466 protein-coding genes, 7 tRNA genes, 1 other RNA gene, 2 pseudogenes and 1 riboswitch (2 of these 477 running past the window's edge) are annotated in these 461,373 nt (G+C 45.2%); of the genes and pseudogenes, 158 read left to right on the forward strand and 318 right to left on the reverse strand.

All coding sequences use genetic code 11. From position 1 onward, the window contains the following. The 7 genes from lon to ispD form a co-directional block, all read right to left on the reverse strand. Positions 1-2,310, reverse strand: the 5' portion of a protein-coding gene (gene lon / locus NHB35_RS05400) for an endopeptidase La (RefSeq protein WP_353433350.1). It extends 123 nt beyond the left edge of the window; 2,310 of the gene's 2,433 nt are visible here — the first part of the coding sequence; the start codon lies at positions 2,308-2,310; the stop codon falls past the left edge of the window. Positions 2,311-2,499: 189 nt separating this feature from the next. Further along, positions 2,500-3,858 (reverse strand): ATP-dependent Clp protease ATP-binding subunit ClpX, encoded by a 1,359-nt coding sequence (clpX, locus tag NHB35_RS05405; protein ID WP_353433351.1) that lies wholly within the window; start codon positions 3,856-3,858, stop codon positions 2,500-2,502. Positions 3,859-3,891: 33 nt separating this feature from the next. Further along, positions 3,892-4,521: an ATP-dependent Clp endopeptidase proteolytic subunit ClpP gene (gene clpP, locus NHB35_RS05410; RefSeq protein WP_353433352.1), complete on the reverse strand. Its 630-nt coding sequence runs from the start codon at positions 4,519-4,521 to the stop codon at positions 3,892-3,894. A gap of 25 nt (positions 4,522-4,546) precedes the next feature. Further along, positions 4,547-5,884 carry a trigger factor gene (gene tig, locus NHB35_RS05415; RefSeq protein ID WP_353433353.1) on the reverse strand — a complete coding sequence of 446 codons (1,338 nt, stop codon included), beginning with the start codon at positions 5,882-5,884 and terminating at the stop codon, positions 4,547-4,549. 57 nt (positions 5,885-5,941) lie between these two features. Then, positions 5,942-6,028 (reverse strand) — tRNA-Leu (locus tag NHB35_RS05420). Positions 6,029-6,107: 79 nt separating this feature from the next. Next, complete coding sequence (gene ispF, locus NHB35_RS05425) at positions 6,108-6,611, reverse strand: 2-C-methyl-D-erythritol 2,4-cyclodiphosphate synthase (RefSeq protein WP_353433354.1); 504 nt, start codon at positions 6,609-6,611, stop codon at positions 6,108-6,110. 10 nt (positions 6,612-6,621) lie between these two features. Continuing rightward, complete coding sequence (gene ispD, locus NHB35_RS05430) at positions 6,622-7,368, reverse strand: 2-C-methyl-D-erythritol 4-phosphate cytidylyltransferase (RefSeq protein ID WP_353433355.1); 747 nt, start codon at positions 7,366-7,368, stop codon at positions 6,622-6,624. A gap of 23 nt (positions 7,369-7,391) precedes the next feature. Here ispD and mfd point away from each other — a divergent pair, with 23 nt between their 5' ends. After that, complete coding sequence (gene mfd / locus NHB35_RS05435; protein WP_353433356.1) at positions 7,392-10,943, forward strand: transcription-repair coupling factor; 3,552 nt, start codon at positions 7,392-7,394, stop codon at positions 10,941-10,943. Positions 10,944-10,972: 29 nt separating this feature from the next. Beyond that, on the forward strand, positions 10,973-11,863 hold the full coding sequence (gene serB, locus NHB35_RS05440) for a phosphoserine phosphatase SerB (protein ID WP_353431381.1): 891 nt from the start codon (positions 10,973-10,975) through the stop codon (positions 11,861-11,863). Positions 11,864-11,883: 20 nt separating this feature from the next. On the opposite strand, the gene NHB35_RS05445 is transcribed toward serB, so the two are convergent. From NHB35_RS05445 to NHB35_RS05475, 7 genes are all read right to left on the reverse strand, one after another. Beyond that, positions 11,884-13,068: an acetyl-CoA C-acyltransferase family protein gene (locus NHB35_RS05445; protein ID WP_353431383.1), complete on the reverse strand. Its 1,185-nt coding sequence runs from the start codon at positions 13,066-13,068 to the stop codon at positions 11,884-11,886. A gap of 83 nt (positions 13,069-13,151) precedes the next feature. Then, positions 13,152-14,510 (reverse strand): 30S ribosomal protein S12 methylthiotransferase RimO, encoded by a 1,359-nt coding sequence (gene rimO, locus NHB35_RS05450; protein ID WP_353431384.1) that lies wholly within the window; start codon positions 14,508-14,510, stop codon positions 13,152-13,154. A 2-nt stretch (positions 14,511-14,512) separates the two neighbouring features. Beyond that, complete coding sequence (phaR, locus tag NHB35_RS05455) at positions 14,513-15,073, reverse strand: polyhydroxyalkanoate synthesis repressor PhaR (RefSeq protein WP_353431385.1); 561 nt, start codon at positions 15,071-15,073, stop codon at positions 14,513-14,515. Between the two features lie 109 nt (positions 15,074-15,182). Further along, positions 15,183-15,923 (reverse strand): 3-ketoacyl-ACP reductase, encoded by a 741-nt coding sequence (locus tag NHB35_RS05460; protein ID WP_353431386.1) that lies wholly within the window; start codon positions 15,921-15,923, stop codon positions 15,183-15,185. Between the two features lie 47 nt (positions 15,924-15,970). Then, positions 15,971-17,596 carry a class I poly(R)-hydroxyalkanoic acid synthase gene (phaC, locus tag NHB35_RS05465; RefSeq protein WP_353431387.1) on the reverse strand — a complete coding sequence of 542 codons (1,626 nt, stop codon included), beginning with the start codon at positions 17,594-17,596 and terminating at the stop codon, positions 15,971-15,973. Between the two features lie 150 nt (positions 17,597-17,746). Next, a complete protein-coding gene (gene pgeF, locus NHB35_RS05470) occupies positions 17,747-18,511 on the reverse strand; it encodes a peptidoglycan editing factor PgeF (protein ID WP_353431388.1) in 765 nt (254 codons plus the stop codon). Next, complete coding sequence (locus NHB35_RS05475) at positions 18,504-19,550, reverse strand: RluA family pseudouridine synthase (RefSeq protein ID WP_353431389.1); 1,047 nt, start codon at positions 19,548-19,550, stop codon at positions 18,504-18,506. The genes pgeF and NHB35_RS05475 overlap by 8 nt, the downstream gene beginning before the upstream one ends. 20 nt (positions 19,551-19,570) lie before the next feature. On the opposite strand from NHB35_RS05475, the gene NHB35_RS05480 reads away from it, so the two are divergent. Continuing rightward, on the forward strand, positions 19,571-20,458 hold the full coding sequence (locus tag NHB35_RS05480) for an outer membrane protein assembly factor BamD (RefSeq protein WP_353433400.1): 888 nt from the start codon (positions 19,571-19,573) through the stop codon (positions 20,456-20,458). A gap of 96 nt (positions 20,459-20,554) precedes the next feature. On the opposite strand, the gene alr is transcribed toward NHB35_RS05480, so the two are convergent. Then, entirely contained in the window at positions 20,555-21,655 is a 1,101-nt protein-coding gene (gene alr, locus NHB35_RS05485) for an alanine racemase (RefSeq protein ID WP_353433401.1), read from the reverse strand. Between the two features lie 73 nt (positions 21,656-21,728). On the opposite strand from alr, the gene lplT reads away from it, so the two are divergent. Further along, positions 21,729-23,048: a lysophospholipid transporter LplT gene (gene lplT / locus NHB35_RS05490; protein ID WP_353431390.1), complete on the forward strand. Its 1,320-nt coding sequence runs from the start codon at positions 21,729-21,731 to the stop codon at positions 23,046-23,048. 29 nt (positions 23,049-23,077) lie between these two features. Here the strand turns inward: lplT and NHB35_RS05495 are convergent, their stop codons facing one another. Genes NHB35_RS05495 through scpA form a run of 8 tightly spaced genes read right to left on the reverse strand, consistent with a single transcriptional unit; the run spans position 23,078 to position 32,208 of the window. Continuing rightward, positions 23,078-23,605 (reverse strand): hypothetical protein, encoded by a 528-nt coding sequence (locus NHB35_RS05495; protein ID WP_353431391.1) that lies wholly within the window; start codon positions 23,603-23,605, stop codon positions 23,078-23,080. Beyond that, complete coding sequence (rimI, locus tag NHB35_RS05500; RefSeq protein WP_353431392.1) at positions 23,602-24,129, reverse strand: ribosomal protein S18-alanine N-acetyltransferase; 528 nt, start codon at positions 24,127-24,129, stop codon at positions 23,602-23,604. The genes NHB35_RS05495 and rimI overlap by 4 nt, the downstream gene beginning before the upstream one ends. A gap of 2 nt (positions 24,130-24,131) precedes the next feature. Further along, on the reverse strand, positions 24,132-24,860 hold the full coding sequence (gene tsaB / locus NHB35_RS05505) for a tRNA (adenosine(37)-N6)-threonylcarbamoyltransferase complex dimerization subunit type 1 TsaB (RefSeq protein ID WP_353431393.1): 729 nt from the start codon (positions 24,858-24,860) through the stop codon (positions 24,132-24,134). 33 nt (positions 24,861-24,893) lie between these two features. Beyond that, the gene (locus NHB35_RS05510; RefSeq protein WP_353431394.1) at positions 24,894-25,361 is read right to left on the reverse strand and encodes a VOC family protein; all 468 of its coding nucleotides are present in this window, start codon (positions 25,359-25,361) and stop codon (positions 24,894-24,896) included. Positions 25,362-25,377: 16 nt separating this feature from the next. After that, complete coding sequence (accC, locus tag NHB35_RS05515; RefSeq protein ID WP_353431395.1) at positions 25,378-27,414, reverse strand: acetyl-CoA carboxylase biotin carboxylase subunit; 2,037 nt, start codon at positions 27,412-27,414, stop codon at positions 25,378-25,380. 14 nt (positions 27,415-27,428) lie between these two features. Next, positions 27,429-28,961, reverse strand: a complete 1,533-nt coding sequence (locus tag NHB35_RS05520) for an acyl-CoA carboxylase subunit beta (protein ID WP_215315318.1) — start codon at positions 28,959-28,961, stop codon at positions 27,429-27,431. 10 nt (positions 28,962-28,971) lie between these two features. Further along, entirely contained in the window at positions 28,972-29,997 is a 1,026-nt protein-coding gene (gene meaB, locus NHB35_RS05525) for a methylmalonyl Co-A mutase-associated GTPase MeaB (RefSeq protein ID WP_353431396.1), read from the reverse strand. 24 nt (positions 29,998-30,021) lie between these two features. Then, entirely contained in the window at positions 30,022-32,208 is a 2,187-nt protein-coding gene (gene scpA / locus NHB35_RS05530) for a methylmalonyl-CoA mutase (protein WP_353431397.1), read from the reverse strand. A 94-nt stretch (positions 32,209-32,302) separates the two neighbouring features. Here scpA and NHB35_RS05535 point away from each other — a divergent pair, with 94 nt between their 5' ends. Next, a complete protein-coding gene (locus NHB35_RS05535) occupies positions 32,303-32,941 on the forward strand; it encodes a GntR family transcriptional regulator (protein ID WP_353431398.1) in 639 nt (212 codons plus the stop codon). Between the two features lie 72 nt (positions 32,942-33,013). Here the strand turns inward: NHB35_RS05535 and NHB35_RS05540 are convergent, their stop codons facing one another. Both NHB35_RS05540 and NHB35_RS05545 read right to left on the reverse strand, forming a co-directional pair. Further along, positions 33,014-33,367 carry a cytochrome c gene (locus NHB35_RS05540; RefSeq protein WP_353431399.1) on the reverse strand — a complete coding sequence of 118 codons (354 nt, stop codon included), beginning with the start codon at positions 33,365-33,367 and terminating at the stop codon, positions 33,014-33,016. 13 nt (positions 33,368-33,380) lie between these two features. After that, positions 33,381-33,746 (reverse strand): cytochrome c, encoded by a 366-nt coding sequence (locus tag NHB35_RS05545; protein ID WP_353431400.1) that lies wholly within the window; start codon positions 33,744-33,746, stop codon positions 33,381-33,383. Between the two features lie 224 nt (positions 33,747-33,970). Between NHB35_RS05545 and NHB35_RS05550 the strand changes: the two genes are divergently transcribed. Genes NHB35_RS05550 through NHB35_RS05560 form a run of 3 tightly spaced genes read left to right on the forward strand, consistent with a single transcriptional unit; the run spans position 33,971 to position 36,532 of the window. After that, positions 33,971-34,813 (forward strand): MoxR family ATPase, encoded by an 843-nt coding sequence (locus NHB35_RS05550; RefSeq protein ID WP_353433402.1) that lies wholly within the window; start codon positions 33,971-33,973, stop codon positions 34,811-34,813. 27 nt (positions 34,814-34,840) lie between these two features. Then, positions 34,841-36,016: a VWA domain-containing protein gene (locus NHB35_RS05555; protein ID WP_353431401.1), complete on the forward strand. Its 1,176-nt coding sequence runs from the start codon at positions 34,841-34,843 to the stop codon at positions 36,014-36,016. Positions 36,017-36,076: 60 nt separating this feature from the next. Continuing rightward, positions 36,077-36,532 (forward strand): RidA family protein, encoded by a 456-nt coding sequence (locus NHB35_RS05560; protein WP_173955783.1) that lies wholly within the window; start codon positions 36,077-36,079, stop codon positions 36,530-36,532. Here the strand turns inward: NHB35_RS05560 and NHB35_RS05565 are convergent. Further along, positions 36,529-37,170 carry a nucleotidyltransferase family protein gene (locus NHB35_RS05565; RefSeq protein ID WP_353431402.1) on the reverse strand — a complete coding sequence of 214 codons (642 nt, stop codon included), beginning with the start codon at positions 37,168-37,170 and terminating at the stop codon, positions 36,529-36,531. The genes NHB35_RS05560 and NHB35_RS05565 overlap by 4 nt on opposite strands. Positions 37,171-37,211: 41 nt before the next feature. On the opposite strand from NHB35_RS05565, the gene NHB35_RS05570 reads away from it, so the two are divergent. After that, positions 37,212-38,171 carry an XdhC family protein gene (locus NHB35_RS05570; RefSeq protein ID WP_353431403.1) on the forward strand — a complete coding sequence of 320 codons (960 nt, stop codon included), beginning with the start codon at positions 37,212-37,214 and terminating at the stop codon, positions 38,169-38,171. 32 nt (positions 38,172-38,203) lie between these two features. Here the strand turns inward: NHB35_RS05570 and parC are convergent, their stop codons facing one another. Together parC and NHB35_RS05580 are read right to left on the reverse strand one after the other, a co-directional pair. Further along, positions 38,204-40,498: a DNA topoisomerase IV subunit A gene (parC, locus tag NHB35_RS05575; RefSeq protein ID WP_353433403.1), complete on the reverse strand. Its 2,295-nt coding sequence runs from the start codon at positions 40,496-40,498 to the stop codon at positions 38,204-38,206. Positions 40,499-40,665: 167 nt separating this feature from the next. Then, the gene (locus NHB35_RS05580; RefSeq protein WP_353431404.1) at positions 40,666-42,654 is read right to left on the reverse strand and encodes a DNA topoisomerase IV subunit B; all 1,989 of its coding nucleotides are present in this window, start codon (positions 42,652-42,654) and stop codon (positions 40,666-40,668) included. Positions 42,655-42,731: 77 nt separating this feature from the next. Here NHB35_RS05580 and NHB35_RS05585 point away from each other — a divergent pair, with 77 nt between their 5' ends. From NHB35_RS05585 to thiE, 10 genes are all read left to right on the forward strand, one after another. Next, positions 42,732-43,952 (forward strand): CaiB/BaiF CoA-transferase family protein, encoded by a 1,221-nt coding sequence (locus NHB35_RS05585; RefSeq protein ID WP_353433404.1) that lies wholly within the window; start codon positions 42,732-42,734, stop codon positions 43,950-43,952. Beyond that, complete coding sequence (locus NHB35_RS05590; RefSeq protein ID WP_353431405.1) at positions 43,952-45,181, forward strand: MFS transporter; 1,230 nt, start codon at positions 43,952-43,954, stop codon at positions 45,179-45,181. Before NHB35_RS05585 ends, NHB35_RS05590 begins: the two co-directional genes overlap by 1 nt. After that, positions 45,174-45,326: a hypothetical protein gene (locus NHB35_RS05595; RefSeq protein ID WP_353431406.1), complete on the forward strand. Its 153-nt coding sequence runs from the start codon at positions 45,174-45,176 to the stop codon at positions 45,324-45,326. The genes NHB35_RS05590 and NHB35_RS05595 overlap by 8 nt, the downstream gene beginning before the upstream one ends. Before the next feature lie 74 nt (positions 45,327-45,400). Continuing rightward, positions 45,401-45,475: transfer RNA gene (locus NHB35_RS05600), tRNA-Arg, on the forward strand. A gap of 237 nt (positions 45,476-45,712) precedes the next feature. After that, entirely contained in the window at positions 45,713-46,546 is an 834-nt protein-coding gene (locus NHB35_RS05605) for a DUF4743 domain-containing protein (RefSeq protein WP_353431407.1), read from the forward strand. A 74-nt stretch (positions 46,547-46,620) separates the two neighbouring features. Next, positions 46,621-46,729: riboswitch (TPP riboswitch) on the forward strand. 39 nt (positions 46,730-46,768) lie between these two features. Further along, positions 46,769-48,691: a phosphomethylpyrimidine synthase ThiC gene (gene thiC, locus NHB35_RS05610; protein ID WP_353431408.1), complete on the forward strand. Its 1,923-nt coding sequence runs from the start codon at positions 46,769-46,771 to the stop codon at positions 48,689-48,691. Between the two features lie 10 nt (positions 48,692-48,701). Continuing rightward, positions 48,702-49,841, forward strand: coding sequence for a glycine oxidase ThiO (gene thiO / locus NHB35_RS05615; RefSeq protein WP_353431409.1), 1,140 nt, complete (start codon positions 48,702-48,704; stop codon positions 49,839-49,841). Further along, positions 49,832-50,029: a sulfur carrier protein ThiS gene (gene thiS / locus NHB35_RS05620; RefSeq protein ID WP_353431411.1), complete on the forward strand. Its 198-nt coding sequence runs from the start codon at positions 49,832-49,834 to the stop codon at positions 50,027-50,029. Before thiO ends, thiS begins: the two co-directional genes overlap by 10 nt. A 6-nt stretch (positions 50,030-50,035) precedes the next feature. After that, positions 50,036-50,854 (forward strand): thiazole synthase, encoded by an 819-nt coding sequence (locus NHB35_RS05625; RefSeq protein WP_353431412.1) that lies wholly within the window; start codon positions 50,036-50,038, stop codon positions 50,852-50,854. A 19-nt stretch (positions 50,855-50,873) separates the two neighbouring features. Next, on the forward strand, positions 50,874-51,800 hold the full coding sequence (thiE, locus tag NHB35_RS05630) for a thiamine phosphate synthase (protein ID WP_353431413.1): 927 nt from the start codon (positions 50,874-50,876) through the stop codon (positions 51,798-51,800). Positions 51,801-51,836: 36 nt separating this feature from the next. Here the strand turns inward: thiE and thiD are convergent, their stop codons facing one another. Next, a complete protein-coding gene (gene thiD / locus NHB35_RS05635) occupies positions 51,837-52,721 on the reverse strand; it encodes a bifunctional hydroxymethylpyrimidine kinase/phosphomethylpyrimidine kinase (RefSeq protein ID WP_353431415.1) in 885 nt (294 codons plus the stop codon). Between the two features lie 21 nt (positions 52,722-52,742). Here thiD and NHB35_RS05640 point away from each other — a divergent pair. From NHB35_RS05640 to NHB35_RS05680, 9 genes are all read left to right on the forward strand, one after another. Then, positions 52,743-52,818 (forward strand) — tRNA-Asn (locus NHB35_RS05640). A 373-nt stretch (positions 52,819-53,191) separates the two neighbouring features. Beyond that, a complete protein-coding gene (locus NHB35_RS05645) occupies positions 53,192-54,112 on the forward strand; it encodes a site-specific integrase (protein ID WP_353431416.1) in 921 nt (306 codons plus the stop codon). After that, positions 54,109-54,696: a hypothetical protein gene (locus NHB35_RS05650; RefSeq protein WP_353431417.1), complete on the forward strand. Its 588-nt coding sequence runs from the start codon at positions 54,109-54,111 to the stop codon at positions 54,694-54,696. Before NHB35_RS05645 ends, NHB35_RS05650 begins: the two co-directional genes overlap by 4 nt. 109 nt (positions 54,697-54,805) lie before the next feature. Further along, positions 54,806-55,039, forward strand: coding sequence for a hypothetical protein (locus NHB35_RS05655; protein ID WP_353431418.1), 234 nt, complete (start codon positions 54,806-54,808; stop codon positions 55,037-55,039). Further along, positions 55,040-55,297, forward strand: coding sequence for a hypothetical protein (locus NHB35_RS05660; protein ID WP_353431419.1), 258 nt, complete (start codon positions 55,040-55,042; stop codon positions 55,295-55,297). Between the two features lie 132 nt (positions 55,298-55,429). Then, a complete protein-coding gene (locus NHB35_RS05665) occupies positions 55,430-56,041 on the forward strand; it encodes a hypothetical protein (protein ID WP_353431420.1) in 612 nt (203 codons plus the stop codon). Between the two features lie 81 nt (positions 56,042-56,122). Further along, complete coding sequence (locus NHB35_RS05670) at positions 56,123-56,977, forward strand: hypothetical protein (RefSeq protein ID WP_353431421.1); 855 nt, start codon at positions 56,123-56,125, stop codon at positions 56,975-56,977. After that, entirely contained in the window at positions 56,974-58,182 is a 1,209-nt protein-coding gene (locus NHB35_RS05675) for an AAA family ATPase (protein ID WP_353431422.1), read from the forward strand. The genes NHB35_RS05670 and NHB35_RS05675 overlap by 4 nt, the downstream gene beginning before the upstream one ends. A 429-nt stretch (positions 58,183-58,611) precedes the next feature. Next, positions 58,612-59,178 (forward strand): hypothetical protein, encoded by a 567-nt coding sequence (locus tag NHB35_RS05680; RefSeq protein ID WP_353431423.1) that lies wholly within the window; start codon positions 58,612-58,614, stop codon positions 59,176-59,178. Positions 59,179-59,511: 333 nt separating this feature from the next. On the opposite strand, the gene NHB35_RS05685 is transcribed toward NHB35_RS05680, so the two are convergent. The 4 genes from NHB35_RS05685 to NHB35_RS05700 form a co-directional block, all read right to left on the reverse strand. Continuing rightward, on the reverse strand, positions 59,512-60,126 hold the full coding sequence (locus tag NHB35_RS05685; protein ID WP_353431424.1) for a class I SAM-dependent methyltransferase: 615 nt from the start codon (positions 60,124-60,126) through the stop codon (positions 59,512-59,514). Positions 60,127-60,150: 24 nt separating this feature from the next. Then, positions 60,151-61,098, reverse strand: coding sequence for a DUF6803 family protein (locus NHB35_RS05690; protein ID WP_353431425.1), 948 nt, complete (start codon positions 61,096-61,098; stop codon positions 60,151-60,153). 74 nt (positions 61,099-61,172) lie between these two features. Next, entirely contained in the window at positions 61,173-61,556 is a 384-nt protein-coding gene (locus NHB35_RS05695; protein ID WP_353431426.1) for a hypothetical protein, read from the reverse strand. 16 nt (positions 61,557-61,572) lie between these two features. Further along, positions 61,573-61,854, reverse strand: a complete 282-nt coding sequence (locus tag NHB35_RS05700; protein WP_353431427.1) for a heavy metal-associated domain-containing protein — start codon at positions 61,852-61,854, stop codon at positions 61,573-61,575. Between the two features lie 65 nt (positions 61,855-61,919). On the opposite strand from NHB35_RS05700, the gene NHB35_RS05705 reads away from it, so the two are divergent. After that, positions 61,920-62,543 (forward strand): Crp/Fnr family transcriptional regulator, encoded by a 624-nt coding sequence (locus NHB35_RS05705; RefSeq protein WP_353431428.1) that lies wholly within the window; start codon positions 61,920-61,922, stop codon positions 62,541-62,543. Between the two features lie 29 nt (positions 62,544-62,572). On the opposite strand, the gene NHB35_RS05710 is transcribed toward NHB35_RS05705, so the two are convergent. Together NHB35_RS05710 and NHB35_RS05715 are read right to left on the reverse strand one after the other, a co-directional pair. Further along, entirely contained in the window at positions 62,573-62,899 is a 327-nt protein-coding gene (locus NHB35_RS05710; RefSeq protein WP_353431429.1) for a hypothetical protein, read from the reverse strand. Continuing rightward, positions 62,892-63,047, reverse strand: coding sequence for a DUF3149 domain-containing protein (locus tag NHB35_RS05715; protein ID WP_353431430.1), 156 nt, complete (start codon positions 63,045-63,047; stop codon positions 62,892-62,894). Before NHB35_RS05715 ends, NHB35_RS05710 begins: the two co-directional genes overlap by 8 nt. Positions 63,048-63,151: 104 nt before the next feature. Between NHB35_RS05715 and trxC the strand changes: the two genes are divergently transcribed. Beyond that, positions 63,152-63,571 carry a thioredoxin TrxC gene (trxC, locus tag NHB35_RS05720; protein ID WP_353433405.1) on the forward strand — a complete coding sequence of 140 codons (420 nt, stop codon included), beginning with the start codon at positions 63,152-63,154 and terminating at the stop codon, positions 63,569-63,571. After that, positions 63,568-64,485 (forward strand): prenyltransferase, encoded by a 918-nt coding sequence (locus NHB35_RS05725; RefSeq protein ID WP_353431431.1) that lies wholly within the window; start codon positions 63,568-63,570, stop codon positions 64,483-64,485. Before trxC ends, NHB35_RS05725 begins: the two co-directional genes overlap by 4 nt. On the opposite strand, the gene NHB35_RS05730 is transcribed toward NHB35_RS05725, so the two are convergent. The 8 genes from NHB35_RS05730 to NHB35_RS05765 all read right to left on the reverse strand — a co-directional run bounded on the left by NHB35_RS05730 (position 64,469) and on the right by NHB35_RS05765 (position 68,812). After that, positions 64,469-65,185, reverse strand: coding sequence for a Crp/Fnr family transcriptional regulator (locus NHB35_RS05730; RefSeq protein ID WP_353431432.1), 717 nt, complete (start codon positions 65,183-65,185; stop codon positions 64,469-64,471). The genes NHB35_RS05725 and NHB35_RS05730 overlap by 17 nt on opposite strands. A gap of 91 nt (positions 65,186-65,276) precedes the next feature. Beyond that, on the reverse strand, positions 65,277-65,495 hold the full coding sequence (locus tag NHB35_RS05735; RefSeq protein ID WP_215390418.1) for a DUF2892 domain-containing protein: 219 nt from the start codon (positions 65,493-65,495) through the stop codon (positions 65,277-65,279). A gap of 16 nt (positions 65,496-65,511) precedes the next feature. Continuing rightward, positions 65,512-65,829 (reverse strand): metalloregulator ArsR/SmtB family transcription factor, encoded by a 318-nt coding sequence (locus tag NHB35_RS05740; protein WP_215390417.1) that lies wholly within the window; start codon positions 65,827-65,829, stop codon positions 65,512-65,514. A gap of 10 nt (positions 65,830-65,839) precedes the next feature. After that, positions 65,840-66,817 carry a rhodanese-like domain-containing protein gene (locus NHB35_RS05745; protein ID WP_353431433.1) on the reverse strand — a complete coding sequence of 326 codons (978 nt, stop codon included), beginning with the start codon at positions 66,815-66,817 and terminating at the stop codon, positions 65,840-65,842. A 10-nt stretch (positions 66,818-66,827) separates the two neighbouring features. After that, a complete protein-coding gene (locus NHB35_RS05750) occupies positions 66,828-67,454 on the reverse strand; it encodes a hypothetical protein (protein WP_353431434.1) in 627 nt (208 codons plus the stop codon). A 7-nt stretch (positions 67,455-67,461) separates the two neighbouring features. Continuing rightward, complete coding sequence (locus NHB35_RS05755) at positions 67,462-67,695, reverse strand: hypothetical protein (RefSeq protein ID WP_215390414.1); 234 nt, start codon at positions 67,693-67,695, stop codon at positions 67,462-67,464. 18 nt (positions 67,696-67,713) lie between these two features. Then, positions 67,714-68,283 (reverse strand): YeeE/YedE thiosulfate transporter family protein, encoded by a 570-nt coding sequence (locus NHB35_RS05760; protein ID WP_353431435.1) that lies wholly within the window; start codon positions 68,281-68,283, stop codon positions 67,714-67,716. 1 nt (position 68,284) lies between these two features. After that, a complete protein-coding gene (locus NHB35_RS05765; protein WP_353431436.1) occupies positions 68,285-68,812 on the reverse strand; it encodes a YeeE/YedE thiosulfate transporter family protein in 528 nt (175 codons plus the stop codon). A gap of 194 nt (positions 68,813-69,006) precedes the next feature. Here NHB35_RS05765 and NHB35_RS05770 point away from each other — a divergent pair, with 194 nt between their 5' ends. Together NHB35_RS05770 and NHB35_RS05775 are read left to right on the forward strand one after the other, a co-directional pair. Further along, positions 69,007-69,969 carry a c-type cytochrome gene (locus tag NHB35_RS05770; RefSeq protein ID WP_353431437.1) on the forward strand — a complete coding sequence of 321 codons (963 nt, stop codon included), beginning with the start codon at positions 69,007-69,009 and terminating at the stop codon, positions 69,967-69,969. Between the two features lie 78 nt (positions 69,970-70,047). After that, complete coding sequence (locus NHB35_RS05775; protein ID WP_353431438.1) at positions 70,048-70,356, forward strand: high-potential iron-sulfur protein; 309 nt, start codon at positions 70,048-70,050, stop codon at positions 70,354-70,356. Positions 70,357-70,985: 629 nt separating this feature from the next. Here the strand turns inward: NHB35_RS05775 and NHB35_RS05780 are convergent. Genes NHB35_RS05780 through NHB35_RS05790 form a run of 3 tightly spaced genes read right to left on the reverse strand, consistent with a single transcriptional unit; the run spans position 70,986 to position 73,703 of the window. Beyond that, complete coding sequence (locus tag NHB35_RS05780) at positions 70,986-71,687, reverse strand: MgtC/SapB family protein (RefSeq protein ID WP_353431439.1); 702 nt, start codon at positions 71,685-71,687, stop codon at positions 70,986-70,988. 4 nt (positions 71,688-71,691) lie between these two features. Then, positions 71,692-72,957, reverse strand: coding sequence for a phosphonoacetate hydrolase (phnA, locus tag NHB35_RS05785; protein ID WP_353431440.1), 1,266 nt, complete (start codon positions 72,955-72,957; stop codon positions 71,692-71,694). Next, a complete protein-coding gene (locus NHB35_RS05790; protein ID WP_353431441.1) occupies positions 72,954-73,703 on the reverse strand; it encodes an FCD domain-containing protein in 750 nt (249 codons plus the stop codon). The genes phnA (NHB35_RS05785) and NHB35_RS05790 overlap by 4 nt, the downstream gene beginning before the upstream one ends. A 103-nt stretch (positions 73,704-73,806) precedes the next feature. On the opposite strand from NHB35_RS05790, the gene NHB35_RS05795 reads away from it, so the two are divergent. After that, positions 73,807-74,796: a tripartite tricarboxylate transporter substrate binding protein gene (locus NHB35_RS05795; protein ID WP_353431442.1), complete on the forward strand. Its 990-nt coding sequence runs from the start codon at positions 73,807-73,809 to the stop codon at positions 74,794-74,796. A 227-nt stretch (positions 74,797-75,023) separates the two neighbouring features. Here the strand turns inward: NHB35_RS05795 and phnY are convergent, their stop codons facing one another. The 6 genes from phnY to phnD all read right to left on the reverse strand — a co-directional run bounded on the left by phnY (position 75,024) and on the right by phnD (position 81,312). Continuing rightward, the gene (gene phnY / locus NHB35_RS05800) at positions 75,024-76,454 is read right to left on the reverse strand and encodes a phosphonoacetaldehyde dehydrogenase (protein WP_353431443.1); all 1,431 of its coding nucleotides are present in this window, start codon (positions 76,452-76,454) and stop codon (positions 75,024-75,026) included. A 27-nt stretch (positions 76,455-76,481) separates the two neighbouring features. After that, positions 76,482-77,714, reverse strand: a complete 1,233-nt coding sequence (gene phnA, locus NHB35_RS05805) for a phosphonoacetate hydrolase (protein ID WP_353431444.1) — start codon at positions 77,712-77,714, stop codon at positions 76,482-76,484. 45 nt (positions 77,715-77,759) lie between these two features. Further along, complete coding sequence (gene psrA, locus NHB35_RS05810; protein WP_353431445.1) at positions 77,760-78,845, reverse strand: iron-containing alcohol dehydrogenase PsrA; 1,086 nt, start codon at positions 78,843-78,845, stop codon at positions 77,760-77,762. A gap of 11 nt (positions 78,846-78,856) precedes the next feature. After that, the gene (gene phnE / locus NHB35_RS05815) at positions 78,857-79,627 is read right to left on the reverse strand and encodes a phosphonate ABC transporter, permease protein PhnE (protein WP_353433406.1); all 771 of its coding nucleotides are present in this window, start codon (positions 79,625-79,627) and stop codon (positions 78,857-78,859) included. 75 nt (positions 79,628-79,702) lie between these two features. Further along, positions 79,703-80,464, reverse strand: coding sequence for a phosphonate ABC transporter ATP-binding protein (phnC, locus tag NHB35_RS05820; RefSeq protein ID WP_353431446.1), 762 nt, complete (start codon positions 80,462-80,464; stop codon positions 79,703-79,705). Further along, on the reverse strand, positions 80,461-81,312 hold the full coding sequence (gene phnD / locus NHB35_RS05825; RefSeq protein ID WP_353433407.1) for a phosphonate ABC transporter substrate-binding protein: 852 nt from the start codon (positions 81,310-81,312) through the stop codon (positions 80,461-80,463). The genes phnC and phnD overlap by 4 nt, the downstream gene beginning before the upstream one ends. A 207-nt stretch (positions 81,313-81,519) precedes the next feature. Between phnD and NHB35_RS05830 the strand changes: the two genes are divergently transcribed. Both NHB35_RS05830 and NHB35_RS05835 read left to right on the forward strand, forming a co-directional pair. Next, a complete protein-coding gene (locus tag NHB35_RS05830) occupies positions 81,520-82,404 on the forward strand; it encodes a LysR substrate-binding domain-containing protein (RefSeq protein WP_353431447.1) in 885 nt (294 codons plus the stop codon). Beyond that, positions 82,401-83,243, forward strand: a complete 843-nt coding sequence (locus NHB35_RS05835; protein WP_353431448.1) for an EamA family transporter — start codon at positions 82,401-82,403, stop codon at positions 83,241-83,243. Before NHB35_RS05830 ends, NHB35_RS05835 begins: the two co-directional genes overlap by 4 nt. 343 nt (positions 83,244-83,586) lie before the next feature. Here the strand turns inward: NHB35_RS05835 and NHB35_RS05840 are convergent, their stop codons facing one another. The 5 genes from NHB35_RS05840 to NHB35_RS05860 all read right to left on the reverse strand — a co-directional run bounded on the left by NHB35_RS05840 (position 83,587) and on the right by NHB35_RS05860 (position 90,775). Next, positions 83,587-84,297, reverse strand: coding sequence for an esterase (locus NHB35_RS05840; protein WP_353433408.1), 711 nt, complete (start codon positions 84,295-84,297; stop codon positions 83,587-83,589). Positions 84,298-84,304: 7 nt separating this feature from the next. After that, positions 84,305-85,945, reverse strand: coding sequence for an AAA family ATPase (locus NHB35_RS05845; RefSeq protein WP_353431449.1), 1,641 nt, complete (start codon positions 85,943-85,945; stop codon positions 84,305-84,307). 279 nt (positions 85,946-86,224) lie between these two features. After that, a complete protein-coding gene (gene ggt, locus NHB35_RS05850; protein ID WP_353433409.1) occupies positions 86,225-87,778 on the reverse strand; it encodes a gamma-glutamyltransferase in 1,554 nt (517 codons plus the stop codon). A gap of 631 nt (positions 87,779-88,409) precedes the next feature. Continuing rightward, on the reverse strand, positions 88,410-88,718 hold the full coding sequence (locus tag NHB35_RS05855; protein ID WP_353431450.1) for a hypothetical protein: 309 nt from the start codon (positions 88,716-88,718) through the stop codon (positions 88,410-88,412). Beyond that, positions 88,718-90,775 carry a YadA-like family protein gene (locus NHB35_RS05860; protein WP_353431451.1) on the reverse strand — a complete coding sequence of 686 codons (2,058 nt, stop codon included), beginning with the start codon at positions 90,773-90,775 and terminating at the stop codon, positions 88,718-88,720. Before NHB35_RS05860 ends, NHB35_RS05855 begins: the two co-directional genes overlap by 1 nt. Positions 90,776-90,903: 128 nt before the next feature. Between NHB35_RS05860 and NHB35_RS05865 the strand changes: the two genes are divergently transcribed. Then, entirely contained in the window at positions 90,904-92,808 is a 1,905-nt protein-coding gene (locus NHB35_RS05865; RefSeq protein ID WP_353431452.1) for an ATP-binding protein, read from the forward strand. Further along, entirely contained in the window at positions 92,805-93,521 is a 717-nt protein-coding gene (locus NHB35_RS05870) for a response regulator transcription factor (RefSeq protein WP_353431453.1), read from the forward strand. Before NHB35_RS05865 ends, NHB35_RS05870 begins: the two co-directional genes overlap by 4 nt. Here the strand turns inward: NHB35_RS05870 and NHB35_RS05875 are convergent. From NHB35_RS05875 to NHB35_RS05895, 5 genes are all read right to left on the reverse strand, one after another. Further along, positions 93,518-94,345, reverse strand: coding sequence for a hypothetical protein (locus NHB35_RS05875; protein WP_353431454.1), 828 nt, complete (start codon positions 94,343-94,345; stop codon positions 93,518-93,520). The genes NHB35_RS05870 and NHB35_RS05875 overlap by 4 nt on opposite strands. 252 nt (positions 94,346-94,597) lie before the next feature. Further along, positions 94,598-95,572, reverse strand: a complete 975-nt coding sequence (locus NHB35_RS05880; protein WP_353431455.1) for a hypothetical protein — start codon at positions 95,570-95,572, stop codon at positions 94,598-94,600. A 47-nt stretch (positions 95,573-95,619) separates the two neighbouring features. Then, positions 95,620-97,959, reverse strand: a complete 2,340-nt coding sequence (locus NHB35_RS05885) for an AAA family ATPase (RefSeq protein ID WP_353431456.1) — start codon at positions 97,957-97,959, stop codon at positions 95,620-95,622. A gap of 355 nt (positions 97,960-98,314) precedes the next feature. Further along, positions 98,315-98,635 carry a hypothetical protein gene (locus NHB35_RS05890; RefSeq protein WP_353431457.1) on the reverse strand — a complete coding sequence of 107 codons (321 nt, stop codon included), beginning with the start codon at positions 98,633-98,635 and terminating at the stop codon, positions 98,315-98,317. Then, positions 98,635-98,976, reverse strand: a complete 342-nt coding sequence (locus tag NHB35_RS05895) for a helix-turn-helix domain-containing protein (RefSeq protein WP_353431458.1) — start codon at positions 98,974-98,976, stop codon at positions 98,635-98,637. The genes NHB35_RS05890 and NHB35_RS05895 overlap by 1 nt, the downstream gene beginning before the upstream one ends. 194 nt (positions 98,977-99,170) lie before the next feature. Here NHB35_RS05895 and NHB35_RS05900 point away from each other — a divergent pair, with 194 nt between their 5' ends. Next, positions 99,171-100,199, forward strand: a complete 1,029-nt coding sequence (locus NHB35_RS05900; protein ID WP_353431459.1) for a tripartite tricarboxylate transporter substrate binding protein — start codon at positions 99,171-99,173, stop codon at positions 100,197-100,199. A gap of 88 nt (positions 100,200-100,287) precedes the next feature. On the opposite strand, the gene NHB35_RS05905 is transcribed toward NHB35_RS05900, so the two are convergent. Continuing rightward, positions 100,288-101,946, reverse strand: coding sequence for a thiamine pyrophosphate-binding protein (locus NHB35_RS05905; protein ID WP_353431460.1), 1,659 nt, complete (start codon positions 101,944-101,946; stop codon positions 100,288-100,290). A 159-nt stretch (positions 101,947-102,105) separates the two neighbouring features. Here NHB35_RS05905 and NHB35_RS05910 point away from each other — a divergent pair, with 159 nt between their 5' ends. From NHB35_RS05910 to NHB35_RS05930, 5 genes are all read left to right on the forward strand, one after another. Continuing rightward, positions 102,106-102,975, forward strand: a complete 870-nt coding sequence (locus NHB35_RS05910; RefSeq protein ID WP_353431461.1) for a fumarylacetoacetate hydrolase family protein — start codon at positions 102,106-102,108, stop codon at positions 102,973-102,975. Positions 102,976-103,085: 110 nt separating this feature from the next. Then, entirely contained in the window at positions 103,086-104,405 is a 1,320-nt protein-coding gene (locus tag NHB35_RS05915) for a U32 family peptidase (RefSeq protein WP_353431462.1), read from the forward strand. 23 nt (positions 104,406-104,428) lie between these two features. Further along, complete coding sequence (locus tag NHB35_RS05920; RefSeq protein WP_353431463.1) at positions 104,429-104,968, forward strand: hypothetical protein; 540 nt, start codon at positions 104,429-104,431, stop codon at positions 104,966-104,968. Between the two features lie 4 nt (positions 104,969-104,972). After that, positions 104,973-105,887, forward strand: a complete 915-nt coding sequence (locus NHB35_RS05925; protein ID WP_353431464.1) for a transporter — start codon at positions 104,973-104,975, stop codon at positions 105,885-105,887. A 66-nt stretch (positions 105,888-105,953) separates the two neighbouring features. Further along, entirely contained in the window at positions 105,954-107,702 is a 1,749-nt protein-coding gene (locus NHB35_RS05930; RefSeq protein WP_353431465.1) for an IlvD/Edd family dehydratase, read from the forward strand. 45 nt (positions 107,703-107,747) lie between these two features. Here NHB35_RS05930 and NHB35_RS05935 read toward each other — a convergent pair whose 3' ends face one another. From NHB35_RS05935 to NHB35_RS05960, 6 genes are read right to left on the reverse strand one after another with little or no spacing between them, the layout of a single operon-like run. Continuing rightward, positions 107,748-109,415: an AMP-binding protein gene (locus tag NHB35_RS05935; RefSeq protein WP_353431466.1), complete on the reverse strand. Its 1,668-nt coding sequence runs from the start codon at positions 109,413-109,415 to the stop codon at positions 107,748-107,750. Positions 109,416-109,456: 41 nt separating this feature from the next. Continuing rightward, complete coding sequence (locus tag NHB35_RS05940) at positions 109,457-109,738, reverse strand: YqjK-like family protein (RefSeq protein WP_353431467.1); 282 nt, start codon at positions 109,736-109,738, stop codon at positions 109,457-109,459. Between the two features lie 3 nt (positions 109,739-109,741). Next, positions 109,742-110,110: a phage holin family protein gene (locus NHB35_RS05945; RefSeq protein ID WP_353431468.1), complete on the reverse strand. Its 369-nt coding sequence runs from the start codon at positions 110,108-110,110 to the stop codon at positions 109,742-109,744. Between the two features lie 6 nt (positions 110,111-110,116). Further along, the gene (locus NHB35_RS05950) at positions 110,117-110,428 is read right to left on the reverse strand and encodes a DUF883 family protein (protein WP_353431469.1); all 312 of its coding nucleotides are present in this window, start codon (positions 110,426-110,428) and stop codon (positions 110,117-110,119) included. 26 nt (positions 110,429-110,454) lie between these two features. Continuing rightward, positions 110,455-110,916 carry a DNA mismatch repair protein MutS gene (locus tag NHB35_RS05955; RefSeq protein WP_353431470.1) on the reverse strand — a complete coding sequence of 154 codons (462 nt, stop codon included), beginning with the start codon at positions 110,914-110,916 and terminating at the stop codon, positions 110,455-110,457. Between the two features lie 17 nt (positions 110,917-110,933). Next, positions 110,934-111,230: a hypothetical protein gene (locus NHB35_RS05960; protein ID WP_353431471.1), complete on the reverse strand. Its 297-nt coding sequence runs from the start codon at positions 111,228-111,230 to the stop codon at positions 110,934-110,936. A gap of 372 nt (positions 111,231-111,602) precedes the next feature. Here NHB35_RS05960 and NHB35_RS05965 point away from each other — a divergent pair, with 372 nt between their 5' ends. After that, complete coding sequence (locus NHB35_RS05965; protein WP_353431472.1) at positions 111,603-112,151, forward strand: hypothetical protein; 549 nt, start codon at positions 111,603-111,605, stop codon at positions 112,149-112,151. 93 nt (positions 112,152-112,244) lie between these two features. On the opposite strand, the gene NHB35_RS05970 is transcribed toward NHB35_RS05965, so the two are convergent. The 7 genes from NHB35_RS05970 to cysS all read right to left on the reverse strand — a co-directional run bounded on the left by NHB35_RS05970 (position 112,245) and on the right by cysS (position 118,859). Next, positions 112,245-112,820: a phasin family protein gene (locus NHB35_RS05970; protein WP_353431473.1), complete on the reverse strand. Its 576-nt coding sequence runs from the start codon at positions 112,818-112,820 to the stop codon at positions 112,245-112,247. 212 nt (positions 112,821-113,032) lie between these two features. Further along, positions 113,033-113,127: transfer RNA gene (locus NHB35_RS05975), tRNA-Ser, on the reverse strand. Between the two features lie 70 nt (positions 113,128-113,197). After that, positions 113,198-114,448 carry an aspartate kinase gene (locus NHB35_RS05980; protein WP_353431474.1) on the reverse strand — a complete coding sequence of 417 codons (1,251 nt, stop codon included), beginning with the start codon at positions 114,446-114,448 and terminating at the stop codon, positions 113,198-113,200. Between the two features lie 79 nt (positions 114,449-114,527). Continuing rightward, positions 114,528-115,835 (reverse strand): tRNA lysidine(34) synthetase TilS, encoded by a 1,308-nt coding sequence (tilS, locus tag NHB35_RS05985; protein WP_353431475.1) that lies wholly within the window; start codon positions 115,833-115,835, stop codon positions 114,528-114,530. Further along, entirely contained in the window at positions 115,801-116,772 is a 972-nt protein-coding gene (locus NHB35_RS05990; RefSeq protein ID WP_353431476.1) for an acetyl-CoA carboxylase carboxyltransferase subunit alpha, read from the reverse strand. The genes tilS and NHB35_RS05990 overlap by 35 nt, the downstream gene beginning before the upstream one ends. A 9-nt stretch (positions 116,773-116,781) precedes the next feature. Beyond that, complete coding sequence (locus NHB35_RS05995) at positions 116,782-117,438, reverse strand: DNA-3-methyladenine glycosylase (protein ID WP_353431477.1); 657 nt, start codon at positions 117,436-117,438, stop codon at positions 116,782-116,784. After that, a complete protein-coding gene (gene cysS / locus NHB35_RS06000) occupies positions 117,438-118,859 on the reverse strand; it encodes a cysteine--tRNA ligase (protein WP_353431478.1) in 1,422 nt (473 codons plus the stop codon). Before cysS ends, NHB35_RS05995 begins: the two co-directional genes overlap by 1 nt. 61 nt (positions 118,860-118,920) lie before the next feature. On the opposite strand from cysS, the gene NHB35_RS06005 reads away from it, so the two are divergent. Genes NHB35_RS06005 through NHB35_RS06015 form a run of 3 tightly spaced genes read left to right on the forward strand, consistent with a single transcriptional unit; the run spans position 118,921 to position 121,065 of the window. Next, positions 118,921-119,772 carry a tetratricopeptide repeat protein gene (locus NHB35_RS06005; RefSeq protein WP_353431479.1) on the forward strand — a complete coding sequence of 284 codons (852 nt, stop codon included), beginning with the start codon at positions 118,921-118,923 and terminating at the stop codon, positions 119,770-119,772. Between the two features lie 4 nt (positions 119,773-119,776). Continuing rightward, entirely contained in the window at positions 119,777-120,280 is a 504-nt protein-coding gene (locus tag NHB35_RS06010) for a peptidylprolyl isomerase (RefSeq protein WP_353431480.1), read from the forward strand. Then, entirely contained in the window at positions 120,277-121,065 is a 789-nt protein-coding gene (locus NHB35_RS06015; protein WP_353431481.1) for a UDP-2,3-diacylglucosamine diphosphatase, read from the forward strand. The genes NHB35_RS06010 and NHB35_RS06015 overlap by 4 nt, the downstream gene beginning before the upstream one ends. On the opposite strand, the gene NHB35_RS06020 is transcribed toward NHB35_RS06015, so the two are convergent. Next, positions 121,062-121,850, reverse strand: coding sequence for an inositol monophosphatase family protein (locus tag NHB35_RS06020; RefSeq protein WP_353431482.1), 789 nt, complete (start codon positions 121,848-121,850; stop codon positions 121,062-121,064). The genes NHB35_RS06015 and NHB35_RS06020 overlap by 4 nt on opposite strands. Before the next feature lie 120 nt (positions 121,851-121,970). On the opposite strand from NHB35_RS06020, the gene NHB35_RS06025 reads away from it, so the two are divergent. Together NHB35_RS06025 and cysE are read left to right on the forward strand one after the other, a co-directional pair. Next, positions 121,971-122,720 carry an RNA methyltransferase gene (locus NHB35_RS06025; protein WP_353431483.1) on the forward strand — a complete coding sequence of 250 codons (750 nt, stop codon included), beginning with the start codon at positions 121,971-121,973 and terminating at the stop codon, positions 122,718-122,720. A gap of 23 nt (positions 122,721-122,743) precedes the next feature. Then, positions 122,744-123,502, forward strand: coding sequence for a serine O-acetyltransferase (gene cysE / locus NHB35_RS06030; protein WP_353431484.1), 759 nt, complete (start codon positions 122,744-122,746; stop codon positions 123,500-123,502). 10 nt (positions 123,503-123,512) lie between these two features. On the opposite strand, the gene NHB35_RS06035 is transcribed toward cysE, so the two are convergent. Continuing rightward, on the reverse strand, positions 123,513-124,139 hold the full coding sequence (locus NHB35_RS06035; protein ID WP_353431485.1) for a peptidylprolyl isomerase: 627 nt from the start codon (positions 124,137-124,139) through the stop codon (positions 123,513-123,515). 84 nt (positions 124,140-124,223) lie between these two features. On the opposite strand from NHB35_RS06035, the gene NHB35_RS06040 reads away from it, so the two are divergent. Together NHB35_RS06040 and NHB35_RS06045 are read left to right on the forward strand one after the other, a co-directional pair. After that, positions 124,224-125,459 (forward strand): cupin domain-containing protein, encoded by a 1,236-nt coding sequence (locus NHB35_RS06040; protein WP_353431486.1) that lies wholly within the window; start codon positions 124,224-124,226, stop codon positions 125,457-125,459. Between the two features lie 111 nt (positions 125,460-125,570). Next, a complete protein-coding gene (locus NHB35_RS06045; RefSeq protein ID WP_353431487.1) occupies positions 125,571-125,762 on the forward strand; it encodes a hypothetical protein in 192 nt (63 codons plus the stop codon). Positions 125,763-125,851: 89 nt separating this feature from the next. On the opposite strand, the gene bamC is transcribed toward NHB35_RS06045, so the two are convergent. From bamC to NHB35_RS06090, 9 genes are all read right to left on the reverse strand, one after another. Beyond that, positions 125,852-127,000, reverse strand: a complete 1,149-nt coding sequence (bamC, locus tag NHB35_RS06050; RefSeq protein WP_353431488.1) for an outer membrane protein assembly factor BamC — start codon at positions 126,998-127,000, stop codon at positions 125,852-125,854. Next, positions 126,997-127,869 (reverse strand): 4-hydroxy-tetrahydrodipicolinate synthase, encoded by an 873-nt coding sequence (gene dapA, locus NHB35_RS06055; RefSeq protein ID WP_353433410.1) that lies wholly within the window; start codon positions 127,867-127,869, stop codon positions 126,997-126,999. The genes bamC and dapA overlap by 4 nt, the downstream gene beginning before the upstream one ends. 110 nt (positions 127,870-127,979) lie before the next feature. Continuing rightward, positions 127,980-128,549 carry an SAM-dependent methyltransferase gene (locus NHB35_RS06060; RefSeq protein WP_353431489.1) on the reverse strand — a complete coding sequence of 190 codons (570 nt, stop codon included), beginning with the start codon at positions 128,547-128,549 and terminating at the stop codon, positions 127,980-127,982. After that, entirely contained in the window at positions 128,521-129,723 is a 1,203-nt protein-coding gene (locus NHB35_RS06065; RefSeq protein ID WP_353431490.1) for a tryptophan--tRNA ligase, read from the reverse strand. Before NHB35_RS06065 ends, NHB35_RS06060 begins: the two co-directional genes overlap by 29 nt. A gap of 30 nt (positions 129,724-129,753) precedes the next feature. Continuing rightward, positions 129,754-130,602 (reverse strand): 3',5'-nucleoside bisphosphate phosphatase, encoded by an 849-nt coding sequence (locus NHB35_RS06070; protein ID WP_353431491.1) that lies wholly within the window; start codon positions 130,600-130,602, stop codon positions 129,754-129,756. A gap of 9 nt (positions 130,603-130,611) precedes the next feature. Continuing rightward, positions 130,612-131,715, reverse strand: coding sequence for a cell division protein ZapE (gene zapE, locus NHB35_RS06075; protein ID WP_353431492.1), 1,104 nt, complete (start codon positions 131,713-131,715; stop codon positions 130,612-130,614). Continuing rightward, a complete protein-coding gene (gene lpdA, locus NHB35_RS06080; RefSeq protein ID WP_353431493.1) occupies positions 131,716-133,152 on the reverse strand; it encodes a dihydrolipoyl dehydrogenase in 1,437 nt (478 codons plus the stop codon). 12 nt (positions 133,153-133,164) lie between these two features. Then, complete coding sequence (gene odhB / locus NHB35_RS06085; RefSeq protein ID WP_353431495.1) at positions 133,165-134,367, reverse strand: 2-oxoglutarate dehydrogenase complex dihydrolipoyllysine-residue succinyltransferase; 1,203 nt, start codon at positions 134,365-134,367, stop codon at positions 133,165-133,167. Between the two features lie 48 nt (positions 134,368-134,415). Further along, on the reverse strand, positions 134,416-137,271 hold the full coding sequence (locus NHB35_RS06090) for a 2-oxoglutarate dehydrogenase E1 component (protein ID WP_353431496.1): 2,856 nt from the start codon (positions 137,269-137,271) through the stop codon (positions 134,416-134,418). Positions 137,272-137,575: 304 nt separating this feature from the next. Between NHB35_RS06090 and NHB35_RS06095 the strand changes: the two genes are divergently transcribed. Next, complete coding sequence (locus NHB35_RS06095) at positions 137,576-138,274, forward strand: excisionase family DNA-binding protein (protein ID WP_353431497.1); 699 nt, start codon at positions 137,576-137,578, stop codon at positions 138,272-138,274. Between the two features lie 60 nt (positions 138,275-138,334). Here the strand turns inward: NHB35_RS06095 and NHB35_RS06100 are convergent, their stop codons facing one another. The 16 genes from NHB35_RS06100 to NHB35_RS06175 all read right to left on the reverse strand — a co-directional run bounded on the left by NHB35_RS06100 (position 138,335) and on the right by NHB35_RS06175 (position 152,392). After that, entirely contained in the window at positions 138,335-138,619 is a 285-nt protein-coding gene (locus tag NHB35_RS06100; RefSeq protein ID WP_173955829.1) for an H-NS histone family protein, read from the reverse strand. A 216-nt stretch (positions 138,620-138,835) separates the two neighbouring features. Next, positions 138,836-139,255, reverse strand: coding sequence for a PaaI family thioesterase (locus NHB35_RS06105; RefSeq protein ID WP_353431498.1), 420 nt, complete (start codon positions 139,253-139,255; stop codon positions 138,836-138,838). Between the two features lie 28 nt (positions 139,256-139,283). After that, positions 139,284-139,360, reverse strand: a tRNA-Pro gene (locus NHB35_RS06110). 25 nt (positions 139,361-139,385) lie between these two features. Then, positions 139,386-139,736 carry a MerR family transcriptional regulator gene (locus tag NHB35_RS06115; RefSeq protein ID WP_215315409.1) on the reverse strand — a complete coding sequence of 117 codons (351 nt, stop codon included), beginning with the start codon at positions 139,734-139,736 and terminating at the stop codon, positions 139,386-139,388. Beyond that, positions 139,714-140,037: an integration host factor subunit alpha gene (locus NHB35_RS06120; protein WP_353431499.1), complete on the reverse strand. Its 324-nt coding sequence runs from the start codon at positions 140,035-140,037 to the stop codon at positions 139,714-139,716. Before NHB35_RS06120 ends, NHB35_RS06115 begins: the two co-directional genes overlap by 23 nt. 59 nt (positions 140,038-140,096) lie before the next feature. Next, positions 140,097-142,553: a phenylalanine--tRNA ligase subunit beta gene (pheT, locus tag NHB35_RS06125; RefSeq protein WP_353431500.1), complete on the reverse strand. Its 2,457-nt coding sequence runs from the start codon at positions 142,551-142,553 to the stop codon at positions 140,097-140,099. Positions 142,554-142,574: 21 nt separating this feature from the next. Beyond that, complete coding sequence (gene pheS, locus NHB35_RS06130; protein WP_353431501.1) at positions 142,575-143,621, reverse strand: phenylalanine--tRNA ligase subunit alpha; 1,047 nt, start codon at positions 143,619-143,621, stop codon at positions 142,575-142,577. Between the two features lie 29 nt (positions 143,622-143,650). Continuing rightward, positions 143,651-144,016, reverse strand: coding sequence for a 50S ribosomal protein L20 (gene rplT / locus NHB35_RS06135; RefSeq protein ID WP_353431502.1), 366 nt, complete (start codon positions 144,014-144,016; stop codon positions 143,651-143,653). A gap of 25 nt (positions 144,017-144,041) precedes the next feature. After that, the gene (gene rpmI, locus NHB35_RS06140; protein ID WP_173955835.1) at positions 144,042-144,239 is read right to left on the reverse strand and encodes a 50S ribosomal protein L35; all 198 of its coding nucleotides are present in this window, start codon (positions 144,237-144,239) and stop codon (positions 144,042-144,044) included. Positions 144,240-144,386: 147 nt separating this feature from the next. Next, complete coding sequence (infC, locus tag NHB35_RS06145) at positions 144,387-144,935, reverse strand: translation initiation factor IF-3 (protein ID WP_353431504.1); 549 nt, start codon at positions 144,933-144,935, stop codon at positions 144,387-144,389. A 17-nt stretch (positions 144,936-144,952) separates the two neighbouring features. Beyond that, positions 144,953-146,875: a threonine--tRNA ligase gene (gene thrS, locus NHB35_RS06150; RefSeq protein WP_353431505.1), complete on the reverse strand. Its 1,923-nt coding sequence runs from the start codon at positions 146,873-146,875 to the stop codon at positions 144,953-144,955. Between the two features lie 101 nt (positions 146,876-146,976). Continuing rightward, positions 146,977-147,053, reverse strand: a tRNA-Val gene (locus NHB35_RS06155). An 18-nt stretch (positions 147,054-147,071) separates the two neighbouring features. After that, entirely contained in the window at positions 147,072-149,090 is a 2,019-nt protein-coding gene (locus NHB35_RS06160) for an HD domain-containing protein (RefSeq protein ID WP_353431506.1), read from the reverse strand. 21 nt (positions 149,091-149,111) lie between these two features. Then, positions 149,112-150,980, reverse strand: a complete 1,869-nt coding sequence (locus NHB35_RS06165; RefSeq protein ID WP_353431507.1) for an alpha/beta fold hydrolase — start codon at positions 150,978-150,980, stop codon at positions 149,112-149,114. A gap of 35 nt (positions 150,981-151,015) precedes the next feature. Then, positions 151,016-151,666, reverse strand: a complete 651-nt coding sequence (locus tag NHB35_RS06170) for a CoA transferase subunit B (protein ID WP_353431508.1) — start codon at positions 151,664-151,666, stop codon at positions 151,016-151,018. Positions 151,667-151,693: 27 nt separating this feature from the next. Continuing rightward, positions 151,694-152,392, reverse strand: coding sequence for a CoA transferase subunit A (locus NHB35_RS06175; protein ID WP_173955840.1), 699 nt, complete (start codon positions 152,390-152,392; stop codon positions 151,694-151,696). Between the two features lie 159 nt (positions 152,393-152,551). On the opposite strand from NHB35_RS06175, the gene NHB35_RS06180 reads away from it, so the two are divergent. Genes NHB35_RS06180 through NHB35_RS06195 form a run of 4 tightly spaced genes read left to right on the forward strand, consistent with a single transcriptional unit; the run spans position 152,552 to position 156,047 of the window. Continuing rightward, positions 152,552-154,222 (forward strand): electron transfer flavoprotein-ubiquinone oxidoreductase, encoded by a 1,671-nt coding sequence (locus NHB35_RS06180; protein WP_353431509.1) that lies wholly within the window; start codon positions 152,552-152,554, stop codon positions 154,220-154,222. Positions 154,223-154,225: 3 nt separating this feature from the next. Then, the gene (gloA, locus tag NHB35_RS06185; RefSeq protein ID WP_353431510.1) at positions 154,226-154,612 is read left to right on the forward strand and encodes a lactoylglutathione lyase; all 387 of its coding nucleotides are present in this window, start codon (positions 154,226-154,228) and stop codon (positions 154,610-154,612) included. A gap of 2 nt (positions 154,613-154,614) precedes the next feature. Further along, positions 154,615-155,787 (forward strand): GNAT family N-acetyltransferase, encoded by a 1,173-nt coding sequence (locus NHB35_RS06190; protein WP_353431511.1) that lies wholly within the window; start codon positions 154,615-154,617, stop codon positions 155,785-155,787. Then, positions 155,784-156,047 (forward strand): DUF1289 domain-containing protein, encoded by a 264-nt coding sequence (locus NHB35_RS06195; RefSeq protein WP_353431512.1) that lies wholly within the window; start codon positions 155,784-155,786, stop codon positions 156,045-156,047. Before NHB35_RS06190 ends, NHB35_RS06195 begins: the two co-directional genes overlap by 4 nt. 37 nt (positions 156,048-156,084) lie before the next feature. Here NHB35_RS06195 and NHB35_RS06200 read toward each other — a convergent pair whose 3' ends face one another. Next, positions 156,085-157,692: an ABC-F family ATPase gene (locus tag NHB35_RS06200; RefSeq protein WP_353431513.1), complete on the reverse strand. Its 1,608-nt coding sequence runs from the start codon at positions 157,690-157,692 to the stop codon at positions 156,085-156,087. Between the two features lie 124 nt (positions 157,693-157,816). After that, positions 157,817-158,527 carry a queuosine precursor transporter gene (locus NHB35_RS06205; RefSeq protein WP_353431514.1) on the reverse strand — a complete coding sequence of 237 codons (711 nt, stop codon included), beginning with the start codon at positions 158,525-158,527 and terminating at the stop codon, positions 157,817-157,819. Between the two features lie 102 nt (positions 158,528-158,629). Between NHB35_RS06205 and NHB35_RS06210 the strand changes: the two genes are divergently transcribed. After that, positions 158,630-159,808 (forward strand): acyl-CoA dehydrogenase, encoded by a 1,179-nt coding sequence (locus NHB35_RS06210; RefSeq protein WP_353431515.1) that lies wholly within the window; start codon positions 158,630-158,632, stop codon positions 159,806-159,808. On the opposite strand, the gene mnmH is transcribed toward NHB35_RS06210, so the two are convergent. The 17 genes from mnmH to NHB35_RS06295 form a co-directional block, all read right to left on the reverse strand. Next, entirely contained in the window at positions 159,801-160,877 is a 1,077-nt protein-coding gene (gene mnmH / locus NHB35_RS06215; RefSeq protein WP_353431516.1) for a tRNA 2-selenouridine(34) synthase MnmH, read from the reverse strand. The two genes, NHB35_RS06210 and mnmH, sit on opposite strands and share 8 nt — an antisense overlap. 9 nt (positions 160,878-160,886) lie before the next feature. After that, positions 160,887-161,306, reverse strand: coding sequence for a thioesterase family protein (locus NHB35_RS06220; protein WP_353431517.1), 420 nt, complete (start codon positions 161,304-161,306; stop codon positions 160,887-160,889). Positions 161,307-161,330: 24 nt separating this feature from the next. Next, on the reverse strand, positions 161,331-161,675 hold the full coding sequence (locus NHB35_RS06225) for a TIGR01244 family sulfur transferase (RefSeq protein ID WP_353431519.1): 345 nt from the start codon (positions 161,673-161,675) through the stop codon (positions 161,331-161,333). 82 nt (positions 161,676-161,757) lie between these two features. Beyond that, the gene (locus tag NHB35_RS06230) at positions 161,758-162,198 is read right to left on the reverse strand and encodes a YeeE/YedE family protein (RefSeq protein WP_353431520.1); all 441 of its coding nucleotides are present in this window, start codon (positions 162,196-162,198) and stop codon (positions 161,758-161,760) included. Position 162,199: 1 nt separating this feature from the next. Next, a complete protein-coding gene (locus NHB35_RS06235) occupies positions 162,200-162,637 on the reverse strand; it encodes a YeeE/YedE family protein (RefSeq protein WP_353431521.1) in 438 nt (145 codons plus the stop codon). A 17-nt stretch (positions 162,638-162,654) separates the two neighbouring features. After that, a complete protein-coding gene (locus NHB35_RS06240) occupies positions 162,655-163,776 on the reverse strand; it encodes a YeeE/YedE family protein (RefSeq protein ID WP_353431522.1) in 1,122 nt (373 codons plus the stop codon). A gap of 17 nt (positions 163,777-163,793) precedes the next feature. Continuing rightward, positions 163,794-164,111, reverse strand: coding sequence for a hypothetical protein (locus NHB35_RS06245; protein WP_353431523.1), 318 nt, complete (start codon positions 164,109-164,111; stop codon positions 163,794-163,796). 65 nt (positions 164,112-164,176) lie between these two features. After that, positions 164,177-165,145 carry an MBL fold metallo-hydrolase gene (locus tag NHB35_RS06250; RefSeq protein ID WP_353431525.1) on the reverse strand — a complete coding sequence of 323 codons (969 nt, stop codon included), beginning with the start codon at positions 165,143-165,145 and terminating at the stop codon, positions 164,177-164,179. A gap of 9 nt (positions 165,146-165,154) precedes the next feature. Then, positions 165,155-165,592, reverse strand: a complete 438-nt coding sequence (locus NHB35_RS06255) for a DsrE family protein (RefSeq protein ID WP_353433411.1) — start codon at positions 165,590-165,592, stop codon at positions 165,155-165,157. Positions 165,593-165,614: 22 nt separating this feature from the next. After that, a complete protein-coding gene (gene soxB, locus NHB35_RS06260) occupies positions 165,615-167,345 on the reverse strand; it encodes a thiosulfohydrolase SoxB (protein ID WP_353431526.1) in 1,731 nt (576 codons plus the stop codon). A 44-nt stretch (positions 167,346-167,389) separates the two neighbouring features. Then, entirely contained in the window at positions 167,390-168,028 is a 639-nt protein-coding gene (soxX, locus tag NHB35_RS06265) for a sulfur oxidation c-type cytochrome SoxX (RefSeq protein ID WP_353431527.1), read from the reverse strand. Positions 168,029-168,047: 19 nt separating this feature from the next. After that, a complete protein-coding gene (soxA, locus tag NHB35_RS06270; RefSeq protein WP_353431528.1) occupies positions 168,048-168,860 on the reverse strand; it encodes a sulfur oxidation c-type cytochrome SoxA in 813 nt (270 codons plus the stop codon). Positions 168,861-168,897: 37 nt separating this feature from the next. Continuing rightward, on the reverse strand, positions 168,898-169,206 hold the full coding sequence (soxZ, locus tag NHB35_RS06275) for a thiosulfate oxidation carrier complex protein SoxZ (RefSeq protein ID WP_353431529.1): 309 nt from the start codon (positions 169,204-169,206) through the stop codon (positions 168,898-168,900). 49 nt (positions 169,207-169,255) lie between these two features. Then, positions 169,256-169,708: a thiosulfate oxidation carrier protein SoxY gene (soxY, locus tag NHB35_RS06280; RefSeq protein WP_353431530.1), complete on the reverse strand. Its 453-nt coding sequence runs from the start codon at positions 169,706-169,708 to the stop codon at positions 169,256-169,258. A gap of 82 nt (positions 169,709-169,790) precedes the next feature. Beyond that, on the reverse strand, positions 169,791-170,876 hold the full coding sequence (locus NHB35_RS06285) for a c-type cytochrome (protein WP_353431531.1): 1,086 nt from the start codon (positions 170,874-170,876) through the stop codon (positions 169,791-169,793). Further along, positions 170,860-172,209, reverse strand: a complete 1,350-nt coding sequence (soxC, locus tag NHB35_RS06290) for a sulfite dehydrogenase (protein ID WP_353431532.1) — start codon at positions 172,207-172,209, stop codon at positions 170,860-170,862. The genes NHB35_RS06285 and soxC overlap by 17 nt, the downstream gene beginning before the upstream one ends. A gap of 62 nt (positions 172,210-172,271) precedes the next feature. Further along, the gene (locus NHB35_RS06295) at positions 172,272-173,132 is read right to left on the reverse strand and encodes an MBL fold metallo-hydrolase (protein ID WP_353431533.1); all 861 of its coding nucleotides are present in this window, start codon (positions 173,130-173,132) and stop codon (positions 172,272-172,274) included. A gap of 145 nt (positions 173,133-173,277) precedes the next feature. On the opposite strand from NHB35_RS06295, the gene NHB35_RS06300 reads away from it, so the two are divergent. From NHB35_RS06300 to NHB35_RS06315, 4 genes are all read left to right on the forward strand, one after another. After that, the gene (locus NHB35_RS06300; RefSeq protein WP_353431534.1) at positions 173,278-174,519 is read left to right on the forward strand and encodes an FAD/NAD(P)-binding oxidoreductase; all 1,242 of its coding nucleotides are present in this window, start codon (positions 173,278-173,280) and stop codon (positions 174,517-174,519) included. A 3-nt stretch (positions 174,520-174,522) separates the two neighbouring features. Next, positions 174,523-175,332 carry a sulfite exporter TauE/SafE family protein gene (locus tag NHB35_RS06305; RefSeq protein ID WP_353431535.1) on the forward strand — a complete coding sequence of 270 codons (810 nt, stop codon included), beginning with the start codon at positions 174,523-174,525 and terminating at the stop codon, positions 175,330-175,332. 79 nt (positions 175,333-175,411) lie between these two features. Then, the gene (modB, locus tag NHB35_RS06310; protein WP_353431536.1) at positions 175,412-176,074 is read left to right on the forward strand and encodes a molybdate ABC transporter permease subunit; all 663 of its coding nucleotides are present in this window, start codon (positions 175,412-175,414) and stop codon (positions 176,072-176,074) included. Continuing rightward, positions 176,074-177,180: an ABC transporter ATP-binding protein gene (locus NHB35_RS06315; RefSeq protein ID WP_353431537.1), complete on the forward strand. Its 1,107-nt coding sequence runs from the start codon at positions 176,074-176,076 to the stop codon at positions 177,178-177,180. Before modB ends, NHB35_RS06315 begins: the two co-directional genes overlap by 1 nt. Here NHB35_RS06315 and NHB35_RS06320 read toward each other — a convergent pair. From NHB35_RS06320 to NHB35_RS06435, 24 genes are all read right to left on the reverse strand, one after another. Next, positions 177,177-177,842 carry a class I SAM-dependent methyltransferase gene (locus NHB35_RS06320; protein WP_353431538.1) on the reverse strand — a complete coding sequence of 222 codons (666 nt, stop codon included), beginning with the start codon at positions 177,840-177,842 and terminating at the stop codon, positions 177,177-177,179. The two genes, NHB35_RS06315 and NHB35_RS06320, sit on opposite strands and share 4 nt — an antisense overlap. Beyond that, the gene (locus tag NHB35_RS06325) at positions 177,826-179,034 is read right to left on the reverse strand and encodes an O-succinylhomoserine sulfhydrylase (protein WP_353431539.1); all 1,209 of its coding nucleotides are present in this window, start codon (positions 179,032-179,034) and stop codon (positions 177,826-177,828) included. Before NHB35_RS06325 ends, NHB35_RS06320 begins: the two co-directional genes overlap by 17 nt. 70 nt (positions 179,035-179,104) lie before the next feature. Then, positions 179,105-180,643: an amidophosphoribosyltransferase gene (purF, locus tag NHB35_RS06330; protein WP_353431540.1), complete on the reverse strand. Its 1,539-nt coding sequence runs from the start codon at positions 180,641-180,643 to the stop codon at positions 179,105-179,107. Positions 180,644-180,647: 4 nt separating this feature from the next. Next, positions 180,648-181,214, reverse strand: a complete 567-nt coding sequence (locus tag NHB35_RS06335) for a CvpA family protein (RefSeq protein ID WP_353431541.1) — start codon at positions 181,212-181,214, stop codon at positions 180,648-180,650. Next, entirely contained in the window at positions 181,214-181,987 is a 774-nt protein-coding gene (locus NHB35_RS06340; protein WP_353431542.1) for an SPOR domain-containing protein, read from the reverse strand. Before NHB35_RS06340 ends, NHB35_RS06335 begins: the two co-directional genes overlap by 1 nt. Positions 181,988-181,990: 3 nt before the next feature. After that, a complete protein-coding gene (folC, locus tag NHB35_RS06345) occupies positions 181,991-183,337 on the reverse strand; it encodes a bifunctional tetrahydrofolate synthase/dihydrofolate synthase (protein WP_353431543.1) in 1,347 nt (448 codons plus the stop codon). Continuing rightward, entirely contained in the window at positions 183,321-184,208 is an 888-nt protein-coding gene (accD, locus tag NHB35_RS06350; protein WP_353431544.1) for an acetyl-CoA carboxylase, carboxyltransferase subunit beta, read from the reverse strand. The genes folC and accD overlap by 17 nt, the downstream gene beginning before the upstream one ends. 5 nt (positions 184,209-184,213) lie before the next feature. Continuing rightward, complete coding sequence (gene trpA, locus NHB35_RS06355) at positions 184,214-185,011, reverse strand: tryptophan synthase subunit alpha (RefSeq protein ID WP_353431545.1); 798 nt, start codon at positions 185,009-185,011, stop codon at positions 184,214-184,216. A gap of 64 nt (positions 185,012-185,075) precedes the next feature. After that, entirely contained in the window at positions 185,076-186,269 is a 1,194-nt protein-coding gene (gene trpB, locus NHB35_RS06360; RefSeq protein WP_353431546.1) for a tryptophan synthase subunit beta, read from the reverse strand. A 30-nt stretch (positions 186,270-186,299) separates the two neighbouring features. Then, positions 186,300-186,977, reverse strand: a complete 678-nt coding sequence (locus NHB35_RS06365) for a phosphoribosylanthranilate isomerase (RefSeq protein WP_353431547.1) — start codon at positions 186,975-186,977, stop codon at positions 186,300-186,302. A gap of 16 nt (positions 186,978-186,993) precedes the next feature. Next, positions 186,994-187,824: a tRNA pseudouridine(38-40) synthase TruA gene (truA, locus tag NHB35_RS06370; RefSeq protein WP_353431548.1), complete on the reverse strand. Its 831-nt coding sequence runs from the start codon at positions 187,822-187,824 to the stop codon at positions 186,994-186,996. 8 nt (positions 187,825-187,832) lie between these two features. Continuing rightward, positions 187,833-189,227, reverse strand: coding sequence for a FimV/HubP family polar landmark protein (locus NHB35_RS06375; protein WP_353431549.1), 1,395 nt, complete (start codon positions 189,225-189,227; stop codon positions 187,833-187,835). An 8-nt stretch (positions 189,228-189,235) separates the two neighbouring features. Continuing rightward, entirely contained in the window at positions 189,236-190,393 is a 1,158-nt protein-coding gene (asd, locus tag NHB35_RS06380; RefSeq protein ID WP_353431550.1) for an aspartate-semialdehyde dehydrogenase, read from the reverse strand. A 66-nt stretch (positions 190,394-190,459) separates the two neighbouring features. Continuing rightward, entirely contained in the window at positions 190,460-191,530 is a 1,071-nt protein-coding gene (leuB, locus tag NHB35_RS06385) for a 3-isopropylmalate dehydrogenase (RefSeq protein ID WP_353431551.1), read from the reverse strand. A 23-nt stretch (positions 191,531-191,553) separates the two neighbouring features. After that, the gene (gene leuD / locus NHB35_RS06390; RefSeq protein ID WP_353431552.1) at positions 191,554-192,201 is read right to left on the reverse strand and encodes a 3-isopropylmalate dehydratase small subunit; all 648 of its coding nucleotides are present in this window, start codon (positions 192,199-192,201) and stop codon (positions 191,554-191,556) included. 36 nt (positions 192,202-192,237) lie between these two features. After that, a complete protein-coding gene (locus tag NHB35_RS06395) occupies positions 192,238-192,447 on the reverse strand; it encodes a hypothetical protein (RefSeq protein ID WP_353431553.1) in 210 nt (69 codons plus the stop codon). 10 nt (positions 192,448-192,457) lie between these two features. After that, entirely contained in the window at positions 192,458-193,867 is a 1,410-nt protein-coding gene (gene leuC, locus NHB35_RS06400; protein WP_353431554.1) for a 3-isopropylmalate dehydratase large subunit, read from the reverse strand. Between the two features lie 17 nt (positions 193,868-193,884). Beyond that, entirely contained in the window at positions 193,885-195,198 is a 1,314-nt protein-coding gene (gltA, locus tag NHB35_RS06405; RefSeq protein WP_353431555.1) for a citrate synthase, read from the reverse strand. 82 nt (positions 195,199-195,280) lie between these two features. Then, entirely contained in the window at positions 195,281-195,550 is a 270-nt protein-coding gene (locus tag NHB35_RS06410; protein ID WP_353431556.1) for a succinate dehydrogenase assembly factor 2, read from the reverse strand. Next, a complete protein-coding gene (locus NHB35_RS06415; protein WP_353431557.1) occupies positions 195,547-196,251 on the reverse strand; it encodes a succinate dehydrogenase iron-sulfur subunit in 705 nt (234 codons plus the stop codon). The genes NHB35_RS06410 and NHB35_RS06415 overlap by 4 nt, the downstream gene beginning before the upstream one ends. Positions 196,252-196,267: 16 nt before the next feature. Further along, positions 196,268-198,046, reverse strand: a complete 1,779-nt coding sequence (sdhA, locus tag NHB35_RS06420) for a succinate dehydrogenase flavoprotein subunit (protein ID WP_353431558.1) — start codon at positions 198,044-198,046, stop codon at positions 196,268-196,270. A 4-nt stretch (positions 198,047-198,050) separates the two neighbouring features. Continuing rightward, positions 198,051-198,416 (reverse strand): succinate dehydrogenase, hydrophobic membrane anchor protein, encoded by a 366-nt coding sequence (sdhD, locus tag NHB35_RS06425; protein WP_215315464.1) that lies wholly within the window; start codon positions 198,414-198,416, stop codon positions 198,051-198,053. A 24-nt stretch (positions 198,417-198,440) separates the two neighbouring features. Next, positions 198,441-198,860, reverse strand: a complete 420-nt coding sequence (gene sdhC / locus NHB35_RS06430) for a succinate dehydrogenase, cytochrome b556 subunit (protein WP_353431559.1) — start codon at positions 198,858-198,860, stop codon at positions 198,441-198,443. A gap of 131 nt (positions 198,861-198,991) precedes the next feature. After that, on the reverse strand, positions 198,992-199,729 hold the full coding sequence (locus NHB35_RS06435) for a GntR family transcriptional regulator (protein WP_353431560.1): 738 nt from the start codon (positions 199,727-199,729) through the stop codon (positions 198,992-198,994). Between the two features lie 159 nt (positions 199,730-199,888). On the opposite strand from NHB35_RS06435, the gene NHB35_RS06440 reads away from it, so the two are divergent. Together NHB35_RS06440 and NHB35_RS06445 are read left to right on the forward strand one after the other, a co-directional pair. Continuing rightward, positions 199,889-200,878: a malate dehydrogenase gene (locus NHB35_RS06440; RefSeq protein WP_353431561.1), complete on the forward strand. Its 990-nt coding sequence runs from the start codon at positions 199,889-199,891 to the stop codon at positions 200,876-200,878. Between the two features lie 20 nt (positions 200,879-200,898). Further along, positions 200,899-201,273: a hypothetical protein gene (locus NHB35_RS06445; RefSeq protein WP_353431562.1), complete on the forward strand. Its 375-nt coding sequence runs from the start codon at positions 200,899-200,901 to the stop codon at positions 201,271-201,273. Between the two features lie 94 nt (positions 201,274-201,367). On the opposite strand, the gene NHB35_RS06450 is transcribed toward NHB35_RS06445, so the two are convergent. Beyond that, positions 201,368-202,579 carry a DUF2863 family protein gene (locus tag NHB35_RS06450; RefSeq protein ID WP_353431563.1) on the reverse strand — a complete coding sequence of 404 codons (1,212 nt, stop codon included), beginning with the start codon at positions 202,577-202,579 and terminating at the stop codon, positions 201,368-201,370. Further along, positions 202,579-203,355 carry a peroxide stress protein YaaA gene (gene yaaA, locus NHB35_RS06455; RefSeq protein WP_353431564.1) on the reverse strand — a complete coding sequence of 259 codons (777 nt, stop codon included), beginning with the start codon at positions 203,353-203,355 and terminating at the stop codon, positions 202,579-202,581. The genes NHB35_RS06450 and yaaA overlap by 1 nt, the downstream gene beginning before the upstream one ends. Before the next feature lie 97 nt (positions 203,356-203,452). Here yaaA and NHB35_RS06460 point away from each other — a divergent pair, with 97 nt between their 5' ends. The 13 genes from NHB35_RS06460 to NHB35_RS06520 all read left to right on the forward strand — a co-directional run bounded on the left by NHB35_RS06460 (position 203,453) and on the right by NHB35_RS06520 (position 215,293). Continuing rightward, positions 203,453-204,652, forward strand: coding sequence for a pyridoxal phosphate-dependent aminotransferase (locus NHB35_RS06460; protein ID WP_353431565.1), 1,200 nt, complete (start codon positions 203,453-203,455; stop codon positions 204,650-204,652). Positions 204,653-204,717: 65 nt separating this feature from the next. Further along, a complete protein-coding gene (locus NHB35_RS06465; RefSeq protein WP_353433412.1) occupies positions 204,718-205,425 on the forward strand; it encodes a glutathione binding-like protein in 708 nt (235 codons plus the stop codon). Between the two features lies 1 nt (position 205,426). Continuing rightward, positions 205,427-206,281, forward strand: a complete 855-nt coding sequence (locus NHB35_RS06470) for a 3-hydroxybutyryl-CoA dehydrogenase (protein WP_353431566.1) — start codon at positions 205,427-205,429, stop codon at positions 206,279-206,281. A gap of 29 nt (positions 206,282-206,310) precedes the next feature. After that, positions 206,311-206,796: a DUF3429 domain-containing protein gene (locus NHB35_RS06475; RefSeq protein WP_353431567.1), complete on the forward strand. Its 486-nt coding sequence runs from the start codon at positions 206,311-206,313 to the stop codon at positions 206,794-206,796. Positions 206,797-206,799: 3 nt separating this feature from the next. Continuing rightward, on the forward strand, positions 206,800-208,113 hold the full coding sequence (locus NHB35_RS06480; RefSeq protein WP_353431568.1) for a replication-associated recombination protein A: 1,314 nt from the start codon (positions 206,800-206,802) through the stop codon (positions 208,111-208,113). 17 nt (positions 208,114-208,130) lie between these two features. Continuing rightward, a complete protein-coding gene (locus NHB35_RS06485) occupies positions 208,131-208,760 on the forward strand; it encodes a DsbA family protein (RefSeq protein WP_353431569.1) in 630 nt (209 codons plus the stop codon). Between the two features lie 57 nt (positions 208,761-208,817). Next, complete coding sequence (locus tag NHB35_RS06490; RefSeq protein WP_353431570.1) at positions 208,818-209,393, forward strand: peptidylprolyl isomerase; 576 nt, start codon at positions 208,818-208,820, stop codon at positions 209,391-209,393. Between the two features lie 17 nt (positions 209,394-209,410). Next, entirely contained in the window at positions 209,411-211,246 is a 1,836-nt protein-coding gene (locus NHB35_RS06495; protein ID WP_353431571.1) for a bifunctional anthranilate synthase component I family protein/class IV aminotransferase, read from the forward strand. Positions 211,247-211,255: 9 nt separating this feature from the next. Then, positions 211,256-211,810, forward strand: coding sequence for an NUDIX hydrolase (locus tag NHB35_RS06500; protein WP_353431572.1), 555 nt, complete (start codon positions 211,256-211,258; stop codon positions 211,808-211,810). A 21-nt stretch (positions 211,811-211,831) separates the two neighbouring features. Beyond that, positions 211,832-212,569 (forward strand): leucyl/phenylalanyl-tRNA--protein transferase, encoded by a 738-nt coding sequence (gene aat, locus NHB35_RS06505; protein WP_353431573.1) that lies wholly within the window; start codon positions 211,832-211,834, stop codon positions 212,567-212,569. Next, complete coding sequence (locus NHB35_RS06510; protein ID WP_353431574.1) at positions 212,566-213,312, forward strand: arginyltransferase; 747 nt, start codon at positions 212,566-212,568, stop codon at positions 213,310-213,312. Before aat ends, NHB35_RS06510 begins: the two co-directional genes overlap by 4 nt. Then, a complete protein-coding gene (locus NHB35_RS06515) occupies positions 213,309-214,355 on the forward strand; it encodes a quinone-dependent dihydroorotate dehydrogenase (protein ID WP_353433413.1) in 1,047 nt (348 codons plus the stop codon). Before NHB35_RS06510 ends, NHB35_RS06515 begins: the two co-directional genes overlap by 4 nt. A 113-nt stretch (positions 214,356-214,468) precedes the next feature. Next, complete coding sequence (locus NHB35_RS06520; protein WP_353431575.1) at positions 214,469-215,293, forward strand: IclR family transcriptional regulator; 825 nt, start codon at positions 214,469-214,471, stop codon at positions 215,291-215,293. A 10-nt stretch (positions 215,294-215,303) separates the two neighbouring features. On the opposite strand, the gene NHB35_RS06525 is transcribed toward NHB35_RS06520, so the two are convergent. Continuing rightward, positions 215,304-216,305 (reverse strand): serine hydrolase, encoded by a 1,002-nt coding sequence (locus tag NHB35_RS06525; protein ID WP_353431576.1) that lies wholly within the window; start codon positions 216,303-216,305, stop codon positions 215,304-215,306. Positions 216,306-216,396: 91 nt separating this feature from the next. Then, a complete protein-coding gene (locus NHB35_RS06530) occupies positions 216,397-217,284 on the reverse strand; it encodes a DMT family transporter (RefSeq protein ID WP_353431577.1) in 888 nt (295 codons plus the stop codon). Positions 217,285-217,499: 215 nt separating this feature from the next. Here NHB35_RS06530 and NHB35_RS06535 point away from each other — a divergent pair, with 215 nt between their 5' ends. Then, positions 217,500-218,033, forward strand: a complete 534-nt coding sequence (locus NHB35_RS06535) for a phasin family protein (protein WP_353431578.1) — start codon at positions 217,500-217,502, stop codon at positions 218,031-218,033. 81 nt (positions 218,034-218,114) lie between these two features. Here NHB35_RS06535 and NHB35_RS06540 read toward each other — a convergent pair whose 3' ends face one another. Genes NHB35_RS06540 through NHB35_RS06560 form a run of 5 tightly spaced genes read right to left on the reverse strand, consistent with a single transcriptional unit; the run spans position 218,115 to position 222,547 of the window. Further along, entirely contained in the window at positions 218,115-219,137 is a 1,023-nt protein-coding gene (locus NHB35_RS06540; RefSeq protein WP_353431579.1) for an amidohydrolase family protein, read from the reverse strand. A 30-nt stretch (positions 219,138-219,167) separates the two neighbouring features. Then, the gene (locus NHB35_RS06545) at positions 219,168-219,947 is read right to left on the reverse strand and encodes a transporter substrate-binding domain-containing protein (RefSeq protein ID WP_353431580.1); all 780 of its coding nucleotides are present in this window, start codon (positions 219,945-219,947) and stop codon (positions 219,168-219,170) included. Between the two features lie 15 nt (positions 219,948-219,962). Then, positions 219,963-220,931 (reverse strand): tripartite tricarboxylate transporter substrate binding protein, encoded by a 969-nt coding sequence (locus NHB35_RS06550; protein ID WP_353431581.1) that lies wholly within the window; start codon positions 220,929-220,931, stop codon positions 219,963-219,965. A 3-nt stretch (positions 220,932-220,934) separates the two neighbouring features. Continuing rightward, on the reverse strand, positions 220,935-221,885 hold the full coding sequence (locus NHB35_RS06555) for a tripartite tricarboxylate transporter substrate binding protein (RefSeq protein WP_353431582.1): 951 nt from the start codon (positions 221,883-221,885) through the stop codon (positions 220,935-220,937). After that, the gene (locus NHB35_RS06560; protein WP_353431583.1) at positions 221,882-222,547 is read right to left on the reverse strand and encodes an RraA family protein; all 666 of its coding nucleotides are present in this window, start codon (positions 222,545-222,547) and stop codon (positions 221,882-221,884) included. Before NHB35_RS06560 ends, NHB35_RS06555 begins: the two co-directional genes overlap by 4 nt. A 118-nt stretch (positions 222,548-222,665) precedes the next feature. Between NHB35_RS06560 and NHB35_RS06565 the strand changes: the two genes are divergently transcribed. Then, positions 222,666-223,037, forward strand: coding sequence for a hypothetical protein (locus NHB35_RS06565; RefSeq protein ID WP_353431584.1), 372 nt, complete (start codon positions 222,666-222,668; stop codon positions 223,035-223,037). Positions 223,038-223,105: 68 nt separating this feature from the next. On the opposite strand, the gene lpdA (NHB35_RS06570) is transcribed toward NHB35_RS06565, so the two are convergent. From lpdA (NHB35_RS06570) to aceE, 3 genes are read right to left on the reverse strand one after another with little or no spacing between them, the layout of a single operon-like run. Continuing rightward, the gene (gene lpdA / locus NHB35_RS06570; protein ID WP_353431585.1) at positions 223,106-224,899 is read right to left on the reverse strand and encodes a dihydrolipoyl dehydrogenase; all 1,794 of its coding nucleotides are present in this window, start codon (positions 224,897-224,899) and stop codon (positions 223,106-223,108) included. 9 nt (positions 224,900-224,908) lie between these two features. Next, positions 224,909-226,510 (reverse strand): dihydrolipoyllysine-residue acetyltransferase, encoded by a 1,602-nt coding sequence (gene aceF / locus NHB35_RS06575; RefSeq protein WP_353431586.1) that lies wholly within the window; start codon positions 226,508-226,510, stop codon positions 224,909-224,911. A 13-nt stretch (positions 226,511-226,523) separates the two neighbouring features. Continuing rightward, positions 226,524-229,220 (reverse strand): pyruvate dehydrogenase (acetyl-transferring), homodimeric type, encoded by a 2,697-nt coding sequence (aceE, locus tag NHB35_RS06580; protein WP_353431587.1) that lies wholly within the window; start codon positions 229,218-229,220, stop codon positions 226,524-226,526. Positions 229,221-229,443: 223 nt separating this feature from the next. Between aceE and NHB35_RS06585 the strand changes: the two genes are divergently transcribed. Genes NHB35_RS06585 through NHB35_RS06600 form a run of 4 tightly spaced genes read left to right on the forward strand, consistent with a single transcriptional unit; the run spans position 229,444 to position 235,665 of the window. After that, positions 229,444-231,966 (forward strand): PAS domain S-box protein, encoded by a 2,523-nt coding sequence (locus tag NHB35_RS06585; RefSeq protein ID WP_353431588.1) that lies wholly within the window; start codon positions 229,444-229,446, stop codon positions 231,964-231,966. 34 nt (positions 231,967-232,000) lie between these two features. Then, the gene (locus NHB35_RS06590; RefSeq protein WP_071467798.1) at positions 232,001-232,648 is read left to right on the forward strand and encodes a response regulator transcription factor; all 648 of its coding nucleotides are present in this window, start codon (positions 232,001-232,003) and stop codon (positions 232,646-232,648) included. Between the two features lie 17 nt (positions 232,649-232,665). Then, a complete protein-coding gene (gene folD, locus NHB35_RS06595) occupies positions 232,666-233,520 on the forward strand; it encodes a bifunctional methylenetetrahydrofolate dehydrogenase/methenyltetrahydrofolate cyclohydrolase FolD (RefSeq protein WP_353431589.1) in 855 nt (284 codons plus the stop codon). Positions 233,521-233,538: 18 nt separating this feature from the next. Beyond that, entirely contained in the window at positions 233,539-235,665 is a 2,127-nt protein-coding gene (locus NHB35_RS06600) for a M3 family metallopeptidase (RefSeq protein WP_353431590.1), read from the forward strand. A 19-nt stretch (positions 235,666-235,684) separates the two neighbouring features. On the opposite strand, the gene NHB35_RS06605 is transcribed toward NHB35_RS06600, so the two are convergent. The 11 genes from NHB35_RS06605 to hrpA form a co-directional block, all read right to left on the reverse strand. Beyond that, on the reverse strand, positions 235,685-236,293 hold the full coding sequence (locus NHB35_RS06605) for a glutathione S-transferase (RefSeq protein WP_353431592.1): 609 nt from the start codon (positions 236,291-236,293) through the stop codon (positions 235,685-235,687). 34 nt (positions 236,294-236,327) lie between these two features. After that, on the reverse strand, positions 236,328-237,176 hold the full coding sequence (gene xth / locus NHB35_RS06610; protein ID WP_353431593.1) for an exodeoxyribonuclease III: 849 nt from the start codon (positions 237,174-237,176) through the stop codon (positions 236,328-236,330). After that, complete coding sequence (ntrC, locus tag NHB35_RS06615; RefSeq protein WP_353431594.1) at positions 237,169-238,623, reverse strand: nitrogen regulation protein NR(I); 1,455 nt, start codon at positions 238,621-238,623, stop codon at positions 237,169-237,171. The genes xth and ntrC overlap by 8 nt, the downstream gene beginning before the upstream one ends. Next, entirely contained in the window at positions 238,620-239,687 is a 1,068-nt protein-coding gene (gene glnL / locus NHB35_RS06620) for a nitrogen regulation protein NR(II) (RefSeq protein ID WP_353433414.1), read from the reverse strand. The genes ntrC and glnL overlap by 4 nt, the downstream gene beginning before the upstream one ends. A gap of 80 nt (positions 239,688-239,767) precedes the next feature. After that, on the reverse strand, positions 239,768-241,183 hold the full coding sequence (glnA, locus tag NHB35_RS06625) for a type I glutamate--ammonia ligase (protein ID WP_353431595.1): 1,416 nt from the start codon (positions 241,181-241,183) through the stop codon (positions 239,768-239,770). 206 nt (positions 241,184-241,389) lie between these two features. Next, positions 241,390-242,265, reverse strand: coding sequence for a molybdopterin-binding protein (locus NHB35_RS06630; protein ID WP_353431596.1), 876 nt, complete (start codon positions 242,263-242,265; stop codon positions 241,390-241,392). Further along, entirely contained in the window at positions 242,258-243,127 is an 870-nt protein-coding gene (locus NHB35_RS06635) for an EI24 domain-containing protein (RefSeq protein WP_353431597.1), read from the reverse strand. The genes NHB35_RS06630 and NHB35_RS06635 overlap by 8 nt, the downstream gene beginning before the upstream one ends. Before the next feature lie 28 nt (positions 243,128-243,155). Then, positions 243,156-244,130, reverse strand: coding sequence for a sterol desaturase family protein (locus NHB35_RS06640; RefSeq protein ID WP_353431598.1), 975 nt, complete (start codon positions 244,128-244,130; stop codon positions 243,156-243,158). A gap of 3 nt (positions 244,131-244,133) precedes the next feature. Continuing rightward, positions 244,134-244,931, reverse strand: a complete 798-nt coding sequence (locus NHB35_RS06645) for a polysaccharide deacetylase family protein (protein ID WP_353431599.1) — start codon at positions 244,929-244,931, stop codon at positions 244,134-244,136. Beyond that, positions 244,932-245,957, reverse strand: coding sequence for a cytochrome D1 domain-containing protein (locus tag NHB35_RS06650; protein ID WP_353431600.1), 1,026 nt, complete (start codon positions 245,955-245,957; stop codon positions 244,932-244,934). It abuts the gene before it with no gap. Positions 245,958-246,015: 58 nt separating this feature from the next. Then, positions 246,016-250,029: an ATP-dependent RNA helicase HrpA gene (gene hrpA, locus NHB35_RS06655; RefSeq protein WP_353433415.1), complete on the reverse strand. Its 4,014-nt coding sequence runs from the start codon at positions 250,027-250,029 to the stop codon at positions 246,016-246,018. A 65-nt stretch (positions 250,030-250,094) separates the two neighbouring features. On the opposite strand from hrpA, the gene argA reads away from it, so the two are divergent. Together argA and NHB35_RS06665 are read left to right on the forward strand one after the other, a co-directional pair. After that, a complete protein-coding gene (gene argA / locus NHB35_RS06660; protein ID WP_353431601.1) occupies positions 250,095-251,459 on the forward strand; it encodes an amino-acid N-acetyltransferase in 1,365 nt (454 codons plus the stop codon). A 32-nt stretch (positions 251,460-251,491) separates the two neighbouring features. Next, the gene (locus tag NHB35_RS06665) at positions 251,492-251,764 is read left to right on the forward strand and encodes an oxidative damage protection protein (RefSeq protein ID WP_173955932.1); all 273 of its coding nucleotides are present in this window, start codon (positions 251,492-251,494) and stop codon (positions 251,762-251,764) included. A gap of 282 nt (positions 251,765-252,046) precedes the next feature. On the opposite strand, the gene rpiA is transcribed toward NHB35_RS06665, so the two are convergent. Beyond that, a complete protein-coding gene (rpiA, locus tag NHB35_RS06670; RefSeq protein ID WP_353431602.1) occupies positions 252,047-252,757 on the reverse strand; it encodes a ribose-5-phosphate isomerase RpiA in 711 nt (236 codons plus the stop codon). A 79-nt stretch (positions 252,758-252,836) separates the two neighbouring features. Here rpiA and tal point away from each other — a divergent pair, with 79 nt between their 5' ends. Then, complete coding sequence (gene tal, locus NHB35_RS06675; protein WP_353433416.1) at positions 252,837-253,811, forward strand: transaldolase; 975 nt, start codon at positions 252,837-252,839, stop codon at positions 253,809-253,811. A 61-nt stretch (positions 253,812-253,872) separates the two neighbouring features. Here the strand turns inward: tal and NHB35_RS06680 are convergent, their stop codons facing one another. The 4 genes from NHB35_RS06680 to rnr form a co-directional block, all read right to left on the reverse strand. Continuing rightward, the gene (locus tag NHB35_RS06680; RefSeq protein WP_353431603.1) at positions 253,873-255,171 is read right to left on the reverse strand and encodes a lipase family protein; all 1,299 of its coding nucleotides are present in this window, start codon (positions 255,169-255,171) and stop codon (positions 253,873-253,875) included. Between the two features lie 69 nt (positions 255,172-255,240). Next, a complete protein-coding gene (locus tag NHB35_RS06685) occupies positions 255,241-255,426 on the reverse strand; it encodes a DUF2892 domain-containing protein (protein WP_353431604.1) in 186 nt (61 codons plus the stop codon). A 28-nt stretch (positions 255,427-255,454) separates the two neighbouring features. Continuing rightward, positions 255,455-256,219 carry a 23S rRNA (guanosine(2251)-2'-O)-methyltransferase RlmB gene (gene rlmB, locus NHB35_RS06690; RefSeq protein WP_353431605.1) on the reverse strand — a complete coding sequence of 255 codons (765 nt, stop codon included), beginning with the start codon at positions 256,217-256,219 and terminating at the stop codon, positions 255,455-255,457. A 23-nt stretch (positions 256,220-256,242) separates the two neighbouring features. After that, a complete protein-coding gene (gene rnr, locus NHB35_RS06695; protein ID WP_353431606.1) occupies positions 256,243-258,627 on the reverse strand; it encodes a ribonuclease R in 2,385 nt (794 codons plus the stop codon). Positions 258,628-258,782: 155 nt separating this feature from the next. Here rnr and NHB35_RS06700 point away from each other — a divergent pair. After that, positions 258,783-258,869, forward strand: a tRNA-Leu gene (locus NHB35_RS06700). A 61-nt stretch (positions 258,870-258,930) separates the two neighbouring features. Here the strand turns inward: NHB35_RS06700 and NHB35_RS06705 are convergent. The 4 genes from NHB35_RS06705 to NHB35_RS06720 are packed head-to-tail and all read right to left on the reverse strand — an operon-like array spanning position 258,931 to position 262,211. Further along, positions 258,931-259,428 (reverse strand): hypothetical protein, encoded by a 498-nt coding sequence (locus NHB35_RS06705; RefSeq protein ID WP_353431607.1) that lies wholly within the window; start codon positions 259,426-259,428, stop codon positions 258,931-258,933. Positions 259,429-259,469: 41 nt separating this feature from the next. Next, a complete protein-coding gene (locus NHB35_RS06710) occupies positions 259,470-260,255 on the reverse strand; it encodes a hypothetical protein (protein ID WP_353431608.1) in 786 nt (261 codons plus the stop codon). Between the two features lie 27 nt (positions 260,256-260,282). After that, positions 260,283-260,969 (reverse strand): dienelactone hydrolase family protein, encoded by a 687-nt coding sequence (locus tag NHB35_RS06715; RefSeq protein ID WP_353431609.1) that lies wholly within the window; start codon positions 260,967-260,969, stop codon positions 260,283-260,285. Positions 260,970-260,978: 9 nt separating this feature from the next. Next, on the reverse strand, positions 260,979-262,211 hold the full coding sequence (locus NHB35_RS06720) for an MFS transporter (RefSeq protein ID WP_353431610.1): 1,233 nt from the start codon (positions 262,209-262,211) through the stop codon (positions 260,979-260,981). Positions 262,212-262,279: 68 nt separating this feature from the next. Here NHB35_RS06720 and NHB35_RS06725 point away from each other — a divergent pair, with 68 nt between their 5' ends. Continuing rightward, the gene (locus tag NHB35_RS06725; protein WP_353431611.1) at positions 262,280-262,795 is read left to right on the forward strand and encodes a hypothetical protein; all 516 of its coding nucleotides are present in this window, start codon (positions 262,280-262,282) and stop codon (positions 262,793-262,795) included. On the opposite strand, the gene NHB35_RS06730 is transcribed toward NHB35_RS06725, so the two are convergent. The 15 genes from NHB35_RS06730 to ndk all read right to left on the reverse strand — a co-directional run bounded on the left by NHB35_RS06730 (position 262,782) and on the right by ndk (position 279,933). Further along, complete coding sequence (locus NHB35_RS06730) at positions 262,782-263,285, reverse strand: hypothetical protein (RefSeq protein WP_353431612.1); 504 nt, start codon at positions 263,283-263,285, stop codon at positions 262,782-262,784. The genes NHB35_RS06725 and NHB35_RS06730 overlap by 14 nt on opposite strands. A 74-nt stretch (positions 263,286-263,359) precedes the next feature. Further along, a complete protein-coding gene (locus tag NHB35_RS06735; RefSeq protein ID WP_353431613.1) occupies positions 263,360-265,576 on the reverse strand; it encodes a malate synthase G in 2,217 nt (738 codons plus the stop codon). An 84-nt stretch (positions 265,577-265,660) separates the two neighbouring features. Next, positions 265,661-267,001, reverse strand: a complete 1,341-nt coding sequence (locus NHB35_RS06740) for an adenylosuccinate synthase (RefSeq protein ID WP_353431614.1) — start codon at positions 266,999-267,001, stop codon at positions 265,661-265,663. Positions 267,002-267,121: 120 nt separating this feature from the next. After that, positions 267,122-268,282: an ATP phosphoribosyltransferase regulatory subunit gene (locus tag NHB35_RS06745; protein WP_353431615.1), complete on the reverse strand. Its 1,161-nt coding sequence runs from the start codon at positions 268,280-268,282 to the stop codon at positions 267,122-267,124. Positions 268,283-268,302: 20 nt separating this feature from the next. Further along, positions 268,303-269,172: a protease modulator HflC gene (hflC, locus tag NHB35_RS06750; RefSeq protein WP_353431616.1), complete on the reverse strand. Its 870-nt coding sequence runs from the start codon at positions 269,170-269,172 to the stop codon at positions 268,303-268,305. Continuing rightward, positions 269,172-270,719: an FtsH protease activity modulator HflK gene (gene hflK / locus NHB35_RS06755; RefSeq protein WP_353431617.1), complete on the reverse strand. Its 1,548-nt coding sequence runs from the start codon at positions 270,717-270,719 to the stop codon at positions 269,172-269,174. The genes hflC and hflK overlap by 1 nt, the downstream gene beginning before the upstream one ends. Continuing rightward, the gene (gene hflX / locus NHB35_RS06760; protein WP_353433417.1) at positions 270,709-271,950 is read right to left on the reverse strand and encodes a GTPase HflX; all 1,242 of its coding nucleotides are present in this window, start codon (positions 271,948-271,950) and stop codon (positions 270,709-270,711) included. Before hflX ends, hflK begins: the two co-directional genes overlap by 11 nt. Next, on the reverse strand, positions 271,943-272,185 hold the full coding sequence (gene hfq, locus NHB35_RS06765; protein WP_173955949.1) for an RNA chaperone Hfq: 243 nt from the start codon (positions 272,183-272,185) through the stop codon (positions 271,943-271,945). Before hfq ends, hflX begins: the two co-directional genes overlap by 8 nt. A gap of 160 nt (positions 272,186-272,345) precedes the next feature. Beyond that, complete coding sequence (der, locus tag NHB35_RS06770) at positions 272,346-273,710, reverse strand: ribosome biogenesis GTPase Der (protein ID WP_353431618.1); 1,365 nt, start codon at positions 273,708-273,710, stop codon at positions 272,346-272,348. After that, the gene (gene bamB / locus NHB35_RS06775; protein ID WP_353433418.1) at positions 273,707-274,858 is read right to left on the reverse strand and encodes an outer membrane protein assembly factor BamB; all 1,152 of its coding nucleotides are present in this window, start codon (positions 274,856-274,858) and stop codon (positions 273,707-273,709) included. The genes der and bamB overlap by 4 nt, the downstream gene beginning before the upstream one ends. Continuing rightward, positions 274,858-275,517 (reverse strand): tetratricopeptide repeat protein, encoded by a 660-nt coding sequence (locus tag NHB35_RS06780; RefSeq protein WP_353431619.1) that lies wholly within the window; start codon positions 275,515-275,517, stop codon positions 274,858-274,860. Before NHB35_RS06780 ends, bamB begins: the two co-directional genes overlap by 1 nt. Before the next feature lie 53 nt (positions 275,518-275,570). Further along, positions 275,571-276,899: a histidine--tRNA ligase gene (gene hisS / locus NHB35_RS06785; protein WP_353431620.1), complete on the reverse strand. Its 1,329-nt coding sequence runs from the start codon at positions 276,897-276,899 to the stop codon at positions 275,571-275,573. A 58-nt stretch (positions 276,900-276,957) separates the two neighbouring features. Continuing rightward, positions 276,958-278,229: a flavodoxin-dependent (E)-4-hydroxy-3-methylbut-2-enyl-diphosphate synthase gene (gene ispG, locus NHB35_RS06790; RefSeq protein ID WP_353433419.1), complete on the reverse strand. Its 1,272-nt coding sequence runs from the start codon at positions 278,227-278,229 to the stop codon at positions 276,958-276,960. A gap of 42 nt (positions 278,230-278,271) precedes the next feature. Continuing rightward, positions 278,272-279,465 carry a 23S rRNA (adenine(2503)-C(2))-methyltransferase RlmN gene (gene rlmN, locus NHB35_RS06795; RefSeq protein ID WP_353431621.1) on the reverse strand — a complete coding sequence of 398 codons (1,194 nt, stop codon included), beginning with the start codon at positions 279,463-279,465 and terminating at the stop codon, positions 278,272-278,274. A gap of 42 nt (positions 279,466-279,507) precedes the next feature. After that, positions 279,508-279,933, reverse strand: a complete 426-nt coding sequence (gene ndk / locus NHB35_RS06800) for a nucleoside-diphosphate kinase (RefSeq protein WP_353431622.1) — start codon at positions 279,931-279,933, stop codon at positions 279,508-279,510. 269 nt (positions 279,934-280,202) lie between these two features. On the opposite strand from ndk, the gene NHB35_RS06805 reads away from it, so the two are divergent. Continuing rightward, positions 280,203-280,904 (forward strand): Bax inhibitor-1 family protein, encoded by a 702-nt coding sequence (locus NHB35_RS06805; protein WP_353431623.1) that lies wholly within the window; start codon positions 280,203-280,205, stop codon positions 280,902-280,904. A gap of 343 nt (positions 280,905-281,247) precedes the next feature. Here the strand turns inward: NHB35_RS06805 and rlmD are convergent, their stop codons facing one another. From rlmD to NHB35_RS06850, 9 genes and pseudogenes are all read right to left on the reverse strand, one after another. Beyond that, positions 281,248-282,672, reverse strand: a complete 1,425-nt coding sequence (gene rlmD / locus NHB35_RS06810) for a 23S rRNA (uracil(1939)-C(5))-methyltransferase RlmD (protein ID WP_353431624.1) — start codon at positions 282,670-282,672, stop codon at positions 281,248-281,250. Next, positions 282,665-283,486: a 3'-5' exonuclease gene (locus NHB35_RS06815; protein WP_353431625.1), complete on the reverse strand. Its 822-nt coding sequence runs from the start codon at positions 283,484-283,486 to the stop codon at positions 282,665-282,667. The genes rlmD and NHB35_RS06815 overlap by 8 nt, the downstream gene beginning before the upstream one ends. Positions 283,487-283,517: 31 nt before the next feature. Next, positions 283,518-284,318, reverse strand: a complete 801-nt coding sequence (locus tag NHB35_RS06820; protein WP_353431626.1) for a peptidoglycan DD-metalloendopeptidase family protein — start codon at positions 284,316-284,318, stop codon at positions 283,518-283,520. 5 nt (positions 284,319-284,323) lie between these two features. After that, positions 284,324-284,947 (reverse strand): annotated as a pseudogene (locus NHB35_RS06825) (protein-L-isoaspartate(D-aspartate) O-methyltransferase); the annotation flags it as partial. A 29-nt stretch (positions 284,948-284,976) separates the two neighbouring features. After that, the gene (surE, locus tag NHB35_RS06830) at positions 284,977-285,768 is read right to left on the reverse strand and encodes a 5'/3'-nucleotidase SurE (protein ID WP_353431627.1); all 792 of its coding nucleotides are present in this window, start codon (positions 285,766-285,768) and stop codon (positions 284,977-284,979) included. A 2-nt stretch (positions 285,769-285,770) separates the two neighbouring features. Then, positions 285,771-288,848, reverse strand: coding sequence for a CusA/CzcA family heavy metal efflux RND transporter (locus NHB35_RS06835; RefSeq protein ID WP_353431628.1), 3,078 nt, complete (start codon positions 288,846-288,848; stop codon positions 285,771-285,773). Then, positions 288,849-290,108 (reverse strand): efflux RND transporter periplasmic adaptor subunit, encoded by a 1,260-nt coding sequence (locus NHB35_RS06840; RefSeq protein WP_353431629.1) that lies wholly within the window; start codon positions 290,106-290,108, stop codon positions 288,849-288,851. Positions 290,109-290,117: 9 nt separating this feature from the next. Continuing rightward, positions 290,118-291,662, reverse strand: coding sequence for a TolC family protein (locus NHB35_RS06845; protein ID WP_353431630.1), 1,545 nt, complete (start codon positions 291,660-291,662; stop codon positions 290,118-290,120). 206 nt (positions 291,663-291,868) lie between these two features. Continuing rightward, the gene (locus NHB35_RS06850; protein WP_353431631.1) at positions 291,869-293,284 is read right to left on the reverse strand and encodes a carbohydrate porin; all 1,416 of its coding nucleotides are present in this window, start codon (positions 293,282-293,284) and stop codon (positions 291,869-291,871) included. A gap of 345 nt (positions 293,285-293,629) precedes the next feature. Between NHB35_RS06850 and NHB35_RS06855 the strand changes: the two genes are divergently transcribed. Both NHB35_RS06855 and NHB35_RS06860 read left to right on the forward strand, forming a co-directional pair. Next, complete coding sequence (locus tag NHB35_RS06855; RefSeq protein ID WP_353431632.1) at positions 293,630-293,893, forward strand: type II toxin-antitoxin system RelB/DinJ family antitoxin; 264 nt, start codon at positions 293,630-293,632, stop codon at positions 293,891-293,893. Beyond that, positions 293,880-294,161, forward strand: a complete 282-nt coding sequence (locus tag NHB35_RS06860) for a type II toxin-antitoxin system YafQ family toxin (RefSeq protein ID WP_353431633.1) — start codon at positions 293,880-293,882, stop codon at positions 294,159-294,161. The genes NHB35_RS06855 and NHB35_RS06860 overlap by 14 nt, the downstream gene beginning before the upstream one ends. A 50-nt stretch (positions 294,162-294,211) precedes the next feature. On the opposite strand, the gene NHB35_RS06865 is transcribed toward NHB35_RS06860, so the two are convergent. The 5 genes from NHB35_RS06865 to dnaX form a co-directional block, all read right to left on the reverse strand. After that, positions 294,212-294,484, reverse strand: a complete 273-nt coding sequence (locus NHB35_RS06865; RefSeq protein WP_353431634.1) for a nucleotidyltransferase family protein — start codon at positions 294,482-294,484, stop codon at positions 294,212-294,214. Between the two features lie 105 nt (positions 294,485-294,589). Then, positions 294,590-294,808, reverse strand: a complete 219-nt coding sequence (locus tag NHB35_RS06870; protein ID WP_353431635.1) for a hypothetical protein — start codon at positions 294,806-294,808, stop codon at positions 294,590-294,592. Then, positions 294,809-295,423 carry a recombination mediator RecR gene (recR, locus tag NHB35_RS06875; RefSeq protein WP_353431636.1) on the reverse strand — a complete coding sequence of 205 codons (615 nt, stop codon included), beginning with the start codon at positions 295,421-295,423 and terminating at the stop codon, positions 294,809-294,811. Positions 295,424-295,443: 20 nt separating this feature from the next. Further along, positions 295,444-295,767 (reverse strand): YbaB/EbfC family nucleoid-associated protein, encoded by a 324-nt coding sequence (locus NHB35_RS06880; RefSeq protein ID WP_173955967.1) that lies wholly within the window; start codon positions 295,765-295,767, stop codon positions 295,444-295,446. Positions 295,768-295,822: 55 nt separating this feature from the next. After that, positions 295,823-297,484 (reverse strand): DNA polymerase III subunit gamma/tau, encoded by a 1,662-nt coding sequence (gene dnaX / locus NHB35_RS06885; RefSeq protein ID WP_353431637.1) that lies wholly within the window; start codon positions 297,482-297,484, stop codon positions 295,823-295,825. Positions 297,485-297,516: 32 nt separating this feature from the next. Between dnaX and ffs the strand changes: the two genes are divergently transcribed. After that, positions 297,517-297,615: signal recognition particle sRNA small type (gene ffs / locus NHB35_RS06890), an RNA gene on the forward strand. 77 nt (positions 297,616-297,692) lie between these two features. Here ffs and NHB35_RS06895 read toward each other — a convergent pair. The 12 genes from NHB35_RS06895 to araD all read right to left on the reverse strand — a co-directional run bounded on the left by NHB35_RS06895 (position 297,693) and on the right by araD (position 310,212). Further along, positions 297,693-297,824 (reverse strand): hypothetical protein, encoded by a 132-nt coding sequence (locus tag NHB35_RS06895; protein WP_353431638.1) that lies wholly within the window; start codon positions 297,822-297,824, stop codon positions 297,693-297,695. Positions 297,825-297,928: 104 nt separating this feature from the next. Continuing rightward, a complete protein-coding gene (locus NHB35_RS06900) occupies positions 297,929-298,894 on the reverse strand; it encodes a tripartite tricarboxylate transporter substrate binding protein (RefSeq protein ID WP_353431639.1) in 966 nt (321 codons plus the stop codon). 27 nt (positions 298,895-298,921) lie between these two features. Beyond that, positions 298,922-299,980, reverse strand: coding sequence for an Ldh family oxidoreductase (locus tag NHB35_RS06905; protein ID WP_353431640.1), 1,059 nt, complete (start codon positions 299,978-299,980; stop codon positions 298,922-298,924). A 2-nt stretch (positions 299,981-299,982) separates the two neighbouring features. Next, positions 299,983-300,900, reverse strand: coding sequence for an SMP-30/gluconolactonase/LRE family protein (locus NHB35_RS06910; protein ID WP_353431641.1), 918 nt, complete (start codon positions 300,898-300,900; stop codon positions 299,983-299,985). A 70-nt stretch (positions 300,901-300,970) separates the two neighbouring features. Further along, positions 300,971-302,278, reverse strand: a complete 1,308-nt coding sequence (locus NHB35_RS06915) for an amidase (RefSeq protein ID WP_353431642.1) — start codon at positions 302,276-302,278, stop codon at positions 300,971-300,973. Beyond that, the gene (locus tag NHB35_RS06920; protein ID WP_353431643.1) at positions 302,275-303,423 is read right to left on the reverse strand and encodes a M20 family metallopeptidase; all 1,149 of its coding nucleotides are present in this window, start codon (positions 303,421-303,423) and stop codon (positions 302,275-302,277) included. Before NHB35_RS06920 ends, NHB35_RS06915 begins: the two co-directional genes overlap by 4 nt. Before the next feature lie 58 nt (positions 303,424-303,481). Next, positions 303,482-304,189 carry an ABC transporter ATP-binding protein gene (locus tag NHB35_RS06925; RefSeq protein WP_353431644.1) on the reverse strand — a complete coding sequence of 236 codons (708 nt, stop codon included), beginning with the start codon at positions 304,187-304,189 and terminating at the stop codon, positions 303,482-303,484. 2 nt (positions 304,190-304,191) lie between these two features. After that, on the reverse strand, positions 304,192-304,989 hold the full coding sequence (locus NHB35_RS06930; protein ID WP_353431645.1) for an ABC transporter ATP-binding protein: 798 nt from the start codon (positions 304,987-304,989) through the stop codon (positions 304,192-304,194). Then, entirely contained in the window at positions 304,986-306,128 is a 1,143-nt protein-coding gene (locus tag NHB35_RS06935; RefSeq protein ID WP_353431646.1) for a branched-chain amino acid ABC transporter permease, read from the reverse strand. The genes NHB35_RS06930 and NHB35_RS06935 overlap by 4 nt, the downstream gene beginning before the upstream one ends. 2 nt (positions 306,129-306,130) lie before the next feature. Further along, positions 306,131-307,063, reverse strand: a complete 933-nt coding sequence (locus NHB35_RS06940) for a branched-chain amino acid ABC transporter permease (protein ID WP_353431647.1) — start codon at positions 307,061-307,063, stop codon at positions 306,131-306,133. A gap of 40 nt (positions 307,064-307,103) precedes the next feature. Further along, positions 307,104-308,255: a branched-chain amino acid ABC transporter substrate-binding protein gene (locus NHB35_RS06945; RefSeq protein WP_353431648.1), complete on the reverse strand. Its 1,152-nt coding sequence runs from the start codon at positions 308,253-308,255 to the stop codon at positions 307,104-307,106. 217 nt (positions 308,256-308,472) lie between these two features. Next, positions 308,473-310,212, reverse strand: a complete 1,740-nt coding sequence (gene araD / locus NHB35_RS06950; RefSeq protein ID WP_353431649.1) for an L-arabinonate dehydratase — start codon at positions 310,210-310,212, stop codon at positions 308,473-308,475. Between the two features lie 169 nt (positions 310,213-310,381). Here araD and NHB35_RS06955 point away from each other — a divergent pair, with 169 nt between their 5' ends. Then, positions 310,382-311,398: a tripartite tricarboxylate transporter substrate binding protein gene (locus NHB35_RS06955; RefSeq protein ID WP_353431650.1), complete on the forward strand. Its 1,017-nt coding sequence runs from the start codon at positions 310,382-310,384 to the stop codon at positions 311,396-311,398. A gap of 55 nt (positions 311,399-311,453) precedes the next feature. On the opposite strand, the gene NHB35_RS06960 is transcribed toward NHB35_RS06955, so the two are convergent. Genes NHB35_RS06960 through NHB35_RS06970 form a run of 3 tightly spaced genes read right to left on the reverse strand, consistent with a single transcriptional unit; the run spans position 311,454 to position 314,403 of the window. Then, entirely contained in the window at positions 311,454-312,443 is a 990-nt protein-coding gene (locus tag NHB35_RS06960; protein ID WP_353431651.1) for a sulfurtransferase, read from the reverse strand. 60 nt (positions 312,444-312,503) lie between these two features. Then, entirely contained in the window at positions 312,504-313,469 is a 966-nt protein-coding gene (locus NHB35_RS06965) for a tripartite tricarboxylate transporter substrate binding protein (RefSeq protein WP_353431652.1), read from the reverse strand. Positions 313,470-313,521: 52 nt separating this feature from the next. Further along, positions 313,522-314,403, reverse strand: a complete 882-nt coding sequence (locus NHB35_RS06970) for an oxaloacetate decarboxylase (RefSeq protein ID WP_353431653.1) — start codon at positions 314,401-314,403, stop codon at positions 313,522-313,524. Positions 314,404-314,448: 45 nt separating this feature from the next. Here NHB35_RS06970 and NHB35_RS06975 point away from each other — a divergent pair, with 45 nt between their 5' ends. Beyond that, positions 314,449-315,273: an amidohydrolase family protein gene (locus NHB35_RS06975; protein WP_353431654.1), complete on the forward strand. Its 825-nt coding sequence runs from the start codon at positions 314,449-314,451 to the stop codon at positions 315,271-315,273. A 35-nt stretch (positions 315,274-315,308) separates the two neighbouring features. Next, complete coding sequence (locus NHB35_RS06980) at positions 315,309-316,241, forward strand: tripartite tricarboxylate transporter substrate binding protein (protein ID WP_353431655.1); 933 nt, start codon at positions 315,309-315,311, stop codon at positions 316,239-316,241. A 4-nt stretch (positions 316,242-316,245) separates the two neighbouring features. Here NHB35_RS06980 and NHB35_RS06985 read toward each other — a convergent pair whose 3' ends face one another. The 4 genes from NHB35_RS06985 to umuD all read right to left on the reverse strand — a co-directional run bounded on the left by NHB35_RS06985 (position 316,246) and on the right by umuD (position 319,085). Next, positions 316,246-316,584, reverse strand: a complete 339-nt coding sequence (locus NHB35_RS06985; protein WP_353431656.1) for a YkgJ family cysteine cluster protein — start codon at positions 316,582-316,584, stop codon at positions 316,246-316,248. 395 nt (positions 316,585-316,979) lie between these two features. Beyond that, on the reverse strand, positions 316,980-317,123 hold the full coding sequence (locus tag NHB35_RS06990) for a hypothetical protein (RefSeq protein WP_353431658.1): 144 nt from the start codon (positions 317,121-317,123) through the stop codon (positions 316,980-316,982). A gap of 139 nt (positions 317,124-317,262) precedes the next feature. Beyond that, entirely contained in the window at positions 317,263-318,591 is a 1,329-nt protein-coding gene (locus tag NHB35_RS06995; protein WP_353431659.1) for a Y-family DNA polymerase, read from the reverse strand. Next, positions 318,588-319,085 (reverse strand): translesion error-prone DNA polymerase V autoproteolytic subunit, encoded by a 498-nt coding sequence (gene umuD / locus NHB35_RS07000; RefSeq protein ID WP_353431660.1) that lies wholly within the window; start codon positions 319,083-319,085, stop codon positions 318,588-318,590. The genes NHB35_RS06995 and umuD overlap by 4 nt, the downstream gene beginning before the upstream one ends. 197 nt (positions 319,086-319,282) lie before the next feature. On the opposite strand from umuD, the gene NHB35_RS07005 reads away from it, so the two are divergent. Further along, positions 319,283-320,254 carry a tripartite tricarboxylate transporter substrate binding protein gene (locus tag NHB35_RS07005; RefSeq protein ID WP_353431661.1) on the forward strand — a complete coding sequence of 324 codons (972 nt, stop codon included), beginning with the start codon at positions 319,283-319,285 and terminating at the stop codon, positions 320,252-320,254. Positions 320,255-320,267: 13 nt separating this feature from the next. On the opposite strand, the gene NHB35_RS07010 is transcribed toward NHB35_RS07005, so the two are convergent. The 3 genes from NHB35_RS07010 to NHB35_RS07020 all read right to left on the reverse strand — a co-directional run bounded on the left by NHB35_RS07010 (position 320,268) and on the right by NHB35_RS07020 (position 322,425). Then, on the reverse strand, positions 320,268-320,804 hold the full coding sequence (locus tag NHB35_RS07010) for a hypothetical protein (protein WP_353431662.1): 537 nt from the start codon (positions 320,802-320,804) through the stop codon (positions 320,268-320,270). A gap of 269 nt (positions 320,805-321,073) precedes the next feature. Then, the gene (locus NHB35_RS07015) at positions 321,074-321,577 is read right to left on the reverse strand and encodes a DUF1993 domain-containing protein (RefSeq protein ID WP_353431663.1); all 504 of its coding nucleotides are present in this window, start codon (positions 321,575-321,577) and stop codon (positions 321,074-321,076) included. 20 nt (positions 321,578-321,597) lie between these two features. After that, positions 321,598-322,425 carry a tetratricopeptide repeat protein gene (locus NHB35_RS07020; RefSeq protein ID WP_353431664.1) on the reverse strand — a complete coding sequence of 276 codons (828 nt, stop codon included), beginning with the start codon at positions 322,423-322,425 and terminating at the stop codon, positions 321,598-321,600. Positions 322,426-322,619: 194 nt separating this feature from the next. On the opposite strand from NHB35_RS07020, the gene NHB35_RS07025 reads away from it, so the two are divergent. Both NHB35_RS07025 and NHB35_RS07030 read left to right on the forward strand, forming a co-directional pair. Beyond that, positions 322,620-322,892 carry a BrnT family toxin gene (locus tag NHB35_RS07025; RefSeq protein WP_353431665.1) on the forward strand — a complete coding sequence of 91 codons (273 nt, stop codon included), beginning with the start codon at positions 322,620-322,622 and terminating at the stop codon, positions 322,890-322,892. After that, positions 322,873-323,220, forward strand: a complete 348-nt coding sequence (locus tag NHB35_RS07030; protein ID WP_353431666.1) for a BrnA antitoxin family protein — start codon at positions 322,873-322,875, stop codon at positions 323,218-323,220. Before NHB35_RS07025 ends, NHB35_RS07030 begins: the two co-directional genes overlap by 20 nt. Positions 323,221-323,233: 13 nt before the next feature. Here the strand turns inward: NHB35_RS07030 and NHB35_RS07035 are convergent, their stop codons facing one another. Both NHB35_RS07035 and NHB35_RS07040 read right to left on the reverse strand, forming a co-directional pair. Continuing rightward, positions 323,234-326,752 (reverse strand): UvrD-helicase domain-containing protein, encoded by a 3,519-nt coding sequence (locus NHB35_RS07035; RefSeq protein ID WP_353431667.1) that lies wholly within the window; start codon positions 326,750-326,752, stop codon positions 323,234-323,236. Next, positions 326,749-329,760 carry a PD-(D/E)XK nuclease family protein gene (locus tag NHB35_RS07040; RefSeq protein ID WP_353431668.1) on the reverse strand — a complete coding sequence of 1,004 codons (3,012 nt, stop codon included), beginning with the start codon at positions 329,758-329,760 and terminating at the stop codon, positions 326,749-326,751. Before NHB35_RS07040 ends, NHB35_RS07035 begins: the two co-directional genes overlap by 4 nt. A 143-nt stretch (positions 329,761-329,903) precedes the next feature. On the opposite strand from NHB35_RS07040, the gene trxA reads away from it, so the two are divergent. The 5 genes from trxA (at position 329,904) to NHB35_RS07065 (ending at position 335,516) form a co-directional block, all read left to right on the forward strand. Continuing rightward, positions 329,904-330,230 carry a thioredoxin TrxA gene (gene trxA / locus NHB35_RS07045; RefSeq protein ID WP_068948270.1) on the forward strand — a complete coding sequence of 109 codons (327 nt, stop codon included), beginning with the start codon at positions 329,904-329,906 and terminating at the stop codon, positions 330,228-330,230. Between the two features lie 254 nt (positions 330,231-330,484). After that, positions 330,485-331,747: a transcription termination factor Rho gene (rho, locus tag NHB35_RS07050; RefSeq protein WP_353431669.1), complete on the forward strand. Its 1,263-nt coding sequence runs from the start codon at positions 330,485-330,487 to the stop codon at positions 331,745-331,747. Positions 331,748-331,933: 186 nt separating this feature from the next. Continuing rightward, positions 331,934-332,281, forward strand: coding sequence for a type B 50S ribosomal protein L31 (locus tag NHB35_RS07055; RefSeq protein WP_353431670.1), 348 nt, complete (start codon positions 331,934-331,936; stop codon positions 332,279-332,281). Between the two features lie 121 nt (positions 332,282-332,402). After that, positions 332,403-334,121: a hypothetical protein gene (locus NHB35_RS07060; protein ID WP_353431671.1), complete on the forward strand. Its 1,719-nt coding sequence runs from the start codon at positions 332,403-332,405 to the stop codon at positions 334,119-334,121. A 3-nt stretch (positions 334,122-334,124) separates the two neighbouring features. Further along, positions 334,125-335,516, forward strand: coding sequence for an MATE family efflux transporter (locus NHB35_RS07065; RefSeq protein ID WP_353431672.1), 1,392 nt, complete (start codon positions 334,125-334,127; stop codon positions 335,514-335,516). A gap of 15 nt (positions 335,517-335,531) precedes the next feature. Here NHB35_RS07065 and NHB35_RS07070 read toward each other — a convergent pair whose 3' ends face one another. From NHB35_RS07070 to NHB35_RS07090, 5 genes are all read right to left on the reverse strand, one after another. After that, on the reverse strand, positions 335,532-335,993 hold the full coding sequence (locus NHB35_RS07070; RefSeq protein ID WP_353431673.1) for a glycine zipper family protein: 462 nt from the start codon (positions 335,991-335,993) through the stop codon (positions 335,532-335,534). 33 nt (positions 335,994-336,026) lie between these two features. Continuing rightward, on the reverse strand, positions 336,027-336,476 hold the full coding sequence (locus tag NHB35_RS07075) for a hypothetical protein (protein WP_353431674.1): 450 nt from the start codon (positions 336,474-336,476) through the stop codon (positions 336,027-336,029). A 153-nt stretch (positions 336,477-336,629) separates the two neighbouring features. Continuing rightward, a complete protein-coding gene (locus NHB35_RS07080) occupies positions 336,630-337,646 on the reverse strand; it encodes a tripartite tricarboxylate transporter substrate binding protein (RefSeq protein ID WP_353431675.1) in 1,017 nt (338 codons plus the stop codon). 35 nt (positions 337,647-337,681) lie between these two features. Next, positions 337,682-338,245 (reverse strand): disulfide bond formation protein B, encoded by a 564-nt coding sequence (locus NHB35_RS07085; protein WP_353431676.1) that lies wholly within the window; start codon positions 338,243-338,245, stop codon positions 337,682-337,684. Positions 338,246-338,251: 6 nt separating this feature from the next. Next, a complete protein-coding gene (locus NHB35_RS07090) occupies positions 338,252-338,410 on the reverse strand; it encodes a DUF5993 family protein (protein ID WP_353431677.1) in 159 nt (52 codons plus the stop codon). 98 nt (positions 338,411-338,508) lie between these two features. On the opposite strand from NHB35_RS07090, the gene NHB35_RS07095 reads away from it, so the two are divergent. Beyond that, complete coding sequence (locus NHB35_RS07095; RefSeq protein ID WP_353431678.1) at positions 338,509-339,300, forward strand: enoyl-CoA hydratase/isomerase family protein; 792 nt, start codon at positions 338,509-338,511, stop codon at positions 339,298-339,300. A gap of 22 nt (positions 339,301-339,322) precedes the next feature. Here the strand turns inward: NHB35_RS07095 and NHB35_RS07100 are convergent, their stop codons facing one another. From NHB35_RS07100 to NHB35_RS07110, 3 genes are read right to left on the reverse strand one after another with little or no spacing between them, the layout of a single operon-like run. Continuing rightward, positions 339,323-340,393, reverse strand: a complete 1,071-nt coding sequence (locus NHB35_RS07100; protein WP_353431679.1) for an alpha/beta hydrolase — start codon at positions 340,391-340,393, stop codon at positions 339,323-339,325. A gap of 15 nt (positions 340,394-340,408) precedes the next feature. Next, positions 340,409-341,101 (reverse strand): fumarylacetoacetate hydrolase family protein, encoded by a 693-nt coding sequence (locus NHB35_RS07105; RefSeq protein ID WP_353431680.1) that lies wholly within the window; start codon positions 341,099-341,101, stop codon positions 340,409-340,411. Positions 341,102-341,149: 48 nt separating this feature from the next. Continuing rightward, complete coding sequence (locus NHB35_RS07110) at positions 341,150-341,434, reverse strand: SemiSWEET transporter (RefSeq protein ID WP_353431681.1); 285 nt, start codon at positions 341,432-341,434, stop codon at positions 341,150-341,152. 108 nt (positions 341,435-341,542) lie between these two features. On the opposite strand from NHB35_RS07110, the gene NHB35_RS07115 reads away from it, so the two are divergent. Continuing rightward, a complete protein-coding gene (locus NHB35_RS07115; RefSeq protein WP_353431682.1) occupies positions 341,543-342,541 on the forward strand; it encodes a tripartite tricarboxylate transporter substrate binding protein in 999 nt (332 codons plus the stop codon). A gap of 95 nt (positions 342,542-342,636) precedes the next feature. On the opposite strand, the gene NHB35_RS07120 is transcribed toward NHB35_RS07115, so the two are convergent. The 4 genes from NHB35_RS07120 to NHB35_RS07135 are packed head-to-tail and all read right to left on the reverse strand — an operon-like array spanning position 342,637 to position 345,881. Then, entirely contained in the window at positions 342,637-343,626 is a 990-nt protein-coding gene (locus tag NHB35_RS07120; RefSeq protein ID WP_353431683.1) for a tripartite tricarboxylate transporter substrate binding protein, read from the reverse strand. 51 nt (positions 343,627-343,677) lie between these two features. Then, on the reverse strand, positions 343,678-344,076 hold the full coding sequence (locus tag NHB35_RS07125) for a c-type cytochrome (protein ID WP_353431684.1): 399 nt from the start codon (positions 344,074-344,076) through the stop codon (positions 343,678-343,680). An 18-nt stretch (positions 344,077-344,094) separates the two neighbouring features. Further along, the gene (locus NHB35_RS07130; protein WP_353431685.1) at positions 344,095-344,895 is read right to left on the reverse strand and encodes a class II aldolase/adducin family protein; all 801 of its coding nucleotides are present in this window, start codon (positions 344,893-344,895) and stop codon (positions 344,095-344,097) included. Beyond that, complete coding sequence (locus tag NHB35_RS07135; protein WP_353431686.1) at positions 344,895-345,881, reverse strand: tripartite tricarboxylate transporter substrate binding protein; 987 nt, start codon at positions 345,879-345,881, stop codon at positions 344,895-344,897. The genes NHB35_RS07130 and NHB35_RS07135 overlap by 1 nt, the downstream gene beginning before the upstream one ends. Positions 345,882-345,993: 112 nt before the next feature. On the opposite strand from NHB35_RS07135, the gene NHB35_RS07140 reads away from it, so the two are divergent. Next, entirely contained in the window at positions 345,994-346,881 is an 888-nt protein-coding gene (locus NHB35_RS07140; RefSeq protein WP_353431687.1) for a fumarylacetoacetate hydrolase family protein, read from the forward strand. A 97-nt stretch (positions 346,882-346,978) separates the two neighbouring features. Here the strand turns inward: NHB35_RS07140 and NHB35_RS07145 are convergent, their stop codons facing one another. Next, positions 346,979-348,892, reverse strand: a complete 1,914-nt coding sequence (locus NHB35_RS07145) for a ferrous iron transporter B (RefSeq protein WP_353431688.1) — start codon at positions 348,890-348,892, stop codon at positions 346,979-346,981. Next, positions 348,885-349,127 carry a FeoA family protein gene (locus NHB35_RS07150; RefSeq protein ID WP_215315616.1) on the reverse strand — a complete coding sequence of 81 codons (243 nt, stop codon included), beginning with the start codon at positions 349,125-349,127 and terminating at the stop codon, positions 348,885-348,887. Before NHB35_RS07150 ends, NHB35_RS07145 begins: the two co-directional genes overlap by 8 nt. Positions 349,128-349,318: 191 nt before the next feature. On the opposite strand from NHB35_RS07150, the gene NHB35_RS07155 reads away from it, so the two are divergent. After that, on the forward strand, positions 349,319-349,939 hold the full coding sequence (locus tag NHB35_RS07155; protein WP_353431689.1) for an FMN-binding negative transcriptional regulator: 621 nt from the start codon (positions 349,319-349,321) through the stop codon (positions 349,937-349,939). A gap of 24 nt (positions 349,940-349,963) precedes the next feature. Here the strand turns inward: NHB35_RS07155 and modA are convergent, their stop codons facing one another. Together modA and NHB35_RS07165 are read right to left on the reverse strand one after the other, a co-directional pair. Further along, positions 349,964-350,719, reverse strand: coding sequence for a molybdate ABC transporter substrate-binding protein (gene modA, locus NHB35_RS07160; RefSeq protein WP_353431690.1), 756 nt, complete (start codon positions 350,717-350,719; stop codon positions 349,964-349,966). A 30-nt stretch (positions 350,720-350,749) separates the two neighbouring features. Beyond that, the gene (locus NHB35_RS07165; protein WP_353431691.1) at positions 350,750-351,772 is read right to left on the reverse strand and encodes a substrate-binding domain-containing protein; all 1,023 of its coding nucleotides are present in this window, start codon (positions 351,770-351,772) and stop codon (positions 350,750-350,752) included. Between the two features lie 87 nt (positions 351,773-351,859). Here NHB35_RS07165 and NHB35_RS07170 point away from each other — a divergent pair, with 87 nt between their 5' ends. The 3 genes from NHB35_RS07170 to NHB35_RS07180 are packed head-to-tail and all read left to right on the forward strand — an operon-like array spanning position 351,860 to position 353,792. Further along, complete coding sequence (locus NHB35_RS07170) at positions 351,860-352,684, forward strand: substrate-binding domain-containing protein (protein ID WP_353431693.1); 825 nt, start codon at positions 351,860-351,862, stop codon at positions 352,682-352,684. Between the two features lie 2 nt (positions 352,685-352,686). Next, on the forward strand, positions 352,687-353,559 hold the full coding sequence (locus tag NHB35_RS07175; protein WP_353431695.1) for a substrate-binding domain-containing protein: 873 nt from the start codon (positions 352,687-352,689) through the stop codon (positions 353,557-353,559). An 8-nt stretch (positions 353,560-353,567) separates the two neighbouring features. After that, on the forward strand, positions 353,568-353,792 hold the full coding sequence (locus tag NHB35_RS07180) for a molybdopterin-binding protein (protein WP_353431696.1): 225 nt from the start codon (positions 353,568-353,570) through the stop codon (positions 353,790-353,792). Positions 353,793-353,877: 85 nt separating this feature from the next. On the opposite strand, the gene NHB35_RS07185 is transcribed toward NHB35_RS07180, so the two are convergent. Next, positions 353,878-354,459 (reverse strand): hypothetical protein, encoded by a 582-nt coding sequence (locus NHB35_RS07185; protein ID WP_353431697.1) that lies wholly within the window; start codon positions 354,457-354,459, stop codon positions 353,878-353,880. A 129-nt stretch (positions 354,460-354,588) separates the two neighbouring features. Here NHB35_RS07185 and NHB35_RS07190 point away from each other — a divergent pair, with 129 nt between their 5' ends. From NHB35_RS07190 to selD, 4 genes are read left to right on the forward strand one after another with little or no spacing between them, the layout of a single operon-like run. Then, complete coding sequence (locus tag NHB35_RS07190; RefSeq protein ID WP_353431698.1) at positions 354,589-355,026, forward strand: GNAT family N-acetyltransferase; 438 nt, start codon at positions 354,589-354,591, stop codon at positions 355,024-355,026. Positions 355,027-355,037: 11 nt separating this feature from the next. Beyond that, positions 355,038-355,469, forward strand: coding sequence for a YbgC/FadM family acyl-CoA thioesterase (locus NHB35_RS07195; protein ID WP_353431699.1), 432 nt, complete (start codon positions 355,038-355,040; stop codon positions 355,467-355,469). A 33-nt stretch (positions 355,470-355,502) separates the two neighbouring features. After that, the gene (locus NHB35_RS07200) at positions 355,503-356,078 is read left to right on the forward strand and encodes a hypothetical protein (RefSeq protein ID WP_353431700.1); all 576 of its coding nucleotides are present in this window, start codon (positions 355,503-355,505) and stop codon (positions 356,076-356,078) included. 32 nt (positions 356,079-356,110) lie between these two features. After that, on the forward strand, positions 356,111-357,181 hold the full coding sequence (gene selD, locus NHB35_RS07205) for a selenide, water dikinase SelD (protein ID WP_353431701.1): 1,071 nt from the start codon (positions 356,111-356,113) through the stop codon (positions 357,179-357,181). Between the two features lie 11 nt (positions 357,182-357,192). Here the strand turns inward: selD and mmsB are convergent, their stop codons facing one another. Beyond that, the gene (gene mmsB, locus NHB35_RS07210) at positions 357,193-358,071 is read right to left on the reverse strand and encodes a 3-hydroxyisobutyrate dehydrogenase (RefSeq protein WP_353431702.1); all 879 of its coding nucleotides are present in this window, start codon (positions 358,069-358,071) and stop codon (positions 357,193-357,195) included. Positions 358,072-358,112: 41 nt separating this feature from the next. Beyond that, positions 358,113-358,457, reverse strand: coding sequence for a cupin (locus tag NHB35_RS07215; RefSeq protein WP_353431703.1), 345 nt, complete (start codon positions 358,455-358,457; stop codon positions 358,113-358,115). On the opposite strand from NHB35_RS07215, the gene NHB35_RS07220 reads away from it, so the two are divergent. Then, entirely contained in the window at positions 358,447-358,740 is a 294-nt protein-coding gene (locus tag NHB35_RS07220) for a DUF1330 domain-containing protein (RefSeq protein ID WP_353431705.1), read from the forward strand. The two genes, NHB35_RS07215 and NHB35_RS07220, sit on opposite strands and share 11 nt — an antisense overlap. Before the next feature lie 55 nt (positions 358,741-358,795). On the opposite strand, the gene NHB35_RS07225 is transcribed toward NHB35_RS07220, so the two are convergent. Beyond that, positions 358,796-358,984 (reverse strand): hypothetical protein, encoded by a 189-nt coding sequence (locus NHB35_RS07225; RefSeq protein ID WP_028819023.1) that lies wholly within the window; start codon positions 358,982-358,984, stop codon positions 358,796-358,798. A gap of 162 nt (positions 358,985-359,146) precedes the next feature. Here NHB35_RS07225 and NHB35_RS07230 point away from each other — a divergent pair, with 162 nt between their 5' ends. Next, entirely contained in the window at positions 359,147-360,118 is a 972-nt protein-coding gene (locus NHB35_RS07230; RefSeq protein ID WP_353431706.1) for a tripartite tricarboxylate transporter substrate binding protein, read from the forward strand. A gap of 47 nt (positions 360,119-360,165) precedes the next feature. Further along, positions 360,166-361,755 carry a rhodanese homology domain-containing protein gene (locus tag NHB35_RS07235; RefSeq protein ID WP_353431707.1) on the forward strand — a complete coding sequence of 530 codons (1,590 nt, stop codon included), beginning with the start codon at positions 360,166-360,168 and terminating at the stop codon, positions 361,753-361,755. Between the two features lie 30 nt (positions 361,756-361,785). Here NHB35_RS07235 and NHB35_RS07240 read toward each other — a convergent pair whose 3' ends face one another. Continuing rightward, entirely contained in the window at positions 361,786-362,835 is a 1,050-nt protein-coding gene (locus NHB35_RS07240) for a fumarylacetoacetate hydrolase family protein (protein ID WP_353431708.1), read from the reverse strand. 177 nt (positions 362,836-363,012) lie between these two features. Between NHB35_RS07240 and NHB35_RS07245 the strand changes: the two genes are divergently transcribed. Both NHB35_RS07245 and NHB35_RS07250 read left to right on the forward strand, forming a co-directional pair. Then, positions 363,013-363,279: a hypothetical protein gene (locus tag NHB35_RS07245; RefSeq protein WP_353431709.1), complete on the forward strand. Its 267-nt coding sequence runs from the start codon at positions 363,013-363,015 to the stop codon at positions 363,277-363,279. A gap of 19 nt (positions 363,280-363,298) precedes the next feature. Continuing rightward, on the forward strand, positions 363,299-363,532 hold the full coding sequence (locus tag NHB35_RS07250) for a TIGR02450 family Trp-rich protein (protein WP_353431710.1): 234 nt from the start codon (positions 363,299-363,301) through the stop codon (positions 363,530-363,532). Positions 363,533-363,590: 58 nt separating this feature from the next. On the opposite strand, the gene NHB35_RS07255 is transcribed toward NHB35_RS07250, so the two are convergent. After that, entirely contained in the window at positions 363,591-364,121 is a 531-nt protein-coding gene (locus NHB35_RS07255; RefSeq protein WP_353431711.1) for a hypothetical protein, read from the reverse strand. 124 nt (positions 364,122-364,245) lie between these two features. Between NHB35_RS07255 and NHB35_RS07260 the strand changes: the two genes are divergently transcribed. Next, a complete protein-coding gene (locus tag NHB35_RS07260) occupies positions 364,246-364,635 on the forward strand; it encodes a group II truncated hemoglobin (protein WP_353431712.1) in 390 nt (129 codons plus the stop codon). Here the strand turns inward: NHB35_RS07260 and NHB35_RS07265 are convergent. Beyond that, the gene (locus tag NHB35_RS07265; RefSeq protein WP_353433420.1) at positions 364,632-365,609 is read right to left on the reverse strand and encodes a tripartite tricarboxylate transporter substrate binding protein; all 978 of its coding nucleotides are present in this window, start codon (positions 365,607-365,609) and stop codon (positions 364,632-364,634) included. The two genes, NHB35_RS07260 and NHB35_RS07265, sit on opposite strands and share 4 nt — an antisense overlap. 63 nt (positions 365,610-365,672) lie before the next feature. Here NHB35_RS07265 and NHB35_RS07270 point away from each other — a divergent pair, with 63 nt between their 5' ends. Further along, positions 365,673-366,434: a TerC family protein gene (locus NHB35_RS07270; RefSeq protein WP_353431713.1), complete on the forward strand. Its 762-nt coding sequence runs from the start codon at positions 365,673-365,675 to the stop codon at positions 366,432-366,434. A gap of 24 nt (positions 366,435-366,458) precedes the next feature. Here NHB35_RS07270 and NHB35_RS07275 read toward each other — a convergent pair whose 3' ends face one another. Genes NHB35_RS07275 through NHB35_RS07285 form a run of 3 tightly spaced genes read right to left on the reverse strand, consistent with a single transcriptional unit; the run spans position 366,459 to position 369,104 of the window. After that, on the reverse strand, positions 366,459-367,676 hold the full coding sequence (locus NHB35_RS07275; protein WP_353431714.1) for an aminoacetone oxidase family FAD-binding enzyme: 1,218 nt from the start codon (positions 367,674-367,676) through the stop codon (positions 366,459-366,461). A gap of 11 nt (positions 367,677-367,687) precedes the next feature. Further along, the gene (locus NHB35_RS07280) at positions 367,688-368,200 is read right to left on the reverse strand and encodes a hypothetical protein (protein ID WP_353431715.1); all 513 of its coding nucleotides are present in this window, start codon (positions 368,198-368,200) and stop codon (positions 367,688-367,690) included. 46 nt (positions 368,201-368,246) lie between these two features. Beyond that, the gene (locus NHB35_RS07285; RefSeq protein WP_353431716.1) at positions 368,247-369,104 is read right to left on the reverse strand and encodes an LOG family protein; all 858 of its coding nucleotides are present in this window, start codon (positions 369,102-369,104) and stop codon (positions 368,247-368,249) included. A gap of 172 nt (positions 369,105-369,276) precedes the next feature. Between NHB35_RS07285 and NHB35_RS07290 the strand changes: the two genes are divergently transcribed. Continuing rightward, the gene (locus NHB35_RS07290) at positions 369,277-369,501 is read left to right on the forward strand and encodes a hypothetical protein (RefSeq protein ID WP_353431718.1); all 225 of its coding nucleotides are present in this window, start codon (positions 369,277-369,279) and stop codon (positions 369,499-369,501) included. Positions 369,502-369,628: 127 nt separating this feature from the next. Next, positions 369,629-370,366: an ABC transporter substrate-binding protein gene (locus tag NHB35_RS07295; protein ID WP_353431719.1), complete on the forward strand. Its 738-nt coding sequence runs from the start codon at positions 369,629-369,631 to the stop codon at positions 370,364-370,366. Between the two features lie 3 nt (positions 370,367-370,369). Here NHB35_RS07295 and NHB35_RS07300 read toward each other — a convergent pair whose 3' ends face one another. Continuing rightward, positions 370,370-371,785 carry an MBL fold metallo-hydrolase gene (locus NHB35_RS07300; RefSeq protein ID WP_353431721.1) on the reverse strand — a complete coding sequence of 472 codons (1,416 nt, stop codon included), beginning with the start codon at positions 371,783-371,785 and terminating at the stop codon, positions 370,370-370,372. A gap of 61 nt (positions 371,786-371,846) precedes the next feature. Between NHB35_RS07300 and NHB35_RS07305 the strand changes: the two genes are divergently transcribed. Both NHB35_RS07305 and NHB35_RS07310 read left to right on the forward strand, forming a co-directional pair. Beyond that, positions 371,847-372,740 carry an NAD(P)H-hydrate dehydratase gene (locus NHB35_RS07305; RefSeq protein ID WP_353431722.1) on the forward strand — a complete coding sequence of 298 codons (894 nt, stop codon included), beginning with the start codon at positions 371,847-371,849 and terminating at the stop codon, positions 372,738-372,740. A 6-nt stretch (positions 372,741-372,746) separates the two neighbouring features. Continuing rightward, the gene (locus NHB35_RS07310; protein ID WP_353431723.1) at positions 372,747-373,721 is read left to right on the forward strand and encodes a DMT family transporter; all 975 of its coding nucleotides are present in this window, start codon (positions 372,747-372,749) and stop codon (positions 373,719-373,721) included. A gap of 25 nt (positions 373,722-373,746) precedes the next feature. On the opposite strand, the gene NHB35_RS07315 is transcribed toward NHB35_RS07310, so the two are convergent. The 5 genes from NHB35_RS07315 to NHB35_RS07335 form a co-directional block, all read right to left on the reverse strand. After that, entirely contained in the window at positions 373,747-374,004 is a 258-nt protein-coding gene (locus NHB35_RS07315; RefSeq protein ID WP_353431724.1) for a protein tyrosine phosphatase, read from the reverse strand. Between the two features lie 155 nt (positions 374,005-374,159). Next, positions 374,160-375,308, reverse strand: coding sequence for an aminotransferase class V-fold PLP-dependent enzyme (locus tag NHB35_RS07320; RefSeq protein WP_353431725.1), 1,149 nt, complete (start codon positions 375,306-375,308; stop codon positions 374,160-374,162). A 136-nt stretch (positions 375,309-375,444) separates the two neighbouring features. Then, positions 375,445-376,587: a tricarballylate utilization 4Fe-4S protein TcuB gene (gene tcuB, locus NHB35_RS07325; protein ID WP_353431726.1), complete on the reverse strand. Its 1,143-nt coding sequence runs from the start codon at positions 376,585-376,587 to the stop codon at positions 375,445-375,447. Further along, positions 376,574-377,986, reverse strand: coding sequence for an FAD-dependent tricarballylate dehydrogenase TcuA (tcuA, locus tag NHB35_RS07330; RefSeq protein WP_353431727.1), 1,413 nt, complete (start codon positions 377,984-377,986; stop codon positions 376,574-376,576). Before tcuA ends, tcuB begins: the two co-directional genes overlap by 14 nt. 62 nt (positions 377,987-378,048) lie before the next feature. Beyond that, positions 378,049-378,963: a DMT family transporter gene (locus NHB35_RS07335; RefSeq protein WP_353431728.1), complete on the reverse strand. Its 915-nt coding sequence runs from the start codon at positions 378,961-378,963 to the stop codon at positions 378,049-378,051. Between the two features lie 104 nt (positions 378,964-379,067). Between NHB35_RS07335 and NHB35_RS07340 the strand changes: the two genes are divergently transcribed. The 4 genes from NHB35_RS07340 (at position 379,068) to NHB35_RS07355 (ending at position 381,853) form a co-directional block, all read left to right on the forward strand. Continuing rightward, positions 379,068-380,213 (forward strand): alpha-hydroxy acid oxidase, encoded by a 1,146-nt coding sequence (locus NHB35_RS07340; protein ID WP_353433421.1) that lies wholly within the window; start codon positions 379,068-379,070, stop codon positions 380,211-380,213. 84 nt (positions 380,214-380,297) lie between these two features. Further along, a complete protein-coding gene (locus tag NHB35_RS07345; RefSeq protein ID WP_353431729.1) occupies positions 380,298-380,999 on the forward strand; it encodes a hypothetical protein in 702 nt (233 codons plus the stop codon). 112 nt (positions 381,000-381,111) lie between these two features. Continuing rightward, complete coding sequence (locus NHB35_RS07350) at positions 381,112-381,657, forward strand: cytochrome b (RefSeq protein ID WP_353431730.1); 546 nt, start codon at positions 381,112-381,114, stop codon at positions 381,655-381,657. Between the two features lie 19 nt (positions 381,658-381,676). Next, positions 381,677-381,853: a hypothetical protein gene (locus NHB35_RS07355; RefSeq protein ID WP_353431731.1), complete on the forward strand. Its 177-nt coding sequence runs from the start codon at positions 381,677-381,679 to the stop codon at positions 381,851-381,853. Positions 381,854-381,878: 25 nt separating this feature from the next. Here NHB35_RS07355 and NHB35_RS07360 read toward each other — a convergent pair whose 3' ends face one another. Then, positions 381,879-382,808 (reverse strand): hydrogen peroxide-inducible genes activator, encoded by a 930-nt coding sequence (locus NHB35_RS07360; RefSeq protein WP_353431732.1) that lies wholly within the window; start codon positions 382,806-382,808, stop codon positions 381,879-381,881. 121 nt (positions 382,809-382,929) lie between these two features. On the opposite strand from NHB35_RS07360, the gene NHB35_RS07365 reads away from it, so the two are divergent. Both NHB35_RS07365 and NHB35_RS07370 read left to right on the forward strand, forming a co-directional pair. Next, positions 382,930-383,097, forward strand: a complete 168-nt coding sequence (locus tag NHB35_RS07365; RefSeq protein WP_353431733.1) for a rubredoxin — start codon at positions 382,930-382,932, stop codon at positions 383,095-383,097. Positions 383,098-383,156: 59 nt separating this feature from the next. After that, complete coding sequence (locus tag NHB35_RS07370; protein WP_353431734.1) at positions 383,157-384,326, forward strand: FAD-dependent oxidoreductase; 1,170 nt, start codon at positions 383,157-383,159, stop codon at positions 384,324-384,326. A gap of 80 nt (positions 384,327-384,406) precedes the next feature. Here the strand turns inward: NHB35_RS07370 and NHB35_RS07375 are convergent, their stop codons facing one another. Next, a complete protein-coding gene (locus tag NHB35_RS07375) occupies positions 384,407-385,000 on the reverse strand; it encodes a urate hydroxylase PuuD (RefSeq protein WP_173956085.1) in 594 nt (197 codons plus the stop codon). A 176-nt stretch (positions 385,001-385,176) separates the two neighbouring features. Here NHB35_RS07375 and NHB35_RS07380 point away from each other — a divergent pair, with 176 nt between their 5' ends. After that, positions 385,177-386,160, forward strand: coding sequence for a tripartite tricarboxylate transporter substrate binding protein (locus NHB35_RS07380; protein ID WP_353431735.1), 984 nt, complete (start codon positions 385,177-385,179; stop codon positions 386,158-386,160). 35 nt (positions 386,161-386,195) lie between these two features. Here the strand turns inward: NHB35_RS07380 and NHB35_RS07385 are convergent, their stop codons facing one another. The 5 genes from NHB35_RS07385 to NHB35_RS07405 form a co-directional block, all read right to left on the reverse strand. After that, positions 386,196-386,972, reverse strand: coding sequence for a 3-hydroxybutyrate dehydrogenase (locus NHB35_RS07385; RefSeq protein WP_353433422.1), 777 nt, complete (start codon positions 386,970-386,972; stop codon positions 386,196-386,198). 127 nt (positions 386,973-387,099) lie between these two features. Continuing rightward, positions 387,100-389,496, reverse strand: coding sequence for a xanthine dehydrogenase family protein molybdopterin-binding subunit (locus NHB35_RS07390; RefSeq protein ID WP_353431737.1), 2,397 nt, complete (start codon positions 389,494-389,496; stop codon positions 387,100-387,102). A gap of 19 nt (positions 389,497-389,515) precedes the next feature. Further along, a complete protein-coding gene (locus tag NHB35_RS07395; RefSeq protein ID WP_353431738.1) occupies positions 389,516-390,025 on the reverse strand; it encodes a (2Fe-2S)-binding protein in 510 nt (169 codons plus the stop codon). A 26-nt stretch (positions 390,026-390,051) separates the two neighbouring features. Then, complete coding sequence (locus NHB35_RS07400; RefSeq protein WP_353431739.1) at positions 390,052-390,906, reverse strand: xanthine dehydrogenase family protein subunit M; 855 nt, start codon at positions 390,904-390,906, stop codon at positions 390,052-390,054. An 83-nt stretch (positions 390,907-390,989) separates the two neighbouring features. Further along, positions 390,990-391,466 (reverse strand): carbon monoxide dehydrogenase subunit G, encoded by a 477-nt coding sequence (locus NHB35_RS07405; RefSeq protein WP_353431740.1) that lies wholly within the window; start codon positions 391,464-391,466, stop codon positions 390,990-390,992. Positions 391,467-391,578: 112 nt separating this feature from the next. On the opposite strand from NHB35_RS07405, the gene NHB35_RS07410 reads away from it, so the two are divergent. The 8 genes from NHB35_RS07410 (at position 391,579) to NHB35_RS07445 (ending at position 398,715) form a co-directional block, all read left to right on the forward strand. Next, positions 391,579-392,271 carry a TetR/AcrR family transcriptional regulator gene (locus NHB35_RS07410; RefSeq protein ID WP_353431741.1) on the forward strand — a complete coding sequence of 231 codons (693 nt, stop codon included), beginning with the start codon at positions 391,579-391,581 and terminating at the stop codon, positions 392,269-392,271. Between the two features lie 14 nt (positions 392,272-392,285). After that, entirely contained in the window at positions 392,286-392,744 is a 459-nt protein-coding gene (locus tag NHB35_RS07415; RefSeq protein ID WP_353431742.1) for a glyoxalase, read from the forward strand. A gap of 7 nt (positions 392,745-392,751) precedes the next feature. After that, positions 392,752-393,993, forward strand: a complete 1,242-nt coding sequence (locus NHB35_RS07420; protein WP_353431743.1) for an FAD binding domain-containing protein — start codon at positions 392,752-392,754, stop codon at positions 393,991-393,993. Between the two features lie 72 nt (positions 393,994-394,065). After that, entirely contained in the window at positions 394,066-395,301 is a 1,236-nt protein-coding gene (locus tag NHB35_RS07425) for an ABC transporter substrate-binding protein (protein WP_353431744.1), read from the forward strand. A 68-nt stretch (positions 395,302-395,369) separates the two neighbouring features. Continuing rightward, positions 395,370-396,266, forward strand: a complete 897-nt coding sequence (locus NHB35_RS07430; RefSeq protein WP_353431746.1) for a branched-chain amino acid ABC transporter permease — start codon at positions 395,370-395,372, stop codon at positions 396,264-396,266. A gap of 15 nt (positions 396,267-396,281) precedes the next feature. Further along, positions 396,282-397,241 carry a branched-chain amino acid ABC transporter permease gene (locus NHB35_RS07435; RefSeq protein ID WP_353431747.1) on the forward strand — a complete coding sequence of 320 codons (960 nt, stop codon included), beginning with the start codon at positions 396,282-396,284 and terminating at the stop codon, positions 397,239-397,241. Continuing rightward, complete coding sequence (locus NHB35_RS07440) at positions 397,241-397,996, forward strand: ABC transporter ATP-binding protein (protein ID WP_353431748.1); 756 nt, start codon at positions 397,241-397,243, stop codon at positions 397,994-397,996. Before NHB35_RS07435 ends, NHB35_RS07440 begins: the two co-directional genes overlap by 1 nt. 14 nt (positions 397,997-398,010) lie before the next feature. Further along, positions 398,011-398,715 (forward strand): ABC transporter ATP-binding protein, encoded by a 705-nt coding sequence (locus tag NHB35_RS07445; RefSeq protein ID WP_353431749.1) that lies wholly within the window; start codon positions 398,011-398,013, stop codon positions 398,713-398,715. A 9-nt stretch (positions 398,716-398,724) separates the two neighbouring features. On the opposite strand, the gene NHB35_RS07450 is transcribed toward NHB35_RS07445, so the two are convergent. Then, the gene (locus tag NHB35_RS07450; protein ID WP_353433423.1) at positions 398,725-399,228 is read right to left on the reverse strand and encodes a YqaA family protein; all 504 of its coding nucleotides are present in this window, start codon (positions 399,226-399,228) and stop codon (positions 398,725-398,727) included. A gap of 147 nt (positions 399,229-399,375) precedes the next feature. On the opposite strand from NHB35_RS07450, the gene NHB35_RS07455 reads away from it, so the two are divergent. After that, positions 399,376-400,545: an acyl-CoA dehydrogenase family protein gene (locus NHB35_RS07455; RefSeq protein ID WP_353431750.1), complete on the forward strand. Its 1,170-nt coding sequence runs from the start codon at positions 399,376-399,378 to the stop codon at positions 400,543-400,545. Between the two features lie 12 nt (positions 400,546-400,557). After that, the gene (locus tag NHB35_RS07460; RefSeq protein WP_353431751.1) at positions 400,558-401,742 is read left to right on the forward strand and encodes a CaiB/BaiF CoA-transferase family protein; all 1,185 of its coding nucleotides are present in this window, start codon (positions 400,558-400,560) and stop codon (positions 401,740-401,742) included. On the opposite strand, the gene cls is transcribed toward NHB35_RS07460, so the two are convergent. The 3 genes from cls to NHB35_RS07475 are packed head-to-tail and all read right to left on the reverse strand — an operon-like array spanning position 401,739 to position 404,163. Then, entirely contained in the window at positions 401,739-403,214 is a 1,476-nt protein-coding gene (gene cls, locus NHB35_RS07465; protein WP_353431752.1) for a cardiolipin synthase, read from the reverse strand. The two genes, NHB35_RS07460 and cls, sit on opposite strands and share 4 nt — an antisense overlap. Beyond that, a complete protein-coding gene (locus NHB35_RS07470) occupies positions 403,211-403,954 on the reverse strand; it encodes an endonuclease/exonuclease/phosphatase family protein (RefSeq protein ID WP_353431753.1) in 744 nt (247 codons plus the stop codon). The genes cls and NHB35_RS07470 overlap by 4 nt, the downstream gene beginning before the upstream one ends. A 14-nt stretch (positions 403,955-403,968) precedes the next feature. Continuing rightward, positions 403,969-404,163 carry a hypothetical protein gene (locus NHB35_RS07475; RefSeq protein WP_353431754.1) on the reverse strand — a complete coding sequence of 65 codons (195 nt, stop codon included), beginning with the start codon at positions 404,161-404,163 and terminating at the stop codon, positions 403,969-403,971. Positions 404,164-404,230: 67 nt separating this feature from the next. Between NHB35_RS07475 and NHB35_RS07480 the strand changes: the two genes are divergently transcribed. Beyond that, positions 404,231-404,926, forward strand: coding sequence for an ABC transporter permease (locus NHB35_RS07480; protein WP_353431755.1), 696 nt, complete (start codon positions 404,231-404,233; stop codon positions 404,924-404,926). Continuing rightward, positions 404,919-405,626, forward strand: a complete 708-nt coding sequence (locus NHB35_RS07485; RefSeq protein WP_353431756.1) for an ABC transporter ATP-binding protein — start codon at positions 404,919-404,921, stop codon at positions 405,624-405,626. The genes NHB35_RS07480 and NHB35_RS07485 overlap by 8 nt, the downstream gene beginning before the upstream one ends. 11 nt (positions 405,627-405,637) lie before the next feature. Here the strand turns inward: NHB35_RS07485 and NHB35_RS07490 are convergent, their stop codons facing one another. The 14 genes from NHB35_RS07490 to NHB35_RS07555 all read right to left on the reverse strand — a co-directional run bounded on the left by NHB35_RS07490 (position 405,638) and on the right by NHB35_RS07555 (position 418,375). Beyond that, on the reverse strand, positions 405,638-405,919 hold the full coding sequence (locus NHB35_RS07490) for a hypothetical protein (RefSeq protein WP_353431758.1): 282 nt from the start codon (positions 405,917-405,919) through the stop codon (positions 405,638-405,640). Positions 405,920-405,929: 10 nt separating this feature from the next. Then, complete coding sequence (locus NHB35_RS07495) at positions 405,930-406,985, reverse strand: formate dehydrogenase subunit gamma (RefSeq protein ID WP_353431759.1); 1,056 nt, start codon at positions 406,983-406,985, stop codon at positions 405,930-405,932. 54 nt (positions 406,986-407,039) lie between these two features. Further along, entirely contained in the window at positions 407,040-407,273 is a 234-nt protein-coding gene (locus NHB35_RS07500) for a hypothetical protein (RefSeq protein WP_353431760.1), read from the reverse strand. Continuing rightward, positions 407,273-407,929: a formate dehydrogenase FDH3 subunit beta gene (fdh3B, locus tag NHB35_RS07505; RefSeq protein WP_215315677.1), complete on the reverse strand. Its 657-nt coding sequence runs from the start codon at positions 407,927-407,929 to the stop codon at positions 407,273-407,275. The genes NHB35_RS07500 and fdh3B overlap by 1 nt, the downstream gene beginning before the upstream one ends. A 26-nt stretch (positions 407,930-407,955) precedes the next feature. Next, positions 407,956-410,934: a formate dehydrogenase subunit alpha gene (locus NHB35_RS07510; RefSeq protein WP_353431761.1), complete on the reverse strand. Its 2,979-nt coding sequence runs from the start codon at positions 410,932-410,934 to the stop codon at positions 407,956-407,958. Positions 410,935-410,996: 62 nt separating this feature from the next. Next, positions 410,997-411,218: a hypothetical protein gene (locus NHB35_RS07515; protein ID WP_353431762.1), complete on the reverse strand. Its 222-nt coding sequence runs from the start codon at positions 411,216-411,218 to the stop codon at positions 410,997-410,999. Between the two features lie 115 nt (positions 411,219-411,333). Then, positions 411,334-411,984, reverse strand: a complete 651-nt coding sequence (locus NHB35_RS07520) for a molecular chaperone TorD family protein (RefSeq protein ID WP_353431763.1) — start codon at positions 411,982-411,984, stop codon at positions 411,334-411,336. Then, positions 411,981-414,071: a 4Fe-4S binding protein gene (locus NHB35_RS07525; RefSeq protein WP_353431764.1), complete on the reverse strand. Its 2,091-nt coding sequence runs from the start codon at positions 414,069-414,071 to the stop codon at positions 411,981-411,983. The genes NHB35_RS07520 and NHB35_RS07525 overlap by 4 nt, the downstream gene beginning before the upstream one ends. 10 nt (positions 414,072-414,081) lie before the next feature. Continuing rightward, positions 414,082-414,675, reverse strand: coding sequence for a DUF3306 domain-containing protein (locus tag NHB35_RS07530; protein ID WP_353431765.1), 594 nt, complete (start codon positions 414,673-414,675; stop codon positions 414,082-414,084). Then, on the reverse strand, positions 414,672-415,190 hold the full coding sequence (locus tag NHB35_RS07535; RefSeq protein WP_353431766.1) for a DUF3305 domain-containing protein: 519 nt from the start codon (positions 415,188-415,190) through the stop codon (positions 414,672-414,674). Before NHB35_RS07535 ends, NHB35_RS07530 begins: the two co-directional genes overlap by 4 nt. Positions 415,191-415,222: 32 nt before the next feature. Next, positions 415,223-416,311, reverse strand: coding sequence for an iron-sulfur cluster carrier protein ApbC (apbC, locus tag NHB35_RS07540; protein ID WP_353431767.1), 1,089 nt, complete (start codon positions 416,309-416,311; stop codon positions 415,223-415,225). Positions 416,312-416,443: 132 nt separating this feature from the next. Beyond that, a complete protein-coding gene (locus NHB35_RS07545) occupies positions 416,444-417,454 on the reverse strand; it encodes an inorganic phosphate transporter (RefSeq protein WP_353431768.1) in 1,011 nt (336 codons plus the stop codon). Positions 417,455-417,465: 11 nt separating this feature from the next. Continuing rightward, entirely contained in the window at positions 417,466-418,113 is a 648-nt protein-coding gene (locus NHB35_RS07550) for a DUF47 family protein (protein ID WP_353431769.1), read from the reverse strand. Positions 418,114-418,180: 67 nt separating this feature from the next. After that, positions 418,181-418,375 carry a heavy-metal-associated domain-containing protein gene (locus tag NHB35_RS07555; RefSeq protein WP_353431770.1) on the reverse strand — a complete coding sequence of 65 codons (195 nt, stop codon included), beginning with the start codon at positions 418,373-418,375 and terminating at the stop codon, positions 418,181-418,183. Positions 418,376-418,426: 51 nt separating this feature from the next. On the opposite strand from NHB35_RS07555, the gene NHB35_RS07560 reads away from it, so the two are divergent. After that, on the forward strand, positions 418,427-420,703 hold the full coding sequence (locus NHB35_RS07560; RefSeq protein WP_353431772.1) for a heavy metal translocating P-type ATPase: 2,277 nt from the start codon (positions 418,427-418,429) through the stop codon (positions 420,701-420,703). Between the two features lie 17 nt (positions 420,704-420,720). Here the strand turns inward: NHB35_RS07560 and NHB35_RS07565 are convergent, their stop codons facing one another. Next, positions 420,721-421,518, reverse strand: a complete 798-nt coding sequence (locus NHB35_RS07565) for a DUF3047 domain-containing protein (RefSeq protein WP_353431773.1) — start codon at positions 421,516-421,518, stop codon at positions 420,721-420,723. Positions 421,519-421,565: 47 nt separating this feature from the next. Between NHB35_RS07565 and NHB35_RS07570 the strand changes: the two genes are divergently transcribed. Genes NHB35_RS07570 through rlmJ form a run of 5 tightly spaced genes read left to right on the forward strand, consistent with a single transcriptional unit; the run spans position 421,566 to position 427,107 of the window. Continuing rightward, complete coding sequence (locus NHB35_RS07570; RefSeq protein ID WP_353431774.1) at positions 421,566-423,062, forward strand: glycosyltransferase family 39 protein; 1,497 nt, start codon at positions 421,566-421,568, stop codon at positions 423,060-423,062. 49 nt (positions 423,063-423,111) lie between these two features. Beyond that, positions 423,112-424,161 (forward strand): lysylphosphatidylglycerol synthase transmembrane domain-containing protein, encoded by a 1,050-nt coding sequence (locus NHB35_RS07575; protein WP_353431775.1) that lies wholly within the window; start codon positions 423,112-423,114, stop codon positions 424,159-424,161. A 15-nt stretch (positions 424,162-424,176) separates the two neighbouring features. Then, entirely contained in the window at positions 424,177-425,436 is a 1,260-nt protein-coding gene (locus tag NHB35_RS07580) for a glycosyltransferase family 9 protein (RefSeq protein ID WP_353431776.1), read from the forward strand. 4 nt (positions 425,437-425,440) lie between these two features. Continuing rightward, positions 425,441-426,232, forward strand: a complete 792-nt coding sequence (locus NHB35_RS07585) for a phosphatase PAP2 family protein (protein ID WP_353431777.1) — start codon at positions 425,441-425,443, stop codon at positions 426,230-426,232. 5 nt (positions 426,233-426,237) lie between these two features. After that, a complete protein-coding gene (gene rlmJ / locus NHB35_RS07590; protein WP_353431778.1) occupies positions 426,238-427,107 on the forward strand; it encodes a 23S rRNA (adenine(2030)-N(6))-methyltransferase RlmJ in 870 nt (289 codons plus the stop codon). A 22-nt stretch (positions 427,108-427,129) separates the two neighbouring features. On the opposite strand, the gene NHB35_RS07595 is transcribed toward rlmJ, so the two are convergent. Genes NHB35_RS07595 through NHB35_RS07650 form a run of 12 tightly spaced genes read right to left on the reverse strand, consistent with a single transcriptional unit; the run spans position 427,130 to position 436,489 of the window. Then, positions 427,130-427,753: a heme-binding protein gene (locus NHB35_RS07595; RefSeq protein ID WP_353431779.1), complete on the reverse strand. Its 624-nt coding sequence runs from the start codon at positions 427,751-427,753 to the stop codon at positions 427,130-427,132. Beyond that, the gene (locus NHB35_RS07600; protein ID WP_353431780.1) at positions 427,750-428,694 is read right to left on the reverse strand and encodes an LD-carboxypeptidase; all 945 of its coding nucleotides are present in this window, start codon (positions 428,692-428,694) and stop codon (positions 427,750-427,752) included. The genes NHB35_RS07595 and NHB35_RS07600 overlap by 4 nt, the downstream gene beginning before the upstream one ends. Continuing rightward, positions 428,691-429,149, reverse strand: coding sequence for a tRNA adenosine(34) deaminase TadA (gene tadA, locus NHB35_RS07605; protein WP_353431781.1), 459 nt, complete (start codon positions 429,147-429,149; stop codon positions 428,691-428,693). The genes NHB35_RS07600 and tadA overlap by 4 nt, the downstream gene beginning before the upstream one ends. Then, a complete protein-coding gene (gene queD / locus NHB35_RS07610) occupies positions 429,150-429,614 on the reverse strand; it encodes a 6-carboxytetrahydropterin synthase QueD (RefSeq protein WP_353431782.1) in 465 nt (154 codons plus the stop codon). A 39-nt stretch (positions 429,615-429,653) separates the two neighbouring features. Continuing rightward, complete coding sequence (gene queE, locus NHB35_RS07615; protein ID WP_353431783.1) at positions 429,654-430,307, reverse strand: 7-carboxy-7-deazaguanine synthase; 654 nt, start codon at positions 430,305-430,307, stop codon at positions 429,654-429,656. 28 nt (positions 430,308-430,335) lie between these two features. Next, positions 430,336-431,064, reverse strand: coding sequence for a hypothetical protein (locus tag NHB35_RS07620; protein ID WP_353431784.1), 729 nt, complete (start codon positions 431,062-431,064; stop codon positions 430,336-430,338). Next, on the reverse strand, positions 431,040-431,741 hold the full coding sequence (locus tag NHB35_RS07625) for a hypothetical protein (protein WP_353431785.1): 702 nt from the start codon (positions 431,739-431,741) through the stop codon (positions 431,040-431,042). The genes NHB35_RS07620 and NHB35_RS07625 overlap by 25 nt, the downstream gene beginning before the upstream one ends. A 26-nt stretch (positions 431,742-431,767) precedes the next feature. Then, complete coding sequence (locus tag NHB35_RS07630) at positions 431,768-432,565, reverse strand: ferritin-like domain-containing protein (RefSeq protein WP_353431786.1); 798 nt, start codon at positions 432,563-432,565, stop codon at positions 431,768-431,770. A gap of 15 nt (positions 432,566-432,580) precedes the next feature. After that, on the reverse strand, positions 432,581-434,188 hold the full coding sequence (gene guaA / locus NHB35_RS07635) for a glutamine-hydrolyzing GMP synthase (protein ID WP_353431787.1): 1,608 nt from the start codon (positions 434,186-434,188) through the stop codon (positions 432,581-432,583). A 36-nt stretch (positions 434,189-434,224) separates the two neighbouring features. Then, the gene (gene guaB, locus NHB35_RS07640) at positions 434,225-435,688 is read right to left on the reverse strand and encodes an IMP dehydrogenase (RefSeq protein WP_353431788.1); all 1,464 of its coding nucleotides are present in this window, start codon (positions 435,686-435,688) and stop codon (positions 434,225-434,227) included. Between the two features lie 26 nt (positions 435,689-435,714). Beyond that, entirely contained in the window at positions 435,715-436,065 is a 351-nt protein-coding gene (locus NHB35_RS07645) for an RnfH family protein (RefSeq protein ID WP_353431789.1), read from the reverse strand. Further along, complete coding sequence (locus NHB35_RS07650; protein WP_215315715.1) at positions 436,058-436,489, reverse strand: type II toxin-antitoxin system RatA family toxin; 432 nt, start codon at positions 436,487-436,489, stop codon at positions 436,058-436,060. Before NHB35_RS07650 ends, NHB35_RS07645 begins: the two co-directional genes overlap by 8 nt. Positions 436,490-436,514: 25 nt before the next feature. Here NHB35_RS07650 and smpB point away from each other — a divergent pair, with 25 nt between their 5' ends. The 5 genes from smpB to NHB35_RS07675 all read left to right on the forward strand — a co-directional run bounded on the left by smpB (position 436,515) and on the right by NHB35_RS07675 (position 441,241). Continuing rightward, positions 436,515-436,967: an SsrA-binding protein SmpB gene (gene smpB / locus NHB35_RS07655; RefSeq protein WP_215315717.1), complete on the forward strand. Its 453-nt coding sequence runs from the start codon at positions 436,515-436,517 to the stop codon at positions 436,965-436,967. Positions 436,968-437,092: 125 nt separating this feature from the next. Further along, positions 437,093-438,505 carry a circularly permuted type 2 ATP-grasp protein gene (locus NHB35_RS07660; RefSeq protein WP_353431790.1) on the forward strand — a complete coding sequence of 471 codons (1,413 nt, stop codon included), beginning with the start codon at positions 437,093-437,095 and terminating at the stop codon, positions 438,503-438,505. Positions 438,506-438,508: 3 nt separating this feature from the next. Beyond that, the gene (locus NHB35_RS07665) at positions 438,509-439,486 is read left to right on the forward strand and encodes an alpha-E domain-containing protein (RefSeq protein ID WP_353431791.1); all 978 of its coding nucleotides are present in this window, start codon (positions 438,509-438,511) and stop codon (positions 439,484-439,486) included. A gap of 12 nt (positions 439,487-439,498) precedes the next feature. Beyond that, positions 439,499-440,296 (forward strand): transglutaminase family protein, encoded by a 798-nt coding sequence (locus tag NHB35_RS07670; RefSeq protein ID WP_353431792.1) that lies wholly within the window; start codon positions 439,499-439,501, stop codon positions 440,294-440,296. A gap of 63 nt (positions 440,297-440,359) precedes the next feature. Further along, a complete protein-coding gene (locus tag NHB35_RS07675; protein WP_353431793.1) occupies positions 440,360-441,241 on the forward strand; it encodes a peptidase in 882 nt (293 codons plus the stop codon). Positions 441,242-441,277: 36 nt separating this feature from the next. Here NHB35_RS07675 and ppsA read toward each other — a convergent pair whose 3' ends face one another. Next, complete coding sequence (gene ppsA / locus NHB35_RS07680) at positions 441,278-443,683, reverse strand: phosphoenolpyruvate synthase (protein ID WP_353431794.1); 2,406 nt, start codon at positions 443,681-443,683, stop codon at positions 441,278-441,280. A 105-nt stretch (positions 443,684-443,788) separates the two neighbouring features. On the opposite strand from ppsA, the gene NHB35_RS07685 reads away from it, so the two are divergent. After that, positions 443,789-444,616, forward strand: a complete 828-nt coding sequence (locus NHB35_RS07685) for a pyruvate, water dikinase regulatory protein (protein ID WP_353431795.1) — start codon at positions 443,789-443,791, stop codon at positions 444,614-444,616. An 11-nt stretch (positions 444,617-444,627) separates the two neighbouring features. Here the strand turns inward: NHB35_RS07685 and NHB35_RS07690 are convergent, their stop codons facing one another. The 16 genes from NHB35_RS07690 to rpsB all read right to left on the reverse strand — a co-directional run bounded on the left by NHB35_RS07690 (position 444,628) and on the right by rpsB (position 459,599). Continuing rightward, a complete protein-coding gene (locus NHB35_RS07690; RefSeq protein ID WP_353431796.1) occupies positions 444,628-445,452 on the reverse strand; it encodes an RNA methyltransferase in 825 nt (274 codons plus the stop codon). A 3-nt stretch (positions 445,453-445,455) separates the two neighbouring features. Continuing rightward, positions 445,456-446,049, reverse strand: coding sequence for a ribonuclease HII (gene rnhB / locus NHB35_RS07695; RefSeq protein ID WP_353431798.1), 594 nt, complete (start codon positions 446,047-446,049; stop codon positions 445,456-445,458). Then, a complete protein-coding gene (gene lpxB / locus NHB35_RS07700) occupies positions 446,046-447,311 on the reverse strand; it encodes a lipid-A-disaccharide synthase (RefSeq protein ID WP_353431800.1) in 1,266 nt (421 codons plus the stop codon). Before lpxB ends, rnhB begins: the two co-directional genes overlap by 4 nt. Next, entirely contained in the window at positions 447,271-448,068 is a 798-nt protein-coding gene (gene lpxA, locus NHB35_RS07705; protein WP_353431801.1) for an acyl-ACP--UDP-N-acetylglucosamine O-acyltransferase, read from the reverse strand. Before lpxA ends, lpxB begins: the two co-directional genes overlap by 41 nt. Beyond that, positions 448,068-448,517 (reverse strand): 3-hydroxyacyl-ACP dehydratase FabZ, encoded by a 450-nt coding sequence (gene fabZ, locus NHB35_RS07710; RefSeq protein ID WP_173956137.1) that lies wholly within the window; start codon positions 448,515-448,517, stop codon positions 448,068-448,070. Before fabZ ends, lpxA begins: the two co-directional genes overlap by 1 nt. 55 nt (positions 448,518-448,572) lie before the next feature. Beyond that, positions 448,573-449,625 carry a UDP-3-O-(3-hydroxymyristoyl)glucosamine N-acyltransferase gene (gene lpxD / locus NHB35_RS07715; protein ID WP_353431802.1) on the reverse strand — a complete coding sequence of 351 codons (1,053 nt, stop codon included), beginning with the start codon at positions 449,623-449,625 and terminating at the stop codon, positions 448,573-448,575. Positions 449,626-449,628: 3 nt separating this feature from the next. Next, a complete protein-coding gene (locus NHB35_RS07720; RefSeq protein ID WP_353431803.1) occupies positions 449,629-450,156 on the reverse strand; it encodes an OmpH family outer membrane protein in 528 nt (175 codons plus the stop codon). Positions 450,157-450,175: 19 nt separating this feature from the next. Further along, positions 450,176-452,491: an outer membrane protein assembly factor BamA gene (gene bamA, locus NHB35_RS07725; RefSeq protein WP_353433424.1), complete on the reverse strand. Its 2,316-nt coding sequence runs from the start codon at positions 452,489-452,491 to the stop codon at positions 450,176-450,178. A 29-nt stretch (positions 452,492-452,520) separates the two neighbouring features. Further along, positions 452,521-453,648 (reverse strand): site-2 protease family protein, encoded by a 1,128-nt coding sequence (locus tag NHB35_RS07730; RefSeq protein WP_353431804.1) that lies wholly within the window; start codon positions 453,646-453,648, stop codon positions 452,521-452,523. Positions 453,649-453,674: 26 nt separating this feature from the next. Continuing rightward, positions 453,675-454,865: a 1-deoxy-D-xylulose-5-phosphate reductoisomerase gene (ispC, locus tag NHB35_RS07735; RefSeq protein ID WP_353431805.1), complete on the reverse strand. Its 1,191-nt coding sequence runs from the start codon at positions 454,863-454,865 to the stop codon at positions 453,675-453,677. Then, positions 454,865-455,692, reverse strand: coding sequence for a phosphatidate cytidylyltransferase (locus NHB35_RS07740; RefSeq protein ID WP_353431806.1), 828 nt, complete (start codon positions 455,690-455,692; stop codon positions 454,865-454,867). Before NHB35_RS07740 ends, ispC begins: the two co-directional genes overlap by 1 nt. Positions 455,693-455,710: 18 nt before the next feature. Continuing rightward, on the reverse strand, positions 455,711-456,484 hold the full coding sequence (uppS, locus tag NHB35_RS07745) for a polyprenyl diphosphate synthase (protein ID WP_353431807.1): 774 nt from the start codon (positions 456,482-456,484) through the stop codon (positions 455,711-455,713). A gap of 21 nt (positions 456,485-456,505) precedes the next feature. Continuing rightward, positions 456,506-457,066 carry a ribosome recycling factor gene (frr, locus tag NHB35_RS07750; RefSeq protein ID WP_215389197.1) on the reverse strand — a complete coding sequence of 187 codons (561 nt, stop codon included), beginning with the start codon at positions 457,064-457,066 and terminating at the stop codon, positions 456,506-456,508. 11 nt (positions 457,067-457,077) lie between these two features. Continuing rightward, a complete protein-coding gene (pyrH, locus tag NHB35_RS07755; RefSeq protein ID WP_173956146.1) occupies positions 457,078-457,788 on the reverse strand; it encodes a UMP kinase in 711 nt (236 codons plus the stop codon). 177 nt (positions 457,789-457,965) lie between these two features. Then, on the reverse strand, positions 457,966-458,850 hold the full coding sequence (tsf, locus tag NHB35_RS07760; protein ID WP_173956147.1) for a translation elongation factor Ts: 885 nt from the start codon (positions 458,848-458,850) through the stop codon (positions 457,966-457,968). After that, on the reverse strand, positions 458,850-459,599 hold the full coding sequence (gene rpsB, locus NHB35_RS07765; RefSeq protein ID WP_173956148.1) for a 30S ribosomal protein S2: 750 nt from the start codon (positions 459,597-459,599) through the stop codon (positions 458,850-458,852). Before rpsB ends, tsf begins: the two co-directional genes overlap by 1 nt. Before the next feature lie 206 nt (positions 459,600-459,805). On the opposite strand from rpsB, the pseudogene map reads away from it, so the two are divergent. Together map and NHB35_RS07775 are read left to right on the forward strand one after the other, a co-directional pair. Further along, positions 459,806-460,705, forward strand: a pseudogene (map, locus tag NHB35_RS07770) (type I methionyl aminopeptidase); the annotation flags it as partial. Position 460,706: 1 nt separating this feature from the next. Next, positions 460,707-461,373, forward strand: partial view of a [protein-PII] uridylyltransferase gene (locus tag NHB35_RS07775; RefSeq protein ID WP_353431808.1) — the beginning only. The gene runs 1,931 nt beyond the window's last position; the window shows 667 of its 2,598 coding nt (coding positions 1-667); its start codon is at positions 460,707-460,709; its stop codon lies off the right edge, out of view.

The following is a 461,373-nucleotide window of genomic DNA, read 5'->3' on the forward strand; positions in this document are numbered from 1 at the left end:
CTCTAGCACCTTATCAATCCAGCGTACAGGAACAATTTCAATTGCATTCTTAACATTATCAGGAATATCAATCAAATCTTTGACGTTTTCTTCTGGAATCAAGGCAAGCTTAATTCCACCGCGATGCGCAGCTAGCAATTTCTCCTTCAGGCCGCCGATAGGAAGAACTTCGCCACGCAAGGTAATTTCACCGGTCATCGCTACATCAGATCGAATCGGAATTCCCGTAAAGACGGAAACCAAGGCCGTAGTAATGGCAATACCTGCTGAAGGACCGTCCTTAGGAGTTGCACCATCTGGAAAGTGAATGTGAATATCTTTTTTCTCAAAGGACTCATCCTCAATACCAAGGCCTCGTGCTCGTGAACGAACCACTGTTCGCGCAGCCTCTACAGACTCCTTCATCACGTCACCAATGGAGCCTGTTCTCGTGATCACACCTTTACCAGGCATCACAGCAGCTTCGATAGTTAAAAGATCTCCACCAACTTCAGTCCATGCAAGGCCTGTAACCTGTCCAACCTGATTCTCTTTGCCAGCTAAACCAAAGTCAAACATACGAACAGATAAGAACTTCTCTAGATTCTCAGCATTTACCACTACTGGGGCAGCCTCTTTCTTCAAAAGCAGAAGTTTCACTACCTTACGACAGATCTTGCTGATTTCTCTCTCTAAAGAACGAACACCGGCTTCGCGTGTGTAATAGCGAATGATATTGCGCACAGCGCTCTCTTCAATCTTGAGCTCATCTCTTTTCAAACCATTGTTTTTGATTTGTTTTGGAATTAAGTAGTTAACAGCGATACTGGTCTTTTCATCTTCCGTATAACCAGCCAAACGAATGATCTCCAAGCGATCAAGCAATGGGCCTGGAATATTCAAAGAGTTCGATGTTGCTACAAACATCACATCAGATAAATCAAAGTCCACTTCTACATAGTGATCTTGAAAAGTGTGATTTTGTTCTGGATCCAAAACTTCCAGCAATGCACTTGCAGGATCTCCACGGAAATCCATACCCATCTTATCAACCTCATCCAAGAGGAATAATGGATTACGTACACCCACTTTAGTCAGGCTAGTCAAAATCTTACCTGGCATTGAACCAATATAGGTTCGACGGTGCCCACGAATCTCAGATTCGTCACGCACGCCGCCCAAAGCCATGCGTACAAACTTACGATTAGTGGCGCGCGCAATAGATTGACCCAATGAGGTTTTGCCCACACCAGGAGGTCCAACAAGACAAAGAATTGGTGCTTTTACTCTATCAACTCGCTGCTGAACCGCGAGGTATTCTAGGATACGCTCTTTGACCTTATCTAAGCCATAGTGATCCTCATCTAATACCTTCTCGGCATTGGAAAGATCGTTGTTGATCTTGGTTTTTTTCTTCCAAGGCAAATTCACAAGAGTATCAATGAAGTTACGAATCACGGTTGCCTCAGCAGACATCGGTGACATCAACTTCAGTTTCTTGAGTTCGGATTCAGCTTTTTTCAAAGCTTCTTTAGGCATACGAGCAGCTTTGATACGCTTCTCAAGCTCTTCGAGATCAGCGCCCTCTTCGCCTTCGCCGAGTTCCTTCTGAATCGCCTTAACTTGCTCATTCAAATAGTACTCGCGCTGACTCTTTTCCATCTGGCGCTTAACGCGACCACGAATTCGTTTCTCCACCTGGAGAATATCGATTTCACTCTCAAGATCGGCCAATAGACTCTCAAGACGCTGAACTACGTCAGTCATCTCAAGCAAGCGTTGCTTTTGCTCCAACTTGACAGGCAAATGTGCACAAATGGTGTCTGCCAAACGGCTTGGATCATCAATGCCACCTAACGAGGACAGAATCTCCTGAGGAACTTTCTTATTAAGCTTCACGTATTGATCAAACTGGGCCATGATCGCACGACGCAATGCCTCTGTTTCATGCGCATCAATTGCATTGATTGCGGTAGGTGTAGCTTCACAATTGAAATAGCCAAGACTATCTTCAATTTGACTAACCTCTGCACGCTGCACGCCCTCAACCAGCACCTTCACCGTTCCATCAGGAAGCTTTAGCATCTGCAAAATATTGGCAATACATCCAACCTCATAGAGATCTTCAATACCAGGCTCATCCTTAGCAGCCGTTTTTTGAGCAACCAAAAGAACGTTTTTCCCTGTTTCCATTGCAGCTTCGAGAGCTTTTATGGATTTTGGACGTCCCACAAAGAGTGGAATCACCATATGAGGAAATACCACCACATCCCTTAGGGGCAGTAATGGCAATTGAATCGGTTCAGAGGGTAGTAATAGGTGGCCAGGCATAAAGGCAATTCCTCCAAGTAATTAATCCTCAAGGGTCTCCACTAGTAGCTTGATGATTCTCAACCACTAAATAGGGACATTATTAATGAGTAGCATACTACCTATATGGGTGGTAGTTTTAGAAATTCAAGAGGAAAAGGTGCGAAAAATGGGCAAAAATGCCCAAAAAATAGCGAAAACCCTAAGAATTTAGGCTTTTTTACTTAAATCGGCTTGTTCGATATCTTGCTTATAGACTAAAAGAGGTTTGCCACCCTCGGCAATGCAAGATTCGTCAATGACAACCTTTTGTACGTTCTTCAAAGATGGCAGGTCATACATCACATCCATTAAAGAACCTTCTAGGATAGATCTAAGGCCGCGAGCACCCGTTTTACGTGCAATAGCCTTCTTGGCGATCGCAGATAAGGCCTCACGGCGCACCTCGAGCTCTGAGCCCTCCATGGTCAAAAGTGCTTGGTATTGCTTCACTAGAGCATTTTTGGGCTCTGTCAGAATGGCAATTAATGCTGCCTCATCTAATTGAGCTAAAGTAGCAACTACAGGCAAACGGCCTATTAACTCGGGAATTAAACCAAACTTGATCAAATCCTCTGGCTCTACTTCAAGCAATAAATCGCTGACGCCACGATCATCCTTGCCAGGAACGGTTGCATTAAAACCTATGCCAGTTTTCGCAGTGCGCTGCTGAATCACTTTTTCCAAGCCATCAAATGCACCGCCGCAAATAAAAAGAATATTGGTAGTGTCAACTTGCAGGAAATCCTGATTGGGGTGCTTGCGTCCACCTTGTGGCGGCACAGATGCCATCGTGCCTTCAACTAATTTCAGCAAAGCTTGCTGAACACCTTCACCAGATACATCACGAGTGATAGATGGGTTATCAGATTTACGTGAAATCTTATCTATCTCATCGATGTAAACAATTCCGCGCTGCGCCTTTTCTACGTTGTAATCGCAAGCTTGCAATAATTTCTGAATGATATTTTCAACGTCTTCACCAACATAACCAGCTTCAGTTAAGGTGGTAGCGTCAGCCATCACAAACGGAACATCGAGCATGCGGGCCAATGTTTGCGCAAGCAAGGTCTTTCCAGAACCCGTTGGTCCGATTAATAAGATATTACTTTTTGCTAACTCAACGCCATCAACTATTGCTTTTGCAGGTGCTTTTGATTCTTTTTTATCACTTGCTTCTACGGGCTTGCCATCCTTATCCAACTTCTCTTTTTTTGGCTTTGGCAAATACTGTAAACGCTTATAGTGGTTATAAACAGCTACGGCTAATGTCTTTTTCGCCTGGTCCTGACCAATCACATACTGATCCAGATTTTCACGAATCTGATGTGGCGTAGGTAAGGAATCATCGCCCTCTTCCTTTGGAAGCTTAGCAATCTCTTCTTGAATAATGTCGGTGCAAAGATCAATGCACTCATCACAAATAAATACTGAGGGCCCAGCAATCAGCTTCCTTACTTCATGCTGACTTTTGCCGCAAAAAGAGCAATACAAAACCTTATCGCCTGAATTTGTTGTTGTGTCGCTCAATCTATTTACCCAAAGAGTAATTAAAAGAAAATTTTATGGACGCTTTTCGATGACCGTATCGATCAAGCCATATTCACGAGCTTGCTCTGCAGACATGAAGTTATCACGATCGGTATCTTTGGCAATAGTTTCAATTGATTGGCCAGTGCGATCAGCCAAAATATTGTTCAAGCGCTCACGCAAATACAAAATTTCACGTGCCTGAATTTCGATATCAGAAGCCTGACCGCGAGCACCTCCCAATGGCTGGTGAATCATTACTCGGGAGTTTGGTAGCGCAAAGCGCTTGCCCTTTTCACCTGCGCACAGTAAGAATGCGCCCATACTCGCAGCCATACCCATACATAAAGTGCTAACGTGTGGCTTGATGAACTGCATGGTGTCATAAATTGCCAGACCAGCGGAAACTGACCCGCCTGGCGAATTTATGTACAAGGAAATGTCCTTATCTGGATTTTCACTTTCCAAGAACAGTAATTGTGCAATAACAAGGTTTGCGGTTTGATCGTTTACCTCTCCAACCAAAAACACAACACGCTCACGCAAAAGACGTGAATAAATATCGTATGCACGCTCACCACGACCAGAGGTCTCAATAACCATCGGAACCAAACCCAGACCTTTTGGTTCTAGACTTTCAGCTTGTAAATGGCTCTGAATCATTTAAGACCCCTTTCAAATAATTGAATTAGTTTAGCTTGCTTAATTCTTCAAAGCTAATGGCTTTTTCATTTACCTTAGCAAGTGATGTGAAATGCTTAATCACATTGTCCTCAAGTACTAAATTTTCGATATCTTTTAGGCGGCTTGGGTTGCTGTAGAACCAACGCACCACTTCTTTGGGATCTTCGTAGGTGGCAGCCTGCTCATCGATTTCAGCCTTAATTTGGTCTGCAGTCGCTGCCAAATTGTTTTGCTTTACCAAATCACCCAAGATCAATCCGAGACGAACACGCTTTAGGGCTTGCTCAGCAAAGATCTCCGGAGGAATTGGCGCATCTTTTGCATTTGGAACGCCACGCTGTATCAAATCTTGACGAGCACCCTCTACTAGACGCTCTTGCTCGGAAGACACCAAAGATTTTGGTACATCTAACTCACATAATTCGTTGAGCTTATCCATTACATCATTCTTTAATAATGAAGTAATGCGACGTTTTACTTCGCGATCTAAATTCTGTTTCACTTCTTCACGCATCTTTGCTACGCCACCTTCAGTCACGCCTAATGAAAGCGCGAATGCATCATCAACTGCTGGCAAATGTGCCCAATTAACAGATTTAACGGTTATAGTGAACTCGGCTGTTTTGCCTGCAACATCTTTGCCGTGGTAGTCAGCCGGAAAGCTAAGTGGGAATGACTTGCTCTCGCCAGCCTTTAGGCCCAAAGTAGCCGCTTCAAACTCTGGAAGCATGCGACCTTCACCCAACACATATTCAAAGTTCTCTGCTTTACCGCCAGCAAATTCAATGCCATCGATCTTGCCAACAAAGTCAATCACTACTTGGTCGCCATTTTGAGCAGCAGTATTAGAGCCGCCATCACCATGGGGACCAGCCTCACCGCGTGGGTGATAGTGAACCTGCTGCTTACGCAAAACATCTAATGCGCGATCAATCTCAGCATCACCAATTTCAGTTGTGTACTTAGTTACTTCCGCTTTGCTAAAGTCACCAATCTTTACTTCAGGCAAAACTTCAAAAAATGCATCGAACACAATAGTGTCTGCATCTAATTCGCTTTTAGGCTCAAGACGAGGCTGGCCAGCTAAAGCAATACCTTCTTTTTTGCTGTGCTCAAAAAAGAGTTCAGATGCTTTATCAAATTGAAGTTCAAAATCGACTTGCATGCCGTACTGTTTTTCCACCATGCTCTTAGGAACTTTGCCTGGACGAAAGCCGGCCATTTTCATGGTCTTACCCACTTTAGCCAAACGCGCTTCGCGCGCTTTCGCTAAATCAGCGCGAGCAAACTCCAAAGTCATTTTGCGGTCTAAGGAACCTAAATTTTCTATCTGCACAGCCATACTCGTCTCTTAATTGAAGATCTGGAAATATGAAGTCCAAGCCAAGTAGTAATCTTGTGGTGCGAGGAGGGGGACTCGAACCCCCACACCATTTCTGGCGTCAGGACCTAAACCTGGTGCGTCTACCAATTTCGCCATCCTCGCGAATTCCGCAAACACTACCAAGCTCAAACTTCACTCTAAAGACCGTAATTCTACAATGTTTAGGGTTTTAGAGCCTGTTTTAGACCTTATAGAGCAAAGCGACTGCATGCACTGCAATTCCCTCTCCCCGCCCTAAATGGCCTAGAGATTCGTTGGTTTTGGCTTTGAGGTTGATATGACTGGGGGTTACAGCTAAATCAGAGGCAATATTTCGAACCATTTCAGGCAAATATCCCGCCAACTTAGGTTTCTGGCAAATGATGGTGGCATCAACGTTGCCCACATGGTATCCGGCTGCCTGAACCTTCTGCAAGGCAGCCCTTAATAGGATTCGACTATCCATATCCTTAAATTGAGGGTCATCATCTGGAAATAGTTGGCCAATGTCATTGAGGCCTGCGGCACCCAACAAAGCATCTGTTAAAGCATGCAATAAAGCATCCGCATCAGAATGACCTAATAAACCCTTTTCATAAGGAATATGTACGCCGCCCAAGATTAACTTACGATCGGAAACCAATGCATGGATGTCGTAGCCTTGGCCAATTCGAAATTGCGGAATGTGAATATTTGATTGAGTCATATTAAATAGACTAGCCCAGTAAGAGTTGCATGAGCTCCCAATCTGCTGGATGCGTCACTTTAAAGTTTCGAGTTGCACCTTCAATAAGCAAAGGCTTTTCTCCTGCCAATTCCATAGCACTCGCTTCATCTGTTACATCAGACTCTTGCCTAATTGCCTCTTCCAATGCGGCATGCAGCTTTTTTATACCAAACATTTGTGGAGTCTGAGCTTGCCAAAGATGTTCGCGAGGAATTGTTTTAACCGAATGCGGAAAGTTTCCGGCAATAGCTAAATTGAGATCAGCCTGCTTCAATGTATCAGCTAAAGGTATAGCCAACAAACCACCCGAGTCAGATCTTTGAACAGTCTGTATCAGCTTATCGATTAAGGCAGGCGTAATACCTGGCCTTGCTGCGTCATGTACTAATACCCAATCATCGGCATCAACCCCCGAACTCATTAAGGCTGCTAATGTATTTCGTACTGTTTCTTGTCTAGTGGGTCCGCCTGTCGGCAAGAAATGAATAGGCTTACCCAAGTTAGAAAAATCTTTCAAGATTGGGTGATCGATAAAGCCCGGTGAGACACCTACCCAAATAGATTCAATCTGAGGTGACTGAACAAATGCATTTAATGCATATGCAAGCATTGGCTTACCAGCCAACCGCTGGAATTGTTTTGGCAACTCACCACCTAATCGAGAGCCAGTGCCTGCCGTTGGCAATACTGCGTGACAGCGTTTAGCTTGGTTAGCGACTTGGTTTCCAGGGCTCATACCTGATTCTATAATGAGCGCAGATGTCTGATGCATTAAATCTAGCACCCCCCATACCTGCTCCGCGGGCTGGGCAGCGCTTTACCTTTTCGGGGCTAATTGGCTCCGCAGATGCCGCCTTACTGGCGCAATCAGCAATTCGCTATCGCAATGACTTCTCCGTCATGGTCGTTTTTTGCGCCCAAGCTCAGGAGGCGCAAAGACTGGCAGAAGAAATACCTGCATTTGCCCCCCAGCTAAAAGTTCGCCTTTTGCCTGACTGGGAGATTCTTCCTTACGATCATTTTTCTCCACACCAGGATTTAGTGTCTGAGCGTTTGGCAACCTTATACGAACTTCTAAATGGTAGTTGCGACATTGTTTTGGTGCCAGTAACTACAGTTTTGCAACGCTTGGGCCCACCGCAATTTCTATCTGGCTATACTTTCTTTTTCAGACAAAACGATAAGCTCAATGAAGCCGCACTCAAACTGCAATTACAACAGGCAGGTTATGACCCTGTTAGCGCAGTCATGCGACCTGGCGAATACAGTATTCGTGGTGGTTTGATTGATTTATATCCCATGGGCTCAAGCCTTCCATATCGACTAGATTTATTTGGCGATGAAATAGAACAAATCAGAGCATTTGATCCTGATACACAACGAAGTCTCTACCCCGTTAAAGAAGTCCGCATTCTTCCAGGTCACGAGTTTCCGTTTGATGATGAAGCGCGCACAGCCTTTAGAGGTCGCTGGAGGGAGGTTTTTGAGGGAGATCCTACCCGTTGCTCAATTTATAAGGATGCAAATCTCGGCATTCCCAGTGCGGGCATTGAGTCTTATCTACCTCTCTTCTTTGACGAACAATCGTCTTTATTTGACTACTTTCCCAGATCCGGCGACCCTGTATGGCTAGTAAATATTGGCGATATAGAGCAATCAATACGAAACTTTTGGAAAGATACTCAGTCACGCTATGAATTTTTAAAACATGATCTTGATCGGCCGATTCTTCCACCAATTCAATTATTTTTAGATGTTGATGAATTCTTTTCTAATGCAAAACCTTATGCGCGCTTAGCTCTAGCAAATGAATCTGATAACAATCAAGACACTAGTACTTTTCGGGCAGTACCCGATGTTGCGGTACACAGACGTGATGTAGACCCAATATCGCGTTTACGCAATATCGTCTCTCAAGAAAAATTACGGGTTCTGATTTGTAGTGATAGCGCGGGTCGAAAAGAATCCATAAGACAACTTTTAGATGAAAGCAATGGTGTCGCTGGACAAGACGGTAAAACACTTTACCCTCTTCAGCCTGAGGGATTCGATAGCATTGCCGAATTTATTAAGAGCGATTCGCTCTTTGGCCTAGTAACAGCCCCACTTTTTAATGGATTTCTATGGGTCTCAGAGAACTTACTGGTCCTAACTGAGGCTGAATTATTTACCTCTACAGCCAGACAGAGGCGCAAGGGCAAAGGTGGTGAAACCGCAGATCCTGATATGTTGTTTAAGGATTTGTCTGAGCTAAAAATTGGAGACCCCGTCGTTCATTCCGAACATGGCATAGGACGTTATCAAGGCTTGGTTCTTCTGAACTTAGCAGCACCAAAAGAAGCACCAATTTTTGAGGAATTCCTTCATCTGCAATATGCAGGCGATGCCACGCTGTATGTGCCTGTTCAACAACTACAAATGGTTACTCGCTATGCGGGATCAGATCCGGAATCCGCGCCATTGCACCAGCTTGGCTCAGGTCAATGGGATAAAGCGAAACGCAAAGCCGCCCAACAAATTCGTGATACAGCCGCAGAGTTACTTGGGCTTTATGCAGCTCGTGCAATTCGTAAAGGCCATGCCTTCGAATTCTCCGCCCATGACTATGCAGCCTTTGCCGAAAGTTTTGGTTTTGAAGAAACGCCTGATCAAGCTAATGCTATTGCTGCAGTTATTGGCGACATGACAAGCGGCACGCCAATGGACCGCTTGGTTTGTGGTGACGTAGGCTTTGGTAAAACGGAAGTTGCTTTACGTGCAAGCTTTGTAGCTGTGATGGGTGGAAAACAAGTAGCTATCCTTGCTCCAACCACACTACTTGCCGAGCAACATGTAGCCACATGGAAAGATCGATTTGCCGACTGGCCAGTCAAAATTGTTGAGCTCTCACGATTTAAAACTAGCAAAGAAATTAATTCGGCTTTAGAGGCGATTGCCAAAGGTGAAGCAGACATCATTATCGGCACTCACAAATTGCTGTCCAAAGAAACGCAATTTGCAAATTTAGGCCTTGTCATTGTTGATGAAGAGCATCGCTTTGGTGTGCGACAAAAAGATGCTTTAAAAGCTTTACGAGCAGAGGTAGACATTCTCACCCTTACGGCAACGCCTATTCCAAGAACCTTGGGAATGGCGATGGAGGGCTTACGTGAGTTTTCCATTATCGCAACAGCTCCGCAAAAGCGATTAGCGATCAAAACATTTGTGAGGCGTGAAGGTGACGGCGTGATTCGCGAGGCAGTTCTTCGTGAAATCAAGCGCGGCGGCCAAGTCTATTTCTTGCATAACGAAGTAGAGACGATTGAAAATCGAAGACATGCTTTGCAAGAACTCATTCCAGAAGCTCGGATCAGCGTAGCACATGGACAAATGAATGAACGAGAGCTAGAGGCTGTCATGCGTGAGTTTGTTACGCAGCGCACAAACATATTGCTGTGTACAACCATCATTGAAACCGGTATTGATGTTCCAACAGCAAACACTATCATCATGCACCGTGCTGATAAATTTGGTTTAGCCCAACTTCATCAATTGCGAGGACGCGTCGGCCGGTCGCACCATCAGGCCTACGCCTACCTTCTCGTTCCTGACCCTGAGGCCCTCAGCAAGCAAGCGCAATTACGCTTAAATGCCATTCAGGCAATGGAGGAGTTGGGCTCAGGATTCTATTTGGCGATGCATGACTTAGAAATTCGGGGTGCTGGGGAGGTGCTCGGTGATAAACAATCTGGGGAGATTCATGAAATTGGATTTCAACTCTACACAGAGATGCTCAACCGAGCCGTTAAATCCCTACGAAGTGGCAAAGAACCTGATTTGTTGGCACCACTACAAGCAACAACTGATGTGAACTTGGGTGTACCAGCCCTGCTGCCTGATGATTATTGCCCGGATGTGCACGAGCGACTTTCTTTGTACAAGCGTTTTGCCAATTGCAATGATTTCTCTGAGTTAATGGGTTTGCGCGAAGAACTCGTTGACCGCTTTGGAGATCTTCCCGACCAAGCAAAGTCGTTTTACGAGACTCATCGTTTACGTCTAGAGATGCAAGGTTTTGGCATTAAGAAAATTGATGCAAGCCCCCTGTCAATTCAGATTCAATTTATCCCCAATCCACCAATTGATTCCCTGAAGATCATTCAGCTCATTCAGTCATCAAAGCATATTCAGTTGAATGGCCAAGATAAGCTCAAAATTACCCCCCAGAAAGAGCGCGAATTTGAGAAATTGGAGCAACGTCTTGAAGCCATCCGGCAGGTTCTTCGTCGCCTGAATGATTCCGCAGTCTTAAGTGCTGCAAAAGTAAGCTAAAAGGCACCCCACTCATCTATTATTTAACTATGGCAGAACATCAAACCCTTGTAGCGCTCTCCAGGGAGCCCATCTCAGAGAAGCTTGTCTTTGAATTAAAGGATCACGCCACTCAATTTGGCACTACCTTACATACTCTTGATGGACAAATTGCTAATGGTGCCTACTACTCAGAACGTTGGGCATGCAGCCAACTTCTCGATGTAATGCAACGAGAGAGTCTGCGCGCGCTCTGCTCTCAATATAAGACCGATATTTGCTTTTTGAATGCAGGTTTAGTCCCTCAGGATATTCAAATCCTAGCCATGGATATGGATTCCACACTAATCAATATTGAGTGCATTGATGAGATTGCGGATTTCACAGGTAAAAAATCAGCAGTTGCACAAATTACCGAAGCTACGATGCGTGGTGAGATTAAAGACTTTAAAGAAAGTCTCAGAAGGCGCGTGGCTTTGCTCGAAGGAATTCATGCGGATGCCCTTGAAGCCGTCTATCGTGAACGCTTACAACCCAATCCTGGTGCAGTTGAGTTATTGGCAGGCGCTCAGCAACGAGGCCTATACACACTTTTGGTATCGGGAGGGTTTACTTTCTTCACCGAGAAGTTACGTGAAAGACTTGGCTTTAAACAAACTCAGGCTAATACTCTTGAAATTATTGACGGAAAGCTTACTGGCAGAGTTCTAGGCGACATTGTCGATGGACTAGCTAAATCTGCTCACCTAGATGATGCCTGTCAACGATTAGGCTGCACCAGAGCAAATGCGATCACGATGGGCGATGGCGCAAATGACCTGATCATGATGAATGGCTCAGGGATTAGTGTCGCCTATCAAGCCAAACCAGTAGTTAAAGAAAAAGCCGACGCGGCTTTTGACCACGTCGGCTTGGATGCTGCTCTACTATTAATTAGCTAAGCTAATTAATGTCTATTGAATTACATGCGCTCAAAAATAGTAGCAATACCTTGACCGCCACCAATACACATTGTTACCAAAGCGTACTTACCTTGAACACGTTGTAACTCATGAATCGCTTTAGTAGCAATCGCCGCACCTGAGCAACCAATTGGGTGACCTAAGGCAATCGCACCACCATTCACGTTGGTCTTAGCAGGATCTAAACCAAGACCTTTTGTTACCGCAAGCGCTTGCGCCGCAAACGCTTCGTTTGATTCAATAACATCGATTTGATCAAGTTTTAAGCCAGCGCGCTCTAGAGCAAGCTTGGTAGCGGGAATTGGGCCTTCACCCATGATGTGATTTGGCACACCAGCAACCGCATAAGAAACTAAGCGAGCGATTGGCTTATGACCAGCCTTCTTCGCCGTCTCAGCATCAGCCAACACAAAGAATGCAGCGCCATCGTTAATACCCGATGCATTACCAGCAGTAACTGAACCGCCCTCCTTTTTAAACACAGCCTTCATTTTGGCAAGCGTTTCCATAGTGGTATCAGGCTTGCAGTGCTCGTCTGTATCAAAAACGATGTCGCCTTTACGAGTCTTAATCGTAATTGGAACGATCTGGGACTTAAAGCGACCCTCTTTAATAGCATTTGCCGCCCGACGATGAGATTCAACAGCCAGAGCATCTTGCTCTTCACGAGTCAACTTCCATTTCTCAACGAGATTTTCTGCTGTTACCCCCATATGGCCAACGCCAAATGGATCGGTTAATACTGCAACCATTAAATCCAACATCTTGGTATCGCCCATACGCGCACCACTGCGCATTGCTGGTGAACCGTACATACCGCGAGACATGACTTCTACGCCACCGCCAACACCGTAATCACAATCACCCAGCATAATTTGCTGAGCTGTTGTCACGATCGCTTGCAAACCAGAGCTGCACAAACGGTTCAAGGCCATTGCAACGGATTCCATTGGCAAACCTGCTTGAATCGCAGCAACACGAGCTACATAAGCATAACGGCTATCTGTTGGGATGGTATTACCAACAGTCACATAATTGATTTTTGCAGGATCAACACCAGAGCGCGCAACCGCCTCTTTCATGACAATTCCACCAAGTTCGGACGGCTCAAAGCTACTGAGAGAACCGTTAAAGCTACCAATTGCGGAACGAACTGCACTTAAGACAACGACATCACGACTCATAACAATCCCCTTACGGTGAAAAAGCCCATCCATTGGGCCTAATTAGTACTAAAACAGCCAAAACATTAGTTTTATTGCATTAGTCAAGTTTCGGCTATTAGGTCATGCCCTTGGGAGCTAATCACCGTTGCACGGATAATTTCACCAGTTCGGTAGCGTTTTGAGGGCTTGCTGGGTGGCAAAACCCTCACTAAACCATCTATTTCAGGGGCATCGCCTATAGTTCGGCCAATTCCGCCAGATTCGTCAACCCTATCAATTAAAACCTGAATGCGCTTGCCTACCTTTTTAGCAAGTCGCTGGATCGAGATTTCCTCAGCCTTAGCCATAAATCGAGCCCTGCGGTCTTCCCGTATTTCATCTGGAACAGGATTATCAAGTTGGTTTGCTAATGCGCCTTCTACAGGTGAATAGGCAAAGCATCCAGCACGATCAATTTGGGCTTCATCCAAAAAATCGAGTAAATACTGAAACTCTTCTTCCGTTTCACCAGGGAAGCCGGCAATAAAGGTGCTACGAATAACTAAGTCAGGGCAAGCCTTGCGCCATGCCAAGATGCGCTCTAGATTTTTTTCACCGCTGGCTGGCCGCTTCATTCGCTTGAGTACCTCTGGATGGGCGTGCTGCAAAGGAATATCCAAATAAGGCAATACTCCATAGCCATGCTCGGAAAATTCAGCCATTAGGGGCAATACATCATCAACATGAGGATATGGGTAAACGTAATGCAATCTTACCCATGCTTGATGTTCACGTGCAATTTGATTTAAGGCATTGACCAAATCAAACATTTTGGTTTTGACTGGTTTGCCATCCCAAAATCCGGTGCGATATTGAATATCCACACCATAGGCGCTTGTATCTTGAGACACAACGAGTAGCTCTTTTACACCGGATTCGAATAAACGCTTTGCCTCTAACAATACCTCGCCGATAGGCCGAGAAACAAGATCTCCGCGCATATTAGGAATAATGCAAAAGGTGCAACGATGATTACAACCTTCAGATATTTTGAGATATGCGTAGTGTTTAGGAGTAAGTTTGACGCCTGCTGGCGGAACAAGATCTGTGAAAGGATCGTGTGGCTTAGGTAAATGCAAGTGAATAGCCTGCATTACTTCATCGGTGGCATGTGGGCCAGTAACTGCCAAAACCTTTGGATGAATGCTTTGAATGAGGTCACTACCATCAGCATTCTTTCTGGCACCAAGACAACCAGTTACGATGACTTTGCCGTTTTCAGCTAAAGCCTCGCCAATTGCCGAGAGACTCTCTTCTACAGCGGAATCAATAAAGCCGCAGGTATTGACCACCACTAGATCAGCGCCAGAATAGTCTTTGGCGGTTTGATAGCCTTCTGCACTTAATTGCGTCAGAATCAGTTCAGAATCAACTAATGCCTTGGGGCAACCCAAGGATACAAAACCAATTTTTCCAGCCACAACTATTCTTTTTCAGATTTATTAGGCTGTTGTGCAAATGGGAAACTACCAAACATGTTCTGTGAGCCCTGCATTTGCTCCTGCATCTTGACAAACAAATCCTTACTTTGCTCCATGTAGCTACCCATGAGATTTTGCATCAACGGATTTTGTAAGTTGAGCATTTGCGCCCAAGCCTCTGGAGTGCTACCTGCGCCAAGACCTTTGGTCTGGTCGCCTAATTTGTTATGGATATCCACAAAAGACTGCATGGTCTTCTCTAAATAATTTCCCATCAGACCTTGCATGGAATTTCCATAAAAACGAATGATTTGAGAAAGCATTTGGGTAGAGAATACCGGCGCACCACCCGCCTCTTCTTCCAAAATAATTTGCAAGAGAATATTGCGTGTTAGATCTTCATCAGTTTTGGCATCAACAACCTTAAAACTTTCATTGGTCATTACCAAGCCCTTGATGTCAGCCAGAGTGACATAAGTACTTGTTTGAGTGTCATAGAGACGACGGTTGGGGTACTTCTTTATCAACCGATCTTCACCGGCTTTTTTGGAACGGGTAGCCATTATTTTCCTTACTGATTACTGCAACGCAACATCGACATAGTTTAGCCTTAGTTTGAACAAAAGGTAACAAGCCGAGTTGCGATCCTTCTATACCGCTAATTTGGCTAAATTAGCCCGTATGGATACCACCATTTAGCGAGAAGTCAGCGCCAGTTGCATAGCCACCATCATCCGAGGCAATCCAGCAGCAGATAGATGCGATCTCCTCTGGAGTACCCAAACGCTTCACTGGGATGCCAGAAACAATCTTTTCTAAAACGTCCTCACGGATGGCTTTAACCATATCGGTTCCAATGTAACCAGGAGAAACGGTATTCACAGTTACGCCCTTGGTTGCTACCTCTTGAGCCAAAGCCATAGTAAATCCATGCAAACCCGCTTTAGCAGTGGAATAGTTACATTGACCAAACTGACCTTTTTGACCGTTTACAGAAGAAATATTGATAATGCGGCCCCAGTTGTTATCAACCATGCCATCAATTACTTGCTTAGTAACATTGAATAAGGAATTAAGGTTGGTATCAATCACAGCCTTCCATGCATCTGGGGTCATCTTGCGAAATACGCTGTCACGAGTAATGCCAGCGTTATTAACCAATACGTCTACACGACCTACTTCGGCTTTTACCTTATCGAAAGCAGCTACCGTGCTATCCCAGTCAGATACGTTGCCTTCAGAGGCAATGAAATCAAAGCCAAGGGCTTTTTGCTCTGCTAGCCAGCGATCTTTACGTGGTGAATTTGGTCCGCAACCTGCAATTACCTTAAAACCATCTTTTGCTAGACGTTGGCAGATAGCGGTACCAATACCACCCATACCACCAGTTACATATGCGACTTTTTGAGACATCACTTTCCCCTTTAAAAAACCTTCGTTAAATGTGTGTGTTGAATTCTCTATTTAGAAATTTTTTCTTTGACGTAAACGCCAGGCGCAGCTTCTTTCTTTTTATACTTTTCATTACCGTATGTATTGCTAGCAGGTTTACGCGAGCCAGCATGCTGCTCAAGCCATTCTGTGTAATTGGGCCACCAGCTACCAGGAATTTGCTTTGCTCCCTCTAGCCACTCATGGGCTGTTGGAGTAATTGCATTGTTTTCGAACCAGTAGCGCTTGTTTTTCGCAGGTGGATTAATTACTCCTGCTATGTGTCCTGAAGCCCCTAAAACAAAGCGATTCTTGCCTTTAAGAATATGGGTGGACTCATAAGCAGATTGCCACGGTACGATGTGGTCTTCCTGTGATGCATACAAATAAGCTGGGCATTTAATCTTGCCAAGGTCGATTTTTTCACCACATATGGTTAGCTTTCCTGGCTTGACCAAATCGTTTTGCAGATATGTATGACGCAAATACCAGCAATACATATTGCCCGGAAGATTCGTAGAGTCGCCATTCCAATAGAGCAAATCAAATGGAGGCGGTGAATTTCCCTTGAGGTAATTCTCAACAACATAGTTCCAAACTAGATCGTTGGGACGCAGGAAGGAAAATGTGTTGCCTAAATCCAGGCCTGACATCATGCCGTAATTGCCAGCCTTGCAGCCAATAGTATTTTCACGCAACTCCACCATGGCTTCATCGATGAAGACATCCAAAATACCAGTATTGGTGAAGTCCAACAAAGTTGTAAATAAGGTTAAGCTTGCTGCGGGATGCCGGTCTTTAGCAGCCAAAACAGCTATAGCTGATGTTGTTAGGGTGCCGCCAACACAGAAGCCCAGGATATTAATTTGCTTAGACTCGCTGATTTCTTGAACGACATCAATTGCCTTGATCACACCCTTGCCTACGTAATCATCCCAGCTTACTTCTGCCATCGAGGCATCTGGGTTCTTCCAAGAAACCAAGAAAACCGTGTGTCCCTGAGAAACCATATGACGCACGACTGAGTTGTCCGGTTGAAGGTCGAGGATGTAATACTTATTGATACATGGTGGAACCATTAAATAGGGACGTTCAAATACCGTCTCCGTTAATGGGCTATATTGAATTAACTCAAATAATTCGTTTCGAAAAACAACAAAGCCCTCAGTGGTCGCAATATTTTTACCAACCTCAAAAGCGCTCTCATCAGTAATAGAGACCTTACCTTTTTTCATATCGCCAAGTAAATTGACGATACCTTTTTGAATAGATTGTCCTTGGGTGCTAATAATGTTCTCCAGCACCTCAGGATTGGTAGCAATGAAATTAGATGGTGAAAGCGCATCAATCATTTGCTCGGTAGTAAACAAAATCTTCTGGCGCGTTTTCTCATCCGTCTCAACCGCTTTAGCCAAAGACATTAAATGTTTTGAATTCAGAAGATAAGTGGCGGCAATCACTTTGCTCCAAGACGAATGCCATGCCTTACCAGCAAAACGACGATCCTTTACTTCAATCGCCTCAGGATTGGTAGCAATATGCGCTAATTCCGCAAAATATTCCTTTTGAATTTCTGCTAAGCGATCTTGGGGGATCAATGCCATATGGTGCGGTGCCAAAGATGGCGTCGCACCTGTATTCATGCCTGCAAACATAGTCTTCTCTTCTAATAGTTAAGAGCATTCTCCACCCGTAAGTGCAATTGAGTTATACGCAATAACCCTAGAAATGGGGTGAAGCTAGTAATAACCCTCAGTGCAAGGCGGAATGATTGAAGCTTAATCAGTCTATTTAGCGGACTACTTTTATTGAGATTTCCAAATGAGACTCGCGAATCTCCCGGTCAACCCATCACGTCTATATGAAAAAAATTGATCTTTTTGATTTACGGTGCAAAAGTCACCCCCGTAGATTTGATTTAGACCAACTGATTCGAGGCGACTGCGTGCCAATAAATACAAATTAGCTAAATATTTGCCAGGTTTGTTTGGTATAGCAACAAAGGATTGGTTAGGAAAAATAATTTTGGCATCTTGGTAAGCCTTAAGCACATCAGCACCAACTTCAAAAGCCGTGGGACCTATGGCAGGCCCCAACCAGGCTAGGATATTCTTGGAAGAGTTGTCTCCAAACAAGGCTCGCATCTCTCTGACGGTATTTTCCAGTACACCATTACATAAACCACGCCATCCTGCATGTGCAGCGCCAATAACATCACCTGACTCAGTGGCAAATAAGACGGGTAAGCAATCAGCGGTCATGATTGCTAAAACTTCATTTGACTTATTTGTCACAATTGCATCTGCCTCATGAGCCCGAGCATCTGGGGTACTTACTTTTACGCCATGAACTTGGTTCAACCAAATGGGATCATTTGGCAAAAAATTGCTTAATAGCGCTCTATTAGCAAGAACGCATTTTGGGTCATCACCAACATGATCACCTAAATTGAGGTATTGGAAAGGAGGTTGACTAATGCCACCCTCTCTGGTGGTAATTACTGACTTTACCTTGAGGGGCACCGGCCATTCAGGATTCAGCAGCTTAAGTGCTGATACATAGTTATTCATTAGACGTTTGCCCTTGATCAATTGCAGCTAATACACTCTGCTCTTGTGGCAAATCATCAATTGACATACCAAGACTCGGAAGCAAATTGATTAAATCATTTGGGGGAGCCTTAAGCCAACTTATCAACTCATGAGTGTGAGGGTGCTGCAAACTAAGCGCAAATGCATGCAGCGCTTGTCGAGTAAAAGACAAAGATTGAGCTACCCCAGGTATTTTCTTGCGATAAACAGGATCGCCCAATAAAGGAAATCCCAACGACTCTAGGTGAACACGAATTTGATGTGTACGCCCAGTTTCAAGGCGACACTCAAGCAATGAAACTGCATAGCCCTGGAACTTTCCCTTCGCCAGCCTGCGATACACAGTTGCCGCTGGCTTGCCTTGGGGGGTACCCGCAGACATCTTAAGGCGATCACGCTGATCACGCCCTACCGATGCAAGCACCTTCCCTTGGGCAGGAGTGTCACCCCAAACCCATGCTAAATATCGGCGCCCTACCGTTCTATCTTGTAATTGTCTAACTAATGCGGTCTGAGCCTGAGATGTGCGTGCAACTACCATCAGCCCAGAAGTATCTTTATCCAAGCGATGGACAATACCTGCGCGCGGCAATGACTTTAGTTCTGGGAATTTAAATAGCAAGCCATTTAGTAAAGTTCCCGACCAATTACCAGCTGCAGGGTGAACAACTAAACCGGGTGGCTTATTAATCACAATAATGGAGTCGTCCTCATAAACCATGTCAAGAGGAATGTCTTGGGGGTTAAATGCATGTTGCTCTGGCATCTCCTGAGGAAATACCTTAATACTCTCGCCACCCCGTAATAAATAGCGAGCCTTTGTTACCTTGCCGTCCACCATAACGGCGCCTGCTTCAACCCATGTTTTGAGGCGATTACGGGAATAATCAGGCAAAGATACCGCCAGCGCCTTATCCAGACGTTCACCAGCCATCTCCATAGGCATTTCCAGGGAGATGAAATCCTCTTCATCGATATAATCAACAGGATTCGAATCAGGAGTTTGCGGCAATGCCACGCTTAAAGAGCCTTTCAATTATGTCCGGAGCAATATCAGACGCCAGTTTAAGGCTTGCTGGATCTTTTGCCCCACAAAAACAAAGCCCTCGATTTAGCTTGGTTTCTATTGCACTACTAACCATAGTAGTTTGCAGCCTTTTTCTTTTGGGGGGTTGTGCTGGTAGCGATGGTCAAAAAGACGATACAGATATCTGGTCGGAGTCTAAGCTGTATTCAGAAGCCACCGATAAACTCAATGATGGGGATTTTGCTAAGTGCGGAAAATACTTTGACAAACTCGAGGCACGCTTCCCATTTGGTCCTTATTCTCAGCAAGCACAAATTAATGCAGCCTACTGCTATTGGAAGGCCCAAGAACAAACGCAAGCCCTAGTTGCAATTGATCGCTTTATTAAACTCCATCAGGGTAGCCCAACCCTAGACTACGCTTATTACCTGAAAGGTTTGATTACTTTCAACGATGACTTAGGCTGGCTTGGTAAATTTACGGGCCAGGATTTAAGCGAGCGCGATCCCAAAGCAGCTAAGGAAGCATTTGAGTCCTTTAAAACTGTTGTTGAGCGTTTTCCAAATAGTAAATACACGCCTGACTCTTTGGATCGGATGCGTTACATTGTTAACTCGCTTGCCGAAGCTGATGTCATCGTAGCCCGCTTCTACTACCAACGCGGTGCTTATCTAGCTGCTGCAAACAGGGCCCAACTGGTTATCAAGGATTACGACCGGGCTCCAGCGGTTGAGGAGGCTTTATATATTCTCACCAAATCATATGAGAAATTGGGGCTTACCCAGCTGAGCAATGACACATTGCGAGTGTTCAAATTAAACTTCCCCGATAGTCAGATGATGGAAACCGGTCAACGAGTTCAAAAAGAGCGTCGCTGGTGGCAAATCTGGAATAAATAAAGCAACGCAATAGATTTATAAGCTTGAAATAAAAATCCTCTCAACAGAGGATTTTTTATTTCAGCACCTTGATTGACTCGTTATAAGGAAAAATAGTTATTTGATTGCAACAGGTACTCTTGGAGCTACAGCACAAAGCAACTCATAACCGATCGTGTCACTCATTCTCGCCACTTCGTCTACTGGAACCTTGCCACCCCACAACTCAACTATGCTGCCAATCTTGGCATGAGGTGCATTTCGTAAATCAATAGTTAACATGTCCATAGATACCCGTCCAACAAGAGGACAAATAAGGCCATCGCTAGACTCAGCAGAATTTCCTACCCATACGGGCGTACCGTCTTTTGCGTGTCGCGGATAACCATCAGCATAGCCGCAGGCAATAATTCCGATACGCATATCTTCGGGCGCGCAGAAACGTCCTCCATATCCAATGCGATCACCCTTTCGAAGATCCTGAATATCAATAATTTCACTGCGTAGCTGCATTACTGGTTTCAGATGTGCATGCTCAATATCTGCATACAAACCGGTTGGAGAGGCACCATAGAGCATGATTCCGGGGCGAACCCAGTCTCCTAGAGCATTGCGGTGCCATAAGATCGCAGCCGAGTTGGCTAAAGAGATTGAGCCCTCTAGGCCTTGTATAGTCTGATTAAATAATTCAAGCTGGCTGCCAACAGTTGGTTCTTGATTTACCTGATCGGCATTTGCGAAGTGCGTCATATGATGCATTCGGTAACCCGCTGCATGTAGTTGGTGAAATACTGTTCTATAGGCTTCAGGCTTAAATCCCAAGCGATTCATACCTGTATTCATCTTCAAAAAAACATTAATGGGCTTGTGGACTTTGTCGGCATATCGCTCTAACCAGCCCACTTGTGCGTCGCAATGAACTACTAGGTCACAATGTAACTCTTGCGCAAGATCCAATTCGTTCTCATGAAAAAGCCCCTCTAAGAGCAAAATGCGGCCCTGCCAGTCATGCTCCCTGAGCCAAACGGCATCCTGAATATCCAAAAGCGCAAAACCATCTGTGGAACCGAGACCCTTTAGTGCGGCATCAAAGGAATGTCCATATGAACGAGCCTTAATAACCGCCCAAATCTTGGACTCTGGCGCAAGTTCACGTACTCGGTTTAAATTATGCGCAAAGGCTTGGGTATCAATAGATGCCAAAATTGGTCTATTAATCAAGCCATTAGCTGAAGCACCCAATCTACCCCTCCTTTCATGTTTTAATTGTATTAATGACTAGATTGTACGAATGAACCGTAGTTTTTACATCATTATGGCGGCGCAATTTTTTTCGTCGCTTGCTGATAACGCCCTGCTCATTGCAGCAATTGCCCTTCTGGCCCAGCTCAGCGCTCCGGCCTGGATGACCCCTTTACTCAAATTATTCTTCGTATTGTCGTATGTCCTACTTGCAGCATTTGTTGGTGCTTTTGCAGATTCCCGCCCTAAGGGTAATGTCATGTTCATTACCAATACTATTAAATTTATTGGGTGCGTCACCATGCTTTTTGGTGGGCACCCTTTACTGTCATATGCCATAGTTGGATTAGGTGCCGCTGCCTACTCCCCAGCTAAATACGGAATTTTGACTGAACTACTGCCACCTGAAAAACTTGTGGCAGCTAATGGCTGGATTGAGGGCTTAACTGTTGGTTCCATCATTTTGGGAACGGTATTAGGCGGTGTACTAATTAGCAGCACGGTATCGCAAAGCTTGCTTGCGCTCGATATGCCTACATTTGATACTGGCATCGATACTCCCGCAGAATCAGCCATTCTCATCATCATGATGATTTATGTAGTTGCAGCTCTCATTAACCTCAAAATCCCTGATACTGGTGCGCGCTATGTATCTCAAAAGACAAATCCGATAGCACTCATCAAGGATTTTTCAATTTGCTTCAAAACACTTTGGGATGATCGCTTGGGACAAATCTCCCTAGCTGTGACGACCCTATTTTGGGGTGCTGGTGCAACCCTGCAATTTATTGTTATTAAATGGGCTCAAGTTGCCCTGCACATGAATCTATCGCAAGGCGCTATATTACAAGCCATCTCAGCCGTTGGCGTTGCTGGTGGTGCCGTATGGGCTGCATGGCGCGTACCGTTGCGCAATTCTCTCAATGTCTTGCCCTACGGCATTGCCATGGGTTTAGTAGTCTGCATAATGGCGATCTACAACTCTGATTTATTGCCCAATACAACACTGTTGACCATCGGCAAATTACAGATCACGCTCAATTTATTGCCAGCATATGCTTTATTAATATTAGTTGGCTGGTTGGCAGGCTACTTTGTAGTGCCAATGAACGCCTTACTGCAACATCGCGGCCACGTACTCATGTCTGCAGGTCATTCAATCGCAGTACAAAATTTTAATGAAAATATTTCTGTGCTTGCAATGCTAGCGATGTACTCATTACTGATCTGGTTGGATGTACCTGTTCAAGCTGTCATTATTGGCTTCGGACTTGCAGTCAGCGGAATCATGTGGCTCGTAATTAAACGCCATGCTCGTAACCAGGCTGAATACGACTCAATGCATTTGATTGGCGAACACAAGCACTAAAAACCAACGCCTTTTTAGTGAACTCTGCGCTAAGTATTTTGTAAAACTGATTTAGCCAATAACAAATCTTGCCATAGCAAAGCCTTCTCCTTTGGATTTCCAACAACTTGCGCAAGGTCTTGAGAGGCTACTACTGGAATCTCGTCATCATTTCCAGTATTTAAGGCCAAAATAGTTTCACGCAACTGGGGCAAGGGATCGCGCTCACCCGTTACTTTCTGTACCGCTGGGCCACCGAATGCAAGCGCAACTACTGGCGCCCCATCCTCTGACATTGTGAGCTTGGATAAGTCGTCACTAAGGAGTTTCCAAGACCACTCTTGAGAAGATAGACCCAAAACTCGAATGATATTCTGAAAGAGCAATTGCGCTTCACCCTGAGGCTTAGCACCAAAGAACCACCAATGTGCGCGAGCTGATGATTCGACAGTTTGTGAGATCGCATTATCTTCTGTAGAGTTTGTCGCAGGAGTTGGAGATACGCAAGGTCCTGGCTCTCTTGTGACCCATTCGGTAATACCCATTTCTTTCAAATAGCTTGCGTGCAAATTGCTCATGACTCTAGCTTAATGGATTTCGCCATCACAATTGCATCCTCCCGAATACCCGTCTCAGGGCTGGCTGGATAGTAGCCTTTGCGTATGCCTATCTGCTCGTATCCCAATTTTTTATACAGGGCAAAAGCAGGATCATTTGTGGGTCGCACTTCTAAGATAATTCGAGGCATCTTTTGCTGAGCCGCAACACCCTCGATGGCCTCCATCATTCGAGTTCCTAATCCCAGCTTTCTTAATTTTGGCGAGACTGTGATGTTTAATAGATGGAGCTCATCCACCGCAGGATAGAGAATGCAATATGCCCATAAGGCTTGAGAATCTAAAAATGTACCTGGAGCCACATCACCCTCTGCAAGTCTTGGTCTAATGCAGTAAGCCCAGTGCGCTGCGGCTAGAGAGTCGGAAAAGTTTCCTCGGGTCCATGGATGAATATGAGAAATAGACTCGATTGCCAATACAGCATCAAGATCTGCCATTTGCATAGGCATAAAAGTAAGCTCGGCAACTTCCTTTGGGTTTGTCATTGCTAAGCGTTCTTTTTAAAGATCTGTTCGCGCTCTTCGGTAGTTAAAGCTACCTTATTACGCACATAAAGCGGTTTTAGCTCTTGAACGGATATTTGCTTGCCGTTGAGCAATGCGGGTATTGCACTGCTCAAAATACCTAGTGCAGAAACACCAATATCTGCTTCTACATGATCTACAGGCAGTTGATGGTGTCTATACAGGCGATTGCCGTAAGCATGAATAGCGTTACCAGCCAAATACTGCGTGCCTTCTAAGTCTATTTCTTCAGGGCCACTCAAATGGATATCGCCAAGCCTCTGGGACATGCTATCCGTTGACACGTATTGATACCTAGCCCAATAAATTTCGTCCATGCGTGCATCAACTGCAACTACAAATTGATTTGGCCGTACCCTTAGGAAACTTGGGCTAGATAGCAACTGCATTGCGATTGCATCTAAGCTAGCAACCGGAATCACTGGTAGATTTGCAGCAAGCGCCAAACCTTGAACTGCAGCAACCCCTAATCGTACGCCTGTAAATGCGCCTGGACCAATGTCAATCGCAATCGCATCCAAATCTGCAATAGCAATCTTTGAATCTAGTAGCAATTCATCAATCCATGGCAAAAGCAGCTGACTAGCACCAGACGCTACCGGCTGATGTCTAAAAATAGGCTCTACCTCACCTAAAGATAAAGCCACCGAACACCAAGCTGATGAGGTGTCGATGGCCAATATGCGTTTCAAGTTGAACTCTTATTGCGTTGGCTAAAACCCAAATTATGAACTCAATCCAGCAATCACTTCTGGGGGTGCTTGAACTAACTCAATTAAGACCCCCTCACCCCCAATCGGAAACTCATCATTACCCTTGGGATGAACAAAAGTGATCTCATGGCCGCCGGCACCCTTACGTATTCCGCCTGGCGCAAAGCGCAGGCCATTTGCCGATAACCACTCAACAGCTTTCGGCAAATCATCAACCCATAAACCAATATGATTTAGCGGCGTTTGATGCACTGCTGGCTTTTTATTGATATCCAAGGATTGCATAAGATCAACCTCGATCTCATGCGCTCCAGAGCCGATTGCACAAATATCTTCATCTACGTTTTCACGCTCAGATACAAAAGTGCTCTTATATTCAAAACCGAATAAATCAACCCATAATTTCTTAAGGCGATCTTTATTCTCGCCACCAATAGCTATTTGCTGAATTCCGAGAATCTTAAAAGGCTTTGCTGTCATTTAAACGAAACCCTTCTTATTCAAAACGAATAATTAATTGATCGACAGCCAAGCTTTCGCCCTCTTTGGCACAGATCTCCGCAACAACACCATCTTGCATAGCAGAAATCGTGTTTTCCATCTTCATTGCTTCAATTGAGGCCAATTTTTGGCCTGCCGTTACGGTTTCGCCAACCTTAACGGCAACTTTAGTTAATAAACCTGGCATAGGTGACATAACAAGCTTAGAAGTATCAGGTGGAAGTTTCACTGGCATACGGCGTTGCAGCTCAGCGCCCAGCGGGCTGAGAACCATACACTCATAATGCGCACCATCTAAGATGAGATAGAACTTCACGCCCTTGCGCTCCACTTGAGCGGTGATTTTATGCGTGCCATTAATGGTTGCATTGAGGCAAATCTGTCCTGGACGCCAATCACTGACAATGTCATAGCGGCTAACACCATCTTTTTCATCTATATATACTGAATAGACACCATCTTTGAGCTCAACCCGAATTGGAACTTCATATGGATCATTCATAGACCCTGTTTTTTTGCCAGTCACCACAACAAATTTCTTAGCAATAACCATTTCATGGCCGGCTAACTGACCATCAATCATCTTGATATGCTCGAGATAGCGATAACGCATGAAAGCTGCCAGTGCAGCCAAGCGTTTGGGGTCAGCAGGTTGAACTGAATCCTTCTTAAAGCCTTCTGGATATTCTTCAGCAATAAAGCCCGTTGTGAAGTCGCCATTCACAAATCGTAGGTGTTGTAATAACGCCGCTTGAAATGGAATGTTGGAATGAATGCCACGAATCACAAAGTCGTTCAAAGCAGAACGCATCTTCTCGATGGCATCTGTACGATCCTTGCCATGCACAATTAACTTCGCAATCATAGAGTCGTAGTACATCGGAATCTCGCCACCCTCATACACACCAGTGTCAACACGAACGCCATTGATTGACTCTGGCGGGCGATACTTAACAAGACGCCCTGTAGAAGGCAGGAAGTTGCGGAATGGGTCGTCTGCATTAATACGACACTCCATTGACCAGCCATCCAGCTTTACATCCTCTTGTTTGAAAGATAACTTTTCACCAGCAGCAACACGAATCATCTGCTCTACAAGATCAAGACCGGTGATGCTCTCAGTAACTGGATGCTCTACCTGTAAACGGGTATTCATTTCCAGGAAATAGAAAGACTTGTCTTTGCCGACGACAAACTCTACTGTTCCAGCCGACTGGTAGTTAACCGCTTTAGCAAGAGCAACTGCTTGCTCGCCCATGGCCTTACGAGTAGCAGGATCGATAAATGGCGATGGCGCCTCTTCAATCACCTTTTGATGGCGACGTTGAATAGAGCAGTCACGCTCGTTGAGGTAGACCACATTGCCATGAGAATCGCCCAAGATTTGTATCTCGATATGTCTTGGGCCTTCAACAAACTTTTCAATAAAGATGCGATCATCCCCAAAGCTATTCATAGCTTCGGTTTTACATGCTGCAAAGCCTTCGGCAGCCTCTTTGTCATTAAACGCCACACGCAAGCCCTTACCACCGCCACCTGCTGAGGCTTTAATCATGACTGGATAGCCAATACCTTGAGCAATCTTGACAGCCTCTTCGTTGGTGTCAATGGCATCGTTGTAACCAGGAATCGTATTGACCTTAGCCTCTTGAGCTAGTTTCTTAGAAGCGATCTTGTCCCCCATGGCTGCAATAGACTGATGCTTAGGTCCAATAAAGACGATGCCTTCCTCTTCGCAACGCTTAGCGAACTGCTCGTTCTCAGAGAGGAATCCATAGCCTGGGTGAACTGCTTCGGCACCGGTATCTTTACAAGCTTGTATGATCCGATCCATTACAAGATAGGACTCTCTTGATGGAGCTGGCCCAATACAAACCGCTTCATCAGCCAGCTGTACGTGTCGAGCCTCTTTATCCGCCTCTGAATACACGGCGACGGTTTTAATACCCATCTTCTTGGCGGTCTTCATCACACGGCAAGCGATCTCGCCGCGGTTAGCAATCAGAATTTTCTTAAACATTTTCGTAGTCATTTTTATCAGCGCCTTTACAGAGGAATATTGCCGTGTTTACGCGCAGGATTCTTCAAATCTTTGTCTTTTAGCATCGCTAAAGAGCGAGCGATACGCTTGCGGGTTTCGTGCGGAAGGATGACATCATCAATATATCCACGACGACCTGCCACAAAGGGATTTGCAAACTTAGATTTGTATTCCGCTTCACGAGCAGCGATCTTTTCTGGATCAGACTTCTCTTCACGGAAAATGATTTCAACCGCACCTTTAGGGCCCATCACAGCAATCTCAGCAGATGGCCAAGCGAAGTTCACATCACCTCGTAAATGCTTCGAAGCCATCACATCATATGCGCCGCCATAGGCTTTACGGGTAATGAGCGTTACTTTTGGTACTGTGCAATCTGCATATGCATAGAGTAATTTCGCACCATGTTTAATAATGCCGCCGTATTCCTGAGCTGTTCCTGGCATAAATCCAGGCACATCGACCAATGTCACCACAGGAATATTGAAGGCATCACAGAAGCGCACAAAACGCGCCGCTTTAATAGAGGCCTTAATATCTAAGCAACCTGCTAATACCAACGGTTGATTTGCCACAATACCAATTGAGCGACCTTCCATTCGTGCAAAACCAATGACGATGTTCTTTGCATAATCCGGTTGAAGCTCAAAGAATTCGCCATCATCAACAATCTTCTCTATCAACTCTTTCATGTCATAAGGTTGATTCGGGTTGGAGGGCACTAAGGTATCTAGAGAGAAATCTGGCTCTTCGGTACGGTTTGCACCTTTGATAAGGGGAGGCTTCTCACGATTTGATAAAGGTAGATAGTTGAAGAAGCGACGCAGCATCATGATGGCATCAACATCATTGTCAAAAGCCAAATCACAAACGCCAGATACAGTTGAATGGGTGACAGCTCCACCCAATTCTTCAGCAGTAACATCTTCGTGCGTAACTGTTTTAACCACTTCTGGGCCAGTTACGAACATATAGGAGCTATCTTTCACCATAAAGATGAAGTCAGTGAGCGCTGGTGAATAGACGGCACCACCTGCTGATGGCCCCATGATCAAGGAAATTTGTGGAATTACACCAGAGGCAGTGACGTTACGCTGGAAAATTTCTGCATAGCCACCCAAAGAAGCAACGCCCTCCTGAATTCGAGCACCGCCAGAGTCATTCAAACCAATCACTGGGGCACCCACCTTCATTGCTTGATCCATGATCTTACAAATCTTCTCAGCATGCGCCTCGGACAGTGAGCCACCTAAAACCGTGAAATCCTGAGAGAACACAAATACTAGACGGCCGTTAATCATTCCATAGCCAGTGACAACACCATCGCCTGGTACAGTCTGATCACCCATTCCAAAGTCGTGGCAACGGTGCTCAACAAACATGTCCCATTCTTCAAATGTACCCGCATCAAGCAATAGTTCAATTCGCTCTCGAGCCGTTAGCTTGCCTTTTGAGTGTTGAGCTTGAATACGCTTTTGCCCACCACCAAGGCGCGCTAGCTCACGCTTTGCCTCTAGTTGTTGAATGATTTCCTTCATTACCTACTCCTTAGAAAAATTCATGACCCATGGACTCCAATAAGCGTCTTGCCGCAACTGAAGGCGCCATGGTTCCTTGATTAACTTCTGCAACTAAATTTGGTAGAAGCGCTTGCACCGCCTCATTACTACGAAATGCATTCTTTAAACCCGCATCAATACGATCCCACATCCATGCTCCAGCTTGTTGCTTACGACGTGAGTCAAACTTACCGTTTGCCTTCTGTAGCTTTTCAAAATGAGAAATCTTTTCCCATAACTCTGGGACGCCTCGACCTTCAAGAGCACTCAACGTCATTACCGTGGGATGCCAATAATTGAGATCATGCGAGGCGTGATCTGGATTGCCTTGAAAGCCTAACAAACGTAATGAGCTAGTAATAAAGAGTTGCGCACGCATTGCTGCATCAGGATCGATATCTACCTTATTAATGACAATCAAATCAGCGATTTCCATGACACCCTTCTTGATCGCTTGCAAATCATCTCCAGCGTTAGGTAACTGAAGTAGCAAAAACATATCCGTCATGCCCGCTACCGCTATCTCGCTTTGACCTACACCTACAGTTTCAACAATCACCACATCAAAACCAGCGGCTTCAGCCACCAGCATGGCTTCGCGGGTTTTTTCTGCTACACCACCCAAGGTTAAAGATGATGGGCTTGGACGGATGAACGCATTTTCTAAAACAGAAAGTCGCTCCATTCGAGTCTTGTCGCCCAAAATAGAGCCGCCGGATAAACTTGATGAGGGATCAATTGCGAGAACTGCAACCCGATGACCTTTCTCAATCAAATACAGGCCAAGAGATTCAATTAAGGTGGACTTACCAACACCTGGAACACCAGAAATACCCAAGCGGAATGACTTCCCTGTTTTTGGCAGTAGAGCATTAAGCACTTCGTCAGCGCGTTTGCGATGATCTAGTCGAGTCGACTCAAGCAATGTAATGACTTTTGCCAACGCCCTTCGCTGCTTTAGCGACGGGGCGCTGGTGAGGTCATTTACCAAAGCCTGATCAACTGCCTCGATCATCTTGCCTATCTCGCCTAGATCGTATTAAGTAGGTTTTACAGATTTACGGATTTGCTCAAGCACATCCTTGGCTGAAGCAGGAATTGGTGTACCTGGACCGTAGATGCCTTTAACGCCAGCCTCATACAGGAACTCATAATCCTGTCTTGGTATAACTCCACCAACAAAGACAATGATGTCGTCAGCACCTTGTTTTTTCAGTTCAGCAATAATTGCTGGAACAAGAGTCTTGTGACCAGCCGCTAAGGTTGAAACGCCTAATGCATGAACGTCATTCTCAATCGCCTGACGCGCGCACTCTTCTGGAGTCTGAAATAGAGGACCAATATCCACATCAAAGCCAAGATCGGCATAAGCGGTTGCAACCACCTTTGCGCCACGATCATGGCCGTCTTGACCAAGCTTAGCAATCATCACACGTGGACGACGACCAAACTCTTTTGCAAAATCTGCAATTTCTGTTTGTAATTTTGCCCAGCCCTCAGCTGAGTCATAAGCAGCAGCATACACTCCGGTCACCTTTTGAGTATCGGCGCGATGGCGCCCGTAAACTTTTTCTAATGCATCTGAGACCTCACCAACTGTTGCACGCAGACGAATTGCGTTGACAGATAACTCTAGTAAATTACCTGAGCCTTCTTCAGCAGCCTTGGTTAAAGCATCTAATGCAGCCTGTACTTTTTTACTGTCACGCTTCGCTTTGATATCTTTGAGGCGAGCAACCTGTCCATCACGAACCTTGTCGTTATCAATCATCAATACATCAACAAGATCTTCTTTGGCCAGCTTATATTTATTTACCCCAACGATCACATCAGAACCTGAATCAATCTTCGCCTGTTTTTCAGCAGCAGCGGCTTCAATTTTGAGCTTAGCCCAACCACTTTCAACAGCCTTAGTCATGCCACCCATTGCGTCAACTTCTTCAATAATCTCCCAAGCTTTATCAGCCATCTCTTGAGTCAAACTCTCCATCATGTATGAGCCGGCCCATGGATCGATTACGCTGGTGATATGGGTTTCTTCTTGCAAAATGAGCTGGGTGTTTCTGGCAATACGGCTTGAGAATTCGGAAGGTAAGGCAATTGCCTCATCTAAAGAATTGGTATGCAAAGACTGTGTGCCACCAAATACTGCAGCCATCGCCTCAACAGTCGTTCTCACAACGTTGTTATAAGGATCTTGCTCCGTCAAAGACCAGCCCGATGTCTGACAGTGGGTTCGTAGCATCAATGATTTTGGATTTTTAGGTTCAAAGGACTTCATGATGCGCCACCACAATAAGCGTGCCGCGCGCAATTTAGCTACTTCAAGGTAGAAGTTCATACCGATCGCAAAAAAGAATGAAAGGCGACCAGCAAAACCATCAACATCCAATCCTTTTGCTAAAGCAGTTTTGACATACTCCTTACCGTCAGCCAATGTAAACGCCAGCTCCAATACTTGATTGGCGCCCGCTTCTTGCATGTGATAACCCGAAATAGAAATCGAGTTGAACTTAGGCATATTCTTGGCGGTGTACTCAATAATGTCGCCAATGATTCGCATTGAAGGCTCTGGTGGATAAATATAGGTATTACGCACCATGAACTCTTTCAGAATATCGTTCTGAATCGTTCCAGACAATTGCTCTTGCTTAACGCCCTGCTCCTCACCTGCAACAATGTACCCAGCCAGCACTGGCAGAACCGCTCCGTTCATGGTCATCGACACAGAAACCTTATCTAACGGGATTCCGTCAAACAAAATTTTCATATCCTCTACAGAATCAATCGCCACACCAGCCTTACCAACGTCACCCGTTACACGAGGATGATCGGAGTCATAACCGCGATGGGTTGCCAAATCGAATGCAACAGAAACGCCTTGTCCTCCAGCCTCCAAAGCTTTGCGATAAAAAGCATTTGATTCTTCGGCCGTTGAAAAACCAGCATACTGACGAATGGTCCAAGGACGTACTGAATACATCGTTGCTTGTGGCCCACGAACAAATGGCTCAAAACCTGGCAATGTATCTTTGTAATTAAGGTCTTTTGAATCTGCAGACGTATAGAGTGCTTTTAAATGAATTCCATCGGGAGTTTTCCAGCCAAGCTGATTAACATCACCATTAGGCGCTGACTTTTGCGCAGCTTTATTCCAAGAATCTAAACTCACATCTGGAAATGATGGCCATTCTTTGCTGGATGGATTTTTCTTTTCTGAACTCACAAAACACTCCCTAGTTTTTTGTTGCATTGCATATAAGATTCTGTAATTCTGCTTGACTATTTGTCATTTGTCTAGTTATCATGTATTCATAATTATGAATACAAAACTGAATAATAGACCCTTGTACGAAGACGTCGCAGACAAGCTTCGGGAGCAGATATTTGCCAAACAATTAGCCCCAGGTAGCTGGCTTGATGAGCAAAGCCTTGCTGACCAGTTTGGGATTAGTCGCACCCCAATGCGGGAAGCAATCAAAGTTCTCGCTTCTGAAGGTTTGGTGACGATCAAAATGCGTCGTGGCGCTTATGTAACAGAAATAGCTAGAAATGATCTTGAGCAGATCTTTACCATCCTCTCCTTGCTAGAGGGCGAAGCAGCCAAACAAACAGCAATTAAGGCTACCGAGGAAGAGCTTAATCAACTCGACTATTGGCATCACCGCTTAGAAAAAGCCGCCGCCGATCGGGATATAGAACAATTTTTTGAAATCAATGGAAAATTTCACGAACTTATTCAAGAAATTGCAGGCAATCGCTGGATGAATGGCGTCATTGCAGATTTGAGAAAAGTTCTCAAACTACATCGTCGCGATTCACTAACCAGCACAGGAAGACTACAAAACTCCTTGCTTGAGCATCGAGAAATACTTAAAGCGCTTTTAAAGCGCGATCAAACAGGCGCCGAAGTGGCAATGAGAAAACATATGGAGCGCGGATTAGAGGCGCTCAGATAGTACTTTGATGTATACAAAGAAAAAAGGCTTGGAAAATTACCCAAGCCTTTTCGCATGAAGTTATGGGAAAACCTACTTCTTGATAACAAAGTTCCCCGGCAATGAAGCTATATAAGCTGCAATATCATGCAAATCAGCATCAGTTAAAGACTGAACCTGAGAGCCCATTACTGCGTTATTGCGTCCATATTGCGCGTTGCCATTGCCTACCTTGTAAGCCTTTAATGCGTAATAGATGTAATCAGGATATTGACCAGCTAATTTAGGATACGCAGGCAAGATCGGGGCATTTAAGCCGGCGCCGTGGCATGAAGCGCAATTCGCTTTCTCTACCAAAGCCTTTCCTTTATCAACGCTTGTAGCATTTGCCACATTTACCAAACCAATACCAGAAAGCAATGCTGCTGTAATTAGTGCAAATTTCATAAAGGCGCCTCTATTACTTCAATGGGTTATTCGGTGAGCTGGCAGTTTGCGCAGCATAGTACTCGCCAATATCAGCCATGTCCTGATCAGACAAGCTAGCTGCGATGGAGCGCATTGTCGGGTGTTTTCTTTCACCTTTTTTGTATGCCGCTAAAGCAGAAGCAATATATGCAGCATTCTGACCGCCCAACATCGGAACTCTGTAAACCAATGGATAGTCAGCACGGTAGTCAGGAATTGAGTGGCAACCTACACAAAGCCATACCTTGCCATTACCAGCACTAGCGTTACCTTTAACTTCATCGGCCTGAGCCGCAAATCCAGCAAACGCCAGACCAGCACAGACGAGCAATTTAGAAAGAATTGAGAGTTTTTTCATAGAAATCAGTATTTATGAGTTTGATTTAAATCAACTGGGGAGAGTATAGCGGAGAGTGACCTATTCGACCCGCATTTGGGTCATGCTTTTGGCCCTTCGGCGTCAAAAATCAGTAGAAATACTGAAAATTGAACGCCATTTACCTATACTGGAACACCCCACATAACAGATTTTGATTGTCCGAAATGACCTCAGCATACAAGACTAGCAACCCTAAACCCTCAATGCGCTTTGATGGAAGCCAGCAATACGTGGCAACAGATGACCTGAAGCTGGCTGTAAATGCAGCAATAGCGCTACAGCGCCCACTTCTCATAAAAGGGGAGCCAGGAACAGGCAAAACAATGCTGGCAGAAGAGGTGGCATCCGCCCTCAAGATGCCACTGTTGCAATGGCACATCAAATCTACCACCAAGGCCCAGCAAGGGCTCTACGAGTACGATGCTGTTAGTCGTCTGCGTGACTCTCAGTTAGGCGATGAAAAAGTTAAAGACATTCGCAACTACATTGTAAAAGGCGTCTTATGGCAAGCATTTGAAGCAGATCATCCCACTGTACTGCTCATTGACGAGATCGATAAAGCAGATATCGAATTTCCAAATGATCTCTTACGTGAAATTGACCGAATGGAGTTTTATGTATATGAAACCCGCGAGCTAATAAAAGCAAAGCACCGCCCTCTTGTCATTATTACTTCCAATAATGAAAAAGAATTACCAGATGCTTTCTTGCGTCGCTGTTTCTTTCATTACATTAGTTTTCCAGATGCAAATACGATGCAAAGCATTGTGGATGTACATCATCCCAATATCAAACAAGATCTTCTAGATGCTGCTCTTAAAGCCTTCTATCAAATCCGCGCATTACCAGGACTAAAGAAGAAGCCATCCACCTCCGAATTGATTGACTGGTTGAAGCTCTTGCTCGCGGAGGATATTCCACCAGAGGCCCTCCACTCACAAGATGAAAAAATTGTGGTGCCCCCTCTACATGGCGCTTTACTCAAGAATGAACAAGACATTCATCTTTTTGAGCGTTTAGTGATGATGAATCGCAATCATCGCTAAATACCCGCTAAAAAATAGACTAGAGAAATGTTAATCTCATTCTTTCTCAAGTTGAAAGAGGCCAAAGTGCCTGTTTCTGTGAGAGAGTTCTTAACTTTATTAGAAGCACTAAAGACAGGGGTGATAGCCCCATCAATGGATGAGTTTTATCAACTATCACGCATGACGCTGGTCAAAGATGAGCAATACTTTGATCGCTTTGATCAAGTATTTGGTAACTACTTTAAAGGGGTCGAGCAAATCATCGCCCTATCGCCAGATATTCCTGTCGATTGGCTGGAAAAAAAATTACAGCGAGTTTTATCCGAAGAAGAAAAAGCGGCTTTACAAAAGCTAGGCGGCCCCGAGGCACTCAGAAAAAGACTTGAAGAATTGCTCAAAGAACAAAAAGAATGGCACGGGGGTGGCAATAAGTGGATTGGCGCTGGCGGCTCATCGCCTTTTGGACATAGCGGCTATCACCCAGAGGGCATTCGTATTGGCGGCGACAGCGCAGGTAATCGCACTGCTATTAAAGTTTGGGAAGCTCGTGAATTTAAAGATTACGACAGCAACCTAGCTCTTGGCACCAGAAATATTAAAGTGGCTTTAAGGCGTTTACGTCGCTTTGCTCGCCAGGGCTCGGCACTAGAGCTCGACCTTGAAAAAACAATTCACTCAACTGCAGCAAACGCAGGCATGCTGGATATTCAGATGCGGCCAGAACGCCATAACCAAGTCAAGGTATTGTTGCTCATGGATGTCGGTGGCTCAATGGATGATCATATTCAGCGTATTGGTGAGTTATTTTCCGCAGCCAAAGTAGAGTTCAAACATTTAGAGCACTATTATTTTCATAACTGTATTTATGAAAATCTCTGGCAAAGCAATCGACGGCGCAGAGACCAAGTGACAGCCACGCAGGACATTATTAATAAATACGGGCCTGACTATAAACTGATTTTTGTGGGTGATGCCACAATGTCTCCTTATGAGATCCTCAGTCCCAATGGTTCAGTTGAATATAACAACAAAGAAGCTGGCGCAGTATGGATTAATCGACTCTTGGATCACTTTCCGCACTTTGCGTGGCTCAATCCTGAACCTGAATCCATCTGGGAATATCGTCAATCCATCGACATCATGAAAAAACTTATGAAAGATCGCATGTACCCTGTCACCTTAAACGGCTTAGAGACAGCAATGCGTCAACTATCTAAATAACTTGTCTCTGACAAATTACCAGTAATATTTGCATCTGATGAAACCCTAACCGAGAAAACCATGAGCACTATCAATGATCGATTAAAAACCCTTGGAATTGATTTACCTCCGCCAGGACCACCAGCAGCTGCTTATGTAATGGCTGCTACATCAGGTAATACGGTATTTCTATCGGGACATATTGCCAAACGCGATGGCAAACCATGGGTTGGTAAGCTCGGCAAAGATATGGATACGGAAACAGGCAAAGCAGCCGCCAGATCCATTGCGATTGACCTCATTTCTACCCTGCAAAATCATCTTGGCTCACTCGACAAGGTTAAGCGCATCGTTAAAGTAATGGGACTGGTGAACTCCACCAATGAATACACTGAACAACATCTGGTGGTAAATGGGTGCTCTGAATTACTCTTTGAAGTTTTTGGCGATGCTGGCAAGCATGCTCGTAGTGCATTTGGGGTTGCGCAAATTCCACTTGGGGCCTGCGTTGAGATTGAGTTAATTGCTGAGATTTAATCTCGTTTAATACCTAGCTTCTGGATGTCTGCGTCAGTGTCGACATCCAGAATATATGCGTCATTATCAGAATTAAATATTTTGATGCGATTTGGATTCTTATCCATAAACGATCTACAAACCATCCCCGGGATTTGCAGCATCTCATCTGCAGCCCTCTTAGAAAATAGCGCGGGATTGCCACGTTGACCTCCCACCATCGGCATCAACACATCTTGATGCGACCCGCGATCAACAAATTGATTTAGCAAGGCAATTAGTTCATCTTCACCAATCTGCGGCTGATCACTCAAACACATTGCCACTACATCAAATGCATCACCCAAGGATTCAAGAGCAAGCCTTACGGATGAGGCTTGTCCAGAAGATGCATTTTGGTTACGGATGATGGTGATGGATAGATCCATCAACTTAGCCAATCTATTGAGCTCTTGCTCTATTGGCACTGCATGAAATCCGGTAATGGCAATGAACTCAACTGGATGAAGCGCTTTAATAGCAGTACAAAACCTTTCCAAAAGAGTTTTTCCATCCTTTTGCAAGAGCGCCTTCGGAACAGAGCCCATACGACTTCCTTCGCCGGCAGCTAATAAGACGATCGCTATACGCAGATTGGAAGATTTACGCAATGAACTCATTAGGGTGATAATAAATAAGAATTTAAAAATGAAGATACCGAATGAATAGCACCGATCTGAGCGTACTCAAATCCGCAGTGAACTGGCTTCAATCAGGCCATTCTGTAGCAATAGCCACTGTTGTTCAAACTTGGGGCTCTGCCCCACGGCCAGTTGGATCTTGGCTTGCCATCCGCAATGATGGACAAGTTGCAGGATCCGTCTCTGGAGGTTGCGTCGAGGATGACCTGATCAGTCGCGTACAAAGCGAAATTTTGACTCGTAATACCCCTGAGATAGTAGTGTATGGAGTTAGCCAAGAAGAAGCGGCACGCTTTGGTCTACCTTGTGGCGGCACATTGCGTCTATTAGTAGAGCCCAAGCCTGAAATCGCAATATTGGAGCAAATATTGCTAAGCATCAGCTCCCATCAAATTATCAAACGGTCTGTAAATATTGGAACGGGCAAATCAACTTTAGAGCCCGGTACACGTAACGATGAATTTGCTTGTACAGCTAAGGAGATGTGCACTACCTATGGTCCACGCTGGCGTATGGTCATTATTGGCGCAGGTCAGCTCTCTCAATACACAGCAGATTTTGCTATTGCGTCTGACTTTGAAGTCATTGTGATTGACCCGCGCGAAGAATACGCCGAAGGATTAAATCGCTCTGATGTCACCTTTATTCAAGGTATGCCCGATGATGTTCTACTTGAGATTGGCGTGGACCCCCATACTGCAGTAGTAGCCTTGACCCATGACCCTAAACTCGATGACATGGCATTGATGGAGGCCCTCAAGTCTTCCGCATTCTATGTAGGCGCCTTAGGTAGCAGAAAAAACACCCAAAAGCGCAAAGAGCGCTTAATTGAGTTTGATGTCAGCAAAGAAGAGGTTGAGAAACTTTATGGCCCTGTAGGTTTGTCTATAGGAGCCCTCACCCCACCAGAGATCGCTGTCTCCATACTGGCGGAAGTGATCGCCGTCAAATATGGAGTTAGCCTACCTAAAAAAGGGTAGTTTTTTAGCTTGGCTTTGTTAGGCAGCCGGCCTCAGTTTGCTTTTAGCTTGCCGTCTTTCAGGCGAGGCTCAACAAAATGTCCTTTACGAGCCCGATTACCTGCAAAAGACTTCAGTGTTTTGGCATCTAAGCTCAACTCAGTGGGCTTGCCTGCACGTCCGGCACCAGAGTAGGTTGCCCCATTAGGCCCGACCGCAATTGCAGAAGACATGAACTCTTTGTCATCGAGACCCATCAGGATTACGCCCTTACCACCAGTAGGCAAACGCTTTAATTCATCCAAGGGGAATACCAGCAACTTTGAGGCTGCAGATAAACAAGCAACCTGCTTCATACCTACCTCTACCTTAGCAGCGCCAAGCGGTGCATCGCCTGCAACTTTTGCATCAATACTAATGAATGATTTACCAGCCTTATTGCGGGTGCTCATATCAGCTACATTAGCCAAGAATCCATAACCTGCTTTTGTGGATAACAAGACCAAGTCATCAGGCTGGCCTGCGTAATACGCAACCATTTGAGATCCAGCAGCTAGATTTACGAAGCTGGTTAATGGCGAACCATCCCCACGAGCACCTGGTAATTCGCTAACTGGAACCGTATATACACGTCCATCGCTTCCAAATCCCTGAATCACATCAACAGTGCGCACTTCAAAGGTTGCGTAGAGAGCATCACCAGCCTTGAAGCTGAACTGTGTTGCATCATGCTCATGACCCTGACGAACGCGCACCCAACCTTTTTGAGACACGATGACAGTAACGGGCTCATCAATCACCTTGGTCTCTGCAACAGCCCGTTTATCTTCTTGAATTAGGGTTCGGCGATCATCGCCAAAGTCTTTGATATCGGCTTCAATTTCTTTAATGATACGTTTACGTAAAACCGTATCACTCTTCAACAGCCCTTCTAAGTCATCACGTTCAGATTTGAGCTCTTTTAGCTCTTGCTCAATCTTGATGCCTTCTAAACGAGCCAATTGACGCAAGCGGATATCTAAAATATCCTCAGCTTGGCGATCAGTAAGCTTAAACTCTTTGATCAAATCGGCTTTAGGCTCATCGCTATTACGAATAATCTTAATGACCTTATCAATATTCAGAAGAACGATTAGACGCCCTTCCAATATGTGCATCCGGTCTTTTACTTTACCGAGACGGAATTGAGTTCGACGAGTCACTGTCACAACCCTGAATTCAATCCACTCAGAAATAATATCCTTTAAGCTCTTTTGACGAGGGCGGCCATCGTTGCCAATCATCACCAAGTTCATTGGCGCATTAGACTCAAGGGATGTATGCGCCAACAAGAGATTGATGAACTCATTTACATCAATATTTTTACTCTTTGGTTCAAATACCAAACGAACCGGAGCATCTTTACTAGATTCGTCACGTACACCATCTAAAACATTCAAGATGGTGGACTTCAGATTGTTCTGTTCAGGAGTTAAAGTTTTCTTACCAACCTTCACTTTTGGATTGGTAATCTCTTCAATCTCTTGCAAAACACGTTGCGAAGATGTTGATGGCGGTAATTCATTAACAATAATTTGCCACTGGCCACGAGCCAATTCTTCAATAGACCAACGCGCACGCACTTTAAGACTACCGCGACCAGTTTCATAAATCTGCGCAATCTCTGCAGGCGAGGAAATAATTTGACCGCCGCCTGGATAATCTGGGCCAGGCATGATCTCCAACAAATCAGCAGTAGATAACTTAGGTGACTTCATCAAGGCAATCGCGGCTAAAGCTACTTCCCGCAAATTGTGCGATGGAATTTCGGTCGCCATACCTACAGCGATACCAGATGCCCCGTTAAGTAAAACAAATGGTAAACGGGCTGGCAATAATTTTGGCTCTTGGAATGAACCATCATAGTTAGGCGCAAAATCAACAGTGCCTTCGTCGATTTCACTTAACAGCAAACCTGCAATCTTCGTTAAACGTGCTTCGGTATAACGCATCGCCGCAGCACCATCTCCATCGCGCGAACCGAAGTTACCTTGGCCATCGATTAAGGGGTAACGCAGCGAGAAACTTTGCGCCAATCGCACTAAAGCATCATAAGCAGATTGATCACCATGAGGGTGAAACTTACCCAACACATCACCGACAACGCGCGCACTCTTTACGGGCTTAGCATCAGCACGAAGACCCATCTCGTTCATGGAGAACAAGATGCGTCGTTGAACTGGTTTTTGACCATCCGCAACTTCTGGTAAAGCACGTCCCTTTACAACGCTAATGGCGTAATCTAGATAAGCGCGCTCTGCATAAACAGCCAGCGTCAAACTATCCTTGTTATCCTCATTCAAATCCATTGTTTTTGGATCATGAGGGTCTCTTGGTCCATTAGTGCCACTTTTAGAAGATGCAGCCACTTTAGGCGCCTCATCCACCTCAACAATATCCATCTCTTCAATGGCGTTTGAAAATAAATCAGCCTGCTCAGCAGCTTTATTCTTACCCGGTGTCTTCTCAGTAGCCATTAAATATCTGCCTCAACTTCATTACCACGCTCTTCAAGCCAATCACGGCGTGCCCCAGATTCTGATTTACCCATCAGCATATCCATGGTTTTAAATGTTTCATCTTCAGTCCAAGAGCCTAGAGTTACCGGCAGCAAGCGACGTGTATCAGGATTTAGAGTGGTATCCCACAACTGCTCAGCACTCATCTCACCCAATCCTTTGAAGCGAGAAATTTGCCATGCTGTTTCCTTAACGCCTTCCTTGCGCAATTTATCTTCAATTGCTTGAAGTTCGCTGGCATCTAAGGCATAAATTTTTTGCGCGGGTTTTTTACCTCTTGCAGGGGCATCCACCCTAAACAATGGCGGTCTAGAAATATACACGTGACCCAAATCGATTAGCTTAGGAAAGTGTTTATAAAATAAAGTGAGAAGCAAGACCTGGATGTGCGCACCATCAACGTCCGCATCAGAAAGGATGCAAATCTTGCCATAGCGCAAATTGGATAAATCAGGGTCATCATTCGGGCCATGAGGGTCGACACCAATCGCAACAGCGATATCGTGAACTTCATTATTGGCAAATAAACGATCGCGCTCTGCCTCCCAAGTATTTAATACCTTACCGCGGAGAGGCAAAATGGCTTGATATTCTTTATTACGACCCATCTTGGCAGAACCGCCTGCAGAATCTCCTTCTACTAGGAAGATTTCATTTTGAGCAATATCTTCACTCTCGCAATCGGTTAGCTTGCCTGGCAGTACTGCTACACCCGAGGACTTTTTCTTCTCGACCTTTTGCCCAGCGCGAGTACGAGCTTGGGCTTGTTTGATTACCAAGTCAGCTAATTTACGACCATAGTCGACGTGCTGATTAAGCCATAGCTCAAGTGCAGATTTAGCATAGCCAGACACTAAACGCACTGCATCACGTGAATTTAATCGCTCTTTAATTTGACCTTGAAATTGAGGATCCAATACTTTGGCAGACAAAATAAACGAAGCTCGTGCAAATACATCTTCAGGCATCAGTTTCACGCCTTTTGGTTGCAATGCATGCATTTCAATGAAGCCTTTTACTGCATTAAACAATCCTTCACGCAGACCACTTTCATGGGTGCCGCCAGCAGGAGTAGGAATTAAGTTCACATAACTTTCGCGCACTGGGGCGCCATCTTCTGTCCAGCAAACCACCCATGCCGCACCCTCTCCTTCAGCAAAGGAATCATCATCACCGGTACCTGTCGCATATTGCTCGCCCTCGAATGGAGGAATGACTTCCGGTCCATGTCCTGACTGAGCCATCGCTTCATTCAGATAGCCGCGCAAGCCTTGTGCGTATTGCCATGATTGGCTTTCACCTGACTTTTCTTGGATAAGAGTTACTTTAACGCGAGGCAACAACACTGCTTTGGATCTGAGCAGGCGCACTAACTCTGCCATCGGTATCGCAGCACTGTCGAAGTACTTGGCATCAGGCCAAGCACGCACACGCGTACCGTGAGATTTGTCGTCTTTTGAAGCGGGCTTAGATTTGAGCTTCTCAATTACCTTGCCATCGGCAAAAATGAGTGTGGAAACTTGAGCATCGCGCCACACTGTCACTTCAAGTCGTTTAGATAATGCATTCGTTACAGAAACACCCACACCGTGCAATCCACCAGAGAATGCGTAAGCACCACCAGTGCCCTTTTCAAATTTACCGCCGGCATGCAACTGCGTAAATACTATTTCCACCACTGGTAACTTCTCAGTGGGGTGCATCCCTACCGGAATTCCACGACCGTCATCTTCAACACTCACACTGCCATCGGTGTGCATCGTCACAATAATTTGTTTGCCATAACCACCCAAGGCCTCATCAGAAGCGTTATCCAAAACCTCTTGAATGATATGAAGGGGGTTATCGGTTCGGGTGTACATTCCAGGCCGCTGACGGACTGGTTCCAGCCCTTTGAGGACCTGAATCGATGATTCGCTGTATTCGGAAATTTTACGGGTAGCCATGCGCCAAAATTGTAGCCATGTCTGGGAAGAGGTCGGACTTTTCTGATATTCCCCTGCCATCCATGCCAAAATTGGGTATGGGAGCCTTAAGTCATATTCGCGTTTTAGACCTTAGCCGTGTGCTTGCTGGTCCTTGGTGTGCTCAGAATCTTGCTGATCTGGGCGCGGATGTCATCAAAGTTGAGCGCCCGGGGGCTGGTGACGACACCCGGCACTGGGGTCCTCCCTTTGCTAAAGATCCAAAAGGTCAAGATACCGAAGAATCTGCCTATTTTATTTGCATCAATCGCAACAAGCGATCGATTACCGTTGATATTAGCAAGCCTGAAGGCCAAGAGATCATTCGTCAATTGGCCGCTGAATCAGATGTAGTAATTGAAAACTATAAGGTTGGCGATCTGGCGAAATACAGCCTTGATTATGAAAGCCTAAAAAAGATCAAACCTGATTTGATCTATTGCTCTATTACTGGGTTCGGACAAACAGGCCCTTATGCTCATCGCCCTGGATATGACTTCATTATTCAAGGAATGGGTGGCTTTATGAGTGTGACTGGCGAAGCCGAAGATGTTGAGGGGGCTAGCCCACAAAAATCTGGCGTAGCTATTGCCGATATTTTTACTGGAATGTATGCCACTACTGCGATATTGGCTGCTGTAGTACACCGTGATCATACGGGTGAAGGCCAATACATTGATATGTCCTTGCTTGATACACAAATTGCCGTAATGGCCAATGTCTCGAGCGCATACCTTACTTCCGGCGAGATTCCTCGTCGCTGGGGCAACGCCTCCCCTATCATCGTTCCTTATCAAACCTTTCCAACCTCAGATGGCTGGATGATTGTTGGCGCAGGCAATGATGGGCAGTTTCGTCACTTTGTGACCGCAGGCGGCGAAGCCCATCTGGCAGATAATCCTTTATACCTAACAAATCCTGACCGAGTCTTGCATCGCAAACAGCTTGTTCCCCTGTTGGAGGCGATGACTCGCAAGAAAACCAAAGGGGAATGGATTGCACTTTTAGAGGCAGCGAATGTTCCCTGCGGCCCTATTAATAACTTCAAAGAAGTCTTTGAAAATGAGCAGGTGATTGCTAGAGAAGTACAGATTGATGTTCCGCATCCCACTGTGGGAACCATGAAACTTGTGGCAAGTCCCATGAAGCTCTCTAAAACACCAACAGAAGTTCGCATGGCACCACCCACATTGGGGCAGCACACCAATGAAGTGTTGCATGAGCGTCTTCACCTTGATGATGCCTCTATTGCTCAACTCAAAGCCAAAGGAATTATTTAATGAGCACAAGCCCTAAAACATCCCTATCCATGGCTCAAGTCCTCATTTTTGGGGGCTTTATGGTGACGATGTCTATGGGCATACGCCACGGCTTTGGCTTGTTTAACTTGCCTATCACCATGGCCAATGGCTGGGGACGCGAAACCTTTGCGTTGACGATTGCTCTTCAAAATTTAATTTGGGGTGCAGTTCAACCAATTACCGGGGCTCTAGCCGATCGATTTGGCGCCTTCAAGATCATGGTTGTTGGTGGAGCGCTTTATGCCTTGGGTTTAGTTGGGATGGCAATTTCTACAGATGCCCTCAATTTCACTATTGCAGGTGGATTATTAATTGGTCTCGCACAAACTGCCACCACCTATAGTGTGGTCTACGGTATCTTAGGTCGCAATGTTCCAGCGGATAAACGTGTTTGGGCTATGGGAATTGCTGCTGCCGCTGGATCTTTTGGGCAGTTCTTAATGATTCCTGCTGAGCAAGGCTTATTAAGCGCATTTGGTGCGCAAGATGCTCTATTGATATTGGCATTAATGGCAAGCTTGATGATTCCCACCGCTTTTTTATTGCGTGAGAAAAATTTTGCACATCAACATAGTTATGGTGATCAAACCATCAAGGAAGCACTCAAAGAGGCAATCGGTAATCCGAGCTTTCGTTTGCTTACCCTAGGATATTTTGTTTGCGGCTTTCAGGTGGTCTTTATTGCCGTTCACCTTGCCCCCTACCTGAAAGATCTCTCATCGATTTATCCAGCAGTTGGTGCGCCAGCGGTAGCAACTACTGCCCTAGCCCTGATTGGCCTATTCAATATCTTTGGCACCTATAGTGCTGGCATCTTAGGTCAACGGCTTCCTAAGCGTTATTTGTTATCAAGCATTTATTTAGGTCGCTCGATTGCTATTGCTGGTTTCTTATTGCTACCCCTAAGCCCCACCACTACTTATATCTTCGCTGCAATCATGGGCTTTTTGTGGCTATCAACAATTCCCCTAACCAATGGCATCGTAGCGCAAATCTTTGGAGTGAAGTACCTCACCATGCTTTCTGGCCTAGTATTTTTTTCACACCAACTTGGTAGCTTTTGCGGTGCATTCTTAGGGGGCTATTTATTTGATCGCACCGGCTCTTATGTCATCGTTTGGCAACTCGCTATTGGATTGGGGGTGTTTGCATTCTTGGTTAACCTACCCGTTAAAGAACGCGCCATTCATCGAGTCGCAAATGCATAAGATACGAAATCTCAATATCTCATTCTGGAAAATCATTGCATATGGTTTTGCTATCTTTATATTGCTGATTGTATTTTCTGCATACTATGCCCCTGAAATGATGTTGTCGATTACCAATCAAGTTTGGGCACTTTGTGGCTGGTAATGGTCGATGACAATCGCTTTTATCGGTTAGCATTTCAACTTCATTTCCTAGCATACTTTCTCAATGATATGCATCTCGCCGTAGCACAATGGATAGTGCACATGCCTCCTAAGCGTGGGATACAGGTTCGATTCCTGTCGGCGGGACCACAAAATTGTCAGAACTTATCCACAGGCCATGTGGATAAATCCACAAAAGTTTTCGTAAGTCGAAGATTTGTATAGAGTGACCTGACTTGCTTAATTTGTGTGCAGAAGATTCTGCTGGAAAATTTAATATCCTTATCAAAGCCATTAGAAAGAATATTAATAACTTTTAATATTATTTGTGGTAATGAGGACTGAAAAAACCACTTAATTTTGTGAAGTTCCCTTACACTAAGTCGCATGTCAGCCCTCTCTACCAGCACCATCGCAGCTCTTGAAGAAATGCTTCAAAACACCGCAAGACCTGCTCCTGCGGATTTCTTGCCCATTTATTTTTCCCGAGGAAATCACGAAGACCTGCTGATTGGACATCTCAATCCTGATTTCATTTCCCACCTACAAGAATTATTCAAAAAGCAATCTGTTCATTTGGCAAGCATGTCGCATGATCGCTTAAGTATTAAGCTAGGGCGTCCAAAAGAGTTGTCTGCCACTCTAAGCCTATTGGCCAATCACATGCGCCAAGGTGGATTTATTCCGGGATGGCGCAATGAAGAATTTGCATGGGTCGATCAAAATGGTCATAAATACTTTCGCTTAGAGCGGTCCGCATTCAGAACGTTTGGTTTTCGAAGCATGGCCACGCACATTAATGGCTATACAAAATCAGACATCATTTGGTTGGGGCGCAGAAGCGAAAATAAACCAACAGACCCTGGCAAGTTAGATAATCTTGCCGCTGGTGGTATTAGCGCCGATGAAACTCCATGGGTCAGCGCCCGTCGTGAACTATGGGAGGAAGCTGGTGTTCCAGAGCAAATTTCTGATGACATCGAACCTATTGGCCGTATTCATATGCGTCGCATCGCAAATGATCGCGGTTTTCACGATGAGCAACTATTTATTTACGATTTAGAGCTTCCAAAACAATTTATTCCAACCAATCACGATGGTGAAGTGAGTGGTTTTATTGAGGTTTCTTACGCAGAGGCCGCCGCCCGCATTTTGGCCGATGAATTCACTAGCGATGCTGCCTTTGTCACTGCAGACTTCATTTTGCGACGCAATAAATAAGCCTAGCAGCCACCCTAAAGGGGATTGATCATCGTCATGAGTCCAACCCCTGTTTTCGTGGTTAAATCTAGTTAAGGATGAAACAGGGGTGCCCTTAAAAGCAGATTTCGCTCAGAGGCGCTGAGAAAGACCCTAAAACTCGATCCAGGTAATGCTGGCGTGGGGAGTTACATCAGACCGACACACCCGGTTTCGTCCATCTAAAACAGCAAGGAGATGGACATGAGCTCAGGCAATCAAAAATCTAGCAAACATGAGATTCCAAGCCTCAAAAGCTTGGAACGCGACTTTGGTCAAAAGTTTGCATATCCCGCATCAACTAAAACCTACTTACAGGGATCACGTGCTGATATCAAAGCACCGATTCGGATGATCGAACAATTGCCAACTCGTGCTGGCGAACAACTTATCCCAAACCCACCTGTTCCCGTTTATGACACCTCAGGTCCTTACAGCGATCCAGATGTTGTGATCAACTTAGAAAAGGGCTTGCCAAGATTGCGTGATACTTGGATTGCTGAGCGTAACGATACCGAGCAATTATCTGGACCAAGTTCAGAGTATGGTGTAGCTCGTGCGAATGATGCCGCAACCCAGAGCTTGCGATTTGCGCATATCAGTGCACCGCGTGTAGCAAAGTCTGGGCATAACGTTAGTCAAATGCATTACGCTCGCAAAGGAATTGTGACGCCAGAAATGGAGTACGTCGCGCTACGTGAATCCATGGGCCTAGAGCAATTACGCAAAGACCCAGCCTACAAACAATTACTCAAGCAACATCCTGGTAAATCCTATGGAGCCAACCTTCCGGAAGTAATTACTGGTGAATTTGTGCGCTCGGAGATTGCTGCAGGTCGCGCGATTATTCCAGCAAACATCAATCACCCAGAATTAGAGCCAATGATTATTGGTAGAAACTTCCGCGTGAAGATCAATGGCAACCTCGGTAATTCAGCAGTCACCTCTTCAATTAACGAGGAGGTAGAAAAAATGGTGTGGTCTATTCGTTGGGGTGCCGACACCATAATGGACCTGTCAACAGGCAAGCATATTCATGAAACGCGCGAATGGATTATTCGTAATTCACCAGTTCCTATTGGCACTGTTCCAATCTATCAAGCGCTGGATAAAACTGGCGGGATCGCTGAAGATCTCACCTGGGAAATGTTCCGCGATACCTTAATTGAACAAGCCGAACAAGGTGTAGACTATTTCACGATCCACGCTGGTGTATTGCTTCGCTATGTACCATTAACAGCCGATCGCATTACTGGTATCGTGTCACGCGGTGGCTCCATCATGGCCAAATGGTGCTTGGCTCATCACAAAGAGAACTTCCTCTATACCAAGTTTGATGAGATTTGTGAAATCATGAAGGCTTACGATGTCTCCTTCAGCCTGGGTGATGGTTTACGTCCTGGCTGTATTGCCGACTCAAACGATGCCGCCCAGTTTGGAGAGCTCCATACCCTCGGTGAATTAACTACAAAAGCTTGGAAGCATGATGTCCAAGTCATGATAGAAGGCCCTGGACATGTTCCAATGCAGCGCATTGAAGAGAATATGACTGAAGAGCTCAAACATTGCCTAGAAGCCCCCTTCTATACTCTTGGACCATTGATCACCGATATTGCCCCAGGCTATGACCACATCACCAGCGGCATTGGTGCTGCGCAAATTGGTTGGTATGGCACAGCGATGCTTTGCTATGTCACACCTAAAGAGCATTTAGGCCTGCCAGACAAAGAAGATGTGCGTGAAGGCATCATCACATACAAGATTGCAGCGCATGGTGCAGACCTCGCAAAAGGCTTACCTGGTGCTCAAGTTCGAGATAACGCCCTTTCTAAAGCTCGCTTTGAATTCCGCTGGGAAGATCAATTCAATTTGGGCTTAGACCCGGAGCGTGCACGTGAATACCATGATGCAACCTTGCCAGCTGAAGGAGCAAAAATTGCGCACTTCTGCTCCATGTGCGGTCCGAAGTTCTGTTCAATGAAGATCACGCAAGAAGTTCGTGATTACGCGGCGACACTAAACGCAGATACCAAAGTCATTCCGATTGCGCAAGCAAATGATCCTGAAAAAGGCATGGAAGAAATGTCTGCAGAGTTCCGTAAGCGTGGCAGTGAAATTTATCAGTAAGCACTTGTAAATGAGCGGCACCTCCTTCGCACGTAAACGCTTTGCTATTGTTGGCGCCGGCCTAATGGGCCGACTGCTGGCACTTGCATTGGCAAAACGCGGCGCTAAGGTTGATTTGTTTGATCGAGGCAATGCAAGTGCGAATGAATCCGCAGCCAGAGTAGCTGCTGCAATGCTAGCCCCTCTTGCAGAATCCGCAATTACAGAAGATTCTGTTGTGCGTATGGGCATTTATAGCCTACCTCGCTGGAAGACATTAATCGAAGAGCTCTCTTCGCACGTTTTTTTCCAGCAAGATGGCACACTAATACTCTGGCATCGGCAAGATGCCGCTGAAGCAGAACGTTTTACCAATCATCTGGATAAAAATTGTCTGCACAACAGCCAACTCAATCCACCCAAGAGACTGAATGAGCAGCAATTACACGACCTTGAACCTAGCGTTAGCGATCGATTTACTCAAGGCCTATACCTTCCCTACGAAGGTCAATTGGACAATCGCCAGCTTTTAGATGCCTTACTGGTTGAGCTCAATACATTTGGTGTGCAATTTCATTGGAATGCTGATGTAAAACCAGATTCGTTAAGAAATGACTTTGCATATGAATGCGTCATTGATTGTCGGGGCAATGGTGCAAAAGATGCTTGGACTTCTAATACAAATACCCTGCGAGGAGTACGTGGCGAGGTTATCCGCTTGCATGCCCCAGAGGTGAAGTTACGCAGACCAACTCGTTTAATACATCCTCGCTACCCTATCTACATTGCCCCGAAAGAGAATGATGTGTATGTAGTTGGTGCTACCGAAATTGAGTCAGAAGATTTATCACAGATGAGCGTTCGGTCTGCCATGGAGCTACTAAGCGCAGTGTATACAGTCCACAGTGGCTTTGCGGAGGCACGAATTTTGGAGATGGCTACACAATGCCGCCCAACTCTAAAGAACAATCTACCTGAAATAATGCTCAATAAAGAAAAGGGTTTGTCTGATTTGATTATGGTCAATGGACTCTATCGTCATGGCTTTATGATTTCTCCTGCGGTGCTAGATGCAACGATGGAATTACTGGAGAACGGTCAAAGCAATACCGCACTAGAGCTGGGTTTAAACATCAGCAACATCAGTTATGAGGCAAGCGTATGCGCATAACCGTCAATCAAGTGGAATACGATCTTCCTTCACAGAGCATGGTTACGGATGCTCTCACGCTTATTAATGCAAAGCCCCCTTTTGCAGTTGCAGTGAACTTGAACTTTGTTCCTAAATCTCAATATTCAGTGCATGCATTGAATGAAAACGATCAAATTGAAGTGATCGCCCCAGTCACTGGAGGCTAAGTATTTATGACAGCACCATTACCTAACCAACTTAATAATGCAGATGCACTAGTCTTATACGGCGAGAGCTTTGCTAGTCGTTTGCTATTGGGCACTTCACGTTATCCATCGCCCCTGGTTTTGGAAAATGCAGTACAAGCCGCTAATCCTGCAATGATTACAGTTAGCCTACGCCGCCAAGGCACCAGCACTACAGAAGCACATAGTGGGTTTTGGGAATTGCTTAAGAAGATGGCGGTTCCAGTATTACCAAACACTGCCGGTTGCCATAGCCCTCAAGAAGTCATCACGACCGCCCACATGGCGCGTGAAGTTTTTGAAACTAATTGGATTAAGTTAGAGCTCATTGGCGATGACTACACTTTGCAACCGGACACTTTGCGCTTAGTACAAACTGCCGAATCCTTAATTAAAGATGGTTTTAAGGTGCTGCCTTACTGCACTGAAGATTTAATCTTGTGCCAACGTCTAGTAGACGCAGGATGCCAAGCGATTATGCCCTGGGCTGCCCCAATTGGGACAGGACAAGGCCCATTAAACCCCTATGCAATGAAGCTGTTACGCGATCGAATCCAAGTTCCCCTCATTGTTGATGCAGGACTTGGTTTGCCATCACATGCATGCGCAGTCATGGAATGGGGATTTGATGCAGTTCTACTCAATACAGCAGTAGCGCTTTCTGAAGATCCAGTAGCGATGGCAAAAGCCTTTGCATTGGCTACTGATGCTGGGCGCAGTGCCCACCTATCTGGCGCCATGAAACCACAGACATCTGCACAAGCTAGTACCCCTCTGGTTGGCACGCCCTTTTGGCACCAGAGCTAATTGATCAAGGTGGATTGAGATGAGCCTAGTAAGAGATCTCGCTGATCAAATTATTTCAGCACATCGTAACGATGATTTGAGCCTGCCGATTCCACAATATTCAATCAGTTCGCCGCCCCCCAGTATTGATAACGAGCTAGCCACCGACCATTACGAACTAGCTGGAGCGCTTGCTGCGATTGAAATGGGCTTTATTGAATCTGATGCTCGAACTCTAGGTAAAGCTTGGTCACGCATGACGATTCAGGACGGTGGATTTAATCCATTTAAATGGCCTAGCAGACCAGAGCACTTTGATCTACTTCCGTGGACTCGCAATATGAATCCCAAGGCATTTAAAGAATGCCCCAAGCGCTTGGGTCTCTATGGCGTTATGCCCGACGCCGATTGGGTTAAGCGCATGGTGGACGCAGAAATACCCACCGTTCAATTGCGTTTTAAATCTGAAGATCGGTTCAAAATCAGAAAACAAATCAAAGAGGCGGTTAAGGCCACTGAGGGTAGCAAGACTTTGTTATTTATTAACGACTATTGGAAAGAGGCCATTGATGCAGAAGCTTATGGTGTGCATCTCGGCCAAGAAGATTTAGAAGATGCTGATCTTGAGCAAATTAGATCGGCTGGACTGAGATTGGGTCTAAGCACTCATGGCTATGCTGAAATGGTTTACGCGGATCGGTTTTGTCCAAGCTATATCGCCATGGGCGCGGTCTTTCCTACAAATCTTAAGAAAATGCCTACCGCACCCCAAGGTTTAGGCAGACTATATCAATACGCCAAACTCATGAGTCACTATCCCCTAGTTGCAATTGGGGGCATCGATCAAGATAGTATTCATGCGGTTGCAAAGAGTGGCGTCGGATCTATTGCGGTGGTGCGAGCTATTACGCAAGCAAAGGACCCTAAGGCAGCAGTAAAACATTTACAAGATTTAATGCGCGCCTAATTTAAATGCACTATAGGTAGTAATAACTCTCATACCTTATCTTTTTTCTTTCTCATCCAATAAGGCGGTTGGATAAAAATCGTGCATATGCCACAAGGGTCCTGGCCCCTCACCAATACTGAGAAAGCACCCCGCTTCTAAACCAGCTTCAACATAGGAAATCGCTTTAGCCACTGCATGAGACAAATCATGTCCTGCTGCAAGGTAAGTGGCAATCGCCGATGAAAGCGAGCAGCCTGTCCCATGAGTGTTGACGGTTTTTACCCGATAGTGTTTGAATTCTTTGGACTGAATGACCTCTAGATTATCTTCGATGGTGCGCCATAATAAGTAATCAGTAATTTGGGTATGCGTAGCATCAAGATGACCTCCTTTGATAAGCACAGCTTGCGGCCCCATATCCAATAGCTCTTGCGCAGCCAATTTGAAATCATCTGGACTAGTAATATCTCTGCCCAATAACAATGATGCTTCATCCATATTTGGTGTGATTAGATAAGCCAGCGGAAATAATTCTTTAATCATGGCTTGTGCAGTATCGTCACCACCCAAACTAGCACCAGAGGTGGCACGCAATACAGGATCTAGGACTATTTGTTTGACCCCATATTTACGCAAAGTTTTGGCTACCGTTTGAACGATTTCTGGACTGGCCAACATTCCAATCTTGACGACATCTACACCAATATCAGAGAAAACAGCATCTATCTGGGCTTCCACGACATCCAAGTCAACATCCTGAATGCGCGTAACTCCAAGCGTATTTTGTGCCGTGATGGCGGTTATCACAGACATCCCATAGCCGCCCAAGGCAGTAGTTACCTTGAGGTCTGCCTGTAGGCCAGCTCCACCGCCACTATCAGAGCCAGCAATGGTAAGTACTTTGGGGATCCGCACAGAAGTGGGAAGTAGTGTTTCCATCTTGCTATAATATCGGCTTATTCCTCGATAGCTCAGTCGGTAGAGCGCCGGACTGTTAATCCGTAGGTCCCTGGTTCGAGCCCAGGTCGAGGAGCCAAGCCTTTTAGGTTAAGTGTTTAAGAGCAAAAAGCAGTCACGTGAAATCCGTGGCGTTTTTAACACTTAATGGGAGAGGCAAATGCTAGAAAACCAAGCTTTTCTGGTTGCTTTCAGAAAATACCCCTCCGGGGGTCTTTTTCAAACTGAAAGTCTATTCATCAGGACAAATCGTCCACATTCACCAAAAATAGTTCATAAATCTTGTTGTGTTCTTGCACGCCATATAAACATTGGGGTAGAAGGATTCACATCATTTGAAATGATCCGGGGGAGTTACCGTAACTCCTTAAGAAAATCACTCAAAAAATTTATCCTCTCGCTATGGCTGCTGAACAATCCGCAGCATTTTGAACATAATTTGGAGAGTGCAAATGCTATTTAAAGATGCCGTAGTAGCGTATCAAAAGAACTATTCTGGGAAAGACGCATCCCAGGAAAGCCGCCTAGCTTTCTGGGTCGAACAACTGGGCAATTACGAAGTCCAAGCCATCACAGCCTTAGATATCGATGATTCGATTGGGGTTTTAATGCAAAGACCTGCCCAGACCTGTATTCGTAAGAAAATCGGTCAAAACGAGGCTGGCGAGGTAATTTATGAGGTGCGGTACCGTGACCTAGATAGACCAAAGTCTGAGGCCACCCTAAACCGCTATATCGCCGCATTAGGGTCAGTTTTTAGATTTATCAAAAAGATGCGATTGATTCGAGGGTTTATTAGCCCTATTAGTGGGGTTGAAAAATTTAAGGAGTCACAGGGCAGATTGGAGTTCATGACTGAAGGTGAAGTCGAATTATTGATAGCCAAGGCAAGAAGCTCGCGGTGGAAAAAGCTTGCCTGCCTGATTCGCATAGCCTTTGTAACTGGGGTTCGCTCTGGGGCGCTTAAGGCTATGCGCTGGAAGCATATTAACTGGGAGCTAAAAACAATCACTTTTCCAATCACCAAAAATGGGGAGCCACATACAGCCCCATTAAATGAGGCTTGCATTGAAGAGCTATTAAGGATCTTTTCAGATCGATGTGGAATGGAAGATTTAGTATTCTGTGGAAAGTTTCGTAGCAAAGCGCATGACTTTAGAAGTTCTTACATGACTTTGATTCATGACCTTTTCCCAGGAAGGGATCTGAACTTTCATAGCTTGCGCCATAGCTGCTGTTCACATCTAGCAAAAAAGGGTGTGCCATTACCCGTCATTGCAGCTTGGATGACACATAAAAGTTTGCGCATGGTATCGCGCTACTCACATATCAGCACTGCTGATCGTGAGAATTACTTAAGGAGTGCGTTTTGAAGGTGTCCAAAGAGATTGATGATTTTTTAGGTTTTAATTTTGACAAGGAACCTGAAACACTGACCCCACAGCAATTGCTGTGGGAGTGTAAATCGTTGCGTTCCGAATGCTTTCGCCTAGCACTCGAGTTAGAGAAAGCAAAGGCAGAGATTCAAAGTAAAAAGAAGAAAACTAACACGAAGGGATTTTTAAAGGATATTGGCTTAAAGGAATGGGACGTTATCACCATCTATAGATTAGCTCTTGCACGTCTTCTATATTTTGGCGAGCCTGAGTTATTGACCTTTAGGGATTGCGAAATGGATCCTGAGACAGAGGAAGTTACCTATCTTGATACTTATTCTTCAATGCCCAATATCTACCATCCAGACAATTTGGCGCATGAACACTCCATTCCATTAAAAAGACCGGGCTTTCCATACAGAGAAGAATTAAAAGAATCTATTCATTCAGTCATTGAGGAAAAGCTAGGAAGAAAGCTTACCGCCAAGGAATACGATGCAATGAGTGATAAGTTTCTTGATGATGGATACATGCGTCAAAAACTAAGAGAAATCTTTTTCAAAGAGCCCTGGGAGGAATAATTTGACGCAATAGGAGTTACCGTAACTCCTTATTGAAATAGACAGAAAATGGCAAAGTGATAAATGAGCGTTGAGCAAACGTTTATTTAAATCACTTTGGAGAATGTTTATGTCTAATAATTTATCACCTGTTCCATACCGTAAATGGTATGACTCTGATGACAGTCAGTCATTAAAGTGGATCTTTTCCACCAAGTCTTCCCTTGCCTACTTTTTACGAAGCAAAAAAGACAAGTTAGTGGCCGAAGGATTGATCGAAGTATTGCCAACACGTGGATATTTCATCAAGCCAGAAAGCTTCACGGAAGACTCAATCAAAAAATACTTTGTTCTGGGGGTTTGATTGGATATGACCCTACAGACAACTAGAGATGAAATGGTCTCATTTGATGATTTATGTGTCAATCGGAGCATATGGCATCGCAATCAGCGCACCCAATTAGCCACGCTTGCTAGAGAGTTGGGGTTTCAAATCTTCACTATTGGTTCAGGGCAAAGCCAAATTCGCCTTGGACTAAGAAGTGATATTGAAACATTCTTTAAAAAACTTGATATCGGTACGTTCAATGATTGTCTCGATAGGAAGTCAAAAGGAGATTAATGATGAATTCCATTGCCGAACAAATATTTAGTCATCACCTCAAAGGCTACACCATCAATCAAATGGGTGGAAGCATGTGGAAAGCGGCTATGAAATCAATTTACAAACAGACAAAATAATTTAAGGAAAAAAATGCCAAACTGGACACATAACTCAATTAGCGTAAAAAATACGGGTCAAGGCTTTGATGAGCTCAGAGAAATATTCACACCAATTAATGATTGCGACTCAGAGCCATTTCATCTATTAATTCCACCACCAAGTGACGGCGTGGATCTGGATTGGTATTGCAATAACTGGGGAACCAAGTGGGATGCTGTTGATACCAGGATTCATGGGCGCAATAAAGATGAATACCAGATTGTCTTTCGAACCGCTTGGGCTCCACCTATCCCCATTTTTGAAGAAATATGCCGTAGGTTTCCAGATCTGACTGTTGGCTTTGACATCAACTCAATGGAATCAAACCATCTGGGTGCGGCCGCATATGCCCCAGATTTTCCATTCTCCGTAGTTGGGCCAGCCCCCTTCTTCACCGAGAACTATGAAGCCAATTCTCTACCTCTTCCAAAGGAATTTGTTGATTTTTCAAAAAGATTTTCAATCACTCCGTTTACACAATGGCAAATGAAAAAGGTGGGATTTATTAAATCTGCGCTAACTCGATTAATTATAGGAATTGAAATTCTAAAAAGAAAAAACTACTCAAACCTTCGAAAGAAAGAGGTTTTAGATTTATTTTAAAAAAATGGCATGGGATGAGTTCCAGCTCAAACCATGCCTGATCATCGTTTCACATATTTGCCTACGGAAAACAATTAATCTATGAATACTATAAACCAAAATAAGAATTTTTATCTATCTGACTCCAATGATCCAGAACTACTTTCATGGTCGTTTGGAAAGGATATCTATGATGTTAAGCCCAAGAACTTTCAGGGTAGCTGGGATGATTTCATCTCCTTTATCTCGTCAAATAAGGCCCATAAAAAGGGGGTTAATTACATTTCCAGCCCGTTTGGGAATGATGGTGGCCGTCGCAAAGACAATGCAATGGGTCGCAACTGGATCCCTTTTGATATTGACTGCAAAATGTCAGATGAACAAGCTCGCGCATTGGTAGGCGTCTTTCGCTCGTTTCAGTGCCTAGGCTACCAAACAGCTTCATCAAAGCCCGATATGAGACGCATGCGTTTCATCGCCAAATTAACTCGCCCCGTAACCGAGCTCGAAGCAGGAGCAATTGGACACCTTTTCGAATCCATGTGGGGGTTGGGTGAATTCGATAAATCGGTATACCGCGTAGCCCAGCCCGTCTTTTTACCTCCTGATTGGCAGAAGGTATTTGTCTTTAATGGAGCGCCGATCGACCCTAATGAGGTTTTAAAAATGGTTCAAATCAGACCAAAACCCATTAGGCCAAGAAATTACGCCCCCAAGGATGTTGGAAATGCCTATGCATTTTTTGCAACTAACGGATTAATCAAACAAACTTCTGGTGGCATGCATAAGGTTAGATGTCCCTGGGTTCATGAGCATTCTGATGGTGCTGACAATGGCACCGCCCTATTTGACCCAAGCCCGGACAACAATATGGTTGGCGGGTTTGTATGCCTACATTCTCATTGCATTGACCGAGGAATTGGTGACATCTTCAAGTTGATGGGAGACGGTAAATGAATTTCTCAAACTATCAAATAGTTAACCCGTTAGAGAAAAAGCCCGTCCTCGGTAATGCCATCTACCTAGGGGATATTGAGCTTCATGCTCCAGAATGGATTATCGATAAAAAGATTCCATGTGGTGTAGGTGTTATTGCTGGATCCCCAGGTGTTGGCAAGACAACGGCTATTATCCCTCTCGCTCTAAATGTCTGTGGATTTAGCTCACACCTTGACTACCACATTCAGTCGTCCGTACTGAGAAAGCTTGTGGTTTTTACGGAGGACTCCGCGCAAATTACTAGAATTCTATATGGAGTAAAAAAGCATATGGTTCGCAAGGATTCTGCGCCTGTTACTGCTGAAAGCATTAACGAATGGGTCAAAATTTACCCTTCTAAACGCTTAGCCTCCGAAGACTTAAGCGAACGGATCACAGAAGCGGTCAACGAGCATTCATACGAGCATGAAAAATGGGGATTAATTACTCCATTGGTGATTTTGGACACCTCCTCAGCAAATATGGATATGAAAGAGGAGAACAATAACTCACAGGTTAGTGATCACATGTCTAAATTTAAGGAAATTTATGAGCGTATTGATGTATCCATTTGGGTATCAGCACATCTTGCAAAAACTGGCAAAGGTTTATCAATTGATGAATTGGCTAATTTTTCAGCTCGAGGTGGTGGTGCATGGGAAGGAGATGCAAACTTTACAATTATTGTTGGTAGAGATCCCGCTGAGCAAAAAACCATTATGAGAATTGATAAGGAAAGAGTTGGACATCTTTCTGGCTCAGAACTTCACTTTAAATTGGTTTTTCATGCTGAGAAGATTGCTAATCGAATAGGGTTTGATGAAGATGTTTGGTATCCCGTAATTGGGATTACCTCAGGATCAAAGGCTGAGCGATTCAAGGCCAGCGAAGATGCGAAGCGAGAAGCCAATATAGAGGCAATTAAAGAAGGCATGAAAGATAGTCTTGAGAACCCTGCCGAAGGTTTCGATGGCTATTTCACCATGAATGATCTTCTGGGTATGTTTCCGGGGAACAAGGAGTCTAAGCGTGGGTTTATCAAGTCTTTGATAGCTGATGGAATATTAATTCGATTTGACAATCCCTCTAAAACGAAAAATAGAAGAGATGTCTTGATGTTTTCGGATGACTCAGGGGCGCCATACTGCGGAAAGGAGAATTCTTTAGATATCCAGAACTTCTAAGAACTTCCATGCCTAGAATTACGCCAAGATTGAGATCCAGATTTTTCAATCCGTGTATATTTTCACCAACCTATGGAGTTCCTTCCTAAGGAAAAGAACTTCGGAACTTCATGAAAGCAAGCTTTATTGCTTGCCTTTCATTATTAGAAGATCCACTTCCATTCTGCTGGAACTTCATAGGAACAACATAGAACTTTGGAACTTCCAGACTTATAAGTGAGGAATGTCCTACCGGAACCGGGGTGGGGTCAAAACGAAAAATGAAGTCCGAAATAGACCGATCGCTATAACTCCATTGAGAATAATTCGTAGTTCTGGAAGTTTTTCCCCCCAAGCGTTAAAAATTACAGTACGAGACTATCTCGCAAATACACTCTCCACCACATCCTAGGTTAAGTCTCCTACCCTCCAGTGGGATTAAGATTTAGTATGGCTTTTATTTACATCCTTGAAAATCAAGATGCTCAACGCATCAAAATTGGCGCAACCCATAATCACCCAAATGACCGCCTTCTCGACATCAACAGGATGTGGCAAGCCGTTAAAGGTCGTTGCCAAATTTGTCTTAGCTGGAGGATGCTCGTCAATGGGCGCATGCCCAAGCATGTTCTATCCATGAACCACTGCGCTGGAAGCGGTGAACCGCCCCTTGAGTACAGCACTAAACTAGCCGAAAAACAAACAATAGATCTTCAGGGCCAACTTCCGTGGCTAAGTGGAAGTGATTTACGCTCCGCATCCAAACGAATTAAGAATCTGAAAAAAATTCTCCAGACTTATAAAGAAAATCCTATTCGAATTGGAGGATGGCAATTAAGGGCGTCATTCCCAATTGATTCAGCCTACCAAATTGAAGAACTTGTACATAAAGCATTGGCAGTTCACTTGGATAAAGAGGCTCCTTTTGGCGAAGTCTTCAGTTGCTCAGCGGAAGAGGCCATTTCCACTATTGAAGAAACTATCTCGCAGATGAAGTACAAAAGTACGGGTTTATGAGCACTGTCTTGTAGCAATTTGACTATCAATCAGATTACCATTAGCAGTTCATTAACCGCACAAAATAATAGATTTTTTGGCTCAACTAGCGGACTTTTAATCTGTTGGTCGCGAGTTCGAATCTGGCTCGACCTACCATATAGAATATGGCTTTGCGGGCGACGCCCCACAAATCCAAGACACACATTAAAAATCAATCCGCTGGTCTTTGCTGCAAACCCATATAGATGCTGGGTTTGTCATTGCCAATTCAATCGCACACTTTGTGATTTTGATCTGTGAAATAGTTCGACTCTGCCAGGCGGAATCGACCAGGGTCTAGGATGCCTAGCTCTATTCCATCCTACAGAAGCAATACAAGAACTGCTGTGTAGTTCCCATTGGAGTCTTGTGAAGCTCTGTAGAGCTATTGATTAATTTAAATGTTTTTCCAAACTGCCCATGAAGATTCTCTGTGTCATAGCGCACAACATCTAAACCACTACATTTTTCAGGGCCCTCAGGACCAAAAGTGGACATAATGACATACCCACCATGCTTAACTGAGTGCATCACTTGCTCTACATACCTAGCTCGCTGCGCTTCTTCCGTTAAAAAGTGAAACACAGCTCTGTCGTGCCAAACATCAAAGTAGTTTTGCGGTAATGTAGCCTCTGTAATATCGGCGCAATACCAATGAACCTTATTTGCTTTCTTGCCTATGCGAGCTCTAGCTACATCAATTGCTTTCTGTGAGATATCCAACACGCTAATGTCTTGATAGCCCTGGGCAATAAGATCATCAACTAGAGTGGCTTCCCCACCGCCTATATCAATAATCGCGGCAACTTTACTAGTTGTTGCTTGATGAATGAGATTTAAAGAAGTGTCAAGATGGGGTGCATACCAACTGACAGCATCTGGTGCCTTGGTACCATAAACCTTTTCCCAATGCTCTTTGCTATCCATGACGTCCCCAACCTATTAATAGGCTTACTTTAGCTTATATCCAGCATGACAAGCAACGCATGCCTGTGTTGTATTGCCCAGCGCAATTAATGCGGGCTTGATATTGCCTGTTGCGGCTGTATTTTGAACTTCAATCGCAAACTTACTGGCATTTCGATGCATAGCGGTACCAGCTTCTTGCATGCCCTTTGGCATGAACTTGGAATTTTCATACGCACCATGTAATTTAAGCGCATTCATGCCTAGACGATCCTCTGCAAGCTGTGCAGCTTTGTCATATTGCCCCTTGCCCATTGCCTCTTGTATTAGAGAGATTGTTTGCAAATGATCTCGCATATTCGTCAAAATATGCTCTTTCATCGGCGCAGGAAAATCTACTGCCACTCGATTATCTTGTGTAGTGCCATTACCAGTGTGCATCATATGCATTTGTGCCATATCAGCTTCAACAACTGGGATAGGCATGACACTCTGCTCACCATGCATCTGATGTGTATCGGCACCTTTATATCCAAGCAAGGATGGATCTAACATACCGCTAATCATGGCAATGTGTCCGAAAACCAAGAACAAAGCTACACAGATTGCATGAATCTTGAGTTTGCCCATTTGATCAAAGCCTTTGTTCACAAAACCAAATTCTTGTAGGGCAATCCAGATTAAAGGTAGACCACCAATCAAATATGTTGATACCGCCACCACATCAATTACTGTGCGCCATTCACCAGCCTTGGTAATAGGAAAAACGGCTGTGGTCATTAAGTACGCAATGATGCCAATGAAATACAGGCCCACGGTCGTGCCAGCAAAGCGATTAAGGTGATAGACAAAGCCATCAAACTTGCGGGTAAATAAAATGTAGAGCTCAGTAATAGCCAAGGTCTCTGCAAGCACCACTGGAATAGCCATAAAGATCAGCAAATTCCACGGCTGATTATCGGCAAGTAACTGCATATAGTGAGTCATATTCATTTTTAATCTCCTAATACATCAATGCACAAAACCACCCGAAGGTGGCTTTGTACCAACTAATAACACTTTATAGCCTATCCGCAGTTTCTGCCTGACATCATTTGCGGGCCATGTCCTGCAGGCAAGGCAATGCCTTTTTCTTTAGCGCGCTTTTGCATCTCAGCATGTGTTGTGGTCATGATGGCTTGACGCTCTTCCCATGACTTTGCATCAGCCATCTTATCCATCATTGCTAAACGCTCTGCTGGAGTCATGAGCTGTTGCATGACCTTCATTGGCGAATTAGGTCCCGTCATCTGACCTTGCATCATTTGTCCGCGCATCATCCCTGGGCCCATGCCATTACCCATCATCCCCATGGGCCCATTGCCACCCATTGGACCTTGTTGAGCATGAACTATCGCAACTAAACCCAATGCGACAGTGACACCAATCACCACTTTTTTAATCATCTCCATCTCGTCTCTCCTTTAATTAATGACAGCAGCAATTTTGACCACCACAACCACCACCTTTAGCCAACTCCTTTGAAGGAACTGCATCTGCCGAGCTAATTGTTGACGGATAACCATCTGCCTCTAGTGCAGCCAACAGAGGACTTGCGCCGCCTGGAAGATCTCCAGTCACGCTAGCAGTACCAGTAGATAAATCTACGACCACTGTTTGCACGCCGGTAACTGCCCTCAGCGCTTTTTCAACATGCTTCACGCATGAGCCACAAGTCATTCCCGTTACTTTTAAATTGACTGTTTCCATAACACCCTCCTTTGTTTGTATTCATTATTGGTCTAGGCTATAAAAAGACGTATGATTCTGATCATATGGATCTGTATATTCCCCAAACCCTCAAAGAACTATTGCCAGATTTACTTTTAAGTCAGTGCAAAGCACACCCCTTTGCCAAGGGTGAATACCTTTTTCACCCAGGAAAAGCCCCTGAATGCATGTTTTTTATTGTGTCTGGAGAAGCGGTACTGAGTAGATCAAACTCTTATGGAGAGGCGTCTATCTTGCAACGTTGTAAAGGTGGTTTTTTGAGCGAAGCCAGCCTACTGACAGACGAGTATCACTGCGATGCGATTACCACTCATGCTGGGACAGCCATTACCCTGCCAATCCAATCTTTTAGAAGCTCCCTCAAAGATGAGCAATTTTCTTCAAAGTGGATCAAGCTCTTAAGCAGAGAAATCATGCGCCTTCGTACCCAATCTGAAAGGCTTGGGCTAAAAGATATTAAAAGCAAATTGATTCATCTGATTGAAACTGATGGAAAGCGAGGAACTCTGGTGCTGGAATCTGACTACAAGTCGCTTGCCTCAGAACTTGGTATCACACATGAAGCACTTTACCGCGCGCTATCCAAGATGGAAGCAGAAGGTTTGATTGAGAAACAGAAAAACTCATTAAGGCTTGTCAATAAATTATTTCGAGCCCAAGATTGCTAATTAATTTGAGTCGAGGCTAGCGCAACTAATTAGCCTTTAGGTCTATCAGAGTCCTCTAAGGGATACGCATCAGCAACATACGCCGGCCCTTTCATTAGAACGACTATGTAAGCTCCAATAACGATAGTAAAAATCGCAATCCAATAACATATCAAGGTTGCGATCACTAAGATATCAATTAAACCTGAATTACCAGCCACCTTGGGGTCAGAGGAAATAATGCGCGTCAAAAATGAAGGCATCAAAATTGCCAATGTTCCCATCAGCGTCCAAAAAGGGGCTTGACGCAAGATCGATCTTTCCTTACCGGGAGGTGACGTTTGAAAGCCCGGGAGGCGATTCAATAACTTACTCATTTGTTTGAGCGCTTTTTTTGACAAATAATCTAATAAAAAATACAAACATCCCAATCATAAAAAGAATCACTGCTAAGCTCAATTGTCCAGCAAATGTTCCGAATAACTCCAATAACATATAAGGCCCCCCTATATCACGTTGATTCATTCTGACCATTTAGAAATTAAGCCCTTTGATTCAAATCAAAATATAAAGACTTGATTCGCCCTCATAATAAGTTCATGATTTACATCAAATAAAGAGAGAATGTGATGCTCATCAAATGCCCAAGCTGTCATAAATTTAATCGACTACCTCTGGATCGGATCAATCTCAAACCGATCTGTGGATCGTGTAAATCAAATCTACTTTTAGGTCCAATTGATGCTGATCAGGCAAGCTTTAGAGAAGTCTTGACCCAGAGTAAATTGCCAATCATTGTTGATTTTTGGGCGCCTTGGTGTGGGCCCTGTAAGATGTTTGCCCCGACCTTCGAAGCAAGCGCCAAGATGCACGGTGAAAAAATCCTGCACATCAAAATAGATACCGAGGCTAATCCTTCGATTGGCCAACAATTTAATATTCGCTCAATTCCTACATTGGCAATATTTAAGAATGGGGCTGAAGTTGAGCGAATCTCTGGCGCACTTCCGCCAGCGCAACTAGAACAGCTTGTATCAAAGGCAATATGAGTACAGCTATAAAGTATTTTTTAGCAACTAGGCCAGCTTTTCTTACTATTACTATTTTTGGTTGTTTGATTGGTTTTGTTTTTGGAAATTTAACAAACAATCCCAATTTGACCATCAACCTCCTTGCGTTGGCAATGGCGTTACTAGCACATGCCGCAGGCAATGTATTAAACGATTATTTTGATCACTTAAATGGATCTGACTTAATCAATTTAAATCGAGTCTCGCCCTTTACTGGCGGAAGCCGCTTCATACAATTAAATATTTTTCAGCCTAAGAAAATTTATCAATTTGGAATACTGCTACTACTTCTGGCAACGATCCTTGGTCTTTTTCTTTGCTTTATGACCACCTGGAAACTGTTGCCAATTGGAATCCTTGGAGCAATGCTCTTATGGATGTATTCAGCACCACCTTTTAAGCTTATGTCGCACGGAGTTCTTGGTGAGATTGCAATAGCACTCTCTTGGTCCTTGGTTGTCATTGGATTTTCAGCTTTGCAATCGGGGGTCATTGATATTGAAATTATTCCCATTGCTATTACATACGGACTAATGGTTGCCAATATCCTATTTTTGAATCAGATTCCCGATATCAATGCAGATAAAAGCTCACAGAAAATGACGTTAGCAGTTCAATCAAACCCAAAACATCTATGGATTTGGTACTCGTCTTTTCCACTATGTGCATACCTACTGCAAATATTTGCCATTCAACGGGAATTTGCGCCTCCACAGACCCTAGTAACTCTTTTGGTCACGCCCATCTTTTGGTTCTACGCATTTAAATTAAAAAATGGTGAGATAGATCAATCTCATTTGAGAAAGATGATACCGACCAATATATTAGGCGTTCACCTATACGCCTTACTGCTATGTGTCGGATGTATATTGAACGCTAAAGTCCCTTTTTAGCAAACTCTTGAAGTGCCCGAATACTCGGGATCTGGACGGATAGTCTAGTAATGTTGGAAATAAGGCACTGCTCTGCCATGGATGCCAAAGCCCGACTAATTGTTTCAAATTTAACATCCATCATTAAGCCCATATCCTCACGCCTAAAGAGCGGTGCAATAGCATGAGATCCAGATTCTTTAGCCAACTTGAGGAAAAATCGCGCTAAGCGCACTTCAATCCTTCCGGTATTGATTTCAGAAAACCATGATTCTGATTGGAGCAGAGCCTCACCCCACTTACGAACAATTTGCCTATGTAATCGTGGTGACTCTTCACCCAAACTCACAATAATTTGCTTTGGAATTCGACAGACATGTGCATTGGTCAAGGCAACAGCAGCATGCTCATATCGATCGCCTAGCAATGCCTCCATGCCAAATAAATTACCCGGCAAAACGATCCTAACGATACGTTCAGAGCCATCAGAGTTAATGTGCAAAATCTTGACATAACCACTGCGCAATGTATACAAAGACTGGGCCGAGTCCCCTTGAGCATAAATCTCTGTATTTGCATCAAAACTTAAGTCGTCAATGGGGCTGTGTATTTTTGAGAAGTCCTCTTCATTTAATTCAGCAAATAATGCCGAACTTCTAATTGAGCAATTCTCACAATCACTTACACCCTGCCAGGCACTCTTAATCTCAATCGTTTTCATGCGACCAACTTACACCAAATGAATATGAAATGGATGACTATTTTTAAACATTACAAAACTAGAATACAAAAGCCACCCATTAATGATGAAGTTATTTCTCGCAACGACCGCCTTTGCAAGCAGCCCCAGTTCCACAGGTGTTAATTTTTAGGATTGGGTATGCCGGGCAAAATCTAAATAAACCCGTGGCAAGTGGAATAACACCTATCCATCCCCAAGCACCAACAATTCCAGTAGCAGCCAAGCCCATTAATACCAATCCCACTGCCATACGCAAAATACGATCGACACCACCAACGTTGCATTTCATCTTCAAACTCCTTTAGCTATCTATTACAGTAATTTCGATATAAGACATCCATCACCTCTAATGCCACCTCATTAGAGAGGGAATAAAAAATTTGCTTACCCTCTCTTCTGGTCTGAACTAATTCTTCATTTCTCAAAACCGTCAATTGTTGAGATAAGGTTGGCTGATGTATATCAAGACATTCTTCAAGCTCACTGACACACTTCTCACCTTGACTAATCTGACATAACAGCATCATCCGATCTCTATTGGATAACACTTTCATCAAACGGCAGGCATCATCTGCTGATGACTGCATCTTTTTGAGGTTGATATTAGTTTTTAAGACGGGCATACGAATATTCTTAGTTAAGTGGCACACCTACTAAAGGACGTCCTTCTAGTGTCCAAAGATATAAGGAGCCATCATACAGCTTAGTTGACTTGTTTCCTACAAGCTCAGACATGACAAACCAGCCACCTGCTGCCAAATGCCCAGTGTTGCAATAGGCAATTGTTGGACCTTTTGCACTCAGGCCATTGGCCGCCAATAAGGCATCATAAGTATTTTTCTGCCAGAAATATAAAGCGCCATTCGTTGGCTTTGCTAATAATTCAGGAGCCAATTCTTTAGAGCCGGCAATATGACCAAATGTCATGACATCAGGACGCTTAGCAAGTCCTAAATACTGCGCAGGCTGACGAGCATCTAGCAATTGTGGTTTACCGCCTTTTGATGCGGCAGCAACCTCATCAGAACTAGCAATCAATTCTTTGCGATAGGCCTTTGCGGACCAGTTACCAGCTGCTTTTTGATTGTTAGCGGTTTCGTAATTGCGTCCCTCACCTAACCAACCGGCAATACCACCATCCAGCACGGCAACTTGATCTTCGCCGTAGACCTTAAATGTCCAATAAGTCCTTAATGCCTCGTCAATATCAGACATATCTTGACCAATGGGAACAAGCACAATTGGCTTATCAGAGTTCACGCCCAGGGATTGCACTAACTTCTCAAAATCAGCCTTTTCCGGAATCAAAAACTTAATTTTCTTACCATCAACAGTTCGCTCTGCACGTACCTTTTTAAAATCCAAAAGGCTGGAATTTGTTATATGGCCGCCCAGTTCAACCAGAAACTTCTTGCCTGTTTTTTTATCAGTATCGAATTCTGGATTTTTCAGGAAACTAGCGAGATCAGTTCTCACTTCAATCACCTGAACCTCAGATAGATTATTGGATAACCAATCAGCACTAACTACAGGACCAGGCAAGTTGATCGCTTGGGCCAGACTAACCAATCCACTTAAAACGATAGCTAAAAGCAATTGCATTTTTTTCATATACACCCCTTTATGAATTTACATCTAATAAACACTCAGAAAGACGACCCATCAAGTCAATCTTTCGCTCAGTTAATACATGATTCTCTTTTGAATCTAGCGCGAGCTTTCGATCACCAAATTCTTTTGTTAAGCGGTGGATTTTTTGATCTCGCTCCAAAATTAGCACTTCAATTTCTACAAAAAATAATCTAATTAAGGAGCTTATCCATCTGCAGACTGGAGCCATGCGACCTTTGATGGCCATCTCAAAACCACCAAGAGATTGAATGACTCGCATCGCATCTGCCATATCCTCACCAGTTACCCATTGGTTGGTTGTAAACAAACGTACCGGGATCCCCTGCTGATTTAGGGCAATCCCAATTAAATGATGGAATGAATTTTTTTCACGTTTAATTACATGAAAATGCCCATGCTCTCCTTTGGGCATTTCACCAAGAGAATGGGCGTGGTAATAAAACTCATAGCCACTTGCTTTGTCTACTAGGTCTTCGCTTGGATAGTGCTGCCATTCAACAAAATCTCTGGCGCCACATAGGGCTGCCTCACTAAGAGTGCGGCCAGACTTGGCGTACTGCATCTGAATACTTGCCAGCTCCTGCGCCGCTAACCAAAGATTTGATTGGGTGAGCATAGATTAATTACTCTGCAGCTTTACGCTTTTTAGGACCACAAGGATTGGCTGGTCCACAGGGATTGGCCGCCTTTTTCTTTGCTGGTCCACATGGGTTAGCAGACTCCTTTTTAGGACCACAAGGATTTTTTTGCTCGGCACCTGCTGGGGTTGTCGGTGCATCAGCAGAATGTGCGAATGGAGCTGCTGATAGGCTGGCCAAAGCCAGAGCTAATGCTGCTACGGTAGATTTTTTAGACATAGACTTCTCCTTTAAAAATTAGACTGAAGTTTCGCAACTAGAACTCTTGCATTTCCTTTCCATCCAAGATCCCAGAATAAATACTCCGATTGCTGCGATAACCATCACCACATCGACAGATAACGCTGAAACATGAAGGGCGTCTGGCAAAGAATCTGCCTTTGTGTACTCGCCAATCGTTGTTAGGAATTCGATGCCTGGATAAATTCCAGCAAACAGTATCGTTCCCAATAGCAATCCAACCAAAAAGATTGCCGCATCAATACGCCCAGACATGAATCCGACAACCGAAGTTCCGGGGCAATAGCCCCCAATTGCAAATCCAGCGCCCACCAAAGCTCCTCCGATTGCTGCTGCCCCTAGAAACGCTGGAGGGACAAATAGATTGCCCGCATCTACAACACCGACCTTCTCTAATACAAGTAGGCCAACTGATGCAAACACGATCGCAGTAAACATCACCTTAAATACAGACCAATCGCTTAAGCGAAATTGCCCTGTTAACTTATTGGGATTGCCGAAACCGGCACGCTCCAGCACAAAACCAAACCCCATTCCCAAAAGAAGTCCCGATAAAATTTCACTCATCTTATTTTTCCTTTTTCATCAAGCGACTAGCCAGAAGCCCAACCACAAAGAATGTGACTAAAAAAATAAATCCAGCCAAACTTAGTACTGCTGCCCCAGATAGCCCAAGACCACTAGTACAGCCTGCGGCAACACGCGCACCAAAACCAGCTAGCAATCCGCCCAGTAGAGCTGTAACAGGACGCTTAGCACCACCTAGGTATTTTTTTCCATCTAATTGAATTTGAATTCGCTTGGCTAGAAATGCTGATAAGAGTGCACCGATGGCCACGCCAATTACCTGCCAAGTAATCCAGGCACCCAGCGGATTTCCATCCTCCACCATGCCGCCCAGATAATCATTAGCGCTAGTTGCAACTGGAGCGGCATGCATCCCAATCCAGGCAGTTAATCTAGTGGTAAACCCAGTAGCCCCAAGACCATGACCAGTAATAACAAAAGTTGCCAGCAACACCAGTCCTAACAAAATTCCCGCTATAAGGGGGTTCATATATTGCGTCTGCCTAGCCTGTCCGTCTGTTGTTTCCATAGTAATTGACCTCATTTAAGTCTTTGATAATATATTAAGTTATATATTATTAAATGGTTCAACAAAGTCAAGCTTTTTAAAAGGCTCCTGATGAAGAAATTGATCTAAATCATGCAAAAGACACTTTTCATGATTTAGATCATGATGCGTCGAGAGTTAATGACTAGAATTTTTAACCACTATTAGGGTTCCATATGAAATTCCATAAGCTTTTACTGCTACTGCTCATCGCCCCGTTTTTTGCTATCGCACAAACCGACGATCTTGGTAAAAAATATGACGTCGATAGCCTTCCCAATGATCACTATGGTCGATTGGTACGCTATGGAAAGCATTTATCCGAAAAAACATTTGAAGTTATTGGTCCCGAGGTTGCTGATAAAAAAATGCGTTATGCAGGCAATAACCTAGCTTGCACTAACTGCCATCAAGAGGCCGCGACAAAAAAGTTTGCGATGCCATGGGTTGGCGCACAAGCAACATTCCCCCAATACAGAGGGCGTGAAAATGATGTCAGCACTATTGAAGAACGAGTCAATGGCTGCATGGAGAGGAGCATGAATGGTAAAGCCCTTCCATTTGATAGTCGTGAAATGAAAGCTTTTGCCACCTACATTCACTTCCTATCTAAAGGCGTTCCAGTAGGCAGCGCCGTAGAGGGCCAGGGTTTGCCAAAATACACCCCTCCAGATAGAGCATCTAATCCAGCCTTGGGCGAGAAGGTATATGCCGAAAAATGCGCCGCATGTCATGGCCAAGATGGTGCTGGTCTGAGGAACGGGAAAGCAGGAGAAACAAAAGGCTATACATTTCCACCATTATGGGGGAAAGATACTTTTAATAACGGCGCCGGTATGAACCGTTTACTAACGGCGGCAGCATTCATAAAAACTAATATGCCCCTCGGCACATCACATGGTCAGCCACTGCTATCAGATGACCAAGCTTATGATGTAGCTGGTTATATCCTAAGTAAGCCACGTCCAGTCAAATCGAATTTGGATAAAGATTTTCCTGCTCGCTGGAATAAGCCAGTGGATGCTGCATTCCCTCCTTATGTAGATGGTGCCTCTGCTGAGCAACATAAGTACGGCCCATTCCAACCATTAATAGAAAATATGAAGCGTTTGAAACCTGTTTTAGATAAAGGTGTGTAGAGTTAGCCGAGATCAGAAATAATTGCGCAACCTTTTTATTTGAATTAATTTATTTTTCACACTTAACCTGGAGTCCATATGAAAACTACTCGTCGTCAATTTATGATTTTGTCCGCTGCTAGTGCCTGCACTTTGGCATTGAACGGCAAGGTTCAAGCTCAAGCTATGGTTGCTGAGACCGATCCGCAAGCTGCTGCATTAGGCTATAAGGCAGATGCATCCAAGGTAGATAAGGCAAAGTACGCTAAGTATGCTGCTGGTCAGCAATGCGGTAACTGCGCATTATTCCAGGGCAAAGCTGATGCTGCTGCTGGCGGCTGCTCTTTGTTTGCCGGTAAACAAGTTGCTAGTAAAGGTTGGTGCTCTGCTTACGCAAAAAAAGCTTAATATTTAGCTCAAAATCCGGTACACAGATTCGAACTTTGCACCAAAATGCAATCGCACAGTCAATCGCACGTTCATATTTTGGTCGCTTAAAGCCATATGTTATATAGGGTTTTGAAGACCCACGACTTCTTTTAATCCGTTGGTCGCAAGTTCGAATCTCGCCCGACCCACCATAAATAAAGGGCTTCAGCGTTGAAGCCCTTTTTCTTTTGCTAGTGGGCTAACACCGGGCTAACTTTTTTCATTAAGAGCCATTAATCCTGATTAAGCTTTTAAAGCGAACTAATTGCGTAATTTTTGGTTAAGCCAAATGAAAAACCATTCAAGGGAGATTTTTTTAGTGGCCCGGGGTGGAACCGACCAGGGTCTAGGATACCTGACTCTAACTATAAGCTTTAGGGCTGCCTCAGCGTTACTTAAAGTAGCACTCAAAAATACCAACCCGAAAGTTGGTATTTTCATTTCTGGTGGGCCCACCAGGACTTGAACCTGGGACCAAAGGATTCCGGTTTGTGTAATTTTCATTACTCCCTGGACTATGCCTTCATCATATCAATTGCTCGACTTTGATGGGTGCCGTCTAGTCTCAAGACCCCCTTAAAGAACATCATCTACACAATTGGCATAAGTTATTCACCGGCAGGAGCAATTTCAAAATGCCTTACATCCTTAGCAACGCTTAAGTATTCAGCCAATTTTGTTAAATTATTAGCATCACTGGTCCGTATCGTCATGCGGTATTCAAAGGTGGTGCCATCATTAGCAATCCGATAGCTCACCCCTTCAAGTCTAAATCCATGCTCACGCAAAAAATCCTTAATAGTGTCCTGACTGGGCACACAATTTCGATCGTATGTAATGGTGTTGTTAGCATAGTAATGGGATGGAATTTTGGCTTCGATCCAACGAAACAAAGACAAGGTAACAAGCACAAGAGCAGTGGCGAGGATTGCTGGGTAATAAAACCCAATGCCAACCAATATTCCTATTGCAGCTGTAATCCAAATAGAAGCGGCAGTGGTAAGACCACGAACGTTTAGACCTTCTTTAAAAATTACCCCAGCCCCCAAAAAACCAATGCCCGTCATAATGCCTTGAGCCATTCGGGTTGGGTCAGTTCGAAATAGCTCGGTATCAGCCTGCGGTATCCAGCTTGTTTGAAATGCCGTTACAGTCATCAGTAGTGCAGAAGCCAGACAAACCAAAGCATGCGTTCTAAATCCTGCCGGCCGACCATGCAAGCTTCTCTCCATACCAATAAGGCCACCAGCTAACATTGCAGCTAATAAATGCGCCGTAATCACCATTGAGGTTGAACTCAGAAAATGCATGTTTTTACTGAACTCCATTTAAGGCATAGTCAAAGATCTCGTAGCTCTTTAAAGTTCCAGAAGCTGCTTTTAATTTATATGCATTATTCATGGGCTTATTAATGATGATAGGCACCTTTGCCTCGGACGTTCCACCATGTGTTCTCAAACGATGACCTTCTAGACCCTTCAAGTCATGATTGGCTGCTGATGAGCCAATACAAACATCAGCTCTTGAGACCACCACTACATCCGCCTCTCGATCGGCCGGCAATTCAAAAAGCTTGCAGGCGCTATCTTTATCGAGCACTTGCTCAATTCCATCTACCCCGGCGATTGCTTCCATAATTTGCTTTGGGCTCGCCTTACCTCTACACCACACCCTTACAAATCCACCTAATGCACCATGATGCCCAACATAAGCATCTGTAATAGGGCAAATAACTTGTGCATCACCTTTACCGAATTTGGCATCTAGAATATCTTGCAACCAAATTACATTAGGCTTACCAGCATCATTGGATTTGTCATTCATGCCATGATCGGCAGTCAAGGCAATCGTTGCGCCCAATGCGGCTAATTCCCCAAAACATTCATCTATTTGCTCATAAAAGATCCTTGCACCACTCTCATTCGGAGCAAATTTATGCTGCACCCAATCGGTTAAGGACAAATACATCAGATCTGGACGATCACGCTTCAATAACTGAATTCCGGCCTTAAGAACAAATAAAGACAAATCCATGGAGTATATATCGGGCTGTGGCATTCCCACTAAATCGAGTACATTTTCAATTCCGTTTTCAGCCATGGTGCAACTGCCAGAAAACTCTGAAGAAAAGGAGATGCTGCCATTGGTCAGATCCAAATTTTTGCCAAGCTGCTTACGTAATTTATCTTTGGCGGTAATTGAAACCACTTTGGCGCCAGCCTGGGCAAACTTAGACAAAATCGTATCGCCCCGCAATAAATCAGGGCCAGTCATGACAACCGGCTCCCAAGTCTTGGTATCAAGATAATAATTACCTGAAATGCCATGCTTAGATGCCGGCGTACCAGTAATAATCGACATATTGTTAGGACAGGTAAAGCTAGGCATAGTGCCATCAGCAATAACACTAAAACCTTCTTGAATAAACTTGGCAATATTGGGTATGCAGCCTTCGGCTAAAAATTGCTTTAGGTATGCGGGGTCTCCTCCATCAATACATACCACTACCGTTGGCGCTGTTGGCCAAGCATATTTTTTATTATTCACTTCGACTGGTTTATGCATAGTGGATTGACTCATTTTTGCCTCTTTTCATTATTTTCTTTAAGCACTTCATACAAACGTTTCTTACTATCCATGACGTGATCAAACAGCAGTTTCTCAGCTACAAGAGCATCCCTTGCTTCAATCGCCTTCACAATTTGCTCGTGATTTTTTGTGGAGATCTGAATATTAGAAATATTCTTTTCTAAAGTAGCCCTACGGAATAAAGTCAGTTCGTTGGTAACACGACGATAGTTCATGACCAATGCTGGGTTATGGGCAGCTAATGCTAAGATTTCGTGAAAGGCAATGTTTAAGGGGAAATAGGCAACAACATCATTTTTAGCTGCTGCTAATTTCATCTCCTTAATAATTTCCTTTAATTTTTTTAGCTGTTGTTTGGTAATGCGCTCTGCCGCCAATCTACCAATAAGTCCATCTAAGGCGGCGCGAACTTCATATATATGGCCTGCTTCATCTACAGAAATTTGACGCACCGACATACCGCGATTTTTTTCATTCACCACTAAGCCGGCTTGCTCTAATGATCGCAATGCTTCACGCACGGGCCCTCTAGAGACTCTTAATTGATTAGCAATCCCCGCCTCAGTGAGCTTTTCGCCAGATGCGAGTTCCCCAGAGATGATTTGCCGTTCGATTTCACGTTCAACCAAATTACTCAGGGAATGCTCCCGCAATAGCTCCAAAGCACTTTGTTGTGTGCCTGAACCAATATTTTCCTCTGTTTTCATCGCATTTTTGCCCTTAATCCGTTGACCCATTACATCATTTATATGGTAGATTGTCAACAATCTACAAAATAAGTATCATTAATCAAACTGTCACATACGGCTGTTAGCCTCAAAAATTTATTGGGAGATTGGGATGAAATTAGTTTCATTGTGGAAAAAGTCTGGGGCTCTGCTAGTAGCTAGCTATGCAGTCCTCTTGCTTACTCAACCAGCATTTGCGCAAAACATTTGGCCCAATAAACCCATCAAGCTCATCGTCCCATTCCCGCCAGGTGGTGGTACGGACACTTTTGCTAGGCCGCTAGCCGCGCAACTTTCAAAAGAATTAGGTCAGCAAGTTGTAGTCGACAATAAAGGTGGTGCTGGCGGAACAATTGGCGCTGCTATTGCAGCCAAATCCCCTTCTGATGGCTACACCATATTTATGGGAGCAGTTCATCACACAGTTGCTGAGAGCATTTATAAAAACCTACCCTATAACTTAGAAAAGGAACTCATTCCAATTCGTGGAGTCGCTTTTGTGCCCGATGTTTTAGTAGTGAACAATAAATTACCTGTTCAAAACGTCAGAGAACTTATTCAATATTCAAAAAATAATCCTGGAAAAGTGAACTATGGATCCTCTGGCAATGGGACCACAAGACATTTGGCAGGAGAAATATTTAATAAACTCACTGGCGCTTCTTTAGTGCACGTACCTTATAAAGGATCAGGCCCTGCAATGACAGCACTTATTGGAGGAGAAGTCGATCTAATTTTTGAAGGGCTGGGAAGCGCTGCATCTTATATTCGCGCAGGCACCATTAGACCTTTGGCAGTGACTTCACCAAAAAGGTCAACTGCTTTTCCTGACATTCCAACAATGGCAGAAGCTGGTGTGCCTGGATTTGAATCCATTTCTTGGTACGGTTTTTGGGTTCCTGCAGGCACGCCACAAGCAATACAGGATAAGATTTTCTCAGCAACAACAAGCGCACTTAACTCTCCCGAAATTAAAACCCTTTGGGCCAATCAAGGCGCTGATATTGGGCCAAATACTCAGAAATTATTCGCTCAATATGTAAAAGATGAAACTGAAAAATGGGGAAAAGTGGCCAAGTCCGCAAACGTTTCAATAGATTAGCTATCCGTTACTTAAAGTAACGCTCAAATAAAAAGCCACTCCGAAGAGTGGCTTTTTTTCTGGTGGGGCAACCAAGACTTGAACCTGGTATTAAAGGAGGTTTAGGGTAGTCTTCTGCACATCTTAGATCAAAGACACTTTTAGATGAAGGCAAAACGTTATTTAAAGTAACACTAAAAAATTCTAACTTTCACAGCTTTCATATCCCCCTAGAATGGATGTTAATCCTACCAAGGTAAACTAAAAGTTTTCACGTTAGTAAAGCTCTTTATAGCCTCTTGCACGCCCTCCTTATAGCCTAACCCCGAGTCTTTTATGCCTCCAAAAGGAGTGAGCTCTAATCTGTATCCGGGAACTTCTCTAATATTCACGGATCCTACCTGCAATTCAGAAATAAACTTAGTAATGTAATCAAGTCTATTTGTACACACAGCAGAAGACAATCCAAAGGAAGTGCTATTAACCAAAAGAATCGCATCATCAATGGTTTTAAATCTAATTACCGGAGATACTGGGCCAAATGTCTCGTTTTTAACTACACTCATTTCGGGCTTCACATAATCCAATACAGTTGGAGAAAATAACGCTCCCTCCCTAACGTTACCAAGTAATAATTTTGCGCCCGCTTCAATTGCCTCATTTACTCTAGTCTGAAAAAGAATGGCCGCCTCTTCGTCAATTACTGTACCCATATCAACACTTGGATCCATTGGATCTCCATATGTCCAAGCCTTAGATTTCTTAACTAAAAGCTCAACAAATCGATCAGCAACTGTTTCCTGCACCAGTATTCTTTTAATAGCAGTGCATCTTTGGCCTGAATTTTTATAGGATCCATTAACAGCAAGGGTTGCCGCCTCCTCAAGATCGGCGTCCTCCATTACAATCAGCGGATCATTCCCACCTAACTCAAGAACCATTCTTTTATATCCAGCAATCCCTGCGATTCTCTTGCCAATTTCTACACCGCCCGTAAAAGTAACTAAATCGACATCTGGATGAGTAATTAATCTATTTGCAATTTCACCAGGATCCCCATTTAATACCTGCAACATCTCAGGCGGTAACCCAGCCTCATATAAAACATCAGCAAAAAAATATGCGGAAAGTGGTGTCTTTTCAGATGGCTTTAATACCATACGATTTCCCGTTGCAATTGATGGAGCAACCTTATGCGCCACCTGATTCATTGGATGATTAAAAGGGGTGATAGCAGTAATAACCCCTATCAAAGGATCTCTTTGCGTAAAGACTCTACGCTTTTTTCCATGAGGAGTTAAATCACACCAAAACGCTTGACCATCATCTTTTAGGGTTTCAGATGCTGAGAAATTTAAAACATCTGACACTCTTCCTATCTCATATAAGGAGTCCTTCTTACATAAACCTGCCTCAAGAGTAATTAAATCTGACGCCTCATCTTTTCGCTGATCCAAAATCTTTGCCGCACACTTGAGTATTTCAGCCCTTTGAAATCTTGTTAATGTGCACTTGTAGGACTTAGCAAATGCGATTGCCTTATCAACTTCCGGAATGCTGGCCTTGGGCACTGTTCCAATTAACTTATTATTAAATGGATTAATAACATTAATTACGCGATCGCTTGAGATTTTTTTACCTTCAATACGCATAGCTTCCGAAAGGATGGGCATGTTCATATCAATACCTAAAAAAGATTATTTAAATTAAGCGCGAGGCTCCAAAGAATTTAATGAAATATCTAAGATGTCAAAATTTCTTAAATGGCTGTTTGGTTTTTGAATAAGCCTCCGATTAAAGAGCAACGGAACAGTCTGCTCTGAGATCCCGCCATGTGAGCGCAAAGGAGCGTCCAGCCCAGATAAATCATGTCGAGACTCGCTGGTGCCTAAAACAACTGATTTATCCGAGACAATAACTAAATCACCAACGCGATCGTTAGGCAACTCAAAGAGTGAGCAGGCCTCTGAGTTATTTAAGACTTTTGAAATGCCTGGTGTGGCCTTAAGTTTTTCAACAAGTTCATTTTTTAGATCATTGGATATATAAATAGTTGCATAAGACCCCAATGCACCGTGATGGACAACATACGGATCTGTAATTGGCAGAATAACTCTGGCATTATCCTTGCCTACAACCTGATCAGCCAAGTCTTGCAAATAGATAACATTTGGCTTACCTTCTGAATTTGTTTTTGCATTCATGCCATGGTCAGCGGTAATCGCTATTGTTACCCCAAGTTTATCGAGCTTAGAAAGATAACTATCCATCATGATATAAAAATCATTTGCGCCATCAGTGCCCGGCGCATATTTGTGTTGTATGTAATCAGTTGTAGATAGATACATTAAGTCAGGACGCACCGACTCCATAATCTTTACGCCTGCTGCAAAAACAAACTCAGACAGATCAGCACTGTAGACTGATGGGAGCGGCATCCCGATCATCTCTAGTACGCCTGTGATTCCATTTTCATCAACGGTGCACTGATCCGCTTTTTCTGAGGAAAAACAGATCCCCCCAACTATCTGGTGACCAAGTAATTTTCGCAATTTATCTTTGGCAGTAATCACGGCAACCTTAGCGCCCTCATGTGAAAATTTAGCCAGCACAGTCTCAGCGCGTAAGTATTTGACCTCGTTCATCATTACCTCTTCCTTAAGGTCAGGATCAAAGAAGAAATTTCCACAAATCCCATGAACGCTTGGAGGTCGTCCAGTAACGATAGAGAGATTGTTGGGATTTGTAAATGAAGGCACGACACAATCGCCTTTATAGGCATTCCCATCTTTTAAGATCTTCTCAAGAAATGGCGTTTTTCCCGTTTTAACAACTTCAGTTAGATAATCATATTCACATCCATCAACACAAACTACTACCAGCGGCTCTTTCATCCATTGATATGTTCTTCCATTAACTTCAAGTGCCTTCATAATCATCCCTTAAGTAATCATTTATCAATTTAGTTAATTGCATTAATTAATTTAATTAGCGCCGATAAAATTTTTTCCTCGAACACCGTCTAATGCCTTCAAAATCATCTGATCAGCTTCAGTGCTTGCAACTCCATAATCTCCAAAATCTGTTTTAACACCAAGCTTTTTCAAGAAGTCCATTAGGACCTGTGGAGCCTGAGAGTTGTCGCAGTCAAAAATTTCATTTAAGACTTGATCACGCTCCTGGCTACATCCAATTGCTTTCTTCAGAACCATTGGCAAAGTAAAAGAGCATGCTATTCCATGAGGAACGCCATACTGCAATGTCATGTCATATGAAATTGAGTGCGCTAATGCTGTTTTCGTATTTGAAAATGCCATACCAGCTTTTAAAGCAGCGAGCGCCATATCAGAACGCAATTGGATGTTATGCTGATCGGCCATTAATCTTGGCAAGATATTCATCACACCTTTTGCAGCAGAAACGCCAAAAGTATCAGAAATCGGGTTCGCATTTCTATTCCAAATTGACTCTAATGCATGCGATAAAGCATCAAGACCGCTTTGCAGAGTAACACTTGCAGGAAGACTCAACATTAATTGAGGGTCAACAATTGCAGCCTCTGGCCAGGTCTCCGGAAGATGCAGTGAGTATTTCTTCCCATTAGCTTTATCCCAAATAGTTGCCCATGGAGTCACCTCACTTCCTGTACCAGCCGTTGTTGGAATAGCAACTAATGATTTGGTAGCATGAGGTTTAAATAAAGCACCTTTTGACAGCAGCTCAATTAGTTCATCAAATTTTCCGGATTGAGTGCCAACCATAAAAGACTTGGCAGTATCAATAGCGCTACCACCCCCCAATGCAAGAATGACATCTGTCTTCGCATGCTTTGCCCAGAAATTTTGGTAACTATCACTTAAGGTAGATACATCTGGATTTGGAAAAACGTTTTCTTCAACTCCAACTAGTTGCGCACCTAAAAGCTGCTCTATTTTTTCGATCAATCCAAATTGCCTTGCCTCAGGAAATGTAACTAAAAAGGCAGTTCTGCCATTCAATATTTTCTTTAGATTATTGAGAGTACCAGCACCAAAATGAACATGGACTGGATTATGATATTGATATTGCATATCTATACTCCTTAGCTTCTTGCGCCATGTTGAATCCATGCTCGTAATTTATTAGAGGTGTAATCAGCAAGCATCACCATTGCAATAATTACAACAATACAAGTGGCTGTATCTTGATACTGGAATAGTTTCATGCTTCCCACTAATTCAAATCCAATACCACCAGCTCCAACCATGCCAAGAACAGTAGCCTGACGTAAATTGGTTTCAAATCGGTATAAACATACAGCTATCCAAGCTGTTACCACCTGAGGAATAACACCAAAGATGATTACTTGAATAGGTCCAGCACCAGTAGATCGTAGCGCCTCAATTGGACCTTGATCAATTTCCTCTATCGACTCTGCAAAAAATTTACCCAACATCCCTGCGCCATGAATTGCCAAAGCAATTACCCCAGCAAATGGACCTAATCCAACAGCAGCCACAAAAACTAAAGCAAGAATAATTTCGTTAATGCCTCGAGTAATATTTAAAATTTGGCGCACCAAATGAAATACAAATGCATTTGGCGATATGTTACGAGCAGCTAAAAAACATAGCGGGGTTGCCATGACCATTGCCAACAAAGTTCCCCAAATGGCAATTTGTATAGTTTCTAACGCAGGTGTAACTAATTTTTCCGCAAACGCCCAATTTGGGGGAAGCATTCTACCTAGAAAATCAAGGACCCAAGGGCCACCTTTGACGAGTTCAGCCACACTTAATTGACTACCACGGGCAGCCCACATTAAAGTCATAACTGCTAATGGGATAGTTATTAAGTAGCTCCACCACCCCATAGAACCCGAAGGTTTATTTAATAACAGGCTATAGCGACTAAATATCATCTTTTATCCTAAAATAATCTTTAAAAATCAGGCTGCGAAAGACTGCTCTTCTTCTGATTCGCCATCTGGATATATAAGTTGCAAGATATCCTCGGTCAAGCCTTCAGGAGGACCGTCATACACTATCCTTCCAGCTGAAACACCAACAATCCTCTGTGCAAATTCTTTCGCATAATCAACCTGATGAAGATTGCAGATCACTGTGATACCCAGCTCATCACTTGCTTGCTTTAAGTAATTCAAAACTGTTCGAGAAGTTTTTGGATCCAAACTCGCCACCGGCTCATCCGCTAGGATAACTTTAGGGTTTTGAGCCAAAGCACGAGCTATACCCACACGCTGCTTTTGACCTCCGGATAATGTATCAGTCCGTAATTTAGCCTTATCAACTAGCTCCACCCTTCGAAGACATTGTCTTGCTATGTCAATATCTGCCTTTGGGAAAATTTGAAACCAAGACAAAATTGAGGGCATTGAACCAAGTCGGCCCGTTAAAACATTTTTTAAGACTGTTAAACGAGGCACTACGTTGTAGTGCTGAAAAATCATTGCGACATTACAGCGTAACTTTCGCAAACTAGATGAATCAGATGAAGATATTTGCCCACAAACAGTAATTTCACCGCTAGTTGGCTCTGCCAGTCTATTGATGCATCTGAGCAAAGTCGATTTACCGGCACCCGAAGGCCCCAAGACAACCAAGAACTCTCCTTGTGCAACTGATAAATTTATATCTGAAAGTGCTGTGAAAGATCCATAGCGCTTTGTTAAGCCTTGAATTTTGATCATTTCATTGTCTTCAAATCAAGGTTGAGGATTTTGGCTGTCTCGCGAATGATGTTATAGGCAGCATCATTTGTCGGATGAAATCCGTTGAGCGTCCCTTGATCAGACCAAGGAATATCTTTAACCTCTAAAAATGCTGCTTGAATACGTTTTTTCAAATCCGGTGGTAAATCTTTACGCCATACAGTTGGAGACTCGGGAATTGGATCTGACTTCCAAATAATGACAATGTCTTCTTGCTTAACGATGCCCTTACTAATCGCTGCATCAAGAATTCTGTCGGCAACTGCTGCTGCGTCAACCTTCTTGTTTTGAACTGCAATTGCACTGGAATCATGTGAGCCAGAAAAAATCACCCTACCAAAATCTTTATCTGGATTAAACCCTGCCTTAATTAACCCGGCCTTTGGAAATAAATGTCCTGACGTAGAACTTGGATCGACAAAAGCGAATGTTTTCCCCTTCAAATCAGCAACGGATTTGATTCCACTATCCTTATTGGTAATGATTACACTTTGATATGAGGTTCTACCTGCCTTTTTTGTCTCAGCAACAGCAAATGCTTCGATTGGCGCCTGGGTTGTTCCTAAAACATATGAAAAAGGCCCAAGATATGCGACATCAAGGCGCTTTGAGCGAAGTGCCTCAATGACACCGTTGTAGTCTGCCGCCACAAAAGGTTTAACTGGCATACCTAGCGCTGCAGATAGCTTATCCATCATTGGCTTGCTTTGCGCAATCATTGCTCGAGAATCCTCCGAAGGTATCAAGCCAATGGTCAACTCTGTTTGCTGGGCATAAGAAGGTCCTACCCCCATAAGCAATGCAGCCAACAACAAACTCCGGAACATACAACGAAGTAAATTTGCAACTTTCATCATTTATCTCCCCATGTAATCTATAAAAATAGTGAGCGACATTTATTTCAGGTTTTGCTTGCTATTGATGAACTCTATAAGGTAAAAATATATAGAACAAATTCATTTATTTGTGTAAGAGTATTGAAAAAAACTATAGTTATATTGCTGCAATACAGCATCTAAACGGGGAATTAACTGATGAGACTTACGCAATTACGCTCCTTTCATGCCGTGGCGAGGGCAGGCAGCTTTACTGGGGGCGCTAAACTCCTTCACATCAGTCAACCCACCGTTACAACCCAAGTACGATTTTTGGAAGAGGTATATGGCGTTGAATTATTTGCAAGGAATGGGCACACCGTAAAACTCACACTTCTTGGTGAAAGACTTTATGCCTTAACACAAAAAATTTTCGCACTAGAGGATGAAGTAATACATTTTCTTAAAGACGCAGGGGAACTAAGAACGGGGCAACTTCTAGTTGGCGCTGTTGGACCATTTCACGTTACCGAGATGCTAACAAGTTTTAATAAAATTTTTCCAGAGATCAAGGTGACGGTTCAAATAGGAAATTCAGAATCCGTTCTGAATATGCTAAAAAATTATGAATCAGATGTTGCGGTATTAGCACAATTTACGGATGACAAAACGTTTTATTCGAAACCATACAGCACCAATCCAATTGTACTTTTCGCGAATAAAAATCATCGATTTGCAAAAATGAAATCTATTAAAATTAGTGAACTTAATAATGAGCCAATGATTCTTCGCGAGGAGGGCTCTACAACACGAAAAGCTTTCGATGAAATTTGTAGAAAAAAGAAGACTTCGCCAAAAATAATGATGGAAATAGGAAGTAGAGAAGCTATACGTGAAGCCGTTATTAAAGGAATTGGTGTAAGCGTTGTGTCTGAGTTTGAATACATACCTGACCCAAGGATATGCAAAATTCCATTTTCAGATGTAGAAATATTTACTCATGCTCATGTAGTTTGCTTAAAGGATAGAAAAGAGGCGCGGCTCGTAAGGGCATTTCTAGATATTGTCTCCACCCTACAAGATAATCAGGCATTAAAAGTATGACTTGGCAGGTTATTTTGGCTGTTCTGGCTGGCGCAATGCTTCATGCAGGATGGAATGTTTCCGTTAAATCAAGCGAAGATAAGACTCTTGAAACTGGATTAATACATTTATTTTGTTCAATTATTGCCATTCCAGCTGCATTTTATTTCGGCGCTCCTCCCATAGAGTGTTGGCCATATTTACTTGCTTCAGTGACTATTCATCTCGGCTATTACTTCACTCTTGCAAATGCATATCATCACGGTGATCTTGGTTTAGCCTACCCACTTATGAGAGGCACGGCACCACTATTTGTTGCGATAGGGTCCTACTTTTTAATACCCGACAGCGATCTTAGTCCCCTTGGATGGGGTGGGGTTCTATTAATCTGTATTGGCGTTATTCTGATGGGGATATCAGCGGGACTAACAAAGCATAGGCATGCAATTTCAGCTGCGATATTAAATGCGGTAATTATTTCTGCTTATACCCTTGCAGATGCAACAGGCATACGCCTTTCAAATAACCCACCACAATATATAGCATCTCTATTTGCGCTTGATGGATGGATATTCTGTATCTGGGTATTCTTACTAAAAAGAAAAACAGCGCTTGAGTATGCAAAACAACGATGGCTTCACGCTGCTGGAGGCGCATCTGCTTCAATTACTTCATATTCTATTGCGTTATGGGCCATGACCGTAGCTCCAGTTGCGGCTATTGCCGCACTAAGGGAAACCTCGGTTCTATTTGCAACGCTATTTGGTGTGTGGTTTTTAAATGAGCATCTAACAAAAAAACGCTTAATCAGTATTTTTATTATCGTCGCAGGTGCAATGGCAATTCGATTTTCGTCCTAAAATTTTAAAGAGTAAGAAATCATTTTTATTCTGGAGAATTAATTGAAATACGGCTTGATAAAAAACTTGTTCTTGCAATCACTCAAGTAGAGTTTCTTTATCTATCACTATGTCATAGCACATACTCAAAAGTTGATTGACCAGAAAAATCTATCAAACTTATTATTCCATTTCCTCCCGGAGGTGACATGCTTTTCTAGTGAGCCAACTAGCGCTTGAACCTGGGACCAAAGGATTCTGGTTTGTGTAGCTCTCACTACTCCCTGGACTTTGGCAATATCGCCAACCTACTGAATGCTGTTTATCGGTCCCATGCAAATTTCTGCTTTTTAAGCGTGGCTTGTTATAGTCGCGCCGTCGGCTTCAAGAAGAAATCAATTGCCAACGCAACCACTGGCGGCTCGATATGGTGCGGGCCTCTGAATTCGAAGGAGGTTACGTCATAACCTGCAGCCTTAAGTTTGGCTACATGGGGACGTGCACTAGTTTCAATTGATAGCTGCTCGTCCTCCAAACCATGAGCGATGAAAATGCGGGGTGTACCATTTTGTTGAAAGACTGACATGAAGCCTGCGGAAAATGCGATCACGTGACTAACGACGTCGCCATTGGTCACGCCTAATGACAGCGCATAGCTGCCTCCGTCTGAGAATCCAGCAAATCCCAAGTGGGATGGATTGATATAAAAATGTGACGCCACTTCGTACAACGCTTTGTCCAGCCGTTCTAGATCTGGGCCGTTACCACCCACGACCAAGTCCCAAGTCGGAAACTGAGACTGCGGCAGCAAAAGCAAAAAGCCATACTGATACACATAGTCAATCACGAATGGCAGCACCTTGTCGGCGCTGCCACCGGCACCATGAAACATTACTAGCAGAGGAACTAGAACTCCAGGCTGCAGGCCGTCCGGCACGATCAATACAGCGTCGCGCTCGCTCGCAATACCCAGGTCGTGACGACCAGCAGGTAAGGCTTGCTTGTCAGGTATGGTGCCGGATCGAAAACTGAGACGACCAAGCAGCGAATCCCCCAGGAAAGACGTGTCAAACATTGTCATCTTAGAGAGAATTACCGATGCTGCGGAAAGCCGAGCACTGAGAAAAAGCCTCCTCGCTAAGCAACAAATTCCTGCCCTTGCAAAACTTGAGTGTCAGCTTGAGCAACTCTTTGATATCGCGGCCGCTAGCATCTGCGTAGGTTGTTACTAAGCGCTCAACCAGGTCATCGGGCAGTTCGGTGTTGAACTGCTGCGCTAGTGATTTCCAAAGTTGTTTCGCCTGCTCTTGTGTCGGCGTCTCAAACTGGATGATGGCGATGCAGCGCGACAAGACCGCGTCATCAATGTCGGCTACGCGGTTGGTAGTCATGAACAGCAAGCCGTTGAAGTACTCAAGGGTACGCAAAAACTCAGCCACGATCGCGTTGTGCTGCAGATCGTTATCGCGGCGGCGAATGTAAACGTCAGCCTCATCGAGCAACAGCACTGAATCCCAGCGCGCCGCGCGCCGCAGGATTTTCGAAAGGTTGGCTTCCACTGAGCTTGCCGTCACGCCGAGTTGACCAGAATGTACGCGGTATAGTGGTTTCTGGACGACCTCGGCATAGACCTCTGCTGTCAGTGTCTTGCCTAGGCCAGGAGCGCCTTTACACAGAATGGTTGTACCACCCGACTTACCCTCGACGATGTCCTCCATCAGGAAGTTACGATCAGCAGTCAAGATATCAATCAGCTCGCGATGAGCATGCGGCAGAACCAGCTTGTCACGCAATTCTGGTTTGTAACGATATACCTCAACATTTTGCACATGTACCCATACGCTGCGGTGATAATCCAAGTGGAATAGGTGTAGATAGCAATGCTGGGGAATCCGTTCAAAACCCTCGCTGATACCGCTGCTGCGCCAGAAGGTTACATCGGCGGTGGTGTCAAAGTGGCGCTCTAGCAGCTCTTCGTCATTGACGCAGCGGGCAGTTGTGCCTGCCTGCAGCCGGATGCATTCGAGTTGTGAACGTGACCCTTCACTGGATATCCAGACATTGCCAGAAACAGTAAACTGCGAACCAAACTTCGGCTGCATCTGCATGAAACGCCTTAAGTGTGTCTCATATTCGTTTTTGAATTCCGCACATTCTTTAAAGTAGCCATAACCCGTCATCAATTCGGGAATCGTGCAATCTAAAATGTCTTCAGCATAAAAGGTAATGCTATTGGTCATGCCGGTGCGCCTTAGTCTCGGATCGGTAACCGGACCCCGTTCTGCAGCCTGCAAGGTATTAGCCAGAAGGCCGATGATGACGTAAGGTGCGCCATCGACAGGCTGCACATGGCGCATAGAATGAACCAGCCAAGGCAACAACACACCGTCCTTGCCAAGCTTATATAGCCAACCATCAATCATGTCACGCGATAGCCAAGCGATCAGACCAGGGATCAGCATCTCCAAACTAGGGATTTTTCGGGCAGCTGGCGCGGCGTGAATATTGTCTAGCGCCAGCATTTGGAACATTAGCTCACGCTCATTGGTCGTTCGGCACAGGCCGTAGAGTGTGTTGAGTGAGTCGGCATCGAAAAGGTGGCTGGGCACAACACGTTTGCCTCGGGAAAGGCCGTACTCGCTCAGCCGCTTAGCAAGCAGTGAATCTTCATTGATCATTCCAAGTAGCGCATTGGCTAGGCTTTCTGGTATTTCGAATTCCATGCGTTCTTTTTACTCCTTTGACTCATTTACTAAATCATAGAAAGCTAGGTCTAAAACATGCTTGACTGCAGTCAATGGGAGTCAAAATAGGGTCCATTTCAGGCGCGGCGTACGCCAGAAGATGACTTGCCCCCACCCTATTCAGCATAAGAGGTTGCAGAAAAAGACATAAGGAACTCTATCTGTCGAAATGAAACTTGATCGTTGCTTAAAGTAACGCCCAAAAGACAAAACCCCCACCGTTACAGATGAGGGTTTGATTAAACGCTAATACTCTACTTATACCCCAAGCGCTCTACCATCGCTTCTTGGGTCATGTGCTCCAGTAATTTTTTTAGTTTGATAATCAATCACAATAGCGCCGGGATGACCAGCAAGAGGACTTTGCGCTGCAATCTCACTCATTTCATGCCCTCGCTTGGATAACTCTACAAACACCTCTTGTCCAGCATCCTTCTCCAACTTCAAAGAATCTCTAGTGTCAGAGAAAGTCTTACCTAGCAAGAAACGAGGCTTGGCTAATGCCGTCAATGGATCCATTTTGTAGTCAATCAAACGCGTTAGTACAGCCGCCAATGTTTGTGGCTGGCCATCAGCGCCTTGGGTTCCATACAAAATAGTAGGTCGACCATCTTTAATGTACATACCTGGGTTCAATGTATGAAATGGCCTCTTACCTGGCTCAAGGCGATTCTGTGATTTTGGATCCAAGGAAAATGATGCGCCACGGTTATGCCAAAGCATGCCTGTATCTCCAACTTGTACTCCACTACCCCAGTCATAGTAGACAGTTGTCAACATCGATGCGCAGTTACCGTTGCTATCAACAGCGGCAAGGTACACCGTATCACCCTGCTTATAAACATAAGGCCAAGGCATTGCTGTACTCATAGCTACTTTCTTAGCTTGCTGATCCAAATATGTATCCGAGAGCAATCTTTGCACTGGAACATCTACAAATTTAGGATCGGCAACATACTTATTGCGATCAATAAATGCCAGTTTTACTGCCTCAACTAATAAGTGATAGTAATCTGGACTGCCTTCTGGAATTTTTGACAAATCAAAGCGCTCCAGAATGCCCATAATCTCCAGCGTTGTAATAGCCTGCGTAGGAGGCTGATTACCCAACAAAGTACCGCCACGATAAGCGACACTGAGCGGAGGCTCAATTTGCGCTTGGGTTAATGCAAGATCGCGAGCCGTTAGAGGAGAGCCTGCATCCTTAAGTCCTTTTGCCAAAATGGCTGCTAACTTGCCCTCATAAAAATCACGATGACCGCGCTCGGCAATCATCTCAATTGTTTTGGCAAGTTTGGGTTGTTTAAAGATTTCCCCAACCGTAGGCACTTTGCCGTTAATCAAATAACCGGACTCAACGCCAGGTAGCGAACCCATTTCCTTTAATCTAAAGTTCAACCAAAAAACTTCGGATGGAGAAACAGGAAAACCATCTTTTGCCAATTTAATCGCTGGCGCCAATAAAGAGGACCAAGATTTTTTGCCCTTGAGATCCTTTTTGCTAATTTCATATGCTTTACCCAAGGTATCGACATAGGCGGCACTGGTTAACATTGATTTTGGCCCGCGAAATGGAATACTTCCAGAGTAGCCGCTGACATCCTGTGGTGCCTGACCAATGCCTGAGATTGTTTGCGCCTTTCCGTTTGCATCACTAATAATCATGAAGGCATCGCCGCCATATCCAGAAAAATGGGGGTATGTGACCGATAGGCAGGAAGAAATAGCAATGACCGCTTCAATGGCATTACCTCCTGACTGCAATACCTTCAGGCCAGCCTGAGTAGCTAATTCATGTGGGCTAGTTACCATTCCCTTTGATGAAACCGCCAATGCTGGCCCGGGAGCAGGTTGAGCAAATGCAAACTCCGGAATCATCGGCATCAAAGCTGCTGCGCCGGTTGCTTGAAGAAATTGACGACGATTAAATGCTAAGTGATTTAATTTTTTACTCATTTAGACCCCTATAATTTTTATGTAATACAAACTAATACTAACGATAAAGTTTTTAGTTTTATTGCCATCCTTATGTAAATTAATGGTTAGTCCTTACGCAATTTTTCAAATTATTGACCCAGATCAATCTTGTATAACGAGCTCTATTTAATTTGAATCGCTATCAAGTTGAAATGGTGTGAGGCATCATTACTAGCAAAGAATTTTGCTGACTCTTGCAAATACTTACAAATCATTTAAACTGATTTCAGTTCGTTAAATACTTGATTTTTCAAGGTTTACTCTGTTAATCCGTAGGTCCCTGGTTCGAGCCCAGGTCGAGGAGCCAAATACTAGAAGGCTTACAGGTCATTTTGCCCGTAAGCCTTTTTTTCTTGGGTTTTAGGATGTAATGACGGATGTAAGTGGGCTTTAAATATTCAACTATTACGGCTATCAAGAGTCAGGTAACCCAACAAAAGAGATTTCCGGTTACCCCGGTAATTACTTACTTTTTTACCAGTGATTTAGGGGCTGAATTCGCTTTTAGACAACTCAAAGAACCCAAGGAATTAGATTCATAAACCCATTTGCCATCTACCTGCTTTCGCGAGGCAGTTTCTGGCATCAGAACATAACAAATTACATCATCAGAAGGATCATAAAGTTTATAAATGCCTGCTCCAGGTTGACCTGCTTCAAACGTTCCAATGTATTGCATTTGATTCTTTTGATGAGGCTGATTTATTTGAGCGATTGCAATAGACGTACAAAAACTTATGAGTGCAATGCCTAATCTATAAATATTTTTCATCATTAAAAACTCACACCCAAACCGGCGCCTGCCGTATAACTCCCAGTAGACGAGCTTCCGGATACCTTAATTACCACATTTTCTGATAACCTAGCCTGTGCACCAATAGCAATTGCGCTGGCGCTAATATAATTTCCAATTCCCACCCCCACGGCAAATCTTCTATTTGTTTCTAATGCCGGAATATTTGCAACGGCACTAACCCCCGCTACTCCACGTTGAGCAATCAAGTTATTTTGATTAACCTGACTTTGTAAACTATTAACCTGACTTTGTATGCCATTTACCTGGGCTTGACTTGCGTAGCTACCCCCAGAAGCGGCAATTAACTGATTAACCTGACCTAAATTCACAGCATCAGTTAAAGCGGTAGCTGCTGCAACATTCTGCAACTTGTTATTGTTGAAACTAACAGTTGATGTTCCAATACCGCCCGCTTGGTTGCCAACAGTAACCTGTGAATTTGTAGCTGAACCAACCGTTACATTGCCAGTGGTGGTCAGAGTGCCAGCCTGCACTGCTCCTGTGGTTTGAATCGTTCCGGAGCCAGCATTCAGACTACCTACAGTTGCTGCGCCAGTAACCCCAAGTGTGTTCGTTGCAATATTGCCGGTATTAGAAATTCCATTGGTTGTTGTTAACCCACTCACACCCAGAGTACCGCCAACTGATGCATTATTGGTAATGATGGCGCTATTTAAAGTAGCTATGCCAGTGGTGCTCAGAGTACCTGTTCCAATATTTCCAGTATTGACTATACCTTGATTGGAATACAAAACACCATCTACCTGAACATTAACAGGGGTTGTCCCTACTACACCTGCATTACTAATCGTTGTGCCCCCAAGATGAATATCAGCTCCGCCAGGGGCTTGGCCATCGGTCGTGATTCGGTCATAAATACCACTAGATGCTCCATTAGCGCCAGACACTATCTGAATGGCATTCGTACCGATTGAAACTACATTATTGTTACCAACAACAGCTCCACCTACATTTAAATTTCCACCAACTGAAGCGTTGCTGACATTTATATCTGTACTACTGTTTTGCAATTGACCCAAATTGACAGCATCCGTTGATTGGGTACCCGCTGCTAAATTCGTAATCTGTCTTTGTGATCCCGTATTACCGACCGATACTGCGTTTAACCTATCTGCAACAGAGCCCACGCCCAATGCAATGGAATTAGTCGCTGTAGCACTGGACTGGGATCCTAAGGCAATAGAGTTAGTTGCAGCAGCACTAGACTGTATTCCTAAGGCAGTTGATCCACCTCCAGATGCTGTTGATATCGCACCAATTGCGATTGCACTATTACCCGAAGAATATGATCCTGTCCCCACTGCAATTGAAGAATAATTAGTAGCGTATGAACCGGTACCTACGGCAAGTGAATTATTCTGAATTGCACGTGAATTAACGCCAACTGCCACAGATCCGCTCCCAGAGGATTGTGAATTAAAGCCACTAGCCGTTGAATTAGTGCCCGATGCTGTTGAGCCCTGACCCGTTGCAGTGGAGTTAGTGCCCGATGCTGTTGAGCCCTGACCCGTTGCGGTGGAGTTATCACTGCTTGCCACAGCTTGAGCTCCAGTTGCAGTTGACAATTGACCTGTCGCCGATGATTGATAACCAGAAGATGTTGATTTTTCCTGCGTAGCTGACGCTTGTGCGCCAGTTGCTGTTGAATATTTTGCCTGCGCTTCTGCAGCGTTTCCTGTTGCCGTTGCATTTTCAAAATCTGCCTTTGAGCTCGCTCCAGTAGCTGTAGAAAAATCACCTACAGCAGAGGATGACACACCAGTTGCAGTTGAGTCCCCTCCTCGAGCAATTGACTGAGAGCCAGTTGCTGTTGAATTAAGGCCTACAGCAGAGGATGACACACCAGTTGCAGTTGTATAGTTATTAGTAGCCTGCGAATCAACACCAGTAGCAGTAGACCAATCACCAGAAGCAGTGGCATTTGTTCCAGTTGCCGTTGAATAAGCGCCCTGAGCAAAGGCGCAATTTATAGCAGATAACAAACCTATAAATAGCAGGTGATTGATGGTTTTCATACTAAAGAGCCAAATTTATTGATATCAATGGCACCTTATCAAAGGCTGTTACTAATTCCTCTCAGTTCCTCTTAAAGCCATTGAAATAATTGGCTGAGTAGCCTAAGTTTATGAAATAAACTAGCCCTATGATAAAAAGTCTTATTAAGAATAAATCCAAATATACTGTTTTTGGTCTTTTTCTTATTGTTTTAATTGGACTTATAGCTATAACAGAGACCAAGGCTAAAGATTCAAATAAATTTAGCTATGAAGTTGCCTTCTGCCAGACGAATGTTTTTATCGAGAATATTGATCAAGCGGTTAATTGCAACTATGACGCTCGATATAACCCTCTTAAAGCAGGATTTGGAGAAACCCCACGCTGGCTACGAATTCAGATTTCAACCCCAAATCCGACCAATCAATTATTTGCGATACAAGTCAGACCCTTCTTTTTACGGGAAATTAACTTTTATAGTCACGGCAATAGTGGATGGTCTATGCAAACAGCAGGCAGCCATCATCTTAATGTGTCACACAATGAAATAGGGGGTCACTTTTTTATTACTGCCCCAAATAATCAAACCCAGGGCACGTACTACATTCAGACCCAGGCAACAAGTATTGCCTCTATATCAGTTTCTGTAATTGCATGGCCAAACCCCACCCTCCAACCATCGGGGCATTTATTAGGAATTGGAGCTCAAATTGGAATATTAGGAACCATCTTCGCTTTTTCTTTGGTAAGCCTGATAGCGAATCCAACCATAGTAATGGCAAGGTTTAATGCCTACATCGCAAACCTCATTTTATGCATTTTATCTGGTAGTGGCATCCTCGCACTTTATGTTTTTAAGCAAGCGCCCTTATTCAATGAACTCTTATTTTTTACGGGCTTATGTTTGAAGTTAGGCCTCTGGGTATGGCTGGCCCAGGCTTTTTTGCGTGAATATACAACGCCACGTTGGTATAAGAGATGCTGTTGGGCCCTTTATGGTCTTGTTGCCACCTCTATAGCCCTTGGTTTTCTAGGAAAAATGGATATTGCCATTCTTCTGATTTTAATTGGCTATACGTTTACTGCTTTAGTGCAAATAATAGCGACCATTAAAACCCCGAGTGCAGGAAAGCCTTTGCAAACGGCGCTGATCACAGGGTTTGGCGTTACCTTAGCACTTATTTACCTCGCAGTTGCCTCCGTATTTTTCCCACTAGAGAGCAATAGCCAAATTCCTTTATATCTTGCGCGACTAACTGATTTTGTAAATCCTCTCGTTATGCTATCGATAATTGTCTTTCAAAATCGGCTCATTAGAAAAGAATTGGTGCAAATCAAAAATACTCTAACTGAAACACAACTTCGGGCTGAATTTGAAAGTAAGCTGCTAAAAGATCGTCGAACATTAATCGATATGCTGGCCCATGAACTAAAAAATCCACTGGCATCTATTGGTTTAGCTTCAGAGACATTAAGTCAATCTATTGCAACCAAGAACGACAATGATCAAAAGCGTTTACAAAATATTAATCATGCAATATTAAGCATGGACACCATCATAGAGCGCTGTAGCCTTATAAATGCAATTGATCAGGGTCCAATTCCACTGAACCCCTCGCTGATTAATATTTGCAGCTTTACAGAGAACCTTCTTGAAAATGCTCACTGCAAAAATCGAGTTAACTTGCTGACAGAGGGAAGTATTGAAATGCGTACTGACTCTCAATTTCTTAAAATTATCCTAACCAATCTCATTGAAAATGGCCTGAAATACTCGCCAGCAGATTCACCAGTCAGGATTACTATTCAAGAACTGATTGATGACGCCGGAACACGTATTCGGATCAGTCTAAGCAATTTCATCCAAAAAGATTTTGAGCCAGACCCAAGACTTTTATTCAAGCGATTTTATCGACACCCCTTAGCTAAGCAAACCAGAGGGTCAGGTTTAGGATTGAGTATCTGCAAAGAATTATGTAACGCTCTCAGTGGAACAATTCAATATCGACTCTTAAATAATGAAGTCACTTTCATCCTCGAGCTACCAAAATGAATCGCCCGGCTAAATTAATCAGGATTGTCATCGTCGAAGACGATGCGATATTACGAGAAGAATTGAGTCAATTTCTACAGTCTCGAAAATTCATCGTATATGAAGTAAACAACGGCATAGCCTTGAATGACCTTCTTCTGAGAGAATCCGTAGATCTCGTCATTTTGGACTTAAATTTGCCAGGTCAATCAGGCTTTGTTATTGCTAAATCAATCCGACATCAATACCCCCAGATGGGCATAGTAATGCTCACTGCACGCACAGGTTTAATTGATCGTATAAATAGCTATGAGTCAGGTGCGGATATATACCTACCTAAGCCAACCCCTGCCTTAGAGCTGTTGGCGGCCATAAATAGTCTCACTAGACGCTTTGCCGAAAATGATCTTGAGAATTGGATTTTGCACAGCCACTCAAGTCAACTCAGCCCTCCGCATGGAGCAAACAGAATTAACCTCATTGCTGCTGAATCCACGTTACTCAAAGCGCTTGCACAAGCCCCCAACCGATCGTTAGAGTCTGAAACTATCTGCGAAATTCTTTCAGAGCAATTAGCGGCGGAGCAAATGACAAAACGATCACTAGAAAATGTGATTAGCAGGTTAAGAAAGAAGCTTCAACCTATACTAGTAGGGCAAGAACGCAGAATTATTCATTCAATATGGGGGACTGGCTACCAACTTTGTCTACCAATAATCGTTGTTAATAACTAAAAGAGCACCTTTAAACTTGCTCCCACTGCGTTGTAAAGCGTTCTGTTATTAAACGGTAACTGCCTAAAGTTTTGGGTATAGGTGTATTGATTGCTTCCAATGTTGTAATTAACCCCAGCCCATACCCGATCACTAAATTGACGACTGATTTCTACCCCCCCTGAATACAGATAGGATGAGGCAGCATAACCCGTGGTCATTAAAATAGAGGGAAAGCGGGTAACGCCAACATTGAAATTGATCACGTATAGTCCGACTTGTTTGGATACCGTTCCCAGAATTGAAGGTGCACCCCCGTAACCAGCATCATTCGTAGTCTCATTAACACCAATGCTTGACTCCCAGCCATCCGAACTAATAAAAATTGCACTAGCTCCTAAGTTATAGGTACTCACACCAGCCTTAACACCTAGATTAGGCTGAACGCTTCCAAGCACTTTTAATAAAACACCGCTATTTATACTCCATAACTTAGCGCCAGAAATTACGGGATTCTTAAATCCCGGAGTTGCAGCATTGATATTTAATGGGTTGCTAATAACGGACTGTACATAAAGCTCAGAAATCCCAACTGCAAAGTTATAGGGCAACCCCATAGAAAATTTTTGCGCATAATTATTATTAATGGAATTTGCAGAATTCTTTAAAGCGGGTGAATTAATGGTGTAATTGGTTCGAATATTATCAATATTGGTATCTGACTCAATCTGATATGGCTTTAAAAAAAAGGATGGCGAATACGGTGATACTTCATCGGCAACCGCAAAGTGCATCAAACCCAATAGGAACAAGAAGGTTGCAAATTTTTTTTGGGCTGGGAGCATTTGAGATCTGTAAATTTAATAATAATTACCAGTATTATGGATGCTAGAGATCTCCTGAACCATTCTTTGGCACCCCTCTCTGGGGCAAATCCATGCACAATAATAAATTAGTAAGCTAATTCATTTTGAAAATTTGTAGTAATCCGTGGTGTATGGGGTCAGTCAGCGCTAATCGGCTTTTTTAATCCGTTGGTTGTGAGTAAAAATGTCGCCTGATACGCCAACGGATCACCAACCCAGCGAATTCAACCTCTATTTAAGTAGAGCAAGCATACGCTGGCTGATTTGACTGGAATCCCTTCTCATATCTAAAGCAGCGATAGTTATTGAGTGCTCTCGCACTCTAATTTTGTAGTCAAATTCTTCATTAGTTGCCGGGTAAAGCAAGATTCCATCTATCTTTTGGCCTGAGTTACGCGTACGTTCTGTACAGTCCAGGTAAGTGTTAAGTTGGTACAAGTGAGAGCTATGAAAAGAGCTTTTACCCCAATTGGACTGGAATGCGTCCTGATAGTACTTTGTATCTAAAATTATCTTTCGTGATGGGGAGTTTAAGGTCACATCTGTATACATATATGGGAGCAGACTTAAGTCAGTTTCATCGCCACTAGCACCCCAAGATAAACGCTCAGAGTAAACATCGTATTCAGTTTGATTTGTTTTGTAGAAGTTATATGCAAAGTCTTGAAATACTTTACGCATCTTCACTTCATCGCGGCTAAAGTCACGCATCTTTAACTCCCCCCGCTCGGCATCAGGAGATAAATGCAGATAGATTAGCTCGCAAATATTGATCAAAAAGGCATAAAATGCATTGTTCTGATGTATTTGAACTCTCTTAAAAATGGGTGCAGTTAACTTTATCAAATCAACATCACGAAAATTCTTTAATACCTTTTCAAGATCACCCCGTATAGATGAATCTATTGATGGGCTTTTTGAAAGTAAATTAATAGTTGATTTAAGAATCTGGTTGTGCAGAATGTTATGCGATAACTCATCTACAAATGTAGCAGCCTTCGCTTGCTCAAAAAGCAAACGTGAAATTGAGCCCGCAAAATCAATCCTTCCTCTTAAACTTGCTGACTCCTCGGCAAGTGCCAAATAACCCCTATCTAATCCATCTTTAAGTACGCGATTTGCACCTTTTATCAATACTCGAGCCAATAAATCTTGGGGCGTCTTTATATCGTCTATAGATGCACTTACTAGCTCCCCTTCATCCAACCTACCCCATGAGTAGCAAAGAATGAAGAATAAATTTTTTATTGGGATCATTTAATTAACAGGAGTTCAATTTCCTGATCAACTTCGCTACGCTTCTTATCAAACCAATATTCCCGCAAAAGTGGAGCAATCTCATTTCTGATTACCCCGTTGTACCAATCAGTGGAGTTTTGGACCTGGTGCGTAGGGACAAAGAAACTATGCCCAACCATGAACCCGGCTCCTAAATCTGGGGAAGCGTCAATTTTTTTGTTCAATTCACCCATTCTGGCTTGAATGACGTCAATTACTACGTGATCTACCCCCTTAGCTTCAAGCAGAGGCTTAAAGTTAGGACTTATAAAGCCGGGGGGAATATCTTTAAATACAAAACGTCTTCTTAGCGCATAGTCAACAATAGCTAGAGACCTATCAGCAGTATTCATCATGCCGAGAATATGAACATTGGCTGGAATATAAAACTTTTTCGCCACTTCATCAGAGTAAGTTAATGAAACTGCCCAATCAGGGCCACGCTTGTCTGACTCAATTAACAACATAACCTCACCAAATATCTTGCTAAGGTTGCCTCGATTAATCTCATCAATCAAAAATACATATGGTTTGCTTGGGTTCTGCAATGCCTGTTGACAAAATCTATAAAAAACACCATTACGTAACGCAAAACCGGAAGAATCCTTTTTAGGCCGAAACCCTTGAATAAAATCTTCGTAAGAGAATGATTGATGAAATTGAACGGATTGGATGCGGGTATCATCCTTGGAGCCAAGAAGAGTGTAGGCCAAGCGTTTAGCAATAAAACTTTTTCCTGTACCGGGAGGACCCTGAAGAATTAAATTCTTTTTAATCTTTATTGAATCAATCATCCCCTCAAACTCAGAACGGGAAAGCAACACTCCATTTAATGCATTATCGATACCATACTGCTCTATAGGCGCAATCGCTTGATTATTGAATTCATCAGGGGTGATGTATGGAATATTTTCCCCGGCACTCTGTCTGTATATGCGATTGAATAACTCAACAAGCTCCAATGGTGCAGCTGTTAAATATCCGCCCTGCACAAGATTTAAATCTTTGTTATAAAAAAGGCCGTTATTAGACGCAAGAATAGCCTCAAGTTCGCTTGCATAACTAAAAATTTCTTCTCTTGTTATTGGCTTATCTAAAAGCCTATAGTCTTTTAGTGCAATTCGGTAGCCAGGAAGACCTTCCCAATCCGTGCCATTCAAGCACTTAAATGTGTCATCAGCTGACTCCGTTGCTATGGAGATACCAGTGATAGCCTTGTTATCGGTGAAATGAAATATTACGTCGCCAGCCTGGACCTTCCTCATGTTTGCATAAATATCGGCCTGACGCTCACCCTTTGACTTTTGAGGTGACCATAATGCCTGACCTAGACTTTCGCTGCCATACTCTCTATCTGGACGACCCTTTACCAAGGTCTTTTCTATCCAATAATGTGAATTTGATTCGCCAGTCTTTGGGGCATCTTTAGGGTGCTCATTAGCGGTTAATTCGGGTTCAAGTTCTTCGCAAAATTCATCATATGTGACTGGAAAGTTTTTAATAGAACTTACACCCCAGTCAATAAGCTCATCCATAGACATCTTGACCCCCTCTAGCGCCGGGAGTTGTGCAGTAAACCTTTCTTCGCCACCATGTTCGTTTCTAACTAATTCCACCTTACGCCTAAGATTTAAGTCAGCCTTATCTTCATTAACGCCTAAGGTGATCCTGAAATAGATCTCGTTATTACTTGAAGTTCTGTCACTCCACAGATAGACCCAATACGAGATAACTGAAGGAGAGTCCGCTGAAGGCTCAAACGTTTGAGGAAGGTAATCCCTAAAATTCCCACGCTGATTAGTGGCAGTAACGGTCTTATCAGGATTGGTACCATTCGGAAACAACCTATCACGAATTCCTTGAGCCCAAACCTTAACGAGGCGATGAGCGTCTTTAATAATTATCTGAGCTTCGCGGTTTTCAGAAGGGACATACTTGTTACCTCTTTCGTCCACCAAATTTAACGGCTTTCCGACATTTTTCTGGTAAATGTTGATGTGATTTTCATTAAACGCACCAACCTGATCATCAATATCATCACCTGGATCACTAAAGTCAGACTCTTGGTAACTATGATCTGGAACTGCTGAAGACTTAGCTCTAGTCCACATTCCTCTCGCTACCTGCTCAATTTTCTTTTCGGCATGCAATTTAACTAAAATCTTTTTCAGCACATTGTCGGGTTTTTGCACCCCTTCAACGCCACCATTCTTCGAATGCATTTCAAGCACAGCTTTTGTTAGATCCTCTCTCCGCCAATATTTTTGAGAATCAAATAACTCCAGCACCAACTTAATGGCGTTGCTTGGCTGCAAGGGAATTCCGGAAACCTCGGTCATATAATCAACCCACAAAGTAATAACGTTCTAATCAAAGTAGCTCAAAAGCCTGCAATCAATCTTTATTCTACTTTTTATAATGGCTGCTACCGCCTTAAATTTAGATTCAAACAAAACTCGTATTTAAGGACACTAACCTATTACAAGTCTTGTAAATTTATACAAATGATTTAGAATCATTTCAGCTAGTTAAATACTTGATTTTTAAGGAAATGCTCTGTTAATCCGTAGGTCCCTGGTTCGAGCCCAGGTCGAGGAGCCATATAAAAATTAAGCCCCTAAATTACTTTAGGGGCTTTTTTGTTTCAAAATTTGAAATGCAAAAATAGTGTTACCAAGGCTTTTTGGCAGCCTTTTCAATTGAAATGGCGGTACTAGAAATAAACATTTTCTTGATATCGGGACAAATCAAGACACTGCTTGAGGAATTAGGCGTATAGGAATGTGCGGTTCCAGCCACCCGCCAAGAACTTCCGTCAGCTAATTCAAAGCTATCTCCAGACATCCCTAGGAATGCATAGGGATTTTTAAGTTGGGATAAATAACAAATAACTTGATTTGCATCAGATTTCTGCGCATAAACTTCTGCGGATAAGAGCAGCACAATCAACAATAAAAACTTAGGCAATAAACGATTAACTAGGCACTTCATTATTTACAGTGATTGCGAATAATAATTTCACACTCTTTTAGGCGTTTTAATGCCAACTTTGTTGGCAATACTAGCTTTATCCGTCCATCAGTGGGGTCGAACTTCATTTCGACCAGTTTTTTTGCTTGCAAAGACTTCAGAGTTGCATGGAGAGTTGCCTGGGAGGCCAGACCCTCAAGCAATAAGAGGTCGAGAACGCGTAGCTGAATTTGGTCAAGATAAGCCTCGTAGACCGCATTTAACATGCTTATTTCAAGCTGCTTACTTAGGCCAAAACGCTTATTGGCTAACCTTATATCGTTATATATAGCCAAGTAAACAGAGCTATTCTTTCTATTCATGCACCAATTCTAGGCATAGAATAGCCGTATGGCTATTATTATCGATTTGAACTTATTGAATTAATTTTTATAAATAGTTAAGGCTTTGTAATAAAGCAAATCTCAATACGCATCTAATCGAAACCCCACTCTATTAATCTTTAGGTAATATTTATCATCACAGAGTGCTATTAATAAAAATATGGGAGGCAGTAATGATCCAATTCGAACCATGTAATTTGTTTCGCCGATTTTTTCAGCTCATCTCACTTTCAATATTTCTACTGATTTCTAGTCAGAGTGTATTTGCCCAATCCGATTACCCCAACAAGCCTATTCGTTTTGTTGTGCCATTTCCTGCTGGTGGGGCTACTGACAATATCGCAAGACCTTTACAAAATGAACTATTAAATTCCTATAAATGGAGTGTAGTGATTGATAACAAGCCGGGGGCTGGCGGTAATATCGGTGCGGAAATTGTTTCTAAATCAGCCCCAGATGGTTACACATGGCTAATGGCTTCCGTTGGTACACATGGAATAAATTTACCGCTCTACACACAGGGTGGCGGCAAATTGCCTTTTGACCCCGTCAAAGATTTCACACCGATTTCTTTAGTGGCTGAATTACCAAACGTGCTTGTTCTAAATCCTGAATTTGCAGCCAAGAACAACATCAATACTGTGAATGACTTAATCGCCTATGCAAAAGCCAACCCCGGAAAGATCAATATGGCCTCTAGCGGCAATGGCACATCCATTCATATGGCAGGAGAGCTATTTAAGACAATGACAAAAACCTATATGGTCCACTTGCCTTATAAGGGCAGTCCTCCAGCTGTAACGGATTTATTAGCAGGCAATGTGGACATCATGTTTGATAATCTACCCTCTTGCATTAATTACATTCGCGCAGGTCGTTTGAAGGCTTTAGCAGTAACCAGCGCAAAACGCTCTCCCGCATTTCCAGATTTACCAACCATTGCTGAAGCTGCTAACCTTCCTGGCTACGAGGCTACCTCCTGGTTTGGCGTTGTCGGCCCAGCCAACATGCCTGCGGACATTCTCAATAAAGATAGCACCACATTAATGGCTGCTATTAACAGCCCATCTGTGAAAGAAAAGTATTTGGCTATGGGCGCACAACCAGTAGGTAATACACCTGCCCAGTTTTCAACTTTCATTAAAAATGAAATTACTAAATGGACTAAGGTTGTTAAAGACTCTGGCGCAAAGGTTGACTAAATAACCTGCAAAGCAATTGAGTCTGCATGATTAAATAAAAAAGAGGGTTACCTGCCCTCTTTTTTTTATTGGACAGCCACATCTAAAGTTACTTGCCCAATTGCGACAATAGTTTACTTGGCGATATCACCTCTTGATCTAGGATCAACTCAATAAGAGCGCCATATTTGCTCTCAAGAGCTTTAGCAAACGCAGGTGCAAATTCTTCTGTTTTACTAACCCTAAATCCAGGGATACCAAAACTATCTGCAAACTTCACAAAATCTGGGTTTGTTAATCCAGTGGCGATTACTCGGGATTTAAATTCACGTTCTTGATGCATGCGAATCGTACCCAACATATTATTATTAACAATAAAAACTATTGGGAAAGCTTCGTACCTTGCCGCGGTTGCTAGCTCTTGGCAGTTCATCATGAAATCTCCATCCCCACAGACTGCTATTGCCACTCTTTCAGGATGAACAATCTTTGCTGCAATTGCTGCTGGCAAGCCATAACCCATAGAGCCATTTGCTGGAGCTAATTGTGTTTTAAAAGGTCCATATGGATAAAAACGATGCACCCATGTTGCAAAATTTCCTGCACCATTAGTAACAATTGAATCGCGAGGAATAGATTTTGGCAAAGAACTCATAATCTGCGCTAATTGCAGATCACCTGGCACAGTTACTGGACTTGAAAAAGCCAGATATTCGGCATGAGCCGAATGCGAATCATCTGAACTGTGATTGCTACCCATCGTTACATTACTTAAGGCTGTACAAAAATTTTCTGGACTGCAATTGAGTGCAAAATCAGGGCGATAAACGCGACCCAGCTCTTCTGGTCCTGAATGAACATGTATCAAAGTATTTTTAGCTTTAGGCACACTTAATACGCTATATCCTGCAGTCGTCATCTCTCCAAGGCGCTCACCAATAACCAATAAAACATCGGCATCCTGAACACGTTTCACCAAGGATGGATTAGCACCAATACCTAAATCGCCAGCGAATGCGGGGTTCAGATTATCCAAAAGATCTTGTGAACGAAAACTGGTGGCGACAGGAATGCCTTCACGATTAGCCCAAGCGCTCAGAGAATCACATGCAGCACGGCTCCAATTTCCACCACCGGCAATAATCATTGGACGTTTAGCACTAGCGAATGCTTTCATTGCCTCATCAAAAGCTTTTATATCAAGGCCTGGCTGCACAACATGGGCTGGTGCAACTGGATGCTCTTCTCCAGTCATATAAAGAACATCCTCTGGTAATGCTAGAACAACGGGACCTTTACGTCCCGCTTGTGCCACATGAAATGCGTGGGATACAAACTCATCAATTCGATCAACGCGATCAATGCTACCAACCCATTTTGCACACTCAGAATACATGCGACGATAGTCGACCTCCTGAAATGCCTCTCGTTCGACCATATCAGTTCCTACTTGGCCAACTAATAAGACCATTGGAGTGGAATCTTGATATGCGGTATGCACACCCACCATCGCATTTGATGCGCCTGGACCACGAGTAACCATCAGCACCCCTGGCTTGCCTGTCAATTTGCCATAGGCCTCTGCCATATAAGCAGCACCACCTTCTTGACGGCAGGTAATAAATTGAAATTCGGGGTGATCTACCAAGCCATTTAATAAAGGCAGAAAGCTTTCTCCAGGAACGCCAAACGCTACGTCTACGCCCTGCCTCACCAAAGCGTTAGCTAGAATTTGGCCGCCATTAAGTGACTTACCAGGTGTCTCCATGCCCCTATACCTTCTTCTTTATAACTTCATGCTGAAGTCAATGGTGTGTTTATTGAAAGTTATCACACTTTATCAACTCTACCGTGAATTCGGGGCATTGCCTGACATATACTCTACAAAACAACTACATAACAAACCAATTTAGCTGGAGACAATATTATGAGACTGTTCGCCTATCAGGGATCAGATGGTATTGAAAGCATAGGTGCACTTATTAAGAGTGGAACAGATGAGTTTATCGACCTATGTGCCACCGATAACCAGATACCAAGAAGCTTGCAATCGATCATTCAGAGCCCAGACCTATTGAGTCGAGCAAATTCCGCCCTGAGCACTCAAAATACCGTTCGCGGCAATACTAGCTCCATTTCTTTTAAGCCCCCGATAGATAGACCAGGAAAAATTGTTTGCATGGGGTTGAATTACGCAGACCACGCTAAAGAAGGTGGCAATGCAAGACCAGAATACCCTAGCTTTTTTATGCGTGGTCCGAGCTCACTCACTGCACACTTATGCCCTATCATCAAGCCTCGCGTTTCTGACAAGCTGGACTATGAGGCAGAGCTTGCATTTGTGGTTGGCAAAAAGTCACGTCATCTCACTTTAGATAATGCATTAGATTGTGTTGCTGGCTACAGCATTTTTAATGACGGTAGCGTTCGTGATTACCAACGCAAGACAACACAATGGACTATCGGCAAAAACTTTGATCAAACCGGTGCGTTTGGTCCATGGCTTGTTACACCAGATGAACTGCCTCCTGGGTGTCACGGCCTGAACATTCAATCACGACTAAATGGTCAGGTGATGCAGAATGCAAACACCAAAGATTTTCTTTGGGGCATTGCGGAAACGATTGTGCTGATCTCTGAATGCATGACCTTAGAGCCAGGTGATGTTGTTATCACTGGGACGCCAGCAGGTGTCGGCTATGCCAGAACCCCACCCGTCTTTATGAAGGCTGGAGATATTTGCGAGATTGAGATTGAGTCTATTGGCGTCTTGCGCAACACCATTGTTAACGAGTAGCCAATAAAACTGATGCTGAGTCGACAAAAGCCATATCTAATGGCCCTCAGAGGCTATTTAGACAGGTTTTAATTCAGGCAAATACCCAAATCAAGCATTAAAATAGCGTCATGATAAAAATGCCTGAACTCCTTGCCCCAGCGGGCAGCCTACAGATGCTCCAAACTGCTTTTGATTTTGGAGCAGATGCAATTTACGCTGGCCAGCCTCGCTATTCCTTACGCGTCCGAAATAATGACTTTGGAAAAATTGAGGTCTTAAAGCAAGGCATCGATACCGCTCATGATTTAGGCAAGAAATTCTACCTAGTCTCAAACCTATTGCCCCATGGAGCGAAGACTCGCACTTATATTCGCGATATGTCTCCTGTGGTGGCATTAAAACCTGATGCCTTAATCATGTCGGACCCCGGGCTCATCATGATGGCAAGAGAAGCTTGGCCAGATATGCCAATTCATTTATCAGTACAGGCTAACACTGTAAATGGGGCATCCGCTAAATTCTGGCGCTCTGTTGGCATCAGTCGCGTGATCCTTTCGCGGGAACTTTCCTTTGATGAAATTGAAGAGGTTCGCCAAGATTGCCCAGAAATGGAGTTAGAAGTTTTTGTTCATGGTGCTTTATGTATTGCTTACTCTGGACGGTGCCTCCTTTCAGGCTACATGTCTCACCGCGACTCAAATCAAGGCGCCTGCACTAACGCTTGCCGGTGGGACTACAAAGTGAAACCTGGGCAGCAAAATCAAAGCGGCGATGTTGTCTTACTACAAGAAGCAAGACGACCAGATGAGTTAATACCCATGGAAGAAGATGAGCATGGCACTTACATCATGAATTCAAAGGATTTACGCGCCATTGAGCACATTGAGCGACTCACCAAAATGGGTGTCGATTCGTTCAAGATTGAGGGTCGCACAAAATCACCATATTACGTAGCTCGCACTTGCCAGGCCTATCGTGCTGCAATCAATGATGCCGTAGCAGGAAAACCTTTTGATACAACCTTGCTTGGTAATTTAGAAGGTCTAGCCAATCGCGGCTATACCGATGGGTTTTATGAGCGTCATCACGACAAGGAATATCAGCTCTACATGCGTGGCCACTCCTTATCTGGAAGAAGCCTGTATGTTGGAGAGACATTGGAAATCGACCATGAGAATGGACGTGTAAAAGTAGATGTTAAAAATCGTTTTTCTATTGGCGACAAATTAGAAATAATTGAGCCCAATGGCAATCAAGACATCGTCTTAGATCAGATGTGGAATATGAACGGCGAACCCATATCTGTTGCCCCAGGATCGGGCCACTTTGTTTGGATTAAATTAGATCTCAAGGATAGCAAAGCGTATATAGCGCGCTACACCAAGGATCCAGCTCCTATTGAGACTACCTCCTCTTGCTCAAACAGCGAATCCTGCTGCAACGCTTAACTCAGATTTATTGAATCTAGAACATGAATAATGTCTCAAACGTCAATTTAGCAAAATCCACCTTTAAAGAAAAATTAGTTGACGAGGCAAAGAAAGCATTTGTTCTCACCTTATATCTAGGAACATGGTTCTGTGCACTTGCATTTTTGGCGGCAACTTTATTAGATGAGCGCCCTATCCCTCTTAGCATTTTTGGATTTGCATTAATCAAAGCTGGTATTACTGCAAAGTTTTTATTGATTGGGCAGGCCATTTATCCAATTACAGTAGATAAAACTCATGGGATTGTGAGATCGCTATTGGTTGAATCGCTTATTTATATCGCAATAGTTTTAGGTTTGAACTACCTTGAGGCTGGCATTGATGGCGTTCTACATGGTAAAAACTTTTTAGTTTCCATGACCGCTTTTGGACAGGCCGACCCATTGAAAATAGTCGCCTTCTCTTTTGTGTATTGGCTCATTATTTGGCCATATCTAATGCTTGCTGGCATGCAATTATTGTTAGGCAAAGAACATATTTGGAGCCTATTTTTTGGCTCCAAAAATTTAAGTAGCAACTAACTTAATGAATTTGAATTTGCTGTCCAGGTCTTGGTCATCATTTCAATTACTGTTTTACCAGGCTGGATTTTTATGTGTAGCGCTACTACTTTCAATAAATACATATGCACAAGAAATTGAAGCGCGAGCCTACTCTAATGCCCCCATTGGCATGAACTTTATTACTGGCGGCCTAGCTCAAGCAAAGAGTGGCTCCTATACACTTAATACGCAAGCCTTAAGCCTTACCCATGTCATTGATGTGGCAGGTCAATCTGGTAGATTAACCATGGTGCTACCCTATTCCGAGCTTTCAGGAACGGGGCAATTAGGCACACAAACCATTAATGCCTCTGCTGAGGGACTATCGGACCCTCTTGTTAAGGCCTCAGTTAACCTCTATGGTGCTCCAGCACTCACCAATAGTGAGTTCATAAAATACAAACAAGATTTAATTATTGGTGCGAGTATTGCCGCAACCATTCCCTGGGGAAAATACAACAGCAATCAAATGATTAATGTTGGAGCTAATCGGTCACTCATTCAGCCAGCCATGGGACTCTCTCAAGCAGTCGGGCCTTGGCGATTAGAGCTTGCAGGTATGGCCACAATCTATACCAGCAATAACAACTTCATGGGCAACAATACCCTATCGCAAAATCCAATCTACTCAGGCGAGACCCATGTGATTTACTATTTTCCTAATACAGCATGGATTTCTGCTGATGCAACATATTTCACAGGCGGCCAAACCTATGTCAATGGCTTGGCAATTAATGGCGTTCAAGAGAACTGGCGTTTTGGCAGCACCCTGTCCTATCCAATAGATAAAAACAACTCTATTCGTCTAAGCGGCAGCAAAGGGGTCTACTCACGGACCGATACTAGTTACAACGCATTAGGCATATCCTGGCAGTACCGCTGGGGTGGCACTCCTTAGAAACAGCAATACTGCTATCGCTACAATTAGACAAAACATAATTACTAGACTGACAACGAGACAAATATGACCTCCAAACCAAAAGATCCTAAATCTGCAGTAGAAAGTGGTCTACGCAAAGGCTTAACCAGCTATGGAGATAAAGGCTTCTCCTTGTTTTTGCGTAAAGCTTTCATCAAGGGTGCGGGCTACACCAATAGCGCATTAGACCGCCCTGTGATTGGCATTATCAATACTGGTAGCTCTTACAACCCTTGCCACGGCAATATGCCTCAATTGATTGAAGCGGTGAAGCGTGGAGTCATGTTGGCTGGCGGCCTACCAATGGACTTCCCCACCATCTCCATTCATGAGAGTTTTTCATCGCCCACATCAATGTACCTACGTAACCTGATGTCAATGGATACGGAAGAAATGTTGCGCGCACAACCCATGGATGCGGTTGTCATGATTGGGGGTTGCGACAAGACCGTGCCAGCACAAATGATGGGTGCAGCGTCTGCAGGATTGCCCGCCATTCAACTCATTACCGGCTCTATGCTTACCGGATCACACCGTAGCGAACGTGTTGGAGCCTGCACAGACTGTCGTCGCTATTGGGGCAAATTCCGCGCCGGCGAGATTGACGAGGTCGAAAAAGATGAAGTAAACGATCAGCTTGTTGCCAGCGTTGGCACCTGCTCTGTAATGGGTACGGCTAGCACAATGGCTTGCATATCTGAGGCACTTGGAATGACTGTGCCCGGTGGTGCATCACCACCAGCGGTAACCGCAGATCGTATCCGGATTGCGGAAGAAACCGGGGCCAGAGCCGTGCAAATGGCAAAAGATGGTCTCACTATTGACAAAATTCTGACAGCAGATGCCTTTGAGAATGCCATGCGTGTTCTGTTAGCAATCGGTGGATCAACCAACGGCATTGTTCATTTGGCTGCCATTGCGGGACGTATGGGGCTTGAAATTGATCTAGATGCCCTAGACAAGATGGGCGATGAAACCCCAGTACTGCTTGATCTCAAACCATCAGGCGATCATTACATGGAGAACTTCCATGATGCTGGTGGTATGACTACTTTGCTACGTGAACTCAAACCACTTCTTAAGCTCAATGCCATGACTGTGACAGGCAGAACCTTGGGCGAAGAGATCGATGCAGGTCCGCCTAGCTTTAAACAAGATGTTGTTCGCCAGTTTAATAATCCAATCTATCCAAGAGGCAGTATTGCGGTTTTACATGGAAATTTGGCTCCTGGTGGTGCGATCATTAAACAGTCTGCCGCTAATGAAAAGCTCATGGAGCATGAGGGTCGTGCCGTAGTATTCGAAAATGCAGAAGATCTAGCAAACCGTATTGATAGCCAAGACTTAGACGTGACCGCTGATGATATTTTGGTGTTAAAGAATATCGGCCCTAAGGGTGCTCCTGGAATGCCGGAAGCTGGATACATCCCCATTCCGATGAAACTAGCTCGTGCTGGGGTTAAAGATATTGTGCGTATTTCTGACGGTCGTATGAGTGGTACCGCATTTGGAACTATTGTTTTACACGTTACGCCTGAGTCAGCCATTGGTGGGCCATTGGCTTTTGTTCGCAATGGCGACCGTATTCGTTTATCAGTCAAGAATCGCGAGATTAGCCTACTCATCTCTGAAGAAGAATTTGCTAAGCGGGCTAAAGACAATCCAGTAGTTGAGCCAACAGCTGAACGTGGCTACAAGAAATTATTCCTCGATACTGTTACTCAAGCAGATAAAGGCGTTGATTTCGACTTCCTGAGGGCACCAAAAATCATCGGCAAAACGCCTAAAAAATAGCTGGAAATTAGCTGCCGCTCTTTTTATAGCGTTTGACCTGAAGGATTAAATATTGCGGAGCTCTCGCCGCAATATCTTACCTACATTAGATTTAGGCAGCTCGTGTACAAATACAACCTTTCTAGGCCTCTTATAGCTAGTAAGCGTGTCTTTGCAATATTGCATGATATCGGCCTCGGTCAAATGACGATCAGACTTAACGACATATGCTTTAACAATCTCACCAAGTTTACGGTGTGGTATGCCTATAACTGCACACTCACGTACCCCAGGCATTTGAGCTAAAACATCTTCAACATCATTTGGAAATACCTTGAATCCAGCGACAACAATCATATCCTTCTTACGATCTACGATTTGGATATGCCCGCTTTCAGTAATTAAACCAATATCACCAGATTTAAAATAACCATCAGCCGTCATACAATGCGCTGTCTCATCTGGTTTATTCCAATATCCAGCCATCACCTGGGGGCCTTTGATACAAATCTCTCCTGGAGTGCCATCGGGAAGCTGAACCCCATCATCATCCAAGATAATGACATCTGTACTTGGCATCGGAGGTCCAATATGACCAGTGAAATGAGTTTCTAGCGGGCTATTTACGCAAACAACGGGGGATGTTTCTGATAAACCATAACCTTGAGCGATTGGGCATCCTGTTATGGCCTGCCAATGGTCGGCGGTCTTGCGGTGAACCGCCATGCCACCACCAATAGTAACCAGTAAGTTTGCAAACTTCACTTTTTTAAACTCTGGTCGGTGAATTAGCGCATGAAATAGAGTATTCACGCCAGGAAAAATGTTGATTTTAGGGTGCTTAATAAGTAACTTTATAAAGCCATCTATATCTCGCGGGTTAGCAACTAAGATAAGCATGGCGCCTTTTGCAATCCCAAGAAAAGCACAAGCAGTTAATGCAAAGATATGCGTCATCGGTAGTGCGCACAAAAATTGTAATTGTTCATCCACCTTCTTAAGGCCTGGATTCAACCACATTTCTATTTGCGCTACATTCGATAGAATATTTCTATGAAGCAATACTGCGCCTTTTGAAATCCCAGTTGTTCCGCCAGTGTATTGTAGAAAAGCAATATCACTCAATGAAATAGCAGGCTTATGAAAAGCGCTTTTTTGCCCAATTCCGAGCGCCTCATTAAAGGCAATATGATCGATATTCCATTTTGGAATAAGTCTTTTGACATTGCGCGCAACCCAATTAACAAGATAGCCTTTAAGACCCAATAATTCACCGGGGCTACTCACGATAACTTTACTAACAGGGGCTGCAACAGTAATTTGCTCATAGATATGAGCAAAATTTTCCATCATGACCAATACACTTGCGCCACTATCGAGTAATTGCAATTCCAGCTCGCGCGCTGTGTATAGAGGATTAATGTTCACTACCACGTAGCCAGCTCGCAATACGCCAATCATCGCGACCATATACTCGATAACATTTGGATACATCAAGGCAATTCGAGCACCCTTCTCCAAATTTAGGCTCTGCAAATAGGATGCAAAGTCGATTGACAGACGATCAATCTGCCGATACGTAAAGGATTTTCCCATTGACTCAGCAATCTTGCGATTACCGAAGCGATCAAACGAAGTTTCAAAGAATTCTACAAGAGATGAATATGCCAATGGACTGATTTCCGGATCCACTCCAGAGGGATAATTCTTAATCCATGGTTTTGAGGCGCTCATGCCGTATTTAAATATCAGTAAGTAGCTAATTAGTCAGCAGCCTAAACAAACTTTTTGGCACCCTTAAAGACTTTTATAGCACCCCATCCTAAAGCCAAAACCTTGCTAGCCAATTTAGGCTTGTAATGCGCTAGAGCAGCAAAAGCACTTGTCCAAAGCAAAGGATTATCTCTAACGAAATGAAATGCGTCGATAGTCTTGTCAGCCCATGATAAAGGCTTTACCCAAGGCTCAAAGTGCCTTGCAAAATCAAGTCGCTCTCTCTGAGACTGCATTTGTAACTCAGAGCGTCTAAGTAGTAGACCTTTTATCTTTTGATTCATAAATTAGCGATTTAGCTCTTCAGCATCTTTTGCCAACTCAGCGATAGATGCCTCAAATAGTTTAGGCATCGTACGCAAAGACCGAATCACAATTAGAGCCAAAATAATGCCAATGGTTATAAATGCGCCAGTCAATAAACCAAGCACCAGGGTTCTGTCAGACTCCCAGCTATAAATCACGATTAATAGAGCAAGCATCACTAATCCAAAAAATAAAAAAAATAATGCGGACACTACCATCACAAGAGATTGCAGAAATTTACTTCTAGCAATTTGCACATCTATCGAGAGCAACTCTAAACGCGTTTGCGCAATCGATGCGCCTGTTGCCGCCAGATTTTTTATTGAGGACAGTAAGTTTTCTTGAGACATAATTACCTAGCGTCGACGAATAAATAATCCAATTAATAGACCCAATCCAGCAGCCACACCAATCGCCTCCCAAGGGTTTCGATGCACAAAATCATCCGCACCGGCAGCCACAACTTTTGCCTTATCGGCCAGATCACCCTCTAAGCTAGATATCTTTTCTTTTGCACCGGAAATTGTTTCCAACGCCTTGTTACGTAGGTTGCCAATGGTTTCGTCTGGATGATCCTGGGTTGCCTTGATTAACGTCTCCGCATCCGCAACTAGGGATTTAAATTCATCGATCAGTTGATCTGCTTGCTCTATTTTTTTTGCTGTCATGATAATTTCCTATGGTCATAGCTATTCTAAGCACTTCTGTAGCCAGACCCTAACAGCAATACAGTCATACCAGCGTTTGAGGCCTTGAAATGCCTCAAATACCGCTTCAGGCCGGGTCGTTTCTTTATTAACTCCAGATAGGCAGGGCTGCCATACGGCACATTTTCTCCGTAAATATACTCGTCCACTCGGTCTGCATAACGATTATTTTCTAAGGCCTCATGTATCGCCCTCTTGATATGCCCGCCCTGGCCAGATGAGCCATACCCATGAATGAGGATAACAGCCTTCACACCTAGCTCTAGAAATTCGCGAATTTTTACTGCGAGTATTTCTAATGCATCATCTACGCTAGGATTGCCGAGTTTTATATTGAATTCAATCACATCAACTGCCAATAACGGAATCTGAGGACTTCCACAGTGAGGGCAATCGCCAAATAGACTGCGAGCATTTCCACACTCAGAACATTCTGCTATCTGAGCCATAAAAGCTTAAATGCAACTTAAGAGCAGTATTTTGATTCGAGCGTGGCGGCGTTACTTGACTTGTCATCCACCATCAAGTTCAACTTCTTGTAGGCTATCTCCTTATTTTCCGGTGTCTTGAGATGACGCTCAATCAAGCTAGCCACATCCTTGCGAATGGATGTATTGCCATACTGTAAGCCCTTTAATGTAGATACAGCCTCAGCGGAAATCTTGCACTGTTGACTAACTAACGCTGATGAATCAGACGATGTGCTTGCGTATGCAAATGCCGCAAGCGAAATTGTTACGCCTGCTAATAGAGTTTTTTTCATCTTAGTTCCTTATTTTGTGACCACATGTTGGACAGCAACCCATATCTTTTGCTCTCGTTTTTCTGAGAGCGGCATACACGCTGGATTCTGAAATTTCCATCTTTCTTGCGGCTTGAGCTGCGCTCATACCCTTCCCTATCCACTCCAAAGCTTGATGTGTTTTCGGTATTCGTCTTTTCATTTCATCTCCCAGTTCTAAGACTATATCACAACTTCACAACTTGTGAAGTTGTGAAGTATAGTAATTTCATCATGACAAACCCTAATAAACGGAGCCTTTGAAATGAATTACGGAACGAAAGTTAGATAAATAGCCAGAAAAGCCAATGAGGTAATGGCAATAGTATGATTTGGAAAACTAAGGAGCTATATATGTACCGACTTTCACGTCTTGTTTTAATCACTTCCATCGCCCTGGGCCTTAACGCATGCGCAAATAACGATAAAAAGATCAGCTCATGGGAGATAAATGATGTTTACCAATCCACAACAGTTACCCCAAATCCCACAACCGGCGGTAAAACATATCTAGGGCCTTCAATTAATACAATGGATAAAGCTAACACCTATGAAATGTTTAATATTCGTACGGCTGAATCCCAACAAGGAATGAAAACGTATGAGCTACAGATTCACCTCACCTATTTCAATCAGGTGCGTGACTACAACTCTGCTAGCCTCATTAATGGTCCAGTAAACAGCTTTAAAGTAATTTCCAAAGAAGCCGGTCTTTGTGAATCTAGAGGTTGCATGTTTAAGGAATTGCTATCCATCAAAGTGACCGATGCGTTCTTAAAACAGAACATGAAAACTGGTTTTGAACTAAAGATTGGCTCTAAGGCTGGGGTTACAAGCGTTGTATACATTCCACCACAGTACATCCAGGGATACTTAAAGGCAGTAGATGGAGTCGCCTACTAGGCCACAGAGTTAAAGGGCTTGCCCTTATTTGATTTCATTGGAGCAATAAAAAACCGCCCGAAGGCGGTTTTTTAATTAAACAATTACTAATAATTAAGCAGCAGCTTTACGGCTTTTAGCAGCTGGCTTAGCTACAGCGTATTGACCTTGAAAGTTAGCCAATGCAGCGTCAACATTCTTTTCAAAAGTAGCGAATGCATCAGTAGCAGTTGCACGCACTTGGTCAAATTGTTGAATAGAAGCTTCGAAAGCTGTTTTGAATGCAGATACAAATGCCTCAGAACCAGCAGGAGCAGATTTAGTAGCTTCTTTAACAAACTTAACTAAGTCATCGCGTGCGTCATCGATAGAAGCATCAACAACTTGAGCAACTTCTTTGTTACCGTTGCGAACAACTTTGTTAACTTTTGCCTGGTATGCAGCAGCATACTTAGCAGCTTCTTGAGCAGCTTCAGGTTGAGCCAATTTAGCTAATTGCTGTGCATCTTTGATAGCCAACAACTGTGAGCTAGCATCTTGTGCAGCAGCCAATGCATCTTTAGCAGCGGCTTGGTTGATTTCTGCTAATTCTTGAGCACTTTCAACAGCTACTTGTGCCAAATGTTTAGCATTCTCAACAGCTTTAGCTTGAGCTTGAGCGATTTGATCGTTTAATTGATTCTGGAACATGATTAATCCTTTAAAAAATGTGGTTACGTTTCTTGTTGCGATGCACCATTGTTCCAAACTTTTTGCTGTATTGCAACAATTATTTGCTGCTAAGCAACAAATAATTTAAATATTTTACTTTTTACCTTTATTTTCAATGGCTTAAGACTAACTAGGAGACAACAAAAAACCCAGAAAATCATTAAATTTACTGGGTTTTATTGAAAAAGTACTGGCGGAGACGAGAGGATTCGAACCTCCGATCAGAGTTTTAGCCCCGATGCTCCCTTAGCAGGGGAGTGCCTTCGACCAGCTCGGCCACGTCTCCGTACTTTTTATCCGCCCCACAGTTTAACGGATAACCGCCTCTGAGGGGTTTTATTAACCTTTTAATGCGTTTACTTCTGATCCAACTCAAACGCTTTATGCAAGGCGCGTACTGCTAACTCCATATATTTCTCATCGATCACTACAGAAATTTTGATTTCACTAGTAGAAATCATAAGGATGTTGATGCCCTCTTCTGATAGGGTGCGGAACATTTTGCTAGCAATGCCAACGTGAGAGCGCATGCCAACACCTACAACTGATACTTTAGAAACCTTGGGATCCCCTGAAATTTCTTTAGCCTCGATATGAGCCTGTACAGTTCCTTTGAGAATGTCCAAGGCTTTTTGATAATCAGCGCGCGGTACAGTGAATGTGAAATCAGTTTTACCTTCAACTGATTGATTCTGAATAATGATGTCTACATCAATATTCGCATCAGCGATTGGGCCTAGGATTTGATATGCAATACCTGGGCGATCAGGAACTCCAAGTACGGTAATCTTAGCTTCATCGCGAGCAAAGGCGATACCGGAAATAACGGCGGCTTCCATAGTGCTGTCCTCTTCAAATGTAATCAAGGTGCCCGACTTCATCTCTTGGTCTAAGGGCATCAATGGATCTGTCAGTGATGACAGAACGCGGGTTTTAACTTTGTACTTACCAGCAAACTCAACTGAGCGAATTTGCAACACCTTTGAGCCTAAGCTTGCCATCTCAAGCATCTCTTCAAAGGTAATCTTATCTAGGCGACGCGCATCCTCACAGACACGTGGATCAGTTGTATAAACACCATCAACGTCTGTATAGATAAGGCACTCATCCGCTTTTAACGCAGCAGCCATGGCAACTGCAGATGTATCAGAACCACCACGACCTAATGTAGTGATATTGCCTTCTGGATCTACCCCTTGAAATCCAGTAACAACAACTGCTCGACCGGCATTCAGATCATTCAAAATCTTTTTACTATCGATGCTTTTAATGCGCGCTTTAGTAAACGATGAGTCCGTGTTCACGGCTACTTGCCAACCAGCATAACTAACCGCATCAATACCCTCTTTCATCAATGCCAATGCCAACAAACCAGAGCTGACTTGCTCACCCGTAGAAGCAATTTGATCAAGCTCGCGAGGACTTGGGTTGGGATTGATTTCTTTTGCCAACCCTAGCAAGCGATTGGTTTCGCCTGACATAGCTGATGGCACAACTACTACTTGATGGCCAGCACGCATCCATTTAGCAACGCGTTTTGCAACGTTCGCGATACGCTCAACCGAACCCATCGAGGTGCCACCATACTTATGAACAATAAGAGCCATAAAAACCGTTTGCCGTCTATTAAGCAGGAATGTAATTCCTGATGATCTAAAAAGGCTATATTTTACAGGGTTTTACCCCCTAGTTTGACGTCCGCTGCCACTCTGGCCAAACCCTAGACCCCGAATGAACCAAATGCGGGTAACTTACCCCAACACCAGCAACAGCAATTAACTCCTGACCAATGTAGAGAAGTGGCGCATGACGCTGCCAGGGGGGAACATTGCCTTCTTGAAACAGATTTTTAAGGGTTCTACGTGGCGCATTTGCCTTGATCTGCAATTTTTCAGCACCCGACCTCACCTTCGCGGAGACTAAGCCGTCTTTTTGAGCTTTCTTAAACCAGGCAGCACTTAATCCTGGTTTTTTACTCTTACTCGAAATGGATCTAAAAACCCACTGCCCTTCTTGATTTGAGGCTAACTGCAGCTGGCCTCGCCAAAGCCGAATGACTTGTCCATCATGCACCCACTCTAACTGGGCATCTGACTTAACCGTCTCAAGGTCTTTCCACCACGCACTAAGCCTGTCTTGTGAAGGCATAGGAAGTCCTTTGGTTTTTAGCCAATAACGCAATACATTATTTGCGGCTGGCAGATCATGACTTGCCAGAGCCTTAAATGGTTTTATAGCAATACCCTCTTCTTGGTAAATATTCTGACCGTCAACTCGAGCCAAGCGATCTAATAAGATCTGAGAATCACCGATTAAGCCAGCGCTTCTGGCAAGATTTGCAACTGCTTCTGGTTGTAGTTTTTCAAGTCTGGGGATAATTTGTTTGCGAATAGCATTACGCTTAAACATATCGTCCTGATTGCTTGGATCCTCTACCCACTTGAGCTTATGCTCTCTCGCGTAAGACTCTAATTCAGCGCGACTTTGATTGAGTAACGGTCTCCATAAGGTGATTTGCTTATTAGACAACCTCAGCTCGCGGGCATTGGGCATTCCAGATAATCCAGCAACACCAGAACCTCGTAGTAGCTGCAAGAGAATGGTCTCCGCTTGATCGTTTTGGTGGTGCGCCAACAGCAAGTCCGCGATTCCATACTGTTCACAAAGCTCCGCTAAAGCTTCATATCGTGCCTTGCGAGCTCGGCCCTCTAAATTGCCGCTACTTTTTTGATTGCCAAGGTGTAGCAATCGAAAATCGAATTTAATTTGATATTTTTTGGCAAGCTTTTCACAAAAAAGCAGCCAATCATCTGCAGGCTTTTGCAAGCCATGATGAATATGAAAAGCGTAGATTTCTACGGTAGGTTTTTTACCAACGGTTTTTGATCGACAAACCGTATCAAGCAACACCACAGAATCGAGGCCACCACTTAAAGCAACCGCAATTCGTTTTGGTGATTTAGGACTTTGCTGCAACTTCCTTGAACTTGCCATAACTCATTAGGCGCTCATGGCGACGCTCAAGCAAAGCATCTGTTTTCATGCCATCAAAAGTTTTTAGAGATTCAGCAAGTGCTTTGCGCATATTGCCCATCATCACATCGTAATCACGATGTGCACCGCCAATAGGCTCGGCAACAATCTTGTCGATCAAACCCAGCGCTTTTAACCGCTGAGCAGTCAAACCCAGCTGTTCAGCCGCCTCTGAAGCCTTATCGGCAGTCTTCCACAAAATCGAGGCGCAGCCCTCAGGAGAAATCACAGAATAGGTAGAGTTTTGCAGCATCAGAACTACGTCACCCATCGCAATCGCCAAAGCTCCTCCAGAACCGCCTTCACCAATGATGGTAGCGATGATGGGTACTTCTAACTCTGCCTGAACATAAAGATTGCGACCAATCGCTTCAGATTGATTACGCTCTTCCGCATCAATTCCTGGAAAGGCACCTGGTGTATCTACAAATGTAAATACTGGGATGCCAAATTTTTCTGCAAGGCGCATCAAACGCATTGCCTTGCGATAACCCTCAGGGCGACTCATGCCAAAGTTGCGCAATGCACGCTCTTTAGTATCGCGACCCTTTTGGTGGCCAATCACCATGCACGGTTGATTATCGAAACGCGCTAAACCTCCGATGATAGATTGATCATCTGCAAAACTACGGTCGCCATGCAATTCATGAAAATCTGTAAATAGTGCGCCTACATAATCTAACGTGTAAGGTCTTTGAGGATGTCGTGCAACTTGAGACACTTGCCATGGAGTTAAATTGGCGTAAACATCTTTAGTAAGCTGCAGACTTTTTTCAGAAAGCGTTTTGATCTCATCGGATATATCCACCGATGACTCATCTTGCACAAAACGCAGCTCTTCAATCTTTGACTCTAATTCGGCGATTTGCTGCTCAAAATCCAGGAAAGTCGTTTTCATAGTCTGATTTTAATATTCAACTGGAATGGGGTCGATACTTCTCCACATATACCAGGTGGCAACCGTACGCCATGGGGCCCAGTTAGCCGCCACCTCTCTAGCCTCATGGCGACTTACAGGCTCGCCACTAAAGTAATTGAGGGAAATGGCCTTAATTAGCCCCACATCATCCAAAGGAAGGATATTGGGGCGTATCAGGTTAAAAATGAGGAACATTTCCGCGGTCCAGCGCCCAATGCCCCGAATAGCGCTCAATTCCTGAATGACGCTCTCATCATCCATATTTTTCCATTGATTGGCGTGAAGACGACCAGAATCAAAATGATCAGCTAAATCCCGAATATATTCGACTTTGCGACCAGATAAGCCCGCAGCGCGCAATTCCTCAACCGATAAAGCTAAGATATTTTTGGGATTCATCTTTCTCTTGCTGGCGACAAGAACTCGATCCCAAACTGCTTGAGCCGCCGCCACAGAAATTTGCTGACCTACAATCGCTCTTGCGAGAGTTGTAAATGCATCGCCTCGTGTAACCAAAAAACCAGAGCCATATTTGGGAATGATTTTTTTCATGATGCGATCTTGTTTCATTAAATCACGACAAGCTTGCCCCCAATAATCTGGGGCGCCATCAATTGATGCAACTTTTTCTTTTGCAGTCGACACTACGCTCTACGCCATTCAGTAATGCCGCCCGGCTTGTCTTCCAAAACGATACCTTGCTCAAGCAAGGTCTTTCTAATGAGATCTGCCTTTACAAAATCTTTTGCTTGTTTAGCAGCAGCACGGGCAGCAATTTGATCTTCAATATCTTGCGCTTGTAATCCATCCTCACTCTTCGATCCCATTTGCAAAAATGTGGTTGGATCTCTTTGCAAGAAATGAAGCATGCCACCAAGAGCCTTAAGTGTGGCAGCTAGAGCAACTTTATCTTGACCTTGAGCGCGATTGACTTCACTTGCCAACTCAAAAAGTACAGCTATCGCTTCTGGCGTATTGAAATCATCATTCATCGCCTCAGTAAAGCGCTGAACCCAAGAGCTCTTAGCATCTAATGAAAAGTTGCTGGAAGATGGCACTTGAGCAAGAGCGGTATATAAACGCACTAAGCCTGCACGCGCCTCTTCTAACTGCGCATTACTATAGTTGATTGGACTACGGTAATGCGCTTTGAGCATGAAGAATCTTAATACCTCTGGATCAAAGCTTTTTAGAACATCTCGAATCAAAAAGAAATTGCCTAATGATTTAGACATCTTTTCTTCATTTACGCGAATATGTCCGTTATGCATCCAATAATTTACAAATGGAGCATCGCCCTCTTTTCGATTCTGACCATACAAAGCACCTTCGCTCTGAGCGATCTCATTCTCATGATGAGGAAACTGCAAATCGGCACCACCGCCATGAATGTCAAAATGTTCGCCTAACAAGTCGCATGACATGGCTGAGCACTCAATGTGCCAGCCCGGCCTACCCTCACCCCATGGGGAAGCCCAGCGAGTATCAACTGGCTCCTCAGGCTTGGCAGTCTTCCACAAAACGAAGTCGAGGGGATCACGTTTACCACCACCGACCGCTACACGTTCACCCGCATTTAGTTCATCTAAAGTTTTGCCAGATAGTTGACCATAATGAGGAAGTAAGCGAACTGCAAAATTTACATCGCCGTCTTCTGCCTGATAGGCAAGCTCATTTTCAATAAGTTTGCCAATCATCCCTTGCATTTGTTTGATGTAATCCGTTGCTCGAGGCTCCAGATCTGGATGCATTAAACCTAATTCATCCGAATCAGCATGCATGGCGTCAATAAAGCGATTGGTTAAGGCTGAGATTGGTTCGCCATTCTCTAATGCGCGATTAATAATCTTGTCGTCGATGTCCGTGATATTACGAACATAAAGCACTTCATATCCACTTGCCCTTAACCAGCGAACCACCATATCAAAGACAATCATGACCCTAGCATGACCAATATGACAAAAATCATAGACTGTCATGCCGCAGACATACATCTTTACCTTACCCGGCTCGATGGGCTTAAAAACCTGCTTAGAACGGTTAAGTGTGTTATAGATTTGCAGCATAGGGCTATAAAGGAAGGGTAAGACGGTGCTAATTTGTTAGACTGAGCGCTGAGTATATCGAATGAGCCAGTTTTCCACCGTCAGCCCTATGATTGAGTCCCGAAAAGTACTGTTTTCCAGCCCTATCAAGGCTTTAACCACTTTTGCCACTGTGGCGGCACTTCTTGGCTGCAGCACTCCAGCGCAGCAGCTTGCAGATGCTCAAATTGCAGCTCTGAACAAACAAGAAGCAAAGTCTCCAGAGGCACAAACGCAACCCTATTTGGGTGGCTATGGTCCAAACGATCCGCCACGCCTTTCTACTGACGCTCCTTACGATCCTTTAAACCCTGAGCTATCAGAAACTGTTGGCGTTCCCTTTTTATCATTTCTGATAATTGAACCAGACCCAGTAACCAAAAATGCAGTGCCGTCTGATATTGAAAAACTTGTTAAAGCGCGCAAATATCAAGATGCGATTAATGCGATCAATGATCGACTGAAAAAGACTCCACGTAATGTGCAACTGCGTTACGTAAAAGCACGTTTACAAATTGAATTGCGTGACTTTGATGGTGCCAAGAAAACCTTAATTGAAATTACCCAACAATTTCCAGAGCTTCCAGAGCCCTATAACAATCTCGCAGCAATTGCCGCCAACCAGGGAAAATGGATTGAAGCTCGCGACTATCTTGAGTTGGCGCTCAAGCTTCGACCTAGTTATAGCCTTGCCGCCGCTAACTTAGGCGAAGTCTATGTCCGCCTTGGTGCAAAAGCCTACGAAGATGCAGCCGCCAATACCCAGTTAAATCAGCGCCTCTATTCCAATCGCGCTAAATTCTTATTAAATTTATTGAAGCCTCAAACCAAAGGCATCAATAACACCGTTAATCCCGCATCAAATTCTTCCACTAACACACAAGAAGGTAAATAAAGCAATGGCGAAGGTACTCCTAAAAACTAATAAGGGCGACATCACCCTCTCCCTCGATTCCGCTAAGGCACCAAAAAGCGTTGCCAATTTTTTACAGTATGTAAAAAGTGGTCACTACGATGGCACAATCTTCCATCGCGTTATTGATAACTTTATGATTCAGGGTGGCGGTATGGCTCCTGGCATGAAACAAAAACCAACAGGGGCTGAAATTGAAAATGAAGCCAACAACGGTCTTAAAAATGAGCGTGGCACTATTGCAATGGCTCGCACTAGCGATCCCCACTCTGCAACCGCGCAATTTTTTATCAACGTAAATAACAATGATTTCTTAAACCATACCGCACCAAATGCTCAAGGTTGGGGCTATGCGGTATTTGGCAAGGTAAGCGATGGTATGGATGTTGTTGACGCTATTCGTAAGGTGAAAACTGGTAATGCGGGCTTTCATCAGGATGTTCCAACAGAAGATGTCGTCATTGAGAAGGCTACCGTTCTCGAGGAATGATTCCGCAACACGCGAGCGCACTGCTCATTTCAGATATCCATCTGACGCCGTCAATGCCTTTGACGGCTCAACGTTTCTTTGACTTCTGTGAAAAGGATGCCCCCCAAGCGGAGGCTGTCTTCATATTAGGAGATCTCTTTGAATACTGGGTTGGCGATGATGCAGCAAGTCACTCACCCTTCCAGCATGAGGTAAAGCAGGCGCTCTCAAATCTATCAAGCAAGGTTAAGACCTACTATATCCACGGCAACCGGGATTTTTTATTGGGCTCTGCGTTTCTGAAAAAAACCTGCCTGACTTTACTGGCCGACCCCTCACTGGTAGAAATTGCAGGAAATAAATATCTTCTTGCCCATGGTGATGCACTTTGCACTGCTGATATTGGCTATCAAATATTTCGTGGTTGGGTCAGAAAACCTTGGTTGCAAAAATTATTTCTCGCTCTGCCAATTACCTGGAGACGTTCAATTGCAAACCAATTGCGCACTAATAGTCATGCTAACTACACACGTGGTGCCCAAGCATCCCGCCAGCAGAATCAAATAAAAACTGATGTCACCAAAGAAGCTTGCGCAGCAATCTTACGTGAACACTCTAGCGAAAAATTGATTCATGGTCATACACATAGACCATCGCATCATCGAGAATCTTTAGAAAATCAATCTTGGCAACGCTGGGTTCTGTCCGACTGGGACTTAGATCACCCAGATGCCACCGCTCCACGCGCAAATGCGCTTTTGATCGATGCGCAAGGAGTGCATGCAATTGATTTAATTAACTCTTAGGATTTGGAGTATTTAGAAAGGCACTGCACCATTTGCGCATAAATTCGTGGATTAGCGGCCATGACTTCACCGCTCTTAAGGAATCCCTCTTCTCCACGATAGTTACCGATCAAGCCACCTGCTTCAGTCACAAGCAAAGCCCCTGCAGCCATATCCCAAGGTTTCAGGTCGCTTTCAAAAAAGCCATCATAACGACCCGCTGCAACATAGGCCAAATCCAATGAGGCTGCGCCTGGACGACGTAAGCCAGCACATTGACGTGACATCTCCGCAAAAATCTTCAAGTACTTTTCCAAGTCCTGATCTTCGCGATAAGGGAAGCCTGTTCCGATTAGTGAATTGCTCAAGCGATCTTGTGTCGCTACGCGCAAACGGCGGCGATCAAGATAAGCGCCAGCTCCGCGGGTTGCTGTAAATAATTCATCGCGGTTAGGGTCATACACAACCGCTTGCTGAGTGACACCGTTTACTGCTAATGCAATAGAGACTGCGTACTGAGGGAATCCGTGTATGAAATTAGTTGTGCCATCCAGTGGATCTATGATCCAAACATTTTCGGCATTGATGTTTTGTTCACCTGTTTCTTCAGCCAAAAAACCATGGGTTGGATACGCCTCACTTAAGGTCTCAATGATGGCTGCTTCAGCAGCTTTGTCCACCTCTGTCACAAAATCATTGTGCTGCTTGCGATCCACCTGAAGCCTCTCTAAATTAAGAGATGCACGATTAATTACAGTTCCTGCGCGACGGGCGGCCTTGACGGCCACATTTAACATGGGATGCATAGTTTGGATGGACAAATTAAATAAGAACAGGGCTGAAATATTGCCGAAACTGCATGACAATACAAAGCTAATACTATGATTCTAAACGATTTACTCTTTCGCTGTCTCGGCGCATAAACCATGAACCTTAATAAAGCCCATTTGCTACGCTGGATTATGGTGGAAACCAGCCACCCTGGGAATGTTGGGTCTGCTGCCAGGGCCATGAAAACCATGGGTTTTCAGGATTTACATTTAGTTAATCCGAAAATTCAGGGAATCGCCAAAGAGCCTGAAGCCATTGCCCTTGCCAGTGGTGCGGTGGATCTTCTTGAGCCAGCTATTGAACATACGTCACTTGAGCAAGCTGTGGAAGGATGCTCCTTGGTATTGGGTCTAACTAGCAGAGATCGGGAGTTTGGGCCGCCTGCAATGGATTGGCAGTCTGCACTAAATTTGATTTCTGAAAATATTCAGAATCAAGGTAAAACTGCTCTGGTATTTGGCCCAGAAAGAACCGGACTAGAAAATCACCACTTATCCTTATGCACTCATCGCATATGGCTTGATGCTAACCCAGATTACCCCTCCCTAAATCTGGCTCAGGCTCTCATGGTCTGCGCCTATACCCTGCGGCAAGCTCTTCAAAGCTCGAGCCTTATTGATGCGCCTAAAAGTCACGACTCTAGAATCGATTTAGCAGACCCAGTTGCTATTAATGCGATGTTGGAGCATTGGCAGGCAGGTCTTGAAGCCATTGGCTACCTCGATCCAGCCAATCCTAAGAAGTTGATGCCTCGGCTGGAGGCCCTATTTGCACGCAGTAGACTGCACAAGGAGGAAATCGATCTTTTGAGGGGCATCGCAAAACAGATGCTCCTGAGAAAATAATCTAGCCCCGTTAAAATCAAGTTATGTTTAATTCACTATTCGACCAAGTCGACTCCATCATCGTCCGAGATCCGGCTGCAAGAAACCGTCTTGAGGTAATTACCTGCTATCCGGGTTTGCATGCAGTTTGGTTACATCGCGTCTCTCATTTTTTTTGGAATCTTGGCTTAAAGTGGATTGCACGATTTCTGTCGATGTTTTCTAGACTAATTACCGGCATTGAAATCCATCCTGGCGCAAAGATTGGTCGTCGCGTATTTTTAGATCATGGTTTAGGAATTGTGATTGGTGAGACCACTGAAATTGGTGATGACTGCACAATCTATCAAGGTGTCACCTTAGGCGGCACATCCCTCTATAAAGGTGTAAAACGTCACCCTACTTTAGGCAATGGTGTTGTGGTTAGCGCTGGCGCAAAAGTACTAGGTGGTTTTACTGTTGGAGATGGTGCACGCATTGGTTCGAATGCGGTTGTTCTTAAAGAAATTCCGCCTGGCGCTACTGCAGTTGGTATTCCTGCGCGTATTCTGCATCCAGATTTACCACAAAGTGCTGATAGCAAAACTAAAGAATACTTTTCTGCATATGGCGTTACACCAAATGTGGATGACCCTGTATCCATGGCTCTCAAAGGCTTAATCGATGCAACGATTGAACAAGAGCTAAAGATCGCTCAATTAGAAAAAGCGCTAGCTAAGTTCAGCAATACGCCCACTGATGTTGGCGGCAATACTGATACAAAACGAGATCTTGGCGCCATCAAAGAATGGCTTAAAGAATAGTTGAGACTAATTAGTGAAGCGTTCTTGAGGTATGGCCTTGAAGGCCAAGAGCCTTCTCTAAAAACTCTTCCTCCTCATCATCTTCAGCATCATTAGGCATGCCAAAAGTGAAACTCTCGCCACCCTCTGGATGACGATTTTCAATTTCATCTTCAGTAGCAGCTCGGACATCTTCTACCTGAACCCAAAAACGTAAAGCCATTCCGGCTAGTGGATGATTACCATCCAACACCACTTGATTATCAGCAACATCAGTAACGGTATAAATCAAAGGCTCTGTATCGGCATCCTCATCCTCTTCTGCGCCTGCAACTTGCCCAGCATCCTCAGGCTCGGCATCAATATCCGGAACACCCTCAAACTGCATCCCTACTTCTAGCGGCTCAGGAAAACGTGCACGTGGCTCAATCTTGAGTAACTCTGGGTCATACTCACCAAAAGCCTCATTAGGCTCCAACTGAATTGTGGCTTCGTAGCCAATATCCTGACCATCAACCAATGCCTCAATTTTTGGAAAAGTACCCTCATACCCCCCATGCAAATAGATCATTGGAGCATCTGGCTCTTCAATCACATTATTTTGTGCATCGGTGAGCTTGTAACGAAGGGATACGATCGTATTTTTTTGAATCTTCATGCGCAAATTGCCGTACATTTATTTTTTAATGATTTATCACTGCTTTACACTGACCTCTCCAGTCAGCCTTTTTGCCTTTAACTTATGAGTTCATTTTACTTGAGCAAGCCCTATCAGCCACCTCCAGCACCTAAAAACCTGCCCATTAGCGATCCATGGGCCTTATTTGGTGGAATTAGCCCCGAGCGCTTTATGAAGGAATGCTGGCAAAAGAAACCACTACTAGTTCGAGGCGCAATTCCCGCATTCTCTCTTGCCTCTCAAAATGGCAGCTCTTGTTTAGCAAGCCCGATTTCTTATGAAGAGTTGGTTGAGCTGTCAGGGAGTGAAGATGTTGAAAGTCGCTTAATCCAATCTCAACCATGGCGTTTTCAACAGGGCCCATTTCAAAAGAAAGTTATTCCAAGCCTAAAGAAGTCAAGCTGGACCCTACTCTTGCAGGGGATGGAAGCGCATCACCAGGCTGCAGCAAATATTCTTTCTTGGTTTCGCTTTATACCGGATGCCCGTCTTGATGACCTCATGATTAGTATTGCTGGTATTGGCGGTGGAGTTGGGCCGCATTTTGATTCATACGATGTTTTCTTAATTCAGATGTCTGGACGTAGAAAGTGGCGCATCTCTGAGCAAAAGGATTTAAGCCTCAACCCAAAACTACCTCTAAAGATTTTGCGCAACTTTCAATGTGCGCAGGAATGGGTTTTAGAACCAGGCGATATGCTTTATCTACCACCTCATGTTGCCCACGATGGGGTTGCATTGGATGCTGGCTGTCAAACCTGGTCTGTTGGGTTTCGCTCCCCTAGCTTTAAAGAGCTTCTTCAAGAAGGCCTTTGGCGTCTTGCTGAGTCTCTTGAGGATTTTCCAGAATTGGAGGAAAAATTTGCGGACCCAAAACAGGCGGCAACCAAGAATGCTGAGCAACTTCCCGCGGAACTCATCAAGCAGCTGACTGCTCAGGTTCAAAAACTCAAGCTGCACCAAATAGATGCATTTCTACCAGGGGTTGCAGCCTATCTTTCCGAGCCAAAACAGCAGGCGTTTTTCGATGGACCTGCTAAACCTCTGAATCCAAAAGCTTTTCTAAATAAACTAGCTCAAAAACACCTAAAACCAAGCCCTCAAACTCGGATCTTAAGCCTAGGAAAATCGGTGTATTGCAATGGGGATGATGTAACAAAAAACCAAGCCCCCAAGATTGCCTCGGCATGGAACACCCTATCTGCAAAGAAGGCTCTAAAGACCTCAAAACTGAGCCCTATTTATGCTTCTAGTCTTTATGATGCCTACCTAGCAGGATGGCTTATTTTCGATCAATGAACCAAGACGTGGCTATAATATTTACAGGAAAATACTTAAGGATTTGCCCTTAGTTTCTCCAACAACAATTATCGATAATTGATGTTTAATTTTTTTAAGAGGAAATTACAAATGAAGAAGTCACTCGTATTCGCTGCTATGTTAGCTATTGCTTTGGCCGCTTGCGGTAAAAAAGAAGAAGCAAAACCTGCTGAAGCTCCTGCTGCCGCTCCTGCTGCACCTGCTGCTGACGCTGCTAAAGATGCTGCTCCAGCTGCTCCTGCTGCCGCTCCTGCTGCACCTGCTGCTGACGCTAAGAAGTAATCTTCTTCTTAAAAGAAAAAGCCGCTCTAGAGCGGCTTTTTTTATTATCTAAATTATTTGATTGCTTAGTTTTTCGCAGTTATACGCAATTATTTAGTTAGCTGATCAGTCAAGATCGTCAGCAACTGTATACCAGCAGGAGTATTTTCAGGTTTACCATCAGCGTCCTGAACATACACATTCGCTGAATTTTCACCGGTGCCCTTGACTATAACTTGATATTTCTTCGCCTGTAGTTTCGAATCATCTTTACTACTAAAAAGATTGCTAAAGAAACCTTTCGAATCACCCACATCCTTGGCATTGACGTAGCGAACAAAATAAACGCCTGCTGAGCGATTGCGATCTTCTACAGTGAAATTGGAACGGTCGAGCGCCAAGCCAACATCCCTCCAAGAACGATCAAAACCAGCACTCAGCTCAATATGGGCCTTGTTGCCACCCTCTTCAATGAACTTCGCTTTTGGTGTTTTTGGACCCAATGGCGTTGCAACCATAGCTTTAGCTTGCTCTTGGGTCATGCCAAGACGTTCCATCAAGCGCGCCAAGAAAACAGCCTCAAGCTCAGGATCATTCGGGCGTGGAGTCCAAATGGTTGAGAGGCAGGCACCGGTTGAATCAGTTGTACATTTCTCGATCGCGCCACGCTGAGTGATGTAAATCTCGGTTTCACCAGGCTTAGTCACCTCTAAACGTGTCTTATATTTATCGCGCTCACCGGTGTCGTAAATAGAATCTCCGAACACACCAAGCACGTTGGTGCGAATCCAGTCTTGCGCAATTTTGGCGCGATTCTCTGCCCAATCGGTTTCCATGATTCCGGTAGAAGGAGAGTCAACCACCAACAAAAATCCGTTCTCCTGCCAGAAGTCTTTAACCTGTGGATATAGTTCACTCGCAGGCTTTTCAACCACTAACCAGCGACGCTCACCATCTTTAGCAATCCGCATGCCTGGGATACCAGTCATCACATTGCTACGCATCTGAGCGGATTTCTTCACTGCCGCGTTGTACTCAGACATCGTTGCAGTGCCGTCTTGAACGATATAGCGACGATCAGCCTGTGCGGTAATCAAGTCTGGTGGATAAGATAAATTGGGTCCACGAACCGCACCCGAACTCTTGTAGTCAACAGTATCGTTGCTTGTAACTGATTTACATGAACTCAACACTAGAGCGATTGCTAGCACCGCCAGAATTGAAGTCAATAGACGCGACAAGGAAAACACATTCTTCATAATAAATTAGCCTGTTTTAATGCCGCCTTCAAAGGTTCTCTTAATGCGTTACTTAAAGGGGTTAAAGGCAAACGAATACCTGCGGTAATCTTGCCCATTTCATGAAGGGCCCACTTCACTGGTATTGGATTTGCTTCGGTGAACATGGCTTTATGAACCGCAATGAGTCGATACTGTATTTCACGAGTGCGCTTCACATCATCCGACATAGCGGCAACACAGAGTTCATGCATCAAACGAGGTGCAACGTTTGCAGTAACTGAAATATTTCCTTTGCCGCCCATCAACATCAACATAGCGGCAGTAAGATCATCCCCTGAAAACACAGAAAAATCGCTATGACCAGCACGCTTGAGGGCATCTATTAGCAAAGTCCCACGCTCCAAACTACCAGTTGCATCCTTGATGCCAATAATGCCTGGCACAGCAGCCAAGCGAACAACAGTATCACCGGCTAAATCCGCTACAGTACGGCCGGGAACGTTGTACAAAATAACTGGCAACTCAACTGATTCCGCAATTTTTTTGAAGTGGGCATACATGCCTTCTTGCGTAGGCTTGTTGTAATACGGCACCACCTGGAGACTCGCATCAGCACCAACTTTCTTGGCAAACTCAGTCAACTCTATTGCTTCAGCTGTGGAATTGCCCCCTGTTCCAGCTATCACTGGAATACGTCCTGCAATGTGTTCCACAGTCACACGAATCAACTCACAATGCTCTTCAACTGAAACCGTAGGAGACTCACCGCTAGTTCCCACGATCACAATGCCATCAGAGCCCTCGGCTACATGCCAATCCAATAATGATTTGAGACCATCAAAGTCGAGACTACCATCCTCAAACATTGGCGTCACGATGGCTGGCATGCTGCCAGAAATGGTCTTTTTGCTACCTTTGGATTGAGCTGTGTTTGTCACCGAATGTATACCGATTCTTAGCTATCTTAACCTTGAAATTGTAACGGAATGTGCGCTTTTTACCCCTCTTTTACAGCGCATAGGCGTTGAACCAGAGCTGGTTTAGGCTCACCCTGGTAAATATCCTCGTAGGCAAGGACTTTAAGGCCATGACGTTGGGATAACCCTAGCAATTCCCCTGTTTTTAGAAGGAAATTGGGGTTGGAAGGTTTCCCAAATTGCTCGTTTCCCTGGGCAAAGGTTTCGTAGATCAAAACCCCATGCTTCTCCAGCATTTCTGGCAAACGATCTAAGTGGGGTCTATAAAGGTAATTAGTCACCACAATGCCAGTAAATTTGTCACCCCCTAGCGGCCAAATTTCCTCTTCAAGATTTAGCTCTTTTGAGTATATAAAGGGGTTTGCAGTTTTTTCAATCTCGCTAATGTTTTGGTCAACCGCCAATACTGAATAGCCCATTTCAGCCAGCAGAAAAGAATGGCGACCTCCTCCACATGCGAGATCTAAAACAGTACCTGTTTTTGGAATCTGAGAAACAAAACGCCTCACCCATGGTGAAGCGTTGTCTACCGAAACATGAGCAATCGTCAAGGCATCCTCATTAGTCGTATGCCAGACCCATGGCTTCACGCACCTCTCTCATAGTCTCTTGCGCAACCTTACGAGCTTTATCGCAACCATCGGCAATAATCGATCTGAGTAGACTTGGGTCATCCAAATATTTCTGGGCACGCTCAAACATCGGCTGTTGTTCAGCCAGAATGGCATCAATCACTGGTTGCTTGCACTCCAAGCAGCCAATACCTGCAGACTTACATCCTTTGTCAACCCACTGCTTGGTTTCTTCATTCGAATAAACCGTGTGCAATTGCCATACCGGACAGCGAGCAGGATCACCCACATCAGTCCTACGCACCCGTGCAGGATCAGTTGGCATAGTCCGAATCTTTTTAATCACATCTTCAGGTTGCTCGCGAACACTAATCGTATTGCTATAGGACTTAGACATTTTCTGACCGTCAATGCCTGGCATGCGGGATGCTGTTGTTAGGAGAGCCTGAGGTTCGGGAAGAATAATTTTGCGTGCGCCTTCCAAGAAGCCAAAAAGTCTTTCGCGATCGGCCATAGATAAACTTTGTGACTCTTGTAGCAATGCCTTTGCTTGCTCCAAAGCCTCTTCGTCGCCGCGCTCTTGAAACGCTACTCGCAACTCCAAGTACATCTTGGCTCGTTTGCTACCCAATTTCTTGGCAGCCTCTAGTGCCTTCTCCTCAAAACCAGGCTCGCGACCATAGAGGTAATTAAAGCGACGAGCAACTTCACGAGTCATCTCTACGTGTGGAACTTGATCTTCGCCTACAGGCACATGTTGAGCCCGATAAATCAAAATATCTGCCGCCTGAAGCAAAGGGTAGCCCAAGAACCCATAGGTTTGCAGGTCTTTTTCCTTGAGCTTCTCAATTTGATCTTTATAGGTCGGCACACGCTCTAACCAACCCAAAGGCGTGCCCATAGAGAGCAGCAAAAATAACTCTGCATGCTCAGGCACTTTGCTTTGAATAAACAGGGTGGCTTGATTTGGATCAACTCCAGCAGCCAGCCAATCAATCACCATATCCCAAACGGATTGCTCGATGACTTCAGGAGATTCGTAATGTGTAGTTAATGCATGCCAATCAGCGACAAAGAAAAAGCATGGGTACTCTGATTGCAATCGCACCCAGTTTTTTAATACTCCGTGGTAATGGCCAAGGTGCAAATTACCCGTAGGTCGCATGCCAGAGAGAACACGTTCAGCAAACATTGTTTTTCTTTATCGTTAGTGTGAAATGAATTAATGAAATACTGACCAAACAGGGGTCAGGTGATCTGGTAGGTGTGGCAAGGTACCCAGGTCAATATGACTTTCGCCTGGATCATGAAAATCAGATCCGCGAGAGGCTAAAAAGCCATACTTTTGTGCAATCTTTCCGTAAGTCGTATATTGGTCTGGACTATGACTGCCCGTTATGACTTCGATACCAAGACCACCAATATCCCTAAAGTGCTCATATAGCTCGTTCATCTGCAGAGCATTTAGGTTATATCTACCAGGGTGAGCAATAACCGCCACACCACCAGCGGCTCTAATCCATGCCACAGCGTCATCCAGAGTCGCCCACTGATGCGGAACAAATCCTGGTTTATTTTCAACCAAATAATTTTTAAACACCTCTTCCGTATCGCGACAGACACCCTGCTCTACTAAATATCTTGCAAAGTGTGTTCTAGAAATGAGTTCAGGATTTCCTGCAAAATGCAGAGCGCCCTCGTAAGCTCCCGGAATACCCGCCTTTGATAACTGCTCCGCCATCAGCTTTGCGCGGTCTCCACGTCCACCACGAGTACGACGCAAACCTTCGACAATGCCAAGATGATTGGCATCAATACCAAGGCCTACGATGTGAATGGTTTGTCCTGCCCAGGTAACTGAAATTTCAACGCCGGATACGTAATCGATATTGAGCGTTTTTGCAGCCTCACGAGCTCGTTGCTGACCACCCAACTCATCGTGATCAGTAAGCGCCCATAAATGAACGCCATTAGCTTTTGCGCGTTCAGCTAAGGCTTCAGGCGTTAGCGTGCCATCAGAGACCACAGAGTGGCAATGGAGATCGGCATTTAGGGTAGAAAAACTGCTCATACCCTTATTTTAGGTCAAGCTGGTATCGATGACACGGCGAGGCGCATCTAGATAGTCTCGGGACTGCATCTCAATCAAGCGGGAGACTGTTCTAGAGAATTCAGCTGTAATTTGACCTTCTGTATACAAATCGGGCGCCGGCACATCAGCCGACATAATCAACTTGATTTTATGGTCATATAAAACATCAATTAACCAGATAAACCGGCGCGCCTCATTGGTCATTTTAGGGGGCATATAAGGTACCCCGGACAAGATGACCGTATGAAATTGATTGGCGATTTCTAAATAATCATTCTGGGAACGTGGACCACAACAGAGCGTCTGGAAATCAAACCACACTACACCATCAGCCATGTGCAATGGTCTCAGTTCACGAGATTCAATATGTAAGACGGGGTTACGAGTCTCTTTTTGATTTCCAATTAGCATTTGAAACATCTGCCCAAGAGCTGCATGAGTTTGGGCATTCACTGGTGTGAGGTAAGCCTCTACTTGAGCCATCTGCACACGGCGATAATCATTACCAGCATCCACATTGAGAACATCAAGTTTTTCTTCTAGCAACTTAATTGCAGGAAGTAAACGATCTCGATGCAAACCATTGGGATAGAGCTGATCAGGCCGATAATTAGAGGTCATCACAAACTGCACACGATCAGCAAATAATGCATTGAGCAAGCGATACAGAATCATCGCATCAGCAATATCATTAATGTGAAACTCATCAAAGCAAATCAAGCGGTAGCGTTTGGCGATCCGCTTAGAAAGCTCATCCAAAGGATCCGACAGTCCCGAGAGTTCATGCAACTCACGATGCACTTCTCTCATGAATTCATGAAAATGAATGCGAATCTTTTTTTCTAAAGGAGATGCAGCATAAAAACAGTCCATTAAGAAGGACTTGCCGCGCCCTACCCCACCCCAAAGATATAAACCCCTTGGTAGGGTTGGTTTAAATAATTTCTTTTTGAGATTGTTGCTGCGGATTTCTTTATAGGCAATCCACTCATCTTCGCATTTTTGTAAACGCTCAACAGCACGAAGCTGCGCGGGATCACTTTGATACCCGCGCGCTTTTAACTCCTGTTGGTAAAACTCAATGGTTTTCAATTACATATTGAGTGCACGTTGATCTGTCGCCAATGCTGCTTCGCGCACCACTTCCGACAAGCTTGGATGTGGATGACAGATACGTGCAATATCTTCAGCTGCTGCCTTGAACTCCATTGCAACTGCTGCTTCAGCAATTAAGTCTGAGGCATTTGGCCCAATAATGTGAACACCCAGAATTTCATCGGTTTTCGCATCAGCCAATACTTTGACAAAACCATCGGAGCGGCCCATGCCCAAAGCACGACCGTTAGCCATGAATGGGAACTGACCAGCCTTGTATGCAACACCCGCTTCTTTAAGAGCCTGTTCTGTTTTGCCAACCCAAGCGATTTCTGGATCGGTATAAATTACCCAAGGAATACAGTTGTAATCGATGTGTGGTTTCTGTCCTGCAATCACTTCTGCAGCCAAAACACCTTCATCCTCTGCTTTATGAGCCAACATCGGGCCACGAACTACGTCACCTACCGCATACACGCCAGGAGCCGCAGTTGCACAGGTATGATCGTCAATTGGAATAAAGCCACGCTCATCCACCTTGAGACCAATCTTGTCTAGGCCTAATTTATCGGTATTCGGTACGCGTCCAACAGAAACGATCAAGCGATCGCACTCCAACTTCGCAGCTTTACCAGCACTATCAGTGTAATTAACCACTACACCTTTTTTATCCGCTTTCACATCGCCAATCTTCACACCCATATTGATGTTCAAGCCTTGCTTAGTGAAAAGCTTTTGCGCTTCTTTAGCAATGCTGACATCGCAAGCAGCTAAGAATGAAGGCAATGCTTCAAGCACTGTAACTTCAGAGCCCAAACGACGCCAAACGGAGCCAAGCTCAAGACCAATCACTCCCGCACCAATCACGCCTAACTTCTTAGGCACAGAATCAAACTTCAATGCGCCTTCGTTATCGCAAATCAACACGTTATCTACCGGCAAACCTGGTAAATGACGCGCTTTAGATCCAGTTGCAATGATGACGTTCTTCGCAGTAACGGTTTCTTTATCTTTGCCATCAATCTTGACTTGATATCCGTCACCGCCCTTGCCCTCAAATGAAGCATGGCCTTTTAACAAAGTAATTTTGTTTTTACGGAATAAGAACTGAATGCCGCCAGTCATTTTGGTGACGATGTCATCTTTGCGTTGAACCATCTTTTTGGAATCAATGCTGACAGAGCCAACCTTAATACCATGGTCTGCTGCGTGATGACCAATCTTCTCGAACTCTTCAGATGAGGCTAATAAAGCTTTAGAAGGAATACAGCCAACATTCAAGCATGTGCCGCCCAAACGTGGCTCACCTTTTGGATCATCATAGGCATTGGATTCAGCGCACGCAACCTTGAAACCCAATTGCGCTGCACGAATTGCGGCGATGTAGCCACCAGGGCCACCGCCGATTACGAGTACATCAAAAGCTTGACTCATGATCTTCCCTTCTTACAAATCAAGGAGGAGACGTGAAGGATCTTCTAATGCATCCTTCATAGCAACCAAGCCAAGCACTGCTTCGCGACCATCAATAATGCGGTGGTCATAAGACAAGGCGAGATAGTTGATTGGACGAACAACCACTTGTCCATTCTCAACTACTGCACGATCCTTAGTCGCATGGATACCCAAAATTGCAGACTGTGGAGGATTAATAATTGGGGTTGAGAGCATAGAGCCGAACACACCGCCGTTAGAAATAGAGAATGTACCGCCGGTCAACTCTTCAATCGATAGCTTACCTTCGCGTGCTTTAACACCAAATTCAGCAATCTTCTTCTCAATATCAGCCAAGTTCATCTGATCAACATCACGCAAAATTGGCACTACCAGGCCGCGTGGTGAGCTAACAGCGATACCAATATCAAAGTAGCCGTGATAAACGATATCGTTTCCATCAACAGATGCGTTCAACAATGGGAACTTCTTCAGGGCATGGGTTGCTGCCTTAACAAAGAAAGACATAAAGCCGAGCTTTACGCCATGGGTTTTCTCAAACTGATCTTTGTATTTATTGCGCAATGCAATCACTGGCCCCATATTGACTTCATTGAATGTCGTCAAAATTGCGTTGTTCGCTTGTGACTCCAACAAACGTTCTGCAATACGAGCGCGCAAGCGGCTCATTGGCACACGCTCTTCAGGACGATCGCCTGTTGGAATTGGTGCGCTTGGCAATGCGGCTGACTTAGCACCACCAGCAGAGGCATTTAATGCATCGCCTTTAGTGATACGGCCATCGCGACCAGAACCAGCTACCTGACTTGCATCCACATTCTTTTCAGCAAGAATTTTTGCTGCTGAGGGTGAAGCAGCTGCGCCAGTAGCTTTAGTTGGAGCTGCTGCTTTTGCTGGTGCTGCCGCAGGAGCGGGAGCAGGCGCCGCAGCAGCTGGTGCAGCTGCTGCAACAGCAGTGCTATCGATCTTCGCGATTAACTGATCAGCCACTACAGTACCGCCATCAGCAACAACGATTTCTGTTAATACGCCAGCAGATGGAGCTGGCACCTCGAGAACCACTTTATCTGTTTCGATTTCAATCAAAATCTCATCTTGACCGACTGCATCACCAACCTTCTTCTTCCATTGCAACAATGTTGCTTCAGCAACTGACTCGGAGAGTTGTGGAACTTTAACTTCGAAAATAGCCATGATTAATCCTGTTTATCTATATGTGTATGAGTATTGGTTTGCGATTGATTATTTAGTAATCACATAACCCTTTAATTTGGCAAATGCCGCGTTGAGAAGAGATTTCTGCTGCTCTTGGTGCAAATGGGCATATCCACAAGCAGGAGAAGCAGATGCGGGACGTCCTGCATATGCCAACTTCATACCATCAGACATGTTTTCCAAAATGTTGTGCTGAACAAAGAACCACGCACCTTGGTTTTGTGGCTCATCTTGACACCAAACAACCTCTTCCAGCTTTGGATACTTCTTCAACTCTGAGGCTAAAGCCTTGTGCGGGAATGGATACAACTGCTCAACACGAATGATTGCAACATCAGTCGCTTTCTTTTCAGTGCGCTGCTTCACTAAGTCGTAATAGACTTTTCCAGAACAAGCAATCAAACGGGTCACTTGCTTAGCGTCGATTGTTTCATCACGCTCGCCAATAACAGTTTGAAAACCACCCTTAGTAAATTCTGAAAGCGGTGAAGCAGCATCTTTGTTGCGCAACAATGATTTTGGCGTAAACAAAATAAGTGGCTTGCGGAACTGGCGAATCATTTGACGACGCAGCACATGGAAAATTTGTGATGCGGTCGTCGGCTGAATAACCTGCATATTGGTATCAGCACATAATTGCATGAAACGTTCCAAACGCGCAGATGAGTGCTCAGGGCCCTGACCTTCGTAACCGTGCGGCAACATCATGACCAAGCCATTTGCACGGCCCCACTTCACTTCGCCTGAGGCGATGAACTGGTCAATCACCACCTGTGCGCCATTTGCGAAGTCGCCAAACTGAGCTTCCCAAATGGTTAAGGTATTTGGCTCTGCCGCTGCATATCCATATTCAAAACCAAGAACCGCTTCTTCAGAAAGAATGGAATCAATCACAACAAATGGTGCCTGGTCTTTAGTTACATGCTGCAAGGCTACATACGTCCCGGTATCCCACTTTTCGCGATTTTGATCATGAAGAACTGCATGGCGGTGGGTAAATGTACCGCGACCACTGTCCTCGCCCGATAGACGAATTGGATAGCCGCTCGCAACCAGAGAGGCGAAAGCCATATGCTCGCCCATACCCCAGTCGATATTCGCCTCACCGCGACCCATCGCAGCACGATCGTTGTAAACCTTCGCTACCAATGGGTGCGCTTTGAAACCTTCTGGAATCGTAGAAATCTTTTCCGCCAAGCGCTTCCACTCTGTTAATGGAATGGAGGTATCGGCCTCATCAGTCCACTTCTTGTTTAAGAATGGAGACCAATCTACCGCAAACTTACCTTTGAAATTACTCAGTACCGGATCGGAGGTTTGCTTACCTGCATCCATTGCGGCGCGGTACTCTTTAACCATCAAGTCACCAGTGCCGGCGGGCAATACACCTTGAGTTTCTAACTTGTCGGCATATAACTTACGAGTACCAGGGTGGGCTGCAATGATTTTGTACATCAAAGGCTGAGTCATTGCAGGCGTATCTTGCTCGTTATGACCCAACTTACGGAAACAGATGATATCGATTGCGACATCTTTATGGAACTTGGTGCGGAACTCTACTGCCAGCTTCGTTGCAAGAACTACCGCCTCAGGATCATCACCATTCACATGAAGAACTGGGGCATCGACCACCTTCATGATGTCGGTGCAGTACAAGCTCGAACGCAAGTCACGCGGATCAGATGTCGTAAAACCAATCTGGTTGTTAATCACGATATGAACCGTGCCACCAGTGGAGTAGCCGCGAACCTCGGACATTGCCAAAGTTTCTTGCATCACGCCCTGACCCGCAATCGCAGCATCGCCGTGTACTAAAACTGGCATCACTTGCTCGCCTAACATATCACCACGTCGCTCCATACGCGCACGTGCTGAACCCTCAACGACTGGATTAACAATCTCAAGGTGCGATGGATTAAATGCAAGTGATAAATGAACAGGGCCGCCTGGAGTAGATATATCGCTTGAGAAACCTTGGTGATACTTCACGTCACCGGCAGGCAATGTCTCAGGACCTTTGTGCTCAAATTCGGCAAATAAGTCTTTAGGCATCTTGCCCAAGGTGTTCACTAATACGTTCAGACGACCACGGTGCGCCATACCAATAACGATTTCTTGTACGCCTTTGCTACCAGCATCACGAATGAGCTCGTCCATGCAGGCAATAAAGCTTTCACCCCCCTCTAGAGAGAAGCGCTTTTGACCGACATACTTAGCCTGCAGATAACGCTCCAGACCCTCTGCTGCTGTGAGGCGATCCAAGATTTGACGCTTCTCCTCTACATTGAAACTTGCAGTAGAGCGAATCGATTCCAACTTTTCTTGCCACCACTTCTTAATTTTCTGATCAGCAATAAACATGAACTCGGCGCCAATCGTGCCGCAGTAAGTCTCGCGTAATGCCTGTAGCAAATCACGCAAGGTCATTTCTGACTTACCAAAGAATGTATTACTTGTGTTGAAGACGATATCCATATCGCCATCAGTAAAGCCATAGAAAGCAGGATCCAATTCAGGGATATCCTGACGCTCAGTCCGCTTTAATGGATCAAGATTGGCCCAGCGATTGCCAACGTTTCGATACGCTGCAATTAATTGCTGGACCGCAACGCGCTTACGTCCCAACTCGGAATCAGCTGAATCCGAAATCGTTCTAATCGGACCTTGTTTAGCGCGCTCAGCAAATGAGGCAACAATTGGTCCGTGAGCAATATCAGTTCGCGATGAACCATCGACTGCTGGAACTTGTTTCACGTTATCGAAATAGTCACGCCAATGATCCTCAACGGAAGCAGGGTCGTGCAAATAAGATTCGTAGAGCTCCTCTACGTAGGGGGCGTTTCCGCCGAAGAGATAGGATTTATCTCTTTGGTCCTGCATCATGATGCTCACCTTTCATCGGGTTTCCCGAATAAAAACTGTGGTTATAACCATCCGTTACACGGCTGTACCGCTTCACGAATTGATCTGTGCAAATACTGGTACTACGACAGTAATTTAACACGAGTGACCATAGGCACATAAAGGGCTTTCCCTGATTTCAGGGGATTTGGGGGTATATCCCTATAAATAACAGAAACTGAATAAGAAATTTCCTACTGCTCTTTCAATATATACGGACAGATTCCAACGAAATTCGTTTTTATTCTCTAAATCTTCAAATGAATTAATGAAATCAAGGGAGAATATGAAAGCAATTACGCCAGAAATGGAATATCTAAGCACTAGACAAAGCGCCAAAGTTTTACAAGTTTCTCTGGGAACAGTGCAAAAAATGGTGGAATTAGGTGAATTAATCGCCTGGAAAACCCGTGGCGGACATCGACGCATTTTGGCAAGCTCCTTAGAGCAGCAATTACAAAGGCGTAAACGGGCTATGCGCCAAAAAAGTACCCAAAATTGTGTTGCCATGGGAATCTTTCGCCGCAGCGAAAATAGCATAGCGCTTTTAGAGGCTATTGGCGATTGGCAACTCAAAGTAGAAATGGAGGTTGCGGTAGATAGTCTAGAAGGCCTAATGAAGGCAGTATCAATTGCCCCCGATCTCATCTATTTAGATGCACTAATTCCGCCTGTAGAGCAGGTACATCTGATTCATTATTTGAGCAAAAACAAAGACACACAGCGTATTCCTATACTAGTAGATGAAGGTTTTATTAAACTTCATCCAGGAGTCGTTACCCTAGCGGATGAAAACGCTGGAACTAGATCGAGCATCCCAGAGGCACTCAAAGAGGAGCTGGAGAATGGCTTAATCGAACTCAATCCATTGATTATTGGCTACCCAGCCACTGACCCGGAAATGGATGCGGCACTTAACCCCGATAACCGGCATGAACTACTCGAGCCCCTGTTTTTAGAAGCACTATCGAGAAAGTGCTTTTAAGGGAAGCAACAAAAAGGCCACATTTGTGGCCTTTTTTAATAACTCAATTAAATCAAATAGTTATATAAGGTAATTACTGCGATCTCTACCCTCGATCCACTTAGGAGCCTTGCCACGACCAGTCCAGGTTTCGCCGGTCGATGGATTGCGATACTTTGGTGCTACCTTGCCGCCTGCACTTTTGCCGCCTGCTTTACGACTAAATAGGTCTGAAGCTGACAAGCCATATTGTTCAATAATGAGCTTAGCTTTTGCAATTCCATCCGCTTTTTCACGGGCAATTGCCTCTTTAATTTGCTTATCTAATTGCTCACGTTGAGCCAATAGTTCTTTGTAGGAAGACATTTATGGGTTTCTCCAGATAATAAGTTATAGAAACACGTATTAATCTTGCAATACAGTATTTTAAGCAAATATTATATATAGAAAAAATATTATGGGTAAATATTCTGAAAATTGAGTATTAACCTATATTTATCATGGATTTATGTTTATCAAAAATAATCAAATAAGCATAATCATTATAAATAATATTATTAATTAAACCATTAACAGAATAAATTAACGCCTTAAAACAAATGTACCGCTCGCCTTAGCGGTAATCTCCCCTGCCTCGTTAAGAGCCACTGCCTCACAGTAGTTAATCGATTTTCCCGCCTTTAGTAATCTACCCTCGACAGTGATCTTGCCAAGGCTTGGGCGCAAGAAACTGGTTGTCATATCGATGGTGATGGCGCCAAGCTGATGATTTGAAGCCGTTCGAGCTGCAGCCCCCATTGCAAAGTCTAAAAGAGTCATGATGACTCCACCTTGAGCCACATGAAAGCTATTGGTGTGCTCAGGCTTGACTACATAACTAATGCGCACCTTCCCATTTTCTGCAGACTCAGGCACAACGCCTAAATGATCTAAAAAAGGAATATCCAAACCAAAAAAGATGGTTCGTTGAGGTTTTTGAGAATTGGGGTTAGTTGTAGTCATGCTCACTAGATTAACGTAATTAGCTTAATGGTCGGGGCGAGAGGATTTGAACCTCCGACCACTTGCACCCCATGCAAGTACGCTACCAGGCTGCGCTACGCCCCGACGAAAGACGAAATTGTATCAGCTACTACTTGGATAGAATTTGCAAGACCGCAAGTAACTCATCACGCAAACGAAGCTCTCCGCGAGCTTCTTCAAGACGATTTCTGGCACCGGAAATCGTAAAACCCTCTTCATAAAGCAAGGCACGAATTTTACGAATCAATACCACTTCATGGTGTTGATAGTAGCGGCGGTTGCCACGACGTTTTTGAGGACTTAGCTGAGAGAACTCCTGTTCCCAGTAACGCAGGACATGGGAGCGAACACCACACAGATCCGCCACTTCACCAATCGTGAAATAGCGCTTTGCTGGTATAGGGGGAAGTTGAGAGCTCGGTAGTGCCGAGCTAGCATCAAACTCGGTTTTCTCGAGCATGTGACTCCACTACATCTTTGAGCTTTTGACTTGCATGAAATGTCACTACACGTCTAGCAGCGATTGGAATCATTTGACCTGTCTTTGGATTTCGGCCAGGACGAGCCGATTTATTGCGCAACTGGAAATTACCAAAACCGGAAATCTTCACTTCAGTGCCAGACTCAAGCGACTGACCAATTCGATCAAAAAAAGCATCGATCATATCTTTGGCTTCACGCTTATTCAGACCCACTTGATCAAAGAGCGCTTCAGATAGCTCATTTTTTGTTACGGTATCGTTGGAATTAAACTCACTCATCGTCGGATTCTTTTTTTTGAAGTGTCTCTATTTTTATTAAGTATTTCGTAATAGTAAACCTAGCGCAGACGGGCTGCACACTTTTTCTCAACGGCACCTAACAAGGCGCTCATTACAGCATCAATTTGAGCATCTTGTAAAGTTTCGGCGGGATTTAATAGGGTTACTCGGAATGCCAAGCTCTTTTCATCATCTGCCATACTGTTAGAAGCTGCTTTTGGCTTAAATTCATCAAACAACTCAATGGCGCACACAAAATTTTGCTTGCTGTCAGCCATAGCATCTAACAATGATTGAGCAGATACACCCTGCTTCACTACCAATGCTAAATCACGTTGCACTGCGGGAAATTTGCTTAATTCTTGTGGCACGGGCAAACCAAGCTCACGAATTGGATCCAAATCTAACTCAAACAATACTGGAGCTTGAGGCAATTCATAAGCCTGTTGTAGACCTGGATGCAATTCACCAATCCAGCCTATATCAATTCGATTTTTAGGTCCAGCCAAGAAAACCTTTGCGCTACGGCCAGGATGCAATGCGGGATGTTGTGCTGCTTCAGTAACAATACGCAAAGGATCAAGAACTCGCTCTAGATCGCCTTTGACATCGAAGAAATCTACCGCTCTCGTAGCGCTAGCCCACTGCTCCGGTACAAATGCGCCGTAAGCAATACCGCCTACTTTCTGTGGCTGTAGGAAACCAGCAACTTTGCCTGCCGCTTCCTGAACATTGGAATCTCGCTTAAATACTCGTCCTGTTTCAAATAAACGAACACGACCCGCTCCACGATTGAGGTTTGATTTAAGGTTTGATAGTAAACCGCCCCACAAGGTACTGCGCATGACACCATACTGATTGGCGATTGGATTTAGAACCGCAATCACATCCTTATCAGTTGCTCCAGTTAACCGCTGCTCGCTCTCAAGGTCGGTAAATCCAAAATTTACGGCCTCTTGATAGCCTTGCAGCGCTAAACGTTGACGCAGCAAATGAGTGCCACGCTTGGCCTCATCCTTGGCACTCATCTTGAGTGACGCAACTGGCGGTTGATCAGGGATATTTTCAAAGCCGTACAGACGCGCGACTTCTTCAATCAAGTCTTCTTCAATTTCGATATCAAAGCGATAGCTTGGTGGCGTAACAACAAAAGTATCGCCCTCTTGCTTGAACTCAAAACCAAGACGCTTGAATACGTCCGCGACGATTTCATTTGTTAACTGAATACCAATTACTTTCTGGGCTCTGGCCAAGCGCATTTTGACTGACTTTCGCTCAGGCACATTCAAAATCTGATCGTCGACTGGGCCTGCTTGACCGCCACAAACTTCGGTAATTAATGCAGAAAGGTATTCAAGACAATTTACGGTATTTTGAGGGTCAACACCACGCTCAAAACGATGTGCTGCATCCGTGCTGAAATTAAAGCGACGAGCACGACCTTGAATGGCCGACGGGAGCCAGTAAGCCGCCTCTACATAAACATTCTTGGTGTCATCGCTTACCGCGCAATGATTGCCGCCCATAATTCCAGCAAGCGCAACTGGGCCTTTTTGATCGGCCACTACTCCAGCATCCTGAAGTTTTCCAGCTGCATCGGAACCCTGCAAAGTTACTGTCTGCTCATTTAATAACTCAAGTGTCTCACCTGCTTTAGCCCAGCGAACAGTGATATCACCGTCAAGCTTATCAATATCAAATACATGGGTTGGCTGACCCATTTCTAGCATGATGTAGTTTGATAAATCCACCAAAGCAGAAATACTTCTTTGGCCTGCACGAGATAAGCGCTTCACAATCCAATCTGGCGTTTTCGCTTGAGGATTTACACCACGAATGACGCGCCCAGCAAATCGTCCGCAAAGCTCTTTATTTTCAACAGTAACTTTGCGCTTCTCATTGATTGCAGCTGCAGGAGCATTCCATTTGGGAGTACATAATGCAGCCCCCGTAATTGCAGACACCTCCCTAGCAACACCAATTAAAGAAAGGCAGTCTGCTTTGTTAGGAGTTAACTTAATAACAAAGATTTGATCATCTAAGTCGAGGTATTGACGAATATCCTCGCCCACTGGAGCATCGGCAGGCAATTCTAGGATGCCTTCATGGTCATCACCCAAGCCAAGCTCACGGCCTGAACACAACATTCCTTGGCTCTCTACGCCACGAAGCTTGCCCACCTTAATCACAAAAGGCTTGCCACCCGCTTCCGCTGGAGGCAGTTCAGCGCCAACCATGGCACAAGGGATCTTGATACCAGCGCGTGCATTTGGAGCACCACAAACAATTTGTAACTCTTGACCGGTGCCAGCATCGACTTTGCAAACCCGCAAACGATCTGCATCAGGATGTTGCTCGGCAGACAGAATTTGCGCAACAACGACTTTAGTAAATGGAGGTGCAACAGAGTGCTGTTCTTCGACTTCAAGGCCAGCCATCGTCAAGGCATGACCTAAAGCCTCGCTATCAAGCGATGGATTTACATATTGACGAAGCCAAGATTCTGAAAATTGCATAGCGCTTTCTAGTAATGATTTTTATGCAGGGAACTGCGCCAAGAAACGCAGATCATTTTCAAAGAAGAGACGCAAGTCATCGATGCCATAGCGCAACATAGTTAAGCGCTCAAGACCTGATCCGAAGGCAAAGCCAGTGTATCGCTCAGGGTCGATACCCATGTTGCGTAACACATTTGGGTGAACCTGCCCTGCCCCGGAGATTTCTAACCAACGGCCTGCTAACTTGCCAGAGCCAAATGCCATATCGATTTCAGCCGATGGCTCTGTAAATGGGAAATAGGATGGACGGAAACGCACTTGCAACTCATTCGTTTCAAAAAAGGTTCTCAAGAAATCGGTATAGACGCCTTTGAGATCAGCGAATGAAACACTCTCTGCGATCCACAATCCTTCTACTTGATGGAACATTGGAGAGTGAGTTGCATCACTATCAACGCGATATGTTCTTCCAGGCGCAATAACCTTAATAGGAGGCATCGCATCAGCATTAGCGAATTTCTTGACGTGCTCACTGGCATAACGAACCTGAATTGGGCTGGTATGCGTACGTAACAGTAAAGGCTTCCCTAAAGAGTCTTTGCCATCGATATAAAAGGTATCCTGCATTGAACGGGCAGGATGATTTTCTGGGCTATTAAGTGCCGTGAAATTAAACCAGTCAGTTTCAATTTCAGGGCCATCAGCCACATCAAAACCAATGGAACGGAAGATTTCTTCTACTCGTTCCCAAGTACGCATCACCGGATGCAAACTACCAACTGCTTGACCGCGCCCTGGCAAGGACACATCAATCGATTCTGCAGCGAGACGCTGTTGCAATACAGCATCAGCCAATGCTTGGCGACGCTCTTGTAATGCAGCCTCTACTTGAGTTTTGATTTGATTAATTTGGGCGCCAGCACTCTTGCGCTCCTCAGGCGACATTCCACCAAGCGCTTTTAAACGCTCAGTAAGAACACCTGATTTACCGAGATACCTGGCTTTCGCGTCCTCAAGAGCGGCCGAATCGGAAGCTCTTGAGAAATCACATTTGGCATCCTCGACAATTTGGTCGAGAGAAACCATTGCAGCTTAGTTCGCTTAGAAACTAAGAATTAAGCTGCAGCGTTTACTACGGATCTGATCCGAGTAACCAAAGCAGCGAAAGCTGCTTTGTCAGCAATAGCCATATCAGAAAGCACTTTGCGGTCGAGCTCGATCGCAGCTTTCTTCATACCATTCATGAATACGCTATAGGTCATGTCGTGCTCACGCACTGCCGCATTGATACGGGCAATCCACAGAGCGCGGAATACACGTTTCTTATTACGACGATCACGATATGCATATTGACCAGCACGCATAACCGCTTGCTTAGCAATACGGAATACGTTTTTACGACGACCGCGGTAACCTGTTGCGGCATCGGTAATTTTCTTATGACGGGCTCTTGCTGTAACCCCACGTTTGACTCTTGGCATTGAATTCTCCTAATCTAGTCTGAGGTTAAGCGTATGGAAGCATGGAGCGAATTGACTTGATGTCAGATTTCGCAACTTCAGCGGAACCACGCAAATGACGCTTGTTCTTTGTGGTCTTCTTGGTGAGGATGTGGCGTTTGAAAGCCTGACCCCGTTTAATCGATCCGCCTGCGCGAACCGTGAAGCGCTTTTTCGCGCTACTCTTGCTCTTCATCTTGGGCATAAAGCACCCCTCCTTCTACTTGTGCAACATAGGTGGTAACCGACGGTTACTCTTCCTGTACCCAGAAGCACTTCTTAACTGCCAGCGCCTTCGTTATTCACTCAGAACGCCTCCCTACATAAGAACTGGGTCTTATTAATTCCCTAGTTACTTAGCCTTACGAACGGGGGCCAATACCATCACCATTTGACGACCCTCCATCTTTGGAAACTGTTCAACTTGGCCGTACTCTTGTAGGTCCAACTTCAAACGCTCCAACATTCTTGCTCCGATTTCTTGGTGAGCCATTTCACGACCACGAAAACGTAAAGTAATCTTTGTCTTATCGCCATCTTCTAAAAAGCGGATCAGATTGCGTAGCTTCACACCATAGTCACCATCGTCAGTACCAGGGCGGAATTTCACTTCCTTCACCTGAATTACTTTTTGCTTCAGCTTAGCTTCATGCTGACGCTTGGCTTCTTGGTATTTGAATTTGCCAAAGTCCATGATGCGGACTACAGGTGGAACAGCTGTTGGAGCAATTTCAACCAAATCGGTATCTTTCTCTTCTGCTGCAGCCAAGGCTTCACTCAACTTAACTACACCAATGGGTTCCCCATCGATTCCAATCAAACGCACTTCAGGAGCGGTAATTTCCCGATTAATGCGCTGCAATTTTTCAGTAGCGATCTTCTTAATTCCTTTAAAAAACAATAAATACCGTTCTAACCCTAGCTAGGCTCGGGTCCGACTTTCTGGGAAATATCCTGCTGGAGTCGGGCAACGAAGGCATCAATAGGCATTACACCCAAATCCACTCCGCCACGGGCACGAACAGCCACCGAATTACTTTCTGATTCCTTATCTCCTACAACGAGTAAAAATGGGATCTTCTGTAATGCGTGCTCGCGTATTTTATACGTAATTTTCTCGTTCCGCAAATCCGCCTCGACTCTAAACCCTTGTTTTTTCAGGATTTGCTGGACTTGTTGTGCATATGCAGCAGAATTTCCTGAAATATTAAGGACTACAGCCTGAGTCGGGGCGAGCCAAACTGGCATATTTCCAGCATGGTTTTCGATCAAAATACCGATAAAACGCTCTAAAGATCCCACAATAGCCCTATGGAGCATGACCGGAGTCTTACGGCTATTGTCCTCAGCCACATATTCCGCTCCTAAACGGGCCGGCATTGAAAAATCTACCTGAATGGTGCCGCACTGCCAAGTACGCCCAATTGAGTCTTTGAGGTGATATTCGATCTTAGGACCATAAAATGCACCCTCGCCCGGCAACTCTTCCCACTCTTGCCCTGATGCCTTCAACGCCCCACGGAGAGCCTCTTCAGCTTTATCCCAAATAGCATCATCGCCAACACGCTTGTCTGGACGCAAAGCCAGCTTGACCGCAACCTCGGTAAAGCCAAAGTCCTGATAAACAGCGCGTACCGCTTTATCGAAGTCCGCCACCTCAGACTGAATTTGATCCTCAGTGCAGAAAATGTGTCCGTCATCTTGAGTAAAGCCGCGAACACGCATCAAGCCATGCAGTGCGCCTGAGGGTTCATTACGATGACACTGACCAAACTCACCGAAGCGCAAAGGCAGTTCGCGATAACTATGCAAACCAGAGTTATAAATTTGCACATGCCCAGGACAGTTCATCGGCTTTAATGCATAAGCGCGATTTTCCGACTCTGTCGTAAACATATTTTCTTTATAGTTTTCCCAGTGGCCAGACTTTTCCCATAGCGCGCGATCCAAAATTTGTGGGGCCTTCACTTCTTGGTAGCCTTCTTGTTGATACACGCGACGCATGTATTGCTCAACTTCTTGCCAGATTGACCAGCCTTTTGGATGCCAGAAAATTAATCCTGGCGCCTCTTCCTGGAAATGGAATAAATCGAGTTGCTTACCTAAGCGGCGATGATCACGCTTTTCAGATTCTTCGAGCATGTGCAAGTAAGCGTCTTGATCCTCCTTGCGCAACCATGCAGTTCCATAAATACGCTGGAGCATCTCATTCTTGCTATCACCACGCCAGTAAGCACCAGCAAGCTTCATGAGCTTAAATACCTTTAACTTACCAGTGGACGGTACGTGTGGGCCACGGCATAGATCTGTGAACTTGCCTTCCGCGTAAAGCGAAACATCTTCGCCCTGTGGAATGCTGGCAATAATTTCGGCCTTGTAATGCTCGCCCTGATCCTTAAAGAATTTCACTGCTTCATCACGAGGCAAAACACTACGCACTACTGGCTCATCTTTTTTAGCCAGCTCAACCATCTTCTTTTCTAGCGCGACTAAATCATCAGGAGTGAATGGACGGTGATATGAGAAGTCGTAGTAAAAACCATTCTCGACAACAGGACCAATGGTTACCTGCGCTTCTGGAAATAATTCTTTAACAGCATATGCCAACAAGTGCGCAGTAGAGTGACGCACAATGTCTAAAGCTTCTGGGCTCTTGTCAGTGATGATGGCGAGTTGACTATCTTTGTCAATCACAAAACTGGTATCGACCATCTTGCCATCAACGATTCCACCTAAGGCGGCTTTTGCTAGACCACTACCGATGCTTTGCGCCACATCCGCTACGCGAACTGGGGCCTCAAACTCTCGTTTTGATCCATCTGGCAGAGTAACTACTGGCATGACAACTCCATCTTCTTAACTGAACTCCAGTTTCACTTCACAGACCTAAAAAGAAAGCGCGGGAGCTTGTGGGCAACCGCGCATCTTGGGTCATTATTCGTTGGTAGGCTCGATTGGACTCGAACCAACGACCCCCACCATGTCAAGGTGGTGCTCTAACCAGCTGAGCTACGAGCCTATACAGCCCTAGAGTTTATCACCGGCGACGTACTTGCGTGACCCCTTTAAGCTCTTCTAGGCTATTCTGAACCACCCTCAGTACCTCAGAGTCTTTGACCTCCACAGTCAAAAGGATCTGGGCTAAGCCCTTTTTTACGGATTTCCGTAAATCAATCACATGCACACCCTGACGAGTCAGGATTTCGAATAACTCGCGCATGAGCTCAGGTCGATCCAGCCCCGAAACCAGCAAATCAGCAGGAAAGACGCGCTTTTGATCTGTCTTAGCATCTGGATCAACGGCTGCCGCTGTCCAAGCCGTTTGAATCACTCGCTCAGGCGCTCTTTCCAATAAACCCCTGAATGTTTTGCATGAGCGACGATGGATCGAGACCCCTCTTCCTTGCGTAACAAAACCAGCAATAGCATCAGGTGGTACAGGACGACAACATCTTGCCAATTGCGTCAGCAATGAGTCCACTCCCACTACCAATACATCACCGCCTTGACCTGCCTTGCGGCTACTATGGCGCAGAATAATTTCAGGAGTAATTGGTTTTGCTTCTGTTGAAGTCTCTGATTTTGCTTCAATCCCTTTTGAAGCTGGAGGAGCATCCACATCGTCCAATGCGTTAAACCAGGCACGTACACGCTGACGAGCACGTTGCGAGCCAACATAATGCTTATCGGGGCTAATCCAATCACGCGAAGGACCACCATCTTTTACAGCAATGATTTCAATGGTTTGCCCATTCTTGAGAGCAGTCTCCAAGGGCACCATGGCACCGTCTACGCGAGCACCCCGACAACGATGGCCCAGATTTGTATGAACTGCATATGCAAAATCAATTGGTGTTGATCCCTTCTCCAATGAGATTACTTTACCCAATGGCGTTAACACATATATGTGGTTATCAATCTCATGATGCTTAAGCTGATCCCATGCATCCTCTTTCCAAGAAATGAGCTGTCTTGCCCAAGCAATTTGGCGTTCATAAGCAACTTCCGCACTATGAGTTCCAGGTTGATAGGCTTTATTACCCTGACTAGCTTTAGCTTGGTTTGGGGGAGTCGCCATCCCAATGTATGCCCCTTCCTTATAGCGCCAGTGCGCAGCCAAACCATACTCCGCCTGTTGATGCATATCATGAGTACGTAGTTGAATCTCAAATGCGGTGCCATCTTCATTCATTACTACGGTATGAAGCGATTGATATCCATTTGGTTTTGGTCTAGCGATGTAATCATCAAACTCTCGTGGCACTGGCTGCCAAATGTTGTGCACAATTCCCAAAACAGCGTAGCAAGTTTTTATATCATCAACCAACACCCGAAAAGCACGGACGTCATATAAATTTGCAAAGTCCAATGACTTGCCTTGCATTTTTTTCCAAATACTATAGATGTGTTTTGGTCTACCAAATACCTCGCCTGAAATTTGTGCTGCTTTTAATTCTTCTTGAAGTTGCTGGACAATCTTCTCAATAAATACTTGGCGTTCTATACGCTTGGCATCAAGCATCTTGGCGATATCGCGATAGATTTCAGGAGAAAGTGCTCTGAAGGCAAGATCCTCCATCTCCCATTTCATCTGCCATATACCTAGACGATTGGCTAATGACGCATCAATATCTAAGATCTCTTGAGCCCATGGCGCTGGCACCGAAATTTTTTCTTGAGTAATCCAACGCAATGTCTGAAGACGTGAGGCAAGATAAATCAATACCACCCGAAGATCATCGCCAAATGCTAATAGCATCTTGCGCAACATCTCTTCTTGCCCTGAGACGCTAAGACCACCATCATCACGAACTAGCTTTGCTTGAGCCTGTCGGAGCCCACGATAGCCAATCAATAGCTTGGCAGACTCCTCACCAATTAATTTAACCAGCGCCTCTTTATTGTATGTGCGCGCAATATTACTAGCGGCAAGCAAAGTGGCTTCATCTAGATTAAGCCCTTGCAAAATTTGTGAGACCCCCAAAGCATGGGTTTCAGAAGGCTCACCGTACCATGCATCTACGAAAATGGTGGGTTTACTGGGGGAATTTGCCATAGGCAAAATTAATTAATGAAATTAACTGAAGAATTCTTTTGCCAGCGCTATTTGCTCAGGCTTAACAAATGCTGGGGCATGACCCACATTCGGAATCTCAATACTGCGAGCATATGGATTAACCTTACACATTTCAGCGACTGTCGCCGCTGAAAGTAAGTCAGAATCAGCGCCGCGCACGATCAACATCGGAATGTGTATTTGCTTGAATGCATGCCACATCGCGACTTCACCTGCTTTAGCCATAATGGGATTAACGGAGGCAAAAGGAACGGCGATACTAGGGTCGTAATGCATTACCCACATTCCATCACGTTGCACTAACATCGGCCCGTTATACACTTCCCACTCCTCAGGGGTATGTTCACCAAAAGTAGCGCAGATTTGATTTAAGCGGTTTAATGCATCGGCACGATTGGCAAATGCAAAAGGTTGGCCAACGTAAGAACCTAAGCGCTTAATCGCGTCTGGTTCAATTCTGGGACCTACATCATTGATCAACATTCTGCGTATAGGTGAATTTGGCATTGCCGCATACACCATACCAATCAAGCCACCCATCGAAGTACCTAGCCAATCGACTTGTGCTACCCCAAGTTGCTTTACCAGTTGCGCAATATCCGCAACATACTGGGGAACAGCATATTGCATTGGGTTGCTTAAGCGATCAGAGTCGCCACGACCTACTACATCTGGACAGACTACGTAATAGTCTTTACACATTGCTTGAGCGAGAGTCTTAAAATCACTACCACGACGCGTTAAGCCATGCACACATAAGAGAACTTTAGAATTTCTGGGGTCACCCCAGGCGTGGTATGCCATGCGATGCGTGGATTCACCGCTGGTACATTGCACATAGAAAGTGTCGCCCGCATGAATTACATCGGCTTGCTGATGAAAATGGTGTGCATCACCATCCTCAACACAATCAATCACCGCATGCACTTCTTCTGGTTGCAGAGTGACGTGATCGATCCCGTGCTTATCTAGCAGCATCTGATTTATTCTGGTCATGATTTCTGGCCACTCTTTTATATCAGCAATTTCGATATGACCAATCAGCGCTGGAAAACTAGGCGTCATCTCCCAAACATGCAAATCATGGACCGCAAGAACTCCAGGCACGCTCTTTAAATCTTTCCCCACTTGCAAGTAATCAATGTGTAATGGGACACCCTCCATTAAGAAGTGATATGACTCATGCAGGATTGAAATGGTGGACTTGAGGATCAGCAAAGATACCAAAATGGATAGGATCGCATCGATTGGCATCCAGCCAGTCAGTTGAATCACCACGCCAGCCACTAATGCTGCAATCGAGCCTAATAAGTCACCCATGACATGGATTAGTGCTGCGCGTGTATTAACACTTTTCTTATCTCGTGATAGAACCCAAGCTACCACGATGTTCATTAGCAGACCAATCGCAGCAACCACCGTTACCGTAAGACCATCCACCTTATGCGGATCGTAAAAGCGACTGATAGCCTCAACGACAATCCAAATTACTAAGCCGAGCATCGCAATACTATTAACAAAGGCGGCAAGAGCCTCCGCCCTGCCAAAACCAAATGAATGTTTGGGAGATGGCGGACGACGAGAAATAATTTGTGCCAACAGCGCGAGACCTAATGCAGCTGCATCGGTCACCATATGACCGGCATCTGATATTAAGGCTAGTGAATTTGCAAAATACGCTGCGGCACCTTCAACACCAGAAAAGCCGAGTGTCAGTACTAAGGCAATTAGCAGCAAATTTTGATTAGAGACCTCTTTGCTATGAGAGTGTTTTGCATCACCCTTCTTATGCGCATGCAGAGAAGGATCAACACCAGAATGACTTTGGTGCTTATGCGACCTTGAATGGAAATGATGGGATCCCGACATGGTGAACCCATTATTCCATTAATTGATGACGCTTGTTAGAAACCCGCTGTATCAACAGGGGCACCCGTCTTGGCGATAACCTCTTCCTTAGTAACACCAGGAGCCAACTCGACCAACTTCAGCCCTTTTGGAGTGATATCTAAAACACAGAGATCCGTGATGATCTTGCTGATGACCTTTACACCTGTCAGGGGTAATGTGCACTTAGGCAAAATTTTGAGCTCTTCTGTGCCATCTTTCTTTTTGGCAACGTGCTCCATCAAAACGACCACGTGCTTTACACCGGCAACCAAATCCATTGCACCGCCCATACCCTTCACCATTTTTCCTGGAATCATCCAGTTGGCTAGGTCGCCATGCTCGCTCACTTGCATCGCACCCAAAATAGCAATGTTGATTTTTCCGCCACGAATCATTCCAAAAGAATCGGCAGAAGAAAAGATAGAAGAGCCTGGCAAGGTTGTAACAGTTTGTTTGCCAGCGTTAATCAAATCAGCATCAATAGTCGCTTCAGTTGGGAATGGTCCAATACCCAACAAACCGTTCTCTGACTGAAGCCATACTTCCATATCTTTTGGCACATGATTAGCCACCAATGTAGGCATACCAATACCTAGGTTCACGTAGTAACCGTCTTTTAATTCTTTCGCAGCACGTGCTGCCATCTCATCTCTATTCCAAGGCATATCGATCTCTCTAATTCTTTCTAATAATTAAGAAGCTGAAAGCGTACGTTGCTCAATACGCTTCTCTGGAGTTTTATTAATCACTAAGCGGTGCACATAAATGCCTGGAGTATGAATCTCATCAGGATGCAATTGTCCGTTCTCCACAATCTCCTCTACTTCAGCCACGGTAATCTTGCCCGCCATTGCCACCACCGGATTGAAGTTACGTGCGGTATAGCGATAAACCAAGTTACCAGACTTGTCTGCCTTCCATGCTTTCACTAAAGAAATATCTGAGACGATAGAACGCTCCATGATGTATTTCTCGCCATCGAATTCTTTTTCTTCTTTACCTTCGGCAACTAATGTACCTACGCCCGTTTTTGTGTAAAACGCAGGAATGCCGCAACCTCCAGCGCGTAATTTTTCTGCCAATGTTCCCTGCGGCGTAAATTCCAGCTCTAACTCACCCGCTAAGTATTGACGCTCAAATTCTTTGTTTTCGCCAACATAAGATGCAACCATTTTCTTTACTTGGCGAGAATTCAATAACAAGCCCAAGCCAAAGCCATCGACGCCAGCATTATTTGCAATAGCAGTAAGATTTTGTGCGCCAAGATCCTTCACTGCCTGAATCAATGCTTCAGGAATGCCGCACAAACCAAAACCACCAACGGCAATTTTTTGGCCGTCCTTCAAAATATCCCGCAGGGCATCAACTGCCGATGGGTAAGTTTTATTCATAACTTTTGTCCTAATATTGCCGAAAATGGTAAAAAAGTAATCATAATGCTTTAGGCGCCCAAGCCCAGCCAGTCTTGGCACCAAACTAGTTTTAGGCACTTGGAACTAAACTATCTAAGCTTAAATACCCCATTTTTTAAGAAATCTCGGAGAAATTGCATGAATCCAGCGCAGTTATTAGAACAGTTCGGGCCTCGCGAATCCATGGACTATGACCTTGTGATCGTAGGGGGCGGACCCGCTGGTTTATCAGCTGCAATCCGAGCAAAGCAGCTCGCTAATGAATCCGGAAAAGAAATTAGCGTCTGCGTATTGGAAAAAGGCTCTGAAATTGGTGCGCATATTTTGTCTGGCGCCGTTATGGACCCCAGAGCCTTATCCGAATTATTTCCCAATTGGAAAGAATTAGGTGCCCCACTCCATACTGAAGTTACTCAAGATCAGTTCCTCTTTTTAACAAAAAACAATTCCTATCAAGTACCAAACTGGATGTTGCCGCATTGCTTCCAGAATGAGGGTAACTACATCATCAGCCTTGCAAATGTCACCCGCTGGTTAGGAGAGCAAGCGGAGGCGCTTGGTGTAGAAATTTTCCCAGGCTTTCCTGCTGCAGAAGTTTTATATAACGAACAAGGTGCTGTTGCTGGAGTAATCACTGGTGCAATGGGTTTAGATAAAGAGGGCAACCCAACCGACCAGTTTCAGCTCGGCATGGAATTGCGTGGCAAATACACCTTATTCGCAGAGGGCGCTCGTGGCCACCTAGGTAGGCAATTAATTTCTAAGTTCGCATTGGATAAGGACTCTGATCCACAAAGCTATGGTATTGGAATCAAAGAGCTCTGGGAAGTTGAGCCATCCAAGAGTAAGCCTGGTTTAGTGGTTCATACCGCCGGTTGGCCTTTAGAGAACGACACCTATGGTGGATCATTCCTTTATCACTTAGGGGACAACAAAGTGGCTGTGGGTCTGGTTGTTGGCCTCTCCTACAAGAACCCCTACCTCTCTCCGTTTGAAGAATTCCAAAGATATAAGTTGCATCCGAAGATTCGCGAAACCTTTGAGGGTGGTAAACGCATTGCCTATGGTGCACGCGCATTAACTGCTGGTGGTTTGAATAGCTTGCCTAAGACAGTCTTTCCTGGTGGCGCGCTCATCGGTTGTGATGCAGGCTTCTTAAACGCATCTCGTATTAAAGGTAGTCATGCTGCTATCAAGACAGGCATGCTGGCTGCTGAAGCAGCTATTGCTGCATTGGCTGATAACCGCTCAGCAGATGTGCTTGCAGGCTACCCAACTGCCTTCCAAAATAGCTGGTTACACACCGAACTTAACCAGGCCCGTAACTTCAAAGCTTGGATGTCAAAAGGCCTTTATCTAGGCACGCTAATGGTGGGTCTTGAACAGAAAGTACTGGGTGGCAATATGCCATGGACCGTACATCTTAAGCACGCTGACCATGAGTGCCTTGAGCCAGCTTCACAGCACAAGCCAATTGATTATCCAAAGCCTGATGGCAAGATTAGTTTTGATCGCCTGTCCTCAGTATTTATCTCCAATACCAATCATGCAGAGAGTCAGCCAGTTCACCTCACTCTGAAAGATGCAGCTATTCCGGTAAGCCTTAATCTGAAGACTTACGCTGGGCCGGAGCAGCGATATTGCCCTGCCGGTGTTTATGAATATGTTGAAGCAGATGGTCACCCTAAACTGCAGATCAACTCGCAGAACTGTGTGCACTGCAAAACCTGTGATATCAAAGACCCAAGTCAAAACATTGTTTGGGTAACACCTGAAGGTGGTGGCGGACCAAACTACGGAGCGATGTAATTCATGATGCTATTGCACACCATGTTGCGTGTTGGCGACCTCCAGCGCTCGATTGATTTTTACACCAAAGTATTGGGCATGAATCTCTTGCGCACCACTGAGCGACCAACACAAAAATACTCATTAGCCTTTGTTGGATTCGGTAAAGGCAACGCAGATGGCCAAGCGGAAATTGAGCTGACCTATAACTATGGCGTTGACTCCTATGACTTGGGCAGTGCTTACGGCCATATTGCGATTGGAGTACCTGATGCCTATGCTGCTTGCGAAAAGATTAAAGCGGCTGGCGGTAATGTGACTCGCGAAGCTGGCCCTGTAGCCGGGGGAGATACCATCATCGCCTTTATAACCGATCCAGACGGCTACAAAATCGAACTGATTCAACGATAGTAGTGACAGAGTCTGGGCAATTTCATCTCGAGATACTCACCAAGATATCTGATGTAACGTCACCAGAATGGAATGGCCTACTTTCAGATGATGCAGGCCCTTTCCTAAAACATGAATTTCTGTCCTCACTAGAAGAGACAGCTTGCGTTGGCAACAATACTGGATGGCAAATCGCCCATCTAGTTCTCAGGTGTAATGATGAAATAGTTGGCGCTATTCCCTTGTATTTGAAGCAACACTCATACGGTGAATATGTCTTTGATTGGTCGTGGGCGCAGGCCTATGAGCAGCAAGGTATGAACTATTACCCAAAAGTACTCTGCGCTATTCCATTTACGCCTGTTCAGGGCTCTCGCCTACTATCCAAACCAGGATTTAATAAAGCGTTAATTTATTCGAAACTAATTTCTGGTCTGAAGTCCTTGGTCATAGACAATCAGTTATCTTCAGCACATGTCTTATTCCCCCAGAAGCATGAGGTTGACATACTCAATACACAAGGATTTTTACTAAGAGACTCCGTTCAGTTTCATTGGCATAACCAGGGTTATCAATCCTTTGAACAATTTTTATCATCTCTCACCATGAAGAGGCGGAAAAATATACGTCGCGAACGAGAGTCTGTTGCAAGACAAAACATTTCATTTAGACATATCCCTGGAAGAGTCTCGACCGATCATGATTGGGAATTTTTCTACGCATGTTATGCAAACACCTATTTTGAACATCAATCACAGCCCTATCTCAATGAATCGTTCTTTAAACTTTGGGGTAAACGTCTCCCAGAAAATCTACATTTAATTGTGGCTGAGAGAAATGGTGCTCCAATTGCATCCTCATTACTTGTTGTAGATGCCGTTATGTCGAAGGCATATGGTCGCTATTGGGGTGCGCTTGAGCATATTCCTCTTTTGCATTTTGAAACCGCCTACTACCAAGCAATTGAATATTGCATAGCTGCAGGTATTCAAACCTTTGAGGGTGGCGCACAAGGCGAGCATAAAATGGCGCGCGGCTTTTTGCCTACTACTATTCAATCTGCCCATTTCATTAAAGACCCTAGGTTTGCCAAGGCTGTTGAGCAATTCTTAGGAAGAGAACATCAGGGAATTGAGGCTTATGTGGACGAGCTTGCAGAGCACAGTCCTTTGAAATCGTCTAAAGTACTCAAATGAATTCTGAAAGCAATCTTCCGATCCAACAAGACGGCTCACACTCTCTATCTACTGGAGATGATGAGTCTGACTCACCCTGCATTGGCGTGTGCACTACCCTCTATGATGAGATTTGTCAGGGATGTGGCCGCACCCTCAACGAAGTCAGCAATTGGGTATTTTTTTCTGATGAAGAAAAGGCATCGGTATGGAAACGCATTCGAGCCGATGGAACGGCGATGCGCTTTCAGCGTCAGCTTAAAGAAAATAAGCCCACTTGATGGTGGGCTTATTTTTAACTTAGTTCTATTAACTGCATCAACCCGCCAAGGCTTGACTTCGTAAGTACTCTTCGTAAGTACCAGAGTAGTCCTCAACCGTACCATCCATCTTCACTTCTAAGATCCGGTTAGCTAAAGCCTGAACAAATTCACGGTCATGAGATACAAAGATTAAGGTGCCTTCAAACTTCTCAAGCGCAATCTGTAGACTCTCGATTGATTCCATATCCATGTGGTTGGTTGGCTCATCCATTGCAAGCACGTTATGCTTTTGAAGCATCAACTTGCCCCAGATCATGCGACCCTTCTCGCCACCAGAAAGCACTTTCACATCTTTACCAATGTCATCACCCGAGAACAATAAACGTCCCAAGGTGCCACGCACGACCTGATCATCATCACCAGTATTACGCCAATTACTCATCCATTCCATGAGCGTTTCTTCTTTGGCAAAGAGTTCAGTGTTGTCTTGCGGCATTACACCCACATTTGCATTCTCCGCCCACTTCACATCACCACTATCAGCGGCAATGCCATCAAAGCGTTTACTCAAGATTGTTTTTAATAAAGTAGTTTTACCGGCACCGTTTTGACCAATAATGGCAATCTTTTCACCTGCACGAATGCCTAGTTTCAGATTCTTGAAAATAGTTCTGTCGTACGCCTTAGTGAGCGCATTGCATTCGACGGCCATGTTGTGTAACTTCTTCTCATAGTCAAAACGGATAAATGGGTTTTGACGAGATGAGGGTTTAATTTCAGCGATCTCAATTTTTTCTAGCTGGCGTTGACGAGATGTTGCCTGGCGTGCTTTAGAAGCATTTGCCGAGAATCGACTTACGAAAGCCTGTAATTCAGCAATCTTTTCTTTGGCCTTGGCGTTTGATGCTAACTGCTGCGCTCTTGCTTGGGTAGATGCCAGCATATAAGAGTCATAGTTCCCTGGGTAAACCTTCAAGGTTCCATAGTCCATATCAGCCATATGCGTACACACTTCATTTAGAAAGTGTCGATCATGGGAGATGATGATGATGGTGCTATTAAATTGATTGAGAATTTCTTCCAGCCAATGAATCGAATGAATATCCAAGTTATTTGTTGGCTCATCTAACAACAAGACATCTGGATCTGAGAACAAGGCCTGAGCAAGTAAGACACGCAATTTCCAACCGGGTGCGACATTGCTCATTGGGCCATTGTGTTGCTCAATCGGAATACCAATACCTAATAACAACTCACCCGCTTTTGCTTCAGCTGTGTAGCCGCCGTACTCTGCATACTTACCCTCAAGCTCTGCAGCTCTCATGTAATCTTCATCGCTAGCTTCTGGGTTCGCATAAATAGCATCGCGTTCAGCAGCAGCTCTCCACATCTCTTCGTGACCCATCATCACGACGTCGAGAACACGAACATCTTCGTAGGCAAACTGATCCTGGCGTAATTTACCGAGACGAATGCCTGGGTCTAAACTCACGTTACCACTTGAAGGCTCTAACTCGCCACCAAGAATTTTCATGAAAGTGGATTTACCACAACCGTTGGCGCCAATCAGGCCATAGCGATTGCCACCGCCAAATTTCACGGAAATATTTTCAAATAGAGGCTTTGCCCCAAACTGCATGGTGATATTAGATGCGGACAGCACGGATGTTTCTCTAACTTTCTACGAATCAAGTGGAACGAATGCGCATTGATAATGCGGCCTCATTTGAGGCAAATACCATTATTTTAACGGTTTAAAGCCCCAAAAGGCTAAGGACGTCGACTACCTAGACTTTGACCCGAAATGGCGTGAAATTCGTATGAATATCGTAGTAATCTTCGTTTTCCTTACGTTTAAGGAAATTCACTACCCAATAGGTTAAGGGTGTAGCCAATACCTCCCAGCCTGTTTTTAGAGCATATTGAGCCAAAGCTACCGCAACTACTTCATGAGTTGGCCAAATGCCATAGAAAGCCAGCATATAAAAGAATGAAGAGTCTACTAATTCACCAACTGCTGTTGAACCAATAGTGCGCATCCACAAGTAGCGACCCTGCGTCCAAATTTTCATTTTGGCCAAAACAAAGCTATTCGCAAAACTGCCGCACCAAAATGAAAACATTGAAGCTAATGCGATACGCCAAGAATTCCCAAAAACTGTTTCTAATCCATGCTGATAATTGGCCATGTATTCACCTGGCGCAACAGGCAAGGCAATCACAATCTGCGCCATGATTGCGGCAAACAGTAGCGCTGCAAATCCAGCCCAAACCGCCCTTCGATCATATGCATATCCATACACCTCAGTCAAAATATCGCCGAAGAAATAGGAGATAGGGAAAAATAGGATACCTCCACCAAAAGGCATTTCGCCAAAATATGGCAAGGTCACCACTGCAGCCTTGCCAGCCCCAATAAAGTTAGAGCACAACAAGACAACCACAAAAGCAGCCAAAATCAAGTCGTAGTAGCGGTGGTGACGTCTTAGTGTGTCCATGGCTCTAAAAAATGGATAATAGAGAAAGAATATCCCCTTTCAGCCAACCTCGCTGAGGACCGGATAAATCGCCACCAGCAATTACTAGGATGACTAAAGACGATGAGTAAAGCGAGCTTTAATTGGGAAGATCCCCTTCTACTAGACACACAACTGAGCGAAGACGAGCGCATGATTCGCGATGCTGCAGCCGAGTACGCACAAGGCCGTTTAATGCCGCGTATTTTAGAGGCGTATCGCAATGAAACAACTGACCCCGCCATCTTCCGTGAAATGGGTGAACTAGGCCTGCTAGGTATCACCATTCCAGAACAATACGGCGGGGCTAATCTCAACTATGTCTCTTATGGCTTAATTGCCCGCGAAATCGAGCGAGTTGATTCTGGCTATCGATCCATGATGAGTGTTCAATCTTCTTTGGTCATGGTTCCTATCAATGAATTTGGTAGCGAAGCGCAAAAGCAGAAGTACCTGCCTAAATTAGCTAGCGGCGAATGGATTGGTTGCTTTGGTCTGACTGAACCAAACTATGGCTCTGATGCTGGTGGCATGATCACCAGGGCAAAAAAAGTTCCAGGTGGCTTCTCATTGACTGGCTCCAAAATGTGGATCTCTAATGCTCCGATTGCCGATGTATTTGTGGTGTGGGCCAAAAACGATGAAGGTGTCATTCGGGGCTACATTCTTGAAAAAGGTATGAAGGGTTTAAGCGCTCCGAAGATCAGCGGCAAGATGGGTCTACGTGCCTCCATCACTGGTGAAATCGTGATGGATGAAGTCTTTGTTCCCGCTGAAAATGAGTTCCCTGAAATTACTGGTCTGAAAGGCCCATTCACTTGCCTTAACGCAGCACGCTATGGCATCTCTTGGGGTACCTTAGGTGCCGCCGAATGGTGCTGGCATGCAGCGCGTCAGTACACGATGGATCGCAAGCAATTTGGCAAGCCTTTAGCATCCAATCAGCTAATTCAGAAGAAGTTGGCAGATATGCAAACAGAGATCGCATTGGCTCTACAGGGCTGCTTACGCCTAGGCCGTATGAAAGATGAAGGTATTGCCGCTCCTGAGATTACCTCCATCATGAAACGCAACTCTTGTGGCAAATCACTGGATATAGCACGCATGGCACGTGATATGCATGGTGGTAACGGCATCTCTGATGAATATGGCGTAGTACGTCATATGATGAACCTAGAGGTTGTCAACACCTACGAAGGCACGCATGATATTCATGCCCTCATCTTAGGGCGTGCTCAAACGGGTATTCAGGCTTTTAGTTAAGCTTTAGTTTATTGACGATGGCCTTAGCCGCTTTTGCAAAGGCCTCGTCACTATCATCTTCTAGCTGCACAAACTCATCAATTCTGTATTGGGGAAAGTTGCGCACAATAGAAGATTGATACGATGGATCATAGTGTTTAATCAATAGCTCCTCAACCAAGCCCGGAAACTGTCCGGCATCAATTGCTTCATTCCATTTGGCTATCTGCACTTTTCCATAGTGAGCTGTTAACAGGGCTAACTTAGCTTTAAAGTTATCTGTATCAGTCAAAAAATGATGGTATTCGCGTATCAACCAAGAAACGCGAGTTTGCGGACTTGATCTTAATTCGATGCATGCACCGCTGCGAATCTTCTCCATTAAAGCATCCGGAATATGAAGCCCGCCCACTTTCTTGCTCTCTGACTCAACGAGTACAGGTCTTATGGGGTCTAGGGTTCGAAGGGCATTCCATAGAGCCGTCTCAAACCCCTTTTGAGACGGCTGTTCAATATTAGGCTCGTTACCCAGCACAGATCCTCTATGAATAGCCAACGCTTCAAGATCTAATATTTGAGCACCATACCCACGCGCCTCTTGCAGCACTCGAGTTTTACCACTACCAGTCATGCCGCAAATTACCCGAAATGAAAATTGCTTAGCGGCCTCATCTAAGCTTTCGATCACCGTGCGCCGAAAGCCTTGATACCCATCCTCCAGTTGCATAGCCTTCCAACCAATGCGATTCAGAATATGAGTAAAAGCTCCACTTCGCTCTCCACCACGCCAACAGTAAACCAAAGGGCGCCATGTCCGTGGAAAGTCTTGGAAATGTTTCTCTAAATGATTAGCAATGTTGCGAGAAACTAATGCAGCACCTAACTTTTTAGCGGCAAATGGTGAGTCTTGTTTATATAAAGTGCCAATCTGAGCCCGCTCTTCATTCTCAAGAACTGGGTAGTTGACGGCACCAGGAATATGATCTAATGCGAACTCCGCCGGTGATCGCACGTCAATAATGCAATCAAAGGAATCTAACTCCGCAAGAAATTGATCTCTTCTTAAAATTTGAGGATTGCTTGACTGCATACCGCCTGTTTAGCCAATCTTTTGCAAAATATGATTAGGCCATGGTGCAGATTTATTGGTGGTGAGATCAACCCAAACCATGGTTGCGCCACCTATAGCCACTTCTTCATCAGGCGCGGTAGTTAAGGCCATACTCGTATAGACATCCATACTAGTGCGGCCAATCGCGCCAATTGATGTTTTTAGAATTAAGTCTCCAGGATATGAAAGCTGTTTATAGAAATTACAAAAGCCATTCATCATCAGCATCGATTCTCGGCCTGGTGCAACTTGATAGCCTAGAGAAGTGATCCACTCAACCCGTGCTTGCTCCATGTAGCGGAAGTAAATCGTATTATTGACATGACCATATGCATCCATATCGCCCCACCGAATTGGTGCGACCATTTCGTGAACTAATTTTCGATCTTCAGGAATGACGATACGCATTAGTATGTCGCGTTAATGAATTGTTTACTTTACTTGCAAGGCAAGTTGATAGAGATTCGTTGAGCGCGCACCTGATCGGCAAAATGCCAACACAGGACCAGGCAAAGTTTTTAGCAGGCGAGCCATCTCAATTACTTGGTCTGGAGTAATAGCGCCGGAGACAACTGGCAGATATACATAGTTCAAGCCTAACTTTTCTGCCTCAGCTTGAATATCAGCGTTTTTAGGCTGGTCTGGACCGCCTTCTCCATCAGGGCGATTATTAATAACGCTCTTATAGCCCTGCTTTGCAATTTCAGCTAAATGGGCTGGCTCGATTTGACCTAGAGTACCAAACTGATCGTTGTGGCATGCAATTGGAAGACTCATGACATCCTCTGATTTAAGTATGTTTTTGAAAAATTTCATTGAATACTGAACAGCAATATTTTAGTAATGATGGATCTATTGATTATTTTGGCGCTTGTTTATGTGCGGTAAAAAACCGTTCGCAAACTCGCATACCGACCAGCATCGCCACGACAAATGCTAGAGCCTTTAAATATCCCGCACCCATAGCGACTAATGCAGGACCAGGACAAATACCAGCGATCCCCCAACCGACTCCAAAAATAAAGCTGCCTATTACCAAAGCCTTTGATATGTCGCGTCTTGTTGGAATATGCAAAGCGCCACCAAAAAATGCTTCACTACGCTTTTTAACTACATAGAACCCTGCTAGACCAACCAGGATTGCCCCTAGCATCACAAAAATCAAAGACGGGTCCCACGCACCAGCAAGATCCAAAAAGCCCAACACTTTTTTTGGATTACTCATTCCTGAAATGATTAGCCCAAATCCAAACAACACGCCAATTGCATACTGGCTAAAGAGACTGAAATGTTTTTTCATATCAAGCCCCAAATAAATGGCGAATAAGGAATACAGTCACAAATCCTGCACCCATAAAAGTGAATGTCGCTACCAATGAGCGTGGAGACAGTCTCGATAATCCACAGATGCCATGCCCACTAGTGCAACCGGATCCATACTGTGCACCGAAACCCACAAGTAGTCCCGCCACTAATATGGCATACCAGTCTGTATCGATTTGCACAATTGGACGAATATCGAAAAACAAGGCGGCCCAAAGTGGCGCGGATAATAGGCCAAGCACTATGGCAAAGCGCCACACAACATCACTTGGCTTTGGGTGCAATAGGCCCGAAACAATTCCACTGATACCCAGAATTCTGCCATGGAGCAGTACATAAAGAGCTGCCGCAATACCCAATAACACCCCACCCAATAAAGATGGGATAGGCGTAAAAGAAAGCCAATCAATTTGCATAGAATATCCTTAAAAATTTATGCGCAAGGATTGGGGGCTAAGCGCAATTGAAGATAGCGAACACCCAAGAAACCACCGAAAATGAACCCTGGTAATGCCAATAGAGAACCCAATGCTAAGGTTGATATTCCACTTAAACCCTGACCTACTGTGCAACCCAAGGCAGTAACACCACCAAAGCCCATTAATGCAGCACCTACTAAATGGTTAGCAGTATCTTCCGCATTTCTAAAAGTTTCCCAACGAAAGGTCTTGCTTGAAATTGCAATCACAGCAGAGCCTAAAATCATACCCACTACAGCCACTATGCCAACGGTGAGAACTTTTGACGTATCGCTGTACATCATTAGCCAATCTAATGAATAGGCGTAAGGCGCTACAAAAGACAAACTTTCCATCCGACCAGAATTGGTTACCAAAAATACTTCTTCTAAGGTATTCGGGTCTTCAGCCACATGACCCAAATAACCTGAAACCCACCATACAGCAGTGATGGCTAGACCTACAGAAATACCTGCAAAAAGATTTTCAAAATTACGGAAGGCTTTATCAGCCAAGGCAAACGCAATAAATACCAACCCAATAATAAGCCCGAGTGCCAAATGCAAATTTGCCCTAGCAACACCCAATGGGCCAGAGAGCAAACTTGGTAAATCTTGTGGAGTTGCAAAGCTGACAAATACGAGATCCAAAGTGTTCGTACGAATCACCCCCAAAAAACCACGCAATGTCATGTAAGCCGTTAAGCCCAAAACCATAAAGACTACTATCGACTTTAGATTACCGCCACCTATACGAACTAAGGTTTTACTACCACATCCAGAAGCCAAGACCATTCCAAAACCAAATAGAATGCTCCCCACTGCCGTTGACAACCACAAAAATTTATTGCCCGTATAGATTGATTTAAGCGAATCAATCAATCCAAGATGCGCTAAAAAAGTAAATCCTAAAATGGCTGTGCCAATCGCCAAGAACCATTGCCTTAGACGATTCCAATTAGAAATGATGAAAACATCTGATACTGCACCCATGCTACAGAAGCCCGTTTTTTGCATCACCATACCTAAAATAAAGGTGATCGCAAACGTTGCCCAAAGCACTGTTTTACTTAAAAAGGGGATATCCACAACTTCCATAGAAATCTATAAAAAAATTATTGTTTGAATTTATAAAACTGCTTATTTAAATAAGCGGCAACATCTGCTTCGTCTTCAGGAAATAAATCTAGCCTTAACTCAGTATTGCAGCGCTCCACCATCGTTTTTAATTTCGCAAAAGAGTTCACCTTGCTATCCGATCGGGTATAAATCATGTCCCCATTTCCAAAGCCAGTTTTCTTGGCATGGCAAGCGTAGCACTTGTTTTGGTCAATTTGCTTGCCATTCTCAACATTTACGTTCGCCATAGCGCTAGCACTCAAGCCAATCAAGGCGCAAGCAAAGACCTGTCGAGAAAATACGGAAAAATTCATTAATAATCGGAATTCAAGGGCAAAGGGCTATTTTAGAGCCAAGTCGCCAATTTCGCCCTCAAGCCCTACTCGGCTTGAATTGATAGGTAGACGTTGTATGCATTCATTCGATTGGCAGCCCTAAATAATGGCATCCCTTCATATTCTGACCAGTCCGTAGACTGATATGCCGCTTCAAATGGATCTAGGTTTAGCGCGGCTGGAGCCATTGATTCACGCAAATACTTCAAGTAATTCCGTGTGAATGCAATATCCTCAAGTGGCTTAGTTGAATATGCTCCATGACCAGGAATCACAACATTAGGGCTGAGTCTCTCAATCTCATCTAAAGCTAACAACCAACCTTTACTATCGGCATTGCCCACAAACGGAATCCGCCCCCGAAAAACTAAATCTCCAGCAAATAGGACTTTCTCGGAAGGCACATAAACCATCAAATCCTCAGGCGCATGTGCGGGACCTACTCTGGATATCAAGAAATCTACTCCACCAACCTTGAGGATAAATGTTTTGTCAATCCAAACATCTGCCGAAATCAGCCTTGTCTTCTCATCTACCCAGGGTGCAAAATCGATCCTCGAGGCAATTAATCGTTGTTTAGCTGTTTCAGAAGATAGATAGTTTCTACCTTCACCCTGAGCATAAATAGTTGCACCGATCTTTTTAAATTCTTGCAGACCATATATATGATCCGCATGATAGTGACTCACAATAACAGCCACCACTTTCTGATTGGTTACCCTCTTAATTTCGTCGATTAGTTTTTTAGCCAAGATTGGTGAGCCAAGCGCATCCACCACAACAACTCCACCGGGAGTGACAATAAATCCCGCATTCGAAATAAAGTTTTGATTTGAGGTATTGCCCATCTCTGGGCGACCCTGAACAAAATACGTATGTGGTGCCACTTGAACAGGCTTTACTGGTACCCCATCTACCACTATCGTATTTTGAGCAATGGCTTGCCCAAAGAAAACAAAGGACCCAATCAGGATCCCAAGGCAAAGCTGGATAAGGCGATTACTAGTTGCCATTTCAAAAAATTATGGCTTGATGTAAGCAAAGCCATCTTTATATTGAAGGTCAGCAACCCGCACTACGCCTGATGGAGTGAAATCTGCATCTAATACGAATTGATCTTTTTTGAGATTACGATTCTTCAAGGTAATCTCACAGACTTCAAATTTGACACCGCGAGACTTCAGAGCGGAGACTAATGGCGCATATTCGATATTGTTCTTTTTATCTTTTGCACCCTCCATTAATAGGTCAACCCCATTTGCGTGCGTCACGACAATAATGGTAGTATTCGGAGCGGTATCTAAATGATTGCGAATGTTGCGCAAACCTTTAATTCCCTGCAATTCTGCATCATCAATGTGGTAAACCACTTTTGTAGCACCTGAACTTTGCGCATGAGCGCCTGAAATTAAGCCAAATGCAATGACAAGAAAAGTAACTAATTGAATCGCCTTTTTCAACATAATCGCTCCACGTATTAGCTTAAATAGGTGCCATGCCAGGATTATTGGCGACGCCTTTGATTACGGGCTCATTTAGCTTCACAGCCTTCACAGTCTTAACCTCTTTTAGGTGACGCTCAATCACATCCCAAATTGGTTCGCCCCCCGCATTTTTAGCATCCTCACTAACTGGCGCCCAACCAGCAACCTTATAGGTCTTGCTGGCTTCAATTGATTTACCATTAAGGCGCATATCAGAAATTCGATTCCCTGCGCTCTGCGCTGGATCGATGGTGTATTGCATTCCACCTACACGAACCATATCACCCCCCTGTTGGTAATAGGGATCTGGATTAAACAGGTTATCCGCCACATCTTCCAGGATTGTCTTGATTGTCTCACCAGACATATTGGTGACAGTGGTGTAAGGATAAGTAATCGCGGTTTGATCCATTAAGTTCTCGCGAGTAATAGCTTGACCAGGAAGTAAGCTGGTACCCCAGCGGAATCCAGGTGAGAATGCAATCTCTGCATCTTTTTGAGCCATTAACCCATCAAGAATCAATTGATCAAAGCTGCCATTAAAGTTGCCGCGGCGATATAAGAGCCCATCGGTAGTAGCCAGCTTTTCTCCAAGCTTAGCCTCATATGGTGCCCTTACCTTGGCGATCAATTTTGACATTGTAGGATCCGCCGGAATCATATTGGAGAAGATTGGCAAAAGCTTGTATCGGAAATCAACTGGCTTATCACCCTTCACATCAAAATCTAACACCCCCAAAAATTTCCCATTTGATCCGGCATTAGTCACAAGCGTCATACCACCACGATTATTCACCTGCACTGGAACGGGCACCCCATCATGCGTATGGCCACCCAAAATGGCATGTAATCCACTGACACGCGACGCCATTTTTAAATCCACATCCATGCCGTTATGCGAGAGCAGCACAACAACTTTAGCCCCTTTTGCTTTCACTTCATCAATTGTCTTTTGGAGATTCTCTTCTTGAATTCCAAATGTCCAGTCTGGCGTGAAATATCTTGGGTTTGCAATTGGTGTATAGGGAAATGCTTGACCGATGATGGCAACTTGAACGCCATTCATATTCTTCAAGACATATGGGTTAAATACCATATCGCCAAAATCGGATGTTTTTATATTTTGCGCAATGAATGAAACTTTCCCCTTAAAGTCGCCATTCACAATATCCATCACGCGCTTTTCGCCTAGCGTCATTTCCCAGTGAGGTGTCATCACATCTACACCGAGCGCGAGAGCGGCATCCACCATATCTTGACCATTAGTCCATAACGCTGTGCCGGAGCCTTGCCAGGTATCACCACCATCCAATAGTTGCGCGCCAGGGCGTCCTGCTTTTAATTGCTTAATCAGTGTTGCCATATGAGCAAAACCGCCCATCTTTCCATAGTTTTGAGCTGCAGCAACAAAATCTAAATAGGTAAAGGCGTGAGCATCGCGTGTTCCTGGTGCAATACCATTGGCTTTCAGGAAATATTCGCCCACCAAGTGTGGGGTCTTGCCCTCTTGTGCACCAATACCTAGATTGACATTGGGCTCACGAAAATAGATTGGCAATAATTGCGCGTGGCAATCCGTAAAGTGCAATAGATGAACATTACCAAACTTTGGAACATCATAAAATTTTTGAGCTGCAACTTGTGCGCCCGCAAAATTTGATTGCAAACTCATTCCGCCTGCCGAAGCAAAAGCTAGAGCCTGCAAGAAATCGCGACGACTTAAAGACATAAATTTCCCCTGATAAAAAACAGGCCTTACGGCCTGCTTTTGATTTATTGATTTACTGGTGAGGCGGGATCCAGCAATAAAGCCATCAAGTCCTGAATCTGCTGCTCATTTAGTAACTTAAAGTGTGCAAATCGTGGCATATTGCTGCAGGCGTTATATGCCTTGGAGTTATTGATGCGATTCCATGTGTATACAACTAACTCTTGGGAATTGCCACGCAACTTGCCATAATTCCAGAGTGATGGCCCTATCGTGCCGTATGAAATTTCTTTCTTATCAATTTGATGACAGTTGTAACAGCCACCACCAATTGGGGTATCGGCTTTATCAGTCCAAGTAGCGCCACGACCGCTTTGTGCAATCGCCTCACCCTTCTTCCAATCTCCGATGTATTTGCCATCGGAAGGTTGCTTAATACTATCCATATTGATTTTTTGGATCTTTTCACGCATCGCCTGACCCTTATCGCTATTTGCAAATACAGGATCGGAACAGAACTTTTGAGTTGCATCTTGATCGATACGATCTAGCCCAGCAATGCCCTCTGCACGGAAACCATCCTTCATCATTTTGTTGAACTTCGGATCATTCGCTTGCTGAGCAAAAACAGAACCCTGGAAACACATTGCTGAAAAAGCAATAGCGCTAAGGACCAAGAGGGATTTAATGTTTTTCATTTTCATGTTCTCTATCTCTTATCCATTAACGCTTTAAACCAGGAGTTTCAACTGTGCCACCGTTGGCATTCTTTGCCATATACATTGACAAGGCGATAGTTAGATCAGATCCATAAATGGGGAATGGGAAGCGCTGTTGACGATAGCAATCATTCAAACGTTGTTGCATGGTCCAAAACTGTCCACTAGATACGCGGTATGCAGGCCAATAGCCCCAACCCATTGCGGCACCTTTTTGGGTCGTCAAATTAGGCAAGTCCTGCAGGCGAATCCGCTTTCCATCTTCACCATGGCAAGATGCGCATGAGAAATCCATCGGACCACCCTGAAAATAAAATGCGCGCTTACCAAGCTCATACATCTCTTTTTCTTTTGGATGATTGGTGCTTACTTTAATCTTGTCACCCTTTGATGCTGTTACCACATAAGCAACAATTGCCTCCATATCTTTCTTGGGGCCTTTTTGGAAAGGCGCATCAACCATCTCTTGAGGGTCGCGTCCTTGTAGCTTTTGCATACAGGTCATCAATCGAGATTCGAGATCTTGAACCTTGTTGGTATCTTTGAAATAGCGTGGCAATTGTGCGGCTGCGCCTTTAACAACTCCAGGCCCTAAACCCAAATCACATTTCTCTAGGGTTGCGTTTTTAGGTCCTGCAGGCTTTTTCCACAAATCTTCACCAGCTGCTTCATAAAGCTCCGAAGGGTTTCCATCTGCAATCATTTCACGATATTTTGCAATCTCATCTGTCGCTGTTTGAGCAAACAAAGTGGATGAGATTGATAAGCTTGCCACTAATATTCCTGAGGACAAGCCTAAGGTGAATTTACGCTGCATTTGATTCCCTTTCAAAGCCATAGTGAATTAAGAGTTCTTAAGAAGCCGTTGCCTCATCGGTACGCTTATCACCCTTGTTGTCGACCCAGCTCACCACAATCTTGTCGCCCTTGGCACCTTTATATTTAAAGTTCAAGAATGGATCCTTAGAGACAGCTGGACCAAACTGACCATTAAATACATCTTTGCCGTTTGCTTTCACATTGATTGTTGTAATGTGCCATGCTGGAATAACTTTTCCGGAAGCGTCTTTACGCTGACCAGATTCCATATCATGCTTCATCAAAATTTTTACATCTACAATTCCACCATTTTCAGCGGCTCTAACGCGCATTGGATCAGCCATATTTTCCTCTTGAATTCGTAATTAGTTTATTGATCTTGATTGTTTGGCATTAGCCGCCACAACCACCTAGAGTGACCTTTACTTCTTTAACAGCCATACTCCATTTTCCATCCGCCTTTACTAAAGCGTAAACATTTGAGGTTTGACCCATCTTGATACGCGTTGTTACAAATGACTCAGTTCCGGATGGAATAAAGAATTGTGCAGCTAATGCACTAGGATTCTTTTCCACGAGAATAGCCATTTGCTCCGCTTTCAATGAAGTGGTGATGCCCACTGGCACAACAGCACCATTTTCTGCAATATCAGGAGCATTTAAAGTGACTGCACTTGATTTATCTGGACTGCCGGCACCCAATATTTTGAATACGTCATCTAGACCCTTGCCTTCAAAAGCGGCTTTATTCCACTCTTGTGCTTGAGCCACGCTGATGAGACCTGCCGAGGCCATTAATCCAAAGACGGCTGAATACTTCAATACACTGCGTCGCTGTTGATTCATAAATACTCCTTTATTAATTCTTTTGCCCTGAATATATTATCTACTTTTGAAAAATACATGCTGGTTATTACTTAAACTGCATTTATTTTCCACCCGAAAGCACCCAAGTGACTAGCGCTTTGCGATCCTCATCTGACAATTGTGCTTGTGGTGGCATTGGAATCGACCCCCAAACACCTGAACCGCCATTTTTAACCTTCTCCATCAACTTATCTAAAGCGCCACCCTGCCCCTGATACTTAGCCGCAATATCATTAATAGATGGGCCTACGAGCTTGGCATTTTGAGCATGACAAGCTGAGCAGTTCTCACTCTTAAATAAGGCAGCTGGCCCTTTTGAGCTAGCAGCATGAGTATCAGATGCATGCGCTAAACCTTCACCAGCAGCTCCCGGCAGCTTAGCTAAAGGTGGCTTAGTAGAGTCTGCCCCACGGAAAGGTCCATATTGGCGATTTTGTTCAGCGATATTGCCATGGGCATTACGCGCATAGTCTGGCAACTCAGAGCCTATTTGAACAAACTGCACGCAATTATTCATGCAAGCCTTAGCGTGAACATCTGGACTACCCTTCGCGCTCCACAAACCATGCTTTAGTGTCATACCATTGCGATTAGGCATCCGTTTTTGCACTTCAGCAATATTGCTATTGCTTAATACATAATCGTCCGGCACTACTTCTGCCATACTCAACAAATAGGCAACCAATGCATAAGTATCATCTGGTGTTAATGACCGAGGTGCATTCCATGGCATTGCGCGATAGATGTAATCCCACAAAGAAGATACCGTGGCCACCTTCATGATGGTCGTCCTTTGAGGTTGTTTACGATCAGCCAGAGAAGCCACGCGACCCGTTTTGATATCGTCAACCGTAGTACCCCCAATGATGGGTGTAAAGATCTCATTGGACTCGCCAAATGTTCCATGGCAAACAGAGCATTTAGATTCCCACAATTGCTGCCCTTTATCTACTGAGCCGGACCCTTTTGGAAGACCCTTGAAATCAGGGCGAACATCAATATCCCATGCTGAAACCTCTGCCGATGTTGCGTCTCTGCCGATGCCAGGAAAACGTGATCCTGAATTTTGCGCAAATGAAATGTCTGTTACCAAGCAACTTGATAACAAAAGGGAGGTTAAATTTAAGAATTTAGCCAACTTGTACATTGCTGACCTCCCCGTTTGGACTAACTTTCCATGACTGAATCGCGTTATTGTGATAAATCGATCTAGTGCCACGAACATCCCTTAGCATTTTGATTGTTGGCTGAACATATCCAGTATCGTCAATCGCGCGCGACTGCAAAATTGCTGGCGCACCATCCCAAACCCAATCAATATTGAAGCGTGTCAATGCTTTGCTTAAAACAGGAGTTTCAAGTCGCGCAGTCTTCCAGTGATTGCCACCATCAAAGGAAACATCAACGCGTTTGATTTTTCCTCTTCCTGACCACGCTAAGCCACTGACGTTATAAAAACCCTTATCCAGTAACTGCTGTCCGCCAGAAGGCGTCGTAATTACAGATTTACATTCTTGAATCGAGGTGTACTGACGCGCCAATCCATCTGGCATCAAATCGTTATAGTGCACCGCCTCATCCTTGGTCGCATAGGGCATGTTACCTACCTCTAGGCGTCGTAACCACTTCACCCAACTAACGCCCTGCACTCCAGGAATCACTAGTCTTAATGGAAAACCATTTTCAGGGCGCAACATTTCTCCGTTCATACCCCAAGCAACGATCGCTTCATTCAATACATCTGGCAAGTTGATGGTTCGCGTCATGCCAGAACCATCACCACCTTCAGCTAATAAATATTTGCCTTTCTTTAAATCTGCACCACACTCTTCTAGCAAGACAGACAAAGGTACTCCAGTGAACTCACAACATGACAACATGCCATGGGTGTACTGAACTGTAGGGACAGCAACATTCCCCCACTCCAAGCCCGTATTAGCGCCGCACTCAATAAAGTGAATCCGTGATACCGAGGGTAATCGCATCAAGTCATTCATGGTGAATACTCGATTATGTTTAACCAAGCCATTAATCATTAAACGATGCTTCTCAGGATCAATGTTGTACCAGCCCTGATGATGGCGCTCAAAATGCAAACCATTGGGCGTAATAATGCCGAACAAGCCTTGCAATGGAGTAAAAGCTACTGAAGCGGCAGATACCCTAGTTAGGCCAGGTGATTCGCGACGAATTAAATTGGCTTCGTAGATAGATGGCATTCCATACGGCATAGTCGCCACATTCTTGCCCAAGGTGGTTTGCCATTCTTGCTTTTCTAAAATGACTGGATCGCCATCTGACGCGAACACATCAGCGGAGCCAGTGCCAACCGTACTACCAAGCGCAGCCATAAAACCTTTACGCAAGAAACCTCGGCGTGCGTCATCCATCCCATTCTGATTCAAGTCAGCAATCAACTCTTGAGAAATAAAGTTCTCAGGGGCCTGCTTAATTTGTCCTTTGCGTTTTTGATCAGCCATTAAATGAATACCTTCAAAAAAATATAAATGAGTCCTGATTTCAACCTTGATGTTGCTGTAACTTAAACCGCGTTAACAGGAATCTTTAAATAAGAAACTCCATTAGCCTCTTTCGGAGGAAATTCTCCTGCGCGTATATTGACCTGAATTGCTGGCAATATCAGCACTGGCATTTCTAAAGTTGCATCACGTTTCGTGCGCATCTCAATAAACTGCTCTTCTGAAATTCCGTCATGCATATGAATGTTGGACTTCTTCTCTGCAGCGACCGTAGTCTCAAACTGTATGGGTCGATTATTTGGAGGATAGTCGTGACACATAAATAATCGCGTTTCTGGCGGATTACTTAAAATCTTTTTCATCGATTGATATAGGACGCTCGCATTACCACCCGGGAAGTCACAACGCGCCGTCCCAACGTCAGGCATAAACATCGTATCGCCAACAAAAATCGCATCCCCAATCTGGTAAGCCATACAAGCAGGCGTATGTCCGGGGACAAAAATAGCCTTTAGGCTCAGACCGCCAAAATCAATCTTCTCTCCATCCTTGAGTAGCCGATCGAATTGGGAACCATCGGTTGGGAATGTGCTCTCTAAATTAAAGATGTCCTTAAAGACATCTTGAACTACAGAGATATGATCACCGATAGCAAGCTGTCCACCAAGCTTCGATTTCAAATAAGGAGCTGCAGTGACATGATCAGCGTGCGCATGAGTTTCTAAGATCCACTCAACCTTTAATGCATTCTCTTTTACAAACCGGATAACTTCATCAGCCATCTTGGTATTAGTACGACCTGACTTAGGATCGTATCCAAGAACACTATCAATGATGATGCATGGGGCGTTAGGCTTCTCATAAACAACATAAGTCACCGTCCAGGTATCGACATCAAAAAAGCCTTTTACAACCGGATTCATCTTTCACTCAACTAGGTAATTTTTCTAGGTGAAATTATTTAATAAAGCTGGTAAAAATACACTAATAACTAACCCTTATATATATATTACTATTAGTAATAAAGACTGTTTAGCTATATAACCATTGAACTTGAAAGCGAATTAGATGAACACAATACAGCGCAATACTGAATATGACGTCTTAATTGCAGGTGGCGGTGCTGCTGGCATCGGATTGGCAGCAAGCCTCAAAAATAGGGATAAATCACTCAAAATTGGAATTATCGAGCCTTCTGAGGATCACTACTACCAACCATCTTGGACCCTTGTTGGTGGTGGGGCCTTCGACGTCAAAAGCAGCAAGCGCAAAACTAAAGACATCATTCCAGCAGGCGTTACTTGGATCAAAGACAAAATAACGGGCTTTAATCCTGATGCAAATGAAGTACGAGTTGCTCACGGGAATCCAATTCACTACCAATATCTGGCAATTGCCACAGGGCTCAAAATGAAGTGGGAGGCAATCCCTGGATTGGTAGACACCATTGGAAAGAATGGTGTTACATCTAATTATAGTTATGACTACTCCCCTTACACCTGGGAGCTAGTCAAACAAATGAAATCTGGAAAGGCGATCTTCACACAACCGCCAATGCCAATTAAATGTCCAGGTGCCCCACAAAAGGCAATGTACCTCTCTTGTTATGAATGGGAAAAACAAGGCAGACTTAAAAATATTGATGTTGAACTAAACAATGCTGGCGCAGCTTTGTTTGGTGTGGCAGATTTTGTGCCACCGTTAATGGAATACGTTAAAAAATATGATGCCACTTTGAACTTTAACTGCAATCTCATCTCGGTTGATGGTCCGAATAAGAAAGCGATCTTTGCCGTTAAAGATGCCGATGGCAATACTTCCCAAATAGAAAAATCTTTTGACATGCTGCACGTTGTACCACCACAAGGGCCCCAAGATTGTTTGATAGGTAGTCCTGTTGCTAATGCAGATGGTTGGGTAGAGGTAGATGAGTTCACTCTGCAGCACACCCGTTATCCAAATATATTTAGCTTGGGTGATTGCTGCTCCTCACCGAATTCAAAAACGGCTGCCGCTGCCAGAAAACAAGTGGTTGTCGTTGCCGAGAATTTATTGGCACATAAACATCATCAACCAATGCCTCTCAAGTATGACGGGTACGGTTCTTGTCCATTAACCGTTGAAAGAGGAAAAATTGTTCTTGCAGAATTTGGATACGGCGGAAAGTTATTGCCAACCTTCCCATGGTTAATTAATCCACTTAAGGCTACCAAGCTAGCTTGGATATTGAAGAAGGATGTGCTGCCCTGGCTTTATTGGAATGCAATGCTCAAAGGAAGGGAGTGGCTCGCACGACCATTTGAAAATTAAAGCATGGAACACATTCTTCTAGCTCCGGCCCTGGGGATGTTTATTGGCGTCCTCATGGGGCTGACTGGCGCAGGTGGAGGCATACTTTCAGTACCGCTTCTGGTTTTTGCTTTTCACATGCCAATTGCTGATGCGGGTCCTATTGCATTAACTGCAATTGCTTTGTCAGCTGGCGTAGGTGCATTGATTGGACTCTATTCCAAAGTGTTGCGCTATAAGGCGGCTATGTTCATGGCTGGCTTTGGTCTTTTACTTTCACCTCTGGGTCTATGGGTCGCTCAGAGAGCGCCAAACACACCAATGCTACTGATCTTTAGCGCTGTGCTCATTTATGTATCGAGCAAAATGTTCATTCAGGCTACACAAACCATTGCAGGCAAACCTCCTGTGCTAACTAAGCCTCCTCCATGCCAATTGGATCTGTCCATTGGCAAATTAATTTGGACGGTGCCATGCGCCAGATCATTGATGCTCGCAGGAGCATGTGCTGGATTTTTATCTGGGCTACTTGGGGTTGGTGGTGGCTTTATCATCGTCCCCTCGCTGAAGAAATTTACCGACCTCCCAATGAAGGCTATTGTCGCCACCTCTTTAGGCGTGTTGGCAATAGTCTCCGCTGGTGGCGCAGCGATATCTCTTGTTTCAGGAACGCTTGATTTATCGATTGCCATACCTTTTAGCGGCGGCTCTCTTATTGGGCTATTGATTGGAAAAATTCTCGAAAGAAAAATGAGTGGCCCTCGAGTCCAGCAAATTTTTTCCATATTTACCTTTCTGGTAGCTATCAGCCTAATTTATAAGTGCGCTACTTAATGTAGAGAGAATCTATTGAGAAAAGGCTAAAGGCCGCAGAAGCGGTCTTTTTTATAGCCAATGGCAATACAATTCAAGGGTGATTGATATTGATGCCCTTCTTCTCTCCCTAAAGTTAGCCTTATGGACTTTGGTCCTAATTCTGCCTTTTGGAGTTTGGGTAGCGCACTACCTTCAGAGGATGCGCAAAGGACGATCTTGGATTGAGGCAGCCCTTGCCCTCCCTTTGGTTCTACCCCCTACCGTTCTTGGCTACTATCTTCTTGTTGGCTTGGGCGGAAAAAGTTTTTTTGGCATCCCTCTGGTATTTTCATTTACAGGAATCTTAATTGCATCGCTCATCGTCAATCTGCCATTTGCTATTCAACCAATTCAGCGCGCTTTTGAATCTATTCACCCAGAAATTCGTGAGGCAGCTGAAGTTAGTGGCCTATCTCAATGGCAAATCTTTCGGTTGATTGAACTACCCCTCGCATGGCGTGGCATCACCAGCGCTGCAGTCTTAACATTTGCACATACGCTTGGTGAATTTGGTGTCATCCTAATGGTTGGCGGAGCGATTCCAGGTGAAACAAAAACCGTGTCGATTGCGATCTACGACAAAGTACAAAGCTTTGATACCTCGGGTGCTGGAGTGCTTTCGCTAATATTACTAGGCACTTCATTAGTGGCTATCGCTCTTTCTTATGGCGTTTTTGGTCGCCAATCAAATCAATCTCGTAATTCAGAGTGGAGAGCCTGATGTTAAGAGTAAAGCTCACTCAAGCTTCACCCACACCCCTACAACTCAATATTGAATGCACACCTGGTGAGCTGCATGCCCTAGTGGGTCCATCAGGTAGTGGTAAAACAACGGCACTACGCACTATTGCTGGATTAAGTAATGCACAAACAGGAAAAATTGAATGCGATGGCAACACCTGGTTTGAAGCTACTGATATTGGAGGCATCACCACAGCACTGAGCCCTGCTCAACGCTCATGTGGGTTCTTGTTTCAGCAATATGCACTGTTCCCACACCTTTGCGCACTCGATAATGTTTGCATTCCCCTATATAACTCTGTGCCATTATTGGAAGAGCGCAAAGCATTGGCTCAACAGTGGTTAGATCGCATGGGTATTGGCGAGCTTGCAAAACGTATGCCAAATCAATTGTCTGGCGGACAACAACAACGTGTTGCGCTAGCAAGAGCTCTTGCTAGATCACCAAAGATCTTATTGCTAGATGAACCCTTCTCCGCGATTGATGCTCCAACACGCCAGAGTCTATATAAAACACTTGCACAACTACGCAAGGATTTAAATATTCCTATATTGCTGGTGACGCACGATTTGAGGGAGGCTGATCTCTTGGCCGACCGAATTACGGTAATTGACCAAGGTGTTGGTCTGCAAACAGCGCCACCCAAAATTTTGTTTGAGCGCCCACGAAACTCTCGTGTTGCGGAGCTAGTTGGCATCAACAATAAATTCGAAGGCATCTTTACCGCAGGGGAACTGAGTTGGAATGGCTGCCAGCGGGTATTTAATGTTGTTGATAAGGGAAAAATACCGCCCAATACGCCTGTCGCCTGGGTTATTCCCGCTGATGGCTTAAGCTTAGATGTGACTCAGAGCCCCACCTCTATTGAGGTGATGGTTGAACAAGTTAGCGCAATTGGACAGATAGCCGTTATTCAATTGAGGACGATCGAAGGAGGCCATGCAGTTATCTGGGAAGCTTCTGCTGCCGAAGTTAAACGACTAAGCCTAGAAGCCAACAAAACATGCCATCTAGAAATTGATGGGGGCAAAATTCATATCATGCCACTGCGCCCCATTAATGATCCAAGGCGCTTTAGTAATTAATGCCTAGGTTTCTGGGCCACCAAGCCTAGCAATGCAGACATGCCTTCATGTCTAGCACCCTCAGACAAAAACTTTTCATAAGAACGTAGCTCAAGTATAGAGAAATCTTTAGCTAGCTCTCGAATCAACTCTTCGGTGTAAAGATGCTCAATAAGAGATGGGCCACCAGTCTTATATTCCAACTGCTTTGGTGTATAGCCTTGAAGAATAAAGACTCCACCAGGCTTTAAGGTCTCATAGGTTTTTTGGAAAATTCGCTCACGCATTGCGGGATCAGCAAATTGGATAAAAATTCCTATCACCGCATCGTAAGCATTCTTGGGCCATGAATAACTATCTGTATCTGAGAATGCATATTCCACATCAACCTTATTCTCTTGGGCAAACCGTTTTGCCTTTTTGAGCGCAATATCAGAAGCATCAAAGCCGACAACCTGCATTCCCTGCTTGGCCAGCCAAACACCATTGCGCCCTTCGCCATCCGCAATACATAAGACTCTGTCACCAGGCTTTAGATGCTGCTTGGATTTCTCAACTAGATATTCGTTGGGTTCTTTGCCAAAGATGAACTCTTCATTATCAAAGCGCTCATTCCAGAACTGTGTAGCATCACAAAACCCCATAGGTTTATCTTGATGTACTTGTTTATTTTTTGAGTCCACCAACAAGATCACTCTTGAGATCGTTGATATTTTCTAAACCGACAGCAATGCGCACCAAACCATCAGAAATTCCAGCTACTTTACGTGCCTCTGGACTTACGCGGCAGTGTGTAGTTGTCGCAGGATGTGTAATGGTTGTGCGTGTATCGCCTAAGTTTGCAGTAATAGAGCAAAGCTTGGTTTGATTGATCAACTTAAAGGCAGCTTTTTTACCCCCCTTGAGCACAAAGGAAACGATTGCTCCACCCTCTTTTTGTTGGCGCTTTGCCAAAGCATGCTGAGGGTGTGATTTCAGGCCAGGATGGTAAACGCGTTCAACGCCAGACTGCTTCTCAAGCCATTGAGCTAAAGCAAGGGCGTTCTGGCTTTGTTGCCTCATACGAAGCTCAAGTGTTTCCAAACCCTTTAAAAATACCCAGGCGTTAAATGCCGACAAGGTTGGTCCAGCGGTGCGAACGTATGGAAAAACTTTACCCATCACAAAATCCTTGCTGCCCACAATTGCACCGCCTACAACTCTACCCTGACCATCCAAATACTTAGTGGCGGAGTGGATCACAACATCAGCTCCTAGCGCTAATGGTTTTTGTAATGCAGGCGTGCAAAAACAGTTATCAACAGCAAATAAAGCGTTTGCTTTCTTAGCAATCTTAGAGATGGCTTTGATATCCGCAATTTCAGTCAAAGGATTTGAAGGCGTCTCTAGATAAAATAGCTTTGTATTAGGCTGAACAGCGCCCTGCCATGCCTTGGTATCTGTTAAATCCACATAGGTTGTAGTGATGCCAAAGCGACCCAAGATATTAGTGAACAATTGAATCGTTGCACCAAATACAGAGCGTGAACAAATGACATGGTCGCCAGCCTGAAGATGAGCCATTGCCATAGTCAGAATTGCAGACATTCCAGATGCAGTAGCAATACAAGCCTCACCACCCTCTAAGGCAGCTAGGCGATCTTGAAACATACTGACAGTAGGATTGGTGAAGCGCGAGTAAATAAAGCCCTGGTCAGCATGAGCAAATCCATCGGCAGCTAACTCAGCACTATCAAAACAGAAGCTAGATGTCAGAAACATCGCTTCGGAGTGCTCTTGATAATCGGGGGTGCGACGAGTGCCAGCGCGGACGGCAATCGTCTCAAGCGCCAACTTAGAAAAATCAGGTTTTTTGCGGGTGGTTTTACTCTTCATACCGCTATTTTGACACCGAATGATAGATTTGCCTCAGAGAAGGCGTAATCAGAGATGATCGTGTGGCTTTTTAGTCTTCGGTTGCCAGATGCAAATGCAGCTGCGAGCGAGCAAAATCACTTGAATCACGCTGACGGTCAGCCTTAGCTGCAGAGGAATTACGTTGCGCCTCTAAAGCATCTAAATACGACTCATTGATATCGCCAGTAATGTAATTGCCATCAAAACAAGAGGCTTCAAAGTTCTGAATCTTAGGATTAATGTCACGAACCGCCTGTTTCATATCCTCAACACTTTGGTAGATCAACTGATCGGCACCAATCATCTTATTGATTTCTTCATCTGTGCGACCATAAGCCACTAACTCGCTACGAGTTGGCATATCTATACCGTACACATTAGGAAAACGTACTGGTGGCGCAGCTGAGGCAAATATCACTTTTTTGGCGCCAGACTCGCGCGCCATTTGCACGATCTCAAAAGAAGTGGTTCCGCGAACAATTGAGTCATCAACAATCAAGATTGTCTTATCCTTGAATTCCACACGCATCGCATTCAGTTTTTGACGAACTGATTTCTTGCGAACGGCCTGACCAGGCATGATGAAGGTGCGGCCAATGTAGCGATTCTTGAAAAACCCTTCGCGATAATCCACACCCAGATTTTTAGCTACTTGCATCGCAGCAGGACGACTAGAATCCGGAATTGGCATGACTACATCGATCTCATCAACGTTCGTCTCTTTGCGAATCTTCTCCGCCAAGTAATCACCCATGCGCATGCGCACGTTATAGACAGTCACCCCATCGATAGTGGAATCGGGACGAGCCATATAAACATATTCAAAGATACATGGTGTGAGAACGGCATTTGCAACACATTGGCGAGCATAGAAGTTCCCATCCAAATCGATATAAATCGCTTCCCCTGGATTGACATCACGCACAAATGTGAAACCAAGACCCTCCAGAGCGACCGACTCTGAGGCAACCATCCATTCAGGGCCTTGAGGGGTATCAATTCGGCCAATGCACAAAGGACGAATACCAAATGGATCGCGGAATGCTAGAAGCCCATAGCCGGCAATCAAGGAAACAACAGCGTAAGAGCCTTTAACGCGACTAGCAACGCCAGTAACCGCATTAAACATTGCGCCCTCATCTAAGGCAGCACTGTTAGTTTCCCTCTGAAGTTCATCAGCCAAAACATTTAGTAATACTTCGGTATCTGAGCTAGTGTTGATGTGACGACGATCACGGTAAGCCATCTCAACGCGCAAACTCGGAGCATTAGTAAGATTACCGTTATGCGCCAATATAATTCCGTATGGAGCGCTTACATAAAATGGTTGTGCTTCCTCTTCGCTACTAGCAGAGCCAGCCGTTGGATAGCGCACCTGACCAATACCAGCATTACCCACTAAGCTACGCATATTGCGTGTTCTAAATACATCTCGCACCAAACCGTTAGCCTTGTGCATCGTAAATGAATTGCCATTCATGGTGGCGATACCAGCAGCATCTTGACCGCGATGTTGCAAAAGCAACAAGGCATCATAAAGAAGCTGATTTACTGGTGAATGGGAAACGGTTCCGACAACGCCGCACATATCGCTAGATTCCTATTGTTAATTTAGGAGTAATGGTTGGGGTAACTTTTGGCATGGCATCGCTTAACTGTTTTGCCCAATCACTTGGAAGCCATCCTTTTATCAAGCCAGTTGCCATATCAACCGCTGGTCGAGTAATTGCATTCTTCCAAGCCATACTTTGCGGGATTGGGGTCAAGGCTGCTAATGTGGCTAACACCACAACAATTAAGCCGCCGCGCGCTAGGCCAAACACTAAACCCAGGAAGCGATCCGTCAGACTCAAACCTGCAGACAAAATAATCTTTTGTACAACACCGCCAAATAAGCCGCAAACAATTAAGGTCAAGATAAACAAAATTAAGAAACTTAATCCAAGACTTAACAGCTCTTCTAGGTGAAAAGTCGAGAGCCATTCAGTGGAGAGATAGTTACTGTAATGGTAGGCAACCCAGGCGGCCACGAACCACGAGGCTAGAGCGAGAACTTCTTTAAATAGCCCCCTAGAGATCCCCACTAAAGCCGAAACCAAAAGTACAACTAGGGTGAAGTAATCCACCGAAGTTAGTTTTAAGGTGGATAAATATTCCATTACTGCTTAGCACTCTCTACAATTTTGGCAGTGGGATTCAAGGCTTTGATTTTCTTTAAGGCTGCCTCTGCCGCATCTCTGTCAGTAAATGGGCCAGCACGGAATGCAGTCTGCTTTACTCCATCACTCTTTGTCTTGGTATACACAGCGTAAGGAATTTTGCTCTCTTTCAGTTTTGTGGTGACGTTCTTGACATTCTCTTCAGTCTCGAATGTGCCAACTGGAATGATGTACTTCACATTTGTTTTTGACGCTACGCTATCAGCTGTCTTAGCCGGATTATCAACCTTTGCCTTTGCGTTAGAAGCTGTCGCAACCACCTCTTCACCAGCCGCCAAGCCTAGAGCGGGCGGCTTAGCCTCAGCTTTTGCTTCAGGTGCAGGTGCAACTACTTTAGGCACCTCTGCTGGTACCTCTTGTTTTGTTTCTACTCTCGCTTTTTCTTCCGCTTTTGGTTCAGGCTTTGGGTCAGGAACCGGGGTTGGCAAACTCGTCACAATATTGACTGCGATGTCATTACTAACAGCCTTAGGTTTGTTATCCAAAATACGCGGGAGTCCGACCACTGCAATCAACACCAAAACGGTTGCGCCGATTAAGCGATGACGAGCACGTTGTTGTTCAGGATCTTCGGTAAGAGCGAGTTCTTCAGACTCTAAGGCGCGTTGGAATGCGCGAGGCGCAGCTCTTTTGGTGGAGCGACGCCCCACAGACCCTGCTTCAAGGTCATCAGACTGAGTTTTTCGCTTAAAAAAGCTTGGTAAACGAATCATGGATCAATGCGCCTGGTTGTTTCGATAAGCCATTACGCCTGCAACGGTATAGAAGGATCCGAAGATCACAATTCTATCACCCTCACGCGCCTGAGATAGCGCTTTTTGATACGCTAAAGCGGGATTTTCGAAGATTTCAATCCCCCCGTCAGCCCCATTTTTAGGCTTGACCCCCATGGATTCGAGCTTCTGAGCTAAGGCTTTTGCGGACGCTGCCCTAGAGGTTGGCAAATCCGTGCAAAACCAAAAATCTACGATATTCAGGAGGGGCTTAATAACCCCTTCGATATCTTTGTCCGCCATGGCGCCAAAAATGGCATAAGTGTACGGGTGATAACCCATCTTATCCAAACCCTGCCCCAAAGTAGCTGCTGCATGAGGGTTATGAGCCACATCTAGCACAACTGTTGGCTGTCCCGGAAGAACCTGAAAACGGCCAGGGAGCTCTACCATCGCAAAACCGTTACGTATATCTTGGGCGCTTACAGGCAAGCGCTGATGCAAGGCCATTAACGCCGCTATTACTGCGGATGCGTTCAGGATTTGATTTGCACCCCGCAAGGCTGGATAACCCAAACCGCTGAAACGTTTTCCACGTCCTGCCCAACCCCACTGTTGCTTATCGCCTTGGAAGTTGTAATCTCGACCTTGCAACCAAAGATCACAACCCAATTTCTCAGCATAATCAATTAAGGATTCTGGCGGCACTGGGTCCCCACAGACAGCGGTATGCCCTGGACGAAAAATCCCTGCCTTCTCCAGACCAATTGCTTCGCGTGTACCACCCAAGAAATCGGCATGGTCAATATCAATGCTAGTGACAATAGCGCAATCAGCGTCAACAATATTGACCGCATCCAAACGACCGCCCATGCCCACCTCTAGCACCACCGCATCTAAGTTCGACTTTGAGAATAAATACATGATTGCCAAAGTCGTGAACTCAAAATAAGTGAGCGTTGGCGCATCAACCAAGCTAACACGCGCATTTTCAACAGCGGCGAAACTCTCAAGTAAGAGCGCATCTTTGACTTCTTCGCCATTAATGCGGGCGCGCTCATTAAATACCAGAAGATGGGGTGAAGTATGGCAACCCACACGATAACCCGAGGCAAGTAAGATGCTTTCGAGATAGGCACATGTCGAGCCTTTGCCATTTGTGCCTGCGACCGTAATTACTGGACAATCAAAATGGAGATCTAATGCAGCCTTAACGCGATTAATGCGCTCAAGCCCCATATCGATACCGACTGGGTGAGCAGTTTCAAGGTGGCCAAGCCAAGCCTCGAGGCTATTAAAAAGAATTGGGTTTTGATGCGCGGTGCTCAAGCGCTTAAACGGCTGAGCCACCCGCAATCGCAGGCTCTGGAAGTTTTTGCAATAAGGCCAGCAAACGCGCAATCTCGCCACGCATTTGTCGACGGTCGACGATCATGTCGATTCCACCCTTTTGCATTAAAAACTCTGAACGCTGAAATCCTTCAGGTAATTTTTCGCGAACAGTTTGCTCGATGACGCGCGGCCCAGCAAATCCAATCAATGCTTTTGGTTCAGCCATGACAACATCGCCCATGAATGCAAAACTAGCTGAGATTCCGCCCATAGTGGGATCAGTCAATACGCTGATATAAGGCAAACCTTTTTTAGATAGCAAAGTCAACATTGAATTTGTCTTTGCCATCTGGAAAAGTGACAACAAGCTCTCTTGCATACGAGCGCCGCCCGTTGCAGTAATACATATAAACGCACACTTCTTATTGATAGCCTCTTGAACTCCACGCGCAAAGCGCTCGCCAACAACGGAGCCCATTGATCCGCCCATGTACTGGAACTCAAAACAAGCAGCTACAACTGGAATGCTCTCAATCTTGCCACCCATCACAATCAAGGCCTCAGTTTCACCGGATGCATCATTTGCTTCTTTAATGCGATCAGGGTACTTTTTGGAGTCCCTAAATTTCAAGGGATCGGTTGGATAGATATCAGCTCCGATTTCATAGCGACCCTTTTCGTCAAACAAACTATTTAAACGCTGACGCGCACCGATCCGCATGTGGTGACTACATTTTGGGCAAACCGATAAATTTGCTTCAATGTCTGTACTGTAAAGAACGGTCTCACAACTCGGACACTTAACCCATAGTCCCTCTGGTACCGATTTGCGATTCGCTGGATCAGTATGTTGAATTTGGGGTGGGAGTAATTTATCTATCCAGCTCATCAGTTTTAGCTATCCAATGCGTCGCGAATCTCACGAATAAAGGTTTCTAGTGATTGTACCGCCTGACCATGGGGTGCATCCTCCAATAAGCGAATAATGCGGCTGCCGATCACTACAGCATCGGCGCTAGCGGATACAGCCTTGGCACTGGCAGCATCGCTAATACCAAAGCCCACTGCGATCGGAATATCGGTTTCCCCGCGAATTTTAGGAAGGATACTAGCCACATCTTGGGTATTCAGATGGGATGCTCCAGTAACTCCGCGCATTGATACGTAATAAATGTAGCCTGAAGCGATTTTTGCAGCCTCTTTAATGCGATCATGAGAGGAAGTTGGTGCCAACAAAAAGATGGGGTCGATACCCGCTGCCCGCATACGTGCAGCAAAATCTACGCACTCCTCCGGTGGGTAGTCAACTACTAATACACCATCCACACCGGCTGCTTTTGCCTCGCTCGCAAATCGCTCAGAGCCCATTTGCTCAACTGGATTGGCATAACCCATCAACACCACCGGAGTCTTTGTATCCGTCTTACGAAATTCTTTAACCATTTCCAAGCATGAGTGCAATGACACACCTTGTGCTAACGCACGTTCAGATGATCTTTGGATCACAGGACCATCTGCCATTGGATCAGAAAATGGCACGCCTAACTCGATTACGCTCGATCCACCACGCACCAATGCATGCATGAGTTCGACAGTCAGTTTTGGATCTGGGTCACCCGCCGTAATAAAAGGAATCAATCCTTTTTTGCCTGTGGCTTTAAGCTCTTTAAATAATGCGGTAATTTTTGACATAAGGAAGTTTCTTTTTTTCTTTTTGTTTTTCTTTTTTTGTTTTTGCTTGTATTGACCTTAGCCATTAACCTTCAGAGCCAGTTGCCTGTGCCACAGTATGCATATCCTTATCACCGCGACCGGATAGGTTTACTAAGATAGTCTTATCTTTTGGTAGTGTTTTAGCTAGCTTGCAAGCATGTGCAATAGCATGGGAGGATTCCAAAGCAGGAATGATCCCCTCAATACGGCAGCAATCATGGAAAGCCTGTAAAGCCTCTTCATCGGTGATTGCAACATAATCAGCACGCCCTGAGTCCTTCAACCAAGCATGTTCAGGACCAACACCTGGATAGTCCATACCAGCAGATACAGAGTGCGTCTCAGAAATTTGACCGTTCTCATCTTGCAATAAGTAGGTGCGATTACCATGCAGAACACCAGGCTTACCAACGCAAAGAGCTGCAGAATGCAAGCCGCTGGTCAAGCCATGCCCTGCTGCTTCAACACCAATTAATTTGACGTTGGGTACATCGATGTAGGGATAAAAAATACCCATTGCATTTGAACCACCACCCACGCATGCCAAAACGTAATCAGGTTGGTTGCCGGTCATCTCTGGCATTTGTACCTTGCACTCTTCACCAATGACACTTTGAAAATCGCGTACCATCATTGGATAAGGATGGGGTCCTGCTACTGTGCCAATAATGTAGAAGGTGTTATCAACATTGGTAACCCAGTCGCGCATAGCTTCATTCAGTGCGTCTTTTAAAGTTTTGGTGCCAGACTCTACCGGTACAACTTTGGCTCCCAGCAATTTCATACGGAAGACATTTTGCGCTTGGCGCGCTACGTCAACGGAGCCCTGATAAACAGTGCAATCTAAGCCAAAACGAGCGCAAATTGTTGCAGTCGCAACACCATGCTGCCCTGCGCCTGTTTCGGCAATAATGCGTGGTTTACCCATGCGCTTTGCCAGCATTGCTTGGCCAATCACATTATTAATTTTGTGGGCGCCTGTATGGTTTAAGTCTTCACGCTTGAGATAAATTTGCGCACCACCCAACATTTCACTCCAACGCTTTGCGTGATAGATGGGAGAAGGACGGCCAACGAAGTGTTTTAACTCGTAATGAAACTCTTCCAGAAATTCGGGATCATGCTGATACTTTGCATAAGCTTCTTTAAGCTCATCTAACGCATACATCAATGTCTCGGAAACGAACACACCACCATAAGGACCGAAGTGTCCTCGAGCATCTGGCTTGTCGTACATATTTACCTCTTTTGATTTATTTACAGCAATCTATTGGGGAGATGTTTTAGCATCAGCAGCGCGCACAGCCTTAACAAATTGAGTCATGAGCGCGGCATCTTTGACACCCTTGCTGCTTTCAACGCCACTACTGACGTCAACCGCACAAGGATGAAGGCGAGCAATCGCCTCGCCCACGTTGTGCGCGTTCAATCCACCACTCAAAACGACCCGAGGCGCGTTTTCGCTTACCCATGTCTGTGGAATCCCCTGCCAATCAAAAGGAACGCCTCCGCCACCGTAGCCCTCTACTAGGGCGTCCAGCAGAAAAGCGTCTGCATCCCTATATTGTAGGGAAAAATCGTCAAATGCGAACTGCTTCCCAATGCGTGCAGCCTTCATCCAAGGCTCGTTTTGGGCTATTTGGGCGCATCTTTCCGGCGTCTCATCGCCATGAAACTGCCAAAGGGTAATTGGAGCGGCTGCACGAATAGCTGCAATTTCCTCGTCAGTAGCATTAACCAGCAAGCCAACCGCATCTATTCCAGCAGGAAGCCGAGCAATAAGCTGGGCGGCAATATTGGGGGTTACGGCACGTACACTAGGTGGGTAAAACACAAAGCCGACGGCATCTACGCCTGCACTGACCGCTGCATCAATATCAGCTGAGGTGCGTAAACCACAGATTTTGACCCTTGTGCGACCAGGTGAGTATGTCAGTAAGCCCATGGGTCAATGATAAGGCTTAAGCCCCAATCAAGCTGTCTGGCAGCCAAGAGTTTTTCAACCAAGGGCTTGGGATACCAAACTCCTCGGGATAGGTAATTTTGGCTAAATACAGCCCATCCGGCATAAATGTGGGGGCTGCCATTTGACGATCTTTTGCGGCTAGCACTTCTGCCATCCACTCAGGCTTTCTTTTTCCTCGACCAATCATCAAAAATGAGCCAACTAAATTACGGACCATATGGTGCAAAAAAGCATTACCGCGTATTTTGAAATACAGCCAGGGTTCTTCAGAGACGATGTCAATGGAATACATCGTTTTAACCGGCGTTTTACTTTGACACTCTGATGATCTAAACGAGCTGAAATCATGCTCACCGATAAGACAAGTCGCAGCTTCACGCATCGCATCAACATCAAACCATATATCGGGAGGCAACATCACATAACCCGCTCTCTCATTCATCATCGGCGAACTGCACGGACCTGCATGCAATGCATAGATGTACGTGCGCTCGCTTGCGCTAAAGCGCGCACTAAATTCTTCCGAGACTTCGGTAGCCCAGTTCACCACAATCGACTTTGGCAAATAGGAGTTAACCCCCCTCACCCAAGAGAACATCTCACGTTCCACGTGTGTATCAAAATGCACTACCTGACCTAAAGCGTGAACACCAGCATCTGTTCTACCTGCCGTAATCGTTTGAATAGGCCCATCTTTGCTAGCCGCCTCCCCAATAAATCCAGCGATTGCCTTTTCGAGTTCGCCCTGAATGGTGGCGTGCTTAGGCTGAAGCTGCCAGCCTGAATACGGGCTACCGTCGTATTGAAGACCCAGCGCGATTCGCATTGCCCGTCTTAGGATTGACGATGTGCAAGTTCCGACAACAAGCCCTGGGCTTCAATCGTAATTGCCGGATCAACTGTATTACTCACTTGCAATACTTCCTCAAGTGATTTCTTGGCGGCAGAAAAATCCTCAATGGTAATGTAAGCACGTGCAAGATTGAGCTTGACACGCAATGTGTCAGCCAAAGGATTTGAGATTGGCTCTAATAATTTCTCTGAGCTTTGCTGAACAGGTGCTACAGGTTTTGATAAATCCAAATCAATTCCCGCAAATAAGGCTTTTGCACGTTCAGGTATTTCAAATGCTGATGAGCTAGTATTCGCTTGAGCTGGTGATGAAATAGGAGGCTCGATCCCCTCATGTATTGGGCTTTCAGAACGACGAGCGTGACGAGCCAATCCCCACAACAATAATCCAGCAAGAACTATCAGAGCAATAGCTAAAATGGTCAATCTAAATCCACCAAAAGCAAAATTATTATCGACCGCTTTTTTCTCTTTAGATCTATCAAGCAAGTGTTGCAAGTCAGCAATATTTTTCTCCAACTCAGCCACGCGCACTTTGGCTAGCTCTAATTCTTTCTCTTGGGCAACTAGATTTTCGGCATAGAGACGCTCTTGGTCACTACCTTCAGCGCTAGACCCAATCTTCAGACGATCCTGGGCGGATGTATCCGCTGACTTATTCGCAAGAGATTTATCACCGCTTTGACCTGTTTTAGCTTCATGCTCAGAACGCCACTCTTCATTTGCTTGCGCTACAAATTGATTTGCTTCTGCAGGGCTGATCGAACGCAACAGCGCTTGACTAGGTCTATTAAGCTCAGTACCTGCGGCTAAGCGGTTGATGCTACCACTGGCAAATGCATCTGGATTAGCCTTGTATAACGCCATGATGGTTTGATCAAGTGTTGCCCCTTCCAATTGTGGAGTCATCAAAGCAGCTATTTCGGATAGGGTTTGGCCAGGCTTTACAAGCACCTTCTGCGCATCACCCACTAACAAGGTGAACGTCTTTGTAATGCTACCGCTAGACCATGAGAGATTTACTAGCACATCCAAAAATGGATCATCTGTAATCGGTACAGAATTGACTGTCTCTACTAAGACCATCAATTGTTCTTGGCGATTTCGGTAGACCATCGCCTGCGGATTTAAATCCAATATTTTTTGCGAAGCGCCAGTGCGCTCATAGACAACTTGATTAGGCAGCATCACCTTTAAAGACTCTAAAGCACTCAGCTCATCTGCATTGATCCGAATCGGAATCTCAACGCGCAGTGGCTCACCGGGACGAGATTGCAACTGAGGCGACCCAAAAGAGACCGCCCATGCTGAAGAGGCCCAACCGAGCCATACAAAGCAAAGTGCTTTTAGAAAGCCAATTTGAGTCTTGTGCGACATTAACGTAATTAATTTTCTAGCAAAATGCGAAGCATGCGGCGCAAAGGTTCAGCCGCACCCCACAACAACTGGTCGCCAACCGTAAATGCGCCAAGGTACTCGGGTCCCATTGCCAATTTATGGAGGCGTCCAATAGGGACTGTTAAAGTGCCGCTCACCGCTGCAGGCGATAAATCACGCTCAGTAGTTTCGCGATCATTGGGAACGACTTTCACCCATTGATTGTCATTCGCCAAAATGGTTTCGATTTCTTTGAGTGGAATATCTTTCTTCAGCTTTACTGTGAGGCCTTGTGAGTGGCAACGCATTGCGCCGACACGAACACATAAGCCATCAATAGGAATACTGCCCGGAGTGCGGAATGCGGGACGGCCAAGAATCTTATTAAACTCAGCACCGCCTTTCCACTCTTCTTTAGTTTGGCCGTTTTCTACAGGCACATCGATCCATGGAATTAAGCTGCCAGCTAAAGCGGTATTACGGAAATTCTTTTTCGGAAAATCCGCAGAGCGCAATGTTTCAGTTACCTTGCGATCGATATCCAAGATCCATGAAGAAGGATCGGCTAATTCGGCGGCAACGCTATCACGCAGTGCGCCCATTTGCAAAAGCAACTCGCGCATATTCTGCGCACCGGCGCCAGAAGCGGCCTGATATGTCATGGCACTAATCCACTCAACCATATCCGCCTTAACGAGACCACCCATAGCCATCATCATCAAGCTTACTGTGCAGTTGCTTCCAATCCAGTTCTTGCCACCAGCAGCTAAGGCTTTATCAATTACAGGTCGATTTACCGGATCCAAGATTAATACCGCATCATCTTTCATGCGCAATGCGCTAGCAGCATCAATCCAATGGCCTTTCCAGCCTGCAGCGCGCAGCTTAGGGAAAATTTCATTGGTGTAATCACCGCCCTGACAAGTCAGAATAATGTCGCAACGAGCCAATGCCTTAATGTCATTCGCATCTTGAAGGGTGCTTTCACTCTTAGTTACTTTTTGACCATTCAATAACGGAACTTCTCCACCAGCTTGACTGGTGCTAAAAAAAACTGGTTCGATTAGATCGAAATCTTTTTCAGCAAGCATACGCTCCATCAGAACGCTACCAACCATTCCACGCCAGCCAACTAAACCTACCAAAGGTGTTTTTGTATTTGCCATGATCATCAACTATTTAGTGAATGTGATTACTTTCGAACTGCTCCGTTGTTATTTCCAGTTAACCGCTTATCCTAATGCCGCTACTACTGCATCACCCATCTCTGCCGTTGACACTTTTTTCGTGCCCTCAGTGTAGATATCCGCAGTACGTAAACCTTGCGCCAATACTTTCTGAACCGCTTTCTCAATACGATCTGCATCAGGAGGCATTCCTAATGAATAACGCAACATCATGGCTGCAGACAAAATCGTTGCCAAAGGATTTGCGATTCCTTTGCCAGCGATATCGGGAGCGGAACCATGACTAGGCTCATACAAACCCTTGTTGTTCTTATCTAAAGATGCAGAAGGCAACATACCGATTGAACCTGTCAACATGGCTGCCTCATCTGACAATATGTCACCAAAAATATTGCCGGTCACAACAACATCAAATGCTTTTGGTGCTTTCACGAGCTGCATTGCGGCGTTATCTACATACATATGAGAAAGCTCTACATCTGGATAATCTTTTGATACCCGAATCATGACTTCGCGCCACAACTGGGATGTTTCCAGCACATTTGCCTTATCAACACTACATACCTTCTTGCCACGTTTTTGCGCCGCTTCAAATGCAACGCGTCCAATACGCTCTACTTCAGGCTCGCTATAGTGCATTGTGTCAAAGCCCTCACGCGCCCCTTTAAACAAAGGTAACTCAGAAGAACGAATACCGCGTGGCTGACCGAAGTAAATATCGCCATTGAGCTCACGCACAATCAGAATATCGAGACCGCCAATAATTTCTGGTTTCAGGCTAGAAGCCGCAGTCAATTCTGGATAGCAAATCGCAGGCCTAAAGTTAGCGAACAACTCCAGATGTTTGCGCAAACCTAAGATCGCTTGTTCGGGACGTAATTCACGTGCGAGTGAGTCATATTTCCAATCACCAACTGCGCCAAATAAAATCGCATCAGCCTTCTTAGCTAACTCAAGCGTGGCTGGCGGCAAAGGATGTCCAGCTACATCATAGGCAGCACCACCTACAGGAGCTTCTTCCAGATCAAACTTTGGGCCGAGCGCTTTGAGAACGCGAACGGCTTGAGCAACGATTTCCGGGCCGATCCCATCGCCCGGGAGAACTGCAATTTTCATGAACAGGCCTTTAAATCAATAAATTATGGCAACTGGGTTGCCAGCCAAGGCATCTTCAAAATGCGCTCAGCTTCAAAAGCCTTAATTTTATCTGCATGGCGCAGAGTTAAGCCAATATCGTCCAAACCGTTCAGGAGGCAATATTTTCTAAATGGAGCTACCTCAAAGCTATAGGCGGTGCCATCAGGGGTAATGACCTGCTGTGCTTCCAAGTCAATTGTGAGCTGATATCCACTAAAAGCCATGGTCTCATTAAAGAGATGGTCCACTTGAATCTCGCTCAAAACGATAGGCAAAAGACCATTCTTAAAGCAGTTGTTATAGAAAATATCTGCATAGCTAGGCGCAATAAGCGCTCTAAAGCCGAATTGATCCAAAGCCCAAGGAGCATGTTCGCGAGAGCTACCGCAGCCAAAGTTCTTGCGTGCTAACAAAATGCCAGCACCTTTGTAGCGCGGCTGATTTAGAACAAAATCGGGATTCACGGGACGTTTGCTGCAATCTTGGCCAGGTTCACCATGATCAAGATAACGCCACTCATCAAATAAGTTTTGGCCAAAGCCAGTTTTCTTAATCGACTTTAAAAACTGTTTCGGAATAATTGCGTCGGTATCCACATTCTCACGATTGAGCGGAGCAACTAGTCCTTTGTATACCGTAAATTTTTCCATGATTCTAACTTCGCTAAATATTTAATCTAAATCTTTTTACTTCACAGGAGTAACAACGACATCTTTACCCTGAGTCTGAGATTGATTTTGTTGAGTTGTATTTGCGCCAGAGCCACCCATCGCATTACCCATGGTTTGCAAATCTTTTCCCATACCCTCGAGGGTGCTAGTGCAAGCTGCAATCACCAACCCAATGATTCCAACAATAGCCAATCTAGCAATTAAGGAAACTGGAGAAAATTTCATTGAATTACCCTTAAGAAATCTTACGAACATCTACAAAGTGACCTTCAATAGCTGCAGCTGCAGCCATTGCAGGACTCACTAAGTGAGTACGGCCACCATTACCTTGGCGACCTTCAAAGTTACGATTAGAGGTTGATGCACAACGCTCTCCTGGCTCAAGGCGGTCAGCATTCATTGCCAAGCACATTGAACACCCAGGCTCACGCCACTCAAATCCAGCGGCCTTAAAAATACGATCCAAGCCTTCGCGCTCTGCTTGAGCTTTTACCAAACCAGAACCTGGAACAACTAATGCAAGCTTGATATTGGGCGCTACTTTTTTGCCAATACGATCAACCACTTTTGCAGCAGCACGAATATCTTCAATACGACTATTGGTGCATGAACCAATAAACACTTTATCAACTGAGATACTACTCAGCGGTGTATTTGGAGTGAGATCCATATATTCCAAAGCACGTTCAATCGCTGAACGTTTATTAGGGTCGCGCTCTTTTTCTGGGTCTGGAACACGATCGCTAATAGAGAGAACCATCTCTGGCGATGTACCCCAAGTTACTTGCGGAGCAATCTCTTCGGCACGCAACTCAACAACCGCATCGAATTTTGCATCAGCATCTGAGTGCAAGGTTCTCCAATATTGCAAAGCTTGCAATAAGGCAGGTCCCTTAGGCGCATAAGGACGACCTTGAATATATTCAATCGTTGTCTCATCTACGGCAACCAAACCGGAACGAGCACCCGCTTCAATTGCCATATTGCAGATGGTCATCCGACCTTCCATAGAGAGATTACGAATAGCTTCACCTGCAAATTCAATGGTGTAACCCGTGCCACCAGCTGTACCAATCTTGCCAATCACAGCTAAGACGATATCTTTTGCAGTAGCACCTGGTTGTAAGCGACCATCTACGCGCACCAACATATTCTTGCTCTTTTTCATAAGCAATGTTTGTGTAGCGAGAACGTGCTCGACCTCCGATGTGCCAATACCAAACGCTAAGGCACCAAATGCACCATGCGTGCTTGTATGCGAATCACCGCATACCACCGTCATTCCCGGCAAAGTTGCGCCCTGCTCTGGCCCAATCACATGAACAATACCCTGGCGGGTATCATTCATCTTGTATTGGGTGATCCCAAATGCGTCACAGTTTTGATCCAAAGTATCTACTTGCAACTTGGAAATAGGATCAGTAATTCCTTGACTCCGATCAGTCGTTGGCACATTGTGATCAGAAACAGCCAAGTTGGCAGAGATGCGCCAAACAGGACGGCCAGCCAGATTCAGACCTTCAAATGCCTGAGGGCTGGTTACCTCGTGCAGCAATTGACGATCAATATAGATCGTGGCTGTGCCATCCTCTTCAGAGTAAACAACGTGGTCATCCCACAATTTGTCATAAAGCGTACGAGACATGAGAGACCTTAAAACCTTTATTTACGAGCAGAAATATCTGGAACCTTGCGTGAAGTTTCGCCAACGTACAGCTGACGTGGACGTCCGATCTTATACTCAGGATCAGTAATCATCTCTTCCCACTGAGCAATCCAGCCCACCGTTCTTGCCAAAGCAAAGATACAAGTGAACATTTCAGTTGGAATGCCAAGTGCGCGCTGAACGATACCAGAATAGAAGTCAACGTTTGGATAGAGCTTACGGCTTACAAAGTAGTCGTCTTCCAACGCAATCTTCTCAAGAGTCATTGCTAGCTTGAACAATGGATCATCTTGCAAACCAAGTTCGCTCAATACTTCATAGCAAGTTTCACGCATCAATTTAGCGCGTGGATCGAAGTTCTTATATACACGGTGACCAAAGCCCATCAAGCGAACGCCTGAATTCTTATCTTTTACTTGCGCGATGAATTCATGAATCTTATCAACGCCACCCTTAGCTTGAATTTCATTCAGCATTTGCAAGCAAGCTTCGTTTGCGCCTCCGTGTGCAGGACCCCATAAGCAAGCGATACCAGCAGAAATCGCGGCAAATGGATTAGTGCCTGAGGAACCGCACAAGCGTACAGTTGAAGTTGAAGCATTTTGCTCATGGTCTGCATGCAATGTAAAGATGCGATCCAAAGCGCGGACCAATACTGGGTTTACCTTGTACTCCTCGCATGGCGTTGCGAACATCATGCGCATAAAGTTTGCTGTGTAAGACAAAGAGTTATCTGGGTAGATAAACGGTTGTCCAACTGAATATTTATATGCCATCGCTACCAAAGTTGGCATCTTCGCAATCAAGCGAATTTGCGCCACTTCACGCGCATATGGATCGCTATAGTCGATTTCATCATGGTAGAAAGCAGCCATCGCACCAACCAAGCCAGTCAATACAGACATTGGGTGGGCATCACGACGGAAGCCTCGCAAGAAGAATTGCATCTGTTCATGAACCATGGTGTGGTGCATGACCATGTTTTCAAAGTCTTTCTTCTCTTTACCATTTGGCAGTTCGCCATTGATCAAGAGGTAGCAAACCTCCAAGAAGTCGCACTTGCCTGCCAAATCCTCAATTGGGTATCCACGATAAAGCAACTCACCCTTATCGCCGTCAATGTAGGTAATTTTGCTATTGCATGACGCAGTAGAAAGGAAGCCGGAATCGTAAGTGAACTTACCGGTCTGACCATAAAGCTTACGAATGTCGATTACATCCGGACCAACAGTCCCTTTGTAAATTGGCAGATCAATATCTGGGGTGCCATCCGAAAACGAGAGTTTTGCCTTGATGTCCGATTCAATCATTTCTAATCCTTAGTCATTCAAAATTATGATTACTTCACTATTCGATCACACGCTTGCACTACTACTGCGACTACATACTGAGTTATTTCTCTCTCAGCCTTTGTAATACCTTTTTAAAGGAGTCGGACTGCATCTCCTTTTCCAATTCAGCCACAGAATCTTTTCGAGCGATCAATAAATCCATCAAATCGTTGTCATCCAAGGCCAATAACTGGCTTAATACTTTTCCATCTTCCACGCTTAACTGATCGCCGTAACGAGCAAAGAAACGTTGCAGAATTAAATCATTCTCAAGCAACCCCCTGCGGGCATCACTCTTTAAACGATAAAACTCTGCATTTCCGAGGGTCATACTGCCCTACGAACCATCAACTCCTTAATCTTGCCAATCGCCTTCGTTGGATTCAAATGCTTAGGACATACATCCACGCAATTCATGATGGTGTGGCAACGGAATAAACGGTACGGATCCTCAAGATTATCCAAACGCTTAGAGGTCTCCTCATCACGACTATCAGCAATAAAGCGATATGCCTGCAATAAACCAGCCGGACCTACAAACTTATCTGGATTCCACCAGAAAGATGGGCATGAAGTTGAGCAAGATGCGCACAAGATGCACTCATACAAGCCATTTAACTCTTCACGCTCTTCAGGACTCTGAAGACGCTCTTTTTCTGGGGGTGGATTGTCATTTACCAAGTAAGGCTTGATCGACAAGTATTGCTTAAAGAACAAAGTCATGTCGACGATCAAATCGCGCACAACTGGCAAACCAGGTAATGGGCGCAAAGTAATAACCTTAGGCAAAGTCAACATATTGGTCAAGCAAGCTAAACCATTCTTACCGTTAATGTTCATTGCGTCTGAACCGCACACGCCTTCACGGCATGAGCGACGATATGAAATAGATTCGTCTTGTTTCTTCAAAGAAATCAAAGCATCTAACAACATGCGCTCACCAGTCAGCTCTAACTCATAACGCTGCATGCGTGGAGCTGCATCGACATCTGGGTCGTAACGGTAGATTTCAAATATACGGGTATCGCTCATCTTCTATCTCTCTTGCTTAGAAAGTACGTTCTTTTGGAGGAACTGAATCAACAGTCAATGGTTTTAGCTGAACTGGTTTGTAGTCCAAACGGTTACCTTCGCTGTACCAAAGAGTGTGCTTCATCCAGTTGTCGTCATCACGATGTGGGTGATCATCATGAGAGTGAGCACCACGGCTTTCTTTACGAGCCGCCGCCGAGGTCATCGTTGCGTTTGCAGTCTCAACCAAGTTGGCAACTTCCAAAGCTTCGATACGCGCGGTATTGAAAATCTCAGACTTATCTTTAACCCACAAGTGCTTAGCGCGCTCTGTCAACTTCGCCATTTGACGAACACCTTCATCCATCAGCTCTTGGTTACGGAACACGCCTGCATATTTCTGCATGCACTTACGAATATCGTTAGCAACGTCCTGTGCATACTCGCCAGAAGTAGAGCTATCCAACTTCGCAATACGCTCCATTGTTTGCTGACCAGCATTCTTAGGCAATGGCTTGAACTCACGATTCTTGAGATCCAGACTCACGATGTGATTGCCAGCTGCGCGACCAAATACCAAGAGGTCGAGCAGTGAGTTTGTTCCCAAACGGTTTGCGCCGTGCACTGAAACACATGAGCACTCACCAATTGCATACAAGCCATTAATCACTTCATTGTGCTTACCATTAGCTGGCACAACTACTTGACCATTGATGTTGGTTGGAATGCCACCCATCTGATAGTGAATAGTTGGCACAACAGGAATTGGCTCTTTGGTTACGTCAACGTTCGCAAAGTTAATACCAATCTCATATACGGAAGGCAAACGCTTCATGATCGTATCAGCGCCAATGTGCGTCAAATCAAGCACAACATAATCGCCATTCGGACCACAACCGCGCCCTTCTTTAATCTCTTGGTCCATCGAGCGCGATACAAAGTCACGCGGAGCCAAATCTTTCAGGGTTGGTGCATAGCGTTCCATGAAACGCTCGCCATCCTTGTTACGCAAAATACCGCCTTCACCACGGCAACCTTCTGTCAACAACACACCCGCACCAGCTACGCCAGTTGGGTGGAATTGCCAGAACTCCATATCCTCCAATGGAATACCTGCACGCGCTGCAAGACCCATACCGTCGCCAGTGTTAATAAACGCATTAGTAGATGCGTCCCAAATACGACCCGCACCACCAGTAGCCAACATCACAATCTTGGCTTCCAAGATATAAACCTGACCAGTTTCCATTTCGAGAGCGGTTACACCGACTACATCGCCCTCATCATCACGAATGAGGTCAAGCGCTAACCACTCCACGAAGAAGTTAGTCTTCGCGCGGACATTACGTTGGTACAGGGTGTGCAACATTGCATGGCCAGTACGGTCTGCAGCAGCACAGGCACGCTGCACTGGCTTCTCGCCATAGTTTGCTGTGTGGCCACCGAACGGACGCTGATAAATCGTGCCATCAGGATTGCGGTCAAACGGCATACCAAAGTGCTCTAACTCATAAACCACTTTTGGAGCTTCGCGACACATAAATTCGATTACGTCTTGGTCACCTAACCAGTCAGAACCTTTGATAGTGTCGTAAAAGTGATAGTGCCAATTGTCTTCACTCATATTGCCTAGAGAAGCGCCGATACCACCCTGCGCTGCAACTGTATGTGAACGTGTTGGGAATACCTTGCTTAATACAGCAACATTCAAGCCAGCTTCTGCTAACTGCAATGAAGCACGCATACCTGAACCACCCGCACCAACAATCACCGCATCAAAACGGCGGCGTGGCAATGATTTTTGAATTGCAGTCATCGAATTACACTTTCCACAAAATTTGAACGGCATATGCCGCACACGCTACGAGATACAAAACAGTCAACACTTGAAGTGTCAAACGAATACCAACTGGCTTGATGTAGTCCATCCAAATATCGCGCACACCAATCCATGCGTGATAGAAAAGACTAAACAAAGCCAAAAGTGTTAACAGCTTCATTAGCTGATTGCTAAACAGGCCAGACCAGCCCTCGTATGTAGCGCTGCCGGTAACGCAATAATCCACGAGCAATACAACGGTGAATACCACCATCACGATTGCAGTAACGCGTTGAATAATCCATTCTTTGAGGCCGTAATGCGCGCCTACTACTAAGCGCTTTGGTCCAATTTGATAGATAGGCATGAAATTTCCTTAATGAAGAAACGCTTAATACAAGCCGAATAATTTAAGACCAACTACCGCAGTCAAAGCCAAGCCAACAACCAAGACAATGATTGCTGAACGATTAGACTCAGACTTCTCTACTCCGATCTCAAGATCGAGCAAGAGGTAACGAATGCCAGCGCAGAAGTGGTGCAAGAAACACCAGATCAAACCCAAGCAAATAATTTTTACCAAGATATTGCCTGTGACTGCTTGGAATTTTTGGTAGCTCAATTCAGAAGCAAGACTTTGATCAAAGAGATACAAAATAAACGGCAATAAGAGGAACAAAACTGCTCCGCTAATACGGTGAAGAATGGAAACTTTACCTGCCCAAGGAAGGCGGTATTTCACCAACTGGGCTAGACCAATATTTCGATAAACCGGTCTATCTTTTTTTACGTTTTGCTGTGCATCAACCATGGGCAATCTCTATCTTTCGGTGGAGGTTCAGTTTGATTTTGTTGTGTCGCAACATATTCTATTGGAAACCTTGGGTATGGTGGGGGCTTTTAAGGGTTTATAAGGGTTAAAAAGGGGTTTTACGGATAAGTTCAGTTCAAGCGATTCTCGTAATGCTGCTCAGAAGTGTCGTATCTTGCGTGCCGAATTTCTACTGGTTTATTCCCGTAGGTAAATGCAACCCGCTCTACCGAGAGCAAAGGGGCGCCGACTGCAATTTGTAGGTGTTTAGCAAGATCCTCATCAGCAGAAACCGCCTTGATCTTTTCTTCCGCCCGAACCATGTGGGTTGCGTACTGGCTTTCATAAAGCGCATAGACTGGGCCATGCCAATCGTTAAGAGCATCCAGGTCCAAACCTTTGAAGCGGCTGCCTGGAAGCCAAATCTCTTCAAAAACAACGGGTTGGCCTGCAAAAGTTTGAATACGATCAATGTAAATAACTGGGTCACCTGCCTTTAATTTAAGCAAATTAGCGACGTAATCTGTAGCCTTGGTTTGCTCGCAAGCTAAAAATTGACTAATCAGATGAAACTTTTCCCCTGAATCAGGAGCTAGGCGTAAGAAGCGGTACTGCCAATCATCCTCTTGGTGAGTGGCAACAAAGGTACCCTTCCCTTGACGTCTTACCAGTAGATTCTGGGCGGCTAACTCATCAATTGCCTTGCGAACTGTGCCTTGGCTTACCGCATATCGAGCCGCAAGCTCCATCTCGCTGGGGATAACCTCGCCAGGAAGCCACTCTCCCGCCTGCAGACTAGCCAAAATCATGGCTTTGATCTGCTCGTATAGAGGGCTAAATGAGGCGATAGGCAAATTTACTTCTGACAAATTCACTCCACAAGGACATCAATTGGATAAAATTCTGAGTAATTCTAGTCTTATATAAGACATCATTGACAGTGTAAAGGCAAAGTCCATACACTTGAATGGATAATAGAAAAGTTTTTATTAATCAACCCAATTAACCTTCCTCTGGAGTTATCAGCAATGGCAAAAGCCCCAATGCGTGTCGCCGTAACCGGTGCAGCCGGTCAAATCGGATATTCCCTTCTATTCCGCATCGCCAATGGCGACCTGTTAGGCAAAGATCAGCCTGTAATCCTGCAATTGCTCGAAATTCCCGATGAAAAAGCACAAAAAGCCTTGGCTGGCGTGATCATGGAGCTCGAAGACTGCGCATTCCCATTGCTGGCTGGCGTTACAGCGCACTCTGACCCATTAACCGCGTTTAAAGATATTGATGTTGCCCTCTTGGTTGGCGCACGCCCACGTGGTCCTGGCATGGAGCGCAAAGACTTGCTCTCTGCTAATGCGCAAATCTTTACCGCGCAAGGTAAAGCATTGAATGCCGTTGCTAAGAAAACAGTCAAAGTATTGGTTGTTGGCAATCCAGCAAACACCAATGCATACATCGCAATGAAATCTGCTCCAGATATTCCTGCGAAAAACTTTACAGCGATGTTGCGCCTCGATCACAACCGTGCACTTTCACAGTTGGCAACCAAGTTAAACAAACCCGTTGCTGGTATTGAGAAATTAGTTGTTTGGGGTAACCACAGCCCAACAATGTATCCAGACTACCGCTTTGCAACTGTTGATGGCAAGTCAGTAAAAGACGCTATCAATGATGCTGCGTGGAACAAAGATGTATTTATCCCAACTGTTGGTAAACGTGGTGCAGCGATTATTGATGCACGTGGCCTATCTTCCGCTGCTTCAGCAGCAAATGCGGCAATCGATCACATTCATGATTGGGTACTTGGCACAAATGGCAAATGGGTCACTATGGGTATTCCATCCAAAGGTGAATACGGTATTCCAGCTGAAGTGATTTATGGCTTCCCTGTAACTTGCGAAAACGGTGAGTACAAGATGGTTGAAGGCTTGGAGATCGATGAGTTCTCTCGTGAGCGCATGACTCACACCCTCAATGAATTGCTTGAAGAGCAAGCTGGTGTTAAACATTTGCTCCCTTAAATTACTAAGGAATATTGCATATGAAGAAGTCTCTTCTCACCATTAGCCTTGCGATCGCTTGCCTTGCAGGGGCAGCTAACGCGAGCGCTAATGAAGAAGTAATTACATGGACTTGCAGCGAAAGCAAGCAGTTCAAGACTACTGGCAATACCGAGAAAGTTCGCCTGACTTGGGAATCTAAAACTTATGATTTAGATCGCCAAACTTCTCTACCTGGTAGCTTGCGTTACAAAAATACAAACTCTGGTTTTGATTTAGTTGTATTAGGTAATAAAGCGATGCTTTTCAATATCAAGGTTGGAACACGTCTCGCTGATTTTTGTCAAACAGCGGAAATGAAAGCAGGAAAATTACCGCACTTGTTCGCCGGAGCAGAGCCGTTCGTACAGAACTAAGTTCTCTGATCATTTCATTAGCATCAAATAAAAAGCCGAGTGACCCTCGGCTTTTTTTCGTCTATTTTTATTACGAATGCTTCGTTGTTTCTCTTTAATGAAATAAAGGTTGTTGGGTTGGTGTATCTTCAGGCATTTCAGCATGCACTGCCTCTCCTGATCGATCTGGGAATAGTGGCGCACCACAGTCATCACAAAGCTCAGGATCAAATAACATGGCATGACGGAATACATCTTCCACGCCAGCGTCATGCAAGGCATCACAGATCTTTTTGATGGGGCTCTCATCATCAGATAAGTCATTTAGCGCATCGTTTGCTACGCTCTCACGGTCATACAAAGGCCAGATAACTCCATACATAACATCCGATGAGCCTTTTGCACTAAAGGAAATACGGTACTCATCCGCCTGCTCCTCACCAAAAGCACCCACGACACACGATAGCCCAGCAGGAAGAATACCTAAAGTGCTTTCTAAGAAGTTCACTGCAGCCCGAATGCTAAGTGGGCGAACATGCTTATCCGCTAGTCGGCAGTTCGTGAAATAAGCCTCAGGTAATAGCAACTCAAATTCACAGCCAGGCAACATAGAGGCAATGGGCTCTTGCATTGCGTTTTGCCAACCAATCAAACTAACGCCACGCTCCTGTCTAATAGGAGGCTCTTCTTGCCATTTAAAAATTGGGGAACCACTAGGCGCACTAATTGCAGCGACGATAAAACGCGGATCAGCCAATACGGCGATTGTTTCTGACATATTGCGTAACTCTAATTTGACATCTTTGCCAGAGATTGCGGCAGTAGCAAGCGCTTCTGTTAACACGCGAGTTTGGCAGTGCGAATGTGGCATTTGATCAATGCTATAGAGCCAAGGAATAATCGCGATACGGGTGTCTGTTGCAGCGATAGCGCTATGCAAAGCACTAGCAGTAGCTTCAACCATATTGGCAGGCAAAGGTCCAGAAGGAATTTGGTAACGAGTATGGGCGACAATTGGCATAGCCAATAACAATGCATCCCACTGCTGCCCTTCATGTTCCATTTTGAGAGACTCAGCCAAAGTTTCCGCAGTATCAGCTAGCACCTCAAACGCAACTGTATTAATGCGAAAGGTTTGGTCCAAAGCAGCATCAATTACATTCTGATTCTGGCTTTTTAATAAACGCATTAGGCGCACATTCAAACGCTCTTCCCAATACCGATCCTCAATCTGGCTACCTGAAGCGGCTAAGGAAATAGCATCGGCTACCAGCTTTTCTACTTCTGGCGAAGTGCGTTGAGACGGTTTAGTGCGGTGAACAGCCATTATTTTTTCTCCGCCCGCCTAAAGACAGGTTTTTCTGGTTTTGAGTCGGCAGCATAGTACTTGTAGCCATCCAAATTAAAGCCTTTTAAGTCTGCAGGATCGGTAATGCGATTTTCTACAACATAACGCGCCATCAGGCCACGTGCACGTTTTGCATAAAACGAGATAATCTTGTATTTACCATCTTTGGCATCTTGAAACACTGGAGAAATTACTGGGCAATCTAAATCTTTGGGCTGCAATACTTTGAAATACTCTTCAGAAGCCAAATTCAGTAATACGGGTTTCTTTTGTTTTTCGAGAACCTTTTTCAATGCATTCGTTACTCTACTGCCCCAAAATGAATATAAGTCTTTGCCACGCGCATTCTTAAATGGGGTGCCCATCTCTAAGCGATAGGCTTGCATTAAATCCAAAGGTCGCAAGGCACCATAAAGCCCGGACAAAATACGAATATGATCTTGCGCAAAATTGACTGCCTTGGCATCTAGAGTTTTGACATTAAACCCATCATAGACATCGCCATCAAAAGCATAAATAGCAGGCTTGCTGTTTTCTTCCGTGAACTTTTTTGACCAATCTCGGTAGCGCCCCACATTGAGCGTTGCCAGCTGATCAGACAAACCCATCAGCTTTGCCACATCCTGGGGTGCCAACTTCTTGAGGTCGGCGATTAACTTGGCAGACTCGGCAACAAACTCCGGTAGAGTTGGCGCCTTCACCTTTACAGGCGTCTTGTAATCTAAGGATTTAGCGGGTGAAAGTACGATCAGCATGGCACAATTTATATATGTATTGTTTCCATTCTAGCGACTGCCCACATTATTCGCCAAAAAGGCCTACGGAACACTTTTAGCTCCTTTTTTTGACCAGATGAATTCCACCCCAAAGCCTCCCACATTCCCTAGTCGCCTTCCCAAGGTGGGAACAACGATCTTTACTGTAATGTCAGCCCTGGCTGCTGAACATCAAGCCATCAATTTGGGTCAAGGCTTTCCAGATTTTCCTTGCGATCGCAAATTGATTGCAGACGTCAATGAGGCGATGCTAGCCGACCACAATCAATATCCTCCGATGATTGGGGTTCCCAATTTACGTCAGGGGATTGCAAATAAAATTCAACAACTATACGGACATCAATACAATCCTGATTCTGAAATCACCATCACTGCGGGTGGCACCCAGGGAATTTTGACCACCATTCTTGCATGCGTGAGCCCTGGTGATGAGGTAGTCATTATTGAACCGGCATATGACAGCTATAGACCATCCATTGAATTGGCTGGTGGAAAAGTGATTGCGGTTTCTCTTGAGGCTAAACGGGATAAGGATGGGAAAGTGGCTTCCTATCAAATTCCATGGGAAGCATTATCCAAAGCAATACATGCCAAGACGCGCCTCCTGATTATCAACACGCCCCACAATCCAACTGGAATGGTTTGGCAGAAATCAGACCTCGATCGTTTGGCGGACTTGCTAAAAAATACTTCGACATTAATCCTAAGTGATGAGGTCTACGAGCATATGGTGTATGACGGCGCGCGCCATCATAGCGTGGCCTCGCATCCAGAATTAGCGGCTCGCAGTTTTCTAATTTCGAGCTTTGGCAAAACCTATCATGTCACCGGCTGGAAAGTAGGCTACGTTGCCGCTCCAGCCCCACTAAGTGCCGAGTTTCGCAAGGTACATCAATTCAACGTATTCACTGTTAATACGCCAATGCAATATGGCTTAGCTACCTACCTGTCTGATGCGTCACATTACTTAAATCTGCCCGCTTTCTATCAAGCTAAGCGTGATTTTTTCAAAGCAGGATTAGAGAAGACGGCATTCAAATTGCTGCCAACACCCGGAACCTATTTTCAGTGTGTTGATTACACTGCGTTGGGTGTTCCTGAGGCAAAACTCAATGAAGCAGATTTTTGTAAATGGCTAACAACCGAAGTGGGTGTTGCTGCCATTCCAGTTTCCGCTTTCTATGAAGAGCCTACTGAGTCGGGTGTCATTCGCTTTTGTTTTGCTAAACAGGAACAAACACTTTCTTCTGCATTAAATCGTCTGCAAAAACTTTAATTATCTTTAATCACTTAAAAACTACAGAGAAACCCATGGCAATCAAGAAAAGTAAAAATAGCAATGTGATCGATGTTTATAGCTGGCCAACTCCAAACGGTCACAAGGTTCACATCATGCTAGAGGAATGTGGTTACAAATTAGGTCGTGACTGGTTGGCGCATCCGATTGATATTGGCGCAGGTGATCAATTCGATAAAGCATTTCTCAAAATTAGTCCAAACAATAAAATCCCTGCCTTGGTAGACCCTCATGGACCCGATGGCAAACCCATCAGCATTTTTGAATCTGGCGCAATCTTGCTCTACCTTGCCGCCAAAACTGGCAAGTTTCTTCCCAAAACCACCCGAGGCAAATACGAGGTTCTGCAGTGGTTAATGTTCCAAATGGGCGGACTTGGTCCAATGCTTGGTCAAAATCACCATTTCCGCATCTATGCCCCCGAAAAGATTAAATACGCTGTAGATCGTTATACGAATGAAGCCAAACGACTTTACGGGGTTCTAGATACCCAACTGAAAGATAATATGTACATTGCGGGTAAAACGTATTCGATTGCCGATATGGCGATTTTTCCTTGGACACGCAATTGGAAAAACCAAGGAATCGATATCAATGCCTATCCACATTTCAAGCGCTGGTTTGAAATGATTGGTAAGCGCCCAGCAGTAAAACGCGGTTGTGAAGTATTAACAGCATTACGCAAGCCTTTGCATGATGACAAGGCTAGAGAGCAGTTATTTGGTTCAACCCAGTATCAACGAAGGAAATAAGATGAAGATTCAATCAGTTGGCGTAATTGGAGCAGGCACCATGGGTAATGGGATTGCGCAGGTCTGTGCCGTTGCGGGACTCGATGTTGTTATGGTTGATATCAATGATGCTGCAGTTCAACGCGGCCTTGATCAAATCAGTAAGAGCTTAGATCGTCTAGTTAAGAAAGAAACACTCACAACAGAAGCAAAAGATGCAGCGCTTAAGCGAATTAAGGGCAGCACTTCTTACACAGACTTTAAAGGCCTTGGATTGGTAATTGAAGCAGCAACAGAAAACCAAGCGATCAAAGAAAAAATTCTGAAGCAAGTTGACGAGATTGTGAGCAAAGACACCATCATTGCTACCAACACTTCATCACTCTCTATTACTAAGCTTGCGGCCCTGGATTCTAACCCTACCCGCTTTATTGGCATGCACTTCTTTAACCCGCCTCCCTTGATGGCTTTGGTGGAAGTGATTCGTGGACTTCAAACTAGCGATAAGACACATGCTGCCATTATTGAAATGGCAAAGCGCGTTGGCAAAGAACCTATTACCGTGAAAAACTCTCCAGGGTTTGTTGTCAACCGCATATTATTGCCCATGATTAACGAGGCCTTCTTTGTTCTATCAGAGGGCTTGGCCAGTCCAGAAGACATTGATGCAGGTATGAAGCTGGGTTGCAATCAACCTATCGGCCCACTTGCTCTAGCAGATCTCATCGGCTTAGATACCTGTCTTGCAGTGATGGAGGTGTATTTTGAAAACTTTAGCGACTCAAAATACCGTCCTTGCCCACTCTTGCGCGAAATGGTTGCCGCTGGCTACCTGGGTCGCAAAACTGGACGCGGCGTATACACCTACGATAAATAACTCTCAACCAAATATATCAATAAATAGTCGTGAGCAATAATCCTATTTCCCCGCTAGTTCTTAAACTTGGTTATGCAGGCTTAATTCCCTTTATTGGCTTGGCTTTATTGGTTCAACTTGCACCAACACCCGTCAACTATTTAAGCGCTGAATCACTAGCGGGGTATGGCGCAGTGATCACCTCCTTTATGGGGGCATTACATTGGGGCGCCAATTTGCACAATTTAGGCAAATCATCAAGGGGCGATCGTTGGTTAGATCGCAACGCTTGGGTCTGGGGGGTTATTCCTGCTTTAGTAGCTTGGGTAGCCTTACACATATACATCCCGGTTGGCCTGTTAATCATGGCATCTACGCTAATTATTCAGCGTAATATTGATCAAAATACCTATCGCTACTATTTTGCAGACGAAGCTGTATGTGCAGCATTTATGACCATGCGAAATCGCCTGACATATGTCGCCGCCTTCTGTTTATCCTGGGCAGCCATCGTGATTTTATTTATTCAAGCTTGATCGATGAGCGGTCTTTTTGATAAGGCTCCACCGCCACCTCTCGCGGAAGCGTTACGCCCTACATCGATCGACCAAGTTATTGGACAAACCCATTTACTAGCGCCCAGCAAACCATTGAATCTGGCGTTTGCATCAGGCAAACCTCACTCTATGATTTTATGGGGACCGCCGGGCGTTGGAAAAACAACCTTAGCCCGCTTATCTGCCAAAGCATTTGATCGCGAATTCATTGCCATCTCGGCAGTATTGGCTGGCGTTAAAGAGATTCGAGAGGCGATTCAACAAGCAGAGCAAACCTTAGCGCAATCTGATAAACAAACTATTTTGTTCGTTGATGAAATTCATCGCTTTAATAAAAGCCAGCAAGATGCACTCCTGCCTCATGTGGAGTCGGGACTGTTTACCTTTATTGGTGCTACCACTGAGAACCCCTCTTTTGAGGTGAACTCAGCATTGCTCTCACGCGCACAGGTTTACGTTTTAAAGTCTTTGAATAAGACTGAGCTGCAACAACTATTTGAACGTGCGCATCAATTTTCAATGCCCGATGTTCAATTCGAGTCGGCAGCCATTGACACACTCATTCATCATGCTGATGGTGATGCCAGAAGATTACTCAATCTAGTTGAGCAAGTACGTAACGCAGTACTTGCACCAGACTCCAGTACCAAAATCGTTGACCAAACCTTTATTGAAAATGCGCTTTCCACACAGGCTAGACGATTTGATAAAGGTGGTGACCAGTTTTACGATCAAATTTCAGCACTGCATAAATCGGTGAGAGGTTCTGACCCTGACGCTTCTTTATATTGGTTGTGCCGCATGCTAGATGGTGGAGTGGATCCTCGCTATTTAGCTCGTCGCATCATTCGTATGGCGTGGGAAGATATTGGACTTGCAGATCCTCGCGCCATGCAACTTGCTAATGATGCAGCCCTCACCTATGAACGACTGGGGTCCCCTGAGGGTGAGCTAGCCCTTGGTCAAGCGGTGGTTTATCTTGCGGTAGCAGCTAAAAGCAATGCAAGTTACAAAGCATTCAATGCGGCGCGTGACTTTGTGGCAAACGACCAATCCAAACCCGTACCCATTCATTTACGTAATGCGCCCACTAAGCTAATGAAAGAGTTAGGTCACGGCAAAGAATATCGCTATGCTCATGATGAGCCTCATGCCTATGCTGCAGGTGAATCCTATCTACCAGAAGGAATGGCAGCACCCCATTGGTATGAACCCGTTGAGCGGGGTCTAGAGAGTCAAATTAAAGAAAAGATGGCTTTCTTGAGAAAGCTTGACGAAGAGCATCAGAAAAAATAACGGAGCTAGATCTGCAAATGTCCTCTAAGATACCCGCACATTTGTATTACGACATTATTTCTCCGTTTGCGTATTTATATATCAAGCAGCGTAAGCGACTAGAAGAGAAGCTTGAGATTATCCCTGTCCCGATACTGTTGGGTGGCCTTTTTAGAGCAACAGAAAACAAGGGGCCCGGTGAAGTTGCTGCTAAGCGCCCTCACACTTATCAGTTCTGCGTTTGGCAAGCGGAAAAGCTAGGCATTCCCTTTCGCTTTCCGGACCACCATCCATTTATGACTGTTGCACCTCAGCGTCTTTTGGTTCAAGAAAAAGCAGATTGGGCGATGGTTGAAAGAGCATTTGATTACATCTGGCTTGAAGGCAAAGACCCCAATCTTTCTTGGCCTGACTTTTGCGTTTACCTAGGCTTATCTCGGGACACACCAAAACCAGATGACGCTTCTGTTAAATCTCAACTCATTGCCAATACTGAAAAGGCGAAAGCGGATGGTGCCTTTGGAGTGCCTGCCTTGATCGTAAATCGACGCTGTTTTTGGGGTGTTGATACGATAGATTGGGTACTAGATTACCTCTCTCGCCCAGAAATGTTTGAGGAAGTCCCTTATACAAGAGCAGGCAACCTGCCAAATGGCCTAACCCCATAGAGCAATACAATAGGCTATCGCCGTTCATTAAAACCATGTCTCGTTTTAGGAGTCTTTATGCGTAAGTTTTTTGCCTTATTCATTTTTGCGTTTACTTGTTTTACAACTCAAGCAGCTATCGCTGGTCCGAGGGTGGAATTTAAAACCACGATGGGCAACTTTGTTGTCGAATTAGATGATGTTAAAGCCCCCAAAACTACAGCTAACTTTCTGAACTACGTGAAGAGCGGTTTTTATAATGGCACCATTTTTCATCGTGTTATTGATGGCTTCATGATTCAAGGTGGTGGCTTTACACCCAACCTTGTACAAAAGCCTACTGATGCACCAGTTGTGTCTGAGGCAAATAATGGACTCAAAAATAATACCTACACCATTGCCATGGCTCGTACCTCTGATCCAGATTCTGCAACCGCTCAGTTCTTTATTAATGTCAAAGACAATGAGGGTCTGAACTACCCGAACGCTATGGGCAATGGCTACACTGTATTTGGCAAGGTAATTTCTGGCACTCAAACGATTGATGCTATTCGCAAGGTGCCTACTATGGTCGCCCCTGCGCCACGCATGGGCAGAATGGCTGACGTACCAACCAAGCCAGTTGTGATTGAGTCAGCCGCCATTCTTAAGTAAGGGGTAGGGTAAGCGTCATGATTTTGCTTGATGACGCGCAAAGCACGGCCGCCAATCCATCCAGTCGAGTCTATGACGCGCTCTTAAATTATTGGTGCGCTCTTCCTAGTGGCGATCCGGAAGCCGATCTTCGAGCAGTCAACGATTGCTTAGAAGAAATATCGCTTGCATTAAGCAAAGGGCAATATCTGGTTGCTGCTTTCGCATATGAAATGGGTCGGTTAGTCCATCGTCTTCCGCAACCTAATCAAGAGTCACAGGAAGCAACAAACCCTCACCCTCTGATTGAGGTTTGGGCTTTTAAGGATTACCAAAAGCTCTCTAAAGAGCAAATGGATAGCTACATTGCGACTGAATTAAAAGCATTATCAAATATGGAACAACTCTCCGGGATAATGCATCTTGAAGACTCCATGGATGAAACTCGCTTTTGCGAAGATATCGAGAAGATACAAGAATATATTCGCAGCGGCGATAGCTATCAAATTAACCATACCTATCGCATCAATGGCAATGTCTACGGCGCCCCATTAGCCCTTTACAGTCGTTTGCGTAAGCGCCAGCCAGGACGATTTGGCGCCTATATTGCAAAAGACAATCACTACATACTCTCACAGTCGCCAGAATTATTTATTGAACGCCAGGGAAATACTTTAAAAGCGAAGCCCATGAAAGGCACTGCTAGCGCCCTATCAGATACAGCGAACTCCTTATCAGACGACCCCAAGAATCAGGCAGAAAATGTCATGATTGTGGATCTATTGCGTAATGATTTAAGTCGTATCTGTTTACCCAATACGGTGAAAGTACCTCATTTATTTCAGGTGGCCAGACATGGCGATGTATTGCAGATGACCTCCACTGTGCAAGGACAAATAAAGCCAGAAGTAAGGCTGTATGACATTTTGAACGCTGTTTTTCCTTGTGGCTCTGTTACAGGCGCGCCCAAGAAACGCAGCATGGAGATTATTCAGGAGCTTGAACAGTCCGATAGAGGCTACTACTGTGGCGCCTTGGGGTGGCTAGATCCGAACGGCGACTTTGCTTTTAGCGTTCCCATTAGAACCATTGAAATAGAGAGGGATTCACCATCTCAATCAATGAAATTTACCCTAGGCGTTGGTGCTGGCATCACGATTGATTCCGATGCGAAACAAGAGTGGCATGAGTGTCATATTAAATCCGCATTCTTAACGGAGCTACCAAGCAATACTGGAATATTTGAAACAATTGCCGTTCTAAATAAGACACCTCAACGACTTGAATCACACTTAGATCGAATGCTAAGCTCGGCAACCGCTCTACGCATCCCCTTTGATAAAAAGAAGGCTCAGGCAGTTGTTTTGAATGCATGCGCCTGCTTGGATCAAGATCTTCTCACGCGCTTAAGACTTGACCTTGCCGTCAACGGCGATTTAAGCACTCAATGCGCTACTCTTGATCAAATTAATGAACCGGTCAAGATTTTTTGGGCAAAAGATATTCTGACAAGCGACTGCGTCATGAATTCTGGCAACCCTCTATTAGCGCATAAAGTCAGCGATCGAGATTTGTACGATGCAGCCTGGCAGCAAGCTGTGAAGTTAGGTGGATTTGATGCACTTTTTGTGAATGAAAAAGGCTTTGTTACTGAAGGCGGGAGAAGCAGCATATTTATCAAGCCCCCTATTGGTAATGAATGGCTTACACCACCCCTTTCTGCAGGAGTGTTGCCTGGAGTCATGAGAGAGGCTTTACTCTCCGACCCTAGCCTTAATGCCCGTGAAGCCAACCTGACTATTCAGGATGTCTTAATGGCGAAAGAGATTATGCTTAGCAATGCCCTTCGAGGCGCCATTAAAGCCCATTTCTAGAAAGTATTCATGAAGTACTGTCCCAACTGCGCAACCAAAATCACGGTAAAAATACCAGCCGATGATTCGCGTGAGCGACATGTGTGTGAAGCATGCGGAAGCATTCATTATCAAAACCCTAGAAACGTTGTTGGTAGCATTCCTATTTTTGGTGACAAGGTTTTACTTTGTCGCCGCGCTATTGAGCCTCGCCACGGTTATTGGACGCTACCTGCTGGCTTTATGGAGTTGGGTGAAAGTACTAGCGATGGTGCCGCTCGCGAAACATTTGAAGAGGCTGGCGCAATTGTTCAAATTGGCCCGCTCTATTCATTACTGAATGTCCCCCATGCAGAGCAAGTGCATTTGTTTTATCTCGCAACCATGAAGACGCCTGATTTTTCAGCTGGAGAAGAGAGCTTAGAAGTCGCTTTATTTGATGAAAAAGAAATTCCATGGAGCGATCTTGCCTTTCCAACGGTGAAGCAGACTCTTGAGTGGTTTTTTGCTGATCGCGCTTCTGGAGCGTTGAATAGCGAGTTTAATGTGCGCAGTCGAGACGTCTTGCGCTCCGAGAAAATCTAAATCATTTGGATTGCCTAGTAGATGAGTCAAATTTCTTGGCTTGGTCCCCATGACTCCTTTCCCAATCCTCTGCTAACCCCAGACCCAGACCAAAGTGTTCCTGGTCTGGTTGCAGTTAGCGAGCGTATTTATCCCAACCAATTACTGAAGGCATACAAGCTAGGTATCTTTCCATGGTACTCAGATGAACAACCAGTACTGTGGTGGTCTCCTGACCCACGAATGGTTTTAAAGCCCAATGATTTTCACTGTAGCGAGTCCCTTAAAAAAAGTATTCGTCATTTTTGCCAAGATGCCCAATCTGCGCTTTTGGTTGATGCAGACTTTGGAGCAGTGATCCGTGCATGCGCAACAAGCACTCGCAAAGATCAAGATGGCACCTGGATCACCCATGAAATCATGGATGCCTACGCCTCCATTCATGAGCAAGGCTATGCTCACTCAATTGCTATTATGGAAAACGGTGCAATGATTGGTGGCTTATATTGCGTTGCTATCGGCACCATGGTTTACGGAGAATCAATGTTTAGTCGCAAGCCCAATGCATCCAAGCTAGCCCTAGCGGCACTGAGCGCTTGGTGCATTCAGAATCACGTGGCAATGATTGACTGCCAACAAGAAACAAGCCACTTACGCTCAATGGGCGCTAAACCCATACCACTTCTAGACTTTTTACAAGAACTGCAAGCTTCTGTAAATCAATCTAATATTGTTAAACCCTGGAAATTTGATAAGCAAATATTGACGCACTGGTTATGACACGCTTAAAAGAGCTACCCCTCACAACCTTACAGTTTTATGCGACTGCACCCTATCCATGCAGTTACCTACCTGATAAAACTGCACGCTCACAAGTTGCGACGCCATCCCATTTGATTCATGCGGATGTGTATAACGAACTCATTCATGCTGGCTTTCGTCGGAGCGGCTTGTATACATACCGGCCGTATTGCGATTCATGCAAAGCATGCATTGCTACACGTGTTCTAGTAAATCAATTTAGCCCCAACCGTAGTCAACGGCGTGCTTGGAAGAAACACTCTGGTCTTCAAGCATCAGTTTTGAATCTTGGGTATCAAGAAGAGCACTACCAGCTATATCAACGTTATCAAAATGAACGTCACTCTGGTGGCGATATGGATAGCGACGATCAAGATCAGTACATGCAGTTCTTACTGCAAAGTAGAGTTAATTCACGTATCGTCGAATTTAGGGATGGTCGGAACGACCCCCATCCAGGCAGATTGCGCATGGTCAGCATGATTGACATTTTGGAGCATGGCATCTCTTCGGTATATACCTTCTACGATGCATCTGATAGTGCGGCTAGCTTTGGCAGTTACAGCATCTTATGGCAAATTGAGCAAGCACGAATACTGAATCTACCCTACCTCTACTTGGGCTACTACATCAAGGACAGCGAGAAGATGTCCTATAAAGCAAAGTATCAGCCGATGGAGGGACTCATAGAGGATCATTGGCAGAAGCTGACTGGTTCATAATATCTGCCATGATCGATCGCTACTCACTTTTACGTCCCTGGCTCTTTTGCTTAGACCCAGAGCAAGCACATAATCTCACGCTTACCAATTTAGATCGCGCGCAACGTTGGGGTTTGCTGGATAAATTAGTTAGCAAGCCAATTGCTGATCCCCAACGTGTTTGTGGAATAAATTTTCCAAATCCGGTTGGCTTGGCTGCAGGCTTAGATAAAGACGGTAAGCACATTGACGCATTGGCCGCTCTCGGCTTTGGCTTCTTAGAAATTGGCACTGTTACTCCCCGGCCTCAACCAGGTAATCCCAAGCCTCGTATGTTTCGCCTGCCTGAAGCTCAGGCCATTATTAACCGTATGGGCTTTAACAATGATGGTGTTGAGGCTTGCGTTGCCAGAGTACGCAAATCTCGTTACTGGCAAAGCGGTGGCGTACTAGGGCTCAATATTGGCAAGAACGCTAACACCCCTATAGAGGAAGCCTCCAATGATTACGTGATTTGCATGGAAGCAGTCTACGATATCGCGACTTACATCACCGTCAACATTTCATCACCTAACACCAAAAATCTTCGTGCGCTTCAAGGCGAAGATATGTTGCGCAACCTCCTTCGCAATCTTGATGATGCAAGAAAACGCTTGAGTGATCGCACCAGCATTCGTAAACCTGTATTTCTAAAAATCGCGCCAGATCTTGATCAAGATGATATTCATTTAATTGCCGATTTATTAGTTGAGTTTGGTATGGATGCCGTCATTGCTACCAACACAACTATTGCTCGCGATGCGGTTCAGGGCATTGAACATGGAGATGAAGCAGGCGGTCTTTCAGGAGCACCCGTTCGGGCCGCATCCAATGCCGTCATCAAATCCCTTAAAGCTCATCTTGGCGACCGCCTACCTATCATCGGTGTTGGCGGCATTCTGTCTGGCGCAGATGCCAGGGAAAAAATTAGGTCTGGAGCTAGCCTCGTTCAAGTCTATAGTGGCTTAATCTACAGGGGGCCCGACCTCGTCAACGAGTGCGCAAAAGCCTTAAGAAGCGCCTAATTTGGGTTTTTAGACTCACCCCTGCCCCAAGCCACCCCAATTTTGGACGTGTACATCAGTAAAAACTGATTTCACAATATGCAATATGGCCTGAAATCGCTACAATAGGCCCTATGAATACCAGCAAATCTGTCAAAGACTCCAAAAATACTGGGGAGGTTGCTAAGACTGCCATCCAAGTAGTTGATCGGATGATGAATTTGCTCGACGCCTTGGCGGAGCATGAAGAATCATGCAGCCTTAAAAGCTTGGCGGAACAAACTGGCCTTCATCCTTCCACGGCTCACCGCATTTTGAATGACATGGTTGCCTGTCGCTTAGTTGAGCGAGGAGATGGTGGCACCTATCGCCTAGGACTTAAGTTATTGGAACTAGGAAATCTAGTTAAAGCCAGACTTTCTGTTCGCGAGGCAGCACAAGGGCCAATGCGCACCCTTCATAAACTAACTGGTGAGACCGTAAATCTCTCCGTGCGCCAGGGTGATGAAATCGTTTATGTGGACAGGGCTTATAGCGAACGTTCAGGAATGCAGGTTGTTCGCGCTATTGGTGGTCGCGCGCCCCTCCATCTCACCTCAGTTGGAAAACTCTTTTTAGCAAGCGATGATGCCAATCAGGTTCGCGCCTATGTCACCCGTACAGGACTATCTGGTCACACTCGCAATAGCATTACCGATTTAGCGAAATTAGAAACTGAACTAAATCATGTCCGCAGAGTTGGTAGTGCCCGCGATGACGAGGAATTGGAGCTTGGAGTTAGCTGCCTTGCTGCGGCTATATTGGACGATACCGGTAAATTAGTCGCAGGATTATCCCTAAGCGCCCCCACTGACCGTATTCAAGCTGATTGGTTGCGATCACTACAGGATACTGCCCTACAAATCTCTAAGGGCATGGGTTACAAACCCAAATCAACCGAGCCAGGCAGCTCGGTCTAAGCAATCTTCTTTACATCAAACGACGTATTGGCTGAGCGCCTGATGGCATACGCTCATACCAATCGCGCACACGAACCGCATCGGCAAAACGTGACTGCGTTCCTACAGAATCCAAGAAGATCAATAACAAGGGTGTATTGTTAATTCTTGCTTGCATCACCAAACATTTTCCAGCAGCATTAATAAAGCCTGTTTTTTGCAAACCAATATCCATATCACCGGATCGCACTAAACGATTGGTGTTCATAAACTTTTGAGGACGCTTTGCAATCACCATCGTTAAATCCGGCCAAGTGGAATACTCTCGTATCAATTTGTATTGATACGCTGCATTCACCATGCGGGTTAAATCTTCTGCGGTAGCGACATTTTCACTAAGCAATCCGGTTGGATCGGCAAAGTGAGAATGATCCATCCCTAATTCTTTAGCCTTGCGATTCATGGCATCAACAAAGGCGGGTATACCGCCTGGGTAGTTGCGCCCCAAAGTGTATGCAGCGCGATTCTCAGAGGACATGAGAGCTAAATGCAATGCATCCTCACGAGACATTGCCGTCCCTTCGGCTAAACGAGAGCGACGATAAATATGCGCATCTTCAGCGTTAATGACAATTGTTTCATCTAGAGGCAATTTAGAATCCAAAACTACCATTGCTGTCATCAACTTTGTGATCGATGCAATTGGCAAACTTACTTTTGGGTTCTTTTCAAAGTAAACCTCTTTGGTGTCTTGGTTAACCACCATCGCAACGCTTGATTTCAAACTCAGATCATCATGCTGTCCACGCAGACCGAGTGCTGTAGCAAATGAAGGTGGTGCGGCTACTTCCGGCGCATTTGCGCGGGTTACTGTAACACGAACTGTTTTGGGTTTTTTGGGAGACTTAACTACAACCTTATTGGTCTTGGTTTGCTTATCTTTATCTTTGCTGGCAGCATAGGCTGGCGCAACGGACGCACCACAAGTAAGAGCAAAGATCACAGAAAACAAGCAAATTCGATTCAAGCGCATCCCAAAAAGACCTTCAAATAACTTTCAACATACGGAATGATAAATACTTTCTAGACCAATAAAGGAATTATTCCGCCCCCAATTTCGCCCTTTATTCAGCAATGGTAGCGACTGTATTGTTTTGACGGGCATTCACGAGCACCACGCCGGTCATCGTTAGGCACAATCCTAGGGCCATCATGAGCGTAAATGGCTCATCAAATAAGAACCATGCCATCAGAGCCGTAGTTGGCGGCGTTAAGTACAAGAGACTCGTTACCTTGGTTGCCGCACCCTTGCGAATCATCATGAAGAGTAGACTAATTGAACCAATCGATAGAGGGAAAACAGCCCATAGCAGAGCCGTAATGACCGAGGCATTCCAGACCATTACCCCGCTCTCAAAGAAATACATACAAAAGAAACATAAGACAGCCGATACACCAAATTGAATTGAGGAACCGGCTCGCAAATCAAAAACTGGGCAATATTTCTTTTGGTAGAGCGTGCCAAATGTGATCGACAGCAGCGCAATAAATGCGAGCACATAACTTGCAAACGGAATGTGTGCAAAACCAATCTTTTCTACCACCACTAAGGCAACGCCGGCAAACCCGAAACATAAACCGATCCATTGGCGTGGCGTGACCTTCTCTGAGATCCATGCCGCAAACCATGCAGTTAATATTGGTTGCAATCCAACAATAATTGCCACCAATCCAGCTGTCATCCCAAGCCTGACGGCAAACCATACACCAAGTAAATATCCAAACTGCAGCAAAATGCCCGCAATCGCAATATGTTTTATCTGCGCCCAACTGGGCCAAGTGATGCGCCAGACCAAACTCAAGGCAATCATCGCCGCTAGCACCCCACTAAAGCGCCAAAATAGAAAAGTCGCTGGTTCAACGTATGGCATGGCTAGACGCGCAATCACAAACCCTGTACTCCAAATCAACACAAAAATGGGTGCAATAAAACTGTCTAAGCCTGGCTTCATGAATAACTTACTGAAAATATTGAATTTTTTAACTTAATCTCTCATTTTAGGCTTTTTCAAATGGACCCCGCCGATAGCCAATCCATATCTACAGACCTTAATGAATGATGCGACGCAATATACAGGCTTTATAATTGTCCGCATAAGTTAGTTGATCCAATTTCCTCAAAGGGTCATACTGAAACAAGTAGCCTAGCCCAAAGAAAGGGTCTGAAATGAACTTAACTCCAGAACAAATCGCAGCAGCACAAAAAGCCAACTTAGAAACCCTGAGCGGCTTAACAAATCAAGCGTTGCAAAGTATCGAGAAATTAGTTGAACTCAATTTAGCAATTGCCAAGCAGAGCTTGAGTGATAGCGTCAACAATGCCAAGAAAGCATTGGAAGTAAAAGATATTCAACAGCTCCTCGCCCATCAGGCGGAAGCAGTTCAGCCTATCGCCGAGAAAATTATTTCATACAGTCGTCATCTCTATGAATTGGCCCATGAAACCCAAGATAGCTTCACAAAGTCAGCTGAGAAAGAATTTGCCGCTAATCAAAAGAAAATGAATGCATTAGTTGAGGAGTGGACCAAGAACGCGCCTGCTGGTTCCGATGCTGCTGTACAAGCTCTGAAGCAAGCGATTGCCTCAGCGAATAATGTATTTGAAACGAGCCAAAAGGCGGTCAAGCATGCCGTTGAAGTTGCGCAAACAAATATCAACACCGCAGCAGACGCTGTTACAAAAGCTAGCAAGAAGAAGTAAACACGGGATCATTCTTCGAGGATGACCTTATGAGAAAAGCCCCGAAATTCGGGGCTTTATATTTTGGCAACTCCACCGATGCTAGGTTGCATGGACTCGCCGTGCAATTCGGCTAAAGACTTTTCGGGCATTACCCTCGAAAATCATTTTCTTTTCATGCTCATTTAAGGAGCTGACAGCCTCTACATAGCGACGGGTATCGTCGAAATAATAGCCCGTACTTGGATCGATGTCTTTTACTGCTCCAAAAGTTTCTGAGGCAAACAAAATATTTTTTACAGGAATGACTTTAGTCAGCAAATCAATTCCAGGCTGGTGATAGACGCAAGTATCAAAATAAATATTATTGAGAAGCTTGTCATTAATATCATGGATATTCATATCCTTTGCCAACCCTCTAAAACGCCCCCAATGATAAGGCACTGCCCCACCACCATGAGGAATTAAAAATCGCAGCTCAGGAAAACGTTCAAATAGATCTGAGCTCAAGCATTGCATAAAAGCTGTAGTGTCAGCATTTAAATAGTGCGAGCCTGTCGTATGAAAACAATCATTACAACTCGTACTCACATGAATCATCGCGGGAACATCCAAATCAACCATCTCTTCATAAATAGGATTCCAAAAGGAATGGCTTAAAGGTGGGTCACGCCAATATCCCCCCGAAGGATCAGGGTTGAGATTAATTCCTACAAACTCATATTCATTAATGCATTTGCGCATTTCGGGTATGCCGGTATGAACGTCAACTCCTGGTGACTGAGGAAGCATCGCTGCCCCCACAAAATGCTCAGGAAAGAGTTGCGTCACTCGATAACAAAGCTCATTACAAATTGCGGCCCAAGTAGCCGAGGTATTGAAATCGCCTAAATGATGTGCCATAAAACTGGCACGTGGAGAGAATATGGTTAGGTCAATTCCCCGCTCTCGCATTCTGGCTAATTGATGGGTTTCGATCGACTCCCGAATTTCATCATCGCTAATTTTCAAATCGGATATTTTAGGCCCAAGCTCAGGGGTATTCAGATTAGCGAGCTGTGCATCTCGCCAAGCTTGCAGGGCTTTTGGCGCCGTAGTGTAGTGGCCATGACAATCAATAATCATGCTATTGCTTTCTTCAAAATAGAGGCCAAATTAATTGGGTGCAAGACCTTGAATACCCGATCGTCGAATGATTTCCTGAAGCTTGCCAGTAGATTCCATTCGATCGATAAAATTATTTAACAGTGAGTCCGAAATTGCGCGCGACTTTGGAGTGCCCAGCGCCAAGTATTCATAACCAATTACCGCAGGTAAAACCTGAGACTTTGGAATCGACCCAGCCATTTCAAAAAGAATTGCTTTGTTTGTAGAAAATCCATCTAGCTCACCTGACTTGAGCATAGCAATAGCACTCTTAGTGGACTGAGTTGCCACTAGAGTTGCGTTAGGAATGATTTTTGGTAACTCTGACTGGGAATTGCTACCTACGCTGTAACCAATCCTGACATTTCGATGATTGATTTCAGGAATTGATTGAAGCCTACTATGGGGGCTAATCAAAAAGCCTTTCTCGATCCTGATGACCGTCTTTGAGAATTGAATGAACTGAGCGCGATCAGCGCTGGCGTTAGTAAATACCAAATCAACAGAACTATTCTTGATCGCAGCCAATACATCCGCATTTTTTTCAAACACAACAGGGTCATACCCCACTTCCAATTGAGCCGCTAGATTTTTTCCTAATTCATAACCGATGCCACGAGGCTGAGTGGGGCCATCAAAATCTAGGACTGAAGTCGGAGAACCTTTATATAGACCCATGCGTAATGCCCCTTGCGGAGTTAATAAGTCCGCAGATGAGCTAGCGCAAGCGACCAGAACAAGACTTGCAAATAATATGCCCAGAATTTTTAGCCTTGTTAGGACATTCATCTTATTCAATATTGATTAATCAGGTTGTATGTTTGCGTCACGCACTAGCTTTTCATAGCGCTTACGTTCTGAGTTCAGGTAAGCGGTAAATTGCGCTGTTGTTCCAGGGCTAACTTCACCTCCTACTGAACTTAAACGCTCAATCATTTCTTTAGATTGAAGTGCTTTTTCTACCTGAGCATGTAACATTTTCACAATAGTATTGGGTGTCTTAGCTGGAGCAATTAAGCTGTACCATACTGAAGCTTCAAATCCAGAAAAACCAGATTCTGCAATAGTTGGCACCTCCGGAAACAAAGGTGAGCGCTTAGCGCTCATGACGGCAATAATTTTGAGCTTGCCACTCTTCACTTGAGGTGCAACTTCCAGCATATTGACGGCCACTAAGTCTAACTGCCCGCCAATCACGTCTGTAATTGCAGGAGAACCACCTTTATAGGGTACATGCTTTAATGAAATTCCAGCCGCCTGCTCGAAAAATTTCATAGCCATGTGTGGGGTAGCTCCATTACCTGGAGTGCCATAGGTGATGTAATCTGGATTGGCTTTTGCAGCTTTGATCAGATCAGATAATTTTTGATATTTACTATCGATTGGAGCCGCGATGACTACCGGGACTCGTCCAATCATAGCGATTGGCGTAATATCTTTATCCACATCAAATGGCTGGGGTTTATACAAGGACATATTTGCAGCTAAAGCATTGGCCGCAACCATCAATGTATATCCATCTGGTGGACTATCAATTAATTGCCTGACGGCAATATTGGTCCCAGCACCAGGCTTGTTCTCTACTACGATTGGTTGACCCAAACTGGTCGATAAGCTCTGCCCTAGCGTTCTTGCGACTAGATCGACAGCGCCTCCTGGCGCATAACCAACTAGCACTTTAATTGGTTTATTGGGATAGTCTTGCGCTAGAGCATTTGATACCCAGAAGGTAGTCAGTGATATGGATACCATCAACATCAGTTTTTTCATCATTGCTTATTCCTTTGGGGCTCCTGACATTTTGACAATTCCTTCATAGCGTTTGATTTCGGATTGAGAAAACTTGGTGAAGTCATTTACCGAACCACCATCCACTTGGGCTCCGATTCCCTGCAAGCTCTTACGTACCTCAGGATCTTTGAGGACTTTATTGAATGCCGCGTTTAACTTTTCAGTTACGTCTTTCGGCGCACCAGCAGGCAGCATGACTCCGTACCATGCATTAGCCACCATTGGTACACCAAGCTCCTTTAGGGTTGGTACATTAGGTAACTCCGGAATACGTTTATCGGCGGCTACTCCCAATGCCTTTAATTTGCCAGCTTTGATATTGTTTAGCGAACCAGTATCGAGCATCATGTCGATATGACCAGCCATTAAATCTAGCGCTGCTGGACCACTACCTTTATAGGGCACGTGACGAATATCTAAACCCGTCACTGTTTTAAACTGCGCTCCCGCCAAGTGCTGGGAAGCTCCAATGCCTGCAGATCCATAGGTGTACTTCCCAGGATTCTGTTTTACATCTGCCAATAAGTCTCTCAGGCTATTCCAAGGTGATGATTCTGGAACCACCATGATGTTGGGTATGGTGCACACCAAAATCACTGGTGTGAAATCTTTTGCTGCATCAAAACCCTGATTAGCAAATAAGTGGGGACCTGCGGCATTCGTTGAGCTAGTCGCCATCAACATAGAGTAGCCATCTGGCCTGTCTTGTAAAAATGCTTGGGTGCCAATATTACCTCCAGCACCACCTTTATTTTCGACAAAGACACTAACGCCAAGCTCTTTTGATAAGGGTACTGTCAGTATTCTCGCCACCTGATCTGTTGCCCCACCCGGCGGCCATGGCACTAGGAACTTAATCGACTTGTCGGGATAGGCAGCGAGCACCTGGAAAGACAAGACAGCGAATATTACCGCCCAAAGCCCCCTGATTTTCATAGCACGCCTTTTTGCTTTAGGCTGATATCAATCCACGCATAATCATATTGATCATCTAAGATAGATTGAATGGTATTCCGCTCTGTTAGTTCTTTTTCCTTACCCAGAAGAGCGCCTTCTAATGCTAGCTCAGGTGGTAAAGCGATAATGCCATCACTATCGCCCAAGATAATGTCACCAGGGTTAACAGTCATCCCACCAATGGATATTGATGTATTAATAGAACCAGGCCCGTCTTTGTATGGGCCGCGCATATTGACGCCACGCGCCCAACAGGGAAATTGATGGCGCTCAAAAGCATCCACATCACGAATAGCGGCATCAAATACTGCGCCAATAGCTCCTCGTGACTTCGCTACCGTCATCATGATTTCGCCGAATAGTGCCCGCGATACATCTCCACCGCCATCCACAACCAACACATCGCCCGGCCGCAAGATTTGCAAAGCCTTGTGAATCATTAAATTATCGCCAGATCGAACGCACACAGTAACTGCGTTTCCACAAACGGATACAGGCGACTTATTCACCGGAAGAATACCGACAGCACCTATAGTTCTGCCAAGAACATCACTCACTACCGAAGTAGCTAAACCAGTTAATGCTGCAATACCTTCTTTATGAGCCTCTTTACGAGGATGAATTGCGTAACCATGGGTCATTGTGTCTTCCTTATTTTTCCTTTTATCGACCAACTCAACCGTAATTGCCAGTGTGAGCTAAGATCTGTTCTTTAGTAAAAATATACCCTACTCGGAAGCGCAATCCTTAAAAATCAACATGCCAAAACTTCTAACCCGAGATGAACTAATATCCTTGGCAAGCACTAAGCACCAGGAAAAGTGTCCTGAATGCCAATCTTTGAATTGCGAGGGTTGGGAAAGTGTGCCTGGGGGTTATGAAACTAAGATTTTGGAGTGTATTGGCACGCTAAGGACTGAAGACGGCTCTGAATGTTGGGAGGAATACCATCCAGATGGAACCGATCTTTGGTCCAAGGATGCTCCAATTGCCATCGAATTTCATCCTTATAACAAATCAGATGTATATCAGTGTAAAAACTGCGCCTCTATATACCTTCGTTACTTGGAAGCGGGAGGCTACTATGTCGATGAGCGCATACGAGAATTAAAGACAAAACTCATTTCATAAAGTCCGTATAAAGTAAAAGCCCCGACTAATCGGGGCTTTTTTATAGCAGCGCAAATAATTCTTGCGCGTTAAGAAGACTTCTTTTTCACTGGGGGCAAGTCTGTGCAATGACCATGCGCTGCTTCCGCAGCCAAGCCAACAGATTCACCAAGTGTTGGATGAGGATGAATAGTTTTACCAATATCAACCGCATCAGCACCCATCTCAATGGCAAGACATACTTCACTGATTAAGTCACCAGCATGAGTACCGACGATACCACCACCAATAATGCGGTGTGTCTTAGCATCAAAAATCAGTTTCGTGAAACCTTCATCGCGACCGTTTGCAATTGCACGTCCACTAGCGGCCCATGGGAATAAGCCTTTTTCATAGGCAATACCTTGCGCTTTACATTGTTCTTCAGTAAGACCTGCCCAAGCAACCTCTGGATCCGTGTAGGCAACAGAAGGAATTTGCTTGGCATCAAAGTAAGACTTCTCACCAGCAGCAGCCTCGGCAGCAACATGACCTTCATGAACTGCCTTATGAGCCAACATCGGCTGCCCAACTAAGTCACCAATTGCGAAGATGTTTGGAACATTGGTACGCATCTGTTTATCAACAGGAATAAATCCACGCTCATCCACTTGAACGCCCGCTTTATCAGCAGCAATTTTCTTGCCATTTGGAGTGCGCCCTACTGCAACCAATACCAAATCATAAGTCTGTGCTTGAGCAGGAGCATTCTCACCTTCAAATGTCACCTGAATTCCATCTGGCTTCACTTCAGCTTTTGCGGCACGAGTCTTGAGCATGATGTTCTCAAAACGACCTGCATTGAACTTCTCCCATACCTTTTCAAGATCGCGATCGGCACCCGCCATCAGGCCATCCATCATCTCGGCAATATCAATTCGAGAACCTAAGGTGCTGTAGACCGTCGCCATTTCTAGACCAATAATGCCGCCACCAATCACCAACATTCTTTTTGGAATGCTCTTGAGTAGCAAAGCGCCCGTGCTATCGACAATCCTTGGATCTTCTGGCAAGAAAGGTAGTTTCACAGGCTGGCTACCTGCAGCAATAATTACCTTTTGAAAACGCACCACCTCTTTTTGCCCGGTTAAGTCTTGTCCTGAGCCGCTAGTCAACTCAACTTCAACGTGATTCGCATCTAGGAACTTACCTAGTCCACGCACTACCTTCACTTTGCGCGCTTTAGCCATACCAGCTAAACCACCAGTTAATTTAGCTATGACTGACTCTTTGTAACCACGCAACTGATCAATCTCAATCTTGGGTGCGCCAAATGTAATGCCATGTTTAGCCATTGTCTTCACTTCATCCATCACAGCCGTCGTATGCAACAAAGCTTTTGATGGAATACAACCGACGTTTAAGCAAACACCACCCAAGGTCGCATAGCGCTCTACTAAGACTGTATTCATACCCAAATCTGCACTGCGGAATGCCGCGCTATATCCACCAGGACCAGCACCGAGAACCAACATCTCGCATTCATGATCGACTTTGCCGTTGTACTGCCCCACTTTTGGTGCTGGTGCTAGTGCCGCTAGTGGCGGCGCTGAAGGCTGAGGAGTTGGGGTTGGAGCTGAGGCTGGTGCAGAAGCTGCTGCTGTAGCACTCGCCTCAATTTCAGCAATCACAGAACCTTTACTTACCTTGTCACCTACTTTCAGCAAAATACTGGTAATCGTGCCAGTTGCATCAGCAGGTACCTCCATGGTGGCCTTATCAGACTCAAGGACAAGTAATGGTTGTTCTTTCTGAACTACATCACCCACCTTCACCAATACTTCAATGACAGGTACATCTGAGTAATCGCCAATATCTGGAACCAGAATCGTTTGCTTAGCCATAAAACCTCCTTATAGCGAAGCACGACGGAAGTCGGCCAATAGTTGAGCAATGTACACATTAAAGCGAGTTGCAAGTGCACCATCAATCACGCGATGATCGGCAGATAGCGATAGCGGGCAAATTAAGCGTGGCACAAATTGCTTGCCATCCCACACTGGTTTCATGGCAGCCTTGCTAACACCCAGAATAGCAACTTCCGGCGCATTCACAATTGGGGAGAAATAAGTTCCACCAATACCGCCCAAGGAGGAAATGGTGAAGCTTGCGCCCTGCATCTGATCAGGCTTTAATTTGCCATCACGAGCTAATGCAGCTAACTCAGAAGTCTCTTTTGCTAATTCAAAGATGCCTTTCTTGTCGGCATCTTTAATTACTGGGACAACGAGACCAGTTGGCGTATCCGCAGCAAATCCAATATTGAAGTATTTCTTGAGAATTAAATCGTCACCATCTAAGGAGCTATTGAATTCTGGATATTTCTTCAACGCAGCAACAGCGGCTTTCATCAAGAATGCGAGCATCGTAATCTTGATACCCTTCTTTTCGTTCTCTTTATTTGTGAGAACTCGGAAAGCCTCTAAATCAGTAATATCCGCATCTTCGTGGTACGTGACCGCAGGAATCATTACCCAGTTGCGACCCAAATTCGCTGCTGTTAGTTTCTTAATACGATTCAATGGTTGACGCTCGATCTCGCCAAACTTTGTGAAATCGACTTTTGGCCATGGAATTAAATTCAGGCCACCCAAACTTCCACCACTAGAGGCCGCAGCCGCACTGCCGGCGCCGCCACTCATTGCAGCTTTTACAAAAGCTTGCACGTCTTCTTGAGTAATACGTCCTTTTGGACCAGAGCCCTTAACTTGAGCAATGGTGACGCCAAGTTCGCGCGCAAACTTTCTAACTGAAGGGCTTGCGTGACTAACAGCAGCATCTACTGGCGGAGGTGTATTGCTGATTGGTGGAGGCGCTGGTGCTCGCGCAATAGGCGGCTCTACCGCTCTGGCCACTGGGGCTGCAGACGCAGCTGGAGCCGGTGCCGAAACCGCAGGGGCAGAAACACCACTAGAAGCACCATCCAAAATAATTACCACTGAGCCTTGAGACAAATTGTCGCCAACCTTAACCTTTACCTCTTTGACGACACCAGCGTGAGACGATGGAACATCCATCGTAGCCTTATCGGATTCAAGCACGACGATCGATTGTTCTTTTTCTACTTTATCGCCGGCTTTTACTAATACCTCTATCACTGGTACATCTTTGTAATCACCAATGTCGGGAACTTTTACTTCAATCGGCGCGCCACCTGAGCTAGCTGGAGCAACAGAAGCTTGAGGTGCAGCAGGATCTGGTATTGATACAGATCCACCCTCTTCTAAAGTGATCACTACAGAACCTTCTGATAAGGTATCGCCCACCTTAACCTTCACATCCTTTACAACACCGGTGTGAGACGATGGAACATCCATCGTAGCCTTATCGGATTCTAAAACGACAATCGATTGCTCTTTTTCAATCTTGTCGCCCGCTTTTACAAGAACTTCAATGACTGGCACATCCTTGTAGTCACCAATGTCCGGTACTTTGATTTCGATTATTTGACTCATGAATGATCTCGCCTTAAACCGTCATTGGGTTTGGTTTGTTAGTGTCAATGCCATACTTCTTAATAGCTTCAGCCAACTTTTGACGATCAAGCTGACCAGCATCAACCAGAGATCTCAAAGCGGTAATAACAACCCAACGACGATCAACCTCGAAGAAATCACGCAACTTCTCGCGAGTATCTGAACGACCAAAGCCATCGGTACCAAGAACTTCATAGCGACGACCCATATGCTGAATAGCTGGACGAATTTGCTCAGCAAATAAGCGAACGTAGTCAGTAGAGGCGATGATTGGCCCAACAGTATCTTTCAGGCACTTCTCTACGTGAGAGAGTGCTGGAGCTGCTGTTGGGTTCAGCAGATTGGATCGATGCACCGCATTCCAATCACGGCCTAACTCTGTAAAGCTTGGGCAACCCCATAAGTCAGAAGCAATGCCCCAATCTTTTTGTAGCATCTCTGCCGCTTCAATCACCTCACGGAAGATCGTGCCTGAGCCCAAAAGTTGTACGCGAAGCTTAGCTTTGTCATCACCTACAGACTTCAACTTATACATCCCTTTGATGATGTCTTTTTCAGCACCCTTAGGCATTGCTGGGTGTGCGTAGTTTTCATTCATAAGAGTGACGTAGTAATACACGTCCTCCTGAACTTCCATCATGCGACGCATGCCATCTTGAATCACTACTGCTAACTCAAAGGCAAATGTTGGGTCATAACTAATACAGTTTGGTATAGCGGCACTCCAAAGATGGCTATGACCATCTTCATGTTGCAGACCCTCGCCATTTAAGGTTGTTCTGCCAGCAGTACCACCAAGCAAGAAACCACGACTACGCATATCGCCTGCAGCCCAAGCTAAGTCACCGATACGCTGGAAGCCGAACATGGAATAGAAAATATAGAAAGGCAACATTGGCACACCGTGTGTTGAATACGATGTAGCAGCAGCAATCCAGTCGCACATGCCACCCGCCTCGTTAATACCTTCCTGCAAAATTTGACCTGACTTGTCCTCTTTGTAGAACATCAACTGATCATGGTCTTCTGGGGTGTAGAGCTGACCCAATTGATTCCAGATTCCTAATTGACGGAACATACCTTCCATACCAAAGGTACGTGACTCGTCTGGAACAATGGGAACGACGCGCTTACCAATAGTTTGATCACGCACAATAGTATTGAGCATGCGTACAAAAGCCATTGTGGTTGAAATCTCGCGCCCTTCTGTTGTTGCCTCAAGTAATGGCGCAAACGCACTTAAAGCTGGAACTGGCAAACTCTCTGCCTTAGCGCGACGCTGTGGCAAGTAACCACCTAACTCTTGGCGGCGCGCTTTCATGTATTCAAGCTCTGGGCTTCCTTCAGCAAACTTCACCAAAGGCATTTCCGCTAAATCTTCATCCTTGACAGGAATTTCAAAACGATCTCTAAAGCGACGCACATCGTCGTCATTCATCTTCTTCGCTTGGTGAGCAATATTCATTGCCTCACCAGAACCACCCATACCGTAACCCTTAATGGTATGAGCCAAAATAACTGTTGGCTGATCCTTGTGATTTACCGCAGCATGAAATGCGGCATACACCTTGTGCGGGTCATGACCACCACGATTAAGCTGCCAAATTTCATCATCGCTCCAATCACTTACTAGCGCTTTTAATTCGGGAGTATTGAAGACAGTCTCACGAACATAAGCGCCATTTTTTGCTTTCATGGTTTGGTATTGGCCATCAACAATCTCACCAAGACGTTGCATTAAGATACCCTTCTTATCGCGAGCAAAGAGTGCATCCCACTGACCGCCCCACACTACCTTAATAACGTTCCAACCTGCGCCACGGAACTCGCTTTCCAACTCTTGAATAATCTTGCCATTACCACGTACTGGGCCATCTAAGCGCTGCAAGTTGCAGTTAATTACAAAAATCAGATTGTCTAGTTTTTCACGGCCAGCCATTCCGATTGCGCCCAGAGATTCAGGCTCGTCTGTTTCACCATCGCCAAGGAAGGCCCATACTTTGCGACCTTGCTCCTGAATGAATCCACGATCTCTCAAGTACTTCATGAAACGCGCTTGATAAATCGCCATGATGGGACCAAGCCCCATAGAAACGGTTGGGAACTGCCAGAAGTCTGGCATCAGCCAAGGATGCGGGTAACTTGAAATACCTTTGCCACCCACCTCTTGGCGAAAGTTATTTAACTGATCATCTGTTAAGCGACCCAACATATATGCGCGCGCATAAACCCCTGGCGCTGAGTGGCCCTGAACAAATATCAGGTCACCGCCATGTTCTGGCGATGGTGCATGCCAAAAATGGTTGTAACCCACATCATATAAAGTTGCTGCAGATTGAAAAGAAGAAATGTGTCCGCCGACATTGGTATCTTTATTGGCACGCAACACCATTGCCATGGCATTCCAACGCGTATAGGAACGAATGCGATGCTCAACATTTTGATCGCCAGGTAATCGGGCTTGATTCTCTACTGGAATCGTATTGATATAAGGCGTCTCCGCATGGAACGGCTGATCAACTCCGTTAACACGTGCATGCGAAATCTGTTGGTCAATTAAATATGCTGCACGTTGCGGACCTTCGTTATGAATTACGCCATCTAGCGCTTGCAGCCATTCTTGTGTCTCACCAGGATCTGCATCCTGTGGATTTTGTTTACCTAAAACTTGATCTGGAACTGCAGCCATAACTTGTCTCCAATAGTCACTTGATTTACTTCAGTTACTTCATCGTTAGTCATTCACTCTATAGGCAACATTCTAGGAAGGTATATGGGTGTTAACAAGCAATTTTCCACATAATGATAATATTTCTCATAATGTGGTATTTTATTGCGCCGCACAGTAATGGGGCTTAGAAGGTCGAAAATCAATAATTAAGGCTCCCATAAGGCAAAATGAGCTTATATCTATGAAATCCACGGCCTTAGTCAGCTTAATCACTAAACCCTTTAAATGGCTCCGAAAAATAAGGGGCTTTAAGCTTGTTTACACCCCATTAATAGCCATTGTGTTGTTCACTATGGTGATGAGTGTCATTTTGGGCACCTTACATCTACAAGAGAAAAATCAGCAAGAGTCTGCCCTATTTCGAGAATTATCTTTTGCTAAGCAGCGTATTCAATTACGGTTTGCAAATAATGCTGACTCATTAAATTCGATTAATCGTGAAATAGCAGCAAGCACAGAAGACCCCAAGCTTAGGCTACTTGCGCGTGAACAAGCGGATGATTTAATTCTCAATAATCATGAGATTGTCAAAATCATTTGGATTAATGCAGATAACCAACGCCTATGGACGGTTCCTGTTAATAACAATAAATCGGACTGGATTAGCAAGACCCAGAATGACCAAACTGCAAATGAGAATCTTGCAAACACTATTGAATTGAGCAAAGCTACCAGTAGAGCTGCATTCAGTCCTTTCATGACCCTCAGCCTACCAAACGAAGAGCCAATAGCTAAAGAGAGGCGGACAGTGTTTTGGCAGGTTGTACCTAATATTGTGAGTGGCCAAACTATCGGCTTCCTAGCTGCCCTATATACAACCCAAGGTGTACTAGAAATCATTCCAGGGGAACTGAAAGCCCACTATCGCTTTACGCTGGTGACTGACAACGACAGAGTTCTTGCCATCTCTTCTGATCGCGATACTCCAAAACGTGCATTTAGCAATCAAACTAGTTTAGATATTGGGGTGCTAAGCCCCAATATGGTCTTGCGTATTGATACCTATCCACCACCTACCAATCTGACTTTCCGCATGCTCATTGGAGTGGTAATTGGACTTTCCGCATTCGTGATCTGGAGTCTCTGGTCTGTATTGAAGCAGATGCAAGTAAGGCAAGAGGCTGAAGCGAACTTACGTACAGAAACCAACTTTCGTAGCGCCATGGAAAATTCCACACCCGTTGGTATACGTGCGCACGATATGCAAAAGAGAATTACTTATGTCAATCGTGCATTCTGCGAAATGACCGGCTGGAGCGCCAAAGAACTGATTGGGCTTGAGCCGCCCTTTCCCTTTTGGCCAGATAGCCGTAGGGATGAGCTTGTTGAAAAAATGAATCGCGCCCTTCAATCAGACATCGGCAGCGGTCTGAAAAAAGGAATTGAAGGCGCCATTCTCAGAAAAGATGGCTCATTAATTCAGACGCGGACATTTATTGCCCCATTAATTAATGAGCGCGGCAAGCAAACTGGTTGGGTCACCTCATTAATCGACATCTCTGAGCCTAAAAAGATTCGAGAAGAATTGGCAGCATCGCAAGAGCGCTTTACAACCGTTCTCGAGGGTCTCGATGCGGCTGTTTCGGTTGTCTCACTAGAAACTGATGAGCTTCTCTTTGCGAATCGGTTTTATCGCGAGCATTTTGGCAATGACTCTAAAGGTCACTTCCAACTGGCCCACCAAGAAAATAGTATGCAGACCTTGCATAACATTGCTGAGGACTTACAAGACTCCCCTCCAGGAATACCAACCTCCTTCCTCTATCAAGAATCAGAATCGGAAGAAGTACAACTCAGTGATGGCAGCAATAAATGGTATGAGGTACGCCGCCGCTTCATTCCATGGGTTGATGGGCATCTTGCGCAATTACTGATTGCCACCGACATCACCCTTCGCAAAGAGGGTGAGGACTTAGCGCGTCAACAAGAAGAGCGCATGCAATTTACAAGCCGTTTAACCACAATGGGTGAAATGGCATCCTCTTTGGCGCATGAACTCAATCAACCTCTTTCAGCCATCTCGAACTATTGCATGGGTATCGCCAAACGCTTGGAGGGCAACCTTGATCCAACACTTAACAAGGAAATATTGCCCGCACTAGAAAAAGCATCAGAGCAAGCACATCGTGCTGGCACGATCATTCAGCGTATTCGTGGATTTGTAAAACGTAGTGAGCCACAGCGAAAACCAATCGCAATTGGTGAAATCATGAATGATGCCGTTGGGCTTGTAGAGATTGAGGCACATCGTCATAGACTCACGATTACTTCGAGCATTGCCGAAAACCTCCCGGAGGTAAATGTCGACCCAGTTCTAATCTTGCAGGTTTTGGTTAACTTACTTAAAAATGGCCTAGATAGCACTAGGGAGGCATACCCTCTTTCCTCGCGCTGGTCAGCCCCGCCCGTTTCTATTAGCGCAGACCTAGACACTAGTATTTTTCCAGCCATGCTGCGAATTCAGGTCAAAGATGGGGGTGCCGGAATCCCTGAATCAGTGTCACAACGCATGTTTGAGCCCTTTTTCAGCACAAAATCGGATGGAATGGGCATGGGGCTGAATATTTGCCGCTCCATTATCGAATCCCACCACGGTCGTCTGTGGGCTGTGAACTCCATGGATGCCGAACATACCAAGCTTGTCGGCTGCACCTTTACAATATTGCTACCCCTAGATTCTCCGGAAACCGGTGGGAATGTATAACTGTCGTACTGATGATTGATTTGTGAGAACCGTTATGAACTTAAGCGCCAGCACCAAACCTAACCAGGCCGAAGTTGTTTATGTCGTCGATGACGATGAAGCAGTTCGAGATTCTTTGACTTGGCTTTTAGAAAGCAATGGTTACGTCGTGCGTTGCCATGCAAGCGCGGAGCGCTTCTTGCAATCCCTACAAAGCACTGATAAGTCAACTATCTCCTGCGCCATTCTTGATGTGCGCATGCCTGGAATGTCCGGTCTTGAATTACAAGAGCGTTTGATTAGTGAAAACCTACCAATGCCAGTTGCGTTTATTACAGGTCATGGTGATGTTTCAATGGCGGTATCAACTATGAAACGTGGTGCAGTTGATTTCATCGAAAAGCCATTTAAAGAGAATGATCTCTGTGGACTTGTTGATCGCATGTTGGCAAAAGCGCGCGTGGACTACTCACAAGCAAGTCAACGCAAAATTACCCAGAGCTTGCTCAGCAAACTTACCGGTCGCGAGCGTCAAGTTTTAGAGCGCATTGTTGCAGGTCGCCTGAACAAACAAATTGCCGATGATCTTGGTATCTCCATCAAAACCGTTGAAGCCCACCGCGCCAACATTATGGAAAAACTCAACGTCAACACGGTAGCAGACTTATTGCGCCTAGCGCTCTCTGACCCACAACCCAATTAATATTCACCTTATTCGTAATGCCGGCTCAATTACTCGACGGAAACTCGCTCTCCAAGAAGCTTCGTACTGAAATCGCCGCTCGTGGCGCCATTGTGACTGCCAAGGGCGTTCGCCCTGGGCTAGCGGTAATTGTTGTTGGTGACAATGCCGCCAGCCAGGTCTATGTCCGCAATAAAGTAAAAGCCTGTGAAGATGTCGGGTTTCATTCGGTACTAGAACGCTATTCAGCTGACCTTGGCGAAGAAGAATTATTGGCGCGCATTGCGATGCTCAATGCCGATCCTTCTATTCACGGCATCTTAGTGCAACTCCCGCTACCAGAGCATATCGCCGCAGAACGTGTGTTAGAAGCGATTGCCCCCGAAAAAGATGTGGATGGCTTTCACGTTGCTAATGCAGGTGCGCTCATGGTTGGTCAGCCTGAATTCAAACCTTGCACGCCATACGGTTGCATGAAAATTCTAGAGAGCATTGATTACCCTATCCGTGGTGCGCGTGCCGTCATCGTTGGCGCATCCAACATTGTTGGCAAACCCATGGCGATGTTACTCTTGCAAGCTGGCGCTACTGTCACGATTTGCAATAGTAAAACTCGTGACTTGGCGCATCACACTAAAGATGCGGATATTCTCGTAGTTGCAACGGGTAAGCCTAAAATGATTTCTGGCGACATGGTTAAAAATGGCGCAGTTGTAATTGACGTAGGCATTAACCGTCTCCCCGATGGCAAGCTTTGTGGCGATGTTGATTTTGATGCGGCTAAATATGTTGCGGGCTGGATTACCCCCGTTCCTGGTGGTGTTGGCCCCATGACCATCACCATGTTGCTAATGAATACTTTAGAAGCTGCGGAAAAAGCAGCCAAGCCCTAGATCCATTAAGCTAGAGGGATGAATACATCCCCTCTTGCTACCCTTTCCCCAGAATTACAAAATAATCCTCTACTTGCTTTTGGTCGAGGAATTGCTTCCTATTCAGAAGTAAAACCAGAACACATTACGCCAGCGATTGGGTGGCTACTAAAGCGCGCCCAAAGCGCTGTTGATCTTGCCACTAACCCAAACACTCCAGCCACTTGGGATCAATTAGCAGAACCATTAGAGGATGCTACAGAGGCCTTAGGTAGATCTTGGGGGGTCATTTCTCATTTAAATAGCGTAGCTGATACGCCTGAGCTTCGAGTAGCTTATGGTGCAATGCTTCCCGAGGTAACTGCATTTTTCTCTAGCCTTGGACAAAACTTAGACCTATATCAAAAGTTTAAAGAGCTCAGCAAGAGTCCTGAGTTTGCAAAACTGAGCCGTGCGCAGAAAAAAGTAATAGAAAACTCCCTAAGAGACTTCCGGCTTGGTGGTGCGGAGTTGAGTGATGCAGATAAACCTCGCTTTGCTCAGATTCAAGATGAGCAAGCGGTATTAGGGAAAGCATTCTCTGACCATGTTTTAGATGCCACTGATCATTTTGTTCATCATGTAACTGATGAGTCTGAGCTAACTGGCTTACCAGATGATGTAAAAGCCGCAGCGGCCGACATTGCTCAGCAAAAGGGTTTGCAAGGATGGGCATTCACTCTGCACTTTCCTTCATATTACCCAGTCATGCAGTATTCAGAAAACCGGGCATTACGCCGCCTTATGTATGAGGCTTATATCACCCGTTCTTCCGAGTTGGGGCCCCAATTCGGCAAAGGCAAAGCAGAGTGGGATAACACACAAAACATGCTGGAGCAATTGCGATTGCGTGACGAAGAAGCGCGTATGCTTGGCTTTGCCAATTTTGCCGCGCTGAGTCTTGCCCCCAAAATGGCCAATACTGTTGATGAGGTTGATCGCTTCTTAACTGATTTCGCAATTAAATCCAAACCTTACGCTAAGCGTGACTGGGATGAACTTTGCGCTTTTGCAAAAAACGAACTTGGTTTGGCAGATGGTATTGAGCCTTGGGATATGGCTTTTGCCTCGGAGCGTTTAAAACAATCTCGATATGCGTTTTCTGAAAATGAATTAAAGCAATACTTTCCTTTGCCGAAAGTGTTAGAAGGTCTATTTGGTGTCATTCAAACCTTATTTAATGTCAAGATTGAATCCGCCAGCTTACCCACTTGGCATACAGATGTGCAATCGTTTGCAGTGAAGGATCTCTCAGGTAAGTTGCGTGCGTATTTTTATTTAGATCCCTATGCTCGCCCAGGTAAGCGTGGTGGGGCTTGGATGGATGATGCGCGTGGCCGAAGAGAATTACCCAATGGCGAGATTCAAATACCAGTAGCGTATTTGGTCTGTAACTTTGCTCCACCCGTCAAAGTGGATGGTGTTTTACGTCAACCCACTATTACCCACGATGATGTCATTACCCTCTTCCATGAAAGCGGTCATGGCCTGCATCACCTTCTAACCCAAGTAAGCGCTTTAGGGGTTTCTGGCATCAATGGCGTGGAGTGGGACGCAGTTGAGTTACCAAGCCAGTTTATGGAAAACTTCTGCTGGGAATGGGAAGTTTTAGAAAAGATGACCTCTCATGTGGAAAACGGCAGACCTTTGCCGCGTGAGCTTTTCGAAAAAATGCTAGCTGCGAAAAACTTTCAAAATGGCTGGATGACGCTGCGCCAAATCTTCATGTCACTAACGGACTGGAGATTACACTCACACTTTGATGCAAAGTCTGCTCAAGGCCAAGCGGTTCTGGATTTGTCTCGCAAGATAGCCAATGAATTCAATGTCATCCCACAGCCTGAGATTTCTCGATGGATTAATACTTTTAGTCATATCTTCGCTGGAGGTTATGCAGCTGGTTATTACAGCTATAAATGGGCTGAAGTCTTATCTGCTGATGCGTACTCTGCATTCGAAGAGGCTGCAAAACTAACAGGATCTATTCTAGATCCAGTTACTGGCGCGCGTTATCGTAAAGAAATCCTAGAGGTTGGAGGTAGTCGCCCCGCTGCCGAGTCCTTCAAAGCCTTTCGTGGTCGAGAGCCAAGCATTGATGCTCTCCTACGACACGGCGGCCTTACTTAAAGCTAGCAAAGCATGGAAATTATTCAACCCAGGTGGGAAATTTTTCCATTACTGACTGAAATAGCTTTGATTCCAGTCTGCCAGAAAGCCAACGCTTTAGCTGAGCAAATGGCAAGCCTTCAAATTGCTGTGGATTAACCATGGAAAACTGGCGAATGAAAGGAAAGATCGCAATATCTACCCAGCTTAACTTTGCCCCCATCAAATAAGGATGTGATTCAAGGGCACCTTCCATAGGTTGGAGCATCACTTCGATTGCATTACCCAAAACTTCAGCAGGTATTAATTCAGGATAGCGATTTGGGTATTTGTATTGGTCTAGCAACTTCTTAAAGGGGCCGTCATTCTTGGCAATCCATACTTGAGCAAGTTGCCGATCAATTGTCAGCCACCCGTCAGGGTCAGACTGCTTAAGGGCCCAATGCATGATGTCCAGACTTTGCTCTAGAACAAGATCGTCAGCCTGTAGAACAGGCACTGTCCCTTTAGGGGAAATGCGCAACATCGATTCAGGCTTATCTCTGAGTGAGATTTCTCGTATCTGGACTTTAATGCCAGCATACTTTAAAGCCATGCGCGCTCTCATAGCATAAGGGCACCGGCGGTAGGAGTACAAAATTGCCGTCATCACTTCATCGCCATCAATAATTGCTTAGGACTGCTTATGATTTTTTGATTTGCGCAATCACTGGCGCATGGTCGGATGGCTGCCCCCAGGTTCTTGGCTCTTTATCTACGATGCTAGCGCTGCATTTTTCTTTGAGGGCATCGCTCAATAAAATATGATCGATTCGTAGGCCTGCATTGCGACGAAACCCCATCATGCGATAGTCCCACCAGCTATACGTTTTAGGCGCTTGTTCAAACATTCTGAATGAATCATGCAACCCAAGGCCAACTAGAGATTGGAATGCTTCGCGCTCTGGTGGCGAAACCAAGTTCTGCCCTTCCCATGCTTTTGGATCATGCACATCCTCATCGGCTGGCGCAATATTAAAGTCCCCTAATAACGCTAAGCGTGGATTTTGCTCTAACTCACTCGCCAACCAAGACTGCAGAGAACTCAACCAATTTAATTTATAGGTAAATTTATCGCTCTCAGGTGATTGTCCATTTGGAAAATAGGCAGAGACTAAACGTATCGGTTGCATACCTGCAAAAGGAATAGTCGCAGCCAAGATGCGCTGTTGCTCATCTTCAAAATTGGGCATATTTCGTACGGGCTTTAAAAAAGTCGTATTCACATCGGTTGCGATAGGTGCTAGCGCTGCCTTACGCACAATAATTGCCACCCCGTTATAAGTTTTCTGGCCTGCCGCCAGGCTAAGATAACCCGCAGCCTCTAACTCTTGATGCGGATACTTATCATCCGTTAGCTTGAGTTCTTGCAAACAGACCGCATCAATCGCTTGTTGCTTTTTTTCCTGGTCCTGCAACCAACGAAGTACGTGTGGAAGACGAACTTTTAAGGAGTTCACATTCCAGGCAGCAATTCGAATCGAATCAGTCATCGATTCCGAGTTCCTGCAATTTACGAGTAATCGTATTGCGACCAATGCCCAGACGCTGCGCCGCCTCTACACGGCGACCACGTGTTACCTCTAAAGCCGCCTGTAATACTGCCTTCTCAAACCGCAAGTTCAGAGCATCAAAAACGGCTTTATCGCCATCTTGGAGCATCTTTACCGCTAAACGAGACAAGCCGCTCTCCCAATCAGAAGAACCCGTCTTTGCAGATATCGTGTTTGCAGTAGAAGACGACTCTCCTTGAATCAGAATGGGCTGCTCACCAGCCTGTGAAATGATGTCAGCGGGTAAATCACCAACCCCCACCACATTTGCAGGAGTCATCACGGTTAACCAATGGCAGAGATTTTCCAATTGACGCACATTACCTGGAAACGGCATTGCAGTCATCTCCTTTAGAACCTCGTCTGAGAGTTTTTTAGGCTCCACACCTAGCGACTTTGCACAGATCATCATGAAATGTTTAGCAAGTGCTGGAATATCCTCAGAGCGTTCACGTAAAGCAGGCATACGCAAGCGAATCACATTCAGGCGATGCATAAGATCTTCACGGAATAAGCCAGCTGCTACACGCTGCTCAAGATTTTGATGGGTTGAGGCAATAATGCGTACATTTGCCTTGATAGGGTCTTGACCACCCAAGCGATAGAAATGTCCGTCTGTTAACACTCGCAATAGGCGAGTCTGTAGATCGAATGGTAGGTCACCAATCTCCCCTAAAAATAATGTCCCGCCATCTGCTTGCTCTAAGCGACCGCGACGCAAGGTCTGCGCGCCCGGAAAAGCACCACGCTCATGACCAAACAACTCAGATTCCAATAAATCTTTTGGCACAGCTGAAGTGCTCAGTGATACAAATGGTCCTTTTGCACGTGGACTATGTCGATGCAAAGCTTGAGCAACTAGTTCTTTACCTGAACCTGACTCGCCAGTAATTAGCACGGTCGCATGCGATTGCGCTAAACGGCCAATTGCTCGAAACAACTCCTGCATCGCAGGTGCTTGGCCGATAATTTCAGTGGAATCCTGTCTCCAAGCTGCCGTCTCTTTCGCGCTGGCATCACCCCTAACGCCCTGCTCTACTGCGCGATGTATCAGCTCTACTGCCTTCTCGACATCAAATGGCTTTGTAAGATACTCAAATGCACCACCTTGAAAGGAGGAGACTGCGGAGTCCAGATCTGAATAAGCCGTCATGATGATCACTGGCAAATGAGGGTGAGTGACTTTGACATGCTGTAATAAATCTAAACCATTTCCACGAGGCATTCGAATATCGGAAATTAAAACCTGTGGAGCCTCTTTTTCCAGTGCATTGAGCACATCATTTGGATTAGAAAAGCTCTTGAATGGTACATTCTCTCGCGCCAAAGCTTTTTCTAATACCCAACGAATAGATTGGTCGTCGTCGACAATCCAGACTGGTTTCATGATGCCCTCTCCCGGTTACGGTATGGAATTTGAATATGAAAAACGGTACGTCCAGGACGACTATCACAGGCAATATAGCCCTGATGTTGCTGAACAAATGTTTGCGCCAGAGTTAAACCCAAACCGCTACCTCCCTCACGCCCTGAGACCAAGGGGAAGAAGATGCGATCAATAATTTCTTTAGGTATGCCAGGTCCATTATCAATTACATGCAAATCCATTGCCAACTTATAGCGTTTTTTTGCAATCGTGACTGAACGAGCCACACGGGTTTTTAATTCTATTTGCGCAGTACCCTGACTAATCTCTTCGGATAAAGCTTGTGCAGCGTTATGCACAATATTCAGAACTGCTTGAATCAGTTGTTCGCGGTCACCCATAATGTCGGGCAAACTGGTGTCATAGTTACGAATAATGCGAAGACCTTTTGGGAACTCGGCCAACACCAAGCTGCGCACACGCTCTAATGCCTCATGCACATTAAACGACTCAACCACATGAGCCTTGCGGTGTGGCGCCAGTAGTCGATCTACCAGCGTTTGCAGTCGGTCTGATTCCTTGATGATGACCTGCGTGTATTCACGTAAGCCTTTCTCTGGCAACTCAAACTCCAAAAGCTGAGCCGCCCCACGAATACCCCCCAATGGATTTTTAATCTCATGCGCTAGATTGCGCATCAACTGCTTATTTGCCTCTACTTGTTGCGTCACACGCTCGTCACGTTCGCTTCGTAACTGCTGATCAATCGGAAACCATTCCATCATGATCAATGTAGGATCCTCTAATGCCGCAATTACGACATGCGCCGGTATAGAGTCCTGATGAATACTTCCTGGTAATGAATGCAATACCATCTCTTGACGCTGAGCCATCACATGACCCTGCTTAATGTCATTGATCATACCGTTGAGAGCTCGGTTATCGCCAAATAAATCATGCACAGATTGACCCTCAAGCGACTTACGTGACAGATCCAGCGCAGATTCCGCGGCTGGGTTCACATAAACCAATTGTTGGTTCTCCGCCTCAAATACCACGATGGCATTGGGCATCTGATCGAGCAATGTCGGAAAAAAAGAAGCAGCCGTAGCTGCTCCTTTGAACGAATTGCGCAACAAACCTGCGCTCAAGTTCTCTCCTTCGCTTACAGGGAGTAGTACATATCGAATTCAATTGGATGAGTAGTCATACGGAAACGTGTGACATCCTCATTCTTCAACGCGATGTATGCGTCGAGCATTGAATTTGTAAATACACCGCCACGAGTCAAGAACTCACGATCTTTATCCAAGGCTTCCAAAGCTTGATCTAAGCTGTGGCAAACGGTTGGAATCTTTGCATCTTCTTCTGGTGGCAAGTCATACAAGTTCTTATCCGCAGCTTCGCCAGGATGAATCTTGTTCTGCACACCATCCAAACCTGCCATCAACAACGCAGAGAATGCCAAGTATGGGTTAGCCAACGGATCTGGGAAGCGAGTCTCGATACGACGACCCTTAGGATTAGATACGTGCGGAATACGGATGGAAGCAGAACGGTTACGTGCCGAGTAAGCCAACTTCACAGGAGCTTCAAAGCCTGGAACCAAACGCTTGTATGAGTTTGTACCTGGGTTAGTAATCGCATTCAATGCGCGTGCGTGCTTGATGATGCCACCGATGTAGTAGAGAGCAAACTCTGACAAACCAGCGTAACCATTACCAGCAAACAAGTTCTCTCCGTTCTTCCAAACAGATTGGTGAACGTGCATACCAGAACCATTGTCACCAACGACTGGCTTAGGCATGAAAGTAGCTGTCTTGCCATATGCATGAGCTACGTTCTGAATCACATACTTTTGCCAGATAGTCCAATCGGCACGCTGTACCAATGTGCTGAACTTCGTACCCAATTCGTTTTGACCTTGACCAGCAACTTCATGGTGATGCACTTCAACTGGAATGCCCAATGATTCAAGGATCAAACACATTTCAGAACGCATATCTTGGAATGTATCTACTGGAGCAACTGGGAAGTAACCACCCTTCTTGCCTGGACGGTGACCAGTGTTGCCGCCTTCAATCTCAGCACCTGATGACCATGGAGCCTCTTCGGAATCAATCTTCACGAAACAACCTTGCATGTCGGCACCCCAACGAACGCCGTCAAAAATAAAGAATTCTGGCTCTGGACCAAAGTAAGCTGCATCACCTAAACCGGAGCTCTTCAAATACGCTTCAGCGCGCTTAGCGATTGAACGTGGATCGCGATCGTAGCCTTTGCCATCTGATGGCTCGATCACATCACAAGTGAGAACCAAAGTTGGCTCTTCATAGAACGGGTCAATGTAAGCAGCTGTTGGATCTGGCATCAATAACATGTCGGAAGCTTCAATACCCTTCCAACCCGCGATAGAAGAACCGTCAAATGCATGACCGCTCTCAAACTTGTCTTCGTCAAAAGCAGAAATAGGTACCGTTGTATGTTGCTCTTTACCCTTTGTATCAACAAAGCGGAAATCAACGAAAGTACATTCTTTCTCTTTAACTAACTTCATCACATCGGCGACGGTCTTCGTCATGCAGCTCTCCTCTATTAACTAAACTTGGAATCCAAAACTAAGGCATACACCCTTGTTCATTCCAGGCATGCAACATGCCTCTCGGATGTATGTAATTTACTGAAGCAAACAACGGGGAACAGTCATTATTGCACTATTTAAGTGCCAGAATACCCGCATTAAGCTATAGAAATGCCTATTTTGCACCTTTTTAGGGCATAAATAGCTCAGGCAATATCGTGAATCTCGTAACCCAGCTCTTGAGTCCCGGCTCTTAAGGCTATCCAAGCATTTTCTAGCAAATTAGCATTGCCTTTGATGCCCAGTTCGATATGCCTCTGAGCGTACACTCCACCCCTGGCAGCGTCCCCCACCGAAGGGAGACTGAAGACCTTTACCCCCGGAAAATTTGCTTCAATACGCTCCATTAGAGGAGTCAAAGTCGATTCAATACCTTTGGGCACGATGAAGCTGCGCTCAGCCCAATTCTCTTGATGAAACAAGTTTTTGTAATGAGTATCTAAGCACCACGTCATCATTGGCGCGGCCATGACTGGAAACCCGGGAAGAAAATGATGCTCTTTGATTCTAAATCCTGGAATTTGATTGTAGGGATTAGGAATGATGTCACTACCAATCGGAAACTCACCCATCTTAAAACGATGTTGATTCTCTGGGGTATTTAGATCCGCCTTCACAGGATCCCCCTCGGCCATCGACTGAATGCGTCCTGCAATTAATTCTCTAGCAGTTGGATGCAATTCTATTTTGGTACCAAGTGCTAATGCAGCACACTGTCGCGTGTGATCATCTGGTGTGGCGCCAATGCCGCCTGTACTAAAGACCACATCGCCGCTTGCAAAGCTATCTCTTAATGTCGCAGTAATTTGCGCAGGATCATCGGCAACATATCGAGCCCAACTTAAACTTAAGCCGCGCTCAGTCAATAACTCGATGAGCTTGCTCATATGTTTATCTTGACGACGACCCGACAAAATTTCATCGCCAATCACAATTAGACCAAAGCGTCTAATTGCTCTAGCTTCGCCCTCTGGAGCATCAATCCCCACTTTTTTGAGTGCATTATCCATCGCATCAGCCATGATAAGGAAGCTCCGCTTCAATCACACGTGTTGGCACGGTTAAGGCCTTATCCAGCTCTTCTTGTCTTAAGGCGCTTAAAGCATCCAATAGGAAGTGGGTAAACCATAGCGCAGCAAAAACAAAAATAAGGGAGTAAATCCAGAGCGCCACAAAACTTACCACTGGAAAGAGTACTAAGGCTAATGCAGATGTCGCCCAAAAGAATGTAGGTACAGCCCCCAACATTCCTGATGCGATACCCATGACCAATAATGGCCAACGGTATTTTTCAATTAAGAGATCGCGCTCTTCTGTGCTGGCATGTTTTGCCAAGACGTCATAGGACATGAGGCGCATTGTTAACCAGCCCCAAAGCAAAGGCGGCAATATGGCAACAAGCGGTGGTACCCACCATACTGGCAAGGTCAACAAAACCAGCGCTAAACAAATTAGAGCAGACCAAAGCGTGTAGATCAGACTACCAAAGAATCCCCCGCCCTGTCTTCGCTCTAAGCCATGGTACTGAGATTGCCTAGCAACAATATTGACAATCGAAGGTACGGTAGAAAAGGCAATCAACACCAGCAAGCTAATCGTGATCAGTGGAATGATTAGCATCACGAAGAACAAAGGCGCAATCCACGCTCTTGCGTTATCAAAACCAGCCCACACTAAACCCTCTTGTATCCAACTCGTGAATATCGAGTTGGTCAGGAAAATACTGAGCGCTTCGAGCGCTGGCGTCCAAGTAAGCCAAATGAGGCAGCCCCATAGTACTGACACAATTAAAAATGGGCGCAAGCTTAACCACAACATCCGTGGATGCATCGTTCCCACTAATGCAAGCCCAAACGATTTAAATACTTGCTGAATACCGACCATATAACCCCTAACTCGCTAACGCTTTGGTTTACTTTTTAGCAAACAACTCACGCGCTGCGTGTACCAATCCCTGCCATTGTTGTGTCACGATATTTTGCGAGACCGTTAAGTTTCGCACGCCAGTGGGATATACGGCCTTTGGAAAAATGGCAGTCTTAAAGATCATGTCCCACCAAGGAAATAACACCCCAAAATTACAACCCCCTAGTACCCCAGGCTTGCCTTGTGCCTCATGACCATAACCCACGGCATGGTGCATGCGGTGATACATCGGAGAAATGAGCAAATACCGCGCCATGCCCAAATCGCTTTTGATGTTGGCGTGTTGCCAGCTTTGGATGAACTGACTAATAGCAACTAAAGCAACAAATTGTCCTGGTGAGACACCAAATAACAATGCAAAAAATGCCATAACTGTCGCTCGCATGATGTCATCAAGAAAATGATTGCGATTATCAGACCAAGCAGTCATGACGGTTTGACTATGGTGTAGGGCATGCAATTGCCACCACCAATTAAACGCATGAGAGGCGCGGTGGTAAAGATAATCCACTAAGTCCAACAAGATTAGGTAAATAACAAAACTTACAACCGGAATAGAAGTAATACTAGGCCACCAATTTTCGACATTGAAACGATCAAATCGGAAATCATGCAATATCGAATCAATTTCAAAGAAGAATCCGGATAAAGCAATAAACATCAATCCGTGAAAGATACCCAAGCGATGAAAGACTGTGTAAAACACATCCGCTTTTGTAGATGATGCAAAACGCTCCTGCACTTCCGCTGGTTGCACTCTCTCCCATGTGCGAAGTGCTAGCAAAATCAGAATGATTTGAATACAGCCGAACAGAAACCAATCAATTCCGTCAAAGACATCTTCAGCCCATGACATCAAATCAAACTGATAAAGAACTGGCCCAACAATATTGGTAAATAGCCATTCCTGAATGCTGCCGTAAGCACCTGAAATCGTAGAGGTAATATCAGTCCAAGCCATGCTTTATTTTGACTGATTCTCCGAATTTTTGGGTAGCAAGCCAAAACAAAAGCCGCGCTGCTTCAAATTGATAATTAATTGCTCAAGCACAGCAGGGGCCCATGGATCCTTTCTAGACCAGATGCCTAGGTGCGCCATGGTGATATCGCCATCCTGAATACCCTTACTGGCCTTCTCCAGAAGAAACTGATTGGGATACTTGTCAGAGTTGAGCTCATCACCCAAGAATCCTGCTGGAGCCCAGCCAATATGTTGATAGCCACACATATCCCCCATCCGAATTAGGGTTGGGGAAGTCTTACCCCCGGGAGCACGCCAAATTTTTTGCAAAGGTTGACTCGTTAATTCCACAAAGCGTTGATCCACTCGACGAATCTCTTTGCACATCGCCGCCTCGTTATACAAAACAGTCATACCTGCTTTAGAGCCAAACTGCGGCTTTTCAAATACCTCGCCTTTGGGCCCATCTTTAACAAAATAAGTGTGGTCATAGGTATGACTGCCAAAGTGATGCCCATCTTTTGCTAGTGCTTGCCAATATGGTTTCCATGCATCATCTAAGGCGTAGTCACCTCTAAAGGTTTTTTCATTCGCTAAGAAAAAAGTAGCTTTAAGATTCTGTCTCTTTAATATCTCAGCAACCTTTTCCGCAACAGACATATTGCCAGTATCAAACGTTAGATATACCGTTTTATTACACGCTGGAGTCTGCGCCTGAGCACTCACGCCCAATGAAAAACAGCCGAGCATGAGCGCGGCTGCAAAATCAATGAAGTGATTACGCATGATCACCTTAGCCATTTATTCCCATGCTGCCCTAGGATAAAAGAAGACGCCGTGAGGTGACTTACCCACTGGTATGACGCTCACCAGTTTCATGGAAGGAATATCAATGACTCCCGCCTTCTTAGCAAATCGGAAGGTGACCCACATTGTCTTTCCATCTGGGGTAATTTCCATATCATCAGGCCCCGAAGGAAGGCCGGTAATATCGCCCACCTTTTCCAAGGTTTGCATATTGATTAAGCTGATTGTGGAAGCAATGCGATTGCTCACAAAGACATGCTTCTTATCGCCTAGGGGGCGAAAGTTATGAGCGCCTTTGCCTGTAAAGATTCGCTTTACCTCTTTGCGGTTTTTCCAATCAATGACTTGTACATTGTCTTCACCAGTGATGCCAACTAATAGATATTGATCACCAGGTGTCATCCATAATCCAGCAGGCACCTTACCTGTAGGCATCACCCACAGAACATTTTGTGTTTCAAGATCAATTGCCGCAAGCTCGCTGGAGTCTTGCAGAGTAATAAATGCGATCTTGCTATCTGAGGTAAAGGCAATATGACTTGGCGTCTTAGCTAATTTAACTGTCTTAGCCAACTTCAGGTCAGCGCCATTTGCAGCATAGATATCCACTCGATCCAAACGATTACCATTCGCTACAAACCATTTGTGATTTGGGGAATAACCAATTTGGTATGGGTCGATGATATTTGGCACACGCCCTGTGATTTCACCACTAATAGGATTCATCAAAACCACATCATTGCCAGCTGCATTGGCAATCAATAAAGTCTTTTGGTCTGGAGTCATCATCAAGTGATGGGGCTCTTTGCCGACTGGTATCGTCTTAATTACTTCACGGGTTTGCATATCGATCAGGCTGACAGAGGCTGAACCAGAATTCAGAATGACAGCTAACTTTGGCTGCGCTGGAGCATTAGAGGCACTGGTTTGCGCGTAAGCAGGTATTTGAGCATTGGCGAAGGCTAAACCAAGGAAAAAGACAACAGCGCCAAAAGTTCTAATCTTGATAAATATGTGCATAGCTATATTGTAAGCAATGCAGAATGAATAAAGCCCCTTCTGAGAGGTCAAATTTGACCTAGCGCAAGCTGGCCAAAACTTTTTCTAAACGCTTAAGCGACATTGGCGTAGGTGTTTTAAGCTCTTGGGCATATAGAGCCACCCTTAACTCTTCTAGTTGCCACCGAAAATCCATCAGGGCTTGGTCACCCTCCATTACATAGGCAGCAGACCCCCGACTTCCCTGCATAAGCTTTTGCCATGGTCTTGCTACCGACTCCCAATCTTTTTGGCACTGTGCATCGCGAACCGGATTTGATCGCATCTTGTCGATTCGTAATGCAATGGCTTTTAGGTATCGCGGTAAATGCACCAATTGCGTATAGGGGATCTCAGCAATAAACCTACCAAAGATTAATCCCTGCATTTGCATCTGAATATCTGCATATGCAGTTGGAGAGGCGGCTTTTGCTTGTGCCATCTTTTTTTGTAAATCAGCGTAGGCTTGTAAAGCAGCCAGAGCATGGCGCGCAATCTCTTGGGCAATCAATGCTAGTCTTGGTTTGCCCTCTTGAAGTCTCTGCGTAAATAACTCAGCCGTATTGGGAAGTGGTTCTGCCATGAAAGCACGCTCTACTGAAAGGTTGAGAATTTGCTCTAGCAAACTATCAACTGAACCAATATTGATAAAGAGCAAACCAATCTCCCGAATACCAGGTAATTGCTTTTGCAGTGCTTTTAAGGTGTCTTTATTGCTTAAAGCAAAGAGTCGACGCAAACCCTGAGCATGCTGCTTGCGAGCTTCTAATAAATCATCAAATACTTCGAGATCGCAATAATCACCACGATCAATCAAGGCAGGATAACCAAAGAGCGTCTTGTTGCCCTTGACGATTTCTAGAGTTTCTGGAAGCTCACCAAACTCCCAAGTACGGTAACCACCCTGCTCTACCTTACGAGCCTGTTGTGATGCCTGCTCTTTGGCATTCGTGACCTTCACTTGGTCAATACCCAATTCGACGCTAGCTATGTCTTGGGTTACGGCCTGAAAAGCCTCGCGTGCCGTTTGACCGTATTCAGAACGCAATCGGGCTAGGTTACGTTCGAGCTCTAATTGGCGTCCGTGCTCATCAATCAAGCGGAAGTTCATAAAGCAATGCGGTGGTAGTGCCTCTAGCCGAAAATCTGTTCTCTTGATTTCTAGGCCACGCTCTTGCCGAATGTCATCAATCAGGCTATCTAAAAAGTCACCCACGCCAAATTGATTACTCTCGAGCTTGCGCTCTAAATAAGACTTGGCGTAATCAGGCAACGGAACACAATGACGTCGCAGTTTTTGTGGCAGCGTCTTCAGCAACAACAGAATCTTTTCTTCGCACATTCCTGGTACTAACCAATCGCAGCGACGTCCATCAATTTGATTGAGTTGCGCCAGTGGCACTACAACAGTTACGCCATCCTTGGGACTGCCTGGTTCAAAGTGGTACGTTAAATTAAGCTGTGCACCACCCACTTTCATGGTCTTAGGGTAACGATCAACGGTGATACCTGCCGCCTCATGCCGCATCAGATCTACTTTTGCTAGGCGTAACTGAGAATCAAGATCGGGGTTTTTATTTAGATAACTCTTAAGACCCTCTCGCTTGCAAACATCCTTTGGTATGCGAGAGTCATAAAAGGCAAATAAAAGATCATCATCCACCAAGACATCAGGACGGCGTGAGCGATGCTCTAAAGCTTCGATCTCTTTCACTAAGCGGTGGTTGTGCCAGAAGAAGCCAAAAGAATTTGAATATTTGCGTTTAGCATCGGCTTCTGTTTCGCGTTGTAGTGCAGGCGTATCCATGCGCCCAAATAGTTCCTCTTGAACTAATGCATGACGAATAAAAAGTTCGCGCGCTTCTTGTGCATCGTGAGGCTCATAGCGCACTCGGCGACCATGGTAGATTGGCAGACCATATAGGGTGGCACGCTCAAATGCCATCACTTCGCCTTGGCGGGCATCCCAAAATGGATCGCTCAAGGATTTAATTAATCTATGCGCGGCAACCTTCTCAACCCACTGAGGCTCAATTTTTGCAATGGTGCGCGCATACATGCGACTGGTTTCCTGCAACTCACCCGCCAAAATCCATGCACCCGCCTTTTTGCCAATGGTGGAACCAGGCCAAATAAATGGACGAATGCCGCGAGCGCCTACATAGCCACCCGTTTTGCTATTGCGGTCTTGAGACTTCTCATCCTCTTCTTTTTTAGCAACAAAGCCAAGTAAGCCAGTTAGTAGAGATAAATGGATTTGCTCATAGGTGGCAGCAAGGCCATTTTCCTTCCAGCCCTTCTCACCAAGCATGGTATGTAATTGCCCATGCACATCACGCCATTCACGCATACGACGTGGTGATAGAAATTTACTACGACATAAATTCTCTAGCTGACGATTACTATGCTTGTGTTGTAGGGCATCTTGGTACCAATTCCAGAGCTTTACAAAGCTCAAGAACTCAGAGCGCTCATCTGCAAATTGCAAGTGTGCTTGGTCTGCAGCGCTAGCCTGCTCTATAAGACGTTCGCGTGGATCTTGCGTTGCTAAGGCAGATGCGATGATCGTGACTTCCTTTAATGCATTTTGTTCTTTAGCCGCTAGTAACATGCGACCAATACGGGGATCAAGCGGCAAGTCAGATAACTGTTTACCAATTTGCGTTAGCTTGAAATTATTTTGCAGTTCTTTGCCGTCTCTGTTATTGCTCGCTTGAGCCTCATCAAATTCAATGGCGCCCAGCTCATCCAAAAGTTGTACACCATCCGCAATTGCCCTTCCTAAGGGTTTATCTATGAATGGAAAATGTGCGATTTTCGGTAAGCGCAAAGCGCTCATGCGCAATAAAACTGATGCCAATGAGCTACGCAGAATCTCAGGATCGGTAAATTTTGGTCGACTTAGAAAGTCTTGTTCACTATAGAGGCGAACACAAATACCATCAGATACACGTCCGCAACGCCCTGCACGTTGGTTGGCAGCAGCTTGTGAGATAGGCTCGATTTGTAGTTGCTCTACTTTGTTGCGATAGGAATAACGCTTAACTCTAGCCAATCCACTATCAATGACATAGCGAATATTGGGAACGGTTAAAGAAGTCTCGGCAACGTTGGTTGTCAAAATGATTCGACGTCCATTACCCGAAGAAAATACCCTCTCTTGCTCAGCAACTGATTGACGCGCAAAAAGACTCAATACTTCAGGATGAAAGCGTTGCTGCAAGACATGATCTTTACGGAGCGCCTCGGCACAATCCCGAATCTCACGCTCGCCCGGTAAAAACACCAACACATCACCTGCGCCAGCAGAACCCTCTCGCCAAAGCTTGGCAATTTCTTCTGCAACAGCCTCCGGAATTTCTTTAGCGGTTCTCGATTCTTTTTTGGTATCAGACTTATTTTCTGAATTAGCATCAGGCTCGAGTGGCGAATAACGCTGCTCCACCGGAAATAACCTGCCACTCACTTCAATCACAGGAGCAACCTTGCCATTGATAACAAAGTGTTCGGCAAAACGCTGCGCATCAATCGTGGCAGACGTAATGATGAGTTTAAGGTCCGGTCTTTTGGGTAATAGCTGCCTGAGATAGCCCAATAAGAAATCAATATTCAAACTACGTTCATGCGCTTCATCGATGATGAGGGTGTCATAGGCACGTAGCTGAGGGTCGCGCTGTGTCTCAGCCAATAAGATGCCATCTGTCATTAATTTGATGGAAGCGGTATTGCTCGTCTTATCCGCAAAACGTACTTGGTAGCCGACGTCTTGCCCTATTGGCGAACCCAACTCTAGAGCGATACGCTTGGCAGTCGCAGTTGCGGCAATCCTGCGAGGCTGAGTATGGCCAATCAGCTTGCTGCCATTGATCGTACCCCTGCCAAGATCCAAACAGATCTTAGGTAACTGCGTTGTTTTGCCAGACCCCGTTTCACCACAGACAATCACCACCTGGTGGCTTTGCAAGGCATCCTTGATGAGCTGACGCTGACCTGAGACTGGTAATTCTTCTGGGAAGCGGATCTCGAGCCTTCTTCCAGTGTTGGAAGCAGGCACAGGCTTTGGTATTGGCTTGGGTTTTTGTTGGTTTATGGGCTCTTGCACCCTATAATTTTCTCACTATGCCGACAAATGCACCAAACCAGGCGTCCAACGCCGAAGAATCTACCTCCAACTTCCCATTCGTAGGGTGGTTGCGCGATGTCGCGCCCTACATTCATAGCTTCCGAGAAAAAACCTTTGTGATCGCTTTTGCGGGTGAGCTCGTTCAGGAAGCTGGTCTTGAGAACCTTATCGAAGATATTGCGATGTTGCACGCTATGGGCATGCGGATCGTTCTAGTTCATGGCATTCGCCCACAAATTGAAGAACAACTTAAGTTACGCAAGATCAAGAGCAAGTTTGGCAAAAGTGCAATGCACAGCTATCGGATTACCGATGCTGCCGCCCTTGAATGCGTCAAAGAGGCTGCCGGTGAATTACGTCTTGATATTGAAGCGGCATTTAGTCGCGGCCTACCTAATACACCAATGGCTGGTTCACGCATCTCGGTGATCTCCGGGAACTTTATTACTGCGATGCCAGTGGGTGTAGTTGATGGCGTTGATTACATTCACACTGGTTTAGTGCGTAAGGTTGACTCTACATCGATCAAGCTCTCATTAGATAGCAATAAGATTGTGTTGCTCTCCCCTTTAGGCTTCTCTCCAACAGGTCAAGCATTTAACTTGGCTTATGAAGACGTCGCCGCGTCTACCGCTGCTGCCCTAAAGGCCGATAAGCTCATCTTCTTGAGTCCTTATGAAGGTCTTAAAGATGACGATGGCGATTTCATTACCGAACTCTCGATGCCGCAGATGCAAGACTATGTCATGCAGCATAAAGATCTAGATCTTGGCATGAAGGGAATGCTCAATATTGCTGGCCGTGCGATCCGTGCAGGCGTTAGCCGCGTGCATTTCTTGCCTTGCAATCAAGATGGTGCATTACTTGAGGAACTCTTTACGCACGATGGTATTGGCATGATGCTTGCCTCATCCGATATCGAAAACTTACGTGAAGCAAATCAGGATGACGTGGGCGGTATTTTGCAGCTCACTATGCCGCTCGAAGAAGAGGGTATTTTGGCTGCTCGCGGTCAGGATGTGATCGAACGTGATATCCAGCGTTTCTCCGTCATTGAGCATGACCGGGTACTTTTTGGTTGCGCCGCTCTCTTCCCATTTCCAAATGGCGTTGGCGAACTCGCCTGCCTAGCTGTTGATCCAGACGTTCAAGGATCTGGTGACGGTGAGCGCCTGTTAAAGCGTATTGAGATGCGCGCTAAGCAAGAAGGCATTAAGAAATTATTTGTTTTAACCACCAGAACAGAACATTGGTTCTTGAAGCGTGGCTTTAAACGGGCAACAGTCGAGGACTTGCCCGAAGAAAGAAAACAAATTTACAACTGGGACCGCAAGTCCATGGTTTTAACTAAAGACCTGTAAAAGAAATTAAGCAATTAGGAAAGGCATTACAGATGGCACGGATGGTTCAATGTATCAAACTCAACAAAGAAGCCGAGGGCTTGGATTTCGCTCCACTTCCTGGTGAGCTAGGCAAACGAATTTGGAATCAAGTCTCTAAAGAGGCATGGGCCGGTTGGTTAAAGCAACAAACGATGTTGATTAATGAGAATCGCCTTAATATGGCTGACCCGCGCGCTCGCCAATACCTATTAAAACAAGTAGAAAAGCACTTCTTCGAAGGTGGCGCTGACACAGCACAGGGTTACGTTCCGCCAGCAGAATAAGCAGTCTTAGTTGTGCTGCGCCACAGCACAACTATTTTTGATTTATTTTTTGCAAACCTGACTTTTAGTGTTGACTCAGAATTAAGGCAGGCATAGGATGAAACCGTAGCAAGGCAGTTGTTGTGTCCTGCTACATTGGCGAAAGCCATTAAAAATAAGCGTATCTATGCGCTTATAGGCTAAGGAACGAATTACCTTCCGAGAGCCTGCGCCATGCATATCATGGCAAATAACCCGATGGGGGAACCCCGTCGGGTTTTTTAATGCTCAGGAAATTGAAACCTAGTAAGTGATCCGACTAACGCCAGTAGCGTTGCTCACTAGAAGTACATTAGCTTTTTCTTTTGCAAACAAACCAACAGTAATCACGCCTGCTATTTGATTGATTTGCGCTTCCATTTGTACTGGATTGGCAATCTGCAAACCAGCTACATCCAATATCCAGCCTCCGTTATCAGTGACAAATGCCTCGCTCGGTGTTTGATTTAAATCTGCGCGTGTAGTCTTGGCTAAGCGCAAGCTGACTTTACCGCCCAGCTTTTCTAATTCACGAGTTACCGCGCCTTTTGCTAGAGGAATGATTTCCACAGGCAATGCAAAGTTACCCAGCACAGGCACCTGCTTAGAAGCATCGCAGATACAAATAAATTGCTTAGCCATCGAGGCAATAATTTTTTCACGGGTAAGCGCTCCGCCTCCACCCTTGATCATGTTGCCCTTGGGGTCAATTTCATCCGCACCATCCACATAGGCAGGCAGACCCTGAACATCATTAGGATCAAGCACCTTAAATCCATGTTTAAGCAAGCGCTCAGTAGTTGCATTTGAGCTCGATACAGTGCCAGCAAAATGATCTTTATGCGGAGCTAGGGCATCAATAAAACAATTAGCGGTGGAACCTGTACCTACGCCCAATACTTGACCAGCCGGTAGCTTGAGTACTTCGTCACGGGCGGCCTCGCCCACCATTTGCTTGAGTTGATCCTGATTCATATATCCGCCATTTACTGGAACATCGCTTTTAATGCATCTATCATATGATATTCAGGATATTGACTCCATAGACCCCGATATGAACAGCACCGCAGCCCTAAGCCAACTCGAGCAACTCAAAAAATTTACCACCGTGGTAGCTGATACCGGCGACTTTGAACGTATGCAGGCTTTCCAGCCGCAAGACGCGACTACCAATCCATCCCTCATTCTGAAGGCTGCCCAGCAAAGTAACTATCAATCCTTGGTTCGATCGGTAAAGGCAGCCCACCCAGGTATGAGTGCTACAGATTTAGTCGATTACATTCTGGTCGCATTCGGCTTAGAGATTCTGAAGATTGTTCCTGGACGCGTGTCCACAGAAGTAGATGCGCGCCTTTCTTTTGACACCAAAGCTACAGTTGCCAAGGCAAAACATTTAATTGCCCTGTATGAATCCCACGGCATTGATCGCAAACGAATCTTGATTAAACTTGCTGGCACTTGGGAAGGGATTGCTGCTGCAAAAGAACTGGAGGCATCGGGCATTCACTGCAATATGACCCTACTCTTTTCGCTGGTCCAAGCTGCCGCTTGCGGTGCCGCCAATGCAAAACTCATTTCCCCATTTGTTGGGCGCATCACGGATTGGTATAAAGCAAAATTAGGTAGCAATTGGAGTGACGCCAATAATGGCGGAGCAAATGATCCGGGCGTTACATCAGTGAAGCGCATCTTTCACTACTACAAACACTTTGGGATACCTACAGAGATTATGGGCGCTAGCTTTCGCAATACCAGCCAAATCCTCGAGCTTGCAGGATGCGATCTTTTAACGATTAGCCCTGAGTTACTGGCTGAATTAAGCGGCAATACTAACGCTATTAGTAAAAAGCTCGATGCAGCCAATGCACAAGCAGCATTGAGCGCTGAAAACATTACGCCACTAAAACTAGATGAATCTAGTTTCCGCTTGCAATTAAACAATGATGCAATGGCAACCGAGAAATTAGCCGAAGGAATACGCAACTTCTGCCTCGATACCGAAAAACTGGAATCTTTGTTGGCCAATTAAAAGATGTTCTAGAAATTAAAAGACCGCCTAAAGGCGGCCTTTTTTGGCAAAACTTTTGGCTTTAATTTTGCGGACAAGCATTGGCTAACGGCTTACCTGCGACCCGATCCTTTACCCATGAAATATAAAACGGCTTAGATGATCCAGGGGTAGTAAAGTGCGATTGCTCACCAGGTAACTGCATTCTTCCGACGTTACCGCCTAATTTGCATGTTTGATCTTGATATAGCTTATGCATCAATGGAGGGACGGCAGTATCTTTTGTGCCAAAGTAAATCTGAACTGGAGCTACTGGCTTTACCACCGGCACACCACCTTTTACCATCGCCTCAGCCCAAGCTAGTGTGTTTACTGGTTTTTGCTTTAATAAGCTGGTATAGCTTGTGCTGTAGTTAAAGTTAAAAGTGTCGCTAGCAACATGCATACATTTATTGCTGTAAATCTCATTTGCAACTTTTGCACCCTCTTCCGTAAAAATATCTGTTAACTTGAGATTTGGAAATGCCGCTTGGGTTCCCCAATAAAACATGGTCGCGTGCGTGAAATTAAAAATACTATCCAAGAACATCTTTTGCAGCTCTTGAATAAATTTATCCGCTGCGGATTGATCTAATTTACCTGGTGGCGCGAAAATAGATATGTCTTGAGGCGCCAAAGCAACAAAACCAAGCACTTGAAGATTATCAGCTGCTGTACCAGTTTGCTTAATGTAGTCAGGCATGCCTGCCAACGCAATTGTGGCGCCACCTCCTTGAGACCAACCATAAACTAATGTCTTTTTATTGGCGCCCGTTTCTTTCATGGAGGCCGCCGCACGTGCAGCATTGATTGTGTCCATACCATTTGTGGCTGTAACACTGTACTGGTGTCTCCCGCCACCACCCAGGCCTTGGTAGTCCGTCGCCACTAGAACATACCCCTCTTTGAGAAACTCTTCCAATGCAGGAATACCGTAATCCGTCCAAGAATTACCGCCCACTAGAAAGTATTCATTTAACGGAACAGCTGGGTCTAGAACTTGCGATGGGCCACAATTTTGAGCAGAGCCTGTTGTGCCATGAGCCCAGGTCATCACTGGACGCCCTTCTGCTGGTGCAGGACCAGCGGGAGCAACAACTAAGCCAGTCGAGATTGTTTTTCGACCAAAGACATCCGAAGAGATATAAGCGATTCTCCAAGCTATTGCGCCCTTAATAGAAGTCGCAATTTTTTCCTGCTTGATTACTTGACCCAATTTGCCCTCAGGAGCCATCTTCATGACAGAGGCATAAAAGGCTGGTACTGGTGGATCAGCAAAGACGTCAGTGGCTTTAATTCCAAACACTAAACTGATAGCTAATACAAAAAGGGTTATCTTCATATAAATCTTCAATCCAATTTCAGGTTGTTAAAGCCATGAGGCCTTTAGTGGAAAGCCCCATAAAAATATCTACTTATTTGCCGTATTGATACCTAACAAGCTATAGGCGCCACAGTAGCCAAGTATGCCCGTTAATAAGGGGAGAATTCCGACCCAAGCCCACGGCCCAGTAATTCCGAAGCCTGCTAAACCCATTAGCGTGACGCCAACAGTCATACGAAGAACACGATCGGTGTGACCTATATTGCATTTCATATAAAGCTCCTTGTGTCTTGTTAATTACTTACTTAGCTTGCTTTGCCGCTTTAGTCTGACGCTGTCTAAGTGCTTCATATAAGCATACGCCACTTGCTACTGATACATTCAAACTCGACACTACTCCTTGCATTGGTATGCACACTAGTTCATCACAAGTCTCCCGAGTCAGGCGTCGCATCCCCTCACCTTCCGCACCCATCACAATAGCAACCGAGCCTGTCAAATCGATTTCATAAATTGATTTTTTAGCTTCATCATCAGTTCCAATTAGCCACACACCCGCTTCTTGCATTTCTTTCATACTGCGCACAAGGTTAGTAACGGTAATCACTGGCATTACTTCAGATGCGCCGCTAGAGACTTTACTCACCGTAGCATTAATTGAGGCAGAACGATCTTTAGGAACAACGACTGCATTGACACCTGCGCCGTCTGCAACTCGAAGACAAGCTCCAAAATTATGTGGATCAGTTACCCCATCCAATACAAGAAATAAAGGCTTTTCTTTAGTCTCTTCGACATCTTCAACGACTTCGGTAATCGTTCTAGCCATGGTCATTTTTTCTGCCAAAGCAACAACGCCTTGGTGACGATCATGGCCAGTTAGCTTATGGAGGCGCTCAGCATCCGCTGCATGCAAACGCTCGCCTAAAATTTCTTCGGCCTGCTTTAAAAAATCTCCCATGCGTCGATCACGACGACCAGAATCAAAATACACCGACTTCAAACTATCGGGATCAACGCGTAAACGCGCTTGCACCGCATGAAATCCCACTAATATTTGTTTCATATTTGCTTCGTCTTTTAATTGCTTTATTTTCGTCTAGCTCTAGTATTGCGCACTGGCGGCTTGGAACCAGCAGCTTTACCCGCAGACCTACTAGGCTTGCCACCCTTAGCATTCTTACGACTGGCCTTGCTTTTTGATTGTGTCGTACTCAATGTGCCTGCAGATTTTGCAGCGTTGACATTGATGCCACCTGACTTTTGCGGCGTTTTATGAGATGGCCTACTCTTGCTAGAGGCGGCTTTTTTGCTTGGTCTACCCGCATCAGTAGCCAACATCATTTGACGACGGCCGGACGCGCCACCAGAGTCAGCACTCGATGCTTTTACCAAGCTAAATTCAATCTTGCGAGCGTCTAAATCTACCCTGCTAACCAATACATGTACTCGATCACCTAAACGATAACGAATGCCAGTACGTTCACCACGCAGCTCTTGGCGCGCTTCATCATATTGGAAATAATCGCCACCCAACTCCGTGACATGCACCATTCCTTCAACAAAGAGATTCTCTAGCTGAACAAACAAACCAAAGCTGGCAACACTCGTTACCGTGCCAGCGTATTCTTGACCTAGATGGTCTCGCATGTAGTAACACTTCAGCCATGCCTCAACGTCACGAGAGGCTTCATCGGCACGACGTTCATTCGATGAGCAGTGCACTCCTAACTGACCCCAAATCGGTAGAGCGGCATTTGCGCCTTTTGGAACCTTTGCACCCTTTACTGCGCTCGACTTGGCATCACTTTGGGATTTTTTGGCATTGACTGCATTCTCCCTGCCTTTACCCTTTCGTGGCAAGGTTAAGTTCAGAGGCACTTTTGGTGGCAGGACTGGCACATAAGGCTTTTTCTGCAGGATGGACTTAATTACACGATGGGTTAGCAAATCAGGATAGCGGCGAATCGGACTCGTAAAATGAGAGTAAGCAGGGTATGCCAAGCCAAAGTGTCCTTCATTGTCTGGCTGGTACATCGCCTGCTGCATAGATCGCAATACAACAGACTGCAACATATTGGCGTCAGGGCGATCTTTAATCTCCCGCATTAACTTTGCAAAATCCCTTGGCTTGGGTTTTTCACCGCCACCCAATGACAATCCAGAGGTTCTCAGCACTTGACGTAGAGTCATCAACTTCTCTTCGGATGGCTCACCATGAACACGATAGAGGCTCAGATGTTTATTCTTTTCAATGAAATCTGCAGCACAGACGTTCGCTGTCAGCATGCATTCTTCAATTAAGCGGTGTGCATCATTTCGAATACGTGGCTCAATCCGCAATATCTTCCCAAGCTCATTGCTAATGATTTGGGTTTCAGTTGTTTCAAACTCAATAGCACCCCGCCTCTCGCGAGCAGCTAGGAGAATCTTAAATAATGAATACAGATTCGTTAATAACGGCCTGAATTGTGCAAATCGCGCAGCTTCAGGGCCCCGACTATTTGAGAGAATCTCCCAGACAGTGTCATAAGTGAAACGTTGCGCCGAATGCATTACCGCTGGATAGAATTGATAAGCCAAGACAACGCCATTGTTATCCACCACAGAATCGCACACCATACAGAGGCGATCCACACCAGGATTTAGTGAACATAAACCATTAGAAATCTTCTCAGGCAACATCGGAATGACGCGTCTTGGAAAATACACCGAGGTGGCACGTAATAAACCTTCGTCATCCAAAGGTTGACCAGGTTTAACGTAATGAGACACATCAGCAATGGCCACAATCAGGCGCCATGCTTTTGTCTTGCCGTATACCACCGGCTCGCAGTAGACGGCGTCATCAAAGTCTCTGGCATCAGCGCCGTCAATTGTGACTAATGGGACATCGCGTAAATCGACACGACCCTCTAGGTCCTCTTGACGCACACTGTCTGGCAAGGCTGCAGCTTCCTTCATGGCAGCAGCAGAGAACTCATGGGGAACGCCGTACTTCCGCACTGCGATCTCAATCTCCATGCCAGGATCGTCGATCTCGCCCAACACCTCTACAACACGACCTACTGCTTGGCGATAACTATCTGGGTAATCAATAATCTCGACACTAACTACTTGGCCTAACTTAGCTTGACCCTGACCTTTAGGCGGAATCAAGATATCGTGACCAATACGTTTATCCTCTGGCGCAACTATTAGGACACCGTTTTCATTTAAGAGTCGTCCAATAACGACTTTGTTGACGTGTTGAATCACTTCAACGATCTGCCCTTCTGGGCGACCACGTCGATCCGTTCCTATGACTCTGACATTGACTCGATCACCATGCATGACGCGAGACATTTCTCGTTCTGAGAGAAAAATATCTTCGCCACCATCATCGGGGATCACAAATCCAAACCCATCTCGGTGCCCTTGAATCGTTCCTAAGCGATCCGCCTGTCGAGGCATCAAGTCTTTTGCTTTACGCATTTAATTCCTTTGGCAATCTTTGCCTTATTTATATCTACTGATATCTATTATTGTTATGAATAAGGCTACTGTATCAAACCACTGAGTCCGAAGGGAAAAAGCCAAAATGGGTAAGGGGGAAACCTAAAATGACCGCCCCTCTATAATGGTGGAATGCCCAGGTGGCGAAATTGGTAGACGCACCAGCTTCAGGTGCTGGCGATCGTAAGGTTGTGGGGGTTCGAGTCCCTTCCTGGGCACCAAACACCTCAAACGACTTCATACATTCCAAAATGGGGACGATTATCGCCTTTTCAAGACCCCTTAGAGCCCCATGGTCCTATGAAGAATTTTGGGCTTCATCTCCTCCCAAAGGCTTTCAAAATCCTCGATTTTTTCCTCTGAGAGTTTTATAGGGTCATAGAGATGACCAAAAACAATCGAATCTCGTTTAACCAGGGTCTTTTCAAACTCACTAAGGCCAATGGGCTTATCCTCCATATCGCGAGTTAGCTCAGCAGAACAAACAATTGCCTGTTCATCGTCTCGGTCAATCACTGCAAACTCAATAAATTGCTGATTCTTCTCAACAATAACCAAAGTTCCCCTGGCATAGGTAACTGCATCATGCTCTTTAACGATGTAGGCCAAGAACTGATCCTCGTCTGCGCGTTCCATCTGTAAATCATCAATAAAGAATAAATACTGATCGCCATCACTGTTAACCATAGTAAACACCTTGGGTGTGGCTCCATGACCCAAAACAATATTGCGGTAATAGTTAGAAACTTCAACAGCGAGATTTTCAGAAAAGAGATGCATGACGGGTAGATTCGATCAATGTATGACTTGGTTGGTAAATTTTATTCGGTACGGGTTTTGATCGAATCAATAATCTTATGAAACGCATCTGGCTGAACAGCGCTTTGCCCCTTGAAAGGCTGATCTGTAATAACCAACAAGGAAATCAAAGCCCCCAATGTCACAGGTAAGATCTTTAAGCCAAAGAAAAAGGATTCTGATGGTAAAAATAAAGTGTTAATGCCTAACAATGAAAATATACAGATCAAAATCACAATCCAAAATAAACCAGGCAAGCGAATGCTAGATCGTTCTATGCGGGCCTCCCTGCTTTCTGCCACCTCTTCTGACTTTTTAATGATGTCGGTATACATCGCAATTTGACGATTACTCACAGGCTCAAGTGACATAATTTTGCGAGAAATGCCACGCCAAAGCATGTGCGTCTTACTACTACCTTGGCCCTTTTCTAAATTTGGCCACTCATCAACTACGATTGAGTTCATGTATTCAAACAGCTCTTTACGAATTACCGCCACTGCCGGATCTCCATAGCGGGTTAACAAGCGATCTAAATTATTAATCCGACCAGCTTCTTGAGACACCAAGGATTGCACTTCACGCAAATTCATTTGCGCTTGATTTAAGAGAAAACCAATTAGCAGCCCACTTAAAGTGATAATGGATCCAAACAGGCTCAACCCTAAACGTGTACTATCTTGCGACGGTGCTAATGCGGGAATCGATTGCAGGAGCCTAGGAGCAACATCCAACAAAACCACAAAGAAACAGACCAGCAAAATCAGAATCTGGGCATTGCTACGTTTATAAATCCAATTAAAGAGCATTAGTAATCCAGTATGAATTAATTCAGGTCAACGATTAAGGTTGCTTTTTAGAAAAGCAAGCGTTCTATCCCATGCTAATTTGGCGGCTTCTGCGTTGTACTGCAATGGTGGCAAACCTCGAGAATCTGATTTTGGGTTGGCAAAGGCATGTTTGGCATCGTAACGATAAAACTCATGTGCAACACCCGCATCATTGAGCTTTGCATCCAGTTGATCAACTCCAGATATCGCAAAGAAATCATCATGCGTAGCCCAGTGTGCCATCATGGGTTTAGTAATTGCCTTTGCATCTACATACTCTAGTGGAGGGTAGCCATACCAAACAACTGTTCCATCAAGCTCGGGCACATTACATGCAGACAATACAGTGAGTGCTCCACCCATACAAAATCCGGTCACTGCAACTTTAGAGCTGCCAGTAGCCTTAAGATACTGCACTGCTCCGCGAATATCCTGTCCTGCAGCATCGCCAAAATTAAGATCGCCCATCAAGTGCTCGGCTTCTTTGGCTTCTAATGCGAGCTTACCACGATACAGATCCGGAACAAGTGCGCGATAGCCTGCATTTGCCAAACGATCTGCTACAGACTTCACCTCATCATCCAGACCCCACCACTCTTGAATCACAACAACTCCAGGAGTGCCATGTGGCTGAGTAGGCTCCACCAAATAACCTTGAACGGAATTACCATCAGGCCTTTTGTACTCAATCATTTTGTCTCCTTATGCTTTTTTTGAATCAGAATGTATATATCCTACCAGCCAATAAGTTAATAAACCGCAGACTGCGGCACCATAGCCTACTAGGTTGTAATGCTCCATCTTGCCATCAGGGGTGATTGTCACCACCAAACCCGCTAGAACAGATGCAAGACCCGAGGCAAGCATCTGGGTAGAACCCACTAAGCTCATAAAAGTTCCACGAATTTTGGGTTCCACCAATTGACTAACGATGGCCATTGCAGGAATCATACGTCCAGATATCAAGATGAAAAATGAGGTGGAATTAATTAAAACGATCCATAAGGGTACAGGAACTAAATTAGTGGTGACAATTAATGGAATCAGACTAATGATGGCCAACACTCTAAACACCTTAACCTTGCCATATTTATCAGCCATATGACCGATCAATCTTGAGCTCATTAAGGTAGCGATTCCACCACATAAATAAATTAAAGAAATATAGGAATTAGCAACGCCCACATTTGAGGTGAGGTACAAAGCGATATAGGGAATCACCGAGAAACCAGTAATCATGATCAAGCCCATAAATAGAAATGCACGTGCATGGTGATGAGCAATGGCAATCTCATAGATTTGCCTAAAACGATTCCCCTCGTTGATATGACTGAGGTGGCCAGCAATCTTGGGAATATTGCGATAGGCAATAAACAAAATCGCAATAGAAATAATGCCAATGAATAGGAATGGCGCACGCCAGCCTAAAAAGGAGATATGGTTTGCCAGAAATAAACTCAAAGGTACTCCAGCAACGGTTGATACCGAGAAGGCGGCCATTACCGTTCCAAGTGCTTTACCTCTTCTCTCAAACGGAATAGAGTCAGCAACAATTGTTTGCACAAAAGAACCTAATATCCCTCCAAATGCGCCAGCACAAGCACGCGCAATAAATAACATGTGATAGTTTGGCGCAAACGCACAAGCGACTGTTGCCACAATAAAGCAGACATATAAGCGTAGTAGTAGCTGCCTTCTCTCAAAGCGATCAATGTAATAGGTGGCAAATACTCCCGCTATCGCAGCTGCGAATGTATACGAAGAGAGCAATAGACCAAACTCGTGAGTGTTAATCGATAGCGCCGTAATGAACTGAGGCCCTAAGGGCATCATGATCATGAAGTCCAAGATATGAGTGAACTGAATTCCGGCGAGTGCAAAGAGAAAAAAACGCTCACGCTTTGGGGATTCAAATAAAGGGGGCGGCTGTTTCAAGGTTTGCTTTACAGGAATTGGTCAATATGCCATTATCCCCCTTGATACCAATACTTGCAGGGTCGCCTATGTCACTCCTCTCTCCACCGATTGTCGACTCGACAATCATGGGGCTCCCTTTAATCCCCCTGTTCAGAGATACTTTATTTGGTGTTCTGGGTATGACGATTGTCTTGGTGTTTCACGGCAGCGGCATCAACCACCTCATAATGCGCTTTGAAAAGAAAACGGATATCAACCTCGAGCATGGTCAATATAACCGCGTATTCGCCCATTTTTACGCCACGTTTTTATTTATCGCAATAGTACATATTTTGGAAATTGTATTGTGGTGTTTTTATCTATTAATACTGAATCTTGTAGATGACCCAATACAGGCCTTACTGTTCGCAGGAAGTTGCTACACCACAGTGGGCTTTATATCGGACATACTGCCACCAGGCTGGAAAGCATTGGCTTTCTTTATCGCTTTTACTGGCCTATTTTCTTTGGCTTGGACCACTTCAGTCATGATTGGTATGACCAATACGTATAAATCAGCCTGGAATCTTAAATACGGCCGCACCACATTTAGCGACTCTTAATGTAGTAACCATACACACAGCGCTTACCCCCTCTGGATGGATCGTGCGTGTCATAGATCACACCATCTATCACGGCAGTCAGATGCTTTGATACTTTGACGATCAATGTGCCAGCAGGCAACTCATTAGGCCTTAGGTGCACTTGGCAGCCCGCCCCTACTTTCATGGTTGGCACCCACTCAAAGCCCAGGCTAAGTATGTAATCATGGAAAACATCCCGATGATTGCCATTGCGCGGAGAAGACCCTTTGCGGGCAAGATATCTTGATACCTTGTTATCCCGCTCAAGCGCATAGCTCGCATTTGCTTGACGCAAGTCTTCATAGACTTGCAGATAGGGAAGTTTGGCTGCAATTGCGATTGACCTGACTACGCAGTCACCTACCCCACCTTTAAAACCAGCCGCTTCTCTCCCACCATCATGCAGTATCAATGGATAGACTGGATATGAACGCTGAAATCGCGTGAATGGATTGAGAAAGCTAAACATTTTCTAACAGCTCTGCACAATAAAAAATGGATTTGCCTCTCGACAAATCCATTTCATTTACAAACGAATCGAGATTACTTCGCTTGTGCTTTTTTTACTTCCAAGCGCCAAGCGTGCAAGAGCGGCTCTGTGTAACCATTTGGCTGCTCAAGACCTTTAAAAATCAGATCGCTAGCTGCCTTATAAGCATAAGAATCTTTGTAATTAGGCATCATAGGCTTGTATAGCGGATCACCTGCGTTTTGACCGTCAACTACCTTAGCCATACGCTGCAATGTTTCATTCACTTGGTCCTCAGTGACAATGCCATGCAATAACCAGTTAGCGATATGCTGACTGGAGATACGCAATGTTGCACGGTCTTCCATCAAGCCAACGTTATGAATATCTGGAACCTTAGAGCAACCAACGCCTTGGTCAATCCAGCGAACCACATAACCCAAAATACCTTGGCAGTTGTTATCCAACTCTTGCTGAATCTCTTCCTTAGACCAATTGGCTTGCTCTGCCACTGGAATGGTTAACAAGTCATTCAACAAGGCCTCTGCTTCAGCAGCTGTATCGAGCTTTTCCATTTCTTTTTGGAGCTCAGCCACGTTTACTTGGTGGTAGTGGAGTGCATGCAAAGTTGCCGCTGTTGGTGATGGAACCCAAGCAGTATTGGCACCTGCTTTTGGATGAACAATTTTCTGCTCAACCATTGCTTTCATCATGTCTGGCATTGCCCACATACCCTTACCGATTTGAGCGCGACCACGTAAACCACAATCCAAGCCAGCGAATACATTACGACGCTCGTAGGCAGACAACCATTTGCTGGTTTTCATATCGCCTTTACGGATCATAGGGCCAGCGTACATAGAGGTATGCATCTCATCGCCAGTACGATCCAAAAAGCCAGTATTAATAAAGGCTACTCGCGCACCAGCTGCTGCAATAGCTGCTTTGATATTCGCACTCATGCGACGCTCTTCGTCCATGATGCCTAGTTTTACGGTATCTGCTGGCAAGCCCAACAACTTCTCTACGCGACCAAAGAGTTCAGCAGCAAAAGCCACTTCTTCGGGGCTATGCATTTTTGGCTTAACAATGTAAACAGAACCTTTACGGGTATTGCCGATGGCTTGAGTCGCAGGACGATTAATGTCATAGAGCGCGATTAATACTGTTACTACCGCATCCAAAATACCTTCATAAATCTCTTTACCTTCACCAGTCAAAATCGCTGGGTTAGTCATCAAGTGACCAACGTTACGAAGGAACAGGAGTGAACGGCCATGCAAAGTCACAATACCATCATTGGCATTTACTGCACCAACACCAGCCTTGTACTGACGGTCTGGATTTAAGGCACGCGTAAAGGTTTTGCCACCTTTGCTAACTTCCTCAACCAAGGTACCCTTCAAAATACCAAGCCAATTTTCATAGGCGAGCACTTTATCGTCAGCATCTACTGCGGCAATAGAGTCCTCCAAGTCCAAAATCGTGGACAAAGCTGCTTCAAGCACAACATCATTAATGCCTGCAGGATCTCCTGCGCCAATGGTTTTGCTCTTGTCAATCTCGATATCAATGTGGACACCGTTATTGCGCAAGAGGACAGAGCTAGGAGCTGCGGCATCACCTTGATAGCCCACAAACTGCTTCTCATCTACAAGGCCAGTAGTAGAGCCATCCTTGAGCTTCACAGACAACTTATTGCCATCTACTGTATACGCTACTGAATCACGATGTGAGCCTTTTGCCAAAGGCGCTGCTTGATCCAAGAAATTACGAGCATAAGCAACTACCTTTGCACCACGAATCGGGTTGTATGCTCCTGCTTTAGTGGCACCATCATCTTCAGAGATGACGTCTGTACCGTACAAGGCATCATACAAAGAACCCCAACGTGCATTAGCAGCATTCAAGGCATAACGTGCATTGAGTACAGGAACAACCAATTGAGGACCTGCTTGTAGCGCTAATTCATCATCTACGTTCTTGGTTGTGCCAGCAACTTTACCTGGAACCTCATCAAGGTAGCCAATCTCTTTTAAGAATTTGCGATAGGCAGGCATATCTTTGATCGGGCCACGATTGGCTTGATGCCATTTATCCAAATCCAACTGAATGCGGTCACGCTTAGCTAACAAAGCTTCATTTTTAGGGGTGAGGTCTTTAACGATCTCATCAAAACCTTTCCAAAAGTCAGCACTCTTAATGCCAGTTCCAGGAAGCACTTTGTCTTCGATAAAACGATATAAAGGAGTTGCCACTTGAAGGCTATTGCAGGTAGTACGCGCAGTCATGTTTAAACCTTAGTTGGTATGCCAAAAGTTAAATAATTAAAAAGAAAAATGCTCAAATAATTGATGGAAAACGATTATTTTCCATCAATCCTGAAAAGGATGCTGGAGCAAGATGGTTTCATCACGCTCTGGGCCTGTAGAGACCATGGCAATCGGCTTTCCAGCCACCTCTTCAATGCGACGTAGGAAGTTTTGAGCCTCAACCGGCAACTTGCCCCACTCGCGTATACCAAAAGTTGTACCCTTCCAGCCTGGGAAATCTTCGTAAATAGGCTCGCAACGAGCTACTGATTCCGCGCCACGTGGCAATACATCTAACTTCTTACCATCTAAGGTGTAGCCAACACATAAACGAATAGTTTCAAGGCCATCGAGCACATCTAATTTGGTGATACACAAGCCAGACAGGCCATTAATCTGAATCGAGCGCTTTAGAGCTGCAGCATCTAGCCAACCTGTACGGCGTGGACGACCTGTTACAGAGCCAAACTCCTTACCCACTTCGGCAAGACGAATGCCAATTGGATCCTGTCTTGCTGGATTGTCATGGTCATACAACTCACTTGGGAAAGGACCTGCACCAACACGAGTGCAATACGCCTTGGTGATGCCCAAAATGTATTGCAATGAATCTGGGCCAACGCCAGATCCCGCTGCCGCATTACCTGCCACACAGTTACTAGAAGTCACATATGGATAAGTACCGTGATCAATATCGAGCAAGGTACCCTGCGCGCCTTCAAACAAAAGATTTTGACCAGCTTGTTCAGCGGCATACAAAGCACTAGAAACATCCACTACCATCGGTTTGAGGCGCTCTGCATAAGACATCGCTTCAGCAAGTGTCTTTTCATAATTAACAGGCTCTGCTCCATAGTAATTGGTCAGCATGAAATTGTGATACTCCAAGTTTTCACGCAATTGCGCAGCAAACTTGTCTGGATAGAACAGATCTTGAACACGTAAGGCACGGCGCGCCACCTTATCTTCGTATGCAGGGCCAATGCCACGACCGGTAGTGCCAATCTTAGCCTCGCCACGCTTTTTCTCACGAGCATGATCAATCGCCACGTGATACGGCAGAATCAAGGTTGTCGCCTCAGAAATTTTCAAACGCGACTGGACATTTAAACCAGCTGCTTCGAGCTCACCAATCTCTTTAAATAGCGCTTCTGGTGAAAGCACAACACCATTACCGATATAGCAAATAACATCCTTATGCATGATTCCAGATGGAATCAAGCGCAAAATAGTTTTCTTGTCACCAATGATTAAGGTATGGCCTGCATTGTGGCCACCCTGAAAACGCACTACTGCTTGCGCATGGTCAGTCAACCAATCGACCACTTTACCTTTGCCCTCATCACCCCACTGAGTGCCGATGACAACGACGTTACGACCTTGTGCTTGCTGCTTTGAAGACATATTTAATCCAAAAGATAATTACAAAATAGGTTAAAAGTAAAAATTCTGTTGAGTTGATCGCTTTTTCTTTGCTTCGCGTTTGTTTCTGCTTTTTTCTGCTTTTTTCTGCTTTTTTCTGCTTTATTTCTTCTTTACTTCCCAAGAGCTAGCCTGCTTTACCAACTCTCGATCGCATTCATATTCAGCTGCCTCAACAGATTCATCGGCGAGCACCTGAATAACAACCTCACCACGATTACGCAGATCAGTAATTGCCTTTTCTAAAGCGGCATCTTGGACCCATGGCGCCAAAATAGCTGTCTTGCGAACAGTGAGTGGCGACAAGCTAGCCAAGGTCAGCAAGTCCAATGAGAAACCAGTTGCAGGACGTGCACGGCCAAATGCTTGACCTACTTGATCATAGCGACCGCCCCTAGCAATCGGCTGTGGCAACCTATCAACATACGCTGCGAACATCACTCCACTGTGGTACTGATAGCCACGCAAATCAGCCAAGTCAATACTGAGTTCAAGATCGCTATTAGCCTTGCTGGTAGCAACGATGCGCTCTAAATCTGCTATGGCCTGATCTATAGCAGCGTGTTTTGGCAATACTTTCTTTGCCTTAGCCAATACTTCTGCACACGGACCATTGAGTTCAGTTAATGCTAGCAATGCATCTGCCACCTTGGCTGGTAAGCATGTAGCCCATTGACGCAAACGAGGGCAATCTTTACTTTGCAACAAGTCATACAAAGATTCAACGGTGCCCTTATCGAGTTTTTGGTCGGCTAAGATGCCAGTCAAAATGCCTGCATGCGATAGATCTAAATAGACCTTCTTCAATCCTGCAACATCTAGGGTTTTTAGAAGCAAAGTAATCGCTTCAAAGTCAGCCTCCCAGCTAGCGCAACCATAAATCTCTGCTCCTAACTGCAACTGCTCACGTGAAGAGCTCCCGACCGGGGTGCGAGCATGCGCCACAGAGCCTGCGTAACAAAGACGAGTGACCCCTGCGCGATTTAATAAGTGTGCATCAATCCGCGCTACCTGTGGCGTGATATCAGCACGCAAGCCCAAGGTACGACCAGAAAGTTGATCTACCAACTTGAAGGTTTGCAGATTGAGATCGGAACCAGTGCCTGTCAATAATGAATCTAAGAACTCCAAAATGGGAGGCGCCACAAGTTCATAGCCATAGGATTGATAGAGATCCAAAATGGAGCGGCGCAATGACTCTACTTTACGAGCCTGGGCTGGCAAAACATCTGCAATATCTTCAGGAAGTAACCAACGATTCATGACGTGATCTATTCTCTTTCTTATTTTTTACGCAGATACTTCAGAAAATCGCTATTGGGTTCGACCACAATCACATCTTTCTTATCTTTGAAGGTATTGCGGTAAGACTGCAAGCTCTGGTAGAACTCAGCAAAGTTTGGATCCTTGGAAAAAGCTTCGTTGTAAATGGCAATTGCCTTAGCGTCGCCTGCTCCTTTGATTTTTTGGGCATCACGATAAGCTTCTGCCAAAATCGTATCGCGCTGGCGCTCGGCATTAGCGCGAATCTTATCGGACTCTGCCGCACCCATCGAGCGCAACTCATTCGCCACACGCTTACGTTCAGCCTCCATACGTCGGTAAACAGAATCGCTGATTTCGGCCAATAAATCGACACGCTTTAAACGAACATCAACAATCTCTACGCCAATATCGGAGGCATCATCAGCCACCTTCTTGCGAATTCCCTGCATCACTTGCTCGCGCTGATCTGAAATCAATTCACGTACTGTGCGTTTTGTAAATTCTTCATTTAATGCTGAGCGAACCAACTGCGTTAAACGATCTTGAGCTAGGCGTTCATCACCCTTAAAGCTGATAAAGAATTTACGTGGGTCTACGATGCGCCATTTCACATAAGAATCCACCAGCAAGTTCTTCTTTTCAGCAGTAATGAAACGTTCTGCTTCTGGGTTATCGATTGTCAGGATGCGGCGATCAAAGAAACGCACGCTCTCAAATGGCGCAGGAAACTTTACCTGGATACCTGGCTTCTCAATCACACGAACAATCTGACCAAATGAAAAGACCACAGCAAACTTACGTTGATCTACGATGAAAATGCTCGATGAGAGCACATAGATCAAAGCGACAAAGCCAATAATGCTGGCGATAAGACGATTCGCATTCATTAGCGTGAATCCCGATCGCGGCTACGCAAGCCATCACGCTTATCCGCCGACTTGCTGCCAGTAGAGCCTGATGAATTTGCAGAGCTTGTTGCGCTTGGTGGCGCAGTTGTAGACGTTGAAGATGAGGCTCCAGTATTTGCGCTTGTAGCCCCACCCACAGTCACTGAACCTGTTGGAGTTGATGTGTTTGTAGTTGCTGGCACTCCAGTAGCTTGCGCAGTTTCCGCATTTACTTGCGACACTAACTTATCAAGTGGTAAATACAGCAAACTATTACTCTTATTGGTGTCCACCAAAATCTTCGTAACATTGCTATACACCTCACTCATCGTGTCAATATACATACGAGTGCGTGTAACTTGCTGTTGTTTGCTGTACTCCGCCAGAACTTGTTTAAAGCGAGCTGCATCACCCTCGGCAGTCGCTACTACGCGAGCCTTATAACCCTCGGCCTCTTGAATCAAACGGGCAGCCGTTCCCTTGGCACGTGGAACGATGTCATTGGCATACGCCTCCCCCTCGCTCTTCAGGCGCTCTTGGTCTTGACCTGCTTTAACTGCATCATCAAAAGCTGCCTGCACTTGCTCTGGAGGCTGAACGTTTTGCACGGTAACGCTGGTGACATAAATACCAGCCTTATAACTATCCAGAATTTTCTGAATAGAGTTTGCTAGATCAATACCAATCTTCTCGCGCCCCTCATACAAGACGGTATCCATTTTGCTTCGCGCCACAATTTCGCGCACAGCAGTTTCTGCCGCCTGCACTACAGCAGCATCTGGGTCACGGTTATTAAATAAATAATCGGTTGGGTCTTTCAGGCGGTACTGCACAGCAAAACGCACATCAATAATGTTTTCATCTTCAGTGAGCATTGAAGAGTCTTTTTGATTGGTTGCCTTGATAAGTATTGGACGACCGACCTCAACTGAACGAACACCCGACAAGTTGACGGTCTCTTCCGATTGAATTGGCCACGGCAGATGCCAGTTGATACCAGACTTAGCGGTGTAATCGTATTTACCGAAAGTCAGGACTACGCCCGCCTGACCCTCTTGAATAATAAAAAACCCACTACTCAACCAAATGAAGGCTGCAATCACTATCGCGACCACAAATCCTCTTTTGGATTCAAATGGATTTACAAATTTAAAGTTGGGAGCAGAAAAACCATTGCCACCGCCGCCTGAATTTCCTCGTTGTGATGGCGGAGGAATGTCGGTGCCATTCGGTTTATTAGCATTCGGATTTGGATTGGATCCGAAATTGGAATTAGCGCTTCCATTCGTGCCTGGTTTTTTCTTGCCACCAAATAAGCCTGCAATGCGGTCATTGAAATCACGCCACAACTCATCTAGATCAGGTGGGCCGTCTGGTTTGGTTTGCTGGCCAGCTGGTTTATCCACTGGCGCGTTCGATTGACCGGGCTCTACTTTTGGAGCTTGATCATTTCCCTGCCCGTCTTTGGCATCTTTAGATCCCCCATTAGGGCTGTTGCCCAAATTAGAGTCATTGACCGAAAAAAGGCCTAAAAATTTACGCATCATTCGAAAAATAGCTTCGGTTAGGTATCGGATTAAATTCGGATGACTCGGGTCTTTCAGGTAGAGGAGCTAAAAACTCCTCTGGAGTCATCTGAGTTTTGGCACGATTTTGTTCAGCCCTCATTTTATCAGTCATTTGGGAGCATTCCGCCAAGGTTGAACGCAGTAAATCAAGGCCCAAGCCTGATTGGGCCGATAGGAAAATCTGGGCTGGGAAACCCTGGGCATCCCTCTCCAAAACCGCCCCACGGGTGAAGGTTTGCGGCATTAGGTCGATCTTATTCATCACCTCGATGCGGGGGATATCATCGGCTCCAATTTCAGCCAAAACCGCCTCTACCTCAGCCTTTTGCTCTTTAGCAACCGGACTACAGGCATCAATAACATGCAAAATCAGGTCGGCATGGATGGTTTCATCCAAAGTCGCCCTAAATGCCTCCACAAGTTGGTGAGGCAATTCCCGAATAAATCCCACGGTATCAGAGACCACAATCGAGCCTACACCATCCAAGTGCACCTTTCTGGAGGTCGTATCTAGAGTGGCAAACAGTTGATCGGCAGCGTAAGTGCCCGCTTTAGTTAAGGCATTAAATAGTGTCGACTTGCCAGCATTGGTATAGCCCACCAAAGATACAGAAAATACATCCTTACGATTGCGCGCCCTACGCTGAGTGCGTTGCTGACGCTGAAGTTTTTCCAATTCATTTTCCAGGCGCTTGGCTTTGGTTGCCAACATCCTACGGTCAAGCTCCATCTGCGTTTCGCCAGGACCACCGCGCACACCAATACCGCCACGTTGCCTCTCTAAGTGACTCCACGCCCTAACCAATCGTGACATGCGATAACGCACTTGCGCCAATTCCACTTGGGTCTTACCAATATGACTTTGAGCGCGTTGACTAAAGATGTCCAAGATCAAGCCCGTGCGATCCATCACATGGCGCCCAATATGACGCTCAAGATTTCGCTGTTGGGTTGGAGATAAAGGATGATTGAAGATAGCCAGTTCGGCATCCTGCTCTTCCATCACGCGCTTTAATTCATTTGCTTTTCCAGATCCTATAAATAAAGCTGGATCGGTTCTACCTTTGCGAGCAATTACGCTAGATGCGGGTATAGATCCTGCACTATCAGCCAATAGACTGAGTTCAGCCATGCTGTCTGCAAAATCTTCGCGTCCTGTATCTACACCTACCAGAACCGCGCGTGCCGCATCTACTCCAGTTTTATACAGAGCTGCCTTCTTCTATACGAAAGTCAATGGCACGAGCAGGAACAATCGTAGAGATCGCGTGCTTGTAAACCATTTGCGTCACGGTATTGCGTAGCAATACAACGTATTGATCGAATGACTCAATATTGCCTTGCAATTTAATACCATTAACAAGATAGATCGACACAGGAATGTGCTCTTTACGCAAAGCGTTCAGAAATGGATCTTGAAGTAATTGAATTTGTTTATTGCTCATACTGCTCCTAATTTATTTTTAATTTTTTATTGGTTTGTTTTTATGGGAGTCTTGCTTTTATCTAAATGCGTCTCAAAACAGATTACTGAACTTGTTATATTGAGCCTAATTTTATAAAAATCAAGCCCTTACTGAAATCTAGGGTTAAAACAGCAGAAAACTAGCGCTTTTTCCCTTTTTTACCCTTATCAGCATCTACATAGGGGTTTTTGGCAGTATTCATCTGGATTCTTAGAGGCGTACCACGTAGCTTAAAGACGTCCCTGAATCGGCCTTCGAGATAGCGCTTATAGCTATCCGTCACACCACTCAAAGAGGTTCCGTGAATTACGACAATCGGAGGATTCATGCCACCTTGGTGGGCATAGCGCAATTTTGGACGACCCATACCAACTCGCTTAGGCTGCTGATGCTCCACTGCTTCTTGCAAGATACGAGTTAAGCGCGGGGTTGGCAGTTTTGCCATTGCCGCTGCATATGCAGAATCGACGTCCTTGAAGAGTTCTTTTAAGCCAGTGCCCTTCTTTGCCGATATCGGATGAACGTTAGCAAAATCCAAGAAACGTAACTTTTGCGCAATCTCTAAACGTGCACGCTCTTTGACGTAGGCATCAATACCGTCCCACTTATTGACGGCAACCACTAAGGCGCGACCAGCTTCTACGATAAAGCCCGCAATATGGGCATCTTGCTCAGAAATATCTTGCTGAGCATCAAGCATCAAAATCACGACATTACAATCTGCAATCGCTTGCAATGTTTTGACAACAGAGAACTTTTCAATAGCCTCAAAGACTTTGCCACGACGACGCAGACCTGCAGTGTCCACCAGAATATATGGCTTTCCATTACGCTCAAACGGCACTTCAATTGCATCTCGCGTAGTTCCTGGCATATCAAATGCGATAACGCGCTCTTCACCAATTAATTTATTAATCAGCGTGGATTTACCCACGTTTGGGCGACCCACTACTGCAATCTTCATGGGGCGATTTGGATCGCTTGCTAACTCTTCCTGATCTGGCTCTTCGATTCCTAAAGAATCAAGCGCATCGTCGATTAAGCCGCGAACACCATCACCGTGTGCGGAAGAAATTGGAAAAGGCTCGCCAAGTCCAAGCTCATGGAAATCTGCGGTCACAACGCCGGCTTGCATGCCTTCAGTTTTGTTTACAGCCAAAATGACAGGTCTGCCAGACTTACGTAAAAAATCAGCAATCACTCTGTCTTGTGGCGCCAAACCCAAACGGCCATCAACCAAGAAAATCACAATGTCAGACTCGGCAACCGCTTGTTTGGTTTGCTTTGCCATCTCAGCGACGATGCCAGTCTTAGCGACTGGTTCAAAACCACCGGTATCTACGCAAATAAATGCCCGATCCCCGATACGACCTTTACCGTAGTGACGATCTCGCGTTAAACCAGAGAAGTCCGCAACCAATGCATCGCGAGAACGCGTCAAACGATTAAAGAGAGTGGACTTGCCTACGTTGGGGCGTCCAACGATGGTGATGACTGGATTCATTTGGGGCTATAAGCGGCAATCTTGCCACCTTGAGACTGAATGATGATAAGTCCACCTACCGCGATTGGCGCCGCTGAAATCGGACTACTGTCATGACGAATCCGAGCCACCATCTCACCATTAGCCTGAGCGAATGCATGCACATAGCCTTGTGCATCACCCATTAGCAAAACTCTACCCACTGCAAGTGGCTCGCCCACATCACGAAATGTTAATTGGGTATTCTCCCAAACCTGACCACCATCTTTTGTTGCGAAGGCAAATACATGCGACTTCTCGTTAGCTGAGAATACTAAATCCGAACTTTGTGCTGTACCGGTGTAGCTTGAGAAATCTTTGAACCAAAGTAAATTACCAGTCCGCGCCTGACCACAACCAATGCGCCCTTGATAAGACACTGCACACAGAATCTCTCCATCCATGCTGGGTCTGGCTGTTACATCATTCAAACGTTCGATTTCAGAGAAGCCCTTAGGAAAAGATACTGGGGTTTCCCAAATCAATCCACCGTTAGCAAGCGCAATCATGCCAAAGCGACCGCCTGCAAAGCCCGTCACAATCACTTCATTATTAATTGGCAACATGCCATAACCCACACGCAATGACAGTGCAGATTGTTGACGCTGGTAATTCCACTTGCGTGCGCCTGTTTGTGCATCTAAACCGATAAAACGATTATCTAATGCACGAATCACAACAACGCCACCGGCCACTACAGGCTCGCTTAATACTTCGCTACCAACGTTGACATTCCACAGCGCTTTGCCTGTATCGTCATAAGCATATACATTGCCTTTGATAGATACGGCTACTGTAGTGCGGCCATCCGAGCCAGGACCAATAGCTAAGCGCTCAGGCACTGAGACTTCCCACACTTTATTGCCGGAGGCCAAATCAATCTTCGCAAGATTGCCACGATGCGAGGCTGCATAAACAGAGTTACCGGCTACAACTGGATGAAAGTTAAATGATTCAGAAGAACCAACACTGGTTGACCACACTGGCTGCAAATCAAATTGATTTTTGACTTCAACTAGCTCGGCAGGTTTACGAACACGAGAGTTTCCAGAGCATGCCACTAGCGCAGCTGCAACTAATCCCAGTACGACAACCTTACTAACGAGCCCTGCCATCCGCTTAGCTAGCATCACTGTGCAACTCCTCCAACCGCATCAAGTTTCACCTTCAGGAGACGACGTGCTTCCTCAGGAAACTCTTTCGCCTGATCTAATTTTTTCCAAGCATCTTGATAGCTGGTTTTTGCTTGCTCATTTTTCTTTTGCGCCAAATACCAATCGCCACGACGCTCAAGCCAAAGGGCTTCAAAGCCTGCAATCGGCTTGCTCTGCAAAATCTGATCTGCTTCAGCAAAGTCTTTTTCAGCACCTTGCTCAATCAGTTGAGACACCAAACGCATCTTAGCTACAGCAAGATAGGCATCATTAGAAGCATTCTTGGCAGCCCAGCGTAAATAATCTAATGCCTTAGCACTATCACCTGCATCAGAGGCAATGCGAGCAGCAATCAAGCTAGACATCGGGGCATACGGTGTACGCGCAAAATCTTTTTGCAAGTCATCGGCAGCCCGTAATGTTTGTTCTTTATCGCCCTTTGCAATGGCAGTCACCATCGTCTCGTACAACTTCGATGCCTCTAGTGCTTGGCTATTGCGCCACCATTGATAACCGCTATAGGCGGCATAGGCAAATAATGCGGCAGTAGCAACACCAGTAATGAGGTTGCTATACTTTTGCCAAAACGCTTTGAATTGGTCTAATTGTTCTTGTTCTTCTAAATCTAATGGCATATCAATCCAAACTCAAATCTTAGTTATTACTATTTATAAGGTATATCGCTATTCTATTCGGAGGTATCAACCAAGGCATCAATTGCCGCCTCAAGCACCCCATCTAAAGAAACGGTCTTTTGTTCACCCGTACCGCGCAGGTCTTTTAGGGCGGCCTCATTCTTAGCGAGCTCATCTGGGCCAATAATGACAGCGAATGCCGCCCCACTAGCATCCGCCTTCTTCATTTGAGACTTAAAGCTGGCAGATTGGCCATCTGGAGGGCAAAACAAGATCGTATCGATACCAGCACTGCGCAAGCGCTCGGCAATGATCATGGCGGCAGTTAAAGTCTCGCCACCCTGATGCAAAACAAAAATATCACATTGGGCTTGGGGCTCAGGCAAAGATCCAGAGACCTTCATGAGTTCAAGGACGCGCTCCATGCCCATTGCCCAGCCACATGCTGGTGCAGCTTTGCCACCCATGCGTTCAATTAATGGGTCATAGCGGCCGCCGCCTGCAATCGTACCTTGCGCACCTAACTCATCAGTAATCCATTCAAAGACGGTGAGGTTGTAGTAATCCAAGCCACGAACCAAGCGTGGATTGATTTTGCAAGGGATATTGTTTGCTTTGAGTAATGCTTGAACTGCTTCAAAATGCTTAAGCGAATCTTCACCCAAGAAATCTAATAACTTTGGCGCAGCTTCAATCAAAGCTTGCATCTCTGGATTTTTAGAATCCAAAATACGTAATGGGTTCGTTAGCAAGCGACGCTGAGAATCTTCATCCAGCTGTGACTGGTTTTTCTCAAAGTATGCTACCAAGGCTGCGCGGTGCTCAGCACGCTCATTTGCTTGACCTAATGAGTTAATTTCGAGACGCACCCCTTTAAGACCCAACTCATCCCAAAGGCGTTGGCCCATGAGAATGATTTCAGCATCAATATCTGGACCCGCAAAACCCAATGCCTCAATACCAAATTGATGGAACTGACGATAGCGGCCACGCTGTGGGCGCTCGTGACGAAACATCGGACCCGTGTACCAAAGACGCTTTGGTCCTTCATAGAGAAGATTGTTTTCAATAACGGAGCGTACTAATGCGGCGGTACCTTCTGGACGCAAGGTGAGTTGCTCACCATTGAGTCTATCTTCAAAGGAATACATCTCTTTTTCAACGATATCAGTCACTTCACCAATACCGCGTTGGAATACAGCAGTTGCCTCAACAATTGGCGTTCTTAAAAACTCATAACCATAAGCGCGAGTAAGGTCACGCAGAACATGCTCCAGGTGTGCCCACTGCGCAGCATCGGCCGGCAATAAGTCATTCATGCCACGCACGCCGTTTATTTTTTGTGCTTTTTGGACTTTAGCTTGATTGTTCTGGTCAGTCATGTTTGTTGTTCTTGCTTTGCTTTTTTAGTTTTGCTCGCTTGCTTTGCTCTTATCTTTTTTATTTTGGGGCGTAGTTTTGTTTGACATAGTCATCGACGATCACCTGAAACTCTTGAGCAATATTCTCGCCACGCAATGTCTTTACTTTAACCCCATCCACAAATACCGGGGCTGCAGGGGTCTCCCCTGTACCAGGCAAGGAAATACCGATATTGGCATGCTTGCTTTCACCAGGGCCATTCACGATACATCCCATGACTGCTACATTCATATTCTCAACACCAGGGTGGGTTTTCTTCCAAACGGGCATTTGCTGGCGCAAGTAAGACTGAATATTGGCGGCCAATTCTTGGAAGGTGGTGCTGGTAGTTCTTCCGCATCCAGGACATGCAATCACCATCGGCGTGAAATTACGCAAGCCCATGGTTTGCAAAATCTCTTGAGCCACAATGACCTCATTCTCACGTGGGGTGCCAGGTTCTGGCGTCAATGAAACGCGAATCGTATCCCCAATACCCTCTTGCAACAGAATACCCATGGCTGCGGTTGAGGCCACAATACCTTTGCTACCCATACCCGCCTCAGTTAAACCCAAATGTAATGGGTAATCTGAGCGACGCGATAAATCACGATAGACAGCCACTAAGTCTTGTACATTGCTCACCTTACAAGAGAGCAAGATTTGATTAGGATTCATACCCAACTCAACCGCCTTCTCAGCAGATTGCAAAGCTGACTGAATCAAGGCTTCAATCATTACCTCTTGCGCTGTCTTTGGGACTTCAAGCGCTGCATTGCTATCCATAATGGACGCCAATAGGTCTTGATCTAGGCTACCCCAGTTCACACCAATCCGAATTGGCTTGTCATATTTGCATGCCGCTTCAATCATTTGAGCAAATTGGGGATCTCGCTTTGCACCCTTACCCACATTACCTGGATTGATGCGGTACTTGGAGAGTGCTTTAGCGCAGTCTGGGAAATCATTTAATAGCGTATGGCCGTTGTAATGAAAGTCACCAATCAATGGCACCAAGACATCCATCTTGTCTAACTGCTCGCGGATGTAGGGAACTGCTGCTGCCGCTTCAGGCGTATTCACAGTAATACGAACCATCTCTGATCCTGCACGTGCTAATTCTTTTATCTGAATAGCAGTACCTACCGCATCTGCTGTATCAGTATTAGTCATCGATTGCACACGGACAGGCGCATCTCCACCGACTGTAACGATGTTTGTTTTCCAAACCACCTTCGCTTGGCGAGTGGCACGTTTGGGAGATGGTCCCAAAGGCAAATTGGCTTGATTTAAAGAATCGCTCATATCAATGCATGCTTAACTTATGTCTTAACTTATGTCTTAACTTATTTCTTAATTTAGCTTCTTCAGCCATTCAATCGGCTGTTCATTTGATGGTGTATCAACAATGATTTCAGAATCATGCACAGCACGCTCACGTACGCGAGTGCGGTCGACTACATCCCCTGCCAACTGACCGCAAGCAGCGGCAATGTCATCGCCACGGGTCTTACGCACGGTTGCCACCATGCCGGCATCCAAAAGAATGCTGGCAAAGGTATTAACCCGTTGGGCTGGTGAGCGCTTCAGACCAGATTCTGGGAAAGGGTTAAATGGAATGAGGTTGATCTTGCACTTGATGTTTTTCAATAAGCGCACCAATTCTTTTGCTTGGATGTCGGAATCATTCACGCCATCGAGCATGCAGTATTCAAAGGTCAAGAAATCTCTTGGCGCAAATGGCAAGTAACGCTCACAGGCATCAAGTAATTCTCGTAGTGGGTATTTTTGATTCAATGGTACCAACTGATCGCGCAATGCGTCATTGGGCGCATGCAGCGATACTGCTAATGCCACTGGGCAATCTTGCGCTAAACGATCAATCATAGGTACGACGCCTGATGTTGAAACTGTCACACGGCGACGCGATAAACCATAAGCCCTGTCATCGAGCATGAGACGCAAAGCAGATACGACATTATCGTAGTTGAGCAATGGTTCACCCATGCCCATCATTACAACATTCGAAATCACACGCCCGGTATGCTCCCAACCTGGCGTAGGATATTTTTCAATGCGACGCACTGCATCGGGGTCATTGCGTAATAAGTGCTCAGCAAACCACAATTGACCGATGATTTCGCCTGAAGTGAGATTGCGCGAGAAACCTTGATGCCCTGTTGAGCAAAAGCGGCAATTGACTGCGCAACCAGCCTGAGAGGAGATGCACAGAGTGCCTCGATCATCTTCGGGAATATAAACAGACTCAACCGCATTACCGGCGCCCACATCCAATAGCCACTTACGTGTGCCGTCTTGGGCATGCTCGTCTTTGATAACTGGTAGAGAGAGTACTTCTGCCTTATCGAGCAAGGTTGCACGAAAGGTTTTTGCTAGATCACTCATGTCATTGATGTTGGATACACCACGCTGGTGTATCCACTGCATGAGTTGCTTTGCCCTAAAGGGCTTTTCATTTAACCCCGCGACATACGCCGCCAGTTGGTCAGCGTCAAAATCTAAGAGATTTACGCGCGGGGAGGTCAATGCGCCTACTTATCAATAAAAATATTGAGCAACAAGTAACGATTAACGATTGAAAACGTTCATGCCAGGGAAGAAGAATGCAACTTCCACAGCAGCAGTTTCAGGAGCGTCAGAACCGTGTACCGCGTTTGCATCGATGCTGTCAGCAAAATCAGCACGAATTGTGCCCTTTTCTGCTTTCTTAGGATCGGTAGCACCCATCAAGTCACGGTTTTTAGCGATTGCGCCTTCACCTTGCAATACTTGAATCATGACTGGACCAGAAATCATAAAGTTCACCAAATCTTTGAAGAAAGGACGCTCTTTGTGAACGGCATAGAACTGCTCTGCTTCAGATTGTGAAAGATGTGCCATTTTGGACGCGACGATCTTCAAACCAGCTGATTCAAAACGGTCATAGATTTTGCCGATGACGTTTTTAGCTACAGCATCAGGTTTGATGATTGAGAGGGTGCGTTCGATTGCCATTCAGGACTCCAATAGTGATTTCAAAGGTATTTGTTGGGTAAGGTCTATACAGGTCCAAATGGACACCCCCACTCCAACGACCCCCGAATTATACATTGTCTGACCGTATTTACCCCTATATCGGTAGGGCTAAGCTCTTGAATTTACAAGGTATAACCCCTCGATTTGTAGTCTTTTTATGGCAGATCTTGAAATTAAGGTGATTTGTCTATACTTAATGTCAACAGTCCTTTATGGGCTTATGTATTTACTACGAAAAAGGAGTCTTTATGAGTGACCTTAACTCTTACGGCTTTGGTCAAGCTGGCTCGATCAGTACCGTCCAAGTACGCAACCGCGTACTGCGCAATACCTATGCGCTCTTAGCGCTATCCATGGTGCCAACTGTTATCGGCGCTTGGCTCGGTGTTGCCATGGGTCTTGACCTGTTTGCTGGCAGTCCTTTCATGGGTTTCATTGTGTTCATGGCGGTGGCCTTTGGTTTCTTCTGGGCAATCGATAAGAACAAAGACACTGGTTTAGGTGTTCTGCTCTTATTGGGCTTCACCTTCTTCATGGGCATCATGCTCTCTCGCTTAGTTGGCTTTACGCTCAACAGCTATAGCAATGGCGCAGCACTCATCATGCTGTCCTTTGGTGGTACAGCCGCGATCTTCGCGACCATGGCCACGATTGCTACGGTGAGCAAGAGTGATTTTTCTGGAATGGGTAAATGGTTGATGGTTGGCGTTCTGCTCTTGATCGTTGCCTCTTTGGCCAACATCTGGTTACAGTTGCCATCCTTAATGCTGACCGTGATGGTTTTAGCGATCGCGATCTTCTCTGCCTTCATCTTGGTTGATGTGCAGCGTGTCGTAAATGGTGGCGAAACCAACTACATCATGGCGACATTAGCAATCTACTTAGATGTGTACAACGTATTCACCAACTTACTCTCCCTCTTGGGTATCTTTGGTGGTAACCGAGATTAAGAGAATCTAGTACACACTGTAATTAAAGTGTGTTGTTCTCATTAGGCGCCTGCGGGTGCCTTTTTTATTATCTAACCGTTGCCTATATTGTGTTTGTATTAATTTGCTACAAACATACTTACAGCGTAAGACAGCGCAATCAAAATCAACAGGATTGCAAAACTATCCGAGGCTCTCATGATTTACTCCCGACCAATTGATTGACGGCAAAACATCACCGCACGCTTTCAATCTACTCTTGTAGAAGACCGGGGGTTGAACTTATACGCACTATCTTTTCGACCCACGCACCACTGGGGCACTGATTTAGCGCTAATTTGGTGCAAGAGCAGGAATTTGAGGCTTAGGATCGCTCAAAAATCGCCATCGATTCCACATGCGATGTATGAGGGAACATATTGACGATGCCCGCACCTTTGAGGGTATAGCCTGCTTGATGGCACAAGATATCGGCATCTCTAGCTAGGGTCTTCGGATTACAAGAGACATAGACGATACGTTCTGGCAATAGAACGCTTTTCTGGTTATGCAGCTCTGCGAGAGCCTTGCAGATTTCCATAGCTCCCTCTCTGGGTGGATCCATCAACCAACGATTCGCTTTGCCCCATGAGGAAATTGTTTCTGTAGTCACCTTAAATAAATCGCTTTGCATAAAGCTAGCTTTGTCTGCTAAGCCATTGTGCTGAGCATTTGCTTTAGCACGCGTCGTTAGCGTAGCTAAACCTTCTATACCCAAAACTTGTTTTGCTTTGCGCGCTAATGGCAATGTGAAATTACCAATGCCGCAAAATAAATCAAGCACTCGGTCACTCTCTTGTACTTCCAACAAACGAATCGCTTTGCTCACTAGCGAACGATTCATCATGTGATTGACCTGCGTAAAGTCAGCCGGCTTGAACGGCATCTCGATTTCAAACTCGGGTAGGCGATAGCAGAGCTTGCCAGTCTCTGGATAAAACGGTGCAACAGTTTCAATCCCTTTGGGTTGCAACCATATCCAAACATTGTGGCGGTCAGCGAACGCCCGCAGCAAATCCTCATCGGCTTTAGTTAAGGGCTTGAGATTTCGAAATACTAAAGCCGTTACGGGCGCAGCTTTTCTAGGATCTTCAGAATTTGGTTCCTCGGGCTCGCCCACGGCAATCTCAATTTGTGGCATGTGATCAACAATCGATAAACCCATTACCAATTTGCGCATTTCTGGGAGTAGATCAGAGAGATGCTTAGGCAAAATCTCGCAGGCAAGCATATCGGCTACATAACCACTTTTGCCCTCATGAAATCCAATTAAAACTGTACCCTTTTTAATCGAGCGATTAACTGCGCTCAAACGTGCGCGATGTCGATACTCCCAAGTAGGTCCACCCATAGGACGAAGAATTTCTTCTGGAGTCACCTTAGCAATATGTTGCAAGTCGTCTTCAAGCACGCGCTGCTTCATAGCTACTTGCGCCCGAATATCTAAGTGCTGCATGGTGCATCCACCACAAACGCCAAACGCCGCGCACTTGGGTTGCGCTCTAAAGACTGCAGGTTTGAGAATGTCGCGCACTTTGGCTTTAGCAAAGCGCGCTTTATCACTGGTAATGGTGTAGGTGACCACTTCCGTAGGCAAGGCGCCTTTAATGAAAATCACTTTACCGCTAGATTCTGGGTCATCCTGCTCACTTGGAGCAAGACGCGCAATTCCTTGCGCATCTAAATCAAGTGAGGTAACAGTAATGGGCTCAGTCACTTCGATGTTGACTGGCTTATCCCCTCTACGCATCCGCCGCGAAGCCTTGTAGATACTCTTGCCACTGTCCGCCGTTTGGCTCTTTGGCTTCTTTCTCTAAGTAGGCTTTAACAAAAGCGATTTCTTCTTGGTACTCTTCTGAAGTAAATCCACCGCGCAACAACTGGAAGCGACAATACATCAAATAGGTATTCACTACGTCCGTTTCGCAATAGCGACGAATGTCATTAATCTTGCCTTCTTGATACGCTGGCCATACTTGGCTGCCATCCATCCCCATCTTGCCAGGAAAGCCACATAGCTTGGCCAAACCATCTAAGGGTGCGTTGGCTCTCCCGTTAAATTTAGCTAACAAATCCATCATGTCTAAATGACGCATGTGATAACGACTAATGTAGTTATTCCACTTAAAGTCACGACTATCAGCCTCTTGACTCTCGCCCATCTCCCAGTAGCGTGATGCCTGAATATGGTTAGCTAAAGCGCGGTAATGCAGTACTGGTAAGTCAAAGCCACTGCCATTCCAAGAAACTAATTGTGGCGTGTACTTTTCAACTAAATCGAAGAAGGCTTGGACAATCACCTTCTCATCATCTTGTGGGGTGCCGAGCGTCCCCACCTTAATTTGAGGCGCACCTTCTTTAGTAGTTCTGCGAATCACACAAGAAATCGCCACTACCTTTTGCAAAAACAGAGGAAGAAACTCACTGCCGGTTTTCTCAGCACGCCCTGCCATGGCCTTAGCGGCCACTTCAGCATCACTCATTGAATCTGGGTAACCCTCAACGCGACGTAGCCCAGCTACATCCGGAATGGTTTCAATATCAAAAACGAGAACAGTGGCCATGAACTAGATATGAAACAGGGTCGCTAGCAAATTACTGCAAATAAGGCGTTGGGTTCACTGGCTTGCCATTGACGCGCAATTCAAAGTGCAGTTTTGGTGAATTAGTATCGGTGTCGCCCATCTCAGCAATCTTCTGGCCCTTGCGCACGCTATCGCCCTCTTTGACTAAGAGCTTGCTGTTGTGAGCATAGGCAGTGAGATAAGTGTTGTCGTGCTTCACAATCACGAGATTGCCATAGCCACGCAAACTATTGCCTGCATAAACGACTTTGCCATCGGCTGCAGCTAATACTGGCTCGCCCACCTTGCCGGCAATATCAATACCTTTGTTGGTTTCGTTAAATTCACCGGTTACTTTGCCTTTTGCAGGCCATGACAAACGAATGCCAGGCTCAGCCACCATCTCTACTTTGCTAGATTCGGGTTTAGCAGTTTCAATAGGTGCTGAAGTGTCTGCTTTATCTGCAGTAACTGTTGGCGGTTTTTTCTCTGCTGGCTTGGCTACTTTTGCACTTGCTGGCGGCTTAATCAAAATCAAATCGCCCACTTCAATCACGTTTGGATTGAAGTTCGAGTTCTCTGCTTTATTCCAATTAGCAACATCGCGTGGCGCTTGACCGTGGTCTAAAGCAATCCGCGCCAAGGTGTCGCCTTTTTTGACTCGGTAATAGCCAGGAGGTGCAGGCTCATAAGCATTTCCACCGCTTCGATCCGTTACGCTTGCAGGTTTGGTACGAGGCGTAGAACATCCAGCAACCAGCATCAGGGAGGCGGATAACAATGCAATCAGAAATGCTCTAGATAAATAGGTCATGGAATGGGAACTCATCATCAATCTCATACTACCCCTGATTGTAAGGGGACGAAAAAGACCCCGTCCAGAACGGTTCTTTGATAACGTTGGGAGCTCATTCTTTCTACCATCACTAATTGCTGCTCTTTTTCATTCTTGGCGACGGGGGCTACTAGGCGACCGCCAATGGCTAACTGGTCAAGCAAGGCATCTGGAATACCTAAGCCAGCAGCAGCTAAGATAATTCCGTCAAAAGGCGCTGCTTGTGGCAAGCCCAAAATACCATCGCCATAAATCAGGCGTAAGTTATTAATTCGAAATGGGCGCAACTTCGATCTGGCCAAATCATGCAGCGGCCGAATCCGTTCAATGGAATAGACCTCATCAGCCAATAAACTAAGCACAGCTGCTTGATAGCCACAGCCCGTACCAATCTCCAATACCTTACCTAAGGGATGACGTGGTTTATGCATGAGTTCAATCATGCGTGCTACTACCGATGGCTTAGAAATCGTTTGCTCATGACCAATCGGCAAAGCCGTATCTTCATACGCTTGTGCATGCAAACCTGGATCCATAAACGCATGGCGCGGAACAGTTGCAATCGCCTCTAATGTTTTGCCATGCTTGACGCCAGTAGCATGCACTTTGGCCGCAAGTGCCTGACGATAGGCAGCGAAACGCTCTACTGGCTGCTTCAACCGCGATCCCAACCATTTGCGTGCATTGCCGCTAAACGCGCGTGATGCGTTAAATCTAATTGCATTGGGGTGATGGAAATACATCCATCATCAATCGCATGAAAATCAGTACCTTCAGAATTATCTTTGACATGCCCTGCCGCCCCAATCCAGTAAATCTTTTCACCACGTGGGCTATCTTGCACCACGACAGGCTGAGAGTGATGACGATTACCGAGGCGTGTCACACGCCAACGACGTAATTCTTCATAAGGACGATTGGGAATATTCACATTCAGTAAAGAAGCCATGCCATCTGTATGATTTTGGTTCAAGCTTGATGCCAACATTTGCATCACGATATCGTGCGCTGCTTTGGCGGCATCATCAATGCGATTCCAACCACGATCGATTTGTGAAAAAGCAATACCTGGAACACCAAACATCACACCTTCAATGGCGGCGGCTACCGTTCCCGAGTAGAGTACGTCCTCACCCATGTTCTCGCCCTGATTAATCCCAGAAATGACAAGATCGGGTTTCTCATCTAAGAAACCAGTCATAGCGACGTGGACACAATCAGTGGGCGTGCCATTGATAAAGAAAAATCCATCCCGCTCTCCTCCTGCGACACGATGAATCGAGAGTGGTCTTGAGAGTGTCAGGGAGTTAGAGGCGCCACTATGGTTTTGCTCTGGAGCAATCACAGTAATGCGGCCCAATGGACGCACGGCATTGACTAGTGCCAGTAGTCCTGGCGCCAAATAGCCATCATCATTGGATACCAAGATATGCGGTTGTTTTGACATGCTTATACCAATCCAGGTTTATGCTTGCCACGCGCTCTCATGGCAGCATAAATAACTGGCAAGACCAATAAAGTAAGAACAGTTGTGGTCACCATACCGCCAACAATCACCAATGCCAGCGGACGTTGAGCCTCTGAACCAATCGAATGAGAAAGTGCAGCGGGCAATAGACCCAAGCCTGCCAACATAGCCGTCATCAGCACAGGGCGAACACGGAGTGCTGCGCCATCCACCATGGCATCTTTCATAGCACCATGCTCTTCAGCGACAGTCTTATTGATATACGAAATGAGAATCACACCATCTTGAATAGCAATACCAAACAAAGACAAGAACCCAAACAAAGCAGAAATACTCAAGGTCTCACCGCCCAGATGCAAAGCAATGATTCCGCCAATCGCTGCAAAGGGAACGTTAATCAAGACAATCACTGCATCTCGGAAGTTTCCTAAAGCAGTTACGAGCAATAAGAAAATCGCTACCAGCGTTAATGGAATGATGACCATCAACTTTTGCTGTGCAGCCTTCATCTGATTGAACTGACCATCCCATGCAATAGTGTAATTAGTGGGTAAGGCAACGTTCTTCTGCACTAAATACTTAGCATCTTCAACCGCACTACCCAAGTCACGGCCGCGTACGCTAAAGATGATGGCAATGTAGCGTTTACCGGCTTCGCGATAAATAAAGAATGGACCGTCCGTCAATAGTACTTGTGCAACCATGCTCAAAGGTACTTTCTGACCATTGGGCGTATCAATGAGTAAATTCGCCACATCGGGTATGTCGTTACGACTCGCTTCGTTTAGGCGCACTGCAATACCAAAAGTCTTTTCTTCTTCCAAGAAATTAGTTACAGGGGCACCACCAATTGAATTGGCTACCACCGTTTGAATATCACTCACGTTCACGCCATAGCGCGCCGCTTGTTCACGGTCAATCCGAACATTTAAAGTTGGTTGCCCGAGCTCTTTCAGAATATTTTCATCTTCAATGCCACGCACTTTCTTGAGCTGCTCTACTACTTCATGCGCTTTTTGTGCGAGCACTTCTAAATCAGATCCAAAAATCTTGACTGAGTTCTCACCCTTCACCCCAGATAGTGCTTCATTGACGTTATCCTGAATGTACTGTGAGAAGCTATATTTGAGACCTGGAATCTTATCCAGTTCGGCTTGCAAGTGCTTAATCAAGTCTTGCTTGCTAGTGCCCTTAGGCATTTGATCTGGGGCTTTCAGGTACAAACCATACTCTTGATTAAATACACCTGTAGAGTCAGTGCCATCATCTGGACGACCGATCTGCACTGCTACTCGCTCAAGCTCTGGCCGCTTTAAGAAAGTCTCACGCAATTGATTGGCTACCTTCACAGAGTAGTTCAGATCCACTGTGTTTGGCAGCACCACGCGTAACCAAATATTGTTTTCTTCTAAGGTTGGCAAGAACGCAGTGCCTAAGCGAATTGCGCTAAGTAATGTGATGCCCAAAATAAATAAAGAAATCGCAATCACATGACGTGGATGATCCATCCATTTACGCAAGAGTGGACGGTAATGCTGCAACATCCAAGTAATAAATTTTGGTGGCGCATGATGGAAGTTTTCACCAAAGACATAGGACATTGATGCCGGCAAGAAGGTCAAGCTCAAGACAATCGAGGCAATCAATGCAAAGCCCATGGTAAATGCCATGGGCTTAAAGATGATGCCTTCAACACCACCCATCAAAAATAATGGCGAGTAAGCCACGATGATGATGCTGGTTGAATAGATCATGGCGCGCTGTACTTCGCTGGTTGCCAGAATAATGCTTTGATTAACGCGTTTACCACCTTCTTCCATGTGGCGCATGACGTTCTCTGTAATGATGACGGCAGCGTCCACAATGACCCCGAAGTCAATAGCGCCCAGAGAAATCAAATTCGCGGGCACATTGAAGAGGTACATCATGATGAACGAGAAACATAGCGCGAGTGGGATTACCGCTGCTACGACCGCTGCTGCTCGCAAATTACCTAAGAACACATAGAGCAAGACCAAGACCATGGTAATACCAAAAAACATGGTGTGTTTTACCGTGCCAACTGTGATATCCAATAAGACTTGGCGATCGTAAAAAGGTTTTACCTGAATACCCGGTGGCAAGATATGGCTATTGATGTTGTCGATCTTTTCACGGACGCGCGCCAATACTTCAGAGGCATTCTCACCACGGCGCAGATATACGATACCCTCAACTGAATCTGGATTGCTATCAAACTGGAACATACCTAAGCGGGGAGCATTGCCAATTACCACAGTTGCCACATCACCAATGCGAACAGGCACCCCCTTGTTAACTGCAATCACCACCTGCTTAATGTCATCGATATTGCGCAAGAGACCAACACCACGAACCACAAACTGCTGCTCACCGCTTGGCAATACACCACCACCAGTATTGTCATTAGCCTTAGATAAAGCTTCGATTAACTGCGGAATGGTTACCCCTTTAGATTGCAAGCTCTCAGGACTCACAATCACTTGGTATTGACGTACCTTGCCACCAAATGAAGAGACATCGGCAATCCCAGGGGTTTGCTTAAGCTCTTTATAGATCTCGTAATTTTGCAAGGTCTTTAAGCGGGTTGGTGACGCATACTCAGAAGCCACCTGGTAACGCAATATCTCACCTGTTGCATCAGAATCAGGGCTTACGCTAGAGCTCACTCCTGGTGGGAATGCCACGTTACCTAAATTGGTAATGAAGATTTGGCGAACCTTAAAGGGATCAGCATTGTCATTAAATTTGAGTGTGACAACAGACAAGCCAAAGAGTGAGACTGAGCGAAACGCCTTAACCCCAGGAATACCAGCCAAGGCATTTTCTACAGGAATAGTGACTTGTTGCTCTACTTCAGTTGTGCTTCTCCCAGGCCATTGTGAAATCGCCTGAATGGTTAATGGCGCCACGCCAGGATATGGCTGAATCGGTAGTTGCTTAAGACTAAATGCGCCCAGAATTAATAAGACTGCTGCCGCGAACAAAATCACGACACGCTTGTCTAAAACTCCCCGAATGAAGGAGGTTACAAAACTCAATTATTCCTCCTGCTTGGCAAAACGGTCATTTAATAAGACCGCGCCATCGGTAAGCACCTTCATACCAGGCTCAAGACCTTCGGTAACGGCAAAGCGTTTGCCATCGAGGTCATAGCCTTTGATAAGGAATCGCCTGTAAGAATCTTTGCCAGTTTTAATAATGGCGTAACGCATCTCACGTACTCGAACAATGGCAGTCTGAGGCACCACCACCGCTTGTGCTTCTGCCGTTTTTAGGCGAGCACTGACGTACATATCAGGGCGCAATAGACCATCTGGGTTTTCAACATCGCAACGGATGAGCAATGCATGAGTCTCTGGATCAATAGTTGGTGCAATGTAATTTGCCGTTGCCACAAACTCTTTATCCGGATAAGACTCAGTACGCAAAATCATGGTCTGGCCTTTTTGAATCTTGCGAATATCTTGCTCATAGATATTACCCAAGAACCAAAGCTCTTTTGGATTTGCCAAAGTCGCCAATACATCGCCAGCATTAACAATCGAACCTGGCTCTACAGCACGCTTGACAACCACCCCTTGCAATGGCGAACGCATGACTAAATTGCTTTGGGTTTTGCCGCTCTTCTCAAGAGCTTTAATATCGCCATCACCCGCGCCCAAATTGCGCATCCGGTTAGCAGCGGCTTGCTGGGTAATTTGCGCATCACCCAAGAGATCGCTCATCGTTTTATTGCCTTCTAGCACTTTGGCGGTCTTAGAGGAAAGAAGATACTCTTGCTGCGCGGAGATAAATTCTGGACTGTAGAGTTCGACGACTGGTGAACCCACTTCAACCGCAGCTCCATCAAAAGCATAGATACGCTCTACTCTGCCTGGGGCTCTAGCAGAAAGCACTTTAGATTTTTCCGCATTAAATGCGAGACGACCAGGCACTTTGAGCTCGACTGGCACATTGACTAAAGTAGCATCTTGAAATACATAGATATTTGGATTGAGCTCAACACCAGGCAACTTAAGCTCCATTGCACCGGTGCTTTCTACTTTTAATACTTTGTCGCTCTTTTCTAATTTGACTGGACGGTTCACGTTCACAAACAAACCAATCACAATACCGAGCATCAATATAGAAGTACAAATAATCACTAAGCGCAAACGCGCGCGAGTCTCTGGTGGTAATGCCCAGTAGGAGCGATGAATTTCATTGGTATTGGCGGCTATGCGAGCAGAAAGCTTATCCCGCAGCTTTTGCGCTTCTGCAATGGCTCGCTTGTAGAGGTGAATGAGTTTGTCCTTCAAAACCACTCCTTAAAAAGGTTCTTTTCCAGCTGTCACCATCAATGTGGCTTGTGCTTGTAGAAGGTTTGCTTCGGCTAGGGCCAATTGCACCTCCAAATTACGCAACTGTGTTTGGGCTGTCAACAAATCATTAAAGCCCTGACCATTGTTGGAATACTGTATCAATCCGACCTTGTAAGCAGCATCTGCTTGCGGTACTTGGCGATCCTTTAAGAAGGTAGTCGCTGTTTTAGCTTGTTGATAAGCGGCATAGGCCGAGTTCACGGCCAATACAACTTGTTGGCGATTCGAAATCTCGCTTGCCTCAGCAGAAGCTTGATTACGCATGGCCTGCTCTACCCCATACTTTTCTTTGGTAAAGAAATACAACGGGATGATGAGATCTAATTCAAACTGATAGAACAAGGCGCCATTGTTTGCTGAGAACGGACCGCGTGGTGTGTAGGAAGATCCAATCACCTGAAAGTCTGGTAAGTAAGCTTTCTTGGCCAAGGTCACACCTTTACGTGCAGCATCAAGTTGCAATGCAGAGCTCTTCAAACTGGGATGACTCGATTCGGCATAGTCTTCTAACTCCACCAGGGTGGGCACTGGTGCTAGCGCACGTCGTCCATCGCCTTTAAGAATGAGCTTTTCTCTGGAGTGACGACCAATCAACGTGTTGATGTTCTTCAGGCCGACTTCGAGTTGACGCTCTAAATTAAATTGGTCGGCCTCTGCCGCACTTTGCGCTACTTGCGCATTGAGATACTCAACATATGCAGCAGCGTTATTGGAGTAGCGTGCCTTAGCTACGTTCTTAATCATCTCTAGGCGCACTACGGATTCTTTGAGAACATGTAGCTGCTTTTGAGTTGCTAAGGTGTTGTAGTAAAGGGCTGAGAGCTGCGCACCAAGCTGCAAGTAAGTAGATTCAGACTGGGCCAATAGGGCTTCGGCATTGGTATCGGCGATATCGGCTGCTAAGCTCTTCTTGCCTGGAAACTGAAAGGGTTGCGCTACTGAAATCGAGTTGTTGCTACTAATGCCCTGTGGGTTTTGCGGGGTTGGCGCATTGGCACCACCCAAAGCAAATGGAGAATTGACTGGCATACCTGACCAGACCAATCCAACTTGGGGATTTGCTGGTGCAGCGATTTGTGGCACGGTTGCTTTGGCGGATAAATAAGACTCACGCAAAGAGGCTAGCTGTGGGTTATTGAGCTTGAGCTCATTCCACAGTTGACGCAGATCCATCTCTACAGGACCTGATGGCGCGCTCTTCACAAAGTTCTTCGGCGTATTGGCTTTAGTAACTGGCGCAAATAATTCAGAGGCCTTGGATGACTTTTCTACTGGAGCGTTTTGCGCACTCAGTTGCGCTCCAATTGATGGTGGTGCAGATAAAGCATCGCCTGATTGCACCGTCACACTTGCTGGTGGTGTATTACTTGTTTGTGCAGATGCGATAGAAAAAACTGAGAGTGCAACAGAAAACGCAAAAGTCGCTAGCGCTAGGAATACAAATTCCTGATATTTAAGTGCGCTAATTTTGCGTGTGCCGAGAATCAACAAAAGCGGCTGTCCCTATATTTCTGTCAAATTCAAAAATGCTGTTTTTATAGCCCCTAATGCGGTTTTGCCCAAAAAGAGCACCCTAATTGGGGGGTTCTAAGGATTATAGGGTAGAAAACGCAAATGTCGAATTAATGACATTTCCTATCCCATTGATTCTAAAGAGAATAATCATTACTACCGACTGCCCAAGTCAGACACTAGGGCTAAAACTCGGCATGAATACGGAAAGAGGCGATATTTACTGGTCCGCGAGCCGAGTTATAGGCCGGGTTATTGATGTGCTGAAAGTTCACTCCCAAGAGCACGTTCTTGACCAATAAAGCGTTGTAATAAATCTCCCCCACACGCTCTGGTCGATAGTTAATGGTTTGACCAGGTCCAGCGTAAGGGCTGGGTGTGTCACCAATAAAGTAGGACACACCACCTGCTTGCAAATAGTTACGACGAAAACTCGAGAGGCCGTTTTGCATCATCGAAATACCAATGGTGTCATACGGTCTTGTCCAGCCAGCGCCATTCAAACTCATACCCACTGACACTGAATTATCCGCTTCAGTAAATGACATGGTTTCGGTATGTCCATCTGAGGTAAAAGCGCGACCATAAATGCCCAAGGTTTTTGTCAGGGCTTGTTCGCCATTAATACCAATACCCGTTTTGTATTGGTAGTTATTGCGCACATTATTAATCGCTTGAGTGCCTTGTGCGTTATTGGCAATCACATAATTCGTGGCATCTTGGAAGCGCGCCAAGATCATTTTGTTACGATAGGCTAGAACACTCACCTTACCAGGCAAATCACCAATGGCATGCTGACGCTCTATTTCAAATTGATCGCCATAGGCATTAAAGATTTGCCAGTTCAAATTGAGACCATTAGGAGTCTTAGGGGTGAGCATACGTGAGGCACGTAAGACCCAATTATCAAGATACCACTCGCCCACCAAGCCCCAGCTGTAGCCGCGAGCATCGGCAGCATAGTCATACGCAAGGTAAGTCATATTGCCCCAGTTCATGAACTGAATGCGAGGGTCTTTTGCGTACTTACTATCGTCAAAAATATCTAATGTGGAAAATTGACCGGCTGTAACTACTGCACGATTACTACTCACTGTTTGGGCAATCTGATTAGCATCATTTTGTAGAACAACCTTGTCACCCTCTTGATTAATTGTCTGGCGTAAAAATGCCCTAGCGGAATAAAACTTCGCTTGTGCTCCAGTAGCTTTTGTTGCTTCACCATTAGTGAAACCACCCAAACCCACTAATCCAGAGAACGCGACTCCAGAGACCACTTCAGGATTGAAATAAATATCGGTGTTCGGCGCAACACGTGCGCCAAAGAATAAAGTTCCCGTCCAGGTATAGCTCATCGCTTTTTGTGCTGAGAGACTATTTAACCCAGAGTAGCTAGAGGTGAAATTGTTATAGCGCTGGTTAATGTAAGTGGTTTGACCGTGCATATTCACGGGCATACCCAAGAACTCGCCTTCAGTTGGTAACCAATCTAAGTCACTTGCAAAGCTGGCAATCTGGTCGGCACCTGACCCTGCCCTTTGCGCATGCGCAAAAGCACTTAATAGACTTAGCAGGAGAATGAGCAACAGTTTGCGAGTCATTCACGGTTTTCAGATTGGGTTGCCCAGCAAACTAGAGGGGCAACAGATTGACGGAAATTCAAGCAACTTACCAACTGGAATTGAAGCCCAACGGCGGTGCAGCCCAAATTATCCCCAAAACAGAGCAATTTACCTAGTCTTTATGTCGAGGAAATGACATTACTGCTGAGTGAGCATCAGGCCTAAGAACAGATGACACAACATTCCGTATCTGCCTTGCGATCTGTGCAACCCCAACCCTAATAGCCTCATTAAGCTTTCAATACATGGCTTTTAATGGTTTCTAATGCAGAAAGGCATCATTTTGAGCTACAATGTAGCTCAATAGATGTGAAAGGATGATCCATGACTGCAAATGCGGTTGTTAGAGCGCGAATTAATGGAAATATCAAAGAGGAAGCCACTGCCGTCTTGGCGGCGATGGGTCTAACCCCTTCTGACGCTTTTCGCATCATGATGACAAGAGTGGCAAAAGAAAAGGCATTACCTTTCGAACCACTTATTCCGAATGAAGAAACCATTGAGGCCATGAAAGAAGCGAGAAAAGGAAAGTTGAAATCCTTTTCTTCTGTCGATGACCTAATGACTGATTTGAATGCGGACGATTGAATACACAAACAAATTTAAGCGCGATTACAAAAGAGAATCAAAAGGAATACATAAAAGAACTTTAGCAATTGATATCAAGTCAGCGATTCAAATGCTAGCGAGTGATGTTTCGTTACCAACCCGTTATTGCGATCATGCATTAACTGGTGACTGGAAAGATCATCGAGACTGTCACATCAAGCCCGACCTCATTCTGCTCTACAGAAAGCCAGATGACATCACCTTGCAATTAGTCCGCTTGGGCTCTCATAGTCAATTGAGCCTCTGAGCAATTAGAGTGGGGCTGATTTAATTATTTATTACCTAGCAGATTACAGCTTATATTGGCATTGCTTGTGAAATGATTGAATTTCGAAAATGTTCTGGCAATGCATTTGGGGTTAATACATCAACGGGCACCCCTAGTAATTGCCTTAATTTGTAACGAATCGTACCAATATCAAATAAAGTGGTCTCAGGCGTTGGATCAACCAGTATGTCTAAGTCGCTACCTTCAACATCTGTTGCGGTGGCAACCGAACCAAATACACGTGCATTAGTAGCATGATGCGCCTCAATAATGGAGCGAATCTCAGCACGATGGGTGTTCATAATGACAGATAATCTCATGCGCAAATCATCCAAACATTTTTAAGAGATATCAACATAAACAGCTATTTCCCCTATTTAAAGGGGTGAATAGATGGTGCTATGCAACTAATTGAATCTATATTTTCGGGTTTTGCCCTGATTGATCTCTTCAATACCTATCAATACATCTAGCAACATTTGGGTTGATAGATCAGGATTTTCCTCTAATGCCCTACCCAGACGAACCCAGAATTCAATCTGCCCAGCGGTCGTTCGTTGATTATGTTGCGCTACCACTTCTGCTGCTTGAACAAGCTCTGTTGATAGCCTGATACTTCTAGACATCTATCGACGGTCCATCAAGGCTCTAGCAAGCGTGCCTGCATCCACATACTCAAGCTCACCGCCCACTGGAATACCACGGGCAATGCGCGTGACTTTGATGCCTTTGGTTTTCAGTACTTCACCAATGTAATGAGCGGTAGCCTCGCCCTCACTCGTAAAGTTAGTAGCAAGCACTACTTCTCGAATGGGCACACCGGTATCTGGGTTTTCAATACGAGCTAGTAAGCGGTCAAAATGAATTTCATTCGGGCCCATACCATCGAGCGGTGAAATTCGGCCCATGAGCACAAAGTAATTACCTTTAAAGCTTAAGGTTTGCTCAATCATCACTTGGTCAGCAGGCGTCTCAACAATACAGAGCAAAGACGGATCGCGACGACCATCGGAGCAAGTGGTGCAAATGGGTGTTTCAGAAAAAGTATTGCAACGGGTGCAATGACCTACCCTTTCAACGGCTTCACCTAAAGACTCGGCCAATACCGCAGCGCCATTGCGGTCATGCTGCAATAAATAGAAAGCCATGCGCTGCGCAGACTTGGGTCCTACCCCAGGCAGGACTCTTAATGCTTCGATCAATCGACCGAGTGCATCAGTAGGTGCTTCGTGACGCGCCATGAACTTAAGTGACTAATGATTTAGAAAGGCAACTTAAAGCCGGGAGGCATTGGCATGCCTGCTGTTGCGCCAGACATCAATTGCGCGCTAGCTGCTTCTACTTGCTTAAATGCTTCGGTATATGCCGTGACGATAAGGTCTTCTAACATCTCTCTGTCATCCATTGCGCCTGGATCGATTTGCACGCGCTTGAGCTCATACTTGCCAGAGACGGTTACTTTTACTAAACCACCAGCAGCTTGGCCAGTGACCTCTAGCGCAGCAAGCTCAGCCTGCGCAGTTTTCATCTTCTCTTGCATCTGCTGAGCTTGTTTCATCAAGCCAGCAAGTCCACCTTTCATCATGACTTCTTTTCCTTATTACTTATATATGAATTTAAGAGATTGCCTCAAAGGAGTCTTATAGCGGCTTAACTGAGCCACCGACTACCTTGGCGCCAAACTCTTTTTCTAATTGCTGAATAAATGGATCGGCTGCAATCATTTGTTCTGCATTTAATCTTTTCTCTTGATGAATCTGGGCATCAACCTTCGCTACGGTCTTGCCTTCCACTTCACCCTTTTCAATAATGACTTTGACAGTCTTACCAAAGTGAGTAGTTAAGGCATCGGCTAAACGCGCAATCGATGCTTCAGATGCAAGTTGCGGCATTGGTGTCACAACCACCGCTTTAATCCCGTTTGTTGAATCATTCCAATCTTGCAACTCTGTCTGAAATGCCAACTGCTGCACTAAGCCACGTACAGGCAATTGACGCATCAAACCATGCCAGTCGGGACGATCTACTGGTCCAGCGTTTGCTGGGGCGGCTGGGGCTGGAGTAGAAGTTTTAGCCACAGGCGCCGCCGGGGCAGCACGGTTTGCTGGCGCCACTGACTTTGGTGCAGCAGAGGGTGTTGATGCTGGACGCGCTGTATTTACTGGTGGCGCAGATGGTGCTGTGCTCCCTGAGCTTCCTGAGCTTCCAGGACGAAACGCCAACATACGCAATAAGGTCATGGCAAAGCCAGTTTGCTCATCAGGTGCGAGTGATAAGTCAGGACGGCTGGTAATGGTGATTTGATAAAAGAGTTGGGCTTCTTCTTTTGTGAGCTGACCAGCTAAGCGACGGATCTCACTTGCTTCTGGCCAATCATCTAGTACAGACTCTGGCACGACTTGCGCTGCTGCAATCTTTTGTAACAAGCTGGATAAATCTTGTAAGGCGAGTGAGAAAGACATGCTGCGCTCACACATTTCATTGGCGACTGCTAGAAGGCTTGCGCCATCTTTAGCAATTAAGCAATCCAGAATACGAATGAGATAAGCATCATCTAAGGTGCCGAGCATGCCACGCACTGATTCTTCAGTCACCTTGCCTGCGGCGTAAGCAATCGCTTGGTCTGTTAATGAGAGTGCATCGCGCATCGAGCCTTGGGCTGCTTTAGCCAATACCCGTAAGGCATTGACTTCATAGGCGACTTTTTCAGCGGCAAGGACCTTTTCTAGGTGCTCAACGATGAGTGGTACAGGCATTTGCTTGAGATTGAACTGCAAGCAACGAGACAAGATAGTGACCGGAATCTTTTGGGGGTCAGTCGTTGCCAGAATAAATTTGACGTGCTCTGGAGGCTCTTCCAATGTTTTAAGCATGGCATTGAAAGCATGATTGGTGAGCATGTGCACCTCGTCAATCATGTAAACCTTATAGCGACCATTACTTGGTGCATATGCCGCCTTCTCTAATAAAGAAGCAATGTCATCGACACCACGATTACTAGCAGCGTCCATCTCGATGTAATCGACAAAGCGACCCGCATCTATTTCCATACAGGCAGGACATTTTCCGCAAGGCTCAGAGGTCATCTTTCCGGAACCATCGGCACCAGTGCAATTGAGTGCCTTAGCCATGATTCGAGAAATTGTGGTCTTGCCTACTCCACGGGTGCCAGTAAATAGCCATGCATGGTGTAAGCGACCCTGATCTAAAGCATGGGTTAAGGCCTTAACCACATGGTCTTGTCCAATAAGCTCAGAGAATGTTTTGGGGCGCCACGAACGGGCTAATGCCAGTGCTGTCATGTTCTACATTCTAACAAGCTAAAATGGAATTGGATGGGCCTCCCCGCATGGTGGGTTGGATAACCTGGTCAGGTCGGGAACGAAGCAGCCAAACCCAATTTCTGCCAGTGCCGGGGGTTTGGCTCATCCACCCTATTTTCTACCTTCGTATTCGCGAGCGTTGCCATATTGACAACAAATGTAGCCCCCAAAGCAACATTTAGCTTTCCTAAAAAATCTTCAAAATCCGAAAGATGCCCCAAATCATCCAAATGATGAGCAAAACAACGACGGTTCGTACGTCTAACTGAATCTTGAAAAGACGCAATGTCTTATGGGTGCACTCGACAGATACTTGCAAACCGAACCCTCCTCTATATAGAAAGATTCAGCGTATTTAAATCGCAGAATAATAAATATAAGAAGGGTATGAATAAGTTGTAGGAAAGTTCGTGAACCCTTGAATCAATCCGACTTCAGATTTCGACTTTTAATCACTTGCGCCCAGAGTTCAACTTCACCATTAACGAATTTCTTAAATGCATCTGGAGAGCTGCCAACTAAATCAATTCCGTTTGCAGCCACCTTAGATTGCATCTCGGGTGATTTTAGTGCTTTGGCAGTATCTTGCGCCACCTTAGACGCTATAGCATCAGACATTGCATTGTTAGTAAAGAACCCATACCAAAGAGGCATTGAGTATCCAGGGATGGCAGCCTCAGCTACAGTAGGCACATCAGGTAATGCAGAGGCCCGCTTAGTAGTGGTGACCGCTAAAGCCTTTACCTTGCCAGCCTGAATGTTTGACAAGCTCACTGGTAATCCAGGTAAATACATTTGAACATCGCCAGCCATAAGTGCATTCAATGCCAAAGCGCCACTAGTAAATGGCACATGGGTCATGGTGATGCCCGCTTTAGCATTGAGCAATTCCGCAGCCATATGATCGGCATTACCAATGCCAGCTGAGCTAAAGTTCAATTGATCTGGTCTTTTCTTTGCGTACTCAATAAATTCTTTTAAGGTCTTTACTGGAATATCTTTGTTCACAATTACTACCAGCGGCATTGAGGTAATTTGTGTAACGGGCTTCAAATCTTTTTTCAAGTTGTATCCAAGCTTAGGATAAAAAGAGGCGCTAATTGTGATGGCATTTTGCGCAATCAAGATAGTGTGATCATCCTCTACCCCCGCAACATAAGTTGCTGCCACGTTACCTGCCGCACCTGTCTTATTCTCAACAACCACAGGTTGCCCCCAAATTTCAGATAAAGATGGTGCGATCGTTCTGGCTACCAGATCCATGCTGCTGCCAGGTCCTAAACCAGAAATAATTTTGACTGGGCGATTAGGCCATGTAGCTGGGGTAGTTTGAGCAAAAGCCGAAGTTACGGTCAACCATAATGAAACTATCAGTAGTATTTTTTTCATATCACTTAGTCCTTCTTTGGGATATCGTTAGAACGGTAAATATTTTTCTTGACCAGATTCTTTTGCGACCTGGATCAAGCTCTGTTTTGTATCTTCCGGCAGATGTAGGCCCATTTGCCTATTGCGAATATCTGCCTGATTTTCCATTTCGCCTGGGAAATAAATTTGCTTGTGACCTTCAGCTAACGGCACATCCTTTAATGATCGAATGTAATCATCAATCCGCGCCTCAAACTCAGCAAGTGGTTGAAATGCCTCCACATTCAAAGAAACAATAAAGTGCCCTGCACCACTCTTATTGACTGGATCATATGGTCCATGCACTTGATCTAAAAACGCACTTCCCGATAAAACCCCGGACAAAATATCAACCATCACACCCATGACATATCCTTTATGGCCTGCCATCGGCAATATGAAGCCCTCAATAGCCGCTTGGGGGTCTGTTGTAGGACGTCCTTCTTTATCAATTGCCCAATCCGCCGGGATACTTTGACGACGTTTTTGAGCGAGATAGATTTTTCCGCGCGCCACTCCTGAATTAGCCATGTCCATTACTACCGCGCCATGCTTGCCTGCAGGTACCGCAATAGACCAAGGATTAGTACCAATCTTTTTTTGTCTTCCACCCCATGGCGCCATATTAGGACCTGCATTACTCATCAATATCGAGATACATCCTTGCTGAGCAGCCATTCGCGTGAAATACATGCAGGTACCGAAATGATTGGAGTTGCGAACTGAGACAATACCAACGCTATGTTGCTTTGCTCGCTTGACTGATTCCAGCATGGCACGCTTTGCAATGACTTGCCCAACACCATCATGACCATCCATCACTGCAATTGCCTGCGAATCCACCAACAAGGAAGTATTGGTAACGGGCTTCATGGCCCCGGATTTGAGCCTGGCGTAATACCATGCCAATCGCAACATACCATGCGATGAATGACCCCATAACTCAGCCTGCACTAGGGTGTCGGCTGCCAACAAAGCATCTTCTTCACTCAAGCCAACGCTTTGATAAACCGCCTTAGCAAACTGAATTAACTCGCCATGTGGCACATAATCTTTTATATCGGTCATATTTATTGATGTGAAAAGAGTGTTTGCCCTGGTGCATCCATTCGGGCGGTCAGTATTGAGCCAGAGTCTGTCTCGGTGATAAATAAGTCGCGGCTATCCTTCCCGCCAAACGCCAAATTGGTTGTCATATTCCCCGCACAAGAATTAATTCGGAGTAAAGGTTCACCCTTTGGTGAAAATTTCCAGACAACCCCCATGCCAGCATGGGCAACATATAAATTACCCTCTTGATCTAATGCCAGTCCATCAGGGCCAGATCCTCCAGACATTTGAATGAAATTACCAACGCGGGTAATTGATCCATCCTGCAGTAGCATGGTGCGCCAAATACTATTGGATCGCGTGACCGCAATATAGAGATGACTACCATTTGCACTCAAAACAATCCCATTGGGGCTGGGTGCGTTACTCAATAAACAGGACACCTCCCCCTGGGAGGTCATCCGAAATACTCTGCCACTAGGATCTTGCAGTCCCGTCCGACCTTGATCGGTGAAGTAAAGGTCACCATTGCTAGTAAAAAATAGATCGTTCAAGCCTTTAAATGGCTCTGCATTAAAACTTGTGAGCAAAGGCTTGATTGCTTTGGCTTGAGGATCAAAGAGCATCAAACCATTTTTATGATCGGCTACAAATATGCGTCCATCTCGATGGATTTTTAATCCATTGGGCTCACCGTCGTACTCGATGAGTAATTCAACTTCTCCTGCTGGGTTGGATCTATAGATTCTGCCAAATGCAATATCCACAAAATACAGATTGCCGGCACGATCAAATGAAGGACCTTCGATGTAGGTGTCGGTTTTTAGGGTGCTCTTCCCTGCTGCGATTCTTTCTGCAGGAGCTTGTCCGGGCTTTCGGAATTCTTTTGGAACAGTTGTAAAAACTTCTGTGCTCACAGAAGGTGGCGCTTTAAACATCAAATCTCCGAAATTTAATGATTGGTTATTAGAATACAACTAAAGATCAAAAAGAAATTTAGATCGCCTGCTATTTCTTTACTTCAGATACCAAAACACCCTCTAAGAATTTTGCAGCACTTAGCAAAGCCTCATCTTCTTGGTAATTACCCATCAATTGAATTCCGAGGGGCAATCCATTGGCTGATGTACCTGCTGGCAGATTAATTGCCGGAATGCCTAAGTAGCTACCAAGAGCACAGAAAGACGGATCGCCTGTCCATGTCAGATCTCTGGGGGCCTCGCCCGTTGCCGGTGCTAGTAACAATCCATCAAATTCTTTGAATATCTCGCTGACTGATTTGCGTAACTGTGCCTGCTGGTTTAATGCAGCTTCATACTCAGCCTGGGAGTAATCTGCCCCTTTGGCAGCAAGCTCTTTGATGTTTTCGCAAAGAAGTCCTAAATGATTTTGTAGATGTTCGCGGTGTATCTGCGCAGCCTCATAAGCCATAATCGTCGACATTTGATTTACACCATCCCAGTATTGCTTAGGCAACTCTACTGTCTCTACACTTGCGCCCGCTTGTTGCAATTTTTTGATCGCCGTTTGGATCGCATGCTCTTGCTCAGCACTCATTAAGTGATCAAACGGTGTTTTGAGCAATGCAATCTTCGGCATATGGTTGGTGCTCAATTGCGCTACGTCGTTTACCTTTGTTTTGGCACCCTGATAAGCGCTGCCCTCTTTGAGCAATTGATAGGCATATGCGACATCCTCTACTGATCGAGTAAAAAACCCAATGTGATCCAATGCATATGAAAGTGGATGGGCACCTTCTTTTGAGATGGCACCAAAACTTGGCTTAAATCCCACGACCCCACAAAATGCAGCAGGTCTGACAATCGAGCCCACCGTCTGTGTACCCAGGGCCAGCGGGACTATGCCAGCAGCGACTGCTACCGCAGATCCACTAGAAGAACCACCAGGGGTATGAGCGGAATTGTGGGGATTGACCGTTGGGCCTGGAGTTTTCCAGGCAAATTGAGTAGTTACTGTCTTACCAAAAACAATTCCACCTAAAGCGCGGATCTTTTGCACAATCGGTGCATCTTGCAATGGACGATGATTGGCGTAGATTGGTGAGCCGTTGGTAGTTGGCAAATCTTGAGTGTTAATAATGTCTTTGATACCAATTGGAATACCCGATAAAGGGCCTGGTGCAATCGACTTGATTAAATCTTCTAGTGAATGCCTAGAAACAAAAGCCTTTAAGTTTGGCTCCAATTGATTGGCTAACTCAAATGCATTCTTCAGTAAGTTTTTTGGATCAAGTTGGTGCGCATCAATTTGTTTGGCTACTGCGATTAAACCTACAGCTTGGTGACTATTCTTCATTTTCCGGATTGCTGCCAATCGGTAATCAGGTCTTCAAAAATTTGGGTGGCATCGGTAATTTTGTCTACGTAGCAAAATTCATCGGTTTGATGCGCCATCTCTGGCTGTCCAGGCCCCAGAATGACTGTTGGAGGATTACCGATAGCAGGCTTTAGCGCAGAAGCGTCCGTAAAGTAAGAAACCGTTTTTTCAGTTGGTCTAACGCCATTGACTTGCTCACAACGGTCAAATACTTTTGCCATCCAAGGATCATTTGCAGGTGTGTAAACGCCTTCTATATCAATGATAGTTTCTAGTTTCACAACCGGGCCAAGAGCTTTACATAGACAGCCGTATATATGTTTGTGACTCTGCCCCGCTACCGTACGAATATCTAAAGTCATTTCGGCAGCATCAGGCACAGAGTTGATATTTAAACCCGTTTTAGCAGTACCCACATTCAATGTACCTTGCCCCATCATGGGATGCGCTGGGGTATCAAAAGTAAATTGCTCAAGAGTGATCGCCGCTTTTGCCAATTTATAGAATGCATTGTCACCACGCTCTGGCATTGATCCATGAGCAGTAACACCCTCAGTAGAAGCTTTGAGCCAATAAGCGCCCTTGTGACCCAGCAGTGGCTCATTGGCAGTAGGTTCTGCAACAACAAAACAACCAGCAGGACCTAAAAATTTGAGAATCTCATCACTCGCTGCAAGATGAAACGCCCCTTCACAACCCGTCTCTTCTCCCGCAGTAATAATCATGCTGACACCACCACCTGCTTTAGCAGTTTGCGCGGTTTTCATGGCAGCAACAATAAAAGCAGCAACGCCGCTCTTCATATCGCTAGAGCCACGACCGAATAATTTGCCATCCTCAATTACACCGGCAAATGGTTCATGCTTCCAAGAGCGAGCTCCTAATGGAACAACGTCTACATGACCAGTAAAGCAAATACTTGGATTTGCAGGGCTACAAGCGCCAATTTTGGCAACTAGACTCATCCGCCGTGGGGCAAACTCAATCTTGCGACACTCAAAACCGGCCGACTCCAAAATGCTTACTAGAAAATTACAAATCTGGTCTTCATTACCAGGAGGATTAACCGTATTAAATCGAATCAGCTCTTGGGTTAGTGCAATCGGATCAGGAATAGTCATCATGTGCATTCGAGCAAATTAGGTTGAGGGTGCTTAGTTGAGGAAACCTAGTTAAATAGACTTAACCAAAATAGGCGGCTTGCACCTCTGCATTTTCAGCAAGATCAGTGGCGCTACCCTGCGCCACGACCTGACCTTTCGCAATCACATAGCCGCGATGCGAAATCGCTAAGGTTTGACGGACATTTTGCTCAACCAGTAAGACTGTCGTACCCATTTGATTGATTTCTTTGATGATCTTGAAGTTCTCTTTCACAAATAAAGGGGAAAGACCTAAAGAAGGCTCATCAAAAATGAGAAGTTCGGGAGAGCTCATTAAGCTACGGCCAATTGCCAACATGGCTTGCTCACCGCCAGACATCGTCCCCGCTAATTGATTAGAGCGTTCAGCTAGACGCGGAAATAAAGTCTTTACCCGTTCGCGGCGCTCCTGTATGACCTTTTGATCGCCGATTAGATATGCGCCTGCTGATAAATTTTCATCAACTGTCATTCGAGGAAAAACACGACGCCCTTCCGGCACACAAGCAATACCTTGACCAATAATGCGGTGAGTAGCTAAATGCGTGATGTCCGCACCATTAAAAGTAATCTTGCCACGATTGGCTGGAGTTAAACCCAGGATAGATCGAATGAGAGTGGATTTGCCAGCGCCATTGGCACCTAAGATACAAGTGATTTGTCCACGCTCGACTTGAATCGATACGTCTTCTAGAACATCAATCCGATCGTAGGCTGTATAGATATGGTCGATTTCTAATAAGGCCATAATTATTCCTGCCCCAAATAGGCAACCTGAACTTCGCGGTTGCTCACGATTTCATCATAAGTGCCTTCGGCAATCTTTTTACCGTAATTCAGAACGATACAACGCTCAGTCATGCGCTGAATTAAGCCCATCTCGTGCTCGATCAAAATAATCGTAAAGGGCTTGATTTTGCTTCGCACCTGCAAAATATCATTCATCACTTCCGCAGTTTCGTCGTGCGTCATACCTGCGGATGGCTCATCCAATAACAAGAGATCAGGCTCGCTGATTAAGGCTCGGCAAATCTCAATACGACGTCGATCAATCATTGGCAAACTAGCAACAGGTTCAAATATTTTTGGAGCCAATTTAGGGTTGAAAGTTTTTAACAGGCTTTCTACCTGCTGAACCACTCCTTCATACTCAGCCTTGAACGCCTTGCGAGAGATTAAATTAAAGATTAAACCCGTATTTAGGCGACGATTATCGCCTATAGCAATGTTGTCAAATACCGTTAATGGTAAGGACAAGCGTGAACGTTGGAATGTTCTAGTGATGGCATTCAGATAAACCTGCTGCGCACTTGCATCAGTCAAATCTTGACCACGAAAATGCACGTGTCCAGAACTAGCGCGATACAAGCCTGTGATGACATTAAAAAATGTTGTCTTACCAGATCCATTAGGGCCTAAAAGACCTAGAACCTCGCCTTCATTCACATGCAAATTCAAGGAGTCCAGCGCTGTAACACCACCAAAACGCATGGTGAGATCTTGCGCTTCTAACAATTTAGTCTTGGAATTCAAAGATTGCTGGCTCATTCTTTTCCTCCCGCTTTACCGGCAGGAAAATACTGGCGAACACGTCTTGGCAATAAACCATCGGGACGGAATAGCAAAATCAAAATCACTACGATTGCATACAGCAGAAAGCGATACTCCTGAATAAACTGTAATTTCTCCGGCAGAATCACCACAATCGCGGCTGCAGGAATAATTCCCCATGGGTTTCCAATGCCACCAAGAATCACAATCGAAACCAGAATCAAAGAATCAGCAAAAGTGAAGTTATTTGGCGCCACATAGGCTGTCATCATGCCGTAGAGCGCACCAGCCAAGCCTGCAACAAAGTTACCCAGAGTAAACGCAACAATTTTCCAATAGGCTATGTTGACTCCAAAGGTAGAAGCGGCAATCTCATCCGTACGAACCATATCCATACTCAAGCCGATCCATGAGCGCTCTAAATTGCGAGTAATCCGGAAGGTTGCAATCAGCAGAACCAAGGCGATCACTAAATAAGGAATATAGAAGGACAGCTCAACACCACCCACCTCAAGCCCATTAGAAAGATTCCAGCCAAAAATGGTTAATGGTGGAATTTTTAAGCCTTGCGGACCACCTAGGGTGTCGTTTACCTCTAAGAAGTTGCGGAACAAAATACCAAAAGCAATAGTGACTAGCGCAGCATAATGACCACGCGTTCTCAGCACTGGATAAATCAGGATGGAGCCAATCAAAGCTGAGATCGTTGCCGCAATGAGCAGCACCAATAAATGCGGTACTGCGGTATGCGTAGCTAAAACTGCGGCGGTATAGCTTCCAATACCAAAGAATGCGGCACCCGCAAAGTTCACAATACCTACGTAGCCAAACTGAATATTAAGACCCAAGCAAACGATGGAATAAATCAATACCGTTGCCAGCATCAACAAAGCGAAATGGGAGTTATGAAACACCACCATCATGACCAAGACACCAATCACTGAAGCAGTTGCCGGAAAGCCTGGACGATGACTGACTGCAACAGCCAGGCGATCCATGAACCCAGTTTTCTTACCAACTACACTCGCAACAAAAGCAATCGCGACCAAAGCGCCCACCTCCAACTGGTTTTCAGCGCCAAGTAACAAGATGCAATAAATTAAGCAAACGATGAAAGTAGAGATTAGCAATTTCATACTTACACTCGCTCACTGGATTTTTCTGAGATCAAACCAGTTGGCTTTAATCCCATAATGATGATGATCACCGCAAATGCGAATACATCTTTGTATGCGCTCGGAACGCTGGGCAAGATTGCTGGCAGCAGTACTGCCCCAACCGTTTGAAGAGCGGCAAATAAGAAGCCGCCAACAATCGCTCCATAGAAATTACCTAAACCACCAACAACTGCAGCAGAGAATCCAATCACACCTAAAAGTAAGCCCATACTGAAATTGACTTCGTTGTAATACAAGCCATTCATCAAACCTGCTAGCGCAGCCAATGCAGATCCCAGCATAAAAGTAATCAGCACAATTTGTCGAAAGTTAATGCCCATGATGCGTGCAGTTTCACTATCTTGCGCAACTGCGCGAATCGCTAATCCGACCTTGCTTTTGGTAATCAGCCTCTGCACAGCAAGAATCGTAATCACACCAGTAGCTAGAAGAATCAAACTATCCGAGCGCAATATGAATTCTCCAATAGCAATCCCATCACTCGGAAGGAGCCTTGGGAATGGTTTTGGATTGGATCCATTTGGATAAAACAAGCGAACCAACTCACGCAAAGCCAAGCCCAACATCAAAGTAACTAGCAATGTATTAATTGGGGGTGCTTTTTGGAGAGGCAGAATCAAATAGCGCGCAATGATTGCACCAAGAAATGCCGCTATCGAAAGGCTTACTAACACCAGCACAAGCAGCTGCAACCATGGAGATTCAAAAGTTCCAGCAATGCCAATATAAGTGGTGAGGCCAGCAAAGGCCCCCACCATCAAGATATCGCCATGCGAAAACTTAATAACGTCCAGAACACCAAAGTACAGGGTGAAGCCGACCGCCACAATTGCGTATATAACGCCCAGCATCAACCCATTAAGAAGATACTGCAAAAAAATATCAAATGACACGCTAGAACACTTTCCTCTTAGCTAGAAAATCTATGAAGAATTATTGACCTAGCTTACGCTGTCCTTTGGCATACAAACTATCTTCCCAAACAACCCATTTGCCATCTTGCGCAACATATTTGGAAATCAAAGGAACGATATTTTGTCGATGATCGTCAAAACTTACCTTACCAATAATCGTTTCCACATTTTGGGTGTTGTTCAGCACTGCCATGACTTTCTTGCGATCAGGTCCAGCCTTTTCGATCGCATCAATAATCAGAGTTGCTGCAGTGTAGGCAAATGGTCCGTATGCCTCTGGAGCATCAGGATATTTTTGTTGATTGTATTTAGCAATAAACCCGAGACCGCCTGGTAACTTCTCCCATGGAGCGCCTTCAATAAATGAGAGCGAACCTTCAGAGAGTTTGCCCAAGCCCTCAATGTAGGCATCAGACTTAATTCCAGATGTGCCTTCAAATACAGCCTTAATACCCAGACGATCCATCTGGGTACGAATGCGGATACCGATAGGAGTCAAACCTCCGAAATAGACTACCTCAGGCTTTAACTCTTTTACTTTGGTCAACTCAGCCGTGAAATCCTGCTGATCTGCAGTAACACCAAAGGTTCCCAAAATCTGTCCACCATTTTTGGTGAGATATTGGGAGAAATATTTATTGTGACCTTTACCGTAGTCAGTGGTGTCATGAATGATGACCCACTTCTTGTAGCCAAGCCCTGTAAGAAACTTTGCTGCAACTTCGTTTTGGTTAATCATGGTGCCATTAACACGGTGAACTTCTTTGTAGTTGTTGGCGTAGGTAATTTCAGGCAAAACTGCACCCCACACCATGACAGGCAAGCCAAACTTGTGATAAACGTCGACCGTACTCATAGCAACTGCAGAACAGTAGTGAGTAACACCAGCAATAATTGAACTATCTGAAGCGATCTTGGTTGCAACCTGTACACCTACGTTCGGTTTGCATTCATCATCAGCCGCAACTAGTTCGTACTTGTACTTTGCATTTGGGTCCTGGTTCTTTAATCGAACCGCCAAATCAGCAGAGTTTCGACCACCAATACCATTGGCTGAAACACCCCCTGTTAAAGGTCCAATATAGGCGATTTTGACGGTATCTTTGGCAGATACACTCCCTGAAATACTGATAACTAGGGCTACAAACAACGTAGAAATACGTGATTTCATGCTGGATCTCCTTATTTATAGGTAGTACTGCTTTTTTCTTAGTGTAGCAAAGCTCTTAAATTTGAATATACAACTTATAAAAATCGCAAAGTAGTACGGACAAGCAGTCACTCGGTGCTATGTGCACCTATATAAAACACCCATTACCCAATTTGGTGAACCCACAGAGCCAATTAATTGAGCATTTGGGCAACGGACTAGGCTTAAGTCTCATTTTTTAAAAAATGTCTGGCTCAGGCACTGGTTTACCAAAACTGGTTTCCAGGAAATCAAAATCGCATCCATCCTCTGCTTGCAAAATGTGGCGGCTAAACATCCAGCCATAACCTCTTTCATATTTGGGTTCTGGTGCTACCCACTTTGCTTTTCTCTGGGCGAGCTCTTCATCACTAATCTCTAGATGTATTTTTCTGTTTGGTACATCTACGGTAATCAGATCACCCGTTTTCACTAAAGCTAATGGTCCACCTATATAAGACTCGGGCGAGGCATGCAAGATGCAAGCGCCATAACTAGTACCACTCATGCGAGCATCAGATAAGCGCAGCATGTCACGTACACCTTGCTTAACTAACTTCACTGGAATGGGTAGCATGCCCCACTCTGGCATACCGGGACCACCTTTAGGGCCCGCGTTTCTTAAAACTAGAATGTGATTCTCTGTCACATCGAGGTTTTCATCCTCGACAGCTTTTTTCATTTCTGGGTAGCTATCAAATACCAATGCTGGGCCAGTGTGTTTAAGGAACTTCTCGGCACAGGCGCTTGGCTTAATCACTGCGCCACCTGGTGCGATATTTCCCTTAAGAACTGCTAGCGCGCCCTCTTGGTAAATGGCTTTATCTAATGGTCGAATGACATCATCGTTATGCACTTGCGCATCTTTTATATTCTCGCCAATGGTTTTTCCCGTGATGGTCATCGCACTTGGGTTCAGATGACTGCCCATCTGTTTTAAAAGTGCTGGCATTCCGCCTGCATAGTAAAAATCTTCCATCAGATACTTGTCACCACTTGGTCGAATGTTGGCAATGACGGGAACTTTTCTGCTAGCCTGGTCAAAATCATTTAAGGTCACGGTGCAATCTGCGCCCGCACGACGAGACATGGCAATCAAATGAATAATGGCATTGGTACTACAACCCATCGCCATCGCTGCATTAATCGCGTTTAAGAAATTGGTTTTACTGAGTACTTTTACTGGCGTGAGGTCTTCCCACACCATCCCTACGATTCTTCTGCCGCAAGCAGCTGCCATACGAGGATGGCTCGCATCTGCTGCTGGAATACTCGATGCGCCTGGCAAGGTTAGTCCTAGCGCCTCAGCAATGCCCATCATGGTGGCAGCAGTGCCCATGGTCATACAGGTGCCATGACTACGGGCAATACCACCCTCCACTTCTAACCACTGCGCCTCAGAGATATTGCCTGCACGGCGCTCATCCCAATATTTCCATGCATCTGAACCTGAACCTAAGACCTTGCCTTTCCAGTTGCCACGCAACATTGGTCCAGCGGGTAAATAGACAAACGGTAGACCCGCAGATAAAGCGCCCATTACTAAACCTGGTGTGGTCTTGTCACAGCCGCCCATGAGAACTGCGCCATCGACTGGATGCGAACGAATCAATTCTTCTGTTTCCATCGCGAGCATATTGCGATAGAGCATGGTGGTAGGTTTGACGTATTGCTCTGCTAATGAAATTGCAGGCAGCTCCAATGGGAAGCCACCGGCTTGCAATATGCCGCGCTTCACATCCTCTACTCGTTGCTTGAAGTGTGTATGACAAGGATTGATATCAGACCAAGTATTAATGATGGCAATGACTGGTTTACCTGCCCAATCCTCTGGTCCATAACCCATTTGCATGGCTCTAGAGCGATGGCCAAAGGAACGCAAATCATCTGGTGCAAACCAGCGAGCACTACGTAAGGATTCTTTGGTCTTTTTGGACATAGGCGCCTATGAATCAATATGAGAATAAATGTAAAAGCCTATATTAATGCTGGAAATTGCAGAAAGGGTATTCCTGCACTTGTTTTCTGCTAACCATTTAATTACCCTACTACAAACAGAGCATCAAGACCTAAATAAAAAACCCTAAAAATACGGGAATGGAGACTAGATGAAGCTTTCTTTATGGATTAAAACCCTGTGCATTTCCTGTTTGGCTTGCTTTGGCTCGCTGACAGCCATCGCCCAATCGGAATATCCGAATAAGCCTGTCAAAATTATTGTTCCCTTCCCCCCTGGTGGCACCACCGATCTGATGGCGCGCATTTCAGCTGAGCAACTAACCAAAATTTTCAAACAAGCCTTTGTGATTGAGAACGTCGCTGGTGGTGGTGGCGTTATTGGCGCCGAACGAGCTGCAGGTGCACAGCCCGATGGCTATACCTTAGTGATGACAGGCGTTGGACAAAATGCAGTAGCTCACGGCCTTGACCCCAATCTCAAATATGACTCAATGAAAGATTTTGCACACATCTCTCTGATTGATCTCGGCCCTAATGTCTTGGTAGTAAACCCTGACCGTCCGTTTAAAACATTGAAAGATATCGTTGACTTTGCAAGAGCCAATCCCGGCAAGCTTGACTATGGCTACACCTATGCCTCATCAGGCCATATGGCTATGGAGTTACTACGGCAAGCAACAGCCACCTGCGCAGATCCTAAAAAGAAACTGAACTGCAATCCATTACCAATTGTTGGCATCCCTTATCGCGGCGGCGGTCCTTTAATGAATGCCCTTTTGGGTAATGAGATTCCTATGATCTTTATTAACCAAGATGCCGCATTATCTTACGTTGCCGCTGGCAAACTGCGTCCGATTGCAGTCAGTAGCTTGCAACGCAATCCTTTGTACCCAACTATTCCTACAGTAGCTGAAAGTGGCTACCCAGGATTCCAAGCATTGTCTTGGGCTGGTATTAGCGCACCCAAGGGAACACCTAAACCAGTACTCGATAAATTAGAAGCTGCCATGATTCAAGCACTACAAACTCCTGAAGTGAAACAACGGATTGAGTCAGTCGGTTTTGTCATTCCACCATTGGGTGCAAATGCGTACAACAATTTCTTGAAATCAGAAATTGAACTCTGGACCAACCTAATTAAGAAATCTGGAATTAAGCCAGAATAATTCAAGCAGAATAGTTATGAAGACAACTATTCTGCTTACTTACTTTTAGTTACTTTTAGTTATTTTTAGCTTTCAGCGCTTCTTCTAACTGATTGATCTTGTTTTGCATGGCAGCCATCTTGGCATTGAGTGCGCCCACATTTAAGAATGTCTCATCGGCGACAGGTGCCTTGAGGTTATTACCCCAACCTAGCCAGGATGAGTCGTAGACCTTCACCTTCTTAAATCCTAGACTCTTGAGAACCGTTGCCGTCTCAGATGCACGGACTCCACTTTGACAATACACCACTGTCTCTTTATCAGGATCTAGATTCGCGTAGAGTTTTTTCAGATCGGCTGTGTTTTTCAGCGCCATTCCTGAGTTATCGCTTACCTGTTTTTTGCTCAGCTTCACTCCTGTTGCTGGGTCCTGCCAGTTATCTTCAAATGGCACATTGATCGCATTTGGAATATGCCCACCACGAATGGCGCGAATGTCCTTACCCGAATATTCATCGGGTGTTCTTGCATCAATGATCTGTACCGATTTGGACTGCGCCAATTTGAGCATCTCTTCATTGCTCACCACGAGCTGCTTTTGTGGCACCAAGGCCACTGATACTGGTTTGAGACTTGTACGCTCTTTCTGAATAGGTAGGCCTGCTTGCTTCCAGCCATCAATACCATCATGATAGATCTGAGCATTTTTGCCACCAAAGTATTTAATGGTGTACAAGCCAAAGTAGCTATAGGGATTACCTCTTGAGCCATAGACCACTACTTCCTGATTCACATCCAAGCCAGCTGCATTGAAGATCTTCTCGATCTGTTCTAGCGCTATGTAGTCTTCCTTATTGGGGTCTCGCAATACAGCACCAGCGTCGCCAATATTAATTGCTCCTGGGATATGGCCATCGAGATAACTCTTTTCGTCTCGAACGTCCCAAATAATCACGCCACGTGCAAGTGCCTGTTGCACTTGATCCGTTTGAACAATAACTGCTGCGTCCTGAGCAAATACGCCAGTAGCAATGGATGCCAATAGGATAAATAAGAGTTTTCTCACTGGGTCTTCCTTTTAATAAATCAGATCTAAATACATGATGAATGAGTCTTTACTCATCCTTCACTCATCCTTCATATTGGCGCTCTTTACGATCGGTTGCAGACGCTTACGCTCTTCATTCAAGAACTTAATAAAGTCTGCTTGTGAGCCTGGAGCTGGTTCAATACCTTGCGGAATCAATCGAGACTTGAGTGCATTGGTATCTAAAGATGCGTTAATTGCCTGGTTCATCTTGGCAATGATCTCAGGTGAGGTGCCTTTAGGGGCAAAGATACCTGACCAGTGACCAATGAAGATATTGGGGTAACCCAACTCTTTAGTAGTTGGCACGTTTGGTAAACGGGTAATACGTTTATTCCATGTAGAGGCGATTGGCCTGAGTTTGCCACCTTCGATTTGTGGCAAGACCACGACGCTGGCCTCTGATGTGGCATCTACTTGTTTAGAGACCACTGCAAACACACCTTCTGATCCACTCTTGTAAGGAATGATTTCATAATTACCACCACCAGCATAAATCTTGAGCATCTCTGCCACGAAGTGTGGGGTGCTACCAGAGCCTGCCGTTGCAAATGTTACGCCAGGCTTATTCTTTGCTTTTGCCAGTAAATCTTTAAAGTTCTGAATCGGTGAATCGCTATTCACCACAATGATCGATGGGCTCACCGCCATCATGCCTACTGGCACCAAGTCTTCTTGCTTATACGGCATGCTGTTACGAAGCATCGGAATGGTCACTACGCCACCCGCTGCACCAGCGTAGAAGGTATAACCATCTGGCGCACTCTTAGCAACATAGTCACCACCCAACACAGAACCTGCGCCCGGCTTGTTCTCTACGATTACCGGCTGCCCTAGTTGCTTACCTACGGCCTCTGCAACAGCGCGTGCTACTAGGTCATTTGCACCACCAGGACCAAAGCCCACCACAAATTTAATCGGGCGATTGGGCCATGGGTCTGCAGCAAGCGCAGATGTAGCAATGAACATGGAAATAAACGCTATAAGAATTTTTGATAGTTTCATGATGGTATTAGTAGCGACTAGGTTGGGTTGAGTTGAGTTAGGTTGGGTTTATTTATGAGAACTTCTTTTCTAGGGCATCAAAGTCTTCTTTTTTGACAACACTTTGACGCTGAGCAAAAGTAGCAACTAAATTGGGGTCTTCTTTGAGTTCGCCCGTCTGCTTTAAATGATTTAGGGCTTGGTTCATACCATGCACCGCACCTTGTAAAGCGGCATTGGCATACAACACAATCCCAAAACCCATTTGCGCTAGCTCTTGCTGAGAAAGTGATGGGGTCTTGCCGCCAATCACCATATTGATTAGCTGTGGGCAATAGGTTTGTGCTGCAATGATCTTCATTTCTTCTACGCTCTCTGGCGCTTCAATGAAGGTCATATCAGCGCCAGCTTGCGCGTAGGCTTGAGCTCTATCTAGAGCATCTTGTAATCCATTGATCGATCTAGCATCTGTTCTAGCTATGATTAAAAAGTCATCATGCACTCTAGCGTCTACTGCGGCTTTGATTTTTCCGCACATCTCTTCTTTGCTAATAATACTTTTGCCAGCGAAGTGACCACAACGCTTGGGCATAGCCTGATCTTCTATTTGTACTGCGTTAGCACCAGATCTCTCTAGCACTTTAATAGTGTGATGCACATTTACCGCATTACCAAACCCAACATCGATATCTACAATGAGGGGTAGTTGAATCACATCCCGAATGGCAGCAGTGTGCGACGCAACATCATTCAGGCTAATAAAACCTAAATCGGGAATGCCATAAAACTGATTGGTGAGACCTGCTCCACTTAAATAGACTGCCTCAAATCCAGCATCTTCAATCACTCTTGCTGCTAATGCATTGCCTGCTCCAGGAACTAGCAATCCCCTTCTCTCATTAATGAGTCGGCGCAGCTTGGTGCCCAAATGGGTTGAGCCATCTTGTTGTGGCATGGTAGTCTCCTTTTTACAGAATTATAAATACCTATTTAGAGACAAATGTCAGAAAAACCCGCTATTACTGGCGTAGATTGCCATGCCCACATCATGGCCGTGGATCTACCCTTGGCTCCGGAGATCCACTCTCGACCTACGCGTGATGTTGACGCAGAAGAATATCTCGCTGTTTTAGGCTCACACGGTATCTCACATGGGGTATTAATTGCACCCAGTTTTTATGGTGCTAATAATTCGCTTTTGCTTGATGCTCTTCGTCGTTATCCTGATCGACTTCGTGGCACAGTCATTGTTGACCCCAGTTCCTCTCACCTAGAGCAAGAATTACTACAGATGCGTGAGCAAGGTGTTGTTGGCATTCGCCTAAATTGGATTAAGAAAAAAGCCATTCCCAATATTGATAGCGCTGACTACAAGCGACTGTTGGCTTTAGCCAAAGATTTAGATCTTCATATTGAATTATTTCTAGAAGACCACTTACAAGAATTGGTAGTTCCGAAAATATTAGCTAGTGGCGCCACTTTGGTGCTGGATCACTTTGGCAACCCAGATCCTAAATTTGGCATGCAGAGTAAGAGTTTTCAGAATACCCTGCATGGTCTTGCCGATGGCAAAGTATGGGTCAAACTGTCGGCACCCTATCGTCTTGGCTTTTTGGAAGGTATCTCCATTCAAGGCTATGTTGATGCGCTTGTGGCAGCCAACCCCAAACAACTAGTATGGGCTAGTGATTGGCCATGGCTCAGTTATGAAAACCGTTTTACTTATGCTGACTGTATTTCTTGGATTCAGTCAGCCATTCCAAATACCAAAGTGTGGAATGACATTTTGATCAATAACCCTAAATCCCTCTTTCATTTTGAATAAGGCTTGATATGCGCAATCTTTCTAAACAATCTCTTTTGAAAACCGTCTTTGCTTGTACAGCAATCTGTTTATTGCAATCGGTTTCTGCTCAGACCGTCACTAAATTGATTGTTCCTACTGCGCCTGGTGGCGGTACCGATGCACTCTTTCGGGTAGCCTCTAAAGATGCGCAGCGCTTTATTGGTGGCCCGATTAGCGTGCAGAACGTTCCAGGTGCCGGCGGCACGATTGGTGTTGCGCAAATGGTGAACTCTCCACCAGATGGTTATACCCTAGCAGGCGTTTGGCCTTCCCCTGTCACGGTTGTTCCGCAAACTAGCAAAGTACCTTACACGCCGAATGACTATATTCCAGTGATTCAGCTATCTACTGCGCCGTATGTCTTTTGCGTGCATCCTGATTTTCCAGCAAATGATGGCAAATCCTTTATGGAAGAGTTGCGCAAGAATCCCAAGAAATACACCTATGGCACCGATGGCTTAGGTGGCCCTGCGCAGCTCGCTACCGAGCGCATCTTCAGACCGCAAAATATCCAAGCAGTTGATGTTCCCTACAAAGGTGCCGGTGAAACCATCATAGGTTTTTTATCGAATCAAATTGATATCTATGTAGGCTCTATTCCACCGGTCTTACAGCACGCCAATATTGGTAAAGCCAAGTGCTTGCTAGTCTCTTCTGTAAACAGAAATGCGCAATTTCCGAATGCGAGCTCCTTAAAAGATATTGGTCTTCCTAAAGAAGAAACTTTGTTGTGGAGGGTAGTGTTGGCACCTAAAGGCACGAAGCCTGAGCGCGTTAAGCAAATTGCACAAGCCTTCAGTCAGGCCATGAAAGAGCCTGACACCATGCGGTATTTAGATGAGGTTGGTGAATCTTCTGCCGTTCTGACAGGCAAAGAGCTACAAAACAAGCTTGATCAGGAATACGCAGCCTTCAGCCAAATCGCGAAGACACTGAATTTGCGTTAAATGCTCAACTGCCAGCTAGTCGCTTTTGTCTGGCGACTTGCTGTAGTCGCTCGCAATCTGGGTTGGGCGTTCCATCCTCATTGAGAATATTGAATTCTCGGCAAGGGGTTGGACGGTTCTCATAAATAGAGCAGCGCCAACCCTCTTCTTTGGTGTGGCGTAATGCGATACAAGGTGCACCACCCCTCTCGGTGCCTTTCATACAGGCGAGATGATCTGTGAGTTTGGTAGTTAGTTCTGCGGGAACCACACCCACGCCATTACCTTCAATTTCCCCATGATAGAAACTCACACGGAAATGTTGGCAACACTGACCACAGTCAAAACAGGGATTGGATGTCATTCAATCTTGATGATTACTTAGAAAGTCTCATTGTATTTCCCCTTGGGGATCTATTTATCAGTCTTTTCCTACATGCAATTCAGTAAGTTCTGATAGGGATTTTATGATTCAGCGACTATGCTTTTCCATAAGCAGCAATTTCTTAATTCAGGAATTTCGTCAAATAAGGCATTATGAAGAAAAAATACACCGGCAGTAAGTTTGATGATTTCCTAAGACAGGAATCATTACTAAAGACCTGCACTAGAACTGCAATTGACCGCGTTAGCTCGTGGCTAATTAGGCGTAATTTAAAGAATAAAACTCCCTCGCAATTTACCAAAAAGAAATAAAACAAGGGAATAAGGAATCCGTGATTTCCTTATTCCCCCTCTGCTGACTTTTATTCTTATTTTTTACTGATACTGACGATTAAACGCTTGCTTTGTTTCGCTTTCATGACGCTTGGTGTTTTTGAGTACTGCGCAGTACGACAAAATCATGATGGCAGCCAATGAGATGCCGTTAAAGTTGTTCATCAAGTTGCTTAATGTATTCATGTGTTTCTCCTCTACTTTGATTACTTTTTTGTTACCTTGTTACTAGATTAATGAGTCAAAAGCTCACAAAATGAGCTAGTGAAAAATCGTGATTTTTTGGTATTTTGTTGATGCTCTTTTATGCGTTTCATGGGCTTTCCTAGCGTGCGATCGGCAACTCATCCCACTTGGTGGTGTAGTTAGGTGATCGATTGTTTGATCGCATTTGCCAAGCTTGTTTACTATCTTGCGTACCCGAGGCTGCTGACCGAAGCGCTGCATTTCCAAAGCGGGTATTAATTTCATCCATCACTTTCATGAGGTGTGCTGACTTACCTTTGCTCTCTAGATCTTCAAAGAGTGATTGCTGAACGCTAGGTTTATCGCTAATGCAGTTCAGAATGACTCCCGCTTTCTTATAACGAAAGTTGGGTTGATAAATTTGCTTCAGGCCTGCTAGCGCTGCGTTAGTTAATGTCAGCGTGTTGTCTGTTGGATCAGCCAAAGGAACGGTGATGCTTTGATGGTGCTGTGGCTCATATTGCTTAAATGGGTTTGTCTGAATAAACACCGTTAATGCACCAGTCACCCCATCTTGCCCCCTCAATTTCTCTGCGGCTCTCGCGACATGAGTCGCTACTGATTGGGCTAGCTCAGTCTGGCTGGTCACTAGCTTGCCAAAGCTGCGTGAAGCAATGATTTGCTGCTTATCTGCCGCCACTTCTTCTAGCTGCAGGCAGGAAGTGCCTCGCAGTTCATAGCAAAGACGCTCCATCACCACGCCATACTGCTGGCGCATAGCCTGCGGTGAAGCACACAGCAGGTCAAACACACTATGAATACCCTGTGCTTTGAGTTTTTTATTTAACTGGCGACCAATCCCCCACACTTCACCAACCTCAGTCTCGCTCATCCATTGGTAGAGTTCTTCTTTGCGCATTGCCTGTACATCGCATACACCAGAAAATGAGGAATGTTTCTTTGCCAAATGATTGGCCAACTTCGCCAAAGTCTTGCTAGCACCAATGCCAACACACACTGGTAAGCCGGTTGTATCTTTGACAGTTTGTCGAATCGATTGACCCAACTCAACGGTATCGCGGTAGTGTTTTAAAACACTTTCGATTTGTAAGAAACTTTCATCAATGCTGTAGATCTCAATCTTGGGTGTAAATGTTTTGAGTACCTGCACTACCCGATTACTCATATCACCATAGAGCGTGTAGTTTGATGAGTAGGCAGTAATGCCGTGCTTCTTAGCCAGATCTTTCATCTGAAACCAGGGCATACCCATCTTGACCCCTAGGGCCTTGACTTCTGCGCTACGCGCTACGGCGCATCCATCATTATTTGATAGCACAACCATAGGAACGGTTTCCAGCTTGGGCTGAAAAACACGCTCACAAGAAACATAGAAATTGTTCACATCCACCAAAGCAAACAATGCTGGGGTTGAATGAGTGGTGGGTAATTTTTGTGGCGCACTCATAGCTTGATACTCTTGTTGTAACGAGTGCTCGCAGTGCTGTACTTGCGCACTACGCCAACCACTACACCCCAAATCTGCAACTCATTGCCCTCACCAAATGTGATGGGCTCATAGCTCGGGTTCTCAGGTTGCAACTCAACACGGCCACGTGATTGATATAGACGTTTAATGGTGTACTCACCATCAACAACTGCCACCACGATATCTTTGTGTTTTGGCTTTAACGCTTTATCCACTACAACCTTATCGCCATCACAAATTCCTGCGCCCAACATCGAGTCACCCTTCACGGTGAACATGAAAGTGGCGGGCTTGTTCTCTACGAGGTACTGGTTTAAATCCAGGCCATCCTCAGCGTAATCCGCCGCCGGACTAGGAAATCCAGCTGAAATACGGTGGCTTAAGAGCTTGAGCTCATAGGCAGCAAAATGACCTGCCAAGGCTTGTGGTGCCTGACTTAAGGTCGTTTTTAGTGGGCTTAACTGCGGCTTCATAGTGATTAATATACTGTATGTTTATACAGTATATATAAAAACCTGAAAAATGAGGCTGTTTTTGTTGTTTTCCGGTCTTTGAGGCGGTTTTTCTAGTCATAAACCCCAATCTCCCCAGGAAGGATTTAACCCATAATGGGCTATGAGTTTTCGATGAATTTCTATTCCAAAACAACCGATACCGGTGGGGGAGACAAATGAAGTTGCATCACAAGGTAAGTTATATCGTTGCTGGGTTTTATTTTTTCTTAGGTCTGTGTACAGCAGCGTTTGCGCAATCCGCAGCACCCTTCCCCGATAGAACCATCCAGTACATCATTCCTTTTCCGCCTGCTGGCGAATCGGATTTAGTTGCCCGCTATCAAGCCGACATCTCTGCGAAAAAGTTTGGACAACCCATGGTGGTGATAAATCGCGCTGGCGCTGGTGGCGCTCTTGTTTGGAGCGCGCTTAATACCTACCCTGCCGATGGCGCAACCGTAGTAGGCGTCAATATTCCGCACACCATCTTGCAGCCACTACAAGAAGGTATTCAGTACAAAACTGACGATATCAATGCGATCTACTACTACCACTTCACCCCAGATGCCTTGATGGTCTCTGCTGATAGCCCATATAAAACCTATCAAGAATTTATTGCCGCAGCTAAGAAAGAGCCTGGCAAGATGTCCTTGGCTGGCTCAGCCCAATACTCCGCTAACCATATGGCTGTAGAGCGCTTAAATAAATTGGCAGGCGTCAAAATTAATTACGTGCCGTTTAAAGGCACGGGTGATTTAATTACCGCACTCATTGGCATGCACGTTGATGGCGCGATGGGTTATTTGCCATTAGCGATTCAGCAAAAAGGGAAAGTGCGTACTCTTGCTATCGCCACTGAGAAACGCAATCCCGCGCTACCTGATGTACCGACCTTTAAAGAACTGGGACTGAACTGGGTAGACGGCGCTTATCGTGGTGTAGCCGTACCCAAATCTACCCCGCTAGTACTTCAACAAAAGATGTCGGATTACTTTGCCAAGCTCAATGCCGATCCTGAGACTAAGAAAAAATTAGAAGAGTCTGGTTTTGTATTGGTTGATATACCACTGGCAAAAATGCCAGCATTTATCAAAGAGAAAAGTGCGCAGTCTATGGAGGATGCGAAGAATGCAGGAATGCTGAAGTAATCAAGCCCAAGCTTTATTCCTGACCGGTTTTTTGCGTAAAAATTTGGATGTCCTCCTGCGAAACGGGCAAGCTAATAAGATCGGTGTAATAAAGACTGGAACCGGGCAGACGCTCGATTGACTTTGGAGCAAGACGTCCAACAGGGACTAAATATTCTTGCCAAAGCTGGCGCATATGCAGGCTATACGTACTCACCGGAACCTTTAGCTCAACTGCCCGCTCCGTCAATTGCTCACAAAGGGTAACCGGTCTTTCGATATGAAGTCTATAAAGATGTGGTCGCTCTGATTTTGCTTTTTTCTCATAACGCTCAACATGGTAATCGCGGTATGTTCTTGTGCCGAAATCAAAAATATTGTCAGCAATGGCGCGCGACAACCAATAAGCATCGGCTGCATCATGGTCACTCAACAGCATATCCTGCAATTTGTTTTGATAGCGCTCTTTGTATCTTTGAGTTTTATGGCTATAAAAAGGATGTGTTTTCATATAGCCAGCAACCAAGCCACCCAACACTACTAAGCCCCCAATTAATATCCCCTCAGTCATCCCCAATACCCTTGCTGATCTCAACAGGCAGGCTATTTAGCCCAGCCGGCAAATACTTCCAAAATATTTAATCGATAAAATACCAAAAAAATAGATTCAATATGCGAACTGTCGCACATTATTTGTGCAAACAGAACTAACAAAACATGAATGCCAAAATGGCCGGGTCATCCAAGAACATATCAGATAGATACATGCTGGCTCTAAAAAGCCAAGGGTTTACGGTCTCAATGATTTCGAAAGTATCTCCATCAGGCTATTGTAGTCGCCTAGCCCCCAAGATAATCTGACTTACCCACTTCTACACCGTTGTGGCGCAAGATGTTGTAGGCGGTCGCAATATGAAAGTAGAAGTTGGGAATAATCCAGGTCAGTAGGTATTGATCGCCTACAAACTCAAAGTTCCATTCTTTAATCGAGAACTTAATTTCTTTAGTCTCGCTACCCTCAAGCTGCGCAGGGGTAATGGTCTTAGCAAAAGCAATAGTTTTAGCAATACGCTCTTGCAACTGCTCAAAGGTACTTTCGTGATCATCAAATTTGGGTGGCTCAACGCCAGCAAGGCGCGCCATGCCGTTCTTAACTTGGTCGCAAGCAATTTGGATTTGCTTTGATAGCGGGAACATATCTGGCGCGAGGCGATCATTAATCAGCACTGCGCCATCAATATTCTTTTCCTTAGCGAAAGCTTCGCCCTTTTTGAGGATATTAGAAAGGTTTGTCAGCATCTTCACAAACTGCGGAATCGATGCTTGATACATTGACATTGGCATATTGATGTTTACCTTCTTGCTTAAACGTCACTCATGAAATCACCGCCACCACTGTCATCCCAAGAGCTGGCACCCGCGTCATCCCACGAGCTCGCATCATTGACACCAAAGTTTGGAGCATCTGGTGCAATTCCGCCAACCTGATTAAAGCCGTTGTTTACATTTCCAGGATTAGTGTGTTGATTGCCGCCCATCAAATGGCTAGCCAATGCTTCGCCTGCAACCATACCAGCACCTAAAGCGGCGCCCGTTGCCAAGCTACCCATCAAACCACTACCTGCGCTAGGTGCGCCAGGGTAACCAGGAGGATAAGTACCAGGAGCACCTGGAGCACCAGAATATGGGCCATTTACTGTCGGAGCGTTATACACCTCTACTGGTGGCTGACGCTTTTTCATGAAGAAGATGATTCCGGCGATCAAGATCGCCATCAAAATCCAGAACATGGGGCTGCTGAAGATAGAGCCTGCGCCAGAATTCATATTTACATTTGCGGGCACTGTGCCAACACGCAACTCTGCTTGTAAGCGCTGGACAGATTCAGGTTGCGCAAATGGCAATCCAGGCGCCAAGTTTTCTGCTTTAACAAAGGCTTGACGCGCGGCATCGATTTTGCCTTCACGCAAATAGAGTTCAGATGCAATGTAATGCGCCTTGGCGCTATTCGGATGGTTTTGCAATACCTCTTTCATCATGGCATCAGCTTTAGCCAATTGACCTGATTGAATAGCTTGAGAAACCTCTGGCAATGTTGCTTCGGCAAAAGCGAGAGAACTCGTTAACAAGAGCGCGCTTGCGAACACTGTCACAAACATCTTCATTACCTTCATTACATTACGCATTTTCATTAAAACTCCTTGTAGGAAATTTATTGCGATTTTTATTATCGCTAGTTTGGGTATTTTTGCTATCCCTTAGCTATATGAGGGCTTTTTGGGGAAATTCAAGCCTAAGAATAGAGCTCCTCAAATGGAGTAACCTTATTTTTTGTAGCTATATTAATTGATTGATGTTATGATTTTATGTAACTACAATAATTTGGATGAAATTTACCTATGATTTGGCAAAAAATAATTCCAATTTAAAGAAGCATGGTCTACCCCTCTCGGCTGCTAAGTTATTAGATTGGGATACGGCACTGAAGTGGGTTGACCGCAGAAAAGAATATGGAGAAGAAAGGTTCGTAGCTTTAGCGCTAATTAGTCAACGCTTATATTGCGTGGTTTATGTAGAGTCAAAAGCAACAATGAGAATTATTAGTCTGAGAAAAGCAAACATTCGCGAGATCGATAAATATGAAGAAGAAAATTATTAGGCCTAGCGCTAAAGAAGATATTGCAATTACAAGAGCAGCCCTATCCGACCCAGACTCACCTCCGCTCACCGACAAAGAGTGGAATGAAATTAAACATAGAGCTATTCGGGGGCGAGGTAGACCTCTTGGTAGCGGCACCAAAGAGCAGATCACTCTGAGGATTGATAAGGACACTTTAGATTTCTACAAATCTAAAGGTGAAGGCTGGCAAACCTTCATTAATCAAATATTAGGTGAAGTAAAGAGGGAATCTAAAACCATCTCTACTATTGAGAAAAGACTTAATAAAGGCGTTTTAATGGCTAGCAAGTTAAAGGCGGCTGCCTAGACATCTGAGTACATCAAGAAATCTCTTTGATCTCACCCGATGAGGAAATCAAATAAGCCTTATTAGGCTTGTCTTTGCGGATTCGGGTTAATTCATTACGGTAGTTCTGTAACTGTTCGCGATATTGTTCGTACTTTTCACCACCCATCTCTGGAATGGTCAGCTTGTAATCCAAGATGGCGATGTGGTCATCAAATTCCACCAATCTATCCATGCGGTAGCTCTTGCCTTCTTTACTAGCAATATCAAGTTCGTTCCATGCGGCAATCCACTGACCTGAGGTGAGATAAGGCTTTAGTTCTATCGCTGCTAATACTCTAGTAACACGCTCCGTCACTCTCTTGGCATGATCTTGATCCACCCCCAACCAATTCATTACCTCTTGCTCGGTTGGCATAGGCGGCTTGATGGGGCTACTTGAGTCTGGAGTTAAGAACTCTAGCAATTTATGAAAGTTGGTTCCCTCTTCCAAAATTTCAGGGTCGGGCTGCTCCTGCGCTTGCTCTGTGGATTTTTCTGCAAGATCTTTTGCAAACTCACCACTCTCAATCTGAGAGATTAGCTCTTGGTATTCCTTTTGAGCATGCGCCCACTCAATCGCAAAGTGATCCATCTGAAATGGCATGCTACCGAGCTGCTCTTGAGCATCGCTTGCTTGCGCCGCCACTTCTGGAAGATTGAGAGTATCCATATCTAGAGTTGCTATCCCAGCCGCCAAGGCTCTGCCATACCAAGAACGCTCTTTAATGCCCGTTTTGGAATTAGATGCAACGCCACTGATCCATAAGCCCTGCTTGGCCCTAGTCATCGCTACGTATAGCAAGTTCCAGTTTTCATTTTGACTGACCTCAGCCTCTTTTTGAAAGATTGCGCTACGCTCACCCGTCAAGGTCTTGGCGGTATACAACGATAAGTGGCTTGGGCTGGTTTTTTCTGGAGACCAATCTAACAGCACGCCACGGTGTGGCGCTTTCCACTCCGTATTATTCGCATCGAGCATGAAGACGAACGGCGCCTCTAAACCTTTTGCTCCATGGATCGTCATCAATCGTACGCGTCGATGCTGATCTTCTTCAGACATTTCACTATCAACATCAGCTTCGGCAATATTGTCATCGACATCCATTTCCGCCTCTAGCTCAACATCACCCTCATCCGGCGTCTCATCATCGTCGCCACGACGCATTGCGTTAATCTCATCAATAAAGCGACTTAAGCTGGGGTAACGACCGCCATCTTGATTCAATGCAAGCTCCAAGAAAGCATCCAGATTGGCCAACACCTGCGCACGCGCTAAGTTTTGGGCAGAAACTGCATATTTAATACGCAAATCACTCTCGTGATAAATCAGATCCAATAAGTCATGAACCGGCAATACCTCGCCTAGACTGCGCCAGCGCTCTAGATAACGAGCCGCTTTCTGAATTAGAGGGCTTTGACTCAATTGCAATGCATCCCACCAACTGGAAAGCCCATCACTAACACTCTTGGCAAGTTCTTGCATCTGCCCTTCAGAAAAACTAAATATAGGGCTACGTAATACTTGCGCTAAAGGCAAATCATGCCTTGGTGAAACCAAGACCGTTAGCAGGGCAATCAAATCATCAATCTCAAGGGTGTTGAGCAAACCACCTAAGCGAGAGCTGTCATAAGCCAGGCCCGCTTCACGCAGTGCTTTTTCATATTGGGGTAAAAATTCGCGCCGCTTTACTAATAAAATAAAATCACTGCCCCTTGCAGGACGCCAAATGGGTTTGCCATCTTTTTTATCCATCACTTGACGTGTGGCTAATAAATGATGAATCAAACGACTGAGCAGTTTGCCCTCTTCATAGCGCTGCTGCACAGGCGTGGTTTGTCCCGCATCTTCAATTGGGCCATCCAGAGCAGTTCCAACGCGTGTTGCGACTATCGGCTCTTCTCGCGGAATCAAAGGCAATAAGTAGGCCTCACCTTTGACGGCATAATCTTGCTCTGGAAGCCTTTCTAGCAAGGGTTTCCAGGCCGTTGTCTGCTCTGCGTAGCGATAGCTTTCAGGCAATGATCCAGCTAGAAAAATCTGATTCACTGCATCATTAATTCTTGGCGCATTACGTCGAGTCTCGTTTTGATACAGAGGGGTTGCCCCTAGTTTTTCAACTAAGAAATCTCGCGCGCTATCAAATAACCTAGGATCAGCACGACGGAAACGATAGATCGATTGCTTAGGATCGCCAACGATAAACACACTTGGCATTGATCCATCGTCACCGTATCCCGCAAGCCATGAGCGCAATATCTGCCACTGCAATGGATTGGTATCCTGAAATTCATCAATGAGAATATGTTTGTACTTGGCATCTAACCTAGCTTGTAAATATGCAGCGTTATCCGTGCTTGCCATCAATTGACTTACACCAATCTCTAAATCATCAAAATCACGCACCCGCATGGCTTCTTTGCTTCTTTCCATGTGAGTGAGCATGGCCTCGCTCATAGCAAACCAAGCATCGTTTAATTGATGGATTAAATGCTCGCTCTGCCACGTAAATAGGGCTTCGTAGGCCTTTAGCCAATCAGTGCGAATGGCAGTAATTTCAGTGGGATCTAGGCCAGTTTTCTCATGATAAGCACGCATTGGCGCACTCATCTCTGCAATATCTTTTAAAGGGGTGCGCTTTTGAGTAAAGAAATAAGTTTCCCATTGATTAGCGATTTCCATTACGGAACCACCTGCCTCATGATGCGCGATGACATCCAAAATAAATGGGGCTTTGTCTTTTTGGGTTTTTGTGCCATTACTAAAGCACTTGTACATGACTTCTAAATTAGCTTTTGTTTGTGGCTGATTCCAAAAATCTTCTAGAGGATTTACAGAACCTAAAGTTGGAAGAAGTTTGTCAAGGCAATTAATCGGTTTAACACCTTGAGCATTGCAGGTATCTTGAAAAAATGTCCATGCACCTCTTTGCTTGAAGAGGCTGTAATTGCCCATCAAGAATTTTTGAGTCTCAAATGCACCAAACTCTTCCAATAAGACGTCATAGTGTTTTTGTAATTCCGCTGGCAAGTTACCCCACCAATCTGACATGCACTCTTCTTGCAAGCGCTTCGCATCTTCTCGCAAACGAAAGCCTGGCTGAACCTCGGCCGATACTGGGGCAGCGTCTAAGAGTCGCCCAAACCAACCATGAAAGGTATCAATGACTACAGGTTGCGGGCTTGCCAAAATCTTGAGGTAAAGCGCCCTGGCTTTTGGCAGCAAATCCTTCACTTGCTCTGGGGCTACGCCTCTTTGTTCCAACTGATCGGCTAGAGTCTTGTCATCAGCACCTGAGAACTCTTCTAGTAACTGATATAGACGATCACGCATTTCTTGAGCAGCCTTGCGAGTAAATGTGAGCGCTAGGATTTCTTGTGGCTTAGCACCCGCCAAAAGCAAGCGAATCATGCGTGAGACTAATAGCCATGTTTTGCCGCTACCAGCGCAGGCAGAAACAATCACTGATTTGCTAGGGTCGCAGGCAATCGCGTTATCAAACTTCTCGCTCACCACATCCCCTTTCTGCAAATACCACGAGCATCACAGTATTGGCATACGCTATCTGGCGCAAATGCTTGCATGGGTTTACGCGCCCACAATTCATTTAAGTCTTGAACAATCTGCTCAGAAAATTGCTGCATCAGCTCAGGCATATCTTCAACTGGATAAGCCCGCACCTGTTTCTCTTCATCCTCGCTGATTTTGGCTTTCAAGCTGATCCACTCAGCCTGCTCCACAGTTCGCCCAGGAAGGTGTGCTGCGTTCGGATCTTCATTTGCTCCGCGCGCATAAATCAACAACTGCGGATCATCCAGCGCATTTTGGGCGCGACTGGAAATCTTCTTCATGTCTTGATTTTTATAGTCAATGACGGCGGCAAGTGACTCGTCCGATTGATGAATATCGAATCGGTCAGCACGCCCAGCAATCCGAATTTCTCGCTCGACACCATTGGGGTCCTGCAGAGTGATAGCAAAACCAACTGTTAATTCAGCATCGTGGTAACGCCACCCTTCGTTTTCTCGCTTGATTTGCCAGTCAATAAAACTGGGGATTTGTTTTTGCCAATCGCGCAGTGTGCCCAGCACCCTTGCATCACCAGCAATTAATCTTTCAAATTCTTTTTCTGAAAATTGCATGAGATGCTCAATCATCCACTGGCGTCTTGCATCATCTCCATCATGAATTGGTGAGTGTGATTTTTTCTCTTCAGTTTTGAGTGCCTGGAAAAAGTTTTTAAGTAGTGCATGCAGTGTTTGCCCCGCTAATGAGGCATCAAAGCCCTCTTCAAACTCTTTTGCCTTGCGTAATCCCAATAAGCTACTGACATAGTAGCGATAAGGACAATCACGTAAAGCCTTATAAGCACTTGGTGTAATGGTGGTAGGTATGGCCAAGTCTGGGTCTGGCTTACTGATTGCCATCTGAATGGGTTGGGACTGGCCTTCATATGGCTTTAGGTTTGGTTCGGATACTTTCAATGCATTTGCCTTGAGTGCCACTTGCAATCGCGCAATCCATGCGGAAGGCCTTAAGGGTTCACCACTTTTACTTTTGCTTTGCCACAGTAAGTCTACGTTTGAACAAGCAACCAAAAGCTGGGAAAGGTCTCTTGCTTGCTGGATATATTGCGCGGTAATCGTTGAGGACTTAAGATAACGATTGAGTGCGTCAGAGAAAAATAATGGCGGCTGTGAAAACGAAGGCAACTGTTGCTCATCACACCCCACCATCACTACCGCATCAAATTCACGCAGCCTTGTTGAGCTCAGCGGCAAGATACTCAATGTCGCTTGCGAATCTTTACCTGCTTCTTCGTATGAAGCTTCTTCAATCACGGTTTTGAGAAGACTCAACCACTCAGGCAAACGCATCTTCAACTCGCCATAGGGCCCTGAGCCAAGATCAAAGCGTTTTAAGGCTTCCAATAATTGCTTGCCAGCAGCATCTTTTTCCAATCGACCAGCCATGCCTGTCACTTCAAGCTGGGCCTGTAGCTTCAGATAAGCATCTGCACAGGTAATTAAAGGGGTCTGCCACTGCCCATGCAATCCATTTACAAATCGAATTAAGTCGATAAGCTGTTGATTTGGTGAGCCACCATGACTTGCGGTATAGCTATTGGCTTTTTCAATAGCAGCCATAAAAGTTTCCCAGCCAGATTTCGCCTGACTGGCAACCAAAATGTCTTCCAACTGCGCCAGCAATCCAATACAAGCTTCAGGGGTCTTCTGAAGACAATGCGCAAGATCTAAATATGGGTTTTGTAAAAACTCAAGCAAGATAGCAGCGCTAGGCCCTTCTTTGGGCGAACGCATCAACTCTAAAAGACTATCTAATGCTGCAGCGGCTCGAGTAGTCGACAGCTTCCATCCTGTTTCATCACGAATCCGTAATGAGTTACCGAGACGACTCAACAACGCTCTAGCGCGACGCGCAACTAAACGATCTTGGGCTACTAATGCAATATTTTTCTTTCCCGCAATCAAATGAGACTCAACAGATTTTGTTGCAGCCCACGCTAATTCTTCAAAACGCTTCGCAGAAATTAAGCGCCAGCCCTCCTTCACGCTTGAGTCAACGTTGCGTTGAATCTGTTGCTCTTGATCTGCATCTGACTGGACAATCTCCCCTTTCTCATCTTGTCCAGACAGGGCCTCGGACCACAAGGCAACCTGCGTCCAATCAAGCGAGACACGCACTACTGGCGCCGATTGGGAATATTTAGCCAGGTAAGGATCGATGACCTCTTGATCAATCGGTTTTGGGTCCGCAGTTTGAACCCATACGAATGGGCGCACACTATTGTTACTGTTTACTGCGATCTCTTTTGCACATTGCAAGTGCAGTGCCATTGCGAGATGCTTACGAATGACTGGGTCACCAGCGTTAGTGAGATAACGCCAAAATGCAAGTAAGACCGCCGCCTCTTCATCAACAACATTTTTAGATAAACCAACATAGGCTTTGGCGATTGCTTGATCTAAAACTTGCTCAACCTTCTTTAGCCATGCTTGCGTGTCTAATGAATGTGTCTGCAGCAAGTCATTGAACTCCTCTTGTAGTTGAGGAACTACCAATTCTGATAAAGCATCACATGCTTGAATTACGGCTTGCGCGAGACCCCATGCTCCAGCCTCACTCTCAGCCTTGAACCAAGCTTGTAATGTTTTGTGTTTGCGCAAATTGACGAACACCGATAACCAACGCTCTAAGTCTGTTTGCTTCTTGGGAAACTTCCACGCTCCTGGCGCTGCCTCTAACCAATCGGTAAAGCTAATAACTTTAGGCAAGAATGCAATTTGCGGATCCAAGTTATCGGGTCGATACTTTTCTAGTGCAGCTCTAATCCCAATTAATGGGCCTGCAGTGCTCAGCACTACTAGGGGGCGTGTTTTAGTTTGCAGTGCACAATCCCAAATTCCTCTAGCCAACTGCTCAAGCGCACTCGCATCAGGCGCGATTGACCAAGCCTGTACTTGCTTTTGGTTTGAAAGTCTTGGAAATGGGTGTGACATGAAACGGGGTTTAGGGTTCGATTTAGGGTTCTACGGGACGGCTGATTTTGACTTTTGAGCAGAATGTTTCGCTTATTGCTAATATAAGCGTTGTAGCGCTATAACTAAACACATAAACAAATACGCCCAAATAAGGAATTTTCATGAGTGCCGGCATTAAATATGTAACTGACGCCTCTTTCGAACAAGACGTCCTCAAGTCCGATAAACCTGTTCTGCTCGACTTCTGGGCTGAATGGTGCGGTCCTTGCAAAATGATTGGCCCTATTCTGGAAGAGCTTTCCGGTGAATACGGCGACAAATTGCAAATCGCCAAAATGAACGTTGATGAGAACCAAGGCGTGCCTGCCCAGTTCAATATCCGTGGCATTCCGACCTTGATCCTATTCAAAAATGGCACTGTTGCTGCTCAAAAAGTAGGCGCCTTGGCCAAATCGCAGTTGACTGCATTTATCGATAGTCATCTATAAATAGTCCCACACCACAGGTTCAGGAGCTGAGCCTGTGGTTTTAGTGTAGTATTTCATTAATAGCAGTTCGGTGCCTTTTACAAATCGCACAGCTTCCCCAAAAATTTTCCCCCATCTGTTTTTGATCATTCGTTCTTAATTCCCCTTTTAGCAAAACCACAATTCTGTTTTTCTACATCTGTGTGACATCGATCGGCACAGTCTCATCCCAAAATCCATTTATTTAATTCCCTTTTTTAATACCCGAGAACCACATGCAATTAACTGAACTCAAAGGCCTCCACGTATCCGCTTTGCTTGAAATGGCTGCTGCACTGGAAATTGAAAATACACAACGGATGCGCAAACAAGAATTGATGTTTGCCATTCTGAAAAAACGCGCTAAAGCTGGTGAAACTGTTTACGGTGATGGCACCTTAGAAGTCTTGCCAGATGGTTTTGGTTTCTTGCGTTCTCCAGAAGCCTCTTACATGGCCTCACCTGACGATATTTATATTTCTCCAGCGCAGATTCGTCGCTTTAACTTACACACCGGCGACAGCGTTGAAGGCGAAGTGAGAACACCAAAAGACGGTGAGCGTTACTTTGCATTGGTAAAAGTCGACAAGATCAACGGTTTGGCTCCTGAAGCCCTCAAGAACCGCATCATGTTCGAGAACTTAACACCACTCCACCCTAACCGCATTATTGGTTTAGAGCGTGATATCAAGGCAGAAGAAAACTTGACTGGCCGCATTATCGATATGATTTCTCCAATCGGTTACGGTCAACGCGGCCTAATTGTGGCTTCACCAAAGTCTGGCAAGACTGTGATGATGCAGCACATTGCACATGCGATTTCGGCGAATAATCCCGATGCTATTTTGATTGTCTTGCTCGTTGATGAGCGTCCTGAAGAAGTTACTGAAATGCAGCGCTCGGTGCGCGGCGAAGTGGTTGCCTCTACCTTTGATGAACCGGCAGTACGTCACGTGCAGGTTGCCGAGATGGTGATTGAAAAAGCCAAGCGTTTAGTAGAAATGGGCAAAGATGTCATCATCTTGCTTGACTCAATTACTCGTCTTGCACGCGCATACAACACCGTTGTTCCTTCTTCTGGAAAAGTATTGTCTGGTGGTGTAGATGCAAACGCATTGCAACGACCAAAGCGTTTCTTCGGTGCTGCTCGTAATATTGAAGAAGGTGGCTCTTTAACCATCATCGCAACTGCCCTGATTGAAACTGGTAGCCGCATGGATGACCTTATCTATGAGGAGTTCAAGGGCACTGGCAATATGGAAGTTCACCTTGAGCGTCGTTTGGCTGAGCGTCGTGTTTACCCATCGATCAACCTCAACAAGTCTGGTACCCGCCGCGAGGAATTACTGGTTAAACCAGAAAACCTCCAGAAGATCTGGGTATTGCGCAAATTGCTCGCCGATATGGACGATATCGAGGCCATGAACTTCATTGTGGATAAGCTCAAATCCACCAAAAACAATGGTGAGTTCTTCGACCTGATGCGTCGCGGAGGCTAATTTAGACCCCCTCTAGGGTGGTTTTAAGGCAAAAAGGGGCTTTTTAGCCCCTTTTTACTAGGCTAAACAGCGCTTTCTTATTGATTTCATGGCATAATTTCGCTTTTGCAGCACCTTAACCGCTTTTAACTTGGGAAAGTATTTAAGTTAATCAACTTAAACGGCTACCCGCTGATAGGACCTCACATGAAACCTGGCATTCACCCCGAATATCGCGAAATCGTCTTTTTGGACGTTTCCAACAACTTCAGCTTCAAGACTCGCTCCACAATGGCTACTAAAGAGACCATCAAGTGGGAAGATGGCAAAGAATATCCATTAGCCAAGATCGAGACTTCTTCTGAATCACACCCTTTCTACACTGGCACCCAAAAAATCATGGATACCGCTGGTCGTGTTGAGAAATTCCGTCAGAAATTTGGTAGCAAAGCTGTTGCTAAATCTTCCGGTGATGGCGCTGCTAAAACTGCAGAGAAAAAAGCTGCCGCTGCAGAAGCAAAAGCTGCTGAGAAGTCATCTAAGAAGAAGGCTTAATACACCTCCTTATCGCAGGGTATGGCAATGCCCTTCTCTGCGAGATAATCAAGGCAGCGTTTGCTGCCTTTTTTATTTCTGAGTTGCTTGCTTTAAAGATTGTTTTACCCCAAGAGAGTTCATGGTCAAACTAACCGCTGCCGCTACGAGATCGATTCCGCGCATTATTATTTTTGCGCTGACTTTGGTTTATGGTTTTGCTGGCCTCTTTTTTCGCGATCCCTGGAAAAATGAAGACGCGATTGGCTTTGGCGGTATGTGGACCTTGTTTCGTGGCAACTCCATCGATTGGATTGTTCCGCATCTGGCTGGTCGCGATGTCTCCCTAGGCGCACCACTGCCTTACTGGATGGGCGCCACTCTCATCAAATTATTTAGTCAATTTATTGGTGCTGCTAATGCAGCACGTTTGTATTCTGCGATTTGCTTTTTTGCAGCCGCTCTCGCAATTTGGTACGCCACCTACTTACTTGGTCGTCGTCGTGAAGTGCAACCGATGGCTCTAGCAGTTGGCGGTCAACCCGATATGAAAAGCTACGGTATGACTCTAGCTGATGGCGCATTACTGATCTTCTTGGCTTGCGTTGGTCTTGCACAGCGCGCTCACGAAACTACGCCGATGATGGCGCAATTAATGGGTATCAGTATCGTGCTGTACGGCACCGTACGCGGTCTTGATAAACCATGGCAAGGTGGTTTATGGACTGGCTTAGGCATTGCAATTGTGGCGCTCTCGAGCAATCTCACCCTAAGCCTGATTATTGTGACATCGACCATCATTGCCGTGATTGCCAGCAATGCTAAATTGCGTTTTCGTTGGACGCTGACTAGCACTCTATTGGGCCTGATTGGTTTTGCACTTTGGCCGATCATTTGGTATCTCGCAGATCTTCCTACTGAGTGGCGACATATTGCGCAAGAAGGTTGGCGCAATGCCCCAGAAATGCGCGCACGACCTTCCGTTGAATCTTTAGGCTTCTTAAGCGTGAACTTCTGGGCGTATGCCTGGCCCGTATGGCCACTCGCAGCCATCTCCCTAGCGCACTGGGGTCGTACCAAAGCAGCAGGTGCTTGGCGTGCTCCGCATCTTTGCATTCCACTCAGTTTATTTATTGGTAGCTTGATTTACGTTTTGTTTCGTCTTGAAGCGAACGAACATGATTTGATGATCATGATTCCGAGTCTCTCGATCATTGCGGCATTTAGCTTGCCGATTCTGAAACGTAGCGTTATTAGCTTCATTGACTGGTTCGCATTATTTAGCTTTACTTTAATTGCATTAGCCATTTGGATTATTTGGCTAGCCAAAGTCACGGGTTTCCCAGAATCTACTGCCGCCAATATCACACGCTTACTTCCAGGCTTTGAAGGTCAATTTAATTGGCTCGCATTCATCGTTGCCTTAGCGATTACTGGTGTTTGGCTCTCAGTAGTGCGCTGGAGAACCTCACGCGCACCAAAAGAAATCTGGCGTTGCCTGATTATTTCTGCATCGGGCACTACTTTGATGTGGGTTTTATTGATGACGTTATGGTTACCAACCATCAATTACGCTAAAACCTATCGCCTGGTTTCTGCTCGCTTGGCGCAAGTGGTGCCTCTAGGTGGCGGCTGTATTGATACCAGCAATATTGGCCCTGCACAGCTGGCTTCTTTTGATTACTTCACCAAGCTGACCTTGCGTGATGACCCTAATTGCCCATGGATGCTGACCCATAATCAATCTGGGGCTCAAGCTTACGCTCAACTTAATAATAAAAAACTCCATTTACTATGGGAAGACCGTCGCGCTGCAGACCGTGATGAGCGCTTACGCCTTTACGAAGTTATTCCGGAGTAATCGGTGCTGCACTTTAATGCATCGCGTCTTCGCGAGGACATTCCTGCCTTATTAAAACTGGCTGGCCCGCTACTCATTGGTCAGCTAGCCGTCATTGCTTTTGGTGTTTTAGATACCGCAATGACCGCGCGCTACTCCGCTGATGACTTAGCGGCATTAGCAATGGCATCAGCAATTTTTATCAGCATCTATGTTGGCTTAACAGGCGTGGTCTCTGCTCTTGCGCCAATTGCTGGTCAATTGTTTGGCGCTAAACGCCATAAAGATATTGGCGAAGAAGTGCGTCAAGCGACTTGGCTTGCTCTTGGTTTAACGATCTTGGGCTGCTTTATTTTGCTCAATGCAGATCATCTATTGGCAATTTCTAGAGTAGCGCCTGACATTGAAGCAAAAGCCAAGTTATACCTCAACATTCTGGCAATTGGTTTGCCTGCCAGCATGGGCATGCGCGTCCTAATGGCTCTTCACAATGCGGTATCTCGTCCTGGCGTCATCACCGTTGTGCAATTGATTGGTCTAGCCCTCAAGCTGCCACTTAATCTTCTCTTTATTTATGGTGGCCTGGGCATTGAAGGCATGGGCGGACCTGGTTGCGCAGTAGCAACCGTCATCATCAATTGGTCCTGGTTATTGATGACTTTAGGCTTTGTTATATTCGATCGCTTCTACCGCCCTTTTCATATCTTTGCGCGCTTTAGCATGCCTGATTGGCATCGTATTTGGACTTTACTAAAGTTAGGAACTCCAATTGGATTTAGTTATTTGATTGAAGTGACTTCATTTACTTTCATGTCGCTGTTTATTGCTCGCTTGGGTACAACAGCTTTAGCTGGTCATCAGATCGTTGCTAATATGGGAACCGTTATTTATATGGTGCCACTCTCCCTATCAATTGCCACCATGACTTTAGTATCGCAATCGATTGGCGCCAATCGACCAGAGCGCGCTGAAGAAATTGGCTGGTCTTCTGTATTCTTCACTACTAGCACCTGCATCTTGATTGGGGTTGCAGTTTGGTTTTTCCGTATGCAGCTACTGGACTTGTACGATCCACCAGAGGCAGTGAAAGTTTTTTCGATACCACTCTTTTTATTTATTGCCTTTTATCAAGTCTTCGATGCACTACAAGTGACCGCGGCATTTATTCTGCGCGCTTATCGCATCGCATTTTGGCCAATGGTGATTTATGCAGGCTCACTGTGGGGCGTTGGTCTTGGTGGCGGCTACCTTATGGGCTTCAATGTTTTGGGATTCACACCAGAGTTTTTGCAAGGCGCAAATGGGTTTTGGGCTGGCAATAGTATCAGCCTAGGTTTAGCTGCTTGTTTACTGCTATACCTATTTAGAAAAACGGCGGAGCGCTATGAAAAAACGCATCCGCCTGTTGAGGTCTGAGTTAATACGAGCTTACTAGCGATATCCTGGGCCTGATACAGGAGCTGGGTAGCTAGGCACTTGATTACCCTTTGAATACATACACTGTTGATAAGCAATGTTGTACTGTGTCTGCGCTTGATTTTGCTTGCCAGCCGAATTCATGGCGCCCATAGCAGCGCCACCTAATAGGCCAACACCTGCACCAGTGCCAATATTTTGACTGCTACCACCCTGAATCACTGCGCCTGCAGCAGCGCCAAGAGCAGCGCCAATTGCGGCACTCGTTGCACCCTCTTTTAAAGCAGCATTACTAGTATCTTTTACGGCATTTGCTGCAAACTCGCGGCAGACTTGATCTTCCTGCTGGAATACTTCAAACGGTTTTCCTTCGCGCGGCATGATGGCAATTGTTGGCCCTGTTGGTGCAGATACACATGCACTTAATACGCTTGTGGCAACGGCAGCTAATACAGCTACGCGAGTTAATCTTGTCATATACAAATCCTGAATTATTAAAACGTATTGAAATTAATACTGTGGGCGACCATGCGGAGCACTACTTGTTGGCGGTGTAGCCGCCTGAGTCTGCCATCCACTTGGGCACTCTTGTGCATATGGATAATATTTACCGCTTGCGGCGCAGTAATACCAAACCGCAGGTTGTGGTTGCGCAGCCAGAACTACAGGTTGTGGCGGTGGCGTGTAAGTTACTACGGGCGGAGGCGCATAAACGACTGGGGGAGCATAGTAACCAGCATAAGGACAGTAATAGCCGCCAGCGTAGCCCCAATTGCCGCGCCAACCTGGACCCCAACCATGGCCCCAGCCCGGACCATAGGCTACTGGACGCCAACCACCGTAACCGCCGCCAACTGATACATTCCAAGCGACGTTACCAGCCTGAGCCTGCACTGATGAGCATACTAAGACTGAAGCCAAAATAAGGCCTAAGATGCTGAATTTATTGACTTGTTTCATGGTTGACCCCTTCTATCTTTGGTCTTGATGCAGCCTACTTCTCGATTCTAGTTTTTACTAGCCTTACTATCAATAACGCCCGATAAATATTTAAGCTGACAGGAAATTCACTTATTTCTGATGGTGAATGCTCTAACTTATTACTCCAACTTATTAATCCAACTTCGCGCCTGATTGCTGTACTATCCTGCTCCATTTGGCGGATTCTTGAGCAATCAATTTAGACAGGTCTTTAGCACTACTTGGGGAAGGATCCAGCCCTCCCGCTAGCAAGCGTTTTTTCACTTCTGGGTCATTTAGCGCGCGATAGGTGAGTTCATTTAATCGCTTCTGAATAGAGGGCGGTAAATTTGCAGGCGCCATCAATGAGAACCAAGAGACTGCCTCAAATCCAGGAAGACCTTGCTCTGCAAAAGTAGGAATCTCTGGTGCAGCATGCGAGCGCTTTAAGGTAGTCACCCCTAATGCCTGCACCTCACCTGCCTTGATCAAGGGTAGCGAGGAAGATAGATTGTCAAACAACATGGAAATACGACCACTAACCAAATCAGGCAAAGATTGCGCACGGCCTTTGTAAGGAATGTGGCGAATTTGAATGCCTGCCATTTCTTTTAAGAGCTCGCCTGACATATGCAATGAGGTTCCAACCCCAGAAGATCCGAATGTCAGTTGATTCGGTTTGGCTTTTGCCAACTCGATCAGCTCATGTAAATTATTAACGCCCAGTTTTTTATTGACCACTAATACATTTGGTGTGCTTGCTAGAAAACTAATAGGCGTGAAATCTTTAACGGGGTCAAATGACATCTTTTCATAGAGCGCACCATTAATCGCATGAATACCCACAGTACCAATTAATAATGTGTAGCCATCAGGTTCACTCTTGGCGACGATTTCTGCGCCAATATTACCGCCATAGCCCGGACGATTCTCAACCAATACAGGGACACCCAGGCTTTGTTGCATACTCTCTGCCAACACACGCGCCAAGATATCGGGTGCACCACCTGGAGTAAAACTGACCACAATTCGAATAGCTTGTTTTGGCCAAATAGTATTTTTAGATGACTGAGCCCAAGACGTATTTGCTCCCAATAACACCGTGAGGCAAATCAATAGGCATTTAAAAAATGGGGGTTTAGCTACTTTAGCCAATATAGAAAATTGCATCCTTGCAAACCCAGGATTAGCCTAGGTGAACTAAATTAAAAATTGAATCGAGAGCGTAACCAGAGCCAACCTTCATACTTGCTTGGGTCATCCGCACATGCGCCGATGCCACACTCAAGAAGCGTTGAAATCAAATTTCCGAATACAAGCAAAATAAAAGCAATGATTAAGGCATTTGCAAACCAAGAGCGTGAGCGCACATCACGATTAGGTAGCATCAGTAAAACTGCGAATCCCGCCAACAAACTTAGGTAGCCTAAAAAAGCCCAAGTATAAAAATGAAGCTCTAAAAATGTTTTACCAAAACCTTTGTCGCCAGGCAGAATGTGAAGAAGCACTTGGCGCAGGGAAACCGTCATCCCTACTAGACCGCCAATGATGCCCCAACCATAATGTGCAGAGTGAGCACCGCAGCGAATATTGAGAACTAATGCAAATCCAATAATGACAAAGCCAATGCGCTGCATTAAGCATAGCGGGCAAGGCAGTTCACCAAAATATAATTGATCAAAAAAGGCATAAGACAGTATGCCGACAACTGCCAACAAAGCTAGTTGATTACCAAGTGCCGCTAATGAGGGAAAGGAATGTTTACTCATGCATACTTACAAGCTGATATTGAGATGACTATTCGCATGAAAGCGGAACCACACCATCAATATGGCGACTGTCACTGCAAGAACAGTTAGGCCCGCAAGACGCTTCTCAAACCAAACTAGGACGAGACCAATAAATGCTGTCAGAAAAGGCAGAAACATATACATGAGGGAATTCTAGCGCAGGACAGTTTGAGGTCGGGTAAATCACTAAAACAAGACCTAAAAAGTGGTCTTTCAAAAGAGTCATTGTTTAGAATAACTTCATGAATAACAGCCTCAACACTAGCGCCACACCTCCTTGCCTCAATCTACAGTTAGATGGGGCTATCGCTCGAATTACCTTCAATAATCCGAATGCCCGTAACGCCATGACTTGGCCTATGTATGAGGAACTCAAAACTATCTGCGACTCCCTAGCAACAAACCCATCAATTCGGGTGGCAATTTTTAGGGGCGCTGGTGATAAGGCATTTGTATCGGGTAGCGATATTCAGCAATTTGTTGATTTGAAAAAAGATGAAGCTTATGAAGTGGCTGTAGACAACATCTTCAGTTCATTGCAGCAACTACCCATGCCAACCATAGCGCTTATCGAAGGTTTAGCAGTTGGCAGCGGACTACTAATTGCTACTGCTTGTGATTTTCGAATCTCCACCCCAGAGGCACGCTTTGGAATTCCGGTGGCGCGCACTTTAGGAAACTGTTTATCTCCTAGCAATCTCTCATGGATTAGCGCGCACTTAGGTGTGCCCATGGTCAAGAAAATGCTTCTCACTAGTGAATTGATTAAAGCCCCAGAATTACTCGCATCTGGCTATCTCTATCAAACAGTGGAAGCGGAAGAAATTACTCAAGCGGCTGATGCCCTCGCTAATAAGTTGGCTGCTCTAGCGCCCATCACACAAAAGGCGAGCAAGCTGACCTTAACGCGGCTATTGCAAAACAATCTTCCAGAATGCACTGCCCTCATGCGTGAGACCTATAACAGCCAGGACTTTAAAGAAGGTGTTAATGCTTTCTTAGAAGGCCGCCCACCGAAGTGGGCTGGTAAGTAATCTTTAGCTTTATTTCTAAGTTTTAGCTCTTCGCTTGATTTAAGAACTGCACAACCGTAGTTACGAATAAATCAGGCACTTCAACGTGCGGAACATGGCCCACATTATCAATTGGCACCAGCTTCGCATTTGGAATCACTGCCTGAGCTTTTTTACCTAACTCAGGGAAGTTACCCAATGACCTCACAGCCTCTGGTGGAGCAAAGCGTCTGCCAAAAACTGTGCGATCTTTTTGACCAATCACCAGCAATACTGGCATTTTGAGCTCTGGCAAATCATTGACCACCGGCTTCTCGGCAATCATTTGGTAAGTTAATACCGAGGTCATCGCATAGGCAGGATAGTCAGGGCCCTTCTGTACGCGAACATAGACTTCTACAAACTTTTCATAAGCAGGTTGCCAATCAGGGAAATAGCTTTGCAAGAAACGACGATAGCTTGTCTCAGTTTGCGCCATTTCGAGCTTCAATAAATTATCGTTCTGTTGTGGTGGTATATCCTTGCTGTAATCCTCTAGACCTAATGGATTTTCAAGGACCAGTTTTTGCACTGTTTTCGGATACAAGCGTGCAAATCGAATGCCAACCATACCGCCCATTGAATTTGCAATCACGGATACTTGATTTATACCCAAGGACTTAAGCAAAGCTTTGGTATTGGCTGCCAAATCATCAAAGTGATATGACACATTGGGCTTCGAGGATTTACCGAACCCAATTTGATCGGGAGCAATGACGCGATAACCTGCTTGCGTCAAGCCTGCAATCGTTGGCGCCCAGTAATCACTTGAAAAATTCTTGCCATGAAATAGCAACACCACGCCCTTTTGCTTACCCCTAGCGGCAACATCCATATACACCATGCTTGCGGGCACTCCTTGCAAGCTTGTCTTAAATTCTTTAGTTGGGTATGGATATGGCCAGGCGCTCAAACGCAAATCGAGAGAGGTAGCATTGGTATAAAGAGATGCCGGGGCTGGGGCAGCTGTAGCTGTATTTGATGGTGGATTATTAGAACAAGAGGCTAATAATACAATCAATACTGAAACTGCAAATAAGGTGGCAACTGCAGAAAGTACGCGAATCGTTTTCATATTCTTCTAAATAAATTACACAATTTTGGTTTTGAGGTTTTTTAATCCCTCAACGCTACCTTCCAAAACATCACCCTTCTTCACTGGCCCAACCCCTGCTGGTGTTCCTGAAAAAATCAGATCGCCAGGTTCAAGTGTGAATAAAGTTGAAAGATAAGCAATCGTGTCGGGCACATTCCAAATCAATTGATTTAAATCACCAGACTGACGTACTTCGCCATTCACCAATAACTTAACGGCACCTTTACTTGGATGGCCACATTGAGTCACTGGCGTGATCTCGCCACAAGGGGCAGACTGATCAAAGGCTTTACCGGTATCCCAAGGACGCCCCATCTTCTTTGCTTCACCCTGTAGATCTCGTCTTGTCATATCAAGACCTACACCGTAGCCATATACATGATCTAGAGCTTTATCGGCAGAAATATTAGAGCCACCTTTACCAATTGCCACCACCATCTCGATCTCATGATGAACATCGTTTGATAAATTTGGGTAAGCCATATCTTTACCATCAGTCACAATAGAGTTGGCGGGCTTCATAAAAAAGAATGGTGGCTCGCGATCTGGATCATGACCCATCTCTCTTGCGTGATCTGCATAGTTACGGCCTACGCAATATATTCTGTTTACCGCAAAGCGACGGGAATCGCCTGTAACAGGCAAAGAAATTTGTACTGGCGGATCAATTACAAATGCTGAACTCATAAAAACCTTTCTTAATATTGTTTTGCTTTTTTCTTTAATTTTTGTCTTTTATTTCTTCTGTCTTGTAGCAGTATGACGCAATTTCAGCATCAAGATGCTCAAGGCCAATGCAAACGTCATAGCATTAGCCAGAATCAATGGCCACTTCTCAATAATCAAGCCATACACCAGCCACAAGCCTACCCCTGCAGTAAATAAGGAATACATCCCTAGCGATATTCCAGATAGATCTCGGGTTCTCCATGACCAAATGGCCTGAGGCAGAAATGCAATGGTAGTTAAGAATGCAGCGCAATAACCAATGATGTCAATTTGATGGGGTTCAAGGCTCATATTTTGATTGTAATTAGAGATGGCTGGCTAGGTAAATTCATAAATGTGCTGCATTAGGCCTATTTTTGGAGATAATTAGAGCTGCAGTTCAACTATTACTAAAAACATATGAGACAACAACTAATTCGCTGGTTTGGCGTAGCCTCATGCGCCTTAATCTTTTCCCTGCCCGTAGTCGCCCAGAACGATTCGGCTGTTAAAAATTATCCGGATAAGCCAATACGACTAGTCATACCCTTTCCTCCAGGGGGCGCCACAGACGTTATCGGTCGAATCATGGCGCAAGAGCTTTCCAAATCGATTGGGCAACAAGTAGTTCCAGACAATCGCTCGGGAGATAGCGGCAATATTGGTGCCGATATGGTTGCTAAGTCTGCGCCCGATGGATATACCTTATTAATGGGCGCCCTTACCTCGCACTCTATTAACAGTAATTTAGATAAAGACAAAATCAAGTACAACTTAGAGAAAGATTTCACACCCGTTGCGATTGTGGGTGTCGTGCCTCTTGTGTTTGTTGTAAATCCTTCGGTTCCAGTGAAGAACATGAAGGAATTCATTGCCTATGCCAAAGCCAATCCAGGCAAACTCACCTTTGCCTCTTCGGGCGCAGGTGCACCCCAACGTCTCGCAATGGAAATGTTCAGATATCAACTGGGCTTAGATTTATTACACGTTCCATATAAAGGTAGCGGCCCTGCAATGACAGACCTTGTTGGCGGTCAAGTCTTATCCATGTCAGAAACTGTGCCAGCTGCATTGCAGTTTATTCAAGCAGGTCAGCTAAGAGCGCTAGCAGTCACTACTAACAAGCGTATTAGTCAATTACCTGATGTACCGACTATTACCGAAGCCACCGGTCTGCCCAACTTTGATGTGGTCAGTATGTTTGGTATTGAAGCCCCTGCGGGGACCCCAAAAGCCATCATTTATAAACTCAGTACCGAGATCAAATCCATCCTGCAACGTCCAGATGTGCAAGAGCGCATGCTTGCCGCTGGCGTCTACGTAAATTACTTATCTCCAGCAGAATCTAGCAAACGTATTACACGTGAGCTCAATATGTGGGCCAAAGTAATTAAAGATGCCAATATCAAAGCAGATTAAATATTAATTAATTTATTGGTAAGGGTGGATGCAATAAGGGGCCTATTGAGGCCCCTTATTTTTTATGCTGAAATGAATTCTGATGAAGTTCGTTTTTACTCGGCTTCAATTTTTGCTTGCTGAGCTACCTGCTCCCACTTCTTCTTTTCAGCTGCAATGAATAGTTTGGTATTTGCTGGTGTATCACCTACCGCCCAACCGCCAAGATCTTTCCAGCGCTGCCTGATTTCAGGGGTTTCAAGCGATTTTTTTACAGCCGCATAAAGCTTATCAATAATTGGTTTTGGCGTTCCCGCTGGAACAAATAGACCAAACCAAGCTGTTACGTCAAAGTTAGGGTAACCCGACTGAATCATTGTTGGCACATCTGGCAACTCTGCAACACGATTCTTGCTAGTGACCGCTAAAGCACGTAACTTCCCAGATTTAATGTACTGCATTGAACTGGGTAGGTTATCGACCATCATGCTCGTTTGTCCGGCTAATAAATCAGCCAAGGCCGGACCAGCGCCCTTATATGGCACATGAATAATATCGATACCCGCTTGAGTCTTAAATAACTCTCCAGACATATGAATTGACTGGCCTCGACCAGAAGATGCAAATGAATACTTACCAGGATTTGCTTTTGCCAAAGCCACCAGCTCAGCAACAGTCTTAGCGGGAACTTCAGGGTTTACAACCAATACATTTGGATTAGCAATCACAATAGTGACTGGCTCCATATCTTCCATTTTGTATGGGAGGTTTTTATAAAGACTGTAGTTGATAGCGTTTGGGCCAATATTGCCCATCGCCATGGTGTATCCATCTGCTGGGGCTGCCAACAATGCCTGAATACCGATAATGCCAGCGCCACCTGCCTTATTCTCCACAATCACAGGCTGACCCAACTCTTTGCCCAAAATATCCGATAAAGCACGAGAAGCAATATCGGTGGTTCCGCCAGGCGCTGCAGTCACAATAATTTTGACTGGCTTGTTTGGGAATGGCTGGGCGATCGCTGATGTAAGCGCAAATGCGGATGCAAATATGACTGCACCTAAGGTCGCGCACTTTTTACGCCAAAACATATATTGATTCATCTTGTCTCCGTCTTTTTTATATTGATGAATTAATTGAGTGCTTAAAAATGTTTACTTCTTATTTATTCCCGCTTTGCGAGCCTCAATCTCTTTATTGATTGCGGCAATGGTTTTGGCATCTGGTGACTTCCAGTTTCCACCGGAGTTATTAACCATGTAAACCAGCGCATCAGAAAAACCTTCAACACTTAAATTGGGATTACCTCCCTTGGGCGGCATACCACGCACTCCAAAATATGCATGAGCTGTCAGAGTTACTTGCCCTTCGGCAATAAGTGGTGCCCACTTTGCCTTGTCGCCAAACTTTGGCGCATTCAATACGCCTGCCCCATGGCAATTTGCACACACTTGCTTATAGGTATTTTCGCCAGACTGAGCATTTGCCAATCCAGATATAAAAAGCAAGGCAAATATCGTCGTAATAAGCTGTAAAGGATGCTGACATTTCATGATGTATTTAACTCCAGATTAAGGTTGTGATTTTTTAACACGTTCAGACCAAAGTTGCCATGGCCTACCAATGGTCTTTTCAATAGTCTCTTGCGAAATCGAAGCTTCGCCAGGAGTGAGATATTGCACCTGCCCTATCTTCATAGCTTCCGACTGAATGCTGGCATTCTGGATTGCATAGATTGCCCTAAATGCAGCCTTTTTGATTGAGTCACCACCTGCTGCATAGCTATGACCACGCATCAATACAAAGTATTGAAGGCCCATGGCTTGCGATAAAGCATTACCCAACTCGACATTACTTATAAACATATCCGTATCAGGATTTGGCTTGGCAAAATTACGAATCTCAAATATCGGGGCACCTTCGCCCAAAAAGGAGCTCATGTGATACACGGGCTTTAGAGTAGTACCAGTTAAACCGTAAGGCAAGATGGGTGGCGCATGGCCATGAATCACTGAATTGAGGTCAGGGCGATTCCTCAAAATGCCACTATGAATAAAACGCTCACCATAAGCAACTCTAGTATCGCCATTAAGCGCCTTGCCGTTCATATCAAACTCAATAATATCTTCAACTTTTACGGTAGAAGGAGCAACGCTTCTGGCCAAAAAGAACGTATTGGGATTGGCGGGATTACGCACACTGATATGTCCATAGCCATCAACTGCATTTTGGTCATACAAAATATGATTGGCAATCACTAACTCTTCAATTACGGCTTTTACTTTTGGATCTTGATCCATTTGCTCTTGCACAGAAGCGGCAAATACATTTGCTGCACCAAACAATAGAGCTAAAAACAGAACCTTTTTCATTACTCAACCTTGCCGATCTTGCGAACGACCTCACCCATCTGTGCGGACTCTTTATCCCAATAGACTTTGAACTCTGGCGCATCCATGTACTGAATTGGACTTCCTGCGCCATTAATCACTGAACGTACACGCTCATCATTTGCCCCTTGCTTAGCGGCTTCACGTAACTTATTGGTGATGTAATCAGGGGTGGCACTTGGTACAAATAAACCTGCCCATTGTGAGAATTCAATCTTCACGCCCATTTCTTTAAAACTAGGAACTTCGGGCATGCTTACTAATCTGCCATCACCCCAGTGTGCCAAGGCGCGAACTTTACCCGCTCTGATTTGCTGAACTATTGAAGAAGGTCCTGTCGCAATTGCATCTACTTGCCCACCCAAAAGACCCACAATCGCTGGGCCAGCGCCGGTATAGGGAATATGCACCATATAAAACTTTTCAGAAGATTTGAGCATCTCCATGGGCACATGCATTGTTCCATAGTTGCCTGATGAACCAAAATTGTATTTACCAGGATTAGCGCGCATTGCAGCCACAAATGACTTGTAATCTTTCCAGGGGCTATCCGCCCTTACAACTAATACCGTTGGGTCAGCAGTAAAGCGTGCAATCGGTTTGAGTTGATTTAATTGAAAAGACTGTTCGCGCCCCACCACTTTGTCAGCTTCAGGAATAATCGAAATAGACGATAAAGCCATCAAAATGGTGTAGCCATCAGGCTTGGATTTAGCAACTGCTGCCATACCAATGCCACCACCGGCACCTGCTTTATTTTCTACAACAACTGGTTGACCCAAGATACGAGTTAAGGCTTCCGCTACAGGCCTGCCTACAGCATCAGCAACGCCACCTGGTGGAAATGGAACAACCATAGTGATGGGTTTTGTTGGCCAGGGTTCAGGTGCTTGCGCACATGCAGTTATAGAAATAATGGATGCCGCAAAGAAGCTTAGCGCACGGCCAAGTATGAAGATTTGTCTCATTTTTGTCTCTAAATCGTAATTTAGTTATTATTTATGCTCTTTATCCTACTATAAGAATGATCACAATAAACAAGGGTTGGCATAGACATAACCCCCACTGGAGATAGCAATCATGAAATACGCCGCATTTTCCTTAGTCAAAGAGCCTTCTAAAACTCGCGTTGGCATTGTTTCCCAAGATGAGAAAAGCATTCAGGAATTAGATTTGGGGGTTGATGTCAGTGAAGAAGGGATCGTCGCCATTTTGAAAGCGGATCTAGCAGGCAAAAAACCTAAGCCTGCAGCAACCCATGCAATGAGTGATATACGCTTACTTGCTCCCGTACCTCGTCCTCGTAGAAATATTTTCTGTGTTGGTAAAAACTATCACGAACACGCTAAAGAGTTTTCCAATAGCGGCTTTGATGGTAGTGCAAAACCAGGAGAAGATATTCCATCGCACGCGATTTTCTTTACTAAGCCACCTGAGGCTGTAACAGGTCCAAATACGAATGTCATCATCCCGACAGCTGTTTCAACTTGCATTGACTATGAAGCTGAATTAACTATCGTGATCGGCAAAGGCGGAAAAGGCATTAGCGAGGCAGACGCATTGAAGCATGTCTGGGGCTACACTGCGATTAACGATGTTACTGCACGTGATTGGCAACAACGTCATAAACAATGGTTTTTAGGCAAAAGCTTTGATACTTTCTGCCCAATGGGCCCATGGGTAGTTACGGCTGATGAGGTGAAACATGATGACATTCCAGTCAAGTGCTGGGTCAATGGTGAACTGCGTCAGAACTCCAATACCAAGGACTTCATCTTTAATATACCGAATATGATCGCCACTGTTTCAGCGGGTATCACTCTCTACCCTGGGGACCTTATTGCTACCGGCACACCAGTTGGGGTTGGTATCGGATTTAAGCCGCCAAAATATTTGGTTAATGGCGATGTCGTCGTTGTCGAAATGGGTGGTATTGGTAAGCTTGAGAATACTTTTATTGCTGAGTAAATTCTCTGATAAGTAGTTCGCTTTCTCAATAAAGAAAGTCACCCTAGGGTGACTTTTGCTTTGCTAAATAGGCATCAAGCATAAATGCTGATCCCAATCATCCCAAGCCAAAATGAATAGCGATGCGATAGGTAATGAAGGAGGCGATATATGCCAGTCCAAATAGATAACTTAACATCACCGCTGGAATTTTCCATCCACCAGTTTCACGCTTAACTGCAGCAATAGTAGATAGGCACTGCGGAGCGAACACAAACCACGCCAATAAGGAAAGTGCTGTAGCCAATGACCAATCACTCGAAATCAGCGGTATCAATGCCTCGGCAGTATCTGCGCTTGAGCTAGATAAGGCATAAACCGTAGCTAATGAGCTCACTACTACCTCACGCGCAGCCATTCCTGGCACTAAGGCAATACTGATTTGCCAATTAAATCCAATAGGCGAAAAGATATGCGCAAGCGCTTCGCCCAGCATGCCAGCAAAACTGTACTGAATCGGTGGCAAGCTCGCGCCTTCTGGGGGCAATGGAAAACTAGAAAGTACCCACAGGCCAATTGTCATCGCTAAGATAACGCCACCAACTCGGCGCAAGAATATTTCTGCGCGCTGCCACAAGCTGATGGCCAGGTTACCCAATCGGGGAAGGTGATAGCTCGGCAACTCCATCATTAATACATTGGTGCGGAACTGCTCACTCGCAAAGCGCTTTAAGACCCATGCAACTGCCATTGCTCCCAATATTCCAGCAAGGTAAAGCAAGAATAAAACCAGGCCCTGCAAATCAATATTGCCCCAAAGCTTTTGTTGAGGAATGAATGCAGAGATCAACAGTGCATATACCGGCAAACGCGCCGAACAAGTCATCATGGGCGCAATCAAAATGGTTACCAAGCGATCGCGTGCATTCGAAATACTTCTCGTCGCCATGATTCCAGGAATCGCACATGCAAAGCTCGAAAGTAAAGGAATGAATGATCGGCCAGACAAGCCTACAGACCCCATTACCCTATCCAATAGATATGCGGCCCTTGGTAAATAACCAGACTCTTCGAGCAACAAAATAAAGAAAAACAAAATCAAGATTTGAGGCAAGAAAATCACCACACCACCAAGACCCGCCAGAATGCCGTTGATCAACAAACTACGCAGCCATGTATCTGGAAGAATATCGCCAATTTGACCGCCGAGATATTCAACTGATGCCTTAATCATTTCCATCGGAACGGTAGCCCAACTAAATACTGCCTGGAATATAAAAAAGAGTAGAACTACCAAAATAGTCGGGCCTAATACTGGATGCAATAAGACCGAATCCAATCGATCACTGAGACGATCAGGAATGATTTGATCTAAGCCTAAGTTTTGCAGGATACGTTGCACCTGCACATTGTCAGCCTCAGCGTGAGCGATATGTGAGGCAACATTTTCAAGAGTGGCATCACCAGTGCCTGTGCGCAGCGCATTGAGATTGCGCCAGTCTAATTCAGTCAAAAATGACTTAATTTGATCAGCCCCATTGGCCTGGATACCCACACTGGTTACAACCGGCAAACCCAGTTCTTTTGAAAGTGCCGTCGTATCAATCTCTAAGCCTTGGCGCTTAGCGATATCGAGCATATTGAGAACGACTACGCAGGGTAAACCCAAGCGCTTTGCAGCCAATACTAGACGTAGATTTCGGCGCAAGTTCATCGCACTCAAAATACATAAAACCAAATCAGGGCGCTTCTCACCTTCTGCTCGACCCATCAGCACATTACAAGTAACACGCTCATCAAGCGATCTAGGGTAGAGGCTGTAAGCACCAGGCAGATCTAATATACGAACATTTTTTCCTGAGGCTAAAGTTAAGCGCCCTTCTTTGCGCTCAACCGTCACGCCAGAGTAATTAGCGACCTTTTGTCGACTTCCAGTGAGTAAATTAAATAGCGCAGTTTTTCCACAATTGGGATTACCCAATAACGCAACGAGAGGCTCGCTTGGGAAAAAATGAACTGTGGACTCAGCCATTAACCAACTCCACTTCAATCATGCGTGCTTCAGAGTGGCGCAAAGCGAATGTCGAGGCGCCGACACGAACAAGATAGGGTCCTTTTTTTAGCAGACCCTTACGCAATAAGGTGACCTGCTCGCCCGGCAAAAAGCCAATGTCTTCCAACTGTCCCTTAATTTGAGGGGCACCTTTGGGTGCGTTAACAACGCTCACCCGATAAAGACTGCCTAGACTGACTTGGTCTAAATTCATGGAATGTATTCAATACGTTTGATTTTGCCTGCTGATAGTTCATTATAGCGACAAATGAGAATGAATATCATTCATGCAAAATGATGGGATTTCAGTGCAATAATGCGCCATTTTTAGCCATCAATGCTTGATCCAAAACAAAAGTATGTGCACTAATGCATACTAATTAAAACTCTTAAACATCACTCGACATGTACCTGCCAAAACACTTTGCTGTAGATGACCAAGCACTACTAGCACAACTCATCCAAGAGTACCCACTCGCCACTCTTGTTGGCAAGCTTCATGGCCAGCTAGAGGTCAATCACCTACCCTTGATGTTAAGTACTGATAAAAAGAAGTTGCATGGCCACATCGCCAGAATGAATCCACTCATGAAGATTGCGCAGAGTTCAGATACAGCAGTTGCTGCAATCTTTAATGGTCCTAATGCATACATCACCCCCGCGTGGTATCCATCAAAAAAAGAGTCTGGCAAAGTGGTGCCAACCTGGAACTATGCGGTTGTTCATGCACAAGGCAGTATCAAGCTCATTGAAGATGCACAATGGCTTAGAAGTCATGTAGCTCAAATGACTGATATTCATGAGCCCACCTATCAATCCAACTGGAGGCTAGATGATGCTCCAGAAGAATATGTGCAGACCATGCTGAAAGCGATTGTCGGGATTGAAATCGATATTCAGAATCTAGTTGGTAAATTTAAGCTCAGCCAAAATCGCCCCCCGGAAGACTATGCCGCAGTGGTAGATCAGTTAGACCAATCGCCTCAAGAGATGTTGCAGGCAATGCGCCAATACATGAAGTCTTAAGGCGTTGAGAAACTAAGGTAATAACTAAGGCTTTGCGTAACCGTATTTAACTAAAATCGCCCTAGCCTGAGCACCCTGCATAAATCGATATAGATCCTTTGCGTCCTGTGGCGCACCCTTGATCAGCACCATTCTTTGCCTAATAGGCTCATAGAGACTAGGGTTCAGCAAAATGGAAGTCGTTTCTTTAGTCACCTCAGGTGACTTTGCAAGAGAAAGTGCAGTAAAGCCAATCTCTGCTGCACCGGTAACAACATAAGTCGTCGCAACCCCGATATTATCTCCGTAAACCAACTTATCTTTTGCAAGATCCCATAGTCCTTCGGCTTTCAGAAATTCAACCGCCGCCTTTCCATAGGGCGCTAACTCTGGCTTGGCAATCGCAACTTTGTTAGCCTTGGTGATGGCTTTTGCCAACTCCACTTTGTTATCTAACAAAACAATTCCTGAATTGTTTTTCGCAATTAAAGCCAATTTACCTACGGCGTAAACTACCCCCTCATCAATCGTCTTGCCATTCTTATAGAGCTCCATCGGGAAATGCTCATCAGCCGCAATAAACAAATTAAATGGTGCGCCATTCATGATCTGAGCAGTGAAATTACCTGACGAGCCATACACTACCCTCATATCGGACTTGCTAGTTGATTTAAAAGCAGAGGCAATTTCAGTAAAAGCATCTTTCATATTGGCGGCAACAGCAACGGTAGTGCCCTGTGCAAATGCTAGGTTTGCGCATAACAAAAGAGGAACAAGCAGTGAAGTTGAGAAAAGTGACATAGGCAAAGCCATTCTATCTAATTACTCAATCTAGAGCCAATTTTGAACTTGGCGATTCAGGCTAATAGATTTATAGCCTGAGGCACTACCTGAATAACTACGAATCTTACGAATTAACTTAGATGACTCTGGATGAGCGAGCATATCTTTATGCATTGCAATAAAAAATATCTCGTCTTTTAGGGGCACGAAACCCAGTCCATTTTCTAATGCAATATTCTTAACTCCAATGCCAACGTCAGCCTTGCCAGCCAAAATTGCATTAGCAACCGCTGAATGGGTAAATTCTTCATGAAGGTAACCATTAATGTCTGTAGGCTCAATACCTTGCTCCAACAGCAAGGTGTCAAGCAATAGCCTCGTACCAGAGCTTATTTGACGGTTAATGAAACGAATTTTAGGGTTTAGCAAATCCTCGATCGTTTGAATATGAAAAGGATTCCCCTTCTTCACGATAAAGCCTTGTGTTCGCTTCATTACCGGAAATATTTCAATATTGTGTTTGCGTAATCGTTGATGAATAATCTGAGAACTTTTTTCATCTGATACATGGTACCCGGCAATGTGGGCATTGTTACTCAATAGTTGCTCTAAAGACTCTCCAGAACCTGCAATCTTTAAACCAAATCCCCTCACTTCAGCAACGGCCTTCTGAATAATCGAATCACTGCTGGAGTAAAAATTCCAGCGAGCACTCTCTATTTTTTGATGTTTCTTAATTTCTCTTTGCAAAGCATCTTGGTAACCCACTCCATGCTGCGAGTATGACCCTTGCATTTCTTCAATAAATTGACACAGAAATGAGCCGAACTCCGTCAATTTAGATCCGTGACCTTTGGTACGAATCATTAAAGGTATGCCAAGGCTTGCCTCTATCTGATTCAATTTCCCCCAAACTCCACGATATGAGATGCCAGAGTTCTTGCTCGCCAACACTAATGAACTGCCGCCGCGGATATCCTTCAATAACCCTACTAACCAGTAAAGATCAATAGCATCCTTCTCTGGATCTTGGGTATTCAGAATAAGGATTGGTCTAGTTTCTATTCGCATATGTAATTTTTTGCATATTCATTAAGTATAAATGTATGCGATGATACAAATTTGCTCAACCCCCTATGTATTTGTATGAGGTATTTCATGAAAAAATTATTCCAGTCGTTTTTACTAAGCCTTGCATGCCTTGGATTTATATTGACGCCGAACGTTCATGCTCAAGATAAGAGCATCATTGTTTCGTCCACCACCTCTACAGAACAATCCGGCTTATTTGGATACATCCTGCCTATCTTTAAGATGAAATCCGGCATTGATGTCAAAGTTGTCGCTGTTGGCACTGGTCAGGCATTAGATATTGGTCGTCGCGGTGATGCTGATGTGATCTTTGTTCATGACAAACCTGCTGAAGAGCAATTTGTACAAGATGGCTATGCGACTAAACGCTATGAAGTGATGTACAACGACTTTATATTAATTGGGCCTAAATCCGATCCTGCGAAAGTGGGTGGTGGCAAAGATATTCAGGCAGCTCTTCAGAAAATTGCTGCTGCACAGGCGCCATTTGTCTCTCGTGGCGATAAGAGTGGCACTCATGCTGCTGAACTCCGCTACTGGAAAGGCGCAGGCATTGCTGTCTCACCAAGCCAATCTTGGTACAAGGAAACCGGCTCAGGCATGGGCCCTGCTCTCAATACCGCCTCCGCTATGAATGGCTACATCCTTGCCGACAGAGGCACTTGGTTAAGCTTTAAAAATCGTGGTGACCTGACAATCCTCGTTCAGGGTGACCCAAAACTCTTTAATCAATATGGCGTGATGTTGGTGAACCCAGCCAAATTCCCATCCGTGAAAAAAGCAGAGGGTCAGGCATTTATTGATTGGCTAGTTTCTAAAAATGGTCAAGATGTAATTGCCAGCTATCAAATTGGTGGCGAACAACTCTTCTTCCCTAATGCCAAGAAATAATCATGCGCTTAGCACTTACATTAAAGGCAATATTTCTAGGTCTATTAGTTAGCACTGGATCCCAACTAGCCATGGCGCAAAGTAACCCACTTACCCCAGAGGCCGTTTATGGCAAAGGTGTCAAAAGCTTTACTTTGGCCACTGGAAGTCCTGGGGAGCTAGGACTTCTTCAAGCCTTAGGGGAGGCTTTTGATAAAAAAGAAGGTGCTCGCTTAATCTGGATCAAAGCAGGTAGTGGTGCCTCTTTAAAGCTACTCAAAAATGCGCAGGTTGACATGATCATGGTGCATGCACCGGATGCGGTCAACAAAGCCATCGCCGAGGGATGGGCAGTCAATAGGACATTAATTGGATCAAATGAGTTTTATATTGTTGGACCCAAAAATGATCCAGCCAGCATCAAGACAGCTTCTAGCGGTGCGAATTCCTATTCCAGAATCGCCAGCACTCAAAGCAATTTCATTTCTAGGGGCGATAATTCCGGAACTCACCAAAAGGAAATGGATATCTGGAAGAAGGCTGGCATCAATCCTAATGGCTCATGGTATATCGTCACCAATGATTTTATGACTGCATCCCTCAAAAAGGCTAATGCTGAAGATGCTTATTTCATGACCGATAGCAGCACTTGGGTAGCAGAAAAAGATATTGCGCCAAATCTACAGATTCTTTATCGTGGCGACGCATTTTTAGTCAATACTTATGACGCTCTCGCTGCCCCAGTAGGAGCAACCGCCAATCGAGATATTGCCGTGAAATTCATTCAATTTGTATCTTCGAATGAAGGTCAAAAGATTATTCGCGATTACGGTAAATCAAAGTACAAAGAGCCTCTCTATAATGATGCTACATATGCCAAGCAATATGTTCATTAGGAGAAAATATGGAACTGAAAGTTAAGTTAAGCGCTCGTAATACCCTTAGCGGCAAGGTCGTTGAGCTCAAAATGGGTCAAACCACTTCTCACGTGAAGTTAGATATTGGAGGAGGCCATATTGTGACTGCCTCAATCACTAACGAAGCGGTTAGCGAGCTCAATCTTAAAGTAGGCGATCAAGCATGGGCGGTCATTAAAGCCTCTGATGTGATGGTAGCAAAAGAAGCTTAATCAATATTCAATTGCTCAATAGAAAAAGCCCGCAAATGCGGGCTTTTCTTTTAACTGGATTTATCCAGTAATTACAAATTAAGAATTACTTCTTAGGTGTTGCAAAGCCAATCGCGGTGTCGTCAACGAACTCAACCATGACATCATCACCGGCTTTAAATTTCTCAAGACCGAGTACGCTTGGATCAACCTTCACTTTTTGTTTCTCACCATTAGGCATTGTGAAAGTGACGATGCGAGTTTTTTGATCGATAGTGCCGATCTTTACTGTTGCATAAATCGTATCGGTAGTCTCTTCGAATGGTTTTGCAGATCCTTTACCAGCAATCACAACTGAACGCACACCAGAAACACCTGGCTTGGCATCTTTAGCGGCAGCAGTTAATCCAACTGCAATCGCTTGGGCATGCTCAACCAAGAAAACATCGCCCTTCTTAACTTTATCTAAATCATTTACAGACTTAGCTACGTTCATCTGCGCCAAATTTCCATTCGCATCTTTTAAGACAACAATACGTTTTTTTGCATCTACTGAATCTACAGTTGCACTAAGAACAACTACATCAGCAGCCAAAGGCAACATTTTTGTAGGCAATTGAGCAAAGGCCGAGGCGGTAAAGGCAATACCAATAGCGGCAAATAAGCTAGCAAGTAAAGATTTCTTCAAAGTAACTCCTAATTGAATAAAGGGTTTATGGATTCAAGGACGAATCGCTAATTTTATTGTAACCATAATTAATCAGACTCCAATCAGAGATTAATTTGTTAAATTGAGAGAGCTATCCTCAACAAACCTATGCATTTAGACATCCTCATTAAACCGTGGCAAGAAGCTCGAAAAGACGCCTTCCGGGTCAGGCGTGAGGTTTTTATCCTTGAACAGAAGGTACCAGAGGATCTTGAAATCGATGAAATTGACCCGATTGCCTTGCATGTCCTCGCTTACTCTGAGAATAACTGTATTGGGACAGCTCGATTACATACACATAGTGACGGATCTGGTCAAATTGGGCGTATGGCGATTTTGAGCTCTTTTCGCAATAAAGGGCTAGGTCGTCAAATCATGAGGGTGTTGATTGAGGCCGCCCAATCAAAAGGTGTTTTCTCCCTCATATTGCATGCCCAAGTAAACGCAATTCCATTCTATGAAAAACTTGGTTTTATAACGAGTGGCCCAATCTACGATGAAGCGGGTATCCCTCACCGTAATATGATGATGGTATTACCAACTTAGACTTGCTTTCTATGACTGCCACCCCCAATCCAAATCCCTCTGTCTTTACTTACGTTCATCGTGTTTGTTATTCGGATACCGATGCAGCAGGTTTTGTTTATCACGGTCGCTATCTTGAAATTTTTGAGCGTAGCCGTGCTGAATGGCTGGCCCAACGCGGTCAGAGCCCGACTAAGCTCATGAATGAATTCAATATTGTGATGCCAGTTCGCGAACTCACCATGAACTTCTATAAGCCTGGCAGACTAGATGATCTTTTGCATATTGACCAAGTGATCGAGCATCGCGGTCGTACACAAGTGAGCGTCAAACAGACCGCTCAACGCAAGCTTCCAGATAGCAATGAAATGCAAGTAATTGCCAGCGCTACACTTCACATAGTCTGCGTTGATACCAATACTCTCAAACCGAAGGCTTGGCCTGATTGGCTGTTTCAGGACTGACAGGCTAGAGCTATTTCTACGATGGAGAAAATGATGGCTGATAGCAAGCTTCTCACCTTTGTTAAAGAATTAAGTCGACTACTTGATCAGAATCCCAATGAGGAAATTATTTTTACCAAGGGTAAAAAACTGCTCGAGAATCTGATTGCGGTAGATGACTGGCTTCCTACGGAATTTACAAAGCCACATCCACAGTATTACCAGCAATATCTTTTGTATGCAGACCCATTAGATCGGTTCTCCATTGTAAGTTTTGTCTGGGGCCCTGGACAAAAGACGCCCTTACATAACCATACCGTTTGGGGCATGGTTGGGCAATTACGTGGTGAAGAAAAAGGAACCCCCTTCTATCGTCAGGCAGATGGGGGCTTTAAAGCGGGCGCTTCTTGCATCTGTCCGCCAGGGCATGTCGATACCGTTTCTCCTAATACACACGATATCCATGTGGTGGAAAACAATCTTTCCAATCAAACTTCGATCAGTATTCATGTCTATGGTGGCAATATCGGCAGAATTCAGCGCTCTGTCTTCGATCCAATCACTGGCGCCGAGAAATCTTTCGTATCAGGCTATGCCAATACTCTAGTTCCCAATCTTTGGAATCCCTAGTACCAGAAGCCTGATTGGCTAAAATAGCCAACATGTCCACACCAAATAACTCTGGCGAATTCATTGAGCCACGCCTTACCTCCCTCTCTCATGGAGGTGGTTGTGGTTGCAAAATCGCTCCCGGCGTTCTCTCTGAAATTCTGAAGAATGTTCCGCAATTGCCTTTTCCTAAAGAGCTCTTGATTGGCATTGAAACCTCAGATGATGCTGCTGTATATCAAATCAATGAATCGCAGGCGATCGTTGCTACGACTGACTTTTTTATGCCCATCGTGGATGATCCATTTGATTTTGGAAAAATAGCCGCCACTAATGCGATTAGCGACATCTACGCTATGGGCGGAACACCACTCTTTGCCCTCGCATTAGTTGGTATGCCTATTAAAGTACTGTCCAATAAAACGATTGCCAGAATTATGGAAGGCGGAGCTGAAGCTTGCAGAAGCGCAGGCATACCGATTGCTGGCGGTCACACAATTGATTCAGTTGAACCGATCTATGGACTAGTTGCCATTGGCATCGTTGATCCTAAGCGCGTCAAAAGTAATGCCAGCGCTCAACCCGGAGATGTCCTCATTCTGGGTAAGCCACTAGGCGTAGGTATTTTATCGGCCGCCCTCAAGAAAGATCTACTCGGTCCAGACGGATATCGTGAAATGATTTCTAACACCACGAAACTCAATTCTGCCGGTCCAGACTTAGCAAAAATCAGTGGTGTACATGCATTAACCGATGTCACTGGCTTTGGCTTAGCAGGTCACACTCTCGAGTTGGCTCGTGCCTCTAATTGCACAGCTCATATTGATTGGAGTCAGGTACCCTTGCTTTCTAATGTTCAGAATCTCGCAGATGATGGGGTAATCACTGGAGCCTCCGACCGTAATTGGCTAAGCTATGGCGACGAGGTTAGCATTCCTACGAATTTCACTACAGCGCAACGCGCCCTCTTAACTGACCCTCAAACCAGTGGTGGTTTATTAGTATCATGCAGCCCTGAATCTGTAAAAGAGGTGTTGGATGTCTTTAACCAACATCACTTTTTAGGCGCTCGCGTGATTGGTCAAATGAGCAAACGCCAAGGCAAGCCTTTGGCTGTTTCGTAAGTATTCTTAAGTTAGTCTTTGAGATTAAATACGCTTGAGAAATCGAGCTGACCATTTCCAGCCTTACTGTGAGACTCGTAAAGCTGTCTAGATAATCTTCCAAGCGGAACGCTTGCGCCAAGATCTTGAGCATTCTCTATTGCCAAACCCATATCTTTGAGCATGAGGTCTACTCCAAATCCGCCAGCGTAGCCCTTTGATGAAGGAACATTTTCCATTACGCCAGGACAAGGGTTGTATAACTCCAGCGCCCAATTACGGCCTGAACTCTTAGACATAATGTCCGAGAGCACCTTAGGATCCATACCATTCGCGATGCCCAAACGTAACGCCTCGCTGGTCCCCAGCATCTGAATACCCAAGAGCATGTTATTGCACACTTTTACTGTCTGACCTGCGCCGCTTCCACCCGCATGAAAAATGTTTTTGCCCATCTTTTCCAGGATTGGACGTAGGCATTCCACAACGGAATTTTCTCCACCAACCATAAAAGTCAATGTTCCTGCTTGAGCACCCGCAGTACCACCTGACACAGGTGCATCAACCATCGCGAAACCCTTAGCCTTCGCCTCTGCTGCAACAGCCTGCGCAACTTTTGGTGAAATCGTTGAGCAATCGACCAATAGAGTCTTGGGGTTGGCATGAGCTATCAAACCATTCGCGCCAAGATACAAGCCTTCCACGTGACGTGAAGCAGGCAGCATACTAATGACAACATCGGCTCGATCGGCTGTCGAGTTGGCACTCTTGGCCACTTTGCCCCCTGCTACTGCAAATGCATCAATCTGTCCTTGCACTAGATCAAAGCCAGTTACCTCATGACCCGCTTTTAATAGATTGATTGCCATAGGTAAACCCATATTACCTAACCCGATAAATCCGATTTTCATATTGATCCTAACTTTCTTCAGTACTCAATTGTTTTTATTGTTCATTGCTTGCGCGATGCCAGATACTTAACTCCTGCAGGACCATAAGTTTCAGAATGAGGCTGCTCATACGCCAGCTCAAACATATCCCCTGCTTGATATTTTATTGATCCGTTATTCGATTCAATTTCAATATATCCATCAACCACGAGTGCACGAACCGCAAATGGGTGAGTATGGTTATCAAGATGACCACTAGGTGGTTGCGTTACCTCAACGGGCTCTGGATACCCTAACTGAAACAATTCTTGTAAAAATTGATCTTTATTCATAATCAAACTATAGCGTGGATATACACTATTTTCAGCAGCCTCTTTCTTAAAGGACATGAATACTATGGCAGTCAAAGTCATCGGCTTAATTAAGCTTACAGACCATTCCGCTTTTGAGCAATATCGCGCTCAAGTTGGTAAGACCGTTGAACAATATAAAGGCAGTATCGAGTTTAGAGGCTCACTAACCGAAGTATTTTGGAATGAACTTGGGTGTGAGGCATTTAGCGCCTGTGTTGAATTACACTTTCCAAGCAAAGAAGCCGCACATGCTTGGGCACATAGCACTGAATATCAAAGTCTTCTAAAGATTCGCAGTCAGGCGATGAAGTTAACTCTTTTTGGAGTCGAGGGCTAGAAACAAAAAAGCCCAGCTTTGTGAGCCAGGCTTTTTTGATCAATTAGGGTAAGAATTATTTCTTAGCTTCCATTGCTTCTTTTGCAGCAGTGATTTCTTTGCGACGCTCTTTGCAAGCACCTGCAATCTCTTGCAAGGCCTTACGGGCGCGAGCAGCAGATGCCTTAATACCTTTTTCAATAAACTTTTCGTTTTCAGCCTTATAAGTTTCAAAAGCAGCTAACAATGTATCGTGTTGTGACATCTCGTCTCCCATTAATCAAGTAAATAGTCATACCTACAGCGAAATCAGTATATCCCTATAAAAAGTGCAAAAAACGGTCATTTTCATCAGGGATAACTCTTAGAAGCGGCATTTTGGGCAACATGCTTTAATTAGAGAAAATCTGGAAAAACCACAATAATCATGAAAAAAATCCTACTTTTATTAGCTATCAGCCTACTTTCTGGCTTGGGATTCGCCCAAACGGGCTCTTGGCCCGCTCCCAATCGCCCGATTACATTTATCAACCCTTTTCCTCCCGGTGGCGCTGTAGATGCCTTTGGGCGCCCCTTGGCTAAGCAACTTTCGGTTCAATTAAATGACTCGATTGTGGTGGATAACCGAGGTGGTGCAGGTGGCACTGTTGGTGCTGCAGCTGCGGCAAAAATGGCACCAGATGGATATACCTGGTTACTAGGCGCAGTTCATCATTCCATTGCCCCCAGCATGTATCAAAATCTTTCGTATGACATCACTAAGGATTTTGAGCCGATTGCAATTATCGGTAGCGTGCCACATGTCATTGTTGTCAACCCGACAAAGTTTCCTAAGAATGATTTGAAATCCATCATTGAAGAAATTCGTAAACATCCAGGTAAATATAACTACGCCTCAACCGGAAATGGAACTTCACAGCACCTAACAGGCGAGCTATTTAAGATTCAGAATAAATTATTTATTACACATATCCCTTATCGCGGCACTGGACCAGCGCTACAAGACCTTGTCGCCGGTCAAGTGGATATGATGTTTGACACCCTTGCTGGTGCTGCACCTTTTATTAAAAGCGGTCAATTAATTGCAGTCGCTGTTGCCAGCAATCAACGTAGCCCCGCTTTCCCAAATGTCCCAACGGCTCAAGAGCTCGGCATCAGTAATTTCGTTGTTTCTAGCTGGTATGCGCTTTGGGCCATTAAAGGCACCCCAAAAGATATCGTCGACAAAATGAGTTCCGAAGTCCAAACCGCTCTCGCCTCGCCAGATATTAAAGAACGTTGGGCAGGCATGGGGGCGACCGTTCCCAAAATGACCCGCGCCGAATTAAACACTTTTATCAACCAAGAAGTTGTGCGCTGGCATGATGTTGTCAAGAAATCAGGCGCAAAGCTAGATTAAAAGCTATTCAATAAAACTTAAAACAAAATAAGAGACACAAAATATACATGGGCATTTCAACAAAAAACTATTCATTTGTTCGTAACAAACTTTTAAATAAAGAAGAAATTGCATTTTTAGATGTTAGAGAAGAGGATCCTCATGCTCGTCAGCATCCTCTGTTTGCAGCCAATCTACCTCTGTCTCGTATTGAAGTAGACGCTTTTGCAAAGCTTCCTAAGAAAAGTGTTCCTATTGTCACACTAGATAATGGCGAGGGCTACGCTGAATTGGCAGCAAAAAGGCTGATTGATCTGGGTTTTACTGATGTCTCAGTATTTGAGGGTGGTGTTCAAGGGTGGAAGAATGCTGGCGGGGAAATTTTTATAGATGTTAATGTGCCGAGCAAATCCTTTGGTGAGCTTGTGGAATCAAAACGCCACACCCCCTCACTATCCGCTCAAGAAGTTAAACAGCTAATAGATAACAAAGAAGATGTCGTTGTCGTTGACGTACGCCGCTTTGACGAATACAACACCATGAGCATTCCGACCGGCATCAGCGTTCCTGGTGCTGAGCTAGTTTTACGTTTACCTGAATTAGCACCCAATCCTAAGACAAAAGTAATCGTCAACTGCGCCGGTAGAACTCGCAGCATTATTGGTACTCAATCATTGATTAATGCCGGCATTCCTAATGAGGTCAATGCCTTGCGTAACGGCACAATTGGCTGGACTCTTGCGGGACAAGAACTAGACAAAGGTCAAAGTCGCAAGTTCAAGGAAGTGAGTGAGGGCACAACCAAAGAGGCAGCTATACGTGCTCGCAACGTGGCTGATCGCGCCGGCGTTAAACGCGCAAATCTGGTCAATGTTCATGACTGGATGAAGCAGTCGGAGAGAACAACTTACTTTTTTGATACTCGCACTCCCGAGGAATATGAACGCAGCCACCTGCCTGGCTTTCGCTCAGTTCCCGGCGGTCAGCTTGTCCAAGAAACCGAAATGGTTGCCCCTGTTAGAGGTGCACGCATTGTTCTCGTTGACCCGAGCGGTGGTGGTGTTCGCGCAAATATGCCTGCCTCTTGGTTGGCGCAAATGGCATGGGAAGTATATGTACTAGATGACATCAAACCATCCGATCTTACAGAGCAGGGCGCATGGAAAGCACCGCTTCCTCAATTACCTCAGGTTGCAAGCGTTGATGCAAGCACGCTCTCTAACTGGCTTAAATCAGATAGCAATACGATTGTGGTGGATTTCAGTACACATGCAAATTATGTCAAGGGACATATTCCAGGCAGTTGGTATGCACTGCGATCTTTACTAGAGGATGCCTTGAGCAAATTACCCAAAGTAGACCGCTATGTATTAACTAGTTCTCCAAGTGAACTAAGTATTTTTGCAGCACAAGAATTCAAGGCGCTTACCGATGCGGAAGTCTTGATCCTCGATGGTGGTAACGCCGCTTGGGCCAATACTGGTCTAGAGCTAGAAAAAGGTCCAAGCCATCTTGCCTCGCCGCCTCTCGATCGTTACAAGCGCCCTTATGAAGGTACTAACGTAGATCCAGCAGCTATGCAGGCTTACTTAGATTGGGAGTTTGGTTTAGTAGAGCAACTAGGCAAGGACGGAACCCATCACTTCTGGGTTCTTTGAGTCCTTGCATACAGTGGTATTGATCGCGTATTAACCAATCCTGTTACGTAAGATGCCAATGCCGGTGATATTAGTTTCCATAATGTCACCGGGCTTCATAAACTCTTGAGGAGTCCTACCCGCCCCTACTCCAGATGGAGTGCCAGTAGCAATAATGTCGCCTGGCAAAAGGGTTAATCCACGTGATAGCTCGGAAATAATGGTTGGAATCTTGAAGTACATTTGCTTGTAACTCGCATTTTGTTTTTCAACCCCGTTTACTTTGCAAATAATTCTGGTGTCATCTAGATTAACGCCGCCGGCTGTAACTACCCATGGCCCCATCGGCCCATGTCCATCAATACTCTTTCCTTTAAACCACTGGCCTGAGTGACGCTTTTGCTGAATATCGCGCGCTGTAGTGTCGTTGTATGCTGAATAACCAAACACATAGTCCATTGCGTTTTCTTCAGAAATATTCTTACCTTTTTTACCAATCACAACAGCTAGCTCAGCCTCCCAATCGATCATGGTTGATACACCAGCGTCGTATGGAATATTGTCAAAAGGACCATTCATAGTTTGGGTGCCTTTTGAGAAGAATACGGGCACTTTTGGATATTCCTTTACAGCACTATCAGCACGATGCTTTAAGCCCTCCTCAAAGTGGTCTAGGTAATTCCAGCCCACACAATAAATATTTGCCTGCGGCTTTGGAATTGGTGACAACAAGATAGTTTGATTCACATTCTGCAGATTTGAGCCGCGACCCTTGAAAAGCGCGGCAAGCTCTAAGAGACCAGCATTACCAGAACCCGCCAATGAGATCATCGATGTTGGGTCAAATGAGAGTTGCACTTTTTGACGCTTTGCTTCTGCAGGGATATCAATTACTAATCCATCATTAGTAACTAAACCCAATCGAGAAGTAGCGCCCATCTTTGGCAAATAGTTAGCAACCCGAAAACCCGCCTTTCCAGTAAGTGGCTCAACCACGATCGGTGGCTGACCTTCTGAGGCAGCAAGCGCATTTGACATGATCATGCCACTCAAAGCGGCAGTCGCACTTAATTTCAGCGCATCTCTACGATTTGTATCCACAAGGTCTCCTTTATTTAGCTTTTTATATTTAGATTTTGTTCCATACAAAACAAAGTATCTGTTCTAAATCTTAATACCAAACTCAAGTTCGAGGCACAAAATCCAAAACTTGGCTATTCTTGGGTCATGCCCCATCAAAAACTTCACCCTATATCCCGCCTCCTAAGCTGTACGGCTATGTTGATAAGCCTTAGCGCCTGCGAGCGTGAAACCTATACAAGCTGGAACTGCCAATCAGAAGGTGAAGCCAAAATTCCTATGGTGCTCAGAAAGGCTCAAATGGAATTCCAAGGGGCTCAATTGAAATACTGCGGCAGCTTAGGAAACCAAAGCTTCTTTGATCCCTTCTGTACCAATCAAACAGAGCAGTCCAGCACCCTCTTTTCCCCAAAAACTGGTTTACTGGTACAGCAAGGCAAAGAATATCAATGTACAGCTTTGTGAGCTTGAGGCGTTGCTTCTCATGAATATCACACCCAACAAAATCAATCCCAAGAAGTTACTGCTTAGTAAGTGGACCGCAGTTCACCCAATTGCCAAGCAAAAACATTTTTTGGTCAGCAAGGTCATCTTGCCTGAAGCGCCCGAAGAGAAAATCGAGTTTGTTGAAATTGAAGCTATTTATAGCAAAAAGACTCGTCAAATTCCTTGGCGAAACCTCATGAACAGCGAAGAATGGATACAGGGCTGGAAATAAAAAACCGCCTCAATACCAATGGCATATGAGGCGGCTGGGCCTTTGAGCGATGAGTTAACTACTCATCAGTCTTTTTCTTCGAGCCAGATGATTTCTTGACCATATCATCAATATTCTTTTCAGCAGCTTCTGCCACTTCATTCACAATACGACGGCCTTCTTTAAACATCTTTTGGCCAGCCGCTGACATTTCGTTTACCACTTTGGACAATTTATCAGCATGAACTGGCACTTTACTTTCAGCATCTTCCAACCAAGTTACTAAGGAGCTGCGAACTTTTTCTAGATGCTTTTCAGTTTCATCTGCAGCACCTTCACTCAACTCTTTCAATACTGCTTTTACTTTCTTTTGGTATGCAGTCGCACGCTTAGCTGCTTCTTTAGCAGCTTCTTCTTGCAGACTCTTTAATTTAGTTAAATCATTTTTTGCGGCAGACTTTGCGCTATCTAATGCGTTTTTCATGCCCCATTCAATTTCAGCCATATGGTGATCGCTGAGTTTCTTTGCTGCTTCTAAAAGAGTGTGCGAATAATCAAACAACTCTTTGGCTTTTTCGCGTTGCCATTTTTGCAAATCTTTTGCATCCATTTTTAGCTCCTATCTTCCTATAATTGAGGGGGTTTATGAAAGCTTGCACTTCCACTCTATACCGAAAAGTACAAGCTGCCAATGCCTCTAATATCCTAGTAATTTAAGGCATTAAAATGACAGAATGACTGCAAGAAAAAGCATTTATGAGTCCATTGGGGGTATCGACAAAATTGATGAATTAGTCGACCGTTTTTACGATTTAATGGCACTAGAACCTCAATTTCAGGGCATCCGATCCATGCACCCCCAAGACCTATCGACTTCAAGAGAAAAACTCAAGTTTTTCTTGACTGGCTGGATGGGCGGTCCCGATATTTACTCACCCAAGTATGGGCATCCCATGCTCAGGGCAAGACATTTGCCATTCAAGATTGGGATTAGCGAGCGCGACCAATGGCTTGCATGCATGTATCGCGCAATTGAAGAGTGTGGAATCGAAAGTAATATCTCCAAACAATTAGAGGAGTCATTTTTCAATACCGCTAATTGGATGCGCAATCAAGCGCCTTAGTCTAACTTTGCCCCTGCTTGCTTTACTGCTTTTGCCCACTTGGGCATTTCAGCAGCGAGATACTTGCTAAATTGATCAGGATTTAAATAAGCTGGATCAGCGCCTTGATCAATCATCTTCTTCTGAATATCGGGAGACTCTAGAGTTTCCTTAAAGGCGTGACTTAGTTGATTGGCGACTTCTGGTGGCGTCCCTTTGGGGGCAAGGATTCCGTAAAAACCAACAACTTCTAAATTGGCAACACCAGTCTCAGTCACTGTTGGAGTATTTGGTAAAGCAGGATTACGCCTAGCGCTAGTGACTGCTAATGCCTTGACCTTACCCTGCTTGGCATAGTTCGCAGCCTGAGGAACAGACTCCGCCATAAATTGCACATGTCCTGCGATTAAATCTGTGAATGCTGGCGCACTTCCTTTAAACGGAATATGCACCATGAAGATTCCAGTCTCGTTCTTGAGCATCTCTGGAACCAAATGTGAAATTCCGCCATTGCCCGCTGAACCATAATTTAATTTTCCGGGATTTGCTTTTGCATAAGCAATAAATTCCTTGAGGGAGTTTGCAGGCACATCTTTATTCACAATCAGCGCTAAAGGCTGTTGAGCTGTTCGCGCAATCGGCTGAAAATCTCTTAAGGTATCGTAAGGTGACTTTGAATAAATGGCTGGGTTAATTACCATTGTTCCCGTATTTGCGAGCAATACGGTATAACCATCAGCAGGAGACTGCATCACAAACTGCGCACCAACCGCGCCACCCGCACCCGCCTTGTAATCCACAATGACTGGCTGCCCCAAAATCGATTGCAATTTATCGCTGAGCAATCGAATGTGGGCATCCAGTGGGCCGCCCGCAGGAAAACCAATAATAATTTTGATAGGCTTCTCTGGATAAGCCGCCCAGGACCCGTAATAGGGAATGAAGAGAGCAATCGCAAGAAGTGATGTCCTGATAGTATGTATGGGCTTGAGCATCATCCTGAAAATCTAATTAAGTTCGATACACTTTATCTTAACGCCACTTTTATGAATGAGAACATGACGGAGAACGCCCTACTCTTATTAAGCGACCCGAACGCCTGGGTAGCATTTTTCACACTCTCCGCACTCGAGATCATCCTTGGCATAGACAACATTATCTTCATTAGCGTCATCGCCAATCGCTTACCAATTGAAATACGAGAAAAAGTACGTCGCTTTGGTCTGCTGTTTGCTTTAGGCACCAGAATTCTGCTGCTACTCAGCCTCTCTTGGGTAATGAGCTTAACTGCACCGATCTTTACGATTTCTGATCACCCGATCAGCGGTAGAGACCTCATCTTACTGCTTGGTGGATTCTTCCTCATCTGGAAAGCCTCAAAAGAAATCTATACAGAAGTTGAGCTTGGAGAACATAACGACGTATCTTCAAGCGATAGCCCGAATAAGGTCAATAAATCGATGTTCAGTTTGTTTATAGGCTCTATTCTGCAAATTGGTCTACTAGATATCATCTTCTCCCTAGATAGCGTGATTACTGCTGTAGGCATGGTGGATCAAATTAGTATCATGATTGCCGCTGTTATGACATCAATTTTGATCATGCTTGTGGCCGCCAAACCTATTGGTGACTTTGTGCATCGACACCCCTCCATTAAAGTGCTGGCATTATCATTTTTGACAGTTGTGGGAGTAGTTCTGATCGCTGAAGGTATGGGTATGCATATTCCCAAGGGTTATGTGTATGTCGCCATGGGCTTTTCATTAGCTGTTGAACTCTTGAATATTCGCTCAAGAGAAAAGAAAAGGCGTAAAGCCTAAGCCTACAGATTCATAGAGTATTTTCTAGAGGGCTTGTGCGCAAGCAAAGCCGCTGGCCCATGCCCACTGAAAATTGTGACCACCTAAGTGCCCAGTAACGTCTACACACTCACCAATGAAGTACAGACCCTGATGTTTACGTGACATCATGGTTTGACCATCTAGATCTTTGCTACTTACACCACCTAACATCACCTCGGCTTTTTTCCACCCAAGAGTACCAGCAGGTTTAACAGACCAGTTTGTTAAGAGATCCTTTAGGGCTTGGCGATCCTTTTTAGATACCTCTGCCCACTTCCGCCCATGTAGATTGCTTTTTTCTGCAAAGGCTTTGGCCAAACGTTGTGGCAACACAGAAGCTAATATTGTTTCAGTTAGCTTCAGTCGATGATCATCATCATTAAAGATTTCATCACAACGAACTGCGCCAGACTGATCAAGATTCGCAAGCCAATCAATTCGGATTGGTTCGCCCTCTACCCAATAGCTACTTGCCTGCAAAATTGCAGGTCCCGATAGACCCTTATGGGTTATCAAAACATCTTCGCTGAAACGGCAAGCGCCATATCTTGCGCTCTTTGATCCTGAGTTAATTCCGATGGGCACACTCAGCCCAGCAAGCTCACTCAAACCAGAAAAGGTCTCTGCAGTAAATGACAGTGGCACTAAAGCAGGCCTTGGTTCTATGACATTCAAACCAAATTGCTTAGCAATATCTAATGAATAGGCCGTTGCCCCAATAGCTGGCACAGGCAATCCGCCCGTTGCCATTACCACCGCATGGGATTTTTCAATCCCCGCATTAGTGTTGATAAGCCACTGATTGCCCTCTTGGGCAATAGATTCAACGGCTACTGGATGACGAATGGTGACATTGCCACGAGCACACTCAGACATCAGCATTTCTATAACCTGCTTGGCAGAGTCGTCGCAAAAGAGCTGACCTTGATGTTTCTCGTGATAAGCAATGCGATATGACTGAATCAGCTTGATGAATTCGGTGGATGGGTATCTTGCTAGTGCGCTTTTGACAAAATGGGGATTAAGTGACAAGAAATTAGCGGGGCCACTATACAAGTTCGTGAAATTGCACCGACCACCACCACTAATCCGAATCTTTTCGCCTAGAACAGAAGCATGATCTATAACAAGAACCTTCTTGCCGAGCTGTCCAGCTACGCCCGCGCAAAATAAGCCTGCAGCCCCGCCACCAATAATGATGGCATCCCATGTTTTATTCATTAGTGCTAGTGCTACTCAAAACGATCCATGATCTCAGAAGAAACGTTAAGTTTTTTCATGTGAAGCTTGGTGTAAGCCTGACGAAAATTTTTCGTCATTGAGATCATGACTGATGCGGTCCATGCAAAAGCAAACATCCCAGAAAAAGCAATAATCACCGCCAGCATTTTCCAGCCATCTGGCAAGATGTCTTCCATGAAACCCATAGCCGTATATGTGCTGCCACTAAAGAGAATACTCTGTCCCAGAGCAGGTAATAATTTCAACCCATAAAGCGCAAAACCCCAAAGCAAAATCTCAGCAATATGCGTTAAGAATAAATACAGCACGCTGATATAAAAGCAAATTCCAACCTCAGAATATTTGTGCTCAGCAAGGTAAATAAACGTTTTAACTTCATAGCGTTTTGCAATCTGTAACAATATCGCTCCATGAAATATCATTACTAGCAATAGCATAGCTCCACCCACAATATATCCAGGCAAATCTATTGCGGTAGCGAAACTGATGTGTGAAGAATTCATATTCAGGTTAAGAGTATTTTGGGTATTTTACTAAGTGCAAAGGCTCTCAAGCCAACTGATACCACTCTTCAATCAACTTCCAGGCCTCTTGGGCGGTTTCTACAAAGTGAATGATTTGCATATCACCTTCATCAATGACACCGAAGTTCACCATCCCTTTAAAGTTCACCATCTCATTCCAAAACGATTTGCCTACCAATATCACTGGAATACTTACTACTTTCTTAGTTTGAATGAGCGTCAGCACCTCAAACAATTCGTCGAAAGACCCAAAGCCACCAGGGTAAGCAACGATTGCCCTCGCGCGTAACATGAAATGCATTTTACGGAGCGCAAAGTAATGAAAGCGAAAGCTTAATCCTGGGCTGATGTAGGGGTTGGGATGCTGCTCTCTTGGCAAGCTAATATTAAAACCAATCGTCTGATCACCGTGCTCATACGCACCTCGATTAGCAGCCTCCATAATTCCAGGGCCGCCGCCAGTACAAATATGCAACTTATTAGCGTTTTCTTGTTGTGTTTTGTTATATCTCGCGACTAGTGAACCAAACTCTCTAGCAGACTCATAGTATTGACTATGAAGTAAGGCTGTTTCGGCCTCTACTTTTTCCATAGGAGTCTTTGCATCTCGTACAAGCACTTCTGCTGATTCCCGACTTACAAAGCGTGTGGAGCCAAATACAGTGATGGTATGGTCAATTCCATGTTCTTTTAGAAGAATTTCAGGCTTTAAGAGCTCGAGCTCAAACCGAATCCCAATCGTCTCCCTGCGGGACAAAAATTCTTCGTCATCAAAGGCAAATTTATACGAATCGACAGACTCTTCTTCAGCTGTCTGTGCTTTATGCAGATTTAGAAACTCTGTAATAGTCTGCGCATTGTTTACCGGGAGCTTAGGGCTCATATGTAAAACCTTAAGTAGTCAATGTGATCTCATCTTACTATTTAAATCACAAAAATCAGTATTAATACCTAGTTTAGCGAGGTTATTGCTAGGTTCATGCTTACAAAGATTTACGATGAAGCGAAGTAGCGTTAATATTGCTCTAATTTCAACTAAAACGAAGGAAAACCCCATGAGCAATCGTTCAATCATCATTATGGTACTAGTGTTAATTGGTGCCACTGCTTACCTACTAATGAAGGGTGATGGCAATATTGATATGGGCGGTGAAAAGCATGGTACTGAAGCAACTCATATTGAAGAGGCGAAAAAAGATGCTCCAGCCGCTGCTCCTGAAGCCCCAGCTACTGCTCCTGCAGCCCCAGCTGCTGCTCCTGCAGCTGATGCCAAGAAGTAATCTTTATTAAGCACACCAAAACCGCGGTCCGCCGCGGTTTTTTTATCCTCATCGCATGAAAAAAATTCTTTTTTCTTTTCTGCTATTTTGCTCTTCCTCTATTTGCTACAGTCAAAGCACTCGGATTATGAATACTATTAATGCAGCCATGCTGTCTTCATTTGCGCCGACAGGCACTCTGCGAGTTGGCATTAACCTTGGCAACCCAATTCTGGCAGGCGAAGATCCAGTAACTCATCAATTACAAGGCGTGACTATTGATATCGCTCGCGAAATTGGCAAACGCACTGGTCTCCCAGTTGAACTGATTCCATTTAAGACTGCTGGCAATACAGTCGATGCCATTAAGGCTGGCAATATCGACTTAGTCTTTGTTGCCATTGATCCTATTAGAGGCGCTGATATCAGCTATACCCCGCCTTATATTCAGATTGAAGGGGCGTATATGGTCAAAGCAAATTCCACTCTCAATTCAAATGAACAAGTGGATGTCGTTGGCAATGAAATCGTAGTCGGCAAAGGAAGTGCTTATGACCTTTTTCTAACTCGTGAAATCAAGAATGCCAGCCTCTTGAGGGCAGCAAGCTCTCAAGCAGTAGTAGATGACTTTATGTCTGGCAAAGGCAATGTTGCCGCAGGTGTAAAACAGCAACTAGAGAGTGATGCAAAACGATATACGGGATTGCGCATGCTCCCAGGTCGTTTTATGGTGATCAATCAAGCGATTGGTATTCCGAAAGCAAGACCTCAATATGAAAGCACCACTGCTTACTTAAGCGAAATTATTTCTCAGCTTAAACAGTCTGGGTTTGTAGCGCAAGCTATGCAGCGCCATAACATTGAAGGCGCAAAAGTAGCTGAATAAAGTCTAGCAATTATACGAATGGAGTCGCTCTGGAACGATCACGTTTTTCCAGCTCAACTCCTCACGAATGCATTGAGCTAATACCGAGGCTGATTCCGGTTCACCATGAACTACAAAGACAGTCTTGGGTGGCGACTCAAAGCCTCGTAGCCAATCTAGCAAACCAGCTTGGTCAGCGTGAGCTGACAGACCTCCAATAGTGTGTATCGAGGCTCTGACAGCCACCTCTTCGCCAAACAACTTCACTTTAGGTGCCTTATCTACCAGGCGCCTACCTAAGCTTCCATATGCCTGAAAGCCAGTAATCACAATCGCGTTTTGCGCTCTGGGTAAGTTATTTGCTAAGTGATGCACTATCCGTCCAGCATCACACATGCCGCTTGCAGAAATAATAATGGCACCGCCTTTAATCTTATTGAGCGCTTTTGACTCTTCGACATCCGCAATGAAGCGAAGATCTACTGCGCTAGGATTATTTTTATACCAACTTAATGTTGATTGTGAATGGGAATCCAATTGCGAGAAATAATGCTCTGTTAACTGGGTTGCAGCTGTTGCCATAGGTGAATCAACCCAAACAGAAAGATGTGGCAATAATTTTCTTCTGACCAAATCAATCAGAATAAATAATATTTCTTGAGTTCTACCTACAGCAAATGCCGGAATGATGACATTGCCTTGATTGGTCATAGTTGACTGAATCACTTCAATAAACTCTTGTTCGGTCTCACTTAAACCTCGATGCAATCGATCGCCATAGGTCGACTCGACCACCACTACATCAGCCTTTGCGATCAAATCCGGATCAGGCATCAGCACCTTGCCTTTCATGCCGATATCGCCAGAAAAGACACAACGTTTATTTGGAACGCCATCTTCTTGAATATCGATTACGGCTATAGCAGAACCTAAGATATGGCCCGCATTCTGAAACTGTAAATGAAATCCAGGTATAAGCTCATGAACTTGGCTATATTCCAAGACCTCAAATTGAGTAAGAGCTAGGTCAACTTCTTCTCGAGAATACAGGGCTACTGGCAACTCTCCGCGCCACTTACCCAGCTTCATCTTTCGTTCTGCGCGCTCTAAATCCGCCAACTGTAAATGCGCGCTATCTGGCAATAAGATCTTGAGCAATTCGTATGTTGCTTTAGTACAGTAGATGGGGCCCTTAAATCCCTGAGCGCATAGACGAGGCAGCAATCCACTATGATCAATGTGCGCATGCGTAAGGACAACGAAGTCCAAATCCTTGGGGGCTATGGGCATAGGCTCTAGATTCTTATTGCTTGCCTCTCGTCCACCCTGAAACATTCCATAGTCCACCATAAAATGGTGCGGCTTATTAGCAAGCTTAACCTCAACTAAATGTCGAGAGCCCGTTACCTCACCTGCTGCGCCTAAAAACTGAATCTTCATACTCTCAGAATACTCTCTCTTACAATTAGCTCAAGTACCTAACTAAGACCACAATGCTCAAATGACTTCCATGCAAGGCAAGCCCAATACGCTCAATGCATTAGGGTTAATCTCGCGCCTACGACGTACCCCCGCAGAACATAAAGGCCATGCTGGCAAAGTAATTTTGGTGGGCGGCTCGGCAGGTATGGCTGGCGCACTTTTGCTTGCTGGAAACGCATGCCTTCATCTTGGGGCAGGCTGGACTATTCTGGAAATGCTCGACCCCGCTTCCGCACATGCCGATTATGAACAGCCAGAGCTCATGATTCGCCTAGCAAAGCCAAATCCAACTGATTCATTAAGTCAAGAGCAAGCCGATGTTCTCGGTATTGGTCCGGGCCTGGGAACTTCCAAGCTTGCAATGGAGTGGCTTCAAGCCAGCCTTACTTCGGAATCTATTCCACTGATTATTGATGCAGATGCCCTTAACCTGATAGCAAACTCACCAGAATTATTAAACGCTTTGCAAGCTCGTAACAAATGCTATCCCAGTCAAACCGTTTTAACCCCCCATCCTGGTGAAGCAGCAAGACTACTTGGTCAGTCGACTTCTGATATTCAGGCTGATCGAATTAACGCCCTTAAAAAACTAGTTTCTTTAACTCAATCTATCATCATTCTTAAAGGACAACATACCTTACTTGCTGCGCCTGATAGAGAGATACTCCAGTGTGAACAAGGCAATCCAGGTATGGGTACTGGAGGCATGGGTGATGTTTTAACTGGTAGCATTAGCGCCATCGCTGCTCAAGGCGTACGCCATCATCTCAATCTATGGGAGGCTAGCTGTGTGGCGGTTCAATTGCATGCACTTGCTGCTGACAGCCTAGTTCAAAAAGGGACTGGTCCGATAGGCCTTACTCCTTCTGAGACAATTCTTGAGATGCGAACTCTTCTGAATAACCTGCTATAAATCAGCATGAAATCAGCCAGCTCCGCACATCACAAGCAACGCTACCTTTATGGCATTTTGATGGCTGGCATTGGAGCCATGCTGTTCTCGGGTAAAGCCGTATTAGTAAAGCTTGCTTTTACATACGGTGCAAATGCGGAAACTTTATTAGCCTTGCGCATGCTCATGGCCCTACCGCTATTCTTGGCTATTTTTTGGTGGGAAGCCAGAAGAAAACCTATGAGTCCCATTACCTGGCTCGACCGTGGAAAATTATTCTTCTTGGGTTTTCTAGGTTACTTTCTCTCGAGCTACGTTGACTTTTTAGGTCTTCAATATATCTCTGTTGGTTTAGAGCGTATTGTTCTCTACCTCACGCCTACCATCGTATTGTTAATTTCCTACTTTGGTTTAGGAAAATCCATCTCACGCATGCAATGGTACGCATTAATTGTTGGCTACCTTGGTGTTTTTATTGTGTTTATTCAAGATGCTAGCTCTACAGGACTGCATGCATGGTTAGGCATGCTGTTAGTCTTTGGTAGTGCTTGTAGTTATGCCTTGTACATGATCGGCTCGGGTGAGATGGTCAAACGGATTGGTAGCGTGCGCTTGGTGGTCTATGCCAGCTCAGCCTCTATGGTATTTAGCGTGATTCAATCTACCCTATACAACCCTAGCGCGATCTTTGAGCAGGTCGCAGAAATATATTGGCTTAGCCTACTCAACGCAAGCCTGTGTACTGTGATTCCAATGCTACTGATCATGATTTCGATTAATCGCATTGGCTCACCCTTGGTTGCCCAAGCCGGCATACTCGGACCAGTCTCAACTATTTTTCTGGGTTACTTTGTTTTATCTGAACCCATTACAGGCATGCAAATCGGCGGCATGATTTTAGTGATTGCCGCAATGTGGTTGTTAGTGCGCAATGAGCCGCCAACAAAAAAGTCGCCGAACTCGCAAAAGTCAGACGACCTGGATGTTGAGCCGTTAAATTAAATAACGACCATAAATTAGTAGTGAATTACTGAGCTGTGGCTTCTGCTGCTTTTGCCTTCTTCTTAGACTTCTTCTTTGATTTCTTTTCGGCCTTCTTCTGCTGCTTAGCCTGCTTCTTAGCCTTCTTGGCTTCCGCTTTATCTGTTGGTGCCGCAGTTGGCGCTGGGGCAGCGGCAGGAGCTGAAACTGGTGCAGGATCTGCCGCCAAAACTGAGAGTGGTGATAAAGCAATACTGACTGAAACCAAACATGCCAAAGTCAAACGAGCGGTACGAGAAATCATGCGTTACTCCAGAAAGGTTTGTAGATGTGATCATGATACCCAAAAAAAGTAGATAAATACCAAATCTATCGTTTTTGCTAATCGGGCTGAACTTGTTCGGGGTAAATAAAAAGGCCATCAATTGATGGCCTTTGGTGTAACTAGATTTAGAGATTTTATGCAGGCTGAGCTTGAGTCTCTGCGATCTTTTCTAGAGCACCAGCAAGATGATCAACTGTACGATCAACATGCCCTAGTTTTTCTAAGCCAAACAAACCAATACGGAAGGTGCGGAAATCTGGGCGCTCGTCACATTGCAGAGGCACACCTGCCGCTGTCTGCAAGCCTAATGCGATGAACTTCTTACCCGATTGAATATCCGGATCAGTGGTGTAGCTAACAACTACGCCTGGAGCTTGGAATCCTTTAGCAGAAACAGAGCGATAACCTTTAGACTCCAAAAGCTTGCGTACCTTCTCGCCCAACTCCACTTGTTTTGCTTTGAGTTTGGCAAAACCAAGTGATTGCGTTTCTTTCATCACATTGCGCAAAATTTTGAGTGCATCAGTCGGCATGGTGGTGTGATAAACATGGCCACCTTTTTCATAGGCCTCCATAATTTGCAGCCACTTCTTTAAATCCATGGAGAAGCTACTGCTTTGAGTTGCATCAATACGCTCACGAGCGCGCTCGCCCAGGGCAATTAAGGCACAACAAGGTGAGCTGCTCCAGCCTTTTTGGGGCGCAGTAATCAATACGTCAACATTGCAGGCTTTCATATCAACCCACATCGCGCCAGAGGCGATGCAATCCAAAACAAACAATCCATTCACGGAACGCACAGCCTCACCCACCGCTTTAATATAGTCATCGGGCAGAATGATTCCTGCGGATGTCTCAACGTGCGGTGCAAATACTACTGCAGGCTTTTCTTTCTTAATAAAGGCAACAACCTCTTCAATTGGAGCGGGGGCAAATACACCTTGAGCAGAGTCATCCAATTGGCGACCCTTGATAACTGAAACCTCACTGGCGATATTATCCAAGTCAAAAATTTGCGTCCAACGATAACTAAACCATCCATTACGCAAGACCAAGCACTTTTGCTTATTTGCAAACTGACGCGCAACCGCTTCCATGCCAAAAGTACCGCTACCAGGAACGATTACTGCAGAGCTTGCGTTGTAAGCATCTTTCAACACGCTAGAGATATCCACCATCACACGCTTGAACTCTTCAGACATGTGATTCAAGGAGCGGTCGGTATAGACCACTGAGAACTCTAACAATCCATCTGGATCAACATGAGGGAGTAAGCCTGGCATAGTAATTTCCTGGGAATTTCTGTGAATAGTCCTAAATGATACCGATTTACGTATTTATTGCACCGCAACCTTAGCCCGCTTGCTTAATTTGACCCTTTTAAAGCCATCAAGACGGAAAACCTGAGCTTAGATCTCACTAATCCGCGCCAAATTGAAGACTATTCTTCTGACGCTTCTCAATAGCATTCTTAAGCAAGGCGGCCATCCGATAGAAACCATGTGCAAACTTGCTGTACGGCATTGTTAAGAAAAATGCCATTACAAAACCCAAATGAATAGTCAGCAGTAGTGTCATTACCGAAGTATCACGATAGGCTAATAGAGCCAAACCAGATGCACTAATTAAAAATAGCAGCACAATAAACGCCCTATCCATTGGTTTTTGAGTGGCATCGCCGTGAGCGGCATTTCTACGTAAGTTCAGATATAGCAAACCTGCTGGTCCAATTAATAAACCAATACCACCCAGTGTTCCCAGTAGCACCGGCAAACTAGTCAAATCATAGGGAGCATGCAAATCAAGGAAGTAGTGATAAATCGTGGCCACACTCGTAGCGGCAAAGCACAATATGAACCCATAGAAAGTGAAGTGATGAAAACGCCTTCTCCATAGAGAGAAAGCATCGTCTTCGTTATTGCAACCTTCTCCATGTCCACCACCGAGATATTTCAAGGTCAATGCATCATGAGTCGCCTCTGTCACCACATCCCCCGAAATACCACCAGGATCAATGCCATTCCAAAAACGGACCAAGCCGACAGCCAAAGCCAATACTGCAAAACTAAAGACTGCACCAAACATTAAAGCCAAGGTGTTATGTGAAAACACGGCATAGAAGTTTCCATTCAGAGGCCCAGATGAAAGTGAACCATTGAGTGCAGCACTAAGCAACAAGAAAAAGGTAATTGATATAGCTGTTGCTAATGACAATACCAAACCATTCTTTTTATATAGACCACCTAGAGTTCTTGGCCAAGCATAAGTCATATAGGTTTCTTTACGAACTTGGGCCATTACCTGTGGAATATTCACTCCGAATTCATGTGGGGGAGCATATTGACAAGCATGCAGACAGGCGCCGCAGTTGTGACATAGATTCGCTAAATAATTAACCACGCTTGGAGTAAATTCAATACGACGTGTCATCGCCGGAAATACAGCACAGAATCCCTCGCAATAACGACACGCATTACAAATCTGTAACATACGGTCAGCTTCAGACTCTGGAGTAATGGCTACAGCTCTAGCCTCTTGAATTAGCGTATTAAGCGCTTGCATATCCAAGCTCCATTGATTGTTTTCTTGCGGCTTGCGCTGCTTGAACTCCAGCAGCACGTCCAAATACAGTACCAATTGCCATTCCTATCCCAGCCGCATAACCTTTGCCCAAGACATTCCCAGCCATCATCTCGCCAGCAACAAATAAATTTGAGCTTGGTGCACCATTAAAACGAACCGCAGCGGTTTCATCAGTCTTTAAACCAAGATAAGTAAATGTCACACCAGGGCGAACTGCGTATCCATAGAAAGGCCCTTGATCAATCGGTAAGGCCCAATGTGTTTTTGCAGGCTCAATACCTTCTGTATGGCAATCATCCAAAATAGTGTGATCAAAGCTGCCCACCCTGCATGCTGCGTTATAAGTCTTTATAGTTTCCAAAAGGGCTTGAGGGTCAAGACCTAGTTTTTTCGCAAGCTCTTCCAGAGTGTCGGCTTTCTCACCTGGAAAAACTGGCGGCATGAATCGTCCCAGTACTTTTGAATCAATAATGGAGTACCCAATCTGTCCTGGTTGTTGCGCCACTAATCTTCCCCAGAAGGCATAGCGCTTAGGCCAAAAATCCTCACCCTCATCTGAGAAGCGTTGAGCATTTTTATTTACAACAATTCCGAATGACACCGCATCGATACGGGTGCAAATGCCGCCATCATACAAAGGGGCACGGGCATCAATGGCAACCATATGGGCTTGCGTTGGATCGCTAACTGAATCTGCACCCAAGCCAATCAACTGCTTAATCAACACACCTTGGTTATAGCGTGTACCCCGAATAAGAAAGTTCTCTGCGGGTGACTCACCATACTCATTAACGCCCCAGGCTTCTTTAAGCCACTCGCGATTAGATTCAAATCCTCCAGCAGCCATGACACATGCCCTCGCTGTAATACGTTCGTTACCAACGTACGCAGCGATAAATTGACCATCCTGAATTTCTACAGACGATACAGGGGACTCATAGCGTATTTGTACGCCCAACTTCTCCGCACTGCGATAGTAAGCGTTGACCAAGGCTTTACCACCGCCCATAAAGAATGCATTAGTACGTGAGAGATTTAATGTGCCAGAAAGTGGGGGCTGAAAACGAACGCCGTGATGTTGCATCCACTGACGACATTGTGATGAGGCACGTATAACGTGACGCGCCAATTTTTCATCAGTATGGCCACTAGTAACTTTTAGAACATCTTGCCAATACTCTTCTTCAGAATAGGATTCCAGCATCACATCTTCTGGCTGATCGTGCATTGCGCGAATATTACGTGTGTGTGACGAATTACCACCGCGCCACTCTTTTGGGGCAGCCTCCAAGAGAAGAACGCTAGCGCCTGCTTCCCTAGCAATAAGGGCTGCACACAGAGCGGCATTACCACCGCCAATCACTAGAACATCAACCATGGGGCTTTTTGAAGAAAAGAAAATACTTTACCGTTTTTTTGGCTTATTTACCAAGACCCAAATCAAGCATTAGAAGATCGACTCTTAGTCGAGGATACCCAGATACCAAGTGCGATGAGTGCAAACGCCACTCCATGAAAGAGCTGTGGAGGCTCGCCCAACATTGCCGCAGACAAAAGAGCGGTAAATAAAGGAATAAAGTTCGCAAAGAATGCTGCCACGGTAGGACCTGCGCCATTAACCCCTAGTCCCCAGCAACGATAAGCAATTAAGGATGGGCCCACTGCCACAAACACAATAAGCGAGCCAGTCCATGCGTTAAGCTCAAGATGCGCATGTCCCATCGCTATCTCAAAACCATCAAAGAAACTAGTCCACAGCAATCCAACTAATACCTGCGCCATTAAGAAGTCTGCCCATGGCCACTGTCGCTCGGTACTAGAGTCAGGACGACTCAGCATCCAACTATAGAAAGCCCACAAGATAGTGGCTAACATAATCAATAAATCACCCTCCACCATTTCCATAGAAAGTAATGCGGATAACTCACCCCTAGTCAATACTATTGCCACGCCAATCAATGAAACGATTGCGCCTAACAACTGCAACAGACTAGGTTTCACTTGATACCAAACAGCGCCAATGAATAGCATCCAAATCGGCATGCTTGCGCCTATCAAGGTAACGTTAATTGCAGTTGACGTCTGCAATGCTAAATAGAGCAACACGTTGTAACTGCCTACCCCAAAGAGTCCTAATAAAATAAAGCGTTTTTTGTTTTGCCACAAAGCGCTATCGGGTTTAAATACACGCCAACCCAATGGCAACAACAATAGAGCAGCCAAACCCCAGCGTACTGCACTTAGCGTAATTGGTGAAACACTTCCCACCAAAAGGCGGCCTGCTATAGCATTCCCCGCCCACAGGGCTGTGGCAATTAATAAATAGGCAACGGTAGCAAGGGTGAGTTTAGGCATTTAGACTTAGCGGGTGTGGCGCTATCTAGCATTGTAGAAACAATTCCTTGGTATTGCTAAGATAGAGCTTGTAGATGCATACAAATACATTACAAGGATTGATTGTGCCAGTTATTACCAATATCGAAGACTTGCGGGTTCTTCACAAAAAACGTACTCCCAAGATGTTCTACGACTACGCAGACTCTGGCTCTTGGACTGAGTCCACTTATCGTGCCAATGAATCTGACTTTCAGAAAATCAAATTACGTCAACGCGTAGCCGTTGACATGACAAACCGCACGACCAAAACCAAAATGGTCGGGCAAGAAGTAGCTATGCCGGTAGCGCTTGCCCCAACTGGACTTACCGGCATGCAACACGCCGATGGAGAAATTTTGGCAGCCAAAGCCGCTGAAAAATTCGGCGTACCTTTTTGTCTTTCAACCATGAGTATTTGCTCTATTGAAGATGTTGCCGAGCGCACGACCAAACCTTTTTGGTTTCAACTATATGTCATGAAAGACCGCGGCTTTATTGAACGTCTAATTGAACGCGCTAAAGCTGCAAAATGTTCTGCCCTTGTTTTAACGCTTGATTTACAAATTCTTGGTCAACGCCACAAGGATTTGAAGAATGGTTTATCAGCTCCGCCTAAATTAACCATTGCCAATATGATCAATATGGCCACCAAGCCACGTTGGTGCCTGGGCATGGCAATGACTCCTCGTAGGACTTTTAGGAATATTGTTGGCCATGCTACTGGTGTAGGCAACATGTCCTCCCTCTCCTCCTGGACAGCCGAGCAATTTGATCCGGGCCTCAATTGGGGTGATGTAGAGTGGATTAAAAAGCTGTGGGGTGGAAAGCTCATTATTAAAGGCATCTTGGATGAAGAAGATGCAAGAATGGCTGCAAACACTGGTGCTGATGCACTAATTGTTTCGAATCATGGTGGCCGCCAACTTGATGGTGCTGTGTCTAGTATTCAGGCGCTACCAGGCATTGTGGATGCAGTTGGCAAAGATATTGAAGTGTGGATGGATGGTGGTATTCGATCCGGTCAAGACGTTCTTAAAGCCTGGGCACTTGGTGCTCGCGGTACGATGATTGGCCGCCCCTTCCTCTATGGCTTAGGCGCAATGGGTGAAGCCGGCGTAACCAAGTGCCTCGAGCTCATTCATAATGAATTAGACATCACCATGGCTTTTACTGGTCATCGCGATATTCATAATGTAACTAAAGATATTTTGTACCCAGGGACTTTCTAAATTTCTTACTTACTTAATCACCCAGTCCTAGTCTTTGGAGCTTCGCTCCTAGTCTTTTGCCTATCCGTTTGGTTTGGCAATGCAGTGCTCAGCCGTTACAGGAGCAAGGATACTGAAACATCCCAAGATCTAGGAGTGATTCAGACAGCAACACTGACATTATTAGCCCTCATCATCGGCTTCACATTCTCTATGGCGATCGACCGCCATGATATTCGCGAAACCTTGGAAGAGAGTGAAGCCAATGCCATTGGCACTGAGTACCTTAGAGCCGATCTGTTACCACCAGAAGTATCCGCAAGAACGAAAGATCTTCTTCAACAATACCTGGAACAGCGCATCCTGTTTTATTCAAAACAGGATAAGGAAAAGATTCGGGCGATTCGTCAAAAAACGGATGAACTCCAAGATGCGCTATGGAAAGAAGTTTTACCGATTGCACACAAGCAACCAAGCCCGACTATTGCATTAACCATCTCTGGCATGAATGACGTATTGAATTCTCAAGGCTACGTCCAGGCAGCCTGGTGGAATCGCATACCCTTTGCCGCATGGTCCTTAATGACTGCGATTGCCATTTGTGCAAACTTACTGGTTGGGTTTGGAGCTCGCAATTTCAAAAAGAATGTGGGTCTATTTATGATTTTCCCATTCGTTACCTCGGTTTCTTTCTTCTTAATTGCCGACATCGATAGCCCTAGGGGTGGAGTTATCCGAATTGAGCCTCGCAACCTCATCACCCTCCAAAATAGCCTGAAATCTAAGGGCGCCCCTCTTATTAAGTAACGTTTAACGGGGCTAAGAGCCTCATATCAGGGATTTTCCCCTAATGTTGATAGTGTTAATGAGATTGATTATCATTTATGATAATTAAAATACTCAATTCCTACCAAGACATATGACGAAGAACCAGTACCACCCAATTTCGATCCTATTCCATTGGCTTATCGTAGTTCTGCTCATTGCTGCATTTGTAGTTATTGAACTTAAGGGGCAATTTCCCAAGGGAAGTGAAGCACGAGATCTCACTAAAACAATTCATGGCTTCATTGGGCAAATCATCTTCATCATCATGGCGTTACGTTTGTTTGCGCGAATTGTATTCGGGGTACCAGAACCCAAAAACCCTAGCCAAGCTTTAGCAACGCTTTCCAAAGCAATGCATTGGCTCTTCTACGCAATCCTTTTAATAGCGCCGATCTTTGGCATTTTGTATTTCCAATATGCCGGCAAGGAAATTTATTTCTTTGGCTTCACATGGCCCCAGTTAGTTACCCCAGACCCTGTAATGAAAAAATCAGTCGAGAATATTCATGAGCTTTTGGGAAACAGCTTGTACTTTCTCATCGGAATTCATGCGCTTGCTGCCCTATGGCACCATTACTTTTTGAAGGATGATGTGCTCACGCGTATATTGCCTAAAATGAAACGTGTCAGTAATTAACCCAATAGGAAATTAGGCAATGAAACCACTGTCTAAAAAAGCCAAGATGGCTGTCGGCTGGACCGTATTAATGACTGTAGTGGGCACGGCAATGCTGCATCAATGGCAATTCTTTGCGATAGGTTGCGCCTCTCTCGCCTTGCTATTGGTCGCCAATCACTATGACCTTCTAAAAGATCCCGAAGATAAAAAATAATCAAGCCTTCATAGACGCGAAGGTGTTATTTCTTTTGTTTTGGTGTTTTTAAATGCGCCCCAAATTGATCACGAATACAGTTTGATAAAGCACTGAACTCCGCAAGATGAGCCGTTGAAGATCTTGCCACTAAAGCAATAACTCTTTTGGGTGCTGGTGCACTTAATTCTTTAGCAAGTAAATCTGTATTTTTAAGCAGACTACTCTTTACGGCCATCTCTGGCAACAAAGCAATACCTAATCCGGACTCAACCATTTGCAATAGTGTTAGGAGGCTAGTAGCTTCCATGCTCTCGTCTTTACGAATGTCAACCTTCCTACATGCTTGCAAACTGTGTTCACGCAAGCAATGCCCTTCTTCCAAAAGCAAAAGCCGCTCTGCCATTTTGGCTGGAAGCGTAACTTCCTTTCCTTTAAGAGCGGGGTCACCTTCTTTTGCCACCAACCAAAACCCATCATCAAATAATTCTTCAACCAACAGGCCATTGACGTCATAAGGCAAAGCAATTAATGCAAAGTCCAATCTATGATCAGCAATCCTAGCAAGTAAGTTAGCAGTCAAATCCTCACGCAAAGTTATTTTCAGATCTGGAAAGCGCTTACGAACTTCTGGCAATACGGTTGGCAACAGAAATGGAGCGATTGTTGGAATAACCCCTAGTCGAATGGTTGCCGTCATTGGCTTACTAGAAGCGATCGCATATTCAACCAAATCCTCAGAGGCAGTCAGGATTGTTTTCGCTCGCTCCAAGACCTCCATACCTGCTGGAGTAATGGAAACATTTTGTCGATCACGTTCTACCAACTGAATCCCAAGCCCATCCTCCAATTCTTTTAAGCCAGCACTAAGAGTGGATTGGCCAACAAAACAGACTTGGGCTGCTCGAGTGAAATTAAGCTCTTGCGCCAAAGCAACGAGGTAGGTTAACTGCTTCAATGATGGTAAATAAGCCATACCGCCCTTTTATCGGATATTTTGATAAATATTAGCATCTTCATTTACCAAGGTGATTAATACAGTCGAACGAAAAAAGCCATCTCCACTTAAAATTGATGGAAATAACGAAGGAATGAATATGAAATCTTGGCAATGTATCGTATGCGGCTTTATTTATGATGAAGCAAAGGGCTTGCCTGAGGATGGAATTGCACCCGGCACAGCTTGGGCTGATATCCCAGCAGATTGGGAGTGCCCTGATTGTGGCGTAGCCAAATCCGACTTTGAAATGGTTCAGATTAGCTAAATTCCCATTTCGACTTTCAAAAACACCACATTCTCAATGCATTAATAAGGAGTTCAGCCTTGAACCAAAACGCGTCACAATCCTCATCCACTATCGTCATTATTGGTAGTGGCTTGGCTGGGTACACCTTAGTCCGCGAAATTCGGAAGCTAGATAAAACAACTCCTGTCACACTCATCACACGTGAGCCTGGATATTTTTATTCAAAGCCAATGCTCTCAACAGCATTTGCTAGCAAGAAAGAAGCTGCGCAACTAATATCAACGCCCGCAGATGGAATGGCTACTCAACTTGATATCACCATCCTGTCTCAAACAAATGTGAATGTAATTGATGCTAGCAAGAAAGTGATCTCTACCAACAAAGGAGAAGTTCCTTTTGGCAAGCTTGTATTAGCTCTAGGTGCGGATCAGATTCGTATTCCACTACAAGGAAACGCTGCAAATGAAGTGATGACTGTGAATGACCTAGAGGAGTATGGTCAATTTCGCGAAGCTATAAGCAATAAAAAGAGAGTTGCGATTCTTGGCGCAGGCTTGATTGGATGCGAGTTTGCAAATGATTTAACACTAGGTGGCTATGAGGTTGATGTAATTGATCTTGCCCCACAGGCTCTAGGTCGCTTAATTCCAGAACCAGCTGCAGCTGCGCTACAAACCAAACTTAGTGAAGCAGGAGTTCGGTGGCATTTCAATACCACGGTGCAATCCGTAGATCGCCATGGCAATCAATTGATCGCAACCTTAGCCAATGGATCCAGCATTACTTGTGATTTTGTACTTTCTGCAGTGGGATTAAAGCCGAGAGTAGATTTAGCCAAGGATAGCGGCATTTCTACTGGTGCTGGTATTCAAGTGAATCGAGAGTTGCAAACTAACCTTCCAGACATTTATGCATTAGGAGATTGCGCAGAAGTGGAGGGCCTAGTTCTTCCTTATGTGATGCCTATCATGCAAGCTGCTAGAGCACTAGCCCAAACACTTACTGGTCCACGGACTGCATTAAGCTATCCAGCCATGCCTGTCATGGTAAAAACGCCTGCACTACCTACGGTTGTTTCTCCCCCAGCTAAAGGCGCAAGCGGGCAATGGAATATCCAGAACATTGAGGGCGGCCTTGAAGCACGCTTTGAATCCAATGACGGAAAATTATTGGGGTTTGTATTGATGGGGGCGGCAACTACGCAGAGAGCCGCTTTGACTAAAGAACTACCCCCTATTCTTGCTTGAGGCCTCTAGCCCTCACTAATAAAGGATTCAGAAAATAAAAAGGCCCGCGATGCGGGCCTTTCTAATATTTACTTGCTCGATTAAGAAACAATCACAAACCAGGTAGTGTTGTGAGATTGAGCAACCATCAAGAACAACATTGGTACTGAGAGCAATGTGTTCAAACGTGAAGTCAACATCGCAACACGAGCAGATTTTGCCTTTGTATCAGCATCTACAGTAACGATACCAAGAGCACGTTTTTGGTTTGGCCAAATGATGAACCAAACATTAAATGCCATCACTAATGCAATCCACATGCCCAAACCAATTGCGCGGAATGGAGCTTGCAATGTGAATGCTTGGTGAGCATAGCCACTTAATGTAGCCACGATCAAGCCTGTCAATACTGTAAACAAGGCTGCGTAACGGAACCAGAACAATGCTGTTGGTGCAATCACTTTGCCAATTGCTGGTTTCTGCTCATCAGGAATCTTTGGCATAGAAGGAATTTGCACAAAGTTGAAGTACCAGAGCAAACCAATCCACATTACACCAAACATCACATGCAACCAACGGAATACGAATGGCAATTCAGCGGAACTAAAATTACCACCTAGAGCGAGAATAATCAAAACGAGAAGCACAAAACCAGCAAATACGGTGCGTCCCAATGAAGACAAAATTGAAGCCATGAATGGATCTCCTATATATAAAAATGCGTTCTAACTATAAACGATTCTGCTGTTTTTGTTCGACAGAGCAAATTTTTGAAAATCCAGCCCAAAATAGCAAGCCAGATAGTGACTTAGTGCTTATTCAAGGGCAAAATCTCTAAAAATTGGCTAATTAAAACAATGAGACACGACTTATGACCCGATCTAGATTCTTGCGCTTACTGAGTAGCCTAAGCTTGCTTGGACTTACCTCTCTTTCACACATTGCCTACGCTCAAGAATTTCCTCCAAAGAAAACCATCACAATTGTGGTTGGCTTTGCTGCCGGAGGTTCGGCTGACAGCGCTGCACGTGTGATCGCCAAAAAGCTAAGTGAAGATCTAGGTCAAAATGTCATTGTTGATAACAAATCTGGTGCTGGTGGCAATATCGCACACGCCTATACAGCGACTGCTCCTGCCGATGGCTCAGTAATTTTATTTGGCTCGATTGGTCCTTTGTCTATTGCACCTCATCTGATGAAGTTGCCATATGACCCTCAAAAAGATCTAGCGCCACTCACCATGGGCGTTACCTTTCCGAATGTCTTAGTTGTTATTCCAGAACTTGGCGTTAAGAATTTCAAAGAATATATTGCACTAGCGAAAAAGAATCCCGGCAAAATTACCTTCGCCTCAACAGGAAGCGGGTCAGCCTCTCACCTACAGGGAGAACTTTTGAATGTACGCGCCGACATTGATACTGTCCACGTGCCTTATAAAGGTGGCAGTCCAGCTATGGTCGATCTTTTGGGTGGTCGAGTTTCTTCTTACTACTCGGCGCTTGCAACAGCTGATCCCTATATTAAAAATGGCAAACTTATTCCAATTGCGACAACGGGATTAAAACGCGCGCCTACCCTTCCAAATGTACCCACGATTGCAGAATCAGGCTACCCTGGCTTTGATGCAAGTAACTGGTATGCATTTGTTGCACCTGGAAAGACACCTGATGTTATTTTAGAAAAATGGAACAAGGCTTTAGTTGCCGCACTCAAAGACAAAACAACGAATGCGCAACTAGCTGAGCATGGCCTAACACCCAATCCAGGTAGTCGTGAAGATTTACAAAAATATATCGCCAGTCAATCTGCGATGTGGGGAAAAATTATTGCCGATAGAAAAATCACCGCTGAGTAAACTCACAGCGGTGATAGAGCTAAATGCTTTGCCCTTTATTGAGCTGTCCAGCCACCATCCATATTCCAGGCCACTCCTCGAACCTCTGATGCCTCAGGTCCACATAGGAATACGGCTAAGGCAGCTAACTGCTCTGGGGTAACGAACTGGCCAGACGGCTGCTTCTCAGACACTAGCGCAATCTTTGCAGCCTCATTTGAAATGCCCTCACGTTCTGCGCGAGCATCCACCTGCTTTTGCACTAGGGGTGTCAATACCCAACCAGGACAAATCGCATTACAGGTAATACCAGTACGTGCATTTTCAAGAGCAGTTACTTTGGTTAAGCCGACAATGCCGTGCTTGGCTGCAACATAAGCAGCTTTTTGAGTTGATGCAACTAGACCATGCACGGATGCAATATTAATAATGCGACCCCAGTTGCGCTTTTTCATACCAGGTAACGCATGATGTGTTGTGTGAAACGCTGAGCTTAGGTTGATAGCGATAATCGCGTCCCATTTATCGGTTGGAAATTCTTCAATACTGGCTGTGTGTTGAATACCGGCGTTATTCACCAAGATATCCAAAGAGCCGAAACGTTTTTCTGTTTGCTTAATAAGATCTTCAATTTCTGCTGGCTTGCTCATATCAGCACCGTGGTAATCAACTTCTACTCCGCACGCTTTGATCTTGGCAATTGCCTCGTCTTTTTCACCAAAGCCATTCACCATAATATTGGCGCCCTGCTTTGCTAACGCAATCGCCATTCCAAGACCGATGCCACTAGTTGAGCCTGTAACTAGCGCTGTTTTACCTTTTAAAGAAGACATATTCATTACCGTATCGAGTTAAAAATAGACCCAGCCATAGATGAAGGAGGGACAAAATTGGATGTTACAGGAACTGCAAACCCCCGCTAGAGGGGTTTGCACCATGCAATCAAAAGAAACTAAGGAATTAGATCTTTTTAATAGCCCTTAGGATCTTCTCAGAAGTGATTGGCTGCTCAAATACAGCTGCATTGAATGGCGCCAAGGCGTCATTAATCGCATTTTGTACCGCGCCAGGGGCTCCTGCAGTTCCAGCCTCTCCCGCACCCTTCGCGCCCAATTTGGAGGACTGCGTTGGCGTTTCAACGTGAGCTACCTCAATGTCGGGCATCTCATATGCCATAGGCACCAAATAATCTGCCATGCTGCCATTGCGCAGTAAACCGCTGTCATCGTACAAGCACTCTTCAAAGAGGGCTCCGCCGATACCCTGAACGATTGCGCCTCGCACTTGTTCATTTACTAACATAGGATTAATTACGCGACCACAATCCTCTACGGCCCAATGCTTTAAGAGTTTTACAAAACCAGTATCAGGATCAACTTCAACATAGGAGGCTTGCACTCCATTTGTAAAGATAAATGGATAGTCTTTTTGTGTATAGTGGCGCGTCACCATCAAGTCTGCTGAAAAGCCAGCGGGCAAAGTATCTGTTCGGAAATAACCTATGCGTCCAATTTCACTGAAGGGTAATAATTGCTCACCAGTAGCTTTATCCAATACATAACTGCAATACACACGCAGTTCGGATACTGGACGATTCAGAATCGCACCAGCCAGCTTCAGAATATTTTCTTGCAGCGCTTGGCAAGCAAGTAATACCGCTTCACCGCCAACGCCAGCGCCACGTGAGGCCCATGTGCCGCCACCATAAGGCGTCACATCGGTATCACCCGTCACGATACGCACTTGATTGATAGACACGCCAACGGCATCTGCCGCAATTTGCGCGTAGATGCCCTCGGTACCTTGTCCCTGCTCACCAACACCCACCAATACAGAAACAACGCCCGACGGATCCAAACGAACTGAAGCGCCATCTTGAGAAGCAATGCGCGCCCCACCAACCCCATAGAATGCTGGACTTGGGTTAGTTAATTCAATCAAGGTAGCAAATCCAATACCTCGGTATATGCCCTTCTTACGCAACTCAGCCTGCTCTTTACGTAAGGCTGGATAGTCCATCATTTTTTCAATAGTGCGTAAGCACTGCTCATGCGAAAGTACTTCTAATTTAATTCCGGAGATTCCAGAACATGGGTATGCGTCATCTGGAATGACATTACGTTTACGGAACTCTAGTGGATCCATTTGCAGTTTTTGTGCAGCCAAATCTACCAATCCTTCTGTAACCGCGCAAGCAATTGGATGACCCACGCCACGATACTGGCAAGTTGGGGTTTTGTTTTGAAACACTACATTCAAATGCGCACGATAGTTTTGGTGTTTATAAGGGCCGCCGACCAGATTCACTACCTGATTACCCTCAATCGCACTCGTTCTTGGGAACATAGAGTAAGGGCCAATACCAGTTAGATCATCGATTTCAAAGGCAAGAATATCGCCAGCTTTATTTGCTGCAATGCGCCCTTTAATACGGTGCTCACGAGCATGAATATCACTGGTAAAAGACTCAAGTCGATCCGCCACAAATTTCACAGGGCGCTCCAACATCATTGCCAAGCCCACTGTTGCGAAGTCATCAGGATAAGCATGCACCTTGATACCAAATGATCCACCAACATCTTTACAAATCACATGAACATCGGATTCAGAAAGACCAAACTGACGGCAATACAGATCCTGCATCATGTGTGGCGCCTGCTGGGAGTGATAAACCGTTAAGCGGCGTTCACCAGGGTTGTAATCAGCGATCTGGCAACGAGGCTCTAAAGTTACCCCGGTATGGCGACCGAATCCAAATGTTGCTTCCGCTACAACATCGGCTGAAGCAAATGCCTCATCTACATTACCGACATCTAAGCTACGAGTAAAGCAGAGGTTGTCACCTAACTCCGGATGAATCAGTGGCGTCTTCGGGTCCAGTGCAGATTCCATGGAAATGACAGCAGGCAACTCTTCCCACTCAACATCAACCAACTGTAAAGCGTCTTCAGCTTGCGCCCTTGTTTCTGCAACCACTGCCACTACTGGCTCACCTTGCCAACATGCACGATCGACTGCTAATGCATGTTGAGGAGCTGACTTCATGCCAGCCAAATGCCCTAAAGTAGCCACCCATGGTTTACAGACTTTTGCCATCTGCACTCCATCCACAACTGCCAAAACTCCCGGCATCTTGCTTGCTTGTTCGGTATGAATTTTATTAATCTTCATATGCGCTACAGGCGAGCGCCAGAAAACCACATGGCCCATACGCGGCAATTGAATGTCATCAATATATGTTCCTTGGCCCTCTAGCAAACGGCGAGCACCATGCCTTGGCTCGCTATTACCGATATAGCGTTGATCATTGGTAACAGGATCGAGAACGAGTCCTTTTAAATCTGTAGGCTTATTCATAATGCGTTTCCTAAATTGCTTATGCGTGAGCTGAAACTGGTTTAATTTTTTGACCCTTAGCGCGCGCATCTAATACATCAACGATGGCATCGACAATAGAGTGATAACCAGTACAACGGCAATAATTTCCAGAAATCCATTCGCGCACCTCTTCGCGATTAGCTTTTGGCTGCTTTTCAATTAGCTCTGCTGCGGCAAGCAACATGCCAGATGAACAGAATCCGCATTGCATTGCGTTATGACGCATAAATGATTCTTGTAGATCAGCCAATACACCGCTCTTGGTAAGTCCTTCTACGGTTTCTACTACGCAACCATCGGCTTGAACCGCAAGATATAGACAACCACGAATAATTTGACCATCAACCTTTACTGTGCAAGCGCCGCAGGCGCCTTGTTCGCATCCTAAATGTGGGCCCTTCAAATGCAAATCTTCACGCAAGAAATCCACTAGGTGACGTCGTGGTTCAACCTCTGCATTTACAAGATTACCATTGACAGTCATAGATATTTTTTTCTTCAAACTCATCTCTACTCTCCAACTAATTTGGATAACTATGCGACTAAATGCCGCAGTCCACGTTCAAGCAAAACGCCAATTAAATGCTTCTTGGCTTCAGCGCTATTAGTAATGTCAGCAATCGCATCGATTTCATCTCGAACCGCATTAACAGCTTTTGCAATCAGCTCGGAATTTAATGTTTTGCCATTTATTAAATCTTGTGCAGCTATTGCCATCACTGGCGTAGAACTGACCGAGAAAAAGGTAAATGCACAATTGTTCAAGATATTTCCGTCTTTTTGAGCTACTGCTGCTAAACCAGCAACTGCATAGTCACCATGCCGTCTTGCAAGCTCATGAAAATAAAAAACTTGGTTGCTTGGTGCCAAAGGGATTTCCGTCGCCACCAAAATCTCGTCGGACTCTAAGGCAGTTGTATAAAGATCAATAAAAAAATCTTTCGCAGAAACTTTTCGCTCTCCTGCCGGACCATGAATGACCATAGTGGCTTGCAAGGCAAGACTACAGGCTGGCCACTCTGCAGCGGGATCACCATAAGCGAGAGAGCCGCCCCAGGTGCCTAAGTTACGGATGGCACGATGTGCGATGTGAGGCGCGGCCGCTTTTAAAAGCGGTGCGTGCTTTGCAACTAAATCTGAATCTTCAATTTCCGTATGGGTAACTAACGCGCCAATTCGTAGTTGATCACCTATTACGGAGATGCCTTTAAGCTCTTCAACATCAGTAATGTCAATCAAAACACTAGGCTCAGATAAGCGCATATTTAATGTCGCCAAAAGCGTTTGACCACCAGCAATCAACCTAGCGTCATCGCCACCCTGCTTTAGCAAAGACAAGGCATCGCTTAAAGCTTTGGGCTTTACATAATCGAACGCAGCTGCTTTCATTTTGTCTCCTCCACCACCAAATAATGCAAGCCTTTTCGGCTTTTTCTAATATCGACTACTTCATTGCTATTTTTATTTTTTTACTACTCACTACTAGCGTCAGACTCCAACGCTACTGTCTCCCCGCCTAATTCTTTCGCGAACCTTTGAAAAAAATCATCTGCGATCTTTTTTGCGGACGCGCTAATTAAGCGTCCGCCAATCTGCCCCAACTTTCCACCAATGGAAGCTTCGGTTGTGTAAGACACTAAAGTTCCTCCATCAGCTGCTTTGAGCTCAACACGCGATTTCCCTTTTGCAAAACCAGCCGCTCCACCTGAACCCTCAAATGCCATTGAACATGACTGATCTGGCACGATGTCGCTCAAAAGAAGCTTTCCTGAGAATCTCGCTCTGACAGGCCCAATCTTGAACATCACCTTCGCATGCACTTCTTCTGGCGATACACGGCTTATCTCTTCGCAACCAGGAATGGACTTGGCTAGAACGTCAATATCATTCAAACCCCGCCAAACATCAGGGATTGAAGCTGATATGAGTTGCTCGCCATTAAGTTCCATTGAATTTCCTTCGGGTTTGTACGGATAGAGTCTTATCTACCAATTGTTCAACAATGTACCATTATTTAACTTTTGGTCAATAAGTCTTAATTCGGATAAACCCTGAGACCCCATGCGTTTTACAGAAGATCGCGTTTCTAGCTCAAATCCAGAGGAAATTTCTACCGGATCGACAGCCCCAGCTCGTCGAAGGATGAATACAGCCGATCGCAAGCGCCAGATTTTGGATCGCGCCATCCAGTTCTTTGCGCGCTATGGAATTGATGGTCAACTCCGAAACCTGACAAAAGAATTGGGCGTCACCCATACCCTCCTTTACCACTATTTCCCAACCAAGGACGCACTCATTCAAGAGGTGTACAAGGAGGTTTTCGAATCACGTTGGAAGCCTGAGTGGGAGCAACTACTTGATGATGAGAATCTGACGCCCGAAGAGAAATTTATTAATTTTTACATCGACTACTCAAACACCGTTCTAACCTATAACTTTGTGAGAATTCTGATTTTCTCGGGTTTAAGTGATCACTCGATTAGCGATCGCTTCTTTGAGTTAATTCGTTTACGGCTTTTACCAAGACTCATTCGTGAAACTCGTAAATTCTGCAAGCGTCCTTTAACTTCAAAACCAAGTGAACGTGAATTAGAGTTTTTGATGGGCTTACACGGTGGCATCTTCTACATTGGCATGCGTCGCTGGATCTATGGCCAAGCCATTTATGCAGCAGACATCCCAGATACCCAAGAGGAAATTATTCGTGATCGCGTTCAATCGTATCTGCAGTCAGCCAAAACAATTTTTGCTTAACCAATAAGGAAATCATGTCCAATTTAAGCCTAAATCACTTCTCCATTCGTAGCCTTGAAATTGAGAAAACATCTGAATTCTTCAGCAAAGTATTGGGCTTAACCGTAGGGCCAAGACCTGAGTTTCCATTTCCTGGTGTTTGGCTATACAACGGCGATGAAAGCGATTGGGCAAATGCAGTTTTGCATTTAATTGCAATTGATAAAAATGATCCTGATGGCTTAAAGAAATATCTTGGTGATCGTGACCCTAGCTCTCTTCATGGTTCTGGTGCCGTAGATCACATTGCATTTTTTGCAAAAGGCTTAGAAGAAAAAATTACGCTACTCAAGTCGCTCAATATTCCTTATCGCGAGCGCACTGTCCCAGTTTTAAAACTTCACCAAATCTTTTTAGATGACCCTAATGGGGTTGTCATTGAGCTTAATTACCCTGCAGCTGAAAAAGCCGCCCTAGACGCGAAGACTGCCTAAGAGACTCATGGCAAAAATACTCGTCGTCGGTGGCTCCTTGGGTGGATTGTTTGTGGCAAATATTTTGCTCAGACAGGGTCACGACATCACCCTGCTTGAGAAGGCAACCGGCTCCTTAGATGGCCGAGGCGCAGGAATTGTTACTCACGATGCCTTGGCGCAAGCTCTCAAGGCTGCTGGTGTAACCGTAGACCATACGCTTGGTGTACTCGTTTCACAAAGAGTGACACTTGGCAGAGATGGCAATAATTTGGGTGAAATGGAGTTGCCCCAAGTACTGACATCTTGGAGCAGGCTATATCACATGCTTAAAGAGAGCTTTCCTGCTGAACGCTATCTTCAAGGCAAAGCAGTTAAGTCTCTAACCCAAAATGCAAATTCTGTACGAGTTCAATGTGAGGATGGCAGCCAATATGAAGCGGAACTCTTAATTGCTTCCGATGGGATTCGCTCAGGAGTCCGGGCACAAGTTGCGCCAGAGGTCCAACCTGAATATGCAGGATATATCGCATGGCGTGGCGTATGTGATGAGGCATGCCTATCACAACACACTCTAGACACCTTATTTAATCATTTTGGCTTTTGTCTTCCAGATGGTGAGCAAATGTTGGGCTACCCAGTTGCGGGCTCTGGCAACGACACCCGACCAGGCAAACGTCGTTACAACTTTGTATGGTATCGACCCGCCTCTCAAGACAAAGAGCTTATTAGCTTGCTCACTGATGACGATGGGCGCTATTACCCCACAGGCATTCCGCCTCTAAAGGTGTCATGGAAGCATATTGCACATATGCGTCAAGTGGCTCACGAAATATTAGCCCCTCAATACGCCGAGATCCTTGAGAAAACAGCTGCGCCTTTTTTACAAGCCATCTACGATGTTCGCTCTGAGCAAATCGTATTTGATAGAGTTGCCTTGATGGGTGACGCCGCATTTGTTGGTAGACCACATGTTGGTATGGGCGTTACTAAGGCGGGTGATGAGGCCATGGTGATTGCAAAATACATTGCGCAATTAGGCGCCACCCCACAAGCATTGCAAGCCTACAGTGATGAACGCCTCAAATTAGGACAGCAAGTCGTTGCTAGAGCGCAGTACCTGGGACGCTACATGCAAGCCCAAGGCAGCAAAGGCACAAGGGATACCGATAACCTAAAGCGCAATGCCAGTACCGTAATGGCGGAAACCGCTATCGATATTAGTGATTTATTAGCACAAGGAAAGGCAGTACCTGAGTCCGCCCACTAACAAGAGCGCATTCAGTTAAGATTTAGAAAACCAAAAGAAGTTCATTCAAACCAGTTTTTGGAGGAGACAAGCATGAAACAAAAAGTAACGAATCAAACTAGAAGAAAGATGTTAATCGGCGGTGCAGCAGCTGCAAGCACACCACTTTGGCTCAACGTAGCTAATGCCCAAGCCGATACTATCAAGATTGGCTTTCCAACACCTTTAACTGGTCCATTCTCGGCGGAAGCGCAAGACCAGGTTAAGGCAGCTGAGTTGGCTATTAAAGAATTTAATGATGCCGGCGGTTTCAATGGTCGTAAAGCGGAACTTTTAGTTCGTGATGACAAACTTAATCCAGGCGAAGCGGCAACTCGCACGCTTGAACTCATCGAAAAAGATAAAGTGAATTATGTAGTGGGCTCACTCTCTGCAGCGACTCAACTATCTATCAATGCAGTATGCAAAGAACGTAAAGTACTTTTTAATTCTATTAGCCAATCCGATGCGATTAATGAAGCGAAAGATTGGAGTATCTATACATTCCACGAATCTTTAAACCCAACGATGACAGCTGGCGCTGTGGCGCGTTACTCCATTCCACGCTATGGCAAGAAGATTGTTTTCTTAACTGCTGACTATGCTTATGGCCATGAAATGGTTCGCGCATTTGAACGTGCAGGCAAAGAATTAGGTGCAACCACCCTTGCTGATATCCGCCATCCATTAGGCGCTTCAGACTATTCAGCATTCTTGCCACGCATCAAAGCACTAAATCCAGATATCTTGGTGCTCTGTAATTTTGGTCGCGATTTAGTGAATGCCGCAAAACAATGTACTGACTTTGGCCTGAAGTCCAGCATGAAGATTGTGACGCCAGTATTGCTTTACACCGCTCGTCTTGCAGGCGGTCCAGAAGCGTTTGAAGGCATTCTTGGGGGAACTGGCTACTACTGGGGCTTAGAGGATCGCATTCCTACAGCCAAAGCATTTAATGACGCTTTCCGCAAAATGTATAACGGCTCAGTTCCATCAGACTACGGTGCATTGGGATATGCTGGTATTAAGAGCGTGCTCGCTTCAATCAAGATTGCGAAGTCGACCGAGACTATGAAAGTTATCTCGGCCATGGAAAATCTGAAGTATGACTGGTATAAAGGTCCTGAGTACTATCGCAAATGTGACCATCAAGCCGTTCAAACTGTCATCATCGTGGAATCTAAATCGAAAAATATGAAAGATAAATACGATGTCTTCAATATCTTGACGATTGAACCTACCACCGAGAAAAACATGCGCACCTGCGCAGAGTTAGGCCACAAAGCCTAATACCTAAATCAGAGAAGGTCACGCGACCTTCTCTGCCCCCCTCTCTTTAATTTAGATTGGGGAGAATTTTGAGTACATTTATGACTGGTCTGACATTTGAACTTTTCTGTATGCAGCTGCTTACGGGCGTCGCCTTGGGTAGCATTTATGCTCTTCTAGCATTGGGTTTGTGCCTCATTTTTGGCATGCTCAATGTAGTCAACTTCGCTCACGGCGCATTTTTTATGGTGGGCGCATTTTTAGGCGTTTACTTCCTTGGCGTAACAGGAAACTTTTGGTTTAGTCTTCTGCTAACGCCAATTCTTACTGGTTGTCTTGGTCTGCTGACTGAACGCTTCTTGGTAAGACCTCTTTACGGTCGAGGCTTAGACTACCCATTACTGCTCACCTTCGGTCTTTCATATGTATTGATTGAAGTGATGCGGATCACATTTGGTATTGAAGGCTTGCCTTCAATCACGCCAGATGGACTAGGTGGATCAATCAACGTAGGTATTGGATACTTTCCAAAATATAGACTCTTCTTAATTGGCGCAACTGCACTCATTATTTTGGGTATATGGTTTCTTATTCAAAAAACCCGTTACGGCCTGATTATCAAAGCTGGCGCTGCCGATCAAGAGATCGTCAAGGTTCTAGGAGTCGATATTGCCAAAGTTTGGCTATTAGTCTTTGGTTTAGGCTGCGCGATTGCGGGACTTTCCGGAATCCTGGCATCCCCCACTCGTTCAGTCAATCCAGAAATGGGCGTTCCTATTCTGGCTGAATCTTTTGTGGTAACTGTTGTTGGAGGCATGGGCTCTCCAGTAGGTGCAGTTGTTGCTGGTTTATTGGTCGGCGTTGTGTACAGCATGACTTCTCTATTTTTTCCCGACCTTGCAGAGCTTTCCATTTTTGTACTGATGGCAGTGGTTTTATTAATTCGACCACAAGGGCTCTTTGGCAAAGCGGGGGCAATGGGCTAATAGCCTCGTCAATCTATGAATTCATTATTTCAACTTATTGCTCGTAACCGTGTTTTAGCAAGCACGATATTTTTAGCAATCTTTCCATTCATCATGCCCTATGAGGCATTGGCAATCAATATCCTAATCTTTGGCTTGTTTGCCATGGGCTTCAACCTTTTGTTTGGTTATATGGGCCTACTCTCCTTTGGTCATGCTGCTTTTCTTGGAATTGGCAGCTACCTTACTGGAATCGGTATTGTTCACTATGGCTTGCCATGGGGTGTCGCAATCCTCACTGGAGTAATTGGTGCCGCTATCGGCGGCCTCATTATGGGATTCCTGGCCATCCGAACAAGAGGAATTTATTTCTCGATGGTAACTTTAGCCCTAGGACAAATTGTTTATTACATTTTCTATAAAGCAGAAAGTCTGACAGGTGGAGAAAACGGTTTGCGAGGTGTTCGCGTGGACCCATTCAATGTGCTTGGAATACCTGTAGATTTTCTTAACCCTATGGTGAAGTACTACATCATTTTATTCTTTGTGGTGCTTGCCATTTGGTTGATTTCTCGGATTCTGAACTCGCCACTAGGGGCTGTTATGGAAGCCATACGTGAGAACGAAAAACGAGCAGCCGCATGTGGCTTTGATGTAGCCAAAACAAAGCTTTTGGTGTTTGTTCTGTCCGCCGGAATTTGCGGTTTAGCGGGTTCATTGCGCGCACTCCACCTTTCTATCGTGCCAATTGACTCACTGCACTATTTGCAATCAGGACAAGCCGTGATGATGAGCATCCTAGGCGGTATGGGAACTTTCTTCGGCCCCTTTGTGGGCGCAGCAGTCATGCTGTATTTAGAGGATGTCGTTACCACCTTTACAAAACACTGGATGGCGGTGGTTGGCTTGGTATTTATGTTCTTTGTGCTGTTCTTCCCCAAGGGAATTTGGGGAACTATTTTGAGCAAGCTACAAATTAATCAGGATTCAAAATAATGAACAGCGTATCTACAACACCTATTCTTGAGGCGCGCAATGTCAGCAAAAGCTTTGGAAAATTCAAGGCTCTACAGAACGTTTCAACAAGCTTCATGCCAGGCACCCTTACTGCAATTATTGGCCCCAACGGTGCTGGTAAAAGTACTTTCTTTAATGTCTTAAGTGGCGCGTTTCCTCCATCAAGCGGTCAGATCCTATTTAACGGCAAAGATATCACCGGCATGCAGCAACATGAATTTGCGCGCATCGGCATTTCTAAGAGCTTCCAGATTACCAATGTATTTAAGCAACTCAGTGTTCATGAGAATGTTCGGGTTGCCGCCCAAATGGAGACGGCTCGCTATAACTTCCTGCGAAACGCGCAGTCTTATCCTGGGCCCATTGAAATAGCCGATCAACTATTAGAGCGCGTCAACTTACAGCAGCTCCGCAATAAGAGAACAGGTGATTTAGCTCATGGCCAACAACGCGCCCTAGAAATTGCGATGGCTTTGGCTTGTAATCCAAGCCTACTCCTCCTAGATGAGCCGACTGCTGGAATGTCTCCAGAAGAAACGCTTGTCATGATGGAGCTGATTCGCACATTGGCAAATGAACGCACGGTGATTTTGGTTGAACACAAAATGAAACTCATTATGGGTCTATGTAAACGGATCATCGTTCTGCACCATGGGGAATTTCTGGCCGAAGGCACCCCTGAGGAAATTCAAAATAATGCCGAAGTACGACGCGTCTATCTCGGCCAAGGTTAATTCGAAAGCTATTTATGCTGCATATTGAAAACTTAAACGCATGGTATGACCGTAGTCATGTACTTCAAGGCATTTCTTTGCAAGTGAATAAGGGTGAAATTGTTACCCTCATGGGGCGCAATGGTGCCGGTAAAACCACCACTTTGCGATCCCTCATGGGTCTTCTATCAAAGCGTCAAGGAAAGGCTTCTATTGATGGAATCTCTTTTCTAGATTTTCCAGCGCACCAACGCTTTCACCTCGGGCTTGCTTATGTTCCAGAAGATCGCCGCATTGTTCCAGGGCTAACCGTTAAAGAAAATCTCGAATTGGGTGTGATTGCCCAAAAGAATAAAGGCGACATGTCTGCCCTAGTGGACGAAATTGCTGAAACCTTCCCAAGGCTAAAAGAGCGACTTCATCAAGATGGAACTTCTATGTCAGGCGGAGAGCAACAGATGTTAGCGATTGCACGCGCCATGATTGCTAAGCCCAAAGTCATTTTGCTAGACGAGCCCTCAGAAGGCATCATGCCAGTGCTCGTTGATGAAATGTTTGAACTATTTGCCAAACTTAAGCAACAAGGCCTTACTATTTTGCTGGTAGAGCAGAACGTACAACAAGCGCTAAAAATTTCTGATCGCGCCTATATTCTGGATCAAGGTGAAATTGTTTTCCATGACACTGCGCAGAATCTCCTCAATAACGATGAGATTCAACAGAAATACTGCGCCGTCTAATTTCTTTTGCTAAATTAAATGTAGCCAACGCCCCAGCTGGTGCCAAAAGCTCTCTGGCACCAGTGTTAGCAACCAAGTCATCGTTAGGTAGCGTAACAACTTCCCGATAAACATATAAATTAAACAGGGTTGCCATGCCAACTTAAGCCACCCTGCCGCCAGACATAAAGGGTCGCCAAAACCTGGTAGCCACGAAAGCAACAATATCTTTGGACCCCAATCTTCCAACCACACTTTTAACTTGGTATTTTTGGGATCCCCAACGGATTTCATGCCCTGACGTGCAAGGTATCCAAGCCACCAGTCCAACATACCACCTAAGGTATTACCAACTGTTGCAACCATAATGGCTACCCAGTACAACTGAGGATTGAGAGTGATATAGCCGAATAAGATTGGCTCTGACCCAACAGGTAATAACGTTGCAGAAACAAAGGCACTAATGAATACCGCCGGCAAGCCCACTGAGGGCATGCCGAACCATGCAAAAAAGTGCTGAAGTGCTTGTTCTATCAAGCAAAAACTCCGGATTTTTTCAAAAGAGAACTACTTTCGTATTGGATGTCTTCATTTTAAGCTCAAGCAAGCTGATGCATTCCTCATGATTTTCAAATCTTGCTTAAACTAATGGTTTGCACCCAATTACTACAGAAATCCACTATGAACCACCCCATTCCAAAGCCCGATCAATACCAAGAAATGCGTGAAGCATTGCGCGATTTATGCGGGAGCTTTGATTCGGCTTACTGGCAAAAGATTGACCATGAACGAGATTACCCAGAAGCATTTGTGGATGCGATGGCGCAAGCAGGTTGGTTGGCAGCTTTAATTCCAGAAGAATATGGTGGCTCAGGATTGGGACTAGCTGAAGCTTCGGTGATTATGGAAGAGATTAACTTTGCTGGCGGTAATGCAGGCTCATGTCACGGTCAGATGTACAACATGGGTACCTTATTGCGCCACGGCTCTGACGCACAAAAGAAACTCTACCTACCCAAGATCGCCACTGGTGAATTGCGTCTACAAACCATGGCTGTTACTGAGCCAACCACTGGCACAGATACCACCAAGCTCAAAACCACCGCCGTCAAAAAGGGTGATAAATATGTAGTGAATGGTCAGAAAGTATGGATCTCTCGTATTCAGCACTCTGATTTGATGATCCTACTAGCAAGAACTACTCCACTAGCAGAGGTCACTAAAAAGTCTGAAGGTATGTCGATCTTTATCGTCGACCTCAAAGAGGCAATTGGTAAAGGCATGACTATTCAACCGATTGCTAACATGGTTAATCATGAAACCAATGAAGTCTTCTTTGATAACCTAGAAATCCCCGCCGAGAATTTGATTGGCGAGGAAGGCAAAGGGTTTAAATACATCCTTGATGGCCTCAATGCTGAGCGTACACTGATTGCAGCAGAGTGCATTGGTGATGCCTACTGGTTTGTTGATAAAGCTCGTCGCTACGCCAATGAACGCGTAGTATTTGATCGTCCAATTGGTAAAAACCAAGGCATTCAGTTTCCCATTGCAGATTCTTATATCGAAACAGAAGCAGCAAATCTCATGCGCTTTAAAGCTTGTGAGCTATTTGATGCCAAGCAGCAGTGCGGTGCCGAGGCAAATATGGCTAAGTATTTGGCTGCTAAAGCCTCTTGGGAAGCGGCCAACGTATGTTTGCAAACCCATGGTGGCTTTGGCTTTGCTAATGAGTATGACGTTGAACGCAAGTTCCGTGAGACACGCCTCTATCAAGTTGCACCAATCTCAACAAACTTAATCTACTCCTATGTTGCCGAGCATATTCTCGGTCTCCCAAGATCCTTCTAATCAAAAGTAAATATGAGCGTTCGCCCTTTAGACGGTATTACAGTTGTTGCCTTAGAGCACGTCATTGCCGCGCCTTTTTGCACAAGACAACTTGCTGATCTTGGGGCTCGCATTATCAAGATTGAACGCCCGGGCGACGGCGACTTTGCAAGAGGATATGACACCCAAGTAGAAGGACTTTCCTCTCATTTTGTTTGGGTCAATCGCTCTAAAGAAAGTATCACTCTCGACCTTAAGCAAGACTCTGCGCTCAAAGTTTTAAAGAGCCTACTCAAAACAGCTGATGTATTTATTCAAAATCTTGCTCCCGGTGCGGCGGCTCGTATGGGACTCACCCCAGAAGCGCTGCAAAAGGAAAATCCAGGCTTGATTCTTTGTGCAATCTCTGGCTATGGCAATGATGGCCCTTACCGCGACAAAAAGGCATATGACCTTTTAATACAGAGTGAAGCGGGGTTTCTTTCAATTACTGGCACACCAGACACACCAAGCAAAGCGGGAAACTCCATTGCTGATATTGCCGCAGGCATGTATGCCTATACCAATATTTTGGCAGCTCTTTTACAAAGAGGAAAAACAGGCAAAGGTACAGTGATTGATATTTCCATGCTAGAGGCATTGAGTGAGTGGATGAGCTTTCCGATGTATTACGCATATAAGGGCGCTAATCCCCCTTCGAGAAATGGGGCATCGCATGCAACTATCTATCCTTACGGCCCTTTCAAAGCTGGTGATGGAAAAACGGTAATGCTGGGTCTACAAAATGAGCGTGAATGGGTGCAGTTCTGTGAGATCGTTTTAGAAAATTCTGTGTTAGCAAAAGATGAAAGATTTGACAGAAACTACAAACGCAACGAGAAACGTGCTGAGCTATTAAAGATCATTAGTACGTGCTTTGAGAAGCTCACGGCCGAACAGGTAATTGCAAGGCTGGATAAAGCGCAGATTGCCAATGCGCGGCTTAATGATATGGAAGGCCTTTGGAAGCATGAGCAACTCAAGGCTCGTCAGCGTTGGACAGAAGTCGGTACGCCTGCGGGCAATATCCCCGCTCTTTTACCGCCCGGATTAAATGATAGTTATGACTTCCGTATGGACGCTATCCCTGCGGTCGGTCAACATACCGAATCCATTCTAAAAGAACTGGGTATGAGTGATGCAGACATCGCACAAATGCGATCTAGCGGAGCGATCTAAAGCAGAGGTGATGCTAGATGCGCAGCGTTCTCGAGGTAATGATGCCAACGAGGACGCTTTGCCCAAACTTTAGGATCGACGAAATCAGATTGCTGTAAATAAGTTTTGATTAAGCTTTCAAGCTTGTCGCAGAATGCCTCGTTATACACAATGAGGCTGATCTCAAAATTTAAACGAAGACTGCGTTGATCAAAATTCACTGATCCAAAGATTGCAATACGCTTATCGATCAACAAACTCTTGGTATGCAGCAATCCTCCATGAAACTCTGCGATTTGGACGCCTGCACCCATCAGGTCAGAGTAAAAGCTCTTGCTACTCCAAGCTACAAGTGTGGAATCATTCAGTTTTGGCACGATTAAAGTGACCCTAACTCCCCTTCCCGCAGCGGCCATTAAAGCCTGAATCAAGCCATCATCTGGACCAAAATAAGGTGTGGTGATAGTGAGTTCTTGGCGAGCATCCATAATTGCTGAAAGCAACACCTGATACAAAACATCATCTCGATATACTGGCCCAGATGAGAATTCTTGTGCTAAAGCCGCACCCTCATGAGGGGATGCTGGAGGTTCGCGGTCATTGAAATGGGTAATTTTGGGGTTATCAACACTCCAGTCAAAAGCAAAGGTAAGCTCAAATTGAGCTGCCACAGGCCCCTCAATTCGCACCATGGCATCAACCCACTCTCCAACACCAGAGTCTTGCTTAAAAGTGCGAGGGTCAACCATGTTCATACTGCCAGTCCACACAACAGCACCATCAATAACGAATATTTTTCGATGTAGTCGCAAATCCGCACGACGAAATTGGAAACGGCCAAACTGAATTGGCAATGCTTCCGTCACTTGAATGCCAGCAGCCCGAAAACGTGCGGGCCATTGCGACTTAAACCAATCTTTACTACCTAAAGAATCGAGCAACACACGGCATGCAATACCACGCTTAGCGGCGGCGATTAAGGTCTCACCCACTTTATCAGCATCGCCCCCTAGAGCCCAGATGTAAAACTCTAGATGCAAACTCTTTTTCGCCTGCTCAATCTCATGAATAAAAAGTTGCAATATCTTTAAAGACTCTGTGTGTAGCTCAATCTTGTTCCCCGCAACCACAGGCGATCCATTACGGGACTCCGCGAGCAAACTTAAGGCCTGACCTTCTAATGGCAGCTTCTTGCGATCGGCCAAGTATTGCTGGCGCATTTCTTGAGTAATCATTTCATACTCATGATTCATGCGAACAATTTTTCTGGTTAACTTGCGTCCAACTGGACGTTCACCAATCAAAATGTATAGAGATATACCAATGAGAGGCACCAAGATGACAATCAGGAACCAAGCAAATGCTACCCCAACAGGTCTTCTAGCTGATATGAGATAAAGACCAAATAAAAAAACGATGCTGGCATGCAGGATTGGGATCCAAATGAGTGAAAACCCAAAAACAGATCCAAAGATATATGAAAGTACGTTCATTCCAATTCCAATTCAGCAGCAATACCAAGATGATCTGACAACTTTAGCCATTCATGCAAAATTTCTACCGAATGAATTTTAAGCCCGCGCACATAAATACGGTCCATAGGTAGAATTGGCCTCACACTCGGAAATGTTCTAGCGGGAGCCCCGGTAAGAACCTCAAAAACCTCATTAAACCCAGCGTCACGCATTGGGGAGCCAACTCGATTGCGCCAATCATTGAAGTCACCAGCAACAATCGTCGGCGCACCATCAGTTAATTCTTCGATATAACGAATGATTTCTCCAACCTGGCGCGCTCTGCCTCGCTCGAACAGGGCCAAATGCACACAAAAGCAATGGATAGCTGACTCAAGCTCATCAAATTGAATCATGCTATGTAGTAGGCCACGCTTTTCAAAGCGATAGGCGGAAATATCGTAATTGTTTCCCTTGAATAGAGGACGCTTTGAAAGAATCGCGTTTCCGTGATGGCCATCTGGGTACTCGACATTTTTTCCATAATGCCAATCATGCCAAAAATCCTCAGACAAGAAATCGGTTAACTCCGTCATTGGCCACTGACCAAAACGACGAATACGCCCACGATGTTCTTGCTGTAATTCTTGCAAGAATAAAATGTCTGGATGATGACTGCGCATTTTTTGGCGCAATTGATAAATTGTTGAATGGCGATGCAAGGGTGACAAACCCTTATGCACATTCATACTCATTACCTTAAATCGGGTGCTTTGCATTTGAGTCACCAAGACTACCCCGCAGTATTTTGGCGTCGAATCCGCGCCATATAAATTTCACTTTCAACCAAGTCCTGACATTGCATGCACTTATTACAAATCGAGGCTTGCTCCCTCAGCTCATCTATGGAGCTGATTGGGTTGGCATCTAGATACTCGCGCAAATCAACATCTAAGACCTCATTACAGAGGCAAACTATTTCGGCCATAAGTCAAAAATAAGGGAAATTGGTCTCATTTCAGTCATTTTGCCATTGCCTTGATAGAATCAAGCGCATGCTAAATGCCTTTCATGATGCCTTTGCTCTGCTTGCTCACCTAGATAGCGGTGTACTGGGCATCGTATTGGTATCGCTACAAGTTAGCCTGACCGCCCTCTTATTTGGTACGCTCCTTGGAGTCCCCATCGGGGCATTACTAGCCACAGAAGAATTTCGGGGTAAAAGGGCAATTATTGTGACCCTCAACACCTTAATGGGGGTTCCCACTGTCATCGTTGGGGTCATCGTCTACCTATTACTCTCGCGCTCGGGCCCCTTAGGGGCTTGGGGCTGGCTTTTTACTGCAAAGGGCATGACGCTTGCGCAAACCCTCCTGACAACCCCCTTAATTGCAGCTCTCAGTAGACAAATTCTGGAGGATTCCTGGAAGATTCATCGAGACTCTTTTTTAAGCCTTCGACTTCCCGCAATTGCTCGCTACAAGTGGCTAATATGGGACTGTCGATTTTCGCTAACGATCGCTATTTTGGCCGGTCTTGCTAGAGCCATTTCCGAGGTGGGTGCAGTCATGATTGTGGGCGGCAATATTGACCGCTCAACTAGAACCATGACTACAGCGATCGCTTTGGAAACTAGCAAAGGTGACTTACCCCTTGCTTTGGCATTGGGAATCATCCTATTAACCATTGTTCTTCTGGCAAATTTATTTACTTTTGTTGTGCGACAAATTGTGGAGCGTCGCTATGGTTAATATCAACGAACATTTTGAACGATTCATAGAGCTCAAAGACATTACCGTAATAAGGAATGGTCGAACTATTTTGAATATTCCTCACGCATTAATTCCAGCGGATCAAATTACTGCCTGTATTGGCCCTAATGGTGCTGGCAAAACAACTCTATTGAAGTTACTTGCCGGCTTAATCCAACCAGATACAGGCTCCATTCAATTTTCATTTAGTAGTAAAACTGCATTGGTACTCCATCACACCCCAATGATCAAGGCATCAGCACGAGCCAATTTAAGCATCGTTAGAGATGTAGATTCTTCAATCACCAATCAAGATATTGATCTTGCATTAAACCAAGTGGGGCTTAGCGAATTAGCGCAAAGTCCCGCCCACAAACTCTCAGCGGGAGAGCGCCAAAAACTCTGCCTTGCCAGAGCGATATTACAAAAACCAAATCTTGTTCTTCTAGACGAGCCAACAGCAAATTTAGATCCCAATACCGCCGAGCAGGTAGAAGAAATGATTCGCCAATTCGACCATGACGGTGCCGATCTTCTTTTCTCTTCTCATCAACTTGCTCAAGTACAAAGATTAGCTGACTACATTCTCTTTATTGATCAAGGAGAGATAAAAGAGAAGGGACCTGTAGGCCCCTTCTTTTCAAATCCACAAACTGCAGCAGCAAAACGCTACCTACATCAAGAACTCATTACTGAGTAATTACCAAAGAATTATTTGGCGGCAGGTGCTGGGGCTGGGGCTGCAGCTACAGGCGCAACAAATGGTGGCGGCGCAACACAAGCAGCTGGCGCAGGCGTGCCTGCAACCCTAAATTTATCAGCCACACGATTTTGCGCTTGGCACAATTGATACGCTGCAACTTTATCCCCATAAGCAGCTTTCGCCTTTGTTAATGCAGCTGCCTCAGCTTGCTCAGGAGTTAATGGTGGTAATGCCGCTAAAGCAGCCGCACTAGTTAGCGTGCAGAAAGTAAAAGCGATGATTTTCTTCATGGCCATGTCCTTATTTTTTGACTTCGTCATACCAGAGCTCATGATGCTCTTTAGCCCAAGTAGCATCAACATATCCGGTCTTCATGCCATCGATCGAACCCTGCATGCCGATGGTGCCAATATAGATATGCCCCATTGCCATTGCTGACATCAGAATAGCTGCGCTACTATGAATGATGTTGGCGATTTGCATGGTGCCACGAGTGTATTCAATACTCATGAAAGGCACAATCATGTCGAGTACAAATCCAGAGGCAGAAATCACTAAGCCCAAGAATGTCATGCCAAACCAGAACCAAAATTTTTCACCCATATTGAAAAATCCAGCTGGCACGTGCTTACCACTAAAAATCCCGCCAAACGAAAGCAGCCACTCCATATCCCCTTTGCCAGGCAAGTTCTTATGCGCAAAAAGGAGGAAGAAGACAACAATACAGATTGTGAATAAGGGACCGGTAAAGTTATGGATGTTTTTACAAACGTTCAAGAAAGATCCATAGGCAACCCCGCCCATCACTGGCATCACAAAGTATTTTCCATACAAAATTAGCAATCCAGTAATAGCTAGCGCCAAGAAACTAAATGCCATTAGCCAGTGAACCAAACGATCAAAGGCGCTAAAGCGTTTAATTTTTACCCCAGACATTGGCTCATGCAATTTGATGGAGCCCTTAACGGTGTACATGGCAATTATGCCGAAGAAGGCAATCGACAGCAGCCAGCCACCATAAACAGTAATAACCCCATTACGAATTACACGCCATTCTTGACCAGAACGCTGAATCAGAACGCTAGCCTCTTTGTCTGGAATGCTTACATAGTTATATGGATCGCTATTCGCAGTAGTAAAAATGGATGGATTTGCAGGCTGTGACTGAGCTTGACTTCCATTCGCTAAGGCATTTGGATTTGCAGGCGCTGATAATGGTGGAACATCTACACCACTGGGCGAAGGCAACGGCGCCATTGGTGCGCGTTCCGCAAAAGTCATGCCACTGACTAGCGTGAGTGACAAGCCTAAAGTCACTACCAGTGTGCCTAGTACTTTAGAAAATGATCGTTTCATAAAATGTCCTTGAACGTTATCGACGTTATCGTTTTATTTATTGTTTTTTGATGATCACTTAATACGACTGTATTCGTTTTGACCTTGCGTACGCTTGTCAACCGACTCAGTCCAACTGGATTGATTACCTGGCGTCCAGCCTTTTGTGACGAAACCATTATTGGCACCCATATAAGGAGCAACATCAGGACGTTTGGCCGCCTTTGCCGCGATCTCGGGAGGCTCAGAGCACGCGGACAGTAGGCTGATAACAATACCAAGACCCAGGATTTTGTAATGTGCTTTCATTATTTGGCTCCTGGAATTTTTGCAGCAGGTGTTGGAGTTGGCGCTGGTGTATCTGGGCCACCATAAGCGGTTGTCCAACCGAATGCTTTGGAGCCAGGATACTTACCATTTTTCTCGCGGGTTTTAACGCGATTATTAAAGATATCGGTAATCACGTCGCTGTCGCCACCAATCAACGCCTTGGTAGAGCACATCTCAGCACACAATGGCAACTTACCTTCTGCCAAGCGGTTACGGCCATATTTCTCGAACTCGGCAACGCTACCGTTCTCCTCTGGACCACCACTACAGAATGTGCACTTATCCATCTTGCTGCGAGAACCAAAGGCGCCTTTACTTAAGAACTGAGGAGCGCCAAATGGACATGCAAATGAACAGTAACCACAGCCAATGCAAATATCTTTGTCATGAAGGACTACGCCCTCATCGGTGCGATAAAAGCAATCGACAGGACAAACTGCCATACAAGGAGCATCAGTACAGTGCATACAAGCAACAGATACTGATTTTTCCTGACCGATAATGCCGTCATTTACTGTTACGACGCGACGACGATTCACGCCCCAAGGCACTTCATTGTCGTTTTTACAAGCAGTGACACAGCCGTTGCACTCAATACAACGCTCCGTATCGCAGATAAATTTCATTCTTGCCATTGTGTTCTCCTGACTTTATTTTTTACTTAGGCAAATTTTTCGATTTGGCACATGGTTGTCTTGGTCTCTTGCATCATGGTGACCTGGTCATAACCATATGTTGTAGCGGTGTTTACAGCCTCACCTAAAACCACCGGTGCAGCACCCTCGGGGTAATACTTGCGAAGATCATTACCTTGCCACCAACCAGCGAAGTGGAATGGCACCCAAGCAGTCCCTTGATCAACACGCTCCGTTACTAATGCACGCACCTTGATCTTGGCGCCAGTAGGAGATTTAACCCATACGTAATCCCAGTTTTTAATGCCCCGATCTGCTGCAGCCTTTGGATTGATCTCTACAAAGTTTTCTTGTTGAAGTTCAGCCAACCAAGGATTAGAACGAGTTTCATCACCACCGCCCTCGTACTCCACCAAGCGACCTGAAGTCAGAATAATCGGGAACTTCTCATAAAGCTTGTTGTTCAAGTTTTGATCTTGAACAGTCTTATAGAGCGTTGGTAAACGCCAGAAGTTCTTCTTATCTGCTGAGGTTGGATACTTGCGCATCATTGCAGCATTGGTACTATAGAGCGCCTCGCGGTGAATTGGAATTGGATCCGGGAAGTTCCATACGATCGCACGTGCTTTTGCATTGCCAAACGGATGGCAACCGTTCTTCATTACAACGCGCTGAATACCGCCAGACAAGTCTGTCTTCCAGTTCTTGCCTTCGGCCAACTTCTTCTCATCTTCAGTTAATTGATCCCACCAACCCAACTTCTTAACCAATACATGATCAAACTCTGGGTAGCCAGTGGTGATTGCAGATCCTTTGGAACAAGAACCATCTCCAGCCAACAAACTCACGCCATCACGTTCAACACCGAAGTTTGCTCGGAAGTTACCACCACCCTCCATCACACTCTTACTGGTGTCATAGAGGTTTGGTGAGCCTGGATGTTTGATTGCCGCAGTGCCATAGCAAGGCCAAGGCAAGCCATAGTAATCACCAGTCGTATCGTATCCAGTAACTGGATCGACACCACCACGAGACTTGAGAGTCTTAGGATCGAATGATGCAACCATTCTCATGTGCGCTTTTAGACGCTCTGGTGTCTGACCTGTGTATCCAATAGTCCAGACAGAGCGATTAATTTCACGCAAGATGTCCTCGATTTGTGGCTCCTTCCACTGCTTGCCAGCAAACTTGGAATTGAGCATCTTGTAGTTCTTAGAAAGCTCTTCACCAAAACCTAAGCGATCAGCAAAAGCTTGCATGATCACGTGATCTGGTACGGATTCAAATAATGGATCGATTACTTTTTCACGCCACTGTAAAGAACGATTTGAAGCAGTCGCTGTACCGCAGGTTTCAAACTGTGTTGCGGCTGGTAATAAGTAAACATTTCGATTCTTATTGACAGTATCGCCCTCAGCAGCAGGCATAGCTGCCATTGCCGCAGTCGCACTTGGATATGGATCAACCACCACCAATAGATCTAACTTATTCATCGCGCGCTTCATATCCAAACCACGGGTTTGTGAATTAGGCGCGTGACCCCAGAAGAAGACTCCTTTCACGCTGGTCTGCTGATCAATCATGTCATTCTTTTCGAGAACAGCGTCGACCCAACGAGAAACCGTGGTGCCTGACTTTTCCATCATGTCTGGCGCATAACGACCCTTGATCCAGTCATAATCAACGCCCCAAACAGTTGCAAAGTGTTTCCATGATCCTGCAGCCAAACCGTAGTAACCAGGCAATGAGTCTGGGTTAGGCCCAACGTCAGTTGCACCTTGAACGTTATCGTGACCACGGAAGATGTTTGTACCGCCACCCGATTTACCTACGTTACCCAGGGCTAATTGCAGAATGCAGGATGCACGCACCATGGAGTTACCGATCGTATGTTGCGTCTGACCCATACACCAAACAATCGTGCTCGGACGATTCTTCGCCATGGTTTCAGCAACCTTGTACATTTGTGCCTCAGGAACGCCACATGCCTCCTCTACAGCTGCTGGAGTCCATTTCTCCATGACCTCCTTACGGATCTCTTCCATGCCGTAAACACGATCATTGATGTACTTCTTATCTTCCCAACCATTCTTGAAGATGTGATAGAGAACACCAAATAAGAATGGAATATCTGTGCCTGAGCGGATACGCACATATTGATCAGATTTTGCTGCCGTACGCGTATAACGTGGATCAACCACAATTACCTTGCAACCATTTTCCTTGGCATGCAACAGACTCAACATAGATACAGGGTGAGCTTCAGCAGCATTTGAACCGATATACAAAGCAGCCTTAGCATTCATCATGTCGTTATAGCTATTAGTCATGGCGCCATAGCCCCATGTGTTCGCTACACCTGCAACTGTGGTTGAGTGGCAGATACGAGCTTGATGGTCTGTATTGTTAGTTCCAAAGAAAGAGACCCACTTACGCAGTAAGTAGGCCTGTTCATTGTTGTGCTTTGAAGATCCAATAAAGAACATTGCATCTGGAGAATATTTCTCACGAATGCTCTTCATCTGCGCAGTAATTTCAGTAAGCGCCTGATCCCAGGATATGCGCTGATACTTACCATCAACTAATTTCATTGGATAACGTAAGCGATAGTCGCCATGACCATGCTCGCGCAATGCAGCACCTTTGGCGCAGTGAGCACCTAAATTAATTGGAGAATCAAATACGGGGTCTTGACGAACCCAAACACCATTCTCAACTGTTGCATCAACCGCGCAGCCGACAGAACAGTGGGTACAAATAGAGCGTTTGACCTCAATCTTGCCCTTGCCATCCAACATGGCTTTGCTTGGCTCGGCAGTAGCCTTTTGCACTAAGCTGAGTTGGCTGGCCGCAATACCAGCTCCAACACCAATTCCGGAGCGCTTCAAGAAAGTACGGCGATCCATCGTAGGTACAGCAGCCTTTAGGCCACGTGACAAGCTACCAATCAGGCGTGTTGTAGATCGACTGCTTTGAGGTGTATTGGATTTACGAGTCAGACTCATGTTTTATCCCTAAGAAATTTTTTTATTTATCTAAGAACAGCGAGCTTGAAAAAATCAATCTCTTAAATCATGGTGCTTGCGTAATATTTGCGCATGTGTTCAGTCATAGTTTTTGTCTCCTCCGAACTTTTTGTAACCCCAGCGATTTCTTTGGTAATTGCTTTACCAACAGATGTTTGAGAGGCGACAGCAACAGTGCCCACTGCAGCGCTTGCACCAATAAAGAACATTCGACGAGAAGTCTTTGGTTTGTCGCTTGAGACAACCTTGTTTTTAGTGCTCATGGCATGCTCCTTTGTAATTTTTCTTGATTGGAGTCAAGTTTAATCACTTATTGCACTTTTGACATATATATGTAAAGAAACGGGGATAAGGATTCCCCTATATTGCAACGCAACATTAAATCATGTCAAAACTTTGGCCCTCAATATCTAGGAATTCCCTAGTTAGAACGGCAACTGGATGGTAGAGATGCATCTCGGGAAGGTCTTGGATGGCATCGCATAACTCCCCATACCAAGGTCGAATGTGCTCATTGAAAAAAACCCTTTGGTTTGTAAGGTTTGATATTTCTACATCATCCCCGGCAATCAGGTAGCGCATCACCTCACATAAGGAGGAAATATGATCTTCGGTTTCGGTGACCGCTTCAGCAGCCTCAAGACCAAACTCCGCAAGCGCTTTCCGAATATTTACCAATGGTCTTTCATTGAGATGGCCGGCCATATAAAACGAGCCATTTAAAACAATGTTCGGCTTACCAACACTGATGAAATTTAAATCAAATTCATCATGCCAAGCTTTAGCGGGATTGTTTTTTGCAACCTCAACTAAATCCAACCACGCCCTAGCTAATGGGGCATCATTGGAACCGTCTTGCTGATCACCGGTTGCAGCAATTTGATCCAAAAAATCTTGATCGGGTGGAAGATGAAAAAAACGAGCGATTAATCCATATAGATCAGCGCGCGCCAAGTCTTCTGGCAAACCCACATCACCAATTTCAGTAGTTGACGGCTTATCTAACTTTTGAGCATCCCGATCTGTCATAACTCTTTCTTAACCATATCTACTACTCGGCAATCGCCGCACATTTTTAAACGATCCACTGCTGCGCCACTAAAGGCGCTATGCGCCCCCAATTTGGCTAGCATGAGATCCACCATTTTTGCAGTACCAAATGGCTTGCCGCAACTAATGCAATAGAAAGCCTGGGTTTCATTTAATGTTTGTTTTTGCTTGCGTTGCTCAACGCTTTGCAAACGTGGATCCAAGCCCAATGCATTCTCAGGGCATGTTTGTACACAGATGCCACATTGGACACATTGCTTTTCAATAAAGGACAGAATAGGGTCATCGACATTGTCGAGAAGCGCGCCCTCTGGGCAACTACCAACACATGACATACACAAAGTACATGCATCACGATTAATTTTTAGGCCGCCCAACAAAGAATTTTTAGGGAGGGTCGCACCGGCTTCAGGCAATCTAGTCTTTGCTTGCTTTTGCAGATGCTCTAAAACAGCCTCTAAAGATTCTCGCTTTTGATTTGATAAACCGAAACTCGCTGGCGAACAAATGGGCTTTAAGCTGCCACGTTGGCGCAAATTACCCATTGCATTAGAAACTGGACTCAAGTCTTCTTGAGAATCAGTCATTAACATTTGAATGCGATCCTCAAAACCATATGCATTCAAGATTGAATTAGCCAGCTTCACTTGGTTGCTTAGCGCATCGCGATAGACTGGATCCTCATCACCACTCAACAAAAGGATCACCTCGGTAAAACCATATGACAAGGCTCCAAGCCATAGCTCAAGACCAGTCGACGCAATATGCTCGATCCCATATGGAAGCACAAAAGCAGGAAGACCCTCAAACTGTTTTGGCAAAACATGTGAAGCTCGTCCCAGACTATCAATAAGTTGAGTGCCCGCCTTGAAGTTATGCAGCAACAAACTTGGGGCGAGATCTAGGTTGAGTTTTGCGGCCTCCGCGTTAAATACACCAGCGATGGTTTTTAACTCTTTTCCTTGGTGTGACACACTGGGATAGTTGTAGCGCATCGCCCCGGATGGGCACACCGTGGAGCAGGCACCGCAACCCATACAAAGATTGGGGTTGACCTCTACGGTTCCCTGGCCATTCTTGAATAGAGAACTGATTGCTCCCGTAGAGCAAACATCGATACAAGCACTACAACCAACTTTGCCATTTCGACCGTGTGCGCAAAGCTTATCGTTGTAGGCAAAATATTTAGGCTTTTCAAACTCGCCCACCATTTCAAGCAATTGATTCATGATTAATGCTTGCTCTAGAGGGTCGCTACCAGGCGCAAAATAGCCTTGTGGCGTTTGGCTCATGCGCATTGTAGGGTTTTGACGTAAATCCAAAACTAGATCGAATTCAGAGCTACGTTCGCGATCCTCTCGATCAAAGGAAATTGCACCAATGCTTGCACAAGCAGTTACACAAGAGCGATGCGCTTTACATTTGCTCAAATCAATTTGAAATGAGAGATCAATTGCATTCTCTGGACATACTTCGAGACATGCACCGCAGCGAGTACACATCTCTAAATCAATGGGATTTTGTGCCTCCCAAGTCACCGTGAATTTACCCAGATAACCATCCAGCCTGGTAACTGCGCCGCTATATATGGGGTAATCACGAGCGAGTGGTAATTCACTTGGCTCAGTGCAGAGAACCGATACATCTAAAGAAGTTTGAAGCTTTTCTGCCCAAGGAATTGCTTGTGCACCAGGACCCAAGATCAATAATCTGCCCTGGCTTTCATAATTAACCACAGGTACAGCTTCCGCTTCCGGCAACTCACTTAATGCCAATAAGGCGGCAATCTTTGGTCCTGATGTTTTTGCCTCCTGAGTCCATCCAGCAACTTCTCGAATATTGACGAACTTTAAAGGCGCAACCAATGGTTTTTCAGATTGACTTGCTAACTCGCTAAATAAAGAGGCTTCTTGCGTACAAGCAACCACTATGGCTTCGGATCCGTCCAAGCTCTTTAGGAAAGATCCCACCTCTTGCCTGCATAAAGAATGATGCATAGTCACACCTAGCGCCTTAGCGTCTAAAGGCATCGTGCCATTGCAATTACATACGAATTTTTGACCCATGAACAACCTTCTAGGTTTTTTTCTGCTCTAACTCTGATGAGGGGTTTCTTGAGCTTGTCGCTTCATTTATCGACTCATTAGAACCCCGGATATGTGAGGATGTTAAATCAGTTTTAGATTCTGACTCTAAAGCATGATTTTCTGGGTTAAGCAAAGAGTCGGCTAAATTAGTGCCGCCCTCCTTTTCCACAACCACCTCTGGCTTCTTGCGGAATAGATTGAGCATATCGCTTTGAACCATACGCTCTAACATACCCTGCGGCAATGGATCGGGCTTGGAATAGTCATCAATGTAGATATCTAAACCATCCATCACATTAAAGTGCGGGTCAGTAAACATCTTCTTTAAAGCTGCCTGCTGAACAGCAGGATCAACACCTGGTTTCATGAAGGCGGAAAAATCCGGGGCAAATCGATCGATCTTCTCCACATCCTCGAATGTTGCTAGAGGCGGAGTTTGATTTTCTTCCTTTGTCTTTTCTAAAGCACCACTATCGGAGACCAGATTTGCGGGGGCCGACTTAACCAACTCTTCAGGCGAATCGACCTCTTTTTCTTTGCCGGACTTGCGACGCGACCAGCGACTGAAGAAGCTTTCGGTCATCTCTCCTCCGCGGGACGTTCAGCGCCTTTGAATGAAGCGGGCTTATGACGTTTTTTTGGCTCTGGTCGGTAATGCTCATCAACATATTCTTGCAACCATGCAGTATGTTCTTGACTCATCGGCACTGTATCAACCGACTCCCCGCCATCCAGTAGGCGAGCTGCTTCGTTATAACTTACGCAAATGCGATGGGGTACAGCAATAGATGTATCAGCCCTAGCCACAGGAAGAGACTGTGAATCAATATACCGATCAATATCTTCTTCCAAACGCCACATTACAAACCACGAAGGTGTAGTGGCCGAGGTATTGAGGTAGTAACCCTCTGACTCATCCTGAAAAAGATCTAATTCAAATCCAGTGAACAACCATGTTTCACCATCCGCATCACGCTCATGTAATTTTCCCGTGATTGAATTGGGCGATTTGCTTTCGTACTGCCCATAATCAGGCAAAACCTCTTGAGGAACCCATCGATGTGAAACCCATGGGTTATCCATTTTTTGTTTACGCATGAGTACCGCGAAGCGCATAGAGATCTGACTTCTTAAGTGTTTTGAACCACAATGTTAGGGAACTTACTGCTCATATCCTTTGATAGCGCAGCAACTCTTATGGCAACTCTTCTAGCAATATTTTTGTATATCGCACTGATGGCACCGTCGGGATCAGCAACCACAGTAGGTCTGCCCGCATCTGCTTGTTCACGAATCGAGAGATTTAGAGGTAACGCTCCCAGAAACTCAACGCCATAGTCCTTACACATTTTTTCACCGCCACCAGTGCCAAATACATGCTCTTCATGACCACAACTTGGACAAACGTAAGTGCTCATATTCTCAATAATGCCAACTATAGGTACGCCTACCTTTTCAAACATCTTGAGGCCTTTACGCGCATCAAGCAAGGCGATATCTTGAGGTGTAGTCACAATCACTGAACCTGTTACGGGCACTTTTTGAGAAAGCGTTAATTGAATGTCTCCTGTACCTGGGGGCATATCTACCACCAAGTAATCCAAGTCACGCCAACGTGTTTGACGCAACAACTGCTCTAATGCAGAGGTTACCATTGGCCCACGCCACACCATCGGCGCATCATCATCAATCAAGAAACCGATCGAGCTTGCTTGCAAACCATGACCTTCCATTGGTTCAATCGTATTCTCCTCAAGAGAATCTGGTCTACCAGTAATACCCAACATCATGGGTTGGCTTGGTCCATAAATATCAGCATCCAATATTCCAACCTGCGCCCCCTCAGCAGCTAAAGCTAATGCTAAGTTAACAGCCGTAGTCGATTTGCCAACACCACCTTTACCGCTTGCAACGGCAATAATATTTTTAACGCCAGGAAGTAACTTAACGCCGCGTTGAACAGCATGTGCAACGATTTGGCTGGTGACATTCACGCTAACATTTTTAGTGCCAGGTAAATTACGCAAAGAATTAATCGTTGATTTTCTAATTGAATCAAACTGACTTTTTGCTGGATAGCCTAAAACAATATCCAGAGAAATATCGCCATCCTCTACTTTGAGATTTTTAATATTTTTTGCGGTGACAAAATCGATATTTGTATTAGGATCGACTACGCTTTTTAAAGCACCTTGAACCGCTTCAACAGTAACTGACACTACTTTCTCCTATGGCGAGTAACCCCTGCAATAACTTGGGAGCTAACAAAAAATATTGAATTAATAAGAAGTAGATTAACCGCACCAGCAAAAAATTGCTTGGAATAGGGTTGCCGATCTCGTTAGGCTATATTAAAAAATGGCTAGGCTGATGTAATACACAACCATAGACATCAAGGCAGTAGCTGGAATCGTGAAAATCCAAGCCCAAACGATATTTCCCGCTACGCCCCAACGAACTGCACTCGCTCTTTGAGTTGAGCCCACACCCACAATAGCCCCAGTAATTGTGTGGGTAGTAGAAACGGGAACACCCAAGGCTGTAGCGGTAAAGAGAGTTATTGCACCACCGGTCTCAGCACAAAAGCCGCCAACAGGTTTGAGCTTTGTAAGTTTTTGGCCCATAGTTTTCACAATACGCCAACCACCAAACATCGTACCCATTGCGATAGCGATATAACAAGCAATAATGGTCCAAGTTGGGGGCATGCCACCACCAGCCTCTGCGTATCCGGTAATGATCAACAGCAACCAAATAATGCCAATCGTTTTTTGAGCATCATTGCCTCCGTGACCCAGACTGTAGGCACCAGCAGAGAGTAACTGAAGTCTACGGAACCAACGATCTGTCTTAGCCAGAGTGGCATGTCTGCACACCCACGAAACCAACAACATCGTGAGTGAACCCAAGAGGAAACCAACCAGTGGAGAAATAAAGATAAAGGCAACCGTCTTAAAGATGCCAGCCCAAACTAAACCAGAAACACCCGCTTTCGGTAAAGCTGCGCCGACAAGACCGCCAATCAAGGCATGTGATGAGCTAGATGGAATACCGTAATACCAAGTAACCACATTCCATACAATTGCCCCCACCAAGGCTCCAAAAATAACATGTAAATCAACTGCTGATGGATGAACAATGCCTTTGCCGACAGTAGCGGCAACACTCAGATGAAAAATAAAGATTGCTAAAAAATTAAAGAAGGCCGCAAAGACAACAGCTTGTTGCGGCTTCAAAACACCAGTGGAAACCACTGTTGCAATAGAGTTCGCCGCATCATGAAATCCATTCATGAAATCAAAACCAAGCGCAAGCACTACTAAGAGCGCTACAACCCAAAAAGCTACTTCTGTCGCTGGCAACTTATTTCGCCTTAAGAGTTTTCAAGAACGATGCCCTCAACTAAGTTGGCAACGTCTTCACATTTATCGGTTACTTCCTCGAGCAATTCATAAATACGTTGGCATTTAATAAGCTCACGCACCTCGATATCCTCGCGGAATAACCTTGTAATAGCAGTAGATAAAAGGCGATCAGCGCCAGACTCAAGGTGATCAATTTCATCGCAAGTCTTCAATGCGCCTTTAGCAACCTCAGGATCAGAAATATCTTTTAATGTGCCAACGGCGTTTTTCATACTGATGCAACACTGATTGCATAACTCAGCCATCTGCAGCATCTCTGGCGTCATTTGCTTCACATCATAGAGATGCATTGCTTCAGTGCCGTTTTGCAATAAGTCTGCAACGTCATCCATCGTGTTGATGAGTGAAAAAATTTGATCGCGATCTATTGGAGTGATAAATGTCTTGTGCAAACGACGATGCACTTCTTTAACAACATCATCACAAGCATGTTCTGCTTTATCAACTTCTTGCGTGTATTTTGCGCGCAGAGCTTCGTCGGCGTAATGTTCAACAAACTTCAAAAAAGATTCGGAAGCAGCAACGATATTCCCGGCATGCTCATTGAACAATTCGAAGAAATTACCATCGTGAGGCATTAACTTACTGAAGAACATAAATCACGATCCTTTGGGAACAAAAACTACGGGTTTTGTTAGGTTTGGCGTCATTCTAAACAAAAGCTTATTGAACAACTGGAAAGCCAGCATCTGTTATAAGCTGAGCCGCTTTTTCGGCTGAAAGGGTAGTTTCAAGAGTCACGGTCTGGGTTGCTAAATCTGCCTGCACTTTAGCGCCAGGATCCTGAGCCTGAATAGCTCGGGTCACAGCATTAACACAGCCGCCACAAGTCATTCCTGACACTTTTAGACTCAACATATCGACCCTTTTTAAGTAAATTTAGTGGCTATGGGGTAGATTATCTTCCATATGAGCCAGCAAAAAGACACAAATTCCTCGATTTTTACCCTAGATATTGATGGAATGTCCTGCGCCTCCTGCGTGGCAAGGGTTGAAAAGGCGCTCGATCGAATTCCAGGGGTAGAGGCGGCCAGCGTTAACCTCGCCACAGAACAAGCAAAAGTCCGTCTCGAGCCTGGCTCCACCACCTCAGCCGAAGAAATCATCAGTTTGGTGCAAAAAACAGGCTATGGTGCAAAGATCAGTTCGCCACACGGCAATCTTGACCATAACCCGACTCATACATTTTGGGGTTCAGATGGCTTGGGTAGAGTGTTGTTAAGTTTCGCGCTATCTGCACCCCTCTTCTTGCCTATGTTTTTGATGCCATTTGATATCCACTGGGCGCTTGCTCCGAAATGGCAAATCTTATTAGCAACTCCCGTGCAATTTATTTTGGGTTGGCGTTTCTATAAAGCTGGCCTTAAATCTGTATTAGCTGGCGCAGGAAATATGGATTTATTGGTTGCACTCGGAACCAGTGCTGCATATGGTTTGAGTGTTTATCAAATGTTTGCATCGCCACATGCTAACCATGAACTCTACTTTGAAGGCTCCACCGTCATCATTTGTATGGTCTTGCTTGGCAAATGGTTAGAAGCGAGAGCAAAGCGGCAGACTAGCGAAGCGATTCGCGCCCTTCAAAAACTGTGGCCTGAGAATGCAAAAGTAATCAACTCAAATCTTGAAATTAAAGAGGGGCTTGCTCTCGATCAATATCGAGAATTAGCACTCGATCAAGTTTTTCCGGGTGATCACGTTTTAGTATTGCCTGGTGAGCGGATTCCGGTAGACGGCTTGATTCTATTGGGCAATAGCCACATTGATGAGTCGCTCTTAACCGGCGAAAGCGACCCCGTTAAGAAATCACTCGGAGCTAAAGTGATTGGTGGATCACTAAATGGTGAAGGCGTTTTGATTATTAATGCTAAAGCAGTTGGTGTGGAAAGCGTTTTATCAAAAATCATCACCTTAGTGGAAGATGCACAAACACAAAAAGCGCCTATCCAGAAATTGGTAGATCGAGTTAGCGCTATTTTTGTCCCAAGCGTTGTCATCATTGCCTTGCTAACCGGTTTAATAAATTGGATTTATCTAGACTCGGTTTCTATTGCGATATTACGATCTGTATCTGTTCTCGTGATTGCCTGTCCTTGTGCGCTTGGTTTGGCCACTCCAGCAGCAATCATGGCAGGAACGGGAGTTGCTGCACGCTTTGGTATTCTCATCAAAGACCCCCAGGTATTAGAGTTAGCACATCGCTTAAATATTGTTGCCTTTGATAAAACAGGCACTCTTACTATTGGTAGACCACAAGTGCTAGAGTTCGTTGATCTCACTAGCGCCAAAGACAAGAACTCACTTCTCGCAACTGCCGCTGGCTTGCAAATGGGCAGCGAGCATCCGTTAGCAAAAGCACTGATAGCCGCCGCCAAACTCACTGGCACCAATCCCATCCCCCCTTCTCAGAGCGAGGCTTTACCTGGGGTTGGCATCAGCGGAATACCAAGCACAGGACCATGGGCCAATCAAAAGCTCTCGCTTCAGAGCATTGCCTCACTAGAACAGCATCCGCTCTATTCAGAAATTTTGTCCAAAGCACAACACTGCTTTAATCAGGGGCAAACTGTATCTGTATTAATGAATGCAGAATCCCCATCGTTACCTCTTGCCGTCATCAGTTTTGGAGATGAACTTAAGAGTTCAGCAAAAGATGCAATTTCTGCTTTGCATCAGTTACACATTCGCACCGTGATGCTCTCTGGCGATAATTTTGCAGCTGTAAAACGAGTTGGAGACTCAATCGGTGTTGATGAAGTCTTTGGACAAATATTGCCTGGCAATAAGGCGGAAATTATTCATCAACTGCAATTCTCAGGAAAGGACCAATCCAGACAATTTGTCGCCATGGTTGGCGACGGCGTTAACGATGCGCCCGCCTTGGCAACAGCAGACGTAGGTATGGCTATGTCAACAGGCACGGATGTAGCAATGCAGGCAGCAGGTATCACACTTATGCGAGGCGACCCCAGCTTAGTTGCTGATGCAATTGATATCTCCAAAAGAACTTGGAAGAAAATTCAGCAAAATCTTTTTTGGGCTTTTGCGTTTAATGCCACAGGCATTCCTCTGGCGGCACTTGGTTATTTATCACCGATGCTCGCTGGTAGCGCAATGGCGCTTTCTAGTTTCTGCGTGCTAAGTAATGCACTTTTACTGAAACGCTGGCGACCTTTACGTCACTAGGTAGACTTTACCCAGCATTATTTAGCAGACTTACGAACCAGCTCGATATCACCATAGAAAGCACGAGTTTCGGATTTGGTGTTATCTGTATCAGTTAGTAAAGCAATACCAATCACATCACCCGGAGGTTCACCATAGGCAAGCTTGTAGTCGGCAGACAAATCACGCTGATGCTTGTGCCACTGACCTAAATTATCCCAACCTGAATCCACAACAATCATTTTGACGCGCGAAGTATGGGCGTTGGTAATGATGGAATCAACAGGCGATTTTCCAGACCAGATATACATCAGAGTGGCATAAGGCATTTCTTGACCACTAATTAAATTCGCCATCTCAAAATTCATTTTTTCTTTTAAAGAAAGTTTGGATTTATTGCCATCAAACGCAACTAAGATTCTTAAGGGTGCATCATCGCGATAGCCCTCACTATTGTCAGCCTCAGGGATGGCACTCAGAGCCTTCCACTCCCACTGTAACCATAAGTTATTAGCTTTTTTTGGCTTTAACTTTACCGCTAATCCTGATGCAGCCGTTTTTGAGTTTGCGCTTAAGACTGTTTTACCTTGGTAATTTTCTAGGCGATAGACGGTATTCTTTTTATAAGGGGCAATGCGATAAAAACTCCAGCCCTGCGGCACACCTTCGCGTGCTGCCTCTGCAGAGAACTTTGGTAAGTCCTCCTGAGCAGGAATCTGATCAACATGAAATGCTTGCCCAGACCCATCCTGAACTGAACTACCGCCAAATCCAATGCAACCCGATAGCGCAGCAGCCATGAGGAATGTGGAAATGGATAAAGCAATTTTGTACATATCAGAATTGTCCCAAAGTTTTACTCAAGTGAGACTAAAATCGTCATATGCGCCAATACTCACCATCAAGCTGGGCTGCAATTAGCATTTGCATTGCGGCATTGGTGCACTTTGTCCTAGGTTTTGCAATTGAGTTTTCGGTCGACGAGGCCCACTACGCCTTGTACGCACAGCATCTTGCTTGGAGCTACTTTGATCATCCACCGCTAGTCGGCTGGATTCAGTGGCCACTGGTTGCCATTACCTCTTCCGAGGGAATCATTCGCCTCATCCCAGAATTTCTATGGATACTTTCCTGTTATCTGGTTTATCAAGCCACTTTAGAAATACATCATTTAATTCAAGGCAGAAATGCAGGTTACTTAACTAGCACCCTTCCCTCTCAAAATACCTGCGGACTCATGGCTGTGCTCGCCATAATTGCCGCACCGATACCCCACATACTTTCAATCGGCCTATTGCCAGATACTTTGCTTGCACCCCTGAGTCTTGGTTTGATGATGATGGCGCTTCGCTGGCTCAACAAAGATCGCTTTAGTACCCGCGATTGGATTTTTACCGGCATCTTATTGGGTCTATCAGGCCTTAGTAAATACACTGCTGCTTTTAGCGCTTTTGCGTTCTTGCTCGTATTCTTGAGCAACACCAAAAAAGCTTGGATTAATACAGCAGGATTTTGGCTGGCCTTCATCATCGCATTGCTCTGCATCAGTCCTGTCCTGTATTGGAATTGGATTAACGATTGGATTTCATTTAAGTATCAAATTGCTCACGGTGCAGGCAGCACATGGCTATGGCGAAGATTGATGGCTTATGTAGGTATTCAGGTCTTGGTCTATGGACCACTGCTAGTGCTTGGTACTTATTTATTCATTAAATATTGCATTCATGGTGTCAAACTTTCTATCTGGGCTTTACTAGGATTCTTCGCAATCCCATTTGTAATCTTTGCAACACTTGCTGGTGGAGGTGGGCTACCGCACTGGACATCTCCCGCATGGTTTTGTCTCGCTCCATTTGCGGGTATTGGCTTAGCAAAAGCCTGGTCCACTCAACATCGTCGCCTCATTCAAATTCTCTTTGTTTTTCAATTGACACTTTGCGCTATTGGATTTGCTTACGTACTCTCAGGCGGGATTAATTTAGCAATGATTAAATCCAATCCGATTGCCGATCTCTATGGTTGGAAATTGGCAGGCCAAAAGGCAGCAGAACTAAGTAGAGCAAGTAAAGCCAGTGGTATAGCTGTGCAAAATTGGACCTTAGGTAGCCGGGCCGCTTGGTATGCCAAACCGACCCCAGTATTTGTATTGGATCAACGACAAGACCAGTTTGACCTCTGGTTTGGTAAGTTACCTCAAGGGGCAAATATTCTTCTGATCAACTGGTCTGGCATGCCCTTTCCAGCTCCGGTGGGCAACAAGGACTCTTTTGAACGTTGTGAGCCCTTAGACAGCCTAGAAATTAGACGTTTTGGTCAAATTTTGTCCAAATTTGACTTTAGCCTGTGTAGCAATTGGCAGGGATCTGAATTAGCAAGGTAAATCACCAAAATTCAAGACCTTAGGTGCCCAAAGCATTATCCTTACGCCTATGCGTTCACAAGTCACATCCACCCCAAATCCAAAAGATGCTGCTGGGTGGAAATCCATTCTGAAACGCGCATGGCCAACGATTCGGATCGTCCTATCAGTCGCCTTGCTTTGGAAAGCAACCAGCGGCATTGATTGGCACACCCTTCTTGACTCAGAGATCAAGATGCAGCCAATCTGGCTCGTTGCCGCAGCAATTGCAATTTGCTGTGCATTTATTTGTGGTGGCTTGCGCTGGGGTTTTCTGATGCGCAGCGTGGGATTTCAAGGAAGTCTATTCAAGTATGTCGCGCTATATTTTGCAGGCGGCTTAATTAATCAAGGCCTACCAAGCACCCTTGGTGGGGATAGCTATCGTGCAATTACTGCTACACACCTTAACAGCGCTGGCAATCTTAGTGCAACAAACGAGTTAGACCAAGAGTTACATCATTCCGTCGATTTGGAGCATGCAACACCAAAACTGCGTTTAAGCTTTGCCATGGTACTTGTTGATCGTCTTTTGGGCTTAGCCGGAAATAATTTGCTTGGAGGACTTGGACTTATTTTGGGTGGCGCAACTCTTGCCGCTTGGGGACAAGAACTGGGTTATGCCGTTGTCGCTGTCATGGTGTTGGCCGGGTTAGGAATCGCATTAGTTCTGGCCTGGAAACCCACTACCGAGCTATTAGAGAAGTTACTGGCTCGCTTGAATATGGGTAATGCAATACCTGGTATCCGTCTCGCTTTCTCATGGCCCATGAACATTGCTCAGGCAATTTTTGCAATTGCAACCCATGGATTTATTATTCTGGCTTTTGGTTTTTGCTTAAGGGCTTATGGCGCAGAAGCACCAATCTCAAGCTTAATGATCGGGCTACCTGCATTAAGCCTTTTATTAATGCTGCCAATTAGCATTTCAGGTTGGGGACTACGTGAGGCGACTCTATCTTCTGTCTTGTCACTATGGGGAGTCAGCCCATCACTAACGGTGCTCGCCTCAATTAGTTACGGCGCACTCACTGTGATATCTGTTTTACCAGGCGCATATTTTTTACTAAAACGAAAATAATCTCAGAGCAAAACTATGGCTATTAGCGTCAACACTATGCGGGTAATTGATCATTGGGTTGGCGTACCCCTTTGCGCAATTGTTAGCCCCCTTGTGGCATTGATGGATCGCATCAAAAATATCTTTAGCCGTGGGCCTGAGACCCCAAAAAAACTACTCTTTATTGAGCTCTCCGAAATGGGTAGCGCAATTTTGGTAGACCCCGCAATGCGAAATGCACAAGCACGTGGCGCAGAGATTTTCTTCTTGATTTTTAAAAGTAATCGCGCAAGCCTTACCCTGCTAAATACAGTGAAACCAGAAAATATCTTCACCATTGACTCTTCCAACTTGGGTGGGCTCATTAAAGATACATTGCGTTTTTTGGTTTTGGCTCGCTATCACCGTATTGATACAGTGATTGACCTTGAGCTCTTCTCACGCTTCACTGCTCTTCTAACGGGTCTATGCGGCGCTCGCAAGCGAGTTGGTTACCACATCTTTCATGGTGAAGGCTTATGGCGTGGCTTCATGCTGACCCGCAAAGTTCATTACAACCCGCACATTCACATTACCAAAAATTTCCTTTCTCTAATTCATGCAGCGTTTGCCAAAGAGATTGAAGTGCCATTTAGCAAAGTTCATATCTCTGATGAGGAAGTAAAGCTTGAGCAAGCGGTCATTAATCCCGATGTTTTGAAAAAAGTACTTTCTCGAATTGAAAAAAAGGCTGCTGAAGCCGGCATTCCATTTACCTATGGAAAAAATCGGATTATCTTGATCAACCCAAATGCGAGCGATCTCCTGCCTCAACGTCGCTGGTCTCAACAGCGCTTCTCCGAATTGATTCAAGCAGTTAACCAACGCTATCCTGATGATCTAATCTTGATCACAGGTTCACCAGCTGAGTTTGTATACGTTGATAAAGTGCGCTTCGTTGCTAATGTTAAGAACGCTCTGAATTTTGCTGGCCAAGTGAGCTTCTCTGAACTACCTCCGCTCTATACACTCTCAGATGTAATGGTCACCAATGACTCTGGTCCAGGACACTTTTCTGCGGTAACGCCACTCAGAACAGTGGTGCTGTTTGGCCCTGAAACTCCTGCTCTTTATGGCTCAATAGGCAACTCTATTGCGATTACCGCAAACCTTGCTTGCTCTCCATGCGTGAGCGCAGCGAACCACCGCAAGACACCTTGTCATGACAATGTATGCATGCAAGCAATTAGCGTTGCACAAGTATTGGAAAAAGTGAATATTCAACTACAAGAAGCAGATAAGGCTAAAGGCCGCTAGCCAAATGAGCAAGAAAGCGATCTCTACGCTAGCTTGGATTATCCCGCTTGCCCCATTAAGTCTTGCTGCAGCAATTTATTTTGGCGAACTCCAAAGCACCAGCTTTTTATTAATTAATCGCTTTACCCAACTCTTACCAGACACTATGTGGGCTTGGCTCACTTTCTTGGGTAATGGCTGGGGAATATTCTCACTTTCATTTCCACTACTTTTGTTATCACCACGGTTATTTAGCGCTGGAATTTTAGGTGGCGGCATCTCAGCAATGGCGAGCACTATCCTCAAAAACATTTTTGATTTACCGAGACCAGGGGGGCTTTTAGAGGAGGGAAGCTTTCATCGTATTGGCGAACTTCTCCAGTACAAGGCTTTCCCATCTGGTCATACGCTTACCGCTTTCGCAATTGCAAGTGCCCTATATTTTTCTTGCGCCAAAACTAAACGCCCTCACCTACTGATTCTATTCGTAGTTGCAAGCCTTGTCGGCTTATCTCGTAATGCCGTTGGGGCGCACTGGTTAACCGATGTCTTGGCGGGCGCAGGAGTTGGTATGTGGTGCGGCATGCTTGGCGCCCAACTTGCGACTTATATCCCTGACTCACAGCTCAAACCCCAATCAATCTGGAGTCGCTTTATTGCGATTGGGGGTCTCGTTTCGATTTATGCTCATTACACCCAAGTAATGGACCTCGAGTTAAATCTTCCACTGCAATACGCTTCTATTGCGATTGTTGTCATTACCCTGATATTTTTTATTAAGGCCCAGACAGGCAAGACTCAAGAGAAAGCGAAATAATTGCCATGTTTAGCTATCGACACGCTTTCCATGCGGGCAGTCATGCTGACATTCTCAAGCACATTACCCTCATTCAGCTAGTTCAGTATTTACAAGAAAAGCCTGGCGCATTAACTATCGTTGACACCCATGCTGGCGCTGGAATTTATAGTCTTGAAGATGGCTTTGCGGCTGTTAGCAAAGAAGCTGAAGGTGGGATATTTCGCCTACAAGACTTCGTTAAGTCCGGGAACCCAATTCCTGAGAACATTCAACAATATCTAGACTGTATTCAAGCTGAAAATCCAGATACAGGACTCAAGCTCTACCCAGGGTCACCATTCATACTTGCGCGCTTCTTGCGTCCGCAAGACCGTCTCAAGCTATTTGAACTGCACCCCAAAGAAATTGATATTCTTCGTCAGAATATTGCGCAGCTGAAGCAAGTCAAACAAATAGACATTTATGCCGAAGATAGTTTTAGCAGGCTAAAGGGTCTACTCCCGCCCCCAAGTAGGCGCGGTCTTGTGCTCATTGATCCTTCGTACGAAGATAAACAAGATTACCGCCATCTTGAAATCGCAATTGAAGAGGCCTTGCGCCGCTTTGCAACGGGTTGTTACGCAATCTGGTACCCAGTTATCTCTAGAAGAGAATCCGCAGAACTTCCTGATCGCATGAAACGAATTGCAAATGCTAATAAACGATCTTGGCTACATGCAGAGTTAAGGGTAGAAAATGCCCCGGGAGAGCGTCGTTTGCAAGCTAGCGGCATGTTTATTATTAACCCACCTTGGACGCTAGAGAAACATCTAGCTGAAGCAATGCCGGTGTTAGTTAAAGCGCTTGGCCTGGATGGTGGTGCAAAACTAACATTGAAGAGTTTCGAGGCTTAAATAATTATTAGTATCTTAATGACTAATGCACATTCAGCAAAATTTCATTACGACGTAGAAACGGTAGAGTCCAGGGCGGATCATATCGAGCAAATTTAGGATCTCCAATCGCTCGAAGATTGTTGTCTCTTATCCACTGCTCCAGCTCAAGAGTTTTTTCTGCCACCTTCTGACTATTATAGAAACCAGTAAATCGAATGACAGCCTTTTTTTCGGCTGGTACAGCCCTGAGTCGAACCCTGGAATCAAGAGGTCTCGGCAAGGTTGCTAAAGTGTGTTCGGCTGGCATCACAAAAGAAACTGTCCATCGCTCTGCACTACTCTCAACAATGACTGGGGCAGTCATGGCTATCTTGACACCTTTGGATAATCGCTCCTCAATTGTCACTGATGCGCTAATGCCCATACTTTCATTTACCTGATTTTTACCGAAAATATAAGCTGCAATTAATTGAAATCCTTGTCGGGAAGCTTCATCTAAATCGCCATCTACCTGTACCTCTGCCACAATCATTGGATCATAAGCCCTCAATTCAAATGGAGGGGCATTTTCAATCACGGAGTATCTGGGCTCCTCAATCGCCATTGCAGTTCCACTAAAAATAAGCGCCAATAAAAAAATAATCCTAAACAAGGAATCGCTCACCAATGTGCCTCAATATCAAACCCATGAGAACTGTACGCTAGGGTCGCCTTTGCTCCAACAGGTAAAGTCAGCTTTTCAGTCTGATGACCAAATGGTAAATCTGTCAAAATCGGGATTTGTTTTGGCAAACGACCACGAATGGTTTCAATGGCGCGTTCCAAGTTATAGCCCTTATCGTTATCGAATAAACGATAGGAAGAAAATCCGCCCAATAATATGGCAGACTGGTTTTGAAGAACGCCAGCATCAAGCAATTGCATCAACATTCTTTCCAATCGGTAGGGATGCTCGTTTACATCCTCCAAAAATAAAATACCGCCCTTTGTTTGTTCTGATGATGGCAGATAAGGCGTTCCAACAAGACTAGCTATCACTGTCAAGTTACCACCCCAAAGCAATCCCGAGATCGATCCTGCAGTTAACTCGCCCAAATAAGACTGTGGCGCCTGAATTTGACAAGCTAATTTGCGTTCTTGTGCGGCTGATACGAAATGCTTCCACATAAATGGATTTGGGGGGAGATTCTTACCGCTCTCATCAAAGCGCCCAAAGTCGTAATTAAGCATAGGCCCAGACAAAGTGACTGCGCCAGTCTTTGCCAGCAATCCAAGTTCAAAAACTGTGAAATCGCTATGTCCACAAATTTGCAATCCACTTTTTACAGCATTCGCAATGGCATTCCAATTAATTTCAGGCAATAAGCGATGAATGCCATAACCACCTCGCATCGCCATCACCAGATTTTTTGGGTCAACTTTTGCTAAACCATTTAGCTCATTTAAACGCTCAGCATCGCTACCAGCAAAACGTTCTTGAACTCGATGCACACACTGAGCATTGATAATCTCAATACCTTGGCCTTGAAGGTAGGCAATGCCTGCTTCAGGACTTTTGGGGTCGATATTGGCGCCCGAGGGAGCAATTAAATAAATAGACTTCACCGACGCTCCTTAAAGAAGCTACGTAGCAATTGACCGCACTCTTCACCCATAACCCCACCCTCGACAGTCGTTTGATGATTAATCTGCTTCGATGAGAATACATCTAAAACACTTCCGGCGGCACCCGTTTTTGGATCAGGCGCTCCATAGACAACACGCTCTACCCGCGCATGAAGCATTGCTCCAGCACACATAGTGCAAGGCTCCAAAGTGACATACAGAGTACTGCCAGGTAGACGATAGTTTTCTTCAGCCTTGGCGGCAGCTCTAAGCGCCAACATTTCTGCATGAGCGCTCGGATCATGATGTGTAATAGGTCGATTAAATGCCTTTGAAATTACCTTACCGTTTCGCACTAAAACCGCACCCACGGGAACCTCTCCCTCTAGAGCAGCTAACTGCGCTTGCTCGATAGCTTGCTGCATAAATTGATGGTCAAGTTCGGCTTGGGTCATTTATTGATGATGCACATCTGCCCAACAATTAGGAGTTTCATAAAGACGGACTGCAGAGAGTTCGAGTCGGCCACCAAAGGCTTTATTAAATACTGGCTGCAAAATTGCGAAAGCGGTATTTGCCAAGTTTTCCACTGTAGGTACATGATCCATGATCACGGTTTTGTGATTTGGAAGACTCGCCAAGAATGCTACTAATTTTTCATCTTCTTTTGCGACCAAAAATGCATGATCCCAAGGCTCAACCACATATTGATTTGTGAGACGTTTGATATCCCCAAAATCTAACACCATTCCATCGTCTGCCTTACCGGGGTGATCCGCCACCTCACCACTGAGCGTTACCTCAATTGCATAACGATGACCATGCAGATGTCTGCACTGACCATCATGATTGGGAATACGATGTCCCGAATCAAATTCAAGGCGACGCGTAATAGAAATATTGGATTGTTTTTTAGTCATTCAGATTTATTAAAAGCTTGGCCGTGGTTAACGCCCTATTTATCGGATTCCAATCAGTTTATGCGATTGAATGCTTAATCTCCATAATGGACGCTTTTGGCACAAAGCAACGGCCAATTCGGTATTACTTTTTACATTTGGTCCATCCATAGGCTGCAAGAAACGGTTACGGTAATCCATCTTTTCAAATCGAGACATTAACTTTTCCAGGGCATCATGGCCAACTTGTGGCACCACCAATTTCAATTCGTTAGCTTGAAGCACAATCAGATCGGCTCCAGCCTTTGGACTGACGCAAACCCAATCCACACCCTTAGGAACTTTAATGGTGCCATTCGTTTCAATGGCCACCTCAAAACCTTTTTGATGAAGTGCAGAGATGAGATCTTCATCCAGCTGCAGTAATGGTTCACCACCAGTAAATACAACATATCGTTGCTGAGGGCCCGCCGAGGTACTTTTCCAAGATTCCTCAATAGCACCGGCAAGATCTTGTGCGGAATTGAATTTACCGCCACCAATGCCATCACTACCCACAAAATCAGTATCGCAAAATTGGCAAACTGCACTAGCGCGATCCTCTTCGCGACCGCTCCACAAATTACATCCAGCGAAGCGGCAAAAAACTGCGGCGCGACCGGCATGCGCGCCTTCGCCTTGGAGCGTAGGGAAAAGTTCTTTTACTGTGTACATAGCAATACGCTCATTTTAAGCGTAATGCCTACTTCCAGGAGACTAACTCCCACTGCCAATAGTCTTCCCAGTATGCATTTGACCAAAAGACTCCTGGCGTAATGTAGCGCCCAGATCCCCTGCGAACAACCCAACGGCCGATTTCTGGGGAAAACCAAACATCCTCCTCACGGATGTTCATCACCCTAAATAGATCATTGCTCTCAAAATACGGGATTTCATTATGGTAATGAAGGGTAGCGAAACGACCGGCCGGTGACGAGACCTCTTCCCAACCTAATGCCATCATGCTTAAGCCCCAGTAAAAACTATTTCCTGGATTTGATAGCACTTCATAACGCGATTTATAAAATGCATTCCAACCAGATTGCATTTGTCTTGGCCACAAAGGAATTGGCTGTTGAAATTTTTGCGGAGGACTCCAATGGGGATCTTGCAAAACAAATCCCCAAGGCGACTGAATTTCATCTGGCAGTAGGCCTGCCTTGACGCCGACACGTTGAATCCGAATCACATCACCAACAGAAACCACTTTCTCAGTAACAGTGTCGACAATCTCTTGATTAAAGACATTTCGTACTTGGTATACCCACTCTTGACCAATCTTTGGAGCCCTGACTACTGGCGCAGGAATCGGTTGCGCTAGCGCCGGCCCCTCAGGAAAGGGTTGGGAAGAAATACACCCTACCAACAATATTGATAGGACGATAGATGAAAGCCTTCTCCAAGAGATCACTTGTAAGAAGTTAATTGCCACTGCAGACTATCTTCTAAATTAGGAGTTCCAAGCTGACCTTGGATCATGTATGAACCAGAAGACTCGCGCGCAACCCAACGACCAATACTGGGGGCGAACCAAACAGTTTCTCTACGAATGCAATTCACTTTATTGTCATCATTACTTTCATAGTTCACTAGGCTCTGGTAACGCAATGTTAAGAAAGTTCCAGCAGGCACAGTAATCTGTTCCCAGCCATGGGCACTCATATATTCTTGCCAGTTATAAGCAGAATCTGGATATCCAGCCAACTTATATTTGGTAATGAATTGCTTATTCCAAGTAGCACTTAATTCTTGTGGCCATAATGGAATCGCGGGGCTAAAGCTCACTACTTTTGGCCACTGCGGATCGGTTAATACCATACCCCAAGGCCCTTGAACTTCATTGGCCAATCTTCCACCACTCTCATCTGTACGCTCAATCACGATAGTTTGGCCAACACTGGAGACGCGCTCAGTAACTAAGCCCAAATTTTTGCCATCAAATACATCACGCTTTACATAGGTCCACTCTTGCCCTACTTTTGGGGGACGAACTGAAGGTATTGGATTTGGTTGAGCTACAGGTGTGCCACGCTCATATCCCAATGGCACACCACATGCCACCGGCGCCAAAGCTGCTGAAGTGATGAATACGCGACGAGATAAATTCATATTTCCTCCAAAGGTCTGTAAACCAACTATACCCCAAGCAAACTTAACTCTTCAACCGTAAAGCCTGCCTGCTTGCGTGCATCAAGATTAAACGGCCCCCTCAATTTTGGAGCGCGGTATTGCCTTGCTAAGTCTCGATAAGTTGAAATTGGCGATATAGCCGCCTCGCTACATAAATAATTAAACCAATAATTACCAATAGAAACGTGGCCAATCTCATCTCGAAGAATAATGTCAAGAATTTCAACGGCGCGCGTATCTTTTATTTGTCTGAATCGCTCGCGAATCATCGGTACTGCATCAAGACCTCTCGCTTCCATAGTCCTGGGTACTAAGGCCATTCTAGCGATTACCGAATCCTGAGTTCTCTCAACCATCTCCCACAGACTGTTGTGGGCTTGAAAGTCTCCATATGAATACCCAAACGATTGAATGTATTCATTTACGAGAGTGAAGTGATAAGCCTCTTCTTTGGCAACCTTTAACCAGTCTGCGTAGTACTGCTCAGGCATATCGGGGAAACGCCAGATGGCATCCAGAGCAAGATTGATAGCATTAAATTCGATATGTGCTAATGAGTGCAGCAAAGATGCTCTACCATCAATGGTATCCATCTTTCTTTTAGGAACATCTAAAGGGGGAACTAATTCTGGTTTATGTGGTCGACCAGGAAGTTGAAGATTGGCGTCATCATAAATTGCAGCAATATTGAGATTTAGATTTTGCTGTTGATGGTCATCAAATAACTGAAATGTTCGACCAACCTTGATCTTTGGGTCTGTAATTGCCAAAATTTCAAGGGCGGTTTGGCGCAACTCAGTCATCTCAAAAGCTGCTACTTATTCCCACTCGATCGTAGCAGGAGGTTTTCCACTGATATCGTAAACAACGCGATTGATGCCGCGCACTTCATTAATGATGCGATTGGAAACCTTGCCAAGCAAATCATGAGGCAAATGCGCCCAATGTGCAGTCATAAAGTCTTGGGTTTGAACTGCTCTGAGTGCCACAACGTATTCATAGGTTCTGCCATCACCCATGACGCCTACTGACTTGACCGGCAAGAATACGGCAAATGCCTGACTTGTAAGGTCATACCAGGATTTTTGACTAACTTCATCAATGGTATTACGTAGCTCTTCGATAAAAATCGCATCCGCCCTTTGCAACAAGCTTGCAAACTCCGCCTTAACTTCACCAAGGATACGAACACCAAGACCAGGACCTGGGAAAGGATGGCGATAGACCATTTCACGAGGCAAGCCCAAAGCCACGCCAAGTTCACGCACCTCATCCTTAAAGAGCTCGCGCAATGGCTCAAGCAACTTCAGATGCATATCCTCAGGCAAGCCACCAACATTGTGGTGACTCTTAATAGTATGAGCACCTTTTTTACCTTTACCAGCTGATTCAATCACGTCTGGATAAATAGTGCCCTGCGCCAACCACTTGGCGTTCTTAATCTTTCCAGACTCAGCCTGGAAAATCTCCACAAACTCTTTACCAATAATTTTTCGCTTGGCTTCTGGATCGGCTACACCTGCAAGCTTAGACATAAAAGTATCTTTTGCGTCTACCCGGATCACCTTCACACCTAGATTGCGAGCAAACATCTCCATGACCATATCGCCTTCATTTAGGCGAAGTAGACCGTGATCAACAAACACGCAAGTTAGCTGATCACCAATAGCGCGGTGAATCAATGCGGCAGCAACACTTGAGTCGACGCCACCAGATAAGCCCAAGACGACTTCTTCAGCGCCAACTTGTTTGCGAATATTTTCCACCGCTTCTGCAATGTAGTCGCCCATTACCCAATCTGGCTTACAGCCACAGATTTGATGCACAAAGCGCTCCAGAATTGCCGTGCCCTGAATGGTGTGCGTTACCTCTGGATGAAACTGGAATGCATAAAAGCGACGCTTCTCATCTGCCATGCCTGCGATTGGACAAGAATCCGTCGAGGCCATCAGAGAAAACTCAGGAGGTAGCTTAGTTACTGAGTCGCCGTGACTCATCCACACCTTCAGAATGCCATGGCCTTCACTAGTAGAAAAATCTTGTATGCCTTTGAGTAAATTGGTGTGACCGTGCGCACGCACTTCTGAGTACCCAAACTCGCGAGCCTTGCCGAGCGACTCAGCTGAAGCAACAGCGCCGCCTAACTGGGTTGCCATGGTCTGCATTCCATAACAGATACCCAAAACAGGAACGCCAAGTTCAAAAACAATTTGTGGTGCTCGTGGGCTAGCAGCCTCTGTGACCGAGCTTGGTCCACCAGAAAGGATGATCCCTTTGCCGCCTTGCTCTTGAATGAACTTGCGGATAAATTCCGGATCGCAATCATAGGGGTGTATTTCTGAATACACCCGCCCATCACGCACACGTCTTGCAATTAATTGAGTTACTTGTGAACCAAAGTCGAGAATCAGTATTTTGTCGTGCACGAAACAATCACTCTTAAAGTCAGCGTTTATTTATTTTTAATCAATATGATAGTTAGGCGCTTCCTTAGTGATCTTCACATCATGAACGTGCGACTCGCGGACGCCCGCCGATGTAATTTCCACAAAATTGGCTTTCTCATGAAGTTCGGCAATCGTCTTGCAACCCAGATAACCCATAGAAGAGCGAATACCACCTGTCAGTTGGTGCAAGATAGCAAGCACGCTGCCTTTATAGGGAACTTGCCCTTCAATACCTTCAGGAACTAGCTTCTCGGCATTCGCAACAATATCGCTCTGGAAATAACGGTCAGCAGAACCATCAGCCATTGCACCCAAAGAACCCATGCCGCGATAGCTCTTGTAAGAGCGACCTTGATACAAGAAAACCTCACCAGGAGCTTCTTCAGTACCTGCAAACATGCCGCCCATCATGACGGCACTTGCGCCAGCAGCCAATGCTTTTGCAACATCACCGGAATAACGAATACCGCCATCTGCAATCAGTGGGATACCAGTGCCTTTAAGAGCAGTAGCTACATTCACAATTGCAGTAATTTGAGGAACGCCTACACCCGCCACGATACGAGTAGTACAAATTGAGCCTGGCCCAATACCTACCTTCACGCCATCAGCGCCATGATCAGCTAAGGCTTTTGCAGCATCGCCAGTAGCGATATTGCCACCAATAACTTGCACTTGCGGATAGTTCTTCTTCACCCATTTCACACGATCGAGAACGCCTTGGCTATGGCCATGAGCCGTATCCACCACAATCACGTCAACACCGGCGCGCACCAATAATTCGATACGCTCATCATTATCTGGACCTACTCCAACCGCGGCACCCACACGTAGCTTGCCTTCGCTGTCTTTACAGGCGTTAGGATGTTCGGTCGCCTTCAGAATATCTTTAACGGTGATAAGGCCACGCAATTCAAACTTGTCATTAACGACAAGTACTCGCTCTAAGCGATGTTGACTCATCAATCGCTTTGCTTCCTCAAGTGATGCGCCCTCTTTTACTGTCACCAAGCGCTCACGTGGAGTCATCTTGCTCTTTACTGGTGCTTCTAAGTCTTCTTCAAATCGCAAATCACGATTGGTGATGATGCCAACGACCTCTTTGCCAACCAAAACCGGAAATCCAGAAAATCCATGTTCACGCGACAGTTGAATTACCTGACGCACAGTCACATCTGGACTGATGGTGATGGGATCACGTAGAACGCCGGACTCATAACGTTTTACTTTTGCCACTTCGCGAGCTTGCTCAGCAGGCTTCAAATTTTTATGAACAATACCGATGCCACCTTCACTAGCCATGGCAATCGCCAAACGACCTTCTGTTACGGTATCCATCGCAGCGGATACCAATGGCGTATTAAGTGAAATATCCCGAGTTAATTTACTAGCCAAACTGGCATCTCGAGGGAGCACCGAAGAATAAGCCGGTACGAGGAGCACATCGTCAAAAGTGAGTGCTTTTTGAATGAGTCGCATGCAAAACCCCTAGTCGCAAAAACAGATTATAGCCTCCTAGCCCTCCTTTTGGCTGCTGCAGCCTGGAATTTGGCGTCCTGGTTCTGGTTGGCCTTCTTGCGGCGAACCGCCTTAGGGTCGATTAACAAGGGGGGATATAGCTCTAGGCGGTCGCCTTCATAAATTGGGCTATCCCAGTCCTTGCGCTTCCCGAAAACCCCAAAACAGCCCTTTCTGGCGATGACTGGATCCTCTTGACCCGATGCGAATCCCGCTTTTACCAGAGCAAGTCCAACTGTCGGACTCTCGTCGGACTTAATGATCAGCTCAAATGGCTTGAGATTGGGCTCGCCCTCTCTTGCATCACAAAGCCAAATATTAAGTACTCGATTAGCCATAAAGCTCTTCAGCACGCTTCACAAAGCAATCTACGAAAGTTCCAGCAATGTGTCCAAACACTGGCCCAATGATTTTATCCAAAATGACGCTCTTGAACTCCCAGTGCAACTTGAACTCCACCTTACAAGCATCTTCACGTAAAGGGATGAAGTTCCATTGACCAGAGAAATGCTTAAATGGTCCATCCACGAATACCATATCAATGGTTTCAGGTCGATGATTGACATTGCGGGTATGGAAAAACTGATTAATACCCTTAAAGTTGATATTGATTTTGGCATCCAAAACAGTTTCGGTCTGCTCAAAGATTTCGACTCCGCCGCACCAGGGCAGGAATTCAGGATATCGCGCTACATCAGTGACCAGACCATACATTCTGTCAGCTGATTGGCCAATTAAAACGGTCTTGTAGACGTCTGCCATAATCGTTATTGGAAGCTAAATAAATATGAGTATCGTCGATAACAAAAAAGCTTTCTTCGACTATTTTATCGAGGAGCGCTTTGAAGCAGGGCTAGTTCTTGAAGGCTGGGAGGTAAAAGCCATCCGAGCGGGCCGCGTGCATATTAAAGAAGCGTATGTAGTGATACGTAAGGCGGAGCTTTTTCTGATCGGCTGCCACATTACCCCCCTTCTTTCTGCATCAACCCATATTGTTCCCGATAATGTCCGCACCAGAAAGCTATTACTAAATGCAATAGAGATTCGCAAGCTGATTGGCAAAGTAGAACAAAAAGGCTACACGCTAGTTCCATTAAATCTGCATTTCTCAAAAGGTAGAGTGAAGTGCGAGATAGGTCTAGCAAGAGGTAAAAAGCAACACGACAAACGTGCCGCCACTAAAGAACGTGAGTGGGAAGTACAAAAAGGAAGAATTGCTCGGGGCGATCTCAACGCGTAACAATCCTACAAGTGGACTAATCTAAAGTCCGAGGTTTGAGCATACTGCACCCGTCTGGTGCATGGTAGCACCAAGCTGCTTCACATTTTTAAATTCAGCAGTATTCAAGGCATTAGCCTTTAAACATGAAACTGCCATTTGATGAAATGCTGGATGCTTCTGGCAAAGCACGCCCCCATTACGAAATTTTTCATAATTGGTTGAAGCAGCAAAGCGACACCCTGATGGGTCTTAAGCGCGCTGAGGCGGACCTCATTTTTAGGCGGGTTGGCATCACATTCGCGGTCTACGGCGATGATCTGGGCGCAGAAAGAACCATTCCTTTTGATCAAGTACCCCGCATTTTCGCCGCAAAAGAATGGGAGCAGCTAGAGACTGGCCTAAGGCAACGGGTCAAAGCACTCAACCGCTTCATCTATGACATCTATCACGATGAAGAAATCATTAAAGCGGGCATTATTCCGGCTGAGCAAATTTTTAATAATGCGCAATACCGACCCGAGATGCGCAATATTGATGTGCCACGTGATATCTACGCGCAAATCGCTGGCATCGATATTGTTCGCGCAGGAGAAGGCGAATTCTACGTTCTTGAAGATAACTTACGCGTCCCATCCGGGGTTTCTTATATGGTTGAAGACCGCAAAATGATGATGCGTCTTTTTCCAGATCTATTTCAGAAATATCGAATCGCACCTGTAGAGCATTACCCAGACCTACTCTTGGAATGCCTAAAGTCTGTTAAGCCCGATGACGTCAAAAAACCTAATGTGGTTGTACTCACACCCGGCATGTATAACTCTGCCTATTTTGAGCATAGTTATTTAGCGCAACAAATGGGCGTAGAACTTGTAGAGGGCAAAGACCTATTTGTAAAAAATGAGCAGGTCTATATGCGAACTACCCAGGGTCCAGAACGAGTGGATGTGATCTATCGTCGTGTTGATGATGACTTTTTGGATCCTCTTGCATTTCGTTCGGACTCCACACTCGGAGTGGCGGGACTGCTGTCGGCCTATCGAGCCGGCAACATCACTCTTGCGAATGCGATAGGCACTGGTATTGCCGATGACAAATCTATATACCCTTATGTGCCAGACATGATTGAGTTTTACCTGGGAGAAAAACCGATCCTCAATAATGTCCCAACCTATCAATGCCGCAAACCAGATGATCTTGCATACACTCTAGCTAATTTAGAAAAATTAGTGGTCAAGCTCACACATGGCGCAGGTGGTTACGGCATGCTAGTGGGCCCAGCATCGACCAAAGCAGAGATTGAAGAATTCAGAACGCACTTACTTGCAAACCCAGATAAATATATTGCCCAACCCACGCTTGCCCTATCTACCTGCCCTACATTTGTGGAATCTGGAGTAGCACCAAGACACATTGATTTGCGTCCCTTTGTATTGTCTGGCAAAACCATCAAGATGGTACCTGGCGGCCTTACTCGCGTTGCGCTTAAGGAGGGTTCGCTGGTAGTGAACTCCTCTCAAGGTGGCGGCACTAAAGACACTTGGGTACTGGAGAAATAAGCGATGTTGAGCCGCACAGCTGACTGCCTTTACTGGATGGCGCGCTACACAGAGCGTGCAGAGAATACCGCGCGCATGCTCGATGTAAACCATCAAACCTCTTTGCTTCCCCAGCCACCAGAGTTTTTAGAACAAAGCTGGAAAAAATTACTCACGATTTCTAAATTAGAAAATACTTTTTTGAGTAAATATGATGTGATCAATCGCGAGAATGTGTTGGATTTCATGATTTATGAAACCAGCAATCCATCAAGCATCGTATCCTGCCTGTTTGCAGCTCGCGAAAACGCTCGGGTTATACGTGGAAAGATTACCTCTGAAGTATGGGAAACGCAAAACACCACATGGCTGGAATTGCAACGCATATTGCAGGCTAGACATCAAGCTGATCCAAGCAGACTCCTTGAATGGGTAAAGCACCGCTGCCATTTATTTAGAGGTGTTATGCATGGCACGATGCTTAAAAATGAATCTTTTTACTTTATAAATGTAGGCACATTACTTGAGCGCGCCGACAATACCGCTCGTATTTTGCAAACCAAATATGAAGATCAAGAAGCACTCTCGGCAATAGGGAAACAACAAGTAGTCGAGAAAGAATCCAGCGGTGAATTTTTTGATTTTTATCACTGGGCAGCCCTATTAAGATCTGTATCTGCCTTTGAAATTTATCGTCAAATTTATTCAGATCAAGTCACCCCGAAACAAGTGGCGGAGCTATTAATTTTCAATAAACAGATGCCGCGCTCACTAGTAAGTTGCGTAAATGAATTAATTCCTCTCGTATCTGAGGTAAAAAATCAGCAATCCAAGGAAATTGAGCGCTTACTAGGCAAGCTCAAAGCTAGCTTAGATTATTCAGATGTTGATGAAGTGTTCTCACAGGGTCTTGAAGAATTTATCGAGAATTTTCTAGAAAGAATTAATCACATCGCTGATGAATTCAGTAGCGCCTATCTTATTCCTCTAGCTGTGGCTTAGAACGATATACCTATGCATCTAAAAATACGACACCGCACCGAATACCGATATGAAACTCCAGTACGTTACTCTATTCAAGAGCTACGATTGAGCCCGCCCACTACAGATGGGCAGAAAGTAGAACGCTGGAAGATTAACACACCAATTAAAGCCTCTAACTCTGTTGATGCATTCAATAATCTATGCAGCATCTTTGTCCAAGAGGCGTCATATACCTCAATGATGATTGAGGCAGAGGGTGAAATCCTGACTCAAGATGCGCATGAGTATATTGATGACCCCAAAGCAGTCTCCCCCTACTACCTTTTGCAACAAACTAAGCTGACGGAGCCTTCCGAGGAAATGCTAGATTACTTCTCCTCTTCTCTCCCTAAGAAAAATACCATTGATGAAATCCTCAAGCTAGCCTCTGCAGTACAAGGCTCGATTGATTATGCCCCCGGCAAAACGAACTTTGCTACAACCGCAGCCCAATCTTTTGCCATGAAATCCGGTGTTTGTCAGGATCATGCCCACGTTATGCTAAGCCTTTGCAGAGCTGCGCAAATCCCAGCGCGTTATGTCAGCGGCTACTTTTTCGCTGAGGAATCTCCTAATTTAGCTAGCCATGCCTGGATTGATTTTTGCAGTGATATTGATAACGGCGTCTGGAATAGCGTAGACATTACTCATGCCTGCTTGACAAATGCGCGCCATGTTCGCCTAGCGATTGGTTGTGATTATTACTCAGCCGCTCCTGTTAAAGGCGTTCGCACTGGCGGCGTTGGCGAAGAGCTGACCGCGAACATCTCAATCCAGCAACTTTCCTAAGTCCTATGCAGAATCTTTAAGGCATTAAGAGATAATATTCAAAACAATTAAGGAAAGATGTAAATGACGTATTGTGTTGGACTTTGCCTGAAAGATGGTCTTGTGTTTTTATCTGACACCCGCACCAATGCTGGAGTTGATCAGATTGGGACATTTCGGAAAATGGCCCTATTTCAAAAAGATGGTGATCGGTTCTTTGCGATGATGAGTGCTGGCAATCTTGCCGTCACCCAAGCAGTTAAAGAAATTCTGCTACAAGGACAACTCTTTCATGGCAAAAATCTTTGGAATGTAGGGAGCTCTCATGACGCTGCTGTTGTCGTTGGCGAGGCGGTCAAGCAAGTCTACGATCGAGATCACAAAGCGCTTGAAAAAGCCGGGATTGATTTCAATTGCAATCTCATCTTCGGTGGCCAGGTAAAAAATGAAAGGCCACGCCTCTTTAATATCTATTCCGCTGGCAATTTCATCGAAGCCACCCCGGAAACCTGCTATTTTCAAATTGGTGAATCAAAGTATGGAAAACCCATTCTTGATCGCGTTGTGAACTTTTCCACCCCGTTGAATCTCGCTACCAAGTGCGCCCTAATTTCGATGGATTCCACTTTAAATAGCAATATCTCAGTTGGACTTCCGCTGGATCTCTTGGTCTACGAAAAGAATTCCTTAAAAGCTAGCAAATTGGTTACCCTAGATGAATCTAACCCATACTTTCAGATGATTCATCGCTTGTGGGGCGAAAAGCTTCGTGATGCGTTTAACTCCATTGCCGAACCTAGCTGGAGTGGGGCTAATAAATCCAGCGCTATCTCTGAACCTGCTCGAAAAATGGGGGCGGTTCCAATTCATCGTCTATCAGCCAAAACAGTAAAACCGTCTAAAGCCAAAACGACTACAGCTACTAAGACGTCTGCAAAAAAGACTGCAACAAAGAAAAAAGCCTAGATTGTCTCTAGGCTTTTTGTCTACGCTTGCTTGTAGTTAGGCTTTTAAACTTTTGCCTAACATTTCCCACGTTTCCACTACGCTGTCTGGGTTCAGCGAGATGGAAGTGATGCCCTTTTCAACTAACCAGCGTGCAAAGTCAGGATGATCGGATGGGCCCTGACCACAAATACCGACATACTTATCTTGCTTGCGGCAAGCAACAATTGAACGCTCAACCATAAACTCAACCGCTGGATCGCGCTCATCAAAGTCAATCGCTAACAACTCCATGCCAGAGTCACGATCAAGGCCAAGTGTTAGCTGGGTCATATCGTTGGAACCAATAGAGAATCCATCGAAATACTCCAAGAACTGATCTGCCAAGATGGCATTAGATGGAATCTCGCACATCATAATGAGTCGCAGACCATTTACGCCACGCTTCAGACCAAACTTTTCCATCATATTAATGACGCGCTCAGCCTGTTTGATAGTGCGCACAAATGGAACCATGATCTCGACGTTATCAAGACCCATATCTTCACGAACGCGCTTCATTGCTGCACACTCAAGCGCGAATGCTTCACCAAACTCTTCTGATACGTAGCGGGACGCGCCACGGAAGCCCAGCATCGGGTTTTCTTCATCTGGTTCATAGCGAGATCCACCAATCAGCTTCTTATACTCGTTAGACTTAAAGTCTGACAAGCGCACGATGACTGGCTTTGGATAAAAAGCAGCTGCAATGGTAGCTACACCCTCAACCAACTTGTCTTCATAGAATTGGCGTGGGCTTGCATAACCACGAGCAACGCTTTCTACAGCACGCTTGAGATCAGGATCAATATTTGGATATTCCAACACTGCGCGTGGATGCACACCAATATAGTTATTGATAATGAACTCTAAGCGGGCCAATCCAACGCCTGCGTTTGGTAATTGGCAGAAATCAAATGCCAATTGCGGGTTACCGATATTCATCGTGATCTTCACAGGAATATCTGGCAATGCACCGCGAGAAACCTCAGTTACCTCAGTTTCGATCAAGCCATCATAAATGTGGCCTTCATCACCCTCAGCACAAGAGACAGTCACAACCATACCGTCTTGTAATTGCTCCGTAGCATCGCCACAACCCACAACTGCAGGTACACCTAATTCACGGGCAATAATTGCCGCGTGGCAAGTACGGCCGCCGCGATTGGTCACAATCGCAGAAGCTCGTTTCATTACAGGCTCCCAGTTTGGATCGGTCATATCGGCAACCAATACATCGCCAGGCTGTACGCGGTCCATTTCGCTTGGATCACGAATTACACGTACTGGACCAGCACCAATCTTTTGACCAATTGCACGGCCTTTTGCCAACACCTTAGAGCTGCCTTTAAGTTTGTAGCGCATCTCGACTTGACCAGCCGCTTGGCTCTTCACCGTCTCAGGACGTGCTTGCAAAATATAGATGCGGCCGTCTTGACCATCTTTGCCCCACTCAATATCCATTGGGCGACCATAATGCTTCTCAATGATGACGGCATATTTTGCTAACTCAGTAATGTCTGCATCCTCCAAGGAAAAACGATTACGCTTCTCAGGAGTGACATCAACTGTTTGCACCTTTTCAGAGGACCCTTTTGGCGCAAATTGCATTTGAATCAACTTAGAACCTAGGGTACGACGAATGATCGCTTTTTTACCTTGTGCTAATGTGGTCTTGAATACATAAAACTCGTCCGGGTTTACAGCACCCTGCACAACAGTCTCACCCAAACCATAGCTAGAGGTAATGAATACTACATCTTCAAAACCCGATTCAGTATCTAGCGTAAACATCACCCCAGAAGCACCCAAGTCAGAGCGAACCATGCGCTGGATGCCAGCCGATAAGGCAACTTCCTCATGGGCAAAGCCCTTATGAACCCGGTAGGAAATGGCACGATCGTTATAGAGAGATGCAAAAACTTCACGAATCTTACTTAATACATCTTCGATGCCTTCGACATTCAAGAATGTTTCTTGCTGACCAGCGAAAGAAGCATCTGGTAAGTCTTCCGCAGTAGCAGATGAACGAACTGCAAAAGAACCTTTGCCAGAATCGTCCAGTGTTGCAAATGCCTTACGAATATCCTCCTCAAGCTTTGGCTGGAATGGCGCGGTTTCGATCCACTCACGAATCTCCGCGCCCGCCTGCGCCAATGCACGCACATCATCAATATTGAGACCTTCTAAACGCTCCTGAATACGCTCGGTCAAATTATTGTGTTTTAGAAAATCACGAAACGCCAATGCAGTTGTCGCGAAACCAGTAGGTACACGAACTCCCGTAGAAGAGAGCTGTGAAATCATTTCACCCAAAGATGCATTTTTACCGCCGACTGACTCAACATCCGTCATTCGAAGCTGCTCAAAAGGCAAAACATAGGCATTTGCCATACTGCTATTTTGTTGCTGTTGGTTGGACATAAAATACTCTCAAAAGATAAGGAAACTGGTCAAGCGGTCGCCTAAAATGCGACTTCATTTAATATGATTCTATTGTAGTTCTGACCCCACATTTAGGCCAAATTAATGTCTACTGAAACCCGTATTGTTTTTATTGTCTCTGACGGCACAGGCATTACCGCCGAGAACTTCAGCCAATCAATTTTGGCGCAGTTTGAGGCCAGTTTTAAGCATATCCGGATCCCATTTGTGGACAGCGTTGATAAAGCTCATGACGCTGTAGGCAGCATTAATCAGGCGGCCAATAAGTATGGGGTTCAACCCATTGTTTTCACCACCCTAGTGAATGCTGAGCTCAATTCCATTGTTGCTAAGGCTAATGGGCTTATTTTGGACATGTTTCAGACCTTCGTGGCCCCTCTTGAGGCTGCCCTGGGGATGAAATCCACGCACGCCATGAATCGCCTTCACCACAATGCCGATACCGAAGCCTATAAGAACCGAATTGAAGCAATTAACTACTCCTTGGCCCACGATGACGGTCAATCCAACCAAAACCTTGCTGAAGCCGATGTCATCTTGGTAGGAATATCTCGCGTCGGAAAAACGCCAACCAGCCTCTATTTAGCGATGCAGTATGGTTTAAAGGCTGCAAACTATCCATTAATCCCAGAGGATTTTGAACGAGGTCAACTACCTAAGGACCTAGTTCCTTATCGCCAGAAAATTTTTGGTCTCATGATTGATGCGGAACGTCTTTCAGAGATTCGAAACGAACGTCGCCCAGGTAGCAATTATGCCAAACTTGAAAACTGCCGTTATGAAATTAATGAGGCAACAGCGATGATGAAAAAGCAATCCATTCCTTGGGTTATGACGACAAGCAAATCCATCGAAGAAATCGCAACCACAGTACTACAAGCAATTAAATCTGATAAGACGATTTTAGGTTAAAGCTAAATTAATTAACTGCGTCGAACCCGAACGGTTTCAAATAAGCAAATAGCAGCTGCCGTAGAAACGTTTAAGGACTCTATACGCGGATCAATCGGAATAGAAACTCCTTTTGCCTGCGCCAGTAAATCTTCTGATACACCCTGACCTTCACTTCCCATCACCCAAGCTACAGGCTGCAGTAATTCTTGCTTTAAATTGAAAAGATCTTGCTCAGCATCTGCTGTTGCGGCCATCAAGGGAGCAGTGACCGCACTTAATACTTGATGATTAGTCCAGCCCTCATAAAGATCCAACAAATGATGGGCGCCCATTCCTGCGCGCAAAACTTTACTAGACCAAAGATGGGCGCAACCCGATAAAGCAATAATCTGTGTAAACCCAGTGGCTGCAGCTGTGCGCAAGATCGTGCCAACATTACCTGCATCTTGAATGCGATCCAAAATCACGACATCCCCATCTAAATTTGATATCGACTGGGCAGATGCTAAGGACGATTTAGGCAAGCTTAATAAGCCAGCAATGTGAGGAGCATTAACTAACTCACTTAATACATTCCAAAGGGCATTATCTAGTTGATACACCTTAGTCTCTGGACAAATCTCAATATGAGAATAAATAGCCTGTGAAATTTCGGGGTTTTGTAAACCCATTTCAGAGGTAAAGAGTGTCTTTAATGCGGTATCTCCCACCCAAGCTTGAACAAGATGAATACCTTCAAGCAAAGCGCATCCACTACTTAGCCTAGCCTTCTGACCCTTTGATCCTGTTGCCTGCAACAAACGCAGTTCTTTGAACAGCGGGTTCTCTTTTGAGGTGATTTGATCAAAGTTCATTATTTAGCTAGACAGGGATTCCAAAACTTTCTGAACTGGAGAAAAACTTCTACGATGCTCAGAGCAAGCGCCATACTGCTTCAAGGCGGCAAAATGAGCCTCTGTGGGATAGCCCATGTGCTGAGCAAAGCCATATTCTGGATGTTGTTGATGCAAACGCATCATTTGTCGATCGCGAGTCACTTTGGCAATGATGGAAGCTGCAGAAATCGCGGGTTCTTTTGCGTCACCCTTAATAATTGCCTCAGCCGCGATGGGTAACTCGGGGCATCGATTGCCATCAATCAATGCTTTCTCTGGCCAAGCACCCAAACGAATACTTAAATCCTCTATAGCCCGACGCATAGCCAGCATTGTTGCTTGCAGTATGTTGATCTGATCAATCTCAGCTGGACTTGCTTCACCAACCCCCCAGGCTTTCGCATTTTCCAAAATTTGCTCATACAAAAAATCACGCTTTGCTGCCGTCAATTTTTTAGAATCTTTTAAGCCATCAATCGGTTTGTCCGGATTAAGAACTACTGCGCCAGCAACCACCGCACCAACTAATGGACCACGACCTGCTTCATCCACTCCACAAACCCAAAGCATACTCATGAAGCAATTCGCCCGACACGACGGTCCATGATAGTTTGCGCAACCGCTTGAGCAACTAAAAGACCTGTTGGGCGACGTAATGTTTCATGCATTTTTGCAAAGCGCTCTTTGATTTGTGCAACCTTGCTTGGATGATGAATCCAATCCAAAATTGCGGCGCTTAATTTCTCAGGCGTCGCATCACCTTGCAATAACTCGGGCACAACAAACTCGCCACACAAAATGTTAGGCAAGCCAACATAAGGCAAATATCCCTGGCGTTTCATAATTTGAGCGGTAAGCCAGGGGACCTTATAGGAAATCACCATTGGCTTCTTCCAAAGTGCAGCCTGCAAAGTAGCAGTACCACTAGCAATAAGCACAACATCGGAGGCTTCTAAAATCTCGTCAGCCATACCATCAAGTAAATGAATTTGGATATCCGGAAATTGATCTTTGCTTGCCTTCAATAATGCCTCTAAGGGGGCTCGCAAACGAGGAGTGGCAACCGGAATCAAGAAATGCAATTTTTGACCTTGAAGCTTATCTGCCAACAATTCCATCGTTTCAAAAAACACAGGAGCAATCAACTCAATCTCTGAAGAACGGCTGCCTGGCAAGACTGCAATCACTAATCCCTCTAAATCATCTTTGCCATTACGACCTAGATGGAGCGCTCGCGCAATCTTTTCTCTTGCTTGAGATATATTGGGTTCCAATGGAATTTCACTTGCCAATGGGTGCCCTACATAGGTAGAGGCTACGCCTGCGCGATCATAGATTTCGGTTTCAAAAGGAAAGATGCACAGCATGCGATCAACCGCTTGAGCAATTTTTTTAATGCGCCCCGCTCTCCATGCCCAGATGGATGGAGAGACTAAATGTAAAGTGGGGATACCCGCCTTACGCAGTTGCAGCTCTACGCCCAAATTAAAGTCGGGGGCATCAATCCCAAGAAAGACATCGGGTCGCCCATCACCTAATAGGTTGGCAATGAGCTCCTTACGTAACTTCAAAATAGCGGGTAATTGCTTAATCGCCTCAACATATCCTCGGACACTCAAGGTCTCCATCGACCAATCGGATCGCATACCTTGAGCCTGCATACGCGGGCCACCGATGCCATAAACCTCGAGACCAGCCATATCTGGGATTTGATTTAAGGCACTCAGAACTGGCGCAGCTAATAAGTCGCCAGAGGGTTCGCCAGCTACACAAGCTAACTTTGGCAAGGTATTCCCGTTATCGAATGATGCCGCGCGTTGAGGCTGCAATAAAGTCATGGAACTGCGCGAGCTTTTCAGCGGTAGCTTGATCAGCAGCACTTGCAGATACCATTTTCTGAATTTCCGCCTTCGCCTCTTCAAAGCTTAAACCATCTTTGTAGAGAACTTTATAAGCTTGGCGCAAAGCAGAAATCGTTTCACTTGAAAAACCACGGCGCTTTAGGCCCTCCACATTAATACCATGAGGGGCAGCCTTATCGCCTGCCGCAATGACAAAAGGTGGGATATCTTGTACTAGCGCAGATGCGCCACCCAACATGGCATGCTGGCCAATACGCACAAATTGATGCACACCAGACATGCCACCCATAATGGCCCAATCGCTTACTTGAACGTGTCCAGCAATCTGTGCATTACTAGAGAATATGGTGTGATTACCGACCTGACAATCATGAGCTATGTGAACATAAGCCATGATCCAGTTATCGTCACCAATGCGGGTAATGCCCTCATCTTGCGACGTGCCCGTATGAATCGTCGTGAACTCACGAATGGTATTGCGATCGCCAATAATGAGTTGGGTCGGCTCACCGCGGTACTTCATATCCTGCGGCGGCCCACCAATCGCAGCAAAGTGTGCAAAGTTATTTTCTTTGCCAATCGTAGTATGACCCTCAATCACAGTGTGAGAGCCAACCTTGGTGCCAGCGCCAATTTTGACATTAGGGCCAATTACAGAATATGGACCAACCTCAACATCGCTGGCAAGCTCAGCCTTGCTATCTACTACCGCAGATGCATGAATCCGAGTCATTACGCGCCTTTCGTCCGCACTGCGCAAGTAATATTCGCTTCCGCTGCGATCTCTCCGTCAACCGTTGCTTGAACGGCAAACTTATAAATGCCAGCGCGGCCACGCTCCAATTTTGCAGTCATGATTAACTGATCACCAGGCAATACTGGCTTTTTAAAACGTGCGCCATCAATTCCGGCAAAGTAATAAATTGCATCTTCAGCGCGCTCTTCAGAAAAGGTTAGCAACGCAGCTGTTTGCGCCAACGCTTCAATAATTAACACTCCAGGCATTACTGGAAAATCTGGAAAATGTCCTTGAAAGAATGGCTCATTCATAGTGACATTCTTCAATGCAGTAATAGTTTCGCGAGGAGTAATTTCAATCACGCGATCGACTAATAAAAAGGGATAGCGATGCGGCAGTAATTGCAAAATTTTATTGATATCAATTGCGATTGGTGTACTCATAACATGCCTAACTAAGGTTGTATTGTATTGATCTCAATCCGAGGATTATCGACCTTTACTTTTTATCTAATAATCGTAAACGTTGACGTATTTTATCTAGCCCACGCAATATTGCCGCATTCTTTTCCCAAGCGGCATGTAGCATCGAAGGATAAACACCCGTGAAATGCTGGCCAGGCTCGGTAATAGAACGAATAATGGATGTGTTACCAGAAACAGTAGTTCTGTCTGCAATCGTTAAATGCCCAGCAAAATTAGCTGCGCCGCCGATAATGCAGAAGTTTCCGATCTTGGTACTACCTGAAATTGCCGCACAACCCGCAATGACGCAACACTTTCCAATGATGACATTGTGTGCAATTTGTACTTGATTATCAATCTTGGTTCCCGAGCCAATTACGGTATCACTCATAGCGCCGCGATCAATCGTAGTTGAGGCACCGATTTCAACATCATCGCCAATCACCACATTACCAGTTTGGGGAATTTTGACCCACTCACTACCCGTCGCAGAAAAGTCTGGAGCAAATCCAAATCCATCCGAGCCAATCACTACTCCACTATGAATAATGCAACGCTCTCCAATATGTGTTCCAGAGTAAAGAGATACAGATGGATAAATCAGAGTATCGCTAGCAATGACACTATCTCTGCCAATAGACGCATTACCCAGAATCACAACCCGCTCACCTAGCTTTACATTTGAACCGATTTGCACAAATGGTCCAATATGACATGAGGCAGGAACAACTGCTGATGAATCTATTACCGCGCTCGCATGAATGCCTGGAGCATAAGTCGGGGCATTTTGTTTTGCAAAATGCTGCGCCATCCTGGCAAAGGTTGCGTAAGGGTTCTGGGCAATGAAATAAACGCGTTGCGCAGAATACTTTCCAGGATTGGCTTGCAAAAAATCAAAGTCAGACTTGCTAACAATGAGCGCTCCCGCACCACTCTCAGCAGCCTGCTGACGATACAGGGGGTTAGATAAAAACGAGATTTGGTTTTGTGTTGCCCTCTCTAAAGGGGCTAAGCCAACAAAGGGGCTAGAAGCCTCCCCCACCAAGCTTGCTTGAAACTGATTGGCCAGCTCGATGGCGGTAGGCATAGATTACTTCTGGCTATTTAAGGCCTTGATGACATCATCAGTAATATCGGCTTTTGGACTTACAAAAGCCGCCTCTTGAACAATGATGTCTAACTTACGTTGCTCTGCAATCTGGCGCAATACCACATTTGCCTTCTCGGCAATCTTTGCGCGCTCTTCAAAAGTACGCTGATTGAGATCTTCTGTGAACTCACGCTGTTTGCGTTGCAACTCACGATCTTGGTCAGCCAATTCACGTTGACGGCGAACACGTTCAGCTTCATTCATCACTGCAGCATCACGATCCAATTTTTCAGCGGCCGTCTGTATTTTTTGGGCGCTATCACGCAAATCATTCTGACGCTTGGTAAATTCATTTTGCAAACGAGTCTGCATCGCCTTGGCGAGATTAGATTCGTTAAAGACCTTTTCAGAATTTACAACGGCAACTCGTGTACCAGCATCTTGCGCAAAAACCTGTGACCCACTGAAGGCTAAGGCAGCAATAGCCAAAATCCATTTAAGCGATTTAGAGGGTTGAGCAAACTTCATAAATACTTTCCTTAAACAATTAAAACGCTGTACCAACTTGGAACTGCAAGCGCTGCACATTGGCGTTAGGGAATGGCTTATACGGAATACCATAACTGAATTTTAACGGTCCCAATGGAGATATCCATGATATACCCAATCCATATGAATAATTCAAGACCAAATTGAGATTATTCCCAAAAGCATTACCTCCATCGATAAATGCAAAAGTTCGCAAGGTCTTATCAACTCCGGATCCAGGCACAGGCACCGTATACTCAACATTTCCTACAATTTTTGACTGGCCACCCGTTGGCTGCCAAGCTCCAATCACTGAGTTGTAGTACTGTGGGCCTAATGATCCAGGCGCATATCCGCGAACAGATCCGATACCACCAACATAGTAGTTCTTAGTAATTGGGAAAGGATTATTTCCGTAGGCCTGACCGTATCCAACTTCTCCATTAAAGGACAAAATATTGCCTTTAGAAAAAGAGTGATACTTCTGGTACTGACCATACATACGATAGAAGGTCATATTTCCAACTGGGGTTCCAGCCTCCGCAGAGAGCTGCTGCAAAGAACCGTCCGAGGGAATCAATGCGCTATCGCGACCATCACGCGCCCAACCAACAGTTAAAGGTACGTTATAGGTTGTAAGTGTGCCTGGGTACCCAGGAGCGGCGATACCATAACTCTGTGCGTAATTTAAGTATGGAATCGGCGTATTGACCGTCGTCTGAATTTGGAATGCCTCAACACCCGTACCAAAAAATACACGGTCCACTTCTGTATAGGGAACGCCAAACTTAATGTTCGAACCCACAGACTTGATTTGATAGTCAGGGTCGCCTACATAGTACAAAGGCTTGGATGATCTGTAGTAGAGATCGGTATAGCGACTAATACCATCTTCAGTAAAGTACGGGTCGTAATTTGAAAGCGTTAGGTTCTGATTGATCTTACCCACAGAGGCGTTCAAACCAACAGAGGTACCAGTACCAAACGCGTTATCTTGATTGATACCTGCGGAAAGAATCAGCTTTTCAGTAGAGGAGAAGCCAGCACCGATTGTTACGGCGCCCGTGGGCTTTTCAGTTACCTTCACATTGACATCCACCTGATCTGGTGATCCAGGAACATCTTCGGTGGTGATATCTGTTTCAGTGAAATAGCCTAAACGACCAAGACGTTTTTTGGATAAATCAATTTTGTCGCTATCAAACCAGGAGCTTTCAAATTGACGCATCTCGCGACGAATCACCATATCCCGAGTTTTAGCATTTCCAGAAATTTCTACTTTACGAACATAAATACGGCGCCCTGGATCAATCACTAGGGTCAAATCAACCTCAGCTTGCTCACGACGAATGTCTGGCTGTGGATTGATGGTTGCAAAAGCATAACCATAAGAGCCCAATACTTCAGCAATTGCCTTAGTGCTCTCTGTTAATTTTGCAGACGAGAACGTATCGCCAGGCTTAAGCACGATTAACTGCTTTAGCTCCGCCTCTTTACCTAATAACTCACCAGCCAAACGCACATCTTTAACGGTGAATTTTTTACCCTCACGAATACTAATCGTCAGGTAAATTCCCTTTTTATCGGGGGTAATCGAAACCTGTGTGGACTCAATCACAAACTCAAGGTACCCACGATTCAAATAATAGGAGCGAATTGTTTCCAAATCAGCGGTGAGCTTTTGCTTGGAGTACAAATTGTCTTTGCTGTACCAAGAGAGCCAACCACCAGTCTTAAGCTGCATTTCGCCACGCAGAGTGCCTTCACTGAATGCTTCATTACCAATGAAATTAATTTCTTGGATTTTGGCAACAGGTCCTTCATCAATATTGAAGTAAATAGCGACTTGATTGCGCTCCACAGGGGTAACCGTAGCAACCACTTCGGCTGCAAACATACCCTTACCAACGTATTGACGCTTTAATTCTTGTTCGGCCTTATCAATTAAAGCTTTATCGTAAAAACGGGCCTCCGCTACGCCAACGGTTTTCAGAGACTTGCGAACAATCTCCTGATCAAATTCTTTCATTCCCGTGAACTCAATTCGGGAGATAGTGGGTCGCTCATCAACGATCACGATCAGCACATTGCCTTGCGCTTGAATTTGCACATCCCTGAAAAAGCCGGTGCTATACAGAGCCTTAATTGCTTCAGCACCCTTCTCCTCTGTAAAGGTGTCACCAACCTGAACCGATAAATAACTAAATACAGTTCCAGGCTCTACTCGTTGCAAACCTTCTACTCGAATATCTTTGACAACAAAAGAATCTGCTGCATGAACATGCAAACTCAATCCAATGGATAACAGCAGAATGAGTCTTGCTAAAAATCGCATAAAGCGGAAGGAGGATAGGTTCAGAAAATTCAAGGCGAAAAATAGCGTTGTAAATCGTTAAACAATGCCAAAAGCGAAAGGGAAATCAGCAATAAAAAGCCCACTTTTTGGAGCTGCTCTTGCACCGAAACCGAGATCCGCTTTCCAGCAACTAACTCCCATGCATCATACAGGAGCTGACCCCCATCTAGCATGGGAAAAGGCAGGAGATTGAGCATCCCAATACTGATGCTAATTAGTGCCAAAAATGCCAAAAAGGGTTGCCAGCCAACCTGGACGGACTTACCAGCCATATCCGCAATACTTAAGGGCCCCCCAAGCTGCTTCAGGGAGGCCTGGCCGGTAAACATCCCTAGCATTAGCCTTGCTGACACCTTGGTAATTAGCCAAACCCGTTGGGTAGCTAGCACTGAGGCGTCAAAAGGGTTTAATTTCAGCTCTGGCCACTGATTTAAGGGTGCCGCGATAGGCAAAAGACCGAGCTCTTTCATGGGGTCTGTATCTGGCCGCATTTTTGGAAGATCCTCAGCCTTAAACGACTTAATGAAGTGGCTACCTTGAGAATCTTCAAGATCCAAAGCAAATCCAGTATTTCCAGTTAAGGCATCCATCAAGTTCCAGCGTAGAGAATTCCAACTCAGAACAGGCTCAAATTCTCCAGCGATGGGCACTACATCGGAGCTTAATTCTTGCCAACCCAAAACTCGATCGCCTTGAGAAATACCCAGTTGAGAAGCAATCGATTTTTCAGGAGGATTTTGCAATACCGCTGGCAGTTGAGGAACGCCAGAAACATAAATCACAGAAAACAGAACAACCGCTAAGAAGAAATTGGCGAATGGTCCTGCGGCTACAATCAGAGAACGTTGCCAAAGTGGTTTGTGATCAAACGCATCTTTTTGATCATCAAGGCGTATTACTTGATTCCGATCACGACCATCCAAGAGCTTCACATAGCCACCCAAAGGAATTGAAGCCAAAACCCACTCGGTTTGATTGGGTGCTCGATATGTGAATAGCGGTTTTCCAAAGCCTATCGCGAACCGCAATACTCTTACGCCACAAGCTCTCGCTGCCAAGAAATGCCCAAACTCATGGAAGCTAACCAAGACCCCCAGAGTCAATAAAAATGCACCAAGTGTAATTAATGCCTGCATGAAATCATTACCTTAAAACATTTATCTTAAAGAGCTCGAATGAAATCCCGCGCTACGGCTCTAGCTCGCGCATCAACCTCTAAGATGGCGTCCAGAGAATCCGCTTTACTTGCGCCAATTGCGTTTAATGATTTATCTACAACAACAGGTATTTGCAAATACGGTAGACCTTCATCCAAAAATGCAGCCACAGCAATTTCATTCGCAGCATTTAATACAGTAGGTGCCGTACCGCCAGACTGCGCTGCGGCGAACGCCAATGACAAGCATGGAAAACGTGATAAGTCTGGCTCTGAAAAACTCAAGTTAGCCAACTGAGTCAAGCTGAGTGGTGCAACTCCCGCAGCGATCCTATCCGGCCACGCTAATCCATAAGCAATGGGTGTGCGCATATCCGGCTGACCCAATTGAGCCAACACAGAACCATCACGATAGCGAACCATTGAATGCACAACGCTTTGCGGGTGTATCAATACTTTAATTTTTTCCAGTGGAAGACCAAACAACCAAAAGGCCTCAATTACTTCTAAGCCCTTATTCATCATGGTTGCTGAGTCCACGGAGATTTTTCTGCCCATCACCCAGTTTGGATGAGCGCATGCCTGTTCTGGAGTAATGCTAGCAAGCTGATCTAACGGGGTATTTCGGAATGGGCCGCCAGATGCAGTGAGCCACAATTCCTCAACGCCTAAATGAGCATTTTGTGTAGTGGAAGCTTGAGTGAAATTATTTGGCAAGCATTGAAAAATGGCATTGTGTTCACTATCAATCGGTAATAACTCGCCGCCACCAGCGCTAATGGCTTGCATAAATAAATTGCCCGACATGACCAAAGCTTCTTTATTGGCCAACAAAACTCTTTTGCCTGCTTTGGCGGCTGCAAGCGCAGGAACTAGACCAGCTGCACCTACAATTGCCGCCATGACTGTATCGCAGTTCGAATCAGTCACGGCTGCAACAAGCGATCCTGGACCATGCATCACCTGGGTCGAGATATTTTTTTGACGCAACAGTGCTTCAAGACGTTTGGCATCATCAGCTTCAGATACTGACGCAATCGCAGGCTTAAACTCTATGCACTGCTCCACCAATCGATCGATCTGCTTACCTGCAGTCAGCGCCACTACCTTAAAGCGATCTGGGTGTGCGCGAATAACATCTAATGTATTCACGCCAATTGAACCAGTAGAGCCCAGAATAGCAATGCGTCTTGTCATTACACTAGACCCGCAAGAATTGCTGCAATGGGCATTGTTGGAATTAATGCATCCACACGATCAAGCACACCACCGTGACCTGGCAATAACTGACTGCTATCTTTTACGCCTACCAAGCGCTTTAACTGCGATTCAAAGAGATCCCCCAAAATACTAAATGCCGTTAACAAGGTCACCATCAATAACATGGGCACCCATCCAAAACGAATAGCCCACGCACCAAATATGGTGGACTCAAATGGCAAGAAGAATATGCAAGCTAGGGCATACGCATAACAAAGTACAAGACCGCCTAGCGCACCCTCTACAGACTTACCAGGACTAATTTGCACAGCGAGCTTACGCTTACCAAAACCTTTGCCAACAAAATAAGCGCCAATATCCGCCACCCAAACCAAGGCCATTGTGGAAAGCAAAAAGACTAAACCCAACTCTCGCAAGAAAACGATTGCAAACCAAGTTGCTGGTAAGAGTATGAGGCCAAGTACAACATAAAAAGGGCGTAATTTTTGTAATGATAAATTCATGCCCTTTGCCAAAATGAAAGGGGCAATAAAAAACCAAAAGATGACTGCCAGCAATAGCAAGGAAAACTGCCAAGCCACATTTTGTAAACCCAGTAAAACAAAAATGATTGCCAAACAAAATGCCGCATATAGCCAAGCTGCACGAGGTGCCTCAGGAGACAATAAGCGACCCCATTCCCATGCGCCCGCAAATATCGCCACGAGGAAAAAAGCGCCTACATAAACTGCAGGCAGAAAAAATAGAATTGGTAGCAATACCGCCAACAGAACAATGGCAGTAATAATTCGGGTCTTCAACATGAAAAGTGGGCTCTTAAATTAGACAGCATCGCTCATTACTTGCGATGAAAGCTGAGCACTAGTTCGCCCGAAGCGGCGTTCACGCTGACTAAACCAATTAAATGCTTTGTGTAATTCCGCTTCATCAAAGTCTGGCCAAAGTACATCCGTGAAATACAGCTCTGTATAGGCCAATTGCCAAAGCAAAAAGTTGCTAACGCGTTGCTCGCCACCCGTACGAATAAACAAATCAGGCTCTGGCGCATAAGCCATAGAGAGATACGGCTGGAGCAACTCCTCGTTGATGTCTTCGGGCTTCAAGTTAGGGTTCGCTGCAACGCACCTTTGCATTGCCTGCAATATATCCCAGCGTCCGCCGTAGTTGGCAGCAATCGTAAATGTCAGCGCTTTACAACCTGCCGTCTTTGCCTCAGAGAATTGGACCATCTCCTGAATTGCATTATCAAAACGACTTAAGTCCCCAATAAGCCGCAGACAAATATCATTTTCTGCAAGACGGGAGACTTCACCTTTCAGGGATTTTAGAAATAACTTCATTAAAAAACCCACCTCTTCAGGTGGGCGACGCCAGTTTTCCGAACTAAATGCAAAGACCGTCAAGTACTCAACACCAATACGGCGACACTCTTGAACAATTTTTCGGACGGCACCTAAACCTTCAGAGTGCCCAGCCACCCGAGGCATCATGCGCTTACTAGCCCAGCGCCCATTGCCATCCATAATGATCGCCACGTGGCGAGGAATGGAGCTAACCTCTGGTATGGCCTGCGTTGAGCTAAGGTGTTGAGTCATAAAAGGTGAAACTTAATACGGTTAAACCGTCATGATTTCTTTTTCTTTTTCAGAGATGATTTTGTCTATTTCAACGACGGCTTTATCGGTCATCTTCTGAATTTCATCAGTAGCGCGACGCTCTTCATCCTCAGAAATTTCTTTATCTTTCGTCAAACGCTTTAGATGCTCATTAGCATCACGACGCAAGTTACGCACAGCGATTTTTGCATCCTCACCTTCGCTCTTCACGACTTTAGTAAGTTCGCGACGACGCTCTTCAGTCAGTGCTGGCATTGGCACACGGATTACCGTGCCTTGCGAAGCTGGATTAAGACCCAAATCGGAATCGCGAATGGCTTTTTCCACAACAGCAACCATTGTCTTTTCAAATGGCTGAACATTGATCGTACGGGCATCAGCCAATCCTAAGCTTGCAACCTGACTCAATGGGGTTGGGTTGCCGTAATACTCAACTTGAATATGCTCCAAAATTCCAGGGTTGGCGCGTCCTGAGCGAATCTTTGCAAGACTAGTCTTCAAAGATTCAAGAGACTTTTGCATCTTTTGATCGGTATTGGTTTTAATTTCTGCTGCAGACATCTGACCTCCTATTAAACGTGCACCAAAGTACCTTCAGGCTCACCCTGCACAACACGCATTAATGCGCCTGGCTTGAGTATTGAAAATACTTTGATTGGTAATTTTCTGTCGCGACACAAGGCAAATGCAGTGGCATCCATAACTTGTAAGTTTTTAATTAATGCCTCATCAAACGTAATGGTTTTGTAGAGCGTTGCCGTTGGATCCTTCACTGGATCGGCGCTATAGATGCCATCAACCTTCGTTGCCTTTAGCATCACCTCTACGCCCATCTCCGCACCACGCAAGGCTGCTGCAGTATCAGTTGTAAAGAATGGGTTGCCAGTACCTGCGGCAAAAATAACGACTTTGCCTTCACTCATTGCACGAATTGCGCGAGGACGAATATAGGGCTCAACCACTTGATCCATTCTCAAGGCGGATTGAACGCGTGCCTCAACTCCCTTTTGACGCAATGCATCTTGCAAGGCAAGTGAGTTCATCATGGTTGCTAACATGCCCATATAATCAGCTGTTGCTCGATCCATACCAGCCGCACCACCAGCAACACCGCGGAAAATATTTCCTCCGCCGATCACAATCGCTAGCTCAACTCCACTATTTACCACTTGAGCAATTTCAGAAACCATGGCATCAATGGTGACTGGATTAATGCCAAAAGCATCATCCCCCATCAGGGCTTCACCAGATAATTTGAGGAGGACACGTTTATAGCCTGGCATATATATTTTCCGTAATTTGCCAAGTAATTTTCATACTTAGCTTATTGATCTTTAAGCACTTTTGATACCTGCTTAGAATTATAAATGGCTTAGGAATAATCAAAGAAAAGGGCACAGAAACTAAGGTTTCTGTGCCCATGAGCCTAGGCCGATCGGGGCAAGCCCGAAAAGGACTAATTAAGCAGTTGCTTTTGAGGCAGCGGCAACCTGAGCAGCCACTTCAGCAGCAAAGTCGTCTTGACGCTTCTCAATGCCCTCGCCCACAACAAACATCGTGAATCCCTTCACGCTGGTATTGGCAGCTTTAAGCATTTGCTCAACAGTTTGCTTATCGTTTTTAACGAAAGTTTGGTTCAAAAGAGACACCTCTTTGAGGTACTTCTGGATAGAACCTTCAACCATCTTCTCAACGATCTCTGGTGGTTTGCCAGATTCAGCAGCTTTTTGAACAGCTACGCTACGCTCAATCGCGATGGACTCAGCTGGTACATCCGCAGTAGACAAAGCAACTGGCTTCATAGCAGCAACGTGCATTGCCACATCTTTAGCGGCAACTTCATCACCATCAAACTCAACCATTACACCAATACGAGTGCCGTGTAGATAAGAAACCAACTTGTTGCCACCAGCAAAACGCTTAAAGCGACGTGGCATGATGTTCTCACCAATCTTGCCGATCAAAGCGCTACGCACTTCGTCAACAGTAGAGCCATTCAAAGGCAATGCCAATAAAGCAGCTACGTCAGCAGGGTTCTTCTCGGCCACCAACTTCACGCAATCATTTGCAAATGCCAAGAAATCATCATTCTTTGATACGAAGTCAGTTTCGCAGTTGACTTCCAACAAAGCGCCAGTAGTGCCATTGATGGAGGATGCAACGATACCTTCAGCAGTAACACGTGAAGCCGCTTTACCTGCTTTGCTACCGAGTTTTACACGCAGAATTTCTTCCGCACGGGCCATATCACCATCAGCCTCAGTCAATGCTTTCTTGCACTCCATCATTGGAGCATCGGTTTTGGCGCGGAGTTCGCCAACCATTGCAGCGGTAATTGCGGCCATTATTCAGCTTTCCCTTCTTCAACAAACTCTTCTTCGCCTTCTTTAACTGCAGTTAAAACTTCCTGAACTGCATTTGCACGACCTTCCAAAATGGCGTCGGCAATGCCGCGTGCGTATAGAGTTACTGCCTTGCTTGAGTCATCGTTACCAGGAATAACATAATCAACGCCTTCTGGTGAATGGTTGGTATCCACTACAGCGATTACTGGGATGCCAAGCTTGTTAGCTTCAGTAATAGCAATCTTGTGATAGCCAACATCCACTACGAAAATCGCATCAGGAACGCCGTTCAAATCTTTGATACCACCAAGCGCTTTTTGCAATTTGTCGAGTTCGCGATCGTTTGTTAAAGCCTCTTTCTTAGAAAGCTTTTCCCAATCGCCAGCTTCTTTGGCAACTTCCATGTCCTTCAAACGCTTGAGGGAGCCTTTAACAGTTTTGAAGTTGGTGAGCGTACCACCCAACCAACGACTGTCGATGTAAGGCATACCAGCGCGAGTTGCTTCTTCAGCAATGATTTCGCGTGATTGACGCTTTGTACCTACAAATAAAATCGTGCCACGATTAGCAGCAACTTGTTTTGCAAATTTCAGGGCGTCCTGAAACATTGGCAATGTTTTTTCCAAGTTGATGATGTGGATTTTGTTGCGATGACCGAAAATGAATGGGGCCATCTTTGGGGACCAGAAGCGAGTTTGGTGACCAAAATGGCAACCGGCTTCCAGCATTTGACGCATAGTTACTGACATAACTTCTCCTAAGGGTTGGTTCTAAAGTTGAGTCCTAGCTGCGCTAAATAACGCCACCCTGGAAGGCTCAACTCGCGATTTCAAGTCCAAAATAGACCTGAGACCAAAATTATAGCTTAAATATCAATGATCTAGCTAGGTAGAGCCCACTCTCATCCTAGACTGATAGGGCTACCAACCACCTCAAATGCCCTAAAAAAAGGAAACATTGCCCATTTTTTAAGCACTTAGGGTCAGAAAAATCCCCTCAAGTCGTTGATAATCAAGGCATGAATAGTGTATTTACCGCTGAAAAAGATATCCAAGGGATGCGTGAAGCTGGCCGCTTAGCCAGCGAAGTTTTGGATCATGTTGCCCCCCATGTAAAAGCAGGAGTGACCACAGGGGAGCTAGATCGCATTTGCCACACTTATATGCGTGATGTTCAAAAGACTATCCCGGCGCCACTCAACTATCAGCCGCCTGGCTACCCTCCATTTCCAGCATCGATTTGTACCTCAGTAAACGATGTGATCTGCCATGGCATTCCCGGTGACAAAGTTCTCAAAAATGGGGATGTCGTCAACTTAGATATCACAGTAATCACCCCCGATGGTTATTACGGCGACACCAGTCGCATGTTCATGGTTGGTGAAGTTTCAGTCATGGCAAAGCGACTCACGCAAATTACTTTTGAATGCATGTGGCTGGGTATTGCTCAAGTGAAGCCCGGTGCCTCACTTGGAGATATTGGTCACGTAATTCAAACGCATGCCGAGAAAGCAGGCTACTCCGTTGTCCGTGAATATTGCGGTCACGGCATCGGAAAAGTGTTTCATCAAGACCCGCAAATTCTGCACTACGGTCGTCCCGGTACTGGCGAAAAATTACAGGCTGGCATGACATTCACGATTGAACCTATGATCAATGCGGGTCGTCGTGAAATTCGCACAATGCCTGATCAATGGACAGTAAAAACGAAAGATCGCAGCCTTTCAGCGCAATGGGAGCATACACTTCTTGTAACTAACACTGGCGTTGAGGTGCTTACCTGGTCTGAGGGCAGCAACCCTCCCCCTGACTGCGTCAAAGGTCTTTCATTTAGACCATCCACAGCTAGCGCCTAATATGAATTCGTCGGTAACGACAAGCAAGATCATGGATGCGAAAAGCCTTCGCTCTGCACGCGAATCGGCATATGCAGAATTCAAGCAAACGCAGGCGGTAGGCAAACTTACCAAGCAATTGAGCAAATTTACTGATCAATTACTCGCTCAACTGTGGAGCGCTTGTGACTTAGGCAATTCAGCAACGCTAGTCGCTGTCGGTGGATATGGCAGAGGTGCATTGTTCCCCTATTCTGACATCGACATCTTAATTTTGCTTCCGATTGAGATCAAAGAAGCTGAAGGGGTAGCAAAAAAAGTAGAGCAATTTATTGCTAACTGCTGGGATACGGGATTAGAGATTGGCTCCTCAGTGAGAACCGTTGTCGAATGCATCTCTGAATCAGAACAAGACATCACAGTTCGTACCTCACTGCTAGAGGCGCGCTATCTTTCTGGACAAAGATCTTTATTTAAAGAATTTGCCAAAGCTTTTGAAAGCGCAATGGATCCACGTTCATTTTTCCAAGCGAAATTAGCAGAGCAGATTCAACGTCACTACAAATATCAAAATACGCCGTACTCACTAGAACCAAATTGCAAAGAAAGTCCGGGTGGTTTGCGCGACCTTCAGGTGATCTCATGGGTCAGCAAGGCAGCCATACTGGGCAATACTTTTCACGATTTGC

Source organism: Polynucleobacter sp. MWH-UH23A, from assembly GCF_040409805.1.
Classification (GTDB): Bacteria; Pseudomonadota; Gammaproteobacteria; order Burkholderiales; family Burkholderiaceae; genus Polynucleobacter.

Bases quoted from the DNA above. Each gene is read 5' to 3' on its own strand.
- NHB35_RS05930 (WP_353431465.1), top strand. From the start codon at position 105,954: ATGACCTCCAAACCAAAAGATCCTAAATCTGCAGTAGAAAGTGGTCTA.
- NHB35_RS07570 (WP_353431774.1), top strand. From the start codon at position 421,566: ATGCGCCAATACTCACCATCAAGCTGGGCTGCAATTAGCATTTGCATT.
- trpA (WP_353431545.1), bottom strand. From the start codon at position 185,011: ATGTCAAAAATTACCGCATTATTTAAAGAGCTTAAAGCCACAGGCAAA.
- NHB35_RS06325 (WP_353431539.1), bottom strand. From the start codon at position 179,034: ATGAAGAGTAAAACCACCCGCAAAAAACCTGATTTTTCTAAGTTGGCG.
- hfq (WP_173955949.1), bottom strand. From the start codon at position 272,185: ATGAGCAATAAACAAATTCAATTACTTCAAGATCCATTTCTGAACGCT.
- cysE (WP_353431484.1), top strand. From the start codon at position 122,744: ATGTTTAATTCACTATTCGACCAAGTCGACTCCATCATCGTCCGAGAT.
- NHB35_RS07480 (WP_353431755.1), top strand. From the start codon at position 404,231: ATGCTAAATGCCTTTCATGATGCCTTTGCTCTGCTTGCTCACCTAGAT.
- NHB35_RS05795 (WP_353431442.1), top strand. From the start codon at position 73,807: ATGAAATTAGTTTCATTGTGGAAAAAGTCTGGGGCTCTGCTAGTAGCT.
- NHB35_RS07245 (WP_353431709.1), top strand. From the start codon at position 363,013: ATGTTGATAAGCCTTAGCGCCTGCGAGCGTGAAACCTATACAAGCTGG.
- lplT (WP_353431390.1), top strand. From the start codon at position 21,729: ATGAACCGTAGTTTTTACATCATTATGGCGGCGCAATTTTTTTCGTCG.
- NHB35_RS05920 (WP_353431463.1), top strand. From the start codon at position 104,429: ATGAATAATGTCTCAAACGTCAATTTAGCAAAATCCACCTTTAAAGAA.
- recR (WP_353431636.1), bottom strand. From the start codon at position 295,423: ATGGCGCGTCACGAAGCACCTACTGATGCACTCGGTCGATTGATCGAA.
- NHB35_RS05740 (WP_215390417.1), bottom strand. From the start codon at position 65,829: ATGCCCGTCTTAAAAACTAATATCAACCTCAAAAAGATGCAGTCATCA.
- selD (WP_353431701.1), top strand. From the start codon at position 356,111: ATGTCCACACCAAATAACTCTGGCGAATTCATTGAGCCACGCCTTACC.
- NHB35_RS07445 (WP_353431749.1), top strand. From the start codon at position 398,011: ATGCTGCATATTGAAAACTTAAACGCATGGTATGACCGTAGTCATGTA.
- NHB35_RS06070 (WP_353431491.1), bottom strand. From the start codon at position 130,602: ATGAGCAGTTTTTCTACCCTAAATGCCGATCTCCATTGCCACTCTGTG.
- NHB35_RS06550 (WP_353431581.1), bottom strand. From the start codon at position 220,931: ATGATGAAAAAACTGATGTTGATGGTATCCATATCACTGACTACCTTC.
- der (WP_353431618.1), bottom strand. From the start codon at position 273,710: ATGAATCCAGTCATCACCATCGTTGGACGCCCCAACGTAGGCAAGTCC.
- NHB35_RS05605 (WP_353431407.1), top strand. From the start codon at position 45,713: ATGTCAGCCCTCTCTACCAGCACCATCGCAGCTCTTGAAGAAATGCTT.
- truA (WP_353431548.1), bottom strand. From the start codon at position 187,824: ATGCGAATCGCGCTGGGTCTTCAATACGACGGTAGCCCGTATTCAGGC.
- uppS (WP_353431807.1), bottom strand. From the start codon at position 456,484: ATGACTCAACACCTTAGCTCAACGCAGGCCATACCAGAGGTTAGCTCC.
- trxA (WP_068948270.1), top strand. From the start codon at position 329,904: ATGAGTGCCGGCATTAAATATGTAACTGACGCCTCTTTCGAACAAGAC.
- NHB35_RS05510 (WP_353431394.1), bottom strand. From the start codon at position 25,361: ATGACAGCAAAGCCTTTTAAGATTCTCGGAATTCAGCAAATAGCTATT.
- NHB35_RS06025 (WP_353431483.1), top strand. From the start codon at position 121,971: ATGAACCTTAATAAAGCCCATTTGCTACGCTGGATTATGGTGGAAACC.
- NHB35_RS07030 (WP_353431666.1), top strand. From the start codon at position 322,873: ATGAAGAAGAAAATTATTAGGCCTAGCGCTAAAGAAGATATTGCAATT.
- NHB35_RS06870 (WP_353431635.1), bottom strand. From the start codon at position 294,808: ATGTCTAGAAGTATCAGGCTATCAACAGAGCTTGTTCAAGCAGCAGAA.
- NHB35_RS06540 (WP_353431579.1), bottom strand. From the start codon at position 219,137: ATGATTATTGATTGTCATGGCCACTACACTACGGCGCCAAAAGCCCTG.
- soxA (WP_353431528.1), bottom strand. From the start codon at position 168,860: ATGCAGCGTAAATTCACCTTAGGCTTGTCCTCAGGAATATTAGTGGCA.
- NHB35_RS06725 (WP_353431611.1), top strand. From the start codon at position 262,280: ATGTCACTCCTCTCTCCACCGATTGTCGACTCGACAATCATGGGGCTC.
- NHB35_RS06495 (WP_353431571.1), top strand. From the start codon at position 209,411: ATGATTTTGCTTGATGACGCGCAAAGCACGGCCGCCAATCCATCCAGT.
- yaaA (WP_353431564.1), bottom strand. From the start codon at position 203,355: ATGCTGATCGTACTTTCACCCGCTAAATCCTTAGATTACAAGACGCCT.
- NHB35_RS05690 (WP_353431425.1), bottom strand. From the start codon at position 61,098: ATGAATATGACTCACTATATGCAGTTACTTGCCGATAATCAGCCGTGG.
- NHB35_RS06335 (WP_353431541.1), bottom strand. From the start codon at position 181,214: ATGGAATATTTATCCACCTTAAAACTAACTTCGGTGGATTACTTCACC.
- NHB35_RS06965 (WP_353431652.1), bottom strand. From the start codon at position 313,469: ATGAAACTATCAAAAATTCTTATAGCGTTTATTTCCATGTTCATTGCT.
- soxX (WP_353431527.1), bottom strand. From the start codon at position 168,028: ATGAAAATGAAAAACATTAAATCCCTCTTGGTCCTTAGCGCTATTGCT.
- NHB35_RS06850 (WP_353431631.1), bottom strand. From the start codon at position 293,284: ATGACTCGCAAACTGTTGCTCATTCTCCTGCTAAGTCTATTAAGTGCT.
- NHB35_RS07385 (WP_353433422.1), bottom strand. From the start codon at position 386,972: ATGTCTTCTTTAAAAGGTAAAACAGCGCTAGTTACAGGCTCAACTAGT.
- NHB35_RS06090 (WP_353431496.1), bottom strand. From the start codon at position 137,271: ATGATGCAGGACCAAAGAGATAAATCCTATCTCTTCGGCGGAAACGCC.
- frr (WP_215389197.1), bottom strand. From the start codon at position 457,066: ATGTCTGCAGCAGAAATTAAAACCAATACCGATCAAAAGATGCAAAAG.
- NHB35_RS07020 (WP_353431664.1), bottom strand. From the start codon at position 322,425: ATGAAAATGCGTAATGTAATGAAGGTAATGAAGATGTTTGTGACAGTG.
- pyrH (WP_173956146.1), bottom strand. From the start codon at position 457,788: ATGCCAGGCTATAAACGTGTCCTCCTCAAATTATCTGGTGAAGCCCTG.
- phnA (WP_353431440.1), bottom strand. From the start codon at position 72,957: ATGAGTCAATCCACTATGCATAAACCAGTCGAAGTGAATAATAAAAAA.
- NHB35_RS07015 (WP_353431663.1), bottom strand. From the start codon at position 321,577: ATGCCAATGTCAATGTATCAAGCATCGATTCCGCAGTTTGTGAAGATG.
- fdh3B (WP_215315677.1), bottom strand. From the start codon at position 407,929: ATGGCAAGAATGAAATTTATCTGCGATACGGAGCGTTGTATTGAGTGC.
- NHB35_RS07140 (WP_353431687.1), top strand. From the start codon at position 345,994: ATGAAATACGCCGCATTTTCCTTAGTCAAAGAGCCTTCTAAAACTCGC.
- NHB35_RS05565 (WP_353431402.1), bottom strand. From the start codon at position 37,170: ATGAGTTCATTGCGTAAATCTTCCAATCTGCGTATAGCGATCGTCTTA.
- NHB35_RS05970 (WP_353431473.1), bottom strand. From the start codon at position 112,820: ATGTTCCAGAATCAATTAAACGATCAAATCGCTCAAGCTCAAGCTAAA.
- gltA (WP_353431555.1), bottom strand. From the start codon at position 195,198: ATGATTGAATCGGACATCAAGGCAAAACTCTCGTTTTCGGATGGCACC.
- serB (WP_353431381.1), top strand. From the start codon at position 10,973: ATGGCAGAACATCAAACCCTTGTAGCGCTCTCCAGGGAGCCCATCTCA.
- NHB35_RS05980 (WP_353431474.1), bottom strand. From the start codon at position 114,448: ATGGCTCTTATTGTTCATAAGTATGGTGGCACCTCGATGGGTTCGGTT.
- NHB35_RS07500 (WP_353431760.1), bottom strand. From the start codon at position 407,273: ATGAAAGCACATTACAAAATCCTGGGTCTTGGTATTGTTATCAGCCTA.
- thiS (WP_353431411.1), top strand. From the start codon at position 49,832: ATGCGCATAACCGTCAATCAAGTGGAATACGATCTTCCTTCACAGAGC.
- NHB35_RS07485 (WP_353431756.1), top strand. From the start codon at position 404,919: ATGGTTAATATCAACGAACATTTTGAACGATTCATAGAGCTCAAAGAC.
- NHB35_RS07685 (WP_353431795.1), top strand. From the start codon at position 443,789: ATGTCTACTGAAACCCGTATTGTTTTTATTGTCTCTGACGGCACAGGC.
- rnr (WP_353431606.1), bottom strand. From the start codon at position 258,627: ATGCGTAAAGCAAAAGACTTGATGCCTCGACAGGCGGATCGCTTAGGA.
- NHB35_RS06985 (WP_353431656.1), bottom strand. From the start codon at position 316,584: ATGACATCCAATCCCTGTTTTGACTGTGGTCAGTGTTGCCAACATTTC.
- pgeF (WP_353431388.1), bottom strand. From the start codon at position 18,511: ATGAATAACTATGTATCAGCACTTAAGCTGCTGAATCCTGAATGGCCG.
- lpdA (WP_353431585.1), bottom strand. From the start codon at position 224,899: ATGGCTAAGCAAACGATTCTGGTTCCAGATATTGGCGATTACTCAGAT.
- NHB35_RS05595 (WP_353431406.1), top strand. From the start codon at position 45,174: ATGCATAAGATACGAAATCTCAATATCTCATTCTGGAAAATCATTGCA.
- NHB35_RS07530 (WP_353431765.1), bottom strand. From the start codon at position 414,675: ATGACCGAAAGCTTCTTCAGTCGCTGGTCGCGTCGCAAGTCCGGCAAA.
- NHB35_RS06590 (WP_071467798.1), top strand. From the start codon at position 232,001: ATGAACTTAAGCGCCAGCACCAAACCTAACCAGGCCGAAGTTGTTTAT.
- NHB35_RS07005 (WP_353431661.1), top strand. From the start codon at position 319,283: ATGAAGTTGCATCACAAGGTAAGTTATATCGTTGCTGGGTTTTATTTT.
- aceF (WP_353431586.1), bottom strand. From the start codon at position 226,510: ATGAGTCAAATAATCGAAATCAAAGTACCGGACATTGGTGACTACAAG.
- NHB35_RS06995 (WP_353431659.1), bottom strand. From the start codon at position 318,591: ATGAGTGCGCCACAAAAATTACCCACCACTCATTCAACCCCAGCATTG.
- NHB35_RS07080 (WP_353431675.1), bottom strand. From the start codon at position 337,646: ATGCAATTTTCTATATTGGCTAAAGTAGCTAAACCCCCATTTTTTAAA.
- bamC (WP_353431488.1), bottom strand. From the start codon at position 127,000: ATGAAGAATGTGTTTTCCTTGTCGCGTCTATTGACTTCAATTCTGGCG.
- NHB35_RS06240 (WP_353431522.1), bottom strand. From the start codon at position 163,776: ATGGAAGTTGTGGATATCCCCTTTTTAAGTAAAACAGTGCTTTGGGCA.
- NHB35_RS06195 (WP_353431512.1), top strand. From the start codon at position 155,784: ATGAATTCTGAAAGCAATCTTCCGATCCAACAAGACGGCTCACACTCT.
- NHB35_RS07740 (WP_353431806.1), bottom strand. From the start codon at position 455,692: ATGTTGAAGACCCGAATTATTACTGCCATTGTTCTGTTGGCGGTATTG.
- soxZ (WP_353431529.1), bottom strand. From the start codon at position 169,206: ATGGCTGATCCAATGCGCGTTAGAGCCGCTGAAAATGGTGGAATTGTA.
- NHB35_RS05460 (WP_353431386.1), bottom strand. From the start codon at position 15,923: ATGTCTCAAAAAGTCGCATATGTAACTGGTGGTATGGGTGGTATTGGT.
- NHB35_RS05680 (WP_353431423.1), top strand. From the start codon at position 58,612: ATGGCTTTTATTTACATCCTTGAAAATCAAGATGCTCAACGCATCAAA.
- cls (WP_353431752.1), bottom strand. From the start codon at position 403,214: ATGAACGTACTTTCATATATCTTTGGATCTGTTTTTGGGTTTTCACTC.
- phaR (WP_353431385.1), bottom strand. From the start codon at position 15,073: ATGGCTACCCGTTCCAAAAAAGCCGGTGAAGATCGGTTGATAAAGAAG.
- NHB35_RS06210 (WP_353431515.1), top strand. From the start codon at position 158,630: ATGAGTAAAGCGAGCTTTAATTGGGAAGATCCCCTTCTACTAGACACA.
- NHB35_RS05915 (WP_353431462.1), top strand. From the start codon at position 103,086: ATGATAAAAATGCCTGAACTCCTTGCCCCAGCGGGCAGCCTACAGATG.
- NHB35_RS07580 (WP_353431776.1), top strand. From the start codon at position 424,177: ATGGCTATTAGCGTCAACACTATGCGGGTAATTGATCATTGGGTTGGC.
- meaB (WP_353431396.1), bottom strand. From the start codon at position 29,997: ATGATCGAGGCAGTTGATCAGGCTTTGGTAAATGACCTCACCAGCGCC.
- NHB35_RS05840 (WP_353433408.1), bottom strand. From the start codon at position 84,297: ATGTTTGACACGTCTTTCCTGGGGGATTCGCTGCTTGGTCGTCTCAGT.
- cysS (WP_353431478.1), bottom strand. From the start codon at position 118,859: ATGCTGCAAATCTATAACACACTTAACCGTTCTAAGCAGGTTTTTAAG.
- NHB35_RS05860 (WP_353431451.1), bottom strand. From the start codon at position 90,775: ATGAAAACCATCAATCACCTGCTATTTATAGGTTTGTTATCTGCTATA.
- NHB35_RS05925 (WP_353431464.1), top strand. From the start codon at position 104,973: ATGAATTTGAATTTGCTGTCCAGGTCTTGGTCATCATTTCAATTACTG.
- NHB35_RS07490 (WP_353431758.1), bottom strand. From the start codon at position 405,919: ATGAAGAAAATCATCGCTTTTACTTTCTGCACGCTAACTAGTGCGGCT.
- phnA (WP_353431444.1), bottom strand. From the start codon at position 77,714: ATGATTATGAAGGCACTTGAAGTTAATGGAAGAACATATCAATGGATG.
- NHB35_RS05895 (WP_353431458.1), bottom strand. From the start codon at position 98,976: ATGAATAGAAAGAATAGCTCTGTTTACTTGGCTATATATAACGATATA.
- leuB (WP_353431551.1), bottom strand. From the start codon at position 191,530: ATGAAAATTGCAGTTCTCCCGGGCGATGGGATCGGCCCGGAAATCGTT.
- araD (WP_353431649.1), bottom strand. From the start codon at position 310,212: ATGTCCAAAAAGACCAAAGAATCCTTACGTAGTGCTCGCTGGTTTGCA.
- NHB35_RS06705 (WP_353431607.1), bottom strand. From the start codon at position 259,428: ATGCATCTCTTTTCTGAAAATCTCGCTGTTGAAGTTTCTAACTATTAC.
- NHB35_RS06120 (WP_353431499.1), bottom strand. From the start codon at position 140,037: ATGAGTGAGTTTAATTCCAACGATACCGTAACAAAAAATGAGCTATCT.
- NHB35_RS06395 (WP_353431553.1), bottom strand. From the start codon at position 192,447: ATGAAATTTTCTCCAGTTTCCTTAATTGCTAGATTGGCTATTGTTGGA.
- NHB35_RS06095 (WP_353431497.1), top strand. From the start codon at position 137,576: ATGAAAGCAATTACGCCAGAAATGGAATATCTAAGCACTAGACAAAGC.
- NHB35_RS06340 (WP_353431542.1), bottom strand. From the start codon at position 181,987: ATGATTCGTTTACCAAGCTTTTTTAAGCGAAAAACTCAGTCTGATGAC.
- NHB35_RS06230 (WP_353431520.1), bottom strand. From the start codon at position 162,198: ATGAAAAAACATTTCAGTCTCTTTAGCCAGTATGCAATTGGCGTGTTG.
- NHB35_RS05555 (WP_353431401.1), top strand. From the start codon at position 34,841: ATGTTAATCTCATTCTTTCTCAAGTTGAAAGAGGCCAAAGTGCCTGTT.
- NHB35_RS07075 (WP_353431674.1), bottom strand. From the start codon at position 336,476: ATGAAACAAGTCAATAAATTCAGCATCTTAGGCCTTATTTTGGCTTCA.
- NHB35_RS07425 (WP_353431744.1), top strand. From the start codon at position 394,066: ATGAAACAAAAAGTAACGAATCAAACTAGAAGAAAGATGTTAATCGGC.
- NHB35_RS06820 (WP_353431626.1), bottom strand. From the start codon at position 284,318: ATGATGAGTTCCCATTCCATGACCTATTTATCTAGAGCATTTCTGATT.
- bamB (WP_353433418.1), bottom strand. From the start codon at position 274,858: ATGCTAGCTAAGCGGATGGCAGGGCTCGTTAGTAAGGTTGTCGTACTG.
- soxY (WP_353431530.1), bottom strand. From the start codon at position 169,708: ATGAATCAACAGCGACGCAGTGTATTGAAGTATTCAGCCGTCTTTGGA.
- NHB35_RS06510 (WP_353431574.1), top strand. From the start codon at position 212,566: ATGACACGCTTAAAAGAGCTACCCCTCACAACCTTACAGTTTTATGCG.
- NHB35_RS06105 (WP_353431498.1), bottom strand. From the start codon at position 139,255: ATGACTACAACTAACCCCAATTCTCAAAAACCTCAACGAACCATCTTT.
- NHB35_RS05960 (WP_353431471.1), bottom strand. From the start codon at position 111,230: ATGAAAAAAACTCTATTAGCAGGCGTAACAATTTCGCTTGCGGCATTT.
- NHB35_RS06375 (WP_353431549.1), bottom strand. From the start codon at position 189,227: ATGTCGCACAAGACTCAAATTGGCTTTCTAAAAGCACTTTGCTTTGTA.
- queE (WP_353431783.1), bottom strand. From the start codon at position 430,307: ATGTACACAGTAAAAGAACTTTTCCCTACGCTCCAAGGCGAAGGCGCG.
- NHB35_RS06180 (WP_353431509.1), top strand. From the start codon at position 152,552: ATGAATCCAGCGCAGTTATTAGAACAGTTCGGGCCTCGCGAATCCATG.
- NHB35_RS05760 (WP_353431435.1), bottom strand. From the start codon at position 68,283: ATGAGTGAAATTTTATCGGGACTTCTTTTGGGAATGGGGTTTGGTTTT.
- NHB35_RS06880 (WP_173955967.1), bottom strand. From the start codon at position 295,767: ATGATGAAAGGTGGACTTGCTGGCTTGATGAAACAAGCTCAGCAGATG.
- NHB35_RS06460 (WP_353431565.1), top strand. From the start codon at position 203,453: ATGAATTCCACCCCAAAGCCTCCCACATTCCCTAGTCGCCTTCCCAAG.
- NHB35_RS06205 (WP_353431514.1), bottom strand. From the start codon at position 158,527: ATGGACACACTAAGACGTCACCACCGCTACTACGACTTGATTTTGGCT.
- NHB35_RS07360 (WP_353431732.1), bottom strand. From the start codon at position 382,808: ATGGCTTATTTACCATCATTGAAGCAGTTAACCTACCTCGTTGCTTTG.
- NHB35_RS06440 (WP_353431561.1), top strand. From the start codon at position 199,889: ATGGCAAAAGCCCCAATGCGTGTCGCCGTAACCGGTGCAGCCGGTCAA.
- hflC (WP_353431616.1), bottom strand. From the start codon at position 269,172: ATGAATGCGAATCGTCTTATCGCCAGCATTATTGGCTTTGTCGCTTTG.
- NHB35_RS06710 (WP_353431608.1), bottom strand. From the start codon at position 260,255: ATGCTCTTTAATTGGATTTATAAACGTAGCAATGCCCAGATTCTGATT.
- ispC (WP_353431805.1), bottom strand. From the start codon at position 454,865: ATGACAAGACGCATTGCTATTCTGGGCTCTACTGGTTCAATTGGCGTG.
- NHB35_RS06915 (WP_353431642.1), bottom strand. From the start codon at position 302,278: ATGAAGAATAGTCACCAAGCTGTAGGTTTAATCGCAGTAGCCAAACAA.
- NHB35_RS05550 (WP_353433402.1), top strand. From the start codon at position 33,971: ATGCGCTTTGATGGAAGCCAGCAATACGTGGCAACAGATGACCTGAAG.
- NHB35_RS06235 (WP_353431521.1), bottom strand. From the start codon at position 162,637: ATGCAAATTGATTGGCTTTCTTTTACGCCTATCCCATCTTTATTGGGT.
- NHB35_RS07495 (WP_353431759.1), bottom strand. From the start codon at position 406,985: ATGAAACGATCATTTTCTAAAGTACTAGGCACACTGGTAGTGACTTTA.
- sdhD (WP_215315464.1), bottom strand. From the start codon at position 198,416: ATGCCTATCTATCAAATTGGACCAAAGCGCTTAGTAGTAGGCGCGCAT.
- NHB35_RS06780 (WP_353431619.1), bottom strand. From the start codon at position 275,517: ATGCCATTAGATTTAGAAGAACAAGAACAATTAGACCAATTCAAAGCG.
- NHB35_RS06410 (WP_353431556.1), bottom strand. From the start codon at position 195,550: ATGACCCTCGGAAATGCAGAGTTTTATCGTTTAAAGAGTGATGCCCGC.
- NHB35_RS06285 (WP_353431531.1), bottom strand. From the start codon at position 170,876: ATGTACAAGTTGGCTAAATTCTTAAATTTAACCTCCCTTTTGTTATCA.
- NHB35_RS06630 (WP_353431596.1), bottom strand. From the start codon at position 242,265: ATGGCTGATGCGATGGATAATGCACTCAAAAAAGTGGGGATTGATGCT.
- leuD (WP_353431552.1), bottom strand. From the start codon at position 192,201: ATGGAAAAATTTACGGTATACAAAGGACTAGTTGCTCCGCTCAATCGT.
- NHB35_RS06735 (WP_353431613.1), bottom strand. From the start codon at position 265,576: ATGACTGCGCGTACTACCTGCAATAGCCTTCAAGTGGCAACTCCTTTA.
- NHB35_RS05655 (WP_353431418.1), top strand. From the start codon at position 54,806: ATGTCTAATAATTTATCACCTGTTCCATACCGTAAATGGTATGACTCT.
- NHB35_RS07175 (WP_353431695.1), top strand. From the start codon at position 352,687: ATGCGCTTAGCACTTACATTAAAGGCAATATTTCTAGGTCTATTAGTT.
- NHB35_RS07285 (WP_353431716.1), bottom strand. From the start codon at position 369,104: ATGAGCCCTAAGCTCCCGGTAAACAATGCGCAGACTATTACAGAGTTT.
- NHB35_RS07130 (WP_353431685.1), bottom strand. From the start codon at position 344,895: ATGAAAAAGGTTCTGTTTTTAGCTCTATTGTTTGGTGCAGCAAATGTA.
- guaB (WP_353431788.1), bottom strand. From the start codon at position 435,688: ATGCGACTCATTCAAAAAGCACTCACTTTTGACGATGTGCTCCTCGTA.
- rplT (WP_353431502.1), bottom strand. From the start codon at position 144,016: ATGCCAAGAGTCAAACGTGGGGTTACAGCAAGAGCCCGTCATAAGAAA.
- NHB35_RS06250 (WP_353431525.1), bottom strand. From the start codon at position 165,145: ATGGCAACTAGTAATCGCCTTATCCAGCTTTGCCTTGGGATCCTGATT.
- NHB35_RS05950 (WP_353431469.1), bottom strand. From the start codon at position 110,428: ATGACAGCAAAAAAAATAGAGCAAGCAGATCAACTGATCGATGAATTT.
- dapA (WP_353433410.1), bottom strand. From the start codon at position 127,869: ATGCCAGCCATCGTGACGCCAATGTTTGAGGATGGTAGTCTCGACTTT.
- NHB35_RS06815 (WP_353431625.1), bottom strand. From the start codon at position 283,486: ATGGCCACTGTTCTCGTTTTTGATATTGAAACCATTCCGGATGTAGCT.
- NHB35_RS07390 (WP_353431737.1), bottom strand. From the start codon at position 389,496: ATGAATAAGCCTACAGATTTAAAAGGACTCGTTCTCGATCCTGTTACC.
- rpiA (WP_353431602.1), bottom strand. From the start codon at position 252,757: ATGAATCAGGATCAACTCAAGCAAATGGTGGGCGAGGCCGCCCGTGAC.
- NHB35_RS05910 (WP_353431461.1), top strand. From the start codon at position 102,106: ATGAGACTGTTCGCCTATCAGGGATCAGATGGTATTGAAAGCATAGGT.
- NHB35_RS05845 (WP_353431449.1), bottom strand. From the start codon at position 85,945: ATGGAATTCGAAATACCAGAAAGCCTAGCCAATGCGCTACTTGGAATG.
- rlmB (WP_353431605.1), bottom strand. From the start codon at position 256,219: ATGAAACAAATATTAGTGGGATTTCATGCGGTGCAAGCGCGTTTACGC.
- NHB35_RS05990 (WP_353431476.1), bottom strand. From the start codon at position 116,772: ATGAAAACGACTTTCCTGGATTTTGAGCAGCAAATCGCCGAATTAGAG.
- NHB35_RS06805 (WP_353431623.1), top strand. From the start codon at position 280,203: ATGAGTGACCTTAACTCTTACGGCTTTGGTCAAGCTGGCTCGATCAGT.
- NHB35_RS05545 (WP_353431400.1), bottom strand. From the start codon at position 33,746: ATGAAAAAACTCTCAATTCTTTCTAAATTGCTCGTCTGTGCTGGTCTG.
- rlmJ (WP_353431778.1), top strand. From the start codon at position 426,238: ATGTTTAGCTATCGACACGCTTTCCATGCGGGCAGTCATGCTGACATT.
- tilS (WP_353431475.1), bottom strand. From the start codon at position 115,835: ATGGCAAGTTCAAGGAAGTTGCAGCAAAGTCCTAAATCACCAAAACGA.
- NHB35_RS05710 (WP_353431429.1), bottom strand. From the start codon at position 62,899: ATGAGTAAGTTATTGAATCGCCTCCCGGGCTTTCAAACGTCACCTCCC.
- trpB (WP_353431546.1), bottom strand. From the start codon at position 186,269: ATGTACGACAAGCCAGATGCTCGAGGACACTTCGGTCCTTATGGTGGT.
- NHB35_RS05520 (WP_215315318.1), bottom strand. From the start codon at position 28,961: ATGAAGGAAATCATTCAACAACTAGAGGCAAAGCGTGAGCTAGCGCGC.
- mmsB (WP_353431702.1), bottom strand. From the start codon at position 358,071: ATGAAAATCGGATTTATCGGGTTAGGTAATATGGGTTTACCTATGGCA.
- NHB35_RS06010 (WP_353431480.1), top strand. From the start codon at position 119,777: ATGGCGAAGGTACTCCTAAAAACTAATAAGGGCGACATCACCCTCTCC.
- NHB35_RS05745 (WP_353431433.1), bottom strand. From the start codon at position 66,817: ATGAAAAAAATGCAATTGCTTTTAGCTATCGTTTTAAGTGGATTGGTT.
- NHB35_RS07525 (WP_353431764.1), bottom strand. From the start codon at position 414,071: ATGGGTCAAAAATTCGTATGTAATTGCAATGGCACGATGCCTTTAGAC.
- NHB35_RS06860 (WP_353431633.1), top strand. From the start codon at position 293,880: ATGCGGACGATTGAATACACAAACAAATTTAAGCGCGATTACAAAAGA.
- tcuA (WP_353431727.1), bottom strand. From the start codon at position 377,986: ATGGTTGATGTTCTAGTGATTGGCGGTGGTAATGCCGCTCTGTGTGCA.
- NHB35_RS07165 (WP_353431691.1), bottom strand. From the start codon at position 351,772: ATGCGAATAGAAACTAGACCAATCCTTATTCTGAATACCCAAGATCCA.
- NHB35_RS07730 (WP_353431804.1), bottom strand. From the start codon at position 453,648: ATGCAGGCATTAATTACACTTGGTGCATTTTTATTGACTCTGGGGGTC.
- NHB35_RS07400 (WP_353431739.1), bottom strand. From the start codon at position 390,906: ATGAAAGCAGCTGCGTTCGATTATGTAAAGCCCAAAGCTTTAAGCGAT.
- NHB35_RS05775 (WP_353431438.1), top strand. From the start codon at position 70,048: ATGAAAACTACTCGTCGTCAATTTATGATTTTGTCCGCTGCTAGTGCC.
- NHB35_RS05875 (WP_353431454.1), bottom strand. From the start codon at position 94,345: ATGCTCCCAGCCCAAAAAAAATTTGCAACCTTCTTGTTCCTATTGGGT.
- ppsA (WP_353431794.1), bottom strand. From the start codon at position 443,683: ATGTCCAACCAACAGCAACAAAATAGCAGTATGGCAAATGCCTATGTT.
- NHB35_RS05685 (WP_353431424.1), bottom strand. From the start codon at position 60,126: ATGGATAGCAAAGAGCATTGGGAAAAGGTTTATGGTACCAAGGCACCA.
- NHB35_RS05445 (WP_353431383.1), bottom strand. From the start codon at position 13,068: ATGAGTCGTGATGTCGTTGTCTTAAGTGCAGTTCGTTCCGCAATTGGT.
- NHB35_RS06905 (WP_353431640.1), bottom strand. From the start codon at position 299,980: ATGACCGATATAAAAGATTATGTGCCACATGGCGAGTTAATTCAGTTT.
- accD (WP_353431544.1), bottom strand. From the start codon at position 184,208: ATGAGCTGGATAGATAAATTACTCCCACCCCAAATTCAACATACTGAT.
- NHB35_RS05830 (WP_353431447.1), top strand. From the start codon at position 81,520: ATGAGACTTACGCAATTACGCTCCTTTCATGCCGTGGCGAGGGCAGGC.
- NHB35_RS05955 (WP_353431470.1), bottom strand. From the start codon at position 110,916: ATGGCTCAGATAGCAGAATGTTCTGAGTGTGGAAATGCTCGCAGTCTA.
- NHB35_RS07105 (WP_353431680.1), bottom strand. From the start codon at position 341,101: ATGAGTTCAGCATTTGTAATTGATCCGCCAGTACAAATTTCTTTGCCT.
- NHB35_RS06955 (WP_353431650.1), top strand. From the start codon at position 310,382: ATGAAGCTTTCTTTATGGATTAAAACCCTGTGCATTTCCTGTTTGGCT.
- NHB35_RS06865 (WP_353431634.1), bottom strand. From the start codon at position 294,484: ATGAACACCCATCGTGCTGAGATTCGCTCCATTATTGAGGCGCATCAT.
- NHB35_RS05870 (WP_353431453.1), top strand. From the start codon at position 92,805: ATGAATCGCCCGGCTAAATTAATCAGGATTGTCATCGTCGAAGACGAT.
- NHB35_RS07375 (WP_173956085.1), bottom strand. From the start codon at position 385,000: ATGGCTTCAATTTTGTCTTCATTGGGACGCACCGTATTTGCTGGTTTT.
- phnC (WP_353431446.1), bottom strand. From the start codon at position 80,464: ATGATCAAAATTCAAGGCTTAACAAAGCGCTATGGATCTTTCACAGCA.
- NHB35_RS06545 (WP_353431580.1), bottom strand. From the start codon at position 219,947: ATGAATGTCCTAACAAGGCTAAAAATTCTGGGCATATTATTTGCAAGT.
- NHB35_RS07305 (WP_353431722.1), top strand. From the start codon at position 371,847: ATGACTTCCATGCAAGGCAAGCCCAATACGCTCAATGCATTAGGGTTA.
- NHB35_RS07405 (WP_353431740.1), bottom strand. From the start codon at position 391,466: ATGGAACTTAATGGCGAGCAACTCATATCAGCTTCAATCCCTGATGTT.
- ggt (WP_353433409.1), bottom strand. From the start codon at position 87,778: ATGGTAACTAGCCCACATGAATTAGCTACTCAGGCTGGCCTGAAGGTA.
- NHB35_RS05890 (WP_353431457.1), bottom strand. From the start codon at position 98,635: ATGAAGTGCCTAGTTAATCGTTTATTGCCTAAGTTTTTATTGTTGATT.
- NHB35_RS06295 (WP_353431533.1), bottom strand. From the start codon at position 173,132: ATGAATCCGGTTGTAAAAGGCTTTTTTGATGTCGATACCTGGACGGTG.
- NHB35_RS07300 (WP_353431721.1), bottom strand. From the start codon at position 371,785: ATGAAGATTCAGTTTTTAGGCGCAGCAGGTGAGGTAACGGGCTCTCGA.
- smpB (WP_215315717.1), top strand. From the start codon at position 436,515: ATGAGTATCGTCGATAACAAAAAAGCTTTCTTCGACTATTTTATCGAG.
- NHB35_RS06635 (WP_353431597.1), bottom strand. From the start codon at position 243,127: ATGGTCGGTATTCAGCAAGTATTTAAATCGTTTGGGCTTGCATTAGTG.
- tsf (WP_173956147.1), bottom strand. From the start codon at position 458,850: ATGGCCGCAATTACCGCTGCAATGGTTGGCGAACTCCGCGCCAAAACC.
- NHB35_RS07070 (WP_353431673.1), bottom strand. From the start codon at position 335,993: ATGACAAGATTAACTCGCGTAGCTGTATTAGCTGCCGTTGCCACAAGC.
- NHB35_RS07290 (WP_353431718.1), top strand. From the start codon at position 369,277: ATGAGCAATCGTTCAATCATCATTATGGTACTAGTGTTAATTGGTGCC.
- NHB35_RS06945 (WP_353431648.1), bottom strand. From the start codon at position 308,255: ATGAAATCACGTATTTCTACGTTGTTTGTAGCCCTAGTTATCAGTATT.
- NHB35_RS06935 (WP_353431646.1), bottom strand. From the start codon at position 306,128: ATGAAATTGCTAATCTCTACTTTCATCGTTTGCTTAATTTATTGCATC.
- xth (WP_353431593.1), bottom strand. From the start codon at position 237,176: ATGACTGATTCGATTCGAATTGCTGCCTGGAATGTGAACTCCTTAAAA.
- NHB35_RS06115 (WP_215315409.1), bottom strand. From the start codon at position 139,736: ATGCTCGAGAAAACCGAGTTTGATGCTAGCTCGGCACTACCGAGCTCT.
- NHB35_RS07090 (WP_353431677.1), bottom strand. From the start codon at position 338,410: ATGTATATGTTTCTGCCTTTTCTGACAGCATTTATTGGTCTCGTCCTA.
- NHB35_RS06175 (WP_173955840.1), bottom strand. From the start codon at position 152,392: ATGAATAAAACTTACCCATCGGCAGTTGATGCCCTGCGGGATATTTTG.
- NHB35_RS06520 (WP_353431575.1), top strand. From the start codon at position 214,469: ATGAATACCAGCAAATCTGTCAAAGACTCCAAAAATACTGGGGAGGTT.
- NHB35_RS07275 (WP_353431714.1), bottom strand. From the start codon at position 367,676: ATGAATAAAACATGGGATGCCATCATTATTGGTGGCGGGGCTGCAGGC.
- NHB35_RS06910 (WP_353431641.1), bottom strand. From the start codon at position 300,900: ATGTTTAAAGCGCCACCTTCTGTGAGCACAGAAGTTTTTACAACTGTT.
- NHB35_RS06640 (WP_353431598.1), bottom strand. From the start codon at position 244,130: ATGGCTTGGACTGATATTACCTCTACGATTTCAGGTGCTTACGGCAGC.
- NHB35_RS05935 (WP_353431466.1), bottom strand. From the start codon at position 109,415: ATGAGCGCCTCAAAACCATGGATTAAGAATTATCCCTCTGGAGTGGAT.
- tadA (WP_353431781.1), bottom strand. From the start codon at position 429,149: ATGACCCAAGCCGAACTTGACCATCAATTTATGCAGCAAGCTATCGAG.
- dnaX (WP_353431637.1), bottom strand. From the start codon at position 297,484: ATGACAGCACTGGCATTAGCCCGTTCGTGGCGCCCCAAAACATTCTCT.
- NHB35_RS05945 (WP_353431468.1), bottom strand. From the start codon at position 110,110: ATGTCTCAAGAAAACTTACTGTCCTCAATAAAAAATCTGGCGGCAACA.
- NHB35_RS05645 (WP_353431416.1), top strand. From the start codon at position 53,192: ATGCTATTTAAAGATGCCGTAGTAGCGTATCAAAAGAACTATTCTGGG.
- ispD (WP_353433355.1), bottom strand. From the start codon at position 7,368: ATGAGCCCTGGAAACCAAGTCGCTAACCAAGCTAAACGCTGTCACGCA.
- NHB35_RS07255 (WP_353431711.1), bottom strand. From the start codon at position 364,121: ATGGATGCAAAAGATTTGCAAAAATGGCAACGCGAAAAAGCCAAAGAG.
- NHB35_RS05580 (WP_353431404.1), bottom strand. From the start codon at position 42,654: ATGGCTACCCGTAAAATTTCCGAATACAGCGAATCATCGATTCAGGTC.
- NHB35_RS07225 (WP_028819023.1), bottom strand. From the start codon at position 358,984: ATGTCACAACACGATACATTGTTAGCTGCTTTTGAAACTTATAAGGCT.
- NHB35_RS06900 (WP_353431639.1), bottom strand. From the start codon at position 298,894: ATGAAAAAAATACTACTGATAGTTTCATTATGGTTGACCGTAACTTCG.
- thiE (WP_353431413.1), top strand. From the start codon at position 50,874: ATGAGCCTAGTAAGAGATCTCGCTGATCAAATTATTTCAGCACATCGT.
- argA (WP_353431601.1), top strand. From the start codon at position 250,095: ATGCCGACAAATGCACCAAACCAGGCGTCCAACGCCGAAGAATCTACC.
- NHB35_RS07100 (WP_353431679.1), bottom strand. From the start codon at position 340,393: ATGAAAACGATTCGCGTACTTTCTGCAGTTGCCACCTTATTTGCAGTT.
- NHB35_RS07040 (WP_353431668.1), bottom strand. From the start codon at position 329,760: ATGTCACACCCATTTCCAAGACTTTCAAACCAAAAGCAAGTACAGGCT.
- NHB35_RS06220 (WP_353431517.1), bottom strand. From the start codon at position 161,306: ATGCGTATCGTCATTCCTGAAGATCGAAAATTAGTTCACGAAATGGTC.
- NHB35_RS06300 (WP_353431534.1), top strand. From the start codon at position 173,278: ATGAACACAATACAGCGCAATACTGAATATGACGTCTTAATTGCAGGT.
- rimI (WP_353431392.1), bottom strand. From the start codon at position 24,129: ATGACAAACCCAAAGGAAGTTGCCGAGCTTACTTTTATGCCTATGCAA.
- hflK (WP_353431617.1), bottom strand. From the start codon at position 270,719: ATGATGCGTAAATTTTTAGGCCTTTTTTCGGTCAATGACTCTAATTTG.
- hisS (WP_353431620.1), bottom strand. From the start codon at position 276,899: ATGACTGACCAGAACAATCAAGCTAAAGTCCAAAAAGCACAAAAAATA.
- NHB35_RS07440 (WP_353431748.1), top strand. From the start codon at position 397,241: ATGAACAGCGTATCTACAACACCTATTCTTGAGGCGCGCAATGTCAGC.
- NHB35_RS07670 (WP_353431792.1), top strand. From the start codon at position 439,499: ATGCATCTAAAAATACGACACCGCACCGAATACCGATATGAAACTCCA.
- glnA (WP_353431595.1), bottom strand. From the start codon at position 241,183: ATGACGAAGACCGTCGCCGATGTGATGAAGTTAGTTAAAGAGAAAGAA.
- NHB35_RS06975 (WP_353431654.1), top strand. From the start codon at position 314,449: ATGTCAGAAAAACCCGCTATTACTGGCGTAGATTGCCATGCCCACATC.
- NHB35_RS05735 (WP_215390418.1), bottom strand. From the start codon at position 65,495: ATGAAATGCAACGTTGGTGGTGTCGATCGTATTTTGCGTATGGCAGTG.
- NHB35_RS06485 (WP_353431569.1), top strand. From the start codon at position 208,131: ATGTCCTCTAAGATACCCGCACATTTGTATTACGACATTATTTCTCCG.
- NHB35_RS07295 (WP_353431719.1), top strand. From the start codon at position 369,629: ATGAATACTATTAATGCAGCCATGCTGTCTTCATTTGCGCCGACAGGC.
- NHB35_RS06730 (WP_353431612.1), bottom strand. From the start codon at position 263,285: ATGTTTAGCTTTCTCAATCCATTCACGCGATTTCAGCGTTCATATCCA.
- NHB35_RS07120 (WP_353431683.1), bottom strand. From the start codon at position 343,626: ATGAATCAATATATGTTTTGGCGTAAAAAGTGCGCGACCTTAGGTGCA.
- NHB35_RS06100 (WP_173955829.1), bottom strand. From the start codon at position 138,619: ATGTCTTCCTACAAAGAACTATTGGCTCAACGTGAGCAATTAGATAAG.
- soxB (WP_353431526.1), bottom strand. From the start codon at position 167,345: ATGTCTTTAAGTCGTCGCGATTTCTTGCAGGCTCTAGCTTTTGCTTCG.
- NHB35_RS07350 (WP_353431730.1), top strand. From the start codon at position 381,112: ATGACGAAGAACCAGTACCACCCAATTTCGATCCTATTCCATTGGCTT.
- NHB35_RS06665 (WP_173955932.1), top strand. From the start codon at position 251,492: ATGGCACGGATGGTTCAATGTATCAAACTCAACAAAGAAGCCGAGGGC.
- NHB35_RS07195 (WP_353431699.1), top strand. From the start codon at position 355,038: ATGACTGCCACCCCCAATCCAAATCCCTCTGTCTTTACTTACGTTCAT.
- rho (WP_353431669.1), top strand. From the start codon at position 330,485: ATGCAATTAACTGAACTCAAAGGCCTCCACGTATCCGCTTTGCTTGAA.
- NHB35_RS06315 (WP_353431537.1), top strand. From the start codon at position 176,074: ATGTTAAGAGTAAAGCTCACTCAAGCTTCACCCACACCCCTACAACTC.
- NHB35_RS06015 (WP_353431481.1), top strand. From the start codon at position 120,277: ATGATTCCGCAACACGCGAGCGCACTGCTCATTTCAGATATCCATCTG.
- NHB35_RS05705 (WP_353431428.1), top strand. From the start codon at position 61,920: ATGGATCTGTATATTCCCCAAACCCTCAAAGAACTATTGCCAGATTTA.
- NHB35_RS07270 (WP_353431713.1), top strand. From the start codon at position 365,673: ATGACGGAGAACGCCCTACTCTTATTAAGCGACCCGAACGCCTGGGTA.
- NHB35_RS06855 (WP_353431632.1), top strand. From the start codon at position 293,630: ATGACTGCAAATGCGGTTGTTAGAGCGCGAATTAATGGAAATATCAAA.
- clpP (WP_353433352.1), bottom strand. From the start codon at position 4,521: ATGATTCAGAGCCATTTACAAGCTGAAAGTCTAGAACCAAAAGGTCTG.
- trxC (WP_353433405.1), top strand. From the start codon at position 63,152: ATGCTCATCAAATGCCCAAGCTGTCATAAATTTAATCGACTACCTCTG.
- psrA (WP_353431445.1), bottom strand. From the start codon at position 78,845: ATGCAATATCAATATCATAATCCAGTCCATGTTCATTTTGGTGCTGGT.
- tcuB (WP_353431726.1), bottom strand. From the start codon at position 376,587: ATGCAAGCGCTTAATACGCTAATTCAAGAGGCTAGAGCTGTAGCCATT.
- NHB35_RS07650 (WP_215315715.1), bottom strand. From the start codon at position 436,489: ATGGCAGACGTCTACAAGACCGTTTTAATTGGCCAATCAGCTGACAGA.
- NHB35_RS07690 (WP_353431796.1), bottom strand. From the start codon at position 445,452: ATGAACTTTGATCAAATCACCTCAAAAGAGAACCCGCTGTTCAAAGAA.
- NHB35_RS06160 (WP_353431506.1), bottom strand. From the start codon at position 149,090: ATGGCAAATTCCCCCAGTAAACCCACCATTTTCGTAGATGCATGGTAC.
- NHB35_RS06470 (WP_353431566.1), top strand. From the start codon at position 205,427: ATGAAGATTCAATCAGTTGGCGTAATTGGAGCAGGCACCATGGGTAAT.
- NHB35_RS07060 (WP_353431671.1), top strand. From the start codon at position 332,403: ATGGTCAAACTAACCGCTGCCGCTACGAGATCGATTCCGCGCATTATT.
- queD (WP_353431782.1), bottom strand. From the start codon at position 429,614: ATGACTAAAAAACAATCCAATATTTCTATTACGCGTCGCCTTGAATTT.
- NHB35_RS05900 (WP_353431459.1), top strand. From the start codon at position 99,171: ATGATCCAATTCGAACCATGTAATTTGTTTCGCCGATTTTTTCAGCTC.
- NHB35_RS07665 (WP_353431791.1), top strand. From the start codon at position 438,509: ATGTTGAGCCGCACAGCTGACTGCCTTTACTGGATGGCGCGCTACACA.
- NHB35_RS07355 (WP_353431731.1), top strand. From the start codon at position 381,677: ATGAAACCACTGTCTAAAAAAGCCAAGATGGCTGTCGGCTGGACCGTA.
- ispF (WP_353433354.1), bottom strand. From the start codon at position 6,611: ATGACTCAATCAAATATTCACATTCCGCAATTTCGAATTGGCCAAGGC.
- NHB35_RS07625 (WP_353431785.1), bottom strand. From the start codon at position 431,741: ATGAATTTATCTCGTCGCGTATTCATCACTTCAGCAGCTTTGGCGCCG.
- NHB35_RS06535 (WP_353431578.1), top strand. From the start codon at position 217,500: ATGAACTTAACTCCAGAACAAATCGCAGCAGCACAAAAAGCCAACTTA.
- NHB35_RS07515 (WP_353431762.1), bottom strand. From the start codon at position 411,218: ATGAGCACTAAAAACAAGGTTGTCTCAAGCGACAAACCAAAGACTTCT.
- NHB35_RS05730 (WP_353431432.1), bottom strand. From the start codon at position 65,185: ATGAAAACGATTGAGATTAAGAGTGCCTGGCAGGGTGTAAGTGATTGT.
- aceE (WP_353431587.1), bottom strand. From the start codon at position 229,220: ATGGCTGCAGTTCCAGATCAAGTTTTAGGTAAACAAAATCCACAGGAT.
- NHB35_RS06365 (WP_353431547.1), bottom strand. From the start codon at position 186,977: ATGGGCTTACTGACATACTCACCTGGTCGCACAAGGGTCAAAATCTGT.
- lpxB (WP_353431800.1), bottom strand. From the start codon at position 447,311: ATGACTTTATTGCAGCCTCAACGCGCGGCATCATTCGATAACGGGAAT.
- NHB35_RS05625 (WP_353431412.1), top strand. From the start codon at position 50,036: ATGACAGCACCATTACCTAACCAACTTAATAATGCAGATGCACTAGTC.
- NHB35_RS06920 (WP_353431643.1), bottom strand. From the start codon at position 303,423: ATGATGACTATTCCTGATCCGATTGCACTAACCCAAGAGCTGATTCGA.
- NHB35_RS06225 (WP_353431519.1), bottom strand. From the start codon at position 161,675: ATGAGTCTTCCAATTGCATGCCACAACGATCAGTTTGGTACTCTAGGT.
- NHB35_RS06170 (WP_353431508.1), bottom strand. From the start codon at position 151,666: ATGCCTTGGAATAGAGATGAGATGGCAGCACGTGCTGCGAAAGAATTA.
- NHB35_RS06165 (WP_353431507.1), bottom strand. From the start codon at position 150,980: ATGTCGGGATCCCATCATTTCCATTCAAGGTCGCATAAGCACCAAAGT.
- NHB35_RS05770 (WP_353431437.1), top strand. From the start codon at position 69,007: ATGAAATTCCATAAGCTTTTACTGCTACTGCTCATCGCCCCGTTTTTT.
- NHB35_RS05700 (WP_353431427.1), bottom strand. From the start codon at position 61,854: ATGGAAACAGTCAATTTAAAAGTAACGGGAATGACTTGTGGCTCATGC.
- NHB35_RS06035 (WP_353431485.1), bottom strand. From the start codon at position 124,139: ATGAAGATTCAAAAAAATACGATCGTATCCCTTCGTTACAAGCTCACC.
- NHB35_RS07155 (WP_353431689.1), top strand. From the start codon at position 349,319: ATGTACCTGCCAAAACACTTTGCTGTAGATGACCAAGCACTACTAGCA.
- NHB35_RS06990 (WP_353431658.1), bottom strand. From the start codon at position 317,123: ATGAATACATTAAGCAACTTGATGAACAACTTTAACGGCATCTCATTG.
- mnmH (WP_353431516.1), bottom strand. From the start codon at position 160,877: ATGCAGTCAAGCAATCCTCAAATTTTAAGAAGAGATCAATTTCTTGCG.
- rnhB (WP_353431798.1), bottom strand. From the start codon at position 446,049: ATGAGTATGCTTTGGGTTTGTGGAGTGGATGAAGCAGGTCGTGGTCCA.
- NHB35_RS07200 (WP_353431700.1), top strand. From the start codon at position 355,503: ATGGCTGATAGCAAGCTTCTCACCTTTGTTAAAGAATTAAGTCGACTA.
- NHB35_RS05905 (WP_353431460.1), bottom strand. From the start codon at position 101,946: ATGGAGACACCTGGTAAGTCACTTAATGGCGGCCAAATTCTAGCTAAC.
- NHB35_RS05480 (WP_353433400.1), top strand. From the start codon at position 19,571: ATGTCCGGAGCAATATCAGACGCCAGTTTAAGGCTTGCTGGATCTTTT.
- NHB35_RS07475 (WP_353431754.1), bottom strand. From the start codon at position 404,163: ATGGCCGAAATAGTTTGCCTCTGTAATGAGGTCTTAGATGTTGATTTG.
- NHB35_RS07025 (WP_353431665.1), top strand. From the start codon at position 322,620: ATGAAATTTACCTATGATTTGGCAAAAAATAATTCCAATTTAAAGAAG.
- NHB35_RS06005 (WP_353431479.1), top strand. From the start codon at position 118,921: ATGAGCCAGTTTTCCACCGTCAGCCCTATGATTGAGTCCCGAAAAGTA.
- NHB35_RS07645 (WP_353431789.1), bottom strand. From the start codon at position 436,065: ATGGCTAATCGAGTACTTAATATTTGGCTTTGTGATGCAAGAGAGGGC.
- NHB35_RS07565 (WP_353431773.1), bottom strand. From the start codon at position 421,518: ATGTACAAAATTGCTTTATCCATTTCCACATTCCTCATGGCTGCTGCG.
- NHB35_RS07135 (WP_353431686.1), bottom strand. From the start codon at position 345,881: ATGAGACAAATCTTCATACTTGGCCGTGCGCTAAGCTTCTTTGCGGCA.
- NHB35_RS07555 (WP_353431770.1), bottom strand. From the start codon at position 418,375: ATGTTGAGTCTAAAAGTGTCAGGAATGACTTGTGGCGGCTGTGTTAAT.
- umuD (WP_353431660.1), bottom strand. From the start codon at position 319,085: ATGAAGCCGCAGTTAAGCCCACTAAAAACGACCTTAAGTCAGGCACCA.
- NHB35_RS07315 (WP_353431724.1), bottom strand. From the start codon at position 374,004: ATGATTTCTCGTACCGCTCGTTTGACTTTGGCATGTTTGGTTTCAGTC.
- NHB35_RS07520 (WP_353431763.1), bottom strand. From the start codon at position 411,984: ATGACAGATCGGGATGCTCAAAAGTTAGATAAGCCGTCAACTACTGAA.
- NHB35_RS05855 (WP_353431450.1), bottom strand. From the start codon at position 88,718: ATGATGAAAAATATTTATAGATTAGGCATTGCACTCATAAGTTTTTGT.
- NHB35_RS06305 (WP_353431535.1), top strand. From the start codon at position 174,523: ATGGAACACATTCTTCTAGCTCCGGCCCTGGGGATGTTTATTGGCGTC.
- NHB35_RS07145 (WP_353431688.1), bottom strand. From the start codon at position 348,892: ATGGCTGAGTCCACAGTTCATTTTTTCCCAAGCGAGCCTCTCGTTGCG.
- aat (WP_353431573.1), top strand. From the start codon at position 211,832: ATGAGTCAAATTTCTTGGCTTGGTCCCCATGACTCCTTTCCCAATCCT.
- NHB35_RS05940 (WP_353431467.1), bottom strand. From the start codon at position 109,738: ATGAATCAAAAGATAAAAGGTCTACTACTTAGACGCTCTGAGTTACAA.
- NHB35_RS05755 (WP_215390414.1), bottom strand. From the start codon at position 67,695: ATGTCTAAAAAATCTACCGTAGCAGCATTAGCTCTGGCTTTGGCCAGC.
- NHB35_RS07455 (WP_353431750.1), top strand. From the start codon at position 399,376: ATGAACCACCCCATTCCAAAGCCCGATCAATACCAAGAAATGCGTGAA.
- NHB35_RS06565 (WP_353431584.1), top strand. From the start codon at position 222,666: ATGCCAAAACTTCTAACCCGAGATGAACTAATATCCTTGGCAAGCACT.
- lpxD (WP_353431802.1), bottom strand. From the start codon at position 449,625: ATGCCTACCGCCATCGAGCTGGCCAATCAGTTTCAAGCAAGCTTGGTG.
- NHB35_RS05665 (WP_353431420.1), top strand. From the start codon at position 55,430: ATGCCAAACTGGACACATAACTCAATTAGCGTAAAAAATACGGGTCAA.
- NHB35_RS06020 (WP_353431482.1), bottom strand. From the start codon at position 121,850: ATGCATCCCATGTTAAATGTGGCCGTCAAGGCCGCCCGTCGCGCAGGA.
- NHB35_RS06925 (WP_353431644.1), bottom strand. From the start codon at position 304,189: ATGGCCTTATTAGAAATCGACCATATCTATACAGCCTACGATCGGATT.
- NHB35_RS05725 (WP_353431431.1), top strand. From the start codon at position 63,568: ATGAGTACAGCTATAAAGTATTTTTTAGCAACTAGGCCAGCTTTTCTT.
- NHB35_RS05865 (WP_353431452.1), top strand. From the start codon at position 90,904: ATGATAAAAAGTCTTATTAAGAATAAATCCAAATATACTGTTTTTGGT.
- NHB35_RS05835 (WP_353431448.1), top strand. From the start codon at position 82,401: ATGACTTGGCAGGTTATTTTGGCTGTTCTGGCTGGCGCAATGCTTCAT.
- rlmD (WP_353431624.1), bottom strand. From the start codon at position 282,672: ATGCGTAGAGGGGATAAGCCAGTCAACATCGAAGTGACTGAGCCCATT.
- fabZ (WP_173956137.1), bottom strand. From the start codon at position 448,517: ATGAGTACACCAATCGCAATTGATATCAATAAAATTTTGCAATTACTG.
- thrS (WP_353431505.1), bottom strand. From the start codon at position 146,875: ATGCCAGTAGTTACTCTGCCAGATGGATCAAAACGAGAGTTTGAGGCC.
- NHB35_RS05585 (WP_353433404.1), top strand. From the start codon at position 42,732: ATGGGAGCCTTAAGTCATATTCGCGTTTTAGACCTTAGCCGTGTGCTT.
- pheS (WP_353431501.1), bottom strand. From the start codon at position 143,621: ATGGTTTCTCTCGACCAAATTGTCGAGGATGCCAAATGTGATTTCTCA.
- NHB35_RS06680 (WP_353431603.1), bottom strand. From the start codon at position 255,171: ATGAAGATAACCCTTTTTGTATTAGCTATCAGTTTAGTGTTTGGAATT.
- NHB35_RS05535 (WP_353431398.1), top strand. From the start codon at position 32,303: ATGAATACAAAACTGAATAATAGACCCTTGTACGAAGACGTCGCAGAC.
- NHB35_RS07460 (WP_353431751.1), top strand. From the start codon at position 400,558: ATGAGCGTTCGCCCTTTAGACGGTATTACAGTTGTTGCCTTAGAGCAC.
- NHB35_RS07280 (WP_353431715.1), bottom strand. From the start codon at position 368,200: ATGAATTCTTCACACATCAGTTTCGCTACCGCAATAGATTTGCCTGGA.
- mfd (WP_353433356.1), top strand. From the start codon at position 7,392: ATGTCTGATGCATTAAATCTAGCACCCCCCATACCTGCTCCGCGGGCT.
- lpdA (WP_353431493.1), bottom strand. From the start codon at position 133,152: ATGAGTCAAGCTTTTGATGTACTCGTAATCGGCGGTGGCCCTGGTGGC.
- NHB35_RS05715 (WP_353431430.1), bottom strand. From the start codon at position 63,047: ATGAATCAACGTGATATAGGGGGGCCTTATATGTTATTGGAGTTATTC.
- NHB35_RS07010 (WP_353431662.1), bottom strand. From the start codon at position 320,804: ATGACTGAGGGGATATTAATTGGGGGCTTAGTAGTGTTGGGTGGCTTG.
- NHB35_RS06585 (WP_353431588.1), top strand. From the start codon at position 229,444: ATGAAATCCACGGCCTTAGTCAGCTTAATCACTAAACCCTTTAAATGG.
- NHB35_RS07055 (WP_353431670.1), top strand. From the start codon at position 331,934: ATGAAACCTGGCATTCACCCCGAATATCGCGAAATCGTCTTTTTGGAC.
- thiO (WP_353431409.1), top strand. From the start codon at position 48,702: ATGAGCGGCACCTCCTTCGCACGTAAACGCTTTGCTATTGTTGGCGCC.
- lpxA (WP_353431801.1), bottom strand. From the start codon at position 448,068: ATGACTCGGATTCATGCATCTGCGGTAGTAGATAGCAAGGCTGAGCTT.
- NHB35_RS06740 (WP_353431614.1), bottom strand. From the start codon at position 267,001: ATGTCTTCAAAGCAGCAAGCACAAGGTCGTAACGTCGTTGTCATCGGC.
- NHB35_RS06745 (WP_353431615.1), bottom strand. From the start codon at position 268,282: ATGAATCGTTGGTTACTTCCTGAAGATATTGCAGATGTTTTGCCAGCC.
- NHB35_RS07630 (WP_353431786.1), bottom strand. From the start codon at position 432,565: ATGACTGAGTTGCGCCAAACCGCCCTTGAAATTTTGGCAATTACAGAC.
- NHB35_RS05670 (WP_353431421.1), top strand. From the start codon at position 56,123: ATGAATACTATAAACCAAAATAAGAATTTTTATCTATCTGACTCCAAT.
- soxC (WP_353431532.1), bottom strand. From the start codon at position 172,209: ATGGCTGATCAAAAACGCAAAGGACAAATTAAGCAGGCCCCTGAGAAC.
- NHB35_RS07260 (WP_353431712.1), top strand. From the start codon at position 364,246: ATGACTGCAAGAAAAAGCATTTATGAGTCCATTGGGGGTATCGACAAA.
- tal (WP_353433416.1), top strand. From the start codon at position 252,837: ATGAACAGCACCGCAGCCCTAAGCCAACTCGAGCAACTCAAAAAATTT.
- odhB (WP_353431495.1), bottom strand. From the start codon at position 134,367: ATGGCTATTTTCGAAGTTAAAGTTCCACAACTCTCCGAGTCAGTTGCT.
- NHB35_RS06500 (WP_353431572.1), top strand. From the start codon at position 211,256: ATGAAGTACTGTCCCAACTGCGCAACCAAAATCACGGTAAAAATACCA.
- sdhC (WP_353431559.1), bottom strand. From the start codon at position 198,860: ATGGTTGATGCACAGCAAAACGTAAAAAAAGATAGACCGGTTTATCGA.
- NHB35_RS07435 (WP_353431747.1), top strand. From the start codon at position 396,282: ATGAATTCATTATTTCAACTTATTGCTCGTAACCGTGTTTTAGCAAGC.
- NHB35_RS06645 (WP_353431599.1), bottom strand. From the start codon at position 244,931: ATGGCTAAGGTGATCATGCGTAATCACTTCATTGATTTTGCAGCCGCG.
- ndk (WP_353431622.1), bottom strand. From the start codon at position 279,933: ATGGCAATCGAACGCACCCTCTCAATCATCAAACCTGATGCTGTAGCT.
- NHB35_RS07675 (WP_353431793.1), top strand. From the start codon at position 440,360: ATGACGTATTGTGTTGGACTTTGCCTGAAAGATGGTCTTGTGTTTTTA.
- NHB35_RS07365 (WP_353431733.1), top strand. From the start codon at position 382,930: ATGAAATCTTGGCAATGTATCGTATGCGGCTTTATTTATGATGAAGCA.
- rpsB (WP_173956148.1), bottom strand. From the start codon at position 459,599: ATGTCAGTAACTATGCGTCAAATGCTGGAAGCCGGTTGCCATTTTGGT.
- NHB35_RS07115 (WP_353431682.1), top strand. From the start codon at position 341,543: ATGAGACAACAACTAATTCGCTGGTTTGGCGTAGCCTCATGCGCCTTA.
- NHB35_RS07220 (WP_353431705.1), top strand. From the start codon at position 358,447: ATGGCAGTCAAAGTCATCGGCTTAATTAAGCTTACAGACCATTCCGCT.
- NHB35_RS05780 (WP_353431439.1), bottom strand. From the start codon at position 71,687: ATGCATTTTCTGAGTTCAACCTCAATGGTGATTACGGCGCATTTATTA.
- NHB35_RS05965 (WP_353431472.1), top strand. From the start codon at position 111,603: ATGTACCGACTTTCACGTCTTGTTTTAATCACTTCCATCGCCCTGGGC.
- NHB35_RS07335 (WP_353431728.1), bottom strand. From the start codon at position 378,963: ATGCCTAAACTCACCCTTGCTACCGTTGCCTATTTATTAATTGCCACA.
- NHB35_RS07510 (WP_353431761.1), bottom strand. From the start codon at position 410,934: ATGAGTCTGACTCGTAAATCCAATACACCTCAAAGCAGTCGATCTACA.
- phnY (WP_353431443.1), bottom strand. From the start codon at position 76,454: ATGAACATGCCCATCCTTTCGGAAGCTATGCGTATTGAAGGTAAAAAA.
- NHB35_RS07095 (WP_353431678.1), top strand. From the start codon at position 338,509: ATGAATAACAGCCTCAACACTAGCGCCACACCTCCTTGCCTCAATCTA.
- NHB35_RS07110 (WP_353431681.1), bottom strand. From the start codon at position 341,434: ATGAGCCTTGAACCCCATCAAATTGACATCATTGGTTATTGCGCTGCA.
- phaC (WP_353431387.1), bottom strand. From the start codon at position 17,596: ATGTTTGCAGGCATGAATACAGGTGCGACGCCATCTTTGGCACCGCAC.
- NHB35_RS07170 (WP_353431693.1), top strand. From the start codon at position 351,860: ATGAAAAAATTATTCCAGTCGTTTTTACTAAGCCTTGCATGCCTTGGA.
- NHB35_RS07150 (WP_215315616.1), bottom strand. From the start codon at position 349,127: ATGAATTTAGACCAAGTCAGTCTAGGCAGTCTTTATCGGGTGAGCGTT.
- thiC (WP_353431408.1), top strand. From the start codon at position 46,769: ATGAGCTCAGGCAATCAAAAATCTAGCAAACATGAGATTCCAAGCCTC.
- NHB35_RS07410 (WP_353431741.1), top strand. From the start codon at position 391,579: ATGCGTTTTACAGAAGATCGCGTTTCTAGCTCAAATCCAGAGGAAATT.
- thiD (WP_353431415.1), bottom strand. From the start codon at position 52,721: ATGGAAACACTACTTCCCACTTCTGTGCGGATCCCCAAAGTACTTACC.
- NHB35_RS06685 (WP_353431604.1), bottom strand. From the start codon at position 255,426: ATGAAATGCAATATAGGTCACACCGATCGTGTTCTTCGTATGACTGTT.
- NHB35_RS07250 (WP_353431710.1), top strand. From the start codon at position 363,299: ATGAATATCACACCCAACAAAATCAATCCCAAGAAGTTACTGCTTAGT.
- NHB35_RS06650 (WP_353431600.1), bottom strand. From the start codon at position 245,957: ATGCACATATTTATCAAGATTAGAACTTTTGGCGCTGTTGTCTTTTTC.
- phnD (WP_353433407.1), bottom strand. From the start codon at position 81,312: ATGTTCCGGAGTTTGTTGTTGGCTGCATTGCTTATGGGGGTAGGACCT.
- NHB35_RS07420 (WP_353431743.1), top strand. From the start codon at position 392,752: ATGGCAAAAATACTCGTCGTCGGTGGCTCCTTGGGTGGATTGTTTGTG.
- NHB35_RS07265 (WP_353433420.1), bottom strand. From the start codon at position 365,609: ATGCTCAAGCCCATACATACTATCAGGACATCACTTCTTGCGATTGCT.
- NHB35_RS06605 (WP_353431592.1), bottom strand. From the start codon at position 236,293: ATGACGGCAATTTTGTACTCCTACCGCCGGTGCCCTTATGCTATGAGA.
- NHB35_RS07380 (WP_353431735.1), top strand. From the start codon at position 385,177: ATGACCCGATCTAGATTCTTGCGCTTACTGAGTAGCCTAAGCTTGCTT.
- NHB35_RS07085 (WP_353431676.1), bottom strand. From the start codon at position 338,245: ATGAGTAAACATTCCTTTCCCTCATTAGCGGCACTTGGTAATCAACTA.
- bamA (WP_353433424.1), bottom strand. From the start codon at position 452,491: ATGCGATTTTTAGCAAGACTCATTCTGCTGTTATCCATTGGATTGAGT.
- NHB35_RS06065 (WP_353431490.1), bottom strand. From the start codon at position 129,723: ATGTTTGCTGAACGTGTTCTCTCTGGCATGCGACCTACGGGTAATTTG.
- NHB35_RS05675 (WP_353431422.1), top strand. From the start codon at position 56,974: ATGAATTTCTCAAACTATCAAATAGTTAACCCGTTAGAGAAAAAGCCC.
- modA (WP_353431690.1), bottom strand. From the start codon at position 350,719: ATGTCACTTTTCTCAACTTCACTGCTTGTTCCTCTTTTGTTATGCGCA.
- NHB35_RS07550 (WP_353431769.1), bottom strand. From the start codon at position 418,113: ATGTTCTTCAGTAAGTTAATGCCTCACGATGGTAATTTCTTCGAATTG.
- NHB35_RS05540 (WP_353431399.1), bottom strand. From the start codon at position 33,367: ATGAAATTTGCACTAATTACAGCAGCATTGCTTTCTGGTATTGGTTTG.
- accC (WP_353431395.1), bottom strand. From the start codon at position 27,414: ATGACTACGAAAATGTTTAAGAAAATTCTGATTGCTAACCGCGGCGAG.
- NHB35_RS07320 (WP_353431725.1), bottom strand. From the start codon at position 375,308: ATGCCAGGCTTACTCCCTCATGTTGATCCAGATGGATTGTTAGAGTTC.
- NHB35_RS07190 (WP_353431698.1), top strand. From the start codon at position 354,589: ATGCATTTAGACATCCTCATTAAACCGTGGCAAGAAGCTCGAAAAGAC.
- NHB35_RS06555 (WP_353431582.1), bottom strand. From the start codon at position 221,885: ATGAAAATCAGGGGGCTTTGGGCGGTAATATTCGCTGTCTTGTCTTTC.
- NHB35_RS05765 (WP_353431436.1), bottom strand. From the start codon at position 68,812: ATGGAAACAACAGACGGACAGGCTAGGCAGACGCAATATATGAACCCC.
- NHB35_RS06560 (WP_353431583.1), bottom strand. From the start codon at position 222,547: ATGACCCATGGTTACGCAATTCATCCTCGTAAAGAGGCTCATAAAGAA.
- phnE (WP_353433406.1), bottom strand. From the start codon at position 79,627: ATGGGGTGGTGGAGCTACTTAATAACTATCCCATTAGCAGTTATGACT.
- NHB35_RS06040 (WP_353431486.1), top strand. From the start codon at position 124,224: ATGAGTTCATTTTACTTGAGCAAGCCCTATCAGCCACCTCCAGCACCT.
- NHB35_RS06600 (WP_353431590.1), top strand. From the start codon at position 233,539: ATGAATACATCCCCTCTTGCTACCCTTTCCCCAGAATTACAAAATAAT.
- NHB35_RS05590 (WP_353431405.1), top strand. From the start codon at position 43,952: ATGAGCACAAGCCCTAAAACATCCCTATCCATGGCTCAAGTCCTCATT.
- purF (WP_353431540.1), bottom strand. From the start codon at position 180,643: ATGTGCGGCGTTGTCGGAACCGTTTCCCATTCACCAGTAAATCAGCTT.
- NHB35_RS05570 (WP_353431403.1), top strand. From the start codon at position 37,212: ATGAATAGCACCGATCTGAGCGTACTCAAATCCGCAGTGAACTGGCTT.
- NHB35_RS07180 (WP_353431696.1), top strand. From the start codon at position 353,568: ATGGAACTGAAAGTTAAGTTAAGCGCTCGTAATACCCTTAGCGGCAAG.
- NHB35_RS07660 (WP_353431790.1), top strand. From the start codon at position 437,093: ATGAAACTGCCATTTGATGAAATGCTGGATGCTTCTGGCAAAGCACGC.
- NHB35_RS07230 (WP_353431706.1), top strand. From the start codon at position 359,147: ATGAAAAAAATCCTACTTTTATTAGCTATCAGCCTACTTTCTGGCTTG.
- NHB35_RS07720 (WP_353431803.1), bottom strand. From the start codon at position 450,156: ATGAAGTTTGCTCAACCCTCTAAATCGCTTAAATGGATTTTGGCTATT.
- NHB35_RS06480 (WP_353431568.1), top strand. From the start codon at position 206,800: ATGAGCGGTCTTTTTGATAAGGCTCCACCGCCACCTCTCGCGGAAGCG.
- NHB35_RS07470 (WP_353431753.1), bottom strand. From the start codon at position 403,954: ATGCAAAGCACCCGATTTAAGGTAATGAGTATGAATGTGCATAAGGGT.
- parC (WP_353433403.1), bottom strand. From the start codon at position 40,498: ATGGATTTGAATGAGGATAACAAGGATAGTTTGACGCTGGCTGTTTAT.
- NHB35_RS06525 (WP_353431576.1), bottom strand. From the start codon at position 216,305: ATGCGCTTGAATCGAATTTGCTTGTTTTCTGTGATCTTTGCTCTTACT.
- NHB35_RS07310 (WP_353431723.1), top strand. From the start codon at position 372,747: ATGAAATCAGCCAGCTCCGCACATCACAAGCAACGCTACCTTTATGGC.
- NHB35_RS06245 (WP_353431523.1), bottom strand. From the start codon at position 164,111: ATGAATTTTTCCGTATTTTCTCGACAGGTCTTTGCTTGCGCCTTGATT.
- NHB35_RS06930 (WP_353431645.1), bottom strand. From the start codon at position 304,989: ATGAGCCAGCAATCTTTGAATTCCAAGACTAAATTGTTAGAAGCGCAA.
- NHB35_RS06970 (WP_353431653.1), bottom strand. From the start codon at position 314,403: ATGCCACAACAAGATGGCTCAACCCATTTGGGCACCAAGCTGCGCCGA.
- folD (WP_353431589.1), top strand. From the start codon at position 232,666: ATGCCGGCTCAATTACTCGACGGAAACTCGCTCTCCAAGAAGCTTCGT.
- NHB35_RS05750 (WP_353431434.1), bottom strand. From the start codon at position 67,454: ATGCTCACCCAATCAAATCTTTGGTTAGCGGCGCAGGAGCTGGCAAGT.
- surE (WP_353431627.1), bottom strand. From the start codon at position 285,768: ATGTCAAAACAACCGCATATCTTGGTATCCAATGATGATGGCTATTTG.
- NHB35_RS06045 (WP_353431487.1), top strand. From the start codon at position 125,571: ATGAAGAAGTCACTCGTATTCGCTGCTATGTTAGCTATTGCTTTGGCC.
- NHB35_RS06415 (WP_353431557.1), bottom strand. From the start codon at position 196,251: ATGAGCGATACCCGTATATTTGAAATCTACCGTTACGACCCAGATGTC.
- pheT (WP_353431500.1), bottom strand. From the start codon at position 142,553: ATGCAATTTTCAGAATCTTGGCTTCGTCAATATGTAAATCCATCGCTT.
- NHB35_RS06450 (WP_353431563.1), bottom strand. From the start codon at position 202,579: ATGGCTGTTCACCGCACTAAACCGTCTCAACGCACTTCGCCAGAAGTA.
- NHB35_RS06715 (WP_353431609.1), bottom strand. From the start codon at position 260,969: ATGATTGAGTACAAAAGGCCTGATGGTAATTCCGTTCAAGGTTATTTG.
- NHB35_RS07575 (WP_353431775.1), top strand. From the start codon at position 423,112: ATGCGTTCACAAGTCACATCCACCCCAAATCCAAAAGATGCTGCTGGG.
- leuC (WP_353431554.1), bottom strand. From the start codon at position 193,867: ATGTCTCGTACGCTTTATGACAAATTGTGGGATGACCACGTTGTTTAC.
- gloA (WP_353431510.1), top strand. From the start codon at position 154,226: ATGATGCTATTGCACACCATGTTGCGTGTTGGCGACCTCCAGCGCTCG.
- NHB35_RS06490 (WP_353431570.1), top strand. From the start codon at position 208,818: ATGCGTAAGTTTTTTGCCTTATTCATTTTTGCGTTTACTTGTTTTACA.
- tig (WP_353433353.1), bottom strand. From the start codon at position 5,884: ATGGCTGTGCAGATAGAAAATTTAGGTTCCTTAGACCGCAAAATGACT.
- NHB35_RS07535 (WP_353431766.1), bottom strand. From the start codon at position 415,190: ATGCGTAAACAAAAAATGGATAACCCATGGGTTTCACATCGATGGGTT.
- NHB35_RS07560 (WP_353431772.1), top strand. From the start codon at position 418,427: ATGAGCCAGCAAAAAGACACAAATTCCTCGATTTTTACCCTAGATATT.
- NHB35_RS05495 (WP_353431391.1), bottom strand. From the start codon at position 23,605: ATGAGCAATTTGCACGCAAGCTATTTGAAAGAAATGGGTATTACCGAA.
- NHB35_RS07415 (WP_353431742.1), top strand. From the start codon at position 392,286: ATGTCCAATTTAAGCCTAAATCACTTCTCCATTCGTAGCCTTGAAATT.
- NHB35_RS05560 (WP_173955783.1), top strand. From the start codon at position 36,077: ATGAGCACTATCAATGATCGATTAAAAACCCTTGGAATTGATTTACCT.
- sdhA (WP_353431558.1), bottom strand. From the start codon at position 198,046: ATGACTGCAATTCAAAAATCATTGCCACGCCGCCGTTTTGATGCGGTG.
- NHB35_RS07395 (WP_353431738.1), bottom strand. From the start codon at position 390,025: ATGAGTTTGAAGAAAAAAATATCTATGACTGTCAATGGTAATCTTGTA.
- NHB35_RS06530 (WP_353431577.1), bottom strand. From the start codon at position 217,284: ATGAAGCCAGGCTTAGACAGTTTTATTGCACCCATTTTTGTGTTGATT.
- ntrC (WP_353431594.1), bottom strand. From the start codon at position 238,623: ATGAAACCAGTCTGGATTGTCGACGACGACCAATCTATTCGTTGGGTA.
- asd (WP_353431550.1), bottom strand. From the start codon at position 190,393: ATGGCAAATACAAAAACACCTTTGGTAGGTTTAGTTGGCTGGCGTGGA.
- NHB35_RS07585 (WP_353431777.1), top strand. From the start codon at position 425,441: ATGAGCAAGAAAGCGATCTCTACGCTAGCTTGGATTATCCCGCTTGCC.
- NHB35_RS06445 (WP_353431562.1), top strand. From the start codon at position 200,899: ATGAAGAAGTCTCTTCTCACCATTAGCCTTGCGATCGCTTGCCTTGCA.
- NHB35_RS05790 (WP_353431441.1), bottom strand. From the start codon at position 73,703: ATGGGTCAACGGATTAAGGGCAAAAATGCGATGAAAACAGAGGAAAAT.
- NHB35_RS05695 (WP_353431426.1), bottom strand. From the start codon at position 61,556: ATGGAGATGATTAAAAAAGTGGTGATTGGTGTCACTGTCGCATTGGGT.
- NHB35_RS07125 (WP_353431684.1), bottom strand. From the start codon at position 344,076: ATGAAATGTCAGCATCCTTTACAGCTTATTACGACGATATTTGCCTTG.
- NHB35_RS07235 (WP_353431707.1), top strand. From the start codon at position 360,166: ATGGGCATTTCAACAAAAAACTATTCATTTGTTCGTAACAAACTTTTA.
- rpmI (WP_173955835.1), bottom strand. From the start codon at position 144,239: ATGCCCAAGATGAAGAGCAAGAGTAGCGCGAAAAAGCGCTTCACGGTT.